The following is a 367,880-nucleotide window of genomic DNA, read 5'->3' as shown; positions in this document are numbered from 1 at the left end:
GAACCCGGAAGTTAAGCTTCCCTGCGCCGATGGTACTGCACTCGGGAGGGTGTGGGAGAGTAGGTCACCGCCGGACAATCTTTTGAGGAGAGGGTCTCGACGCTTCACAGCGTCGGGGCCCTCTTCTGCATGTCCGGACCTTTATGGTGTCCTGCCTTCTGACGCCTTCCGAGGCAGCTTCATGTCTCCACGTCTGGGCATGGGCGCATGAGGGCGCTCTCTCGCCAGGGCTGGCCTGCTGTGAGGGGTCGTGCGGCCGACGTCGTGTCGTAGCCGGACAAGCAAGGGACTCCGGCGAAGAGTTCAATGACCAAGAAGAGCCTGAACGCCGGAGACCCGACGACCAGGAAGAGCCTGAACGCCGGAGACCTCATTTGCCGGCTCTTCGAACTTGATCGGGGTTTGAGGTGTCCGCCGGGCCCTGGAGGCTGGAGAGAGCTCGTGGCTCTCGATGATCCTTCTTATTGTCGAGGCAAGAAGATCACAGCAGAGAAGCCACGAGCATGGTCAACGATACGACGCTGCTGCTCGGCCTGGACGGGGTGACCGTCACAAGGGTCGTCGCCGCAGCTGACGGGGTGCAGGATGGACCGGTGGTGCACCTGGCCACCGCGGATGAACGGGCCAAGTTCTGCCCGGAGTGCGGGGTCGCCGCGGTCCGGATGAAGGAATGGGTGACCACAAGCCCACGTGACCTGCCGGTGGCCGGGCGAGGGTGTGCGCTGCGCTGGCGTAAGCGCCGCTGGTGCTGTGACCAGGCGTCCTGCCCGCGCCAGACGTTCACCGAACAAGTGCCGCAGATCCCCGCACGGTCCCGGCTGACCCGGCGATTACGCCAGGCCACAGGCGCCGCCGTGGGAGATGGCGGGCGAACGGTGATCCAATCAGCGCGAGATCACGGGGTGTCCTGGCCGATCGTGTCCGCGGCGTTCACCGAGCACGCCCGCCGGGTGCTGCCCACCCGGCCCGGGCCGGTCGCCGTGCTGGGCATCGATGAGATCCGCCGGGGACGGCCCCGCTGGATGACAGCACCGGCACGTGGACGACGGCGGTGGATCGCTGGCATACCGGCTTCGTGGACCTGTCCGGTGATCAGGGTCTGCTCGGCCAGGTCGAGGGCCGCACCATCGCCGCCGTGACCGGCTGGCTCAACCAGCGTGATGCCACCTGGCGCGAGCAGGTGGCCTTCGTCGCGATCGATATGTGCACCATCTTCAAAGCCGCCGTACGCGCCGCGTTACCGCAGGCCCGTCTGGTGGTCGACCACTTCCACGTCGTACAACTGGCCAACCAGGCCCTCACCGAGATCCGCCGCCGCATCACCGTCCAGATCCGCGGCCGGCGCGGGCGCAAAGGTAACCGGGAGTGGGAACTGCGCAACCGGCTCACCCGCTCCGCAGCCCGGATGCACGGCTCTGAACTGGATCCGATGGTCTCGATGACCTGCAGGCGCTCGGCCGCATCGGCAAGCCGATCCTGGCCGCGTGGAACGCAAAGGAAGACCTGCTGGACCTGCTCGCCCTGGCCCGCACCAACCCTGACCGGACCGTCATCGCTGAGCGGCTGTTTCGCTTCTACGACCGCTGCGCCGTCTCCGGCCTGCCCGTTCAGGGGAAGGACGGCGGTGACGCGGTAGCCGTGCCCGGGTTGGGGCCCGGCCTCCGGTGTCCCGCCGTAGAGCGTGGCCCGTTCCCGCATCCCGATGAGCCCGTGTGCGCCCGAGGGCGCCGTCAGGCCGGTTCGCTTCGAGCTGCCGTCGTTGACGACCTCGAGGCGCAGGGTCTGGTCGCTGTACCGGATGACGCAGTCGATCCGGGTGGCGTCGGCGTGCTTGAGGACATTGGTGATCGCTTCCTGCAGGATCCGGTAGGCCGACAGGTCGATGCCCGGCGGCAGCGGTCGTGGGGTGCCCTCAACCCGTAGTTCGGCGCACAGCCCGCCGGCCCGTATCGAGTCGAGCAGGTCGCCGGCGTCGGCCAGCCGCGGCAGCGGGGTGTGCGGGGCGGCCTGGCCGGGTTCGCGCAGCAGGCCGAGCAGCCGGTGCAGCTCGGCCAGCGCCTGGCGACCGGTCTGCTCGGCCATCAGCAGGGCTTCCCGCTCGGCCTGCTGTTCGGGCCGCAGGAGCCGCCGGATCCCGCCGACGTGCAGGGCCATCGCGGTCATGCTGCTGGCCACGACGTCGTGCAACTCACGCGCGATCCTGGCCCGCTCCCTGTCGACGGCGACCTTGGCCTGCCAAGCGGCCTCCCGTTCGGCCTGCGCGGCCCGCTGTTCGGACAGCTGGGAGCTGAGTTGCCTAATGCGCAGCGCGTGCCGGCCAGCCACACACCGCCCACGTACATCCCCGCGTACAGCAGGTCAGCGGGCGAGGGCCCTTTCTCGATCAGCACCGCCACCCAGGCCAGGCCCACCGCCATGGGCAGAACCGCCATCGGGTGTCGCGCGTGACAGGCCGCCGAGCAGAGCGCGGTGACCAGAGCGAAGATCATCACAGAGCCGGTATTGGAGTCCACGCGGGCTGAACCCCTCCAGCGGACCGGCCAGCACGCGATCGAGCAGCACATCGACCACGTCGTCCGGTAATGGGGGCAGCTCGATCCTGTGCACCAGGCCTTCCTCCCACAAGGCACTGACCGCGTCGCGCACCCGCTCCCGTCTACGGACGCTGATCACCAGGAAGGCCAGCCGCTGGTGAGCCAGATGCAACAGCGCCGCCGCCGAGCCGTCGTCGAGCAGATGGGCGTCATCGATTCCGATCACCACCCTGGCCTGTCCCGCCCACTCCCGCACCTGCGAGGTGATCATCGTCAGCGCCGCCAGCCGATCACCGTGAGAATGCCAGTCCGGCGGCAGCAGCACGGCTGCCGCCCCGAAGGGAATGGAACTCGTGGCATTGGTAGCGACCGCCCAAACCGTCCGATGGCCATCCGAGGGCAGGACAGACAGCGCCTCACGCACCAGCCGGGTCCTGCCCACCCCCGCCTCACCGGTGATCACGACTCCAGCGGCCCGCCCGTCGGCGAAGGTCGATGTGATTTCTGCAGTTCGGCTTCGCGCCCTACCAACGGCCACACCCGCATCGAGGCCCCTCTCATCGCCTCTGGTTCTTCGAAGCCGGGCCTCGTTTGGATGTGTGACACCTTCCGCCCAACGGTTACGGCAGCGGAGGAGCGCTCTGACCACGAGAGCGACGACAATGATCATGCCGTCGACGCTTAGTGAGCGAGGTTCATCCTGAATCCGCAGGTAGAGGGCCTTGTGTGAGTTCGGTTGGGGATGCTCGGGCAGGTGGCGGAGGTGATTCGAGTTCTTGAACCCCACAGGCACCGAAGAGTCCGCCGAACGGTGGATACCGCCGTTCAGGAGGAGGTGACCAGGTCGTGAGCGGCCTCGGCGAAGGCGCGGACCCGAACGGTGGCGCCGTCGGTCCGCCACAGCAGGCCCCATCGCAGTGGCGGGGCGTCGCTGATGAGGGTGAGCATCTCGTTGAACGTCGAGGCCGAGGGGCCGGGGTCGATCGGCCGTCCCGCAGGAGTGGCACGCGGAGTTCGGTCCTCTCGCAGCGAGACGGGCAGGGTGTCCGGTAGCTGGAGGAGCTTCACTCTGGCCAGATCGTCGAGCGAGACCGACGTACGGCGGGCGAATGGATGCTGGGACGGCACGGCGAGCATGCGCATTTCGGACACCAGCACCGGACCGGTGACGATGCCCGGCTCGTCGATGGGGAACGTGCCGAGCGCAAGATCGACCTGGCCATCGCGCAGCCAGGGCATCAGATCGACCATCTGCGCTTCGCGGAGCCGAACATCGCAGTCCGGCACGCGACTGCGGAACAACTCGGCGGCCCCGACGAGCAGCAGCCCGCCCGCCGCGCCGACGAAGGCCACCCGCAGGGTGCCGGTCAGGCCGCGCCCGGTGTCGATCGCCCGCGCGAACGCCGCGGCGATCTGGTCCCAGGCGGGCCGGAACTCCTCGTACAGCTGCCGGCCCACTGCGGTCAACTCCACCCGGCGGCTATTTAGCCGAAGGAACCGTCATGACCTTTATCGACCACACGATCGAGTCCGCCCCAGCCGCCGCCCGCCGCTCCATGGAGGCCGTCCTCAAGCACCAGGGCTACCTGCCCTCGGCCGTCGCCCGTCTCGCCGGCTCCCCGCAACTCCTCAACGGTTTCCTGCAGATCAGTGGCCTGTTCGAGAGGACGACCCTGGAACCGATCGCCCGCGAGGTCCTCATCATGACCATCGCGACCCGCAACGGCTGCCACCTGTGCGTCGCCATGCACTCGGCCAAGCTCACCTCCCTCGGCGCGGACCCTGACCTGATCGCCGCATTGCGGGAACAGCGGCCGCTGGGCGATGCACCGCTGGAGGCCATCCGGCTGTTCACCCTGGATGTGCTCGCCACCTCCGGAGCGGTCACTCCCGACACCTTGCGCTCGTTCCTTGAGCACGGCTACACCGAGCAGAACGCACTCGAGGTGGTCCTCGGCATCGGCACCTACACCCTGTCTACGCTGGCCAACCGGATGACCGGCGCACCCGTGGACGAGGCCCTCCAGCCCTTTGCCTGGACCGAGCACGCCATGTGAACCAGGAGTACAGCTCGAACCAGCAATAGGCACGCGGGCAACCGGGTCGGGGACGGTCTCGAACGTTACGTGCCGTCGCCGACGCCGGAGTTGCGCAACCCGCTCGGAGCTACGCGCGATGCTGGAAGAGGTGACCGGCGCGGCGCTGATCGAGGCAATGGCGGACGCGCGGGGTGAGGAATGGGGCCTGCGCAAGATCGGCACGAGCACCGGGATCTTGCATGAGCAGGTACGCCGGATGCTCGCCGAGGGCCATCCGGCCCGGGAGCATCCGGCGCGCTGAACGCAAGGGGGTTACTCGGCGGGCGGGGCGTGCGCAGCGGCCTCAGCTGTCCGTCGCGGACCAACTCGGGCGGGGAGAAACTTTGACGCGCTCCCCGGCGTGAACGCCGAGGACTCAGCCTGTGCCGCGTGATATCACGCGGCACTTCTGTGGCTTTGGCTGATCACCGTGGTCGGCCGAATCACCTGGACCTTCTGATGTTTCCGCTGTCCCGAATACGCAGTGAATCAGACGTAATGCGGATATTGCCTGCCGCGGTGTGCGGCTAGGCTCATCCGCGCGCGCCACACCGCGTGTCAATGGTCAGGTGGGTCGCCGCTGGTGACAGCCGCACCCAATGCTGTCGACCTACCTACGGTTCATGAAAGGACTATTTATATGTCACTCAAACTCGCTGTGAAGACGCTGGCCGCGGCCGCGGTCACGGTTGCGATCTTCGCCCCTGTCTCCGCGAACGCCCAGGCGGTCACCGTCAGCGTCGTGCAACAGGCATCCGGTTCGGCTGTCCTGGACGATGGCGAGCGCCTCACCGCCAACAAGTACCGTCAGTCCCCCAACGGCCTGTACCGGCTGGTGCAGGGCGGCGACGGCAACCTCGTGCTGCTCGACATGAGCACCAAGAAGGCGCTGTGGAGCTCGCAGACGCACGGCAACGCGGGCGCTTACACGGTGATGCAGCACGACGGCAACCTCGTGGTGAAGTCCGCGGCCGGCAAGGCACTGTGGAGCACCAAGACCTTCGGTAACGCGGGTGCCCGCCTCGTCGTCCAGAACGACGGCAACGCTGTCATCTACAGCTCGAGTGACCAGGCGCTGTGGGCATCGGTCCCCGGCAACTTCACGCTGCGGGCGGACGAGACCCTCGAGTCTAACAAGTACCGTCAGTCCGCCAACAAGCTGTATCGGCTGGTGCAGGGCGGCGACGGCAACCTCGTGCTGCTCGACATGAGCACCAAGAAGGCGCTGTGGAGCTCGCAGACGCACGGCAACGCGGGCGCTTACACGGTGATGCAGCACGACGGCAACCTCGTGGTGAAGTCCGCGGCCGGCAAGGCACTGTGGAGCACCAAGACCTTCGGTAACGCGGGTGCCCGCCTCGTCGTCCAGAACGACGGCAACGCTGTCATCTACAGTTCCAGCGACCAGGCACTCTGGTCCACCAAGACGGCTTCCTGACGAAGTAGGCGCCCTCTCTCCGCCAACCACAGACGCCTACCGGCTCAGCGTCCACCGTTCGACATCAACGGGCTCCGACAGGGGGTATCCCTGTAGGTGTGGGAAGCGATCGTGCTGATGGTCGCCGTCAGCGACTGGTTCACCTGTCTCCGGGTGACCTGGTTGCTGCTGGGCCGCTCGGCGATCGATTCTGATTGAGCGGGCGCCATGGAGTGAGGAGGCGTGACAGGCGCCAAGGGGTTGCCGCCAGGGACGACAGTCCGAGTGTGAGGAGGCAGGAGGAGAGGAGCAGGCTTGGTGCGTCGTCGTACGGGCGTGCGTTGAAGGTCCACCATGCACCGTCGCCCCAGTATGTTGAGAGGCACATCAGCCCGAGTGGGCCGGCCCATGACTGCCGGCGACCGAAGAGGCGGCCGCAGACGAGGGCCACGCCGAGCCAGGCCGACAGTGAGCGTAGGACGATCAGTGTGTCGGGGAGGTCCAGGAGCGCGGAGGAGATGGTCGGGTAAAGGGTGAAGCAGGCGAGCGACAGCCAGAGGAGATGGTGGCGCTCGGCTCTGCGGAGGATGTCCGATCCCGGTTCCTCCAGGGTCCGAAGGGTGCTGTGGAGACCTAGGGCGGGTAGCACGCCGACGCCTACGGTCAGCAGTTGCCAGGGGGATGGTGGTTTCTCCTGATGCGGTGGGCATCGGTATGTCGGCGGTGCCTGTCCATGCGGTGAGCAGTCCGGACAGGGCAGCGAGCGCGAGGGGCACCCAGGTGCGGTGGGTCAGGGCGAAGGTCAGGGGCGGGAACGTGTGGCCGCCGGTGCGGTTACGGACGAGGGCTGGGGTGGGCACAGTAGCTGTCCTTGACGCGGTCGAGTTGTCGGCGGGCCCAGTCGAATTGCTGGTCGGCGGGTAGTTCGCCGAACGCCTGAGAGGCTGACGACCAGGCCTTGCCCATGTCCTCGGAGAGCTGTGTCGTCCGGTAGGCGGGTCTGTTGCTCTCCGCCAAGTAGAACTCCAGCCATTTACGCAACGTCTCCGGCGTGAAGTCTTCGGCCTTCCAGATGGCCTTCCAGTCGCACGGTCCCAGTGTTCGGTTGAGGATCGCGTGGGACATGCCGAGCGCCAGGCCCCATTTGCTGCCGTCGGGAAACTTGAATGCGCCGTCGAGTTCGACCGCACGCTCGCCGTTGTCGTTTCGCTCGATTCGTTTCAGCCCGTACTGGTCCAGGTGGGCAGGGAGTCGCCAGTCCGTCGGGAGTGTGGCCGCCCGCTGGTCGAGCGCCCGTACCAGGGGGAGGTATTTTCGGTCCTCCGGCCACAGGCAGATTTCGATTGCTCCGGAGACGCACAGGGGGTGGTCCGGGACGTGGCGATCTGACACTCCCGTCGTGGACATCGTCACCAGTACGGCTCCGGTGCCGCCCAGGACGGTAAGGGTCAGGGATTTCCAGCGTTTCCTGTTCTTCGTGTATGCCCAGGCGATCAACGAGAGGAAGGCCATGACGGCGGCCGACCGTAGCAACAAGGCCGGCGGATCCGGCTGTTTCCATGCCGGGCCGCTTGCCACGCCGAGGTCCGCCGCGTCGCCGGGGAACGCCTCGAAGACGAACCAGCTGAATGAGGCGGTGAGTGCCGCGTACGCCGGGTTGGCGTAGCGGCCGATCGCCCAGCCCCAGGCGACGGCGAGGAGCATCACGATCGCGCCCATGAGGACATATCCGGCCCACAGCCCGAGCCCAGGGGGGAAGGTGGAGGCGGTGAGGGCGAAGCCTGCGGCGCCGCCGATGAGGTAGGGGACGAGGAGCAGGGCCGCTGCGGCGGCCAACCGGTACGCCTCCACCGCGGCGGAGGGTATGGTCGCCGATGCGGTCAGCTCGATGAGTCCGTGGCGGGTGTTCGAGCTGGAGACCCACGCCGCGGCGCCCGCCGCGAGGACGCTGAGATAGAAGGCGAACGCCTGGGTGGCGGCGCCCGTTTCCGGCCAGCTTCCGGTCCAGCTCACCGGTTCCGTCCCCAGCAGCGCGAGAGCCACCACCGTCAGCGGGAGCGGGGTCCACCGCAGCGGTGAGGTGCGTAGGTGGAAGAGGGCCGCCCTCACAGTCGCTGCTCCTGACTCGGGAGGAGGTTCATGTAGGCGCGCTCCAGGTCTGTGTCTCCTGGCAGGTCGTCGCGGCTCAAGGCCGCCAGCTCGGCGGCCGTTCCGGCGAACGTGGGTCTGCCGCGGTGGAGTACGACGACCCGGTCACAGATCGCGTCCACATCCTCGATGTGGTGCGTGCTCAGCACCACGACCGCGCCGTGGAGTCCGGCGACGAGTCTGCGGAACTGCAGGCGTTGTCGTGGGTCGAGGCCCACGGTGGGTTCGTCGAGCGGGACGAGCGACGGGTCACCGGCGATCGCCCACGCGATGCCCGCCCGCTGGAGCATGCCGCCGGACAGTCTGCGCATGCGGGTACGGCGCTGCTCCACGAGGTCGACCTGGATCAGGGCCCGCTCGGCGGCGTCGTCCCAGCGCTCGGCCGGCAGGCCCCGCATCCATGCCGCGTACCGGACGAAGTCGACGACTCTCATCCCCGGGTCGAAGCCGAACCGCTGGGGAAGGTAGCCGATGTCGCGCCGGGCACGGCGGGCGGCGCGTTCGCCGTCGATGACCACCCCGTTGAGCGCGATCGTCCCCGTTCTCGGCGGCATGATGGTCGCCATCGTGCGTAACAGCGTCGTCTTGCCCGCGCCGTTGGGGCCGAGGAGTCCGACGACACCTGGCGTCAGCTCCAGGTCGAACCGTTCGATGGCATTCGTCCTGCCGTAGCCCTGGGTGATGCCGGTCAGTTTCAGGCTCACGGGAGCACCTTTCGCGACGGGTGGGGCGCGGTCGTCGCGCGGCCACGCCCCACGAGTTGCAGCGGCTTACTGGAACCAGGTGGTGATGTTGCGGACAGAGGTGCTGCAGTCTTCGCCGTCGATGGATCTGGTGTCGCCCTCGCTCCTGTGTGCCGACACGGTCTTGTCCGGCCTGTTCGGGCAGTCGGCGATGGACAGGTCCACGCCGGTCCAGCTCGCGCCACCCGCTCCGCAGTCCTGGTTCCAGTCCCTGGTGAACCAGATGCCGTAGCAGTTGCCGGCGCTGTTGCCCTTGCCCGCCGCGGTGGCGGCGGTGGAGGCGATGCCGAGGACGGCGCTCGCGCCGAGGACGGCGACAGTGCCGGCCTTGGCGACGAGGGCCACGATTCTCATCGTCTTGGACATGACTCTCCCTGGTGCTGAGGTGGGAAATGCCGGAGACGGGCGCATGGACGTGCGCGCTCTCAGGCCGTCGTCCGGATCCGGGCGACGGCATCACGCTAGGACCGCACCGAGTTGTTCAGCAGTGGGTGAATGGCCTGAACAAACAATGGTGCTCCTGCGGTCGCCCCTCACCGGGCTCCCTGTGCAGGTTCACCAGCGGATATGGCTCGACTCGCTCGCTGGTTCCTTCGTCGCGGCCGGAGCTATTCGCGGCGGTTTCCGGAGAATTTCGGGATCAGTCTTGGCGTAGGGGAATATGTCGGTGGGGCCTGCCAGCATGGCTTCATGATCACGTCAGTTGACGAACGCCTCTGGCTTTGTGTTGGTGTACGCGGGCTGACACCACCTGGGCGACTGGCGGTGTGGCTTGAGTGCTACGCCGTGGGGGCTCGTTCGTGGGAGGGCCGGCGGTGGCTGGCTGGGGCGTCAATGCGCCGGCCATGCGGGGGTGGGGCTCAGGGCCTGTCTGGGGCGCTGGGGCGGGGTCTGGTGTGCGGTGGGTGAGGGCAGGGGGCTGTGGTTGAGGGTGCCGGCTGCTGGGGCGGGTTGGTTTTTGGGGGGTTCTGGTGAGCTTTCAGGACTACTTGATGGTTCTGGCGGCAGAGGGACCAGGGCGAACTTCCGGGAGATGCGAGGGTCAGAGGTGCAGCGTGCCCGACATCACGGTGACGGCGTGGCCGGCGAGGTGGACGCGGTCGCCGTCATGGCTGACGTACACGGTGCCGCCTCGCGCCGACAGCTGGGCGCCGGTCAGGGAGGTGCGGCCGAGGCGGGCCGACCAGTACGGCGCAAGGGCGCAGTGGGCCGAGCCTGTTACCGGGTCCTCGTTGACGCCGACGTTCGGGGCGAAGAAGCGGGAGACGAAGTCGGTGTCCTCGCCGGGAGCGGTGACGATGACGCCTCTCGCGTCCACGGCGGCCAGGGCTTCGATATCGGGGGCGAGGGTGCGTACGGTTTCCGCCGAGTCCACCTCGACCAGCAGGTCGAGCGCGCTTTTTCCGACCCGCACCGGAGTGGTCCCGAGCGCTTTCTCCAGACCGTCGGGAACGGGGACAGGGGTCACATGCTTGGCCGGGAAATCCATTGTGATCATGCCGTCGGTGCGCCGATTCACGGTAAGGATCCCGCCGGCCGTGCTGAATTCCAGCTGCCCCGTCGCCGCACCGGTCGAATAGAGGACGTGTGCGGTCGCCAGCGTGGCATGGCCACAGAGCGTGACCTCCACCATCGGGGTGAACCAGCGCAGCGAATCCCCGAGCAGGAAAGCAGTCTCGGAGAGGCTCATCTCGTTGGCTACGCTCTGCATCCACTGCTCAGTAACCGGAGTGTCCAGCAGGCAGACCGCCGCGGGATTACCCTTGAAAGCTGTGTCGGTGAAGGCATCGACGGTGAAGAGGAGCATGTGGCTCAGGGTATACGGGGGGCGGATATCCAGCTGCAACCAGGCTGCAAGCCGTACAAAATGGAATTAGGGCTGGGCGTGTCGCGTGGCGAATGCGGAATCGTCGGTTACCGTCCAATGTGTAGGGACGTGCCGATTACGGTGAGTTCCTGAGGAAAGGACAAGCCGATGGGGGCAGTGCGCAAGGTGGTGAGCTACCTTGGCCTGAGCGGGGTCGATCACTACGACGAGGGCTATGACGACGACGAGCACTACGAGGACGAGTACGTCCCCGCGACCGAGCGGGCCGCCCGGCGGTGGCGCGCGAACGTCGACTCGTCGCGGATCGTGATGGTCCAGCCGCTCAAGTACAACGACGCGCCGTTGATCGGTCAGCATTTCCGTGACGGGCAAACGGTGATCATGGACGTTACGGGCATGTCGATGTCCGAGGCGACGAGGATGGTGGACTTCGCCGCGGGGCTGGCTTTCGGGTGTGAGGGGCGGATCGAGCGCATCGCCGAGCGCGTCTTCCTGCTCGCGCCGGCTCACGTGGAGATCGAGACCACCTGATCGCGCACTTCTAGGGAGGCCGTGCTGACCGCCAGATGATCCTCGTCTTATCCCCCTCCGCTCGTCGACTTGTACCTGCGGGCGGTCATCGTCTCCCATTGCAGCGCGCGTGCGTTATAGGGCCCTGCTGGTTATAGGGCTCGGCTGGTCATAGCGGCTGGTGGTCACGGGCTGGCTGCTCGAGGTCTAACCGGGTGGTCAGCCTTGCTGCCGGCAACGGCCTTGGCGGGTCTGTCTTGGCAGGCTCCGCGCGCCAAGCGGCAGGTGGCGGACAGCTTCGGTGCTGTAGGTCAGTGGGCGGCGCGGGGGCCGCGGCGGATGAGGAGGGTGAGTTCGGCGGCGTCTTCGGCGGCCTGCTTGGCCCGAGCGTCCGACTCTCGCGCGTACGCGTGCAGCGCCCAGACAGCCCCCTCCGCCAGCTCCTTCAGCTCGTTGACCTGGGAGGCCACGTAGCGGGCGTCCGCTTCGGCGAGTTTGCGGCGCTGCCAGAGCTGCCAGCCGGCCAGGCCGATCATGGCGATGGCGGCGGCGGCCAGGAGGCGGGAGGCGAAGACGGCGCCGATGAGGCAGGCCAAGCCCGCGACGGTCAGCACCACGGCGGCCCACGGGCGGCCCCGGGGCACGATGCCGTCGGTGACGATCGACTCTTCCGCCGCCGCCAGTGAGTCCTGGTCGGGGCCCTCGGGGCGCAGGTGGATGCGGTGGCCGAGGAGCGGCACGGTCAGGGTTTCCGGCGGGTCGAGGCGGCTGTCGGCTTCGAGTTCTTCGGCCACGCCGCGCAGGATGGGCGCCGCGACGTGCAGGGCGATGGCCGCGAGATGCGGATCGGCGCCGGGGCGCAGGTCGTCGAGCAGGTAGGAGCTGAGTGAGGCCATCGGCCCGGCCGGTCCGCCCAGGCCGATCAGGGAGCGCAGGACGGCCAGCGGCTCGTTCTCGGCCCAGGCGGCGGCGGGGCTGTTGGAGCTGTTGTCGAGGGGGGCTGAGGAGTCGTGGTCGGCCTGGCGGGCCGAGGTGATCTCCGCGCAGCGGCTGCGTAGCCTGGCCAGGCGGGCGGCGGCCACGGCGGGCCTGGCGAGTTCGGGGATCTCGGCCATCTCGGGGAAGTCGACCAGCGACGGCGGCACGACGACGGCGGATTCGCCGGGTACGAGCGCCTGGAACCATTCCTGCGGGTCGGCGCGGTCCTGGATGGCCAGCGCGTCGAGTTTGCGCAGCACGAAGATCTTGCCGGCGGGGCCGTACGCCCCCCGGGCGGCGGCCAGCCAGAGCGAGCGCTGGCCGTGGGAGACGGGGCGGTCGAGGGAGAGTTCGCCGAAGGCGGTGCCGAGCCAGGAGGCGTGGATGCGGCTGCCCTGCCCGGACACCGCCAGCGCCAGGCAGAGGAAGAGGGCGGTCTGTTGCTCGTCGCGGCCGGCCGCCTTGCTCAGGGGCTCCAGCGGGTCGTCGCCGGACAGGATGGCGACCAGCGCTTGGACGGCCGGGGGCAGCCAGTAGCCGGATACGTCGCGGAAGCTCGGTGCGGCAGGAGGCGCGGTGCCCTTCGCGGCGAGGTGCGCCAGCAGCGCCTCGGCATAGCGATGCAACTCGGTCGCTGCTGGGGGGCTCGCAGTCAGGTCCGTGCTCAAGGCAGAGAACTCCCCCAATTCGGCCTCAGTTCATGACCGCGTAAAGCGTAACCGCTGGGGCGCGCCAACCCGGTGGAGGCGCGCCCACGACGGAACGGGAGACTTTGAGTCAACTGCCTGTTACATGCGCTCGGGGACAGGGACGCCCAGAAGGTCGAGCCCGGTCTCCAGGACGCGCAACGTGAGCGCGCACAGGGCCAGCCGCTGCTCTCTCGTCTCGGGGTCGACGCCTTCCTTGACGACCGGGCACTCCTCGTAGAACGTGCTCAGCAGGCTGGCCGTCTGGAAGAGGAACGCGCACAGCCGGTGTGGCTCGGAGGCGGCGGTGACCTGGGCGACGAGCTCGCCGAAGCCCAGCAGGTGGAGGCCGAGCGCGCGTTCGGCCGGAGCGGCCAGCACGATCGGGGCGTTCGCCTCGCCCGGCTCGATGCCCGCCTTGCGGAAGATGGAGCGGATGCGGGCCGTCGCGTACTGCATGTAGGGGCCGGTGTTGCCGGTCGTGGCCACCATGCGGTCGAGGTCGAAGACGTATTCGCTGTCGTGGCTGACGGACAGGTCGGCGTATTTCACTGCGGCCATGCCGACGGCGTGGGCGATCTCCCGCTTGAGTGCCTCGTCGTAGCCGCGGTCCTCGATCAGCCGGGCGGCCCGGTCGATCGCCTCCTGGAGCAGGTCCATCAGCTTGACCGACTCGCCGGAGCGGGTCTTGAAGCGCCGGCCGTCCTTGCCCAGCATCATGCCGATGCGTACGTGCTCGGCGTCGACCGTGTCGGGCAGCCAGCCGGCCAGCCTGGCGGCGGCGAACACCATCTGGAAGTGCAGCGCCTGCTCGTTGCCGACGACGTAGAGGATGCGGTCGGCCTTGAGGTCGTGGACGCGGTAGCGGATGGCCGCCAGGTCGGTGGTGGCGTAACCGTAGCCGCCGTCGCTCTTTCTGATGATGAGCGGCAGCGGCTTGTCGTCGGAGCCGGTGAACCCGGGCGGGAACACGCACAGCGCGCCCTCACTCAGCTCCGCCGTGCCCGACGCCTCCAGGTCGTCGCAGGTCTTCTGGAGCATCGGGTTGTACATGCTCTCGCCGGCGATGTCGGTGTCGGTCAGTGTGACGCCGAGCAGGTCGTAGACCTTGTTGAAGAAGCGCACGGTGGCGTCCATGAACACGTGCCAGAGCCGCAGCGTGTCGGGGTCGCCCGACTGCAGGGTGGAGACCCGCGCCCGCGCGCGCGTCTTGAAGCCCTCGTCGCTGTCGAACTTGGCCCGCGCCGCCTGGTAGAACTCGGTGCCCTGGCCGGCTTCGAGCTGGGCGACCGCGGCCTGCTCGCCGATGTCGAGCAGGTGCTCGATGAGCATGCCGAACGGGGTGCCCCAGTCGCCCAGGTGGTTCTGCCTGATGACGGTGTTGCCCAGGTGCTCGTGCAGGCGGGCCAGGGAGTCGCCGACGATCGTCGTGCGCAGATGGCCGACGTGCATCTCCTTGGCCGCGTTGGGCGCGGAGTAGTCGATCACGACGGTCTGCGACGGCGTGGTCGTGCCGACGCCGAGGCGTGGGTCGGCCAGCATCTGCCTGGCCTCGGACTCGATGAAGGAGTCGGCGAGGGTGATGTTGAGGAAGCCGGGGCCGCTGACCTCGATCGTGCCGGGGAAGTCGGACAACTCCGCCCTGATCGCCTCGGCGACCTCCCGCGGGCTCCGTCGCAGACGCTTGGCCAGGCTCATCGCGACGTTCGCCTGGAAGTCGGCGAACTGGGAGGGCCGGATCAGCGGATCTGCGTCGGCGTGCTCCGGGCCGAACGCGCGGGCCAGCGCCTGCTGGACGCGCTCGGTGAGCACAATCTGCGGGTCGGTCATGGTCTAAGGGTACCGGCGACCTTGACCGAGACGCTTATCAGAAAGGCGGCCACGACCGAGATGCCGACGGCGATCAGATCGTTGGTGAGGTTGCCGGGTTCGAGGGCGAAGAACTCCCTGATGAAGGGCAGCGACAGGCCGACGCAGAACAGCGCCGCCATGGCCGCGACCATGGCCCCCCGCCACCAGTTGAGCGGCCTGGCGATCAGGACGAGGACCCACCAGGTGGTGAGGAAGAGCGTGATCACGGCGGCGGTCTGGTCCTCCAGGAGGGAGGAGGCGCCGTTGTGCGCGGCCCAGAACGACAGCAGCACGGCCAGCGCGCACAGCACCCCGGCCGGTACGGCGAAGCGCAGCACGCGGGGCACGAACCCGGGCTTGGCCCGCTCAAGCGTGGGGGCGAGCGCCAGGAAGAACGCCGGGATGCCGATGACCAGGGCGTTGGTCAGGGTCGAGTGGCGCGGCGCGAACGGGAACGCGACCCCGGCCACTCCGACCAGCAGCGAAATCACGATCGCGTAGAAGGTCTTGGTGAGGAACAGGTTGGCGACCCGTTCGATGTTGGCCAGCACCCGCCGGCCCTCGCCCACGACGTGGGGCAGGGTGGAGAACTTGTCGTCGAGCAGCACCACCTGCGCGACCGCCTTGGTGGCCGGGCTGCCCGCGCCCATCGCGATGCCGAGGTCGGCGTCCTTGAGCGCGAGCACGTCGTTGACGCCGTCGCCGGTCATGGCGACCGTGCGGCCTCGGGACTGCAGCGCGGTCACGAACTCGCGCTTCTGTCGCGGGGTGACCCGGCCGAAGACGGTGTGGGTGTCGAGTAGTTCGCCGAGTTTGTCCGGGTCGTCGTGCGGGAGCGTCCTGGCGTCTATGGCGCGGTCGGCGCCGGGGATGCCGAGGCCGGTCGCGATGGCCGACACCGCCTGGGTGTTGTCGCCGGAGATGATCTTGAGGTTGACGCCCTGCTTGGCGAAGTAGCTCAGGGTTTCGCGGGCGTCCGGCCTGATGCGCTGCTTGAACGTGAGGAGCGCGACAGGAAGCACGGTGGTGGGAGTGGAGGCGGGGTGCGGGGTCTCGCCGCCGGCGAGCTCTCCGGCCGTGGCCAGGTCGTCGGCGCGGCACAGTACGAGGACGCGGGTGCCGGTGGCGGCCAGTTCGGCGGCCCTGTCGTAGCAGTCGCCGCCCTGGAGCAGCACGTCGGGCGCGCCCAGCACCCAGACGCCGTGCTCGCCGAAGTCGGCCCCGCTCCACTTGCGCGCCGAGGAGAACGGCACGGTCTCGCCGGCCTTCCAGCCGTCGGCGGTGGTGGCGGGGTAGCCGGCCCTGATGGCCTCGGCGGTGGCGTTCGGCCGGCTGTCGAGGTGGGCCAGCGCGGCGAGCGCGGCGTCGATCGGCCGGCCGTCGGGCTGGACGGGGAGGACCTGGTCGAGGTCCATGCCGGCCGTGGTGAGGGTGCCGGTCTTGTCCAGGCAGAGCACGTCCACCCTGGCCAGGCCCTCGATCGCGGGCAGCTCCTGGACCAGGCACTTGCGCCGGCCCAGGCGGACGACGCCGACCGCGAAGGCGAGGGAGGTCGTCAGCACCAGGCCCTCGGGGATCATGGTGACGATGCCCGCGACCGCGCCGGTGATGGCGGTGCCGAGGTCGGCCGAGTTGTGCAGCTGGCTGTAGATCAGCAGCGCGCCGATGGGGATGACCAGCCAGGTGATGTACTTGATGAAGTTCGCGACGCCGGCCCGCAGCTCGGAGTGGGCGAGGTGGAAGCGGCTGGCCTCCTCGGCCAGGCGCACGGCGTACGCGTCGGTGCCGACCCTGGTGGCGACGAACGCTCCGGAGCCCGCCACCGCGAAGCTGCCCGACAGCACCTCCTCGCCGGGCTTTTTGTGCACGGGGTCGGCTTCGCCGGTGAGCAGCGACTCGTCCACCTCCAGCCCCTCGGAGTGGACGACCTCGCCGTCGACCAGCAGTCGGTCGCCGGGACCGAGCAGGATGAGGTCGCCCAGCACCACGTCACGGGGGCTGACCTCGCGTTCCGCGCCGTCGCGGCGCACGCGTACGGGAGCCTCGTTGATCACCGCGAGCTTGTCGAGCGTGCGTTTCGCGCGCAGCTCCTGGACGATGCCGATCAGCGCGTTGGCCACGATGACCAGCCCGAACGCGCCGTCCTGCCACTCGCCGAAGATCAGGATGAGGGCCCAGAGGACGCCGATGACCAGGTTGAACAGGGTGAAGACGTTCGCTCTGAGAATCGCGCTCAGCGACCTGCTCGACCGGCGTGGCACGTGGTTGGCCTTCGCCCCCGCCACCTGGTCGGACGTCAGCCCGGGCGCGGTCAAGGTGAGCCCGTCCACATAACCCCCCGTTTCTGTGGATCGGACTCACACCCTAGCCTTCACCACAACCTGTGGGAGCGACTTTGGGAGGCGGCCTTCTCGCCGATGGCCGGCACCACGCCGCCCGATGCCAGGTCGGCGGCCAGGCGGCAGGCCGCGCTGATGCCCTGTGCTCTGGAGGCGCCGTGGGCGATGACGACGGTGCCGTTGAGTCCGAGCAGGACGGCTCCTCCGTGCTCCTCGGCGTCGAGGCGGCGGCGCAGGCCGCGGATGCGGGAGCGCTGCATGGCGGCGCCGAGCCGGGCCAGCCTGCTGTCGCCGATGCTCTCCCTGAGCTCGGTGAACGCGTAGCGGACCGCGCCCTCCATCGTCTTGAGCGCCACGTTGCCGGTGAAGCCGTCGGTGGTGATCACGTCGACCTTGCCGGTGAGCAGGTCGTGGCCCTCGACGTTGCCGGCGAACTGGATGCCGGGGGAGGTCTGCAGCAGCTCGTGGGCGCGTTTGACGAGTTTGTTGCCCTTCTCCGCCTCGCTGCCGATGGTGAGCAGGCCCACCTTGGGGTCCTGGATGCCGTGGGCGAGCTCGGCGTAGGTGGCGCCGAGGTGGGCGAACTGCACCAGCATCTCCGGTTTGACCTCGGCGTTGGCGCCGGCGTCCAGGAGCACGGTGGGGGTGGGCAGCGTGGGCAGCGCGACGGCGATGGCCGGCCTGAGCACGCCCTGCTGGCCCTTGAGCCGGAGCTTGCCGGTGGCCACGATGCCCGCGGTCGATCCGGCGGACACGACCGCGGCGGCGTCGCCGCGGCGGACGAGGTGGCAGGCGACGGCGATGCTGGAACGGGGGCGGCGCAGGCTGGCCAGCGCGCCTTCGTCCATGGACAGGGCCTCCTCGGCCCGGACGATCGGGATCTCTTTGGTGGCGTCGTGGTCGGCGAGCGCCTCGTAGAGCACGCGGGGGGAGCCGACGAGGACGACGGCCAGGCCGCGTTCGCGCACGGCGTGCACCGCGCCCGCCACGATCTCGTGGGGTGCGTGGTCGCCGCCCATGGCGTCGAGCGCGATGGGCCTGCTGTCGGACACTGATCACCTCGTACGGCATCGAGCCCGCCGTCACGGCTTGGCCGGTACGCGGGCTCGGTATGTCCGCATCGCAGGCGAGGCAGGTGCCAGGTTAACCGGCGGGTAGGCCCTGTTGGTTCCCTGGAGGGCACGTTCCAGTCATGTCCGGGGCCGTCCGGGCCGGCGGCGGGCCTCGTCCAGGGTTTGGCGCCGCTCTTCTAGTGGAGGTTCCAGTCGTCCTTGCCGCGGGTGACGATGACCTTGGAGAACTTCGACGACCCGGTCACCCGGATCAGCGGCCCGTCGCCCTGGGAGCCGCCCGTCACGTTGCGCTTGCCGAAGAGCGAGCTGCCTTCGTCGATCACGTTGGCGTTGTCGGGCACGCGCACGATCACCTTGCTGAACCGCGCGTCGGTCTCGACGGTGATCTCGCGGCCTGGCAGCACGGCCTCCGACAGGTCGATGATGAGCGCGCCGAACCTGGCCGACAGTTTGAGGTGCCTGGAGGCCACCCAGTGGCCCTTGCGCACCATTTTGCTGAACGTCGAGTCGATGACCTGCCGTTCGACGCCGGCGGGTGGACTGGAGGCGGACACCTCGGGCAGGTCCCGGGTGAGGGGGACGAGCTCGCCGACGGTCTTGGCCGTGTAGGCCACGTCGAGGCGGTCGGCGTGCTCGACGCTGGTCAGTCTTCCTGTGGCGAGCGCCTCGCCGAGCACCGCGGCCACGCGGTCGCGGTCGGCGTCTGAGGCGCGAAGCTGCGCATGGTCGGTCACGGTATAGGAGTCTATGCCCGATCGCGATATGTCGCGAGTGTCCCGAACCTCAAGGAAAACTTGGAGCCCAGCGGAACCGGTGACGCCGCTGAGCGCGTCCGGGTATTAAGGACCGTAGACGCGCGACAGGGTCGTGAGGTTTACACCCGATCGAACAAAAAAGATGGGAAAGGCCTAGTGATCTTGAACCAGGCAGGCACGCGACGCTTCAAGGCGTACACGTCCAAGCACCTTGACGAGCTCCTGCGGCGTGCGGGGCTGGCTGACGACGAGCGGCTCAAGGTCCGCGCGGTCGCCACGGTGCTGCCCTTCCGGACGAACGCCTACGTCGTCGATGAACTCATAGATTGGTCTGCCGCGACCGATGACCCCATATACCGGCTGGTCTTCCCGCAGGCGGACATGCTTCCCGCGGAAGACGTGGCCAGGCTGGCCGACCTGCTGAAAGCCGAGGCCCCCAACTCCGAGATCCAGGCCGAGGCCAACCGCGTACGCGCCCAGCTCAACCCGCATCCCGCGGGTCAGAAGGAACTCAACGTCCCGAGGATCGGCGACGAGCCCGTCCCCGGGCTGCAGCACAAATATCCGGAGACCGTGCTGATCTTCCCCAAGCAGGGGCAGACCTGTCACGCCTACTGCACCTACTGCTTCAGGTGGGCGCAGTTCGTCGGAGACGCGGACCTGAAGTTCGCCTCCGACGACATCGGCCAGATGGTCGGCTACGTTCGCCGCCATCCCGAGGTCACCAGCGTGCTCATCACCGGCGGCGACGCGATGATCATGGGTGAGTCCGTGATCAGGCGCTACATGGAGCCGCTGCTCGAACTGGAGCAGCTCGAATCCATCAGGATCGGCACCAAGGCACTGGCCTACTGGCCGCAGCGGTTCACCACCGACCCCGACGCCGACGCCACGCTGGGCCTGTTCGAGGAGGTGGTGCGGGCGGGCAAGAACCTCGCGTTCATGGCCCACTTCTCCCACCCGCGCGAGCTGGAGTCGCCGCTGGTCGAATCGGCGGTCAAGCGCATCCTCGGCAGCGGGGCCACGATCAGGACCCAGGCGCCGCTGATCAGGTCGATCAACGACGATCCGGCTGTGTGGTCGCACATGTGGCGACGGCAGCACCGGATGGGGATGATCCCGTACTACATGTTCATCGAGCGTGACACCGGGCCCCAGGACTACTTCGCGGTGCCGCTGGCACGAGGGTACGAGATCTTCAGGGAGGCCTACTCGTCCGTCTCGGGGCTGTGCCGCACGGTGCGTGGGCCCTCGATGTCGGCCACACCGGGCAAGGTGTGCGTCGACGGCGTCACGGAGATCGCGGGGGAGCGGGTCTTCATGCTCCACTTCATCCAGGCCCGCGACCCGTCGCTGGTGGGCCGGCCGTTCTTCGCGCGCTACGACCCGTCCGCGGTCTGGCTGACGGATCTGCGCCCGGCCTTCGCCGACCGTTTTCCGTTCGAGCCGGCCGAGGCCCTGCTTCCCGCCTGACCGGTCGCGCGCGTCCACCGCGACCGGAAAGAGACCGGAAAGAATCGCACCCCCGGCCCGCGACTTTTACGCGACCCTTTGTTCGCGGGCCGGCAGGAGGCCTCCTCCGTGCGCACGCGCGCGTTCACGCGCGTGCGCACAATATCGAAACAAGGCCCTCCTATTTCCCGTTTTGTCTCTCCGCTCAACGCTCCCCCTTTACTCGGTAACCGGCCTGCAAACCCCTCCTACATGGGGATTCATGCGCCTGCGGCCGATCAATGCGAGTGATAGAACTGCTGGCGTAGCTCAGCCGTAGCGGCACGCTTCGTGTGGTGCCCATAGCGCGCACGCCACGGCATACGGGGGTTATCGATTCGCATTTCCACCGCATTCGAGAGCGATCGATCACGAGCCGGGAAGGCAATCATGAATCGAGTAGTCAAGACGGCCATGGCCGTCACAGCATTCGGTCTGGCCGCGGCGGCGATGGCCGTGCCCGCGCAGGCCGAAGTTCAATACAGCATCGCCAGGTACGCTCCCATCGACAGCCAGGGGGCGGGCACCGCCGCAGCCGGCAGCCCGCTGGGCGGCCTCCTGAGCGGCCTGGCCGGCAAGGGCCTGCTGGGCGGCCTGCTGGACGGCCTCAAGGCCAAGTCCGCCGCCAAGCCGGCCTCGCAGATGACCGAGGCGGAGCTCGACACCGCCGCCGAGAACCAGGCGGAGCAGGGCATCTCGGCGAACGGCTTCGAGGACGTCACCCAGGACGGTGGCCCGCTGCCCGAGCTGTCGCCCATCGTCGGCGGTTTCCCGCTCACCACCGGCAGCAGCCTCACCGGCTCGCTGCCCGTCCTGTCGGGCGCGGCCCGCATGGCGCAGCCGGCGACGCCCTCGGTCAAGGCGGGCAAGCAGGGGCGCGGCGAGGCCGCGACCACCGGCACGTCCACGCAGAGCGCGATCGCCGGCCTGCTCGGGTCGCCCGCAGGGGGCGCGGTGACCCAGCTGCACACCACCAGCCTGCTGCCGGCCTCCGACAGCGGCACCGTCATGGCCGGCACGACCAAGGGCTTCCAGTCCCTGTCGGCCGACCTCGTCCTCGGCGGTCTCGGCCAGGCCGCCCAGCGCGCCCTGCCGAACGCCGCGAGCGGCGGGCTGGCCCCGATGGTCGGGCACGTCGCGCCCGCCGAGATGGCGCCGGTCGTCGAGGCGCTGCCCGCGACCTCACAGGCCGCCGCCATGGACGACCTCGCCCCGCTCGTCGAGGAGGGCGCGAGCTTCGCCCAGGCCCGCGGGACCAGGGCCGCCGGCTCCTACAGCGATGTCATCACCGCCCTCGGCTGGACCACCGACGCGCTGACGAGCTCGGTGCGGGACCGCTGGGTTCGCGACTAGGACCGCGACGGAGGCGCTGATGAGCGTGGCCGGCCCGGTGCCGGCAGTACGGTTCGCGGGCGTCCTAGGTGCCGACGCCCGGGCACCGGACCCGCCGGCGACCTGGCGGCCCGCTCACGTGCCCCAGCTGTTCCCTGACGGCGGGTCCCGCATCGGGATGCTGCCACACTGACGCGGCAGGTCGCCGGGGCTCCCAGAGAGGTGCCGGGCGCCCGGGACACTGACGCGCGACGGTTGCGAGGCTCCCGCGGTCGCGGGCCGCCTCATCACGGGCCTGGGCGGACGCGCCCACGGCCAGGGCGCGGGCGCCGCTACTGCAGGGCAGCGGCGCCGCCCCACGCCGCCAACCCACGCCGCCAACCCTTGTGGTTGGCGGCGATTTCCATGTTCAGGGGATCTCCCCGCCGGCTTCTCCGCGTCGGTTTCTCTCCGCAGGCTTCTCCCTGCCGGCGTGGAGTGGTCTTTTTCTCTTCTTTTACGGCGGAGCCGTGGTAGCCGCCACCCGCCGCACGTGGCCGGTGGCCTCCAGGAACACGCCCGCTGACCGCCACGTGGCGGGCCGCCGATACGCGCGCCCACTTGACCCCCTGAGGCGCAAAACCCCGGCCCCCGCGCAGCCCGTCGTATCGCCGACTTGGCCGTGGGTTCGGGGTGGCTGTGGTGGCTCTGGAAGGCGTGAGTGGCGGCTGGCCAGCCCCGGGGTGGCGGGGGTGTTCTTCGGGCGTTGTGGTGGCTCTGAACGCGGGCGTGGCAGGTCTGAAGGCGGGCTTGGCTGTCAGGGGAGGCGGACGCCTGTGCGGCGGGCTATCTGGGCCTGCAGGCGGGCCATCTGCCAGTGCAGGTCGAGAAGCTGCTCGGCGAGCTGCATTCTCGGGATCTCGGACACGTCCTCGGTGGCCAGGTGGTCAATCGCGGCCGAAAGCTCTGCCATCGCGAGCCCCCACTCCATCACCGTTCCTAGGATCGAATTGACGTTCGAATCCTATCGGAACGGCAGGCTCGGTGTCAGTCTTTTGTCCCGTGGGTCGCGGGAGTTTCGCACACAAGATCGAACTCCTGACCACGGAGGGGGGCAACTTTGGGCTCGCGTGACGGCGGCTCGCCACTGAAGGGTCAGAGGGCGTTTCCTGGAGGGCCATCAGCCGGAGTGCGGCGGGTGGGCTGCCTTGGCGGAGCCGTAAAGGATGGAGGGGTTGGGGCTCAAATCGGCGGGGTTGGGGCTTGAAGCGCCGCTGATCAGAGCGGCGCAGCTCGAAGCAGCGACCAGCGGCTCGGCAGCGCGCCGCCGAGCACCACGTGATCGAATATCGAATCAGCCCTTGTTGTAGGCGGCGATGACCTCTTTCGGGTCGCCGTCCATTTTGATTTTGCCCTTGTGCAGCCAGATGACCCGGTTGCAGGTCTCTTCGATGACGCGCAGGTCGTGGGCGACGAGGAAGACGGTGCCGGCCGACTCGCGGATCTGGCGGATGCGTTCCTCGCTCTTCTTGCGGAACTCGCGGTCGCCGGTGGCCAGGGCCTCGTCGATGAGCAGGACGTCGTGGGTCTTGGCGGAGGAGATGGCGAAGCGGAGCCGCGCGCCCATGCCGGAGGAGTAGGTCGACATGGGCAGCTGGACGAACTCGTCGATGCCGGAGAAGTCGACGATCTCCTGGTATTTCTCCCTGACCTCGGCGGGCGTCATGCCCATGGCGTAACAGCCGAGGACGATGTTGCGCTCGCCGGTCAGCTCGCGCATGAGGGCCGCGTTGACGCCGAGCAGCGAGGGCTGGCCGTCGGTGTAGACGGCGCCCTCGTGCGGCGGCAGCAGGCCCGCGATGGCGCGCAGCAGCGTGGACTTGCCCGAGCCGTTGCGGCCCACGATGCCGATGGCGTCGCCGTGATAGGCCACGAAGGTCACGCCCTTGACCGCGTGGACCTCTTTCATCTGCGGCCGCCCCTGGCGCTTCAGGATGCGCGTGAGGGCGTTGACCGCGTTGCCCTTCTCGTTGTCCGAGGCGGCGCCGTAGACGCGGTAGACGATGTGGAGGTCGTCGACGATGACGGTGGGAGTGCCCGTGGGTACGTCGAGGGGCCGCTTGCCCGGGGGCTCCGGGTTGGGATGCACTCTCACATCCTTGCCGGGGACGGCGGGCTTGTCGCCCTTCACCTGTGACAGCTCCTTGGTCAGTTCAGCCACGCCCGTACCTCTCCTCGGACCGCCAGAAGAACCAGAAGCCGAAGCCGAGTGCGAACACCGCCCAGAATACGCAAGACATCCATACCATCGGGGGCGGGTGGTGGCCGAACCCCTTGTTGTGGGAGGCGATGAGGATCTCGCGCATCCACTCGATGAAGGAGGCCGCCGGGTTGAGATACATCACGTTGGCCACCCACTGGGGCAGCTGCGCGGCGTCGACGACCTTGTCCTGGATCGAGAAGAAGACGCCCGAGGCGTAGAGCCACGTGCGGGTGATGAACGGCAGCAACTGGTTGAGGTCGCGCATCGTGGCGCCGAGCCGGGCGACCACCAGGCCGGCGCCGACGTTGAACATCGTCTGCAGCAGCAGCACCACGGGGATCATGAGCCAGTACCACGTGGGCCATTCCTGGGTGGCGACCACGAGCGCGAGCAGCACGCCCATGGAGATGGCCAGTTGCTGCAGCTCCTGGATCGTGTAGGCCAGCGGCAGCGACGCCCTGGGGAAGTGCAGCGCTCTGATCATCGACAGGTTGCCGGAGATCGACTTCGCGCCCGCGGTGACCGTGCGTTGCGTGAAGGTGAAGATGAACATCCCGGTCAGCAGGAAGGCCGGGTAGTTGTCGATGTTCTTGTTGCCGCCCAGGATGAGGCCGAACATCAGGAAGTAGATGCCGGCGTTGAGCAGGGGCGTCAGCACCTGCCACAGCTGGCCCAGCGCGGAATTGGAGTATTTCGTGACGTTGCGTGAGGTCGCGTACGTCAGGATGAAATGACGCCGCTGCCACAGCTGGCGCAGGTAGACAGGGAACCTCGGCCGTGCGATGGCACGACGAAGCCCGTATCTCTTGGCGAGCTTGGCCAGCGGCTCCTGCCCGCTTCGGCCGCCCGCCTGGGCGTCCGCTACAGCGGATTCCGGCTGGCTCATGGCAAGGACTCTATTGGATCCCGGTCGGTGGGGTGCCTGTCGCGCGGGTCGGCGACAGTCTGTTGGACGGAGCTTGCCGACGCCGGGTTCCAAGGCGTCGTCAAGACCTGCTCAACCGTAGCCCAGTGAACCGGGGTGTGGTGGCAAGGGCGCGACCACCGTCATGTAGAGGGTATTTTTCATCGACTGTTCACGTCCGTGCTCTACCCTCTATGGTTGTTTGCGCTGTTTGTACGTCTTTGGGCGGAATGCCCGTGACGGTGGATAGGCACACGTGTGACCGAACTGCAATGCGCCAGAGACTCCCTGGTGGCAAGTAGTAAGGGATAGTCGCGATCGACTGGCAGGGCGTCGGCTGGTTTGACCATGTCAGCCAAATCCGGGGGGATACCAGGAACCCCCCGTCAGGCTGCTCCGGATCACCGCAGCTCAGCGCTTGGCGCCCACCTGTAGAGGGAGGAATTCTTTCACCATGCGTGTTACTAAGGGCGCACGGATCGTCGCCGGTACCGCGCTGCTCGCCCTCGCGGTTGCCGCGTGTGGTGGCGGTGCCTCGGACAGCGGCGGCACTGCCGCGGGCGGCGGGGAGACGCCGGTCCGCATGGAGATCGGTGAGCCCCAGGAGCTCCTGAACCCCCAGAACACGACCGAGACCGAGGGCTCTGAGGTCCTCGCCGCCGTGTTCTCGCCGCTTGTGCGTTACGACGAGAACAAGCAGCCGGTCGAAGAGGCCGCCGAGTCGATCACCACGACGGACAGCAAGGTCTGGACGATCAAGCTGAAGTCCGGCTACACGTGGCACGACGGCACGCCGGTCACCGCCGCGGACTACGCGCGCGCGTGGAACTTCGCCGCCCTCCAGGACAACGCCATGAGCTCGTCCTACTTCTTCGGTCGCGTCGCCGGTTACGAGGACGTGCACCCGGGTGAGGGCAAGACGCCGGCGGCCAAGGAGATGAAGGGTCTCAAGGTCGTCGACGACTCCACGCTCGAGGTCACCCTCACGGCGCCGTTCTCGCAGTTCAAGACGATGCTGGGCTACACCGCCTTCTACCCCATGCCCAAGTCGGCCATCGGCCCCGATGGCAAGGTGACCCAGGCCTACGGCGAGCAGCCGATCGGCCAGGGTCTGTTCAAGCTGGACAAGCCCTACAAGAAGGGCACCGACCCGACCATCGAGCTGTCGGTCTACGACAAGTTCACCGGGAAGAAGCCCACGGGCTGGACCAAGCTCCAGTTCAAGGTCTACACCAGCTCCGAGACCGCCTGGAACGACCTCCAGGCCGAGAACCTCGACATCCACGACTCCCTGCCGGCCACGGCCATCTCGACGGCCAAGCAGGTGCTCGGTGACCGCTACTTCGACGAGCCCGACGCGTCGATCGGCTACATCGGCACCCCGCTGAAGTACAACAAGGACTTCGAGAACGTCGACGTCCGCAAGGCCATCTCGATGGCGATCGACCGGAAGACGATCACCGACACGGTCTTCTCCGGCACCCGTTCGCCCGCCGACGACTTCATCAACCCGGCCATCCCCGGCTACCGCCAGGGCGCGTGCGAGGCGTGCACGTACAACCCGGCCGAGGCCAAGAAACTGTACGAGGCCGCCGGCGGTCCGAAGACCATCGAGCTCGGCTACAACAACGACGGCGGCCACAAGGAGTGGATCGAGGCCGTCGCCAACAACCTGCGCGCCAACCTGGGCATCGAGGTCACTCCGAAGCCGTTCGAGAAGTTCCAGGGCATCCTGGACGCTCTGGACGCCAAGGAGTACAAGGGCCTGTTCCGGATGGGCTGGGCGATCGACTACCCGGCGGCCGAGAACTACCTGACCCCGATCTTCGGCACCGGCGCCATCGGCACCGGCTCCAACTACGGCGGTTACTCCAACAAGGACTTCGACGACCTGGTGGCCAAGGGCGACCAGGCCACCGACGCGGCCGAAGGGCTGAAGTTCTACCAGCAGGCCGATGACATCCTGCTCAAGGACCTCCCCTACATCCCGGTCTACTTCTACCGGAGCAACTTCGGGCACTCGACGAAGGTCAAGAACGTCAAGCTCAACCTGCTCAACCAGATCAACTGGGCCGACGTCGAGAAGGCCTGACGTCATTCGCGGGGTGGGCGGCGGCTCTCGCCGTCCACCCGTCGGATGGCTGAGCTTGGAGGCAGCCACTCGAGCCGGGTAAACCACGGACTCTGGGGGCTGCCTCCAAGTGTGTACCGGAGGGCTTGAATGGGCCGATATGTCATTAGGCGACTGATCCAGGCGATACCCGTCCTGCTCGGCGCCACGCTACTCATCTTCTGCATCGTCTTCGCACTGCCCGGAGACCCCATCGCGGCACTGTTCGGGGACAAGCGTCCGGACGCCGCGATCGCCGAGGTGCTGCGCGAGCAGTACCACCTCAACGATCCGCTGCTGCTGCAGTACTGGTACTACATCAGCGGCGTTCTCTTCCGCGGTGACTTCGGGGTGAACTTCGCCGACATCCCGGTGTCCCAGATCATGGCCGGCAAGTTCCAGATCACGCTGAACCTCGCGCTGACCGCCCTGGTCATGGAGGCCGTCATCGGCGTCGGCCTGGGCCTGTGGGCGGCGCTGCGCCGCGGCAAGGCCACCGACACCATGATCCTCGCCTCCACGCTGCTGCTGATCTCGGTGCCCACGCTGGTGACCGGATTCGTGCTGCAGCTCCTGCTGGGTGTGAAACTCAAGCAGTGGACCGGAGCGGACATCTTCCCCGTGGCGGGCACGTTCGCGGGCTGGCGCAGCTACCTGCTGCCCGGCTTCGTGCTCGCGGGGACGTCCATCGCGTACCTGACCAGGCTCACCAGGACGAGCCTGGCGGAGACGCTGAGGGCGGACTACATACGCACGGCCACGGCCAAGGGCCTGTCCAGACGCCGGGTCATCGGCAGGCACGGGCTGCGCAACGCGCTGATCCCGCTGGTCACCTATCTGGGCGCCGACCTCGGCAACCTGATGGGCGGCGCGGTCATCACCGAGACGATCTTCAATCTCCAGGGGATCGGAAACCAGCTCTTCACATCGGTGTACCTGCGCGAACAACCCGTCGTCGTCGGTATCGTCACCGTACTGGTGCTGGTCTACATCCTGGCCAACCTGGTCGTCGACTTGTTGTACGCCGTGCTAGACCCGAGGATCCGCTATGAGTAACCCAACCCCGCCGGTCGGGCCGGGACTCCCGGAGACGCAGACCATGGTCTCGGACACGGTGACCGCCCCCGCGCCGCCACGCCAGGGCAAGCACAAGCAGGCCAAGGGCGGCAAGCCCGCGAGCCTGTGGACCGACGCCTGGTACGACCTCAGGCGCCGGCCGATGTTCATCCTGTCGGTGATCATCATCCTGATCCTGCTGGTCATGTCGTTCTGGCCGCAGCTGTTCACCTCGGTCGACCCGTTCAACGCCAGGACGTGCGACCTGTCCACGGCGCGGCAGACGCCCAGCGCGGGCCACCTGTTCGGACGGGACAGCCTCGGCTGCGACGTCTACTCCAGGACGATCTACGGGGCCCGCAACTCCATCGTGATCGGGGTGCTGACCACGATCATCACCACGCTCGTGGGCGGGCTGCTCGGCATCATCGCCGGCTACAAGAGCGGCGTGGTCGACACGGTCTCCTCGCGGGTCACCGAGATCTTCTTCGCCATCCCCCCGATCCTGGGCGCCCTGCTGATCGCGGCCACGTTCCGCGGCCGGGCCAACAGCATCCTGCTGGTCATCATCGCGCTGGCGGTGCTGGGCTGGCCGATGACGTACCGCATCATGCGGGCGGCCGTGATCACGGCGAAGAGCCAGGACTTCGTGGTCGCGGCCAGGGCACTGGGAGCGGGAGCGGGCCGGATCATGTTCCGCCACCTGCTGCCCAACTCGGTGGCCCCGGTCATCGTCGTGGCCACGATCAACCTGGGCGGATTCATCGCGGCCGAGGCCGCGCTGTCCTTCCTGGGCGTCGGCGTGCAGTCGCCGGACATCTCCTGGGGCCTGATGATCGCCGACGCGCGCAACAGGTTCTTGGAGGCGCCGCTGCCGCTGATCTTCCCGGCCGTGTTCCTGTGCGTCACCGTGCTGGCGTTCATCATGATGGGCGACGCCGTGCGCGACGCGCTCGATCCGAAGCTCAGGTAGGAGGGAGGATCAAAGTGACGAAGACGACTCCGGACGCGTTGCCCGCCGAGGGAGGGCCGGGCGACGGGCCGCTGCTCGCCGTCGACAACCTGCACGTGGAGTTCCGCACCCGCGCGGGCGTCGTGCGCGCGGTCAACGGCGTGAGCTACACGGTCGGCGCGGGCGAGACTCTCGCCGTGCTGGGCGAGTCGGGGTCGGGCAAGTCCGTGACGGCTCAGGCCATCATGGGCATTCTCGACATGCCACCGGCGGTCATCCCCAAGGGGGAGATCCGCTTCAGGGGCACCGACCTGCTCAAACTGTCGGAGGACGCCCGCACGCAGGTGCGCGGGCAGCGGATCGCGATGATCTTCCAGGACGCGCTCTCCGCCCTCAACCCGGTCTTCACCGTGGGCTGGCAGATCAGTGAGATGTTCCGGGTGCACCGGGGCATGTCCAAGGCCGACGGCATGAAGAAGGCCGTCGAGCTGATGGACCGGGTCCGCATCCCGGCCGCCAAGCAGCGCGTGCACGACTACCCGCACCAGTTCTCCGGGGGCATGCGCCAGCGCATCATGATCGCCATGTCGATCGCGCTGGACCCCGAGGTGCTGATCGCGGACGAGCCGACCACGGCGCTGGACGTGACCGTCCAGGCGCAGATCATGGAACTGCTGGCCGAGCTGCAGCGCGAGAGCCAGATGGGCCTGATCCTCATCACCCACGACCTCGGCGTCGTGGCCGACGTGGCTGACAAGATCGCGGTCATGTACGCGGGGCGTATCGTGGAGAACGCCCCCGTGTACGACATCTACAAGTCGCCCGCGCATCCGTACACGAAGGGCCTGCTGGACTCGATCCCCAGGGTCGACCTCAAGGGCCAGGAACTGTACGCGATCAAGGGCCTGCCGCCCAACCTGCTGGACCTGCCGCCGGGCTGCTCGTTCAACCCGCGGTGCCCGTACCGGCAGGACAACTGCGTGACCGAAGCCCCCCCGCTCTACGAGATCAGCGGCGTGCGCAGCAGCGCCTGCCACTACTGGAGGGAGGTCCTCGATGGCGAGCGACAGTGAGCGCATCCTTGAGGTGCGTGACCTGGTCAAGCACTTCCCGCTGACGCAGGGCATCCTCTTCAAGAAGCAGATCGGCGCGATCAAGGCCGTCGACGGCGTCTCGTTCGACCTGAACAGGGGCGAGACGCTGGGCATCGTGGGCGAGTCGGGCTGCGGCAAGTCCACCCTCGCCAAGGTGCTGATGGCGCTGGAGCGGCCCACCTCGGGCTCGGTCAAGATCAACGGCCGGGACATCGCCAAGGCCAGGGGCGGCGAGCTCAAGCGCATGCGGCGCAACATCCAGATGGTGATGCAGGACCCGTACACCTCGCTGAACCCCCGGATGACCGTCGGCGACATCATCGGCGAGCCGTACGAGATCCACACGGAGGTCGCCCCCAAGGGCGACCGGCGCACGAAGGTGCAGGAGCTGCTGGAGGTGGTCGGACTCAACCCCGACCACATCAACCGCTACCCGCACCAGTTCTCCGGCGGACAGCGGCAGCGCATCGGCATCGCCCGCGGGCTGGCGCTCCAGCCGGAGATCATCGTCTGCGACGAGCCGGTCTCCGCGCTCGACGTGTCGATCCAGGCGCAGGTCATCAACCTGCTCGAACGGCTGCAGAACGAGTTCAACCTGGCCTACATCTTCATCGCCCACGACCTGTCGGTGGTGCGCCACATCTCCGACCGGGTCGGGGTGATGTACCTGGGCAAGTTCGTCGAACTCGGCAAGGACACGGAGATCTACGACCGGCCCGCGCATCCGTACACGCAGGCGCTGCTGTCGGCGGTGCCGGTGCCCGACCCCGAGGGCCGGGAACAGCGGGAGCGGATCATCCTCCAGGGCGACCCACCGTCGCCGGCCAACCCGCCGAGCGGGTGCCGGTTCCGGACACGGTGCTGGAAGGCGCAGGAGATCTGCGCCGAGGAGGAGCCGCTGCTGCAGATCCGGCCGGGCACGGCGCACGAAAGCGCCTGCCATTTCGCCGAAACCCATGATGTGGTGCACGTGGGGTAGTTGCTTTCCCTCTCTTTCTGGAGGGCCCATCTGTTACGGCGGCGCCGGGTTGCCCCAGACGCCGTACGTGGCTGATGGCCCTCCAGGGAGACGCTGGCTGAACCCGTCAGTGGCAGAGCGCCGTTACGGCGCTCTGTGGGCCTCGTGGCGTGGTTCAAAGCCTGACCCGGTTTCAGGGGGCTCCAGCTCAGCGGGTGGCGATGATCGCTGAGCCGTGGCCGAACAGGCCTTGGTTGGCGGCCAGGCCCACGCGGGCGTTCTCCACCTGGCGCGCTCCCGCCCGGCCGCTGAGCTGCACGGTCAGCTCGCAGAGCTGGGCGATGGCCTGGGCCGGGATCGCCTCGCCGAACGAAGCCAGGCCGCCCGACGGATTGACCGGGATGCGGCCGCCCAGCGCGGTCTGCCCGTCGCGGAGCAGCTTGTCCGCCTCGCCTGGCGGGCAGAGGCCGATGTCCTCCATCCAGTCCAGCTCCAGCGCCGTGGACAGGTCGTAGACCTCGGCCAGCGACACGTCCTGCGGGCCCAGGCCCGCCTCCTCGTACGCCGCGTGCGCTATCGCCGCCCTGAAGGGCAGGTGGCCGGACGGGGGGTCGGTGACGCGGGAGTCCGTGGCGAAGTCCGGCAGTTCCAGCACCGTGTTCGGGAAGGTGGGCGTGACCGTGGAGACGGCGGCCAGGCGTACCCGGGTGCCGCTGTGGCGGCGGGCGTACCGTTCCGAGGCCAGGACCACCGCCGCGCCGCCGTCCGAGGTGGCGCAGATGTCCATGAGGTGCAGCGGGTCGGCCACCATGGGCGAGGCCAGCACCTGCTCGGCGGTGACCCGCCCGCGGTAGCGGGCCAGCGGGTTGAGCGAGCCCGCCAGCGCGTTCTTGACCTTGACGGCGGCGAAGTCCTCCGGCGTCGAGCCGTGCACGGCCATCCGGCGCCGGGCGTAGAGGGCGAAGTAGGCCGGGTTCGTGGCGCCGAGGAGGCGGAAGCGCAGCCAGTCGGGGTCGTCGGGGCGGTCGCCGCCCACCGGCTTGAAGAAACCCTTCGGGGTCGCGTCCGCCCCGACCACGAGGGCGACGTCGCACAGTCCCGCCAGGATCCTGGTGCGCGCGATGTCCAGCGCCTGGGCCCCCGACGCGCAGGCCGCGTAGCAGGAGGCGACCCTGGCGCCCGACCAGCCCAGCGCCTTGGCGTAGGAGGCGCCGGAGACGAAGCCCGGGTAGCCGTTCCTGATGGTGTCCGCGCCGACCACGAACTGCACGTCCGTCCAGGCCAGGCCGGCGTCCTTGAGCGCCTCGCGGGCGGCGGCGACGCCGTAGTCGAGGAAGGGGCGGCCCCACTTGCCCCACGGGTGCATCCCGGTGCCCATCACGACCACGCTCATGACGCTCGCCTCCAGCGGTGTACCCGTGTCATTCCTGGCCTCATGGCGCTCGCGCGCACCCCTGTCACGGGCCTCATGACGGCCGCCCCCACATCCACACCAGCGGGCCGTCGGCCAGCGGGCCCGAGGTCAGCTCCAGTTCCATGCCCACCGTGAGCTTGTCCACCGTCAGGCCCTTGACCTGCCCGAGCACCACGATTCCGACCTCGTCGAGCTCGACCGCGGCCAGCGTCACCGGCTCGTACGGCTGCGCGGCCACGTACGGCGCCGGCGGCGGGTAGCAGGCGTTCGTGTACGACCAGACGCGTCCGCGCCGTGGCAGCCCGAACACCTCCATCTCCGTGCCCGCGCACCGGGGGTCGGGGCACGAGCCGTGCCGTGGCGGGAAGCACACCGCTCCGCAGGCCGGGCACCGGGTGCCCAGCAGGCGGACGCCCGCTTCCTCGATGGCGAACCAGCCGTCGATCGCGTACGTCATAGCCGGAGTATCACACAAGCGCTTGCTAGGTTACATCCCTCCGCCGGGTCCTGCGCCGCAGCACCACCCGCGCCGACATCACCACCATCAGCAGCAGCATGCCGCCCACCACCGGCACCCTGGTGGCCGGCACGGGCCCGTCGCCGAAGTACGGCCCAGGACCGGCGGCCAGGGCGGTGACCGGCACCGCCAGCCGGTCCGCCATCCGCAGGGCGAGCAGCGCGTCGACCACGCCGTGCCCGTAGGCGGGGCTGTAGCCGCCCGACGGCTGCCGCCCGGTGCCCAGCTCGATGGCCCTGCGCACGTGGTAGGGCGACATGCCGGGATGCGCCGACCTGATCAGCGCCGCGATGCCCGCGACCATGGCGGCGGCCGAGCTGGTGCCGTCGCCGACCACGTACGAGGTGCCCGCGTCGGCCGTGACGATCTGCGTGCCCGGCGCCACCACCGACACGTAGTCCTGCTTGTTGGAGAACCGGGCCACCCTCATCCGCCGGTCGACCGCGCCCACCGCGATCACCCCCGGGTAGGCGGCGGGGAAGTTCTTCCTGTTGGCGGCGGCGCCGTCGTTGCCCGACGAGGCCACCAGTACCGCTCCCTTGCTGATCGCGTGCTGGACGGCCTCCTCCTCCGCCGCGTACCCCTCCCACGCGCCGCTGCCGCCGCCGAGCGACATGCTGATGACGTCGGCGCCGTGGTCGGCCGCGTACCGGATGCCCTTGGCCAGCGCGTCACGCCAGCCGGAGAGCTGCCTGCCGCGCCGCGGGTCGCCGTTCTCCAGCGTCACCCGTACGGACAGCACCTTGGCGGCGGGGGCCACCCCGATGATGCCGCTGCCGTCGCCGTGCCCGCGACCCGCGATCAGGCTGGCCATGGCGGTGCCGTGCGGGCCCCAGGGCACGTCGCCGGTGCCGGTCAGGTCGGGGCCCTGGATGACGGCGCCGCGCAGGTCGGGGTGGTTCGCGTTCACACCGGTGTCCAGTACGGCCACCACCACGCCCGCGCCCTTGCTCACCCGCCACGCCTCAGGCAGCCGCAGTGTGCCGAGCTGCCACTGCCCGGCCCGCGCCGCCTCCCCCAGATCACCGACATCGTCTGCCACGCCGGTCGCGCCCGCTGCGCCTGCGGCGCCTGTCGCGTACGCCGCGCCTGCCGTGTCCGCTTTGTCTGCGGTGCGGGTCGTGTGGGTGGTGGCGTGGGCGGCGGTGCCGGGGACGGCGATGACGGCCGTCAGGCCGGCCACCAGCGTCGGGACGATGAGCCGCCTCATCGGGTCAGCGCCTGGTGCAGGACCGTCGCCAGTTGCCGCGCCGCGTGCCGCAGTCGGACCATGGCGCCGTCGCCCGGCCGGTACGCCCGCCCGTCGGCGTATCCGGCGGCCGTCGCCACCACATAACGCTCGTCGGAGTCGACCACGACGCCGGTGAAGTACTGCCGATCGCCGAACCGCTCGGCCGCTCCGCCGGGGAAGGCCACCGGCCGCACGGTGGCGGGCCGCCCGGCATCGGCGAAAACGGCCCCGAGACCCGCCGTCGGGCCTGCCACGAAAACGGTCCCGAGACCGGCTGTCGGGCCTGCCACGAATACGGCTTCGGGATCGGCCGCTGGGCCTGCCGCGGACCCGGCCGTGAAACCGTCTGCGGACCCGGCCGTGAAACCGTCTGCGGATCCATCCGTGAGACCGGCTCCCGGATCGGTGGCGGGAGCGAGGGTCTGGGTGGGTGGCCGGCTGTCGAGTACGGCGATGCCGACGGTGACGACGAAGGTGCCGGTGCTGTCCGCGTACGTGGCGCGTAACGCCGTACGGCACCCCGGACCCACGACGGCCGGCTGGAAGGCGCGACGGCAGGGCGCCTCGGGGGCGACTCCGGCCAGCACATACGTGACCCGCGCCCCCGAAGGGCTGGAGCCGGGCACCGAGTCGGGGAAGACCCGGGCGACCGGCCACGCGTGCCAGCGTTCTGAGACGGTCGGGGCCGGTGAGGGCCAGACCGCGGCCATGATGGACAACAGCACAAGGGACAAATGGAACATGTCAACCTCGAACAGGAGGGGAGGGACCTCCGATCTGTTCCGCATTCTGACACGAGAGCGTTCAGTCATTCCGACGCTTCGGTAAACAGACCGATACGTGGAGTAATTCCGATCTACGGCTTTCCGCCTACGGAGTGGGCGAAAGTCGGACATGTGCCCCAGGCGGGAGCCCCAGCCGCTGGGCCGCGTCACCACAGTTGATCGCGATGGCGATCAGCCCGGCCGAGTCCGCGAACGCCACCAGTTCCCCCGGCGGCACCGCCGCGTACGTCTCACGGAAGGGAAGCGCGAGCTGCCGCCGCCCCAGCCACACCCCCAGCGTGTCGCCCACCCGTACGCCCAGCGCCTGAAGGTCGCCGGCCGCGATCGACAGCTGCGTGTTGCCGTAACGGTCGACCGAGACCACCTCGCCCTCTACCGAGCCCTCGCGCAGCTGCGAGGTCGGCTCGGGCAGCGAGACCAGCCGGGACAGCGGCACCTCGGGCCCCAGGTCCGCCGGAGGCAGCCCGCCGTACAGCCGCCCCGCGACCGGCGCGAAGACATCGCGCCCGTGGAAGGTCGGCGAGACCGGATGCAGGAAGTGCTCGGAGTTGCTGATCTCGTACGCCGCCACCGCGCCGCCGCTGGCGTGCACCGCCCACGAGAGCACCCCGTTGTCGGGGCCGATGAACACCCGGCCGCCCGCCTCGACGGCCACCGCCCGCCTGGCGCCGCCCGCACCCGGATCGACCGCGCCGATGTGGATGCCCAGCGGCAGGTAGGGGATGGTCTGGGCCAGGATCGCCGCCCCGCGCCGTACGTCGCCGGAGGGGATCAGGTGGCACACGTCGATCACGCGGGCCTCGGGAGCGATGCCGGCGATCACGCCATGACAGGCCGCCACGTAACCGTCTTCGAGGCCGTAGTCCGTGAGGAGCGTGATGACTGAGGTCACATTTGGTGACTGTACGTCCCTCAATCCGCCGTGAACAGCCGCACTCGGCACATTACGATGGCCTCGGGCCGCGTGCGAGCGACGTGACCGTCACTCGCCCCTTTCGAGGAGGACACCATGGGAGCACCGCTCAGCGGTGACAATGCTGCCCAGGAACCGTCCCGACAACCGCTCTCAGAACGCGACATCGAGCTCCTCGCCTTCGAGCGCCAATGGTGGCGCTACGCGGGCGCGAAGGAGCAGGCCATCAAGGAGAGCTTCGGTTTCTCCGCCACGCGCTACTACCAGCTGCTCAGCGAGCTGATCGACAGGCCGGAGGCTCTTGAGCAGGACCCCATGCTGGTCAAGAGGCTGCGCAGGCTTCGGTCCACCCGCCAGCGCGAGCGCGCCGCCAGAAGGTTTGGCATGCGCCCCTGACCGGCTGGGTACGGCAGCCGCGTGAAGAACATCCCTGGAATGGAAGCGATCTTGCGTGATCCGGCAGGCGCCGTGATCGGGCTCGACTTCGACGGGACACTGTCGCCGATCGTGCCCGATCCGGCCCAGGCCGTGATCCATCCCGAAGCGCCGGCCGTACTCGCCGACCTGGGCGCTCACGTCCTCGCGGTGGCCGTCGTGACCGGCAGGCCCGCGGCCACCGCGCTGGAGCTCGGCCCCGGCCTGGCCGACGTTGAGGGGCTGGTCGTGCTCGGCCACTACGGCTTCGAACGCTGGGAGGACGGACGGATCTCCGCGCCCCCGCCCCCGCCCGGGGTGCCCAGGGCCGAGGCGGAGCTGCAACTGCTGCTCGGCACGCTCGACCTCAAGGGCGTCGTCATCGAGGACAAGGGCCGGGCCGTGGCCGTGCACACCAGGCGCAGCCCCGACCCCGAGGGCGCGCTGGCCGTGCTGCGCGAGCCGCTGGCCAAGCTGGCGGAGAAGCACGACCTGGTGATCGAGCCTGGGCGCATGGTGCTGGAGCTGCGGCCGCCCGGCATGGACAAGGGACACGCGCTGAGCCTGTTCCTGGCCGAGAAGGCCGCGAGGTCGGTGATGTTCGTGGGTGACGACCTGGGCGATCTGGCCGCGTTCGACGCCGTACGCGCCTCGGGGCTGCCCGGGGTGACCGTGTGCAGCGGCTCCGCCGAGGTGACCGCACTGGCCGAACGGGCCGACATCGTGGTGGACGGGCCGCAGGGCGTGGTGGCGCTGCTGCGCGAGCTGGGGTCGGCGTTCAGTCGTTCGTGATTGTGCTGCAAGTCCCGCTTTCTAGGGTCGGGGCATGCCCAAGCGTCATCTCGCCGTCGCGGCCCTCACCGCGATCACCCTCCTCGCCGCACCCCTCTCCACCGGCGCCGCGTACGCCACCAGCGCCCCGTACACCGCGAACGCCGCAAACACCGCGAGCACGGCGTACGCCACAAGCGCCGCGAGCACCGCGAACGTGAGCAGTGTCGCGACCACTCAGCCGCTCAAGCTCAGGGGCGGGCTGACGCTCCACCTGCCGATCACATGGGCGGTCCACCGGGTCCGCCCCGACTGGACCCGCGTGGTCACCGGCAAGTGCGCCAAGCCCTCCAGCGGTTACGGCACCCCGGGCTGCCGGAGCTTCTGGGTGCTCGGTCCCAAGGCCATCAAGTACGGCAACGAGTTGTTCCACGCCTACGACGGGAGGCGGCCGTTCTATCCCGCGACCGACGTGCAGCAGTGCCCGAGCAACGGCAAGTGGGGCCAGACCCTCGGCTCGGCCAAGGCCACGGGGCTGCGCCAGGTCGGCCCGGGGCACAAGGCCGCCTACCGCGAGTGGCGGGCCTCCTGCGTCTCGTACGCGAACGGCAAGGTGAAGTCGCGTTACACGCAGCGCGAGTGGTACCTGCCGAAGACCAGGATCCTCGTCGTCGACCAGTGGAGGACGCCGGGCCTGCCGGACGTGCTCAGGAACGCCGACTGGAGCTGAGCACCCCGGCCACGGCCAGGCCGATGAGCACCGGCACCAGGAGGAACGCCTTCCAGGTGCCGAAGCCGTCCGCGAGCGCGCCGAGCGCGAGCGGGCCCACCGCGATGGCGGCTCCCGCCCAGATCGGCGAGGCCGCAGCGGCCAGGTCGGCCCGGCCTCCCGCGCCGGCGATCAGCCCCGACAGCGCCAGCGGGAAGTGCAACGAGGCGCCGAGCCCGCAGACCACCAGCCCGGCGTAGGAGAGCGCCGGGTGGGTGCTCAGCCAGAACAGCAGCCAGCCCGCGAACGCCACCGCCAGCGCCCCCACGAACAGCGGCACGGGGGGCAGGCGCAGCGCGAGCTGCGCCCCGGCGAACCTCCCGGCCGCCAGCCCGCCCACGAACGCCGTCAGCCCCGTGGCCGCCGCGGCCGCGCTGATTCCCGTACGGCCGGCGAACAGGTCGGCGGCCCACAGGTTGAACGTGAACTCCATCGCCACGCAGCAGAACAGCACCAGCCCCGCCAGATGAAACCCCCACCCCGGCCTGCCCACCGCCTCCGTACCCGCACTGGCTTCGGCCGGCTGTTGCGGGACAGGAGGCGATGGCGGCCAGACGCGGCCCATGAACAGGGCCAGCAGCACGCTCACGACCGGTGTGACCAGCAGCGCCGCCCGCCAGCCGAACGTGCTCTGGGCGACCACGCTGAGGCAGAACGTCATCCCCATGCCCACCACCACGCCCACGGCGTTGGCCTCGCTGATCGCGGCCGGGCCCGCCGGGCCGTGGTGGTCGCTGAGCGCGGCCATGGCGGTGTAGAGCATGATCGAGCTGAACCCGCCCGAGACGCCGTACCCGAGCATCGTCAGGGGCAGGGCGTCGGCGGGGACGATCACGAGCAGGCCGGCGTTCATCCCGGCCAGGCCGATCCAGGTCGTCGCGCGCCGGCCGAACCTGCGGGTGAGCGCCGGCAGCAGCAGCCCGGCCACGATTGTGCCCACGGCCATGGCGGTGCCGTGCAGGCCCGCGACGGTGGCCGGGACGCGCAGGTCGGCGCGGAGCAGCGGCAGGGCGGCGCTCAGGCCGTACATGTAGGTGGCGAACGCGCCGAGCTGCAGGTAGATGAGCCAAGTCGGGCGATCTCTGATCAGCCGGATGGGCGGTAAGACCATGCTCACCCGGCAGCCTCCTGATCGGTGAGGGGCGTCGCCTTCTCATGGTAGGTCAGCGCGCCGAGCCCGCTCGGAACCGGGGGCCGAGCAGACTCAGGCGAAAACCCGCAGAGCAGGCTCGGGCGAAACCGCTGAGCCGGATCGGGTGAGAACCCCCGAGCCGGCTCAGGTCAGGGCGTCGAGCTGGGCGGCGAACCACTTCTGCGGCGGCAGGGCGGTCGCGGCCGCGTGCAGCTTGTCGCGGCGCATGCGGCGCTCGTCTTCCGGCATGACCAGCGCGTCGTGCAGGGCCGCCGCGGTGCCGCTGATGTCGTACGGGTTGACCAGGAGCGCGTGCTGCCCCAGCTCGGCCGCCGCCCCCGCCTCCCGCGACAGCACCAGCGCGCACCGCTCGGACAGGACAGGCCCCTCCTTGGCGACCAGGTTCATGCCGTCGCGGATGGGGTTGACGAGCAGCACGTCGGCCATCCGGTACGCGGCCAGCGAACGCGGATAGTCGTCGTTGACGTTGAGTATCAGCGGGTCCCAGTCGTCGGTGGCGTACTCGTCCTCGATCTCCTGGGCGCGGCGCTGCACCGAAGCGGTGTATTCGCGGTATTCGGGCAGGTCGTGCCGGCTGGGATAGGCGAAGGCGAGGTGGACGACCCGGCCGTGCCACTCGGGATGGGCGGCCAGGAACTCGCGGTAGGCGATCAGGCCGCGGACGATGTTCTTCGACAGCTCGGTGCGGTCGATGCGGACGATCAGCCTGCGGTCGCCCACCTGGTCCCTGAGCGCGGTCATGTGGGACTCGACGTCGGGCTCGCTGGCCCGCTCCCACAGTGCCGAGCCGTCCACGCCGAGGCTCTGCACCCCGATGCGGGTCGTGCGGCCCTCGTGGGTGACGCTGCGCCCGACGCGGTCGGCCTCGGCGCCCAGCAGGCGCTCGCAGCAGTCCATGAACGCCTGGGCCCATCTGTCAGTGAGAAACCCGGCGTGATCGGCTCCCAGGATGCCCTCCAGGACCTCGCGCGCCACCTCGTCGGGCAGCAGCGAGAAGTATTCCGGCGGCGCCCACGGCGTGTGGCTGAAGTGGGCGATGCGCAGGTCGGGCCGCTCGGCGCGGAGCATGGCGGGGGTCAGCGTAAGGTGATAGTCCTGCACCATCACGCGGGCGCCGTGGCCGGCCTCCTCGGCCAGCGCCAGCGCGAACGCCCCGTTGTAGTCGCGGTAGGACTCCCACTCGCGCTCGAACCTCGTGCCGAAGTTGGGCGTGTTGGGGATGTCGTAGAGCAGGTGGTTGACGAACCACAGGGTGGAGTTGGCCACGGCGTTGTAGGCGCGGTGGAAGACGGCGGGCGCGATGTCGAGCATGCGCAGCGGGCCCGTGTCGTAGCCGGCCTGGTCGATGCGGCCGCCGGAGGCCAGACGCACGGCGCTGCGGTCGCCGTCGGACAGCGCGGCGCAGACCCACAGCACGCCGTCGTCCTTGGCCACGCCCGACAGGCCCGAGACGAGCCCGCCGCCGCCGCGCCGCATGGTCAGCTCGCCGTCGTCGGAGACGGTGAAGGAGACCGGGCCTCTGTTGGAGGCGAGCAGGACGCTGTTCATGGACATCCTCGGTCAGTGAGTCGCGGGATTGACGCGCGGACCGCGCCATCTCGCGTGCGGCGGGGCGAGGAAGTCAACTAGGCTCCCATCGATCACAAACATAGGATCCCATCTATGGCGCTTGATGAGCTAACCGAGGAACTCGCCCGCTCCGCGGCCGGAGGAGACCATCGCGCACTTGGCGAGCTCCTGGCGCGGATCGAGCCTGACGTGCTGCGCCACTGCGCCCGAATCCTCCCTTATCACCAGGATGCGGAAGAGGCCTCGCAAGATACGTTGCTGGCCGTGGCGCGCAACATCGGCCGCTTCGAGGGGCGGGCCAGGTTCAGCACCTGGCTGCACATCGTGACCGCCAACTGCGCGCGGACGACGTACCGGACGCTCAAGCGCAGGTCGGCCGAGCAGAGCTCGGACGAGCTGCCCATGCAGAAGCCCGACGTGCGGCGGGTCAGCGTGATCGCGGGCTCGCGGCTCGACCTGCTCGACGCGATGGAGGCGCTGGAGGCCGACAAGCCCGACCTGGCGCAGGCGCTGGTGCTGCGCGACATCGTCCAGCTCGACTACAACGAGGTGGCCGAGCAGCTCGGCATTCCGCTCGGCACCGCGAAGTCCCGCATCCACCAGGCGCGCAAATACGTGCAGGGTGTCCTGGGCGAGGATTATCGCTGAGACCACCCGTCCCACATGGTGAGACGGGTGGAAGTTTCGGCCACTTGAGCGGGTAGAGTCCAGTTCAACAACTTCATATTGCTCATCCAGAGGGGTGGAGGGACCGGCCCTGCGAAGCCCCGGCAACCCTCCCGGCTTTCGACTCGCGACCTGGCGAGGCCGACCGGGACTAGGTGCCAATTCCGGTTCGCGGTCAAGGTGGCCGTGGGCGAAGATGAGGGAAGGCCTCGCTTCATGTCGCTCGACTTTGGTCCTGCTGTCGGTCTGTCCTGCCGTGAGTGCGGCGCGCGTTACCCCCTGGGTCCGAGCTTCGCCTGTCTGGAGTGTTTCGGGCCGCTTGAGGCGGCCTACGACTTCGGCACGGTGACCCGGGCGGACATCGAGTCCGGCCCGGCCAACATCTGGCGTTACCGCGCGCTTCTCCCCGTCCCGGCTGACGTGACCGAAAAGCCGAATATGAACCCGGGCTGGACCAAATTGGTCAAGGCCGGAAACCTCGGCAAGTCACTGGGCCTCAAATCCCTGTACGTGAAGGACGACTCGGGAAACCCCACCCACTCCTTCAAGGACCGCGTGGTCGCCATGGCCGTCGAGGCGGCGCGCAACTTCGGCTTCCACACGCTCTCCTGCTCCTCCACGGGCAACCTCGCGGGCGCGGTCACCGCCGCCGCGGCGCGGGCCGGGCTCGACGCGTGCGTGTTCATCCCGTCCGACCTCGAAGCCGCGAAGATCGCCATGGCCCGCGTGTTCGGTGGCCGGCTGATCGCGATCGACGGCAGCTACGACGAGGTCAACCGGTTCTGCTCCGAGCTGATCGGCGACCCCATGGGCGACAAGTGGGGCTTCGTCAACGTCAACCTGCGGCCCTACTACGCCGAGGGCTCCAAGACGCTCGCGTACGAGATCGCCGAGCAGCTCGGCTGGCGGCTGCCCGAGCAGATCGTCATCCCCATCGCCTCCGGCTCCCAGCTCACCAAGATCGACAAGGGCTTCAAGGAGCTGATCCAGCTGGGGCTGGTCGAGGACACGCCCTACAAGATCTTCGGGGCACAGGCCGAAGGCTGCTCGCCGGTGTCGGCCGCGTATAAGGCCGGTCACGACGTCGTCCAGCCGGTCAAGCCCGACACCATCGCCAAGTCACTGGCCATCGGCAACCCGGCCGACGGTCCCTACGTGCTGGACATCGCACGACGCACCGGAGGGGGCGTCGAGGACGTCACGGACGCCGAGATCGTGGCCGCCATCAAGCTGCTCGCCTCGACCGAGGGAGTCTTCGCCGAGACCGCGGGCGGGGTGACCGTCGGCGTGCTGAAGAAGCTGGCCGAGAGCGGCAGGCTCGACCCCGAGGCCGAGACCGTGGTGCTGAACACCGGCGACGGGCTCAAGACGCTCGACGCCATCAGCGACGACGCCGCGCCCACGGCCGTGATCCGGCCCTCCCTCGACGCGTTCCGCGCGACTGTCTGACAACCAGGAAAGGCGACATTTACCATGAGCGTTTCTGTGCGGATTCCCACCATTCTGCGCACGTACACCGGGGGCAACGCCGAAGTGAGTGGCGAAGGCGCGACTCTTCGTGACGTGCTCGCCAAGCTGGACTCCGACTACCCGGGCATCGGCGCGAGAATTCTGGATGAATCGGGCAAGATTCGACGTTTCGTCAACGTTTATGTTGGGGAAGAGGACGTCCGTTTCGCCCAGGGTCTCGACACTCCCGCCCCAGAGGGCACGCAGATCTCCATCATCCCCGCGGTCGCCGGCGGCTGAGTGCCGCGGCATCCCCGATCGTGGAAGGCGCCCCTTGTGGGCGCCTTCTGCTTTTCCAGGGCTAATTCACCGTTGTACGAGCTTCGCTGCGAAGAAATACCTGGTTTGCAGATTGACTCTGTTGCCAAACCCCGTGCCACAGGTATGGTCGAGGGCGATCGTCTGCATGATTTTCAGTTATGTCAGGCGATTACAGGCCTCGCGGAGGAATGGGCGAGATCTGAGAGACCAGTAAGAGGAGTCGGAAGTGGCGCAGGGCACCGTCAAGTGGTTCAACGCGGACAAGGGCTACGGCTTCATCGCGGTAGACGGTGGTAAGGATGTATTCGTCCATTACTCAGCGATCATGATGGACGGGTACCGCTCTCTCGAACAGGGTCAGCGCGTCGAGTTCGAGATCACGCAGGGCCAGAAGGGGCCGCAGGCGGAGTCCGTCCGCACGGTCTGAGGTCACGTCAACTGGTATGCACCGGGCGGGCTCGCACGGCAGCGCAGTCCGTGCGAACCGTCACCTCTCAATCGTCGACTCGCGTGCGGCGAGCTGCTTCGGGCGGCTCGCCGTACTGACTTCTGACCTGGGGAGGAACATCCGGCGCGGGTGCGTTCGCTTGCACTCGGCAGGGTAGAGTGCTAAACAGTTCGTTGGCACTCTGTGCAGCAGAGTGCCAACATCGGATCGAGACGATGGGGTCTGCCGAACGGAGATGCGGGCCCATGCCGTCGCGGGCGTCGGCTCGGTCCACGACAAGCCACCCTGTATCTGGGAGGTCTAGCCTTATGGCAGCCAAGATGATCGCGTTTGACGAGGACGCCCGGCGCGGTCTCGAGCGCGGTATGAACCAGCTCGCCGACGCCGTCAAGGTGACTTTGGGTCCCAAGGGCCGCAACGTCGTGCTGGAGAAGAAGTGGGGCGCTCCCACGATCACCAACGATGGTGTGTCCATCGCCAAGGAGATCGAGCTCGAGGACCCTTGGGAGAAGATCGGCGCCGAGCTGGTCAAGGAAGTCGCCAAGAAGACCGACGACGTCGCGGGTGACGGCACCACCACCGCCACCGTGCTCGCCCAGGCGCTGGTGCGCGAGGGTCTGCGCAATGTCGCCGCCGGCGCCAACCCGATGGCCCTGAAGAAGGGCATCGAGGCGGCCGTCGAGCGCGTCAGCGAGGAGCTCTCCAAGCTGGCCAAGGACGTGGAGACCAAGGAGCAGATCGCCTCCACCGCCTCCATCTCCGCCGCCGACCCCGAGATCGGCTCGCTCATCGCCGAGGCGATGGACAAGGTCGGCAAGGAAGGCGTCATCACCGTCGAGGAGAGCAACACCTTCGGCCTTGAGCTCGAGCTCACCGAGGGCATGCGCTTCGACAAGGGCATGACGTCGATGTACTTCGTGACCGACTCCGACCGCATGGAGGCCGTGCTCGAAGACCCGTACATCCTGATCGTCAACAGCAAGGTCTCGGCCAACAAGGATCTGCTGCCGCTGCTCGACAAGGTCGTGCAGTCCGGCAAGCCGCTGCTGATCATCGCCGAGGACGTCGAGGGCGAGGCCCTGGCCACCCTGGTCGTCAACAAGATCCGAGGCCTGTTCCGCTCGGTCGCGGTCAAGGCCCCGGGCTTCGGTGACCGCCGTAAGGCCATGCTCAACGACATCGCGATCCTGACCGGCGGTCAGGTCGTCGCCGAGGAGGTCGGCCTCAAGCTCGAGACCGCCACTCTCGACCTGCTGGGCCGCGCCCGCAAGGTGGTCGTCACCAAGGACGAGACCACGATCGTCGACGGTGCCGGTGACGCCGAGCAGATCGCGGGCCGGGTCAACGAGATCCGTGCCGAGATCGAGCGCACCGACTCCGACTACGACCGCGAGAAGCTGCAGGAGCGCCTGGCCAAGCTGGCCGGCGGCGTGGCCGTGATCAAGGCCGGCGCCGCGACCGAGGTCGAGCTCAAGGAGCGCAAGCACCGCATCGAGGACGCCGTGCGCAACGCCAAGGCGGCCGTCGAGGAGGGCATCGTCCCCGGTGGTGGCGTGGCCCTGCTGCAGGCCGGCGCCAAGGCGTTCGACAAGCTGGAGCTGACGGGCGACGAGGCCACCGGTGCCGCCATCGTCAAGAAGGCGCTGGAGGAGCCGCTCAAGCAGATCGCGGTCAACGCCGGCCTTGAGGGCGGCGTCGTGGTCGAGCGCGTGCGCAACCTCACCCCGGGTGAGGGCCTCAACGCCGCGACCGGCGAATACGTCAACATGTTCGAGGTGGGCATCCTCGACCCGGCCAAGGTGACGCGCTCCGCGCTGCAGAACGCCGCTTCCATCGCGGCGCTCTTCCTCACCACCGAGGCCGTCATCGCCGAGAAGCCCGAGAAGACCCCCGCTGCGCCGGCCGGCATGCCCGGCGGCGGCGACATGGACTTCTAGGTCTTTTCTCGTCGTAAGAACGAAGAGCGGTCCGGGCTTTTCCGGGCCGCTCTTGTTTTGTTTGACTGCCATTACGTTTCACAATTGCTCGGCTACTCCAAGTGAGGAAGGGTGGTGCCACCACACCACCTGTACAAAGGAGTAAGAGGATGCTTTCCCGCAGCAAGCGCATTTTCGGCGTCGCCGCCCTGGCTCTCGTCGCCGCCACCACCGCCCCGGCCGCCCCGGCCTTCGCCGAGCGGAGCGCCCTGTCGCTGAACGACATCCCCCTGCTGCGTGAGCTGCAGGGGCCGATCTGCCTGCCCAACGCGCAGACCGGGCTCACGGTGCTCGACGCGCTGCTTCCGCAGCTCATGGCCTGCCCGGAGGGCTGGCTGGCCGACTGAGGCCGCCCGGCCCGCGGCCGGACCCGGCCGGCTTCGGCCGCCGGTGGCCGGGCCCGGCTGACACACGAGGTCGCCGGCGGTGACGATCGCCGGCACGAAAAGCGCCCCGCCGCCGTGGCGGGGCGCTTTCATGTGTCTCGCGGTCAGACGCCGTAGAGGGCGACGATATGGCCGCGGGCCAGGGTGTTGGCGGTGATGTTGAAGCCCACCACCGCCGGGCTGGCGTCGCTGTCGACGCCCAGCCGGTCGACCCCGAGCGCGTGGACCGTGAAGACGTAGCGGTGCGGGTCGCCGGGGGGCGGGGCGGCGCCGCCGTACGCCTTCGTGCCGTAGTCGTTGCGCGCGTGCCCGGCGCCCTCGGGCAGGCCCTTGAAGTCGGGAGAGCTGCCCGCGCCCGCGGGCAGCTCCGTCACCGAGGCGGGCAGGTCGAACAGCACCCAGTGCCAGAAGCCGCTGCCGGTGGGGGCGTCGGGGTCGTAGCAGGTGACGGCGTAGCTCCGGGTGCCCTCGGGGGCGCCGGACCAGCGCAGGTGGGGAGACTGGTTCCCGCCCGTCATGCCCCAGTCGTTGAAGACGTGGAGGTCGGGGAGCCTCGCGCCGTCCTGGAGGTCGTCACTCTCGACCGTGAGCGCGGGAACCGACGGCAGGTATTCGTGTGGAAGCGGTGCGGGCACGGCATCCTCCTAGGTTGAGAGCTGCTTGCCCAGCCATCCTAGAAGCGGCCGTGCCCGCCGCTCTCACGCCGTCAGCTGCGCCGGGAGCGTCTTGTCGTGCAGGACCGTCAGGGAGGTCACCGCTCGGGTCAGCACGACGTACAGCCGGGCCAGGCCCCTGGGCTCGGCGGCGACGATGTCGGCCGGCTCGACCACGATGACGTGGTCGTACTCCAGGCCCTTGGCCAGCGTGGCGGGCACGATCAGCAGGCGGTGCTCCTGAGCGGCGTCGGGGTCGAGCACGGCGTGGGGGAGCTCCGCCAGAGCCCGCGAGACCTCGTCGATGAGCGCGTCGGGGACGATGACCCCGATCGAGCCCTCCTTGTCCAGCGCCTCCTCGGCCGCCCGCGCCACCGAGCCGCCCTCGCTCACGGTGAGCGAGCCGAGGCCGGGGCGCAGCGAGCGCGGGGCGGCCAGGGCGGGCGCGATGGAGGGGAGCAGCCGGGCGGCGTAGTCGAGCACCTCGCGCGGCACACGGAAGCCCAGCGTCAGCTCCGTCACCTCGCCCTCGCCCTGCCCCAGGTGGTGCAGCACCGACTCCCACGAGGTGGTGGACCACGGCGTCGTGCCCTGGGCCAGGTCGCCCAGCACGGTGGCCGAGCCGTTGCGGCAGCGCCGGCCGAGCGCGCGCAGCTGCATCTCGGACAGGTCCTGGGCCTCGTCCACCACGAGGTGGCCGAGCGACGGCGTGCGCTCCATGAGGTCGCCCAGCTCGTCGAGGAGCGCGGCGTCGGCGGCGGACCACTTCGCCGACTTCCAGCTCCGGTACGGCTTGCGCCAGATCAGCAGCTCCTGCTCCTCCGGCGACAGATCCGACTTGGCGGCCTTGACGGCCCGGCCGAGGAAGCCGGGGTCGGACAGCAGCCGGAACAGCACCTGCTCGGGCGTCAGCTTGGGCCAGACGGCGTCCACGAGCTGCTTGACCGGCTTCGACCTGGCCACCGCGTCCTGCACCCGGTCGTCGGGAGACTCGCCGCGCTGCTCCATCCTGACCAGCACCATGTGGGCCAGCCGCTGCGCCAGGGCGGCCCGGCCGGGGTTGTAGCGGGTGGTGCCGCGCAGGGAGGCCACGATCTCGCGGACCTCGTAGTCGGCCACCCGGTGGCGGTAGGCGCCCTTGGTGAACACCAGGCCGTCCTCGGGCTTGACGATGTGCAGCCAGAGCGCGGCTTCGAGCACCGGCGCCATCCTGGCGCCGCCCTTCACCGCAGCCACCAGCGGGTCCTCGGGCGCCGCGTGGTCGCCGAGCAGGCCCGCCACCGTGGTCTGGTCGACCTTGACCTCGCCGAGCGCGGGCAGCACCGAGGAGATGTAGGACAGGAAGGCCCGGTTGGGGCCGACGATCATGACGCCGGACCTGGCCAGCCGCTCGCGGTGGGTGAACAGCAGATAGGCGGCGCGGTGCAGGCCGACGGCGGTCTTCCCGGTGCCGGGCGCGCCCTGCACGCATACGGTCTGGGCCAGCGTGGCGCGGACGATCTCGTCCTGGTCGGGCTGGATGGTGGCCACGATGTCGCGCATGGGCCCGGTGCGGGGCCGTTCGATCTCCTCGGTGAGGATCTTCGACGGGCCGATCTCGCCGCCCTCGCCGAGCGGCTCGTCCTCGAACGCGGTGAGCGCGCCGCCGTGGTAGCCGAAGCGGCGCCGGCGTACGACGCCCATCGGGTCGGCCGGGCTGGCCTGGTAGAACGCGCGGGACACCGGCGCCCGCCAGTCGATGACCAGCGGCTTGCTTCCGCCGTCGTGGACGTGGCGGCGGCCGACGTAGATCGTGCCGGGCAGGTCGTCACCCGCGGCACGGTCGAGGCGGCCGAAGAACAGCGGCGTGTCCGGATGGTCGGCCAGGGCGGCGACGCGCTGGTCGAGCAGCGACTGGAGGATCTGCTGCGACACCCAGTCGCCGGCCGCGTCGGCGGACAGGGACTGGGCGTGGGCGCGCATGGCCTTGAGCGCGGCCCTGGACTCGGCCAGATGCGCCTGCTCGGCGGCCAGCACGTCGGTGGGTATGTCGGGTGCCAGCTGGTGTGCGGGCATGCGGAAGTGCCTCCCTGTCGGTTTCGGAGGTGGTCAAGGCAGCGAATCGACCAGTTTAACGGCGACTTCGGCATGACTCCAAAGCATTTACCGGCGGCGGTCTGGGTACGCACAGGAGGTGGTGCGGGTCCAGCTTCGTTTCTCGCCGGTCATCCCCACGATCGCGAGCTTCCTGCTCGCCGCGCTGTGGGGTCTGTCGGTGTTCGCTGGGTGGGGGGCGCAGGCGTTCTGCGCGGGCGGGGAGGCCGCCTCACTGTGCTCGCAGCGCCTGTCCACGGTCTCCGCCGTCTCGGGGCTGTTCGCGGTGCTGGCCGCCTGCTGCACGGTGGCCGCCTGGCTGCTCCCGTGGCCCAGGCACGATCCCCACGCCTTCGCGCGGCTGATGGGCGCCGGGGTGCTGGCGTGGATCGTCGCGGAGGGTGTGCTCTTCCTCGGTGGCCTGCTCGTGCGCTGAGGGGCCTGCCGGTGCGCCGAGAGGGCATGTTTGACGTGCTCGGCTTGCGCGAATTACCACAGATCCGTACGTTCGTAACGAACCTGGGAACACCGAGATAATCGGGCATTTCAGGTGGGTTTGTCGGATCATGGGGGTATGTCGCAGGCGGCGTGATAGTACGCAGGTGAGGGGGGTGGTTCGAATGTCGTCGGCCCGCGGAGTCTCGTGGACATGACACCACGCGGATGTGCCCGGCCGCTCGGGCGAGCGGCCGGGCATCACCATTCCTAGATGATTGCTTCCAAGGGGTTCAGTGGTCGTAGGCGGTCAGGGCACGCATGACGGGCTGGCCGGTCTGATCGTTGTGCCAGATCACGCTGGTCAGTGCGAGGATCCGCTGTAGGACGCGGACCATCACGCCGGCCGCAGTGCGGCCGCGGTGGCGTTCGAGGTCGAGCTGGCCCTTGAATGTCTCGTTCACCGACTCAATAAGCTGCCGTAGCGGCCTGAACAGCTGCGAGCCGGGACGCTCGGCCTCGTCCTTACGGGCAGGCCGCAGCAGCTGGAGGCCCAGCTCGGTGAGCCGCTGCTCGAAGCCGACGCCGAAATGATTCTTGTCACCGATCAGGGTTTGACCGGGCCGGTCGGCGGCCAGCCGCGGTTCGACATCGAATATGGCAAGCAGGGTCTCGCGCTCGTCGGCCTTGGCTCCTGTCAGCGCGAACGCCACTGGCAGTCCGTGCAGCGTGCACACCAAGTGCAGCCGCAGCCCCCAGAAGAACCGAAAGTGACTGGCGCAGTACCCGTACTCGGCCCACCCTGCCAAGTCCGAGCGTTTGACGGTCTCCCGGGAGCGGCCGCACTCCACCGGAGTGGAGTCCACTACCCACACGTCGTCCGACCAGAGCATGGTGTCGACCGCGAGCAGCCGGATGACCTGCTGGATCAGCCTGCCGGCCTTGCGCAGCCGTTTGTTGTAGCCGGGTGCCTTGGGCAGATACGGGAACAGGTGCCCCAGGTGCGTACGGGCGTGGCGGATCCACCGGCGCTCGGAGGTGAAACCGAGCAGGGCCTGCATCACCGACAGCGTGACCAGCTCGGCGTCGGACAGCCTGGGTGCAATCCCCACCGTCGGCCGCCACGGCGCTAGCTCCGGGGATTCCAGCAGCAGATCGTCGGTCCGCACAAAGAGTGCGGTCGCGAGGGTGTCCAGGTCAGCATCCAGCGTCTGAGTCCTCCACGGTTCAGCGTTGACCAGCACCGATCCTGGACACTCGCCCGACAGGCCCGTCGCGTCGTCGCCTGGCCCGATCGGCTGCGTCACGCCGCCTTCCGATAGGCGCGGAAGGCGTGCGTGGACATCAGGCCCATCACCAGGGCTGTTGCTGCGAGCAGCCCCAGGTGTGCCCAGAGCGTGCTCCAGTCGATGTGGGCGAGCATCGCCTCCCGGGCCGCGGTGACCGCCCATTCCATGGGGTTGTAGTCGGCGACGTGGCCGACCCAGGCGGGTGCGAGGGCAAGGTCCATCACGGCCGAGCTGAGGAACATCAGCGGCAGCGTGGTGAATTGGGAGATCGCAATGAGCGTTGCCTGCTGGCGGGTCAGCAGGGCGACGACGTCGGACAGCGCCGAGAAGATCAGGGACAGCAGCACTGCGGCGAGGAGTGTGACGGCGACGCCGGCTGCGCCCCCGGGGAAGCGGGCACCGGCGAGCAACGCGATGGCCACGATGATCAGGCTCTGGATGAGCGTCTGGATCGCCTGGTAGGCCATGGTCGCGATCACCAGGGCAACCCGGCTGGCCGGGGAGGTGAGCATCCGGTCCATCACGCCGCGGTCGATGTCCTGGAGGTAGGTCGTTCCCGCCCATGCGCTGGTGAACAGCGCGGTCATCATCACCACGCCCGGGGTGAGAAACTGCAGGAAGCCGCCGTCTGCGTGGGTGAACCCGGGCAGGTTCACGACCGAGCGGAAGAGCTGGCCGAACAGCAGCAGCCAGATCACCGGCTGGACGAGGCCGATAATGAGGAAGGTTGGCATCCGCCTCAGGCTGCGCAGCAGCCTGCCGGTCAGTAGCGCGGAGTGCGTGATCACGGTCAGCGGAGCCGAACTGGCGAAGCGCGCGGGTGCGGTGATCACTTCGTCACCTCCAGAGTCTTCGGGGCCGCGGCGGCGTCGAGGCTGTGGCCGGTGTGCCGGAGATAGACGTCATCGAGCGAGGGCCTGGCGAGCGTCGCGGAGCTCACCGCGACGCCCGCTTCCTCCAGCGCAGCAAGGACCGGTGGCAACGCCCGGGCACCGTCACTGGTACGGCCGCGGACGGTGCTGCCCTCCAGGGTGATCTCCCGCAGCTCGGGCACCGTCCGCAACACCGCAAGCGCCCTGTCGTCGGCCTGGGCGAGTTCCACGTGCACCGCATCGCCGCGCAGCTCGCTCTTGAGCTCGTCCGGGGTGCCCGCGGCGACCACCGTGCCGTGATCGACGATCGCGAGCCGGTCGGCGAGGTGGTCGGCCTCCTCCAGGTAGTGCGTCGTCAGGAGCACCGTCATCTCCTCCTGCCCGGCCATCCGCGCGATCTCGGCCCACATCTCGCTGCGGGCCTGCGGGTCGAGCCCCGTCGTCGGCTCGTCGAGGAAGAGCACCTGGGGGCGATGCATCAAGCCGAGCGCGACATCGAGCTTGCGGGCCATGCCGCCGGAGTACGTCTGCACCAGCCGGTCCGCGGCATCGGCCAGGCCGAACCGGTCGACGAGCTCGCGGGCCCGCGCCACGGCATCCCGGCGGGACATCCCATGCAGGCGCCCGGCAAGCAGCAGGTTCTCGGTTGCGGTGGCCATCGGGTCCGTGCCGGGCTTCTGGGACACGAACCCGATCGCCCGGCGCACCCGCTCCGGCCGCGTCCGCACATCGATCCCCGCCACGCGCGCGGATCCGGAATCGGCGGCCGAGAGCGTCGAGAGGATCTTCACCGTGGTCGACTTGCCGGCCCCGTTCGGGCCGAGCAGCCCGAAGACGCTCCCCTTCGCCGCGGAAAAGCTCAGCCTCCGCAGCGCCGTGACCGGCGCCTTGCTCCGGCCCGCAGGATAGGTCTTGACCAGATCGACGGCCTCCACAGCCGGATCTGTTTCCTGGGCAGCACCCATCGTCACACCCCTTGTCAGGATCTGGTGTGACTTCCACCTTCCTGGTGTCACCGGACACGAGGAGGCTGAATGGCGAGGGTGGGACCCTACGGTGAGAAGTCGCCACAGACGCTAGCACACGAGGGCATGTGGCCAGTTCCGAAGCGGACCAGGGCACCCGCCGCCCTGAACACCTACGACCGCTGCCCCCTTGGAAGCAATCATCTAGGGGCGTCTCAGACGCCCCTCAGACGCCCCTCAGACGCCCCTTAGACACCCCTCACACGCCGCCGAGCACGTCGTCGGCGTCGATGATCTGGTACGCGTACCCCTGCTCGGCCAGGAACCGCTGCCGGTGCGCCGCGAACTCCTGGTCCACCGTGTCCCTGCTGACCACCGTGTAGAACCGCGCGCCCCCGCCGTCGGCCTTGGGCCGCAGCACCCGCCCGAGCCGCTGCGCCTCCTCCTGGCGCGAGCCGAACGTCCCCGACACCTGGATCGCGATGGCGGCCTCAGGCAGGTCGATGGAGAAGTTGGCCACCTTCGACACCACCAGCACCTGGATCTCCTTGTCGCGGAACGCCTGATAGAGGCGTTCGCGCTCCTTGACCCGGGTCTCGCCCTTGATGACCGGCGCGTTGAGGTGCTCGCCGAGCTCGTCGAGCTGGTCGATGTACTGGCCGATGACCAGCACTTGCTCGCCCAGGTGGCGCCGGACCAGCGCCTCGGTCACGTGCGTCTTGGACGGCGTCGTGGCGCAGAAGCGGTAGCGCTCGTCGGACTCGGCCATCGCGTACGCCAGCCGTTCCTCGTCTGTCAGCGTCACGCGCACCTCGACGCAGTCGGCCGGCGCGATCCAGCCCTGGTTCTCCATCTCCTTCCAGGGCGCGTCGTAACGCTTGGGGCCGATCAGGGAGAACACGTCGCCCTCGCGCCCGTCCTCGCGCACCAGCGTCGCAGTCAGCCCGACCCGCCTGCGGGCCTGGAGGTCGGCGGTCATCCGGAAGATCGGCGCGGGCAGCAGGTGGACCTCGTCGTAGACGATCAGGCCCCAGTCGCGGGCGTCGAACAGCTCCAGATGGCTGTAGACGCCTTTGCGCCTGGTGGTCATCACCTGGTAGGTCGCGATGGTGACCGGGCGGATCTCCTTCTTGGTGCCGGAGTATTCGCCGATCTCGTCCTCGGTCAGGGACGTGCGCTTGAGCAGCTCGGTCTTCCACTGGTGGGCCGAGACCGTGTTGGTGACCATGATGAGTGTGGTGGCCTCGGCGTGGGCCATGGCGGCCGCGCCGACGATGGTCTTGCCCGCCCCGCAGGGCAGCACGACCACGCCGGAGCCGCCGTTCCAGAACGCCTCGGCCGCCTCGCGCTGGTAGGGGCGCAGCTCCCAGCCGTCCTCCAGCAGCTTGATCGGATGCTGCTCGCCGTCGACGTAGCCGGCCAGGTCTTCGGCGGGCCAGCCGAGCTTGAGCAGCGCCTGCTTGACGTTGCCCCGGTCGCTCGGGTGCACGGCGACGGAGTCGGCGCCGATCCGCTCGCCCAGCATCGGCTGGATCTTCTTCGAGCGCAGCACCTCTTCGAGCACGGCCCGGTCGGTGGAGGTGAGGGTCAGGCCGTGGACCGGGTCCTTCTCCAGCCGGAGCCGGCCGTAGCGGGCCATGGTCTCGGCGATGTCCACGAGCAGCGCGTGGGGCACCGGGTAGCGGCTGAAGCCGATGAGCGCGTCGATGACCTGCTCGGCGTCGTGGCCCGCGGCGCGCGCGTTCCACAGCGCCAGCGGGGTGACGCGGTAGGTGTGGACGTGTTCTGGAGCGCGTTCGAGCTCGGCGAACGGGGCGATCGCCTTACGGCAGGCGTCGGCTCTTTCGTGGTCGACCTCAAGCAGCAGCGTCTTGTCCGACTGGACGATCAGCGGTCCATCGCTCACTGGCATTTCTCCGTGGGGTTCAGACGGGGGCTCGGCGCGACAGGACCATCGTCTCGTGATCCCGGCGTCCCCGCTTCAAGACTCCAACAACGGTGGAGCCAGGATTAGTCCACGATGCCGGCTGAGGGACCGGATGGGGGCGGCCGCGCGGCCTAGTCGTCGAACGCGCCGCTGACCCCGAGGATGACGAAGCCGGCGATGGTCAGCACGAAGCCCGCGCCGAACAGGATCCAGCTCCACATCACCATGCTGCGGGCCGAACGCGGATCGGTGTTGGCCCGGCCGAGGGCCAGGCCGGCCAGGATCGCGCCGGGAATGCCGAGGATGTTGCAGCACGAGACGACCGCGAGCAGGTTGAGCACGAGAGAGACGATGGCGTTGGCGTTGGGGCCGTTGTTACGTGGTGGAGGCGTGCCGTAGCCGTAGCCGTACTGCGGGGGCGGCTGCTCACCGTAGGGGGCACCATAGGGCTGGTACGGATAGCCCGACGGGTCTTCCTGACTCATGTTCACCTCCAGACAGGTCAACACTTATCACGGAATTGGCCGGCGCCTGACCCGATGTACGAGATCACAGGGCCTCCGGGCATCGCTCGCGCGAGATCGCCGGGCCGTCCGGGCGTCGCTCAGCCGAGTCGTTCCCGCAGTGCCTTCCTGTCCAGCTTGAGCACGCTCGTCACCGGGACGGAGTCGACGAAGCGCACCTCACGGGGATACTTCACCCGCCCCACCCGGTCCCGAGCCCACCCGATCAGCTCCTCGGCCGTCACCTTCGCACCCTCCCTGAGCTGCACGAACGCCACGACCTCCTCCCCGAGATGCGGGTCGCGGCGGCCCACGACGCCCGACAGCACGACGTCCGGATGCCGGTTGAGCGCGTCCTCCACGTCGCGCGGGAAGACGTTGAAGCCGCCCCTGATGATCAGGTCCTTCTTCCTGTCCACGATGTAGAGGTAGCCGTCGTCGTCCACGCAGCCGATGTCCCCGGTCCGCAACTCGGCCCCGACCAGCGCCGTGCCCTCGGGGTCCGGCTCGTGCTCGCCCCAGTAGCCGAGCATCAGCGACTCGCCCGAGACGCAGATCTCGCCCACGTCCCCCGTCTCCACCGCCTCGCCGTCGCCGTCGCGGACGGTGATCGAGTAGCCGGCCAGCGGCAGGCCGACGCTGCCGACCCGGCGCCGGCCCGGCGGGTTGAAGGTGGTGACCGCGCTCGTCTCGGTCAGGCCGTAGCCCTCCAGGATCTGCGTGCCCGGCATCCTGCGCTCGAACTCCTCCAGCGCCTCCCGGCCGAGCGGCGCCGCGCCGCAGGTGAGGAAGGCCAGGTCGGGCAGTGGGTGCTCGTCGAGCGGCTCGGCGAGCAGCAGGTGGATCATGGTGGGGACGACGCTGCCGTACTGGACGCGGTGCTCGGCGGCCAGCGCGAGGAACGCCTTCGGGTCGAACCAGCGCATGAGCACCGCCTGCTGCGGCTCGGTGGCGTGCATCGAGGCGACGGTGACGATCAGCCCGTACGCGTGCGACAGCGGCACGGGGATCAGCGCGCGGTCGAGACCCTCCTGGCGGGACAGCTCGAAGGCGTCCTTGGCGACCTGCCACAGGCCGCGGTGGCTGAGCATGACGCCCTTGGCCCGGCCCGTGGTGCCGCCCGTGTACATGAGGGCGGCCAGGTCGCCGGGGGATCTGGTCACGGGGCCGCGTCCGGTCGACTGCTCCAGCTCCGCCGTGTCCACGTAGACGGGGATGTCCACGTCGGCGGCGCGTACCGTGGCGGCCAGTTCCGGCGAGGAGACGATGGCGCGGGCGCCGCTGTCGAGCAGGATGTGCCGCAGTTCCTCCGGCCCCACCAGGAACACCACCGGCGTCACCACCGCGCCCGCCGCCCACAGCGCCTGGTAGATGAGCGGCACCTCGGGGCAGTTGGCCATCATCACGGCCACGCGGTCGCCGGGCCGGATCCCCGCCTCGGCGAATCCGCCGCACATCCGGCGCGCCCGCTCGGCGAGCGTGTGACTGCGGTGCCAGACGCCCTCGTAGAACACCGAGTCGTGGTCGTCGAAACGGTCCCACGACTCCTCGGCCAGACGGCCCAGCGTTTGCTCGGTCACATGCCCAACCTGATGCGAGTGAGGAGGCGCAGTCAAGTCTCCTTCGCCTTGACTAGTCATTGTGGACGGTCTTCATGTAGCCCGTAAATGAGCATAAATCCGCTTTCGTGTCATTTGTGTTTTCAGTTTGGCCGGGATCGTGTAATGGTGGAAGATCTGAGGGCCGCGAGGTCTTGAGTAGTGAGGAAAGGTCCGCTCTGCGTATCCGGCCCGACCTGACTGCGCGACTGTTTTCGCAGGTAGGGCTGGAGATGGTGACGCTGTGCGACCCCGCCGTACGCGAATGAAGAAACTTGTTGGGCAGGAAAGCTTCCTGTAGAAAACTTCCCCGTTAATCCCGAGGTGACTTTCGTGACCGAAACGCCTGTACCGGGCGAGATCGACCTCGACAACATAACGCTCACCGGAAGTCTCAGAACGGTCGGTGACCATCTCCGTGCCGTGGCCGGTCCGGCCACGGGAGACCTCAGCCGGAGGGAGGCCGACGCGCTGCTCTGCCCCTACCTGGAGCCGGGCGGCTTCCCCGAGGCGATGCGCCGGCTGACCACCCGCCACCTGCTCGTCCTCGTCGGCGAGGAGGAGACGGGCCGGCGATTAGGCGGGCTCGCGCTGCTGTCGCGCATGTCGCTGGCCGAGAGCACGATCACCGTGCTGTCCCCGGCGGCGGGGGCGGGCGAGCTGCTGACCGGCATCGACTACGAGCCGGGCCGGGCCTACCTGCTGCACGACTGGATCACGCCCAGCACCGACCGCACCGAGCTGGTCAACCTGGCCCGCAAGCTGGCCGAACTCGGCTCCTACCTGGTCGTCACCAGGGGCGGCGAGCTCTCCCAGGCGGTCGAGGTGGAGCAGCGGTGGACCGTGCCGGACCGGGGAGAGCTGTTCGACCTGTGCCTGCGCACGTTCGACCGGCGCGCGGGGCTCGGCGGCGACGAGGTGGGCAGGGCCAGGGACCTGGCGCTGACCCTGGCCACCCCCGCCGAGGTCGTGCGCCTGGCCGCGCGCCTGACCCGGGGCGACGAGCCGGCCGGTGACGAGGTGGCCGCCTGGTTCGACACCAAGCCGCCCATCCGCGAGGTGCTGGCCGTGGCCGCGCTGGCGTTCACCCACCGGCTGGCCGGCTCCGTCTACGAACGGCAGCTCGCCCGGCTGGAGAAGCTCTGTGAGGAGCAGAGCCACCGTCCCGCCTCGGGGCCGCTGATCGGCGCCGAGGGCGGGCTCACCGGCTTCCGCGCGGCCCACCAGCGCGAGCGGGTGCTGGGGGAGCTGGTCGCGCGCTACGCCTTCTGGCTGTGGCAGCCGCTGCGCTCCTGGGTGCTGTCGCTGCCGGGGCAGGGGCCCGCGGTCCAGCTTCGCGCCGCGGAGGGGGTGGCGCTGCTGGCCCGCCACTCGCCGAACGAGGTGCGGCAGGAGTTCCTGGAGGTGTGGGGGCAGGGGAGCGCGGCCGAGCGGGTGGCGGCGGCCAACGTGCTGTCGTACATGTGCGCCGACGACACCCTCGCTCCCGAGGCACTCGGGGTCGCGCTGCGCTGGGCGGCGGACCCCGCGGACATCAGGGCCACGACGGCGGCCCTGGCGCTGGGCGGCGGGCTGTCGGTCCGCTATCCGGCCGACTCCGACCTGCAGCTGCGGCGGCTGGAGTCGGCCGGTGGGCCCGCCGCGGCGGTGGCGCGCCAGACGCTGACCCGGTCACTCATGACCGCGTCGCACCGCTGACCCGGTAACCCGGCCTTCTCGTTCGCGGGCCTCGCGCCGTCGCAGGTCAGAGGCCCGACACGCCGGTGATGCGGTGGAGGGCGAAGCGGTGGACGGCGGCCCTGGTCTCGTCGTACGCGGTCAGGTAGCCGCCCTCCATCCTGGCCGGCTCCAGGATGCGCGAGGTGGCGTTGCCCTGCGAGTCGAGATAGCCGATCCACACCCGTACGCCCTGCTTGATCGCCTCCTGGAGGGCCGAGATCGTCGCGGTGGCGGGCCCGCGCGGCACCTGGCCGGCCGGCGCGTCCACGGGCTCACGCCGGGCCAGGTGGGCCGCGTCGCCGGCTCGCAGGGCGCGTACGGCCGCCGCCGCGACCTCAGGATCGAGGCCGTTCGGCGAGGCGACCGCGCGGACCGGGGCCAGCCCTTCGGTGCGCCGGCTCTCCAGCTGGGAGATGATCACGTCGCCGTCCAGCGACTCGGCCACCGGCGCGTACCCCATGGCCCGCAGCGAGTCGACCAACGCCGCGCGCGGCGAGCGGGAGGCGATCACGGTCGGCGCGAGCCGGCGCAGGCGCAGCGCGGACGAGCGGCGGTCGGCGGTGATCTGGTCGAGCAGCGCGGGGTCGTCGCAGCGGATGTACGCGCTCGCGGTGCCCACCCTGATCCGCCCGTGCCGCCTGGCCACGTCGGTCACCAGGTAGGACAGCGCCTGTGGCACCGGCGTGGCCGAGTGTCTGGCCAGCATGGAGACCAGCTCCTCGCCGCCGTGTCCCGCGTCGAGGGCGCGCCTGATCGAGCTCTCGCTGAACCGGTAGACCGTGGCCCCGCCCTTCGACTCGATGTCGGCGGTGAGCGTCATCCAGCGGTTGAGCTCGCTCGTCAGCGGGCCTGGCGCGACGGCGGTCAGGTCGGCCTGGAGCAGCACGTGATCGACCGGCTCAGGCAGCAGCGGGGCGAGCACAGCGGCCGCGTCGCCGCCCTCGACGAGCACCCGCCCGTGCGTGGACAGCGCGCCCAGCCCGGTCACGCCCACCTGCTCGGCCTCCCGCAGCGCGAACTCGGTCAGCTGCTCGCGCAGCGGGCCCCTGCGGCGCGGCTGCTCCCACGCCAGCCGTTCGAGCACGGCGTCGCGCGCGGGCGCGAGGCCGGGAGCCGACGCGAGCACGCTCAGTGTGGCCGCCCTGATGCCGGGCGCGGACGAGCGGCGCAGGTCGGCGTGCAGGGCGTTGAGCGGCCTGTCGCGCTCGTCGCGGTCGCCGACCAGGCCGGGCACGCGGTCCATGGCCAGCCAGGTGAGCGCCAGCGCCGTCCACCGGTCGGCCGTCCCCCTGACCCGCCACAGGTCGTAGCCGGAGGTCGGCAGCCACTCGCCGTCCACGCCACCGCCCGCGGCGATCAGCCCGGCCGCGTGCGCGACCTCGATCACCAGCGCGGTCACCCACTCGGGCAGGTCCAGCTCGCCCGCCGTGCGCTTCAGGTCGCGCACGCCCAGCCCTCCGGTACGCAGCACGCCCGGCGGCTCGACGCTCCACCGCTCGCACAGCTCCTCCACGGACCTGACGAACGAGAACGCCTGCCCGGCCGCCGTCCGGTCGGCCAGCTCGGCATCGCGCGCGGCCCCCTCCAGCGGCGGCGGCACGGCCAGCAGGTCGCGGTGCACCCGGCCGCCGCGCAGGTAGAGGCCCACCTCGCGGGGCAGCGCCACGATCTCCTCGCCCGTGGCCGCCAGCAGGCCGCGCGCCAGCAGTTCCTCGATGGGCGAACGGGCCGTGGCCACGCTCACCTCGCGCCTGGCGTTGGGCACGCGGCCGGTCGGCGGGCCCCAGACGAGCTGGTCGAGCGCGCCCCTGGCCTCCGGCGAGACCGACTCGATCAGCGCGGCGGGCCGGGCCAGCGCCGCCGCCAGCCGTTCCTTGCCCGAGCCGGTGGTGCCGGGGGCGACGTCGTCGGCCATCTCCTCCAGCTGCTCGGGCGCGTGGTGCCGGAACGCGTCCACGGCCCGCGGGCCCAGCCCCGCCGGGTCGTCGAGCAGCTTGCGTACGCCGGGTCCCAGGTCGAGCGCGTCGTCGGGGCCGTAGACGAGGGCCAGGTCGTACAGCCGGTCGAGGGCGGCCGACAGCGCCGGCTCAGGGTCGGCGCTGCCAGCCTCGCCGGTCGCCAGGGCGTTCTCCGGATCGGCGCCCGCCAGCGCCGCCCGGATGAGCTCGCGCAGCTCGTCCTTCGGCACCGGGCCGTCGCGTACGGCCAGCGTCTCCACGACCGCCAGCGTGAACCGGTCGAGCCGGTCGAGAACGCGGCCGATCGCCGACGGGCTGCCCGCTCGTGTGGCGAGGCCTTCCAGATGCGCGGGCACCGGAGTGATCAGCTCTGGCCGCGCGGAGACGAGCGCCCGCAGCTGTGCGTCGGTGCGTCCCCTGATCCACTCCGTGAACTCCATCGTTGCCATGGTATGTCCCCCCTGATTGGGGCAGCATTGCTAGGCGTGATAGAGCGCGCGGACCAATTGGTGCTGAACTACGTCTCTCAAGCCGCCGACGCGGCCCACGGCGTGCTCAGGGCCGATCAGCGGCTCGACTTCGCCAGACGGCTGCGGGCCAGGATCGAGGTCGAGCGGGGCGGCAGCCAGAACGCCCGCCAGGTGGCCAAGGTGCTGGCCAGGTTCGGCGATCCGGCCGCGCTCGTCGAGCGCGAGGCGCGCAGGCTGGCCGAGGCGGGCGTCGCCACCGCGCGGGATCCGGCGGGCGTGGGCGCCGGGGCCGTCGCGAGGCCGGTCAGTGGGCCGGCCAGTGGACCGGCCAGTGGACCGGCCGGCGGGCCTTCCGGCGGGGGAGCCACGCGGCCCTTGCCGGCCGTGACCGACGAGGAGGCGCCGCCCGGCGTGCGGGCGTACCGCAGGATCGCCCAGGACAACCTCGGCCGGCGGCAGGGCATGGGGCTGCCGTTCGCCGGGCTGCGCAGGGCGGCCATGTCCAGCGCCAACCCGATGGCCACCGGCGGCAGGGACGCCAGGACCATCGTCAAGGAGCACCCGCGCGACACGGCCGCGCTCGCGATCCTGGTGCTGGCCGCGCTGCTGGTGCCGTTCGACCTGCCGGCGGTGGCCATCTTCCAGGTCCCCCTGGTGGTGTGGGCCGTGGGCGCGGCGATGGTGCTGTTCAGCGACGCCTGGAGCGTGCGCGACCGGTTCGTCGGCGCCGGCGCGCCGCTGCTCGGCTACGCCGTCGGCGGCGTGCTCATCGGCGGCCTGCGGGTGGGGATCGAGGCCGGGATGGCGGCGTTCGTCACGCAGTTCTTCGACGTCAGCGGCACCATGTTCATGATCGGTACGGGTGCGGGCGTCCTGTGGCTGGCCTACCGCCTGCTCGACGTCAGCTGACCGGCGCCGGGCTGGGCAGCAGGCCGACGGCCAGCCGTACCCAGGCGGCCACGAACTGGTCCTTCTCCGCGTGTCCCGGCAGTTCGCCCACAGTCTCCTGGAAGAGCCGGTAGTGCACCACGGCACCGCCGAGCACGGTCGAGATGCCCGACCAGTCGAGCTTGGCGTCGTGGTATTCGGGCTGGGCCTTGAACCAGGTGACGATGGCGTCGAACATGGGCTGGAGCAGCCCCTCGCGGACCACCGCGACCAGCTCGGGGAACTGGCTCAGGTCGCGGAAGAACACCCGGGTCAGCTCCGACTCCTCGCGCACCTTCGCCAGCCCGGCGCGGCACACGTGGGACAGGCGCACCTCCAGGTCGACCGAGGACTCCATGGCGCTCAGCTCGGCCAGGCTCTCGGCCACCTGGATCCGGGTGCGGCTGGCGTGCTCGTTGATGGCCGCGGCCAGCACCTCGTACTTGGACTTGAAATGCCGGTAGAGCCCTCCGGCGCCGGGCGAGAGCCCGGAGGCGGCTTCGATCTCGGCCACCGACGTGGCGGCGTAGCCCCGCTCGGCGAACAGCCGCAGGGACTCATCGATGATCCGCTCACGTGTCGATCTGGTCATGTCTGTGCTGATACCTCCGTAAGGAGAGTAGTCGTTATGGGGCGGCGCGCCGGACCAGGCTCGCCAGGGCGGAACCGATGATCAACCAGACCACCGCGGCCAGGCCGTAGTTGACCAGCGTGGTCAAGCGCGGATCGGCGAACTGGAACAGGTTGGCCAGCCCGAGGGAGAGCGTCGAGGCGAGGGTCTCGACGAACCGGTACCAGACGTTGGCCGGGTTGGCGCTGAACACCGTGAAGACCGCGTGGAGCACCAGGGCCAGCGCGGCGATCCTGCTGGCCAGCCGTACCAGGTAGACGAGGGCGCCCACGACGCGCTGCCACACCGTCAGCACGGGCCCGCCGGGGCGGGCCGGGCGATGCGGCCTGGGCTCAGGCCGCGTCAAGGGCGGCTGGGGTGGGGCCGAAGAGGCGACGAGCCGGTCTCCGCTGTGCGGCGGCTGGGGGGTGTCGGTCACGGCCACTCCTCTCCGATAAGTAATTCCTTTCTTCCCATTCCCATGCTCTCAGAACAAGGCCCGTTACGCGGGGTAGGGGGAGGTTTGGGATCCTGCTCTCTGTGATGACTTCGGTGGGATTCGACCTTGACATGACATTGGCGGACACGCGGTCGGGCATAGCGGCCGTTTTCGACGAGCTGGCCGTGCGTTTGGGCGTGCCATTCGACAGTGCGGCGATCGTACGGCGACTGGGGCCGCCGCTGGAGATGGAGCTGGCCAACTGGCTGCCCGCTGAGGAGGTCGAGGCAGCCGCCGACCTCTATCGAGAGATATATCCGGAAATGGGGGTGCCGAGCCATACCGCGATGGCGGGCGCGTACGAGGCGGTCGAAGCCGTGCGCGCCGCCGGCGGCCGGGTCATCGTGGTGACCGGCAAGAACGCCCGCGACGCCGTCGGCACCCTCAAGGTGCTGGGCCTGGACGTGGACGAAGTGGTCGGATCGGTTTTCGCGGCCGCCAAGGGATCGGCACTCGCGCGCTTCGGCGCGGCGGCTTATGTTGGTGACCATGTCGCCGACATCGAGGCCGCACGCGCCGGCGGCGCCGTGAGCGTGACAGTCGCGACCGGCCCTTACACGGTGGGAGAGCTGCGTGATCACGGAGCTGATGTGACGTTGGGCGACCTGACCGAATTCGCCGCCTGGTTCAGCACATGGCGCGAGCATCATGAAGTCCGGTAAATGCACCGCATTTACCCGGTCGCCCTGGCGCTTCGCGGGGCATAACCTACATCCATCCGTCCTCCTTTCGACTGTTTGAACGAGGTCCTCCTGTGCCGAGTGGCAAGGTCAAGTGGTACGACGCCGACAAGGGATTCGGCTTCCTCACCCGCGACGACGGCGGTGAGGTCTTCGTGCATTCATCCGCGCTGCCCACAGGTGCGGGCCCGCTGAAGCCCGGCCAGAAGGTCGAGTTCGGCGTGGCCGAGGGCCGTCGGGGCCAGCAGGCGCTCTCCGTCAGGATCCTGGAGCAGCCGCCGACGCTGGCCAAGACCAAGCCCAAGGGCAAGCGGAAGAAGCCGGACGAGATGGTGGTCATCGTCGAAGACCTCATCAAACTGCTCGACGATGTCTCCACCTCCTACCAGCGCGGCAAGCATCCCGACGCGGCGCACGCCAAGAAGATCGCGCAGGTGCTCAGGGCGGTCGCGGACGACCTCGACGCATGAGCCGCCGCCGTTCCCCGCTCAGCCGTGCGGGTTGGTGAGCGGCTTGGTGGGATCGACCCCACCACCCCGCTGCTCACCGGGACCGGGCTGGTGGCCGGGCTGCGGATCGGGCCGGACGTCCGGTCGGCGGTCGGGCCGGGGGCCGGGCTTGGCATCGGACTGAGGATCGGGCCAGGGATCGGGCCGGCCATCGGGCTGTGCGTCGGGCCGGAGGTCGGAGGCCACTTCGGCTTCGGCTTCCGCCCGTTGCCGGCGTAGTTTGCGTTCGGTCTCGCGTACGCGGCCTCTGCGCGAGACCAGCAACCAGCCGAGCGCCGCGATGAGCGCGACCGCCAGCGCCACCAGCCCGGCCGTGCTGCTCCGCGTGAGCGAGAGCACCAGGCCCACCAGCCCGCCGAACACCCAGGCGAGCTGCAGCACCGCCTCGACCACGCCGAACGTGGACGAGCGCACCTCCTCGCCGATCTCCCGCTGCACGATCGCGTCGAGCGCCAGCTTGCCCAGCTCCTGGGCGAACGCCGTGACCAGGGCGATGGCCAGCGCGGTCCACACCCCGAAGAAGACGGCCGTGACGCCGGCCGTCACCGCGGTCACCGCCAGCGTGACCAGCACGATGAGCTGCGGTGAGTTGTTGCGCGTCCAGTTCGCGACCGCGGCGCCCACCAGGCCGCCCAGCCCGGCCGCGCCCGCCAGCAGCGCGATCGTCTTGGGGATGTCGAAGAACGGGTCGCGCGCCCACGGCTCGGCGGCCGCCAGCCACGGCACCGCCTCGTCCTGCACCAGGAACAGCAGGAAGAACAGCAGGAAACCGGAGAAGACGCGCAACGCCAGGTTCGCCCAGACGGCCTCGGCCACCGCGGGGCCCACCTTGAGCAGGGTGCGCCAGCGCGGGGGCCCGCCCTCCTCCTCCAGGTCGGGCGAGTCGATGTGGCGCGGCAGCCGTACGGCGGCGACGCCGAGCAGCAGGAAGGCCACCATCGCTACCCGCAGCACCACCGCGCTGCCGACGACGGCGGTCAGCCCCGCGCCGACCGGCACCGCCACCCCGGCCGCGACCAGCGTGAACAGCGCCACCCGCGCGTTCGCCGAGACGAGCCCGATGTCGGCGGGCAGCACGCTCGGCATGATCGCCGCCCGCGACACGTTGTACGACTTAGACAGAACCAGCACGCCCAGCGCCCCGATGAACAGCGTCGGCAGGTCGCCGGGCCCAACAGCCGCCGCCATGGCGAAGCACAGCAGCCCCCGACCGAACAGCGTGCCCGCCATCACGTAACGCCGCCCCGACCTGAACCGGTCGAGTATCGGCCCCACGAACGGCGCCAGCAGCGCGAACGGCAACATCGTGATGACCAGGTAGAGGGCCACGGAGCCGCGTGCCTCGCCGACGGGCACCCCGAAGAAGACCGTGCTGGCCAGCGCCACCGTGACGAGCGCGTCACTGGCGCTGTTGCCCGCCGACAGCTCGATCAGCCGGCCGAGCCCGGTGCGGCCGGCGCCGTTGGCGTAGGTGAGCCGGCGGGTGGCCTGGCCGACCTTCCTGGCGCCGCTCGCGGTGGCCTTGCCCGCCCGCGCGGTGCCGGTGACCGTGGCCCTGCCCGCGCGCACGGTGGCGCGGCCCGCGTCGGCGGCGCCGCGCGCCATCCGCCGCGAGACCTCGCGTGCCCGGTCCCAGCCACCCTCCACGCCTACCAGTCTTACCCGATCCGCGGGCGATCTCTGAGCCGGATCCGCCGTTGTGGGCCCCCGCACGTCCCGGGATGGGTGAGAATGAAGAGTGTGAGCGAACAGCACCTTTCGGCGGAGCCGGCCCGATGAGCCGCACCCGGGCCCGCGTCTCCGCTCCCGACCAGGCCTGTGTCGCCGCGGTCGATCTGGCTCGCGCCGCGGCCGAGGAGCTGGCGCGGCCGGGCGAGCCCGGCGAGCACCTCGGCTACGAAAGCGAAGGCGACCGGATCGTCACCCACTATTTCGCCTGCCTCGACCGCGCTTATCGCGGCTGGCGCTGGGCGGTCACGGTGACCCGAGCCTCGCGGGCGAAGAAGGTCACCGTCAGCGAGGCCGTCCTGCTGCCCGGCACCGGCGCGCTGCTGGCGCCCGAGTGGCTGCCGTGGAGCGAGCGGCTGCGTCCCGGCGATCTCGGCGTGGGCGATCTGCTGCCGACCGCGGATGACGACGACCGGCTGGCGCCGGGCTTCACCGAAGTCGACGACGACACCGACAGACAGATGGTTTTCGAGTACGGCCTGGGCCGGGCCCGTGTGCTCTCGGCCATTGGCAGAGACCGGGCTGCCAGACGCTGGCACGCGGGCGAGCACGGGCCACACACACCGATCGCACACGCCGCTCCCGCGCAGTGCTCCACCTGCGGCTTTTACTGGTTGCTCTCGGGTGAGCTCCGGCTGTCGTTCGGGGTCTGCACCAACGAGTACGCGCCGGACGACGGCAAGGTCGTCGCCGCCGACCACGGCTGCGGTGCCCATTCCGAGGCCGCGGTGCTGCCGCCGCCGGTCGAGCAGGCCATCCCGATCCTCGACGACCTGGGCTACGACCTCATGGAGGAGGAGGCCGGCTCGGTCGACGAATCCGCATCGGAGGAGCTCGGGCATTCCTGAGCCTGAGTGTCGGTGCGGGCCGCTAACCTACGGTGGCCCCCTACCCTCGACCAGGATCGTGATCGATGAGCGACACCTACGGCACTGACCGGCTGCGCGCAGCCGTCCTGTCTGCGTGGACGGCCTCGCCCGCCCGGTTCCGCGAAGACGCCAACGCGGAGGAGGACTTCGCGCTCGGCGGCTACCGCGACCGGCTGATCGTCGAGCTGGCGCAGAATGCCGCCGACGCGGCGCTGCGGGCGGGCGTGCCGGGGGTGTTGCGGCTGACGTTGCGCGGTGACGTGCTGACGGCCGCCAACACCGGCGCCCCGCTCGACGCCACCGGCGTGGAGAGCCTGTCCACGCTGCGCGCCTCGGGCAAGCGTGACGAGGCCGGCGCGGCGGGCAGGTTCGGCGTCGGATTCGCGGCGGTCGTGTCGGTCTGCGACTCGCCCTCGATCGGCTCGCGCGGGGCTCCTGCCGTGCGCTGGTCCCGTACGGAGACCGCGGCCATCGTGGCCGAGCTGCCCGCGCTTTCGGGCGAGCTGGCCGACCGGGGCGGGCACGTGCCGCTGCTGCGGCTGCCCTTCGACGAGCCGCCCCTCATCGACATCCCCGACGGCTTCGACACCCTCGTCCGGCTGCCGCTGCGCGACCAGACGAGCGTGGAGGCGGTGCGGCGCATGCTGGCCGAGGCCGGTCCCGCGCTGCTGCTCGGCCTGCCCGCGCTGGAGAGCATCGAGATCGACGTCGACGGGTCCACCCGCGCGGTGGTCGCCGACGGCTGGCACGTGGTGTCCGACTCCGGGGTGTTCACCCCCGAGGAGGTCGCCAGGCTCTTCGCCGACCGGCCCACGGAAGAGCGCGCCCGCCCCTTCTGGTCGCTGCGCTGGGCCGTTCCCGTGACCGGCACCGGCGAGCCGGGCGCCCTGCCCGCCTCCGTGCCGCCCGTGGTGCACGCCCCGACGCCCAGCGACGAGCCCATCGACCTGCCCGCGCTGCTCATCGCCTCGTTCCCGATGGCCACCGACCGGCGCCACGTGGCCAAGGGGCCGCTGACCGACTTCCTGGTCGAGCGGGCCGCCGACGCCTACGTCCGCCTGCTGCGCGAGCTGCCCCGCACGTCCAAGCTGCTCGATCTGGTGCCCTCGCTGATGGGCAAGGGCGAGCTCGACGCCCGGGTGCGCAGGGCGGTGCTGCGGCGCCTGCCCGACACGCCGCTGCTGCCCGCCCTGTCCGCGCCCGCGCCCGTCGTGCAGACGCCTTCCTTCGCCGACGCGCGGGTCTACGAGCCCGACGCGGAGTGGCAGGTCGAGCAGCCCGCGCCCGAGCCCGAGGGCGACGGCTGGGTGGTGCCGGGCCGCGAGGCGGCCGTCGTGGCCTCCGCCTCGGCCGAGCTGCTCGACACGGTCGCCGGCTTCGTGCCGGGCCTGCTGCCCGCCGGCTGGCCCGCCCGCCATCCCGCCATGACCGCGCTCGGCGTGCGCAGGGTCGAGCTGGCCGACGTCGTCGACCTGCTGTCCGGCGAGGCCGCCGAGGCGCGCGAGCCGTCCTGGTGGCGCGCGCTCTACGAGGTCCTGCCCGCCGACGACCCCGAGTCGCTGGGCGCGCTGCCGGTGCCGCTGAGCGACGGCAGGCTCGTCCGCGGCCCGCGCGGCACGCTGATCCTGACCGACGGCGGGGCCGAGCTCGACCTGTCGCCGCTCGGGCTGCGCATCGTGCACCCCGAGGCGGCCCATCCCGCGCTGCTGCGGCTCGGCGCCGCCGAGGCCACGCCCAGGACCGTGCTCGACGACCCGCTGACCAAGGCCGCCGTCGCGCAGTCGCTCGACAGCCCCGATCCCGAGCCGGTGGCGCGGGCCGTGCTGTCGTTGGTGGAGGCGTCCGGGCTGGCGCCCGGCGAGGCGCCGTGGCTGGCCGAGCTGGCCCTGCGCGGCAGCGACGGCGAGCTCTACCCTGCCGGTGAGCTCATGCTGGCCGAGGGGGCGCTGGCCGGGCTGCTGGAGTCCGACACGCATCTCGGGGTGGCCGCGTCCGAGCTGGAGGAGACCTACGGCGCGCGGGTGCTGGCGGCGGCGGGGGTGCTCGACGGGTTCGCCGTCGTGCACGAGCCCGACGTGCTGCTCGACCCCGACGACTGCGACCACGACCTCGACGGTGAGGCCGACTGGCTCGACCACGTGCTCGACCTGCTGCCCGAGCTCGACGTGCCGCCGCTGGTGCCCGAGTTCCTGGCGGTGCGCGACCTGGAGCTGGTGGCCGACTGGCCGGCCGCGCTCCGGCTGCTCACCACGCCGCCGCTGCGGGCCGCGCTCCACCCGCTGCGCGTCGAGGGCGTGGAGGTGCCGTCCTACACGGCCTGGTGGCTGGCCAATCACGCCGTGCTGGACGGGCGCAAGCCGCTGGAGCTGCGCCTGCCCGGGGCCGACCCGCTGCTGCAGGGCCTCTACGCCGACGCGCCCACCGGGCTCGACGAGGCCGCGCTGTCGATGCTCGGGGTCCGTACGACGCTGGCCGAGCTGCTGGCCTCCCACGGCGGCCCGGAAGAGCTGCTCGACCTGATGGCCGACGAGTCCATCGAGGTCGACCGGGCCCAGTTGCGGGCCCTGTGGACCGCGCTGGCCGCCGTGGACCCGTCGCGGGTCGCGCCGCCGTCGCGGGTGCGGGCCGTGCTCGAAGGGGCCATCGTGGTCGCCTCGGCGGACGACGCCGTCGTGGTGGAGGCGCCCGACCTGCTGCAACTGGTCAGAGAGCGGCCGCTGGTGCTGGCCTCCTACGACCTGGCCGAGTCGCTGTCCGAGCTGCTCGACCTGCCGCTCGCCGGTGAGCTCACCTCGGGCGAGGTCACCTCCGAAGGGGTCAGGCGTGACGTGCCCGCCGAGGTCAGGTCCCTGCTGCCCACCACGCCGGCCACGTATGTGGAGCACGAGAAGCTGCTGGTCGACGGGGTGGAGTGCGCTTGGCGGTTCTTCGAGGGGGACGTGCACTGCACCGGGGTCGACGGGCTGGCCAGGGGGCTCGCCTGGGCCACCGGGCAGTGGAACGACCGGCTCGCGGTGGCGGCGCTGCTGCGCGACCCGGGCTCGGTGCCACTCCTGCTCGCGGAGGCCGACCTGTCCTGAGCGCCGACCTGAGCGCGAGGGTCCGGTGATTTGTGCTCTTTGACAGGCAAGAGCCGGGGAGGCGCCCCCATACGGCCTCCCCGGTGCGTCGTGCGGCGCCGGTCAGGCGGCGCAGGTGGTGCCGTTCGACGGGAGCTTGCCGTCCAGCAGATAGGCGTTCACCGTCTTCATGACACAGCCGTTGCCGGTCAGGTAGGCGCCGTGGCCCTCGCCCTCGTAGGTCACCAGGACGCCCGTCTTGAGCTGGTCCATCAGCTTGCCGGCCCACTGGTACGGCGTGGCGGGGTCGCCCTTGCCGCCGATGACCACGATGGGCGCCGAGCCGGTGGCGTCGATGCGCTTGGCCGCGTCGTCCCCGAACACCTGCCAGTAGGCGCACGCTCCGGTGGCCCCGTCGAAGGAGAGGATCGGGAAGATCTTCTTCACCTTCTCGTTGACCCGGGCGGTCTCCGCGGCGTTCGGCCGCTCGGTGTTGTCCGCGCAGTTGATCGCCGCCAGACTCGCCATCATCGTCGAGTACGTCCCGTCCGCCCTGCGCCCGGTGTAGGAGTCGGCCAGGGCGAGCAGGATGGTGCCGTTGCCCTTGATCGCGGCGGCGGTCGCCTGCTCCAGCACCGGCCAGGTCTGCTGCGAGTACAGCGGCGTGATGATGGCCAGTTGGCCCAGGCCGTTGGTGAGCTCGCGGTCCCCGACCTTGAGCGGCTTGGTCTTGAGCCCCTCGACGAAGTCCGCGACCGTCTTCTCCACCGCCGCCGGATCGGCGCCCAGCTCGCAGCTCTTGGCCACGCAGTCCTTGGCGAACGCCGCGAACGCCTGGGCGAAGCCGGACGCCTGGATGACGGCCCGCTCCTCGAACGTCACGGTCGGGTCGAAGGCGCCGTCCAGGACGAAGCGGCCGACCTTCTTGGGGAACTGGGTGGCGTAGACGGCGCCGAGATGGGTGCCGTACGAGAAGCCGAAGTAGTTGAGCTGTTCGTCCCCGAGCGCGCCGCGCAGGAGGTCGAGGTCCTTGGCGGCGTTGACGGTGCCGACGTGCGGGAGGATCTTGCCGGATTCCTTCGCACAGGCGGCGGCGTACTCCTTCACCAGCGCGTCCTGGTCGGCGTCCGGGTTGGAGGTGAGCAGATCCTCGGTCTCGTCGCCGCACGTGACGCCCGAGCTGCGGTCCACGCCGCGCGGGTCGAAGCTGACCAGGTCGTAGCTCTTGCCCAGGCCGGCGAACGCCGTGGCGGCCATGGCCAGGGTGTCCACGCCCGAGCCGCCGGGGCCGCCGAAGTTGAAGACCAGCGAGCCGGCGCGGTCGCCGGTGGCCTTGATGCGGATGAGCGCGAGGTCGATCTTCTCGCCGTCCGGCTTGGCGTGGTCGAGGGGGACAGGGAGCTTGCCGCACTCGACGTTGGCGGCCGGGGTGGCCGGCTTGCCGTCGGGTCCGATGAGGTCGGTGCACGCGCCCCAGGCCACCGTGCCTGTGCCTGTGCCCGTGCCTGTGCTGGTGGCCGCCGGCTTGGTGCTGTCGCCCGCGGGTGCTGAAGTGCCGCCGGTGCCGCAGGCGGTGAGGACCGCGGCTCCCAGGAGAAGGGTCACTATGGGCTTCTTCATGCATCAAGGATGGGATGGCAGGCATATGCCGATGTAGTGGGTGGAAACACCACTTGCAGATGACTTCGGCGAACAGCCGGACATGACGAATGTCAGCTCCCGTAGGGAACGACCTGCCGGATCCGGGGCGCCGCGACCTGGGCGGTCAGCCGTTTCTGGGGCGGCGGACGAACCAGAGGCCGAGCAGGCCGAAGGCGATGCCGGTCACGCAGGTCCAGATCCACCACGAGTTCTCCGGGGCCGGGCGGAAGATCAGCAGGGCGACCAGCGCGACGGCCCAGGCGGCCGTGCCGATGGCGACGGCGGCGGTGTCGTTGGTCTTGATGGGCTCCGGATCGGGATGCCACTGCTGCTTCACGTTGTCCAGCCTAGCTTCCAATAGGGTCTCGATCTCATCACTGGCTCTTTTCGCAGTTCACCACCTACTGTCACCCTTCGCGTCGTGAGCGACACACGTAATGCAATCGATCGTTTCTTCGCGATCTCCGCACGAGGTTCGACCGTCTCCCGTGAGGTACGGGGAGGCTTGGCCACGTTCTTCACGATGGCCTACATCGTGGTACTCAATCCCCTGATCCTGGCCAACGGCAAAGATGTGACCGGCGAGTTCATCGGTGACGGCACGACCCCGAACGTGCCGCTCGTCGCCGCGGGCACGGCCTTCGTGGCCGGTGTGCTGTCGATCCTCATGGGGGTCGTCGGCAAGGTGCCCTTCGCGATGGCGGCCGGGCTCGGCCTGAACGCCTTCGTCACCTTCAGCATCGCCTCCGTGATGACCTGGGAAGAGGCCATGGGCCTGGTCTTCCTCGAAGGCGTCCTCATCACGATCCTGGTGCTGACCGGGTTGCGGACGGCCGTGTTCCACGCCATCCCGGCCCAGCTCAAGACCGCCATCAGCGTGGGCATCGGGTTGTTCATCGCGTTGATCGGCTTCGTGGACGCCGGATTCGTCCGCAAGGGCGCCGGCACGCCGCTGGAGCTGGGCATCGGCGGCAACCTCACGTCGTGGCCGATCTTCGTGTTCATCGTCGGGTTGCTGGCCACGGCCGCGATGGTGGCGCGCAAGGTCAAGGGCGCCATCCTCATCGGCATCGTCGGCACCACGGTCCTGGCCGTCATCGTCGAACTGCTGGCCAAGGTGGGCCGCGCCTCGGCCGACAACCCGGGCGGCTTCCAGCTCAACCTGCCCGCCGTGCCCGACCAGATCCTCGGCTTCCACAACCCGCTCGTGCTCTTCACCGAGTTCGACCCGTTCGGCGGGTTCGTCCGTGTGGACGTGCTGCTCGCCGGGTTGTTCGTGTTCACGCTGCTGATCACGGACTTCTTCGACACCATGGGCACCATCGTGGGCGTCGGGCGGCAGGCGGACCTGGTGCAGGAGGACGGGACGCTGCCGCGTACCAAGCAGATCCTGCTCGTCGACTCGCTGGGCGCGGCGGTGGGCGGCGCGGGCTCGGTCTCCTCGAACACCACCTACATCGAGTCGGCCGCCGGCGTCGGCGAGGGCGCTCGCACTGGCCTCGCCAGCGTGGTCACGGGGCTGCTGTTCCTGGTGGCCATCTTCTTCGCGCCGCTGGTCCAGGTGGTGCCGTACGAGGCCGCCGCCCCCGCGCTGGTGCTGGTCGGGTTCATGATGATGACCGCGGTACGGGACATCGACTGGAACGACTTCGAGATCGCCATCCCGGCGTTCCTCACCGTGGTGCTCATGCCGTTCACGTACTCGATCTCCAACGGCATCGGCGCCGGCTTCATCACGTACGTGCTGATCAAGGTGGTGCGCGGCAAGGCGCGGGAGATCCACCCGCTGCTGTGGGGCGTGGCCTTCCTCTTCGCGCTCTACTTCGCGATCGGCCCGATCAGGGCGCTGCTCGGCATCTGACCACCCGCTCGATTCGGCCGGCACGTCGAGCACGTTGTGTACGTTGAGCACGTCACGGCGGGTCGAGCCGGGTCGAGCTGGCCGAAACCCCTAGAAACCCCTAGAAACCCCTAGAAACCCTTCGAAACCGATCGAAGCCGCTCCGCGCAGGCGGGGCGGCTTCGAGGTATCAAGGGATCAGACGAACGTTCTGTACGGAAATATCCCACCATGCCGTATAGTTAGCAAAGGTAATGACTCATGCTAACCAAACCCCAGCCCAAGACGAACCTGCGCAGCGACGCGGGTCTCGCTTCAGCCCTGCGCGTTTCACTCGCAAGGCTGAACCGACGCCTACGACGACAGGCGGCAGTGCACACACTGACTCCCACCCAGTTCGCGACGCTCGCCGCGGTGGAACGGCATTCCGGGATAACCCCCGGCGAATTGGCCGAGCTCGAGAAGGTGCAGCCGCCCTCGATGACCCGCGTGATCGCCGCGCTAGAGGAGCGTGGCCTGGTCGCCCGCAGCCCGCATCCGACCGACCGGCGGCAGGTGACCGTCTCGGTGACCGAGGCCGCCGAGAAGCTGCTGAAGGAGGAACGACGCCGCAAGGAAGCGTGGCTGACGCAACGACTGAAGGAGCTGTCTCCGGAAGAGAGAGCGATCCTCAGGCAGGCGGCGCCGCTGCTGGAGAAGCTCAGCAGGATATAGAGCCTGAAGAACCCAAGACCGGGATGTTCCGGTCGCTCAGGATACGTAATTACCGCATGTTCAGCGCGGGCGGCGCGGTGTCCAACGTCGGCACCTGGCTGCAGCGCACCGCTCAGGACTGGCTGATCCTCGATCTCACCCACGGCAGCGCGAGCGCCCTCGGTACGGCGACCGCGCTGCAGTTCCTGCCGATGCTGCTCTTCGGGATGTTCGGCGGCGTGCTCGCCGACCGCTACCCCAAGCGCCCGATCCTCATCACCGCCCAGACGCTCATGGCCGGCCTCGCGCTCACCATCGGCGTGCTGACGATGACGGGCACCGCCCAGGTCTGGCACGTGTACGTCATGGCGTTCCTGCTCGGCATGATCTCCTGCGTGGAGGTGCCGACGCGGCAGGCGTTCGTGGTCGAGATGGTCGGCCGTGAGGACCTGCCCAACGCCATCGCCCTGAACAGCTCCATCTTCAACCTCGCCCGCGTGCTCGGCCCGGCGCTCGCCGGCGTGCTGATCTACGTGCTCGGCGGCACGGGGCCGCTGTTCCTGATCAACGCCCTGACCTTCGGCGGCGTGATCTCCAGCCTGGTCTTCATGCGCAAGGCCGAGCTGAACCTCTCCGAGCCGGTGCCCAGGGCCAAGGGACAACTGCGCGAAGGGCTCCGGTACGTGCTCCAGCACGAGGAGCTGCTGATGCCGGTGCTGCTGATCGCGTTCGTGTCGATGTTCTCGCAGTCGTTCTCGATGTCGATCGCGCTCATGGCCCGCGAGGTGTTCGCGGCCGGGGCATCCTCGTTCGGGCTGGCGTCCAGCATGTTCGCGGTGGGAGCGTTCGGCGGCGCGCTGCTCGCGGCGCGGCGGGCGCGGCTGTCGCGGAAGGTGCTCTTCGCGGGGGCGATCGGGTTCGGCCTGTTCCAGATCCTGACTGGGATCGCGCCGTTCTACCCCGTTTATCTGCTGCTGCTGGTCCCCACCGGGATCGCGCTGATCACCATCAACACGGCGGCCAACGCCAGCGTCCAGATCGCCACGTCCCCTGAGATGAGGGGCCGGGTCATGGGCATCTACATGCTGGTCTTCACCGGCGGAGCTCCTCTCGGGGCACCGCTGATCGGCTGGCTGTCCGAAATGGGCGGGCCACGCATGGGCGTGATCCTCTCCGGTGCGCTGGTGCTGGTGGGCACGGGTCTTGCCGTGGTGGTCACCCGGCTGATCAGCTCACGGGTTGGCCGGCCGGCGCTCGCGGTGGCATGAGTCATTCGTACGCCGCGAGCGAGAACCCTGGAAACTCGGCGACGCCTGTGAGCCTTTGACCGCAGGTCGGCGGCCCTGGGCCGGTGTGACGGGTGAGGCGAGGCCGGGGCAGAATCGCATGACATGAAGCTCTTCACGGCACTTCCCGCACCGCCGGCATGAGGCTGTTCGCGGCCCTGGTGCCGCCCGATGAGGTGCTGGACGAGATCTCCCGTGCCATCGCCCCGCACGTCGGTCAGGTGCCCGGCCTGCGCTGGCCTGATCGTGCCACCTGGCACATCACGCTGGGCTTCTTCGGCGAGGTGCCCGAGCGGGTGCTGCCCGAGCTGGAGACGCGCCTGGCCCGGGCCGTGGCTCGCCACCCCGTGCCGGAGCTTTCGTTCGACCGGTTCGGCGCCTTCTCCTCCGTACGCCGGGCGCGGGTCTTCTGGGCGGGCGTCACCGGCGACCCCATGACCAGGCTCGCCGACTCCGTCAAAGCGGGCGCCCGCCGGGCCGGGGCGTCCCAGACGGACGACAAGCGTTTCCACCCGCACCTCACCCTGGCCAGGGCCAAGACGGAGCTCGACCTCAGCGATTTGGTCGAGTCGCTGGCCGGCTTCAGCGGCACCGTGTGGCGGGCCGAGCGCGTCCACCTGGTCCAGAGCCATGGCGGAGCGCAGGTGAGGTACGAGTCACTCGCCGAATGGGCGCTGGCACCCGCCGAGCGGGGCTAGGCTCCAGGTCGTGGATCGTCCTCGCCCCTGGCTGCTGCCCATCGTGCTCGGCCTTCTTCTGCTGATCGTGATCATCGGCGCCTGGCTGAGCTGAGGCGCCCGGCTGACGTAAGGGTCCCCAGTCGTGGCCCCCGGTTGCCGGTCCCAGTTGCGGGTCCCCGGTCCCGGCCGCCACCCGACCGCCCGCTCCACCCCTCCGCCTCACCGAACGGGCACGGCCGCGCCGTCACGCTCGCAGAACCGCACACACCGCTCCGCTACGGCCACGTCGCCCTTGTCGGGCCGCACGCGTCGCCCTGGCAAGCCGGAGCCCGGCGGAGCGTTGCGCCGCCGGGCCACGACCCATACGCGGTCCTACCAGGCGTAGTCCTCAGGCGCCGTGCGGTGCCCGGGGAAGATCTCGTCGATGCGGGCCAGGGCGGCCTCGTCGAGGTCGATCTCCAGGGCGCGCAGGCTGCCTTCGAGCTGTTCCATCGTGCGCGGCCCGATGATCGGCGCGGCGACGGCGCGCTGCTTGAGCAACCAGGCCAGAGCCACGTTGGCCGGGTCCTCGTTGAGCTCGTCGCAGAACTTCTCCCACTGCTCGATCTTGTCGCGGTGCCGTTCGAGCTGCTTGACCATGTTGTCGGCGGCCGAGCGGCCCTTGTCGATCTTGCGCAGCACGCCGCCGAGCAGGCCGCCGGCCAGCGGGCTCCACGGGATGACGCCGAGGCCGTAGTCCTCGCACGCGGGCAGCACTTCGAGCTCGGGGGCCCGGGTGAGCAGGTTGTAGTGGGACTGCTCGCTGATCAGGCCGGTGAAGTTGCGGCGGGCCGCCGTCTCCTGGGCCTTGGCGATGTGCCAGCCCGCGAAGTTGGACGAACCCACGTAAATGATCTTGCCCTGCTGGCGCAGGACCTCCATGGCCTCCCAGAACTCCTCGAACGGGGTGTCCCGGTCGACGTGATGTGCCTGGTAGATGTCGATGTAGTCGGTCTGCATCCGCTTCAGCGAAGCGTCGCAGGCCCGGCGGATGTTGAGGGCGGACAGCCGGCGTTCGTTGGGCCAGTCGCCCATGTCGCCGTAGACCTTGGTCGCGAGGACCGTCTTCTCCCGGCGCCCGCCGCCCTGGGCGAACCACCGGCCGAGGATGTTCTCGGTGATCCCCGCGCCCTTCTGGCCCCCATAGACGTTCGCCGTGTCGAAGAAGTTCAGCCCCAGCTCGTGAGCCCGGTCCATGATCGCGAAGGAGTCTTCCTCCGTGGTACGCGGGCCGAAGTTCATGGTGCCGAGGCTGAGCGGGCTCACCAGGAGACCGCTGCGTCCGAGATTGACGTAGTCCATGACTTCACCCTAGATAGCTGGAGTGCACTCCAGGCCAGGGGGTGGATCCATGAACTCGGTCGACACGGGCGCCTGGCGGGCGCATCATCGTTCGCGATGATCGCCCTGCTTCGCGCCGCTGTGCCGCTCTTCCTCGCCATGATCACCGGTCAGCTCGGCTCGCTCGTGGTCACCTCGGTGCTCGGTAACCATGCCACGGTCACGCTGGCGGCCTTCGCGGTGGTGACCGCCGTGCTCAATCCTGCCAGCACGGCCGTGCAGGGCTCGCTGCGCGGTCTCGGGCCGTTCGTCGCGCCGTACCGGGACGATCCGGCGGCGGCGGTGCCCGTGATCAGGGACGCCCGCTGGCTGAGCATGACCACCGGGCTGGTCGGCGCCACGGCCGTCGCCTGCGTGCCGCTGCTCGCGGGGGCCACCGGGGTGCCCGGCGAGGTGGTGGCGGAGATGGGGGCGCTGCCGTATCTGCTGGCGGTGTATCTGCTCGTCTTCGCCTCCACCGGCGGCGCCACCACTATCCTGGTCGCGCTCGGGCGCAGCGGGAGCGTGATGTGGCCGACTCTGTCGTTCGCGGCGCTGCTGGGCGGGCTGAGCGCCGTGCTGGTGCCCGCGCTGGGGCTGACCGGGGTCGGCGTGGCCTGGGTGATCGCGGGCGTGGTGTCGGCGGTGGTGGCCGACCTCAGCCTGCGCCGGGCGCTCGGCCGGGCGATCGGCCAGGCCAGGCCCAGGATCCGCGAGATCATCACCCTGGCGAAGGTCAGCATCCCGCTGGCCGGCACCGTGCTGATCAAGTTTGCCGTGCTGGGCGTGGTCACCCTCGCCGCGAGCACCACCGGCACCCGTGACACCGCCGCCCACGCGGTGCTGACCACGCTCACCGGCTTCATGATGGTGACCTCCCTGTCCATCGCCTCGGCCGCGTTGCCCGACGTGGCGCGCGCCACCGACGCCGCCGGAGCCCGGCGGGCCCATCGCGGCGCGGTTCTGCTCGCCATAACAGGGACGTTTGTGGTGGCCGGTCTGCTGCTCGGGTTCGGGGAAAATCTGCTGGTGCTGTTCAGCGACGACGCCGCCGTCCGGGACCGGGTGCTCGGGCTGCTGCCGCTGATGCTGCTGGCGTCCGCGCTCGACGCGGCGCAGGCGGTGCAGGGCATGGGCCTCACCGCGCTCAAGCGCTCGTCGTTCAGCCTGATGTTCCTCGCGATCGGGTACGGCCTGCTGCTCCTGGCCGCCGTGCCCGTGGCCGGGACCTGGGGCATCACCGGCCTGTGGACGGCCATGGCGGTGGCCAACGGGCTCCTGGTCGTCATGCAGGGCACCGGTTTCCACCGCCACAGCGCCAAGCTGGGCGCGCCTGGAACCTCGGCAGAGACAGTTCACCCGCCCACGCCTGATACGTGTACGAAGCCACCTGCCGCACCCGGCCGCTCATGACGTTCACCGCGCACCCCGTCTCCAGCGAACGCCGACGGCCGCGGACGAACGCTCCGAAGCCCTCTTCGGTTACAGACGCGGGCGGGCGCCACGCCCTTGGAAGGCGGGCTCGCGGCGGTGCGTGGGGCATGATGGCGGCGTGGGGGACTTCGTGACCAGGGTGCTCGCCGCCGTCGCGGCTCTTCTTCTGCTGCCCGCCGCGCCCGCCTTCGCGGCGGACGACGACGGCACGGAGAAGCTGTTCGCGTTCAAGGATCCGCGGATCACGGAGTCGAGCGGGCTGGCGGTGTCGCCGACGTACGACGGCGTCTATTACACCCACAACGACAGCGCCGCCGCGCCCACCTTCTATGCCGTGGACGGCCGGGGGCGTACGCGGGCCACCTTCCAGGTACGCGGGGCCGAGGCGCGCGACTGGGAGGCGATGGCCGCCACCAAGGACGCGGAGACCGGCAGGGGCGTGCTCTGGTTTGCCGACATCGGCGACAATCTGGACGGCGCGTGGCCGAACGTCTCGGTCTACAAGGTGACGGAGCCGCGTACGCTCAGAGACGCCACGCTGCCCGCCGTCCGCTACCGCTTCAGGTACGCCGACGGCGCCCGCAACGCCGAAGGCGTCATGATCAACCCGGTGACGGGGCGGCTCTACGTGGTCTCCAAGGAGTTCTCCGGCTCGGTCTACGCGGCGCCGAGGAAACTGCGCAGTGACAAGGTCAACGTGCTGCGCAAGATCAGCGGCGCGCCCATCATGGCCACGGACGCCGCCTACGCCCCCGACGGCTCGTCCTACGTCGTGCGCACCTACTTCTCCGCCACCCTGTTCAAGCCCACGGGCGAGACGATCACCAAGGTGACGATGCCGGAGCTGAAGCAGGCGGAGTCGATCGCGTACACGGCCGACGGGAAGGCGCTGCTCACCGGCACGGAGGGGCCCGGCAGCCCGGTCTACCGCGTGCCGCTCCCCGATACCGTGCGGCCCACCGCCACGCCCAGCCCGGCCAGGGCGGAGGAGCGCGACCCGCCGGTGACCGCGCAGCAGGCGGACTCGTCCGGGGGCGGGCTGACCGCCACGGACGTCCTCATCTGGCTGGCCGCCGCCGCGGCCGCCATCGGAGTGATCACCTTCCTGGCCCGCAGGACCCGCTGACACCTGCACCGACGCGAGAGGGCACGCCGGTCAGGGGCGGCGCATGGTCGCGGTGAACAGGTCGCCTCTCAGCGCGCGCTCGACCACCTCGATCGACCGCGCCAGCCGCACCAGCCGCGGCCCCTCCTGCCGGTAGGTGTCGAGCACCGCCTCGATGGCGTGCGGCGGCAGGTGCCCCTTGAGGTCGACGGCCGCCGCCCGGTATCCGGCCCGCGCGGCCTCGACGGCGGAGTTGACGTGGTGGCGGGCCATGGCGGCCAGCGCCACGGGGTGCCGCCTGAGCACCTCGTACGCCCGGTAGTCGGGCGGGACCGCGTCGAGCAGCCACGCCACGGCCGTGCCCTCCCAGTCGGGCACACTGGGCGGCCGAACCTCGGGCGGCCACTCCGGCGGCAGATACATGAGGCCATCGTACTCACGTTCGATTCCCGGCTGTGAGACTGCCGGGCCATGATGGAGTGATGCCGCGACCAAGGGTGATCGTCTTTGACGCGATGGGAGTTCTGTACCGGTACGGCGATGTGCAAGGCCGTGTCCTGATCCCGTACCTGCGTGTGCAGGGATGCGGGCGGAGCGAGGCCGAGATCCGTGCCGCCTACCGTTCCGTCACGCTCGGACGCATCACGACCGGCCAGTTCTGGGCGGTGGCCGGGCTGCCTGAGGAAGGCCGTGACGCGGACTACTGCCAGGAGCATCGACTCGCCGAGGGTGCTCTGGAGGCGCTCGCCGAGCTGGCGGGCGACGGTCTGGAGCTCGCCTGCCTGAGCAACGACACGGCGGTCTGGTCCGCGCTCGTCCGCCGGCGTTTCGGCCTGGAAAGGCACATCCGGCGGTGGTTCATCAGCTCCGATCTGCGGGCCCGCAAGCCCGACGCGGCCGCCTACCGGGCGGCGCTCAGCGCGCTGGGCGCCGTTCCTGAGGAGGTGGTGTTCGTGGACGACCGGCCGGGCAATCTCGCTCCCGCGCGTTCACTGGGGATGCGGACGATCCTCTTCCACAGCGACGACACCGCCGCCCACCCCGAACCCGCCGCCGAACGAGACCCGTACCGCAGCGTCAGGACGATGCCGGAGCTGGTCGCCGCCATCCGCTCGGCACCGATGGACGGGCGACGACCGTCCGGCGACGGCGGCTGAGCCCGCTTGTCCGGCTCGCCGGGATATGGCGGTCCTGCGTGGATGGTCGGAAAATCGGAGGTGTGAGGGAGAAGATCGGAGTCGTGGGCGCGGGCATCGTCGGCCTGGCCGTGGCGCGGGAGCTGGCCGCCGTCAGGGGTGCCGAGGTCACCGTGCTGGAGAAGGAGGGGCGCGTCGGCGCCCACCAGACCGGGCACAACAGCGGTGTCGTGCACGCGGGGATCTACTACCCGCCGGGCTCGCTGAAGGCCAGGTTGTGCCGGGAGGGTGTGGCGCTGCTGAAGGAGTACTGCGCCGCGCGCAAGGTGGCCTACCAGGAGGTCGGCAAGCTGGTGATCGCGAGCACGCGGGCCGAGCGGCCCCGGCTGAGCGCGCTGGCCGAGCGGGCGCGGGCCAACGGCGTGCCGGGCATCGCCGAGCTGGACGCGCTGGCGTTGCGTGAGATCGAGCCGCACGCGGTCGGTGTCGGCGCCGTGCACTCGCCGTACACCGCGATCTGCGACTTTCCCGGCGTCGCGCGCCGGCTCGCGCTGGACGTGGCCGAGCTGGGAGGGTCCGTACGGCTGGGGCAGCCGGTCAGGGCGATCAGGGAGCGGGCGGGCCGGGTCGAGGTGCTGGCGGGCAGGCGCAGGCACGTCTTCGACCAGCTCGTGGTGTGTGGCGGGCTGGGTACCGACGCGGTGGCCAGGATGGCGGGGGCGCCGGGGGACGTGCGGATCGTCCCGTTCAGGGGGGAGTTCTACGCGCTCAAAGGGGCTGCGCGGGACCTCGTGCGGGGGCTGGTCTATCCGGTGCCGGATCCGCGGTACCCGTTCCTCGGCGTGCATCTGACGCGGCAGGTCGACGGACGGGTGCTGGTGGGGCCGAACGCGGTGCTCGCGCTCGCGTACGAAGGCTACAGATGGCGAAATATCCGTAATTTCGGGCAAATTCTGAGCTGGCCGGGCACCCTGCGCATGGCCCGCGCCCACTGGCGCACGGGCCTGAGGGAGGTCCGCGGCTCGCTCCTCAAGAGCGCGTTCGTCGCCGACGCCCGCCGCTACGTCCCCGAGCTCACCGCGAATGACCTGGAACGGGCCCCGGGCGGCGTACGAGCGCAGGCCGTGGCCCGCGACGGCCGCCTGCTCGACGACTTCGTCGTGGACGTGCACGGCAGGGTCGTCCTCGTCCGCAACGCGCCCTCGCCCGCGGCGACCTCAAGCCTGGCTATTGCCCGGCATATCACCGGAATTGTCCCAGCACTCGTCCGATGAGGGCATCCTTGGAGGTGATGGAATCACGCCTGCTGATAGTCGAGGACGACCCGAACATCCTCGAACTCCTCGCCGCGAGCCTCAGGTTCGCGGGTTTCGACGTGTGCACGGCGAAGAGCGGCCTCGACGCCGTGGCCTCGGTGCAACGGCACCGCCCCGACCTCGTCGTGCTCGATGTCATGCTGCCCGACCTCGACGGTTTCGAGATCGTCAGACGGTTGCGCGGCGGCGGGGTGCACACCCCCGTGGTCTTCCTCACCGCCCGTGACGGGACCGAGGACAAGATCCGCGGGCTGACGCTCGGCGGCGACGACTACGTGACCAAGCCGTTCAGCCTGGAGGAGGTGGTCGCCAGGATCCACGCCGTGCTGCGCCGTACGAGCGGGGACTCACCGGCGGCGCCGCCCCGGCTCACGTTCGCCGACATCGAGCTGGACGAGGAGAGCCACGAGGTGTGGCGCGGCGGCAACGCCGTCGCGCTGTCGCCGACCGAGTTCAAGCTGCTGCGTTACTTCATGACGAACGCCGGCCGCGTCCTGTCCAAGCCGCAGATCCTCGACCACGTGTGGGACTACGACTTCCGCGGCGAGGTGGGCATCGTCGAGTCGTACGTGTCCGTGCTCCGCCGGAAGATCGACAACCGCAGCCCGCGGCTCATCCACACCCTGCGGGGTGTCGGCTACGTCCTGCGTCTGCCACCGAGTCCCTGATGCGCGGCCTGCCGCTGAGGATCAAGCTGATCGCGTCGATGCTGACCCTGCTCGGCTTCGGCATGTTCTTCATCGGCCTGGTGAGCGTGTCCGTACTGCACGGCTACCTGATCGACCGGGTGGACAGCCAGCTCCACCTGCTCAGCGCGCGCATGGAGAAGAAGGTCAGGAGCGACTGGAGGAAGGACAGGGAGACGGCCGAACGGCCGATCCTCATCGAGTCCGACGCCATCGCTCTGGTCAAGGAGCCGAACAGCGACTTCGTGCCGATGCTGACCGACCGGGACGTGGACGCCAAGCCCAAGCCCGTCCTGTCGGCGTCGCCCGGCCGCGAGCCCTACACCGCGCCCGCCCGGAACGGGCCCGGCGAGTGGCGGGTGCTGGAGACCGTGGACAGGTGGCGCACGCTGGTGGTCGCGGTGGACCTAGAGGAGGTCGACGCGATCACCCGGCGGCTGGTGCTCATCGAGCTGCTGGGCGGCGGCGGCATCCTGCTCATCCTGGCCGTGGCCGGCGTCACGATCGTCCGGCACAGCATGCGGCCGCTCGGCGAGATCGAGCGTACGGCCGAGGCCATCGCCGCCGGCGAGCTGGGCCGGCGGGTGCCGGACGGCGACCCGCGCACCGAGGTGGGCGGCCTGGCCAGGTCGCTGAACGGGATGCTGGCCCAGATCGAGGCCGCGTTCGTGGCCAGGTCGGACTCCGAGGAGGCGGCCCGGCGCTCCGAGGACCGTATGCGCCAGTTCGTCGGCGACGCCTCGCACGAGCTGCGCACCCCGCTGACCTCCATCCGCGGCTTCGCCGAGTACGCCAGGCAGAACCCGGGCGCCGACCCCGCCGAGCTGATGCAGCGCGTGGAGCAGGCCGCGGGCCGGATGAGCGTGCTGGTGGACGACCTGCTGCTGCTGGCCAGGGTGGACCAGCAGCGGCCGCTGCGGATGCAGCCGGTGGACATGCTGGCGCTGGCGGCGGACGCCGTACAGGATGCCCGGATCATCGCGCCCGACCGGGTGATCAAGCTGGACGTGGTCGGCGGCACGGCGCTGATCGTCTCCGGCGACGAGGTACGCCTGCGCCAGGTCGTCAGCAACCTCGTCACCAACGCCCTCGTGCACACCGACCCCGGCTCCCCGATCATCGTGCGTACGGGGACGAGCGGGGACAAACTGTTCATCGAGGTCGTCGACCAGGGCCCAGGACTCACTCCCGAGCAGATCGAGCACGTCTTCGAGCGCTTCTACCGGGCCGACTCCGCCCGCTCGCGCCGTCGCTCCGCCGAGGACCGGGGCAGCGGGCTCGGCCTGGCCATCGTGCAGGCCCTCGTCCAGGCCCACGACGGCACGGTCACCGTGGACAGCTCGCCGGAGGCCGGCTCGACCTTCCGGGTCGAACTCCCACTCGCCTTGGAGTGAGCCTTCAGCTAACCCTCAGGCTGCTGCGTCACTCTAAGTAGGTGACGAAACCCGAGGCGTTGATCATGGTGGTGGACGACGAGCCCAGCATCAGGGATCTGCTCTCCGCCAGCCTGCGCTTCTCCGGGTTCGAGGTCCTGACCGCCGCCGACGGCGAGGAAGCCGTCGAGGTGGCCGTGCGGGCCTCCCCCGACCTGGTGGTGCTGGACGTGATGCTGCCCGATCTGGACGGGTTCGAGGTGGCCAGGCGGATTGACGCGCCCGTGCTCTTCCTGACCGCCCGCGAGGCCACCGAGGACAAGATCACGGGGCTGCGGGTCGGGGACGACTACGTGACCAAGCCGTTCAGCCTGGAGGAGGTCCAGGCCAGGATCAGGGCGGTGCTGCGGCGTACGCGCGGTGAGTCCGCGCCCGCCAGCCGGCTCAAGGTGGCCGACCTGGAGCTGGACGAGGACGCCCGCGAGGTCTGGCGCGGCGGCCGTCAGGTGCGCCTGTCGCCGACCGAGTTCAAGCTGCTGCACTACTTCATGGTCAACGCCGGGCGCGTGCTGTCGAAGGCGCAGATCCTCGACCACGTGTGGAACTACGACTTCGGCGGCGACGCGGGCGTGGTCGAGTCGTACGTCTCCTACCTCAGACGCAAGGTGGACGACGTCGAGCCGCGGCTCATCCACACCCTGCGCAGCGTCGGTTACGTGCTTAGAGAGCCGCCGCCCGGTTAGTTTGACAGCATGGACCTGCTGGGCGCGCTGGAGTCGCTGCGGCGACCGCTGGATCGGGAGCTGTTCCCGCTGGCCGTCGGCGAGGCGGAGGCCGACAGGCGCACGCTGCGCGAGCTGACCGGTCAGCTCGACGACTACCTGCTGCCCAGGCTGCGGGCGCTGGACGCGCCGCTGCTGGCCGTCGTCGGCGGTTCGACGGGGGCGGGCAAGTCCACCCTGGTCAACTCGCTGGTCGGGGCCGACGTGGCCGAGCCCGGCGTGCTGCGGCCCACCACCCTGGTGCCCACCCTCGTGGTCAGCCCCGCCGACCGCGCCTGGTTCCTGGGCCAGAACGTGCTGCCGGGCCTGTCCCGCGCCACCGGCGGCGGCCCCGGCGCGCTACGCGTGGTGGACTCACCGGCGCTGGGCGCGGGGCTCGCCCTGCTCGACGCGCCCGACATCGACTCCGTGGTGACCGCCAACCGGGAACTGGCCGCGCAACTGCTGGCCGCCGCCGATCTGTGGCTGTTCGTCACGACCGCCGCCCGTTATGCCGACGAGGTGCCATGGGGCTTCCTGCGCTCGGCCCGCGAACGCAGCACCGCGCTGGCCGTCGTCCTCGACCGTGCTCCGCCCGAGGCCGTCGAGCCCGTCTCGCGCGACCTGGCCAGGCTGCTCGCCGAGAACGGCCTCGAAGGCACCCGCCTGTTCACCGTGCCCGAGGCCGCGCTGCCCGACGAGAAGGCCCGCCTGCCTGTTGCTTATGTCGAGCCCATCGCCACGTGGCTGACCGGGCTGGCCTCCGACGCCGCCGAGCGGTCGCGCGTCGTCCGCCAGACGCTCTCGGGGGCGCTCGACAGCCTGGCCGTCAGGGTGCCGTCGCTGGCCGGCGCCGTCGAACGCCAGCAGGCCGCGTTCGACGGGCTGCGCTCGATCGTGGCGGGCGCGTACGCGGGCGGGATGGCCGACTTCGACGAGGGCATGCGCGACGGCTCGCTGCTGCGCGGCGAGGTGCTGGCGCGCTGGCAGGACTTCATCGGCACCGGCGACCTCATGCGTTCCCTGGAGAGCCGCGTCGGATGGCTGCGTGACCGCATCGTCGGGTTCTTCACCGGGCGCGTGCCGGAGGTGCAGCTTCGGGACGCCTTGGAGAGCGGGGTCGAGGCGCTGATCAGGGGCGCCGCCGACGGGGCCGCCGAGCGTGCGCTGGAGGGCTGGTCGGCCGCGCCCGGCGGGCCCGGGCTGCTCGACCGGCTGGGCGCCGTCGAGTCCGCCCGCCTCGGCCGGGCCTCTGCCGACCTGGGCAAACGGGCCGAGGCTGCGGTGCGGGGGTGGCAGGAATACGTGCTCGACCTCGTACGTGAGGAGGGAGCCGAACGGCGCACCGCCGCCAGGGTGGCCTCCTTCGGGGTGAACGGGGCCGGGCTGCTGCTCATGCTGGCCGTCTTCGCGTCCACCGGCGGGCTGACCGGGATCGAGGTGGGGATCGCGGGCGGGACCAGCGTGCTGTCGCAGAAGCTCTTGGAGGCGGTCTTCGGTGACCAGGCCGTACGGACGCTGACGGCGCGGGCTCGGGAGGATCTGCGGGAACGGGTGCGGGGGTTGATGGAGGAGGAGTCCGGGCGGTTCCTGACCCAGTTGGAGAGTGTGGAGCCGCCCAGGGGGACGGCGGAGGGGCTGCGCGCGGCGGCTCAGCGCATCCGCGACCACCGCGCCGAACTGCCTGCTGCGGGTGCGGATCCGACGGCCGAACTGCCCGCACCGCACCCGGACGCTCTTGGAACGGACCCGTCCGGAACGGAGCCGCCCACCGTGCCCGGGTCGGACGTCCTGGGGCCTGATACGCGGGGGGAGAGGTCGTGAAGTTGCTGCGGCGGAAGGAGGGGCCGTCGCTCGATTCCCGGCTGGCCGCGTTGCGGGAGGCCGCCGCGCTGGCGGAGGGGCGGCTGCCCGAGCAGGTCGTGTCCGGCGCGCGAGCCGTCGCCGACCGGGCCGGCGTACGACGTGAGCTGTCCATCGACCACACCGTGGCCGCGCTGGCCGGTGCCACGGGCAGCGGCAAGTCCTCGCTCTACAACGCGCTGGCAGGACAGGACCTGGCCGACGTGGGCGTCACCAGACCCACGACCTCGACCGCCCAGGCAGCGCTGTGGGACGGCGACGGCGCGGGCCCACTGCTCGACTGGCTGGACGTACCGAAACGCCACGCGGCCGGCACCGACGCCGGGGCCGATCTGGACGGGTTGGTGCTGCTCGATCTGCCCGACCACGACTCCATCCGCCTGTCGCACCGGCTGGAGGTGGATCGCCTGGTGGAGCAGGTCGATCTGCTGATCTGGGTGGTGGACCCGCAGAAGTATGCCGACGCCGCGCTGCACGAGCGCTACCTGCGCCCGCTGGCCGGGCATCGGGACGTGATGCTGGTCGTGCTCAACCAGGTGGATCGCCTGCCCGCCCAGGCCGTGGAGCGATGCCTGGCCGACCTGCGCCGCCTGCTGGACGAGGACGGGCTGGCGGGCGTCCCCGTCCTCGCCGTCTCGGCCCGTACGGGGCAGGGCTTGCGGGAGTTGCGCTCGCTGCTGCGGGAGCGGGTCGCGGAACGCGCGTCCTGGTCGGCCCGCCTGTCCGCCGACATCACCTCCGCTGCCGACCACCTCGCCTCGGCCGACGGGCAGGACGAGCCTGTGGTCTCCGCCAAACGGATGCAGGGCGCGGAACGGGCGCTCACCGGCGCACTCAGCACGGCGGCCGGGGTGCCGCTGGTGGTAGAGGCCGTCGCCAAGGGGCACCGGCACCGGGCCGTGGTCGCCACCGGATGGCCGCTCACCAGGTGGATCAGGAGACTGCGACCCGACCCACTGCGCAGACTGCGCATCGGCGGCATCCCGCGCGACCGGCTGGACAGAAAGTACGACGGGCAGGACTGGAAGCTCGACCGGCAGGACAGGAAGCTCGGGCGGCAGGACAGGGTGCACGACCGGCAGGACAAGGGACGCGGGCGGCTGGACAGGGAGTCTGGGCGGCAGGGCAGGGAGATCGTCGGGCGTACCTCCGTACCGGCGGCTTCGGCCGTGCAGCGGGCGCAGGTCGAGACCGCGATCAGGGACGTCGGCGAGGTGGCCGCGGCCGGGCTGCCGGGGGCGTGGGCGGCGTCGGTGCGGGAGGCGGGCAGGTCGCGCTCCGGCGAGCTGACGGACGCGGTGGACCGGGCGGTGGCCACGACCTCGGCGGGAGCCACGAGGCGGCCCAGGTGGTGGCGGGCCGTGAACGTACTGCAATGGCTGGTGTTCGCGACCATGCTGGCCGGCGTTCTGTGGCTGGGCGGGCTGTTCGCGATGGACTACCTGCGTCTGCCCCAGCCGCCGCTGCCGACCTTGGGCGTGGTGCCGTGGCCGACGGCGCTGCTGGTGGGCGGGGCGCTGGCGGGCGTCGTGATCGCCCTGCTGTCGCGGCTGGCGGCCTGGGCGGGCGGTCGGCGCCGGGCCCGCCGTACTGCCAAGGCCCTACGCGCGGCCATCGGCCAGGTCGGGCGGGAGTACGTGCTGGAGCCTGTGGAGACGGAGCTGGCGGCGTACGACCGCTTCGTGGAGGCCGTGGGCCTGGCCCGCGGAAAGACGTGAGGGCACTCAACGGCGTCTGAGGAGCTGGTCAGGGTCAGGGCCGCCCCGGTGAGGGCGTTCGTGGGCGTCTGAGGAGCGCCAGGGCCAGGGCGGCTCCGGCGAGGGCGAAGATGGCGGCGGTCAGGAAGGGGGCCGCGGGGCCGAACCGGTCACCTGCCACTCCGGCGACCGCCGCGCCGGCCGCGCCGCCCGTGCCGATGGCCGTCGAGACCCAGCCGAACGCCTCCGCCTGTGCGTGCGGCGCGTACTCGTCCACCAGCAGGGAGGACGTCGTCAGCGCCGGAGTCAACGCCAGCCCGGCGAGAAACAGAGCCGCCCAGAACACCGCCATCCACCACAGCGACTCCGATGACGGCGACTCAGGAGCGAGCGACGCCGATGCAAGCGGCCCAGGGATGGGCGGTCCGGAGGTGGATGGCGTTGATAAGGACGGGCCGGAGAAGGAGGGCAAGGCGTCGAAAAGGGCCAAGGGGGTCAGCGGGAGGCCGAGGGCGAGCATCAGGGCGGCGAGGCGCGCCGGGATCCCCGAGCGCCACCGACGGGAGCCGTAGGCGATGGCGCCCGCGATGCCGCCTACGGACAGCGCCGCCACCAGGGGTCCGGTCGCGGCGGGTACCTCGCGGGCGGTGGCCAGGGCGGGCACCCCCACCTGCACCGCTCCGATGAAACCGCCCAGCAGCAGCACCACCGGTAGCAGGACGAACATCCGGCGGTCGGCGAACACCCGCCCCCGGCCTCGCGACCCGGCATAAGAGCCGGAGCGCAGTGCCAGGGAGAAGGCCAGCGTGCCCGCCCCGGCCGCCGCCGCGACCGTGCCCAGGGCCAGTGAGGCCGAGGCCACCGCGATCAGCAGGCCGAACAGCAGCGGCCCGGTCAGCATGGCCAGCTCCTGGACCAGGAAGACGAGGCTGTAGGCGGCGGTACGACCCTCGGCGGGCGTTCTGCGGCCCCATTCGAGCCGCATGCTGACGGAGATCGGCGGCAGCGCGACCCCGATGATCCAGGCCAGCGCCACCATCGGCCACTGCGGCCGGTCGGGCTGGGCGTAGCCGACCAGTGCGAGCAGCGCCGCCACGTGCAGGAGGGCCGTGGTGGCCAGCACCGGCCTGGGACCGTGGCGGTCCATGAGACGTCCGAGCACCGGCCGGCCCATGCCCGCCCCGAGGGAGAACGCCGCCGCCGTCAGGCCGGCGAGGGCGAGGGAGCCGGTCGCCCGCTGCGAGACGAGCACCAGGCCGACCGGCGCCACCTGCTGCGTGAGCTGCGCCAGGAACCCGAGCACGGCCTGCGCCGCCACCCCGGGCAGGCCGAGCAGCCTCCGATGGGGAAGACCGCCCGGCCCGTCGCTGGTCATGGCCGCAGGCTACCTCCGAAGATCGCAGGATCGGGCCCCCGGTAATGGCCGGAGGTTGCCTTCGAAGGTCACGCGTTCGGGTGGCGGGTCGTGGCCGGAGGCTGCCTCCGAAGGTCACGCGATCGGGCAGCTCCTTGGCCAGCGGCTTGCGGGTGCGGTGCGGGTCATCCAGGTGCGGGGGGAGTGTTTCAGCCCGTTCCGAGGGATCCGGCCACGTCGCGGAGGGCCGCGAGGAGCGGGCGCAGGAGGGGATGGGCGTCGGAGCCCCGTCGTACGGCGGCGAAGACGCGGCGTTCAGGACCCGGTGTGTGCCGCACCACGACCCCGGGCAGCGCCATGTCACGCAACGCCAGCCGTGGCACCAGCGCCACCCCGGCACCCGCCCCGACCAGGGCGACCACGGCGCGGAAGTCGTCGGAGCAGTGGACCAGGTCGGGCGTGAAACCGGCCTGCTGGCAGGCGAACGTGATCACGTCGTGCACCGGATTGCCCGGATAGGGGCCGATCCAGGTCTCGGTGGCCAGCGAGACGAGGGTCGCCGAGTCGGCCAGCGGATGCTCGCGGGGGAGCACCAGGTCGAACGGCTCGGCGTACAGGGGATGGCGGGACAGGCGGCGGTCGGCGGCATCGGGGGCGCCGCGGTATTCGACCGCGATGGTCAGATCGGCGCGCTCGTCCAGCAGCATGAGCAGACCGTGGTCGCCCTCCGCGTCGTGGACACGGACGCGCACGCCGGGCGCGGTGGTGCGCAGCGCGGCGATGGCGGGGGAGAGCACGGCGCTGATCGCGGTGGCGAAGCAGGCCACGGTCACCTCGCCCGCGGCGCCGGTCGTGTACGCGGCCACCTCGGCCTCGGCGCGTTCGAGCTGGGCCAGGACCTCGTTGGCGTGCGCCACCATGATCTTGCCCACCGCCGTGAGATGCACGCCGCGCCCGTCACGGGTGAGCAGCCGGTGGCCCACCTCGTGCTCCAGCGCGGCGAGCTGCTGGGACACGGCGGAGGGCGTCAGATGCAGCGCAGCGGCGGCGGCGGTGACCGTGCCGTGGTCGGCCACCGCGCGCAGCGTGCGCAGTCGCCGCGTGTCTATCACGCAGCGAGGATACTCAGCCCCGTGCTTGGACGAACGCCTGGAGCGCCCCCTCGACGTCCGCCTCGGAGTGTGCGGCCGACAGTTGCACCCTGATCCTGGCCTGGCCGTGCGGTACGACCGGATACGAGAAGCCGATCACGTAGATGCCCAGGTCGAGCAGGCGTTCGGCCATGGCCCCGGCCTCGGCGGCGTCGCCGATCATGACCGGCACGATCGGGTGGTCGCCGGGCAGGATGTCGAAGCCGGCCTCGGTCATCCCGGCGCGGAAGCGGGCGGTGTTGGCCCGCAGGCGCTCCCTGGCCTCGCTGGAGGTCTCCAGCAGGTCGAGGATGCGCAGCGACGCGGAGGCGATGACGGGGGCCAGCGAGTTGGAGAACAGGTAGGGGCGCGAGCGCTGGCGCAGCAGCTCGCAGATCTCCTTGCGGGCGGCGACGTAGCCGCCGCTGGCCCCGCCCAGCGCCTTGCCCAGCGTGCCGGTGATGATGTCGATCCGGTCGGTGACGCCGTGCAGCTCGGGCGTGCCGCGGCCGGTCGGGCCGACGAAGCCGACGGCGTGGGAGTCGTCGACCATGACCATGGCGTCGTACTGGTCGGCCAGGTCGCAGATCTCCCGCAACGGCGCCAGATATCCGTCCATGGAGAACACGCCGTCGGTCACGATCAGCCGCCGCCGCGCCTCCGACGCCTCCTTCAGCCTGGCCTCCAGCTCGGCCATGTCGCGGTTGGCGTACCGGAACCGCTGGGCCTTGGACAGGCGGATGCCGTCGATGATGCTGGCGTGGTTGAGCGCGTCGGAGATGACCGCGTCCTGGGAGTCGAGCAGGGTCTCGAACACGCCGCCGTTGGCGTCGAAGCAGGAGCTGTAGAGGACGGTGTCCTCCATGCCGAGGAAGTCCGACAGGCGCGACTCCAGCTCCTTGTGCACCTCCTGGGTGCCGCAGATGAAGCGGACGGAGGCCATGCCGAAGCCCCACCGGTCGAGCGCCTGCTTGGCCGCCTCGACCACCGTCGGGTCGTCGGCCAGGCCCAGGTAGTTGTTGGCGCAGAAGTTGAGCACCTCGCGGCCGGCCACGCTCACCTGGGAGCTCTGCGGGGTGGAGATGACGCGCTCGGGCTTGAGCAGCCCGGCCTCGGTGATCTCGTCGAGCGTCGTACGCAGCTGCTGGCGCACGTTCGTGAACATCAGGCGCTCCTGTTCGTGGTGGCTCCGGCCGGCTTGGCGCCGGTTTCCCCCGAGCTGGACGCGTCGCTCCAGTCGAGGATGACCTTGCCCGTCCTGCCGCCGGCCGCCGTGTCGAAGGCGGCGTCGAAGTCCTGGTACGAGAACCGGTCGGTGATCACGGGGGAGAGGTCGAGGCCCTTCTCCAGCAGGACGGACATGTTGTACCAGGTCTCGTACATCTCGCGGCCGTAGACCCCCTTGATGGTGAGCATGGAGGTGACCACGGTCGACCAGTCGACGGCGAACTCCTCGGCCGGCAGCCCCAGCATGGCGATCTTCCCGCCGTGGGTCATGCTGGCGATCATGTCGCGTACGGCCGTCGGGTTGCCGGACATCTCCAGCCCCACGTCGAAGCCCTCGCGCAGGTGGAGCCGGCGCATGCCGTCGGCGATCGAGGACCTGGAGACGTTGACGGCCAGGGAGACGCCGAGCTTGCCGGCCAGGTCGAGCCGTTCGTCGCTGACGTCGGTGATCATCACGTTGCGCGCGCCGACGTGGGTGGCCACGGCCGCCGCCATCAGGCCGATCGGGCCCGCGCCGGTGATCAGCACGTCCTCGCCGACCAGCGGGAACGACAGCGCGGTGTGCACGGCGTTGCCGAACGGGTCGAAGATGGCGGCGATGTCGGGGTGGACGGGCACGCGGTGCACCCAGACGTTGGAGGCGGGCAGCGTGACGTATTCGGCGAAGGCGCCGTTCCTGTTGACGCCGAGCCCGATCGTGTTGCGGCACAGGTGCCGGCGGCCGGCCATGCAGTTGCGGCACTTGCCGCACACGAGGTGGCCCTCGCCGCTGACGAGGTCGCCGACGGAGACGTCCTCGACGCCCGGTGCCACCTCGACCACGTGCCCGGAGAACTCGTGCCCGACGACGAGCGGCAGCTCCAGCGTGTGCCGGGCCCAGTCGTCGAACTTGCGGATGTGCAGGTCGGTGCCGCAGATGCCGGTGCGCAGCACCCGGATCTTCACCTCGCCGGGACCCAGCTCGGGCTCCGGCACGTCGACCAGCCACAACCCGGGTTCGGCCCGCTCCTTGACCAGCGCTTTCATGGCCTCACTTCCCCCTTAAGAACCTAACGCACCATGCCCGCAGGACCCGGGACGTGTCCATCGAGGAGTTCTTAAGTGCCCCCACAGCTCCGCTTCACGCGGCAGGCGACCGCGCCTCCGCGCGGCGGGAGAACCAGGCGGGAAGGCGGCGGGAAAACGTTCCGGCGGGTCCTGAGGGATCAGGACCCGCCGGAAACAGCCAGAGATGTCAGCGCTCGGCCTCCGTCGGCTCCCGGTCCAGGCCGGGGAACGGCGACGGCTCCTCGTTCTTCTGCGTGAGCTGCCGCGGCCCGTTAGGGCTCTCCGCCTCCTGGGCGTCGGCGACCGCCTCGGCCGCCGCCTCGGAGGCCCTGGCCACCTCCTCGTCCGCCGCGGACGTCTCGGGCATCTCGTCCCGCGTGGCCGCCGAGCGCGGCAGCGCCTCGGTGAACGCCTTCGAGACGCCCTGCAGCGCGGAGGTGACCTCGCTGGGGATCACCCAGAACGTGTTGCCGTCGCCCTGCGCGAGCTGCGGCAGCACCTGGAGGTACTGGTAGGCGAGCAGCTTCGGGTCGGGATCGTTGCGGTGGACCGCCTGGAAGACCTGGTCGATGGCCCGTGACTGGCCCTCGGCCTCCAGGATGGCGGCCGTGCGCTGGCCCTCGGCGCGCAGGATGCGGCTCTGCTTGTCACCTTCGGCGGTGAGGATCTGCGACTGCCGCTGGCCTTCGGCGTTCAGGATGGCCGCTCGCTTGTCACGCTCGGCCCTCATCTGCTTCTCCATGGCGTCTTTGATGGTCTTCGGGGGGTCGATGGCCTTGATCTCGACGCGGTTGACGCGCAGCCCCCACTTGCCGGTGGCCTCGTCGAGGACGCCGCGCAGCTGGCTGTTGATGGTGTCGCGGGAGGTCAGCGTCTTCTCCAGGTCCATGGAGCCCACCACGTTGCGCAGCGTGGTGACGGTCAGCTGCTCGACACCGGTGATGTAGTTGGCGATCTCGTACGCCGCCGCCCGCGGGTCGGTGACCTGGAAGTAGAGGACGGTGTCGATCTCGACGACCAGGTTGTCCTCGGTGATGACCGGCTGGGGACGGAAGGAGACGACCTGCTCACGCAGATCCATCATGGAGTGGACACGGTCGATGTAGGGGATGACGAAGTTGAGGCCCGGCTTGAGCGTGCGGTGGTAGCGGCCGAGGCGCTCGACGTTGCGGGCACGGGCCTGCGGCACGATCCGTACGGCCTTCAGCAGGGTCATGACGGCGAAAAGTATGACGAACAGTCCGACCAGCAACAGCGGATCCATGGGTCACTCCCGGGGATATACGAGGGCGGTAGCGCCCTCGATCTCGATGACGTCGACGGTCGCCCCTGTGGGGATCACGAGGGTCTCGTCGTAGGCGCGCGCCGACCATTCCTCTCCCCCGATGCGCACGCGGCCGTCGCGGCCCGTCACTTCCGCCACGACGTAAGCGGGTTTGCCCACAAGTGCTTCGACGCCGAACCGCTGCAGCTGCGGCTGTTTGATGTGGCGCATCGCGATCGGCCGCAACACCAGCAGCCCGGCCGCCGAGGAGGCGGCGAAGAAGATCAGTTGCAGGGGGACGGGCAATCCGATGGCCGCGGTCGCGGCGGTCAGCAGGGCCGCGGCCCCCAGGAGGCCGAGCGAGGCCGTCAGCGTGAATATCTCGGCCACGCCCAGGACGACTGCGAGGATTACCCAGATGATCCATTCATCCATATCCGGCCCTCCTATAAGGGATAACGGGCCTGAGCTCGCCAGAGGTTCCCCCCTCCTCTACCGTAATGCCGTTTTCAACGCTTCGGCACCCCGCCGGCCGCGGGCCTTGTTTGCGTCAGCGCGCTGCCCAGCCGCCATTTCTCCCACGGCAGTTGCCAGAAACCCCATCCGTTGTTCCATTCGAGCGGCCGGTCGGTGCCGGTGATGATGACGGGGTCGCCGCGCACTGACGAGGCGTAGAACCAGGCCGCCTGGTCGGGCCGGGAATTGATGCAGCCGTGGCTGACGTTGGCCCGCCCCTGGGCCCACACGTTGTCCTTGGCGTGCACGTATTCGCCGCTGTTGGAAATGCGCACCGCGTGGTCGATCATCATGTCGTAATAGCCGGGGTCGCCTTTCTCCCGGCCGGGGGAGACCATGCGGACCGGGTTTCCCTTGTCCATGGTCAGGTGGACGCCGCTGGTCGTGGTGTATTCGTGGGTGGTGGCCATGCCGGCGCTGATGGCCATGCGCTGCACGATCTGCCCGTCGCGGGTGACGGTCATCTGGTGGGACTTCGCGTCGATCAGGCTGGTCTGCCGGCGTCCGACGGTGAAGGTGAAGGTGGAGTCGGCGGCGCCGAAGAGCCCGTCGCCCGCGCGCACGCCGGCCAGGTGGGCGCTGACCGTGACCCGCTGCCTGGGCGGCCAGAACCGCCGGGTGCGGTAGACCACCTGCGTGTCGCTGATCCACCGCCAGGCGCCTTCGACCGGCGTCGGCGTGGTGACCTCCAGCGCGCGCTCGACGGCCGCGCGGTCCTCGACGGGCGTGTCGAAGTCGATCACGATCGGCATGCCGGCGCCGACGGTCTCGCCTGGCAGCGGCGCGGTCGCGGCCACCTGGAACGTCCTGACGGCGGCGCGGGTGCGGACCCGGCCCATGGCCACGGTGGCGGGCGCCCCTTCGCGCCCGGCGGTGGCGGTGATCGTGTATTCGGTGGCGGGCCTGAGCGTCCAGTCGGTACGCCATGTCGTACGCGACTCGTCGAGCCGCCCCGGCACCGGCTCGCCACCCTGGTAGACCAGGACCTGGCTGAGCGTGCCGCCCTCGGCCCTGACGAGTAGGCCCCGGTCGGGCCGCGCGTGCTTGCTGCCGAACGGCGGCCACACCCGCACGACGGGAGGCGCCGACGGGGTCGCGGCCGTGACAGAGCTACAACCGCTGCAAACCAGGACGAAGGCGACACAGAACATCACGGCGCGGCGCATGTGACTCCTGCTTTCCGAGGGAAGGGGAGGTCCCAGGGTAGCGGTGAGTCATCCAGCAAGCACGTCGAGTCACCTATCCGACGGTTCCCGACACCTCGCCCAATGTCAGGTCACCGGCGGTGGCGCGGATGACGACCGTGTCGCCGTCCTCCAGGAAGGCGCGGGTCTCGCCGCCCGCCAGCTTCACCGGCTCGGTCCCGTTCCAGGTCAGCTCCATGAGCGAGCCGCGCTCGCCCGGCTCGGAGCCGGAGATCGTGCCGCTCGCGAACAGGTCTCCCGTACGCAGCGAGGCCCCGTTCACCGTCAGGTGGGCGAGCATCTGGTCCGGCGTCCAGTACATGGCCGCGTACGGGGGCCGCGCGACCACCTCCCCGTTGAGCAGCACCTCCACCGAGATGTCCAGCCCCCAGTCCGCCCGCCTGCGCAGGTAGGCGGCCGGCGCGGGGTCCTGGGCCGGGCCGGGAACGCGCGGCAGCGCCTCCAGCGGCGTGATCCACGGCGAGATCGAGGTGGCGAACGACTTGCCGAGGAACGGCCCCAGCGGCACGTACTCGAACGCCTGGATGTCGCGCGCGCTCCAGTCGTTGAGCAGCGTCACCCCGAACACGTGGTCCTCGAACGCCCCCGCAGGCGACCCCATGGCGGACGGCACGCCCACCACGAACCCCAGCTCGGCCTCGATGTCGAGCTTCTGACTCGGCCCGAAGGAGCCAGGCCCGAGTTGCCCGTGCGGGCGCCTGACCGGCGTGCCCGACACCACGACCGTGCCCGCCCTGCCGTGGTAGCCGACGGGCAGGTGGCGCCAGTTCGGCTGCAGCGGCTCCGAGCCGGGGCGCAGGATCCGGCCGATGTTGCTCGCGTGATCGAGTGAGCAGTAGAAGTCGACGTAGTCGGCCACCTCGAACGGCAGGTGCAGGCTCACCTGGTCGAGCGGGATCAGGTGCCGCTCGGTGATCGGCAGGTCGCCGGTGAGCTTGTTCCTGATCAGGGTCCTGGTGTCGTGCCAGGCCGCCCGGCCCCGCGCCATGAACGGGTTGAGCGAGGGCGCGGCGAAGACCTCGTCGTGCAGCGCGGGGGCCAGGTCGAGCACCCTGTCGCCGTAGCGCACGCCGACCCTGGGGCGCTGCCCTGGGCGGGAGAAGACGCCGTAGGGCAGGTTGTCCACTCCCCAGCTCATGAGTCCTCCTCGACCAGTCCGAGCGCGCGCAGGTCGTCCAGGGGTGCGGTGGTGTTGCACGAGCCGTAGCTCACCAGCAGCCGCCTGGCCCGCCCGGCCGTCTCCTCCCGGACGGACGCGCACAGCCGGACGAGGTTGCCGACGTCGGTGGTGCGCAGGACGGGCGCGGGATCGCGGCCCTCGACGGCCTCGCAGACGGCCAGCAGCAGGTTGAGGAAGCCGTGCCGGTCCACGCCGAGCGAGGGGTCGAAGTGGCGTACGGCGTGGTGCAGCCCGGCCGAGGCCTTGAACGGGACGCCGTTCTCGGCGCAGGACCTGATGAACTGCCCGAGGTGTTCCACCGGCGGGAACTCCTCGCCCGTCGCGCCGCCGCAGCGCACCTTCAGCCCGGCGCCCTCGGGCACCTCCATGGACGTCTTGCGCGCGGGCACCTCGGCCCAGAGCCGCACGCCGTCCGGCAGGTCCAGCCGCGCGGCCAGTTCCTCGACCGACATGTCGGGTGGCAGCTTCGTCTCGACGTAGTCCACGGGCAGGTCGCTGAAGTCGGGCAGCTCGTCCATGTCGCAGATCAGCCCGATGCGCCGCGGCCGGTAGTCCATGCCGCGCAGCCGGTCGAGCCGGCTGGCCGGGCAGAGGAAGCGATGCGTGAGCACGTGGTGGCCCTGCTCCAGGTCGCGCTGGTTGCGGGTCAGGGCCTCGTCCATGTGCAGGGACGTCGGCGGGAACAGGCCCGCGTCGTCCACCAGAGCGGCGAAGAGCGTCATGACCGCGCCCACGTCCACGCGTAGCCGGCGTCCTCGCAGGCCAGCGCGCTGCTGCCGAGGTCGAGCGGGCGGAACGTGTCGACCATGACGGCCACCTCGCTCGTCGTCGTGACGCCGCGCGCGACCGCCTCGATCACCGCCTCCACCGCCCCCGGCTGCGGCCCGTGCGTGAACCCGGCCGGATGCAGCGAGATCGAGCCGACGCCGATGCCGGAGCCCTGGCGGGCCGAGTAGTCGCCGCCCACGTAGAACATGAACTCGTCGGAGTCGACGTTGTGATGGTTGTACGGGATCGGAACGGCCTCCGGATGGTAGTCGAGCGGCCGGGGGCAGAAGGAGCACACCACGAACCCGGGCCCCTCGAACGTCTGGTGCACCGGCGGCGGCGCGTGCGTGCGCTTCACGATCGGTTCGAAGTCGTCGATGTTGAACGCGAACGGATAGAGGTAGCCGTCCCAGCCCACCACGTCGAACGGATGGTGACGGTAGACGAGCCTGGTCAGGCCGCCGCGCGTGCGGACCAGGACCGGCACCTCCTCGCCCTCGGCCGTGAACGGCTCGGCCGGCGCCCGCAGGTCGCGCTCGCAGTAGGGGGCGTGCTCCAGGAACTGCCCGTGCTGCGACAGGTAGCGCTTGGGCGGCCTGATGTGCCCGGCCGCCTCGATGGCCAGCACGTTGACGGTCCCGTCGGGCACCCACCGGTGGATGGTGCCGGTCGGGACGACGACGTAGTCGCCCTCACCGGCCTCGATCACGCCGTAGGTGGACTCGAAGCGCACCCGCCCGCGCTGGACGTAGACGCATTCGTCGCCCATGGAGTTGCGGTAGAGCTCGCTCGGCCGATCGCTCGTGGCGTACGACAACCGGACGTCGGCGTTGCCCGCCAGCGGCATGCGGCCGGAGACCAGGTCGCCGGCGCTGGAGAGCTCCTGGGTGCGGAAGTGGCGGGGGGAGAGCGGCAGGTTGGGCTCCAGGCGGGTCTCCCCGGCAGGGGTCACCGCTTCGGCCTTGACGATCGCCGTGGGCAGGTGCCGGTGGTAGAGCAGCGAGGAGTCGGAGGAGAAGCCCTCCTCGCCCATCAGCTCCTCGGCGTAGAGACCGCCGTCCGGCCGTCTGAACTGCACGTGCCGCTTGCGCGGCACCTCTCCCACGACCCGGTAGTACGGCATCCGGCCCCTCCACATCTGTCCGGTTATCGGACGGAAGTGTCCTCTATATGTGAGCCACCGTCCGCCATCCGCCAGGAGATGTCAACCCAGCACGGCGGCCAGCTCGGCGGCGGCGGCCACCACCGCCGGGCCCGTGGACTCCTCCAGCGGCCCGAACGTCACCACCCCCACCGACGCCTCCAGCCACGGCAGCCCGGTGACCGGCGCGGCGACGCCACGCGCACCCTCCTGCAACTGCCCCTCCGTGGCGAAGTAATCGTGCCTGCCCTCGCGCAGGGCCAGGATCGCCCGCCCCGCCGCGCCTCTGGCCAGCGGATGGCGCGAGCCCTCCCGGTAGGCCACGTGCATGTCGGTCCACGACGGCTCCACCACCGCCACGGCCAGCCCGTCGTCGCCCTCGGCCACGGTCAGGTGCGCGGTCGCCCCCACCCGCTCGGCCAGCCGCCGCAGCGTCGGCACCGCCGCCGCCCGCAGCAGCGGCTGCACGGCCTGGGCCAGTGCCAGCACGCCGAAACCGAGGTGCACCCGGCCCTCGGCGTCCCTGCGGACGAAGCCGGCGGCGAGCAGCGTCGTCAGCAGCCGGTACACGACGGGCCGGCTCAGCGACAGCTCGGCGCTCAGCTCCGTCGGTGTGCGGCCGCCCTTGCCGTCGGCGAGCAGGCGGAGCAGGCGGAGCCCGCGTTCGAGGGTCTGAGCGGATTCGGCGGCCATGCGACCGATTATGGAGTGACGCCGCGCGGTTAGGGGGGTACGTATGGGCGTAGAACCGCCGGGGGGTGACGATGCGGCATTGGTGGGTACTCCTGCTGGCCGGAGTGGCAATATGTGCCTTTTCTCCGGCCATGTCGTCCATCACCACGCCCATGGCGTACCAGACGCCGCTCGCGCGGGCCGAGCGCAGTCTGGTCGAGGACACCTTCTACTTCACCCAGGGCATCGAGGTGCGGCAGCAGTTGCTGCCGATCGCCAAGGGCATCACCTTCCGCGCCGGCTACCTCGCGGTCGGGGTCAGGGTCGATGCCGGCGGCCGCCTCTCCGGCAGGCCGCAGCGTCCAGGCACGTTCGTCGCGCCGGTCCAGCTCTGCTCGGGCCGGTCGTGCCAGGCGCAGGAGCTGACGCTCGTGGTGCTGGCCAACGAGCCGTGGGAGCCGCGCGAGCTGACCTTCCCCGGCAAGGTGGGCACGCCGCTCGGCGGCGAGATCGGCATCGACGGCGGGCCGTCCGGCGTGGTGCCCACCTTCACGGTGACCGACGTCGAGAAGGTGCCGGGCGGCGTGAGCATCGGCCCCGACGGCCACGTGGGCGGCGTCCCGGTGGCGGCGGGCATCAGCGAGGTGCCGGTACGGATCTGCGTGGCGGGCAACTGCGCGGGCGTCGTCGTCCGCCTCATCATCGTGTGACCGCCGGTAGTGCCTGCCCCACCTGAACCGGGGGGACGGCGGGCATGATCCGGACCAGGTCCCCGGCGGAGACTTGTCCCATGAAGCACCCCATGACCACCGTCACCGAAGCCCCCGCAACCGACACTGCGCCCGAGACCAAGACCGCGCCGCCACCTGTCGTGTACGCCGCCGCCATACTCTGGCTCTCGGCGGTCGCGTTCGGCGCGTTCGAGGCCGCGCTGATGATCGGCGGGCGGCTGTACGAGGGCGCGGCGGTGGCGGAGCTGCTGCCGGAGGCCGGGTTCCGGCTGGCCGTGTTCGCCGGGGCGATCTTCCTGGCGCTGCGGCTGAAGGCGGGGGCGAACTGGGCCCGCTGGGCACTGGCTGGCACGCTCGGCGTGTTCGGCACGCTCTCGCTGGTGATCGAGCCCGTGCAGTGGCTGCTGGACGGCGGCTCTATCGCCGCGGCTGTGGCTGGGGCCGACGCGATGGGCTGGATCTTCGCGACGAGCAGGATCCTGCACGTCCTGGCCGTGCTGGGGGCGCTGACCCTGATGTTCCAGCCCAGGGCCGGCGCCTACTTCAGGTCGGCCTGAGCGGGTGCTCCTGGCTGGGGCGCGCGCAGGTTCCGCACCCCAGGGGAGAGCAGCGCGGCCAGCGTGGACACCACGACGATGACGGCGCAGCCGAGCAGCGCCTCCTCGGTGCCGAACAGCGTCGCGGCCGGCCCGGCCAGCAGCAGCCCGATCGGGCCGAACATCATCGAGCCCAGCACGTCGTACGAGCTGACCCGCGACAGCGCCTCCGCCGGGATCTCCCGCTGCATCGTGGTCTGCCACAGCACGCCGAACACGTCGAAGCAGACACCGAGCACGAACGCCCCGCCGACGATCGCCCAGAGCGGCGCGTCCACCCCGAGCAGCACGTACGGGATCGCGGCCGGCAGGCAGAGCAGCACCGCCACCAGGATCGGCCGGCGCGGCCGCACCCGCAGCGACACCAGCACGCCGACGATCGTGCCGACGGCCTCGCCGGTCAGGAACGCCGACCAGGCCGCGGGGCCGCCCAGGCTCTCCTTCGCCATCAGCGGCCCGAGCACGCCGTGCCCGGCCTGGATGGCCATGACCATCACCGAGAACTGCGCGACCACCACCCAGATCCACTGCCGCGAGCTGAACTCGCGCCAGCCGTCACGCAGGTCGGCCAGCACGGAGTGGGACTCGGCGCGGGGCTGCTCGCCCGGCTGGAGCCGCAGCAGCGCGATCAGCACGCCCGCCACCGCGAACAACGCGCCGCTGATCATCAGCGCCCAGCCGCCGCCGAACAGCACCACCGTGGCGCCGCCCAGCACCGCGCCGGCCACCCGTGAGGCGTTCGCGCCCAGGCCGAGCAGCGCGTTGCCGGTCTGCAGCCGGTCGCGCGGGACGACCTCGGGGATGATCCCGGTCAGCGCGGGGAACGTGACCGCCGTGGCCACACCCGTGATCGCCGCCGCCGTGGCCAGCGCGGGCAGCGGGGTCCAGCCGGTGAGCAGCATCACGGCCAGCGCGAAGAAGCCCGCCGCCATGATGAACTCGCCGGCCGTCATCACCCGCTGGCGCGGCAGCCGATCCGCGATCACACCGCCGACCAGCATGAACGCGATCATTGGCACCGCCTCGGCGGTGAGCACCACGGACAGGGTCGAGGCGGTGGCTCCGGGCAGGTCGAGGATGCCGAAGGCGAGCGCCACCGGGGCGAAGGCCGACCCGAGTACGGAGATCGTCCGCGCCGTCAGCAGCAGGGCGAACCGCCGGTCCCGGAGCAGTCCGAGATCGCCGATAATGTCATGCATCTGCGCAAACCCCCTGAAAGTGGCCAAACTCCGCCATCTTGCCGCATAGTCCGGCCCTTTGTCGTGCGCATATTTATTGTCACCCGGGCAACAAGACCGATCGCGGAATGTGCGCGGGGTTTCGCAAGAATCGAACCTGCATCTCCCGTAATTTGCTAGGTCCCTGCTGACGGCGAGGGGACCAGGCATGCGCGAGATGCTGATCGCTCAGGTGGCCCGGTGGGCCCGCGAGATCCCGCAGGCGCCCGCGTACACGTTCATCGACCACCTGGGACAGGAGGGCCGGCGCGAGACGCTCGGCTGGGGTCGGGTGGACCTGCGGGCGAGGGCGCTGGCGGTGCGCCTGCGTGAGCTGGCCGGGCCGGGCGACCGGGCGGCCGTGCTCGCGCCGCAGGGGCTGGACTACGTGGTCGCGATGCTGGGCACGATGTACGCCAGGCTCGTCGCGGTGCCGCTGTTCGCCCCCGGGCTGCCGGGGCACGCCGAACGGCTGGCCGGGGCGTACGCCGACGCCGATCCCGCCGTCGTGCTGACCACCACGGCCGCGCTGCCCGCCGTCACCGGCTTCCTGGCCACCGCCCAGACGCCCAAGCACGTGCTCGCCGTGGACACCGTCTCCGACCTGCTGGCCGACGAGTGGGACCAGGAGCCGCCCGGCCCCGACGATCTCGCCTACCTGCAGTACACCTCGGGCTCCACCCGCGCGCCGACCGGCGTCGAGATCACCCACGCCAACCTCACCGCCAACGCCGCCCAGCTCTGGGAGGTCTTCCGGGCCGAGCCCAGGACCTCGGTGGCGGCGCTGTGGCTGCCGCTCTTCCACGACATGGGGCTGGTCGCCACGGTCGCGATGCCGATGGTGGGCGGCAACCGGGCGGTGTTCATGGACCCGGTGGCGTTCGTCATGCGGCCGGTGCGCTGGCTGCGGCTGCTGTCGGAGTTCGGCGACGTGTTCACCGGCGGGCCCAACTTCGCCTACGAGTACACCGCCGCCCGCGTCACAGCCCGGGAGAAGGAAGGGCTGGACCTGTCCGGGGTGCGGGTCATGCTGAACGGGGCCGAGCCGGTGCGGCCCGGCGCGATCGAGGCGTTCGACGCCGCGTTCGGCGGCTGCGGGCTGCGGCCGGAGGCGCACACGCCCGCGTACGGGCTGGCCGAGGCGACCGTCTTCGTCACCGCGACCGGGCGGGACGAGCGGCCGGTCGTGACCGCCTTCGACCGCGACGCCCTACGGCACGGACACGCGAAGCCCCTGGCCGAGCGGGGTGCCGGCAGCCCGCTCGTCTCCTGTGGACGGCCGCACGGCCAGCAGGTGCGCGTGGTCGGCCCCGACCGGCGGGAACGTTCTGCCGGGGAGGTGGGCGAGGTCTGGGTGCAGGGCCCGAACGTGGCCCGCGCCTACTGGCGCGACCCCGGCCGCAGCGCGGAGGTGTTCGGCGCGGTGCTGGAGGGCGCGGACGGCACCTGGCTGCGCACCGGCGACCTCGGCGTGCTGCACGACGGCCGGCTCTACCTCACCGGCCGGGTCAAGGACCTGATCATCGTGGACGGGCGCAACCACTACCCGCAGGACATCGAGGCGACCACGCAGGAGGCGCACCCGGCGGTGCGCCGCGACCGGGTGGCCGCCTTCGCCCTGCCCGCCGAGGACCTGGGAGAGACCGCCGAGCGGCTGGTGGCGGGCGAGGGGCCGCTGCAGGCGGACGGGTGGCACGCGCCGGCGGGTGAGCGGCTCGTGGTGGTGGCCGAGCGGTCGCGGCACGCGCCGGCCGCCGACCCCGTGGAGGTGGCGCGGGCCGTACGTGCCGCCGTCCAGGAGCAGCACGGGCTGGCCGTGCACGACTTCGTGCTGACCGGGCCCGGCGGAGTGCCGCGGACGTCCAGCGGGAAGGTCGCCCGCCGGTCGTGCCTGCGGGCCTACCTGGAGGGCGCGCTTGTTTGAGTCGGCGGGCCACTTCGTCTACCGGGGCCGCTGGACGCTGCTCGCGCTCACCCTGGCGCTGACCGTGCTCGTCGTGCCGCTGGGGCTGGAGCTGTTCGGGCGGATGGCGGACGGCGGGTTCGAGGACCCGCGCGCCGACTCCACCACCTCCGCCCGCTGGAACGACGACTGGTACGGCGGCCACGCCCCCAACGTGGTGGTCCTCTACCGGCACCCCACCGTCAAGGTCCGCGACCCCCGGTACAAGCGGGCGGTGCACGACTCGCTGCGGGCGCTGCCCGGCCGGCACGTGCGCGCGATGGTCACGTACTGGACGAGCCGGTCGAAGAAGATGGTCTCCGAGGACGGGCACGCCACGTACGCGGTGATCACCCTAAAGGGCGACGAGCAGCGCGCCTACGCCGCCGTCGCCGCCCGGCTCAGGGACGTCGACAACCTGCGCGTCTCCGTCGGCGGCGCGGTGCCGCTGCTGAAGGAGCTCAACGACCAGACCGCCGCCGACCTCGCCCGCGCCGAGGCCATCTCCATGCCGGTGCTGCTGGTGCTGCTCGTGGTCGTGTTCGGCAGCCTGGTGGCGGCCGGGCTGCCGCTGGTCGTGGGGCTGCTCGCGGTGCTCGGCGCCCTGGTGCTGCTCCGGCTGCTCACCGAGGTCACCGAGGTCTCCGTCTTCTCGCTGAACGTCGTCACCATGCTCGGGCTCGGCCTGGCCGTCGACTACTCGCTGTTCGTGCTCAAGGCGTTCAGGGAGGCCGTCGCGGACGGCGCGAGCACCGAGCAGGCCGTCGTGCGCACGATGGCCACGGCCGGGCGCACCGTCGCGTTCTCCGGGCTGACGGTGGCCACGGCGCTGCTCGGGCTGCTGGTGTTCCCGCAGATGTTCCTGCGTTCGATCGGGCTCGGGGCGGCGGCCGTGGTGCTGGTCGCGATGGCGGCGGCGCTGGTCGTGCTGCCGGCCCTGCTGGGCGTGCTCGGGCCACGGGTGAACGCGCTGCGCCTGACCCCCGACCTCGGCAGGCGCGAGGGCGGGCTGTGGCACGCCGTGGCGTCGAGCGTGATGCGGCGGCCGGTGGTCTACCTGGTGGCGGTGAGCGTTGTGCTGGTCGCGCTGGCGCTGCCGTTCCTGCACGTCAGGTTCGGGAACGTGGACCATCGCGTGCTGCCCGCCGGCTCCGAGGGACGCCGGGTCGCCGAGACCCTCGACCGGGACTTCGCCAGGAACGCGATGGCGCCGATCGACGTGCACGTCCTGGTCGAACGCACCTTCACCGGCGAGCCCGCCCTGCCGGGGCCGCTCGGGCAGGGGCACACGCCGATCAGCGCCGTCACGCCGGTCAGCCCCGTGGACGCGCGGCCCCTCGCCGCCCGGTTGAAGCGGCTGCCGCACGTCACGGCGGTCGAGGTGGCCGGGATGTCGCAGGCGAACGGCGCGGTGCGGCTGGCCGTACGGCACGACCTGGATCCCATGTCGGAGGAGGCCAGGGCCCTCGTCCGGACGATCAGGGCCTTGTCGCCTGAGCCGAACACCCGGCGGGTGGTGGTCGGCGGCGCCACGGCGGCGCAACTCGACCTCCAGGACAGCCTGCTGGCCCGGCTGCCGTGGATGGCGCTGGTGGTCGGGTCGGTCACGATGGTGCTGCTGTTCGCCGCGTTCGGGTCGCTGGTGCTGCCGGTCAAGGCGCTGCTGATGAACGTGCTGTCCATCGGGGCCTCGTTCGGGGTGATCGTGTGGGCCTTCCAGGACGGGAACCTGGCCTCGGCGCTCGGGTTCACCGCCACCGGGTCCATCGAGGCGACCGTGACCGTGCTCATCCTGGCCGTGGTGTTCGGGCTGTCGATGGACTACGAGCTGTTCCTGCTGTCCCGGGTGCGGGCCGAGTGGCTGCGTACCGGGGACAACACGGCAGCCGTGGCGGCCGGGCTGCAGCAGACCGGCGGCGTCATCACCAGCGCGGCGCTGCTGCTGCTCGTCGTGATCGGGGCCTTCTCCACCGCCGGGATCACGATCGTGAAGCTGCTCGGGGTGGGCATGTTCGTGGCCATCGTGGTGGACGCCACCCTGGTCAGGGCGCTGCTCGTGCCCGCGTCGATGCGGCTGCTCGGCGGGGCGAACTGGTGGTTGCCGCGGTCGTGGCGCCGCTTCCACCGGCGGGTCGAGCTCCGCGAGCCCACCCCGCCACCCGCACCCCCGAAACCCGCGCGCCCACCCATGCGTCGGCCCGCACGTCCGCCGGCCCCGCCCGCGATCGAGTCCGCGCCCGCGTCCCGGCCCGCGCGTCCGCCGACTGTGCCGTCGGCCGGGGTGACGGTGAACGGGCGGCCGGCCGTGTTCGGGGCGGACACCGATCCCGTGCCGCTGCCCGCCGAGCCCGACCGTCCCGGATGGGTGCGGATCAGGGCGAGCCCGGCACGCGTGGTACGGGCCGATCCGCACGGCGGATGGACGTGGGCGGAGGTCGACGAGTGAGCCTGACCGCGACCCTGGCCCAGCGGCGCGCCTGGCCGCTGTTCCTCGTCACCGGCCTGGCCGGGTTCATGACCACGCTGGACAACACGGTCGTCACCGTCGCGCTCCCCAGCATCCAGCGCGACCTCGGCGCCCGCCTGAGCGCCCTGGAATGGGTGGCCACCGGCTACATCCTCACCTTCGCCGGCCTCATGCTCGCCGGCGGCCGGCTGGCCGACGTGCACGGGCACCGGCGGGTGCTGCTGGCGGGGCTGGGCGTCTTCACGGCCGCCTCGCTCGGGGCGGGGCTGGCCGGATCCGTGCCGGTCCTGGTCGCCGCCCGCCTGGTCCAGGGGGCGGGGGCCGCGCTGATCCTGCCCGCGACGCTGGCCGTACTGGCCGGGCGGGAGGAGCGGGAGCGGTCGATGGGGGTGGCCGTCTGGATGGCCTCGGGAGCGGCGGCGCTGGCGCTCGGGCCGGTCGCGGGCGGCTACCTGAGTCAGCACGCGCACTGGAGCTGGGTGTTCCTGGTCAACGTGCCGATGGGCGTGGCGATTATGGGGCTGGCCGCGATAGCTGTTCCCGCCGGTGGTCCCGCCGCTACTGCGAGTCGTGCGGGCGGGCGAGATCTGGATCTGCCGGGGGTGGCGGCGTCGGTGGCGTTCCTGGCGGCGGGGACGTTCGCGCTGACCCACGGCGGCGAGTACGGGTGGTCGTCGCCGGTCGTGGTGGCGGCGCTGGTCGTGTGCGCGATCGGGGGGATCGCGTTCGTGCTCGCCGAGCGGCGGGCCCGCGCGCCGATGGTGGATCAGGGCCTGTTCAAGGTGCGCAGTTTCGCGGGCGGGGTGGTCGCGCAGGTGCTGTGGGGGCTCGGCGTGAACGGCGTCTTCTTCTACACGGCGATCTTCCTGCAAGGGGTGCTCGGGTTCACCCCGACGGCGTCGGGGCTGGCGTTCGTGCCGCTGGCGCTGCTGGTGGTGCTGGTCACGCCGCTGGCGCCGGCGGTGGAGCGGCGGCTGGGCGCCGGACGGACGGTGGCCGCCGGGCTGGTGCTGGTGGCCGGGGGGATGGCTTTGGCGGCGATGCTGGAGGCGGGGGACGGGTGGGGGCGGCTGCTGCCCGCCGTGTGCGCGATCGGGGTGGGGTCGGCGCTGACCATGCCGCTGGGGTCGGCGGTGCTGGGGGCCGTGCCGGAGTCGAGGGCGGGCGTGGCCGGCGGCATCTTCTCGGTGAGTCGTGAAATTTCGGGGCTTTTCGGGATCGCTGTGGTCGGCGTCGTCGTGCACGCCGCCGGCGACTTCGCCCTCGGCTACGCGACCGGTCTCCTGGTCGCCGCCGCCCTGGTCCTGACCGGCGCCCTGGTCAGCCTGGCGACCCTCCCGTGAGCCGGAGCGCCGGCCGGCCTGGCCGGGGGGCTGGCGAGGAATGGGCGGGACCAGGGTGAGGTGGGCCGGGCGTGGCGGGGGACAGGTGACGGTGCTCGGGATCGGGTCGAGGGGGGACGTGCAGCCCTGTGCGGCGCTGGCCGAGGGGCTGGCCGGGCGTGGGTACGGCGTCACGCTGGTGGCCGCCCGGCGGTACGCGGCGCTGGCCGGGCCGGGGGTGACGTTCGCGCCGCTGAGCGTGGACCCCCTCGCCGTGGCCGGGAGCGAGGAGGGGCAGCGCTGGCTGGCGAGCGGGCCGCTGGGGTTCGTCCGCGGGTTCAGGACCGTGGTGGAGCCCCTGGCCGCCACGCTGGTCGGCGAGGTGGACGCCGCCTGCGCCGGCGCGGACCTGGTGCTCGCCCCCGCCCTGGGCGCACTCGGCCGGCACCTGTACGACCGCTACGGCACCCCGTACCGGCTCCTGCACTTCCAGCCCGGCGAGCCGACCCGCGCCTTCCCCAACCCGCTGATCCCCATGACGACCCTGGGCCCACCGGCGAACCGGGCCAGCTACGCCCTGGTCGAGCGGCTCGGCTGGCTGGTGCTGGCACGCATGGTGAACCGGCTGCGGTCCCGGGTGCTGGGGCTGGGGCCGCTGCGCGGGAGCCCGTTCGCGGCCGATCGGCGGGCGCGGGTGCCGGTGTTGTGCGGGTTCAGCCCGCTGGTGGTGCCCAGGCCCGCGGACTGGCCGGCGCACGTGCACGTGACCGGCTACTGGCGCCTCCCCTCCGGCCGGAGCGCCGCCCGTCCAGAGCATGCGGAAGATCTCAGCGGGCTCAGGGACTTCCTGGCGGCGGGGCCGCGGCCCGTGTTCGTCGGGTTCGGCAGCATGGTGCCGTCCGAGCCCGAACGGGTGGCCGCCGAGGTGGTCGCCGCCCTGCGCCGGGCGCGGGTGCGCGGCGTCGTGCAGGGGCTGCCCGTGCCGCCGGACGACGACGTACGGGTGGTGGGCGAGGTGGCGCACGATCTGTTGTTCGCCGAAATGGCGGCAGTTGTTCATCATGGCGGCGCGGGAACCACGGGAACGGCGCTGACGGCGGGGATTCCGAATGTCGTGTGTTCCTATTTCTCCGACCAGCCGTTCTGGGGCCGCCGGGTGGCGGCGCTGGACGCAGGGCCGCCGCCGTTGCCGATCAGGGCGCTGAGCAGCGACGTTCTGGCCGCGCGGCTGCGTTCAGTACCGAAATATCAAGAAAAAGCAGCGCAACTGGGGCGGCTACTCCGCGTCGAGGACGGCGTGAAGAATGCGGTGGATCTCATTGAACGTTGTTGATCGTGCGGATAGTGTGCATATGCCCACGATCACCCCCTGGAAGTAAGGTGCCATGAGACGGCGGCTACGGCAGGTCTTCATCATCGGACTCACCCTCTCGCTCCTCGGCATCGGCGTTCCCGCGTGGTCGGAGGACGACGACAGGAGCTGCAACGACCTCATGGCGGCCGACACCCCGGCCTACGTCGTCTGCACCTGGATGGCCACTCCTGAAGAGGCCCTGGAGATCGCCCACTTCTGGCTCGACAACGACGGTGAGAACCTGAAGGGCGCCGGCCCGCAGGACCCGATCACGATCGACTGCAGCGCTCCGGGCAACGAGTGCCCGACCGAGGGTATGGAGGGCGACGGCGAGGCCCACGAGGTCGGCGACCCCGACGTGCCCGGCGCCGAGGACGGTGGCACGCCCGAGTGCCAGAACGGCGAGCAGTGCTTCGTCGACCCCAACGGCCTCAGCGCCGCCGAGAGGGAGTCGGCTCTGGAGACGCCGGCCGGCAAGGCCGCGAAGACCGCGAAGACGGTCGCGCCGGCGGGCATGCGGATCTGGATCGAGACCGAGCTGGCCGACGACTACAAGGCCGGCAAGCTCGACGAGGCCGCCAGGAAGGTCGCCGCGCTGGCCGTCGCGCAGCCGGGCGTCGTGGGGGTCAGGTTCACCTCCCAGCTCGGCTACAACCAGACGTTCGCCACCGCCGACGAGCTGGACACGTTCGTCGCCGAGGCCACGGCCGCGCTGCGCACGCTGCTGCCGGGCAAGAAGCTGAGCGCGCACACGGTGGTGCCGGTGCTCGGCTGCGGCTCGAACGACGCCTGCAAGGCCGAGCTGACCAAGAAGTACCCGCTGCTCGACCCCGAGCGCATCGGCGCCTGGCTGAGCAAGGGCTCCATCGACCAGCTCGCCCTGGACAACGGCCACCTGGCCACCGAGTACGCCACCTGGAAGATCGACGCCGCCGAGGCCCAGCGCAACCAGTGGATCCAGGTCCGGGCCCGCGCCTGGGACGCCTACGCTCAGATCGCCGCCGAGGACGCCGCCTTCACCGCCGGGCAGCTCACCGAGGAGCAGGCGACCAAGACCATCACCGAGCGGATCGCCGCCCCGCTGCAGGACGACGCGGCCGAGACGGTCACCCTGTGGAGCCGCTGGCAGAACGACCAGGGCCAGGTCAACCGGGTGTACGGCGAGAAGTGGGCCGCCACCCCCACCTGGGACCAGCTCAAGAAGCTCGGCTCGATCCGCGCCCGCCTGGCCACCGTCTACGACCCGGCCAACCCCGAGGTGGACCTGGCCACCGACCTGAAGAACCTCTCGGAGGTCTTCGGCCAGGTGTACCTGCACGCCGCCTGATCCGACCTACGGCAAGGGGCCGGGAACCGCTCGAAGAGCGGCGCCCGGCCCCTTTCGCATGGGACGAAGGTCAGCCGAACAGGCCGTTGACGGTTTCGTTGGCCAGGTCGAGAGCGTTGACGTCGCTCTTGAAGGAGAAGATCGCCTCCATGGTCTCGGTCATGGTGGCGGTGATGTCGGCCCAGTGCTCGGCGATCGGCGCCAGGTGGGTGGTTCCCTCGTCCACGTGCACGGTGAACGCCTTGACGTCGATGCCGGCGTCGGCGAAGGCCTGCTCCGCCTTGGCGGTCGCGGTCTTGATGGCCGGGAAGACGGTGGCCTGCTTGGCCACGATCTCCTCCTGGCAGGCGGGCGAGGCGAGGAACTTCACCCACGCCCAGGACGCCTCCGGGTTGTCGGTGCTCGCCGTGATGTTGTCGGCCAGGCCGTTGAACAGGCTGGCCCGCTTACCCGTCGGCCCGATCGGCGTGGGCGCGATGCCCGACTTGACGTCCTTGAGGGAGAAGAAGGTTTTGGTGTTCCAGCTGCCCTCGGTGACCATGGCGTACTTGCCGGCCCCGTACGAGTCGATCATCCCGACGCCCGAGTTCACGATGTCCAGGCTCGGCATGTAGCCCTTCTCGATGAGCCCGGTGAACCACTTGATGGTCTCCTTGAACTTCGGGTCGGCGTAGTTGAACTTGGTCGGCCACGGGTTCTGGTCCCCGTACTGCCAGCCGTTGCTCATCGTGTACATGCTCCACTCGGTCTGCCCGAAGCCGCCGCCGCTGCCGTTCGAGCCGATGCCGTAGGTGGCGACCTTCGTCTTGTCGAAGCCGGGCTCGTCGCCGCGCTTGCCGTTCTTGTCCACGGTGAGGCGGGCGATGACCTTCTCGTACGTGCCGCCGTCCTGCGGGTTCCAGGAGAGCTTGGACATCTCCTCCGGCTTGATGCCGGCGTCCTTGAGCATTTTCGTGTTGTAGATGACGGCCACGGTGTCGAAGTCCTTCGGCAGCCCGTAGCGCTTGCCCTCCTTGGTGACCCACAGGTCGGCCAGGCCGTCCTGGTAGATCGACAGGTCCACCTTGTCCTTGGCGACGAAGTCGTCGATGGGCATGAGCTGGCCCTGGGCGGCGAACTCCGGGTAGCGCGACAGGTGGCCGGTGAAGACGTCGGGGGCGGTGCCGGAGACGAACGCGGTGGTCAGCGTGCTCCAGTAGTCGTCCCAGCCGTACTGGGTGATCTTGACGTTGTACTGCGGGTTGGCCTTGTGGAAGGCGTCGGCGCAGGCCTGGTACTGGGGCTGCTGGGCGGTGTCCCAGAGCCAGTAGTCGATCGTTGCGGAGTCGCCGCCGGCGGCCTCCGGCTCCGACGATCCCGAGGTGCCGCAGCCGGCCAGCAGCAGCACCGCCGCTCCGGCGACGGCGAGAGAACGCTTCATCACAACAACAACCTTCCGTGGAGTGGGGGGACGGCGCTCACTTGACGCCGGTGTAGCCGATGGAGTCGATGACCCGGCGGCCGAGCAGGGCGAACATCACCATGATCGGCAGCGCGGCGAAGAGGGTGGCGGCCATGAGCCCGGCCCAGTCGGGGCTGCCCTGCGGCGTCTGGGAGCGGAAGATGCCCAGCGCGACGGTGAGCACCCGGACGTTGTCCGCCTTGCCCACCAGCAGCGGCCAGAAGTAGTCGTTCCAGCTGGTGATGTAGGTGAGGATGGCCAGCGTGGCGATGGGCCCCTGGCTCATGGGCAGCACGATGCGGAAGAACGTGCGCACGTGCCCGGCCCCGTCGATGCGGGCGGCCTCCTCGACGCTGGCGTTGATCCCGAGGAAGAACTGGCGCAGGAAGAACACCGCGAACGGCGTCATGAGCAGGTGCGGCAGGACGATGCCGAGATAGGTGTTGAGCAGCCCCAGCTCTTTGATCAGGATGAAGTTGGGCAGCGTGGTGAAGATCGGCGGCACCATGAGCGCGGTGACGAAGACGGAGAACAGGACGTTCCTGCCGGGCCAGCGCAGCCGGGCGAAGGCGTAGGCGGCCATCGAGCTGAAGAAGACCTGGCCGAACGTGGTCAGGGTGGAGACGACGAGCGAGTTGCGCAGGTAGAGCCAGAAGTTGACCGTGCCGCTCGACCCGCCCTCGGCGATGGCCTCGGCCGTGCTCGACAGGCCCAGCACCCGGCGGTAGGCGCCGAGCGTGAAGTCCACGGGCAGCAGGTCGGAGGCGCCGCCGGCCAGCGCGCGGGTGTTGGAGAAGGACGTACGCAACATCCAGTAGAACGGGAACAGCGTCACCAGCATGGTCACGACGAGCACGGCCCAACCGGCCACTCGCCCCCAGCGGATCGAGCCCATCACGACCCCCTCAGATCCGACTCGCCCGCCCGCGACAGACGCATCTGGAGATAGGCGATCCCGGCGAGCAGCACGAACAGCACGGACGACAGAGCGGCGGCGTAACCGAAGTTGAACCGGGTGAACGCCATGTCGTAGATGTAGAAGTAGATGACGCGGGTGGCGTTGATCGGCCCGCCCGCCGTGGTGACGGCGATGGTGTCGAAGACCTGGAACGAGCCGATGACGCTGAGCACCATGACCAGCGCCATGACCGGGCGCAGCAGCGGCAGCGTGACCCGCCAGAACGTCTTCCACTCCGAGGCCCCGTCGATGGCGGCGGCCTCGTACACGCTGGGCGGGATCGTCTGCAGGCCGGCGAAGATGAGCAGCGCCGTGTAGCCGGTGTGCCGCCAGGTGTTGATCCCGGCGATGGTCGGGATCGCCCAGTCGGAGCCGAAGAAGGCCACCCGGTCGAGCCCGAACCACTCGATCACGTTGTTGACCACGCCGATCTGGAAGTCGAGCATCCAGTACCAGACGAGGGCGACGACCACGTTGGCGACCAGGTACGGCAGCAGCACGACCCCGCGGACGATCATCGACTTGGTCAGCCGGTACATCAGCACGGCCAGCACCATCGCGGCCACGGTCTGGCCGGCGATGTTGAGCACCACGTACTCGGCGGTGACCTTCAGCGCGTTCCAGAACAGGCGGTCGCCGAAGAGCCGCTCGTAGTTGTCCAGCCCGATGAAGGTCGGCGGGGTGAGGACGTTGAACTTGGTCAGGCTCAGGTACGCGCCGCGGAGCGCGGGCCAGAGGTAGAACAGGGCGAAACCGATGGTCGCGGGCAGGACGAACATGAGCGCGACGGGCAGATCGCCCAGGCGTTGTCGGAATGAGGAAGGCGGAGGGTGGAGCACTGTCCCGGGCGTGGTGCGGGGGGCGGCGCGGACGGTATCACTGGTCATCAGACCTCCAGGTGCCCGCCGGCGGTAGATCAGCGGTGCAGCAGCAGATGCTGGAGAGCGGTGACGGCCGCTCCCCTGGCCCATTCGTTGAAGGCGAAGGGCTTGACGGCCACCCGTACGGGGGTGGCCGTCCAGTGGGTGTGCTGGGCCAGCGCGGAGTGGAACGCGCCGGCGCAGACGTCGTACATGTGGACGGATTCGCCGGACAGGACGACCAGCTCGGGGCCCGTGAGGTTGGCGACGGTGGCGACGACCTGGCCCAGGGCGGCCCCGGCCTCGTCGAGCACGCGGCGTGCGACGGGGTGGCCGTCGGCGGCCAGGCTCAGGCAGTCGTCGAAGGTGAGCTCGGGCCGGTCGAGGGTGGTGGCGATCGAGCGGCGGATGGAGTGGGAGGTGGCGTACGCGCGGGCGCAGCCCCGGTGGCCGCGCTCGCACATGGGCCCGCGGTCGTCGATCTGGAGGTGGCCGACCAGCCCGGTGGCGCCGGACTGCCCGGTGACCAGCCGGTCGCCGACCACGAGCCCGCAGCCGATCCCGGCGCCGACCGTGACCAGCGCGAACGACGAGTGGCCCACGCCCTCGCCGAACCACTGCTGCACGGCCGTCAGCGCCCTGACATCGTTGTCGAGCACCGTGGGCACGGACACGGCCTCCTCCACCAGCGTGGCCAGCGGTAGCTTGCTCCAGCCGAGGAAGGGGGAGGTGTGCACGACGGGGTCGCTGGGGGCGGCGATACCGGCCAGGCTTATCCCGACGGCCGACAGGGGCCGGCCGGGCTCGGCCAGCTCCTCGACCACCTCGACGATCTGGCCGAGCACGTGGTCGCTCTCATGGTCCGCGAGCGGCCTCGACGTCTCCGCCTGGACGGTGGCGGCCAGATCGGTGCGTACGGCGAACAACTCGTCGGAGGTCAGCTTGACGCCGACGAACGACATGCGCGAGGCGTCCACCTGCAGCGGCTGGGAGGGCCGCCCGACGGTCGCCGGACCTTCGCCGGTCGCCTCCAGCAGGTAGCCCGCCTCGAGTAACGGCTTGGTCAGCTTGGTGAGCGCGGACGGCGACAGGGCGAGCCGCCGTGCCGCCTCCGCCCTCGACAGGGGGCCGTGCACGAGCAGCTCGACGAACACCGATCGCATGGCGTCGGTGAGCCGCACAGACTCGGTCTCGGTGTGTGAGAACACGGGCCCCATGGTTGGGCTTATATGTTCATGCTGTCAAGTAAATGGGTGGCACAGATCACTAACAAGAGGTATGGACCGGCGACTCCTCCAGGCTTTCATTGACCTCGTGCACTAATGCGAGTTAGTCTCCAGCGGCCTGATCGATCCAGCAGTCCCGGGGGACGCCGATGCCTGTAATCCCGCTCGACGACCAACACTGGGCGCTCACCACGCCCGGCTCCACGTACGTCATAGGCGTGGTGATCGACCCGGAAACCGGTGAGGCCGCGCCGCGGCAGACCTATTGGGGGCCGCGGCTCGGACCTGAGGCCGCCCGCCAGGTGACCGACCTGCCGCGGCGGCACGTCTCCAGCTTCTCCACGCCGTCGGAGGTCGAGGAACTGCTGCCGGTGGACGGTGGCAAGCGCTGGGGGGCGCCGTCCCTCCAGGTCGCCTTCGGTCACGTGCGCTCGGTGGAGCTGCGCTTCGTCGGGTCCGAGGTGCGCGACGAGGGCGACGGGGCCGAGCGGCTGGACCTGGTGCTGGCCGACGCCCACCATCCGTTCGAGGTCGTGCTGTCCGTACGGGTGCGCAGCGACACCGACGTCATCGAACGCTGGACCACCGTGCGGACCGGCACCGACGCCGCCGTCACCCGGCTCGACTCGGGCAACTGGTTCATCCCGGACGCCGACGCCTACCGTTACAGCGGCGTCTTCGGCGCGTGGGCCGAGGAGTCGCAGCTCCAGCGCGGCCCGCTGCCGGTCGGCGAGCTGGTCTTCACCAGCCGCCAGGGCATCACCAGCCACATCGCGAACCCGTGGATCATGATCGACGCGGGCGAGACGACCGAGGAGCACGGCGAGGTCTGGGGCCTGGCCCTGGCCTGGAGCGGAAGCTGGCGGCTGACCACCACGCACCGCCCCGAGGGCGGGGTGAGCGTCACGGGCGGCTTCGGCCACGACGGCGTGCGCTGGACGCTCGCGCCGGGCGAGGAGCTGGTCACGCCGCCCGTCCTGGGCCTCTACAGCGACGGCGGATTCGGCGCGGCCAGCAGGGCCTGGCACGAGTACGCCCGCCGGCACGTGCTGCCCACCCCCGCCGAGGAACGGCCGGTGCTCTACAACTCGTGGGAGGCGACCACGTTCGCCGTCACCGAGGCGCACCAGCTCGCGCTGGCCAAGACGGCCGCCTCGATCGGCGTCGAGCTGTTCGTGATGGACGACGGCTGGTTCGGCCGGCGCGACGACGACACCACCTCGCTGGGGGACTGGTTCCCGCACCGCGAGCGCTTCCCCGAGGGGCTGCGCTCCATGTTCGACGGCATCCGCGACCTGGGCATGAGCACCGGGCTGTGGGTCGAGCCCGAGGGGCTCAGCAAGGAGAGCGAGCTCTACCGCGCCCACCCCGACTGGGCCCTGCACCTGGAGCACCGCCGCCGGGACGAGAAGCGCCAGCAGCTCGTGCTCAACTTCGCCCGCGAGGACGTACGCGAGTGGGCGGTCGGCTGGCTCGACGGGCTCGTCACCGAACTCGATCTCGACTACCTCAAGTGGGACATGAACCGCCCGTTCACCCAGGCGGGCTGGCCGGAGAAGGAGCAGTCGCAGGACCGGATCTGGATCGAGCACACGCGCGGCGTCTACGAGGTCATGGCCCGGTTGCGCGAACGCCACCCCGGCCTGCGGATCGAGTCCTGCTCGGGTGGCGGCGGCCGGGTCGACCTCGGGATCCTGCGCTACACCGACGAGGTGTGGCCGTCCGACAACACCGACGCCCGCGACCGGCAGAACATCCAGCACGGCTTCTCCCAGCTCTACCCGGCCAGCGCCATGTCCGCCTGGGTCACCGACACGCCCAACCCGACCACCCGGCGCTCGATGCCGCTGCGCTACCGCTTCCACGTGGCCATGGCGGGCGTGCTCGGCATCGGCGGCAACCTGGACGAGTGGACCTCCGGCGAGCTGGAGGCGGCCGCCGAGCTGATCGCCCAGTACAAGCACGTGCGCGCGACCGTGCAGCACGGCCGGCAGTACCGCCTGGCCGGCACGCCGGGAGCGGAGCGCTCGGCCGTCCAGTACGTGCACGACGACCAGGTCGCGGTGCTCGTCTACAACCCGCTCGGCAACGCCAAGCGCGGCCCGCGCCGGCTGCGGCTGACCGGGCTCGACCCGGACGCCCAGTACGAGCTGGAGCGGGACGGCTCCCGCTGGTACGGCTCCACCCTCATGGCCTCCGGCATCAGGCCCGCCGCGTGGGAGCCGATCGGACCTGACTATCGCAGCGAACTGGTGGTGTTCAGGAGGGTGTAACCCACCCTGGCCTGGCCTTACGGTCAGGGTCCCGTAACCGTCCGGAGTGGTCGTTGCCCGCCCCCACGGTGCGTGAGAGTTTCGAACCCGCGAGGCCACGGACGGGAGCGGGGAGCTGCCGGCCGTGACCTTCGGGGGTACATGTCCATCTCACGAAGGGGGATCCACCATGACCGAGTCCGAGAGCTTCATCGAGAACCCGCAGGCGGCGTCCGTGCGGCTGGTCGACTTCGAGGAGGCGAGGGTCGTGCCGGGCATCGTGCCCAGGACGTTCATCCTGATCGTCAGCGGCACCAAGCCCTACCTCAACATGAAGGTCTCGCTCTCTCCGCTGATCTACATCAAGCAGCCGGAGTACTGGGGGATCGAGGTCGTCGGCTCGCTGTCGGGCATCGGCCTGCCCGCCACGGCTCCCTACACGGTGTCGCTGCCGCTCGACGGCATCCTCGGCACCAAGGGGATCGAGGTCATCGGGGCGAACAACCGCAAGACGTTCGACGTCCCGTAGGAGACGTCTTCTTCGCTTTGCCGAACGGAATGACGCGGGCCGGGGTCGCTGTGCGGCGCCGGCCCGTCCGCTCATGCGCCGAGCGCCGTGCGGATCATCGGGTACGAGGTCTTGAACTCCCTGATCCAGTACGGCCAGGTGTGCGTGCCGTTGCCGTACAGGTGCAGGGTGTGCGGGATGCCGAGCCGCTTGAGCCGCTCGCTCAGAGCCCTGCCCGTGTACGCCGACACCGGCTCGCCCAGGTGCGCCGGATGCCAGGGTGAGCCCGGCTTGTCCAGCGGGCCGTTGAAGCTGTTGGTGCCGCTGGACAGGTAGAGGCGCACGCCTCTCAGGTTGCCGGCCAGGGCCATGGGGTCGTTCGCGGCCCAGACCCGCTTGTCGCGCCTCGGGTCGCCCCACAGCGCCAGCGGGTCCTGCTTCTCGCTGGCCTGGGCGTTCATGATGAGTGCGGGAATGCCTGGCAGGCGGGTGGCCAGGATGCCGCTGTAGGCGCCGGCGAAGCGGAACATGCCGGGGTGGCGGGCGGCGTACTTGACGGCTCCGTACGCGCCCATCGACAGACCCGCGACGGCGCGGCGGGTCCCGGCCCGGTAGCCGAGCTCCAGCAGCCGGCGCACCTCGTCGGTGTGGAACGTCTCCCACGCCGGCGCGCCGCCTCTGCCGCCGTTGTGCCAGTTGCTGTAGTTGCCGGCCCGGCCCGCCTCCGGCATGACGACGATGGCGTCCAGGGTGGCCGTGAGCTTGGCGACGTCGGTCATTCGCGTCCATGAGGTGTAGTCGTCGGCTCCGCCGTGCAGCAGGTAGAGGACGGGCCACGTCCGTTTCGCGCTCCTCGACCAGCCGCGGGGCAGGAGGAGGCGGACGGGGAGCATGCGGCCGACCGCTCGGGAGGAGATGAGGACGTCCAGGGTGCGGGGGTCGAGACGGCGCTCGCGGACGACGCGGGCGGGGCCTGGGAGTGCCGGCTGCCAGGGGAGGGGGCCTGCGGCCTTTGTCGGTTTCGCGGTGGGTCGCGGGTCTGCGGGGTGGTCGGGAACGAGCGACCAGTCGGGGTCGGCGTGTGCGGTTCCGGCGTGTGCCGCGGTGAGGGCGGGGCCGGCGTGGGCCGGGGTGAGAGCGGGTGCGGCGTGGGCCGGGGCGGTTCCGGATGCGAGGAGGAGCAGCGTCGTCGTCGCCAGAGCCAGCATGCCGCGCATGGTCGGAGCCCCTTCACCGGTGGGTGCAGGCGAGGCTAGGCGGTGGGCGGCGAGCGTTCTATGACCCCTGGTAACGAAATTACCGCCCTCGTTACGCCGTACCGGATAAATCATCACTCGCGTGATAAATCACGACCGAGGATTGTTCCGCGCGGACCTGACCCTCGCCCCGGACAGGTGGGTATCTTGGCCGATCCCCCCTGAGGCATGGGAGTGGTCCATGGACGTACCCGGCGAGGGCGAGCTCCGCCGCTTCCTCGTGTCGCGGCTCGGCGAGCACGTGGATCCCGATCGGCCGCTGGGCGAGTACGGGCTGTCGTCGCGCGAGGCGGTGGCGGTGGCGGGGGAGTTGGGTGAGCTGGTGGGCCGGGACCTGAGCCCGACCCTCCTGTGGGACCACCCGACGATCAACCGCTTGATCCCCGCCCTCACCGCCACCAACCCTCCCACCCCCGGCACTGCCGCTGTCGCCGTACCGGCCTCCACCACTCCCGCCGAGCCGGTTGCCGTGATTGGGGTTGGCTGTCGCTTTCCCGGTGCGCACGGGCCGGCCGCGTACTGGGAACTGCTGATCGGCGGGCTGGACGCGGTCGGTGAGGTGCCGGACGGGCGATGGGAGGCGTTCGACGACGGTACGGCCCGTACCGGGGCGGCTCTGGACGGCGTCACCAGGCACGGCGGGTTTCTCGACGACGTGGCCGGGTTCGACGCCGAGTTCTTCGGCATCGCACCGGGTGAGGCGGCGGCCATGGACCCGCAGCAGCGGCTGCTCCTGGAGACCGCCTGGGAGGCCCTCCAGCACGCGGGCATCGCCCCCGGATCGCTGGCCGGCACGCGCACCGGGGTGTTCACCGGGATCTCCGGCAACGAGTACGCACACCTGACCGCCTCCGACCTGGCCTCCGTGGACGCCTGGACGGCCACGGGAGCCTCACCCGGCATCGCCCCCAACCGTCTGTCCTACCTCCTCGACCTGCGCGGGCCCTCCCTGGCCGTGGACACCGCCTGCTCCTCCTCCCTCGTCGCGACCCACCTGGCCGTGTCCGGACTGCGCTCGGGCGAATGCGACCTGGCGCTCGCGTCAGGCGTGAACCTGCTGCTGTCCCCCGTGATCACCGTCGCCTTCGACCGGGGCGGCGGCACCGCTCCGGACGGCCGGTGCAAGGCGTTCGACGCCTCGGCGGACGGGATGGTCAGGGCCGAGGGGTGCGGGGTGGTGGTGCTCAAACGGCTGGCGGACGCCGTACGGGATGGAGACCGCGTGCTGGCCCTCGTCGGGGCCACCGCCGTCAACCAGGACGGCCGCTCCAACGGCCTGGTCGCCCCCAACCCCGAGGCGCAGGAGACGCTGTTACGGCAGGTGTACGCGGACCGCGGCCCCGACTACATCGAGGCCCACGGCACCGGCACGTACCTCGGGGACCCGATCGAGGCCCGCGCCATCGCCGCCGCCGTCCGGACGCCGGTGCTGCTCGGCTCGGCGAAGACGAACCTCGGCCACCTGGAGGCCGCCGCCGGGATCGCCGGCCTCATCAAGACCGTCCTCGCCCTGCACCACGGCCTGATCCCGCCCAGCCTGCACTTCCACCGCCCCAACCCGCACATCCCCTGGGACACGCTCCGGGTGGTCACCGAGCCCACCCCCTGGCCCAGACGGGACGCCCGGGCGGGGGTGTCGGCGTTCGGCTTCGGCGGTACGAACGCCCACGTGGTCGTACACGCGTACGTCGAAAGGGAGCCGGAAACCGAGACTTCCACCACCGAGACTCCGGACACCGGGACGACCGCCACCGAGACAGCCGCCGCTTCACATGTCTTCCTGCTCACCGGCCCCACCGAGGACAGGGTCCGCGAGCACGCCCGCACCCTCGCCACCTGGCGGCCCTCAGCCCCCCTCGGGGACGTCGCCCACACCCTGGCCAGGCGGGCGGACCCGGGCCGATTCCGCGCGGCCGTGGTGGCCGCGAACACGGCAGAACTGGCCGAACGGCTGCGTGACGTGCACCCCGTCCCGACAGCGAGGGCCAAGGGACCGGTGTGGGTCTTCGGCGGCTACCACCCCCGCCCTCCCGCCCTCGACCTGTACGACACCGAGCCCGCCTACCGCCACACGATCGACACCCTCGCCCCGCTCCTCGCCGAAGCCGGGGTGGACGTATACGACCAAAACCCCCAAGGCGTCGCCACGATCCAGCCGATCACCTTCGCCGCCCAGATCGCCCTCGCGCGGCTGTGGCGGGCCTACGGGTTCGAGCCCGACGCCGTGATCGGTCACTCCATGGGCGAGGTGGCGGCGGCCGTGGTGGCCGGCGGGCTTCCGGTGCGGGACGCGGTCAGGGTCATCTGTACGCGGGCCCGCCTCCTCGGCGGCCTGGCCGGCGGCGGGGCCATGGCCGTCGTGGGCGTGAGCGCGGCCGAGGTGCCGGACGACCTGCACGTCGCCGTGTACACCGCGCCCGGCCAGAGCGTGGTGACAGGGGAACGGGACCGGGTGGCGGAGTTCGCGGCCGAGGTGGTGGCGCGGGGCGGGTTCGCCAGGACGCTCACGGCCGAGGGAGCCGGGCACTCGCCGCAGGTCAAGCCGCTGCTTCCGGTGCTCAGGGAGGAGCTGGCGGGCATCGCCGGGGGCAAACCGGTGCTTCCGTACTATTCGGTGGTCTTCGCCGATCCGAGGGAGACGCCCACGTTCGAGGCCGCGTACTGGGCCGCCGGGGTGCGCCGCCCCGTCCGCCTCATGCAGGCCGTACGCGCCGCGGCCGAGGACGGTCACACCCTCTTCACCGAGCTCAGCCCCCGCCCGTTGCTGACCGACGCGCTCCGCGACACCCTCCCGGCGGACGCGCTGATCACCACGGGCGACTTCCGGACCCAGGTGGCCCATGCCGCCACCGCCATCACCCCACGCACCCGCGGCCGCGTAGTGGACGTACCGCCCCCACCCTGGCACCACACCCGCCACTGGACCCCCGGCCGCCGCCGGCACCTCGAAACCCCCGACGGCCACGTGTGGACCCTCCACGCGGACGGCACCGGCGTACTCCGCGTCGAGGCCATGGCGGCCCTGCTCCACACCGCCGCCCTGGAGGCGTACGGGGAGGCGGAACTGCACGACGTCGTCCTGCACGCCGTGCTGCCCCTGCCCGCGCGGGTCACGATCACGCTGACGGGCGACGCGATCGAACTCTCCACCAAGAACGCCGCCGGCTCCTGGCACCTCCACGCCACCGCCCACCTCACCCCCGGTACGGCGGAGGACACCCCTGGTACGGCGGAGCGGACGCCCGGGTTGGCGAGGATCGCACATGTGGCGGCAAACGGCACCTTGTCGGGCATCGAGACCACAACCCCATCCCCTGCGCCCACCAAACTCGCCACCAAGCTGACCACGCGCACCTGGACCCCCGCACCCCTGAACCCGGTCGGTTCGGTTGGTCGCTCTGAGGTCGGCTCGGTCGGTGGGTGGATCGTCGCGGCCGATGAGGGGGACGCACGGGCGGACCGGCTCCGCTCGCTGCTCGGCGGCGAGTCCGGGGATCTCAGTCGGTCCGCTGACCCCCTCCAGGCGTTCGGCGGGGCTGAGGGGTTGCGTGGTCGGGCGGTGGTCGTGTTGACGTCGCGCGAACTGGACCCGGCAGGGGTGCGACGGGTCATGCTTCGGGTCGCCGCCCTGGTCGACGCGGGAGCCCGGGTGGTGATCGCGACCGAACGGGCGCAGGCGGTGCGGGAGGGCGAGCAGCCCGACCCGGGACCGGCGGCGCTGCGCGGCCTGATCAGAGTGCTCGCCCTGGAACGCCCTGAAGCCCGCGCCCGACTCGTGGACTTCGACGACCTCACCGACCTCGCCGCCGACCTTCGTGGCCGTGCGGTCGTCGAGCTGGGTACTGAGTCGGATGCCGAGCCGGTCCTGCGTGGGCCGGCGCTCCGGGCCGATGACGAAGTGGCATGGCGTGGTGGGGTTCGTTACGTGGCTCGGTTGTGCCGTGTTCCGTTGCCGGCCGGCCGGGTGACGCGCGTCGCCGGGCCGGGTGCGTACATCATCACCGGCGGCACCGGACGGCTCGGACGGCTCGTCGCTCGGTGGCTGGCCGGGCGCGGTGCCACCCGGATCGTGTTGAACGGCCGTTCCGAGGCGTCCTGCGAACACCTTGTGGTGACGGGCGACCTGGCCGCGCCGGGGACGGCGGAGCGGCTGGTGGCGGCGGCCACGGCAAATGGGGTACGGCTGCGCGGGGTGATCCACGCGGCCGGGGTCCTGGACGACCGCCTGGTGTCCGACCTCGACCCGGAGAGCCTGGAACGGGTATGGGCCGCCAAGGTCGACGGCGCCCTGCGGCTGCACGAGGCGACGGCGGCGCTGGACCTGGACTGGTGGGTGGCGTTCTCGTCGGCGGCCGGGCTGCTCGGGTCTCCTGGGCAGGCGGCGTACGCGACCGCGAACGCCTGGCTGGACGGGCTTTGCGAGCTGCGCAGGGCGCAGGGGTTGCCGGGGATCAGCATCGCGTGGGGGCCGTGGGCGGGCACGGCTGCCGGTGCGCTGCCCGCCGTGGACTCGCTGACGGCGGAGGAGGGCATCGAGGCGCTGGAGGCGTTGATCCAGCGGGGGTTGTCGGCCGGGGTGGTCAAGATCGATGTTGAACGGGCAACCGAGTTGTTCCCCGCCATAACCCACATGCCGTATTTCTCGCAGTTCTCCCAGTTCCCGCAGTTCTCGCACTCTTCGGCATCACGCGGGCCGGCCCTCATCGCCCAAGACCCAGCCCGCGATCCCGCCCATCACTCTGCTCGGCACCTCACCCATGACTCTGCTCGGCACCTGGCCCAGCACCCCGCTCGGCTCCTCACCCAGCGTCCTGCTCTGGACCCCGCCGGGCTCACACCGGCCGAGGTTCTGGACGCGCTCGGGAAACGGGTGGCGACGGTGCTGGGAGTGGAGACGGGGCGGCTGGGCGCGGACGTGGTGCTGACAGACCTGGGCCTGGACTCGCTGTCGGCCACCCGGCTTCGCGGCATCATCGAGCACGACTTCGGCGTCACAGTCGCCACCGCCCCGCTGCTCACGGGCGCCACCCTCGGAACGCTGGCCCGCATGCTCACCACCGACCGGGAATCGGTACCAAAGGCAGCCGGTCACCCAGTGTCGTTCGGGGTCGGGAGTGGGGCGCGGGATGCGGCGGAGCGGCAGGTGGTGCGGGTGCTGGGTAGCCTGCTTGGGCGGGAGCCGGCTCTGGCGGAGGTCGTCACGTCCGGTGTCCTGCCTCAGGTGCTCGACGCTCTCGGTCGGGAGCTCGGCAGGCCGCTCCCTCTGCCGGCCGAGCGGCCCGCCACCGCGCCCACGCTGAGTGTGGAGGCGCTGGCCGACGTCGTACGGGAGATGGACGAGGCCGTGGCGGGCCGCGAGCTGATCCGCCCGCTGAACGGCCCCGCCCGCACGGGACGGCCGCTCTTTCTGGCTCACCCCGCCGGAGGCACCACCGGCGTGTACGCGTTGCTGGCCGACCGTCTCCCCGCCCCGGTCCTGGGTCTGGAACGCCTGGAACGCCCGGAGGGTCCAGAAGGGCTGGAACGAATGGACGGCGGCGGCGTCATGGGCATCCCCGAGCGCGCCGCCCACTACGCCCAAGCGATCAAGGACACCTGCCAGGGCCCGTACCGGCTGGGTGGATGGTCGTTCGGCGGGATCCTGGCGTTCGAGATCGCGCACCGGCTCGGCGGTGAGGCGGAGCTGGTGGTCATGATCGATTCGGGGCTGCCCGAGCCGGTGCCCGAGGCGGTGCGGCGGGAGGCGGAGGCGCGGCGGTACGTGGACTTCGCGGCCTACCTGCGACGGACCTACAACGTGCACGTCCGCCTCGAAGCGGCCGAGCTGCTGGGCCTGGCGACGGAGGAGGAGCGCATGGAGCTGGTCAGGACCAGGATGGCCGAGTCGGGGGCGCCGGCGGCGCTGCCCCCGTCGATCCTGCGTCACCAGCTCGCCTCGCACCAGGACACGAGGGCCATCGAGCGCTACCGCCCGGCCCCGTACCACGGCAGGGTCGTCCTCTATCGGTCCACGGAGCCCGCGCCCTGGGCGGTGCGTGACTTCCGGTACGCGCACGAGGCGGATCCGGCCAGGGGCTTCGGCCCGTACGCGACCGACCTGGAGATCGTCGAGATCCCCGGGTCGCACCACCTCAACCTGCTCGACCCGCCGCACGTCGAGATCGTGGCCAAGCACCTGGGAGGACTGCTGTGACGCGAGCACAAGCACAGGTAACAGGGCAAGAGCTGGCGCAGGCGGCGGTGGCCGGGGCGGAGAGCGCTGAGCTGGAGCGCCTGGAGCTGCCCACGGTCTACCGGGCCGCGCACCTGCGTAAGGACGACGTGGGCACGTTCGACCAGCACGACCAGGACAAGGACGTGCGCAGGACGCTGCACGTCGGCGAGGTGCCCATGCCGGAGCCGGCCGAGGACGAGGTCCTGATCGCGGTGATGGCCAGCGCGATCAACTACAACACCGTGTGGTCGGCGACGTTCGAGCCGGTCCCGACGTTCGCGTTCCTTGAGCGCTTCGGGCGTACGGATCCGAGGCACGACCTGCCGACCCACGTGCTCGGCTCGGACGCGGCGGGGGTGATCGTCAGGACCGGCCGGGCGGTACGCCGCTGGCGGGCCGGCGACCGCGTGGTCACCAGCCCCGCGTACGTGGACGGCGAGGACCCGGCCGGCCAGCAGGACGGCATGCTCGCGGCCGACCTGCGGGCCTGGGGCTTCGAGACGAACTTCGGCGGCCTGGCCGACTTCGCCGTGGTCAAGGCGACCCAGCTGCTCCCGAAGCCGCGCCACCTGACCTGGGAGGAGGCGGCCTGCAACATGTTGTGCGCCTCGACCGCGTACCGGATGCTGGTCGGCGAGCGCGGCGCGCGGATGAAGCAGGGGGACGTGGTGCTGCTGTGGGGCGCGACGGGCGGCCTCGGCGGGTACGGCGTGCAGCTCGTACGCAACGGAGGCGGCATCCCCGTCGGCGTCGTCAGCTCGCGGGAGAAGGCGGACCTGCTGCGCCGCATGGGCTGCCCGTACGTGATCGACCGCTCGCAGTTCGAGGACCTGTCGGACGAGAAGGGGTGGCGGCGGCTGGGCGCGGAGGTGCGGCGGCTGGTGGGGGAGGATCCGGCGATCGTGTTCGAGCACACGGGCAGGGAGACGTTCGGCGCCTCCGTGTACGTGGCCAGGCGCGGCGGCTCGGTGGTGACGTGCGGGTCGTCCAGTGGGTACGACCACACGTACGACAACCGGCACCTGTGGATGAAGCTCAAGCGGATCATCGGCTCCCACGGCGCGAACTACCAGGAATGCCACGAGGTCAACCGGCTGATCTCGCTCGGCCTGATCCATCCCACGCTCTCGGCCGTCTACCCGCTGGAGCGGACGGGCGAGGCGGCCCGCGCGGTGCAGCTCAACCGGCACGTGGGGAAGGTGGGCGTGCTCGCTCTGGCGCCCGGGGAGGGGCTCGGCGTGGAGGATCACGCACTGCGCGAGCGGATCGGCGAGGACCGCCTCCGCCTCTTCCGCACGGCGCCGTGAAGCGACTCGCACATTCGCCGCTCTTCCGTACGTCGCGAAGCGGCTCGCACGGTCTGCCGCTGTTCCGCACGTCGTGATTCGGAAGAACGGCAGGTAGGGCGATATTTCGGTATCTTGCGTAACTCGACAAGACCGAAACCGCGACAGAAGGGAACGGCACGTGTCGGACGATGCCGGCCTTCAGGCCCTCCGCGAGGCGGCGCGCCTTTCTCCGGACAACCTCCCCCTGCGCCAGCACCTCGCCGGGCAACTCCTGGCCAAGGGGTACCTCGCCGAGGCCGAGGCCGAATTCCGCGCCGCGCTCGTGCTCGCGCCCAAGAACCCTGACATCATCGCCGGCCTGGCCGAGGCGTTCGTCCGGCAGAGCGCGTACGGACCCGCGCTGGCCGCGCTCGAACCCCTGCTGGCCGAGCCCGGCTACCCGCCCAGGCTGGGCATCCTCGCGGCCAGGGCCCTCATGGGCGAGGGCGACATGGGCCGGGCCGCCTACCGGTACTTCGAGGCGATCAACAGGGACGCCTCCCTGGCCGATCCCGACCTGGCCGGCCGCCTGACCCCGGGCGGCCCCGGCAGCCCGTGGCCGCCCCCGGCCGCCGCGCCGCCCCCCATGCCCGCCACCCCGTCCGGCTCCCCGCCGCCGCCCCCTCCGCACGCATATCCGAGCGGCCCCGGACCCTCCACGCCGCATGTCGCACCCGCGAACAGCGCCACCGCCGAGGTCGAGCGCTCCGGCGTGACGTTCGCCGACGTCGCCGGCATGGAGACGGTCAAGGAGGCGCTGCGGATCAAGCTCCTGCTCCCGCTCCAGCAGCCCGAGCTCTACGCCGCGTACGGCAAGCGCGCCGGCGGCGGCGTCCTGCTCTACGGCCCGCCGGGAGCGGGAAAGACGCACCTGGCCAGAGCGGCCGCCGGTGAGCTGGGCGCGGCGTTCGTCAACGTCGGCCTGTCGGACATTCTCGACATGTACGTCGGCTCCAGCGAGCGCAACCTGCACGCCACATTCGACCTGGCCCGCCGCAACCGCCCCTGCGTGCTGTTCTTCGACGAGGTGGACGCGCTGGCCGGCCGCCGCTCCGACATGCGTCACGCGCAGACCAGGCAGCTGGTCAACCAGTTCCTGTCGGAGCTCGACGGCGTGGACCAGAGCGCCAACGAGGGCGTCCTGGTGCTGGCCGCCACGAACGTCCCCTGGTACGTGGACGCCGCCTTCCGCCGCCCCGGCCGCCTCGACCAGCCGGTGTTCGTGCCGCCACCGGACGCCGCCGCCCGCGCGGCCATCCTGCGCATCCTGTGCCGGGACAAGCCGCTGGCCGAGATGGACTTCGACGCCGTGGCGCGGGTGACCGAGCACTTCGTCGGCGCCGACCTCAAGGGCCTGGTGGACCGGGCGGTGGAGGCCAAGCTGCAGCAGTCGATCAGCGCGGGCCGGCCGATCCCGCTGTCCACGCAGGACCTGCTGGCCGCGGCCCAGACGCTGCGCCCGACGGCGGTGCGCGAGTGGATGGCGACCGCCCGCAACTACGTGCTGCACGCCAACGACTCGGGCGCCTGGGACGAGCTGATGCCCTGGGTGAAGGGCAAGTGGTGACGGTCGCCGGCCCGGTCGAGTGGAGCACGTGGTGAAGGCCGCCGATCCGGTCGAGCGGGCGCGTACGCTGATCCAGCTGCGCCGCCCCGCCGACGCCGAGCGCGAGCTGCGCGGCCTGCTCGCCCAGGAGCCCGAGCGCGTCTCCGGGCACGCCCTCCTGGGGCTCGCCCTGATCCTCCAGGGGCAGGAGGGCGAGGCCGTCGAGGAGGCCCAGGAGGCGGTACGGCTCGCGCCCGACCAGTGGTTCCCCCAGTACGCCGCCGCCCAGGTGTACTACCGCGCCCGGCGGCCCGAGCAGGCGATGACCGCAGTCCGCGAGGCCCTGCGGCTCGAACCCCAGCACGTCCCGAACTGGGAGGTGCTGGCCCGCGTGCACATGCTGCGGGGCGAGTGGGCGCTGATGGCCGGCGCGGCCAGGCAAGGGCTCGCCATCGATCCTGAGGACCGCGACCTGGTCAGCCTGCTCTCGCTGGCCTGCACGAACCTGGGCGACGGCGGTCAGGCGATGGCCGCCGCCGCGCACGCCGTACAGCTCGACCCGGAGAACCCCACCGCGCACTTCGTGCGGGGACGCGCGGCGCTCAGGTTCGGCGAGCCCCGGCGGGCGGCGGAGTCGTTCCGTGAGGTGCTCAGGCTCGACCCCGGCTTCGGGGCCGCCAGGGACTACCTGGTGGCGGCGCTGAAGCAGCGCAACCCGCTTTATCGGGTGCTCTCGCGGCTGCGCGGCCGGTTCACCGGCGGCTGGCGGCTGATCTTCCTGCTGCCCGCCGTCCCGCCTGTCATCGTGGTCTTCGTTCTCGTCGCCGTGCTGCACTGGGTGGCCTGGATAGCCGAGGCGTGGACCACGTTGCGGCTGGCCCGCGCCAAGGCGACCAGGCTGCTGTTCGAGGGCGCCGAGACCCGGGTGGCGCTGGCGTGCTGGGGCCTGCTGGCGACCGGCGGGCTGCTGCTCGGGCTGGGCATCGGGCTCGGCGCCGAGCCGGTCGGCACGGCGGGCGTGACGGTGATGGCCCTGGTCACGCCGCTGCAGGAGGCCGCGCACACCGGCTCGCCGCGCGGGCGGACGATCCTGTACGGCTGGACGGGCCTGCTCGCCCTGGCCGCCGCCGTGGCCGTGATCGTCACCCAGCCGGTGGTGGCCCTGCTCGCCGTGTACGCCGCCCTCGCCACGGTCTGGCTCGCCACCCTCGTCCGCGGCCGCCCGGCCGGCAGCCTCTGACCACGCACAACGGGTGTCAGAGCAGCGTCCCGCCGCTCACCTCGAACCCGTTCAGTGCCTTGTCGATCCTGGCGAGCGTGTCCGGGTGCAGGGTCAGGTCGGCGGCGGCCAGGTTCTCCTCGATGTGCGCGGGAGTGCGGCTGCCCGGGATGGCCACCACGTGCTCGTCCTGGTGCAGCAGCCAGGAAAGGGCGAGCTGGGCCGGGGTGAGCCCGAGATGCGTGGCCAGGGTCCGGATCGGGGCGTAACGGTCGTTGTTGCCCGCCAGGTTCTCGGCCGAGAAGCGGGGCGCGTTGTGCCGGAAGTCGCCCTCGCCGAGCGCCCGCACCGTACCGGTGAGGAAGCCGTTGCCGAGCGGGCTCCAGGCCACGATCCCGACACCCAGTTCGCGTGCCGTGGCCAGCAGGTCGGCGTCCACGGGCCGCCACATCGACCACTCGTTCTGCACGGCCGCCACGGGGTGCACGGCGTGCGCCGCCCGCAGTTGCGCGGCGGTGACGTTGGACAGGCCCAGGTGCCTGACCAGCCCGTCGCGGACCAGCTCCGCCATCGCACCGGCCGTCTCCTCGATGGGGACGCCGGGGTCGGGGTAGTGAGCGTAGTAGAGGTCGATCACGTCGGTGTCCAGGTTGCGCAGGCTGCGCTCGGCGTAGCGGCGGACCAGGCGGGGCTCGGCGTTCACCCGCAGCTCGCCGAAGGCGTAACCGACGGGATACGACCGGCTCGGCTCGCCCTCCGGGATCGCCAGGCCGAACTTGGTCGCCACGACCACCTCGTCCCTGCGGCCCTTGATCGCCCGGCCGACCAGGCGTTCGTTGTGACCGTCCGAGCCGTAGGCGTCGCTGGTGTCCACGAGGGTGGCGCCGGCGTCCAGCGCCGACTTGAGCGCGGCCTCGGCGCGGGTGTCGTCGATCTCGCCGTACACACCGGGCGAGAGCACCATCGCGCCGTAACCGATGGCGGGGACCTGGAGGTTTCCGAGTACGCGGGTCTTCATGCGCTCGATCCTGCGGCCGGGACCGCCGGAGCGTCCAAGACCTTTTGCTATAACCGATGGCTATGGACGTGCATCTGCGGGAGTTGCGGTACTTCGTGGCGGTGGCCGACGAGCTGAACGTGACGCGGGCCGCCGAGCGGCTGTTCGTCTCCCAGCCCGCGCTGTCCAAGCAGCTCAGGGTGCTGGAGCGGCAGCTGGGCTTCCGGCTGTTCGACCGGGTGCCGAGCGGGGTGGTGCTCACCAGGCAGGGTGCGGCCCTGCTGCCGGCCGCCCGCGACCTGCTGGAACGCTGGGGCGCTGGGGTGGAGCGGGCGCGGGCGGCGGCGCCGGCCGGCACGCTGGTGATCGGGATGCAGACCGCCGTGGGCAGAGGGCTGCAGCAGGAGGCGCTGCGGCGCTTCCGTACGGCGATGCCGGGGTGGGAGGTGTCGCTGCGGCTGGTCGGCTGGGACGACCCCAGTGGCGGGCTGGCCGACGGGTCCTCCGACGTGGCCTTCATCTGGCTGCCGGTGCCGGCGGGGCTGCGGACGTACGTGCTGGCCAGGGAGGAGCGAGGCGTGGCGATGCCGGCCGATCACCGGCTGGCCGGGCTGGCGGAGATCCCGTTCGCGGAGCTGCGGGACGAGCCGTTCATCGCGCTGCCCCCGGCCGCGGGGGCGCTGCGGGACTTCTGGCTCGGGCTCGACGTGCGGGAGGACGAACCGGTGATCGGGGTGACCGCCAACACGGCGGAGGAGGTCTTCGAGGCTGTGACCAGCGGACTCGGCGTCGTTCTGGTGGCGGAGGGGAACGCGAGGCTGTACGACCGGCCGGGAATGACGTACCGGCCCGTTAAGGGGCTGCCTCCTGGGGAACTCGCCATTGCCTGGCGCGAAGGGAATGCCACCCCACAAGTCCTGGCATTCATCGACGCGCTACGACAAGTCACGACTAAGGTCTGACGCGATATCGGACCAAGCGGGAAGGGTGACCATGAGCGACTACGCGACCACCTTCGAACTGATCGACGCCGACAAGGACGGCCGCATCTCGGCCGTCGAGCTCGTCCGGCTGATGGAGGTGATGGGCCAGCCCGTGACGCTGGAGGCGGCGCAGGCGGGTGTGCAGCGGCTCGACAAGGACGGTGACGGGCTGATCGACGTCGAGGAGTTCGGCGCCTTCCTCCAGAATTGACAATAAACAAGCACTTGCTTCACATTCTTCTGTTGCCTGGGTCACAATGGCGACAGGAGGGACGATGGCCATCAGGAGTGACGTCAGCGAAAGCCGCATCCCCGCGGAGATCGTCAGAACGCTCAGGTCGGGCATCGGCCGGGTCTCGGAAGAGGTGATCGAGGAGATCCAGACCCGCATCCCCGAATACGCCCGGCCCTCGGACGAGATCTACATCAAAGTCGTACGAATGGCGGTCGAGCAGGCCATCGAAGGTTTCCTCGACCGCGTCGAAGACCCCGGCGCCCCCTGGGACCCCGAGCCGTTCCGCATGATCGGCAAGGGGGAGGCGGCGGAAGGACGCAACCTGGAGCCGCTCCAGGCGGCGATGCGGCTCGGCGCCCGGGTCGGCTGGCGGCGGCTCACCGAGATCGCCGGCCCGCTCGGGCTGTCGCCGCAGTGCCTGTACGGCCTGGGCGACGCCATCTTCGTCTACCTCGACGAGCTGGCCGACGCCGCCGCCGAGGGCTTCGAGTACGCCAGGGCGCACGAGGCGGGCGAGATGGACCGCCGCCGTAACCGCCTGCTCGACCTGCTGCTCAGCCGGCCGCCCGCCGGCCAGGAGGCCATCGCCGACCTGGCCAAGGCCGCCGGCTGGCGGCTGCCGAGGACCGTCGCCTGCGTGGCGCTCGACGAGCAGCACGGCGCCCGCCGCGTGCCCCCGCTGCCGCCCGACGTGCTGACCGGCCACGAGCGGCCCGCGCCGTGCCTGCTGGTGCCCGACCCGGCCGGCCCCGGCCAGGCCCAGACACTGGAGCACGCGCTGCGCGGCCACCGCGCGGCCATCGGCCCCGCCGTCCCCCTGACCTCGGCCGCGACCTCGCTGCGGTGGGCGGGCGAGGCGCTGGAGCTGTCGCGGCGCGGCGTGCTGCCCAGGGGGCTGCTGCGGTGCGAGGACCACATGGCCACGCTGGTCGTGTTCAAGGACGAGGAGCTGGTCAGCGCCCTGGCCGAGGTACGGCTGGCGCCCCTCGCCCACCTGCGGCCCACGCAGCAGGACCGGCTGGCGGAGACGCTGCTGGCCTGGCTGCGGCACGGCAGGGGCGCGGGCGAGGTGGCGGCCAAGCTGCACGTGCATCCGCAGACCGTGCGTTACCGGCTGCGTCAGCTTGAGGAGCTGTACGGCGACCAGCTCGCCGACCCCGACATCCGGTTCGAGCTGGAGATCGCCCTGCGCGCCAGACAGGCGGTCATGACCCGCTGACCGGGCTCGGCCCCACGCCGCCGACCGGCCGCGTTCCACCGCAGTCCGGTCTATACCATGGGCGGATGCCGAAACCGGTCATATTGGACTGCGACCCCGGACACGACGACGTCTTCGCGATCTGGCTGGCGGCCGGCGACCCGGAGATCGACCTGCGCGCCATCACCACCGTCGGCGGCAACGGCCTGCTCACCCACACCACCTACAACGCCAGGGTGGTGACCGGCCTGGCCGGGATCACGGGCGTGCCGATCTCGCCAGGAGCCGCCAGCCCCCTGGTGCGGGTGCTGACCCCGGCCGAGTCGATCCACGGCGCCAACGCGCTCGGCGGCCCCGAACTGCCCGAGCCGGTCGTGACCGCCGACCCGCGCACCGCGATCGAGCTGATCGGGGACGTCCTCGACACGGCCGGCGAACCGGTGACGATCGTGGCCACCGGCCCGCTGACGAACATCGCCCTGTTCGTCCGGGCCCACCCGGAACGGCTGCCCCTGATCAGGGAGGTGGTCTGGATGGGCGGGTCGACCGGGCGCGGCAACATCACCCCGTACGCGGAGTTCAACTCCTGGACCGACCCCGAGGCGGTCGCCGTCGTGCTCGGCTCGGGAGTGCCGTTCACCATGATCGGCCTGAACGTCACCCACCAGGTCCTCGTCACGCCCGAGGTGATGGCGAGGATCGGCGCGATCGGCAACAGGACGGCCGCCTTCGGCGTCGAGCTGCTCGCCTTCTTCAACGCCACGTACGAGCGCGACCAGGGCATGCCGGCCGGCCCGCTGCACGACCCCGTCGCGATGGCCCTGGTCGCCCGCCCGGGCCTGGTGACCACGGTCGGCACCAGGATCGACGTCGAGCTGCACGGCACCGAGACGGCCGGCGCGACCAGCGTCGACCTGCTCGGCAAGCTCGGCCGCGAGCCCAACGCGCGCGTGGCCACCGGCGTGGACGTCGAGGGGTTCTGGGAACTGGTCGAAGCGGCGATCCGTACGCTGTCATGACCTGCCCCGCCGGGGGTAGCGGAAGCGGATGCGACTGACGTACACCTCCGACGTCTGGTGGAAGAACGCCGTCGTCTACTGCCTGGACGTGGAGACGTTCAAGGACGGCAACGACGACGGCGTGGGCGACTTCCGCGGCCTGACGCAGCAGATCGACTATCTCGCCGGGCTCGGCGTGACCTGCCTGTGGCTCATGCCGTTCTTCCCCACCCCCAACAAGGACGACGGCTACGACATCACCGACTTCTACACCGTCGATCCGAGGCTCGGCACGCTGGGCGACTTCGTGGAGTTCATGCGCACCGCCCACGACCGCGGCCTACGGGTCATCGCCGACCTCGTGGTCAACCACACGTCCGACCGGCATCCGTGGTTCAAGGAGGCCCGGTCGAGCAAGGACTCGCCGCTCCGCGACTGGTACGTCTGGTCCGACACCCCGGAACCGGACAACCCCGACCAGGTCGTCTTCCCCGACAAGGAGAACAGCGTCTGGGAGTACGACGAGGGCTCGGGCCAGTACTACCTGCACAGCTTCTACCGGCACCAGCCGGACCTGAACGTGGCCAACCCCGAGGTCAGGGACGAGATCGCCCGCGTGCTGGGCTTCTGGATGGAGCTGGGGCTGTCCGGCTTCCGGGTGGACGCGGTGCCGTACCTGATCGAGAACGTCGATCCGAAGCTGGCCGAGCCGCACGAGTTCCTGGCCGACCTGCGGGCGTTCATGACCCGGCGGATGGGCGGATCGATTCTGCTCGGCGAGGTGAACGTCGCTTACAAGGACCTGGTCTCCTACTTCGGCGACGGGCTCGGCGACCAGATCACGATGTGCTTCGACTTCATCGGGATGCAGAAGGCGTGGCTGTCGCTGGCCCGCTGCGACGCGGGGCCGCTGTCGGAGGCGCTGCGCGAGCGGCCGAAGCCGCCCAAGGACTCCCAGTGGGCCGTGTTCCTGCGTAACCACGACGAGCTGACGCTGGACAAGCTGACCGAGGACGAGCGGCAGGAGGTCTTCGCGGCGTTCGGGCCGAGCGAGGACATGCAGATCTTCGGGCGCGGGCTGCGCCGCCGCCTGCCGCCCATGCTCGGAGGCGACCCGCGGCGCGTCAAGATGGCCTACAGCCTGCTGTTCTCGTTGCCCGGCACGCCGGTGATCTTCTACGGCGAGGAGATCGGGCTGGGGGAGAATCTGAAGGCGGAGGGCCGGATGGCGGTCCGCGTCCCCATGCAGTGGTCGCGCGACGGCGGGTTCAGCCGGGTGGAGCCGGTCCGGGCCGTGCCCGAGGGCGCGTTCGGCCCCGAGCGGGTGAACGTGGCCGACCAGAAGCGCGACACCGACTCGCTGCTGCGCTGGTTCCAGTTGCTGATCGAGCGCTACCGCGAGTGCCCCGAGCTGGCGTGGGGCGAGTCCACGGTGCTGGACACGGGCGAGCCGGCCGTCTTCGCGCACCGCTGCGACGCCGACGGGGCCACGGTGGTGGTCGCGCACAATCTCAGCGACACGGCGCGGGAGGCGGAGCTGCGGCTGGACGGGCTCGGCGGCTGCCGGCTCACGGATCTGCTGGTGGACGGGACCACCGAGGTGCCGGACGGAGGCGTGGTGCGGATCACGATGGAGCCGCACGGCTGCCGCTGGTTGCGCGCCTCACGTCCGGACGTCGCGCCCGAGGACGCCTCGGTGAAGTCACGGTGAATCGTGGTCGCGGAGAGCTCCGGGCCGCTGAAAGCTCCAGGGCGAGCTTGATCGGCATTTTCGTAATCAATGAGTAATTTGTCGAGATTAATCTCCAGCAGCATGCAGACCAAGAAGCTCGCCCTCACCGGAGCCGCCGCGCTGTGCGCGCTGGCCCTGGTGGCGCCCCCCGCGCAGGCCGGCAAACCGGCCAGAACGGTCATGGTCACGGTCATGGGCACGTCCGACCTCCACGCCAACGTGCTCAACTGGGACTACTTCAAGGACGGCGCCTACACCGACAGCCAGGGCAACGCCGTCGGCCTGGCCAAGGTGTCCTCGCTGGTCAACCGGATCAGGGCCGAGCGCGGAGCGGATCGTACGCTGCTGTTCGACTCGGGTGACACCATTCAGGGCACCCCGCTGGCGTACTACTACGCCAAGGTCGAGCCGATCACCGAGACCGGTAAGACCCACCCGATGGCCAAGGCCATGAACGCCATCGGCTACGACGCCGTGACGCTGGGCAACCACGAGTTCAACTACGGGCTGCCGCTGCTGGCCACCTGGATCAAGCAGATGAAGGCCCCCGTGCTCGGCGCGAACGCCGTCCGCGACCGGTCGGGGCTGCCGGCGTACCAGCCGTTCGTCATCAAGACGATGAAGGTCAAGGGCGACAAGCCGGTCAAGGTGGGCGTGCTCGGTCTGACCAACCCGGGCGTGGCCATCTGGGACAAGGCCAACGTCGAGGGCAAGCTGCGCTTCACCGACCTGGTCGAGACGGCCAGGAAGTGGGTGCCGGTCATCCGCGGCCTCGGCGCGGACGTGGTCGTCGTGACCGCGCACGCGGGCGACAACGGCCTGTCCTCCTACGGCGGCGACCTGCCCGTCGAGAACGCCTCCGCGCTGGTGGCCGAGCAGGTGCCGGGCATCGACGCGGTGCTGTTCGGGCACGCCCACAACGAGGTCGCGCAGCGGTTCGTGACCAACAAGGCGACCGGCAAGCAGGTGCTGCTGACCGAGCCGGGCAGGTGGGGCCAGCGCCTGTCGGTGCTCGACTTCCAGCTCGCCAAGCAGCGCGGCAAGTGGACGGTCACCGGCAAGTCCTCCACCACGCTGAACACGAACACGGTCGAGGAGGACCCGAAGATCGTCCGGCTGCTCAAGCCGCAGCACGACACCACGATCGGCTACGTCAACAAGGTCGTCGCCCAGTCGGCCCAGGAGCTGGTCGCCACGGAGTCGCCGTACAAGGACACGCCGATCCTCGACTACATCCAGCACGTCCAGGTCGAGACGGTCAAGAAGGCGCTGCCGGACAACACGCTGCCGGTGCTCTCGATCGCCGCGCCGTTCAGCCGCAGCGCCGTCTTCCCCGCCGGCGACATCCGGGTCAGGGACGTGGCCGGTCTGTACGTCTACGACAACACGCTGCTGGCGGTGAAGCTGACCGGCGCGCAGATCAAGGACTACCTGGAGTACTCCGCCAAGTACTTCAACCAGCTCGCCCCCGGCGCCCCCGTGGACCCGGCCACGCTGACGAACGCCGGCAACACCCCCGACTACAACTACGACCAGCTCTCCGGAGTGTCGTACGACATCGACGTGGCCAAGCCGGTCGGGCAGCGCATCGCCAACCTGAGCTACGACGGCGCGCCGCTCCCGGCCGACAAGGAGTTCGTCGTCGCGATCAACAATTACCGCCAGTCGGGCGGCGGCGGCTTCCCGCACGTGACCACGGCCCCGGTCCTCTACAACGCCCAGGTGGAGATCAGGCAGGCGCTGATCGAGTACGCCACCGCGCAGGGCACCATCGACCCGGCCGACTTCGCCGCCCCCAACTGGAAGCTCACCAGGGACGGCCAGCCGCTGTTCTAGAGGTAGGAGGGCCCGCTCACCCGGTGCCGGAACGTCCACCACACCCACGCCTGGGAGGCCACCAGGAACGGGATCAAGGTGAGGACGACCGGCACCAGCAGCGGCCCCGACGTGCCGGGCTCCAGCGGCAGCCGGAGCCCGGCCAGCACCCCCACCACCACGAGCGCCGCCGCCGTCAGCGCGTACGCGCGCCACTCCCCGGCCCCGCCCGACAGCACGGCGGCCCGCTCGCGCAGGGTTCCGCGCAGCCGCAGCGCCGCGAACGTCAGCCCGTGCGTGCCGAACAGAGCGGTCAGCACCAGCGCGGGCAGCGCCGCCGCCGGCCCCTCGATGCCGAGCAGCACGTGGGACAGCAGCGTGCCCCAGCTCAGCGCCAGCCCCCAGCTCCCGGCCACGATCGCGCCGTCCCAGAACGCCTGCCAGCGCGCCCCCGGCACCCGCCCGCGCAGCCAGAGCCCCATGTCGCGCACCACCCACGCCACCAGCAGCGTCACCACGACGGTGTAGTTGCCGTGCAGCAGCTCGCCCTCCGACTGGGGGAACAGCCCGGCCAGCACTCCGGCCGCGGCGACCAGCCAGACCTCGTTGCCCAGGAAGAACGGCGCGATGGCGGCGATCACCTCGCGCCGCTCGGCGGACGAACGCCCGAGGTACGGCAGCGCCATGCCCACCCCGATGTCCGCCCCGGCCAGCACCAGGTAACCCAGGACGAAGAAGGCCAGGATGAGGATCTCCACGATCGGCTCCTTTTCAGAACGAGGGGACGGGGACGGGGGCGTCGATCGGCCGGTCGCCCAGCGCCACCGCAGCGGGTCCGCGCCGGGCGTGCCTGGCCAGCAGCCAGGTGTTGACCGCGATGAGCACGCCGAACACCGTGCAGAACGCGATCAGGGAGAACTGCAGCTGCCCCGCGGTGACCGGGGACATGGCCTCCGAGGTGCGCAGCAGCCCGTACACGGCCCATGGCTGGCGCCCCATCTCCCTGAAGATCCAGCCGCTCAGCATGGTCACGAACGGCACCGGGATCATCAGCACGAGCAGCCCGTGCCACAGCCGGAACCCGCGCACCACCGGCCGGAACAGCATGAGCAGAAAACTCAGCCCGGCCACACCCAGCATGACCGCGAACAACGTCAGCATCGTGATCCCGCCCGCCTGCACCCACGCCACGGGCGGCAGATAGTCACCCGGCCCGAATGCGGCCACCATCTCGGCCTGCGCCTCGGCCAGCCGGCCGGCGTCGTTCGTCCAGGCGGCAGCCTTGGCGGGCTGCAGGGTTTGGAACGAGATCCCGCCGAACACCGCGTTCATGAAGACGGCGGGCAGCGCCACGCCGACCCCGATCCGCAGCGACTTGCGGAAGACGTCCTGCTCGGGCGTGCGCCTGAACAGGTGGTACGCGCTCACCCCGGCCACGAAGAACGCCCCCGTGATCAGCCCGCCGACCAGCACGTGCCAGAACGCGAGCTGGGCCGCCGGGTTGGCCACCATCGCGCCGAAGTCCGTCAGCCGCAGCCGCTCGCCGTCCAGCACATGGCCCACGGGATTCTGCAGGAAGCCGTTGGCGGTCATGATGAAGAATGCCGACGCGTACGCCGTCAGCGTCACCACCCAGATCACCGCCAGGTGCGCCCACCGGTTCAGCCGGTTCCAGCCGAAGATCCACAGGCCCAGGAACGTGGACTCGACGAAGAACGCCGCCAGCGTCTCGATCGCCAGCGCCGAGCCGAACACGTCGCCGGCGTAGTTCGTCAGCCCGCTCCACGACAGCCCGAGCTGGAATTCCATCACGAGCCCGGTGACGATGCCCATCGCGTAGTTGATCAGGTAGAGCTGGCCCCAGAACCGCGTCATCCGCAGGTGCACGGGGTTGCCGCCGACGGTGGCCCAGGTCTGGATGACCGCCACGATCGTGGCCAGGCCGAGCGTGAGCGCCACGAACAGGAAGTGCGCGCCCGCGGTGAGGGCGAACTGCAGGCGGGCGAGGTCCACGGTGTCCATGCCCCGAGCCTCCGGGCAGGACACCGCGCGCCGCGTCATGCCCGGGCGGGCACCCGGCGTACACCCCAGGTGGCATGGGCCGGGTCGGCGTACGACTCAGGGGGTAAGCCAGCCCGGGGTGATCATGCCGGCCTCGTACGCGATGACCACGAGCTGCGCCCGATCGCGCACGGCCAGCTTGGTCATGATCCGGCTGACGTGCGTCTTCGCGGTGGCCGGGCTGAGCACCAGCCTGGCCGCGATCTCGTCGTTGGACAGGCCCGCGGCCACCAGCGTCATGACCTCGCGCTCCCGGTCGGTGAGCGCGTTCAGCCGCGGTCCCGGCTCGGGGCGCTTGACCCGGCCGGCGAACTCGGCGATCAGCCGGCGCGTGATCGAGGGGGCGATCAGCGCGTCGCCCCTGGCCACGACCCTGACCGCGTGGATCAGCTCGGCCGGCTCGGTGTCCTTGACCAGGAACCCGGCCGCGCCCGCGCGCAGCGCCCCGTACACGTAGTCGTCCAGGTCGAACGTGGTCAGGATGATCACCCTGACGCCGTCGAGCGCGGGGTCCCCGGCGATGCGGCGGGTGGCCTCCAGGCCGTCGAGCTCGGGCATGCGGATGTCCATGAGGACCACGTCGGGCCGGTGCTCGCGGGCCCCGGCGACGGCCTGCGCGCCGTTGGCGGCCTCGGCCACCACGTCGACGTCCTCCTCGTCGCTGAGGATGGAGCGGAAGCCGGCCCGGACCAGAGTCTGGTCGTCGGCGAGGAGTACGCGGATCATCGAGTCCCGTTCGTCGGCTGGTTCAGTGGCAGGCGGGCGGCGACGCGCCAGCCGCCCTCGGGTCGCGGGCCCGCGTCCAGGGTGCCGCCGAGCGCGGCGGCCCGCTCGCGCATGCCCTGCACGCCGAAGCCGCTGCCCTCGTCGTAGACGGCGCCGGGGCCTTCGTCATCGACTTCGATCTCGACGTGCCCGGACGCGCTGGTGAGGCGGAGCGTGGCCCGGTCGGTGCCGGAGTGGCGGGAGACGTTCGTCAGCGCCTCCCTGACGATGCGGGCGGCGGCCAGGTCCACCTCGGTGGGCAGCGCGTCGAGCGGCCCGGACAGCTCGGTACGCACGTCCAGGCCGGAGGCCCGCACCAGCGCCTCCACCCGGGCCAGGCTGTCGTGGGGAGCGGTCGGCGCGTCCTCGTCCACCTGGCGCAGCACTCCCAGCGTGGTACGCAGCTCGCGCAGCGTCTCCTTGCTGGTGTCCTTGATCGTCCGCAGCGCCGTCTCGGCCTCCTCGGGCCGTTTCTTGAGTCCGTGCAGCGCCGCGGCGGCCTGCACGTTGATCATGGAGATGTTGTGCCCCAGGACGTCGTGCAGCTCCCTGGCGATCCGCAGCCGCTCCTCGCCGGCCCGCCGCCTGGCCTCCTCCTCCTTGCTGCGTACGGCGTCCAGCGCGTGCTGCCTGGCCTCCTCCAGGTACGCGCGGCGGTTGCGGGTGACGCCGCCGAACGCGATGGCGGCCACCACCCACCCGGCGATCATCACGAACAGGCTGTCGTCCACGTGCCGCACGCCGCCGCTCTCGCCGATCCCCATGGCCAGCAGCGAGGCGCCGCCGGTGGCGATGGCCGCGGTCAGGTGCCCCAGGTCGGCAGCGGAGTACAGGCAGACGAACAGCAGCACGATGATCGGCCCGTCGACCGTGGCCCACGGGTAGTAGACGGCCACCGACACCGCCACGACGATCAGCGCCGCGACGGGAAAGCGCTCCCGCACCAGCAGCCCGCAGGCGGCGGTCAGCGGCAGGACGAGGTCGAGCGCGTTCACCGGGTTGACGCGCGGGAGGAAGGCGTAGGACGCCAGGGTGCCGATCAGCGCGACGGCAATCGTCACGGATGTCACGATCGTGCTGGTCGACGGCCTGCTCATGACTCCTATTGTCTACATATCCGCATATGGCGGGGTAATTGGCGGCGCGCATCCTGGGTAGAGCCGGTGCATGAGCACCAAGGACGAACTCCGGCAGGTCGAAGAGGATCTGGCCCGGCTGCGTGCCGAGAACCAGGAAGTCCGCGACCAGATCCGCGACATCGGCGCCACCGACCAGGTGGAGATCGCGACGATGATCAGCCAGGCGGACGAGCAGGTCGAGCTGATCGCCGGGCTCGAACGCCGCCGCGACGCCCTGATCCAGCGCCTGGAGGAAGAGGGCGCCCGGTAGGGGCGCCCCGCGTGGTTCGGCCTCGCCGGAGTTCCGGCGTTCAGCGTCGCCGGAGCTCGGCGCCGACCTCGTGCAGATGGCTCAACGCCTGACCGTACGACGTGAGCAGCCGGGTCTGGAGGTAGTCGACGCCGATCTCGGCGCAGTAGCGCTCGACGATCGGCTGGGCCCGGCGCAGGTTCGGCGCCGGCATGTGCGGGAACAGATGGTGCTCGATCTGGTAGTTGAGCTGGCCGAGCGCCACGTCCGTGAACAGGTTGCCGCGCACGTTGCGGGAGGTCAGCACCTGCTTGCGGAGGAAGTCGAGCTTGTCCTCCTTGGTCAGCACCGGCATGCCCTTGTGGTTGGGGGCGAACGTGCAGCCGAGGTAGAGCCCGAAGAGCCCCTGGTGCACGAGCAGGAAGAGCAGCGCCTTGCCGACCGGCAGGATGGTGAAGATCAGGCCGAAGTAGAGGACGAAGTGGGTGACCAGGAGCGTCAGCTCCAGGCGGCGCCGCTTGGCGGCCGGGTTGAGCAGTGCCTTGAAGCTGGCGATGTGCAGGTGCCAGGCTTCGAGCGTGAGCAGCGGAAAGAACCAGAAAGCCTGATATTTTGCGATAAATCGTGGCAGGCCATTGCTGTTCGCCGCCTGCTCCTGGGACCAGACGATCACGGCGGGGGAGACGTCGGGATCGTGGTCCTCGTGGTTGGGATTGGCGTGGTGGCGGTTGTGCTTGGTGTTCCACCAGCCCCAGCCGAGCCCCACGCCGAAGTTCCCGATGATCAGGCCGGCGATGTCGCTCGGCCGCCTGGTCCTGAAGACCTGCCGGTGCCCCAGGTCGTGGGCGAGGAAGCCGAGTTGCGTGAACACCACGGCCATCACGACCGCGACGAGAAGTTGCAGCCAGGAGTCGCCCACCCAGGCGAACAACGCCCAGCAGCCGAGGTAGACGAGGGCCGCGATGCTCATGCGTACGGCGTAGTAGACGGGACGCCGGTCGAGCAGACCGGCCTCCGTGATGCGATGGGCTAGTCGGGCGAAGTCACTGCCTCGAGTGTCGATCGTGCCTGGACTGGCCACTGCTCTCCTTACCTCGCGGTGCAAGTTGCCCTAACCATGGCGTATCAACCGCCAAACGGGAAGAACATCGGGTGACGGCGTGAGCTACCCCAGCGTTTCGATCGGGAACGTGGCGCGGGGCCGCCGGGGTCGCAAGTGCGTGCGGCGCGGGGCCGGGTGTGCTCAGGGCGGGGCCGCCGGGGGCCCGAGTGCGCTGAGAGCGTATTTCTCCGGCTCGGGAAGCGCCGCGCCCTCCCGCAGCGCCGCCCGGCAGCCGTCGGGACCCAGTGCCCGTTCGCACGCTCCGGTCAGCCGGGCGACGTACGGATCGGCGGACGCGCCGATCCCGCGCAGCGCCCGCGCGGAGCCCAGCAGCATGGCCGCCGGCCGGGGCTCCAGGTGCTCGGCCACGCCCTCCAGCACGGTCGCCCGCGCCGTCCGGTCGGAGCAGCCGGCCATCAGCTCCAGCGCCCGCCGCAGCGGCCCGGCCGGCCCACGGCTCACCTTGGCCAGCTCGACGTGCATGAACGCCCTGCACTGCGTGGACACCTCCGCCTCCATCGCCAGCGCCGCCTCCAGCAGCCGCGCCGCCTCAGCGAGGTCACCGGTGCGCCGGGCCAGCTCGCCCCTGGCGTGCCTGACCCGGGCCACGACGCCCTGGTCCTCCGAGCGCACGGCCGCCGCCCAGGCCCGCTCCAGCGCCTCGGCCGCCCCCTCGTGGTCGCCCGCCCTGGCCTTGAGCTGCCCGAGCCGCAGCAGGAACGTCATCGGCCCCAGCGGCGTCTCCAGCCCCGACAGCTCGGTCGCCAGCCGCTCGGGCTCCTCGCCCAGGGTGACGGCCGCGGCGAAGTCGCCCCGGTTCTCCGCCACCAGCGAAAGCCAGTAGAGCGCCGCCCACTGCCCCCACCGGTCGCCGGTGCTCCTGAACCCGGCCAGCGCCGGCTCCAGCAGGTCCTCCGCCCCGGCCACCGTCCCGTACTCGAACCTGACGATGCCCCCGACCAGCAGCGCCGCCGACCGCGTCCACGGGTCGGGATGCCCGCGCAGCTCGGCCACGCCGCGTTCGGCCAGCTCCACCACGTCCTCCGGCGGCTCCATCACGGTGGCCAGCGCCCACGCGTTCAGCGCGGCCGGATGATCGGACGCGCGCACCGCCTCGTTCAGCCCGCCGCCCGTCGCCGCCAGGCACAGCCCGTACGCCAGCTCCCGCCCCGGCGGCACTATGTCGCCCGCCCGCTCCAGCACCTCGGCACTCCGCTCGGTGATCTCGCGGCGCCGGCCCCGCATGATCCACGGCCAGAAGCGCGGCAGGACGGCCCGCAGCGGGTCGTCGGTGTGGCGCAGTGCCGCGTCCAGGTTGCCGCGCTCCGCGTCCAGCACGGCCAGCCAGGTGAGCTGCTCGCCGGTCCGCAGGTACGGCTCTGCGGTCTCGGCCAGCTCGGTGTAGTAGCGGGCGTGGGCCCGGCGCAGGCCGGGGAGGTCGGCGGCGGCGTACTGCCTGATCGTCTCCAGCATCGTGTAGCGGTCGCCGTCGAACGCGATGAGCGACTTGTCCACCAGCGAGGAGAGCAGGTCGAGGTCGCCGCCGCAGATCTTGGCGATGGCCTCGTACGTGGCGCCGCCGGAGAAGACCGTCAGGCCCCGCAGCAGCTCGCGTTCGCGCTCCGAGAGCAGGTTCCAGCTCCAGTCGATGACCGCGCGCAGCGTGCGGTGACGCGGCTCCGACGTGCGCCCGCCACGGAAGGCCAGCCGGTCGCCGAGCTGCGCCACCAGCACCGGCACCGGCATCGTGCGCAGCCGGGCGGCGGCCAGCTCGATGGCCAGCGGGATGCCGTCCAGCTCGCGGCAGATCCGCGCCGCGTCCGCGTCGTCCACGCGCAGATCGGGCCTGGCGGCGGCGGCCCGATCCCTGAGCAGCTCCCGCGCCGGCCCGTCGGGCAGCGGAAGGACCTGGTGCAGGCGTTCGCCGGGGACGTCCAGCGGCTCCCTGCTGGTGGCCAGGATCCGCAGCCCCGCCACCTGGGACAGCAGCCACCGGGCCACCCGTGCGGCCTCGTCGATCAGGTGCTCGCAGTTGTCCAGCACGATCAGGGGCGCGCGCCCGCGCAGCGTCGTCACCAGGTCGGTGGTCCAGAACACGGCCTCCAGCGCCGCCCGCACCCCGGTGACAGCGGCCAACTCGACCAGCCACACACCACCGGCCACGCCCAGCCCCGCACCCGTTCCCAGCCCTGCGCCCGTCTCCAACCCTGCGGCCACCTCCACGGCCAGCCGTGTCTTTCCGGCTCCGCCGGGACCCACCAGCGTGACCAGCCTGGACTCGCCGAGCTGCCGGGTCACCAGATCGATGTCCTCCGAGCGGCCGACGAAGCTTGTGAGCCTGGCGGGCAGGTTGCCCCCGGCGGCCGGCTCGTCGTCGCGCAGTGCCGCCAGGTGCGCCTCCCGCAGCTCGGGCCCGGGATCGACGCCCAGCTCCGTCGCCAGCGCCGTCCTGATCCGCTCGAAGACGGTCAGCGCCCCGGCCCGCCTCCCGCCGGCGGTCAGGGCCCGCATGAGCAGGGCATGGAACGGCTCCCGCAACGGATGCGCCACCACCAGCCCCTCCAACTCGGCCACCAGCCCATCGAGCCCGCTCACCGGCCCACTCACCGGCCCGCCCACACCCCGACCACCGACAGGGCCGAAGCCGGCGATCGGGTCGGCGTTCGGGAGGGCGTTCGGGAGGGCGTCGAGGTCAGCGGAGATGCGGGCGGCCAGGGTCGTCAGCCGCAATTCCTCCAGCCGCGCCGCAGGACCCGCCGCGAACGGCAGCTCCGCCGCGTCGGCCAGCGCGGGGCCCCGCCACAGCGCCAGCGCCCGCCCAGCATCGCCGTCGCGGGCCAGTCGTTCGAACGCCCACGCGTCCACCTCGCCGGCCGGCACGTCGAGCAGGTAACCGGCCGGATGGGAGGCGATCAGCCCAGGAGCCTCCCTGCGCGCCCTGGACACCAGCGACTGCAGCGCCGCCGTCGGATGCGCGGGCGGGTCGTCCGGCCACAGGTCGTCGATCAGGCGATCGGCGGTCACCACCCGGCCGGGGTCGAGCGCGAGCCGTACCAGCAGCGCCCGTACCCGGGCGCCGCCGATCTCGCCGCCCGCCACCCGCAGGGGCCCCAGGATCCCGACCCGCATCCGCCCTCCACGACCGCACGCCGAGTCCACACTAACCGCCACCCCACCGCCCCGACCCCGACCGACCCGGCGAGCGCGGGCGGTCACAGCCCGAGCCGCTCCCGCAGCAGCTCGACCGGCAGGTGCGGCACCGTGGCCTCGTGGAACACGGGCAGCCCCACGATCAGCTCCCCGTCCACCACCCGCAGCCCGTCGGGCGCGGAGTACCCCCTGGTCTGCCGTGGCTCGATGGCGTAGTAGCCGCCGGTGCCGTAGTCGATCCGCACGCTCTCCAGCGACGGCCGCGCGCTGGCCAGGCAGGCCCCCATCGGCAGGCCCAGCTCCGTCGGCGAGGTGAGCGCGTGGGCGTGACCGGCCACGACCAGCGCCGGTTCCACGCGCGCCGTCAGCACCCGTTCGGCCATCAGGGCGTCCCGCTGGGACCAGTCGCCGGTGAACATGCCCCCGTCGAACAGCGTGACCGTCAGCCCGGGAACGGCCTTGAGCATCGCGAGGTGCCCGGCCGTGACGCGCCCGTCGCCGAGCCACCACAGCGGGTGGTCCAGCCCCGTCCCCTCGCTCAGATAGACGTCGAGCTGGTGCTTGAGGTCTCCCGGCCATTCGAGGGCCAGGTGGGTCAGCCCGAGCGCGCGCATGAGCCCGTGGATGATCAGCGGGTTCTCCCTGACGCCGTGCACCTCGCCGAGCAGCAGCAGCCCCGACTCCTCGATCGAGCGCCTGGCGCGGTCGAGCGCGCCCTGTTCGGCCCGCAGTTCGTAGTCGTCCGTACGGAATTCGGCGACGGCCTTGAGCAGACCGTCCAGCGTGTCGACGCCTGGCATGCCTCCACATTCTTCGCCAGGCCCCCTCCGCGCAACAGGTGAGTCAGGAGAACACCTTGGCCTTGAGCGTGGGAACGTGCCCCACCACCCGCAGGAACGTCTTGAACCCGATCCGCGCCGTCCGGTTGTCCCCGACGAACTGCTCGGCCGCGCGCCGCGAGTCGCGTACGGCGGCGAAGCCGTACTCCCGCATCTCCGTCTCGTAGCGAGCGATGGCCGCGACCGGGTCGCCGCCGGCGGTGAGTCCGGTGGTGAGTGCGGCGCGGAGCAGACGCGCGTCGCGCAGCGCGGTGTTGGCGCCGATGCCGCGCATCGGCGTCATGCTGTGGATGGCGTCGCCGAGCAGGGTGACCGTGCTGGCCGGCCAGGGGTCGATCGGGATCGAGGTACGGATCGGCAGCAGCGAGACCGTGCCCGGATGCGACAGCTCGACCAGCCTGCGCAGGTCGGGATGCCAGGACGCGATCATGCTCGCCACGGTCTCCTTGAGCTGCTCTCCCGTCATCCCGGAGAGGCCGGCGGGAAAGCGCTTGGACGTCGCGCCGAACGCCCACAGGATGTAGCTGCCGGTGTTGTCCATCAGCGCGCCCTCCTGCTCGGTCTCGCCGATCCCGTCCTCGCGCACGGGGCCCGCGCCCAGGTCGTGCGGAGCGGTGAAGAACCCCATCCCCTGGGGCGGGATCACGCTGTTGGGGCCCTCGACCAGCCGGGGCGCGAGCAGCTTCCTGCTCGCCTCCGTCAGCGGGAACTTGCCCGCCAGGGTGGTGATCCCGGTGTCCACTCGCTCGGCGTGCGGCAGGTACTGCTTGCGCACCCGGGAGTTGCCGCCGTCCGCGCCGACCACGATGTCGGCCGTCTCGTTCGTGCCGTCGGCGAAGAAGAGCCGCACCCGCCCGCCGGACAGCCGCTCGTAGCGCTCGAACGTCTTCCCGAACCGTACGACGTCGTCCAGGCCGGACAGCAGCACCTGCCTGAGCGTGATGCGGCTGACGGAGTGGTGGTCGTCGGCCGGGTCGGCGGCGGCGGGGGTCTCGATCAGCGCCAGCGTGCGCAGCCGCTCGGTGAGGAAGCCGAAGTCCTGGCCGCCTCGTCCGGTCGTGTCGAGGAAGGCCTGCCACAGAGGGGCGGGCAGGCAGTCGTGCAGGGCGCGGGCGCCGTGGGGGTCGATGTGCACGCGGTAGCCCTGCAGCCGGTCGGCCGGGGTGCGGTCGCGCTCGTAGACGGTCACGTCGAGCCCGGCCTTGAGCAGCCCCTGGGCCAGGCAGAGCCCGCCGACCCCGCCGCCGATGATCGCGATGCGCTTCTTCTGCGTCGTCATGTCTCCGACTATCAACCAATCGGATGAAACTGTCAACCAAACGTATGGATGATAAGCTGTCGCATATGAGGCGAGCACCGGAGGAGAGGCAGCGCGATCCCGAGCGCACGAAGGCGCGGATTCTTCAGGCGGCGCTGGAGGAGTTCGCGGCGAAGGGGTTCGCGGGGGCGCGGGTCAGCGAGATCGCGACCAGGGCCGGGGTGAACAAGCAGCTTATTTCGTACTATTTCGGCGGCAAGGAGGGCCTCTACCAGGCGCTGAACACCCGCTGGCAGGCCGAGGAGAGCGCCTTCGCCGACCCCTCGGCCTCGCTCGGCGAGCTGGCCGCCTCCTACGTCCGCGCCAACGCCGAGCGCCGCGACTACGGCAGGCTGATGCTCTGGCAGGGCCTCACCGACGACACGGCTTCCGACCCGGCGTTCGTGGCCGACGTGCGGCGCGACCTGGAGCAGCTACGCCGCCGCCAGGAGGCCGGCGAGTTCCCCGCCGACCTCGACCCGGGCGCGCTCCTGGTGGCGCTCTTCGCGATGGCGGCGGCGGGCGTCTCCTTCCCCCAGCTCGTCCGGGCGGTGTGGGACCAGGACCCGGCCTCGCCCGAGCTCACCGAGCACTACGCCCAGCAGATCGAGAAACTGGTCGGCCATCTGGGGCAGGCACGCCCGCCGGCCTGAGCCGGTGGTCAGGGGCAGCGCACGACCATCCCCGCGTACGACAGATTCCCGCCGAAGCCGAACAGCAACATCGGCGCACCCTCCGCCACCTCGCCCCGCTCCAGCAGCTTGGCCAGCGCCAGCGGCACGCTCGCGGCCGAGGTGTTGCCCGATTCGACCACGTCACGGGCGACGATCGCGTTCACCGCGCCGAGTTTCTGGGCGATGGGCTCGATGATGCGCAGGTTCGCCTGGTGCAGTACCACCGCCGCCAGCTCCTCCGGCCGTACGCCGCCGCGCTCGCACGCCCGCCGGGCGAGCTCGGGCAGCCGCGTGGTGGCCCAGCGGTAGACCGACTGGCCGTCCTGGGAGAAGCGCGTGGGCGTCCCCTCGATCCGTACGGCGGAGCCCAGCTCCGGCGCCGAACCCCACACGACGGGCCCGATCCCCGGCTCCTCGGCCGCGCTCACCGCGCTTACCACGGCCGCTCCGGCGCCGTCACCCGTCAGCACGCACGTCGTCCGGTCGGTCCAGTCGGTCACGGCGGTCATCTTGTCCGCCCCCACGACCAGCGCGTTCGTCGCCGCCCCCGCCCGGATGGCGTGGTCGGCCTGGGCCAGGGCGTGGGTGAAGCCCGAGCAGGAGACGCCGAGGTCCATCAGCGCGGCCTCCGGCACGCCGAGCCGGCCCGCGACGTGGGAGGCGACGTTGGGGGCGCGCTCGGTCTGGGTGCAGGTGGCGATCAGCACGAGATCGATGTCGGACGGCTCCAACCCGCTGCCGGCCAGCGCTTTGGCGGCGGCATGCGTGGCCAGGTCCGCCACGCTCTCGCCGTCCGCGGCCACATGCCTGGTACGGATCCCGACCCGTCTGGTGATCCACTCGTCGCTCGTGTCCACCATCGCCGCCAGATCATCATTCGTCAGGACTTTTGCGGGTTGATAGTGGCCTGTCGCGACAAGTCGTGATCCATTCATGCGGCGGACTATAGCAAGCGAACGTTCGGACGCTATTTCCCGAACGGCCCGCTACCCTGAGCCCATGACCCCACCCACCCACCGGCACGCCACCCGCGACACCTGGGGAAGAGTGCTGCCCACGTCCGCCGGAAGGGGGATCGGATGAGCCCGCGCAGGTCCGTGGCCGAGGCGCTCGGCACGCGTGCGGCCATCCTCGACCGTTCGGTGGCCATCGCCTCCAGGGACGGGCTCGAAGGGCTGACCATCGGCCGCCTCGCCGCCGAACTGGCCATGAGCAAGTCAGGCGTACTCGGCCACTTCGGCTCCAAAGAGGCGCTCCAGCTCGCGGTCCTGGGCCGCGCCGACGAGATCTTCCGCGCCGAGGTCTGGGAGCCCGCCCGCTCCGCCGCGCCAGGACTGACCCGGTTGCGGGTGCTCTGCGAGGCGTGGATCTCCTACCTGGAACGTCAGGTCTTCCCCGGCGGTTGTTTCTTCACGGCCGCCGCGCACGAGTTCGACGGCCGCCCGGGGCCGGTGCGGGACGCGGTCGAGTCACGGTTCGACGCCTGGCGCGACCGTCTCGGCAAGGAGATCCGCAGAGCGGTGGCCACGGGAGAACTCCCCCAGGACACGGACCCCGGCCTCCTCGCCTTCGAACTCCTGGGCCTGGCCATGGGACTCAACCACGCCGTCCAACTCCACCGCGACCCCCAAGCCGCCACGTACGCCCGCCACGCCATGCGGGCCCGCCTGAGTTGAGCCACCGCCTGGTTGGGCACTCACGCAGGAGTTCGTCCGCACCAGACCCCGGCGCCCTGAGGAGCCCCTCACCGGCGACGTCCGGTGAGCCGATGGGCCCCGACTATCCTGCTCGCGTGAACCGCGGCTGGTCAGGAAGGCGTACCCGGCACACCGACCAGCTCACGCTCGAAGCCGGCTTCCACTCCGGCGGTCACATCGAGCTGACCTGGAAGATGCGCCCCGATTTCTACCGGGGAGCGACGTGGGAGGTCTCCGCGACAACCTGGATCGAGGCCGGGCAGCAACTGACCACCTTGGCCTCCGATGTCCGGACCTTCCTGGCCTGGCCCTGAAAGACGTACAGGAACGCGAAAAATGGGCAGCATCAAGCGCCCGGCCGGCCCGAGAACCCATCTGTGCCGGTGGTGCCGGTCCGAGGAGAAGCGGTCGGGCGGGTCAGTCCGAGGAGAGCCGGTCGAACAGTTGCAGCGCCGCCTGCCTGACCTCCTCGGGCGAGAGCCCGTCCAGGGTCTTCCTGGCGTCGGAGATGTCACGGGTGGTGGCGAGCGTGATCGCCACCGACGAAGCGGCGGCGCGGTCGATCGATCCCGTCGGGGCGGCGTCGGCCAGTTCCTGGGCGCTCGCGGCGAGGTCGAGGTTGTCTCTCAACGGATCTCCTCGGGTGAAGACGGTTCGGCCCATTGCATCACTTGGCATCGTGCCGCATCCACCATTCGGTGAATTCCCGGCATCGCCCATCGGAAGCGAAGCGGATCACCCAGAGGTTGCTGTACGTTTTGTCCGGATATGTCGTGACTCCTTGGATGACGCTCAGGTCGTCCGTCACGCACACCGGATGCCACTCGAAAGTGGCCTCGCCAGGTTTGTCCTGCCGTCCCAGCCACTGCGCGACGATCTCGTCACGCCCCTGCCAGGGCGAACTGTACGGCTCGGTGTAATAGACCGCATTCTCGGTGAACAGGGCGGAGATGTCGTCGGGATGGTTGGAGTTCCACGCCCGCACGTATCCCTCGATCCACGAATGAGGCTCGACCATCGGTCTAACCTCTCAGCGGATCGTGTCCGACGGACATCGGCTCGCGTCGCGAGTCGTCGTCCGTACGTCCGCCCATGGTCTCGACGAGCTCCACGACCTGCCGCATCACGTCGAGGTCGACCTTGCTCAGGTCGCCCTTCCGCCTGCGCAGGACATGCGGAACCGCGCGCCCCGGCTCGTCGATGCCCGGATCCGGGTCAGGAGGGAACCCCTCCTCGTCGGACGCGTCGGCGAGCAGGTGGGTACGAAGTTCCTCGGAGTTCATGTCGACCACACGATGGAACTCGTCCCACAACATGTCGGTGTCGAAACCCTCCAACCCTGCACTCATACCCGGCCGCCTACCCCTCTGGCCGGGCCTTACGCACCTGAAACCCGCCCCAGCCGCGGGTCTCAGCGGATGCCGGCGGTCAATTTGGCGACCGTGTCGGCTATGCGCCGCTGCCTGGTCTCCGGCTTCTTGGCGGCCTCGACGGCCAGCACGTAACGCCGCTTCCCCGAGTACGACAGGCTCTCGAAGAACGCCCTGGCCTCCGGCGCCCGGTCGAGCGCGTCCGCCAGGTCGGCGGGCACCTCGACCTGTCGCGGCGCGGTGTCGGCGGCCAGCTCCACCTCGACCTCGTCGCCCGCCGCCACCCCGGCGGCCTGCCGGTTCTCCGCGCTGAGCGGAAGCATGAACCGGCCGCCCATCGTGGCCACCGTGCTGCGGTAGGTGTGATCGTTGATCGTGACGGTCACGGCCGGCCGCTTGCCCGCGCCGAACTGCTCGACGACGGCGGCCGGCACCTCCATCCCCGTGGCGGTCTTGCCGTTCAGCTCGATCGTGGCGCAGAATCTCATCGGAAGAACCCCTCCAGTACGGGCGCCAGCGCCGCCGGCTTGACGATGTGGGTCTGCCCTTCGAGCGTGCGATACGTGGCCTCGGGCAGGTGCTCCGCCAGCGCCGCGGCCGCGTTCCTGATCCAGGACGGGCTCTTGCCGCCGTCCATGACCAGCGTGGGCGCCTTGACCGAGGCCCAGCTCGACGCGGGGTAGGGCGTGCCGAACTCGTACGGCGCCACGAACGCCGCGTCGTAGGGCAGCGTGTGCGCCAGCGCCTTGAGCGAGGACCAGGCGGGCATGAAGCGCATCATGGCCACGACGATCCCCGGCAGCCCGACGCCGACGCGCATGAAGTAACGCACCGCCTCGGCGCGCCGGTCGGCGGCCACCAGGTCGCCCAGCGTGCGCAGGTAGTCGCCGGGGACGGGCGGCCGGGTGGCGTCCACGATGAACGGCGGCTCGTACAGCGCCAGCCGCTCGACCGGGACCCCGCTGTGGGCGGCGGCCAGGGCGACGGCGGCGCCGGACGACGTGCCGTAGAGGCGCACGGGGCCACCGGTCTCGGCGACGACCGCGGCCAGATCCTCGACCTCGCGGTCCGGCGAGAAGGGTGCGATGTCGCCGCTCTCGCCCCGGCCGCGCCGGTCGTAGGTGTAGACCGTGAAGCGCGAGGCCAGCGCGGTGGCCAGGCCGGCGTTGATGCTCCGCGCGCGGTGGCTGAGCGCGCCGTCCACGAGGACGACCGGTGGGCCGGAGCCGGCGCGGGTGCAGGCGATGCGGGTGCCGTCCGCGGACGTGACGTTGTTCATGGGGATGACGATAAGCTCCGACAAAAAAATTTGTCAACACCTGGCCGCCAGGTCACGATTCGTCGGATTTCCCATCTCATTTAGGTACGGGCGTACGCAGAACGGGTGTGCCGCACTCGGGTACATCTGGAGCCGTCTCGCGCGGGGGAAGCCGGGACGGCTCCCGAGGCTTCACGCCGCGAAGGAGGGGGCGGCGCGTGTCCGGGACCGGAGCCGGCGGTCTGCCAGCCGCGGCTCCCGCCCCGGGCACGCGCCGCGGGTTCCCGTGCGAGGGCAGGCGACGCGCCCGCCGTTGGAAGGGCGGGCTACGCGCCCATGTGGGCGGGGCCGGTGCTGCCGCGCGGGGTGAGGATGGCGGCCTGGTCCTCGAACGGCGGCACGCTCTCCCCGGCGATCAGCGCCAGCAGGCGCTGCGCCGCATGCGCCCCGTACGCCGGGATGTCACGGGTGAGCGCGGTCAGCGGCGGCCGGACGACCTGGGCCAGCGGCGAGTCGTCCCAGGCCACGATGGACAGGTCACGCGGCACGTCCACCCGCATCTCCTGGGCCACGGAAAGGCCCGCCACGGCCATGATGTCGTTGTCGTAGACGATGGCCGTGGGCCGGTCGGGCGAGCTGAGCAGCCGCCTGGTGGCCCGCGCGCCCTCCTCGCCGGTGTAGTCGGTGTGCACGATGACGTGCTCGACCGCGTGCTCGCCGGCGTCCTGGCACGCCCGCTCGAACGCCTGGTCGCGGACGGTCGTGTGGACCAGCTCGGGCAGCCCGGCCACTCGGGCGATGCGCCGGTGGCCGAGCGCCACCAGGTAGCCGACGGTCTCGCGGACGGCCTCGCCGTCGTCGGACCAGACGGCCGACAGCGAGCCCGACTCCGACGGATGGCCGATGACCACGACCGGCATGCCGAGCCGCTCCAGCTCGCTCACCCGGGAGTCGGAGTAGTGCAGGTCCACGAGGAAGACTCCGTCGATGCGGCTCTCGCCCCACCAGTGCCGGTAGACCTCGCTCTCCTGCTGGTGGCTGGTGACCACCTGGAGCAGCAGCGCGTAGGAGCGGTCGGCGAGCACGCCCTCGATGCCGCTGATCAGCTCCATGAAGAACGGCTCGACGCCCAGGATGCGGGCGGGCCGGCACAGCGCGAGGCCGACGCAGTTGGCGCGGGCGCCGTTGAGCGCCCTGGCCGCGCTGTTGGGACGCCAGCCGATCTCGTCGGCGATGGCGACGATCCTGGCCCGCGTCGCCTCCGACACACCGGGCTGCCCGTTGAGCGCGTAGGAGACCGCGACCTTGGACACTCCCGCCCTGCTGGCGATGTCGGCGATGGTGGGGCGTTTCACCGTTTGATATTAACCGGTCAAGCCGCGTGCCAGGGTTTCGATTCCCGCGTCTCCTTGGCGGCCTCCGCCACGCGCAGGGCGTACGTGGCCCGTTCCGCCCCTTCGACGGGCCCGAGATAGGTGTGCCCGGTCAGGTGACACCACGCGGGCAGGTCCACGGGCGCGGCCGGATCGGCGGCGATCAGGTGGATCACCGCGCCGGGACCTGCCGCGCGCACGTGGGCGCGGAGTTCGAGGAGCAGCTGCACGCAGAGCTTGTCGCCGCCGTCGACTACGAGATCAGGCATGCTTCTAGGAAATCACCCCTTAAGTCCCGTATGTGCCAAACCTTCGACGAACTGCTTCTGCGCCACCACGAACACCACCAGCACCGGCAGCGCGGTCAGCGAGGCCGCGGCCAGCTGCACGTTCCACATGGGCCCGCCGTAGGCGTCCACGAACTGGGTCAGCGCCTGCGGCAGCGTGAACCGTTCCGGCGTGGACAGGAACACGATCGGCTCCAGGTAGAGGTTCCAGCTGTGCAGGAACGTGAAGATGGCCACCGCGCCGACCGCCGGCCTGGCCAGCGGCAGCCCGATCCGCCAGAACGTGGCCAGCCGCCCCAGCCCGTCGACCGCCGCCGCCTCGTCCAGCTCCTTCGGCAGCGCCAGGAAGAACTGCCGCATGATGAACGTGGCCAGCACGCTCGGCGCGCCCAGGATCGGGATGAGGATCAGCGGCCAGTGCGTGTCGGTCAGCCCGGCCGAGTGGAACAGCCGGAACAGCGGCACGATCGTCACCTCGCTGGGGATCAGCAGGCCGACCAGGATGACCAGGAACAGCGCGTTCGAGCCGCGGAAGCGGATGCGCGCGAACGCCCACCCGGCCAGCGACGACACCGCCAGCGTGCCGACGGTGACGACCGCGGCGATGTAGAGGCTGTTCCAGTACTGCTGGGCGAACGGCTGCAGCTCGAACACCTGCCGGTACGCCTCCAGCTGCGGCCGGCCTGGCAGCAGCGAGGGCGGGAACGCGAAGATCTCGCTCACCGGCTTCAGCGACGAGGTGACCATCCACCAGGTCGGAAAGACGAACGGCACACAAAGGACGCACAGCACGCCGTACAGGAGGGTCTTACGCCTCAAGGAACACCCACCTCCTGCGCATCCGCCACTGCAGCACGGTGAGGGCGAGCACGATCACGAAGAGCAGCACCGACAGCGTGGCGCCGTAGCCGAAGTGGTGGAACTGGAAGGCCTGCTGGTAGAGGTAGTAGACCAGCACGGTCGTGGAGGTGCCGGGGCCGCCCTGGGTGAGCACCGCGATCTGGGCGAACACCTGCAGCGACCCGGCCACCGTGATGATCGAGGTGAGCAGCACGGTCGGGCTGATCATGGGCAGCGTGATCCGGGCGAACCTGGTCCACGCCCCGGCGCCGTCCATCCTGGCGGCCTCGTACAGCTCCTTGGGCACGCCCTGCAGCGCGGCCAGGAACAGCACCATGTTGAGCCCGACGTTCTTGAACACCTGCACGCCGATCACCGACACCATCGCGCCCGTCCCCGTACGCAGCCAGTTGGGCCCCTCGACGCCCACGGTCTGGAGCAGGGCGTTGACGCCGCCGTTCGACTGGAGCAGGAAGCCCCACACGATCGTCCAGGCGACCAGCGAGACCACCACCGGCGAGAAGAACAGCGTCCTGAACACCACCGTGCCGCGCAGCCGCTGGTTGAGCAGCACCGCCAGCAGCATGGCCAGCGACAGGTTGAACACCACCAGGCCGACGGAGAACAGCGCGGTGGCGCTCAGCACCTTGGGCACGTTGGGGTCGGCGAGCAGTTGCCGGTAGTTGTCGCCGCCGACGAACTCGAACGTGTCGGCCAGCACGTTCCACTCGTGCAGGCTGTAGTAGAGCACCAGGCCGAGCGGGAGGAAGACGAACAGCAGGCTCCCGAGCAGCTGGGGGGCCACGAAGGCGTACCCCACCAGGTGGTCCCTGCGGCTCGCCGTCCACCACGTCGTACGAGCGGGCATCACTTGGCCAGCATCGGCTGGATGGCGGTGCACACCCCGGCCAGCGTCTTCGCCACGTCGGCGCCCGGCTGCCAGAGCTGGTCGAGCTGGGCGCGCACGGTCTGCGCCAGCTCGGCCTGCCCGGCGTGGCTGGGCTTGACCCGGCCGGTGGAGATGCCGTCGATGACGACCTGCTGGAGCTGCTCGGGCTTGAGCAGCGGGTTGCTCTTGGCCAGGCTCTCGGCGGTGAGCAGCTGGGTGCGCGGCGGCGGGAAGTACTGGCCGAGCTTGGCGGAGTTGTCGGGGTTGGAGAGGAACGACAGGAAGTCGGCGGCCTTGGCGGCGTTCGGGCTCTTCTTGATGACGCCGATGCCGGCCTGGCCGATGACGCTGTAGGCGCCCTTCGGGCCGGTGGGCAGCGGGATCAGGTCCCACTTGAAGGTGGCGTCCTTGAGCAGCGAGGCGCGGGAGATCTGGGTGATCGTCATCCCCGCCTCACCGGCGAAGAAGTCGGCCGTGGTGCCGGGGGCGGGCAGCGCCTTGTCGGTGAAGATCGCCTTGTGCAGGAAGGTCATCGCCTCGACCATCTCCGGCTTGGCGAAGCCGCAGGTCTTGCCGTCCTCGCTCCACGCCTCGGCGCCCCAGCCGCCCCACACGGTGGCCAGGTTGTCCCAGCCCTTGTAGTCGAAGTCGCGCACCACCAGGCCGGCCTTGCCGCTCTCCTTGTTCACGGCGGCGGCCGCCTCGACGGCCTGATCCCACGTCCAGCCCGCCTTGGGCGGCTTCTGCCCGGCCTGCTTGAGCAGGTCGAGGTTGACGAACACGCCGAAGGGCGAGGTGGAGAACGGGTAGGCGTACAGCTTGCCCTCCTGCTGCCACAGCTTCGTCGTCGCGGGCGCGAGCTGCTCCGGCTGGACCAGGTTGTCCAGTGGCGCGAGCGCGCCTGAGCCGACGAAGTCGGGCGCGGAGTTCTCCAGGATCCAGGCCAGGTCGGGAGCGTTCCCGCCGGCGATCTGCGTGGTCAGGGTCGTCGTGTAGTTCTCGATCGGCAGCGTGTCGAACTTGATCGCCGCCACGTCCTGGTGGGTCTTCCGGTATTCGTCGGCGATCGAGTTGAGCAGGGAGAGGTGTTCGGCGTTGCCGGTCCAGATCGTCATCCGCAGCGTGGCGGGGCCGGTGGCGGCGGGCTCGGAACCCGAGCCACAGGCGGTCAGGACGAGCAGTCCAGCCAGCCCGGCGGCGGCCATGGTGATGCGCATCGGCGCTCCTAACAATGGGGGGATCAGTAGCCGGACACGTCCGGCCAGTGGAGTTCGACGCCCTGCTCATCCAGGCGCTCCTGGAAGGCGGCGAGCAGGGTGGGGTCGGCCCGCACGGCGTGCGGGGCCGTGGACCGGTCGAGGCAGAACGCGGCCAGCGCGCCCGCGGCCTCCCCGATGTTCCACTCGACCGGGTGCAGGCGGTAGCAGCCGTTGGTGATGTGGGTGGTGGCCAGGTTCTTGCCGGCGGGCAGCAGGTTGTGCACGCGGCGGGGGAGCAGCGCGCCGAGCGGCAGCTCGAACGGGCTGCTCGGCACGTCCAGGTAGTTGTCGCCGCCGGTCGAGGGGTGCAGGTCGATCCGGTACATGCCGACGCCGACCGAGTCGGGGTAGCGCGCGGCGCCCTTGTCGCCGCGCACGGCCATGGACAGGTCCTGCTCGACGATCGTGTACTCGCCCAGGATGCGGCGCGACTCCCGTACGTACGGCGCCTGGGCCAGGCCGTCGGCCGAGCCCGTCACGTCGCCGCGCAGCCGCAGCCCCGGCCATCCGGTGCCCCCGTCGGGGCGGGGCGCCTCGGTCTGCAGCCAGTAGAGCACCGACCTGGACAGCTCGCGCGCCGCCGCGAGGTGCTCGGCGGCGTCGGGCACGTCGATGACCGGGCCCTCCATGTAGTCGATCATCGGCCAGTTGACCAGGGTGATGTCGCTGGCGTACGCGCCCGGCGCGAACAGGTCGCGGGCGGCGATCCTGCGGAAGGTCCACAGGTTCCCGTCGCCGGGATTGCGCCGCTGGTCGGCCCGGACCCGCAGCGCGTCGTCGCCGGGGTTGGGGGTGAAGGAACGCTCGGAGATCTCCAGCGTGCGCGGGTTGGGGCTGCGCCAGCCGAGCAGCGGCCCGCCCCAGAACTCCGGCTCGTACGCCCGCCAGAAGTCGTAGCGCTCCGGCCGGTCGATCGTGTGGTCGCCGTCCACGTGGTCGATGGCGAAGCAGACGGACACGGCCTGCATGTTCATCGGCTGGGCGGCGGAGGGGGCGCTGGGCTCGCCGGTGTCGGCCTGCGACTCGAAGCCGGTGACGTACTCGGTGCCGGTGAGCGGCAGCAGCTCGCCGGTCTCGGTGGCGTCCAGCACGTACGGCGCGGCGACCCAGATCTCGTCGCCGGGATCGTCGCGGTGCGCGAGCCGCACGGCCGTCACCCGGTCGCCGTCCACCTCCGCCCCGACCGGCCGGTACGGCTGCAGCACGGTCAGCCGACCGCCGCCCCGGTAGGGGGCCAGCATGGCCTCGATCACCGCCACCGCCACCCGCGGCTCGTGACAGAGCGGGCTCACGTGGCCCGCGCCGGGATTGAGCTCCTTCCAGGCGCGGGCGGCCTCGGTCAGCGGGTAGTGACGGCGGTAGTAGTCGCGGATGCCGTCGCGCAGCGCCCGGTAGCTCGCGGTCACGCCGAAGCGCTCGACCCACGTGTGCTCGTCGGGCGGGACGGCCTGGCTGGTCAGCTGGCCGCCGAGCCAGTCGTACTCCTCGGTCAGCACCACCTTCCGCCCGGCCCGCAGGGCGGCCAGCGCCGCGGCGACCCCTCCGAGGCCACCCCCGACGATCAGCACCTCGGTGCTCGACTCGCGCAAATCCGGTCCTTTCCTCTGTGTACGGGCATTCATCTGGGTACGGGGTTTCACTGGCGTACGGGCTTTCACTTGCGTACGGGCGCCAGCGTGACGCCCTCGGTGTACTGGCACGGCAGCAGCCGCTGGGCGGGCGAACCGCCCTCGACCAACTCGGTCAGGTCCTCCACCGCCTGGCGCCCCATCTCCCTGCGGGGGATGCGGAAGCCGGTGAAGTCGACGTCGGTGGGCGCGGGCCGCGTCGGATCGCCCAGCGTGATCACCGACAGGTCGCCGGGGACGGAGACGCCGCGCCTGGCCAGCACGTCGGTCAGCGCGACGCCGTCGGCGTACTCCTCGGCCAGCACCGCCGTCGCCCCCGCGGCCAGCACCCGCTCGGCCATCTCCGCGGGCTCGCCCGGGTCGAGCCGCAGCGGCTCGGGCACGGACCCGGCGTAGCCGCGGTAGCGGTCGACGTAGGACTCGGGGCCGCGGCCGTGGCCGAGATAGGCGATGCGCTCGTGGCCCATCGCCCGCGTCCGCGCGACCAGCTCACCGACGGCGGCCGGATAGTCGGCGCCGACGTACGGAACCGTGCCGCCCGCGTCGTCGCGGCGGCCGACCGACACGAACGGGTAGCCCTCGGCCACCAGCCTGGCCAGGTCCTCGCGGTCCAGCTCGCGGCCCAGCAGCACGCACCCGTCGGCCAGCCGGAGCCGGTGGTCCTGGTGGTAGACCCGCTTGCGCCCGTCGACCGTGGGGGCGCTGGTGAACAGCAGCAGGTCGCAGCCGCGCTGCTCGGCGCACTCCTCGATGCCGATCAGGAACGGGTGGAAGAAGTCGCCGGTCGCGCTGGGGAAGACGGGTTCGTAGGTGAAGACACCGAGGATGCGGTTGCGCCCGGCCGCCAGCCTGCGGGCCGCCGGGTCGGCGACGTAGCCGGTCTCCTTGATCACCCGCAGCACGCGGTCGCGGGTCTCGGCGGGAATCCGGGACTCGGCGTCGGCGCGGTTGTTGAGCACCAGGGAGACGGTGGTCTGGCTGACGCCGGCCAGCCGGGCGATGTCGCGCTGGGTCAGGCGGCGTGAAGGGGCAGGGGGAGGCATGCGGCGATCCTAGCTAATGCGCATTAGCGCGGGGTGATGCCTGGAATTGTTCGCCGCGCGGCATCGTGGTGTCAAGAGTTGCCGCAGTGCTAATTCGGATTAGCGAATTTCCGCCGGATTTCGGGGCCCGGTCGTCGGCGTCGTCGTGAGGGGGAGCGCGACCTCGACCCGGGTGCCCGTGCCCGGCTCGCCGGTCACCACGCAGCTGCCGCCGAGCTCGGCCGCCCGCTCGCGCATCGAGCCGAGCCCCACGCCCGCCCGGTGCGACTCGGGCAGCCCCCGGCCGTCGTCGGCGATCAGCATCCGCAGCACCCCCTCCTCCCGGTGCACGGCGATCGTGGCCCGCGACGCGCCCGCGTGCCTGCGGACGTTGGTCAGGGCCTCCTGGACGATGCGGTAGACCGCCACCTCCACCGCCGCCGGCAGGTCGGACAGGTCGCCGCCGATCTCCACCTCCACCTCGACATCGGGCACCTCGACATCGGGCACCTCGACATCGGCTCCGGCACCGGAGGACGACCGGCCGGCCAGGTCCCGCACCGCGCCGGCCAGGCCCAGGTCGTCGAGCGCGGGCGGGCGCAGGCCGTACACGAGCTCGCGGATGTCGCTCGTCACGGCGCCCATGCCGGCGTGCAGCTCGCGCAGCAGCTCGTCGGCGGCGTCGGGGGAGCGCTTGAGGCTGAGCCGGGCCATGGTGATGGTCATGGCCATCGCCGACAGGGTCTGGCCGAGTCCGTCGTGCAGGTCGCGGCGCAGGCGGCGGCGCTCCTCCTCCCTGGCCGTCAGGATGCGTTCTCGCGAACGTTGCAGGTCGGCGGCCATGCGTACGGCGTGCGCCACGTCGGCCGCGTACGGGGTGAGCGTGGCCAGGACGCGCTCGTTGTGCGCGGCGGGGAAGCGGCGCGGCCCCGGCGGCCCGACGAGCAGGCGGCCGACGCGGGTGCCGTGCCAGACCAGTGGCACCTCGCGCGCGGCGGGCCCGACGCGCCCGCTCTCGACGTAGCGGGGCTCGCCGTCGGCCACCTCCACGGCCACCCCCTCGACCGCGAGCCCGTCACGCAGCACGCTGACCACCGAGGTCAGCGCCTCGGCCGGGTCGCCGCGGCGCACGGCCTGGGTCAGCCGCCCGGCGAGCACGCCCGGGTCGCCCACCGCGCCGTACAGGAGCAGGTCCACGGCCCGTTGCAGGGCGCGGCGCAGCGGCTGGAAGAACGCGCCGGCGAACAGCGCGGCGGTGATCCCGGCCACCTGGTCGTATCCGGAGACCACCAGCCCGGACAGGGCGCCGGCGCCGAAGTAGACGGCGCTGACCACGACCACCAGGCCCGCCGCGACGAGGGCCCGGCTGACGACGGTGTCGATCCCGTAGAGCCGGTAACGCATGACCGAGAACGCCACCGCGAACGGGATCGCCGCCGCCCACACGATCGACGGCCACATGAACACCGGCCAGATCGCGGCCAGGACCAGGAAGACGATGTAGCCGGCGAAGGCGAACAGCGGCCAGCCGATCTGCCGGCGCGTGACCGGGTCGGCCCGCCGGATCCGGGCCAGCAGCGACAGCGCCGCCAGCGCCATCGCCGTGTAGATGCCCGCCCAGCCGACGACGTCCACGACCTCCAGGTACGGCGCCAGCGCGGGAATCCCCAGCGGGCTGGGGATGACCTCCGGGTACGGGTACCCCGCGCGGGGGGCCGTCATCCGGAACAGGTTGTGCACCGTCGCGGCCGTGATCGACAGGCAGCCCAGCCAGAGCGCGGGCCGCCAGTGCCGGGAGGGCAGCCGGCCGTCCGGCGAGTACAGCGGCAGCACCATCGTCAGCGCCAGCCCGCACACCGCCCAGCCGAGCTGCATCGGCACCCGGAACCAGCCGGCCAGGGCGAGCTCACCGCCGGCGGCGGCGCGGAACATCAGCGCGCCGGACACGTCGCTGATCCCGGCGGCCAGGCCGCCCGCGCACATGAGCCAGGCCATGTTCAGCCGGGGCCTGTGATGGATGAGGAACGCGCCGACCGCCGGGAAGGTGAAGACGACGGCGGACTGCGGGCTGACCGTCTTGGCCGGGGTCCACTCGGCGGGCAGGCCGAGCCAGATCAGGATCGTGGCCAGCCCCAGGAGCGGCGAGGCCACGGCCATCGCGGTGGCCACGACGGCCGCACCACTCATCCGCCGCGCACGCCCGGCCTCGACGCCGGTGTCCGTTTCGGCTTTCGGGTCGGTGTCCGGGTCGGTCCCCGGGCCGGGTCCGGGGTCGTCTGTCGTGTCGGCGAGTTCGGCCATCGTGCTGCACTCCGCCTTCCCCGCCCGAGCTCCGGTCATTCGGGCAGGTTGGCCTCGGCCCAAGCGGACAGTTCACGCAGAGCGGGCAGCAATGCCTGGCCCTTCTTCGTGAGCTGGTAGCTGACCGTGACCGGCGGCCCGGGGTCGACCGTTCGCTCGACGAGTTCCGCCGAGGACAGTTCGGCCAGCCGTTCGGAGAGCACCGAGTCATGAATCTTGCCGACGGCGCGGCGCAGCTCGGCGAAGCCGGCCGGGCCGTCGAGCAAGGTGGCCAGGATCATGCCGTTCCAGCGCTTGCCCAGGAACGAGAAGGCGCGGACGAGTGCGGCGCTGCACGCGCGCTCCTGGTGCTGGGAATCACTCACCTCGATCACTCCTCAAGCCTACCCGGGTGTGCTACCTTTCCAAGGAGCTAGTAAAAAACAAGTGACTACGAAAAAATGAAAGGACACGTGGTCATGGCTTTCGTCACGGGTATCGCCTCCGTTCTGCTCGCGCTCGTGCTGCTCGTCTCGGCGTACGGCAAGCTGCGCCATGCGCCCAATCAGGTGCAGACCTTGACCCGAGTCGGCGTGGCACAGCAGCTCATCCCGGTGCTGGCGGCGCTGGAGATCGCGGGGGCGCTCGGCCTGCTGGCCGGACTGTTCTGGACACCGATCGGCATCGCCGCGGCGGCCGGCGTCGTCGCCTACTTCATCGGCGCGGTCGGTTCCCACCTGCGCGTCAAGGACTTCAACGTCACCGCGCCCGCCGTTCTGCTGCTCGCCGGCGGCGCCATCCTCACTCTGTCCATCGCCACCCTCTGAGCAGGCGACTCATCTTCCTCACACCGAAGGAGCAACCATGACCGCGACCATCGCTCGCCCGCCGTACGACCCGGAGCTGGCTCAAACACTCGACGCGCTCAAAGAAATGCTGCCCGTGACGGTCACCGCGGACATGATTCCAGCGCTACGCACGATGACCGCCGGCCGTTCCACGGCCGAGCCGGCCATCGGTGATCGACCCATCGAGCACCAGACCATGGTCATCGACGGCTACGACGGCGCCGAGATCGAGGTCTCGGTACTGCGGCGCCGCGACCACACCACCGCCACAGCCGGTGTCTACTACGTGCACGGCGGCGGCATGATCCTCGGTAACCGTTTCACCGACCTGGGCCAGTTGGCCGGCTGGGTCGAGGAGTTCGACGTCGTCGGGGTGAGCGTCGAATACCGGCTCGCGCCCGAGTTCCCCGATCCCTACCCGGTGGAAGACTCCTATGCCGGACTGACCTGGATGGCCGCACACGCCGACGAGCTGGGCATCGACCCGGATCGCATCATCGTCGCCGGAGCCAGCGCCGGCGGAGGCATCGCGGCCGGCACGGTCCTGCTCGCCCGAGACCGGCAGGGGCCGTCGGTGCTCGGCCAGATGCTGTTCTACCCCATGCTCGACGACCGCGACGCCACGACCTCAACCCATCAGTACGAGGGCATCGGCATCTGGGATCGCGGCAGCAACCTCACCGGATGGACCGCACTGCTCGGCGAGCGCCGCGGCACCGACGACGTCTCCATCTACGCCGCCCCGGCCCGCGCCGAGCACCTGGGCGGCCTGCCGGTCACCTATCTCGACTGCGGCTCGGCCGAAGTCTTCCGAGACGAGGACGTCGCGTATGCCTCCGCACTGTGGGCAGCCGGCGTCCAAGCCGAACTGCACGTCTGGCCGGGTGGTTTCCACACCTTCGACACCATGGCGCCCGATGCGGCGCTCACCGCCCGCATGCTCGACGCACGCCTCACCTGGCTACGCCGGCTGCTCGACACCACCGAGGAGATGGCATGACGTTCACCCCGCTTCCCATTCCCGACCAGGACGACCCGCGCTGGACCCGTAAAGACGCCATCTTCGTCCCCCGCGGCGGCGGCGTCACCACATGGGTGATCGGAGACACGACCACCGTCAAGATCAGCGGAAAGCAGACGGGGGGCGCACTAGGCGTACTCGAAAGCTCTGTTCCGCCCGGCGGAGGCGCGATCGCCCACGCCCACGGACGCGAGGAGGAGGCGTTCTACGTCCTCGACGGCGACTTCTCCTTCATCAACGGCGACGAAGCCATCGCCGCCGGCCCCGGAGACTTCCTCTTCGTCCCACGCGGCAACCGCCACGGCTTCACCAACACCGGAAGGCTGCCCGGCCGACTGCTCACCTTCATGCTCCCCGCCGGTCACGAACAATTCTGGCTCGACAACGGCGTCGATCCCGTACCCGGCGAGCCCGCACCGATCTGGGGCCCCGAGGAACTGGCCGCCCTCATCCCCGAACTCGCCAAACACCAGGTCACCCTGATGCCCGACCCTCGCCCATAAGCTTCGCGGCGATCCGCCGGGACTCGCGCGCGGGGATGTCGGTGCGCGCGAAGGCCGGCCGCGGACCGGTCGGCATCAGCCCCGTGCCGGCCGGATCTCCGCGCACGTGCTCCTCCTATTTCGCCGGGGGGATCGTCGGAAGCCAGACCCGCATGGTCGCGGGCCCCCGGTTCCCCCACCGGTGGTAGGGAACCAGCCGCAACCGCACGTCGGCGCCGTCCTCGGGAGCACCCGCAGCCCCGTACGGCCAGCCACCGCCATCGCCGGAGCCGCCGGAGCCGCCCGAGACTCCCGAGCCGCCGCCGATCGAGGCGGTCACCTCCAGCTCGACCACACCCTCGGCCCCGTCACCCGCAGGCCGCTCCACCGGCGGCTCGGTGCGTACGGTCAGATCGCCCAGCGGCGGCTCGTCGGCCACCGACTCCGCGCAGTACACCAGCGGCCCCCGCTCGACCGCCGCACTGCCCCGCAGCGCGTCGATCCGCCGGTCGGGGAACGTCCACCTCGGCCGCATCGGCAGTTCGAGCCGGAGCTCGTCGCCGGCTCGCCACGGCCCCTCGACGTGCACGTACCCGGGACTCACCGGCCGCACGACCGGCCCGTCGGGCAGCGGCGCGTCCTGCGCGGAGACGGGCACGCGGGCCAGCGTCGCGTCCGCCGCCCAGGCGGGCACCCGCAGGCCGATGCGGCCCGCGCCGTCCTCCAGCACCCGCACCCGCACCGAGCCGGTCCACGGGTAGCCGGTCTCCACCCGCACCGCCAGCCGCCCGTGCCGGATCTCCGACGGAGTGAAGTGGTGCAGCACGATCCCGTCGCCGGTCCCGGCGGCCAGGTAGGCGGGCAGGGAGGCCAGCGTGCGGGCGATGTTGTTCGGGCAGCAGGACACGTCGAACCAGGGCGAGCGCAGCCCGCCCTCCGCCGCGTGGTTGACACCGTCGTGCGGCACCGCCGGCACCCGTACCTGCAGCGGATTGGCGTAGAAGAACGAGCGGCCGTCCAGCGCCACGCCGGTCGCGAGCATGTTGTAGAGCGTGCGCTCGGTCAGGTCGGCGTAGCGGACGTCGCCGGTGGCCAGCAGCAGCCGGTGCGCCAGCATGACCGAGGCGATGCTCGCGCAGGTTTCGTTGTAGGCCCGGTCGGGCGGCAGCTCGTAGTCCTCGCCGTACGACTCGTCGGCATGCCTCGAGCCCATGCCGCCGGTCAGATGGGTACGCCGCGCGACCGTCCGCTCCCACTGGGCCTCGACCGCCTTCAGCAGCTCCTGGTCCCCGGTCTCGACCGCCACGTCCACCACGCCGGAGGCCAGGTAGAGCGCGCGGACGACGTGCCCGCGGAACACCTGCGCCTGCCTGACCGGCACGTCGTCCTGGTAGTAGCCGCGGCCGAAGGGGATGTCGGCCAGCGCGGGCAGCCCACGCCGCTCGACGAAACGGCGGGCCATCTCCAGGTAGCGCTCGGTGCCGGTGGCCCGGTAGAGCTCGACCAGCGCCATCTCGATCACGGGGTGGCCGCAGGTCTCGGTGCCGTTCATGAAGCGGCGGCACACGTGGTCGGCGGCCTTGACGACGACCTCCGTCAGCAGGTCCTGGCCGTGCGTGCGCAGCCTGGCCACGCCGGCCTGGATGAGGTGGCCGTAGCAGTAGAGCTCGTGGCCCCACTCGAAGTCGGTGTAGCGGCTGCCGGACCAGCGCGTGTTGAGGTAGCCGTCGCCCTCCTGGGCCTGCGCCACCGTCTCGGCCAGCGCGGGCAGCCCCGGATGGCCGGCCCAGGCCATGGCTTCGAGCAGCTTGTAGATCTCCGAGTCGCTGAACTCCCGCCCCCTGCGGGGCCGCTCGCCTCTGAAGTTGCCGATCCAGCCTTCTCGTTCCTCCCACTCCCGGCAGTGGTCGATCGTGACCTCGCGGTTCAGCGCGGCCCGGTCGCCCCAGAAGCCGGGCGAGAGGCGTACCGCGTCGAGGCCGAGGGGGGACAGGACGCCCGATGAGGGCAGGACGGGATTAGCCACGCAGAGCTCCTGACATGAATCCGCGCACGTAGTGGCGCTGCAGCACGATGAAGAGGATGAGGCAGGGGAGGGCCATGACCATGACGCCGGCCTGGAGCATGCCGTAGTCGACGGCTCCGAACGTGTGCTGCGTCATGCTGACCACGGCCACCGGCAGCGTGAACGACGAGCCGTCGTTGAGCAGGATGAGCGGGGCGAAGAAGTCGTTCCACGAGGCGAGGAAGGCGAACAGCCCCACCGTGATCAGCGCCGGCCGCACGGCGTGCAGCAGCACCCTGGAGAAGGCCCGGAACGTGCCGCACCCGTCCACCAGCGCCGCCTCCTCCAGCTCGCGCGGCAGCGCCTCGAACGCGTTGCGCATCATGAACAGCGCGAACGGGAGCTGGAACATCACGAACACCAGCGACAGCCCGACCAGGGAGTTCTGCAGGCCGAGATAACCGAGCAGGACGTAGAGCGGGATCAGGATCGTCGCGTACGGCACCATGAGGATCGCCAGCGTGGCCAGGAACAGCAGGTTCTTGCCCGGGAAGTCGAAGCGGGCGAACCCGTAGCCGCCGAGCGCCGAGACGACGAGCGTGCCGGCCACCGTCATGCCGGACACCAGCACGCTGTTGGTCGCGTACGTGTCCAGGCCCTCGCCGAACCCGGCCATCTCCAGGTAGTTGGACGGCTCCTCCAGCGAGGCGTAGCCGCTCCACACCAGCGGGAACAGGAACAGCACCGCCAGCGCGGACAGCGTGAGGTAGCGGCTCACCGCAGCCTCCTCATCATCAGCGTGTTGAGCCCGACCAGGGCCGCGAGCAGCACGACCGACAGGGCCGCCGCGCCGCCGAGGTCGAAGCGGAAGAAGGCGTCGCGATAGACGACCATGACCATCGAGACCGTGCTGTTGTCCGGGCCGCCGTTGGTGAAGACGAAGAACTGGTCGAAGGCCAGCAGCGAGCCGGTGACGCTGAGGATCAGCATCAGCGCCAGCGTCGGGCGCAGCAGCGGCAGCGTGATCTTGGTGAGGATCTGCCACCGGTTGGCGCCGTCGCTCCTCGCGGCCTCGTACACCTCGGTGGGGATCGCCTGGAGGCCGGTCAGCAGGATGAGCATGTTGAACCCGGCGAAACGCCACAACACCAGCGTGATCGTGGAGAACAGCGCCATGTTCGGGGTGCCGATCCACTTCACCGGCTCGCTCGTGATGCCGAGCGCCTGGAGCATGGGGTCGATGGGGCCGAAGTCGTTGTTCAGCATCCCGTAGAAGAGCAGGCCGGCCGCGGCGAAGCCGACCGCGCCGGGCAGGAAGAACGCGGTCCTGAAGAAGGCGATGCCGGGCCTGCGCTCCTGCACCAGCAGCGCCAGCCCGAGCGCCACGCCCGACAGCAGGACCGTGGTGATCACCGTGTACTTCAGCGTGAACACGACCGCGTCGATGAACAGCGGGTTGTCGGCGATCTTGAGGTAGTTGTCCGGGGCGTTGAAGGTGGCCGGGCCGAGCAGTGGCCAGCGGTTGAGCGACATCCAGACGACCAGCACGAGCGGCGCGATGAACAGCACGCCCACGATGACCGCCGTCGGGGCCGCGTACAGCCAGCCCTGCACCTTCCTGCCGCGCCACCGGGCGGGCGGCGCCGCGTGTGCCGCCCGCCCGGATCTCGTGACCGTCAGCGTCATTGCTGCAGGGACTTCGTGATCTCGGCGTTCAGCTGCGCGACCTTCGAGGCGTCGCCGAACACCGCCTCACGGGCCAGGCGCAGCCACGGGCCCTGCGGGTCGTTGTAGGTCTGGCCGAAGCGCAGCGCGAAGGGGGTCTGGCCCTTGGCCACCAGCGAGTTGATCAGCACCACCCGCGGGTCCTCCGAGGAGTACTTGTTGTCGGCCAGGTCGGTGCGCGCGAGCACGTCCTTGTTCTTGGCCATGACCTCGACCTGGGCGTCGTCGGAGACCGTCCAGGACAGGAACTCCCAGGCCGCGTCGGCGTGCTCGCTGGTGGCGGAGATGCCCACCGAGTCGCCGCCGACGAACGTGGACTCGCCGCCGTCGGGGCCCGCGATCGGGGTGACGCCGATCTTCATCTCCTTCGGCATCAGGCCGAGCGTGGTCGAGGGCATCGGCATGACGCCGATCTCGCCCTTGGGGAAGAAGCCGGTCCAGGTCGGGCCCTGCTCCTCCTTGGCGGTCGGGCCCGTGGCCTTCTTCTCGTACAGCTCGCGCCAGATCTTGAACACCTCGGTCATGGCGGGCTGGTCGTTGAGCGAGGCCGTGCCGTCGTCGTTCATGACCTGCGCGCCCGCGGCCCAGACCGACGGCCAGAAGGTGAAGACGTAGCAGCCGCCGCAGTTGCCGCCGAAGAAGGTGCCGTGCACCTTGCCGTCCTTGCCCAGCTTCTCCTGGATCGTGGTGGCGTGCTGGGCGAACTCCTTGAGCGTCTTCGGCCCCTGCTCGGGGTCGAGGCCGGCCTTCTCGTACAGGTCCTTGTTCCAGAACCAGACCGACAGGTCCAGGGTGTGCGGGAGCGTGTACTGCCGGTTGTCGAGCGTGCCGAGCTTCATGTGCGAGGGGGCGAGCTTGTCCTTGTACGGCAGCGCCGCGATGCGGTCGGTGACGTCCATGAACAGGCCCTGGGAGGTGTAGTTCGGGACGAAGATGACGTCGGCCGCGAAGACGTCGGGCAACTGCTTGGCCCCGGCCGCCGCCGCGATGCGCGGCTGGTAGTTGTCGGTCGGGATGACGGTGAGCTTGACCTGGTTCTTGTGGCTGCTGTTGTAGGCCTTGACCAGGCGCTCGGTCTGCGTCTGGGTGGCCGCGCGGGTCCACATGGTGATCGTCACGGGACCGTCCGCGGGCGTGGCGCCGTCGCCTCCTCCGCCACCGGGGCTGCCGCAGGCCGCGGCTGTGAGCGCTAACACACCTAGGAGGGAGATCCCGGCCAGCCTTCGTCTCATGATGTGCTCCTGGACTTAAAGGTTTTCGGAAACGTAGAAGAAACGTGGGGCCCTGTCAATGGGTGCTAAGGTGCACAGTGGTTCACCATTCACCGAAAAGGGTTTCGACGTATGGCGGTTAAGCGGGCGACCATCAACGATGTGGCCTCGCTGGCGGGGGTATCGATCGCCACGGCCTCCAAGGCGCTCAACGGGCGCCAGGACGTGCGGGCGGCCACGCGCGAGCGGGTGCTCGCCGCCGCGGCCGAGCTCTCCTTCCAGCCGAACGCCCTGGCCAGAGGGCTGCTGTCCGGGCAGACGCGGACCGTGGGGCTGCTCACCTCCGACAGCGTCGGCCGGTTCGGCATCCCCGTGCTCCTCGGCGCCGAGGACGCGTTCGGGGCCGGGGAGATGGCCGTGCTGCTCTGCGACGCGCGCGGCGACGCGATCAGGGAGCAGCACCACATCAGGGCGCTGCTGTCGCGACGGGTCGACGGGCTGATCGTGGTGGGCGAGAGCACCAACCCGCGGCCGTCGATCAGCAAGGACCTGCCGGTGCCGGTCGTCTACGCGTACGGGCCGTCGGAGGACCCCGCCGACGTGTCGTTCGTCCCCAACGACGTCGGGGCGGCGGCGATGGCCGTCAACCACCTGCTGGCACTCGGCCGGCGGCGGATCGCCCACGTCACCGGGCCCGCACACTACAAGGCGGCCCGCGACCGCGAGGAGGGGTTCCGCCAGGCGCTGGCCGAGGCCGGCGTCGCCCAGGCGGGGCGGACGCTGTCCGGGGTGTGGTCGCAGCGGTGGGGGCGGCACGCGGCGGAGATGCTGCTCATGGCCGAGCCGGAGATCGACGCCGTGTTCTGCGGCAGCGACCAGATCGCGGCTGGGTTCGTCGAGGCGGTGCGGGAGCGGGGGCGGCGGGTGCCGGACGACGTGGCCGTGGTGGGCTACGACAACTGGGAGGTGCTGTCCACCGAGACGCGGCCCGCGCTGACGACCGTGGACATGAACCTGGAGGTGCTGGGGCGGACGGCGGCGCAGCACTTGTTCGCGGCGATCGACGGCAAGGCGACGCCCGGCGTGCACACCTTGCCGTGCCAGCTCGTCATCCGCGACTCCACCTCACCCCCCGGGGTGTCCTGACACTTCCGGGGGGTGGTGGGGCCGCGTCCGGGGCTGGACCTCAGCCCATCGCGGTGGGGCGGGTCAGGTGTGCGTCAGGAGGCGGCGCAGGTGTACGAGCTCACGGTGGCGGTGCCGCCGGGGCGGGTGACCTGGAAGCCGAAGCCGGTCGAGCCGCCCGCCCCCAGGTTGCCGTTGTAGCCGGCGTTACGCGCCGTCACCGTCTGCCCGCTGGACGTGAGCGTGGCGTTCCAGGAGCCGGCGATCGTGTGCCCGGACGGCAGCGTGAAGGTGACCGTCCAGCCGGTGACCGGCGCGGTGCCGGTGTTGGTGACCGTGGCCTGCACCACGTACCCGCCGCCCCACTGGCTCTGCACCGACCCGGCGGCCGTGCAGCCGCCGCCCCCGCCGCCGCCGCCGAAGAACGTGGCCTCGCGCGAGGTCGCGGCGATGCCGTTCGTGCCGTTGAAGATGCGCTGCCCCCATGAGGTCAGGCCGGCGGCGTTGAAGTCGGTGACCATGTCGAGGTATTCGACGCCGCCGCCGTTCCCGCTCCATGACCAGCCGATGTAGCCGAGGCCGCGTGACTGCGCCTGAGCCATGATCGTGTCCTCGTCGGGGTCGCCGTCGGAGTGGTTGTGCCCGAACTCCCCGACGACCAGCGGCAGGCCGGCGCTCTGGAAGGCGTTCAGGTAGGCGTTGATCTCGGCGGCCGTGTCGAAGACGCCGTACATGTGGATGGAGAAGACGGTGTTGCGCTGCGGGTCGGCGGCGGCGACGGCCTGGGCGTTGTCGCGCATGGTGAACTGCCAGTCCTGGCCCCAGTTGGGCGCGTCCACCATCAGCAGGTGCTGGAAGCCGAGCGCGCGCATCCGGCCGATCGCGCTGGTGGTCGCGGCGGTCCAGGAGGAGGCGTTGTTGTTGCCGATGGGCTCGTTGCCGATGTTGACCACGATGAAGTCCTCGGTGCCGGTGAGGGCACTCTTGACGCTGCTCCAGTAGTCGACGGCCTGGTCCAGCGTGTACGCCCCGCTCTGCTCGCCGTACCCGGTGGTGTCGTGGTTTTCGAGCACGCATATTAACCGGTTCTGCCGGCACAGGGAGACGACGTTCGCCACGTCGGACGCCCCGTTGGCGGGCCACCGGCCGCCGCTCAGCACCACGCGCACGGTGTTGGCGCGCAGGGCCTTGATGTCGGCGAAGGAGCCGGTCTGGCCGGTGTACCAGGTGTGCGCGTGGCTGACGCCGCGCATGACGAACGCGTTCCCGTTGGCCTCCAGGATTCTCGTGCCGCTGACCCGTAACCCGACCGCGGCGTGCGCGGGAGCCGGGGAGATGAGCATCGAGATCAGGAGCGACAGGAGCGCCGCCGTGGCGAGCCCGAGTCGGTGGGTCATGAGGTGCCCTTCTACTGCCGTTAACCGGTTAGGTCCTGCACGGGCACATGCTCTGCGGAATCAGCAGCGACGTCCAGAAAGTCACCCGAGGACGGTCAGGAACGCCTGGACCGGGGTGAAAGTTTCACTTCGCCGGCTCGTCGGTGCGGGCCGGCGGCTCGCCTCCGAGGGCCGACGGCTCGCCCCTGAGCGTCGGCAGGCCCGCCGCCAGAGCCTTGAGCCCGCGGACGAGCGTGGGCAGCAGCACCGGGCAGAGGGCGGCCAGCTCGGGGTCCTCGGCGTAGACCTGGATCACCGTGGGCGGCGGGTTGGCCGCCGGATAGAGCGTGCCGGCCAGGCTGCTCGCGGCGGCGACCAGCTCCATGCCCTCGCGCTCGGTCAGGTCGGTGACGGCCGCGACCTCGGCGCCCAGCTCGGTGGCGATGGTGATGACCGCGCGCTTGAACGTACGGGCGGCCTCGACGGAGACGTTGTGTTCGAGGCTGGTGGAGGTGTGCCCGAGCAGGTCGCAGAGCAGCGGCCGGTCCGTGATCGTCTCGGCCAGCACGGTCGCCGCCTCGCCCGCGCCGGTGGCCGCGCGCAGGCGCGGAGTGGCGCTGTCGGCCCACTGCCGCCATTCTTCGCCGGCCAGCTCCAGGTAGATCTCCTCGCGGGTGCCGAAATAGCGCACGATGTTGGACTTCACCAGCCCGACGGCCTCGGCGACCGCGCCCAGGGTGACGTTGCGTACGCCGGAGGTGCGGGCCAGCTCGCGGGCGGCGTCGAGGATCGCCTCGCGCCGCTGCTGTTTGTGCTCGGGCCGCCTGGCCCGGCGAAATGCCGCCCTCGTCATGTCCGTCTCAGCATACTGGTCCTACTTAAGGGAACGCCGTTCACTTGTTAAGGGTACGGTGTTCTGTTAGCGTCCCGACTACACCGGCACAGAAAAGAGATGGCGAGTGACCGAGATCAGGATGAAGGTGAACGGCGACGTCGCCGCGCTCGACGTCGAGCCATGGGTGAGCCTGCTCGACGCGCTGCGCGAACGCCTCGGCGTGACCGGGCCGAAGAAGGGCTGCGACCAGGGCGCCTGCGGCGCCTGCACGGTGCTGGCCGACGGCGTGCGGATCAACTCCTGCCTGGCCCTGGCCGTCCAGTACGACGGCCGCGAGATCACCACGATCGAGGGCGTGGACCATCCGCTGCAGGAGGCGTTCGTCCGCAACGACGGCCTCCAGTGCGGCTACTGCACCTCCGGTCAGATCTGCTCGGCCATCGGCATGCTGGCCGAGCACGCGGCCGGCATGCCCAGCGCGGCCGGCGGCTCGGGTGAGCTCAGCCAGGACGAGGTCAGGGAGCGGATGAGCGGCAACCTGTGCCGCTGCGGCGCCTACAACGGCATCGTGGACGCGATCATGGAAGTGGCGGGGGAGACCAGGTGAAGCCGTTCGCGTACGTCAAGCCGGTGGACGTCGAGGCCGCCCTGCGGGCCGTCGCCACCGAGCCCGGCGCCAAGTTCCTCGGCGGCGGCACCAATTTGGTCGACCTGATGCGCGAGGGCATCGAGCAGCCGCAGACCGTCGTGGACGTCACCGGGCTGCCCCTCGACACCGTGGAGGACCTGCCGGACGGCGGGCTGCGCATCGGCGCACTCGTCCGCAACAGCACTTTGGCCGCCGACCCGCGCGTGCGCGACCGCTATCCGGCGCTGTCGCAGGCGCTGCTGTCGGGCGCCTCCGGCCAACTGCGCAACATGGCCACCGTGGGCGGCAACCTGCTCCAGCGCACCCGCTGCCTCTACTTCTACGACACCACCTCCGCCTGCAACAAGCGCGAGCCCGGCAGCGGCTGCGACGCGCTCGACGGGTTCAACCGGAGCTGCGCGATCCTGGGCGTCAGCGAGAGCTGCATCGCCACCCACCCCTCCGACATGTGCGTGGCGCTGGCCGCCCTGGACGCCGTCGTCGAGGTACGCGGCACCGGCGGCACCCGCCGCATCCCGGTGACCGACCTGCACCGGCTCCCCGGCGACACCCCCGAGATCGAGACCCACCTGGCCCCCGGCGAGCTCATCACCGCGGTCGAGCTGCCGCCGGCCCCGGCGAACTCCCGCTACCGCAAGGTCCGCGACCGGGCTTCGTACGCGTTCGCCCTGGTCTCAGTGGCCGCCGCGCTGGAGGTGAGCGACGGAACGGTGACACTGGCCCGGCTGGCGCTCGGCGGCGTCGCCCCCAAACCCTGGCGCGCCCGCGAGGCCGAGCGGCTGCTGACCGGAGGCCCGGCCGACGAGGCGGCGTTCCGGCGCGCGGCCGAGGCCGAACTGGCCGCGGCGAGTGTCCGCGACGGAAACGCGTTCAAGACCGCACTCGCCACCTCCACGATCGTGGCCACGCTGCGCGAGCTGAGCAAGGAAGGGGCCGTGCGATGAGCATCAAGTACGCCGAGGCCGAGCCGGCGACGACGGACGCGACGAAGTACGTCGGCCGCGCGGTCGACCGGATCGACGGCCCCGCCAAGACCACGGGCGAGGCCCGCTACGCCGCCGAGCACTCCTACCCCGACCTGGCCTACGCCGCGCTCGTGCATGCCACGATCCCACGCGGCCGCGTCACCGCCATCGACACGGAGGCGGCGCGCGCGGTGCGGGGCGTGATCGACGTGCTCACCCACGAGAACGTCCCGGCCATGAAACCGCCGCCCAAGCCCAGCGTCCTCGACCTCAGCTCGATGGTCTCCGGCACCACGGTCAACTACCTGGGCACCGACGAGGTGCACTGGAACGGCCAGCCGATCGCCGTCGTGGTCGCCGAGACGCTGGAGATCGCCCGGTACGCGGCGTCGCTGGTGCGGCCCTTGTACCAGGAGCTGCCCGCCGCGACCTCCTTCGAGGCGGAGAAGCACAATGCCGTCCCGCAGAAGAGCAGCCTGATCGCCGAGGCGTCGGCGAACAAGGGGGACGCGCCGGCCGCGCTGGCCGCAGCGCCGTACGCGGTGGACCTGACCTTCTCGACGCCGCCGCACAACCACAACGCGATCGAGCCGCACGCCACCACCGCGGTCTGGGACGGTGACCGGCTGACCCTGCACGAGGGCACCCAGAACATCGCCTGGACGCGCCGGCACCTGGCCCTGCGGTTCGGCGTGCCGGAGAAGTCGATCAGGATCCTGTCGCCCCACGTCGGCGGCGGTTTCGGGGGGAAAGGCTCGGTCTGGGCGGGCACCCTGCTCGCCGTCCTGGCCGCACGGGTGACCGGCCGGGCGGTACGGCTGGCGCTCACCCGCGAGAGCGTCTACCACACGGTCGGCGGGCGCACCGCCAGCACCCAGCGGGTCGCCCTGGGCGCGGACGCGGACGGCCGGCTGACCGCGCTGATCCACACCAGCGTGTCCAGGACCGGCCGCACCGGCGGCTCGGGGGAGCAGATCACCGCCGGCTCCCGGCACCTCTACGCCGCGCCCAACATCCACCTGCAGCAGAACGTGGTCCAGCTCGACCTGCTGGCCAACACGTTCATGCGGGCCCCCGGCGAGTCCATCGGCACCTTCGCCATGGAGTCGGCCGTGGACGAGCTGGCCTGGAAGCTGGGCATGGACCCGATCGAGCTGCGCATGCGCAACGAGCCCGAGCGTGATCCGCTGGGCGGGCAGGAGTTCTCGGGGCGGCGGCTGCGGGAGGCGTACGCGCTGGGCGCCGAACGCTTCGGCTGGAGTCGGCGCGATCCTCAGGCCGGGGCCATGCGCGACGGGAAATGGCTGGTCGGCATGGGGGTGGCCACGGCCTACCACCCGTCGCTGCAGATGATGGCGAGCGTGACCGTGCGGCTGGAGGCCGACGGTACGCTCGTGGTGCGCTGCGGCCTGCACGAGATGGGCATGGGGACGGCGACCGTACAGGCTCAGATCGCCGCCGACGAGATGGGCGTGCCGCTGGACAGGGTACGCGTGGAGTACGGCGATTCCGACCTGCCGCCGGGCCCGGGGGCAGGCGGCTCGATGCAGACCGCGACCGCCGCGGCGGGCGTGACAGCCGCCTGCGCCAAGCTCAAGCGCACGCTGACCGGCCTGGCCCGCCGCGCACCCGGCTCACCCCTGCGCGGCACCCGCCCCGCCGACGTACAGGCCCGAGACGGAGGACTCTACGCCGGGGACCGCGGCCTCACCTACAAGGAGATCCTCTCCGCCGCCGGCCGCGACCACGTGGAGGCCGGGGTCAAGGCGAACACGCTGACGTTCATGACCAAGTTCCTGCGCGAGCGCAGGAAGTGGGTGAAGGCGGCGACCGGGGCGCACTTCTGCGAGGTGCGGGTCGACCCCGACACCATGGAGGTACGGGTGTCGCGCTGGCTCGGCGTCTTCGACGCCGGCACGATCATCAACGCCAGGACGGCGGCCAGCCAGCTGCGCGGCGGGATCGTGATGGGCATCGGCATGGCGCTGTCGGAGCACACCCTGATCGACCCGCGCAACGGCCGTGTGGTCAACCCGAGCTTGTCGGAGTACCACATGCCGGTGCACGCCGATGTCCCGCACATCGACGTGGAATGGCTGAACGAACCGGACCCGACCATGCCGCTGGGCCTGCGCGGGATCGGGGAGGTGGGCATCACCGGGGTCGCCGCGGCCGTGGCCAACGCCGTCCGGCACGCGACGGGCAAGCGCGTGGCGGACCTGCCGATCACCCTCGACAAGCTGCTGTGACTCTAGGCTGCTGTGTCGAGGATCTTTGAGGAGGCATCCGCCATGTCACGTCCGCCGTTCCCGCCGTTCACCGAGGAGAGCGCCCGGCTCAAGGTCCAGGCCGCCGAGGACGCCTGGAACACGTGCGACCCCGACCGGGTCGCGATGGCGTACACGGAGGACACGGTCTGGCGCAACCGCGCCGAGTTCGTGACCGGGCGCGACGAGGTGAGGGCGTTCCTGCGGCGCAAGTGGGACAGGGAGCTGGACTACGCGCTGCGGAAGGAGTTGTGGGGCGTGCTCGGGAACCGCATCGCGGTGCGGTTCCAGTACGAGTGCCACGACGCTTCCGGGCAGTGGTGGCGCAGCTACGGGAACGAGCAGTGGGAGTTCGACGAGGCGGGGTTGATGCGGCGCAGGGAGGCCAGCATCAACGACGTGCGGATCACGGAGTCGGAGCGCCGCATCTTCGGCACCCGCCCGGAGTTGGAGCACGGCGTGGACGTACTACCGCTCAGGTGAGATAGCGCAGCCAGAGGTAGGGCGTCGACAACGCCACGGTGACGAACGTGACGACCAGCCCATACCGGGTGAACTGCCAGAAGGAGATGGGCGTGGCGTTTCGGGCGGCGATGCCGATGATCACCACATTGGCCGCCGCCCCCACCGCCGTCGCGTTACCGCCCAGGTCGGCTCCGATCGCCAGGGCCCACCAGAGCACCTGGGCGTGCTCGTTCCCGCCGTTGGCCTGGACGAGGTCGGCGACGATGGGGCTCATGGTGGCCACGTACGGGATGTTGTCGATCACCGCCGACAGCCCCGTCGAGGCCCACAGCAGCGACATCGTCGCCAGCCCGAGCTGCCCCTGCGTGGCCTGCGCCGCCGCCTTCGAGATCTCGCCGATGACGCCGGTCTCCACCAGTGCCCCCACCATCACGAACAGCCCCGCGAAGAACACCAGCGTCGGCCACTCCACCTCGCGAATGGCGTCCTCGGTCGTCACCCTCGTCGCCGCCACCAGCACGCCGGCTCCCAGCAACGCGACCACGCTCGGCTCGTAGTGCAGCACGGGATGCAGCACGAACGCCGCCATCACCAGCGCCAGCACGACCAGCGACTGCCACAGCAGCCGCCGGTCGGAGACGGCCTCACGCTCGTTCAGCGACATGATCTCGGCCGCGAGCTCGGGGTCGTACCTGAACGACTTCCTGAACAACCACCTGCACAACACCGCGAACACCGCCACCAGCACCACGATCAGCGGCGCCAGGTGTACGAGGAAGTCGTTGAAGGTCAGGCCGCCGCGGCTGGCGATGATGATGTTCGGCGGATCGCCGATCAGCGTGGACGCGCCGCCGATGTTCGACGCCATCGCCTCGGCGATCAGGTACGGCGCCACCGGCAACGCCAGCCGTTCACACACCAGGAACGTCACGGGCGCGATCAGCAGCACGGTCGTCACGTTGTCCAGCAGCGCCGACGCGCTCGCCGTGATCACCACGAGCAGCACCATCAGCCGGTACGGCCGCCCCCGGGCCCGCTTGGCCGCCCAGATCGCCAGGAACTCGAACACTCCGGTCTGTTTCAGCACGCCGACGATGACCATCATGCCGAGCAGCAGGAAGATCACGTTCCAGTCGATGCCGGCCCGCTCGTCGAAGAACGCGGCGCCGGCGTCGGTGGCGTGGATCAGCAACATGATCCCCGCCCCGCCCAGCGCCGCTGCCACGCGGTGCACCGTTTCGGTGGCGATCAGCGTGTACGCGCCCAGAAAGACGGCCACCGCCACCCACGCCGTGATCGTCACGCGCGCAACCTATCAACCACCAGCCGACGACCCGCACACCACCCGCACGGCGCCGTGGATCACCGCGTAAGCGTCACCGGAACCCCTACCGGGGTCGAGCTCTATCGGGGGACGCGAATCCACCGGGGATCGTCATAACGCTGCTCCACCCCATCCCCCGGCAGAAAATCGGGCGCCGTACACAACACGATCTCCTCCCGAACCTCCAGATACCGAATCAGCCCCGCCGCCACCGACAGCACCGCCTCGACCCCGCCACTCCCTTGCGGCATACGCCCTTCCAGCACCCCCACCACATCAGTGAGCCCGAACTCCTCAGGCAGCAACTCCGCCACCTCCCGGATGAAGCCCTCGGTCACCCGAGCGTGCACCATGACCGTCCCCTTCTCCGCCTCCGCCCCGGCCTGCCCCGACCCGCCACAACTCCCACAGCCACCCGTGTCGCGAGGATTGATGGAGATCTCCCCGGTGCCGAGACACATCACGCACCGGCCGTACTCGGCGGCGTGCCTCGCGGCGGCGTCCCGATCGGCCAGCGGCAGCCCGCAACTACAGGAGAAGGAGTTGTAGGTCCCTTCGGCATAGTCGTGAAAGGCGATCTCGTCGGGTGCGTCAACCCACCCGATGCTGATGACGTGCTCGTCCATAAGGGGTGTCAGCGCTCTCGTTTCCGGCGGTACGGATGCCACGAGGCACCCAAGATAGCCCGCCCCACCACGCCGGATCACCCATTCGCACAAACCCGTCACCCTCGGTGAGCACGATCGAGCTGCGGCTCCTCGTGCGGCCTGCCCTTCAGCTCATGGAACCCCGGAGTGCCCGCCACCAGCAGCGTCCCGTCCCACAGCCGGCCCGCCTGTTCCCCGGTCGGGAGACGCGAGACGACCGGCCCGAAGAACACCACCCGCTCGCCGCCGCCACGGGTGACCGCCACGATCGGGGTGCCCACGTGGTCACCGCCGATCAGAGCCATGCCCTCGGCGTGCGAAGCCCGCACGTCGCCGTCGTACGCGGCGCTCATCCCCGCCTCGGCCAGCTCGACCGGCAGCCCGGCCGTGGCCAGCGCCGTCCGCAGGTCGCCGAGCCAGTCGCCGGCGCCGGTCGTCCACAGGGCTGTGTACAGCCGGCCGAGCGCTTCCTGGCCGTGCTCGCGCAGGGTGGCCGCGCAGACGCGTACGGGGACCCAGAGATAGCCCTCCGGATCCCCTTCCGGATCGTCGTCGCGGCCCTCGTTGAGCACCGACAGGCTCATCAGATGCCAGCGCACCTCGACCTCCCGCACCTCCCGCACCTGCAGCAACCAGCGCGAGGTCAGCCAGGTGTAGGGGCAGGAGGGATCGAACCAGAAGTCGGCGATGTCCATCACCTCAGCATGCCACTCCCGATCTTCCCTACACCGGAACCAGAGCCCTCGAAGCCTCACGGCCCCTCAGCCCGGGCTTCTCCAGCAGACCGCCTTCTCTACAGTTGAGAAGTGCTGACAGCAGGCATCGACCTCGCCGCAGAACCCCCACGCACAGCCGTGGCCTGGCTTACCTGGTCATCCAACGGCGCCCAAGTCACCCGCCTCGAACTCGGGGCAAAAGATGACCTCCTCATCGAAGCCATCACCGCAGCCACCAAGACCGGCATCGACTGCCCCTTCGGCTGGCCGGTCAAGTTCATCGACTTCATCACCGCCCACCGAACAGGCCACGTCACAGTGCCCCAGGACGTACCCGCCCTGATCTGGCGCCACGACCTGACCCACCGCGTCACGGACCAGGCAGTGGAGGCCCGAACCGGCCGCCGCCCCCTGAGCGCCTCGGCCGACCGCATAGGCCACACCACGATGCGCTGCGCCGCCCTTCTCTCCACCCTCGCCGCCCAAGGCCACCCGGTGGACCGCCGCGGAACCGGCGCGGCCGTGGAGGTCTACCCGGCCGCCACCCTCAGACTCTGGAACCTCCCACACCAAAGCTACAAACGCCCCACCGAACTGAACGTGCTCGTAGACCGCCTCAAGAGAGAGGCCCCCTGGCTGGACCTGGCCGGCCACGAAGCCCTCTGCCGCACCTCCGCCGACGCCACCGACGCCGTCATCTGCGCCCTGGCCGCCCGCGCCGGCGCCCTCGGCCTCGCCACCACCCCACCCCCGGAACACTCGGAAACCGCAGCCGCCGAAGGCTGGATCGCCCTGCCCACCACACCCCTGAACGACCTCATCCAGGCGCCCTGACCAGCGCCGCTTCTGTCAGTCCCACCTGCCACCATGCCGAGATGACACCAGACAACGACTACGAAGCCCTCGCCGAAACAGGCGGTTGCATCACCTATGTCCGAGGCCTCACACCGAAGCAGGTCATCCTCAGACTCGGCGGCCACCCCGAGACTTTCACCTCGGCGTCGTTCCACGATCTGTACGACACCGTCCCCGGCTCGTCCGGAGCGCGCCTCGGCATCACATCCATCGGCGACTGGTCAATGATCGTCGAGATGAACTCGGAGTTCGGCCTCACCGGCAGCGTCATCACCCGCTTATCCGCCGGCACCCGCCTCGTCTCCCACTACTGCCTCGACACCAAAGCCCTCGACTACTTCTACTGGCTGGAGGACGGCGACCTCCGCTTCTGCTTCATCGCCCAGGAGGGCTACATGCAGCCCGTGCCCGACGAACTCGTACCGCTAATGCGCGAGATCGACACCCGCTACCCCAGCTTCCCCGACCCCCATGAAGGCCCGATGTTCGTCCTGGCCGAACACCTCACCGGCATCAACCTGACCCCGAGCCTCCTGGAACAGGCCACCTACCTCTCCGGCGTCGTCCCCGCCCAAGAGGAGGACCTCCTGACCTGGTGACCAGCAGCCGTCAGGCCCGACGAGGAGGAACCGCAGAGTCACGGCCGGCAGGAACGACCCAAGCGACATGGGCGCGGCGGACAAGCGAGGGGCCCGCCCGCCGCGCACTGTCACGCGATTCTCCCGCTCAGAATCAGCTCGAAGACCCGCCTCGCGGCAGCGGCCGCCATCCAGGCGGTCTCGTGCACGGTCTTCTCCGCGCGATCTGTACGCCGGACAAAGCCCTGTCCACCGGCAGCACACAGCTCGTACACCACCGCCTGGCAGCCGCAGGTGTGCACGGAAACCCGGATCCGCGGCACCCGCCGAGTCGGCGTGTACCAGGCCACCTGGGCGTGATCAGGTCGGGGCGGCTGGACGTGCCAGCCGTGATAGTCCGGAATCTCGTCGGAAGCGCTCACCAGGTCCTCCCCTCGAAGATCTCGACGAGGTTCCTGAGCGCCAAGTCGACCCGCGCCACGACGAGCCTGCGCACGTGATCGCCTTCATCCGGCAGCCGATATCCGTGCCTCTCCAACACAGCCCGCACTTCCGCCACCAGCAGGGGCGTGAACCGAACTTCTGTGGTTGTGTTTCCCATGGGTCGGACCTCCTACGTCCGATCAAGGGCCCGTCTCGACGGTCGCATCGCTGAGGCGGGCCCGTTGACTTTGATGAAAACGTCCTTTTACCAGCACGTACGTCCCGTATCCAACGTGCGGTCCTGGCAGAACGTCCTTACTGTGTGTCGCGTGACGATTGATCAGCTCGATCCCATACCGATCTACGAGCAACTCGCGCAGATCATCAGGGAACGTATAAAAGCCGGCGACCTGGAGGAGCGGCACGTGGTGCCCTCGGAGAGCTCCCTGCAGCAGGAGCACGGCATCGCCCGCGGGTCCGTACGGCGCGCGATGGAAGTGCTCCGGGAGGAAGGCTGGGTTGTTACGATCCAGGGCCGCGGCACGTTCGTAGCCCCGAAGGTGGCTTGGCCGGAGAGGTGATGGCGCCCCGCCAGCAGCAGGCTGTGGCAAGGCAAAGCCTGGGACTCACTTAGCCACGGCTTGCTCGTAGGTTCGACATCGGACTGCACTGCGGCCACCAGCAGAGGTGTGAACCGAACTTCTGTGATGACCTTCCTCAAGGGTTGACCTCCTGCTTCGAGCGCAGCGGCAGGCCCTGGCAAGCATCAGAGCCGCATAGAGCGGGCTCGTCGTCGTGACGCGGAAGGCCTGGCCCTTGCCAGGGATGAAGGGGAACTACGAAGCAGGCTCGCATGTCTACCCTTGTCCATAGGCAGAGGCAAACGTTAGGGGGTAAGGGCGGGCTCCTACAGTTCTGGGTATGGAGGATGAGTGGCAGTTTGATCCCACGAGCCCCAAATCAGCGCAGATAGCTGAGGAAGTGGAGAGGCGCATACGGGCAGGAGAGTATCCGCCGAAGCATCCCATTTACGAGGTGCGCCTCGTGCAGGAGTTCGGGGTGGCGCGTGAGACCGCCCGTAAGGCCACGATGATTCTTCGGGGACGAGGGCTCATCTTCACCGTGCGCGGTATGGGCAGCTTTGTGGCGGAGTCCAGCCAATGGGCTGACTAGTCTGTCCCCACGGATGCCTTGGTCAAAGCTGCAACGCAGGATGTTTGAGCCGGTCTACTGCCGTGCATTGTAGGAGCCCTCGTCCAGTTGGTTTCTCACTTATCGAGAAGCTGCCCTACAGCTGCGTCTTCGTGCCCTCTTCCTCGCCGGCGCCATGCAGCGGCTCCTCGGTTCGCAGGTCGTTCCAGTCATAGCCACAATCGGCGCAAGGAACACCTTCGAAGGTGTAACGAGGGACGAGCTCCAGATCGCACACTCGTTCCTCCTGGGAACGTGCATGGTAAGCCGTTGCCTTGCTGATCGCGCTGGTCATATCGGAAGCCTCCACGACCCACGTGTAAGGTTCCTCACCATCCTCACGCTCAGAGCCGGCGATAGTGACAGTGAATGCTTTGAGTCGCCCTACTCCGCCGGCAGCTTTGTCGCGAGTGGCATCGAGGCCGTCGCCGAGTGCTTCTTGTATGGCCGCAGGTTACGCCAAGTGGCCACGCTGAGAGATGCCGCTTCCGAACTGCCCCGTCCCGCAGGGAGGCGGCACCCGTCCTGAGCAGTCATTTGGTCCAATAGCTTCGGTGCTGCCGAACGTATCGGAGGTCGATGGAGTGCTTCGGGTGAGTTCTCAGCGCACCGATGGCTTGCCCGGTTTTGGCATCTATGACCTTCAGATCATCGGTCAGGTAGATTGCGCCGTAATCGAATCGTAGGTGGTCGTTGGGGCAGAGACAGAGCGCGTTCTCCTCGCGGTCCGGGCCGTTGTGCGGCTCGCCTAGACCCTGGATATGGGCGACTTCGCTGGCAGGGCCACCGGGCAACTCGATTGTTGTGTGGCAGACCTGGCAAACATTGTTGTGCCACTTCTTGATATTTCTCACCACGCTTGCTTTCCGATTCAGCTGCCTCGTGACTCGCTCGGTGCGACTCACGGGATCCGCAGTGGCGGATTTCAACTCCGGATCGTCGGCGCCGATGTCTTGTGGCCTATCAAGTAGGGTCTCTGCGTCGGTGATTTTCTCTAAGCGAAACTGAAGCACGCGAAATCCGTCATCGCGTTTTTTGAACCAGTGTCGCACTACACGGTATAAACCGTCGTATCGATAGCCTTTAGTGGGGGAGAATTTGGATTTCGCCTTGTATCCGCGGATCACTCGTACCGGCAGTCGCTCCATTTGGCTTCTGGCGAGGCCTGCGTTGCCCTCGATCAACTCCTGGTCGGCTACCTGGCGTCTGTCCTCTTGCCCGCCATGTCCTGTATAGATTATAATATCCCCTTCATCTCGATCATCCGAGTATCCGCCGTTTAGCACGATGGCATCAGCGCCTTCATCTTCCGTGCCGGAGATCCCGTTCTGGTTGTGTGCGTGGAGCCCGGCAAGACGCAGAGCTTTTCGGCTGACGTAAGGCGTGCCTTCGGGGTTGCCGGGGATCTCGCCGAATGTCCTGATATATGCCACTGCATGATCATGCCATTTGGGCGCGGTGGAGGAGACGGTGACACTGATGTCGGCCCGCTCGCCCAAGCTCGGCCAAGCACTGCGCCAGGCGAAGCGGGACGGGCTGCACTACCTGGTGCTGGACGGCACCCTGATCTGCACCGAGCAGATCAAGGCCCGACCGGCCGTACTTCTCCGGCAAGCACCGCGTGCACGGCATGAACATCCAGGTCATCGCCTCACCAGATGGGGCGATCCTGCGGACCTCCGGCGCTCTGCCCGGCAAGGCCCACGATCTGACCGCCGCCCGCATCTGGGGCATCCTGCGCGCGCTGGAACAAGCCGGGATCATCACCCTGGCCGACAAGGCGTATCAGGGAGCCGAGGGCTCGGTGCTCACCCCGTACAAGGGCAGGGGAAAGCCCGAGTCCCAGAAGCAGGCCAATTGCTCCCACGCCAAGCTTCGCGGATCCGGCGAACGCGCAAACGCCCAGCTCAAAAGCTGGAAGATCCTCCGAAAGCTCCGCTGTAGCCCGTCAAAGGCCGGCGACCTCTGCAAGGCCATCGCCGTCCTTCAAACCATTGCGTCACTCAAGCCGTGTGAGCCTGAAATAGGTTCCAGGATGGTCGAAGCATGGAGTATTCAACTCCCCGCCGAGCCGCCGGAACCGAGAGTGTGATGCTGGCGATGATAGCGAAGATGCTCACGATCAACATCATGCTTCAGCACAAGCTTACCGATTGTCTCGCCATCCGTCCGATCAATTACGCTGTAATCATCCTCAATGGTGATCGCCCCATATTTAAAAAGGTCTCGATGGTTGGGGCACAGGCAAAGCATATTGTCTTTGCTATCAGGCCCCAAGTGAGGCTGCTCTCGCCCACGGATATGCACGGTGGCGGCAATGCGTAGGCCGCCTGGTACTTCTAGCACGGTGCCGCATACCTGACATGCATGGTCGTAAACTTGCTTTAGTTCCGTCGCGATCAGCCTGTCCGCATAGACTCCTGGAGCGACCTCTTCCCTACGCCCGGGGGAAAGTTTGCGACTCAGATGGCGTGCCTTAGTCTTTTTGGGCGACCCGTCATCTATCTGCTCAAGCCGGAACTGGAGGACGGTAGGCCCATCGACGCCGCGTTTGGTCCAGTAATCGGCTACCGTGAAGATCCCGTCGTAACTATAGCCAGCTGGCGGCGAGAAATTCTTGTGGCCCCCAGCACCACGAACGACCCGAACTGGCAGTCCAGTCATAATGCTCTTGATGAGAGCAGCATTGCCCGAGTCGTCTGCCGACTGGTCTTTGACCTGCACGCCAGTATTAGGATCACGCCCACCATGTCCGGTGTAGATGATCACATCCCCGTAATCCTCATCGTCCTTGTAGCCGCCCGAAACGACGATGGACTCGGCGCCGCCTCGCTCAGCAGTGCCGCAGATGCCTGCCTGCAACGGGCGGTGAACACCTGCGTCGTGCAGAGCTCGACGGCTCTCGAAAATGGTCCCCGGTCGGATCCCTTCGATGACACCGTAAAACTCTTTTGTCGTGATACGTTGCTGGCTTTTATGTGCGCAGTTACGCACCAAGGCGAGTTGCGCTGCAAAGTTCGACTCGCGCTTCTGCGGGATAGGAAGGCCCTTATCCCGCAACGACTCGCGCGCATGTTGGAAAATTGTATCCAGCTCTAGAAACTCAGGCTGTTCCGGGATTCCATTGCTAATGAGATGTATGAGCTCACCAGTGAAGGCTGTATAGGTGTCGAGACCGCCGAGCGCTGTCTTATTTTCGGCCGTCGCCGTCATCAAGTATGTGCCGGTAACACGGGCATTATTAGCGACACGCTCCGTGCTATCTTCGGCGCCCATTAGCGATAGAGCAAGACCACTGTAGCAACAGTCTAGGATGACGATTTTGCGCCGTGCGCGACTCGCTCGCAGCTCGTTTCGTACCGTGTCATAGGCCACCGCACTGTACATGCGGTCCTTATGCGAGTCTACTAGAGTGAGATACAGATCACTCTCCACGGAATGCATCAATCCATGGCCGGCGAAGTACACGATAAGAGTATCTTTCGCCTCTTCTCGAGCCTGCCACAGTGGATCCATCATGGCATCTACCGTGGTGGGATTATGGACAATCGTGCAGTGTTCCGCCGGCAGTCCCCACAGGTCGGATCTTTGAAGGAGACCGCCCAATGTCGTCAGGTTGTTTTCAACGGCAGGGAGAGACGCTAGATAGGTGTACTTGCTCGTGCCAATCAGCACGGCACGCGAAGTTAAGGGATCGGGGAGATTCAATCGTTCTCCTCCAACGCCTTGAGAATCTGAACCACGAGTTCCGACTCCGCTTCAGATACCACGACAGTGGTCCCCCCACGTTCAATGGTCACCTGTGGGCGATGCTGCCGCGTTCCACGCCACTGCGATAGCGCCTCGATGAAGGCGGGCCATTGCAATGCGCTTGTCACGGCCAGTGCGATGAGATCGAGAGTGTCACCCATCTCACCAGGCTCCGGATCCTTAGACTGCAGGCGCACATCCATATAGTCAAGAGCATCGAGGTCCCTCGTCAGCCAATTGTAGAGCGACCGGAGTTCCTGCTCGGCAAAATCTCCGCTCATCCGAAGCTTCACCGTTTCATCCATCACAATCCCCACCAATCCACGACGAATCCTCATCCGGGATACTACCGGCACCCACCTCACATGAGCATCAAAACGAGAAAAACGGGCACCTCGCGCAACCCGGCAGTCAGACAGGCTGCGTGACGGCGTCTTCGAGCGTCCACGACGCAGGCGCGATGGCCCTAACATCCTCCCAAATGCAACTACGTATGTCTGTGACAAGGTTGTATTCTGGCAGGCTGGTCGACGCTAGCGCTGCAGGTGATCCCGTGAACATGAAACTGAAGGGGATCTGTGACCAGGAAATACGAGAACGGTTCACCTGGCTCACTGCCAATCGCGCCGAATTTCTTTGAGGTCGGTGGCGTGCACGATGGCTTCTTCGGAGATCAGGCCGCGTAGACAGTCCCGGTCCTGTGGCTCTCGGTGATCACTGCCTGCTTAGTGCCGAGGCGGCTACAGGTTGTACCGGCGGGTGATCTCCAGCGCCTGCTGCTCAGGTACCTCGGCTGGGGTGCGTGTGATCAGCCATCGGAGATCGTTCGGCATGGTTTCGCTCGCATGCATGACCCGCCCCTTGTGGCGATCAAGCTCGCCGTCGAAGGCTTTCGCAACCGGCCCCGTCCAGACCTTGCCGGTGTGGAAGTTCTTGAAGGGCGTATCGAGCGCGTTTCTCATCTCATGGAGTAGGGGCTCGATCGTCTTCAGCGTGTCCTGCAGCACCTCACGCAGCGGATTTGGCACCATCTCGGGCATCGGCTCAGCTCCACGTCTTCTGGGAGGGGTTGGAGGACGGCGTGCCGGTGACGGCGAGGAGTTTCGGAGCTATCAGCTTCAGGAACGCCACCATGTCGCCGGCGCTATCCCTGCCGGTGGATCCTTGACCGAGGTCGACCAAGAGGCGCGCCTTTCCCCTGACGAGAATCGCGGCGATGTGCGTTTCCTGCTCGGGGTCCTTGATGTAGACCCCGTAGCCGTCGGGCACGATCGCAGGTAGCGGCTTCCCGCCGTCTTTGAGGTACTCATCGACCTGGCCGCGGATCCCCCCGGTATCGAGGGTGATACGCAGTAGCTGTACCCGTTCACCTGCCGGCTGGTACAGGCCGCAGGTGCCGTGGCCGGCCTCGTCGCGCGGCTCCGTGAGAGCGCCAACCACGATGGGATCGCGCACACCTGTCATCAACCTGGCCGCAGCCTGCGGTACGTGGTTGCAAAGGTAAGGAGGGCCGGCCACTGACGGCAGAGGAGCTGTGTCCACGGCCAGCGGCCTGCCCTGCTGGCATGCCGCTATCAAGATCAGTGCGCAGGCGAGGAGGCCAGCCATCCGTGCGAGGGGTTCATGACTTCTCGAACGGATCCAGCCTTCGACCTTTCGCATGGCGTTCAGGGCTGAGGCGTCCAGTCCAACTTTCTCCATCGCAGGCCGGGGCAGCGGCTCGTTCCTGCGGAGCAATTCTCCAGCACGGCCCATCGCTTTCTCGAACTGGTCTATCAAGACGGGCGGATCCTGGAGAGCTTCTCGCCGAACGGCTTCGGCGATAGATCGCTCGGCTGCGTCATGGGGATTTCCAGCATCTTCGGGGAACAAGTCCGGACCGCTGATCAGCCTAACCTCAGCCCGGTATTGAGCCGAGGATGATTGTGGTATCGGTATGGCGATCGCATTTGCCGCCAATAGTGCGAGAGCCGCTGCGCTACAGGGCGAAACACCGCTTCACGGATGCAGTTCCCCTTTTCATCCGCAGGAGCGGGGTCGACAGTAGCGCCACTGCCTCCTCCGCATACTGCCATGTGGGCGCCGTTGTTCTTTGGGTGGCTAATCGGTGAAGTTGAATTCCCCCGCGTGGACGCCGGCCAGGAAGGCCTGCCACTCGGCCTGGGTGTAGATGATGACGGCGTCCTGGTGCTTGCTGTGTCGGACGGCCACCCTGCCCGAGCCGTCCTGAAGCGGACCGGCCTCGACGCAGTTTCCGCCGCCGTCGGCGCTGAATGTGCTGATGTGCCAGGCGATCTCGGGGGTGGTCATGATCGAGTGGCTCCGTCCCTAGACGTTGGCGAGGCTCTCCGTGACCGTTGCGATCAGCTTCAGCGAGTCCTCGGTGCTGAGAGCTTTGCGTCGTATGCGGTCGTATTTCAGCTTAAGCCTGTCGGCGGCATCTCCCTCGACGTAGATCGCGCCGGCCGGGGTTGGGACGTACGCGACCGCAGGGAAGGGGTGGGCGAGTTGGAAGATGCGGAAGGCGCCGTCCGGGCTGGCGTGGGCTCCCGCGGCGAGCGGTAGGACGCGTATCTCGACGTCGGCGGTCAAGGCGTACTGCGCGAGGTATGTCAGCTGGTCGCGCATGATCTCCGGCCCGCCGATCGAGCGGCGGAGTACGTATTCGTCCAGGATCGTGGAGAGGTGTGGGCCGTCGTCGGTCAGGATCTCCTGTCTGGTGCGGCGGAACTCCAGCCAGCGCTCGACCTGCTCGTCGGTCGCGTCCGGGTCCTCCGCGCGAATGATGGCTTCCATGTAGGCGGGTGTCTGGAGTAGGCCGGGGAGCACCAGGGCGTCGAAGGACGTGATGCTCTCGGCGCGGGCCTCCAGCCAGGCGTAGTCCACGATGCCATGGGACACGTCTCCCGAGTAGTCGTCCCACCAGCCGTTCTGCCATACGTCGCGGCTCAGGCGGACCAGGCCGTCGCGTTCCTGGGGTGCAGTGACGCCGTACAGGTCGAGGAGGGCGAGCACGTCGGAGGTGCGGGCCGGGTACAGGCCGGCCTCGAAGCGACTGACCGTTGAGCCGTCGCGTTGGAGGTACTCCCCGGTCTCCTTGAGCGTGAGGCCCGCGTGTTCGCGTAGTTCTCGCAGATGCTTACCGAGCCACTGGGCCCGAAGCGTCACCCCGCGCTTCCCGCTCATGCTCACCACCTTGATCGGCTGTCCCGAAGGTTACACCTGCACCATGCATCTCAGAGGTGTGCAGGTTTTCGCTGTGCAAGTTTGCACAGCGCATGTCAATATCGAGCTGGTTGCTCTGCGTGACAGGACGCCTGCGGACTGGTGGATGGGTGCTGCCGTGTGACGGTGGAAGGGGCGGGCGATGAACGGGATGACGTGGCGGGGCGACTTTCCCGGCGAGTGCGAGCAGTTGGCGAACGTGCGGCGGATTGCCGGCGCGCTGCTTGAACACTCGCAAGTTCGCGATGATGCGATCGCGTGTCTGGTCGAGCTGGCCGGCAACGCGATTCTGCACAGCAGGTCGGCGCGGGGTGTCTTCACTGTCGGCATTTGGTCGGCCGAGGGTGTGGCGCGGGTCGCGGTGCAGGATGCCGGGGGTTGGGATGAGCCTGTGGTTCGGTCGGGTGGGGAGGAGCTTCTGGCGGAGGGAGGGCGAGGGCTGGCTATCGTCGTCGCGCTTGCCGACAGGCTCGGGGTCGCGAGGGATGAGGATGGACGGGTGGTGTGGGCGGATCTGTCATGCGGTGGTGCTCAGGGCGGTGGCGTGCTGTGGGGAGAGGTTCCGCTGCTGGAGGCGGTCTGTGGGCGCTGCCGGCTCATCACAAGGCGGTCGTCGCAGACTGTTTTCTCGGCGGTGGATTGGAAGGGCTGATCGGGTTATTGCTCGCCGGTTGTCAGCAAGATCGGTTTGAGGTGGCGGACGAACTCGATGGCGTCCGCGCGGTGGTCGCGTCCGGGGGCGCCGGGTGTGATCCAGATGGAGAGGCGGCGGCGGGTGTCGGGGGTCCAGGCGTAGGCGTACGTGCGCAATCCGTTGTCGCCCTCGATCTGCGCGGTGTAGCCGGGGCCGAGGTCGGCCGGCAGGTCCACCCCGCGATCGTGTTGTTTCGTGCCTTCCAGCTCCTCCAAAGTCAAGGCCGACGGGTCGTCGAGGGTGATCGACAGCTCCGCTCCGATGTCGTCACCCCCCTGCTTGCGGACGACGCAGCGGTCGAAACGTTCTCCCGGACGGCTTCCTGTGGCGAGGAAGTCATCGAGGCCGGTGACTCGCGCGATGGCCTGTCTGGAGATCAGACCGCACTCCAGCGGTTGCGCCGTCACGTCTCCCAGAGGGCGCGTGTCGGGAGGTGGCGGAGAGGAACAACCCGAGATCGAAAGGGCCACTGCTGCGAGCAGCGCGGGGATTGCTGTTCTCATCAACCTTGTCCTCCCGTGCGGGCCGCTTGGGCGAAGCCCTCTTGCACGGCGTTGGAAGGATCGCGGAAGACGGCTCCGGTGTCCGGATGGGTGATCCATTCCGTGTACGCCTCGCGTTGCTCCTCGGTCATCTTGCCCCATGGGATGATTTTGTCGCCGTCCATGAAGTCGCCTGCCGAGCCGCGCGGGAAATTCACGGAAGCATGCGGGTGTGTTCTCGCGGGCACCTCTTTGTCGCCGAAGAGCCCGTGTCGCGTCATCACGTCCGCCGTGATGTCGGTGAACATGTCAATGGTCTGGCCGATGGTCGAGGCGGCCTGACTGCGCGCCGCAGCTCCCTGCTTGCCGGTGAACTGGCCGTACACCTGAGCCTTGCCCTTGTCGAAGAGCATTCCGGCGATCGCCCCCTGAGGGCCGGGAACCAGATCGGCCACACTGGTCACGGCCTCCTTGAAGGCGCCGAACGCCTTGTCATGCTGATCCGCCTTCGTGATGTTGGCGATGTTCCCCGCGTCGGTGATCACATAGAAGGTGCGGCTGAGCCGGTCGATCGTCTGGCCGAAAATCGCTCCATCCGAGCTGGTCATTCGCTTCTCGAGAATCTCCTGACGCTGCTCGTTGATTTCGGCGGTCGTTGCCTCCGGATGGGTCCTGCGCCACTTCTCGAAATCGGCACGGTTCTGCTCGGCGATCTTGGCGGCCCGCTCGTCGAGCACTTCGATGCTGTACTGCCCTTGCGCCGTCACCACCGTCTTGAGCACGCCGAGGTCCGCGAAGGCCCACTTCATCACGCCCTTGAGGCCGTCGCGGTCGAACAGGGCGCCGAAGGGTTGCGTGCCCGCGAGGTTCGTGTCGGGGTCGCGGGTGACGACACCCGGTTTGTGTGCCACTCGGTCCCCCGAGGTGCGATTGACGTCGCTCATGTAGGAACTGAGGATGTTGCCCACGCTCTGGCGGGTGTTGCGGAGGTTGGATTGGACGGCGGGGTTGGACCAGAAGCGCATGGTCCAGGAGGCGATCAGGGCTGAGGTGTAGCCGCGGGACTGTCCCGGTGGCAGGTCATGGTCGCGGAACGTGGTCGTTGCGGCTTCGAGGGCGTGGCCGAGGTCGCTGTCGGTGGCCTCGTACCAGACGCGTTCGCGCATGAGGTAGTCGAGCGGCTTGCGCTTCGGGTCGGTGAAGAAGTCCTGGGCGGCCCGCGGGTTGTTGGCCAGTGCGGCGGCGACGGCGGCCATCGGGTCCTTGTAGGCGGCCGGGAGGTGGTTCGCCGGTTGGGTGGCGGGCATGATGTTGCGCCAGTAGAGGGAGTCCTGCGGCTGCGCGCGCTCGTGGTCGTAGACCTTGGTGGCGACCTCGCGCAGGAAGGCGTCGTCGAACTTGCCGGTGCGCAGGAGCTTGTTGAGGGCGAACGTGGTCTCCGGCGTGTCGAGATGCTTGAGCAACTGGTCGACGTACCCCTTGGGGAGCTTCATGTCGCTGGCGCCCCGCGAGGCGGTGCCGAGGATGGTGCTGAGGGCGGCGGACAGTTTGTCCAGCTCGGCGAGCACTTCCGGGTCGGCGCCCGAGGCCGTGTTCTGGCGGCGGTAGAGCGACGAGAGCAGCTGCTTGAGCTCATGCGGCGGCATCTGGGTGGCGAACGCGACCGCGAAGTACGGGTCGTCCTGGTGTTTGCGCAGCTCGTCAAGGGTTTTCTGGTCGATGGTGCCGTTCTTCATGCCGGTGCGCAGGGCGTCCGCGAGCCGCTTGGCCGTGGCGGCGCCGGCGGCAGGGGTGTCGGAGAGCCATTTCGACTCGTCCGCCCAGAGTGACCTCGACGCGTCGAGCGCGACCTTCTGTGCGGCCAGCATGAGATCGAGCCGGCGTTGCAGGTCGGGGACCTTCGCGCCGATCTGGTGGCCGACGTCGCGGGCCGTGCCCGGGCCGTACAGGGTGAGCTGAACAGTGTTCAACGCCTTGTCCACCTGGGCGCCCACCTCGGGGACGGTTCTGCTCAGCCGCTTCATCAACGAGATGAGCTGCGTCATCAGGGCCGGGTCGATGCCGAGTGGTGTCGGTTCTGGGCTCATCATGAGGCACCGTCCGGGCGGAGGGTGTCCAGCAGGCCGAGGGCGCGGGTGAACATGCCCTTGTACGTCTGGTCCCAGGTCTGGGCCTCGCGGGCCAGTTTGTCGGCGGCTGGGCCTTTCATCGCGCCGGCGTCGAGGAGATGGAGGAGGCCGCGGATGTCGCCGTCATGTTGATCGCGCAACCGTTCGATCTGCCGGCGAGCGGCGTCGATCTGCTCCTGCGTCGCCATCCTGGTCCCCTGCGGCTGCCGACGGGCGAGTTGACCATACGAAGCGTAACGAGGTCAGGGGGCGTGCAGCGGGAGTTCGGCGGGTTGTACACCGAAAAGGGCATGGAGACGCGGTGAAAGGGCGATACGGGTTGTTGCTATCTCAGATTATGGCTGTGCGTTATTGAGTGATTCCGTTCCGTGGTGTCTCTCGTTTCTTGAGCGTGCGGGTTTCCTCTGGGAGTGGACGGCGGGAGACTCCGGGTATGGATGCGAACCCGCTGGTGCGTCAGGTTCTGGATCAGATCGATGGGGACGATCCCCGAGTCAACGAGCTCGTCTCCGCGCTCGTCCGTCATCTGCACGCCTTCGTCGAGGAGGTGCGGCCGACGCCCGAGGAGTGGCTGGCGGGGCTTTCGTTCCTCGTTGAGACGGGGAAGATGTGCACGCCCGAGCGCAACGAGTTCATTCTGGTGTCCGACATGCTCGGGCTGACCAGTGCCGTGGATGACGTCAACAATGTCGGGCCGGCGAACATGACGCCGTCGTCTGTGGAGGGGCCGTTCCACTCGCCTGCTCCCGTGCGGGAGCTGGGCGATTGGGTGAGTGACGGGCCTGAGCGGGAGCGTGGGGTGCCTACCGTCGTGCACGGGCGGGTGTTCGACTGTGACGGGACGCCGCTCGCGGGGGCGACCGTGGAGGTGTGGCAGGCCAGTGATGCCGGTCTGTATGACAGTCAGGATGACGCGCAGGATCTTGGGAATCTGCGTGGGGTGTTCAGGGCCGATGGCGATGGGCGTTACTGGTTCCGGACTATTCGGCCGAGTAGTTATCCCGTTCCTACTGATGGCACGGGGGGTGTGTTGTTGCGGGCGATCGGGCGGCATCCGATGCGGCCTGCTCACCTGCACTATCGGGTCGCTGCCGAAGGGCATCGGCCGCTGATCACGCATGTGTTTCTGGCGGGGGATCCCTATCTGGGGTCTGATGCGGCGTACGCGGTGAAGGAGGAGCTCGTCCGTAGTCCGCGGGCGCGTACGGAGGGGTGGGGGATGGAGGTGCCGTACGAGGAGATCGAGTTCGATGTGAATCTGGTGCCGGTGGGATGGAAGGAGGGCGCCTGACGCCGCCGGTCGGGTTTGGGGGGTGGCGGGTCGCGGTAAGTGATCTGCGGGTGCGTGCAGAGACTGCGTGGTGGCGTACGGTAATCGTGGGTGCGGCGGGGTGGGAGTAGCGTGCGCCGGCTGGGGGTCGGGGCGGTGGGATCGGTTGGTTGAGGGTGGTTTGAGGGCACGTTCCAGGTCGGTTTGAGGGGCACGTTCCAGGTCGGTTTGAGGGGCACGTTCCAGGTCGGTTTGAGGGGTGCGTTTCAGGTCGGTTTGAGGGTGTGTTTCAGGTCGGTCTGAGGTGCTTCCGGGTCGGTCTGAGGGCTCGGCGTCCTGGCGGTGTGCGGTCCGGTCGTGGGAAATGCGGTGGGAAACTGTCGTAGCCCGGTGATAGAAAACAGTTTCGAAGCCCGCTCACCGCCTGCATCGGGGAGGCCACGGTCGTGACCGGTAACAGCTCGGAGTTCTCCGTCTCCGGTCGGCGCTACGACCGGCGTGGGCCGGTGCGCTGGATCTGGTCCCACATGCGCGGCCATCCGCTCGTCCTGCTGGGGTTTCTCGGCGGCACCCTGGTCAACACCGTGCTGAACGCCTCCGTGCCGCACTTCACCGGCGCGGCCTTCGACGCCGTGCTCGGCGGGGGCGGGGGTGCAGCGTCCGCGCTGGGGTTCATCGCGCTGATCCTGCTGGTCGTCATCGTGGCGCGCGGTCTGACCGACGGCGTCGCGCGGATGTCGAGCGAGGTGCTGGCCAAGCGGCTCGAACGAGACGCGCGCGACGAGCTGTACGTGAGCCTGCTCGGCAAGAGTCAGACGTTCCACAACCGGCAGCGGGTCGGCGATCTGATGGCGCGGGCCGCCAACGACATCAGGCAGTTGTCGATCATGGTCACGCCGGGCATCGACCTCATCGCCGACTCGGGGCTGACCGGGATCGTGCCGCTGTTCTTCATCGCCGCGATCGATCCGAGGCTGCTGCTGGTGCCCGGCATCTTCGCGGTCTGCTTCGCCTTCGCGCTGTGGCACTACATGCGTCAGCTCAACCCGGTGGCGACCCGTATGCGCGAGCAGTTCGGCGACCTCAACGCCGGGCTCAGTCAGGCCGTGCGGGGCATCGAGGTGATCAAGGTGATGGCGCAGGAGGGGCAGGAACGCGGACGGTTCCGCTCGTACGCGCGCCTCTACCGTGATTCATTTGTCCGCAACGGCCTGGTGCAGGCTCGTTATCTGCCTACGTTGCTGTTCGCGGGTGCGGTCGCCGGGGCCCTTTGGCATGGCCTCTACCTGCAGAGCACGGGCGCGATCTCGGTCGGTGACCTGGTGGCGTTCATGGGGCTGGTGGTCATGCTGGGCTTCCCCACCCAGATGTCCATCTTCACCTTCTCCCTGGTGCAGATCGGCATCGCTTCCGCGCGGCGGATCCTCGACATCGTCACCTCCGACACCGAGCTGCAGCAGCGCGACGACGGACACGCCGCGCCGATCACCGGCGAGATCGTCTTCGACGACGTCACGTTCGGCTACGACGACGGCGGCGAGCCGGCGGTGCGCGGGCTGTCGTTCACCGTCAAACCGGGCGAGACGGTGGCGATCGTGGGGGAGACGGGATCGGGCAAGAGCACGCTGACGAAACTGGTGCCGCGCATCTACGACGTCACCTCGGGGCGCATCCTGGTCGACGGCGTCGACGTACGCGACTGGGACCTCGACTCGCTGCGTTCCCAGATCTCCACGATCGAGCAGGACATCGTGCTCTTCTCCCGCTCGGTCGCCGAGAACATCGCCTTCAGCCTTGGCCAGCGGGCCGACCGGGAGGCGGTGATCAGGGCCGCGGAGGACGCGCAGGCCGCCGAGTTCGTGGCCGAGCTCGACGACGGCTACGACACGGTGATCGGTGAGCGGGGCGTGACGTTGTCCGGCGGGCAGCGGCAGCGGCTGGCCATCGCGCGGGCGCTGCTGACCGATCCGGCGATCCTCGTGCTCGACGACTCCACCAGCGCCATCGACTCGGCTACCGAAGACAAGATTCAGCAGGCCATCGGGCGCATCCTCGACGGGCGGACCACCTTGCTGATCACCCATCGACTCTCCCAGATCCGGTGGGCCGACAAGGTGCTGTTGCTGCGGCGGGGCGAGCTGGTCGACTGCGGGACGCATGACGAGCTGATCGAACGGAGCCGACTCTATCGGCGGATCTTCGCCCATTACGACGAGGCCGGCGTGGGGGCGGACGGCGGCACCGGACGGTCGGACGAGGTGGGGGCGGATGGCGGTGCCGGACGGTCGGACGAGGTGAAGGCGGAGGTCGGCGCGGGGCGGCCAGCGGGTGTCGGGTCGCAGAACGGCGCACCGCCTGAGGACGCGGCCCCGATTCTGGCGAATGAGCAGGGAGGTGCTCGCTGATGGGGTTCATCATGGACGGCCTCGACGCCGAGGACTACGACCGCACCTACAACGACCGCGACCTGCTGCGCCGGATCGTCACCTACTTCCGGCCCAAGGCCGGGGCGATGGTTCTGGTCGCCGGCATGATCGTGGCCGCCTCGCTGAGCAACGCGGCGATGCCGCTACTGGTCAGCTACGTCGTCGACGCCGTCGCCGACGGCACGATCGGCCAGGTCGGCTGGATGTTCGTGGTGGGGGTGCTGCTCGCGGGCGGGCTCGGGTGGGTGTTCAACTTCGTCCGCCAGTGGTTCAGCTCCAGGGTCACCGGTGACGTGGTGCTGCAGTTGCGCGAGGACGCGTTCGACGCCGTGCTTGAGCGTGACATGTCGTTCTATGACGAGACGCCGTCAGGCCGGATCGTCAGCCGGGTGACCTCCGACACCGACGACTTCGCCACCGTCTCCACCCTCACCATGGACCTGATCAGCCAGGTGCTGATGGTGGCGTTCGTGACGGTGCTGCTGTTCGTGCGCAGCGTGGAGCTGGCTCTGCTCACGCTGCTCGTGGTGCCGATCGTGGTGGGCCTGGCGCTGTTGTTCCGGCGGCTGGCCAGAGCGAGCACCCGGCGTGCGCAGCGCTCCCTGAGCCGGGTCAACGCCAATCTGCAGGAGACCATGGGCGGCATCGCCGTGGCCAAGAACTTCCGCCAGGAGCAGCAGGTCTACGACGAGTTCCGGCCGATCAACCAGCAGAGTTACCAGGTGACGCTGCGGCAGGGGTTCGTCTTCTCCGGGATCTTTCCCGTGCTGTTCTTCGTGGCCGGGCTGGCGACGGTCGCCCTCGTCTATCTCGGGGGTTCGGCGGTGCTCACCCGTGGGCTGTCCGCTGGCGACTGGTACCTGTTCCTGCAAGGGGTCGCGCTCTTCTGGATGCCGCTGACGTCCATCGCCGCGTTCTGGTCGCAGTTCCAGCAGGGGCTGTCGGCGTCGGAACGGGTCTTCGCACTGATCGACGCTCCGCCCCGGGTGGTGCAGAGCGACGCGCGGCCGGCCGGGGAGCTGGCCGGGCGGATCGAGTTCGAGGGGGTCACATTCGGCTACGACGCCGCGCATCCTGTGTTGCGTGACTTCGATCTGCGGATCGAGGCGGGGGAGAGTGTCGCGCTCGTCGGGCATACCGGAGCGGGTAAGTCGACGCTGAGCAAGCTGATCACCCGGTTCTACGAGTTCCAGGAAGGTCGCCTGCTGATCGACGGCCGCGACATCCGTACCCTCGACCTGACCTCCTACCGGCGGCAGATCGGCGCGGTGCCACAGGCTCCGTTCCTGTTCAGCGGCACGGTCGCGGACAACATCCGCTATCCGCGGCCGGAGGCCACCGATGACGAGGTGCTGGCCGCCGCGTCGGCGGTCGGCGGGGGTGACTGGATCGAGGCGCTACCCAACGGTCTGTCCACTGATGTCGGCGAGCACGGGCGTGCGCTGTCGATGGGGCAGCGGCAGCTCGTCGCGCTGGCTCGGCTGCTCATTCAGGATCCGGCGATCGTGGTGCTGGACGAGGCTACGGCGAGTGTCGATCCGCTGACCGAGGCGCAGATTCAGGAAGGGCTGGACGTGGTGCTGGCCGGGCGGACGTCCATTGTCATCGCCCACCGGTTGTCCACGATCGAACATGTCGATCGGATCATCGTGCTGGACCATGGGCAGATCGTGGAGGAGGGTGATCACGCCACGTTGCTGGCTAAGGGCGGTCGTTACTGCCAGGTCTACAACACCTACTTCCGGCACCAGTCGCCCAACTACCGGGCGGGGGCCGGCTTCGTTCCGGTCAGTTCGGGGTGAGCGGCGAGCCGGTCGGGTTCGGGCCAGGGGGAATGCGGGTCGGCAGGCCGCTCATTCCATGACCAGGAAGCGGCGGTCCAGCCCGGTGATGAGCAGCAGCCGGGCTACGCGCGGGGGAACGCCGGTCAAGGCCAGCGTGATGCCTCGGGCCTTGGCACGGTTTTGCACGCCGACCAGCACGCCCAGCCCTCCCGCCCCGCAGAAGGTGATCTGGGACAGATCCAGGACGAGCAGGCCGGTGCTGTCACCGAGGGCGTCGATCAGCCGCTGGCGCAGCCGGGCTGTGGTGAAGATGTCGATGTCCCCCGACAGATGCACGAGGGTCGGCGCTGAGGCGGTCACCTCGGCGGGCGGGACTGTGTCGATGACGGTCATGGAAGTTCTCCTCACGGGAGAAGCCGAAAAGTGATGAGATGCCTGCCGGCCGAAGATCGGCCCGCCGCCAGTACGGGCGGTACCAGAGCCGCTCAATCCGGCCGGCAGGCGGCACCGGGGTCATGGCGACGTCGTCGGCCGTCCCATGGATGGCTGCGTCGCCTGCCCGATGACCGACCCGCCCTCGTCCTCCCAGCGGGCCGAGCTGTCGGCCGCGGCACGCGGAGGGGGGCCGGCGGGCAGACGGGCGAGGGTGAGGATGGCGTCGATGCTCATACCGGCGATGTCCTGGGTGGTGAGCTTGAGTGTGGCCTCGGCGGCGTCGGCGGCGGTGCCCGAAGGGACGATCAGCAGGACGACCGGCTCGCCGGTGCCGAAGCTGAGAGTGATCACCCGCGGGTCGGCGTGGCGGAACCAGCCGACGCGGACCCGACGCCCGCGCGCCGGGATGCGGCGCGGGATGTTCTGCCACACATCGCTGTGCAGGCCGATGCGGAGCGTGACCCGATCCAGCAGCCGGTCCACGGCGGCGATGAGGCCGGGCAGTTCGGCGGTCGCGTCATTGGAGAAGGGCCACCAGGCCCCGTCCACCACAGTCAGCCGGTTCGGCACTGGGCGGAGACTGAGCCGGAGCGCGGAGTCGACCCGAGGAATCGCGGGCGAGGCGCCGCTGAGCGGTGCGAGTTGAGAAAGGAGCGTCGGCGTCATGGTCGCCTGACCTGTCCGGGCCCCCGAAGGAGCCGGTGGTGGTTCGCCGGGGGCGACGCAGACCTGAATGCCAACGTTCGAAAAAGCCTCGGTACCTTCAGTGTACCTCATGACGTCTTTCGACTGGTGGACGTGCGCCTGCCGGTCCGCAGGGGCGAGCCACTCATTGTTTGAGCGGGATCACCCGGTCTGTTCGGCGAGGGCGACGATGATGCCCGCTGGGCCGCGGAGGTAGCAGAGGCGGTGGCTGGTCCCGAATTGCACAAGCTCGCCGACGAGTTCGGCCCCGTGCGGCCGCAGGCGGTCGAGGATGTCGTCCATGTCCTCGACGGCGAACATGACGCGCTGGGTGCCGAGCGTGTTCACCGGAGCGTGCGGGTCGCCGGCCGGGCTGGACGGCGTGTGGTACTTGGTCAGTTCGAGCCGGCCGTGGCCATCCGGGGTGCGCATCATCGCTACGTCCGTTCGAACCCCCTTCAGTCCTACGATGCGATCCACCGCGCTGTCCTCGAGTGTCGCCTCGCCTTCCAGCTCCAGCCCGAGCTCGGCGAAGAACGCCTTGGCGGCCGGGAGGTCGTCGACGACCATGGCGACATTGTCCAACCGCTGGACCGTCCCGCGCCCAGTGCGGGGGTCAGTGTTCTCCATGATGGTCCTTCCGGGGGTGGCGGGGGTCGGGTTCAGGTGTTCTGGCGTTCCTGCTGCCGTTGCATGAGTTCCGCGATGGCGGTGGGCAGTGTGGTCTCGAAGTCGATCAGTTTGGCCCAGGTCGGCTTCACCACGATCCGGACCATGCCGTCGTAGAGCGCCTTCACCCCCACCTCCCACTCGGCCCGCTGCTCCGGCGTCATCTCGTACGTGCCGTTCCACTGGAAGTACTCGTCCGGGATGCCCTCGACGACGTCCAGCTCCGCGTTGCCGCGAAGGAGCAGGACCCTCGGCGGGTGTGACTCCGTGTCGATCGTCAGCGCGACCGCGGGGTTGCGGCGCAGCGCCGGCAGTTTGCGGGCGTTGGTCGCGGTGCACATGACGATCTCCGTGCCGTTCCAGACGATGCCGATCGGGATCGCCCGGGGGGTGCCGTCCAGTGCGACGAACGCCAGCCTGGCCAGGTCGCGCGCGAGCAGTTCCTGGCTGAGCGGGCGGTTCAGTACCTCGTCGATGGCGTGCTGGTCCATGGGTGGAACCTCTCAGTTGTAGTAGCGGCGGGCGCTGGAGCCCACGCGGGAGATGTCGGTGCCGTAGATGTGCAGGCTGATGGCGATCTCGTCGCCGATGTTGCGGATGCGGTGAATGTCGCCGGGCGGCGCGAAGCCGCTGACCTCGCCGGGCGGGTTGTCCCGCGTGCCGATGGGGGTGAGGGCTTCGTCGAACAGTTCCTCGTGCTCGACGCCCGACAGCACGCCCACGACGCACCAGGTGATGTGGTCGTGGATGCGGGTGGTCTGCCCGGGGCGCCAGACCAGGCCGAGGATGGAGAACGCTCCGTCGGGTTCGACGTGCAGCAGGTGGCCCGCGACCCGGTCGGGCTCGCCGAGGCGCTGGCCGGGGGTCAGGATCTCGGGGCCGGGGAGGTGTGTGCGGAGCCTTTCTGCGACCAGTTCCGCGGTATCCGTCCAGTCGGTCCGTACGGCCACCGCTTGGCGGATGGCGGCGGCGAGATCGGTGAGGGGCGCCAGGGTGCGGGTCATGGCCACGTTCTCCTTTGCGGAGTGGGTTCGTCCTGTTCAAGGGTCCCAAGTGGCGACTTATACGTCTAATGACAATGTTGGGAGTAACCCATGCGTATTGTGGATGCATGCTGGATATCCCGAGGTTGAGGGTGCTCGCGGCGATCGCCGCGCAGGGCTCGGTCACCAAGGCCGCCAAGCAACTGAACTACTCCCAGCCCGCGGTCAGCCGTCATCTGGCCCGGTTGGAAGCTGAGACCGGGGCCAAGCTCGTCCAGCGGGTCGGCCGGGGCATCCGGCTCACTCCGGAGGGTGAACACCTCGCCCGTCGCGCTGCCGAGATCGTCGGCCGGGTCGACGCCGCTGCCTCGGAACTGTCCGCGATGGTGGGCTTGCGTACCGGCCGGGTGCGGGTCGCCGGGTTCCAGTCGGCGCTCGCGGCGCTGGTGCCGCACGCGGCGGGCACTCTGCGTCGTGAGCATCCCGGCATCGAGCTGCACCTGGTCGAGGCCCATCCGCGGGTGGCGCTCGATCTGCTGCGGGCCGGGGAGGTCGATGTCGCGGTCGTCTTCCGTTACGACGATGCGACCCCGGATGACATCCGCGCGACGCATCTGTTCGACGACCCGATGTACCTGCTCAGCCTGGAACCCGGCCAGACGTTGGGCGGCAATCGCGACGCCGACTGGATCGCGGGTTGCGAGAACTGCCGGCGCGACTTTCTGGAGGCGTGCGCCACGGTGGGGTTCGTTCCGGCCATCGCGTACATCACCGACGACACCATCGTTCAGCAGGCGCTGGTCGCGGCGGGGATGGGGGTGACGACCATGCCGGGGCTGACGTTGCGTACCCACCATGCGCCTGGGATCGAGGTCAGTGTCCTGAGTGACTTTCGGCGGCGGGTTTATCTCGCTTCTTATGGTGATCCGCCGGATCCGCCGGCGACCGCGGCCTTCATCGACGCACTGCACCAGGCCGTTGAGCAGGTCCACCCTGACGAGCCGTCCCCAGCGGATTGACGCATCATGGTCAGGGGTCGTCGCGTAGGGCGCGGAGGGTTTCGGCCTGTTCGGCGGTGACGCCTCTGGCGCGCTGGTCGACGGCTTCCTGAGCGGTGAGGCCGGCGCCTGCCCAGGACGCGGTCTCCTCGAACGGGATCCCGGCCTGCCACCACTCGCGGGCCACCGCCATCGGGGTGAGGCCGCGCTGGATGTAGCGGCGCGCCTCGGCGGGTTTGAGGCCGAGTTCCTGCCACATGCGTGCGGTGGAGGCGTCGATGCCGTAGCCGGCCCAGGCGATGGCCTCGTCGTCCACCCAGTCGGCGTCGAGGTAGCTGTACATGACCAGGGCGCCGGCGTTGCCCGCGCGGCGGATGAAGCGTTGGGCACGGTCGCGTGGGTCGTCGGTGCCGAAGGACATGAGGCTGGTGAAGGCGTCGCCGGGGGCGGTGGGGTCCTCTGTTCGGCGTGGCTCACGGCCGTGTTTGATGTCGAACGCCTGGTCCGGGGTGAACCCTTTCTCCCGGTACGTCAGTGCTTCATCCAGGGTGAACTCGTACTCGTGCCAGAGCAGTGCCTCCGCTGCGCCGAGCCCGGCGGCGCGGCAGGTGGCGACGGCTTCGGGGGAGATTCGGGCGGTTGACCACTGCGTGGCGAGTGCGGGGTCGGTGATCCCCGCGTGCCGCCAGGCGGAGGCCTGCGCCGCCGTCAGCCGCCATTCCCACCAGCGGCGGGCCTCGTCGTCGGGGATCCCGGCCGCGCGGTAGGGCGCAGGGTCGAAGTGGTGGGTCATGCTTCTCCGATCTGTACGGTTCGCGCCCACGAAGGGGCCTGCCCGCCTGTGTCGAGCAGCCCGACGAGGACGCGGCTTCGGGCGGGAGGGCGGTCGGGCCACGGGGTGCGTCCGTCGGTGAGTGCGATGATCAGGTCCGGCGGCCCCGACGTGAGTGCGGCGGTGAACCCGGCGCGGAGGTCGGTTCCTCCGCCTCCGCCGAGTCGCAGGTCGGAGATCCGGGCGAGGGGCTGGGGGCGGTACGCCTGCGCGTCGCAGGAGATCACCGTTACGTTGCGTCGCCCGACGCCGACGGCTCGCAGGATGCCCGTCACCTCGGCCAGCGCCTGGCCGAGCATGCTCTCGGTGACCGAGCCTGACGTGTCGATCAGCACGGTGACCGATGGGGTCGGGCGGCGCAGGCTCGGCAGTACGACGCCGGGGAGGGCGGCGGCTCTGCGTGACGGGGTGCGGTAGGTGTAGTCCACCCGGCCCGCTGCCTGGGCCAGGCCGTGGCGGATGGTGGTGGACAGGTGACGCCGCCAGTTGATGGTGGGTTCGAGCATCTCGTCGGCCCAGCGGAGCCAGCCGGCCGGGACGTCGTCGTGGGCGTCGAGGCGTTCGCGGATGCGGCGGGCGGTGTCGAGCGCGGTGAGCCGGGCGCCGGTGGCGGACAACCCGGGTCTGTCGGTCTCCCATGGCCGGGACTGTCCGTCGCATCCGCTTCCGCAGCTGCCTTCCTGCGGCCGTACGGTGTCCGTTCGGTCGAATAGTGCGCGGTGGTACTGCTCGGCGGGCCAGCCTTCCGGGAGCCGCAGCCGTGCTGGTGTGATCGCGTCCGGTGGTAGCGGTAGATCCGTGAGGTCGTCGTTGATCTCCGCGTCGGCGGCCAGGTTCCAGTTCCGGCGCTCCAGGCGTCCGTCCGAGCCCGGGTAGCGGCGGGCGTGGTCCCGTAGCAGGTGGCCGGTCTGGTGAATGAGCCAGAAGCCGACCTCGGGCACGCTCCGACGGTCCAGTTCCTGCACCCCGACGTAGACGTGCCAGGCCGTGTCGACGGGGAAGCGGGCGAGCCCGCCGGGCACCACGATCGGGTCCAGCGCCAGCAGCGCTCCGCTCAGGTACGGCGCTTGCGCCACGGCCCAGACCCGAGCCGCGGCCCACTTCTTCCACAGCTCTGGGGACAGCGACTCACTCATGGAGCAGCCCGGCCGCGCGCAGGATCGGCGTCAGCTCCAGCAGTGCCACGGGGAGCCGTGCCCCGGGTGGGCGGCGGTGGGCGAGGGCGCGGGCGGCCAGGGTGGCGACGTCGGGTGCGGTGCCGGCGGCCTTGGCGATCACCCGCCAGGCGGCGTCCCACAGTTCGCCGCTGCCGTCGGCCACCGCTACCGCCACCACCGACGTCAGTACGGCGAAGGCCCGGTCGCCGCGTCTGGGCAGTTCGAACGCGTCCGGGTCGGCGAGCACCGCCATCGGGTCCGGCAGGTCGAGGCGTTCCAGCCAGGACAGGAACTCCAGCGCCGCCCCCTCCCCGACGGCGCCTGCCACGAGCACGGCCAGCACGTCGGGCGAGGCGGCGATGGCCTGGCAGGCGGCGAGCAGGCGGGCGGCGGCCTCCCAGGATCGGGGGCTGGGCCAGCCCTTGCCGGCGGCGTCGCCCGAGGGCACGTGTAACGCCAGCGTGGGCCGTACCTCCAGGAAGGCCGCCACGATCGCCCGCGCCCGCGCGACCTCCTCAGGTGAGGCCGGTCGCTCGAAGCCGGACAGCGGCGGACGGGGGAACCCGATGGCCAGGCCGCGTGCGATTCGCCTGCCGTCCACCGGCCAGTCGAGGTGTACGAGGCGGTTGGCCAGCGGTGCGGCCAGGTCCCAGCCGTCGGCGGCCTCCTCGGGTGGGTTCGCCGCGGCGACTATACGTACTTTGTCGGGCAGTCGTACGTCGCCGACCGCCCGTTCCAGCACGACCCGGAGCATCGCCGCCTGTACGGCTGGGGGAGCGGTGGTGAGTTCGTCCAGGAAGAGCAGGCCGTGTCCGGCGGCGGCGAGGCGCCGGGCCCAGGCGGGAGGGGCGAGCCGTACCGTGCCGTCGGCGATCACCGGCAGGCCGGCGAAGTCGCTCGGCTCGCGGATCGATCCGATGACGACCTCGACCGGCCAGTTCAGCGACTCGGCCAGGGCCAGGACGGCGGACGTCTTGCCGGTGCCGGGACTGCCCCACAGCAGGACGGGCACCCCGGCCGACACCGCGATCGACAACGCCTCAGCCGCCGTCCCGCCGTGCTCCTCGGCGGTCGGCCGGTCTCGCTCCTCAGGCGCCGGCTCGCCGTGCTCGTCAGGCGCCACGTCCCATGCCTTCCCTCTGCCAGAACGCCCCGAGCCCAGGCACGCCGAGCTGCCGTTTGAGCAGCTCCAGCTCGTACGCGGGCAACTCGCGAAGGACGAGCTCGGCGTTGTCCCGCAACGGATGATCAGTCATCCGCACCTGCCCGGCAGCCGCACAGAACGCCCCCACATCCCAAGGAACGCCAGGGTCCACGACCGTCCCGTCCGCGATCCCGGCCAACTCCTCGGCGGTGGGCCGCGTGGTGATGCCAAGCCTGGTGGTCAGCCGGTCGCCGACCAGTAGCCCGGCCAGGTAGCTGAGGCCGTCCCGGGCGCGGCGGCGGCGCGGATCGGCGCCGTGGACCCAGGCGGTGACGATCTCGGCGACCAGCCGGGCCGCCGCGTGGCTGGGACGGTCGGACGTTCCGAAATCGCCGAGATCCAGCTGGTTCGCGGAGATCACCAGCGCCACCCGGTCCTCGGTCCAGCCGCGGGTGAAGTGGCTCCAGCCCCACGGATACTCGCCGCCGTGCCCGATATAGGGGTGTTCGCCGCCGAAGACGTTGAACACGAACCCGATCGAGACGTCCTGGCTCGGCCCGAGGAGGGTGCCGCCGGACGCCTGGGCCGTGATCATCTGCCGGGCGGTGCCGGGTGACAGCACGCCGCCGCCCCCGCCGAGCAGGGCGAAGACGAACCTGGCGTGGTCGGACGGCGTGCTCAGCGCGGACCCCGCCGGGTAGTCGCCCACGTAGAGCTGGGGGAGCGGCAGGCGCAGGCCCGGCAGGGTCGCGTACCCGGTCGAACGGCGCGCGAGCAGCTCCGCCGGGACGAAGTCGGGATGTTGCGCCCTGGGGAAGACGCTCGACGACATCCCCAGCGGCGCGAACACGTGCTCGCCCACCCACTCCGAGAACGTGACGCCGTCAGGGTTCAGCAGCTCCACGAGCCGCCCGACCACGGCTATCCCGACGTTGCTGTACTGGTACGCGGCCCCCACCGGCCCGGCCCAGAACGGCGTCAGCGCGCCCCCGTACGCGTCCGAGCGCCCGGCCGCGAACACCCGCCGCAGGTGCTTCTCCAGCGGCGGAGGCGGCTCGCGGTGGAAATTGCCCAGGTTGATGCCGAGCCCGCTGCGGTGGGTGAGCAGGTCGCGCAGCGTGATCGGCCGCGGCCCGTGCGGGTTGACGATCGGCAGGTGCTTGTCGATCGGGTCGTCGAGTCCGATCAGGCCCCGCTCCACGAGCTGCAGGGCCGCGACGCCGGTGTACGCCTTCGCGTCCGAGCCCGTGGGGCCGATCGTGTCCGTGGTCATGGGGCGGCCGGTGGCCAGGTCGGCGAGCCCGTACGCCCTGCTCAGCGCCACCTCCGTGCCGACGCCTACCGCGATCGAGAGCCCCGGCGTGCCGCAGTGATCCATGATCTCCGGCACGAACGCGTCCAGCGCCTCGGCCAAGCCATCGATGTTCATGCGTCAATGCTTGCCTTGACGCTCGAACAATGTCAAGGCAAGCCTTGACGGCATAATGGTACGGTGCCCGAGCTACCCGACCTCACCGCCCTGCTGTCGATCGTCGAAGAGCGCGACCCCGACGCCGACCCCCTCACCCGCCTCACCGTGGCCGAAGGGGTGCTGTCCGATCTGCAGGGCATCGGTGACCGGCTGCTCGGCTACCTGGTCGAGCTGGCCAGGGCCGAAGGCTGCTCGTGGTCCGACATCGGCGACCATCTCGGCATCAGCCGTCAGGCCGCCCAGCAGCGTTACGGTCGCCGCTGGTCCAGCCTCACCGTCGCCGACCTGGCGCAGTCGGGGGCGTTCGACCGCTACACGGCCCGTGCCAAGCAGACGCTCGAACGCGCCGAGGCCCACGCCCGCCGCCTGCGGCAGTCCGCCGTCGGCGCGGATCACCTGCTGCTCGCCATCCTGGACGATCCCGACACTCTGGCCGTACGCGCCATCGCAGCCCAGGGCGTGGATCCGTCCGTGATGCGCGCCGACCTCGCCCGCAGCCTGACTGCCGGTTCGGAGGCGTCGGCGACGAGCCCCGCCGGGCCCGGGGCTTCGGAGACGAGCCCCACCGGGGCGTCGGCGGCGATTCCCATCGGGTCCGAGGCCCGGCGCGTCCTGACGGCGACGCTGGCCGAGACGGCCGAGTTGCGGCACAACTACGTCGGCACCGAGCACATGCTCCTGGGCCTGCTGCGCGACCGGTCCAGCACGTTCCTGCGCGACCACGGGATCGACCTGGAGCCGACGCGGGCGGCCGTTCGCGCGGCCCTGGAGGCGTTCCTACGCTCACGGGAGTCGTGACCGTCACGGCGGCGGCTGCGGATCCGGGTGTGAGTGCGCCAGGCTAGGGTCATCGATAGGTCCGGCCTATGGGAGCGGAGCAGTGTGTGGACGTCCGGCAGCTCGAATACTTCCTCGCCGTCGTCGATCACGGAGGGTTCAGCAAGGGCGCGCGGGCGCTGTTCATGGCGCAGCCCTCGCTCTCGCAGGCGATCAAGGCGCTGGAGAAGGACCTGGGCAGCCAGCTCTTCCACCGCGTCGGCCGCCGCGTGGTGCTCACCGACGCGGGGCGGGCGCTGATCGAGCCGGCCAGGCAGGTCGTGCGCAGCATGGAGGTGGCCAGGGCGAGTGTGGCCGCCGTCCAGGGGATGGTGCGCGGCAGCGTCGCGATCGCCGCGATGCCGTCGCCGGCCGTGGAGCCGCTGAGCAGCATGATCGACGACTTCCGCCGCCTGCACCCGGACGTGCGGGTCGTCGTCAGGGACGCGCCGGTGCCGCAGGCGGTGATCGAGTTGGTACGTACGGGCGTGACGGAATTGGGCCTGCTGTCGGCCTGGGAACTGCCCACGGTCTCCGACGTGCGCCTGCACCCCGTGGAGGAGCAGCGCTTCGTGCTCGTCGCCGCGCCCGGCGGCCCCTTCGCGCCGGCCCGTACGCTGCCCCGGGAACGCCTGGCCGGTCAGCGTCTGATCGTCGGCGAGCACGGCACCGGCCTGCGCCGCCTGGTGGAGGAGATCCGCGCGTCGGGCGTGGAGGTGTCGATCGCGGTCGAGTCGGAGCACCGGGAGTCGTTCCTGCCGTTGGTGCTCAAGGGGGTGGGCGTCGGCGTGCTGGCCGAGGCGTGGCGGACGCTGGCGGAGCAGGCGGGCGCGCTGGTCTTCGACCTCGACCCGCCGGCCTCGCTGCACCTGGCCATGGTCAGCAGGCAGAGCTGGCTCACCCCGGCCGCCACCGCGTTCCTGGAGACGGCTCGCGCTTATAGGCGCGGCCTATAGATCGGATCGGTGGCTCATCTTGGACGTTTGCGTCGCCCGCCGCTTGAATCGACCCATGACGACGCATGACATCGCCGTGATTCCCGGAGACGGCATCGGGCTCGAAGTCACCCCGGCGGCCCTGGAGGTGGCGCGAGCCGCGGGCCGGCGGCACGGATTCGAGCTCCGGCTCACCGAGTTCGACTGGTCGTGCGAGCGCTACCTGCGCGAGGGCACGATGATGCCCGCCGACGGACTGGAGCGGCTGCGCGGCTTCGACGCCGTCTTCCTCGGCGCGGTCGGCTTCCCCGGCGTGCCCGATCACGTCTCTCTGTGGGGGCTGCTCATCCCGATCCGCCGTGCTTTCCAGCAGTACGTGAACCTCCGCCCGGTACGCCTGTTCGACGGCATCGAGGCCCCCGTACGCGCGACTGACATCGATTTCGTGGTCGTCAGGGAGAACACCGAGGGCGAATACAGCGAGATCGGCGGCCGGATGAACCGCGGCTTCCCCGACGAGATGGCCGTCCAGGAGGCGGTGTTCACCAGGAAGGGGGTGACGCGGGTGCTCGACTACGCCTTCGGGCTCGCCGGTCGTCGCGGCGGATACCTGACCTCCGCCACCAAGTCCAACGGCATCGTGCACACGCTCCCGTTCTGGGATGAACTGGTCAAGGAGCGCGCGGCCGAGCACCCCGGCGTGCGCTGGGACCAGGAGCACATCGACGCGCTCTGCGCAAAGCTGGTGCTGGAGCCGTCCCGCTTCGACGTGATCGTGGGCTCCAACCTGTTCGGCGACATCCTCAGCGACCTGGCGGCGGCCGTGACGGGCAGCATCGGCATCGCGCCGTCGGCCAACCTCAATCCGGAACGCGAGTTCCCGTCGATGTTCGAGCCCGTGCACGGCTCGGCTCCCGACATCGCGGGTCGCGGGGTGGCCAACCCGATCGGGGCCATCTGGTCGGCCGCCATGATGCTGGACCATCTGGGTCACGCCGAGGCGGCCGAGCAGATCGTGGCCGCCATCGCGACCGTGCTGGCCAAGGGTGACGTACGGACGCGTGACCTGGGCGGGACGGCCGGCACGGACGAGTTCACCCAGGCCGTTCTGGCGCTGCTGGTATAGCTGGCACTACCACGGATCTCCCGGCTGCGGGATCGATGACCTTCCGGGAGTTTCCGTAAGTTTGACCACATGATCCCCGTACGTACTCGCCGGTGGACCGGCGCCTCCGCCCTTGCCCTCGCCGTCCTCTACGGCCCGTCCATCGCCCCGGCGCAGGCCGACACCGCCCCCGCCCCGCTCCAGGACGTGCTGGATGACCTGGTCGGCAAGGACAAGTTCCCCGCCGTCCAGGCCTCGGTCCAGGATCGTCACGGCAAGCTGACCGATTACACGGCGGGCGACGACGTGCCGGCCGACGGGTACGTGCGCATCGGCAGCAACACCAAGACCTTCACCGCCGTGACCGTGCTGCAGCTGGTGGGGGCGGGCAAGATCAAGCTGGACGGGTCCGTCGACACGTACCTGCCCGGCCTGCTGCGTGGCAAGGGCGTCGACGGCCGCCGCATCACCGTGCGCCAGCTCCTCCAGCACACCAGCGGCCTGCCCGAGTACACCGACTTCCTGGCCAAGGGCGCCCTGCCGTACCAGCACAGCTACTTCCAGCCGCGCGACCTGCTCGACCTGGCGCTGAAGAAGAAGGCCCAGTTCGAGCCGGGCGACAAATGGGTCTACACCAACACCAACTACATCGTCGCCGGCCTGCTCATCGAGAAGGTCACCGGGCGGCCCGCGATCGAGGAGATCACCAAGCGGACCATCGACCGGATCGGCCTCGCCCACACCTACTTCCCGAACGTCGGCGACCAGACCCTGCGCAGTCCGCACGCCAAGGGCTACCACCGCGACGACCCGGCCAAGCCGCGTACGGACGTCACCATGTTCGAGCCGTCCCAGGCCTGGACCGCTGGACAGATGATCTCCACGCCCAGCGACCTCAACCGCTTCTTCTCCGCCCTGCTCGACGGCAAGCTCCTCAAGCCCGCGCAGCTCAAGCAGATGCGCACCACGGTCAAGGCGCCCGAGCTGGGCCCCGGCGGCCGATACGGCCTCGGTCTCAGCGCCGTCAAGCTGTCCTGCGGGGGCACGGCTTGGGGGCACGGGGGCGCCATTCCGGGCTACTACACGACGAACGCCGCCACCGACGGCGGCCGCGCCGCCGCCATCGCCGTCACCCACCTCCCGGAGACCCAGGAGGCCCGCGACCACGTCGAATCCGCCCTCGACGCGGCCCTCTGCAGTCAGTCCTGAGCCGGCGACCTGAGCCGTGAGCCGGTGACAGCGAAGTCTCAGCGGCTCACGGTGCGCCCTGATCGAGGTTCTGTGCGATGAGCTGGGTACGCGCCTCCTCGACCTGGCGCATGATGCGGTGGGCCCCGCACGCCTCGGCGGTGGCGTACGCCTCCTCGGCCAGCGCCACCGCGTCGTCCCGCCGGCCCTGCGCGGTGGCGATGTAGATCAGTCCTACCTGGTCGGCGGCGACACCGGCCGGCAGCCCGATCTTCCGGCGCAGCCGTGCCGCCGCCTCCAGACGCTCCCGTGCGGAGTCCAGCCGGCCTGCGGCATGGTCGGCGATCCCCAGGTGCCGCAGGGCCTCCGATCGGGTGTACGGGTCGCCCGCGGCCGTGGCCAGCTCGTACGCCTGCTGGAGGAGGGGGACGGCGCGGCCGGGGTCGCTCCGTACGACCTGGTGGAAGCACCCCTCCCAGAACACGGACTCCGCCTCGCCCGTCGCGTCGCCCAGGGTCCGGTAGAGGTGGGTGGCCCGCTCGAACAGCTCCAGCTCGCGCGGATCCTCGCGCCGGTCGTCGAGGAACCGCGCGTGCAGGATCCGTCCCCGGGCTACGGCGAGATCGGCTTCCACCTTGTCCAGCTCCCGCTCCGCCGCCGCCAGCTCACCGACCTCGCCGGCGAAGACAGCGCGCTCGTAGAACAGCTTGGCCCTCTCGATCGGTCCTTCCACAGCTGCTCCGCTCGCCTCGGCGACACCCCTCGTACGCGGTCCATGAGACTGTGCTCCGACGATTTCGACAAGCTTTCGGCCCCCGCAAGTCCAGGAAGCGCTCATGGCTTGCGGTGGACGATCACCTCGTCGCCGCGTCCCGGATAGGCCATGATGAGCAGTCGCTGGCTGGCCCGCTGCTGCCCCTTCTTGGACAGCCAGGCGTAGTGGACGCGGACGCGGTAGTGGCCCTTGCCGCGTGAGGCCAGGTCGGGGAGCGCGACGCCGGAGAGGTAGTCGCCGAGTATGAGTGTGCCGTCGCGGCTCTCGTACCCGGCCTCCACGACGTGATCCCAGCCCTTCGTCTCGACGGGCGGGCGGCGGTCGTAGGTCTCGGTGGTGACGCACATGCGTAACTCGGTGTTGATGAGGATGATGAGGCGGCCAGGCGCGGTGACGACAAGGTCACCCTCCTCGGCCCGCCGAGAGGGATCATCGTCGTAGTCAGCCTCCTCGTCTAACGCCTCCAGCGACAACTCCGTCCACACCGGCTTCTTCTCCCTGATGGCTCGCACCGGCTTGATCCTCGGCCGGTGGCGGGGAGCCTGGTCGCACAAGGCCTGCTCCTCGGCCTCCCATGCCGCTATCTCGGCCTCCTCCTCGGCCACCGCCGCGTCGAACTCCGCCGCGACCTTCGGGCAGATGTCCTCCAGGAGGTACTTCTGCTGGCGCAGGTTGATGCTGTGCGCCTGCTCGAAGGCCGCCGCCTCGCGGGCGTCGCCGCGGGTGTAGATGCCGCACATGCGGTGCCCGTACGCGATCAGCCGCTGGTCGGGCATGCTCGGACGGAACGGTGGGGCGTCCAGCTTCCGTACGGCGCAGACGAAGGCCCGCTCACCGGTCGCCGCCGAGTTGTTCTCGCACTCGCTTCTCGTGGTGGCCGGGCCGGGTGTGTGGTCCGACGCGGGTACGAGGGCCAGCAACGCGACCGTGGCCAGGCTCGCCAGGGCCACCTGGTACGGCTTTCGGGGGCGTGGCCGTTCGCCGTGCAGGAACAGCAGGATGAGGGCGGAGCCGGTGAAGGCGGCGCTGTGCCAGAGCGGGGAGATGCCTGGTCTGGAGTCGATCAGATTTTCCAGAAGTGTCGGGACAGCGTCGTCCAGCTTGCCCTCCCCGGTGACCGCAGTGACCACCCCGGCCACCGCTGCCAGCAGCAGCGCGCTGATGACCCCCTGGCGTAGTCTCCCCCGATCTCCGCTCGCGTTTCTGTGCCTGAGTACGACGGCCAGCACCAGGGCCGCTCCTCCGCCGCATCCCATGAGAAGGTCGATCAGCAGCCAGGGCTCTCGCAGGCTCCACCCGGTGTCCGAGAGCCACGACACGATCGCCCCTCGCGGTCCGATCCACCGGAACACGCCGTCCGTCCAGTTGACCATGGCCGGGACCAACGGCAGCCCGACCGCGATCACTTCCCACGGCCACCACCGAAAGGTACCCCGCACGCGCGGAGCCCTGGGCGGGCATCCGACCTCGAGCGCGGATCGGCCGAGCCACACCACGGTGAAGACGTCCAGGAGCAGTCGGCTCGCCTCAAACAGGACGAAGGTCTGGCTGATCGGGTAGGCGACCAGCGGAATGAGGAACGGCCCGGCGGCCACCACCGCCCCCGCCCACAGCGTGGTCCGCCCCCACCGGCCGTCCTTGGCCTGCGCCACCACGATCAGTACCGTCCACACCGCCCAAGCCAGGGTGCTGCCCGGCGGAAGGGTGTCGAACTCGACCCCGAACAGGTCCAGCGCCGTCGCCCCGAGCGCCAGGATCGGCCAGTACAGCCCCGCCACCAGCACGACCAGCCGCAGCGTCCGGGAGACGGTGCCCATCACCCGGTAGAAGAGCACGACGACCGCGAAGTGCGCGACGGTCTCGGGTATGTCCTCGGGCCAGGGCAGCCGGTCGGTCAGCTCGATCGCCATCAGGACGTACAGGGCCACTCGTAGCAGGAACTGATCGCGGGTTTGGCGGGTTTCGTCGCTCTGGCCAGTGCCGGGTGACTGGGCAGCGGTGACAGGCGGCGTGTGCCTGCTCGCCGTCCCGCCGTTCCTTCGCCCGGGCAGGATCTGCACCAGCCCCCAGACCTGCGCCAACCCCACCCCGACCAGCATCACCAGCAGGTCCGCGTCGAGTGCCAGCGCACGATCGACGAACATCCGGTACACGAGCAGGACGAGGGGTCGGCCATCGCCGTACGCCACGGCCACCACACCTGTCGTGACGACCAGAACGGCGAAGACGGCGACGGCGATCCGAGATAAGGCGTGGCGAGGCACGGGCGGTTCCTGAGGCAGGGGAGGAGCGGGGGAAGATCGAAACGCCCGAGATTAACGGAGCCGCCCTTGCCAAGTCGATCATCGTTCGGTCGGGATCCACATATGACGAAGGTGGTGCTCGGCTGGTCGGGTGCATGGAAGCCGTGGGGCTGCGCGGCAGGCTGCTTGCGCACGTCAGCCGGCTGGTTCCTCGCCTTCGACCAGAGGCAGGGGGCGGCGGGGGAGGAGGGTGAGGGTGCCGAGGAGCCAGTCGGCCAGGCGGTCGCGTTCGACGAGCAGCAGGGGTTGGCGGGCGTTGAGTGCTTCCTCGCGGGCCTGTCTGGTGAGGTGGCCTGAGGTGACGAGGACGCCCGTATGGCCGGCGAAGGTGTTGGCGAGGGCGCCCAGGAAGTTGCGGACTTCGGGGGCTCCGACGTTGCCGCTGTAGCGCTTGCACTGGATGGCGTACGGTTTTCCGCCGGGTGCGGTCGCCGTGATGTCGACGCCGCGGTCGCCCTTGCCTCCCCGTTGCTGGACGCGGCGGAAGCCGTCGGCGGTCATGCGTTCGGCTATCAGGTGCTCGAATTGGGGACCGGTCATGAGGTCGACCTTGGCCAATTCGGTGTTGGCTGCCAGGAATTTCATGCGACGGGATTGGATGACCCGATATCGGAGGAAAAGGGCGCCGCAGAGGGCTGCGACGGTAAGGAGGGCGATGGTCGTGGCCCAGCCCGGGTTTTCCGCGACGTATTTGACCACGGCGGTGATCGCTATGGCCATCACCCCGATGCCGAGCAGCCACAACCCTTCGTTTCCGCCGGTCTTTCGCCGGCGTCTGCGGTGCCCTGATCGCCCCGATCGGCCTGAGCGTCCCGGTCGCCTCGCCATCAATCCCTCCCTGGAGGTCGGTCTCGCTGGCGATTATGAACGATGGCACCGACAGAATCGGTGCCGAAGAGCACACGGGCGGCGGTATTTCAGTCCGGCTTTTTTGTGAGGAAATTTCGGGTATTTCGATGAGGAAGGAAATGTCGTAAAGGGTCACGCGTTGGCGTTCGGATCGATCCTCAGAACGAGGCGGGCGAGAGAAGGGCAGGGGAATCGGCCAGCAGCCGGAATCGGTCGTCCCGCTGCTGGACGCGGCCGCCGGTGGGGTGCGTGAAGTGGGTGCCCAGCAGCAGGTCATCGGTGCCGGCCAGGTCGGTGAGCAGGCGGTGGCGGGTGGTTCGCGCCTCGGCGGGATCGACGTCGCCGACGCTGCCCATGTCGGGGTAGGCCAGTTGCACGGGATGATGCAGGCTGTCGCCGCTGATCAGCGCGTTGCGGCCGGTGCCGGTCAGCTTCACCGACAGGTGGCCGGGCGTGTGGCCGCGCGTCGGTACCAGGCGGACGCCGTCGGCCACCTCAAGGCCTGAGGCGGGGATGTCGAGCAGGTCGTACAGGCCGTTGTCGCGGATGGGTCGCAGGGAGTCGCGGTGCGTCCGGGCGACTTCCTCGTCGCTTTCGGCGGCGGCGGTCCAGTAGTCCCATTCCCTGCGGTCGGTGAGGTAGCGGGCGTTCGGGAAGGTCGGTGTCCAGCGGTTGTCGACCAGGTGAGTGTTCCAGCCGACGTGGTCGACGTGCATGTGCGTGGTGATCACCAGGTCGACGGTGTCCGGGGCGAACCCGGCGGCGGTCAGCGCGTGCAGCAGCGGGGTCCGCAGGTTGTCGGCGTCGGGTATCTGCCGGGGCTTGTCGTTGCCGATGCCGGTGTCGACCAGGATGCGCTTGCCGTTCGCCTCGATCGCGAAGATGTGTACGTGCATCGCGAAGGCTGTGCCGTCGGTGAAGTCGGGTTGCAGCCAGGGGTGGCGCAAGTGCTCCGGTGTGGCATCGGGCAGCAGCCATTGACTGGTTGCCGGTGACATGTCGATCTCGTCGACTCGGCGCACAACGACGCCTCCGAGGTCCCAGCCCAGGAAGGTCGGGGATATGCGGCTTGTGAGCACTTCGAAGCCCTTCGTCTTGTTTGTCCGCCGGTTCCGCGGATCGACTCTAGGAGCATCGGTGTCTTTTTGTAAGTACGTACCTTTTTGTAAGCTGATGGCATGGCGGTGAGTGAGCAGTTCAAGGACGTTCTCCCCCAGCTTCCGGCAGAGTCTTTCGACAAGGACTGCCCGACGCGGCCGCTGATGGCCCAGGTGACCGGCCGGTGGGGCGCGTTGATCATCGCTGCGCTGGCTCCTGGGCCGATGCGCTTCTCCGGCCTTCACCGGCACATCGACGGCATCAGCCAGAAGATGCTGTCGCAGTACCTCAAGTCGGTGGTGCGGTACGGGCTGGTCGAACGCCAGGTGGAGCCGACCGTCCCACCGCAGGTCACCTACAGCCTGACGCCACTGGGGCAGAGCCTGGCGCAGCAGCTGTGCGCGCTACTGAGCTGGTTCAGCGCCAACACCCCGGCGCTGGAGGCCGCCCAGCAACGCTACGACGCCGCCGACGCCCCGGCCCGGTGACGTGTCGAAGGACTGCTTGCGACCGCGCCATCGGTCCCCCTGTCGCGGTCTGACCTCTTGCTACGGGCGTGGTTGAGCGGGCGATTCCGGCTCACTCTCGGGGAGAATGCCGGGATCCGGGTGGTCCGGGTGGCCGGGTCGACGTGGACAGACCGTCGAGCAACAGACGCAACAGCAGGGAATCGGTCAGCGGGCCGGGGCGGCCCATCGCGTGACCGGTGGTCACCGGAGTTCCTCCGCATCGCCGAGCTCGGCCCGATGCGCGGTCAGGAAGTCGGTCAGGCTGAGCGGATCGGGGTTGAACGCGCGCGCGGCCCCGAGGTCGCGGCGGCCGAGGTAGGACTCGGGGAACTCGGCGTAGTACTGGAACATGTTTCCCAGTTCGTCCGCGCCGGGGAAACCGAAGCCGCGGAACTGCTCGTGGGTGGGCGGGCGGTAGGCCACCGGCTCGCCGAGCAGCTCGCCGAGCACCGCCGTCATCTGCTCACCGGTCAGGTACTCGCCGACCACGGGAACCGTGAGGCCGATCGTCTCCGCCGGCTGTCGCAGCACCCATAGCACCACCTTGCCGATGTCGTCGGAGGCGACGCCCGCGATCGCCGTGTCGCCGAGCGGGAGGTGCACGGCGAGTGTCCCGTCCGGGTCGCGTTGCGGTCTGGCGAGGCCGAGCAGATTGTCCCAGTAGAACGACATCAACAGGTACGTGACAGGGAGGCCCGACTTGGCGAACAGGGCGTCGGCGGCCCCGCCCTTCACGTCGAAGTGCGGCACCCGATAGCCGTCACCGAGGACCGGCATGCGGTCGTCGTCGGCCACGATCACCTCCCGGGTGTCCTCGAGCGTCGACCACACGACGTGCCGCAGGCCGGCTGCCTGGGCCGCGCTGATGAGGTTCTTCACCTCGGCCAATTCCCGGGCCGGTGAACGGTGCTCCCAGTACGGCGTGACCAGGAACGCGCCGTAGGCCCCGTCGAACGCCCGGCGCAGGCTGCCCTCGTCGGTGAGGGTCGCCTCCACCACCCGGGCACCCAGCCCGGCCAGCGCCTGCGCCTTGGGTGAGGCCGCGTCGCGGGTCACCGCCCGTACGGAGAGCTCTCCGTCGGCCAGCAGCGCCCGGGCGACCGCGCCGCCCTGCGTGCCGGTCGCGCCCAGCACGGTGATCACTTTGTCGTGAGACATCGACGTTCCTCCTTGTTGGTGCGGATCAGGCGGTGGGGGCGACGATGACGGTCTTGCCGGGCAGCGCACCCGCGGCGGCCTGGGCGTGCACGGCCGGCAGCTCCGCGAGGGGGATTCGCTGGGCGACCTCGACGCGCAACTCACCGGTGCTGACGCGAGCGGCCAGGTCGGCGAGTTGGTCGGCGTCGCTGCGGACGAACAGGTCGATCCCCCGCACACCGCGCTCCTCGTCGGAAGGGGCCGGCATCCAGACGGTGGTATTGACGAGGGTGCCGCCGTCACGGATCAGCGTGACCAGTGCGGCCAGCTGCTCCGGAGTGACCGGCGCGAGGTTGAGGACGAGGTCGACCGGCTCGGTCACCGCCGCGATCACATCCGTGGTGGTGTGGTCGAGCACTTCGTCGGCGCCTGCGGCTTTGACACGTTCGGCGTTGCGTGGGCCGGCCGTGGCGATCACGCGGGCACGGACCTCCTTGGCCAGCTGCACGGCGTATCCGCCGACCGCTCCGCCGGCGCCGTTGATCAGCACCCGCTGGCCGGCGGTCAGGTTGCCGTGGTCGAACAGCGCCTGCCACGCGGTCAGGCCCACTAGTGGCAACGCCGCCGAGTCGGTCAACGGGATGTTCTTGGGTGCCCCCGTCAGGATCTCCGCCGGCGCGATCACATACTCCGCGGCCGCCCCGGCCCCCGTCATCGGCAGGAAGCCGATGACCCGGTCGCCGACCGCGACGTCGTCCACGCCGTCACCGAGCGCGTCAACCGTGCCGGCGACGTCGATGCCGGGAGTGTGTGGCAGCTCGACCGGGATCGGGCCCTGCATGTAGCCCGCGCGGATGTTGCCGTCGACGCCGTTGAACGACGTCGCAGCTACGCGGATCCGGACCTGACCGGGGCCGGGGGTGGGCTGCGCGACGTCCTCGTAGCGCAGGACCTCGGGACCGCCGAACTCGTGAAAACGCACTGCCTTCATTGCTGAACCTGCTTTCGTGAGTGCCGCCACTGTGCTTCGAACGTGAAGCAATGCCTCATTGCTTCGAGTTACGAAGGCGTCCAGCCCCGCGTCACCAGGGCCGCCCGGAGGCAGCCACTGGATCCGCGGTTGCTGGAGACGTGACTCAACTTCGCAGGATCCGGCGCGGTTAGCCTGGGCCAGGCTGGCCCACCTTGATGATGGTCGGTTCCCCGGCGTCTGCGACGATCTCAGCGAGACGCGCCGCATCGGCCGAGCCCGGCGCCGGGGTGAGCATCAGAGCCGCCAAATCGTCGCCCGGGATGGCGAGCAGGCTGCCGACGAGCGTCACGGAGCCGCCGTCCGGATGAATGAACGCGGCACTGCTCTCGTAGGCCGCCACCGGTCGCGGCGTGCGCCACAAGGTGTCGAACAGGCGGCTTCGGCTCCGCATCTCGTCCACCAGCGCGGCGAGCGACGCGTCGGCGGGGTAGCGCAACAGCGCGCTTCCCAGGCGGGCAGCGAGGATCGCCTGATGATCGGTTGCGTCAGCCGTAGGCTGCTGGAAACGACTGAACGGATCGCAGAAGCTGCGCCAGGCGATGTTCCACTCCCACGGGTCCCCGGTGAGATCCCAGTGACCCAGGGCCATGAACGCACTGTTCACGGCGACCAGATTCATCGCCGCATCGGAGACGAACATCGGAGTGTCGGTGAACCGCTCCAGCAGCCGCATCGCACCCGGACCGACTTCGTTCGGCACCTGCCCATCCGCGGCGGCGTACCCGGCCAGCGCGCAGAGCCGCTCGTACTCCGCGCGCCCGATCCGCAACGCACGGGCGATGGCGTTCACCACCCCGGCCGACGGATGGCTGCGCCCCTGCTCCAACCGGCGTACGTAATCCGCAGACATCCCCGCGAGCTCGCCGAGCTCCTCCCGCCGCAACCCTTGCACTCGCCGACGGCCGACCGGTAGCCCGACAGCCGCAGGGGCCGTACTCTCCCGCAATTGGCGCACCGCGGTGCCGAACTCGTGACGTTCCACGGCCCAAAGTGTGCCTGGACAGTCCAGACAGCGCTAGTGGGCGGCCTTGTGTGCAGTGCCACGACCAGCGGACCGGTGTTGCCGGCGGCTCCTGAAATTGGCGCACGCTCATTGGCTGGATCCGGAAGCGCAGCGACCGAGGATCGTCACTATCGGCGCTACGCGGTGTCAGCGTAGTCCAAGGGAGAGTCCGCCCACCTTCAGCACCCGCGAGCACATCAGCCGTCGGTCACCACTGATCCATTGAGAATCGCCAGGCTGCCTGGGACGCTCTTCTCCGCATAGCGCAATGCCGGGATTACGCGCTGACGTTGTCGGTCGACAGGAAGGCGTTCACCTGCTGCGCGAACTCCTCCGGGGTGACGATGCGCACCCCCAGGCTCTCCGCCTTCGTTCGCTTGGAGCCGGCCTTCTCGCCGGCCACCAGCAACGACGTCTTGGCCGAGACGCTGGAGCTGGCCTTGCCGCCGGCTCGCTCGATCAGCTCGTTGACCTCGTTGCGGGAGAGCTGGGCCAGGGGGCCGGTCATGGTGCCGGTGACGACGACCGACATCGAGACCAGGGGGAGGTCGGCCGACGGCTCCTTGGGCTCGGCCGAGGGTGGGGTGGCGCCGGGCTCGGTCATGTTGACGCCGGCGCGGATCAGCTTGTCGATGAGGGGGGCGAGCTCGATCAGCTCGTCCACCACGACCGGGGCCTTCTCCGGGCCCATGCCCTCCACCTGCTGGATCGCCTCGGTGTCGGCGGCCCGGATGGCGTCCATGGTGGCGAAGTGGCGGGCGACGCGGCGGCTCATCGAGCGGCCCGTGCCGCGCACCCCGAGTGCCGCGAACACCCTGCTGAGCGGGCGCGACTTCGCCTGCTCGATGGCCGCGATCAGGTTGTCGCTGCTGGTCTCGCCCATGCGTTCCAGCCCGAGCAGCTGCTCCTTGGTGAGGAAGAACAGGTCGGCGAAGTCGGCGATCAGGCCGGTGTCGAGCATCTGCTGGATGCGGTTCTCGGCCAGGCCCTCGATGTCGAGGGTGTCGCGCCCGACCGCGTACGTGATGGACGCGATCGCCCGGCAGCCGCGCCCGCGCACGCACCGCCACCGCTCCTGGGAGGTGTCGATGGCGTCGCCGCAGGACGGGCAGACCTGCGGGATCGCGATCGGCTGCTCGTCGCCCGTGCGCAGGTGGACCACCGGCGCCTCGACCCGCGGGATCACGTCGCCGGCCTTGTAGACGGTCACGCTGTCGCCGAGCATCAGGCCGCGCCTGGCGATGTCGGCGACGTTGTGGAGGGTGGCGTAGGTGACGGTGCTGCCGTCGAGCTCGACCGGCTCCAGCACCGCGCGTGGCGCGATGATGCCGGTGCGGCCGGTGTTCCACTCCACGCGGAGCAGCTTGGTGATCTTCTCGGTGGCGGGCAGCTTGTAGGCGATGGCCCAGCGGGGCGCGCGGGAGCTGAACCCGGCCTCGGCCTGGTCGGCGGCCAGGTCACACTTGATCACGATGCCGTCGATGCCGAACGGCAGCTGGGCCCGCAGGCCGGCGATCTCCCCGACGCGTTCCTGCACCCGTTCCAGCGTCTCGGCCGTGATGCCCGCCACCGGCGTGGCGGCGGTCGTCTGCACGCCCTGCGTGGCCACCCACTCCATGATCTGGCTGTGCGGCAGCTCGCGCAGGCGCGTGGCCAGCTCGGAGTCGTCGCCGGGGGACGGCACCACGCCGTAGCCGAAGAACGTCAGCTCGCACACGTAGGGCCGGTCCTGCGCGCGCAGCGTGCCGGCGGCGGCGCTGCGCGGATTGGCGAACGTCGTGCCGTCGTGTGCCTGCCGCTTGGCGCACGCCGCCTCGAACTGCGACGCGGTCATCATCACCTCGCCGCGTAGCTCCACCGTGACCGCCTCGGCCAGCCGGTCGGGGAGACCGATGATGGTGCCGATGGCGTGGGAGACGTCCTCGCCGGCGGTGCCGTCACCGCGCGTGACCAGCTGGGCCAGGCGGCCGTTGCGGTAGCGGGCCGAGATCGCCAGGCCGTCGAGCTTGGGCTCCACGCTCCACGCCGTGACGGGTCTGCCGAGCCGGCGCTCCAGCCCCGCCGCCCAGTCGGCGAGCTGCTCGGCGCCGAACACGTTGTCCAGGCTCAGCATGGGCACGGTGTGCGGCACGTCGCCCACCACGGCCCCGCCGGCCACCTTGCCGGTCGGTGACGACGGCAGCACCGACTCGGGGTGCTCGTCCTCGTACGCCTGGATGCCGCGGACCAGCCGGTCGTAGGCGTCGTCGTCGAGGGTCGAGGTGCCGTCCGCGTAGTAGGCGGCGGCCGAGTCCACGGCCAGCTGGACGGCCTCGGCGTAGGCCGTGTCGTCGGCCAGGATGGTGATGGGGGGTGTCTCGGTCATGGGTCCATGATGTCGCTCGGCACCGACAATCTGGCCCCCCAGATTCGCCGGTACGCGACGACGGTTCGCAGCCGGTCGGTCTCCTGTGAGAGAACGGTTGCTCTCCGGTCGCCGCCCGTCGCCTGCTGCCGCCGTCTGTCCGGCTCGCAGCTCCTCGGGTGTAGGTCTGAGCTGGGCGGACGCGGGTAGGGCGCAGGCATGGACAGGGATCGGGGAAAACGCGCGCCCGTCATCGTCGTCGGCGCGGGCATGGCGGGACTGGCCTGCGCCGTACGGCTGCACGAGGCCGGTGTGCCGGTACGCGTGCTGGAGGCGTCCGACGGCGTCGGCGGCCGGGTGCGTACGGACATCGTGGACGGGTTCCGGCTCGACCGGGGTTACCAGGTGTTCAACACCGCCTACCCCGAGGCCCGCCGCGTCCTCGACATCGACGCGCTCGACGTGCGGCCGTTCGCCTCGGGGATGATCGTGCAGGGGAGCACGGCCCGGGCCAGGGTGATGCTGCCGTGGCGGCATCCCCGGCACGCGCTGAGCGGGCCGCTGTCCGGCGTCGGCACGTTGCGTGACACCGCCGTGCTCGGCGCGGTCACGGCACGCGACCTCGCCGCGCCGGCCTCCCGGCTGCGTGGCGGGCGCGAACGGCGTACCGACGAGGAGCTGCGCGCGTGGGGCATGTCGGAGAAGATGATCGACTGCCTGATGCGGCCCTTCCTCGCCGGCGTGCTGCTCGAACGTGACCTGGAGACCTCCAGCCGGGTCTTCCACCTGTTCTGGCGGTCGTTCGCGCGCGGCACCATCGGCCTGCCCGCGCTCGGCATGGGACAGATCCCGCGCCAGCTCGCCGACCGCCTGCCGCCGGGCACCGTCACCTTGGGCGCCCGCGTGAGCGAGGTCACGGCCGACGGTGTCCGGCTCGCGGGCGACGCCGCGCATGACGGCGTACGGCACGCGGACGGTTCCGTGATCCATGGCCGGGCCGTGGTCGTGGCGACCGACCCCAAGGTGGCGGGTGAGCTGCTGAGGGAGATCGAGGCGCCGCCGATGCGGGCGGTGACCACCTTCTACCACGCCGCCCCGCGCTCACCCCTGGGCGAGCCGATCCAGATCATCGACGCGACCGGCGCCATCACCGACACCCTGGTCCTCACCGACGCGGCCCCCGAGTACTCCTCCGACGGGCGGGCGCTGGTGTCCACGTCCGTGCTGGGGCTGATCACCGACGAGGAGCCGGTCCGGCGGCGGCTGGGCGAGATCTACGGCGACACCTCCGGCTGGGAGCACGTGGCCACGTACCCGGTCGCGGCGGCGCTGCCCGCGATGCCGCCGCCGTACCCGCTGCGCAGGCCCGTGCGGCTGCGCAGCGGGATGTACGTGTGCGGCGACCACCGCGACACCGGTTCGCTCCAGGGCGCCCTGGTCTCCGGCCGCCGCGCCGCCGACGCCGTGCTCGCCGACCTCAGATCGCGCCGCGCGGCCGACCGCGCGGCCCCTGATCGGGCCGTTCGCTAGGAATCGGCAGATCCACGGCACGGCTTGCCTCACGGAAGCGAAGGGGCGCACGTCCGAGCCGTCCAGGACTGCCTGAGGAACTGGCATCCTGTACGGATGCGCCAAGTGACCGTCCTCGGCAGTTGTGGTGCGTTTCCCGAGCCGGGCCGTGCCTGCAGCGGGTTCGCGGTGGACTGGGACGGTTACCGGCTGCTGCTCGACCTGGGTTACGCCACGCTGCCGCGGTTGCTCGCGCACTGGCCGGACGGCGCGGTGGACGCTGTCGTTATTACTCACGAGCATCCCGACCACTGCATTGACCTGCACGGGTTGTTCCGGATGCGGTTCTACGGCGACCCCGGTGGCCCACGGCTGCCGTTGTACTGCCCGCCGGGCGTGCTCGACCGGATCAGCGGCCTGGAGCCCGATGTGGACCTCCACGCGGTCTTCGACGTGCATCCGCTGCCTGGCAGTCACCGGGTGGGGCCATTCGCCCTGACCGGATTGTCGCTGCCGCACTATGTGCTCAACGCCGGCATCCGCCTGGAGGCCGACGGTGTCGCTCTGGCCTACACCGGTGACACCGGTCCGGCTCCCGCGCTCGCCGAACTCGGGCGCGACGCCGACCTGTTCATCGTCGAGGCCACCGACCGCGACGGCGAGGCCGGTCGCCCCATCCGCAATCTGCTGGCCTCCACGGAGGCCGGTCACTGGGCCCGCCGCGCGTGCGCACGCCGGTTGATGCTCACCCACTTCTGGCCGGGCAACGACCGGGCCGCCTCCGTGGCCGCCGCCCGGGAGGAGTTCGGCGGTGAGGTGCTGGCGGCCGAGGAAGGACTCTCTGTCCGGCTCGGGGAGAACCGATCAGTGAGTCGATGATGCCTTCGCCGGCCAGGGCGTGCTCGAAGTCGCGGCCGTAGTACTGCATGTCGGCGATCAGGTCCTGGCCGCGGTGGCGGGCCGGCAGGTCGGGGTCGGTGGCGAGCATGCCGAGCAGGTTTGACACTGTCGCACGCCTGGAGCGGGCGAGGTCAGGACAGGTGAGGCCGCACCCGTAGTGTGACGGCCGCGTGCTCGGCCCAGGCCGCCAGGAACCGCTCAGGGCCGAGGTCGCCGGGCGTGTGGCCGATCATGAGGCGGAGCAGCGGATAGTACGTGAGGGAGGCCAGCAGTACGGCCGCGGTGGCCTCCGGATCGGCGCATTCGACGTTGCCCAGCTCCCGCTGCTCCTCGATCCACCGGGCGCCCTGGGCGTACACGCCGGCCATCACCCCCTGCCACATGCCCTCGAACAGCTCGCCGAACCCGTCGAACTCCCGCAGCATGATCCGGATCAGCTCCCGATCCCGCTCGATCACCTCCCACACGGCCCGCGCCATCCGCTCCAGGTCGGCCCGCGGATCGCCGGTCGCGACGGCCGTCTCGCCGCCCCGCTCGACGATCCGCTCCAGGTTGCGCCGCACCGCGGCCTCCAGCAGCGCCTGCTTGGAGGGGAAGTGCTTGTAGAGCGCGCCCGAGCCGGTCGTCAGCCCGCAGGCGGCCTGGATGTCGGCGACCGAGGTGGCGGCGTAGCCGCGCGTGCAGATCAACCTGACGGCCTCGTCGATGAGGCGCTGCCGGGTGACGCCCGGTGTGGATCTCGCCATGGTAAGAGAGTACTCTCTCACTATGCGAGTCTTCATCGCGGGCGGCACTGGCGCGCTCGGCCGCCACGCCGTCCCGGCGCTGGTCGCGGCCGGCCACGAGGTCACCGCGCTGGCCCGCACCCCAGACAAGGCCGCCACGCTCGAACGGCAGGGTGCCCGGCCCGTACGGGTGTCGCTGTTCGACCGGGCGGGCCTGGCGGAGGTGTTCGAGGGGCACGACGCCGTGATCAATCTGGCCACCGCCATCCCCTCGATGAGCCGCTTCATGAGCACCAAGGCCCTGCGCGCCAACCACCGGGTACGCGCGGAGGGCTCCGCCGCCGTCGCGGCCGCCGCCCTCGACGCCGGGGCCGCCCGCTTCGTGCAGGAGTCGGTCAGCATGCTCTACCGCGACGGCGGCGACCGCTGGCTCGATGAGGACGCCCCCGTCGACCACTACCCCCTCACCAGGGGAAACTTCGCCGCCGAAGCCAGCGCCCACCACTTTGCCGAGACCGGCGGGGGAGCGGCCGTCGTGCTGCGCCTCGGCTGGTTCTACGGGCCGGGCGCCTCGCACAGCGAGCAACTGTTCGCCCAGGCCCGCCACCACGTCGCCGTCGTCCTCGGCCGTCTCGGCGGCTACGTCTCCTCCATCCACCTGGCCGACGCCGCTACCGCCGTGGTGGCCGCGCTGGCGGCGCCCGGCGGCACGTACAACGTCGTGGACGACGAGCCGCTGACCAAGCGGGCGTACGCGGACGCACTCGCCCGCGCCGCCGGTGCCGCCCCGTGGGTGCGTGGGCCCGGACGGCTGGCCTACGCGTTCGGCGACCGGCTCACCTCACTCACCCGCTCGCTACGCGTCCGTAACGCCCGCTTCCGTAGGGCCACCGGTTGGGCGCCGCGCTACCCGAGCGCCCGCGAGGGCTGGCTCGCCGCAGCCCACACCCTCCTGCCCTGACCGCCCCCGGCCGGTGCCCTTCGGAGCCTGCGCGCGCGTTCTGGATCAGGGTGCTTCCGGCTCTGGCCCGCGCACGTTCTTGAGGAAGATGATCCCGTCGGTCGCCCAGTTCGCCGGGGTCGAGCGGGAAGTAGCCGTGGTTGTCTGTGGTGTCCGTCCGCCGGACCGGCTCCGCCTCCGGACCGCGGTTCCCTCAGGGCGTTTCGTCGGATGGCGAGGTCGACTCGCGCAGGTAGGCGGCCACGCGTTCCTTGCCGCCGTACTCCGCCCAGCCGAGCGGGGTGGCGTCGTACCGGCTGTCCTTGATCGTGACGTCGGCGCCCAGTTCGATCAGGGTTCTGGCCGTTTCCACGTCGTCGCTCCATGCGGCCGCGTGCAGCGGGGTGCCCCCGTGCGGGTGGTCGACGTCGAAGCCGAGGCCGGCCAGCAGCCGTACGGCGGCCGGTTTGCGCTGCTCGGCGGCGCGGTTGATCAGCTCGGGATGCCGGGCGAGCGCCCGCGCCCGCACGTCCGGCCCCAGCGCGGCCACCGCGCCGGCGTCGGCGCGCATGCAGGCGGCGGTGAACGCGTCCATCTCCTCCAGGACGGCGGAGGCGCCCGCCGCGGCGAGGAGTTCCGCCACCTCCGTGTGCCCGTTCAGCAGCGCCAGCTCGTACGGAGTCCGACCCCCGAACACCGGATGCCCGCCGATCCCGTCCACCTCGACCCCGTGCGCGAGCAGCAGCCGGACCCGCCGCGGCCCCCCGCGCAGCGCCGCCGTGACCAGTTCCTCCCGCAGCAGCAGGCGCGGCGACTGCAGGACAGGCCCCAGCCGGGCGTACCACGGCCCGTCCCCGCCCCGGCCCAGCCCGAACTCCAGCAGCAGCCGCAGGTGCGTGGTGTCGTCGGTGAAGGAGCCGCCGAGGCCCAGGTTGTAGAGGGTCTGGCTGTCGTTGGGGTCGGCGCCGGCTTCCAGCAGCAGCCTGGCCAGGGCGAGCGCTTCGGGGTGCGGCGGCTGGTCCTGCTCTCCGCCGCCGAACGCGCCGGTCAGTGCGGTGAAGGGGGAGACCAGACCGTCCCACAGGAATCCGGCGTTCGGGTCCGCGCCGTGGCTGAGCAGGACCTGGGCAGTCTCCACATAACGTCCCGAAGCGCCGGGCAGACGGGCGTAGGTCAGGTACAGCAACGGCTCCCAGCCGAACGGCCCGCCCTGCGCCCGCGCCAGTCCCGGATCCCCGTCCAGCGTCGCGGCCAGGGCGTCGGCCGAGCCGGTGGCGGCCATGGTGAAGACGTTCGCGGTGGCGAGCTCCGGCTGCCGGGCCAGCAGCTGCGCCGCCTCACCGGTACGCCCGGGATGGTCGGCCCCGTACGTGAGGCAGGCCAGCCGCAGGAACTCCTCCGGCGGCTCCGCTCGCACAGGGACGCGGTGCGGCGAACGGGTGTAACGCTCGACGGTGCCGAGGTGCTCCTTCAGCCGGGGCCAGCTCGCGAACCCGTACATCCGGGCCGTGACGAGCTGCGCGTCCGCCAGTTTGAACGTGCGCGGCGGCCGGGGATGGAACTCGGCGACCAGCCCGCGCGCCTCGGGGACGCCGGCCTCCACCTGGCGCAGGAGCGTCTTGGCCTGCTTGCGGAGCCGTTCGAGGCTGGGGTTGTCGGGCAGCCGATGGACGGGCACGATGGCCTCCTTTCCGTCTGGCCTGCCGTCCGCATGCTCAGGCCGGAAAAGAGGTCGGGCCGGGTCTTACCGAAGGACATCAGGTGGGCTTGGCCCTTCCCGCGGACCGGGGGCGCCCTGAAGCACCGCCACCAGCATACGCCCGGTCAAAACGCGCGCCGGCGCCTCCGGGAGAGTCTGCCCTTGATGAGTCGTACGTCCGTCGAGTCGCCCGCCAGATCGGCCACCCACCCGGCCACCGTCCGCAACGACGGCTCGACGGCCTGCTCGCCCGACCACCACCAGCCCCTCTCCCGTGGCGGCTCGGCGGCCAGCCCCGCCGCCGCCAGGCCCGGCGGGTGCCCGGACCGCTCCCACAGCTCCTCCCACTGGCCGCGCCGCAGACGCAGGTAGAGCAGATCCTTCAGCTCGGAGAGCACGCTGAGGTCGCGGATCGAGGTGGCCTCGGACAGGTCGAGCGCGTACAGGCGCGGACACGACAGCAGCGGCGACAGGTCCACGGGACGGACGGTGCGCAGCGTCAGGAAGCGCAGCGTGGCGTGCTCGGCCAGCGGCGCCAGGTCGATCCGGTCCATGGCCAGGTCGAGCAGCTCCACGGGGGTGTCCTGGAGCGGCGCGAGGTCGGCGCCCGGGCAGTTCTCGACATTCACCTGCCACAACATCGGCGCGCCGCGCACGGGGGCGAAGTCGGCCCAGGGGGCGTTGCGGATGGAGAGTTTCTGCACATGTTGGTGCAGGCCCCGCATGGAGGCGGCGTCGGTGCCGGCGATCGTGAGTTCGTCTGGTTTGTCGGGCTCGTGCTCGTCCTGGCCGTCGATGTCGATCCGGATCCGCCGGCCCTGCCCCACCTCGTACGAGCCCGCCCGCAACGCGTTGACGTGCCGGCGCAGCAGGCCGGTCACCGAGTCGGCGACGTAGACGGGGCCGTCGTCGTGGTGCCTGCCCATGCGGATGACCTGGCCGGGACGCCCGCCGGGGCCCGGGGCCAGGTCCACGGCCAGGTAGTCGCCGTGGGGGTCGGTGGCGAACGGGATCCAGTGCGGATGGTCCGAGGCGCGGCGGACCGCCAGCGGGGGGCCGCCGGTGCTGGTGACCAGCGGCCGGCGCAGGTGGTGCCGCCAGGCGCGGCTCGCCGCCCACGTGCGGTTCTCCGGGCGGCTGATCTTCTCCAGGTGTTCCAGGCCGAACCAGTGGTGGCCGGCCAGCAGCCCCTCGCCGCCGTCGCCGTCCACGTGGGCGTAGAGGGCCTGGAGGTCCTCGGGGAGCGGGACCTGCAGCCGCGCCTCCAGCCACCGGCGATGGTGCTCGGGCAGCGCGGGTGGGGGCGCGTAGGTGTCCTTGCCGCGCAGCGCGCGGTCGCGTCCGCGCAGGTACGCGCCGAGCAGGGCGACGGCCTCCTGCGGGTTGCCCGCCGGGGTGGCCATCGACGGGCCCGGCTGGTACGTGCCGGGGTCGGGCGGCAGGACGCCGGGGCGCAGTACGTACAGGAAGCCGCGGTCGTCCTCGCGCACCAGCGACTCGCTGACCACCGCCTCGAACCGGCCCCTGGCCTCGACGGTCAGCTCGATCGAGAGATGGTCGCCGCTCGCTCCGTAGTGGGTGTGGACGGCGCACAACTGCGGATGCAGGTCGATGCCGTCGCCGTCTCCCGCCGGGTCGAACCGGAAGCCGTGGTGGCCGGACCCGCCGTCGCCGGTGGCGTATCCCCGCACCTCGGCACGCCGCCAACCCGCAGGTGCCGCATCGGTGATCTTCTCAGCCATGGCACGGAGAACATCGTCAATCACTCGGCACACCTCATCATCGGACAATGAGCCTTTCTAACACGCTCCGGGGCGGTCCCGAGCCGGTTGCCGGAGGCCCGTCGCCGCCGGGGGAGAAACGGCAGCTGACAGTGCCCGGCAGCGGCTGACAGCGATCCGGCAGAGCGGCCTGACACCGTCCCTTTCCATGAACGAACCCACTACGGACGTCATCGTCGCCGGCGCCGGTCCCACCGGCCTCACCCTCGCCGTGGACCTGGCCCGCCGCGGCGTCTCCTGCCGCGTCGTCGAGCAGGCCGAGCAGCCCGCAGGAGGCTCCAAGGGCAAGGGCCTGCAGCCGCGGACGCAGGAGGTCTTCGACGACCTCGGCGTGATCGGCCGCGTTCTGGGCGTCGCGACGCCGTACCCGCCGGTGCGGGTCAGGCTGGGGCGGGTGCCCGTGTGGCAGACCCGCATGCACAGGCCCGCCAGGGCGACGGACGCGGTCCCGTACCCGACCGTGCTGATGCACCCACAGTGGCGTACGGAGGCGGTGCTGCGCGAACGCCTGGCGGAGCTGGGCGGGAAGGTGGAGTACGGCACCGCGCTGACCGGCCTGGACCAGGACGCCCACGGGGTGCGCGCCACGCTGGGCACGGGGGAGACGGTCAGAGCGCGCTACCTGGTCGCGGCGGACGGCGGCAAGAGTCCGGTACGCAAGTCGCTCGGCATCGGCTTCACCGGCGAGACCCGCGAGGAGGAACGCGCCGCCCTGGCCGACGTGCGTGTGGAGGGGCTCGGCCGGGATCACATCCACGCGTGGGCGCGGCCGGGAAAGGGCTTCGTGGCCCTCTACCCGATGGCCGGCACCGATGCCTTCCAGCTCCTCGCCCCGCTCAAACCAGGGGTGGAGCCGGAGGACACGCCGGCCTGGTACCAGCGGCTGTTCGCCGAGCGGTCGATGCTGCGCGGGGTCCGGCTGACCGAGCTGCTGTGGTCGTCCCTCTACCGGGTGAACATCCGTCTCGCCGACCGCTACCGCGCCGGGCGCGTCTTCCTGGCCGGCGACGCGGCCCACGTGCACTCGCCGGCGGGCGGCCAGGGGCTCAACACCGGGGTGCAGGACGCGTACAACCTGGGGTGGAAGCTGGCCCGGGTGCTGGCGGGGGCGCCGGAGGGGCTGCTGGACACGTACGAGGAGGAGCGGCGGCCCGTCGCCGCCGGGATGCTCGGCCTCAGCACGGACCTGCACGACAGGAAGTCAGTCAAACGCGACGAGGAGACCTACCAGCTCTCGCTCTCCTACCGGGGCGGCTCCCTGGCCGGGCACGGCGGCGACCGCGTCCCCGACGGCGGGGTCCGGCTGGCGGACGGGACGGAGGCGCGCATGTTCGACCTGCTCAGGGGCCCGCACTTCACGCTGCTGGCGGCCGAGCCGTGGAGCGGGGGCGGGCCTGAGGTGCGGGCGTACCGGGTGGCGGAGCCGTACGGAGGGGAGCGGTACACGCTGATCCGGCCTGACGGTTATGTCGGTATCTCGACTTCTTCGGCGGATGATCTCGCTGGTTATCTGGCCATGGTCGTATAACGCCGACCCCGGTGAGCTGCGGGGAAGCGGTTCTCATGAAGTTCTCAGGCGAAGTTTGTAGCACTTTCAACATAAATTTATGACTATGGGGCGATGGGGCACGCGCCGCAGGAAACCGGTGCGGCCGAGGCTCTGGCGGATCGGGGAGCCGTGGCCGGGCGAGCCCGGCGCTTCGCCGTCGGGGGCGCCGCACTCGCCGCGCTCGTCGTCGTGGCGGTGCTGGCGTACTGGCTGGGAGGCCGCGGCGGGCAGATCGAAGGGGCCGCGCCCAGGCCGAGCCCCACGCCGACGCCCACCACGACGCTCACGGTGCCGGACGTCTTCAAGCTGGTCGGGCCGTCGGTGGTGGTCATCCAGGCCGGCCGGTCGCTCGGGACCGGGGTGATCGCGGCCGACGACGGCACGATCCTGACCGCGCACCACGTCATCGACGGCGCCAAGGACGTGAACCTGACGTTCGCCGACGGCACCAAGGCGAAGGCCGCGGTCTCGTCCTCGAACCCCAAGCTCGACGTCGCCACCCTCAAGCCCGCCAAGCTCCCCGAGATCGTCGTCCCCGCGACGCTCGGCGGCGGCGTGAGCGTGGGCGCGCCCGTCGTCGCGATCGGCAACCCACTCGGCCTCACCTACAGCGTCTCCACCGGCGTCGTCTCGGGACTCAACCGCACCGCCGACCGGAGCAAGGAGGACGGCGACCTGAGGGGGCTCATCCAGTTCGACGCCTCCGTCAACCCGGGCAGCTCGGGCGGCCCGCTCCTGGACGCCCGCGGCCTGGTCGTCGGCATCGTCGTCTCCATCGCCGACCCGGGCGGCGACGAGGCGTTCGCCGGCATCGCGTTCGCCGTGCCGATCGGCCTGGCCCTGGGCGGGGGCACCGAAGGCGACGGCCCGCCCGGCGACGGGCCGCTGATTTGACCGACGAGAGGGAACACCGCATGACCTCGACCAACCCGTCAGACCACCCGCTCGAACAGGTGCTGTTCGAGGTCAAACGCACCATCGTCGGACAGGACGTACTGCTGGAGCGCATGGCCGTCGCCCTGATCGCGGACGGCCACCTGCTGGTCGAGGGCGTGCCGGGCCTGGCCAAGACGCTCGCGGTCAGGTCGCTGGCCGCCGCGATGTCCGGCAGCTTCCAGCGGGTCCAGTTCACCCCCGACCTGGTGCCCGCCGACCTCGTCGGCACCCGGGTCTACCACCAGCACTCGGGGGAGTTCAGGACCGAGCTGGGCCCGGTGTTCGCGAACCTGCTGCTGGCCGACGAGATCAACCGCGCCCCCGCCAAGGTGCAGAGCGCCCTGCTGGAGGTGATGCAGGAGCACCAGGTGACGATCGGCCGCGAGACGTTCAAGGTGCCGGAGCCGTTCCTGGTCATGGCGACGGAGAACCCGATCGAGTCGGAGGGCACCTATCCGCTGCCCGAGGCGCAGGTCGACCGGTTCATGATGAAGGTGATCGTCGACTACCCGGCGCAGGCCGAGGAGCAGGCGATCGTCGCCAGGGCGCTGCGCCCACCCGAGCCGCCGCAGCCGATGGTGACGCCCGAGGGCCTGATCGCGATGCGGGCGCGCGCCCAGCAGGTGTACGTCGATCCGGCCATCGTCGACTACGCGGTACGGCTGGTCGGCGTGACCCGCTCGCCCGCGACCGCCGGGCTCGGCGACCTGGAGCGGTACGTCACCTACGGGGCGAGTCCCCGGGCCTCCATCGCGCTCGTCACCGGGGCCCGCGCGCTGGCGTTCCTGCGCGGGCGCGACTACGTGCTGCCGCACGACCTGGCCGAGCTCGCGCTCGACGTCCTGCGGCATCGCCTGGTGCTGTCGTACGAGGCCCTGGCCGACGACGTCGATCCCGACACGATCATCACCAGGGTGCTCGGGGCCGTCAGGGCGCCCGACGTCGTCCTGCAGAACCGCTGAGCCGCCATGGCAACCGCCCCAGAGAAACTGCTGCTCCGCCTGGAGTGGAAGGTCGTCCGCAGGCTCGACGGCCGGCTCCAGGGGGCCCACAGGACGACGTACCGCGGCTCGGGGATCGACTTCACCGGGCTGCGGCCGTACACCGAAGGCGACGACGCCCGCCACATCGACTGGAACGTGACCGCCCGGCTGGACGAGCCGCACCTGCGCGTGTTCACCGAGGACCGCGAGCTGACCGTGTGGCTGGTGCTCGACCGCTCGGCCTCCATGGGGGCGGGCCGGCCGGGGCGCGGCAAGCACGACGTGCTCGCCGAGCTCGCGCTCGTCCTGACCCGGCTGTTCGGGCGGGGCGGCAACCGCGTCGGAGCCGTGCTGTTCGACACGGGGATGTTGCGCGTCGTGCCGCCCGGCACCTCCCGGCGGCACGCGCTGCGGATCGCCGCCGAGCTCCAGAGGACGTCGGGGACGCGCGGCGGCAGCACCACCGACCTGGCGGAGATGATCGACGCGGCCGGACGGCTCGCGCGCCGCCGCGCGCTCGTCGTCGTGCTGTCGGACTTCATCGGCGAGGGCGACTGGGAGCGCTCCCTGCGGCGGCTGGCCCGCCGGCACGAGGTGGTCGCGCTGCGCATCGTGGACACCGCCGACGACGTGCTGCCCGAGGCCGGGCTGATCGTGGTCGAGGACGCCGAGACGGGGGAGCAACTCGTCGTGGACTCCGCCGACCCGCTGCTCCAGGTACGGTTCCGCGCCGCCGTGGACGAGCGCGACGCCCGGCTCACGGCGGGCATGCGCCGGGCCGGGGTGCCGGTGCACCGCATCGACACCGACCGCGACCTCGGAGAGGCGCTCGTCGAGGTCGTCGCCAGAACCGGGAAGCGGACGTCATGACGGCGCTGATCATGACGGGGCCGATCACTGGGCCGATCGGGTTCGCGGGGGAGGCTCCATGACGTGGTCCGCTCCGTTGCTGCTGGCCGTCGGGCTGCTGGTCACGGCGGCGCTCGCCTACGCGGCCGTCGTCTCGGCCCGCCGCAGGAAGGCCGCGCTCGCCGCGGCCGGCCTCGCCGTGCCGGGCGGACGCCGGGCGTACCTGGGAGTCGGCCTGACGATCGCCGGCATCGCCGTGCTCGCCATCGCCACCGCCGGGCCGGCGGCCATGGTGCCGGTCCCGCGGGCCGCGGGCACCGTCATCCTGGCCATCGACGTCTCCAACAGCATGAGCGCGGACGACGTCGCGCCCACCCGGCTGGCGGGCGCGCAGCGGGCGGCCCGCGCGTTCGTGGCGGCGCAGCCGGACAGCGTGGACATCGGGGTCGTCGCGTTCGAACGGGGTGCGCTCACCACCGCCAGGCCCGACGCCGACCACTCCGTGGCGCTGAAGGCCATCGACCGGCTGAAGGTCGCCGGCGGCACCTCGCTGGGAGCGGCCATCACGGCCTCGCTGACGGCGATCACCGGCAAGCAGGCGGCCCTCGGCCGCGACGGCGCCCCGCCGCCCGACCTCGGCTACTGGCCGTCGGCCACGATCGTGATCTTCTCCGACGGCCAGAACCAGGGCAACGACGTCGAGGACGTCGCGGCCCTGGCCCAGCAGGCGGGCGTGCACATCCACACCGTCGGCGTCGGCACCACGGCGGGCGCGGCGGTCAAGGTGGACGGGTACAACCTGCAGACCTCGCTCGACGAGGACACCCTCACGCTGATCGCGCAGACCACCGGCGGCGAGTACCACCCCGCCACCGACACCGCGCGGCTCGACGGGGTCGCCGGCACGATCGACCTGCGGCTCACCGTCTCCGACGAGCCGCTGCCTCTCGCCGGCGGGCTGATCGGGCTCGCCCTCGTACTGCTCACCGCAGGAGCGGCGCTCACCGTGCTCCGATCAGGACGGGTGATCTGAAATGACGTTCTCATGGCCGTGGGCGCTGCTGTCCATCCTGATCATCCCGCTGATCCTGGGCATCCGCTGGTGGGCGCTGCGCCGCCGGCGGCGGGCCGCCGTCCGCGTCACCTCGATCGCCCTCGTCCGCAGCGCGCTGCCCGGCCGGACGCGGTGGATCCGCAAGATCCCGCCCGCGCTGTTCGTCACCGGGCTCGCCCTGCTCGCGGTCGGGGCCGCGCGGCCGCAGGCGTCGGTGCCCGTGCCGCAGACGGCGGCGACGATCCTGCTCGCGCTCGACACCTCGGGCTCCATGTGCTCGACGGACGTGGACCCCAACCGCCTGACCGCCGCCAAGAAGGCCGCCGCCGACTTCATCGAGTCGCTGGAGGGCGGGCCGCGCATCGGCCTGGTCACGTTCGCGGGCAGCGCCGGCCTGCTCGTCCCGCCGACCGACGACACCGACGCGCTGACCGAGGCGCTGGAGAACCTCACCGTCGCCCGTGGCACCGCGATCGGACAGGCCATGCTGACCTCGCTCGACGCCATCGCGGAGGTGGACCCGTCGGTCGCCCCCACTGGCGCTGACCCCGGCACCGGAGCCGGTGAGGGCCACGCCGCCGCCGCGATCATCGTCCTCACCGACGGCGCCAACACCCAGGGTGTGGACCCGCAGACCGCCGCCCAGGAGGCGGCCCTGCGCCGGGTCCGCGTCTACCCCATCGGCTTCGGCACCACGACTCCGGCCCCCATGGTCTGCGAGAACTCCCAGTTCGACGGCCGCGGCTTCGGCGGGTGGGGCGGCGGCTGGGGCGGTGGCGGCGGCTTCGACCGGGGCGGACGCAACATCCGCATGATCGACGAGCCCGCGCTCAAGCAGATCGCCCAGACCACCGGCGGCGCCTACCACCGCGCCGAGAACGCCGACCAGCTCAAGACCGCGCTCGAAGCCCTGCCGGGCAGTTTCAGCGTCATCAGGCAGCGGGTCGACACGGCCGCCGCCTTCGCGGCCGGCGGCGCGATCTTCATCGTCACCGCCCTGTCGCTCTCCCTCTGGTGGAACCGCCCCCGTACGCCTGCTCGTTGATTGGGGGGTCAGTCGCCGGAGACCAGGCGGGCCGGGAAGCCGCCGGTCGCGATCGGGCCCCAGCGGTCGATGTGCAGCCGGATCAGGGACTTGTCCTGGCGGCGCATGGCCTCGCGGTACTCGTCCCAGTCGGGGTGCTCGCCGGCGATGCAGCGGTAGTAGTCCACGAGCGGTTCGAGCGCCTCGGGCATGTCCAGAACCTCCGCGCGACCGTCCACCTGCACGTACGGCCCGTTCCAGTCGTCGGACATGACGCAGATCGACGCGCGGTCGTCACGGCGGGCGTTCACGGCCTTGGCGCGGTCGGGATAGGTCGAGACGACGATCCTGCCCTCCTGGTCGACGCCGCAGGAGACCGGCGAGAGCTGCGGCCGGCCGTCCGCGCGCGTGGTGGACAGCAGGCCGTGGTGGCGAGGACGGAGGAAGTCGAGCAGTTCGGGCAGTTCGACGCGGCGGGCGGTCGCGATGCTGGGAGCCATGACACTTGCCTTTCCTTAAGGACGTGGCTCAGATCCTTCCACTCCTGACGCGAGGAACACCCGATCCGAAACGGGGACGTAACAGACGTCCTACATGCTCGGTATCACCCTCCGCCTCCGTTAGGAGAATCATGAGCGTGTCGCAGACGTACGGACGACGGAACTTCCTGCGTGTGGCGGCGGCCCTGACCAGCGCGGGCGGCGCGGTGCTGGCCGGCGCTCATCGTGCCGCAGCCAGTCCGACGCTGCCGAAGGAGATCCTGCAGCCCCGCAAGGGGCCGATCCACGGCAGGCACTACCTCCCGTCCACGACCGAGCAGGTCACGTGGGGGTACGTGCCCGCGCTGGGCAGCGAGCCGGTGCTGCGGATCAGGTCCGGCGACACGGTCACCGTCGACACGGTCTCGCACGAGGGCATCCTGGAGGACCAGGGCCGTGACCCCGTCGCCTACTTCGCCCGGCACGGCGTGCCCCGGTCGGACGTGCTCCAGGACGCCATCGCCATCGCTCGCGACTACGACCGCACGCCCAGGGACTTCGACCTCGACGGCCCCCATGTCGTGACGGGCCCGATCCACGTGGCCGGCGCGCGGCCCGGCGACGTGCTCAAGGTCGAGATGCTCTCCATGCTGCCCCGCGTCCCGTACGGGGTGGTGTCCAGCCGCCACGGCAAGGGGGCGCTGGCCCGGCAGGCGAACGGCGGCGCCCCCGACGGCATCACGCTGGAGGAGGTCATGCCGCCCGTGGCCACCGACGGCCGCCCCACAGGAGATCCGCTCAGATACGGCAACGTCTCGGTGTTCACCCCGGTCCGGCACGGACGCAAGGGCGTGGCCAGCGGCGTGCTCAAGCGCGGCAGGAAGGGGGAGGTGACGTTTCCGCTGAACCCGTTCATGGGGGTGATGGGCGTCGCGTTCGCCGAGGCGGGCCGGCCGACCGACCCGCTGCTCAACAGCATCCCGCCCACCCTGGGCGGCGGCAACATCGACATCGCCCACCTCGGCGCGGGCGCCACCTTCTACCTGCCGGTCTTCGCCGAAGGCGCGCTCTTCTACACCGGCGACCCCCACCACGCGATGGGCGGCGGCGAGGTGGCGCTGACGGCGATGGAGGGCTCGCTGCGGGCCACGTTCCGACTGACGGTGTGCAAGAAGGGCTCGGGGGACGCCCCATCCGTCGCCTTCCGCTACCCCTTCGGCGAGACGGAGGACGCCTGGCTGCCGATCGGCCTGTCCGACCCGGACGGCTCCAGGAACGGTCAGGTGAACGACCTGGACGTGGCCATGCGCCGCGCAGTCGTCAACGCGCTCGACTTCCTGGAGCACGACCAGGGGATGGATCGCGCCGTCGCCTACGCCTACCTGTCGGCCGCGACCGACTTCGAGATCTCCCAGGTGGTGGATCGGACCACCGGCGTGCACGGTCTCATCCGCAAGGAGCACTTCTGAGCAGGGTCTACGTGATGTGGCGGCGATCACATTCGGTGTGTGGATTCGTCCACAGATGATCCGTTGCCGTCTCCGTAATGTCTCTCTTGCCGGAGCACCCCGGTGGAAGAGACAAGGGGAGGAACCCGAAATGCGTAAGACCTTCGCGATCGCGGCACTGGCTGGTTCGATGGCCATCACCGGTCTGGCTCTCAGCCCGGCCGCGGCTCAGGCGAGCACCACGACGACCACGGTGAGCTGGGGGAAGTTCTTCTCCAGTGACCACAAGGCGTACACGTTCGGTAAGACGTGGAAGTCGCACGGCAAGGTGTTCACGAAGTGGTACGGGGTGGACAAGGTCGGCGGTAAGAAGGGCTGGGTCTGGTTCGAGGTGTACCAGGGCGGTCACTGGAAGAAGTTCAACAAGTCCTGGGACGGCGAGGTCGTCGGCGCCTGGAGCGGCAAGGGCATCAAGAAGGTCTACACCTTCACCTGCTGGGCCGGGAAGTTCGACAACTGCGGCAAGAAGTACCGCATCTACTGAAGACCGGTCAGGCCGATGCCGACCAGCACGAGTCCGGCCGCGCAGGCCACCGTCCGCAGCGTGTTGAACGCGGTCCAGCGCGGCGAGTACTCCTTCCAGGACATGGTCCCGGCGTCGATGGCGTTGTTCATCGGCACGTTGATCACCATCGTGACCAGGAACGAGCCGACGAAGTTGACCGCCGCCGCGGCGAAGAACCAGACGGACGACGCGACGAACCCGGCCACCAGCGCCGCCACCGGCGAGCCGAGGAACACGAGATACAGCCACGGGTTGAGGATCTTCCTGTTGATGCCGCGCATCGCCTCCTCGGCCCTGGCGGGGTCGAGGGTGTTCAGGCCGGGCATGACGGACATGGAGAAGGTGTAGAAGAGGCCGGTCAGGGCGCCGTGCAGCACGAGGGTGATGAGCGCGAGTGCGAGCATGGTCATATCGTGACCGCGCTGGCCGGGACGGTCCATGGTCGTCCCGCTCAACCCCATACGTGAGCGTCCACACGGCACCCCGAGAGTCCCGGGGGGACCGCTACCTATGTCAGCGGGTGCCGTCGATGAAGGCGCTCCGGTGCTCCTCCGCCCACGAGGCGAAGGTGCGCGCGGGCCGTCCGGTCAGCTCCTCCACCACCGGCGTCAGCTCGGCCGGCCGCCCGTCGCGGCTCTCCCAGTAGTCGAGCAGCGCGTCGCCGACCGGGCCGTCCACGTACGGGCCCGCCTGCTCCTTCCACTCCTGCCTGCTGACCCGCTTGATCACGATCTCGCGCCCGATCGCGCGGGACAGCGCCGCGATCTGGTCGGCGAACGTGAGCGACTGCGGCCCCGTCACTGTGTACGCCCGGGTGTACGCCCGGTTGTACGCCCGGCCCCCGAGCGCGCCGGGGTAGGCGAGCACGGCGGCGGCCACTGCGGCGAGGTCGGCCTCGTGGACGGCGTCCACATGCGCCTCCGGATAGGGCAGCGCGACCGGCGTCCCCGCCTTGATCGTCCGGGCCCAGGCGAAGGCGTTGCCGCAGAAGGCACCGGGCCGCAGCAGCGTGCTGCGCACCGGTGCCGAGGTCAGGGCCCGCTCCACCTCGACGTGGGATCTGGCCAGCGGGTCGGCGTCGGGTTCCGGGGTGAGCACGGACGACGACGACAGCAGCACGATGTGCTCGACCCCGGCGTCGGACGCCACCTGGGCGAACTCCGCGGCGTACGCGGGCTCGGCGTACAGGAAGACCGAGGTCACGCCCGCGAGCGCGGCGGCGAAGGTGGACGGGTCGCGCAGGTCGCACCTGACGATCGACGGGTCGGCGGGGGTGGAGGAGGCGGGGCGGACGGGCAGGCCGCGCTCGCGCAGCAGCCCGATGAGCGCGGTGGCGACGGCGCCGCGGGCGCCGGTGACGAGGGTGGTCATCTTTCTGAGGTCCCTTTCAGTGGTGGGCGTGCGCCCGGCGTGGCAGCAGCCAGACCAGGGCGCAGCAGGTGCCGAGGCCGAGGCCGACGACCAGTACGGGCGGCACGAGGGCCCAGCCTCGGCCTGGAGGTAGAGGGCCAGTACGTTCAGCAGGCCCGCGACGGCGGCGTGGAAGACGACGCTCAGCACGAGTCCGGCGGTGAACCCGCGCCGGAGCAGCAGCGACGGCTCGATCAGTGGCGCCCGGGCCGTGACCTGGCGCAGGCAGAACAGCGCGGCGAAGGCCAGCCCGCCGGTCAGGCACAGCAGCGGGCGCGCCGACCAGCCGGCGGCCGAGCCGTCGATCAGGCCGTAGAGCAGGCCGAGCATGGCCGCGCCGAGCAGCGCGGCCCCCGCGGCGGCCACGGGGGCGCCCCGGTCGCCGAGGCGCCCGCCGGTGACCAGCAGGACGCCCATGGCGAGCGCGTAACCGGCGCCGAGCCACTGGACGAGCGCCTGCCCGCCGCCGAGGTCGGCGACGATGGCGGGGGCGGCGAGGTTGGTGATGGTGCCGTCGAGCAGGTCGAGGGCCGCGGCGGCGATGACGACCACCAGCACGGCCCACGGCCGGGCCGGCGCCTCGGGGGGCGCGCGGATGAGCATGAGGTCTCCGGATAGAATGAGAGCGTCGCACAAAGGTTGCGCCACGCAAAGATTGTGTGACGCAAATAAATGTGGAGCACGGAGCCGCCCATGTCAAACCGAGCCGAGACGTTGCAGCGAGTCATCGCGGAGAGCCAGCGCCACTACGCGGCCTACACGCTGTTCAACCAGGCCATGGCCGACCGGCTCGGCCTCCACCCCACCGACCTGCAGTGCGTTGCCCTGCTGGAGCTGGAGCCCGGCCCGGTGAGCTCCGGTGCCGTCGCCCGTTTGACGGGCCTGACCCCTGGTTCGGCCACCCGCCTGGTCGACCGCCTGGAGAAGGCCGGTCTCGTCGTCCGCCGGCCCGACCCCGACGACCGCAGGCGGGCCCTGGTCGCCCTGGCTCCCGAGGCCAGGACGCGGATCAGCGACGCCTGGGAGGTCCCGGGCACGGCCTTCGGCGAGGTGCTGGCCCGTTACGACGACGCGGAGCTGGAGCTGATCGCCGACTACCTGCGCCGCGCGTCCGAGGTCGGCCGGGCTCAGGCCGAACGTCTCACTGCCCGGGAGTGACCCCGTCCGGCCGCTCGGTCAGGTGCAGGCGGATGTCGTTCTCGGCCCACAGGACGAATCGCTCGACCGGCACCACGGGATGCCCCTCGACCGGTTCGAAGCGGAAGCGTTTGAGCAGCACCGCCAGCACCAGCTCGGCCTCGACCATGGCCAGGCCGGCCCCCTCGCAGCTGCGCGGGCCCAGTCCGAAGGGGATGAACGCGTAGCGGGGGCGCCTGGCCTGCTCGGCGGCGGTGAACCGCTCAGGGATGAAGGCCCGCGGGTCCGGCCAGTAGCGCGGGTTCAGGTGCACGGCCCAGAACGGGTAGAAGATCGTCGTGCCGGCCGGGATGTGGTGGTCGCCGAGCGTGAGGTCCTCGGTGGTCTCGCGGGCGCCGTACGGGCCGGGTGGGTAGAGCCGCATCGACTCCTTGAGCGCCATGTCGAGCCGGCTCAGCTTGCGCAGGTCGGCGTAGTCGGGCGCGGGCCGGTCGCCCAGGACCTCGTCCAGCTCAGCCGCCACCCGGGCGGCCGGGCCCGGATGCCCGGCCAGCAGGTGCAGGGTCCAGGAGACCGCGACGCCGGTCGTGTGGTGCGCGGCCAGCATGATCATCAGTACGGTGTCCCGCACCCTGGCGGGGCTCAGGCCCTCCTTGACCAGCGCGGCGACCAGATCACTGCCCCCGTCGGCCGGCCCGTCCGTCCCCGCCCGGTCCAGCACGCCGTCCACGACCTCGCGCAGGTACGCCAGCGCCCGCTCCGCCCGCGCCAGGTCGTCACCGCGCTCGTACTGGCGGCCCAGATAGCCGGTCAGCACGGTCTCGAACGCGCTCACCACCCGCGCCGGCTCGTCGATGCCGCCGCCGAGCGCGTACTGGCAGATCATCCGCAACGACAGCTCGCTCAGGTCCTGCTGCAGCTCCACGGGCCCGTCGGCGGCGCGCCGCGCCCACCGGTCGGCCAGGTCGACGGCCAGGGCGGTGAAGCCGGCGAAGTGGGCCTCGTGCGAGCGCCGCCCGGCCAGCGCCGACAGCAGGGCGCGGCGCAGCGGCCGGTGCTCGGCGGCGGGCAGGGTCTGCAGGTTGCCCGCCTCGCACAGCGGGGTCAGGAACTCGAACAGTTGGTCCGGCCGTTCGTTGACCGCGGCCGTGGCCTCCAGCAGCACGGGGTCGGCCACCGATACCGCCGTCAGCCCGCCCGGCAACTGGAAGCGCACCATGGGGCCGTACTGCTCGTGCAGCCGGAGCTGGTAGGTGTGCAGGCCGCCCGCGGCCCCGATGTCGTCGCTGCCGTCAGGGGGTCCAGGGATCTCGCGCACAAGGTCACGTTCTCCCGGCCTCCCCGCCGTTGGCAAGGCGCGCGTACGTCACATCCCCGGAGTAGTCTCGCGGCGTGGCGCGTTTCCTGTGCTTCGCCTGCCGCCGGCCGATCACCGCATCCGTCAGGAAGATCCCGCTGCCGCCGTGGAAGGAGTCCCCTGAGGGGCGACCGAGTGGTACGAGCGGATCAAGGAGCCGCTGATGCCGCGCGGCACGTACGCGGCCAACCACCGCCCGGGCGAGTTCTCCGGCGAACCGCCCGGCCTGGTCATCCATCCCGACGACGCCATGGGCATGTGCCTGCACCCGGACCTCGTCCGGCGAATGGGCTGCTGCGGGATCAACATGCGGGGCGGGCTGCCCAACCTCGTCTGCGAAGGTTGCGGCGCCGAGCTGGCCGTGCACCAGGCCGACTGTTACACGGAGAACCAGGTGACGCTGGTGACGGAGGCAGTGATCCTGTCGTACGCCGGCGACTGAGCCGCGTGGAAAGCGGTTGCCGACTGCGGCCGACTCGTTGGAAAGCGGTTGCTGACCGGGACGAAAGGGATCATGTAAGGTGAGCCGGGCAGCCCCCCACCGGCCTGGAGTCACGCCGTGCCGCACATGTCCCGCCGCCAGGTTCTCTCCCTTCTCCCCGCCGCCGGCCTGCTCGCCGCGGCCACCCCCGCCTCCGCGCGCGCCGCCGCGGCCGTCGACCATCCACGCGTGCTCGCCAACACCGTGGCGATGCTCGCGGGCACCCCCGAGGTCAACGCCCGTCCCGAGCTCGCCGGCAAACTCGCCTCGATCCTCGCCACCGCCAGGCAGCGCCTGACCGCCATGGACCAGGCGGGCGACGGCGAGCTGTTCGCGGGCCTGCGGCTCGGCACCGACGACGTGCAACTGCGTCAAGCCTTCCAGTACCTCTACGAGATCGCGCTCGCCACCCGCACCCCCGGCAGCGCGCTCGAAGGCGACGAGGCGGCGCGGCGACGGGCCGCCGACGGCCTGGTGTGGCTGCACGAGCGTTACTTCGGCGACCAGTCCGCCGGCTACTACGGCAACTGGCACAACTGGGAGATCGCCATCCCCACCCACGTGAGCAGGACCCTCGCCCTGCTCGGCGACCAGGTGCCAGAAGGTCTGACGGCCACCTACCTCGCCACGATGGACGCCTACCTGCGCAACGGCAAGAACGGCGACGTCGACCTCGACTCCCGCTTCCACACCGGCGCCAACCTGGCCGACATCACCGCCAACCGGATCCTCCAGGGCGCGCTCACCGGCGACGACGCCAGGGTCGACAAGGCCATCTCCGACCAGGCCACCGTCTTCGCCACGATCGACCCGTACGACCTCCAGCACGGCGTCACCGACGGCTACTACCGCGACGGCTCCTTCATCCAGCACCACCGCGTCGCCTACACAGGCTCCTACGGCCGCGCCCTGCTCAGCCGCGTGGTGCAGACGCTCAAGATGCTCGAAGGCGTGGGCGGCGGCGCCTCGGCCGACCTGCCCGCGGTGGTCTACCGCTGGGTCGCCGACGGCTTCGCTCCGCTGATCTTCGAGGGCTGGATGATGGAGATCGTCAAGGGCAGGGCGGTCGTGCGCCCCGCCACGGGCTACACCGACGTCGGCGTGATCGCCGAGGCCGTCGCCGACCTGACCGAGCACGTGGACGACGCCGGCGCGCTGGCGCTGAAGAAGTACCTGAAGTTCCTGCCGGCCGCCGACCAGGCCGCCTTCGTCTCTCCCGGCAGCATCGCCCGTTACGCGGCGATCCGCGCCGATTCCTCCGTCCCGGCCGCCGACCTCAACCCGGCCGAGCGCAGCGTGGCGTTCAACGCCATGGACAGGAGCGTGCACCGCCGTCCCGGCTACGCCTTCGCGCTGGCGCGCAGCTCCGACCGGATCAGCAAGTACGAGTACATGAGCGGCGAGAACCTCATGCCCTGGTTCCAGGGCGACGGGGCCTACTACCTCTACCTCTCGGGCGAGGACCAGCGCGAGGTCTTCGGCGTCGACTACTACACGACCGTCTCGCCGTACCGGCTGGCCGGGGTGACCGCGCCGGTCGAGGAGCGGCGGACGGTCCCCGAGTCGTACGGCGGCCGCCTCTGGTACGAGAACCCGGGACATCCGCTCAACTTCACCTCCTCGTCGGAGTCCCAGAACACCTACGTCTACTTCCCCGTCTCGGGCAACTCCTTCTCCGGCGGCGCCACGCTCGGCGCGTACGGCGTCAGCGGCATGATCCAGACCGACGACGCCGCCTACACCGCCAAGCAGGCGGGCATCCTGCCGGACGACTTCGTCGTCTACCGCAACGCCCGCGCCACCAAGTCGTGGTTCCTGCTCGACGACGAGATCGTGGTGCTGGCGGCCGACGTCTCAGGCCAGGGCGGGCGCGACGCGGTCACCACCGTGGACAGCCGCATCGCCGCCCCCGGCGACGCGGTCACGGTCACCGGCGAGTCGTGGACCGGCCGGGACTGGCGGCCCGGCGACAGCGCGCCGCCCCGCTGGCTCCGCTACGCCAACGGCACCCGCGGCACCGCCGTCGGCTACGCCTTCCTCAGCCGGCAGCCGGTCAGCGCCGGGCTGGAGACGGTGACCCGCAGCCGCAGGGTCGTCCGCACGGCCAACCCCGACACCAGCGTGACCAAGAACGTCTTCACCGCCTCGATCACGCATCCCGCCAAGGGCGGCCTCACCTCGCTCGCGTACGCCCTGGTGCCGAACGCCGGCGGGGCCCGCCTGCGTGCCTACGCCCGGGGGCCGCTGACCGTCCTGGCCAACGACCGGCACGTGCAGGCGATCCGGCACGAAGGGCTCGGCATCGTCGCCGCCAATGTCTTCACCGGCGGCCCCCGGCCCGCCGGCCGCCTGCTCATCGACGGCCCCGCGTCGGTGATCGTCCGGTCCGATTCGCGCAGGTCAGGCGGGCGTACGACCGTCGCCGTGTCCGACCCCACGATGAAGCGCGACCGCGTCACGGTGATGTTGCTGGGGGCGTCGCTCAGGCTTGACGGCGCGGACGAGGGGATGACGGCCAAGCGGGTGCCCGGCGGCACCTTGATCCAGGTGACGACCCGCCACGCCTACGGCCGCACCTTCACCGCGAACCTGCGCTGACGATCCAGGACTTCGAGGCCTTCGCACGGCCTTCGGGAGGACTTTGCGGGACTTCGCGGGACTTCGCGGGATAAGTGGTCATTTGGTGAGCACTTATCCGCGCAAGATGGAGTCATGCACATCTTCACCGACGCCGCCGCCTGGCGATCCTGGCTGGCCGACCACCACGACTCGGAGACGGAGGCGTGGGTGGTGCTGGCGAAGAAGGGCACGACGGAGCCGACCAGCCTCGGCTACGAGCAGGCGCTGCAAGAGGCGCTCTGCTTCGGCTGGATCGACGGCCTGACCCGCAGGCGTGACGCCGCCACGTACCTCCAGCGCTACACCCCGCGCCGCCGGCGCAGCGCCTGGTCGAGGTCGAACGTCGAACGGGTGGCCCGGCTGCGGCAGGAGGGCCGGATGGCGCCGGCCGGCCTGGCCGAGGTCGAGCGCGCCCAGGCGGACGGCCGCTGGAACGCCGCCTGATCATTGGTGATCAGCAGGCCGAACCTTGATCAAATCCTGCGGCGACCTTGCCCCGCAGGACGGCTCGTGGCCGGGTGGCGCGGGCCAAGCTTGCCGTGACAGGTTCCGGCCTCGGGCAAGACAGGCAGGTTCTCATGGTTGGACGATCCGCCGCCGCCCTCGCGTTGATCGGCGTCCTGGCGTGGCCCGCTCCGGCGCACGCGGTGACATTGGAGCAGCGGCTCGCCGCGCTGTCCGCGTTCACCCAGCCCACCGCGTCCAGCGCCGCGGCCTGGTACGGCGCCTGGGCCGACCCGGGCTCGTGGACCGACTACGGCTTCGACTGGTCCACCGACCTGTGCTCGCGCAGCCCCGACCGGCCGCTCGGGTACGACTTCCGGATGCCGTGCGCGCGCCACGACTTCGGCTACCGCAACTACAAGGCCGTCAAGCACTTCCCGGCCAACAAGGCCCACGTGGACGAGGCGTTCCTGTACGACATGAACCAGGTGTGCGCCGGTTACGGGGGCGCGCGCAAGCTCGCCTGCGACCGGCTCGCCTGGTCCTACTACCAGGCGGTCCACCGCCTGGGCGGCCTCGACCTCAAAGCCGACCCCGCCGACGAGAACCCCGCCGACGAGCTGGCCGCCGAGCCCGCTGCCTGAGCCCGCCGCCGAGCCGGCCACCTGAGCCCGTCACCTAGCCCGGTCACCTGAGCTGCGCCGCCTGAGCCGCGCCGTCAGCCCCGCCACCTGCTGTGGGGAAGTTTTGGTGCTCCAGTTGCCCCCACTGGAGCGATGCCAGATTAATGGCCGATCGTCCGGTTTGTATAGGTTTCGCATCACGTTCCTTTCGCCCGCCCGCCCTCGCCGCCTCCACTGTTGACTTTATGTAGTCAATCGATTACTAATCGTGGAGTCAATGTTCGCGGCAGGAAGGATCCACCCCGTGCGACGTGCTCTCACCGGCCTCGCCCTCGCTTGTTGCGCCCTCGCCCCGGCGCTCCCGGTCCACGCCGCCGTCCCGGCCGGTAACGCGCCCTCCTGCGTGGTCGTCTGGCAGACCACCGGCACCATCACCAAGACCGGATACGCGCGCAACAACTGCGGCCGGACCCTCCGGCTGAAGATCATCTGGGCGCACGGCACCGACGGCGAGTGCCGTACCGTCGGCTCGGGCGGCACCATCTGGTCCAAGGTCGCCCGCGGCGTCAGGACGTTCGACGGCGCCAGCAGCTGCTGACCTGCTTCTTCCGGCTCCCCGCCTCCCGGCGGGGGCCGGCTCAAGAGCGGCTTCTCCTGGTGCGGAGCCGCGCGGCGCCGACCTCGGGCAGGGGGCGCGGGAAACGGCCGGCGGAGAGCCACGCGGCCCCCGAGGTGTCGGCGCGCACGCCGATGTTCTTCAGCCGGTCCACGAACTGCCTGCGCGACTTCGCCGAGCCGTCGAAGAGCACGTGATCGACGCCCGCGATGTCCGTGGCGTGCTGCCCCTCCCGGCGCGCCCGCAGCCGGGCCGCGTCCCAGTCGACCACCTCGACGCCCAGGGAGCCGAGGAAGGCTTTCATCGCCTCGACGGCTTCGTGCCAGCGCCCGTGCGCGAGGAACACCTTACGGCGATTTCGCCATCTCACGGGTCAGTGACCTTTCCGCGGAGACTGCGACGGGCTGATCCGCAGCTCCGTGGCGATGCTCTTGACGTCGTGGTCCAGGATGTAGTGGCGGATCGCCACCTCCGCCTGGCGCGGCGGCAGCCGGTCCAGCGCCCAGCGGACCATCGCGGCGCCGATCACCTGTTCGTCGGGGGGTTCGTGGGCGAGTTGCGCTCCGGGAGCCTCGTCCTCCCTGGTCAGATCGGTGGCCCGTTCTCGTGTCAGCTTGCTCGTCTGGAGTCGCCTCCAGACGTTGATCGCGATCCTGATCACGTACGCCGTGGGCTGTTCGGCACCGCAGACCTTCTGCCAGTGGCGGAGCGCGAGCACCATCGTCTCCTGGGAGATGTCGGCGGCCAGGTTGTCGTCCTGCGTGCGCAGCCGCATGATCGCCAGCAGGGCCGGATAGGTTTCCTTGAAGAATTCGGAGAAGTCGTCCAGCAGGCAACTCATATGGGCGCCGGGTGAATCCGACGCGCCCCAGGTCTGCGGCAGGTCGAGCTCGTCGGACCGGCGCGGGCCACCGGTGTTCCTGGGAGGGGTGGCCAGCAGGACGGGCGCCACGTCGTCGCTCGTCGCATCGTCGCTTGTTTCCGCCAAATCACTCGCTCCAAGCGTGATTGCGTGCGGGGCGCTACCCCTCCGCGGTCAGGTGGCCTCAGGACGACCTCGTCCCGATACCCCATTGAGTCCGCGGCGACCCCGGAATGTCTACGTGGAGTAACGCATCGACGATGGTTCGCTCATCGATGTGCCGCATTCACGTATCAGCTGCCATTCACGCAACAAAAGCGATTTTCGCCCAATAAAAAGGGCGTTCTTGGGTGATCAGCGGGTGGGCTCAGTGTGCGCGGTACCAGTCGAGCGTGGCGGCCACGCCCGTCGCGTGCGGGGTGACCTCGACCTGGCCGAACGCCGCGCGGAAGGCCGAATCGTCGGCGACGAACGGGCGGTCGCGCTGGTACCACGTCTCGCCGAGCGCGCGCACGGTCGGGTTGAGCAGGCCGAGGAGGCGCTGCGTGCCGCGCCCGAGCCCGGCGATCTTGGGGGTGCCGCCGGCCGCGGCCCAGACCAGGTCGAGGAACGCGCGGCCGGTGACGGGTTCGGCGGCGGGCAGGTGCCAGGCGCGGCCGTCGGCGCCGTCGTTCTCGCCGAGGGTGACCAGGGCGGCGGCGATGTCGGGCAGGTAGGCGACGGTGTGGGGCTGGTCGAGGTCGCCGACCCAGCGGGCGGTCTTGCCGGCCAGCGCGGCGGCGAAGATCGTCGGGCCGATGGTGGTGTTGGTGCCGCCGGGGCCGTAGTAGTCGGAGGCGCGGCCCAGGGTGGCGCGGACGCGGCCGGCGCGGTGGGCGTCGAGGATCAGCGCGTCCACCTCGGCGCGGGCCCGGCCCTGGGGGTTGGTGGCGGCGTGGGGCAGGTCCTCCGTCATGGGGCCTGTGACGGGTCCGTAGACGTAAAGGTTGTCGGCCATGACCAGCTTGGCCCCCGTGGCCTCGACCCCGGCGAGCACCGTACGGGTGAAGGCGGGGAACTCCTCGGCCCAGCGCTCGTACTTCGGCTGCGCGCACTGGTAGACGACGGCGGCGTCCCGGCAGGCGGCCACGGCGCCCTCGGCGGTGGCGACATCGGCGGCGAAGGCCGTCACCGCCGAGGGCTCACTGGAGGCGGCACCGGACTCGCCGGCGGCGACGCCGGATCCGTCGGCGGTGGCGGTGGTTTCACCGGCGGTGCCGCCGGCTCGCGACTGGTCGGCCCCCGAGGTGGCGTGGCGGCTGACGGCGCGGACGCGGTGGCCGCGGGCGGTGAGCGCGGCGACGACGGCCGAGCCGATCGCGCCGGTCGCGCCCAGAACCACGTGCAGATCTGACATGTGGGATGCCTCCTTGTCGACCACCCTAGTGATCCGCAAGCCTCCGTGATCAGCAGCCCCCCGCGCCGACAGATCCCATTTTTCAAAAGATGGACCACTCTCGTCCTATTTATGGGCATATGTCGATTTCCGTGCTTCCCGTCCGGGCAGACAAGGTAAAGGACGACGCCTCCACGAGGCGGAACCGGATAAGGGGGACTCTCCGATGACCTACCATCACGCACCCCGGATGACCGGCTGGGTCGGCTGGGTCTGGTTCGGCGGCGCCATGATGATCATGGCCGGGCTGTTCAACGTCATCACCGGCCTGGCCGCCGTGTTCGCCGAGCGCGTCTACGTACAGACGGCCGCCCGCCTGCTCATCTTCGACGTCACCACCTGGGGCTGGGTACATTTCGTCCTGGGCGTGCTCGTCCTGGCCACCGGCGTCGCCGTCATGGTCGGCCAGAACTGGGCCAGGGTCGTCGGCGTCGTACTGGTGATGCTGAACGCGCTCACCCAGCTGACCTGGATCGCGGTGAACCCCTGGTGGTCACTCGCCGTCATCGCGATCGACGTGCTCGTCCTGTACGCGCTCATCGTCCACGGACGTGAGGCCAGGCTCGACTGAGCTCAGCGCAGGTCCTTGGCGTAGCAGTAGACCAGTGGTTCGCCCACGTACTTGCCGTAGGGCGCGGTCGCCTGGTAGCCCGCGCTCTCGTAGAGGGCGATGGCCTCCGGCTGGAGGTGGCCGGTGGCCAGCCGCAGCCGGTCGTAGCCCATCTCGGCCGCCAGGCCCTCCAGCGCCTTCAGCAGCGACCGGGCGATGCCGCGCCCCCTGTGGCCGGGGGCGACGTACATGCGTTTGAGCTCGCCGGTCGTGCCCTCGGCCGGCTGGACGGCGCCGCACCCGGCGGCGAGGTCGTCGACCACCGCCACCAGGAACCTCGCGTCGGCGTGCACGGCCGAGCGGCCTTCTGGCCCGTACTTGGCGACCAGCTCGCCGAAGGCCGCGTCGATCAGGGCGGCTAGACCGGCGTCCGTGAGGGGGCGTTCCACGATCCGCATGCGGGCGAGCCTAACGCCCCCTCGGATGACGCCCGCGACAGGGGCGGCAGGTCAGGCGGGGTCAGGGCCGTAGGCGGCCGCGATCTCCTTCGAGCCGGTCCACTTGCTGTAGGTGGGTGCCTTCGGCCAGCCGTCGGGGGAGTCCTGCCACTCCTCCTGCCGCCCGTACGGCAGCAGGTCGATCAGCCCGAACGTGTGGCTGAGCTGCTCGGTGCCGCGGCCGTTGGTGTGCCAGGTGCGGTAGACGGCGTCGCCGTCACGCAGGAACACGTTGACCGCGAAACCCCCTCCGGGCGGCGCCCCGACGTCGGAGCCGAACGGGCTGTTCGCGGTGGAGTACCAGGTCATCTTGTTGCCGACCCGCCGCTTGTAGGCGAGCGCCTCGTCGATCGGGCCCTGGGTGACGATGACGAAGCGGGCGTCGTAGTCGTCGAGGAACTCCAGCCGGGTGAACTGCGAGGTGAACCCGGTGCAGCCGGGGCACTGCCACTCCTTGCCCTCGAACCACATGTGGTTGTAGACGATCAGCTGCCGCTTGCCCGCGAAGACGTCCGCGAGCCGGACCGGCCCCTCCTCGCCGTCGAGGACGTAGTCGGGCATCCGCACCATGGGCAGGCGGCGGCGCTGGGCGGCGACGGCGTCGAGCTCGCGGGTCGCCGCCTTCTCCCTGACCCGCAGCTCGTCGAGCTGCTTCTGCCAGGTCTCGGCGTCGACGATCGGCGGTAGTGCGTTGGTGCTCATGAGTTCTCACTCCTCGTACGTGTCGTCCGGACGAAGAGGTAGACCAGGCGCGGCCGCGAAACTCATCGGTGCACCCGGCGGGATCACTCCCGGGACCCGCGCCCTTCCCCGCCGGGCCGCCCGAACAGCTTGTCGAGGCTGCGCCGCTCGCGTTTGGTGGGACGGCCCGCGCCCCGGGCGCGTACGGCCACCGTCACGACCTCCTCGCGCGGCGGAGGCGGCGGGCTCTTGTCCACGTAGCACTCGGCGGCCACGGCGGCGCCGACCCGCTTGGCGATGATCCGGGAGACGACCACGATGCGTTCGCGCCCGTCGTGCCGCAGCCGGATCTCGTCACCCACCCGGACGGCGTGCGCGGGCTTGATCCGCACCCCGTTGACCCGGACGTGACCGCCCCGGCAGGCGTCGGACGCGACGGAACGGGTCTTCGTCAGCCGGACCGACCAGATCCAGCTGTCGACCCGTGCGCTCACCTGCTCCTCTGCCACCCCGCCACTGTACTGACCGGCGTCACACGCCGTCGATCGCCTCTAAGCCGGCCGGGGCGCTGCTGTCGATCAGCGCACGGCGTAACCCGGCCGGAATAGCGCCGCCCCGCGCGGGGGATGGGTCCCGTCATGGTCCCCCTGAGGCGGGCGTTCCACGCCCCCATGCTCGCTGTGGTCTTCGTCCTGCTCGTCGCCGCCTTCATCGCGCCGCCGGCGGGCGCGGAGCCCCGCAAACGCCCCAAAACGGTGTCGGCGGCCCACGCCAAACGCATGCTCGGCCAGCTCAAGGTGGCCAGAGCCCTGTCCATCCGGGGTTACCACCGCAAGAAGTTCCGCCCGCACTGGCCGCGCCGCAAGGGCACGTGCAGCACCCGCGAGCTGGTCCTGGCCCGCGACGGCCGGCGCGTCCGCAAGAACGCGGCCTGCCACCCGGTCAAGGGGATCTGGTACAGCCCGTACGACGGCCGGCGGCTGAAGAGCGAGCGGCTGGTGGACGTCGATCACGTGGTGCCGCTCGCGTACGCCTGGCGTTCCGGGGCGAAACGCTGGAGCCAGGCCAAACGGCGCGCCTTCGCGAACGACCTCACCCGCGCCGAGTTGCTGACCGTCAGCCACTCGGCCAACATCGCCAAGGGCGGCCAGGGCCCGCAGAGCTGGCGCCCGTCCCGCCGCGCCTATTGGTGCCGCTACGCGACCTCCTGGATCAGCGTGAAACACCACTACCGGCTCTTCGTGACCAGGAACGAGCGCCGCGCCCTGCTCAACATGCTCCGCACCTGCCGAAGGAGCTAAAGTCCCGGGCTCGTGGCGGGCTCGACGACGTGGATCTCGCCGGGGCGCAGATCCTTGTTCACCCGCGCCACGTAGCCGGCGAACTCGAGGATGGAGATGATCGCGGTGTTCATCGCCTGCTGCGCGTTCTTCAGTTCGGCCACGACGGGGTCGCTGGTGAGGCGGGCGATGTCCACCTGGACGAAATGCTGGGTCAGGACGGGGTTGACCCGCCATTTCAGGTACAGCTCCGGCGGAAGACGCTGGTCGTCCGCGATCTCCACGTAGACGCCGGAGGTAAGCGAGGAGTCGAAGGTGCCCGCGATCGGCAGACCGGTCCTGGCCAGGGCGGATTTGACCTTCTCGGCGAAGATCTGGTGCTCGATCAAGGTCGTCCTCCGGATGGCCGCCGCGAGACCGGGTCACTCTAGCAAGCGGGGCCGGCGTTCTCGTGGACGTCGGCCCCGCAGCTGACAGGCGTTTCTACGGCATACCGAAGTGTTTGCTGAGCATCTCGGTCAGTCTCTCGTTCGACTGTTTGTTGATCAGGTCTCCCAGTTCCGTGTCGGGATCACCCCAGGGGACGGACCAGCTGACTTGCGCGTCAGGTGCCATGCGAGGGCCGAGCCGGCTCATGCATCGCGGGCATACCTGGCGCTCGGAGTAGAGCGCCGTGATCGTTTCACCCTTCCTCAACTGCGCGAGGATCATGTCTTCTGAGTGCCGGGGGTCGCCCTGGCTGATGCCGTATACGGGCCGCCCCGAAGGCGCGACGATGGCCACCGCCACGTTTCGGCCGAACGGCCCGAGTTTTGAGTTCTTGCGGTGGTTGAAGGCGTCGGTGGCCAGACCGCCGCTGTTGACGCGGACCTCGACCCCGGGGAAGCACGGGTGGGTGTTGTGGACGAGGACCGGCGTCTCTCCGGCTGAGACGTAGTACGTGTGCAGGTCGTCCACGGTCAGGTTGTGCACCCGCTGCTGCGCGGTCCACTCACTGATCGCGTCCACCTGCACGTACGCCCCCGCCGACGTGCGCAGCCACATGCCGACCTCAAGATCCCCGGCGTCGACCCAGCGATCCAGCTTCTCCACCCAGAACGGATGGCCGTCCGTCGCGGTGATGTCGGCGGTCTCGTCACCGCGGTCCCCGTCGATGTCGACGGAGATCTTGACGAGGTTCTTGTCGCCCTCGCCGGTGATGAGGTGGGTGACGGTCTTGGCCCCGGTCTCGCCGGTCTCGGGGTCGGTGGCGAGGACCTGGTCGCCGACCTCGACGTCTTCGATCGGCTTGGTGGTGCCGTCGGCCATGAGCACGTCGGTGCCGGGGGTGAAGCTGTTGAGGCAGCCGCCCGACCGGCCCATCCGCTGGCGGGCCGCGTCGTAGAGGTCGCCGGCCTTCTCGGCGGCCCAGTTCGTGACGCGCCGGCCCGCCTGGGTGTTGCCGACCCATTCCGCGGTGCGCTCGACGATCCTGAGCCTGCCGATGGTGGCCTCGGCGCCCGTCTCGGCCAGCGCCCAGCCGGCCTCCGTGGCGCCTTCCTGCCAGGTCTTGCGGCCTTCGGAGATGTCGGTGACCGTGTTGGCGATCGTCCGCGCGCCCTGGTAGGCGCTGTAGGCGGTCATGCCCCACATGACGCCCTTGCCGACCAGGATGGCCGCGGGGACGAGGAAGACGAGGTTGCCGTCGGGGTCGGTGTTCTGGACGGGGTTGTTGTAGCCGTAGCCGTAGGAGTTGAGGTTGCCGGGGTTGTAGACGCCGTTGTTGCCGTCGCCGTTCAGGTAGTCCCCGATGACGGGATCGGCGGACTTCCACTGGCCCATGCGCGGGTCGTAGTAGCGGGCGCCGTGGTAGTAGTAGCCGGTCTCCGGGTCCAGCTCCTTGCCGGTGAACTGGTACGGCGTCGCCTGCCCCGGCGTCTCGTCCACCCAGGTCTCGCCGCCGGGGAAGTAGTTGACATGTTCGGCCAGCCGGCCGTTGCCGTCGGTGCCGAAGGTGGTGGAGCCGATCTGGTCGCCGTGGTAGAAGAACTGGTCCTTCTCGAAGACGGACGGCGGTTTGGTGGTCTTCGTGGCGATCCGGGTGGTGCCGACGAAGACGTGCTTGTACTCGGTGTCGTTGCGAGTCGTGTAGTTCTGGTTCGGGTACAGGCTGGTCTGGTGACCGTCCTTGACCACCCGCTGGCCCTGGCTGTCGTAGGTGAAGCGGACCGTGGGCGGCTTGCGGTGGTCGTCGCAGGCCGACGGGTCCTGCGGCTGAGTGTCGTGCCTGGTGGTGTCGTGCACGCAGGCCAGCCGGCTGTCCTCGTCCCAGATCAGCTGCCGCCGCGGCTTGCCGGACGAGCTGGGGTCCTGGTCGATGAGGTTGCCGTTGGCGTCGTACCGCATCCGGTCCGGTCCGACCTGGGTCGGCGCGTGCGGGCGTGAGCCGTCGTAGGAGTAGACGTGGGTGTAGCTGGTGTCCTGCCGCACCTTCTCCACGCCCTCGGCGTCCACGACGGCGTGCCGCTGGTGCTTGCCGACGATGTTGTGCACGGTGTCGTACGTGAGCCGGAACGCGTACGTGTCGGTCGTGCGGATGTCCGGCGTGTACTGGCCGCTCGCCTGCGTCAGCCGGTAGAGGTTGTCGTAGATGTAGGTCTGTGTGGACGGTCCGCCGAGCTTGGGGGTGGTGGACCCGTCGGGGATGTTCGTGTCGTTCTGCAGCCGGGTGATGTTGCCGACGTCGTCGTAGCCGTAGCGGTAGCGCTGGAACTCGTACCCGCTCGGCAGAGTCGAGCTGAGCAGCGCGAGGCTGCGGTCGGCGGCGTCGTAGCTGAAGGTGGTCGTCGTGCCGTTGCCCAGCACCACCCGCGTGCGCTGCTCGAACTTGTCGTAGTGCATGTCGCGCAGGTACGGATACGTGTGCGCGCCCTTGACCCCGGTGGCCGAGATCACCTGCCCGCCGGAGTCGTAGCCGTAGGACAGCAGCTCACCGTCGGGGTACATGAGCTGGAGCACCCGGCCGAAGCTGTCGTAGCGGTAACTCGTGGTGAAGATCTTGTGGTGGTGGCCGGAACCGGGCAGCACCTTGGTCTCCGCCACGATCTCGCCGAGCGGCCCGTACTGGCGGGTGGTGACGCCGCCGGCGTCCTCGATCTTGGTCAGCCGGCCGGCGCCGTTGTACTCGGCACCGGGGCCGCCGTAGGTGTAGCGGACGTCGTTGTGCTTGAAGATCGGGTAGTCGATCGCGACCAGCCGATCGAAGTCGTACGAGTAGCCGATCTTCTTGTCCTTGGCGTCCAGACTGGCGGTGACCTTGCTGGTCACGTTGCCGGCCAGGTCGTACCTGGTGGTGACCTTGCCCTGGTCGGGGCTGTCGATCGTGGTGCGCCGGCCGAAGTCATCGTAGGTGCTGGTCGTGACGTTGTTCTGGCCGTCGGTGACCTTGGCGAGCTGGCTCAGCGGGTCGTAGGTGTAGCTCGTCCAGGTGGGCGGGCCGCCATTGACCGCGTTCGGCTCGCGTACGGAGGTGGTGTTCTCGCGTACGTCGGAGAAGGTCGCCTTGGTGTTGCCCTCGGCGTCGGTCACGGCGGCGGTGAACTGCCGGGTGCCTGAGCGGTCGGCGCCGAAGCCGTAGACCGTGCTGCTGCTGGTGTCGTCAGGCAGGACGGTCCGCACCGTCCGGTCGAGCACGTCGTACTCGTTGACCGTCGGGTAGACCCGGTCCACCGCCGGGTTGTACGCGGTGTTGCCCGCGCCCTTCGGCTCGCTGAGCGGGTAGTACTGCTCGACCACGCGCCCGAACTCGTCGTAGGTCGACCGGCCTGAGACCGTCATCCCGTCGGCGCCGCCGATCCTGGCGTCCTTCTTGGTCTGCACGACCCTGGCCAGGCCGTCGCTGAAGGTGACGGTGTCGACGGTGTCGGGCTTGACCGTTCCGTCCGAGGCTCGGTCCAGGTGGCGGGTGACCGCGTACGGGACCCTCGCCTCGGGGTGGTATTCGAAGGCGATGGTCGGCTTGCCGGCCTCGTGGTCGTGCGGGCCGGTCACGGTGGCGATGCGGCCGGCGTCGTCGCGGGTGTGGACCAGCCGCTGGCCGTTGATGTCGACCGAGGTCGCCACCTCGCCGAAGCGCAGGTCGTACGTGGACGAGGAGACGTAGCCGAACTGGTCCTCGGTCGAGACGACGTGCGCGCCGATCACGTCGTCGTAGGTGTAGGTGTGCTTGGTCCGCTGGCCCCGGTGGTTGGCCGGTCCGGTCAGCGTGGCCAGCGTGCCGTTCGCGTTGTACGTCGCGTCGGTCACCGCGACCGACCCGTCGCCCAGCTTGGCCCGGTGCCTGGTCATGTTCCCGGTGGCGCAGTCGATGTCGGCCTCGCTGTAGCGCATGACCTTGCCGCCGCCCCGCACCTCCGACTTGTTGGGGACGCCGACGATGTAGGTGTCCGCGCAGTCGGTGTGGCCGGTGGTGGTGACCACGTCGTCGGCGCCGCCGCTCTCGCCATAGTCGGTGATCTTGACCGGGTTGCCGAGGTCGTCGAAGACCGTCTCGTTCCTGGTCTGCTTGCCCGGCTCGCTCTGGCCCTCGTACCAGCGCTTGTCCGTGCGCACCGGCATGGGGAAGATCGTCGCGGTGGTGCTGCGGACGTCGCCCGCCTCGCCGGTGCCGACGTCGCGGAACTCGTAGGTGGTCAGCATCTCGATGAACGGCCGGCCCTGGCCGTCGGCCGTGAGCGTGCGGGTGAGCAGGCCGCTGCTGTAGTGGCCGCGGGTGTCGTACTCGGAAGTGATGGCCCGGTAGACCTCGCCGTTCCGGTCGCGGATCTGGGTCGTCAGCGTGCCGTAGCCGCGGAACTCCCGCTCCAGCCGGTCGTACACGCCGCCGGCGTAGGCGTACGTGGTGTGCTGGACGTCCTCGCCGTCCCCGGCCAGGCCGTCGTCGGTCTTGACCGAGCTGAGCACGAAGCGGGAGCCCGGCTGGTCGTAGGTGTTGCCGTCGCGGGTGTAGTCGAGCTCGATGGTCGAGCCCAGTGGGCGTTTGACCGTCTTGAGCAGGTTGGTGCGGCCGGTCTGGTTGGCCGCCACCGTCAGCTGGCTGTCCGCGCCGGAGGCGAGGTGGTCGGCGAAGCCGTCGCCGTTGATGTCACGGATCATCTGCGCGGCACGCGAGGCCCCGGTGGAGGTGTCGGCGCCGGGGTTGATGATGACGAACCCGCCGAGCCCGAACGCGATCGGGATCGAGACCGTGAAGTACGCCCCCGCCCCCAGCCGGGCGTTGACGTCGCCGCTCACCCCGGACAGGCTGCCGCCGAACTCGACCGGCGCGGCGAACCCGCCACCGGTGTTGATCGCCACCCTGATTGGCGAGCCGGCGAACACCCGGTCGGCCAGGCCGTCGCCGTTGACGTCCGCCAGGGTCGCCGAGGTGGTGCTGTCGCCCTGGTTGAACGACGCGCCGCCGGCGAAGCCGTAGAAGTCGGTGTTGAAGCCGATGTTCAGGCCGGCGTTGTCGGTCTCGCCGTCGTTCAGCGGCCCGCCCGGCCACGGCTCCGGCGCGGCGAAGCGGTAGCCGAGGTTGAGCGCGGCGCGCCCGTCCTCGTACACCCGGTCGGGCAGGCCGTCGCCGTTGATGTCGATCAGGTCGGACTCGGCGTCCGAGGTGCCGGTGCCGAGGCTGCCGCCGATGCCCAGCGGCGGCATGTCGTTGCCGGCCGAGGAGGTGTTCTCGGTGGTCGATCCGCTGGGGGCGCCGTTGCCGCGGCCGGTCGTGATCGTCCTGGCCGCGCTGCCCGCGTTGGCGTTGCCGGCCGCGTTCTCCGAGGAGCGGACGGTCCCGTCGGGCGTGGCGCCGCGCTTGTCGCCCAGTACGCCGCTCGGGTCGGTGTACTGGATGCCGCCCGTGCCCACCACGTCGGGGAAGCCGTCGCCGTTCATGTCGAGGTAGTCCAGCTCGCCGCTGGCGCTGCCCCTGGCGATGCTGCCGCCGACGCTGCCGACCCCGCCGCCGACGCCGCCGGTCACCGAGATCTGCTCAGAACGCGACATTCTAGGCACGGCTCGTACGCCGGAGACGTCGGCGGCCGTGGGCAGGCCGATCGCCTGGCCGCCCAGCCGTGAGCTGTTCACCGTCCCTCGGGAGACCCACAGGTCCTCGCCGGAGCCCCAGCGGTCCCGGTCCGGCTGCGGCACGAACAGGATCGCGTTCGGCGGCGTGACCTTCGGGTCCCGCTCGAAGTCCGGCCGGTCGCGGTCCACGTCCACGTCCTCGGGCAACTGCTCCTGGACGTCCTCCACCTTCTCCAGGTCGCCCTGCCTGATCGGCTGGGTGGCCCGGTCGCCGTTGCCGTTGTAGCCGGCGTACGCCCAGCCCCGGTAGGAGCGGCCGTACACGCCCTCGGGCTCGGGGCCGTACGCGGTCGCCGCCGTCTCGACCCCGTCCACCAGCACCGACGCGGAGGCGAGCAGGCGCGGCTGGGTGGTGCTGAACTCGAAGAACAGCTTGTCGCCGACGGCCGCCTCGACCTGCACGGGCACCGGCTCCGCGCCCAGGGTGACGGCCTGCTTGACCAGCCGCGCGCCCTGCTTCTTCACGGTGAAGACCACCTGGCCGGTGGCACCGCCGGCGGCGACCGGCTGCGGCGTGACGGTGAGCGTCCCGCCGGCCGTCACCTCGAACGGCCGCGCCGCCTCGCCGGTGATCGCGTAGGTGCTGATGTCGTACGGCGCCGAGAAGACCTGCCCGAACTCGTCCGGCACCGGCGAGGTCTCGGCGTAGGCCGCCGTGGGCGTCCACTTCAGCGCGGTCACGTCGATCGGCGAGTCCGCGTCGATCCGCCACGACAGCGCCTGACCCTTCGCCACCGCGATCTCCGCCGCCACCGGCACCTCGCCGGTGAACCCGGCCTCCACCTGCTTCTCGAAGACGGGCGTGCCCGCGCGGCTGATCCGGATGGTGACGTCGTCGGTGGTGACCGCGCTCTTGGTGACCGCGCCGCCCAGCGTCAGCGTGCCGTCCCTGGGGGCCGACACCGTGGCCGCCCGCCCCGCCAGGGTGAAGTCCTCCGACGCGGTGTACGAGGTCAGCGACAGCCCGTTGGCGTCGGCCGCTTCAGACAGGTCCGTGTAGGTGATCGTCGGGTCCCAGGTCACCCGGTCGGCGGCGCCGTCCTTGACCGACCCGACCCGGAAGTACACGTGCTGGCCCTTGCGGACCTGGATCGCGTCCACCCCTTCCGGGGTGTGCTCGGCGTGGTCGGTGATCCGGGCCGACCACAGCTCGTCGTCCTCGCGCTGGACGGCGACCCGGACCCCGTCGGGGTCGGCGAAGGCCGGCAGCTCGTCCGTGACCTCGGCCAGCTTGACCGCGCCGGTGACGGCGATCGTGCCGTCGTACGGGGCCGTCCACCGGCGCAGGGTGTCGACCAGCGGGAACGACTGCTCACGCCGCTCCCGGTCTTCCGAGTAGTCGGGCAGCAGGCCGTCGGCGTCCACCTCGCTGCCGCCGATCGGCACCGGCGTGTCCGCCGCCGACCCGAACACCGGCACCCCGTCGGCCCCGACCCGGCCGAACAGCACGCTCTCGCCGTTCACCAGGTCGGTCAGGCCGTCGGCGTTGACGTCGCTGAAGTACCTGTCGGTGGTGCTGATCGTGTCCACGTAGTCGAGCTGCACCGCGCCGCCGCCCGGGTAGGCCTCGACGCCGACCGTGCGGGAGCTGAACTCCTGCGCGAAGAGGCCGGGCAGGTCGCGTACGGGCTTGGTCTCCGCGGCGAAGCGGGGCTCGCCGCCGGGGCGCGACAGGTTCTTGCGGAAGACGAAGCCGCCGCCGCTCCTGAACACCTTGTCCGGCAGGCTGTCGCCGTCCACGTCGATCAGGGCCAGCAGACCCTCGTCCGAGCCGCGGCTGAAGCCGGTCTTCACGCCGACCGAGTTCGTCTTGCTCGGCAGCGGGCCCCAGCCGGTGTAGAGGTGGCCGCCGGCGCTGGTGGAGGTGTTGCCGTTCAGCGCGCCCGCCTCGCCCGCGCCCGAACGGATGCCGTTGACCAGCCCGTTGCTCACGTTGTCGTCGGGGGAGGCCCAGGTCACCTGCTTGAAGGCGGCGTACTTGCCGGCGGCGTCGCGGATGTCGTCGAAGTAGCCCAGCTCGTGGCTGTTGAACAGCTTGCCCGCGGCGTCGTACTGCTGGATCGTCTTCAGCAGCGTCTTGTTGAACGCGCCCTGGGCGTAGACGAAGTCGTAGCGGCGGATCAGGTCGTCGTCCAGCCGCACCTCGACGCGGCGCAGCAGGTCGGCCACGACGCGCTTGAACCCGCCCGCCGCGTCGATCAGCACGTCCTGGCGGCGCGGCTCGCCGAGCTCCCTGTCCCGCAGGAACGTCACGGAGTAGGGGCCGTCGGCGTCGTCGCGGCCGGTGTAGCTGATCTTCTTCGGGTAGAGCGCGCGTCCTTCGACCGTGCCGCCGGTCACCCCGGCGTCCTCGACGAGGGCGTGCTGGTAACGCATGGCGTTGCCGTTGGGGTCGCGGACCTCGCGCAGCGCCCAGGAGAAGATGTTGCCGGCGTCGTCGGCCAGCACGGCGCCTTCGCCGCCGAACCGCCACCTCATGCCGGATTTATCGGTTATCTCCCAGGTGTAGCTCTTCGGCGAGTCGCCCCTGCGCAGGATGCGCGAGAATGAGCCCTCCACCCGCTGGTGGAACACCTTGTCGGCGGTACGCGGCCGGGCCGCGCCGCGATGCGCCACAGGGGTCAGCTGCTGGCCGCCGAACACGTACGTCTCGGTCTCGTTCGCGGCGTCGTACCGGGGCACGCCCCAGCGCGTGTCGATCGCGATCGACGGCACCGACAGGTCCCAGCCCACGCCCATCCAGCCGTTGCCGCTCAACGACGCGTATTTCACGTCGAGCGACGGCTCCACGCCGCCACGGCCCGGGGGCAGCTCGATCGGGTACGACAGCCGCGCGTCACCATGATTGTCGGCCACCGGCGCGGCGATCTGGTTCACGCCCGCCGACGGGTCCGCGGCCTGGATGCCGGTCATCGTCGTCGGGTCGAACGAGATCTGGTCCGGGCCCTCTGGGGCGGTCACCGTGGCGTTCACCATGTCGGTGAAGTGGTCGGTCTTCGACAGGATGAGCTGCTGCTCGGTGTCCACCGTGACCCGCACCAGCGGCCGCCAGCAGGCGCCCTGCTCGTCGAAGTAGAACGTCCGCACGTCCTGCGGGGTCAGCCCGGCCGCCGTCAGCTTCGCTGCGTCGTACGGCATGCTGATCGTGATGTCCGTCTCGAACTCGAACGGCGTCGGCGTGAACCGGTAGCCGGCCCGCGGCCCCTCGGTCACGTTCTCCATCCCGGCGCCCAGCACCGGCAGTTCGCCCTCGGTCAGCGGGGTGATGCCGATCTCCGTCGGCTCGTCCAGCGCCGCCGAGCCGACGTCCAGCCGGACGTCGTCGTACGTGAGGGTCTCGGGCGTCCCGCTCTCCGCGGTGGCCTTGAAGGGCGGGCTCGTCGGAGCAGTCAAGGACTGAGTTTGCCCGCTCGGGGCCGGCGAGCCGGGAATGCATTCCGGCGACACCGTTTCCGCGGCCGCTTCCCGGGCCGCCGGTGACAATCCGCTTATCGTTAATGCCAGAACTGTGAGCACGCATAAGATGCGCGAACGTACACTGATCACAACCACTCCAAGCAGGGACAATGGCACTGAGGGGGGTGCTGGTTCTTGGTTTGGCGAATGAGCGGCATTAGGTGATCAGTGCCGCGCCTCATCGATAACATCGGGTGCATTCCGCTGTCCAGAGACGCATATTTCTCATGTTCGTCGTCTTACATAACCGGCAGGGCTTTTGACCAGCGGAGTCAAGCCCGCTGCCAGTCAAGGCACCTGTGAAAAATGGCCGGATCCGGACACGCCCGCCGGACGATCACGGGCGCGCCTGCTCACGCCCCGCAGCGCGCCGCTCACGCCCGCAGTTGTGCGGCGCGGCGCTCTCGTCGGCGCAGAACCAGGGCGAGCACCAGCATCGCGAAGAAGACCGGGACCATCACGGCCCCGTAGATCTTGTAGATGAGCAGCGGATCGTCCCCGGCGAGCCCCGCCCAGTCCCACACGCCGTGCAGCACGATCGCGACGGCCAGGCCCCCGACGACGAGCCCCGTACGCGCGCCCCTGCCGGACCGGCCGGCGGCAGCGGCGACGCCGAGGCCGAACAGGGCGACCATGAGCGGGTGGAAGAACGGCACCAGCACCGCGCGCAGGATGAGGCTGGCGCCGAGCAGGGCGACGGCGTTCACGTCGGACGTGTCGGACTCGGTGAAGGTGGTGACGGCGCGGCCGAAGTAGAGCACGTTCTCCGTGAAGGAGAAGCCCGCGCCGACGAGCCCGGCGTACACGATGCCGTCGAGCAGGCCGGTGGGCAGGCCGGTGGGCAGGCCGGTGAGCTGGTCGCGGCGGCGCGCCAGCAGCCACACCAGGAACAGCCCCTTGAAGACCTCCTCGGTGACCGGGGTGATCACCAGCGGGCGGAACCAGGCGCCGAACTCGGTGCTCACGGCGGTGTCGACCAGGGCCTGCAGCCCCTGCTGCGACCAGAGCGAGCAGAAGGCGGCGATCGAGGCGCCCCACACGAACGCCGAGACGGTCAGGTGGCGCGGACGTCCGTGTCGCCGGCGGCCGAGCCAGAGGAACGCGCCCCCCACCGCGCACGTGACGAGAGCCGACAGCGGCAGGCCGACCGCCACCCCGTCCAGGCCGATCTGCGTGCCCACCCAGAAGATGGAGCTGAGCCAGGTGGCACCCGCCACGACGGGCCAGAGCACCCATGCCCGGCCGCGCGCCGGGCTCGTCGATGTTCGCATCGTGGTTCCTCGTCTCCTTCCGGCGCCCGCGGGGGTGCGGGCCGCCGGTTGAAGGAGACACCGTGCCGTTACGGCATACTCAAATCGACCGGCCACGGACAGGGCCCGGCCTGCGGCGGAGCGCGTGGTGCGGGGCTGGGCACGGGCTTGGGCGCGCGGTGAGGGGGCCGGCATGGGGTGGAGCACGCGGGAGGTCGCGCGGCTCGCCGGGACGACCCTGCGCACCGTCCGGCACTACCACGAGATCGGCCTGCTCGACGAGCCGGAACGGCTGCCGAACGGCTACAAGGTCTACCGCACCGAGCATCTCGTCCGGCTGCTGCAGATCCGCCGCCTGACCGGGCTCGGCTTCTCGCTCGCCGCGATCGGGGCGATGCAGGACGGTTCCGACGACCTCGACGAGACCCTGAGCGCCGTGGACGCCGAACTGGCCGCCACGATCGCCCGGCTGGAGGAGGCCAGGCGGGAGATCGCGAAACTGCGGCACCGGCCGGTGCCCACCGACCTGCCCTTCGCCATCTCGGCCGCGGCCACCGACGCGCGGCTCTCGCCCGCCGACCGGTCGCTGTTCGCGGTGATCTCCCACGTGGTGGGGGAGGACAACACGGAGCACTGGCAGGCGTTGCTGCGCGACTACGAGCGGGACGAGGTGGCCGACGAGTTCGACACGCTCGCGCCGGATGCCGACGAGGAGACGCGCGAACGGCTCGCCCGGCACCTCACCCCGAGAATGATCGCGCTGAGCGAGCAGCATCCGGGGCCGCCGCGCACCATCGACCAGGCGGATCAGGGGCGGCAGGCGGCGGCCGAGGCGCTGTTCGACGCGATCCGCGACCTCTACAACCCGGCCCAGCTCGACGTGCTCATCCGCATCTGGAAAGAGCACGGTTGAGCCACACCCGGCCGGTGTCGGCGGTCGGGTGGCTCGGGTGGCTCGGGTGGATCAGGCGGTTTCGGGGGTGAAGGGGCCTTTGCCGGTGAAGACGAGGCGGGCGAAGTTCTCGCCGATGCGGCGGTGGCCGGCGGGGTCGGGGTGGACCTCGTCGGGCAGCGGGAACTCGGCGTAGTCGCTCTCGCCGTAGAGGTCGCGGCCGTCGAGGTAGTGCAGGTTCGGGTCGTCGGCCGCCCGCTGCTCGACAATGCGGGCGAGCTCGTCGCGGATGACGTTCAGGGTCAGCCGCCCGGCCGCGCGCTCGGCCGGATCGCCCGTGGCCTTGAACCGCAGCGTCCGGCCGTCGTAGTCGGGCGCCAGCGGGCCGGGGGTGTCCTCCTGCACCGGGCACAGGATGGGTGACACGACCAGCAGCGGAGTGTCCGGATGCCCCTCGCGGACGGTGTCGAGGAAGCCGTGCACCGCCGGGGTGAAGGCACGCAGGCGCATCACGTCGCCGTTGACGATGTTGATGCCGAGCTTGAGGCTGATCAGGTCGGCGGGGGCGTCCCTGATCGCGCGGGCGGTGAACGGGTCGAGCAGCGCGCTGCCGCCGAACCCCAGGTTGACCAGCTCCACCCCGCCCAGTGCGGCGGCCAGGGCCGGCCAGATCGCGGTGGGGTGGGTGGCGTTCGAGCCGTGGCTGATGGAGCTGCCGTGGTGCAGCCACACCCGGCGTCCGTTGTCGCGGGCCGGCTCGATCGGGGCGTCGGTGCGCAGGGCGATCAGCTCGGTGATCTCGGTGTGCGGGAGCCAGACCTCGACGTCCTTGTCACCGGCCGGCAGCCCGGTGAACCGCGCCGTTCCAGGCGGGCCCTCGGTCAGCTCGGTGGCCCCGGTGAACATGTCGGTGACCGTACGGAGCCGGCCGCCGCTCACCGTGGCCTGGGCCGCGAGCTCGCCGTCGACCAGCAGGTCGTAGACGCCGTCCGCCGGGGCGGGGAAGCCGCGGTAGGCCCGCTTGGTGGGCAGGGTGTCCAGCTCGACGGTGGTGGCCGCGGTGCGGAAGATCAGCCGCACGCCGGAGGGCTGGGCCTGTGCCATGGCCGTCTGCTCGTCGGGGATCTGCCTGCGCGCCCGTGCGGGCAGCCGGTGCGGCAGCAGGCCGTGCGCGGTCGGCTCCACGTCGAGCTGGCCGCGCAGGAGGTCGGTGGTGACGGGGGTGGTGGTCCAGCCGGGTTCGGTGCTCATCGCCTCAACCTGTCGTTCGGTACGTATTTCCTAACAAGTTTAGGCAATTAGGTCTAGTGCTTAGGAAGCTCGGTCGTCGTAGCCTTCCTTTCTGAGCGCGCGGCGGTAGGAGGCGTCCATGATCCGCCGGATCAGCCCGGAGAACACGGCCAGCACGCGGGCCGGCCGGCGCAATGCCGGCTTCGCCTGGCCGAGCTGCCTGGTCGTCAGCGCCATCAGCTCCGACCGGGTGGCGGCGTCGGCGCGTACGGCGTCGTCCCAGAGGTCCGCGGCGGCGACGGCCCGGCTGGGCGTCACCTCGGCCCGCTCGACCGTGACGACCAGCGCGGCCTGCGGAACGGTACTGCCCAGCGCCATCCCGGCCAGCAGTTCGGGGTCGTCGGTGACCAGGGCGGTGCCGCTCACGTGCAGGACGTCGGTTCGGCCGGGAACGAGCATCGCCGCGGCGAACCCGTCATCGGCCAGCAGGTTGTGGAAGGTGTCCGCGCGCTTGTTGCCGCGCCGGTCCGGGATGACCAGCGTGTGCCCGTCGATCACCCGGACGAAGCCGGGCAGATCGCCGCGCGGGCTCGTGTCGCCGCCGTCGCCGTCCCACGAGGACACGACCGCGAACGGCGAGGCCGCCAGGAACCCGGCGATCCCCGTACCGGACAGCGGCCCTTCTGTGAGGTCGGCGTGAGCCGGCGGTTCTGTGGCGACGGACGGGTTCCACAGCCGGGAACGGAGGATCGCTCGTGCGCAATGGACGTAGACCTGGCTGACGGCGACGACGATGCGGCCGTCGGAGCGTTCCGCGACCGAGCCGTTGACCCGGAGCGTCTCACCGACGCCGGGCAGCAGGAAGACGAAGGAGACCGGGCCGGACGCGTCGGCGTCGCAGGCGAAGGCGAACCGTGTCGGCGACTCGACCACGGCGAAGCCCGGCGCACCGCCGATCACCGTCGAACGGGGCCGCCCGTCGGCGTCGCGGTAGCCGAAGCCCGCCAGTGACGCGAGGTCGAGCATGCGCCGGGCGGCGTCGTCCAACTCCGCCAGCTCCTTCATCAGCACGAGTGGCGCCGGGCGTCCGATGATCGTTTCGAGCTGGGACGCGGTCGTGATCCGGTGGTGAGCGGCGACGCTCGCGCGCGGGCCGGATCCGCTCGGCGAGGGCGAAGGTGAGGGCGGGGACGACGGCGCGGGCGAAGGTGAGGGCGGGGATGAGGGCGAGGGCGACGGCGAGGGTCGGGGTGCTGTGTGCATGGTCTTGAAGCCTCTCGAAGCGCGGAATCGGGACAGGGGAGAGCCCGGATCCGCGCCGGCTCACGTTCGCGCGGACCCGTACGGGTGCGTTCTCACTCATGCGGCGCGCCCGCGGGCAGGCCGGGAGTGTCGAGCAGGGCCTTGAGTGCCTGGACGTGCCCGGCGTAGGCGCGCCGCCCCTCGGCGGTCAGGCTCACCCAGGTCTTCACCCGGCCCCGCCCGGTCGGCTTGGAGACCGTGACATAGCCGGCGTCCTGCAGCACCTTCACGTGTTTGCTCAGTACGGAGTCGGCCACGCCGAGCACCTCACGCAGCGCGGCGAACTCGGCGACGGAGGAGGCGGCGAGCAGCGCGCAGATGCGCAACCGGTTCGGCGCGTGGATCACCTCGTCGAACCCGGCGTTCATGCGCCCGCCCGTACGGCCGTGCCGAACCGCCCGCTCATGCGCCTGCCCGCAACTGGGCCCGCAGGGCGACGTCGAACCGCCGCCCCAGGGAGGTGGCGGCCGCGAACGCCACCACGGCCAGGCACCACACCGGCCACCGCAGGCCGGTGAAGGAGCCGACGCCGAAGGCCGCGACGAGCCCCAGGATCGCCACCAGGCCGGTCGCGCCGATCCACCGCCCGGCGGGGCCCGCGTCGAAGCCGGACACCCAGAAACCGGTCCGGCGGCGATAGGCGGCGACGATCGCGGCGCAACCGGCGAGGAGCAGCACCACGCCGCCGAGCCTGACCGCGGTGTCGCCGAGCCCGACGGTGAGAACGCAGCACGCCAGCAGCAGCCCGAAGCTCGGGTGGTACCACCAGGGAGGGGTCAGCCGGTCGGCCAGGGCCGCGCGCACCTCGGCGATGGCGGTGAGGCCGTCATGACTTTCCATGGTGGAAAGTCAATCACTTTCCGTCTTGGAAAGTCAATGGCCGAGAAGGTCGCCGGTTCCTTCGTCGCGCGACGAGCCCAGGCCGCGACGGGCGCAGACCGGCTGCCGGTGGGCATACCGGCGATATACCGCCCCTTCCTAGGCTCCTGTGCTGATGACAACGGAGATCGGGTACCTCGGGCCCTGGCAGGTCACGCTGGGCGGGCGACGGGTGGGGCTGGTGGGCCGCCGCCGCGTCGCCGTACTGACGCGCCTGGCGCTGGACGCCGGCCGTCCCGTCACCATGCAGCAGCTCGTCACCGACGTCTGGGGACAGACCTCGACCGCCACGGCCGGCAAGCAGCTGCACATCGTGGTGTCGAAGCTGCGCGACACGCTCGCCCCAGCGACGATCGCGACCGTGCCCGGCGGCTACCTGCTGGACCTGCCCCGCGACCAGGTCGACGCGCACCACTTCACCCGGCTGGCCGCCCAGGCGCGGTCGGCGCGCGAGCGGCGCGATCCTGGCACGGCCGACGAGCTGTTCCGGCGGGCGCTGGCCCTGTGGCGGGGGACCGCCCTGGCCGAACTGGCCGATCCGTGGGCGCGAATCGAGGCCAAGCGCCTGGAGGAGGAGCGCATGGCCGCCTTCGAGGACCACATCGACCTGCGGCTGGCCAGGGGAGACCAGCACGGGGTGGTGACCGATCTGACCCCGTACGTCCTGGCTCATCCGCTGCGGGAGGGGCCGCGTGCCCAGCTGATGCTCGCGCTCTACCGGGCGGACCGGCCGTCCGAGGCGCTGGCGGTGTACCAGGAGGGGCACGCCGCCATGGTGGAGGAGCTCGGCCTCGAACCGGGCGCGCGGCTGCGCCGGCTGCGGCAGGCCGTCCTCGACGAGGACCCGGTGCTCGAACTCGGCACACCTGAGCAGTCCGCCACGATCGTCCCCGCCGAGCTGCCCGCCGGCATCCACGCCTTCACCGCCCGGCAGGAGGAGGCGGAGTGGTTGCGGAAGACGCTGCTGAGCACGGGCGTTGCGGTCGTGGACGGGCCAGGCGGCGTGGGCAAGTCGGCGCTCGCCGTGCACGTCGCGCACGCGCTGGCCGGGCGGTTCTGCGACGGCGTCGTCTACGTCGACCTCAACGGCGCCACCCCGGGCGTTCAGCCGCTCTCCGTGCTCGACGCCCTGGGGCACCTGCTGCGGTCACTGGGGCTGGACGGCTCCGCCGTACCGGCCGATCTGGAGGGGGCGATCGCCCGCTACCGATCGCTCACCGCGGCGAGCAACCTGCTCGTCATCCTCGACAACGCGCTCGACGCCGGCCAGGTGCGGCCGCTCATCCCGGCGGGCGCCGCCTGCCGGGCCCTGGTCACCTCCCGCGACGCCCTGAGCACTCTCGACCGGGCCGGTCACCTGCACCTGGCCGGGCTCGGCGACCGCGACGCCGTCACGCTGCTGGCCAGGGTCGCGGGCCGGGAGCCCGTCGAACGCGAGCCTGAGGCCGCCGCCAAGATCGCCGAGCTGTGCGGCGGCTTCCCCCTGGCCATCAGGATCGCCGGCGCCCGGCTGGCGGCGCGGCCCGGCCGGCGGCTGGCCGACCTCGCCGGCCGCCTCGCCGACGCCACCCACCGCCTGGACACCCTGCAGTACGCCGACCTGGCCGTACGCGCCAGCATCGCGGTGAGTCACCAGCACCTGCGCGAGGAGAACGGCGGCCACGACGCCGCGCGCGTACTCCCGCTCCTGGGCCTGCTCGACACGCCCACCCACACGCCCGCCGCCACGGCCGCCCTGGCCGGCTGGCCGGAGGCACGCGCCGCGGCGGCGCTCGAACGGCTGCACGGCGTCCGGCTCCTGGAGCCCGCGGGACCCGGCCGGTACCGGTTCCACGACCTCATCCGCCTGTACGCCCGCGAACAGGCCGCCGCCGAACTGCCCGGCCAGGACGGCGCCGCCGCACTCCGCCGCGGGCTGCACCACTACCTGGCCTCGGCCAACACCGCCACACGGCGGGTGCACGCCCAGATCCAGGACCCCTACTACGCGGCGGAGCAGCCAGGCGTCGCCCTGACGAGCGCGCGCGAGGTCGAGGAGTGGACCGAGGCCGAGCGCGACAACCTGCTCGCCGTGGCGCACCAGGCGGCCGACTCCGCCGATCCGCAGGCCGCCGTCGGGCTGGCGCTGGGCCTGCACTGGCCGTTCAACTACCGCGGCTGGGTCACCCACCTGGCGGACGTGCACCTGAACGCGATCACGGTGGCGGCGCGGCGCGGCGACTGGGCCGGGCAGGCGCAGGCGGCGAGCTTTCTCGGCTGGGTCCATCGCGACCAGGGACGTCACGAGCAGGCGATCGAGCAGCTGAAGGAGGCCGTCGTGTGCTGGGGGAAGGCCGGTCTGCCGCACCGGAGGATCGGCGCCTTCAACAACCTCGGCATCATCCACACCCTGCTCGGGCAACTCGACCTGGCCCGGATCAACTTCGCCCGCGCCATGGAGATCGCCGAGGAGACGGACGACGCCTACGCGCGCGGCACCATCCACAACAACGGCGTGCACCTGCTCTACCGGCAGGGCCGTTTCGACGAGGCCATCGCCCAGGCGAAGATCGCGGTCGTGGAGTGGAGCGGCAGCCTGTACGTGGAGGGCACGTCCCACGAGACGCTGGCCCGCGCCTACCTGCACGCGGGACGCCTCGTCGAGGCGGCCGACACCTTCCAGGTCGCGCTGACCCTCCTCCGCGAAGCCGGATACCGCATCGGCCATGCCGTGGCCGCCTGGTGGTGCGGCCGGACCCTGCACGAGCTGGGCCGGGCCGCCGAGGCGCGCCGGGTCTGGCACGACTGCTTCACGACCCTGCTGGAGGCCCGCCTCCTGACCCGCGCGGAGGTGGACGACCTGCTCGATCAGCCCGTCCCCGAGATGCCCGGGCCGATCGGGAACATGCTCTGACCTGGTGCCCTTGTCGCGGCAGCCGTTGGTGTCCTTCCTCCAGGCGCCTGTGTGCCAGCTGCCGTTGGTGTATTTCCATACGGTCCGGGCTTTCACCGGAAGATCGTCCTGGGGGCAGAGGTCCCGTACCTTCAAGTTCCGGAAGACACTCCGTCATTCGCCTGCGCCGGGCTCGCCACCAGCAACGCACTCAACGTGGCGATGGCCAACGCGGCGCCCAGAATGCGGGTCTTCAACAAAAGTCCTCCAGCGAGAGACGGCCTGGTCGGCCTCGAACCCTGGGGAGGATGCGCCTGATGATCAACCCTGTGTTCGAACGGTGAGACGCTCGGTAACCTGAGCGGGCGGCGGAGCGGGGCCGGTCGCGGTGGTGCCAGGACGACGACGGTCCGTTCGGCTCACGGCCGGCGCAGGGTGGCGATGCCGGCCAGGAAGATGTCGACGCCGGCGAGGAACTGGTCGCGGTCGTCGTGCTCGCGCAGGCGCGTCGCCGCCTCGTGCACGAACGGGTACCGGCCGGGGTCCAGCTCCGACCACTGCTCGGCGACGCCGGCCAGGAAGTCCGCCCGGCCCGTCTCCTGGTCTGGGCCCCGGTCTGTGTCCCGGTCTGTGTCCCGGTCTGGGCCCTGGTCTGGGTCCCGGTCTGTGTCCCGGTCTGTGTCCCGGTCTGGGCCCTGGTCTGGGTCCCGCGCTGGGCGCCGGCCTGTGCGGGCGGCGTTCTGTGCGGCGTTCTGGGCGGCGACGCCGAGGACGTAGTTGACCAGGGCGCCGGCCGCGTCGAAGCGGGCTCGCTCGGGAACGGCGAGCGCGTGCAGCAGCCTGCCGACGCTCTCGTAGAAGTCGAGCAGCGCGGGCCGCCACGGTTGCCGGGACAGCTCGGCGCCGACCCACGGGTGGGCGTCGATCGCGTCGAACAGGCCCAGCGCGACGCCCCGCAGCGCCTCCGGAGGGTCGGCGCCGACGACCGCGCCGGACAGCACGCGGGCGATCACGTCGTCGGCTGCCGCCGCGAGCAGGTCGTTCTTGTCGGTGACGTGGTGGTAGACGGCCCCGTAGCCGGTGCTCAGGCGGATGGTGAGCGCACGCAGCGTCAGCGCGCTCACGCCGCCTTCGTCCAGCAGGTCGATCGCGGCCTGGACGATCACCTCCCTGGACAGCCCGTCGGTCCGCCGCGGGGCCCGCTTCGCCGTTCGCTTCGCCATGGGCCCAGTCTGGCATGAATGGATTGTCGATCCAAAGTCGTGCTAGCGTTTTGGATTGACGATCCAATCTTGGGAGCGCAATCATGACAACACCGATCACGATCATCGGAGCAGGGCTGGGCGGCCTGGTGCTGGCCCGCGTGCTGCACCTGCACGGCATCCCGGCCACGGTCTACGAGGCCGAGCCCTCGCCGGCCGCGCGCCGCCAGGGCGGGCTGCTCGACATCCATCCGTGGAACGGCGAGCCGGCGCTGGCGGTGGCCGGCCTCGCCGAGGAGTTCCGCCGGCTCGTCCTGCCCGGCCGCGAGTCGTACCGGATCATGGACAGGACCGGGAGCGTGCTGCTCGACCAGCCCGACGACGGCACCGGCACGCGCCCCGAGGTGCCGCGTGGCGCGCTACGGCAGACGCTGCTCGACGCGCTGCCCGAAGGCGCCGTTCGCTGGGGGCACAAGGTCACGGGCGTGCGGGCCATCGGCGGCGGCCGGTACGAGGTCACCTTCGCCGGCGGGGCCACGCTCGTCACGTCCCTGCTCGTCGGCGCGGACGGCGCCTGGTCGCGCGTGCGGCCGGTTCTGTCGCCCGCCGTCCCGCAGTACATCGGCGTCTGCGTCGTGGAGACGTTCCTGTTCGACGGCGACACCCGCCATCCCGCCGCCGCGAAGGCGGTCGGCGCCGGATCGTTGTTCGCGCTCGCGCCGGGCAGGGGGCTGCTGGCCCACCGGGAGGGAGGCGGCGCCCTGCACGTCTACGCGCAGCTCAGCAAGCCGCAGGACTGGCCGGCCGGCCTCGACCTCACCGACGCCGCGGCCGTGGCCGCGCGGGTCGTCGCCGAGTACGACGGCTGGGCTCCCGAGCTCACCGCGCTGATCTCGGAGAGCGACACCCCGCCGATCCTGCGCCGTCTCCACACGCTGCCGGCCGGGCATCGCTGGGACCGCGTGCCGGGGGTGACCCTGCTCGGCGACGCCGCCCACCTCAGGCCGCCGGACGGCGAAGGCGCCAACCTGGCCATGCAGGACGGCGCCCTGCTCGGCCAGGCCATCGCCGCGCACCCCGGCGATGTGGAGGCCGCGCTCGCCGCGTACGAGGAGGACATGTTCGCCCGCGCCGCCGCCGCGGACTCGGGGGACGACATGTACGCGGTCATGCTCGGCGACGACGCGCCGCACAGTCTGCTCGCCCACATGGCCGAAGGCGAGCGGACCTCGGCCTGAGTCGCGGGCTTCAGCCGGCGGACTTCTGTGGTCCGGCCAGCGCCGTTCCGTAGTTCTCCATCCCCAGGTACGGGTTCAGATGCGGGTGGCGGCTGCCCACGGAGACGTCCCGCCAGTACCGCTGCAGCGGGTTCGCCGTGTTGAAGCCGCTCGCACCGTGCAGGTCGAGCATCCGGTCGAGCGCGGCGCGGCAGTCCTGGGCGGCGTCGGCCAACTCCATGTGCAGGCGGGGGAGGTCGCCGTCGGGCACCCCGTTCGCGTCCACTGCCGCGGCCACCGCGAGCATGGCCCGCTCCGCGCGGTTCACCAAGAGGGTCGCCTCCGCCAGCCAGTGCCGAGCCCCGGGAGATTCGCCCATGCCGGCGTACGCGCTCATGAACGGCTTGCGGTCCGAGGCGAACATCGCGTCGATCGTGTCGAGCGCGCCCCGCGCGGCGCCCACGACCGGCCCCAGCACCGCCATGGTGTAGAGGATCAGGTCGCCGCTCCCGAACGGGCTCGTCGCCGCCACCCGCTCGGCCGGCACCAAGACGTTCTCGGCGACGAGGGTGTGGCTGCCCGTGCCGCGCATGCCGGCCATGTGCCAGGTCCGCTCGATGACCAGGTCGGCCACCGGTATGACGGCGAAGGAGTACCGGCCGTCCACCATGAGGGCGAGCGTGGCCCACGCCGCGTCCTCGCACCCGGAGAGGTTCGCCCAGCGGCCGTTGACGCGGACGCCCTCGGGCACCCGCTCGCCGCCGGCGGCGGGAACGCCGTTCCCGCAGAACAGCGCGTCCGGATCGGCGAAGACCTCGCGCAGCACCGCGTCGTCGGAGAAGCATCCGGCGATGATGTTCTTCGCCGTCGCACTTGTGCCGGCGACCCAGGCCGTGGACGGACAGGCCCGGCCCAGATCGCTCAGGGCGCGGGCGATGGCCTGCGCGCCCGCCCAGGTGCCGCCGTACTCCCGTGGTGTCCGCAGACGGAGGGCTCCGAGCCGGCGCACCGCGTCGAGGCTCTCCGCGGCGGGACGGCCGTCCTGCTCCGTCTTCCCGGCATGGGCGCGCAGGATGTCATGGGTCTCACTCTGCGAGAAGTCACTGATCACGGTATCCATCCCACCATCGCCCCTGTTGAGCGGGACATACGTGAACCGTGCCGGGTCATACGCGTTTGTGCGGCTAGCATCGACAGGGTGGACCTGCTCAGCGAGGTGATTCGCACCGTTCGCGTCGGTAGCGCGACCGGCCGCGTGATCAGACAGTCGGGCCCCACGGGGATCCGCTTTTCCGCCTTCGACGGCAGCGGGATCCACATCCTGCTGCGCGGCTCCTGCTGGCTGATCACCGAGGACGAGGAGCCCGTCGCACTGCGGCCCGGCGATGTCGTGCTCGCCGCTTCCGGCGCCGCGCACGGGCTGAGCCGCGTGCCGCATCCGCTCGCCGGCCTGCCGCTCGTCGAGATGGGGCCGATCCCGCCGGCGCCCGGGCCGTTCGACTTCGAGTTCCTGTGCGGCTCCTACCAGCTCCATCCCGGCCACACGCCGCAGTACCTCCGCGTGCTGCCCGACCTCATCGCGGTGTCACCCGATTACGCCGCCCGTCCCGAGCTGCGGGTGCTGGTCGACCTCTTCAAGGAGGACGTGTCGGGCGCCCAGATGGGCAGCGAGGCGACCCTGCCCGCGCTGCTCGACCTCATGTTGGTCCACGTACTGCGCCAGTGGCACGAGCAGCGCGGCGCCGACGGATGGCCGGACACCCACGACCCGGCCATCGCCGCCGCCCTGCGGGAGATCCACGAGCACCCGGAGCAGCCGTGGACGGTCGATCGCCTCAGCCAGGTTGCGGGCCTGCCCAAAACGGCGTTCACCAGGCGTTTCACCGCGGTGGCCGGTCGGCCACCGATGAGCTATCTGATCGGCTGGCGGCTGAGCCGCGGCGCCCGGCTCCTGCGCGAGACCGACGCGCCGCTGTCGTCGATCGCGCGGCAGGTCGGCTACGCGAACGAGTTCGCCTTCTCGGGCGCCTTCAGCCGCGAGTACGGCGTCTCACCAGGCCGTTTCCGCGCCGACCCGGGAGCCGACCCGGGAGCCGACCCGGCACAGGCCCACGGCCGCGACGCCGTGTCCGGCAGTCGCTGACGCTCAGGTCGCGGGTGTGTGGCGGCGATCACATTCGGTGTGTGGATTCGTCCACAGATGATCCGTTGCCGTCTCCGTAATGTCTCTCTTGCCGGAGCACCCCGGCGGAACGAAAGACAGGGGAGGAACCCGAAATGCGTAAGGCTCTTGCGATCGCGGCACTGGTCGGTTCGGCTCTGACGGGTCTGGCGGTGAGCCCGGCCGCGGCTCAGGCCAGCACCACCACTCACTCGGCCACCACGACGGTGAGCTGGGGGAAGTTCTTCTCCAGTGACCACAAGGCGTACACGTTCGGCAAGACGTGGAAGTCGCACGGCAAGGTGTTCACGAAGTGGTACGGGGTGGACAAGGTCGGCGGTAAGAAGGGCTGGGTCTGGTTCGAGGTCTACCAGGGCGGTCACTGGAAGAAGTTCAACAAGTCCTGGGACGGCGAGGTCGTCGGCGCGTGGAGCGGCAAGGGCATCAAGAAGGTCTACACCTTCACCTGCTGGGCCGGGAAGTTCGACAACTGCGGCAAGAAGTACCGCATCTACTGATCAGCCCGTACGACGCTGCCTGGCCAGTGCCAGCACACTCAGCCCGAACATCAACACGCCCAGGGGAAGATGGACCGCCGGCACGTGCGCGATGCCGAGCGCGACCTGGGCGGAGGCGAGGACGAGGAATCCGGCCGCGTACCAGACCGGCCGGAGCGGGCCGCCGCCCGGCTTCCACGCCAGCACCGCGGCGAGCACGTACAGCAGCGACGACCCCCACATCACGCGAGCTCCGGCGCTGTGCAGCGCCTCCCCGTAGGCCTCCGCGTAGGGGGTGGTCAGCAGCAGCCCGGCGGAGACCGCTTGCAGGAAGATGGTCAGAGTCTGCAGCGCCATCGCGATCCGCAGGAAAGAGAAGCGACGTTGTGCCGTCGTGCGGGTGGCCATGTCAGGGTCCCCCTGTTCCGCCCCGTGGGGTCGTCGGTGGATAGGGTCTCACCAGGTTGACGACGTGGGCCCGCGAAAGGTAAGGCGACGGCATGGGGACGGCTGGGACCGGCGCCGACGAGACGGTCGATGCGCGGCGCCACCTGATCAACGTCGCCTACCGGCTGCTCGGTTCGGCGGCCGAGGCCGAGGATGCCGTACAGGAGGCGTACACCCGCTGGTACGCGCTGCCGCCGGGCCGGCGGCAGGAGATCGTGTCCCCCGGCGCCTGGCTGACGACGGTGACCAGCCGCATCTGCCTGGACGTGCTCGGCTCGGCGCGGGCCCGGCGGGAACGCTATGTCGGCGCGTGGTTGCCCGAGCCGCTGCCCGACCCCGCCGAGCGGGACCACGGCCACGGGGCCGACCCCGCCGACCAGCTGGTCATGAACGAATCGGTGTCGATGGCCTTCCTCGTCGTCCTGGAGTCGATGACGCCCGCGGAACGGGTGGCGTTCGTCCTGCACGACGTGTTCCGCTACCCCTTCGCCGAGATCGCCGGCATCCTCGACCGCACCCCGGCCTCCTGCAAGCAACTGGCGTCCTCCGCCCGCAGGCGGGTGGGCGTCGCGCGGACCCCGGTGCCGCCGGCCACGCGGGCCGAGACGATCCGGCGGGTGAAGCGGGCATGGGAGGCGAAGGACATCGCGGCCCTGATCGACCTCCTCGACCCGGCCGCCGTGATGACCGCCGACGGCGGCGGCCTGGCCGGCACCGTCCTGCACCCGATCGAGGGCGGCACGCGGGTCGCCCGCTATCTGCTCGCCATCGCCGAGCGGAGTCCAGGGATCGAGCTCGTGGAGCGGTCGGTCAACGGTATTCCTGGCCTGGTGGCCGAGGTCGCGGGCGTCGTCACGACCGTGGCCTCGTTCGAGGTCGCAGGCGGCCGCGTCACCCGCATCTGGGCGGTGCGCAACCCCGAGAAGCTGGGGGCGTGGACGGGGTGAGGTTGAGCGGAGTGGTGACGTGCAGGTTCCAGTCGAGGCCGGTCTGCGCGGAGTTGTGATCGATCCAGGCGATCGCGGGGTTCCCGTCGGCGTTGAGGGTCATGGCCAGCCGTTCGCCGAAGCCGTTCTCGTTCTTCGACACGGCGATCTGCTCGCAGCGGGCACCGGTGCAGACGGCGAGCATGAGCCGGCGGTGCTCGCTGCTCTCGTACGCCACGAGCGGCCGCCCCGAGTGGTCCAGGACCAACGCCGGGGCCGCGTCGTGCTCGCCGCCGGCGCCCAGCACGCGCGCGTCGGCCTGGGCGCAGTCGGGGGTGCGGCAGTCGAGCAGCTTGTTCATCTGGTCACGCGGGTCCCGGTAGGCGATGACGGGACGGCCGTCGGGGCGTACCGCCAGGGCCAGACCGGCCGTCCAGGGCAGAGTGTCGAGGCCCGGCGGCGCGGGCGGCACGGGGCTGGTGGTGATCGGACGGTGGCAGGCGGCGTCCTGGCAGGAGATCACCTGGATGTGGCCGGTGGCGGGGGCGTACCGGGCGGCCACTGGACGGTCGTCGGGGCCGACGGCGACGGCCAGGTTGGCGAACGTCGGCCAGTACAAGGTCCGCTCCAGCCGCGCGACCTGCCTGCGCTCAGGGCGCGCGCAGCTCGGGTCCGCGCAGAGGACGAACGCGAGCACGTCGTGTTCCGGCCGGTCACCGTCCGCCGGATCCGCCTCGGCGTGGGCCACGACCGGGCCGCCGCCGCGCCGCACGGCCAGCGCCACCCCGACCGTGTCCGGCCGTGAGGAGCGGGTCGTCGCGACGGCTCCGCTGCTGCGTACGCATCCGGTCGCCTCGCACGTGAGCAGTTCCAGCCGGGAGGAGGCCCAGGTGGTCAGCAGGAGACGCCCGTCGGGCAGGCGGGCGCTGGCCGCGCCGGGCTCCCACCGGGTGCCGGAGTCGCGTGGCTCGGCCCACTCGAAACTCGCCGTCCCGCACGAGGGGTCGGCGCAGGCCAGCAGGCCGGCGTCGTCGTCGGCGCCGTCCATCACGGCGATCAGGCGCGGGCCGCGTCCGGTGTGCAGGGCGCGCAGATCGAACGGACGCACTACCGGCCGCCGCTCGTGGGCGAGGAAGGGGAACTTCTGCGGCACCCACGACTCCGTCACGTTCGTCTCGGTGATCTCGGGCCGGCCGAACGGGTTGACCAGGACGACCCCGCCGAACAGCAGTCCCGGCACCAGCGCCACCGGCACGAGACCCACCCTGACCGGACCCGGCGAAGCGCCGTCGGGCAGGCCGTGCGTCAGGTCCGTGTCGTCCACCTCGGTACGCCAGGCCATGCCATGCAGGAACTGGCGCGTGACCACCGCGGCCTGGAAGGGCGTGACGGCCAGCACCAGCACGGTTCCAGCCGGCCCCCAGCCGAGGGATGCGAGCGCGCCGGGCAGCAGATCGAGCCCGGCCGCCACCGTCCACGCCGCCGCGCCGGGAACGAGCACCACACCAAAGGCCAGCGTCGCCGCGGTGGACAGGAACCGCAGCTTGGTCAGCCGGTACGCGCGCCGGATCGACCCCAGCCCGCCACAGCCGTGCAGCAGCACAGCGGGCACGGCCAGCAGCCCAGGCAGCGCCGCGAAAACGGCCGCCACCAGCAGCACGTCACCCAGCCAGCCCTGACCGGCCAGCACCGGCAGCACATCGCCCATCCGGCGCCGATCGGTCACCACCCGCACGCCCGCCCGTGCGGCCCAGATCGCCCCAAAGGCGAGCACGCCGACCAGGAGCAGCACGAGCAGAGACGGCAGCCGCCGCACCACCGCCCGCAGCGCCTCCACCGGCGGCACCGGCCGGTCCACCAGGTGACCCGCGGCGATGAGCACGGTGGCGGGGAACACCACGAGCTGCCCCGCCACCGCGACCACCGCCACGACGACGGTCCAGATCGTCAGCGCGGTATCGGAGTTTCCGATCAGCTGGAGCCGCTGATCGACCACCGCCGCCGCGTCGCCGGCCGTCGCCGTCAGCGCCGTCAGAGTCAGCGTGGCGAGTGGCACGTGTACGAGCACGCCGGGCAGAGCGAGCCGCATCAGGCGCCGCGCGGCGTCCAGGTAACTCAGAAACGGCACGGGGGAGGCGCGGAGCCGTTCGACGTGCTGCATCGAGGTCACAGGTGGAACAGTGGCAGGACGTGTCGTCGGCTTTCTCGCGACTTGCCGAAAATGGTCTGGCCGACGTGAAGGCGGCCGGCTCGGCGTCGCCGACGCATAAGGCCGGTCCGGCGTTCGTGGTCTACCGCAACGTGAGGGGCGCGGTCACGACCAGGGACCACTCGTCGCCGGTCGGCAGATCGTCCTCGCCGGCGAAGTCGACCCAGCTCAGCACCGGACGGTCGCGGCCGTCCAAGGCCATGGCCAGACCGTGGTCGCCGCCCTGCCGGATCCGTGCGACCGGGGTCCGCGCGCAGCGCGTTCCCGTGCAGGTGGCGATGACGACCTGGGCCCGGTCGACGTCCTGGTAGGCCACGTACGCGCGCCCGTCCCGGCTCAGCGCCAGCGCCGGCATCGAGTGGCGTTCGCCCGGCTCGGTCAGGGTCGCCGTGCCGGCCTGCGCGCACGCGTGATCGCGGCAGTCGAGCAGCTTGATCGCGCCGTCCGTCACGTCCCGATAGACGATCAGCGGGCGGCCGTCGGCACGGATCGCCATGGCGGCGCGAGCCCGGCGATCCCGATCGAAATAAGGCGACTCGTCCTTGAGGGGCCGTTCGGTCCGGGTTCGGGCGCAGGCGGGGTCGTCGCAGGAGATCACGACCATCGAGCCGGTGTGGCGATCGACGCCGAGGACGACAGGCCGGTCGTCAGGTCCCACCCCGGCGACGAGCTCGCGCATGATCTCCGTCTCCTCGTTGCCGGGCAGCCGAGCCACCTCCTTGGTACGCCGCCGCGCGCAGGACGGATCATCACATGTCGTGATCGAGAGCACTTCGGTGAAGCCGTCGTCCTCTTTCCAGAGGGGGATCGCACGGAGCTGGGCGAGCGCCAGGCCGCCGCCGGGCCGTGCCGCCAGGGCGAGCACCCTGCTCTTGGTGGCCTCCGTCGCCTCCGCGAGCGGTTCGCCCCCGGCCGCCGTGACGCACGCCTTGGCATCGCAGAGCCGCAGCCCGAGCCGGGCGGTCCAGTTCTCGTCCCACACCGATACGTACATCTCGTCGATCGCCCAGCTCGTCACGGCGATGCGGCCGTCCGCCAGCCGGGCGCCGGTCGCCGGGTACTCGCCGGCCGCGGCCTCAGGCTCGGCCCAGGTGAGCCGGCCCCGGGTGCAGGCGCTGTCCGCGCAGGTCAGCAGCTTCGCCTGAGCGGAGCCGTCCATGAGCATGACCATGCGCCCGTCCTGGCCCGCGTAGAGGGCACGCAGGTCCGGCCAGTCGATCGAAGGTTTCGAGCGCGTGCCCTCCGTGACCGTCTCGACGCCGGGATCGCCCGCTCTGCTGACGTTCATGATGGTCTCGGAGACCTCCAGCAGGCCCCGCGGATTGACCAGTACGGCGCCGTACAGCAGGCCGGGCAGGAGCAGCCCCGCGAGGAGCAGCCCCGCGAGGAGCGGCACCGGCCTGGTCGGGCGCGGCGCACTCGCCGGCAGGCCGTCGATGACCGCGTCGAACGCGGCGATCCTGTCCTTGGCGGCCAGGCGGTGCAGGAACAGGCGCGCGATCACCATCGCCTGGAACGGCACGAGGACGAGCGTCACGACGGTGACCGCTCCGGCCCGCAGCAGCGGCGTCCCGGACGCCACCCCGTTCACCACCTGCGTGATCAGCGCGGGGAAGAACACGACGCCGAACGCCAGCGTGAGCGCGCTCCCCCAGGTGGCGCCCGTCGCCAGCCGGTACGCCCGGCCCAGCGGCCCCACCGGCCGGTCCGTCCCGACGAACGGGTCCACCGGTCCCATCGGCCAGTTCGTCCGGCCGAGCGAACCCACCGGGTCCGCCGGCCGGTCCGTCCGAATGCGCGCACCCGCCGGATCCTCCAGCACCACGACCGCCACCCCCAGCAGGCACGGCATCGCCAGCAGGAGCAGCACCACCATCACGAGGTAGCCCGCGACCTGCTCGTCCAGCCCGACGATGAGCACGTACCCGGCCACCAGGATCGCCGCGACCACGATCGCGCCGCGCAGGACGAGCATCGACGTCGCGGGCAGGCGCCGGGCCGCGGCTCGCATCGCGTCCGAGGTGGAGACGTGCCGGCCGGCCAGCCGGGCGGCGGCGAGCAGGACCGTGGCGGGCAGCACCAGCGCCTGCCCGGCCACCGAGACGACGAGCACCGCCGCCGACCACACCAGCAGCGGCGTGCCGGGCGGGCCGATCAGGTCGTAACTCTCGTTGACGATCGCCGTCGAGGACGGGTCCAGGACGACGAAGAACGCGGCCACGGCGAGCAGGCCGATCGGCGGGAACACCAGCAGCGCCGGCGGCAGCAGCCGCACCAGGTGCCGCCCCGCGGAGCCGTAGGCGCGCCAGAGCACGAAGTCCCGCCGCAGCTCGTCCCAGGTGTCCAGGTGCTGGTCCGCCGTGATGGCGAGGCTCTCCCTCATCGTCCCTCTCGGGCTGTTCGCCGGAATCACCGCACGGCGCGCGGCGATCGGGTCTGGTGTGGCCAGGGCAGGTTGAGCGGGACGGTGATGACCACTTCCGCGTCGGCGTAGCCGACGTCCGTCCACACGATGTACGGCCGTCCCGCGCCGTCCAGGGTCATGGCCAAGGCGGGGCCGGGGCCGTGGCGCATGTTCCGTACGGGGACGACGGCGCAGTCGAGTCCTGAGCAGGTGGCGAGCATGATCCGGCGGCCTTCGAGGTCCTGGTAGGCGACCAGCGCCCGCCCGGACCGGTCCAGGACCAGCGCGGGGGCGGCGTGCTCCACCCCCGATGGGGCCAGCATGAGCGAATCGCCCGCCGCGCAGTCCGGGGTGCGGCAGTCCAGCAGGTGCACCGCGCCGCCGACCGCGCTGCGATAGGCGATCAGCGGGCGGCCGTCCGCCCGCACGGCCAGCGACACTCCGGCCAGGTGACCGTAGTCGCCGGACTCGTCGAAGCGCCGGTTGACCTCGGCCGTGGGTCCCGCTTCGCGAAGGTCCTCCCAGATCGGGGCGACCGGCCGGCGCACCCGTACCCGCTCGCAGGCCGGGTCCGCGCAGGAGATCACGTGCAGGGCGCCGGTCAGGCTGTCCAGCCGCGCCGCGACCGCGCGTCCGCCCGGCCCCATGGCGACGGCGAGGCTGTGCGGAGCCCGGACGAACGCCCGGGAATTCACCCGCGCGACCGGTTTCGTCCGCGGCCGGGAGCAGGCGACGTCGTCGCAGACGATCAGCGAGAACGTCTCCGCCACCGACGGCTCGAAGTCGCCCGCCGGCACCTCGGCGGCCTGGACGAGCACCACGCCGCCGCCGGGCCGTGCGGCCAGCGCCAGGTTCGGGCGCGGATGGAGGTCCCGCACCTGGGTGACGTACGTGCCGCCGGGCGCGTCGAGGCAGCCGCGCCCGTCGCAGGTCAGCAGCCGGGCCCGCCACCTGTCCTCCGTCCGCTCCCACCGCACCACCAGGAGCCGCCCGTCGGGCAGCCTGGTGGACGCGGACGGAGGATGGATGGCCTCGCGCATCTGCTCGTTCCTGCCGCCCCAGCGGTTGGAAAGGCGCGTGCACCGGACATCGGAGCAGGTCAGCAGCTGAGAGGCGGAGTCGAAGCCGGAGTCGGTCAGTACCGTCACGCCCTCGCCGGGCCCCGCGAACACGGCCCGCAACTCTCCCGGGGACAAGCGCGCCGAGCCTTCGTCGAAGTAGGCGGGATCGCGGGCGAGCGTCTGTTGCGCGTATGTCTCGGCGATCTCCGGCAGGCCCAGCGGGTTGACCAGCACGATGGCGCCGAACGCCAGCCCCGGCAGGAGCAGCGACGCCAGCACGGGCACGGGCCTGGCCGGACCGGAGGGCCCGGCGGGCAGCCGTTCGACGATGTCGCCGAGCGCGCCGGCGTCCGGGAACCTGGCCACGTGGTAGAGGAACTGACGGGTGACCACCATGGCCTGGAACGGCGTGACCAGCAACGACAGGGCGACTCCCGCCGTGCCGGACACGATCGTCAGCGCCGGTCCTGACAGCCCGTCCACACCCCGGTCGAGCGCCCACGCGGCCGCCAGCGGCAGCGCGACCGTGCCGATCAGCAGCGTGAACGCGGTGACGTGCAGCCACCGGGCGCTCAGCCGGTACGCGCGCACGACGGCGGCCGGCGCCGAGCGGCGCTCCAGCACGACGCCCGGCACGGCAAGCAGCGCCGGCAGGGCGGCCAGGAGCAGCACCGTCCCGATGATCCACATCCACCCCTGCCCGAGGACCAGCAGCACCCAGAACGCGACGGCCACGACGGCGGCGAGCCAGGCCAGAGCGAGCAGGGCCAGGGCGAGCAGGGCCGGCGCCCGCCGCGCCGCCGCCCGCAGCGCGGCGACCGGCGGCACCCGCCGGCCGAGCAGCCGTCCCGCGGCCACGGTCACGATCGCGGGGAAGACCAGCACCGCCAGGACGAGCCAGACGACCGGCACCGCCGCCGCCCACACCCATGACGCCCCGGCGGGTACGTCCGTCAGCTCCGGCTCCCCGTTGACCACGATGAGCCCGTCGTTCACCGCGATGACCAGGACGAGCGTGGCGAGCAGGCTCAGCGGCACGAGCACGAGCGCGCTCGGCGCCAGCAGGGGCACCAGGTGGCGGGCGGCGTCGCCGTAGCTCCGGCGCAGCACGCCGAAGCGCGCCAGCCGTTCCATGAGCTCGTCGTGTTCCACGGGCCGACTGTGACAAATGTCCGTTCAGGCCCGCCGTTCACCTGACAGAAATGGTCTAGGACGGGTCGCGTCGCGGGGGCCGCATACGGATCGGGACGTTCCGCACACCTAGCATGATTCCCATGCATCGCACCCGTGTGTACGCCCTCCTGATCGACACCCCCGCACCCGAGGCCGAGGCGGCCGTCGCCTTCTGGGCCGCGGCGCTGGGGGCGACCGCCCGCCCGCTGCCTGACGCGGAGCAGTTCATCTCCCTGCACGGCGCCCTGCCCGAGGTCGCCCCGCACGTGGCCGTGCAGTCGATCGACGACGGCGCGCCGCGCGTGCACGTGGACATCGAGACCGACGACGTCGAGGCGGAGACCAGGCGCCTGATCGAGCTGGGCGCGAGCGAGGTGGGGCGGTGGCAGGAGTGCCGCACGCTGCGTACGCCCGGCGGCCACGTCATGTGCGTGCTGCCCGTGGAGAGCGACGCCGCGCTGTTCGACGCGGAGGCCAAAACCTGGCCCTGAGGTGCGGAACTCCTCGCTGCGGGTCCACAGCTCGCCGACGAGGTCGTGCAGCTCCTTGTCGTGGGGGTTGCGGCCGGCGTCGGCGCGCGCACCCTCGTCGCCACCGCCGGGGTGCCGGACGAGAACCTGTGGCCGAGCCTGCTGGCCGTCTCCGACGTCATGGGCACCGGCGGCATCGGCGCCGACGCGATCCTGGAGTGCGTGGGCACCGACCAGGCCATGCGGCAGGCCGTGCACGCGGCACGCCCCGGCGGGAGCATCGGCTTCGTCGGCCTCCCCACGGGGTCGCCGTCGACGGATGGGAGCTGTTCCTCTCCCAGGCGGGCCTGCGCGGCGGCCCCGCCCCCGTGCGCCGCTACCTGCCCGACCTGATCGAGCGCGTGCTGAGCGGCCGGATCGACCCCGGCCGGGTCTTCGACCTCACGCTGCCGCTGGAGCGGGTCGCCGAGGGCTACCGGGCCATGGACGAGCGCCGCGCCATCAAGACCCTGCTCAAGCCCTGACCACACGCGGCCCGAGCCCACCGCGCGAAGTGCCCGCTGAGTGTCCGGTTACTGTCCTGGTTCGGCTCGGAGCCCGGCTCCCACAATCATGCCGTGAACCTCCAGCGAACATTCCGCTTCTTATCCCTCACTCTCCTGTCTTTATTACTGCTCTGGGCCGGGACGATCCCGGCCCAGGCGGTGCGAGGCGGCGGCCAGGTCGCCGACGGCACCTGGGGTTTCGTGGCGAAGGTGAACGTCGGTGAGTTGCACGGGTGCACCGGCGCCCTGGTCAGCTCGCAGTACGTGATCACCGCCACGAGTTGTCTGGCCGCCGCGGGGCAGTCCGTCACGACCGGCAGGCCGAAGGTGGCGACGACGGTCACCGTCGGCAGGACGGACCTGCTCGGCACGGGCGGCCGAGTGCTGCCCGTGGAGTGGATCCACCCGCACCGCGACCGGGACGTGGTGCTGGTCCGGCTGGCGTTGCGGGTGCTCGGCGTCGCCCCCGTCGCTGTCAGCGCGACCGCCCCCGCCGAAGGGGACGCGTTGCAGGTCGCCGGCTTCGGCAGGACGGCGCAGGAGTGGGCGCCGCGCCGGCTGCACGCCGCGCCGGTCGTGGCCGGGGCGGTGACGGCGGACTCGTTCGGCTGGACCGGCGCCGACGCGGGCGACGTGAGCGCCTGCCAGGGCGACGCGGGCGCACCGGTCTTCCGCACCGGCGGCAGTGCCCCCGAGCTCGTCGGGCTCGGCATCGGCGCAGGCCAGGGCGGCTGCCTCGGCGCGGCCGACGACGGGCCGCGCGGCGCCGACGCGGTGCGCGTGGACGACCTGGCGAACTGGGTCCGCCTGGTCGCGGGCGAGCCCACGGAGAACTTCCGCGCGTACGGGAACCACTCCACCGGGATCGGCGGCTACGACCTGGCGGACGCCAGGGACCAGGTGGTGGCGTTCGACTACGAGCACACGGGCAAGCTCGATCATCTGCTGCTGTACCGCCCGGGCGGGGAGCGCGTCTCCATCGTCAAGCAGGGCGCGGACGGCGCCTACACCCCGGTCTTCTCCTCGACCACCGGGATCGGCGGCTACGACCTGAAGCGGGCGGCCGACCGGATCATCGCCTTCGACTACGAGAGTTCCGGCAAGCTGGACCACCTGCTGCTGTACCGGCCGGGGGTCGGGACGGTGCACATCCTCAAGCACGGCAGCGGAAACACGTTCACCCCGGTCTACGCCTCGACCGACGCCGGGATCGGCGGCTACACCATGAAGGACGCCAGGGATCAGGTGGTGGCGTTCGACTACGAGCACACGGGCAAGCTCGATCACCTGCTGCTGTACCGTCCTGGCGCGGAGACGGTCTCGATCCTCAGGCACGGCGCGGGGAACTCGTTCAGCGCGGTGCTGAACAGGACGACCGGGATCGGCGGCTATGACCTGAAGAGCGCGGCGGACCGGATCATCGCCTTCGACTACGAGGGCTCGGGCAAGCTCGATCATCTGGTGGCCTACCGTCCGGGCACGGGAACCCTCTGGATTCTCAAGCACGGCGCGGGAGACGCGTTCAGCGCGGTGTATCACAGCTCGACCGGCATCGGCGGCTACAACCTGGCGGACGTACGGGATCAGGTGGTGGCCTACGACTACGAGCACACGGGCAAACTCGATCATCTCGTGCTGTACCGTCCTGGCGCGCAGACCGCCTGGATTCTCAAGCACGGCGCGGGGAACGCGTTCAGCGCGGTGTTCCACAGCTCGGCCGGCATCGGCGGCTACGACCTGAAGAGCGGGGCCGACCGCGTCATCGCCTGGGACCACCGGCATTCCGGCGGGCCGGGCTACCTGTTCCTCTACCGGCCGGGCAGCCAGATCGCGTGGATCCTGGGCCGCGCCTACGGGCCCGCGGTGCCGGCCAACGTCACCGTGCAGCCCGTCGTCCGCCCGGACTCCATCCTGGAGAGGTTCGCCTACCCCGTGCACTACCGGCACGAGTTCGCCGGCACCTCAGGGCAGGCCGACTGGGGCACGGAAGCGGCCGAGGCGAAGAACTTCGAGCTGGTCTCCGGGAACGGCGGGCTCATCTGGGTCTCGTGCACCGCGTCCGCGGAGAACGGGGTCGGCGTGATCAAGGTCTTCCCCGGCCTGCTGAACGGCCAGACCGAGATCGGCGAGCCGCATCTCGGCGTGACGGCGGTGTGCTTCAAGGTCCTCGCGCCCACGGGGTACGTGAAGCTCCGCATCCCGAACGTCTACGAGGTCCAGGGCGACAGCCGTTCGCCGGGAGCCGGTCACGACGTGGACGCGACGGTGGTGAACGTGTCCTCCGGCACGGAGCGGACCAAGCGCGTCGAGCGCGACGAGAGCGAGCAGTTCGGACGTACGGATACGACCTGCGATGAGGGTCATCCGGATTATCCCGACAACTGCCGGGAGACCCTGCTGGAGCTGCGGGTCGTCAACTGATCACCGGCCGGTCGGCCTTCCTGGCCGACCGGCCTGTTCCTCTCTGAAGCATCGACCGAAACGGTGGAAATGCGATGCGTGCGTTATGTGACAGGGCTCCCTGGAAGACGGCCGGAGTCGTCGGAGCCGTGCTCTCGCTGCTCCTCATGGGCGCCCCGATCGGCGAGGTACGGGCCGCGACGGCGGCCGATCCCCCCGCCGCGCCGGCCTGCGAACGCCAGGTGGTCCTGGAAGCCTGGGTCACGGGCGGCGTGAACGTCCGCCCGGCCGCCGAGCAGGCGCTGCTCGGGGACGAGGCGGCGATCTGCGCCTTCCTCACCCAGTTGCCCCGCCTCACGGCGCAGGACGAGCGCGAGCAGGCCGGCCGGATCAAGGCGCGCGGGGGACCCGACGTGTCCGCCGCCGCCAACGCCGCCCTGATCTCGGACGACCCCGGCGCCGTGGCGAAGTTCCTGGACGGCGGCTGGGCGCGGGCCAGGGAGATCGACCTGCGCGCCAGCGTGAACGAGATGAAGGCGGCCGGTGGGCCCGAGGTCAAGGCCGCCGCGAACGCGGTGCTGCGCGACGGGGACGCCGCGGAGCTGGGGGCGTTCATCGAGTCGGGCTGGCGGGTGCCGTACCGGCTGGATCTGCGCGCGGTCGTCAACCGCGCGATGGCGGACGGCGGCCCCGAGGTGCAGGCCGCGGCGAACCGGGCGCTCCAGGACGGCAGCCTGGAGATGCAGGAGCGGTTCGTCGCGATCGACTGGGGGGTGGCCCAGGCCCGCGACAACGAGAACCAGACGCTGAACGACCTGCGGGCCAGCGCCGCGGAGGCGACGCGCCGCGCGGCCTTGGAGTCGATCTCCGCGGTGGCGCAGTCCGAGCGGGCGAAGGCGGAGTCCGAGGCCGCCATGCGGGACGCGCAGGAGGCGCAGCGCTTGGCCGGGCTGGCCGGGCAGGAGTCGGCCGAGGCCAGGCGGCAGGCCCAGCGTGCCGCCGAGGCCGCCGATCGGGCCGCGGCGGCGTCGCGCGTCGCCGTACAGGCCGCGCGGGCGGCGGCGGACGCCGCACGGGCCGCCGCCGGGGCGGCAGGACGCGCGGCGACCGCGGCGGCGCGGGCGCACACGAAGTCCGACGAGGCGTGGGCGGCGGCGGCCAGGGCGGAGCTGGACGCGAACGCCGCCGACGAGGCGGCGGCGCACAACCGGACCATGCAGCAGATCGGCCCGCAGATCACCGCCTGGTTCTCGCCCATCAACCAGATCAACGACGTGACCCAGAAGGCGTACGCCGCGATCGCCGCCGCCAACTCGGCGCGGGCGAACACCGAGGCCGCGGGCCGTGCCGCCGAGGCGGCCGGCCACTACGCGGGGGTGTCCAGCGCCGAGGCGCGGGCGGCCTTCGCCGCGGCCGGGCGGGCGAAGGCGAGCGCGGACCGGGCCAGGCGCGCCACCGAGGAGACGGTGCGGCACGCGGACATCGCCAAGGACGCGGCCGGCAAGGCACGCGACGCCGCCACCCGCGCGGTGTCCTACGCCGAGCAGGCGGCGAGCGCCGCCGCCAGCGCGGCCAGTCACGCGGGCGGCGCCGTCAACGCCGCCGAACTGGCGACGGAGCACGCGAACAACGCCTACCGCGCGGCCGAGGACGCGTTGAAGGCGGCCGAGACGGCGCAGGCCGTCTACACGGCGGCGCGCGAGGCGGACGCCGAACGGCTCAAGAACGAGTTCGAGCTGGAACTCTCCTTCGCCCAGCACATCAGTCAGAAGGCCACCGAGTCCCGGCTGGGGGAGGCCCGCGGCTTCGGCGTCCCGATGCGGCGCTACCACACCCCGGAGATCGACGCGCTGATCGCCCAGGCCGCCCACCCGCAGGCCGATCCGGCCGTGGCGGCCGGCAAGGTGCGGCAGGTGGCCCGCTACTTCGCGACCGTGCCCGGCACGTGGACCAGCTCAGCCGCCATGGCCGCGCTGGGTGAGGACGACCGGGTTCTCGCCGTCGAGTTCGTCAAGAGCGGGCTCGCCGCCGCCGAGGAGCAGGACGACCGTACGACGCTGACGGCGCTCCTGGTCACCGGCAGCCCGGCCAGGAGAGCCGCAGGACAGAGGGCTCTGGACGGCTCGTGGCAGGACGTCATCGCGTTCCTCGACAACCCGGTCTATCCGGAACGAGCCGGTGAGGAGCGCGAGGAGGTCGGGCGGATCCTGGCCGCGGCCCGCCAGGCCGGCCACACGGAGACCGAGGAGGCGGCGAACCTCGCCCTGCGCTCCGACGACCCGGCCAAGCTGACGGAGTTCCTGGAGGTGACGCACAACACCGCGTACGCGATCGACGTCAGGGCGAAGGTCACCGCGATAGCCGGGGACGACCAGTACGGGACGGAGGTCCGCAACGGCGCCCGGGTGGCCCTGGCCGGCACGACGGCGACGCAGGCGGAGTTCCTGGAGGTGGAGCGGCACCGCGCGGCGGAACGCGACTACGCGACCGCCACGCACAACTACATCGCCACCTCGCTGATGATCGAGACCTCGCAGATCGCGCAGCAGGCCGTCGAATTCGCGCGCACCGCGCAGGCCGCGGCGGCGGAGGCACGCGGCGCGGCGGAGGCGGCCATCGGGTACGCCAACGACGCCGGCAGGGCCGCCGACCAGGCACGGACGTTCGCCACCCAGGCCGTCGCCCACGCCCGTGACGCCGCCGCGTCCGCCGAACGAGCGGCGCAGGCGGTCCGCACCGCCGCCGCCGCGACCAAGCAGGCCCAGCGGTCGGCCAGGGAGGCGTCTCTCTCGGCGCGCTGGGCCCGCGCCTCGGCCGTCGCGGCGGCCAAGGACGCGAGCAGCGCCTTCGCCGCCTACGACGCCGCGTTCGCCTCGGCGATCAGGGCGAACAAGAGCGCGTCGGAGGCGGCCGCCATCGCCGCCGCGGTGTTCGAGCACTACCGGGAGGAGGCCGAGAAGTATCTGAGCACGCTCAAGGGCGAGTGGTACGGGCACTGCAAGTGGGGTCCCGAGGACGGCCTGCCCGGCTACAACGACTGCAACGCGTACGTGGAGGAGATCCTCAACGACCCCAAGGGCCCGCTGCACGACCCGGACGGCTACGCGAAGGAACGCGTCGAGTACTGCAAGAGGCAGTTCGTGGGCAAGGCGCAGGACGCCTGCATGTCCGTGGTCATGAGCCCTTTGTTCTACTTCGCCGCACGGGGGATCGCCGACCAGGAGAGCGAGGCCCACCGGCTCGGCGAGGAGTACATGGCCCTGACCGCGCTGGACCTGATCAACGCCACCTCCCAGCTGACCGTGATCGGCGCGTGCAAGAACGCCTTCGGCAGCCACTGGAAGGGCAAGCCGTGGAACTTCACGGACTGCTTCACCGGGGTTCTCGACCTGACCGAGGATCCCGACTGGAACCAGTACTCGGGCCAGTGGAAGGGGACCTTCATCGAGTCCCTCGTTCCCGAGGAGCTCCGGTTCACCGAGTACAACTCGATCCTGGGCACGATGTACCTGCACGGGCACATGTCCGACCGGACCATCCTGTCGGCCATCTACGAGTCGGGCCTGGCGACCGCGCTGCACCGTACGGTGCCGGTCGGGTGCGTCCTGGAGGGCGGGGAGTGCCCGTTCGCGGACACCGCGCAGCAGCTCAAGAACGTGAGCGAGTCGCTCAAGCAGACGAACAACCAGGGCTACATCGTGGACGGGTCAGGCCGGCTGCTCGACGCGAGCGGCCTGCCCATCGCGAGCCTGCCGCCGATCGACGACCTCGACAAGTGGGCGCGCTACACGGTCGAGAGCGGGCTGCACGACGACCTGGCGGCCCTGGAGAAGCGCCTCGCCCTGCTGTACGGGCAGGCGTTCGGGCTGCCGATGGCGCCTCCGGCCTGGCACCTTGAGACGCAGCTCGCCTATCGCGTCGCCACCCGGGACGTGGAGCTGCGGGACAACACGCTCCGGCTCGTCATGAACAATCCGGGCGGCGTCTGCGACGCGGTGCCGATCGAGGGCACCGGGCCCGACCGGGAGCGGCAGGCGGTGGCCGGGTGCGTGCAGGCCGTCAAGATGTTGCTCCCGGCCGGAACGACCATGATCATCTACTATCCGGACCCGGACAATCCGGCCGAACTCCTCGAAGTCACGGTGCGCGGGGTGGGCCGCTGGCTGGACTGACAGTGATGATGTAGATGAGCGCTTCTCGCCAGAGTCTGACCCATGGACTGACACTCACCTTGCCCCCGTCACCTTGACCCACCGGCCGGAATCACCAGGTTCCGGCCGGTGGCCTTTCCATCGCCGCCGCCAGGGATGTGCTCGCCCAGTGCCTGGCCGCCGGCGGTGCACCGGCGCCACCTCCTCGCCCGCCACCGGTGGCGGGCCGTGGGCACTGCGGGCCGAGGTCTGAGAGGGTGGCTCGGTGCGGATTGCGCTGCTCGGACCGGTGCGAGTCCTCGACGACGACGCGCGCCAGGTCACGCTGGGCGGAGCGCGGTCGCGGGCGCTTGTGGCCCGGCTGGCACTGGACGCCGGCCGGGCGGTGCCCTCCGACGCGCTCATCGACGACCTGCTCGAACGCGAGCTGCCCCGCGCGATGGCGCACCCGCACCCGTGGGCCAGGGCGGCGGCCCACTGGGTGGACGCCTTCGCCCTGACCGACCGCGGCGACTGGCGCGGCGGGGCCGAACGGCTGGCCGTCACACTGAGCCTGTTCGAAGACGTGGGCGACCGGTACGGGCTCCGTCCAGGCGGCCTTCGCCGCACGGGACCCGGCCTCGGCGGCCGAGTAACTGGCCCGGCTGCTCCTGCTGGAGGGCGACCCGGCCGGCGCGGCGACCGCCCTCGGGACGAGCCGGGCCATCCGCGGCGTGTTCGACCGGGGCGAGCCGGAGCTGCGCGCCCTGGTGTCTGACCTCACCGCACGCCTCGGCGAGCGGGAGTACCACGCGGCCTACCGGCGCGGCGCGGAAATGCCCAGGCCGGAGGCGCTGAACCGGCTGGCCGGGCTGACCTGACAGCGTCTGTCGGCGGATGCGGAGGTGCGCAGGCGGGAGGCGCTGAGCCGGCTGGCCTGACGGACGCGCGGGCGGCCTGTCAGGTCGCCGTCAGGTGGCGCGGACATCGTGGGTGGCCTCCTCCCTGGAAGGACACCCATGACCGCCACCATGAACGTGACCACCCGGTCACTGGCACCGGACCTCGCCCGCGGCTTCATGCTGCTGCTCATCGCGCTGGCGCACGCGCCGGCCCTCGTCGCCGACTGGGACGCCGGGCCGGCCTGGCTGAACGGCGCCGCCAAGTTCGTCAAGTCGCTGGTCGCGGACAACCAGGCGCGGGCGATGTTCGTCTTCCTGTTCGGCTACGGGCTGGGGCAACTGGCCAGGCGGCAGACCGAGTGGACCTCGTTCAGGGGGCTGCTGCGGCGCAGAGGCTTCTGGCTGACCGTCATCGGGTTCGCGAACACCGTCGTTCTGGTGCCGATCGACATCGTCGCGGTGTACGGGCTGACGCTGCTCGCCCTCGCGCCGATCATCCGAGCCAGGGATTCAGTGCTCCTGTGGACGGCCGGCGCGACCCTGCTCCCCGCGACCCTGCTGCTGACCTGGCAGAGCGCGAACACCCTGATCGTGGCGACGGCCGGCACCCCGCCCACCCTGGCCGTCTACAGGGAGCCCACCCTGGCCAAGCACCTGGTCGCCGCCATCCCGACCTGGCCGGTCGAGACCGCGCTGTGCACGATCATGGTCGTGCCGGGCATGCTGGCCGGTCTCTGGGCCGCCCGGCGCCGGATCCTCGACGAGCCGGAGCGGCACCTGCCGCTGCTCCGCCGCGTCGCGCTGACCTGCCTGGGCGTCGCCGTCTGCGCCCGGATCCCCGCCGCGCTGATGCTGGCCGGGGCTTGGCCGGTCACCTCCGCCCCCGTGGCCTGGCTCGCCGCCTTCGCGCACGACCTGACCGGCTACGCCGGCGGCATCGGCCTGGCCTCGCCGCTCACCCTGGCCGCGTACCGGATCGGCGGCGACCACGGGCCCGTCACGCTGGCGCTGTCGGCGCTCGGGCAGCGGTCGCGGTCTGGGGCGCGTCGGTCCTGCTGGCCGACCTGATGCGCCGGGCGGGCCACCGCGGCCCTGCCGAGATCCTGCTGCGCCGTCTCACGAACCGCTGACCGGCTATAGGGAGATGCGGCCGCTGGTCGTCCGGCTATATAGGGATGTGGCCCCGGCGGATGCGCCAGTGGCGGCCCGCCTTCAGGTGATCGACGATCGCACGCTGGAGCACCGTACGGCGCGGCAGCTCGTCGAGCGGCGTGGTCAGCGTACGGAAGACGAACCGCAGCACCTCGACGTCGGCGTCCTGCCCCTCCTGCTCCTCGTACGGCTCCAGCTCGAACCTGTGCTGGAACCTGACGATGTTGGAGTCCGCCGGCAGATACTCCAGCAACTGCGGATCGAGCAGCCACGAGCCGCACGAGAACGCGGTGTAACGCACGTTGGGGAAGTGGCGCGGGAAGAAGGCGCGCGCCTCGTCGAGCGAGGCGTCCACCGTCTCGGGGGTCATCGGCCCCGACTCGGGGATGTGCAGCTCGATGGCCGTGTCGTTGTGCTGGTGCTGCAGCCGGCCCAGCTCGTAGATGGTGCCGCGCGAGTGCAGGGTCAGCCAGCTCTGCATCACCGGCCAGCCCTCGCGGCGCATGCGCCGGTCGACCGCGAGGTTGCGGCCGAGGTCCGCGAGGCTCGCCCACGACACGTCCTCGGTGATGCCGTGGTCGCGGTGGTATCCCATGGCGACGTCGACCAGGGCCAGGTACGCGTACACGTAGAGATGCCGCCAGGCGGGCCCCCGCCCGCGCGGCAGCGACGGGCCGGGCGACAGCCACTCGTGACCACCGACGTCGGCCCGGACGAGCGCGATCGAACGGTCGAGCAGCCAGCGCAGCTCGGGCGTCCACAACGGGGAGCCTGGGTCGGGCCAGCCCTCCATGATCTCGGCGGCGTCGTCCGGCAGCACCGCGAGCCGGTCGAGCAACGCGGGCACATCGTCCTTGGCGGGCAGCGGCGCCGACGGCCGGTCACCGGCGAGCCGGTGCACCCGCTCGACATCCTTGACGGGCACCCCGAGCCGGGCTGCGGTTTCGTGCAGATCCACGCGATTGATCCTATTCGTCCCGACGCACTGACCGCTCGGCCTCACGCGATTGTCGGAGCTCCGCGTTATCGTCGGCTGGCATGATCGACTCCCTGGACCCGGCGGGCGGCCCCGCCGCCGCGCTCGCCGTTCTGCGGGCCGCCGACTGGTCCCGCTACGATCCCGCGCGCGACACCGCGCCCCTGCGTGACACCCTCGCCGCACTCGAACGCGCCCACGGCGTCACCGAGGCGCACCGCTTCGCGACCACCCGCGTCCGGGCGGCGGGCGCCGTGCTGCGCCATCCCGACGTGCACCGCGGCGAGGTGAACGGCTACGCGCTCAGCCCGTGCGGCCGCTATCTCGCCATCGGCAGCCACACCGGTGAAGACTACGACGCCGGCGGCGTCCTGCAGATCTTCGAGGTCCCCGCCGGCCGCTGCGTCAACGTCATCGACGGCATCGCGGGCGGCGTCGGCTTCCCCGACTACACGCGCAGCCTGCAGTGGTCCGCGGACGGCGCCCGCATCGCGCTGGAGTTCAGCACCAACGCGACCGGCGTGTGGGACCCGTTCGGCGCCGATCGCGAGCCGATCGCCCAGGCGTTCTTCTTCGCCGGCGGCAGACCGGCCGGGATGGCGCTCGCGCCCGACGGCAGGCGCGCGCTCGTCTACGGCGGCGGGTCCCCCTTCATGTGGCAGGTCATCGTCTCGATGGAACAGGGGCAGGTGTCCGGGCCGCCGGACGGCGAGGAACTCGGCCCAGAGCCGCTGAAGTTCACCGGCCCCCTGCCCGGCGGCTACGAGGACGACTGGGGCGAGGAACCCGAGCTCCTGCTCAGGCGTATCCACTGGTCGCGCGACGGTCGCCGCATCCACGGCGAGCTGCGCGGCGGCTGGATCGTCTGCCTCGACGCCGAAGAACGCAAGGTCGACTGGATCCTGGAGACGGGAGCCGACCACGACGGCGATCCGCCCGAATGGAGCCTCGGCGAGCGCCTGCTCGCCTACCAGCGTGACGGCAAGCTGATCATCGCCGACGCCGCCACCGGCCGGACGCTGTCCGAGCATCCCACCCCCGACGAGGCCGAGTTCCTGCGCTGGGGACCGGACGACCGCCTCGCCGTCGTCACGTCCGACCGGGTCACGATCTTCGAAGGGACGACCGGCGAACGCCTGCACGACCTGGATGTCCGCGTACACCGTGCCCATCCGCGCGGCTGGGACCCGCTGCCCTGGGCCTGGTCCCCTGACGGCCGTCGCGCCGCACTCGTCGACGACGCGGGCCGCGTCGAGCTCTGGGAGCTGGGCGGGCGGCCGGAACGCCTGCGCGTCATCGACGGCCTCTACCGAGAGACCGGCGAGCAGCTGCCGCTCTTCGGCCTCGAATGGACGCCGGACGACGTGCTCGTGATGGTGGGCGGCGAATCGCTGCGCTTCGTCCGCGCCGCGACCGGAGAGATCATCGGAGACTTCGCCTTCGACCACGAACCCGACGCACCCCGCCCGGACGAACGGGACGGCGGGGACTCCCTTCCCGAGGCGACCCCCGGGGCGACCCTCGAGGCGACGCTGGCCCTGGACGCTGACACCTGGGCCGCCGCGTTCGAGGACGGCACCGTGATCGTCCCGCCCGGCCGGGAAGACGACCTCTCCCGCCTGCTCGCCTGGACGATCGACCGGCGCGTCGCCTGGCCCGCCCACTGGGGCGACCTGACCGTTCTCACCGACTAAGGTCCGTTATCAGACCGCGATCAACCTTGTGCGGCGATGAGGGGTCCAAGCCCGTATGAAGATCCTTTGTGCGGCGCTCGCCGCCTGCTCGGCGCTCGTGGCCGTCCCCGGCAGTGCTCACGCGGCCGTTCCCGAGGCCGCCCCGATCCGGTACGCCGCCGTCTCCGACTGCGCCAAGGACCCGCGCAACGCCGAATGGTGTGGTCCATGGTGGTATCGGACGACCGACGGCAAGCGCCACGTGATCAGCGGGGCGGGCCGGTGGGCGGGCGCGGTCGCGGTCAGCGGTGACGGCCGCCGCCTGGCCTACGTCAGGGCCAAGGACGCCCGGCTCGTCATCCGTGACCTCGACGGCCGCACCCGGGTCTCGCGGGCCAAGGCGTGGCCGTCGACGTCGGAGCTCGACGTCACCCGCGTGACGATGTCGTACGACGGCTCCCGCGTGGCGGTGCACTGCTGCGACGCCGGCTACACCGAGCAGCCCGCGCGGGTGTACGACGGCGGCACCGGTGCGCTGCTGGGCAAGGTGGCGGGGGTCTCCGTGAACGATGACGCGTTGAGCTTCAGTGCCGACAGCGACCAGGTCCTGGTCAGCACGGATGACGAAAAATCCGTCAAAATCAGCGTCCACGACCCGAACGGCGAGCGGACCACCACCGTCGTGCCACCCCGGCTCATCGGCGACAACGCCACCACCGCCGCCCTGCACGCCGACGGGCACACCGTGGCCGTCTACCTCATCGGCCCCACCCCCAAGATCGCCCTGTACGACCTGGAGAGCGAGCTGATCACCGCCACGTACCCACTGCCGGCCTCAGGCCAGAAGGTCCAGCGGGACCCCGCGGAGAACAGGCTCACGGAGGCCGACACGGCCGTCGAGCTCGTCTGGACCGGCGACGCCACGCTGCGGATGGTGCGGAAGATCGGGTTCAAGCGGGTCCGGGTGCAGGTCTACGGCATCGACGTCGCCACGGGGTCGGTCCGCCCCGAACGCGCGTACGCCATCACCGGAACCACGGAGGAGGCGCTCAGCGCCAGCTGAGGATTGCTTGGGGCGCCGGCCGACACCGGGCTATGGGTCCGGCTCACATTGACCGGTTCCCGGGGCCGGGTGAGCATGGCTCAACTTCGGCTTCATAGGAGGTCTGATGGGACGGCGTTCGTTCACACAGCTGGTCGCGGCCCTCGCGTTAGCGGCCGGTGTGCTGGTCACGACACCCGCGGCGGCGACCGCGACGGGATCGGTGACGCTGGAGGCCACCTACACCTCGGGCCTGGAGAACGGCTGGGCGCTCGTCGAGCGCTACAAGGACAATTCCACCGGGTTCCAGACCGAGACCTACCCATCCGACGGACGAGGCGACCAGAAGGGACAGACCAGGCGCCTGTTCGGCGACGTCGCCCGTCCACACTCCTCGCGGTTCCTGCTCTACCACGCGCCGGGCTGGCAGACGGGCACCAAGACCACGCCCGTGCTGCTCGTGCACGGCGCCAACCAGACCGCCGACCTGGCCTGGGCCAACCCCAACGCGAGCGGCGCGTACGGCTGCGGCCAGGCCAGCTGCCCCACCACCGGACTCATGCAGCACCTCAACGGCCGGGGCTACAAGGTCTTCGCGATCGGCTTCCCGCACATCACCGGGGACGGCCACTACTGGGCCGAGCAGATCCACGACGCCGTCGCCAGGATCCGGGCGAAGACCGGGGCCGCGCAGGTGGACGTGATCGGCTGGTCGAAGGGGGCGTTCAACGCGCGCATGTACGTCTCGTCGCTGCGCAAGTCCTGGGGGACGGCGTACGCGGGCGACGTCAGGAAGCTGATCCTCGTCGGCGGGCCGAACAAGGGGTTCGACTGGGGCTACCGGCACGGCTGGACCCACGATTTCGCGATATTTCCTGAATGCGGCGGCTCGCTGAACGCGCCCGCGCCCCACTCCCAGATGGTCTGCTACGCACTGTGGCGCAACCACCCCGAGCTGAGCTACGAGGGCAACGCCTACCCCGGCTCCGACGACATGCTCTACCGCTGGGACGACGTCTACCCGCTGCCCGCCGCCGAGCAGGACTGGTACACCACCTACTACGGCGGCACCGGCTTCTACACCGCCGGCCGCGGCATCCAGTGGGCCATCGACCGAGGCTCCCTCGTCCAGCCCCTCATCAACGCGGGCACGGCGTCGAGCGTCCCGGTCTACCAGCTCTGCGGCAACATGCCCGACATGGCCCTGCTGCACAACGAGCACACGGGCCCGTCCGACGGCGCCGTCTTCGTGGCGAGCTGCACCGCCGCCGACGGCATCACCAACCGCGCCGCCACCGCGACCCTCCCGCTCAACCACCTCAAGCTCGGCTGGTCCTCCAGTGCCATGTCCCAGCTCGCGACCTGGCTCGGCTGACCTCTCACTGTCTGTTCGCCCGTCCCGACCTCGTCATCACTGTGCCGGCCGCTCCTGCGGCCGGCACGATCACGAGGAGAGAAGATGGGCACGATCAGCGTTCTGGCGAACCTCAGCCTGGACGGCGTCATCCAGGGCCCGGGCCGGGCGGACGAGGACACCAGGGGCGGATTTCGTCATGGCGGCTGGGGCATCGGGTACGCCGACGAGGTGATCGCCACGTACATCAGCGGCCTGGACCGGGCCACCGCGATGCTCTTCGGGCATCGCTCGTACGACGACATACTGGGCCACTGGACCTCGGTGACCGACCCGAACCCGTTCACCGAGACACTGGTGAACGCGCCCAAGTACGTCACCTCCCGCCGGCCCGAAACCGAACTCGCCCACCCCAACTCCACCCTCCTGACGGGGGAGGCGACCGACACCGTCGCACAGCTCAAGGATCGGACGGACGGCGTCATCAGAGTGCTCGGCAGCGGCGAGCTGGTGCGCTCACTGCATGCGGCGGGCCTGGTCGAGGAGTACGTCCTGCTCATCCACCCGATCGTGCTCGGCTCGGGCGCGCGGCTGTTCGGCGCGGGAGAACGTACGGACCTGACGCTCCAGGAGTCGATCACCACCACGACCTGCGTGCTGATCGCTCGCTACCGAGTCAACTGACGAGGAAGGATACGGACATGCGTTACATGCTGCTGTTCCATTACGGCGAGGCGACCGAGGAGTCGATCGGGGCCGAGGCGGTCGCCGAGGGCATGCGGGCGATGGCCGCCTACGCCGCCACGCTGGAGCAGGCCGAGATCCTGGTGAGCGGCCAGGTGCTGCAGCCGTCATCCAACTCGACCACGCTCACGCTGGTGGACGGGGAGCCGCGCATCCAGGACGGCCCGTTCGCCGACACGAAGGAGCAGCTCGGGGGCGTGATCGTCATCGACGTCCCGGACCTGGACGCCGCCCTGGAGTGGGCCCGCCAGGCGCCGCCGCTGTCGTGGGGCACCGTCGAGATCCGCCCCGGCGCCGTACACATCGAGTCCGGAACGTGGGTCCCGTCGTCATGACGTACGGGAACGGCCACGCCTCGGAGGACGGCGTCACCCTGACCAGCGACCCGGAATGACCGATGAGCCGACATGACCACCACCGATAAGGAGACGGCCGCGTATGCCGCCGAGCGCGCGGCCCGGACGTCGTACGGCCGCCTGCTCGCCCTGCTGGCCGCACCGACCGGCGACGTCGAACTGGCCGAGGACACCCTGGCACACGCCTTCGAACAGGCCCTGACCACCTGGCCGCGTGACGGCGTACCGGACAATCCCGACGGCTGGCTGTTGACGGTCGCCCGCAACCGGCAGCGTGACCTGTGGAAATCCGCCGCCCACCGCCGCACCCAGCCCCTGGAGGCAGCCACCGGGGCCGACACCGACCAGCCATGGACCGACCCGAACCCGAACCCGGCCCCGGACCCGAACCCGAACCCGGCCCCGGACCCGGACCCGGACCCGGACCTGGACCTGGACCTGGACGCGGACCGGATCCCGGACCGCCGCCTGGCCCTGCTGTTCGTCTGCGCCCACCCGGCCATCGCCGCCAACGTCCGCACCCCGCTGATGTTGCAGGCGGTCCTCGGCTTCGACTCCGCCCAGATCGCACGCGCCTTCGCCGTGCCCGCCGGCGCGATGTCGCAACGCCTGGTCCGCGCCAAGCGCCGAATCAGAGACGCCAGAATCCCGTTCATCGTCCCGGGGCGGCAGGCGATGCCCGAGCGCCTGCCCCCGGTCCTCGAAGCGGTGTACGGCTGCTACGCGCTGGCCTTCCCCGACCGAGGCGAAGCGTCCTCGCTAGCAGGCGAGGCCCGATACCTGGCCGTCACAACCGCGACCCTGCTAGGCGACGAACCCGAAGCCTGGGCCCTGGCCGCCCTGCTCACCCTGGCCTCGGCCCGCGCCACGAGCCCCAGCGACCACTACCTCCCACTCCACGACCAGAACCCCGACAAATGGGACCACCACCTCATAGCCGAAGGCGAGTCCTACCTCCACCGAGCCACCCGCCCCGGCCAGGCACCCGGCCGCTTCCAACTGGAGGCCGCCATCCAGTCCGTCCACTGCGACCGCGCCCGCACCGGCACCACCGACGACCACGCCCTGTGCACCCTCTACACCGCCCTGGTGGCGATCGCACCCAGCCTGGGCAGCCGAGTGGCCCACGCCGCCGTCATCGGCCGCACCCACTCACCAGAAACGGGCCTGTCACTCCTGGAGTCCTTGCCCGTCGAACGCGAACGTTTCCAGCCCTACCACGCGGCCCGCGCCGACCTCCTCACCCGTCTCGGCCACCACCAGGAAGCAGCTACGGCCTACGCCCAGGCATCCACCCTCACCCCAGACCCAGCCACCCGAGCCTTCCTCGAAAAACGCGCCCAGGCCGACATCGACTCGGGGTGACGTGCCCGCGCCGCCCGCGTATTACGGCGCCAGACGCAAGCTCTATCGGTGATAGAGGTGGCGAGCCTCTCGGTACGGGCCTATTCAGAAAAGCAGATACGGCGATGTGGCTGACCGATGTGGGCGGACTGCCATTCCGCGAGGGACAGATCACGACCGGCGATGGCGCAGAGGCGTCGGCTCCACGACGCTGGGTCGATGTCCCACAGGGTGACGTGGTTGTCGGAGCCGGTGGTGGCGAGCATGCGGCCGTCGGGACTGAAGACGGGACCGCGGGGATGAGCGGGGTCGGTCTCGCTCGGGTCGGCGAGGGAGATGATCTGTTCGCCTTGTTCGAGCGACCAGAGGTGGACACCGGCACCGTCGCTGGTGAGGATGCGCCCGTCGGGACTGAACGCGACCGTTCTTCCCAATCCGTTGTGCACGGTGTATGTGGCCCGTCTGCTATTGGCTTTGGTGTCCCAAATGACAATGCTGAAGTCGCCGCCGATAGCGGTGTTGGGACTCTCCAGGGCGTTCCAGGCGAGTAGGTCGCCGCTCGGGGAGAAGCTGAGCGCGGAAACGGGGTCGCCGCTGCCGCTCGGAAGGCTGCTCCGTCGCGTCCTCTCCGCGACATCCCAGAAGTCGATAGAGGTGTGGCCGTATCCGCCGGTGACCAGAGTGCGGCCGTCGGGGCTGAAGGCCAATCCGTGCACGACGTCATCGGCGTCGCGGGCATCGAGCGTCCCCAGCTTGCGCAGTGTGCCGAAGTCCCAGAGGATCACGGATGGGCCGGACGGAACGGCAAGGATGCGCCCGTCCGGGCTGAAAACCGCGCCTGGGCTCGCCGCGTTTCCGAACGCGGCACCAGGAAGGGTTGTCTTTTGGGTCCGTCGAGCCGTGTCCCACAGCAGGACGTTGGCGCCGCTTATCGTGACCAGGGTACGGCCGTCGGGGCTGAAGGCAGGATGATGTCCCGACTCGGGCAGTGTGGTCAGCCGTTGGCGTCGGGCGATGTCCCACAGCACGACTCCGGCCTCGGTAGGGATGGCAAGAGTTCGGCTATCTGGACTGAAAACGGGGTTACCTGCGTATTCGCTGCCGGTTCCGGGACTCCTTGCCAGGATGAGCGGGGTCTGTGCGGCGAGGGTCCAGACGATGAGCCTGCCGTCGTCACCGTAAGAGATGACTTTTCGGCTGTCGGACGTGGTGACAAGCTGGGTGACCGCGCTGGTATGACCGCCGGTCAGCCTGGTCTTTCCCTTCATATCGGTACGGTCGGCGATGTCATAGACGGTGATGCCTGCGGCATTGTCGCCGGCGGCGAGGGTGCGGCCGTCGGGGGTGAAGGCGACGGTGTTGACGTCGCCGTCATGGGTTCGGGAAGCCAGTTGGTCACCGGTCGCGATATCCCAGACGATCAGTCGGGCATCGTGCCCTCCGCTGGCGAGCATTGTGCTGTCCGGGCTGAATGCCAGGTCGAATACTCCGCGATCATGGCCACCGGTCAAGGTGCGGATCGGGGTGCGACTGGACACGCTCCAGAGCGTGATGTCGGCTCCTTGGGCGGTCGCGATCGTCGTTCCGTCCGGGCTGAAGTGGCAGGTCACCTGGCCCGCGTCGCCCACCAGATCACCCAGCGGCTTGTGGCGTCCGATGTCCCAGAGCGTTGTCTTACCCACGGGATAGGGGCGGCCTTCAGTTTCCATGCCGGGGATGGCGAGGATGCGTCCGTCGGGGCTGAAGTCGGGCGAGCCGGAGTCCGGAGCGTCGAACGCCGCCACGAGGCTGGTGTTTGTCACGTTCCACACGGTGATGTTGTCAGGTTGAGTGACCGCGATGAGTTCGCCGTTCGGGCTGATGACCGCGGACAGGGCGCCGCTGACGCCGGGTAGAGTCCGCAGGGGCTCCTGCGTGCGAGTGAGATCTTGTACGGCGACGGCTCCACTGCCCTGGTCGATCGCGGTGAGGCTGCGACCGTCGGGACTCAGACTCACTTTGTCCCAGCCTGGTCCAGGGCCGGGGAGGAACTTCTCCACGTGCCTTCCCTGGTTGAGCTGGCGTGCCAGGTTGGTGCGAGCCTCCTGGGTGTCCCCGATGGCGAACGCGGCCGTGCTGAGCAGCATCGCACTCTGCATGTCGCGCCGGCTTCTCAGCTCGGCGGTCGCCGCCAGCTCTCGCGAAGTCGCGAGGGCGAGTTGGCGCAGCGCTTCCTGGCGCTGCGCGATGGCTTCTTGACGTTGTTGGGCGGCGATGACCGCCGCACTGCCGGCGACCACCGTCAGAGTGGTCAGGGTCGCGATCGTGGCACGGACGATTCTGTTGGTCCGCCGGTGCTGGCGTACGTCCTCGCCCTCCATCTCATCCACGTGCCGACCATGGATGGGGCCGGCGAGTTGGGCCACCAACGCACGGAAGCGTGGATTGCGCAGATCGAGCTGCTCTTCTTCGCGTGCCCAGCTGAAGTCGATGTAACGAGGCTCATGTTCGAACACTCCCCGCAAGGCGGATGGCAGTGCGGTGGAAAGGGCGGGGTCGAAGTCGGTGGCTTGTTCGTTCCAGGCGAGTGTTCCCGACGTGAGCACGAGCAGAAGCCGCTGTCCATGTGCGTCACGTGTCAGCCACTCCTGCAGTTCCTTGGCGATCCATTTGGACTGCGCCGCCTCGGGAGAGGTCAGCAGGATCAGGAACCGGGAAGCGGCCAGCGCACGTTGGATGGAGGGCCACAGCTGCGGGCTGACCGACAGGCTGGACTCATCCCGGAACACTCGCAAGGCACGCAGCCGGTACCACGGACGGGCGAAAGTGTGCAGACCATCTCGCAGAGCGGTGGCGAGTCCGCTACCAGGGGCTCGTGCGTACGAGATGAACGCGTCGTAACCTGATTCAGCGCCCGACCGGCCTTGCCTCCAACGAAGAGGCAGACCTCTCCATGCCCGAAATCTCATGGCACTCTCCATGCTTTTGGCGATGAACCTCCGGTCGCCGACGATGGGTAGATCACCGGTGCCATGAGGGCGTCGATCGATGTATCCGATCACCGACAGGCATAAGCGACTGCGCCGGCATGCATTTCGTAAGGCTGCAAATCCTTGCCGCCCATGAAGCGACACTAGAGGCGATCAGCAGGGTACGCCTCCAGAGTTGGCCTAGGAATTTCCCCAGTACTCGAGTCGCCGAGCACCTCGGTGTCCAATTCGGTAGCCCGGAGGCATGACGCTGCGTTCTACATCGCGAACCGCAGCGGTCATACGGGCGAAAGCGACGAACCGCAATCGGCCTGGTGGGAGCGGGCTGAGCTGGTGCCCGATCAGACCTGGAGCTGGCGGGTGATGGAGGGGTCGGTGATGGTGGTGTCGTTCGCCAGTAGGAACGCCTTGCTGAGGATGAGCGCTAGCCGCCCGTCCTCCTCGAACGGCAGGAACAGCCCCGCATGGGGGCCGCGGGCGGAGACGATGCACAGGTAGGCGTCGTTGGGCTCCATCAGGATGTTCGCCGACCCCAGGTGGATCTTGTACGTGCGCAGATCCCCCCGTACCACCAGATGACGATCGGTCAGGGTGCACCGGTCGGCGATGGCCGTGCGGCCGATCAGGCGGGACAGTGCGTCCCTGCGCACCTCCCCGGAGGGCGGCAGGGGCGCGAACGGGCCGGCTTGCCAGTAGTCGCGCATCCGCTCTGACCCCTGACCGATCCACTCCGGGTCGGTCGCGATCGAGGCGACGGCCACGAACAGGTCGATGTCGCGCATGGCCTCGCTGAACACCAGCGGCGGCACCTCCGTCAGCGGCGCGTCGTGCCAGGCCCCGCCGATCATCCGCTGGAAGCGGGCGCGGCCGATCTCGGCGTGTTCGCCGTCGTTCAGGTAGTGCTCCAGCGACGCCCGCCATTCTCCGCCCGCCATGACCCGGTGCGCGTCGGAGTCGTCCTCCCAGTGACCCTGGAACTTGGACTGCCAGCCCCGGTCCTTGAACAGCGCCCGCAGCCGCCGATAGTGCAGCACGTGCCCCTCGAACCGGCTGGACCACTCGCCGGCCGCCTCCTCCGCCGGGGTGAGCAGGTAGATCTCGCGGAAGGCCTGCTTGAACGGCTGGCGCAGCTCCTTGCCCTGCACCAGCTCCCGCCAGCCGCGTACCTCCTCCACGGACGCGCGGGCCGGATGCCAGAGCCGCACCGGCAGGTCGGGCACGTTCAGCCCCAGCTCGGCGCGCCACACGCCGGGGGAGACCTCGAACTCCCAGATCAGCCGCTCGGCGATCGGATGGCCTTCGAGCCGCCGGTACGGCGCGTCCGTGCCGCCGGTGTAGCCGGCCTCCAGCGCCCTGCCCAGGGTCGCCTGCTGCTGCTGGGTCAGCTTGGCCAGCTCGCGCAGCCGCTTGACCTCGTCGGGATGCTCCCGCCGAACCGCCGCCGGGACCGATTTGAGCTTCTTGTCGCCGTGCCACCACGACAGCTCGACCCCGCCGTCGATCGAGATCACCGCCGTGTGCTCGCCGAGCTCCTGGCGCACGCGCCCGTCGGGAATCCTGAACGCCACCTCCAGCCGCTCGGCCAGGGCTGGCTCCATGCGCTTGAACTTGCGGTCGAGCTGCATCGGCACCCCGCCGTGCCGGGTGATGCGGCGAGCGGTGCGCAGCGCGGAGATCGCCTCGGGCGTCGGAAACTGCTCCGCCGCGCGGGCGATCTCGAACAGCAGCCCCTGCGAGGGCAGCGTCTTGGCCTGGGTGGGGGCCACCGCGATGCCGCGTACGAGCTCGTCCAGCAGCTCGGGCAGCCAGGTCTCGTCGCGGAGGAGCGCCACCCGCACCGCCCTGCCGAGCACCCGCTTCTCGCTGTCGTCGAACGCCTTCTCCGCCCGGTACGGGATCTCGCCCGCGTGGATCGCCGCGACGCGGTCGCGCGCCATCTCCAGCACGGTACGGGTGAAGCCCAGGTATCCGGGCAGCCCGGCGAGCCATTCGGTCAACCCCGGCACCGGCTCGGAGAAACCCGGAGCCTCGCGGAACAGCGCCCGGAGCTCCACGTCCCAGTCGAGCAGCAGGTCCGTCTCGGCGATGGCGATCGGCCCGCAGTCTTCGGCGAGCACGGCGCGCACGTCGGCGTCCATGCCCGCCAGCCCGGCCGCCACCAGCACGGTGGACCGGCCGTACGCGTGCCTTCTGGTCTCCTCCAGCAGGAACCCGACCAGTTCGCGGGCCGGCTCGACCAGCCGCTCCCTGGCCGGCCCGTCGAGCGCGTGCGGGGCGGTGGCCACGGTCGCTCCGCTGCCCAGCCCGGCGAAGCCGACGCTCAGGCGGGAGACCTCCGGCCAGTACGTGGGATCGCTCGCGGTGCCGGAGATCAGGTCCAGCAGGCGCTGCGCGAGAGGGGACAGCACGCTCACGTCAGCCACCCACCAGCGGGACGAGCTTGACGAACGACACGACGGGATCGGCGGCCAGGTCGATCCGCACATCCAGGTCCTCGATCTGCCGGTCACCGATCAGCAGCAGGAACCCGTTGCGCGCGAACGCGGACTCGGCGGCGTCGGCCTGCTTCTCCCAGTCGAGCCGGCGCGCGGTGCGTAACCGGTAGCCGTTCAGCTCGGCCTCGGCGTCGGTCGGCTTGACCAGCCCGCGGAAGAGCGCCTTGGGGGCGGCGTTGTGCCGGGCCACCTCCTCGCGCACGCGCAGCCGTACCAGCTCCCTGGCCGAGATCCACTGCGGCAGGCCGGGCACGGAGAACTCCTCCAACGCCCGCCCGGTCGCGGACTCGTCGCGAAACGTCACCGATGCCATCGGCCATCCTTCTGTCGTCGAGATCAGTGGAGATCAGCTACTGGCGTCATCTATAGCAGCGGCGAACGACAGATCTTGCGGTACGGTCCAGCCAACTCCCGCCGGAAGGGGGTCGCCCCCGTGAGGCGACTATCCGCGGTCGTCGCCGTGCTCGTGAGTGCGGTGGCCTGCACGTCGGACACACCCAAGGCCGCCCAGCCTGCACCGTGTCCCTCGGACAAGGTGTGCCACGCCGTCATCGGCACCGATCCGGCCATCGTCGTGTATCGGGGAGAGTTCTACTCCAACTTGATGCCGTTGACGGCGCGGCTGGAATGGCTGGAGGACGAGCGATGCCTGGTGTTCACGAGACAGGACGATCCCGAGGGGCGGCACAGGACGCAGATCCCGCTGTGGCCCGAGGGCACGAAGCCGGCCCGGGCCGAGGATGGCCGGCGGGGCATCGAGATTCCCCAGGTCGGGGGAGTTTTCGAGGGTACGTTGATCGAGGCGGGCGGCTCGAACTTTCCGCCCGTTCTGAAGCCGCCCATCCCCAGGATCGCCACGTTCACCGAGCCGCCTGGCGAGTGCACCGCCCATGACGGCTACTTCGTCGTCGACCCGTTCGAGGTCAAACCCGTGATGGGGTGAACTCATCCGCCGCTGTCGGGCGGTGTCAGGAAGTCCTGCAGTTCGCGGTGCCGGAACTGGTACGTCGCGCCGCTGACCCGCAGCAGCCGGGCCTCGCAGGCCCAGTCGAGGAAGGCCCACAAGCGCAGCGGCATCAGGTGCCGCATGGCCGCCACGGCCAGCCCGATCATCGTGCGGGCCCAGGCGACCGCCCCGAAGGCCAGCCCGAACGTCACCCCGCCGACCAGCGCGCACACCAGCGACTCCACCACACCGGTGTTCATGATGAACACCAGGAACGCGGCCACCCCGCCGGTGAGGCCGAAGGCGAGGCCGATCAGGGGGTTGCGGTGCAGGGCCTCGCGCGGGTGGGCCAGCTCGGCGTCCCTGCTCCAGCCGCCGGTGGCGATCTTGAAGACGACCCCCAGCGCGAACGCGAGGACGAAGGAGCCGGCGACCCCCGCCGCCAGCGGCAGCGGGCCCGCATGGGCCAGGCGCAGCGGCGCGAGCCCGGTGAGCGCGCCGCACAACCCGAAGCCGAGCAGCGTGAACGGCTCCGCGCGGACCACCTCGGAGACGGTCATCCGCTCCGCGCCCCTTCGCCCGGCCGCCGTCAGCCCGATGACCGCCCCGAGCACCAGCCCGCCGGTGCCGCCCGCGGCGACGGCGAAGACGGGACCGAAGATCCTGCCGCCGGTCAGCATGAGCCCGGCCAGGCCGCCGAGCACCCCGACGGGCAGCCCGGCCAGGGCGCCCAGCAGGCCGCCGAGCACCCGCCGCCGCCGGGGCACCTCGCTGCGCCCGCCGGCGGCGGCCGGCCAGGGCGACAGCGACAGTCCGGTGGCGAGGGCCACCCAGCTCGCCATCAGCGTCAGGGTGAGCACCCGCTCGGCCCCGGTCCCGGCCGCGTCGGCCGCCGACCCCGTCCAGAACGCCAGCATCGCGACGCACGCGAAGAGCACGCAGGCCAGGCAGTGCACGATCAGGACGATCCGCCGGCCGCCGATCGGCCACAGCAGGTGCGGCACGATGTCGATCGCCGTCAGCCCCGGCGGCGGCCGGTCAGCCGCGGCTCCCCGCGCGGCCTGCCGGCGCAGGTGGCCGGCCAGCAGCACGAGCCACGACCGCACTTGATCCGGCTGGTACGCGGCTCCGTGCGCGGCGGCACGAGGCGTGAGCACGGTCGCCGCCGGCACGTACGCCTCCAGCAACCTCCTGACGATCCGCGCCGCCCCCTCACCGCTGTCGAGCCCCGGCTCCACCCGCAGCAGTTTGTCCGGATCGGCACCCGACTCCACGGCGGTCACGGTAAGCACCAGCCGCCACGGCGTGGACAGCGCGGCGTGCACGGCCTTGCCCGCCGGCCCGGACAGCGCCTCGTGGACGGCCTCGCGCCGCGCGGCGTGGGGATGCCCGTCCGGCCAGCGGGCCCGCAGGTACGCGCCGATCTGCTGGTCGGTCAGGGAATGCAGCTGGATCTGGGCGGCGTCGTCGAGCCCGGCCCCCGCCTCGCGCAGTTCGGCGTGCCGGTCGGCCCGGCAGGTCACGACGACCGCGCCAGGACGCCGTCCGGACAGGTCGCTGTAGCGGTTGAGCTCGGCCAGCAGCCCGATCGCCCGGCGCGGCCGGCCCCATCCGGGCTCGGGGTCCAGCTCGTCCAGCCCGTCCACCACCGGCAGCACCCGGCGGTCACGGACGAGCCGCTGCGCGTCCTTGGCCGCCAGCCCGAAGTCCTGCGCGAGCTGCTCGGCCAGCCAGGTCTCGAACGGCCTGCCGAGGGTCCAGCGAGCGGCGTTCAGCCGTACCGGCACCGGTTTGCCCTGGTCGAGGCGGCCGGCGAGCAGGGGCTCCAGCAGTTGCAGCACCAGCTCGATCGCCAGCACCGTCTTGCCCGCCCCCGACTCGCCCACGACCAGCAGGCGGCGTGGGCGGAGGCCGTCGAAGAACCGGCCGATCGTGTGCAGATCGTGCGTGGTCTCGCCGGGGTCGCCGTACCGGCTGAAGGAGAGCGCCGCGAGGTTGTAGCCGCCGAGCAGCCCCTTGCGCGCCCGGTCCTCCTCGCGGAGCACCCGGCGGATCAGCAGATCCACAGCGGGGTCGGGCGTGGCGAGGGCGGGTTCATCGACGAGCACGGGAACGGACGGTTCCGCGAGGGCCGTCCTGGCCGCCCGCCAGCGTTCGAGCTCACCGGGGATCAGCTCGGACGGGTACTCGCAGTAGTGGAAGCACGCGGTCACGAAGGCCCGGACGAAGTCCCAGCGCGGCAGCCGATCGGTCTGCCGCATGACGTGCGAGACCGTGCTCTTGGGCAGCGTGTCGACGGTGGCCCCGTCGGCGGCCGTGATCTGCCCGCCGAGCGAGCGCAGCCGGCTCAGGGACGGCTCGCCCGCCCACTGCTTGAGCCGGACCAGCGCCCCTACGAAGTCCTCGGTGCTGCCCGCCCGGGTGGGGTCCGGCGGCCGGGGACGCTCCTCGATCATCCCTCTCCCGCCCGTACCAGCGACCAGACGAACTCGTTCCTGCGGTGCCACCGGCCGTCTCGGCAGCGGCCCTCCAACGTCTGCACGTGCCGCGACTCCATCAGGAAGTTACGCGCCTCGTCGGCCTCCACCAGATCACGGCCGACCGCGATGGGCACGAACCCGTGGCGCGGGATGTAGACCCAGCGCCCCCGGTCCCAGTCGTAGGGGTCGAACCAGCGGTGCCGTACCGTGCCGGACACGCTCACCTCGGGCCCGTCCCTGGTCAGCACGAACGACCCCTGCGAGCGCAGCAGGCTCATCCTGCTGACGTAGAACAGCTCCGTGCCGATGAAGGCGTTGATCCGCGCGTCCCAGTAGTCGTGCAACCAGCTCGACTCTCCCTCCCGCAACTGCCGGGCGCTCCGCGCGAGCTGCCGTTCGAAGCGGCGCTGGTTCTTGCGCTCGGCCTTCTTGATCACTTTGAACGAGCGCAGCCACCGCTGCGACATCGTCCGCGACGCGCCCGCGCCGTCCATGAAGTGCTCAAGGAAGTCGGACGCGATCGGATGGAAGTCGCGGCCGCCCTCGACGATCGAACGGAACAACGCGACCAGTTCCGGGACCGGCCGGCCTGTCCGCCGCCGTAAGCCGCGCAGGAACATCGTCGTGGTCTCCGTCCTCAGGGTCAGGGACACGTCTGGCGGTACTCCTCCTGGGGCACGAGATTCTCCCACTCCTCGCGGGTGAGGGAGCGCCCCGCGTTGGCGCACGCCGCGGCCACCAGGTCAGGCGGCGTGCGGACGTTCCACAGCCGCGCCGTCCTGTCTCCCGACGCGGTGGCGAGCGTCGTCCCGTCGCGGCTGTAGACGAGGTCGGTCGGGCTCTTGCCGTGGCCTCTCATCGCGGGCCCGAGCCGTCGGTAGGTCAGCAAATCCCAGAGTTGCACGTCGCCGCCGATGAGCCCGGTGGCCAGCACCTTGCTGTCGGGGCTGAAGCCGAGCGCGGTCGCCATGCCGTCGTCGGTGATCAGGCCGATGCCGACCGGGCGGCGGCGCGGCACGTCCCACAGCCGCACGCTGTTGTCGTAGGCGGTCACGGCCAGCCGCTGCCCGTCGGGGCTGAAGGCCAGGTCGTTGACCAGCCCGCCGTGCGCCTTGAACGTCGGGCCGGGCAGCTCCCTGCCGGTGGCGACGTCGAAGAAGCGGATCCGGTCGTCGAAGCCCGCGGTCGCCACGATCCTGTCGTCCGGGCTGAGCGCCATCGCCGTGATGACGTCGGTCGCGTCGCGTACGGTGATGCGCGGCCCGAAGTCCCTGCGGCTCGCGAGGTCCCAGAACACCAGCGACTTGTCCCGCTGGGCGGCGACGAACCGGCCGTCGGAGCTGATCAGGGCGTGGTGCAGCGACTTCTCGTGCGCGATCTCGCGGCGGCTCGCGACGTCCCAGAGCCGGATCCCGTCCAGGCTCTCCGACAGGAGCGTCCGCCCGTCGGGGGTGAACTGGAGCCGGTACGCCGCCGAGGGGCGGGCGGTCACGGGACGCAGCGGCGGGCCGAGGGGGCGCTGGTGGGCCGCGTCCCAGAGCTGGAGGTCGGGGCTCTTCTCGTCGGCGACGCCGGTGACCAGGATCCGCCCGTCCGGGCTCAGCGCGACGGCCCCCGACGCCGGCACATGGGTCCCCTTCTGCTGGAGCGTCCACGGGTCGGCCAGCCGGACCACGCCGTCGCCGCTGGCGGCGGCCAGCAGCGTCCCGTCCGGGCTGAACGTGATGTCGTCGACACCGGAGTAGTTGTCGGCCAGCGCGAACACCTGCCGCCGGCTGGCCGTGTCCCACACCACGGTGCGCCCGCTGTCCCCGCCGGTGGCGATCCTGGTGCCGTCCGGGCTGAAGGCGATCGAGGAGTAGCCGGCGGTGCGGTCGATGAGCCTGCCCCGCTGCTTCCGCGTGGCCACGTCCCACACCCGGCCGGTACGGTCCCAGCTCACGGTGGCCAGCGTCGACCCGTCGGGACTGATGGCGACGTCCATGACGGGCTGGGCGTGTCCGGTGAAGGGCTCGCCGAGCTGCCGGGACGTGGCGGTGTCCCAGAGCCGCGCGGTTTTGTCCTCCCCGGCGGTGGCCAGGATCTTCCCGTCCCTGCTGTACGCGATCCCCAAAACGGCCTTCTTATGGTCGAACCCCTCGTGCGCCCGGCCCATGGGAGCCCCGTGCGGGCGGTGCGTGGCCACGTCCCACTGCTGGACCACGCCGCTGCTGTCGCCGGTCGCCAGCGTCCTGCCGTCCGGGTTGAACGCGAGCGTCCTGACGACCCCGCCGGCCTTCACCTCGGAGCCCACCTGGCGACGGGTGCGCACGTCGTAGAACAGGACGCTGTCGAGGCACGCGGTGGCCAGCGTCCGGCCGTCGGTGCTCAGGGCCAGCCGCACGCTCGAACACTCGTATTGACCCCGCGTGATCGGGGCGCCCATCTGCCGTCGCGTCGCCGCGTCCCACAGCCGCGCCGTCCCGTCGTCGCTGCCCGTCGCGATGAGCGCGCCGTCGGGGCTGAACGCCACCGCCTTGACGCCGCGTCCGTGCCCGGTCAGGGTCCCTCTGCCGGTACGGGTCGCCGCGGTCAGCACCCGGTTGCGGGCCTCGTTCGTGGGCGCGATCTTCCACGCCGCCACGGCCAGCATCGAGGCCAGGGCGGTGTCGCCGGTGACCTCGCTGTGCAGCGCGAGCTGGCGGGAGCTGGCCAGCCCGCGCTGCCGGTTCGCCGCGTCCGCCGCGTTGACGGCGGTGCCGGCCGCGACCAGGGCGATCGCCGACAGCGCCACCAGGCCCGACATGACGAGCCGGCGGCGCCGGGTCACCCGCCGCGCCTCCCGCTCGGAGGCCGCGACGAAGTTCTCCACAGTGGCGCCGGGCGGGGGGAAACTGTCCGGATCGCGCTCCCAGCGGGGCCGGCTGTCCTGGACGGCCAGCAGCCGGGGCCCCCGGTAGAGGAAGGCGGGGTCGCGGTGGTTGTCCGCCCACTGCGCGGCGGCCTCCACCAGCCCGTCGTACACCGACTGCGCGGAGAGATCGGGTTCGAGCCAGCGCCGCAGGGCGGGCCAGGCGGTCAGGAGCGCGTCGTGGGCGATCTCGGCGCTGTCCTCGTGCAGGGTGAGCAGCCGCCGGCCGGCGAACGCGGACAGCAGCGCCGCCGTCCGCTCCCGGTCCTGGGCGTCGTGCGCGGACGCGGCGGCGTGCAACTCGGCCAGCGTCGCCCGGCGCCGGGCCACCCGGCCGCCCGCGGTGATCGTCGTCATCCGCCGGAACACCCTGAGCGCCGCCTTGCGGTCGTCCGGCCGCAGCGCGTCGAGGACCTCGTCGGCCGTACGCCGGACGGAGTCGCGGACCCGGCCGGAGTCCTCGTACCCGCGGACCGTCAGCGTGTCCTTCTCGCGCCGCTCCCAGGTGTTGCGCAGGGCCTGGGAGAGCAGGGGCAGGGCGCCGGCCTCGTACCCGTCGCCGGCCCCCAGCTCCGCCAGGATGATCTCCACCAGCCCCGGTTCGAGCCGCAGGCCCGCCGTGGCCGCCGGGCCGGTGATGGCCAGCCGCAGGTCCGGCTCCGTCATCGGCTCGACGATGACCTGACCGTCCTGGATCGCCACGGCGAACCGCGGGTAGGCGGCGCAGCGGTCCCAGTAGTCGGCCCGCACTCCGACGATCACCGCGGCGCCGTCCCGGCCCTGCGCCAGGGCGTGCAGCGTCCGTACGAACGCCTGCCGCTCCCGTTCGTCGCTCACCAGGGTGAACAGCTCCTCGAACTGGTCGACCACCAGCACGAACCGCCTGCCGAGCGCGTCACCCGGCGCGTGGCGTAATCGCGAGGCCGTCGTCTCGGCCGTGCCGCCGAACTCCCGCACCCACGCCGCGGCGAGCGTGCCGAACGGATCGGCGCCCGGCGTCACCAGCAGCCGCGGCCAGTCCCGCGACCCTGGCAGTGGCAGCATGCCCTCCGCCAGCGCCGGCATCAGCCCCGCGCGCAGCAGCGACGACTTGCCCACCCCCGAGGCGCCGGAGACGAGCAGCACGGACCCGTGCCCGGCCAGCCGGCCGGCCAGGCGGTCCAGAAGGCTGCGGGTCGCCCGCGTACGGCCGAAGAACAGCTCCGCCTTCGTGCTCTCGAACGGGACCAGACCTTGGTAGGGGCACACGTCGTGAGATCGGCCGCCCCCGCCTCGCTCGCCCATGGCGCTCATTCTGGCCAATCACTCGCACGCCCTCAATCATGTTTGCGCGCGATGCCCGAGTGATCCGCCCCGTCCGATTCCGTCCAATGCCGTCCGAACGGTGGCTTGAACAGGCGGGACACGGTTTCGATGGTCAAGAACGACGGGGGATGCGTCGTGAGACAGGCCGACGATGAGAACGGGGGTGTCGGAGGAATGTATCCCGGTGCCGGGATGTCCTTGGGGGAACTGCTGCGCACGTGGCGCCGGCGGGCGCTGCTGACGCAGGAACAACTCGCCGAACGGGCCGGTCTGAACGTCAGGACGGTGCGCCGGCTGGAGAACGACGGGCTGCTGCGGCCCAGGACCACCTCGGTCCTGCTGCTGGCGCGGGCGCTGGACCTGGACGAGGCCGAACGGGCGGCCCTCAACACGGCCGCCCGCAGCACCACCGGCGCACCCGTCGCCGGTGGTGCGGACACGGTTAGGCCCGTCGTGGCCGACCCGCGACCGTGGACCGTCCCGCGCCAACTGCCCGCCGACGTCGCCGCGCCCGGCGTACGGGAGTGCGAGGCGGCCTTCGTGGCGGCCCGCACCACCCAGCCGGTCGTCTTCGTCACCGGCATGGCCGGGACGGGCAAGACGGTGCTGGCCGTGCACGCCGCCCACCGCCTGGCCCCTCTCTTCCCCGACGGGCAGCTCTTCGTGGACCTGCACGGCCATGCCCAGGGGGCGGCGCCGGTGGAGCCCGGTGACGCGCTCGCCCGCGTGCTCCGCACCCTGGGCGTGCCCGCCGAGCACGTCCCGTGGCACCTCGACGACCGTGCCGCGCTCTACCGCAGCGTCCTGGCCGACCGCAGGCTGCTGATCGTCCTGGACGACGCGGCCGGCGAACACCAGCTCCACCCGCTCCTGCCCGCCACGCCCGGCTGCCGGGTGATCGTCACCAGCCGCCACCGCCTGACCTGCCCCGGCGACGCCCGGATCCTCTCCCTGGACACCCTGCCCCTGACCGAGGCGGTCGCCCTGTTCGTCCGCACCGCCGGCTACGACCTGGACGTCACCACCGGCCGCGCCCCGGACGTCACCTCGGGAGGCGGCGCGGACGCGCCTCCTGACGTGCTGGCCGAGATCGTCCGCCGCTGCGGCCTGCTTCCCCTGGCCATCCGCCTCGCCGCCGCCCGCCTCCAGGCCCACCCGTCATGGAACGCCTGCCACCTGCTCGACCGCCTGACCACCGACCGCCTCGCCGAGCTGGCGGCCGGCCACCAGAGCGTCACCGGCGCACTCAACCGCTCCTACGAACGCCTGCCCCCCGACCAGCGCCGGGCCTACCGCCTCCTGGGCTCGGCCCCGCACCCGTCCTTCACCCTCGGCACCGCCGCTGCCCTGCTGAACACGACCACGGACCGGGCGAGCCGCCTGCTGGACCCGCTCCTGGACGCCCATCTCCTCCAGGAGCCGGCCCCCGGCCGCTACCGGCTGCACGACCTGGTCCACGCGCACGCCTCGACCCTGCGGCCACCGCACGGCGTCAGACCCTCCGTCCGCGTCCGCTGCCGCACCGCCTCCTTGACGTAACCGCGAGATCACCGCCTGGAACGGGGGCGCTCATCGTCGCCCCTATGAGTGATCTGCCGACATCCGTGAGTCAAGACCTGTAGGGTCTGCGATCATGAAAAATCACACTCTGACCCTCGGCCGTTCGGCCCTGGCGGCCGCGCTCGCCGGCGGAATCATGCTCGCCGCCGGCACTCCGGCCCTCGCCGAGCAGAAGCTCCTTTTAGGCCCCACGGGCTACGGCTCCGTGAAGCTCGGCATGACCGCGGCCCAGGCCAGGGCGACCGGGAAGATCGTCCGCAAGTCCGTCCGCAACTCCCTGCCGACCTGCACGACGTGGGACCTGAAGCAACAGCGCTACGGAAACGACCGGGCGGGCGTCTTCATCTCGAAGAGGCACGGTGTCGCCGCGATCGCCGCGCCGGGCAACGTACGCACTCCGCAAGGAATCGGCAGAGGCTCGACCATCGCCCAGCTCCGGCGGGCCTATCCCGACTTCAGGATCAACGCGGACGGGCCCATCGCCAGTGTGCCCGGCAACCGGAGGGCGACCTTCGTCTTCCACCTCTCGAAGACGAAGGTGCTGGGCGTGGGCCTCTTCCTCAAGAAGCAGGACTGCTTCAAGTAGAGCCGAGAGCCTGATCCCTTGACCGCCGGCTAGAACAGGTCGTGGGCGGGCCAGACGGAGACGGATCGGTAGACGTCCCACATCATCGCGTCCAGGTCGACGTTGTTGCCGTTGGCCGCGGCGGCCCAGCAGAACTCGTTCGCGGTGCGCACGATGACGGCCTCGGTGCCCGGGATGTAGCGGCCGGTGTGCCACCAGTTGCCGAGGCTGTTGACGTACCAGCCGAGCCCGTACGTCGGGCTGGCCGCCGACGGGGTGGTCATGGTGCTGATCGTGTCGCGGCGCAGCAGGTCACCGACAGTGGGGAAGCCGTCGGCGCGCACCGCGAACCGTACGACGTCCACCGGCGAGCCCAGCCAGCCGCCGTGCGCGTCCGTGCGCCGCACCGGGAGGGCGTACGGGTCGCCGGAGCCGTAGTAGACGACCTCGTCGGGCCGCCGCTCGGCGAGGGTGTCGGCGGCGAGGTGCATGTTGCCGATCCCGCTGGGCCCGAACACGTTCTGCCGGACGTGGTCGGCGTAGGACAGCCCGCTCACCTGCTCGATGATCCGTCCGAGCAGGCAGTAGCCGAAGTTCGAGTACACGTGCCTGGTGCCCGGCGTGAACTGCAGCGGCCGTTTGTCCAGCACCCATGTGATCAGTTGAGTCTGGTTCATCGTCGGGTTGGTGAACATCGGGTCGGTGCCGTCGTTGGGCCAGCCTCCTGCGGTGTGCTCCAGCAGGTGCCTGACCGTGATCGACCGCAGGTCCGCGCTGTACGGCTGGGTGCCGTACCGCGTGCCCAGAATGGCGCCGGTCCCGAGGACGCGCTGGTCGAGCGCCAGGCGGCCGGACTCGACGAGCCGCATGACCGCGACCGCCGTGATCGGCTTGGAGACGCTGGCCACCCGCATGACGTGCCGTTCGGTGAGCCGTTCGCCGGTGTCCCGCCTGGCCAGGCCGTACCCCTTGGCGAAGACCAGCGCGCCGCGGCGCGCGATGGCCAGCGAGATGCCAGCCACGCCCGAACCGGTCAGGTGGCGGTTGACGGCGGCGTCCACGCGGGAGAAGTCGTTCGCGGTCTGGCTCACCCAGATCGCGGCGAAGCGCGGCAGACCGTACCCGCTCACCTTGACCGGCCGGTAGCCACGGCGCAGATGATCGTCCACGGCGGCCTGATAGGCGGCCGAGTCGAGGCCGTGCCTCGCCGACCAGGCGGGCCCGTCGCCGTGTTCGAAGATCGCCGCGAACAACTCCGTACTGCCCACCATGTACCCGCTGACGTGAACCGGACGGAAGCCCCGGTTCGTCAGGTTGGTGAACTCGGCCTGGTATTGGGCGGCGGTGAGGTTGTGCCGCCCCACCCAGTCGGGCCCTGCCGTCTGCTCCCAGATCGCGGCGAACCGCGCCTGCCCGCCGACCTGGTACCCGTCCACGAGCACGAGCCGGTAACCGAGGCCGAGCAGGCGGTCGAACTCGGCCTGGTACTCGGCCGAGGTGAGGTTGTGCCGGGCCACCCAGGGCGGACCGCCGGTCTGCTCCCAGATGGCCGCGAAGTGCGCCTGCCCGCCGACCTCGTACCCGCTCACCACGACCGGGCGATATCCCAGGCCGGTGACGCGGGTGAACTCCGCCTGGTACTGCGCCGAGGTGAGCCCGTGCTTGGCGATCAGCGGCGGGCCGGGCGCCTGCTCCCAGATCCCTGCGTACCTGGCCTGGCCGCCGACCGTGTACCCGTCGACGTGCGTGGGGCGGTAGCCCAGCCCTGCCAGCCGGTCCCATTCCGCCTGGAACTGGTCGGCGGTCAGGTTGTGCCGCGCCACCCACCCGAACGGCCCCGCCACCGCGGTCCGTACCTCGCGACCCAGCCCCGCCAGGTCGAGCCCGAGCAGCGCGCCGAGCCCGGCGGCCGCGTGCAGGACATCGCGCCGGCTGTACGGCACGAACGGAAACGTCATGGTCAAACCCCCCCAAAGCTGTTGGACGATCCAACGATGAGGTCGGCGACCGGAGCGGGCCTGAGTAGCCCCGTACTCAATCGGAGATGCCGCTTGGGACGGCAACTGCCCCACGAACGACCTGCCTCACCCGCCTCGGCGAGGGCCCGGTGGTCGAACCTCCTGTTCACGACATTGGGAGCGCGACGCCCGTACTGCTCCGTGTCAGCGGTGATCGCGGTCAGCCGGTCACGGTGAGGACGAGCTTGCCGCGCGTACGGCCGGCCTCGCCCCGGGTGTGGGCCGCGCCGGCCTGCTCCAGCGGGAAGGTCTCCTCCACCTCGACGGCCACCTGACCGTCGTCGATCAGGCCGGCGATCGTGGTCAGCGCGGGGCCGTCCGGCTCCACCAGGAACGGAGTGGCGCGTACGCCGGCCGCCTCGGCGGCCTCGGCCAGCTCGGGGGAGACACCGCCGGGAACGGCGACCAGCAGGCCACCGGGACGCAGGACCTCGATCGAACGGGTGCCGGTCCGGTCCTGCCCGTCGCCCACCAGGTCGACGACGACGTCCACGTCCTTGACGGCCTGCTCGAAGGGGGAGGCCGTGTAGTCGATGACCTCCTCGGCGCCGAGCTCCCTGAGCCAGGGGTGGCGGGCGGCGCTCGCGGTGGCGATCACGTGGGCGCCCAGGTGCCGGGCGAACTGGACCGCGAAGTGGCCCACCCCGCCGGCCGCGGCCGTGATCAGGACCCGCTGCCCGGCCTGTACGCGGGCGGTGTCGACCAGGGCCTGCCAGGCGGTCAGCGCCGCCAGCGGCACGGCGGCCGCGTGCACGTGGTCAAGGGTGGCCGGCTTGCGGGCCCACTGGCGGGCCGGCGCGGTCACGTACTCGGCGTACGCGCCGGCGGCCCGCGGGAACCAGGGCATGGCGTACACCTCGTCCCCGGGCACGAGCGTGGTGACGCCGAAGCCGACCTCCTCGACGACGCCGGAGACATCCCAGCCCAGAATGAGCGGGAACATCTGCAGCCCGGCCATGCCGTGGCCCACGCGGGTCTTCCAGTCCACCGGGTTGACCCCGGCGGCGTGCACCCGTACCAGCACCTCGGTCGGCAGCGGCTCGGGGCGCGCGACGTCCTCCACGGTCAGCACGTCCGGCCCGCCGAACTCCTTGATGGTGACAGCTCGCATCATGTCGTCTCACCTTTCCTCCGCCGGGACGCTGCTCACGGCCCCGGCAGAAGCAACAGTGCCGGGAACGCATGGAGGCGCGTGAGTGGCCGGAAAGCCAGCTACCGTACCATTCCAGCCATGCCGCATCGTGTCGCCGTGCTCGCCCTCGACGGAGTCCTGCCGCTGGACCTGGGCATCCCGGCCCGGGTCTTCAACGAGGCCTGCGAACCCGACGGGACCCGCCTCTACTCCGTCACCACCTGCTCACTCGGCGGCCGGCCGGTACGCACGCACGAGGACTACCGGATCGTCGTCGACCACGACGAGTCGGCGCTGGAGCACGCGGACACCGTCGTCCTCGCCACCCAGGAGCCCGGCGAGCGGCTGCTCGCGACCGGCGCGCTCCCCGAGGAGGTCGCCGCGGCGCTGGCCAGGATCGGGCCGCGCACCCGCATCGTCAGCCTGTGCACCTCCGCCTTCCTGCTCGCGGCGGCCGGGCTACTGAACGGCCGCAGGGCCACCACGCACTGGGCGCTGTGCGACGCGCTGGCGCGGCTCTTCCCCGAGGTCGAGGTCGATCCGGACGTCCTGTTCGTCGACAACGGCCGCATCCTGACCTCCGCGGGCGGCGCGGCCGGCATCGACCTGTGCCTGCACCTGGTCCGCCTCGACCACGGCGCGGCGGTGGCCTCGGCCGCCGCGCGGCGCTGCGTGGTGGCGCCGTGGCGCGAGGGCGGGCAGGCGCAGTTCATCGAGCACCCGGTCCCGCAGGACACCGACCGCTCCACCTCGGCGACCCGGCAGTGGGCGCTGGACCGGCTGGCCGAGCCGATCACGCTGGAGGACATGGCCCGGCACGCGCACATGAGCGTACGCACCTTCACCCGGCGCTTCCGCGGCGAGGTGGGCAGCAGCCCGCTGAAGTGGCTGGCGCAGCGGCGGCTGGCGCACGCACGGCTGCTGCTGGAGTCCACCGACCTGCCCGTCGCCCGGATCGCCACCGTTTGCGGCTTCGGCGACCCGGTCGCGCTTCGGAAGCACTTCTACACGTACGTGGGCCTGTCACCCCTGGCCTACCGCCGCGCCCACCACGCACCGGAGCCGATGACGACACGTTGACCCTGTACAGTCATCGGCTCTCGCCTGCTGTGAGCCGGCCTGCTACGGCCGGTAGGCGTCGTTGACGTCCACCGGGGCCGCGCCCGCGGCAGTACCTCCGCCGGGGATGTGGATCGTGCCGCCCACCGCGACGGCCGCGGTCCCGTGCCGGGGCACCGGCATCGGCGCCAGGCGCACCCAGCGGTCGCGCGCCGTGTCGTAGGCCTCCGCCTCGGCGAAGACCGTGTTCGGGTTCGTCCCGTCGTGCCGACCCTCGCCGCCGAACGTGTAGATCCTGCCGCCCACGGCCGCGGCGGCGATCCCGCCCCTGGCCGTCGGCATCGGCGCCCGCTCCGACCAGCGGCGCGAGCGCAGGTCGAGCGCGTACACGGTGTCGCGCACGTTGACCTGCCCCCGGTCGCGACCGCCGAGCACGTAGAAGGTCGAGCCGACGACGGCCCCGCCGACGTGGTCGCGCGCCTGCGGCAGGCTCGGCAGGCTCTCCCACCGGCCGGTCACGACGTCGTACGACGACACGAGGTCCACCGTGTCCTGCAGCCCGCCGGGTCCTGGCGTCAGCGTGCGCATGCCGCCCGCGAGATAGATCTTCGTCCCGCGTACGCCCATCGCGGCGCTGCCCCGCTCCAGCCCGGCGGGCATCGACGGCAACGACGTCCAGCGGCCGGTACGCGGGTCGTACACGAAACTGTCCCGCAGCGCCTGCCACGACGCGCCGCCGGACAGCCCGCCGAGCACGTAGATCCGGCCGCCGACGGTCGCCACGTTGGGATGGTTCATCGCGACGGGCAGTGGGGCCGCCTCCGACCAGGTGTCGTGCCGCGTGTCGTACACCTCCACCCGCCCGGTGGTCACGACGCCCCCGGCCGGCTGCGGGACGATGCCGCCGAGCATGAAGACCCGGTGACCAAGGGCGGCCACGCTGTGCTCCTGCCGAGGCCCGCCACCGATTGCCGCCCGCCGCGACCACCCCTTCCCGTAGACCGGATCGGCCGGCGCGGTCGTCGCGGTGGGCGTCGGGTGGCTGGGGTGCGCGTACGCGGGCATTACGGGGCCCGTCACCAGGGCGGCACCGAGGAACAGGGCGATACCACGTCTCATGATTCTCCTTGCTTCGTCAGTTCATCAGGGCACGAGCACGAGCTTCCCCGTGACCGCCCCGCCTTCGACGACCTCGTGCGCCTTGGCCACCTCCGCCAGCGGCAGCACCTGATCGACGTGCACGGTGAGCCGCCCTTCCCCGACGAGCGCCGTCAGCCGGGCAAGATCGGGAGCGGACGAATGCACGACAAGGACGGCATGCCGGATACCGAGCCCGGCGACCAGCTCCGGCGTGACCCCGGTGTCCTGCGGATAGGCGCTGACCAGCAGCCCGCCGGGCCGGATGACGCGGGCGGAGCGGTTCCCGTATTCGCCGCCGACCAGGTCGAGCACTACATCGACGGGCTCGATCTCGGTGAAGTCGCGGGCTCGATAGTCGACCGGCTCGTCCACACCGAGGCGGCGCAGCAGCTCATGTTTCCCCGCGCTCGCCGTGGCGACGACATGGGCACCCCGAGCCTTGGCGATCTGCACAGCGAGGTGCCCGACACCGCCGGCGGCACGATGCACCAGCACCCGCTGCCCTGCCTCGACCCGGGCCAGACCGACGAGACCCTGCCAGGCGGTGAGACCGGCCATCGGCAGCCCCGCCGCCTGCTCGACACTCAGCCCCTCGGGCCTGGTCACGATCTCGTTGACCGACGCGAGCACGTACTCGGCATAAGTGTTGCCCGCGCCCGGCATGGCGAGCAGACCGAGCACCTCGTCGCCTTCGGAGAACGCGGACACGCCGGGGCCGACGGCCTCGACGACGCCGGCGACGTCCCAGCCGAGCGTGAACGGCGGCTCGCCGAGCAGCGGCAGGGCGCCGGAGCGTACGTGCACGTCGACCGGATTGACGCCGATCGCGCCGGTCGCGATGAGCACCTGCCCGAAGCCCGGCTCCGGCCGGTCGGCCTCGGCGAGTTCGAGCACGTCCGGCCCGCCGAGCGCGCGCTGAATGATGACACGCATGAGGAGCCCTCCTGGTAGGGATAGCGGAATTCCCGTTCACGCTGGCCCGAAGTGCGCCCGCCGACCAGGGCTGAGCCGACCCTAGGGTTGCCACCCCCTGGCTACGCCCCGCCGCCAGGAGTCACCATGGAAGGGTGAACCTCCGCGAACTGGCCGCGTTCCTGAAGACCCGCCGCGCCCGCGTCCGCCCCGCCGACGTCGGCCTGCCCACCGGCCCCCGGCGCCGGGTCCCCGGCCTGCGCCGCGAGGAGGTCGCCCAGCTCGCGAGCCTGTCGGCGGACTACTACACCGAGCTGGAACGCGGCCGCGGCGCCCAGCCGTCGGCCCAGACCCTGGCCGCGCTCGCCCGCGCGCTCCGGCTGGAGGGCGACGAACGCGACCACCTGTTCCACCTCGCGGGCCGCCCCGTCCCGGCGACACACGGCCCGACCGCCCACGTCCAGCCGGCCATGCTCGCCATGCTCGACCGGCTCGCCACCACCCCCGCCATGATCATCACCGACCTGCACGAGACCCTGGCCCAGAACGACCTGGCCGCCGCCCTGATCGGCCGCCACCCGATGAGAACCGGCCCGCAGGCCAGCTACGTCTACCGCTGGTTCACCGACCCCGCAGCCCGCACGCTCTACCCGCAGGACGAGCACCCGCACCACTCTCGGGTCTTCGTCTCCGACCTGCGCGCGGTCGCCGCCCGCCGTGGCCGCGACGCCCACGTCCTGCGGCTGGTGGCCACGCTGCGGCGGCGCAGCACCGAGTTCGCGGGCCTGTGGGACGACCACACGGTGGCGCTACGCCGCGCCGACCACAAGCGCCTGGTCCACCCGACACTGGGCATCATCGAGGTCGACTGCCACAGCCTGTTCAGCGAGGACGGCCGCCAGCGCCTGCTCTGGTTCACCGCGCCGGCCGGCAGCCGGGGAGCGGCCCAACTGGAGCTGCTGTCCGTCATCGGCACCCAGGACATGAGCCTCGACGCCTCGGACGTGACACAGGCGAGCTTCAGAGGGTCGGACTAGGCGACGATCACAAAGACACCCATGAACGGTGGCTCTGGTGAGACGAGACGCCACACCACCCCAGTGAGATCCCGGAACCACCTCTCTTCGAAATTCTCTATATTTCCGTACCGTGACTCCACGGGAATCTCTTCGAAGTCCCCGCTCTTGATCGCGGCGCTGAGCCATTCCTGGAAGCGAGCGAACTCATCCGGACTACGAAATCCCTGAATCTGGTCAAGTGTTCGGTCATGTTTCCTCATGGGAACTCGCCACGGTTCACGATCCAGCTCGGGTCTACCTTCTGGGTGATGAGTACTCGACTGCCACCGCCGGCCGGGCCGCCGTCAGCGAGAAAGCCACTTGATCACGAGATGTCTGGGCACTGACAGCGCGTGAGTGGCAGACGAGAGTGAGTTGGTCACTCCTGCCGGGGGCCGACATGCGCGGCAGATTATGCCGAGTTGGTCGATCGATGCTGAAGTGATCGGCTTTGCTCCTACGCTGAGGGCGGCTGCCAACAGGCGGGAGGCGATCGTGGAAATGACGCCGCCGGGCACCGGCCCGCTCTCCCCTGACTACAGCGGGCTCGATCCCGAGCGCATGGACGCGTTCATCACGACGTTCAAGACCGGTGGCGACCGGGTCGGCGAGGCGGCCGGGGCGTTGCGCCGGCTGCTGGAGCAGGCGCGGCTGCCCGCGGCGGAGCTGCAGCCGCTCGCCGCCACGCTGTTGTGGCTGGACACGAAGCTGCCGGAGCTGCGCCGCCGGGCCCAGACCGCCAGGGCGGCGAACGCGTTGACGCCGTGGCGGACCGGCCTGCTGCCGTTCGACGAGAGCAAGCTCATGTCGCAGAGCGAGGCCAGGAAGAAGGGGGCGGAGCTGGCCGACCGGTTCCGGGACGCAAGGTCGAGTTTCGGAACGTTCGGGGAGCGGCCCAACGACGCCGAGCTCGGCGCGCTCATCGCCGAGCTGGACGCGCACCGCGACGACCCGGATTTCACCGCGGCGTTCTTCGCCCGGCTGGGCGTGGAGGGGACGCTCAACATTGCCGGCAAGCTGCGGCAGGGCATGCGGGACCCGGAGAAGGCGATCGACGTGGTGAGCCGCGCTTTCGGCACCGCGATCCGCGGCGGGGACGTCGTCACGCGCGCGGGCCGTGAGGACTCCGCTGTCTTCACCGGTACGGACGTGCCGGGCTTCGCCAGGCTCAAGGACGAACTGACCAGGGAGCCGCCCGAGCCCGGGCATCGTGCGCTGGGCTGGCTGCTGCGGGCGGGGGACTTTCCGCCCGAATGGCTGGCCAAGGTGGTGAAGGCGCACGCGCTGACACCAGAGGCCGGGCTGCAGGGCAAGGAGATGGAGGGGTATCTCGACGCGCTCGGCAACAATCCCGCCGCCGCTCGGCTGGCTCTGGGCGCGGTGCGCAAGGACGGCGTGCCGCTCGCGGAGCTGCTGCGGGACCTCTTCCGGCGGACCCGGACGTCCGTGTCCTCCGGCCCTGAGGCGGCGGACGCCTTCGGGCGGATGCTCGCGGCCGCGGCGGGGGCCTATGACGAGAAGGACGGGGCGCACTCGCCGGAGTCGGCGAAGTTCGCCTTCGACCTCATGCGGGCGCTGCCGGGTCTCGCCAATCCCACCCCGGAGGAACGGCGGCGCGGGATTTGGCCGGTGGAAATAGACGACTCGACCAGGAAGCACCTGGCGGAGATCGCCGGCGCTTACGCGACGGAGGTGACGGAGGGGGCGAATCTGGGCGACTCGAATCGTACGCAGGGGAGTGCTTTCGGGCCGGTGAAGACGGTGGTGCCGGGGTTGAAGCCCGCCTTCCGGTTGTCGCCGGAGGAGACGTACGCGTTCATGAAGCTGTTCGCGAACTCCCCGGCCACTGTGGCGCCGTTCGAGGAGGGCATGGGCCGGCTGACCGATCGGCTCATGGCCGCGGCGGCCCAGGCGGACGGCAAGGGAAGCATCGACCACCTGGAACGGGCGATGAGGGCGCTCGGTTACACGGCGGGCATGCAGTTCGCCGCCGAACGAGCCGTGCAAGGCTCACTCGACAAGAAGGACAAGGAGTTCCGCGAACAGCAGGCCGCCAAGCTCGGCTTCTTCATCAACCTCGCGGGGATCTCCGTCCCGCTGCAAGGTCAGCCACTGTGGATCGCGGTGAGCACAATCGCGGGAACCGCGATCAACAGCCTGAACGAGGTCGACAAGACGCGCCTGGACGCTCTCGACGACAAGACTCGACTGGCCGCACTGGTGAGAGGGCGGTGGCTGGTCGACATGCTGATGGCCCAAGGGTTCAAACCGGAGGTGTCGGCGGCCGATGAACGGTTCAACGTGCCGCCGATCGTGGACGAGAACGGCCGGCTGCTGCCCTTCGAGAAGATAGCTCAGAGCAAGGAAGGTCTCCGAAATCTCAACAACTGGCTGATCGCCAACGGCTCCGGCCTGACCGACAAGAGCCGCATCGGAGAGGCGACGACCCAGTTGGACGTGATGTTCCGCGGAGCCAAGGACGCGGCGGAGGACGAATGGAAGCGATACGACGAACTCAGCCGGGCAGAAGGCAGTCCGTCTCGCCGCGGATGACCATCGCATTTCGAGCCGGCGACGACAGCACGATATGCGTCCTGAACTCCTTGCTGACCACATCCTGCACCGTGGGCTGCCCGGCCGCGTTCAGCTCATATTCGGCGACGAGATCGAGAGCGCCGATCATGGCCACGACCAGCGAGTCCGGGTCCCCTGATCCGATGTCATTCTTCGCGGTGGCCGCGTAAGTGCGTTTGACCTTGCCCGCGTCGCAGGGAACGTCCTTGCCGCCCGGGTCTGTGACCTTGATGTCCTTGGCCTGAGCTCCTTCGAAGGTCCTGGTGATGTGTTCTTTGAGCGTCACGCCGGCTTCGGCAGCCGTGGGCACCTTCGGCTCCTCGTTCCCCCCACACCCGGCCAGCACGAAAAGCCCGATCAGGGGCGCCGAAAGCACGCGCCATGCCGGATTCATCATTGATTTCCTCCGAACGCAGGCCAGCCTCCGGACAAGTCTCATAATGTTCGATAGCTCCCTGCAAGCCATTCAATCGAATCCCTCTAGGAAACCGATGGCTCCGGTACCCAATCCGCGCCATGCGGAGTTACAGCACCTCATCGCCCAGGCCAGGGCGCACGTGGACCGACTGGAGACGGCACTCGACCCGGCCTGCAACCAGTTCGCGGGCCAGGCCATCTGGGTCGGCCGCACCGCCCAGAACTTCGCCAGAGAACTGACCGGGCATCGCACCCGGGTCAGAGCGGTGGCACAAGCCGTTCTTGCGACTCTGGAAGAAGAGATGCGCCGCACCCCACCCGAGGGACCGCCGAGCTAAGTGGCCATCACCGCCGAAACTCGAAGCGCGGATCGAGGCTAGCCGTCGGCATCGTCCACCGTCGCAATGACGAAAACATCGCCGTTCGGAGCATGGGAAAGACAGTCGATATCACTGTCCACCCTGTATCCAAACGGGATTTTCTTCCCCCATTTCTCATACCCGCCCCCCAGAGCTACCGACGCCCCCTGCAAGACATCGCCGACGCCCGGGACAGTCACACCGCGTTTCCCATCGACCCGCGCCGGGCTCGTCCCCTTCGGCCAAACCAGCCCGACAAGCGTCGAGCCGGTCGTCATCAGCTCCAAACACCTGTTCTCAGCGTTGTATCTCAGCTCACCTTTCGTAGCGACGAGGAAGTCGAGCGTTGAGCTACGGACGACGATCTTCGGATCGCGACCAACCACCCGCAGGTAGTCAACGCCGTCGTTCACGACGTCGGACGGCTGCTCAACCGGCGGCACCGGGGCCGATACACGGTCGTCCGGCGAAGAGCAGGCGGCCAGCGGGATCAGCAGCGCCAACACAGCCGTGCCGAAAGTCCGGGGATGGTCGCGTAACCGTCTCATGGGCGCATCCAACCATCAGCAGGCGGGCGAGTGAACCGGTCTGGCGCCGAGGCGTGCCGGATGCGGTGCGCTACTGACACCAGGCTTAGCGATGCCCGCGCCGATCCACGGCCCCCGGCCATCGCGGCTCGCCTCCCGCCCACCGCCAGGGCACAAGCTCGTCTCCCTTCCATGCCGATTAACATGCTATATATTGATTATAAGTAGCGTTAACTTAAATCATCAGAGGAGCGCCGGCATGGAGTTCACCGTTCTGGCAGGGCTCGGCGGGATCGGGTTCGTGCTCATCGGAGTCGTCATCAACGCCATCTACCTCCGCTCCGGCCTCCCCCTCCCGACCTCGGGCAAGGGCCTGGACGCGACCGTCGACTCGTACGCCGGCCTCACGGACGCCCTGAAGAGACCGTCGGTGCTCGTACCGCTGACCTGGCTGTGCCTCACGCTCTTCGCCGCCGGACTCCTCTTGGTGCTCTGGCGCGGAAACGGAGATCAGAGCGCGTGGGCACTGGTGGGATTCGCCGGAGTGCTGCTGCAGAACGCGACGTTCACCTGCATCGAGGCACTGCGGTTCGGCATGGCCACCGCCGCCCGCCACGGACGTGGCGAGACGGCGGGCCTCTGGGGGATGAGCAACGTGCTGTTCGGCTTCAACCAGGCATTCCTCGCCATGGCCCTGCTCGGCTTCACCACCGCCGGGGTCAGCGGCGGCATGGTCCCCGTCTGGCAGGCGGCCCTGGGATATGTCAGCGCCGCCCTGCTCATGCTGTCCGCGCTCGCCGCCCCGTACAACGTTGAGGGTGGCAACCGTCTCGGACTCGCCGGGCTGATCGGCTGGCTGGGCTGGATCACCTGGATCGTCGCCTACAGCGTCTCCCTGCTGCTGCGATAGCGTCACTCAGCATGAGCGCAGAGGGGACCCGTCGTCGCTACGACTCGCTGCGCCGTACGGCGCAGGCGATGGAGACCCGCGCCGAGATCGCCCAGGCCGCGCGCCGGCTCTTCGTCGCGCGCGGGTGGACGGCGACGACCGTACGCGACGTCGCCCGCGAGGCGGGCGTCTCCGTGCCGACGGTCTACTCGGTGTACGGCAACAAGGCCGGCCTGACCCGGGCACTGGCGGACGCCGCCGGCCTGTCCGCCGACCCCGCGCGTCAACTCGCCGAACTGGAGGCCCCGGGAGCGGCTCCCGAACGGCAGCTCGCCGCGATGGCGGCCTTCGACCGACGGCTGTTCGAAGACGCCGGAGACATCATCGTCCCGCTACGCGAAGCCGCCCGTACGGAACCCGAACTGGCCACCCTCTACCGCGACAGCCGCGCCCGTGCCGCCGAGACCCGCGTGGCGGTGTTCTCGTCATGGCCGACCGGCACCCTCCGCCCGGGCCTGGACGTGCCGACCGCCGCCGACATCTACGCGGCGATGTGCAGCATCGACGTCTACACCACCCTCACCACCGAACGCGGCTGGCCCCCGGACCGCGTCGAACACTGGTGGGCCGAAGCCCTGCCCCGCGAACTCCTCCGCTGACCGAGCTCACCACTGGCCACAGGGCTTGACTCCTGGAGCCCCCGCCTTCATGATCACATTGCATCGAACTCACGTTCCCATTATGCACCTCGAGGAGGACACGTGCGCTCACCGAACCGCGGCGCCCGCTCATCAGCAACGCGCCGCCTGCTCGCCCTCAGCGGCGCCTTAGCCGTGGCGGCCGGCCTGCTCACCGCACTCGCACCGGCCGCCTCAGCCGCCGACTCCACGACCGACCTCGGTACGTTCGCCACCGCCGGAAGCGGCGCCGTAGCCGCAGGCGGTGGCAAGGTCTTCGTCTCCGCGAGCAGCAGGATCATCGTCACGGACACCCAGGGCGTGGTCTCCGGCAGCATCACCGGCCTGTCCGGCGCGGCCGGCCTGGCCCTCAGCGCGGACGGCACCCGCCTGTACGCCGCGCTGGGCGGTTCGCACCAGGTGGCCGAAGTCGACACCGCCGATCTCAGCATTGTCCGGCGCATCGACCTGACCGCCTACCCGTGCCCGGTGAACCTGTCGCTCTCCGGCAGCCGGTTGTGGGTCGGCCACGGCTGCTACCGCGAGACCGGAGGCGGCGTCGTCGGTCTCGACCTGTCGGCGCCGACGCCGATGCCCGTCCCCATCGACGCCGGTACGTTCGACGCACCCCGGGTCGCCGCCGCAGGGGACACGCTGGTGGTGGCCAACACCACCACCGAGTCGTCCGACCTGCTGGTGTACGACGTCAGCGGCACCCCCGCCACCCTGCGCGGCGCAATCGCGAGCCACCCGAACGACCAGAATCTCCCGAACGACCTCGCCATAACACCCGACGGTTCAACCGTCATCTCCGTGGACGCCGACACCCACCAACTCGGCGCCTGGGACACCACCAGCCTGACCAAGGTCCGGGATTACGCCACGGAAGCGGCAGACTCCCCGGTATCCGTCGCGATCAGCCCGGACGGCGCCCACGTCGTAGGCGGCTGGAAGAGCGCATTCACCCTGTACGGCGCTTCCACGGCGACGACGCTGCACCACACCACCCCACCGGCGGCCAATTCCCTCGGAAGTCTCGCCTTCTCCGGGGCCGACGTCTTCGGCGTGTTGCGGGGAAACAGTGATAAGCGGCTCCGGCTGTGGCGGCTGCACGGGGTGACCCTCCCACCGTCCAAGCTGACCTTGACGGGGCCGTCCAGGGCGACAGCGTACGAGGAGTTCACCCTGCCGGGACGCCTCACGCTGAGCGATGGTTCGGCCCCTGGCGTACAGACGCTCACCGTGACCCGAAGGGCGCCTCTGAGCGGCAGTCCTGTGACACCACTTCCGGATGTGACGACGGCGGCGGATGGCACGTTCACCATCACAGACACACAGCCGCCCACCAAAGTCACGTATGAGGTGCGCTGGAACGGCAGCTCGGATCATCGATGGAGCAAGGCGCAACAGACCATTGCCTTTGTCTTGCCCTCTTCGTCACTGACCCTGTCCGGCCCGTCAGAAGGGTCCGTCGGCGAACAACTCCAGTTCAGTGGCGTACTGAAGGCCGGCGACCGGGTTTTCCCGCCGACCACCACGCTCAAGGTGCATCGCGCGCTCGCCCGCGCCGACCTGACCCAGCTGTTCGAGCTGACGCCCGCTCCTGACGGGTCTTTCAGCTTCACCGACACCCCCACCGGGCCAGGCGAATACACCTACGCCGTCGCATGGGAAGGCGACGACTCCCATCGGGGAACCCGGGTCTACCACGACGTCACGGTCCTGGAGCAGCAGGAATAGCGCGGAGTGTGAGGGGCGGCGGGTGGCCGGGATGCTCAGGCAGCACCGCGCCACCTGCCGCATCACGTACGACGGCCTGCCCGGTCCCGCCCTCGAACGGCTGAGCCGATACGGTCGGATCGCTCACCGGAGCGCCGCTTCGACCAGCGGAACGCCCGATGCGCAGAAAGGCCGCGCCATGACCATTGTGACCGCAGACCTCTACGACGAGCGAGGCGAGCAGCTCGACTCCTGCGACCTCCAGCTCTCCCAGTACGGCGGCCGCCGCGCCTTCTCCGGCACGGTCACGACCGTCCGCTGCCATGAGGACAACGTCCTGCTCAAATCGGCTCTGGAGGAGCCCGGCGAGGGACGCGTCCTGGTGGTCGACGGCGGCGGCTCCCTCCACACCGCCCTCATGGGCGACGTCATCGCGGGCCTCGCCGTCACCAACGGCTGGGCGGGTGTGATCATCAACGGCGCGGTACGAGACGTCGCCGCCCTGCGCGAACTGGACCTGGGCATCAAGGCACTGGGCTCCAACCCCCGCAAGAGCAGCAAAACGGGAGCCGGCGAACGCGACGTTCCGGTCACTTTCGGCGGCGCCACCTTCCATCCCGGAGCCGAGCTGTTCAGCGACGACGACGGCATTCTCGTAACCCGCGCCTGACCCGGCTGACAGAGGAAATTCATGACCGACGTGCTGCTCACCGGATTCGAGCCCTTCGACGGCTCCGGCGTCAACCCGTCGTGGCAGGCGGTGCAACGCGTCGCGACCACCCCGCCGGACGGATTATCGATCACGACGGCGATGCTGCCGGTGGTCTTCCACGACGCCATCGCCCAGCTGCGCGCGGCCGTCGAGGAGTCCGGCGCCGACGTCGTCATCTGCGTCGGCCAGGCGGGCGGAAGGCCGGGCATCTCGGTTGAACGCATAGCCATCAACCTCGACGACGCCCGCATCCCCGACAACAAGGGCGTACAGCCCGTGGACGAGCCCGTCGTCGCGGACGGCCCGGCGGCGTACTTCTCCACCCTCCCGGTGAAGGCGTGCGTGGCCGCCGTCCGCGAGGCCGGCCTGCCGGCGTCCGTCTCGCACACGGCGGGCACATTCGTCTGCAACCACGTCTTCTACGGCCTGATGCACCTCATCGCCTCCGGCCGGCCGGGGGTGCGCGGAGGCTTCGTCCACGTGCCGTACCTGCCCGAACAGGTCCCGGACGGAGACAAGCCGTCGATGCCCGTCGAGTCGATCGCGGCGGCCCTGACCGCGATCGTGTCCGCGGCGGCCACCACGACATCAGACCTGAAGCAGACCGGCGGCTCCCTCCACTGACCCAGGCTCCGTCCGGGTTGAGATGTCCAGAGGCCGGCCACCTCCAGCTCGACGCGAGCGGGGCGCCCGAGCAGGACGTTCACTCCGGCGTCCTCGGCTGGTTACCTCGGCCCCAGGACTACGGAGTGGAGTCGCCAGTGCTGCTCCCGGGCCTGGTGTCGTCGTCATCAGTGGCCGAGTGCTCACTGACCTGCTCGCCTTCGGAGTCGTCCTCGGCGAGACCATCAGATGGGGACTCGTCCGCGGGCTCGAAGAAGGCTTCCAGCGGCCCAGGCGGGGCGGACGACTCGAACGGCGGGCTCCAGGCGGCGGTCGCCTCAGGGTCCTCAGCGGAGCTGGTCTCAGGACGAGGATGGTCCGCACCGGATGGGGCGCTGTCCTGTTTATCGAGGGCGATGACGTTGTCGAGCGCTTCGAGAAGTTGCCGCGTCCACGGGTTCTCCTCCCCGGCAGCCCCCGCGGGGAGGGGAGGTGGAGCCAGGGGCATGGGTTCGACGTGCTCGGGGGTGGCCAGCTGCGTCCGCCGGGACCTGGCCACGAGCACCGCGAGCCCGGCCAGCAGCGCGACCAGGAGCACCACAGCCGAGGTGACCGTCGTCGTGGCGGACAAGCCCCACTGATGACTGGACGCCGCGGTGTTGACGTGCGCGGGGACTGCACTGGAAGCCGTGGTGCTGGACGCCGGCGGCGAGGCAGCGGCACCCTCGTCGGCTTCAACCTCCGGCGTGGTCACCGTGTTCTTGTCGGCTGCCACCTCCGGCGCGGGCGAAGTAGAAGCGTCGTCTGTCGCTGCTGAAGTGGAAGTGGCGGACGGTTCGGCTTCGTCGGTTGCCGCAGCGGCCGGTGAGTCCGATGCCGTGGCGGTGTCCACGGGGGAGGGAGCCTCCTCGGAGGCTGTGGCGGTCTCTGTTGGCGATGGTGAGTCGGATGCCGTAGGAGTGGGCGAGGCCGACTCGGATGCCGTGGGGGTGGGCGAAGGCGACTCGGCTGTGGTCGTAGGGGTGGCAGTGGGGGACTCGGAAGTCGTGGGTGTGGGGGAGGACGAATCCGACGTCGTGGAGGTCGGGGTAGACGACGGCGTCTCGGTGGACGTCGGTGCGTCCGAAGTAGGTTGCGGCGTAGTCGTGGTGGCAGGCCCGCCCGACGTTGAGGTGGGAGTGGCCTCTGGTGTCTCGGACGGTGGCGTGCTTTCGGACGGCGGCGAGTCGTCCGAGCCATTCGTCGGCCCTGGCGCGGGCTGGGTCACCCCGGCCGACGGATCGGCACCTCCTTGGTGGTGATGCGAGCCGCCGTGATGGGAACCGTTCGGGTTCCCGCCGCTCTGACTGTTGCTGTCGCGATCCGGGGTCGGCAAGGTGCCCGGCTCCTCCGGAAAGCCCTGCCCGAACTCTTGAGAATTCGGGCCCTTCCCATGCGGGCTCTGGTAGCTGCCCTGAGTGTCCTGGGAGTCGTCCGTATCGGTACGCGGCCCACCATGAGGTCCGCCCGCCGGCGGGCCCGCGTGGTCCTCATGGTCCTGCGAATCGGCGATCTCCGCATCATCCTGAGAGCCAGGGGGCCGGTGGCCCTGCTGATCCTTGGCAACGTGCGCGCTGGAGTCCGCCATGGAGGTTTGGCCGGAAGCCCGCGCAAGGGGCGTAAGGGCGCCAGGTTCTGCCTCGGCAGTCTGATACCACGAGGTCAAGAAAAAGGCCGAGTCGATGAACTTCTGGATATCTGGCGTCATGGAAGCGGGGGACCTCCCTGGACGAGGCCGGATTCAACCATGCAGACCATGACAAAAGTGACGATGAAGGACTGATGGGTCTAAACCGGGAGCCTGTGGGTGCAGCGAGCGTACCTGATGTCCCTGCAGGTCAAGCGCTCCACAAGGCATGATCGACGGCACTGCCGGGAGCGAAGCCCAAGCAGGAGAAGCGCTGTCGTAACTCAGCCACCGCGAATAACAAAAAAAGATCTACCAAAGTCCGCCTCCGGGCGGGAGCAGGACTCCCTTGATCGAGACCGCATCCCCAGGCGAGGTCGCTCAACCGGAGCCTCTTCCCTGTCAACGCGTCAGAGTAGCTCTACCCAGTCACTTCGGGGGCGCCCATCCAGCTCTCGGCCAGCTTTAAAGTGCACACTCCGGCCGGTAAGGTCAACATCTTCGCCGCGCCTACTAAGATTCACTACTGCAGCCGCAGGAAAGAAAATGCCGTTAGGGAATTGTGTGTTCGCCACGAAACCGTAGGTTCCTTTCCACGAAATTAATTGGCCCGCCCGCAGACTTTCATTGTCATTTGTCTCGCCATCGTCCGGAACCGTGGATTGGTAATAGCGGATCAACTCTTTCGCTTCGCTCCTAATCAGTGGATTGCTGGCGCGGAGGAGCCGGCGTAGGCATCCCGGGAGCCTTCAACTCTCGGCCGACATCTGTAGGAAGAACTTCGCGATGGCGATTAAGAATATCGTAGGCCTCGCGCATGTCAAGATAAAAAACTAATGGTTGTGTTATCTCGGCAACTGCGTCGCTTTCTCGACGCAGATTTGCGCTGGTAAAACTGGTCCCGAGAGCAATTTCATCATCCTGATGATCGAGCACGTATCTGGTAAGAATCGCGCGCATATCTGACTCGAAAGCATCCAGTAAGATATAGAGCTTTGATCGAGTCATGCGAGCATGGTCAACATCTGATCGCCTCCCAGTAACAGTGCGACGGGACTGGTGACTAATCGCTACCAACCTATACACGATGGTCATACTAGGGCCACTCTGTCAATAGAAGTATGGACTCTGTTGTTACGTTCCATTGGAACTGATGTCCGCTTCAACGAGAGGGGGGGCAAATGCTATTCGGCTGTCCTGATACTTTTTTGGGACGGCCGGAAATGATTGGCGGGATAATCGCTCAGAGCTGAGGCGTTCTCCGAAGCCGCAGGGGACGTACTGGGCATTTCGCCGTCTCGAGCTGCTGCATGGGACAGAAGCTCGGTGACCGTGGTAAAGGCGACGGCGAGGTCGGCGTGGGCATGGTAGCCGTTCTGTCTCAACCAGGGGCAGGACTACCTGGCTCGCGGGGACGCCGCCGCGGTGTCATGGCTGTCTGCCTTTACTAAGGGGAGTCGATCAAAGTGTCGAGCACGGTTCCCCTTGTCAAGCAGCAGATTCCTTGTCCAGAAGCGGGCAGAGTTGGGTGACGTAGTTGCGGCTGGCATCGATCATGATGACCGCCAGCGGGATACCGGTGGCGTGGTTGATCAGGTGGTGCTTGGTTCCGTCCGCCCGCGATCGACCAGCGACGGCCGGTCTGCGACCCCCTTCAACGCCCTGATCTACGTGGTCCACTGCCGCCCGCGAGAAGTCGAGCACGTCCACGGTCCATAGCCGATCCAACAGCACCTTGTGCAGGCGCTGGCACGCGCCGGAGGCGTCTCACCCGTCCAGCCGCTGCTAGCCTTCGTCGAGGCGTTGCGGGCGTTCGGGGGCGCCGGGTGAGGTGCTGACGGACAACGGCAAGCAGTTCACCGCGCGGTTCGGTCATGGCGGGGAGGTGTTGTTCGACCGGATCTGCCGGGACAACGCCATTGTGCATCGGCTGACGCAGCCGCGTTCACCGACGACGACGGGCAAGGTGGAGCGTTTCCACCAGACGATGCGCCGCGAGCTGCTGGATGACGCCGGCTCGTTCGAGGACCTGGCAGCCTTCCAAGCAGCACTCGATGCGTGGGTGGAGCATTACAACACTGTCCGGCCGCATCAGAGCCTGGACATGGCGGTTCCCGCTGACCGGTTCAGTCCGGTGGGTGCTGCGGAGCGGGAGCTGCTGCCGCTGCGCCTGCCGCGATCCTGATCGCCGCGCCGGATCCGGCTCCTGCTGCCGACGCCGCTGCTGCAACGTCCAGGCGAAAGAGCAGCGACGAGGACATGCCGGTGGCCGGGCGGTCGACGAGTACGGCGGCGTCCTGGTCGGGTGGGCCGGTCGAGTTCGAGCGGGTGGTGCCGGCCAGCGGCAATCTGGGGGTGGCGGGCAAGCAGTTCTGGCTGGGGCCGGCCCGCGCTGGTCAGGTGATCACGTTCTGGGCGGATGTGAACGTGATCCATCTGCTGGTGGGCGGGGTGCGGTTGAAGAGCCTGCGTTCGCATCTGTCGACCAGTGATCTGGCCCGGTTGTTCGCCGATGGTGGCCGGTCGGCGGGGCCGTCGCCGCTGCCGCAGGCGGAGAACGACGCGGTGGTGGAGGTGGAGCGGACGGTGACCAAGTCCGGCATGGTCAGCCTGGCCGGCCGGTATCTGCTGGCTGCGGAGATTCTGGGCGGGCGCCGGGTCACCGTCTGGATCGAGGAGAACACGCTGATGTTCCTCGATCCGGAGTCCCGGCAGCTGCTGCGGGTCCGGCCGAACCCGCTGATCTGGGCCAAGCGCTGCCCCGTGGTACGCGTCCGAGAGCACTCGTGCATCTGTGCGCAGCCGATGTACGAGCTGTGCACTGCGGCGGGTCTGTGCTTCGTCCGGCGCTTGTCTGGTAAGGGCCACAAGACCGTGATGGAGAGTCCGTGGGTGTCGGCTCAGGCCGGGCGGCGGTTGTGGTTGCAGATCATGCAGGGTCAGGCTCGTTGATCTGCTGCCCCGGTGACCTGTTCGTCGTAGGCGCCGGCGGTCTCATCCGGTGGAGCCTGGCCGGTGCGAACTCGGCAATCGAAGGCGAGCCCACTGTTGGCGTAGAGGTCGGCCAGTGTCTCGTCCCAGGCGTTCAGGGGGTGCAGTGTGTCGGTGTCGCCGCGTTGCCGCGAGCGGTGTCCGCAGGCATCGCGGGGTATCCACGGAGGATGGGCGTAGTGATCTACTGTGGCGCGACTATGGAGCCCTTGCCGGGCTTGGTCGTGATCAGTTCCCGGTTCCTGAGGTCCTCCATCGCCTTTCGTACGGTCACACGGGCGACGTCGAACTCCTCCTGAAGTTTCACCTCGGAGATCAAGGTGAGCGGCGGGTAGGTGCCATCGTCGATGCGCTCGGCGACGACGTTGGCTATCTGCTCCCACTTGTAGAGCCTGGGGTCCCACTCGATCACAGGACGACCATACGTGTTAGTGGACTTTCCGACATAGAACAGGCATGGCTAAGAAGTCTATAGACAGGGTAGGACAGGTTAAGTTAGGTTGAGCGGCATGGCGTTGGTGGGCGCCAGTCCACAGCTCCTCTGGGTGAGGCTTGTGCGGTGCGCTCCAGGCCGCCGCCCAGGGGAGCGCACGAAGCGACTGAGGATGGCTCCTCGCTCACCAACGCCTGTTCATCGATAGCGATCGCCGCGGGGCGCCGTGGGTGCGACGTCGGGGATCGTTCGTCAGGAAAGAGGGTGAATTCCTGTGGTGGACGATGACGGTTTCCACAGCACGCACCCCGCTCCGCCGGGTCCGGACGCGGCGCCTGTGCGGTGGAGGCTGGTCAAGCGGCGTCCGGATCCGGCCCGGGTCCGGGGATACACCTGCGAATGCCTGTCGCTGGTCTTCGAGGACTGTCGGGCCGGCGGGCTGGGGTTCATCCGGCGGTACGACTGGTCCGTCGACCCGTGCGTCATCACCGAAAGCCCACGAGTGAAGGTCGGCGAGGCCGAAACGCTGTGGCGCCAGGTCATCAGCGGGCAAGTGAGGTAAGCCGTCGCCACCGCTCCAGGCGGTCGCCGAAAACTGCCCGTACCCCTGGCACCAGAAGAGAAGCACTGTCCGGAAATACCGGTCTGCCCGCACAAGGCGGACAGGCAGAAGGAGGAACACTTCAATGCGTACAAGCACCAAGCAGGACGACCAGTCGGCCCTCGACCTCATCACCCACTCCCCGGACGGGGAATCGCGCGGAACCCCCTTCCGGGCCGGCGACTTCTTCCCCATGTCCCCGACCGAGCACATCCTGTCGGCCGCCGGCACCCCGGCCGGCGAAGCACGCCCGTGGGGTCTGCGTCACCTCGTCGCGCCGACACCCGTCGCCGCCGGTAACCACGGGGGCGGCCGCAGCAACGAGACCAGTGAGACCAGCAGCGACGGGACCGCCCCCAGCGAGGAGCAGGTCAAGGACTGACATGACGCACACCGTCCTGATCATCACCGACGACGCCGACACCGCGGCCGAACGCGTCGCAGCCGAGCTGGCCGGCCGCGGGGTCCCCGTCGTCACTCTGGACACCGCCGACTTCCCGGCGCACGTCTCGATGACGGCTCACATCGAGACGGGCCGCCGCGGTTGGTCGGGCGTCGTCGGTACGGTACGCGGCGAGCTCGATCTGGCCGGCGTGGGCGCGATCTACACCAGGCGCCCGACCCAGTTCCGGATGGACGAGCGGATGTCGTCCCCGGAGCGCGCCTTCGCCTATGGGGAAGCGCGTTACGGGTTCGGCGGGGTGCTGGCCGCATTGCGACAGAGCGGCTGCCTGTGGGTCAACGATCCGATGGCCGCGATGCGGGCCGAGTACAAGCCGATCCAGCTCGTCACGGCCGCTCGCGTCGGGCTGAGCGTACCCAAGACGATCATCACCAACGATCCTCAGCAAGCGCACGCGTGGGCGAAGGAGCTCGGTAAGCCGTTCGTCTACAAGGCGGTTGGTGGGATCTGGCACGCGGACGAGGGCCAGGTGCGGGTCATCTACACCAAGCCCCTGGACGACCCTGATGAGCTGCTCGATCCGGCTCTGGCTCGTACCGCGCAACTGTTCCAGGAGTGGGTCGACAAGGCGTACGAGGTGCGGGCGCTCGTGATCGGCGCCCAGGTGCTCGCGGTGCGCATCGACAGCGCCAGCGAGCAGGGCACGATCGACTGGCGCAGCGATTACGACTCCCTCACGTACGAGCGCGTCGATCTTCCCGACGAGATCAGCGATCGGCTGGTGGAGTTGCACGAACGGCTGAACCTGGTGTACGGCGCCGCCGACCTGATCTGCGACCCGCAGGGCCGCTACCACTTCCTGGAGACCAACCAGAGCGGGGAGTGGGGCTGGCTCAACCAGAAGGCGGGCCTGCCCGTGCCGGAGGCGCTGGCGGACGTTCTGCAGCTGGGTCCGGCATGGGCACGGTGACGCCCCCGGACGGTCTCACGTTGGATGACCTGATCGCGAAACTGGCCGCCCACCTGCGCAATCGAGGCTCGCTGACGGAGGCGAGGTGGGAGGAGGCGCTTCGTGCGGTGCCCAGGCACCTGTTCGCGCCTGCCGCAGCCTGGTTCACCTCGAATCATGCCGGCGCGCCGCGAGGCAGGTTCGCCCTCGACGAGGACCCGGTGGGCTGGTGGACGGCCGTGTACGCCGACACCTCCATCATCCTGCAGACCGACGACGGGGCCGGCGACCCGCTCAGCGGCAAGGGACTCTTCTCGTCGTCGGTCTCGGCCCCCGGCATCATGTTTCCCTTCCTGGAGCTGCTGGCTCCGCAGATGGGTGATCGCATTCTGGAGGTCGGGACGGGCTCCGGGTGGACGGCAGGTCTGCTGTCGTGGGCTGCTGGAGCGAACGGTGTCGTCTCCATCGAGGTTGATCCTGAGGTGGCGGCTCGGGCCGCGGCCAATCTCGGCGAGGTCGGGTGCGCCGCTCAGCTGGTGGTCGGTGACGGAACCAAAGGCTGGGCCGAGCGGGCGCCGTTCGATCGGGTGCATGTGACCGTGGGTGTGTCCGACATCCCGATGGCCTGGATCGAGCAGACCAGGCCGGGCGGCGTCATCGTGCTGCCCTGGCACGCCGGCGGGCTGATCGGGCACCAACTGCGCCTGGAGGTGCTGGACGAGACCACGGCGGTCGGTCGCTTCCACGGGACGGCCAGCTACATGATGCTGCGCGAGCAGCGCTTCAACACCCGATGGAACGGCCACCACCACGAAGCGGCCCACCGCTCCACGACGAAGGTCCACCCTCGGATCTTCTGGAACATGGACCTGGGTGCGCTACTGCTGTGCCAGGCGCTGGTTCCTCGGGTCGGCTGGTACGACGTCTGCGAGGACGGTGAGGACTCGCTGCTGCTGTACGAGCTGGACGACCACACTGGCGAAGGCTCGTGGGCGGCCTGCGATCGAAAGCCTGGAGCGGCCGAGGGGGAGGTGACGCAGTACGGTGAGCGGCGGCTTTGGGATGAGTTGTCGTCCGCCTATCGGGAGTGGGTCTCGCTCGGAAGGCCCGGCTACGACCGGTTCGGGCTGACAGTCGATCCGGACGGCACCCACCTGTGGCTTGATCGTCCCAGTGCCCGGAAGTGGCGGGTGCGGACCTGACGAGCATCGAGGCCCGCGCGGCTGACCAGTAAGGCGACTGGCTCCGGTAACCGGGCAGGCCACCCGCTCCTGGGCTGAGTGGCCGGTGACGTTCGTCATCGGCCCTCGATGAAACCATGCGGCTGTGTCCGGAGAGCTGGGTCAGACTGTTATGGCGGAGGAGGTAATGTCACGCTCCGTGCTGGATGTCTAGAGTTCGATACATGGCAGATGGTCCCCGGATGACCTTGCAGACGATGCTGGTGCTGCGAGTACTGCTGTCTGATCCAGCTCAGCGCCGTTACGGCCTGGAGCTGTGCGAGCAGACCCGCCAACACCCCGGCACGGTCTACCCGATCCTGGCCCGGCTGGAGCGCGACTTCGGCTGGCTGGAGCGTCACGAGGAAGCTCGGGCCGAGCACCTGGCCGAGGGGCGCCGGGCTCGCCACTACTACCTGCTGACCGACGAGGGCGCGGTGAAGGCGCGTGCCGCTCTCGACCGAGCTGAGCGGTCACGCGCGCCCCGCTGATCCTGCTGTTGGGCTGGGTGGTCCTGGAGACCGGATGGAGTGGTCTCGGCGACGCGGTCGTCCCTTGTTCTCCACGCCGGTGTCGACTACGCCCTCGCGAAGCCGGTGCCCGGGTTGCGCATTCAACGGCGCTGAAACCGGCGCCCCACCTGCATGGCCGGTACGACGACGAGCACCGCGACGTGCCACCAGAACAGTCCGTCGAGCACCACCTTCAACCAGTCGACACTCGTCTCCAGCGCTGCTGGATCGGACCTCATCGCATCGATCGCGGCCATGGTGTCGGCAGTGGCGTAACTGTCCAGCCACCCCCAGGGATAGCCCAGTCCGCGATGGTAGCCGAACATGCAGCACACGTCCTCGCGCACCACCAGCATGCTGAGGAACAGCCCGGCAAGCGTCAGCGCCGTGATGGCCAGCCAGCCGATCCGGCCTATACGGCGTGAGGTGATCGCGACCCACACCAGTAGCGCGCCGCCCAGGCAAAGCGCCGTTCCGAACGCGATGTAGTGGGTCTGCGCCCCGGATCCCATCAGCGCGAGAGCGCCGACGAGGATGCTTGCCGTGCCGAAGAGACCGCATGCCCGTAAGCGCATGCCGCTCAGCATGCCAGGCGGCGCGCCGCCCGTGGGCCGATGATCCACAAGTTAGCCGTACGCTGCCTGTCGCATGGCGCGGAGCCCTTCGGCGAGCGTGTCCAGGCCTGGTGGGAACGCGACTTGCGGCGCCCAGGGGATGTCCGCCGTGTCCTGGTGGCAGGTCAGGATGCCTCCGATGATCGCGGCCACAGTGTCGGTGTCTCCGCCGAGGCTGACGGCGTACCGCATGGCTTCGATCGGTTCGTCGTGAAGGGGGAGTATGTGGAGGATCGCGCCCAGGGTGTCCGAGACCTCCAGGGAGACGCCGGTGGGAGCGGGCTGCCAGGTTGTGGGGAAGGAGACGCCGAAATGAGCCAGTTCTTCCCGGGCGACGGTGACCAGGTCCTCGGTGGTGCAGCCTTCCAGGGCCCACGATCCCATGGCCGCCACGGCGCAGGCCGCGGCGATGGCGCGCGGGTCGGCGTGGGTGGTCTTGGTCAGGCGTACGGCCAGGTCGCGGCGGCGTTCGGCTTCGATGGCAGGCAGGGCCCAGCCGATGGGGAGCACCCGCATCATCGCGCCGTTGGTCGATCCGCCGTCGGCGACCGGGGATCCGGTGGTCGCGAACCGCTGCACGGCGCTGCGTGTGGTGGGGCCGGCTCCGCGCATGGCCGGGAGGGCGGCGGTCAGGGACTGGAGGAAGGCCACTTCTGAGCCGCCGGTTTCGAGCAGGTTGTGGGCGAGCAGGATGAGTTGTTCGGTGTCGTCCGAGGTGCTGCCGGGTGGCCAGCCTCTTTGCGCGGTGAGCGTGTCGGTCAGGTGGATGTCCTGGGGTGGTTTGCCCTCCCAGGGGACGCCGAGCGCGTCGCCGCAGCAGAAGCCGGTGAGTCCGTTGAGGATGCGGTGGGCCGGTGGGACCGTCTGGTCCGGGAACAGTCGGGTGAGGATGCCGAAGCCGTTCCACGCGATGGCGCGGCGGCCGCGGTCGGCGTACCGGACGCGCTCGCGTCCGTGCGTGAGGCGGGACAGGGAGAGGCAGGCGGAGGCGACGTCGTACGGGGTGCCGTGGTGTTCGAACTCCCGCAACGCCTGGACGGTCAGCTGCTGGGCCTTCGTGTGGTCGCCGTCGGCCCGGTGGACATCGGCTTCGCTGTGGGTGACTCTCGCGGCGAGCAGGTCGTCGCCGAGGTCTCGGGCTATGTGGCCGGCTTCTGCCAGGGTTTGGGCGGCTTCCTGCTCCAGGCCCAGGCCGCATTGGGCTCTGCCGAGGCCGTGAAGGGACTGGGCGATTCCGCGGGCGTCTTTTGCGGCTTTGCGGATGGTGAGGGCTTCGGTTTGGTTGTTCAGGGCGGTTTGCCAGGCGCCGGTGGCTTCGGCGATCAGTGCCGCGGTTTGGAGCAGGGCGGCGTACAGGGGCTGGTCGGCGACGTTTTGGAGGGCTTGGTTGATGAGGGTGTCCGCGCGTTCCACGTTGCCGGAGAAATACTCGATCTCGGCCAGGAACTTGAGCCAGGGTGCCTGGTCGGTGGTGGTGTTCAGGCCCTCGGTGGCGTGCTCGCGGCCTGCTGTGAAACGGCCTCGGTGCAGCTCGATCTCGGCCAGGCGGAACAGGAAGCTCTCCCGGGCGTCCTCGTCCGTGAGGGCCAGGGCGGCGTGGGCCAGGTGCTCGGCCTGATCGAGGTCGCCTCTGTAGAAGGCGATCTCGGCACGTACGAGTACGGCATACGCGGAGCTGAAGGGGAGGCCGTCGATCAGGGCTTCGGCCTGGGGCCAGTTGCCGAGGGCGAGGTGGGCTCTGGCAACCCGGTACAGGCAGGGGCCCTGGTCCCCGTCTATGCGCAGGTCGGTGAGGAGGTTGGTCAGGGTGCGGCAGCGGTCGAAGCGGCCGGTGGCGAGGCTGCGGTCCATGAGCGCGATCCAGGCGGTCGCTCCCTGGTCGGGGTCTAGGTGGCTCAGGTGGTACGCGGCTTCTAAGTCGGCGGTGAACTCCTGGCGTTCGCCGTAGTGCCTGGCCAGGGCTTCGTGGGCTTTGCGTACCTCGTCGGGGCGGAGGTGTTGGAGTGATCGGCGCAGGATGGGGTGCATGGCGTACGCGCTCGTACCCCCAGGCAGCGGTGAGATGAAGGAGAAGGCCGTCAGCCTGGCGAAGGCGGTGGTGTCGGCGGGAAAGCCGAGGGCTTGGCCGAGGTGGTGGAAGGTGTCGGCGGTGAAGGCGCGGCAGGCGCTGACGGCCAGGATGCCGCGCTCGGCCTCGGCAGGTAGCCGGCGGGCGAGGTCGTGCTCCCTGTCGATCAGGGGCCCCTCGGCGGCGAGTGCTACGTCCGTACAGAGGCCGAGGGAGTAGGGGTGCACCTCGCCGGGGGCGGTGGAGGCGTGGGTGACGAGTGCCGTCCGTACGGCTGGATCCGTGATGCCGGCCAGGGTGAGGTAGCGGGTGGCGTCGGCGGTGGTCAGGGGGCCGACCAGGCGGTGATCGACGTACTGCTCGGGGATGGGGAAGAGGGGAGCGGACGGCCACGGCGGGCGGGTTCGGCCCGCCACGACGGCGACGATGCCGGCGCCCAGGTCGAGCTGGCCGAGCAGGCAGCGCAGCCACTCGTCGCGCATCGGCTTGTCGGCGTGGAACAGGTCGTCCGTGTCGCCGAAGAACGCCTCGTGGGTGTCGAAGAGCAGCACGATCCGGTCATGCTCGGCGGCGGCGTCGTTGAGGTCCTTGGCGAACAGCTGCGGCAGCTCGTACAGAAGGTCGGGCTCGGGGACGAGGGCCAGGATGTGGTCGGCGTCCTCGTGGGAGAGGCGGCGTTGCGTGCGACGACGCGTGAAGGTCTCGTCCATGCGGGAGGTGAGCATGTGCCGGCCGCCGCGCAGGATCGGCAGCGTCAGTAAGGCGTCGGCGATGTCGAGCGCGGTGTCGACCTCGCTGCTTGGGAACAGCTCGCGGATGCGGTGGGCGAGGTCGAAGCCCAGTTTGTGGAGGTACGTGATGGCGGCGAAGTCGAAGCGTGGGGTGGCGATGCGGTGGGGGGCGAGCTGGTGTTTGAGCATGAACAGCGCCGAGTACACCTCCAGCGGCCGGTTGTCGCCCGCCGGCGGGGCGCCGAAATCGATCCTGGCCACCGGCACTGGGCGGCCGTGCTCGGCGAGGCGGTCGAGGAACTCGGTGTCGGGGGTGTCGCTGATGTTCGGCCAATGGTCCGTGCGGAGGCAGGCCCGGTGCTCCAGGTGACGGAGGAGTAGGGACTTGCCGGTGCCGTCGGGGCCGTGGAGGTAGAGGATCCGGTCTGGGGGTGGGTCGTCGTTGATGAGGGTGACGACGTGGCGGGTCAGCTTGAAGCGGTTGACGAACCGGTCGAGTGCGACAGCTGAAGGGGGTGTGTCCTCGTGGGAGATGGGCACGGTCAGCTCTGTAGGTATCTGCGTAGCAATGTGGTATCCCGTCCCAGGTAAACGAGCTGAATCAACGGGGTCGTACGGCCCAGGTCTGATCACGCGAGCCGCCGTTACGGACGTTTTACACTGCGCTGCAGAACGTTTCCACCCGGTTGGCTCAATCCCTCAACTGCATTCGAGGGACGCACTTTATAAGCTGGGCTTTCTTGCCAATCCTGCCTGAATAGCATATGTCGAACTTCGACACGACACTGAAGTCAGTGCTTCCCTGTAGGGCCGCGATCGAACACCCAAGCGGAGACCTTCTCCGTATGCGATCACCAACACGCCCGCCACACCCTGTGGATAACTCACCGTACGAGCTGATCGTCAGAAGATTTTGCCTAGCCTTCATTCCCAGAAACGTGCAGTGATTGCCCGGTTTTATCCCTACTTGGTCCATTTCGCCCGCGCATCCCCGGGCGGAAGAACACACCCTGTGGAGGAAAGATGCACACCCGCCGTGGTCTCCTGCGTCCGCACTCGCCTAGACGTATGTCACTGTGCTCAGCAACAGGCCCGGCGTCGTCAAAAGGCCGACCCGGGATCCCCTATCTCACCTGGTAAGGGAAGGATGTGCGTGAACTCAGAAGCACTGTTCCTCGAGCTGGTGCAACGCATCGAGACGCTTGAGACGAACACCCGCGCCGACGTGGAAATCACCGCGATCGGCATCACTCTGGTGCTGACCGAGCTCGCGGATCTCCGCGCCGAGATCGCCAACCAGCGCACCGAGGCACGACAGGACTTCGCCGCCCTCGGCGATGAACTCGGCGGCCTCCGCTGGCACATGAACGACCATTTCACCGCTCTACATCACGAAACCCTGGACTGGCTCATCACACTCCAGCAACTCATCAACCTGGCCAGACAGGAACCAACTCACAACTAAATCCATAGGCCTGGTCTGAAACCGTTCAGACCGGGCCTTTCTGAAATACGGCATTGCGCTGGTCGGCTCAGCCCGGCCGCTCCACCGCGCGGTCCTCACCGATTCGTGCTCGCGGTGTCGAGGCGTCGGTGGATGGCGGTTCTGGCGCGCTCGTAGGCATTCGGGTCGTCGTGCAGCAGGGAGACGGCGTTGGCCGTCTCCATGAACGCGATGAGCTCGAACGCGAGCTGGTCGGGATCCGTGTCGCCGGCGAGTTCGCCGAGCTGGCGGGCGTCGTCGACGGCGCGGGCCACGAAGCGGGTCCAGTCGAGGCTCGCCGCGGCGGCGGCGTCCCGTACCCGGCCCGGGCGGGCGTCGAACTCCGCGTTGACGGTGAAGAAGAAGCAGCCGCCCGGGAAGACCCGCCGCTGCGAGTAGCTCAGCCAGTTCTCGCACAGCCGGCGCACCCTGTCCAGGCCCGGCGGCACGGTCAGCGCGGGTTGGATGACCTCCTCGACGTACACGGCCGTCGCGGCGCGGATCGTGGCGAGCTGCAGCTCTTCCTTGGAGCCGAAGTAACCGAACAGGCCGCTCTTGCTCACGCCGAGGTCCGTGGCCAGCCGACCGATCGACAGCCCTTCCAGCCCGTCCCGCGAGGCGATGTCCGCCGCCCTGCGCAGGATCACGCTGCGTGTCCGTTCGTCCCGCGGCCTTCCCGGCATCTCCACCCCTCCGTGCACGAACGTTCGGTTCACGATAGCCGCTTGACCTTTGACTCGGCACGCTCCTATTCTCAGCACGAACGTTCGTACTTAGAAGGGTGGATGATGACTGGACTCCCAGCCGTGGACCTCCGGGACCTGCATCGGCGCGCGCTGGACCTCGCCGGGGGAGCGATCGCCCAGGTCACCGCCGTGGACCTCGACCGGCCCACGCCGTGCACGGAATGGAACCTGGGCGACCTGCTGCGGCACATGGTGGGCGAAAACTACGGCTTCGCCGCCGCCGCGGACCCGCCGGCGCAGTGGTCCGTCCGGGACGGCGACGACCCGTTCGGCGCCTTCCACGACTCCGCGGCCGCGGTCACGAAGGCGTTCGCCGCCCCAGACTTCTTCGACCGCCAGGTCGAGATCGGCGAGTTCGGCGTCTTCCCCGGACGGGTCGCGATCAGCATGCACCTGGTCGACTGCCTCGTGCACGGATGGGACGTCGCCACGAGCATCGACACCTCCTACCGGCCCGACCCCGAGCTGGTCGCGTTCGCGCTGGCGATGGCCTCCCGGTGGCCGGACACGCCGAAGAGCCGCGGTCCAGGTGCCGCGTTCGACACCAGGGTTCCGGTGCCCGACGACGCCCCTGACTTCCAGCGGCTGCTCGGCCTGCTGGGCCGCGACCCGTCGTGGGCGGCACCATGCTGACGAGCCGCTGGACACCTGGAGAGGCAGCCGACACCACCGGGCCGGTGCTGGTCAGCATCACCGACTTCCAAGCCGACCGGCTGCGCGACCTGCCCGGCGTCTACCGGGCCGGGCTCGCCCTGCGCCGGGCCTGGCCCGAACTGCCCGGCGCGGTCGGCATGTGGCTCTGGACGGAGCCGCTGCGCGGCAGGTGCGGCTCGGTGTCGATCTGGCTGGACGAGCAGGCCCTGCGCCGGTTCGTCGGCCGGCCGGAGCACGTCGCCGTCGTGCGGCGCTACCGCGGGCGGGGCCGGCTCAGGTCCACCACTTGGCTGACCACCCGGTCCGACCGCGGCATCTGGGCCAAGGCCCGGGCCTACCTGTCCGAAGAGACCAAGACACCGTGACCGGCGGGCACGAGGTGCTGCGCGTCCTGGCCGACCGGGTCAGCCGCGGCAGCCGCCCCGGGCAGCGGCAGGACGGCCACCGGGTGGCCCTGGCCATCGAGGGCGGCGGCATGCGTGGCACGATCTCCGCCGGCATGGCCCTGGCCCTGCACGAGAGCGGGGTGGCGCCCGCTTTCGACGCGGTCTACGGAGCATCGGCAGGGGCCATCACCGGGGCCTGGCTGCTCAGCGGCACTCCCGAGCACCTGACCGGCTGGGCCGAACCCGGCTACGCCAAGGCGATGATCCGTCCGTCCAACCTCCTGCGCGGCCGGCCGATGGTCGACGTGCGCAACCTGGTCGAGCACCTGTACCGCGAGGTGGTCCGGATGGACTTCGACGCAGTCCTGGCCAATGCCGTCGAGTACCACCCGCTGGCCACCGACGCCCACACCGGGCGGTCCACCGATCTTCGCCCGTATCTGACCGGTCCCGTCGAACTGCGGCTGGCGCTGCGGGCCAGTGCTGCGCTGCCGTTCCTCGCCGGTCCGCCGGTCGAGCTGGCCGGGCGGTTCTACTACGACGCGGGACTCGCCGAGTCCATCCCGTACCGCACCGCCCTGGCGCAGGGCTCCAGCCACGTCCTGGTCCTGCGGTCACGTCCCGCCGCGCCCGGGACGGCCGCCCGCCGCCGCGGGGCGCGGCCGTCCTACGGAGCCCGCCTGATCGCCGCGACCGTTCTGCGGAGTTATCCCGAGGCGCTGCACCGGAGTTACCTCACGCGCGCCCACCGCCTGCTGCACGACGACGCGGTGCTCACGCGGTACGACCAGCCGGCTCCGCCGGTGTCCCGCCTGCCCGTCGGCGGCCAGGCCCCGGCGGATCCGGCGGTCCTGTCCGTACACCCCGGACCCGGCACCCCCCGCATCGGTCGCCTCACCCGCGACGGCGAATCGCTCAAGGCCGCGCTCGAAGCCGGGCGCGCGGCGGTCGACCGTCTGTTACGCCCGTTCGGTCGGCTGCCGGCCGGTCGCCTTCGGCCGGCCGGCGCCGGGAGTGGTGCTCGTCATGATGACGGGGCCGGCTGAGCTGGGTGCGTGGGCTGGAGGGTTCGGAAACTGACAGCCGGCCTGGGTCAGCCGGGTTGAGGCTCCTCGTAAGGGATGCGGTTCAGGTGCAGGATCTCGCCCAGCGTGCCCCACTCGTCACCGCCGAGCTTGGTCAGCGGGCGTAGCCGCCTGGCGTCGGGGCGGCCGTTGAGGAGGTACTCCTCGTGCACCGCCGCGAAAAAGACCCGGCCGAACACGAGCGTGGAGTTTCCCATGCGCAAGGTGGTGTGGGAACGGCATTCCAGGACGACGGGAGCGGCCGCCACGCGGGACGGCCGCACGCAGCGGCTGGCTTCCCGCTCGATGCCGGCGGTGTCGAACTCGCTGACGGTGCGGGGAAAGTCGGTGGCGGTGTCGCGGATCAGGTGCAGCATCGGCTCGGGGGAGAAGTTGACCACGAATTCGCCGGTGTCCTCAACATTGCGCAGCGAGTCCTTGCGGCCGATCGACGTGAACTGCACGATCGGCGGGTCGGTGCTGGCGATGCTGAAAAACGAATGCGGGGCGAGGTTCTCCACCGCTCCATCGGGGGTGATGGTGGAGACCCAGGCGATCGGGCGGGGAACAACGACCGATGTCAGGAACCGGAAGAAAGCCGTTGCGCCTACCGCCGCGGGATCGAAGTCGACGCGCATGGCATCCAGTATCCATGTGATCACTTTTCGTGGCGGTTCGGCGCGCGGGAAGACGATCCCGCGCGTGGGACGGCGAACCCCGGTCCTGCACCCGCCCACACATCGGGACGATCACCGTCCTTGCCTGCTCCCGTGTCGGTCTGCCGTTGAGGAAGCTGCCACCAACTACACGCGCGTGGTGAGGCGCACAGCCGGAGCATGTGCCGGAGGAGTGGTTCGAGCTGGCGGACACGCGGTTCATCCACCAGCTCAAGTCGGCCGGCAACCTCGCCCCGGTACGCGCCACCACGGGCGGCGTGCCCGGGGCGCTGAGGTCAGAAGTATTTCGGGGTCAGGTCGGTGGTGGGCCAGGAGGAGACCTTCACCTTGTTCATGTCGTCGTCGATGGTGTCGTAGTCGAGGGTGCCGCTCTCCTCGCGCCGGTTGAACAGCACGGCGTAGCTGAACCCGTTCTGCAGTCGCGCCAGATAGGAGAACGTGCCCGGCATCGAGCCGTTGTGCCAGGTGTTGAGGTGGCCGGTGACCTGGCGGCACCACCAGCCGCCGCCGTACCAGGAGCCGTATTCGTTGACGCCGATCTCCGGCTTGGCCACCAGTTTGGCGATCGAGGCCGAGCTGAGCACGGTGCCCGGCCGGTCGAAGGCGAGGGTCCAGCGGACCAGGTCCACGGCGGAGGCCAGCCAGCCGCCGTTGGCGTCCTGGTTGGGCATGTTGAAGCCGCCGTAGGGGTAAGGGACGGTGGTGCCGGACGTGTCGAGGACTGTCTTGTTCGTGTACTGCGACTCGTAGCTGACCTCGCCGGTCGCGGCCTCGCTCTTGAGGCTCTTGCCGAGTCGCATGCGGGTGATGCCGAGCGGCTGGAGCAGCTTGGTCTTGATGTACGTCTCGTACGGCTGCCCCGAGACCTTCGCGATGATGCGGCCGAGGAGCATGTAGCCGTAGTTGCTGTAGACCATCTTGCTGCCTGGGGCGAAGTCGAGCTGGCGGGCGGTGGCGTACCGGATGATGTCGTCGTGCCCGATCGGCAGCGGCACGTCGAGCACGGCCGAGATGGTGTGGTCCAGCCAGAGCTGGTCCTTGGAGGCGTCGCGGTCCCAGCCGCCGAGGTGCTGCATGAGGCGGAGTACGGTGATCTGCCCCATCCGGGCGTCGGCCGGGGTGAGGCCCAGTACCTGGGTGACCTTGGCCGACAGGCTCAGCTTGCCGTCCTGCACCAGGCGCATGATGGCGGCCGAGGTGATGTTCTTGCTCAGGCTGGCGATCCGGAACAGCGACGTCGGCGAGGGGATGGCCGGCGTCCTGGAGTAGTCGTCGAAGCAGTAGCCGCGCGCGAGCAGGATCTTGCCGTTCTTCATGACGGCCAGCTGCGCTGCTCTGATCTTGCGGTCCAGCACGAACTTCTTGACCACGTTGTCGAACCCCGCCAGTTGTGTGGGCGCGGTTCCCGACACGCGGACGACAGGGGCGGGGGCCGCCTGTGCCGGTCGTGCGGCGATCAGCGTCGCCGGTGCCGCCGCTAGGAGGGCTCTGCGGGAAAGGCCGGTCACTTATGCCCCTTAGGTCACATCCGATACGTGGATCACACATCTTACGGAGATCAGGGGCTTGGACGAAGCGCGTCGGCGGGCCCAGTGATCGGGCCCAGTGATCGGGCCCAGTGATCGGGCCCAGTGATCGGGCGCGCCCTTGCTCCGCCCTGCGGGTGGGTCTTCGCACGCACGGAACGCGCAATGCCCGCTATATGTCCGGTTGTTGTCCTGGGGTGGTCGCGATCGACGAGTCATCATCCGCAGTAGAGGAAAGTCGCGATGCGACGAGCGGCACGGGTGATGCGAAGTCACTGCTCGGTTCGGGTGTGACCTGAAGATTCGGACCAGGAACGAGGCTCCATGCGCTCTGCATTGAAGAAGCTCTGTCTGGCCACGGCGGCGGTCATGATGATGGCCTTACCGATCACGACCGGCACGGCGTACGCCGCCGACACGGCCTTCAACGTCAAGACACAATGGCTGGCGGAATGGGCGGTGCGCACGATGCCCATGGAGCTGGTACGGCGCGAGATCTGGCTGGAGGGAGACAAAGGCGATTACGGCTGGTTCACCTACGTGAATCCGCCTGCCGAGGTCTATGTCGGTGCTCCGTGCGAGACCTACACCGGACCCATCATCGAGGGAACGTATATATGGACCTCGCAGATCTGGCCGGGGCACCCCTGGGACGGGTGGTACCGGATCGACAGCTATCTCACCCACAAGACCGGTGGCGCGGCGTACACCATCAGATGCAATTTCCGGATACCCGGTGACGGTGATTACACGTGGGGCAGTGCTCTCGATCCACACTTCTGACCAGTGGATGTTCACCTGCCTCGATCCACACGTGGAAGGCCCCGGACAGCGTGGTATCCGGGGCCTTCCACGTGCCCGGCCCCGCCAGGTGACGGCGCGGTCAGACCTGGGCCTGGCCGCCGTCGACGAACCATTCGGCGCCGTTGACGAAGCTGGAGGCGTCCGAGGCGAGGAACGTCGCCACGGTGGCGATCTCGTCCGGGTGGGCGATTCTGCCGAGCGGTACGATCGAGGCGAGCCGCTGGTAGTCCGGGCCCGCGGCGCTCTCCAGGCCCGGGGTTTCGGTCGGGCCGGGGCTCAGGACGTTGACCCGGAAGTTCCGTTCCCGTGCGCTGAGTGCCCAGCTGCGTACCAGGTTGCGGATCGCCGCCTTCGACGCGCCGTAGATCTCCAGGCCCGGCCCGGCGCGCAGAGAGTTGGTCGAGCCGATCACGACGATCGAGGCGCCTTTCGACAGCAACGGCAGGGCCTTCTGGACGGTGAAGATCGTGCCCTTCACGTTCGTGCCGAAGGTGGCGTCGACGACTTCCTCGGTGATCTCGCCGAGGCGCTGCGCGACGGCGCTGCCGGCATTGGCGATGAGGACATCGATGCGGCCGGCCTGCTCGCGTACGACCGAGTAGAGGTGGTCGAGGTCGGCCTGTACGGAGACGTCGGCGCGTACGCCGGTGGCGGCCGGGCCGATCTCGGCGACGGCCGCGTCGAGCTGCTCCTGGCGGCGGCCGGTCAGGAACACCTGGGCGCCCTCCGCGGCGAACTGCTTGGCGATGGCCAGGCCGATGCCGCTGTTGGCTCCGGTGATCACCGCTACTTTGCCTGTTAGTACGTCCGTCATGATGTCCCCGATCCATGGTTCTTGACTCATTCGTCCAGAAAGCTAGTCGTTATGGACGAGCGAGTCAAGAATGGCTATGATGTGTCCATGGCACGACCCAGGAAGTTCGACGAACAGCGGGTGCTGGACACCGCTCGGGAGCGGTTCTGGGCGGGCGGGTACGCCGCCACGCGCATGGACGACATCGCCGAGGCGACCGGGCTCGGCAAGGGCAGCCTTTACGGGGCGTTCGGTGGGAAGCAGGAGCTGTTCCGCCGCGTGTTCGACGACTTCTGCGGGGCCGCCGTCGACGGTTTGAGCCGGCAGTTGAGCGGCGGTGACGAGGACGCCTACGCGCGGTTGTCCGCGCACGTGCACGCGGTGGCGGCGTCGACCGCGGCGGACACCGCCCGCCGTGGCTGCCTGCTGGCCAAGGGCACCGCCGAGCTGGCCGAACACGATGAGGCGGTGGCCAAGCGCGCGCAGGTGACCATCGAGGCGATGCGGACGTTACTGGCGGACGACATCGCGGCCTGTCAGCGCAACGGCGACATCGCGGCGGACGCGGATCCAGGGGAGCTGGCCGCGCTGGTGCTCGCCGTACTGCGCGGTATCGAAGCGCTGGGCAAGGCCGGGGCGAGTGAGGAGACGCTGACCGGCATCGCCTCGACGGCTCTCGCCGTGCTGCCCAGGCCGCCCGCTCGCTGAGTTCGCTCGTCTCCGACGGCAGCGAGTTCTGCGGCACCGGCTGGGAACGGTCATCATCAAGATCATCGAAACCGTCGGCGCGTGAAGGAGCAGAGTAGTGTGAGGTAATGGATCGCCGCATCTATGGCGTGGAGACCGAATACGGTGTCACGTGCACGTTCCGGGGCCAGCGCAGGCTGTCCCCGGACGAGGTGGCCCGTTACCTGTTCCGTGGAGTCGTGTCCTGGGGCCGGTCGAGCAACGTGTTCCTGCGCAACGGCGCCCGCCTCTACCTGGACGTCGGCAGCCACCCCGAGTACGCCACGCCCGAGTGCGACAACCTGGTCGAGCTGGTCACGCACGACAAGGCGGGGGAGCGCATCCTGGAGGGCCTGCGCGTGGACGCCGAGCGGCGGCTGCGCGAGGAGGGCATCTCCGGCGAGGTTTACCTGTTCAAGAACAACACCGACTCGGCCGGCAACTCCTACGGCTGCCACGAGAACTACTGTGTGGGCCGGCACGGCGAGTTCGGGGCGCTGGCCGAGGTGCTGATCCCGTTCCTGGTCACCCGGCAGCTCATCTGCGGGGCGGGCAAGGTGCTGCAGACCCCGCGCGGCGCCGTCTACTGCGTGTCGCAGCGTGCCGAGCACATCTGGGAGAGCGTGTCGTCGGCGACGACGCGTTCCCGGCCGATCATCAACACCCGGGACGAACCGCACGGCGACGCCGAGCGGTTCCGCCGCCTGCACGTGATCGTCGGCGACGCGAACATGAGCGAGGCCACGATGTTGCTCAAGGTCGGCGCGACCGACCTGGTGCTGCGCATGGTCGAGGCCGGGGTGGTGATGCGCGACCTGAGCCTGGAAAACCCGATCCGGGCGATCCGCGAGGTCTCCCACGACCTGACCGGCCGGCGACGGATCCGGCTGGCGAACGGGCGGGAGGCGTCGGCGCTGGAGATCCAGCAGGACTACCTGAGCAAGGCGATCGACTTCGTGGACCGGCACGGCGGCGACCCGATCACCCACCGGGTGCTGGACCTGTGGGAACGCACGCTGCGCGCGGTGGAGACCGGTGATCTGGGCCTGGTGTCCCGCGAGATCGACTGGGTGATCAAGCACCAGCTGATCGAGCGTTACCGCGAGAAGTACGACCTGCCGCTGTCGTCTCCGCGGGTGGCGCAGCTCGACCTGGCCTACCACGACGTGCACCGCACGCGAGGGCTGTTCTACCTGCTGCAGCGGCGCGGGGCCGTGGAGCGGGTGGCGGCCGACATCAAGATCTTCGAGGCGAAATCGGTGCCGCCGCAGACGACTCGGGCGCGGCTGCGCGGGGAGTTCATCCGCAAGGCGCAGGAGAAGCGGCGCGACTTCACCGTGGACTGGGTCCACCTGAAGCTGAACGACCAGGCGCAGCGGACCGTCCTGTGCAAGGACCCGTTCCGGAGTGTGGACGAACGAGTGGACAAGCTCATCGCGGACATGTGATCGGCGTTGTTCGGCTCTTCCAGGCTACGAGGCCTGGCTACCAGAACGGATCCTCGTACGGACGGTCTGTCATCCGGTCATAGACGCGGCGTACCCACGGCTGCCGCGCCGCCAGCCGCTTCAGCGTGCTGACGAACACGCGCCCGTCAGCGCGGAACAGTGAGTTCGGCAGCAGCGGGGGCGGGTCGTCCCGGCGAACACTGGCGGGCATCCCGTACACCTGCCGAAGCTCGTGGAACGCCAGGTAGGTCCACACGTCCGCGGCCAGCGGCACCACCGCTCCCGCGTCGCACGGCCAAAGCTCACCGGTCTGCGGATGCCTGGGCACCAAGGCGATCTCCGTGGTCGCGGGCAGGCCGGGCCCGGCGAGGCCGAGGCGTCGTTCCGGCGGTCCCGGAGGGAGCAGGCTGTCGATCGCCCGGCGAAACACCTCGGCGACGGGCCCGTCGGGGACGGTAACCCGCTCACCTCCCGAGACCACCAGCAGATGCGCCAATGCCACCGCCACGGCGGCCTCCCACTGCGGGCTCCAGTAACCCCGCTGACCAACAGGCGGCGTACTCGGCAGTTCCTCCCACCCCGTCACCCGCTGAACGGGCCCGGCCACAGCGACGGGCCGCACGGCGTCCGGCTCCAGCCACACCACCTGCCAGAACCCGCAGTCGTCGATGCGGCTCGCCACCGGCCGGCCACACTCGGCACAGGCGAGATTGGGCCCGTACTGCCCGTCCCAGCCACAACAGCAACCGCCCAGCTGCTCCGGGATGAAGACGGTCCCGCGAACGTCACCCGGCGCGACCCCGATCCTGTCTGGAGGTCCGGTGATGCTGTAGGTCTGTAGCCGGACGCCGCCCTGCTCTTCCGGCTCGGGCTGCAGAGACCGCCAAGGCCGGCCGTCACCGGGGTCCACCGCGTACGTCCCCGGCTCCAGCAGCCCGGAGAGCAGATCATGACCGTACTTCTGACCAGCATGATCAGGAAGCGCCACCCGCGCCACCTTCGCAGTCACCACGGCACCACACCCCGCACAGGCGAAAACGACCAATCAGCCTCCCACGCCGGAATGTCGTCATCATGGTGGCACAAATGCCTCCGCTGAGGACACGTCCGGGTGGCGCGCCGATGCTCTCGCCCGGCTGCTGGAGAAGGCAGGGCGAAAGGATGAAACGATCGCCGTCCTCATGGAGTCCGGCAGGGAATCTCCGTGCTGACCCCTGACGCCATTGCGACCTGAATCGGGTGCTTTGACCAGGCCCGACGCAGGTCAGATGTTCCGGGGGGCGAGGATGATTCGCCGCAGTTGTTCGTCGAGGCTGAGATCGTCCCCGGAATTCACCGTGGAGACCAGGACTGCGAGTACGGCCTTGCGCAGCGTCAGTCTGAGCCGCTCATAGTCCTCCTCCGGACCGGACAGCGCGCGGAAGGCGACGCCTTCGACGGTCACGGAAAGGATGTCCGCGAGGTCTTCGATGGTGATGTCTGGGCGCAGCCTCAAATCGTTTACCGCCAGCATCTCCTCATAGATGGGGATCCATCTCTGGCGGACCGCACTCCTGGCGCTGCCGGTCGTGGCCTTGAATTCGGGGTAGCGATCCGCCATGGCCGTGGCGATGAGGGACAGGCCCATCGCCGGGTTCTTCAGAATGGACGCCAGTTCCTGGCTGCTGACGTCCTGAGCGCCCCGTACCGGGTCCACGGCATTGGAGATCAGATCCGCCGATCTCACGATGGAATCCGGCCGCCAATTCCTGACCCACAACGAGTAGGCCAGCAGATCGAGCGCGAAGTCATCCCTGCTGGGCCATCGCCTGTGGAATTCCTCTTCGTTTCCCGGCGCCCGTCCCGCCCGCTCGATCTCTTTGAAGATCTCGTACTCCGACGGCAGTCCTAAATAGGTGTCGGGGCCGTCAGGGACGGTGCTCAGGCGGAGACCGGCTTCCAGATATTCCCTGGTAAGACTGTCATTGGCGAGCGCCCGCCGGGACCCGCCCGCGTCTTGCCGCATGAGCCGGTGCAGGACCAGCGACAGATCCTCCTCGCCCATCCGGTCCGAGGCGACGGCGATGGAGGCACGATCGCTGGAGATGTCGGGGTTCGCCGCCCAGGTGGAGAGCAGTTTGTCCAGCATGTTCAGCGCGGTGTCGTGAGCGGATTCCTCGTGCAGGTTGAGGGCCTGGTGCAACAGCGCATCGGTGTAGAAGGCCGCCCCGGCGACGACGGAAGGACCCGACCGCAGAACCCCGCATTCCTGGCCGTACTCCATCAGTCTCGCGAGCATGGTGTAGAGCGGCACAAGATGACGGACATCCGCTTCGTTGGGTTCCGCGCTCATCCTGCCGTGTCTGGCCGTCTGCTCGTTCATCGCGGCGACCAGTGACTCCGTCAGCCGCTGACGTCTGCGCGCCAGCGCCGCCACATCATGAAAATGCCGGAGTATGGCGTCGACCGGATCAGACTTGTCGTCAATGGCCAGCTCTACCGATTTCGAAAGTCGGCCGACGAGCGGGCGATAAACAAATCCCATCAGAATCTGTTTGCTCTTGAAATGGTTGTAGGCGGTGGCCGCACTCACCCCGGCTGTCGTCGCCACGTCTTCGATTCGTGTGCGGTACCAGCCACGCTTGGTGAACAACGCGCGAGCCGCGCTGAGGAGAACGGCTCGCGTGCGCTCGCGTTTGACGTCCCCGGCACTCCGAGCAGTCTTGCTTCTCATCACGCGGCAGAGCCTAATACTCCAGCCACTCTTTGGACATAAGGCCCAAGTGAGGGCGATCACGACACACAGTGCCTGAACGGAGACGGACCGTCAAAGGGTGCGACTGTCGTGATCATCTCCAGGTGCGAGAGCACCTTACGGCAAGCCGGTCGCAGGCGTATCGCGGTCTGTGTGGTCACGTGCCTGGAAGTTGCCCTTGAGCTGCGCCTTCTCCGTTGTGGCGAGCGGCTGGCGGCCGTCGGCTCACGATTCCAGCCCCCCTCCAGGCGTTCGTGGTGACTCCAGTTTGAGATGCAAGTTAGACTCCACTACAGTGACGTAAGGGACTTTTGGTGCAGGAGTGTCCGGTGTGATGAGGGCTACCCCAAAACCGCCCTGCCGCACGCCCAAAATAGCCGTCAAGCTGAGAATTCCTCATACTCAGGACTGGAGATTAGGTCTTGGAAGGTACAGGCTCCGCATAGAAGAAGCGGCAGGAAGCCCGAGCTTCCTGCCGCTTTCCGAAAAATTCCTCAGCCTTCGCCTTCCATGCGCTTGCTTCCTCCGATCTGATCGTGTAACAGGGTGTGCCCCATGGGGGCAGAGTTGTGACGACGTACCCTACACAACGACCGGACCGGGGCCGGTTATGACGGCCAAACCCACGCTATACCGTAGTAATGGTTCGGCATGAGCTGCTGCTCTTCGAACACCTTGTAGAGGTATCGTCCATCCTGAAGCAATTTCAGATGACGGCGTTCGCTCGGCGCGGGTTCGAGTTGCCCTTCGATATCCAACGTCGCGCCGAACCACCATGCCCGGACCGGAACCATCTCCGGATCGAAAAGCAGTTTGAACTCGATTCGCTTCGAGGGATGGAAGGGTGGGCGCCATCGGACGACCGGCTGGGAACGAATACGGCGGTCAATGAGCAGCCGGCAACTGAACGGGTATACCCCGTCCTCCGGCCTGAGCTGCTGGAGTATTTCGACGGTCGCCAGGATGCTGCCGCCCGGGTCCTCGACCTGGTCGACCACGCGGCACCCGTACAGATTCTCCATTCGGAGCACCCCCGGACGGCTTTCCGCGAGATATCTGTTCGCGACGAGGATCCGGGGATCGGCGAGCGGAACCACCGATCGCACCCATCGGGTGACCTCCTGCTCGACAATGGCACCGGTCTCGGAGAAGCGGCAGAGATGGGAGATGGCCTCGATGGCCAAATCCTTCGAGAAAGACGGTCCGGCCGGATGCGCCGGCGTCAGCTCGCCGTCGTCGGCTGGTCCGCGGTTCTCCAGCAGCAGCCGCACTGCCGCCTTGATCGCCCGGTTCTCCCGCCGCTCGATCGTACGCACGTCCGCGGCGAAAGGACTTCTGGACGACCGGAGCGCGGCGATGTAACTGTTGCGCCGTCGAGCGAGTGTGTCACCGTCATGGGCCGGGTCGAGATGGAGTGCGACAAGAAGAGGTTCTCGATGCTTTGTGTCGCTGATGCGCTTGACGAAGTCTATGAGTGCGTCTATGCAAGCCTGGATTTTTCGCGACCGGCCCGGCCCAGTAAAATTTTGTAGCATGTTCATCAGTTCTGGACACTCCACAAGTCGCTCGGGAGTGCAGCCCATAGCCTTGCGCAGTTCTCTGAGCTCTCGCTCGCACTCCGCCAGCACGCTTCTTGTACTTTCGTCCACCGGCCGTGCCTTCCGCGTCCCGTTTACGTCCTCTGCCTCCGAACTGTACACAAAGTGATCGTTTACGTCGCTCGCAGAGGCGCTTAACGTTCGAAGTGTAAATCATCGGAGTCGCCGGGAAAACAAGGGAGGATCTCGCGATGGGCACCGATCTCCCTCCGATTATTCTTATCCAGCGCGCTTTGGGAACGGTATCCGAACTGCCGTTGGTCATGGCCATCGCCGTCACGGCATTCATCTGCGGTGTGTGGCTCGCCGCGGTCATCGCGACGGCGGCCCTGTCACATCTTCAGCGGCACATGCAGAAGCAGGTGCGCCGCTGGCAACGGCGGGCCGTCCGCGCCGAGCACGCGGCGAGGAACCACGAGTCAGGCTGAATTCGCCTGGTTCCGCTTATCCGAAATAGCGCTGAAGCACGCGAACGTCGGCCGCCCCGCGCGAACCAAGGCCGGCCTGGTCAGGCTGCGTGCGCCGGTGCCGGTCCAGCCGATGTCTAGGCGAACGCCGGAAACTGCTCAGGCGCGCCGATCTCCCCAGGAGGCGGCAGGTGGCTTTTGACGTGTTCGTCAGGGCAGTGCTCTACTCCCTGCCATGACAACCCTGACGAACCTTCAGCCCGCCCCTGTCATCGACGAGACCGCCCGGCTGCTCACCGAGCACTACGTTTTTCCTGAGATAGCCGAACAGCTCGCCGGCCTGCTGCGACGACGCCTCGCCGAGGGCGCCTACGACGTTGACGGTGCCGAGGAGCTCGCCCGCCTGGTCACCGCGGACCTGCAGTCCATCAACGACGACAAACACCTGAGGCTGAAGCACCACGCCGACCCGGTCTCCCCCGGAGAGGGCGCGGCGACCTTGGAGTCCATCCGCCGGGACTTCGAAACCTCGCTGGGAGGTGCCCCCCGGGTGGAGCTGCTCGACGGTGGAGTCGCCGTGGTGGAGCTGGCGCCGATGCTGTTTCCGCTGGACTGGGCCGCCGAACCACTGGCTGCCGCGCTCACCTTGGCCTCCCGCGCCCAGGCGCTGATCGTGGACCTGCGCGGCAACCGGGGCGGCGACCCGGACACCGTCGCCTTCGTCTGCAGTTACCTCCTGGACGAGCGCACCCACCTCAACACCATGTACTGGCGCAGGGGCGAGCGCACCGAGCAGTCCTGGAGCCTGCCGCACGTCCCCGGCGCGCGTTTCGGCGGCAGCAAACCGTTGTACGTGTTGTCCAGCGACAGCACCTTCTCCGCCGCCGAGGAACTGGCCTACGACCTGCAGCAACTCGGCCGCGCCGTGGTCGTCGGCGAGCCCACCCGCGGGGGCGCGCACCCGTGCAAGGGCTGGACCGTGCACCCCCACCTGGAAGCCACCGTCCCCACCGGCCGCGCCGTCAACCCCGTGTCAGGCACCAACTGGGAGGGCGTCGGCGTGCAGCCGGACGTCCCTTGCCCTGCCGCGAAGTCGCTCGACCAGGCTCACGCCCTGGCCCTCGCCCGGCTGGCAGGCTGACGCCGGCAATCACGAGGCGTCGGGGTCGTCCATGATTCGGCGTATTTGGCTGGGTGTGCGGATCTCGATGGCGTGAGGGGGCGCTGTGTGATGATGCTTCGCGCGCCCCTCGGCCGAGGGGGCGTAGACGCGGAGATGCGGTGAGCGGTCGAACCATCCGATCCTGCACGCCCTCATGGAGGGCTTCATCGCCACGGCGCTGGTGCTGGTCCAGCGAGCCGGCGCCGAGCCGGCTCGGTCGGGCGGTGACGGCTGGCGGGATGTGCAGGTGAGCGGGCCGTCCACCCGGCTGCCCGAGGACGGTGCCACCGGGCGATGGGCGGAACTCACGGCGCGGTACGCCCGGTCGATGCCACATTGAGCTCCGGCCATCAGCGGCGACAGGTTGCGGCCGTCTCACCGGCCGTGCTTTGCCGAGCCGTACAGGGCCTGGTCGACCAGGCGTTCGGCGAGTGATTCGTCGAAGGGCACCCGCAGCACGAGCAGCCGGTGATAGCACGCTCCCCACAGCTGGTCCACGATGATGTCGAGGTCCGCGTCCTCGCGCAGCTGCCCCTGCCGCACGGCCACGCGCAGGCGTTCCCGGGCGAGTTCGCGCCGGGGCAGCGCGTAGCTCTCCGACCAGGCGCGCGCGAGGCTCGCGTCCAGCTGCGCCGCGCCGAGGAGCTCGCTGACGGGTTTCTCCGCGCTTTCCTCCTTCAGCCAGCGGACGAACGCCTTGAGCTGGGTGATCAGATCGGCGCGTACGTCCCCGGTGTCGGGGAACTCCAGCGCCCGCCGGCTCTGGGCGAAGTACGCCTCGGCCGCGAGCACGCCCGGCGACGGCCACCACTTGTACAGGGTCGTCTTGCTCGAACCCGCCTCCATCGCGACGCGGTCGAACGTCACCGCCTGCATACCGTCCTCCAGCAGGATGCGACCGGCCGCCGCGAGCACCGCGGCGCGCACCTCCGCGGCCGGGCGGCGGCCCCGGCCGCGCCGCTGGGCAGTCTCCTCGGACATCGCCACCCCTTTTTATGGACGACTTGTTCATTTCGATGCTACCGTCGCATGTGGACGACTCGTTCATATCCTAGCGGAGGCTCTGACATGGCGAACAACGCAGCACGCGTCGCACTCGTCACCGGCGGATCCGGCGGAATCGGCAGGGCGAGCGCGGAACGCCTGGCCGCCGACGGCTTCTCCGTCGTCGTGCACTACGGGGGCAGCAAGGACCGCGCCGAGGAAGTGGCGCAGGCGGTGACGCGCGCAGGAGGCCGCGCCGCCATCGCGGGCGGGGACGTGGCGGACGAGACGGCGATGGAGGCCGTGTTCGACGTCGCGGAACGCGAGTTCGGCGGGCTCGACGTCCTCGTCCACACCGCGGGCATCATGCCGCTCTCGCCCGTCGCGAACATGGACCTCGACACCTTCGACCGCGTCCAGCGCACCAACGTGCGCGGGACGTTCGTCGTCGACCAGCTCGCCGCCCGGCGCCTGCGCGCCGGGGGAGCGATCATCAACATCTCCACCTCGGTCACCCGGCTGCAGCAGCCGGGCTACGGCGCCTACGCCGCGTCCAAGGGAGCCGCGGAGGCACTGACCCTGATCCTCGCCCGCGAACTGCGCGGAAGGGACATCACGGTCAACGCCGTGGCGCCAGGACCGACCGCGACGCCGCTGTTCTTCGAGGGCAAGAGCCAGGAGAGCATCGACCGGATCGCCGCGCTGAACCCGATGGAGCGGCTCGGCACCCCGGAGGACATCGCCGAGGTCGTCGCCTTCCTCGCCGGGCCCGCGCGCTGGGTCAACGGCCAGGTCCTGTACGCCAACGGCGGAGCAGCGTGAAAGGGGAACCGGACATGTCCATCGTCATGATCACCGGCGCGGCCACCGGCATCGGTCGCCTGACGGCCGAGACCCTCGCCGCGGCGGGGCACACCGTCTACGCCACGATGCGCGACCCCGAGGGCCGCGACGCCCCCGCCGCGTCCGAGCTCGCCGCCCTCGCCCGCGCCACCGGCGCGGACCTGCGGGTCGTCGCGCTCGACGTGACGTCGCAGGATTCGGCAGAGGATGCCGTACGGCACATCCTCGGACCACCCCGCCCTTCCTCGGGCCGTACGTGGCCTCGAAGGCGGCGTTCGACGCGCTCGCCGTGGTGACGTCGTACGAGGTCTCGCAGTTCGGCATCGAGACCTCGATCGTGATGCCCGGCGCGATCACGCAGGGCACGCGGCACTTCGCGAACGCCTCGAAGGCCACGGACGAGCGCGTGAGCGCGCAGTACGCCGTGCTCGATCCGCTGGTCGAACGGACCCACGAGGCGCATGAGCAGCTCGTCGCGCCGGGGACGACCGCCGATCCGCACGACGTGGCGGAGGAGATTCGGCGCATCCTCGCCCTGCCCGTCGGGGACAAGCCGTTCCGGTCCGTGGTGGACGCCGCCCATGCCGGGGTCGATCACGTCATGGCCTTCAGCGATCTGACGCGGGAGGCGTTCGTCCGGCGGCTCGGTTTCGGCGAGACGCTGGAGCTCAAGCCATGAGCGGCCACCAGTTACGGCAGGTGGCGGCCCTGGCGGCCCTGGCCGCCCTTGCGCTCGGCGGATGCTCGGCGCCGGCGGGTGAGACGCAGATAGCACCATCCCGGCCGGCCACCCCAAGCGCCGGCCCGAGCGTCGGTACAGCCACCCCGAGCGCCGGCGCGGTTGCGACCCTTGGCGAGCCGGTCGAGCTGGTGACCGAGCTGGAGGCACCCTGGGGGCTCACGTTTCTCCCCGACGGATCGGCGCTCGTCTCCGAGCGCATCTCCGGCGAGATCGTACGGATCCCCGCCCAGGGCGGCACCCCGCGAACGGTCGGCGTCGTCCCCGGCGTGCACGTGAGCTCGGAGGGCGGCCTGCTCGGCATCGCCGCCTCCCCGGAGTTCGCGGCCGACCGTACCGTCTTCGTCTCCGTCTCCGGGCGGGACGGGAACCGCATCGTCGCGCTCACCATCGCCGCCGACTACGGCTCCCTCGCCGTCGGCCGGGTGCTGCTGGACGGCATCCAGACCGCCGACCGGCACCACGGCGGCCGCATCGCCGTCGGGCCGGACGGGCACCTGTGGATCGGCACGGGCGACGCCTTCGAGCCCGAGAACGCCGCCACCCCCGGCTCGCTCAACGGCAAGATCCTGCGCATCGCGGTGGACGGCTCCGTCCCCGAGGACAATCCGGGATCGTCGGCGATCTACTCCAGCGGTCACCGCAACGTCCAGGGCATCGCGTTCGGTCCCGACGGCACCGCGTACGCGTCGGAGCTCGGCCACCGGACGTGGGACGAGGTCAACGTCCTGCGCGCGGGCGCGGACTACGGCTGGCCGGACACCGAGGGGACCGCCGGCTCGACGGGCGAGCCGCCGATCGCCACGATCCACCCGGACGAGGCCAGCCCTTCCGGCCTCGCGTACGCCGAGGGGTCGCTGTGGATCGGCGCCCTGGGCGGGCAGCGGCTCTGGCAGCTTCCCGTCGCGGGCGATGCCGCGGCGGGCGCCCCCATCGGCCACTTCGCCGGCGTCTACGGCCGCATCCGTACCGTCGAAGTGGCCCCCGACGGGGCGCTGTGGCTGGTCACGTCGAACACCGACCGCGCGACCTGGGGCGGCACCGACCCGCGCCCGGGCGACGACCGGATACTCCGGGTGGAGGTGAACAAGCGCTGACCCGAGTTTGGGTCGATGTCGGTCAGGCCAGGTCCAGGGCCACCTCCAGGCGCAGGTAGGCGTCGATCCAGGTGCGTTCGGTCGCCTCGCCCGAGTCCTGGGACAGCGCTGTCGCGAACGCCGTGACGGCCTGGGCGACGCGGAGGAGCCCGAGCGTGGTCAGTCGTCGCGCGGCGGTGTCGAGGCGGGCGGCGTAGGTCGGCGGCAGGTGGGACAGGCCGTGGTGGGCCGCCTCCGCGAGCAGTGCGCGGGCGTCGATCAGTACGGCGGTCAGCGGGTCGTGCTGATCCTCGGCGACCGCGAGCGGGCCACCGCCTGCGGCGGGCCGCAGATCGGGTACGACGACCCGATCACCGGCGGCCAGGCCGACGGGGTCGATGACGACACCGCCCAAGGTCCGGCCGGCCACCCCGCTGACGAAACGCAGCTCGCCTTCCTCCCCGGCGAGCACGGCGGCCAGCGCGTCGAGGCGACCGGGGGCGGCGGTGGTGTGGGTGGCGGTGACGGTGGCGGTGTTGCCCGCCTGATCGGCGATGAGGGCGTCGAGGCGCTGGTCGCCGGGGGCATAGGTCATGGCCACCACCTCGGAGACGGCGACGACGCGGACCAGCTCCGCCTCGACGCGCGGGCGGACGGGCCGCAGCGGGAGGGCGTCGAGTTCGCGGCCGAGCGCGGCGAGGTCGGTCACCACCAGGGACGGCGAGAGCTCACCCCAGTCGCCGCGCGACGGGCCGACCGTCGTCTTGGAGATCCGCCCGGTGGCCAGCCGCACCGTACGGCTGGCGCTGCGGACCGCGGATTCCGTGACGAGGTTGCCGGTGGCCAGGGCGGCCAGCGTGGAGCCGGCGACACGACGCCGGGCCAGCGCGGCGCCGTCGTCGTCGCCGTCCCATTCGCGGCGCAGCACCAGGACCATCGCACTGTCGCTGTGGGCCAGGTAGAGCTCGGCGATCCGCCGGTCCCCGAGACCGCGGATCCGGCAGCCCAGGCTCTCCAGCCGGGCCCGGCGCAACGGGGTCTCGGCGGCCTCGGCGGTGCCGAGCACGCTGCTGCGGAGGGTCGCGTCGGGGCGGGTCACGGCACGGTGCCGGGCGTGCAGCTCGGCGAGGTGGCTCGCGAGCAGCTCGGGACGGTAGTGGGCGCCGCGGTCGCGGTAGGCGGCCAGTTGCTCGGCGAGGTCGCCGACGGCCAGCAGCGGCCAGCGCGATCCGGCGGCGTCCAGATGGCGCTGTACGTCGGCGATGGTGACATCGAGCCCCTGACCGAGGTGCGCCGCGCCCTCGCGCAGGACCGTGCCGGCCAGCCCCAGGGCCCGCTCCAGCCCGGATCCGGCACCGGTCGCGGCCTCGCCGCCGACGTCGACCCGTACCTCCTGCCTCCCGGGATGCAGCTCGTCGGCCACCCGGAACGCCCACACGGCGAGGGCGATGACGTCGTCGCGGCTGCCCGCGACGGCGTCGGTGTGGACGAAGCCGAGGTCGCCGGGGATCAGGAACCGCACGGTCGTGGTGGCCAGCTCGACCTGCGGCGCGGGATCGGCGGCGGTGGCGCGGCGCACCCGGGCGGTATATCCGGATTTTTCGGTACGGCGGGCGGCGGCCATCAGGCGGGCGCCGATCCTGGCGGTCAGCTCGTCGTCGCTCACCTGCCCCGGCGACCAGGCGGAGGGTCCCGGCTCGCCGGGCGGCCCATCGCCGGGCGGCCCATCGGCGGTCTCAGCGACAGGCCCGGTGGCGGGTCCGGCGACGGGTTCGGTGGCGGGTGTATCGGAGGGTTCAGTGGCGGGTCCATCGGCGAGCGCGGCGGCGGGTGCGGCGGCGGGTCCGGCGTGCTGATGCTGATGCCGGTGCTGGTACGCGAGCACCACCCCCACAACATGCCGGCACACCCCGGCAGCACCGCACGTACACCGAGCCACGTCGAGCCCCCCGACCGGCAGACTCGCGCTCGGCCCACCCGCGAAGTCACCGTGCACAGTCCCGTCGGCGTCGGTACGCAGCTCCGGCGCCGCCTCCTTCCCGGCCCGCTTGACCAGCCCGCGATTGGTGAGCGCGGCGAGCGCGTCCGTGGTGAGCCCGAGCAGGTCCGTTCTCATCGGCCCACGTGCTCCGCGACGAAGGACGCCAGCTCGCCGGGCGTCATCGCGCCCACGTACGCCCCGGCGTCGGCCAGGCGCTGCCCGAGCTCCCGGTCGTAGGCGGGGTTGGCCTGCTCGTCGAGGGCGGCAAGGCCGAGGACCTTGCTGCCCTGCTCGACCAGATCGCGCACGATGCGTACCAGCCGGTGGGCATCGCCGCCCTCGTAGAAGTCGGAGATCAGCACGACGATGGCCCGCCGCGGCTGGTCCACGAGCCCGGCCCCGTACGCCGCCGCGCGGGCGATGTCGGTGCCGCCGCCGAGCTGGACCTTCATCAGCAGTTCGACGGGATCGTCCACGTCGGAGGTCAGGTCCACCACGTCGGTGTCGAAGGCGACCAGGTGGGTGCGTACGCCGGGCAGACCCCACAGGCAGGCCGCGGTGACCGCCGAGTGGATCACCGAGTCGGTCATCGAGCCGGACTGGTCGACGAGCAGGATCACCTGCCACTGTTCGAGGTGGCGGCGGGTGCGGGAGAAGAACAGCGGGGTCTCGATCACGACCTTGCCGCTGTCGGGCTGGTAGCGGCCGAGGTTGGCGCGCAGGGTCCTGGCCATGTCGAAGTTGCGCGCCAGCCGCAGCCGGCCCGGCCTCCGTACTTTGGTGCCCGAGAAGGCGCTGCGCACCTCGGTGGCGAGCTTGTCCATGAGCTCCCTGACGACCTTCTCCACGATGCGCCTGGCCAGCCGCAGCACCTGCGGGTTCATCAGGTGTTTGGTGTGCAGGACCGCCTTGAGCAGCGCGGGGTTGGGCTCGATGCGGGCGAGCACGTCGGGGTCGGTGACGAGGTCGTGGATCTCGTAGCGTTCGACGGCGTCGCGTTGCAGGCGTTCGATGGTCTCCTTGGGAAACAGGCGGGTGATGTCGTCGAGCCAGTCGAAGGTGGTCAGGGCCGACGGGCCGTTCCCCGCCTGCCGCCGTACGCCGCGCCTGCGCAGGTCCTCGTCGCGTCCGTACAGCCAGTCCATGGCGGCGTCGCGGCCGGCGGCCTCCGCGCCGAGCTGCCCGCCGCCGAGGCAGGCGCCGCCGGCCTCGCCGAGCAGCAGCCGCCACCGTACGAGGGTGGGGTCGGTCATGTCAGTCCTTCCCGGCGCAGCGCCGCGTCGACGCGTTCGTCCAGTGCCATGCCGGCGGCCACCAGCTCCGGCGCCGCCTCCAGCCGCATCAGGTCCCACGCGGAGGCGCCGGAGCGCAGCTCGACCAGGCGGGTGGCGATGAGGTGCCGCTCGCGCGGCGGGAAGTAGCCGAACGCCTGGCGCAGCGCCGGCAGGGCCACCAGGAAGTCGTGGTCGCTCATCGCCGCGACCAGCTCGTCGAGCAGCTCCAGCATGCCGCCGGTGTGCAGGACCTCCTCCCGGGCGAGCGCGAACAGCCCGGCCAGCCAGTCGCCGGCCGACGCGGGCACGAACGCGCCGCGTACCGCCCGTGCGGGATCCACGGTGGCGGCGCCGCGCAGTGACCAGCCCAGCCCGAGTGAGG

The 367,880-nt window shown here is 70.2% G+C and carries 327 protein-coding genes, 1 rRNA gene, 6 pseudogenes and 1 riboswitch (1 of these 335 only partly in view); of the genes and pseudogenes, 160 read left to right on the top strand and 174 right to left on the bottom strand.

Features of this window, described 5'->3' with window-relative positions:
* From rrf to AB0C27_RS35860, 3 genes are all read left to right on the top strand, one after another.
* A 5S ribosomal RNA gene (rrf, locus tag AB0C27_RS35870) occupies positions 1 to 76 on the top strand; the annotation flags it as partial.
* Positions 77 to 503: 427 nt separating this feature from the next.
* A complete protein-coding gene (locus AB0C27_RS35865) occupies positions 504 to 1,139 on the top strand; it encodes a transposase family protein (protein ID WP_357853474.1) in 636 nt (211 codons plus the stop codon).
* Complete coding sequence (locus AB0C27_RS35860) at positions 1,052 to 1,636, top strand: transposase (protein ID WP_357853512.1); 585 nt, start codon at positions 1,052 to 1,054, stop codon at positions 1,634 to 1,636. The genes AB0C27_RS35865 and AB0C27_RS35860 overlap by 88 nt, the downstream gene beginning before the upstream one ends.
* Here the strand turns inward: AB0C27_RS35860 and AB0C27_RS35855 are convergent.
* From AB0C27_RS35855 to AB0C27_RS35845, 3 genes and pseudogenes are all read right to left on the bottom strand, one after another.
* A pseudogene (locus tag AB0C27_RS35855) lies at positions 1,618 to 2,325 on the bottom strand (histidine kinase); the annotation flags it as partial. The gene AB0C27_RS35860 and the pseudogene AB0C27_RS35855 overlap by 19 nt on opposite strands.
* Before the next feature lie 33 nt (positions 2,326 to 2,358).
* On the bottom strand, positions 2,359 to 2,997 hold the full coding sequence (locus tag AB0C27_RS35850; protein WP_357853471.1) for an ATP-binding protein: 639 nt from the start codon (positions 2,995 to 2,997) through the stop codon (positions 2,359 to 2,361).
* Positions 2,998 to 3,359: 362 nt separating this feature from the next.
* Positions 3,360 to 4,007, bottom strand: coding sequence for a LysR substrate-binding domain-containing protein (locus tag AB0C27_RS35845; protein ID WP_357853468.1), 648 nt, complete (start codon positions 4,005 to 4,007; stop codon positions 3,360 to 3,362).
* 29 nt (positions 4,008 to 4,036) lie between these two features.
* Between AB0C27_RS35845 and AB0C27_RS35840 the strand changes: the two genes are divergently transcribed.
* From AB0C27_RS35840 to AB0C27_RS35830, 3 genes are all read left to right on the top strand, one after another.
* Complete coding sequence (locus tag AB0C27_RS35840) at positions 4,037 to 4,591, top strand: carboxymuconolactone decarboxylase family protein (protein ID WP_357853465.1); 555 nt, start codon at positions 4,037 to 4,039, stop codon at positions 4,589 to 4,591.
* A 118-nt stretch (positions 4,592 to 4,709) separates the two neighbouring features.
* The gene (locus AB0C27_RS35835) at positions 4,710 to 4,874 is read left to right on the top strand and encodes a hypothetical protein (protein WP_357853462.1); all 165 of its coding nucleotides are present in this window, start codon (positions 4,710 to 4,712) and stop codon (positions 4,872 to 4,874) included.
* Between the two features lie 378 nt (positions 4,875 to 5,252).
* Positions 5,253 to 6,050 carry a hypothetical protein gene (locus AB0C27_RS35830; protein WP_357853459.1) on the top strand — a complete coding sequence of 266 codons (798 nt, stop codon included), beginning with the start codon at positions 5,253 to 5,255 and terminating at the stop codon, positions 6,048 to 6,050.
* Positions 6,051 to 6,863: 813 nt separating this feature from the next.
* On the opposite strand, the gene AB0C27_RS35825 is transcribed toward AB0C27_RS35830, so the two are convergent.
* The 4 genes from AB0C27_RS35825 to AB0C27_RS35810 all read right to left on the bottom strand — a co-directional run bounded on the left by AB0C27_RS35825 (position 6,864) and on the right by AB0C27_RS35810 (position 10,727).
* The gene (locus AB0C27_RS35825) at positions 6,864 to 8,072 is read right to left on the bottom strand and encodes a hypothetical protein (protein WP_357853456.1); all 1,209 of its coding nucleotides are present in this window, start codon (positions 8,070 to 8,072) and stop codon (positions 6,864 to 6,866) included.
* 62 nt (positions 8,073 to 8,134) lie between these two features.
* Positions 8,135 to 8,881 carry an ATP-binding cassette domain-containing protein gene (locus tag AB0C27_RS35820; RefSeq protein ID WP_357853454.1) on the bottom strand — a complete coding sequence of 249 codons (747 nt, stop codon included), beginning with the start codon at positions 8,879 to 8,881 and terminating at the stop codon, positions 8,135 to 8,137.
* A gap of 66 nt (positions 8,882 to 8,947) precedes the next feature.
* Positions 8,948 to 9,286, bottom strand: a complete 339-nt coding sequence (locus tag AB0C27_RS35815) for a hypothetical protein (RefSeq protein WP_357853451.1) — start codon at positions 9,284 to 9,286, stop codon at positions 8,948 to 8,950.
* Positions 9,287 to 9,962: 676 nt separating this feature from the next.
* The gene (locus AB0C27_RS35810) at positions 9,963 to 10,727 is read right to left on the bottom strand and encodes a PhzF family phenazine biosynthesis protein (protein ID WP_357853448.1); all 765 of its coding nucleotides are present in this window, start codon (positions 10,725 to 10,727) and stop codon (positions 9,963 to 9,965) included.
* 168 nt (positions 10,728 to 10,895) lie between these two features.
* Here AB0C27_RS35810 and AB0C27_RS35805 point away from each other — a divergent pair, with 168 nt between their 5' ends.
* Positions 10,896 to 11,279 carry a cell division protein SepF gene (locus AB0C27_RS35805; protein ID WP_043633494.1) on the top strand — a complete coding sequence of 128 codons (384 nt, stop codon included), beginning with the start codon at positions 10,896 to 10,898 and terminating at the stop codon, positions 11,277 to 11,279.
* A 290-nt stretch (positions 11,280 to 11,569) separates the two neighbouring features.
* Here AB0C27_RS35805 and AB0C27_RS35800 read toward each other — a convergent pair whose 3' ends face one another.
* From AB0C27_RS35800 to AB0C27_RS35780, 5 genes are all read right to left on the bottom strand, one after another.
* Complete coding sequence (locus AB0C27_RS35800; protein WP_357853445.1) at positions 11,570 to 12,904, bottom strand: hypothetical protein; 1,335 nt, start codon at positions 12,902 to 12,904, stop codon at positions 11,570 to 11,572.
* Positions 12,905 to 13,024: 120 nt separating this feature from the next.
* Positions 13,025 to 14,752, bottom strand: a complete 1,728-nt coding sequence (gene argS, locus AB0C27_RS35795; protein ID WP_357853442.1) for an arginine--tRNA ligase — start codon at positions 14,750 to 14,752, stop codon at positions 13,025 to 13,027.
* On the bottom strand, positions 14,749 to 17,103 hold the full coding sequence (locus AB0C27_RS35790; protein ID WP_357853439.1) for an HAD-IC family P-type ATPase: 2,355 nt from the start codon (positions 17,101 to 17,103) through the stop codon (positions 14,749 to 14,751). The genes argS and AB0C27_RS35790 overlap by 4 nt, the downstream gene beginning before the upstream one ends.
* Before the next feature lie 41 nt (positions 17,104 to 17,144).
* Positions 17,145 to 18,164: a phosphate acyltransferase PlsX gene (gene plsX, locus AB0C27_RS35785; RefSeq protein ID WP_357853436.1), complete on the bottom strand. Its 1,020-nt coding sequence runs from the start codon at positions 18,162 to 18,164 to the stop codon at positions 17,145 to 17,147.
* Positions 18,165 to 18,361: 197 nt separating this feature from the next.
* Positions 18,362 to 18,919 (bottom strand): DUF1707 domain-containing protein, encoded by a 558-nt coding sequence (locus AB0C27_RS35780; protein ID WP_357853433.1) that lies wholly within the window; start codon positions 18,917 to 18,919, stop codon positions 18,362 to 18,364.
* Positions 18,920 to 19,096: 177 nt separating this feature from the next.
* Here AB0C27_RS35780 and AB0C27_RS35775 point away from each other — a divergent pair, with 177 nt between their 5' ends.
* Positions 19,097 to 20,413: a lysine 2,3-aminomutase gene (locus AB0C27_RS35775; protein ID WP_357853431.1), complete on the top strand. Its 1,317-nt coding sequence runs from the start codon at positions 19,097 to 19,099 to the stop codon at positions 20,411 to 20,413.
* 408 nt (positions 20,414 to 20,821) lie between these two features.
* A complete protein-coding gene (locus AB0C27_RS35770; RefSeq protein ID WP_357853428.1) occupies positions 20,822 to 21,784 on the top strand; it encodes a hypothetical protein in 963 nt (320 codons plus the stop codon).
* 775 nt (positions 21,785 to 22,559) lie between these two features.
* Here the strand turns inward: AB0C27_RS35770 and AB0C27_RS35765 are convergent.
* The 3 genes from AB0C27_RS35765 to AB0C27_RS35755 all read right to left on the bottom strand — a co-directional run bounded on the left by AB0C27_RS35765 (position 22,560) and on the right by AB0C27_RS35755 (position 24,891).
* On the bottom strand, positions 22,560 to 22,715 hold the full coding sequence (locus tag AB0C27_RS35765; protein WP_357853425.1) for a hypothetical protein: 156 nt from the start codon (positions 22,713 to 22,715) through the stop codon (positions 22,560 to 22,562).
* Between the two features lie 381 nt (positions 22,716 to 23,096).
* A complete protein-coding gene (locus AB0C27_RS35760; protein ID WP_346111236.1) occupies positions 23,097 to 23,963 on the bottom strand; it encodes an ABC transporter ATP-binding protein in 867 nt (288 codons plus the stop codon).
* The gene (locus AB0C27_RS35755) at positions 23,956 to 24,891 is read right to left on the bottom strand and encodes an ABC transporter permease (protein ID WP_357853422.1); all 936 of its coding nucleotides are present in this window, start codon (positions 24,889 to 24,891) and stop codon (positions 23,956 to 23,958) included. The genes AB0C27_RS35760 and AB0C27_RS35755 overlap by 8 nt, the downstream gene beginning before the upstream one ends.
* 472 nt (positions 24,892 to 25,363) lie before the next feature.
* Here AB0C27_RS35755 and AB0C27_RS35750 point away from each other — a divergent pair, with 472 nt between their 5' ends.
* The 5 genes from AB0C27_RS35750 (at position 25,364) to AB0C27_RS35730 (ending at position 31,100) form a co-directional block, all read left to right on the top strand.
* Positions 25,364 to 27,001 carry an ABC transporter substrate-binding protein gene (locus tag AB0C27_RS35750; RefSeq protein WP_357853419.1) on the top strand — a complete coding sequence of 546 codons (1,638 nt, stop codon included), beginning with the start codon at positions 25,364 to 25,366 and terminating at the stop codon, positions 26,999 to 27,001.
* A 129-nt stretch (positions 27,002 to 27,130) separates the two neighbouring features.
* Positions 27,131 to 28,075 (top strand): ABC transporter permease, encoded by a 945-nt coding sequence (locus AB0C27_RS35745; RefSeq protein ID WP_346111240.1) that lies wholly within the window; start codon positions 27,131 to 27,133, stop codon positions 28,073 to 28,075.
* Positions 28,068 to 29,048 carry an ABC transporter permease gene (locus AB0C27_RS35740; RefSeq protein ID WP_357853415.1) on the top strand — a complete coding sequence of 327 codons (981 nt, stop codon included), beginning with the start codon at positions 28,068 to 28,070 and terminating at the stop codon, positions 29,046 to 29,048. Before AB0C27_RS35745 ends, AB0C27_RS35740 begins: the two co-directional genes overlap by 8 nt.
* A 14-nt stretch (positions 29,049 to 29,062) precedes the next feature.
* Positions 29,063 to 30,100 carry an ABC transporter ATP-binding protein gene (locus AB0C27_RS35735; RefSeq protein ID WP_357853412.1) on the top strand — a complete coding sequence of 346 codons (1,038 nt, stop codon included), beginning with the start codon at positions 29,063 to 29,065 and terminating at the stop codon, positions 30,098 to 30,100.
* The gene (locus AB0C27_RS35730; protein ID WP_346111244.1) at positions 30,084 to 31,100 is read left to right on the top strand and encodes a dipeptide ABC transporter ATP-binding protein; all 1,017 of its coding nucleotides are present in this window, start codon (positions 30,084 to 30,086) and stop codon (positions 31,098 to 31,100) included. The genes AB0C27_RS35735 and AB0C27_RS35730 overlap by 17 nt, the downstream gene beginning before the upstream one ends.
* A gap of 187 nt (positions 31,101 to 31,287) precedes the next feature.
* On the opposite strand, the gene AB0C27_RS35725 is transcribed toward AB0C27_RS35730, so the two are convergent.
* From AB0C27_RS35725 to AB0C27_RS35705, 5 genes are all read right to left on the bottom strand, one after another.
* On the bottom strand, positions 31,288 to 32,472 hold the full coding sequence (locus tag AB0C27_RS35725) for a lipid-transfer protein (protein WP_357853408.1): 1,185 nt from the start codon (positions 32,470 to 32,472) through the stop codon (positions 31,288 to 31,290).
* A 73-nt stretch (positions 32,473 to 32,545) separates the two neighbouring features.
* Entirely contained in the window at positions 32,546 to 32,950 is a 405-nt protein-coding gene (locus tag AB0C27_RS35720) for an OB-fold domain-containing protein (RefSeq protein ID WP_357853405.1), read from the bottom strand.
* Between the two features lie 25 nt (positions 32,951 to 32,975).
* A complete protein-coding gene (locus tag AB0C27_RS35715) occupies positions 32,976 to 34,220 on the bottom strand; it encodes a S8 family serine peptidase (RefSeq protein ID WP_357853402.1) in 1,245 nt (414 codons plus the stop codon).
* A complete protein-coding gene (locus AB0C27_RS35710) occupies positions 34,217 to 34,984 on the bottom strand; it encodes a hypothetical protein (RefSeq protein ID WP_357853399.1) in 768 nt (255 codons plus the stop codon). Before AB0C27_RS35710 ends, AB0C27_RS35715 begins: the two co-directional genes overlap by 4 nt.
* Before the next feature lie 127 nt (positions 34,985 to 35,111).
* Positions 35,112 to 35,918: an SAM-dependent chlorinase/fluorinase gene (locus AB0C27_RS35705; RefSeq protein WP_357853396.1), complete on the bottom strand. Its 807-nt coding sequence runs from the start codon at positions 35,916 to 35,918 to the stop codon at positions 35,112 to 35,114.
* A 117-nt stretch (positions 35,919 to 36,035) separates the two neighbouring features.
* Here AB0C27_RS35705 and AB0C27_RS35700 point away from each other — a divergent pair, with 117 nt between their 5' ends.
* Genes AB0C27_RS35700 through AB0C27_RS35690 form a run of 3 tightly spaced genes read left to right on the top strand, consistent with a single transcriptional unit; the run spans position 36,036 to position 37,854 of the window.
* On the top strand, positions 36,036 to 36,335 hold the full coding sequence (locus AB0C27_RS35700) for a DUF3263 domain-containing protein (RefSeq protein WP_346111251.1): 300 nt from the start codon (positions 36,036 to 36,038) through the stop codon (positions 36,333 to 36,335).
* A 39-nt stretch (positions 36,336 to 36,374) separates the two neighbouring features.
* On the top strand, positions 36,375 to 37,145 hold the full coding sequence (otsB, locus tag AB0C27_RS35695; protein WP_357853392.1) for a trehalose-phosphatase: 771 nt from the start codon (positions 36,375 to 36,377) through the stop codon (positions 37,143 to 37,145).
* Between the two features lie 34 nt (positions 37,146 to 37,179).
* Complete coding sequence (locus AB0C27_RS35690) at positions 37,180 to 37,854, top strand: hypothetical protein (protein WP_357853389.1); 675 nt, start codon at positions 37,180 to 37,182, stop codon at positions 37,852 to 37,854.
* Here AB0C27_RS35690 and AB0C27_RS35685 read toward each other — a convergent pair.
* Entirely contained in the window at positions 37,832 to 39,004 is a 1,173-nt protein-coding gene (locus AB0C27_RS35685) for an MFS transporter (protein WP_357853509.1), read from the bottom strand. The two genes, AB0C27_RS35690 and AB0C27_RS35685, sit on opposite strands and share 23 nt — an antisense overlap.
* Positions 39,005 to 39,169: 165 nt before the next feature.
* Positions 39,170 to 40,594, bottom strand: a complete 1,425-nt coding sequence (locus AB0C27_RS35680) for a trehalose-6-phosphate synthase (RefSeq protein ID WP_357853386.1) — start codon at positions 40,592 to 40,594, stop codon at positions 39,170 to 39,172.
* Between the two features lie 210 nt (positions 40,595 to 40,804).
* Between AB0C27_RS35680 and AB0C27_RS35675 the strand changes: the two genes are divergently transcribed.
* The 6 genes from AB0C27_RS35675 (at position 40,805) to AB0C27_RS35650 (ending at position 45,822) form a co-directional block, all read left to right on the top strand.
* Positions 40,805 to 41,263 carry an RNA polymerase sigma factor gene (locus tag AB0C27_RS35675; RefSeq protein ID WP_357853506.1) on the top strand — a complete coding sequence of 153 codons (459 nt, stop codon included), beginning with the start codon at positions 40,805 to 40,807 and terminating at the stop codon, positions 41,261 to 41,263.
* Between the two features lie 79 nt (positions 41,264 to 41,342).
* Positions 41,343 to 41,484: riboswitch (SAM riboswitch) on the top strand.
* Positions 41,485 to 41,497: 13 nt separating this feature from the next.
* Positions 41,498 to 42,730: a threonine synthase gene (gene thrC / locus AB0C27_RS35670; protein ID WP_357853383.1), complete on the top strand. Its 1,233-nt coding sequence runs from the start codon at positions 41,498 to 41,500 to the stop codon at positions 42,728 to 42,730.
* Positions 42,731 to 42,754: 24 nt separating this feature from the next.
* On the top strand, positions 42,755 to 43,030 hold the full coding sequence (locus AB0C27_RS35665) for a MoaD/ThiS family protein (protein WP_132331077.1): 276 nt from the start codon (positions 42,755 to 42,757) through the stop codon (positions 43,028 to 43,030).
* 247 nt (positions 43,031 to 43,277) lie between these two features.
* Complete coding sequence (locus AB0C27_RS35660) at positions 43,278 to 43,478, top strand: cold-shock protein (protein WP_106250594.1); 201 nt, start codon at positions 43,278 to 43,280, stop codon at positions 43,476 to 43,478.
* A gap of 329 nt (positions 43,479 to 43,807) precedes the next feature.
* A complete protein-coding gene (gene groL, locus AB0C27_RS35655) occupies positions 43,808 to 45,436 on the top strand; it encodes a chaperonin GroEL (RefSeq protein WP_357853378.1) in 1,629 nt (542 codons plus the stop codon).
* Positions 45,437 to 45,585: 149 nt separating this feature from the next.
* A complete protein-coding gene (locus AB0C27_RS35650; protein ID WP_357853375.1) occupies positions 45,586 to 45,822 on the top strand; it encodes a hypothetical protein in 237 nt (78 codons plus the stop codon).
* Positions 45,823 to 45,965: 143 nt separating this feature from the next.
* Here the strand turns inward: AB0C27_RS35650 and AB0C27_RS35645 are convergent, their stop codons facing one another.
* Positions 45,966 to 46,496, bottom strand: a complete 531-nt coding sequence (locus AB0C27_RS35645; protein ID WP_357853373.1) for a YbhB/YbcL family Raf kinase inhibitor-like protein — start codon at positions 46,494 to 46,496, stop codon at positions 45,966 to 45,968.
* A 63-nt stretch (positions 46,497 to 46,559) separates the two neighbouring features.
* Positions 46,560 to 48,569: an AAA family ATPase gene (locus tag AB0C27_RS35640; RefSeq protein WP_357853370.1), complete on the bottom strand. Its 2,010-nt coding sequence runs from the start codon at positions 48,567 to 48,569 to the stop codon at positions 46,560 to 46,562.
* A 121-nt stretch (positions 48,570 to 48,690) separates the two neighbouring features.
* On the opposite strand from AB0C27_RS35640, the gene AB0C27_RS35635 reads away from it, so the two are divergent.
* The gene (locus AB0C27_RS35635; RefSeq protein ID WP_346111262.1) at positions 48,691 to 49,023 is read left to right on the top strand and encodes a hypothetical protein; all 333 of its coding nucleotides are present in this window, start codon (positions 48,691 to 48,693) and stop codon (positions 49,021 to 49,023) included.
* A 292-nt stretch (positions 49,024 to 49,315) separates the two neighbouring features.
* On the opposite strand, the gene AB0C27_RS35630 is transcribed toward AB0C27_RS35635, so the two are convergent.
* From AB0C27_RS35630 to AB0C27_RS35605, 6 genes are all read right to left on the bottom strand, one after another.
* Complete coding sequence (locus AB0C27_RS35630) at positions 49,316 to 50,230, bottom strand: IS982 family transposase (RefSeq protein ID WP_357853503.1); 915 nt, start codon at positions 50,228 to 50,230, stop codon at positions 49,316 to 49,318.
* Between the two features lie 95 nt (positions 50,231 to 50,325).
* Positions 50,326 to 51,144: an ABC transporter permease gene (locus AB0C27_RS35625; protein ID WP_357853365.1), complete on the bottom strand. Its 819-nt coding sequence runs from the start codon at positions 51,142 to 51,144 to the stop codon at positions 50,326 to 50,328.
* A complete protein-coding gene (locus AB0C27_RS35620) occupies positions 51,141 to 52,148 on the bottom strand; it encodes an ATP-binding cassette domain-containing protein (RefSeq protein WP_357853362.1) in 1,008 nt (335 codons plus the stop codon). The genes AB0C27_RS35625 and AB0C27_RS35620 overlap by 4 nt, the downstream gene beginning before the upstream one ends.
* Before the next feature lie 259 nt (positions 52,149 to 52,407).
* Positions 52,408 to 54,060 (bottom strand): DNA repair helicase XPB, encoded by a 1,653-nt coding sequence (locus AB0C27_RS35615; protein WP_357853359.1) that lies wholly within the window; start codon positions 54,058 to 54,060, stop codon positions 52,408 to 52,410.
* Positions 54,061 to 54,206: 146 nt separating this feature from the next.
* Entirely contained in the window at positions 54,207 to 54,560 is a 354-nt protein-coding gene (locus AB0C27_RS35610) for a DUF4190 domain-containing protein (protein WP_357853356.1), read from the bottom strand.
* A 119-nt stretch (positions 54,561 to 54,679) separates the two neighbouring features.
* The gene (locus tag AB0C27_RS35605) at positions 54,680 to 56,158 is read right to left on the bottom strand and encodes an AMP-binding protein (protein WP_357853353.1); all 1,479 of its coding nucleotides are present in this window, start codon (positions 56,156 to 56,158) and stop codon (positions 54,680 to 54,682) included.
* Between the two features lie 351 nt (positions 56,159 to 56,509).
* Here AB0C27_RS35605 and AB0C27_RS35600 point away from each other — a divergent pair, with 351 nt between their 5' ends.
* Positions 56,510 to 57,874 carry a hypothetical protein gene (locus AB0C27_RS35600; protein WP_357853350.1) on the top strand — a complete coding sequence of 455 codons (1,365 nt, stop codon included), beginning with the start codon at positions 56,510 to 56,512 and terminating at the stop codon, positions 57,872 to 57,874.
* 46 nt (positions 57,875 to 57,920) lie between these two features.
* Here the strand turns inward: AB0C27_RS35600 and AB0C27_RS35595 are convergent, their stop codons facing one another.
* On the bottom strand, positions 57,921 to 60,293 hold the full coding sequence (locus tag AB0C27_RS35595; RefSeq protein WP_357853347.1) for a helicase C-terminal domain-containing protein: 2,373 nt from the start codon (positions 60,291 to 60,293) through the stop codon (positions 57,921 to 57,923).
* Between the two features lie 45 nt (positions 60,294 to 60,338).
* Here AB0C27_RS35595 and AB0C27_RS35590 point away from each other — a divergent pair, with 45 nt between their 5' ends.
* Complete coding sequence (locus tag AB0C27_RS35590; protein WP_357853345.1) at positions 60,339 to 61,232, top strand: hypothetical protein; 894 nt, start codon at positions 60,339 to 60,341, stop codon at positions 61,230 to 61,232.
* Here the strand turns inward: AB0C27_RS35590 and AB0C27_RS35585 are convergent.
* On the bottom strand, positions 61,225 to 61,842 hold the full coding sequence (locus tag AB0C27_RS35585; RefSeq protein ID WP_357853342.1) for a helix-turn-helix domain-containing protein: 618 nt from the start codon (positions 61,840 to 61,842) through the stop codon (positions 61,225 to 61,227). The genes AB0C27_RS35590 and AB0C27_RS35585 overlap by 8 nt on opposite strands.
* A 34-nt stretch (positions 61,843 to 61,876) precedes the next feature.
* Positions 61,877 to 62,299 carry a hypothetical protein gene (locus AB0C27_RS35580; protein ID WP_357853340.1) on the bottom strand — a complete coding sequence of 141 codons (423 nt, stop codon included), beginning with the start codon at positions 62,297 to 62,299 and terminating at the stop codon, positions 61,877 to 61,879.
* A 104-nt stretch (positions 62,300 to 62,403) separates the two neighbouring features.
* Here AB0C27_RS35580 and AB0C27_RS35575 point away from each other — a divergent pair, with 104 nt between their 5' ends.
* Positions 62,404 to 63,021, top strand: coding sequence for an HAD family hydrolase (locus AB0C27_RS35575; RefSeq protein ID WP_357853500.1), 618 nt, complete (start codon positions 62,404 to 62,406; stop codon positions 63,019 to 63,021).
* 92 nt (positions 63,022 to 63,113) lie between these two features.
* The gene (locus AB0C27_RS35570) at positions 63,114 to 63,509 is read left to right on the top strand and encodes a cold-shock protein (RefSeq protein WP_326634559.1); all 396 of its coding nucleotides are present in this window, start codon (positions 63,114 to 63,116) and stop codon (positions 63,507 to 63,509) included.
* Positions 63,510 to 63,527: 18 nt separating this feature from the next.
* On the opposite strand, the gene AB0C27_RS35565 is transcribed toward AB0C27_RS35570, so the two are convergent.
* A complete protein-coding gene (locus AB0C27_RS35565) occupies positions 63,528 to 65,195 on the bottom strand; it encodes an MFS transporter (protein ID WP_357853337.1) in 1,668 nt (555 codons plus the stop codon).
* A 128-nt stretch (positions 65,196 to 65,323) separates the two neighbouring features.
* Here AB0C27_RS35565 and AB0C27_RS35560 point away from each other — a divergent pair, with 128 nt between their 5' ends.
* Both AB0C27_RS35560 and AB0C27_RS35555 read left to right on the top strand, forming a co-directional pair.
* A complete protein-coding gene (locus tag AB0C27_RS35560; protein WP_357853336.1) occupies positions 65,324 to 66,124 on the top strand; it encodes a DUF3027 domain-containing protein in 801 nt (266 codons plus the stop codon).
* A 65-nt stretch (positions 66,125 to 66,189) separates the two neighbouring features.
* The gene (locus AB0C27_RS35555) at positions 66,190 to 69,225 is read left to right on the top strand and encodes a hypothetical protein (protein ID WP_357853333.1); all 3,036 of its coding nucleotides are present in this window, start codon (positions 66,190 to 66,192) and stop codon (positions 69,223 to 69,225) included.
* Positions 69,226 to 69,327: 102 nt separating this feature from the next.
* Here the strand turns inward: AB0C27_RS35555 and AB0C27_RS35550 are convergent, their stop codons facing one another.
* Together AB0C27_RS35550 and AB0C27_RS35545 are read right to left on the bottom strand one after the other, a co-directional pair.
* Entirely contained in the window at positions 69,328 to 70,824 is a 1,497-nt protein-coding gene (locus AB0C27_RS35550; protein WP_357853330.1) for an alpha/beta hydrolase, read from the bottom strand.
* 145 nt (positions 70,825 to 70,969) lie between these two features.
* A complete protein-coding gene (locus AB0C27_RS35545) occupies positions 70,970 to 71,182 on the bottom strand; it encodes a DUF2530 domain-containing protein (RefSeq protein WP_346110691.1) in 213 nt (70 codons plus the stop codon).
* A gap of 84 nt (positions 71,183 to 71,266) precedes the next feature.
* Between AB0C27_RS35545 and AB0C27_RS35540 the strand changes: the two genes are divergently transcribed.
* From AB0C27_RS35540 to thpR, 4 genes are all read left to right on the top strand, one after another.
* Positions 71,267 to 72,706 (top strand): NCS2 family permease, encoded by a 1,440-nt coding sequence (locus AB0C27_RS35540; RefSeq protein ID WP_346110692.1) that lies wholly within the window; start codon positions 71,267 to 71,269, stop codon positions 72,704 to 72,706.
* A gap of 240 nt (positions 72,707 to 72,946) precedes the next feature.
* The gene (locus AB0C27_RS35535) at positions 72,947 to 73,399 is read left to right on the top strand and encodes a MarR family transcriptional regulator (RefSeq protein ID WP_357853326.1); all 453 of its coding nucleotides are present in this window, start codon (positions 72,947 to 72,949) and stop codon (positions 73,397 to 73,399) included.
* Between the two features lie 23 nt (positions 73,400 to 73,422).
* A complete protein-coding gene (locus AB0C27_RS35530) occupies positions 73,423 to 74,646 on the top strand; it encodes an MFS transporter (RefSeq protein ID WP_357853323.1) in 1,224 nt (407 codons plus the stop codon).
* A gap of 158 nt (positions 74,647 to 74,804) precedes the next feature.
* Positions 74,805 to 75,362, top strand: a complete 558-nt coding sequence (gene thpR, locus AB0C27_RS35525; protein ID WP_357853320.1) for an RNA 2',3'-cyclic phosphodiesterase — start codon at positions 74,805 to 74,807, stop codon at positions 75,360 to 75,362.
* A 354-nt stretch (positions 75,363 to 75,716) separates the two neighbouring features.
* On the opposite strand, the gene AB0C27_RS35520 is transcribed toward thpR, so the two are convergent.
* Positions 75,717 to 76,685 carry an aldo/keto reductase gene (locus AB0C27_RS35520; protein ID WP_106250633.1) on the bottom strand — a complete coding sequence of 323 codons (969 nt, stop codon included), beginning with the start codon at positions 76,683 to 76,685 and terminating at the stop codon, positions 75,717 to 75,719.
* Positions 76,686 to 76,781: 96 nt separating this feature from the next.
* Between AB0C27_RS35520 and AB0C27_RS35515 the strand changes: the two genes are divergently transcribed.
* Together AB0C27_RS35515 and AB0C27_RS35510 are read left to right on the top strand one after the other, a co-directional pair.
* Positions 76,782 to 78,116 (top strand): MATE family efflux transporter, encoded by a 1,335-nt coding sequence (locus tag AB0C27_RS35515; protein ID WP_357853317.1) that lies wholly within the window; start codon positions 76,782 to 76,784, stop codon positions 78,114 to 78,116.
* 139 nt (positions 78,117 to 78,255) lie between these two features.
* Positions 78,256 to 79,263 (top strand): hypothetical protein, encoded by a 1,008-nt coding sequence (locus tag AB0C27_RS35510; RefSeq protein ID WP_357853314.1) that lies wholly within the window; start codon positions 78,256 to 78,258, stop codon positions 79,261 to 79,263.
* Between the two features lie 30 nt (positions 79,264 to 79,293).
* On the opposite strand, the gene AB0C27_RS35505 is transcribed toward AB0C27_RS35510, so the two are convergent.
* Positions 79,294 to 79,665 (bottom strand): hypothetical protein, encoded by a 372-nt coding sequence (locus AB0C27_RS35505; protein WP_346110704.1) that lies wholly within the window; start codon positions 79,663 to 79,665, stop codon positions 79,294 to 79,296.
* Between the two features lie 59 nt (positions 79,666 to 79,724).
* On the opposite strand from AB0C27_RS35505, the gene AB0C27_RS35500 reads away from it, so the two are divergent.
* From AB0C27_RS35500 to AB0C27_RS35470, 7 genes are all read left to right on the top strand, one after another.
* Positions 79,725 to 80,399 (top strand): HAD-IA family hydrolase, encoded by a 675-nt coding sequence (locus AB0C27_RS35500; protein ID WP_357853311.1) that lies wholly within the window; start codon positions 79,725 to 79,727, stop codon positions 80,397 to 80,399.
* A gap of 62 nt (positions 80,400 to 80,461) precedes the next feature.
* On the top strand, positions 80,462 to 81,652 hold the full coding sequence (lhgO, locus tag AB0C27_RS35495) for an L-2-hydroxyglutarate oxidase (protein ID WP_357853308.1): 1,191 nt from the start codon (positions 80,462 to 80,464) through the stop codon (positions 81,650 to 81,652).
* A gap of 17 nt (positions 81,653 to 81,669) precedes the next feature.
* Positions 81,670 to 82,362, top strand: coding sequence for a response regulator transcription factor (locus AB0C27_RS35490; RefSeq protein ID WP_357853305.1), 693 nt, complete (start codon positions 81,670 to 81,672; stop codon positions 82,360 to 82,362).
* Complete coding sequence (locus tag AB0C27_RS35485) at positions 82,362 to 83,774, top strand: HAMP domain-containing sensor histidine kinase (RefSeq protein ID WP_357853302.1); 1,413 nt, start codon at positions 82,362 to 82,364, stop codon at positions 83,772 to 83,774. Before AB0C27_RS35490 ends, AB0C27_RS35485 begins: the two co-directional genes overlap by 1 nt.
* A gap of 65 nt (positions 83,775 to 83,839) precedes the next feature.
* Positions 83,840 to 84,496 carry a response regulator transcription factor gene (locus tag AB0C27_RS35480; RefSeq protein ID WP_357853497.1) on the top strand — a complete coding sequence of 219 codons (657 nt, stop codon included), beginning with the start codon at positions 83,840 to 83,842 and terminating at the stop codon, positions 84,494 to 84,496.
* A 9-nt stretch (positions 84,497 to 84,505) separates the two neighbouring features.
* Positions 84,506 to 86,338, top strand: coding sequence for a GTPase domain-containing protein (locus AB0C27_RS35475; RefSeq protein ID WP_357853299.1), 1,833 nt, complete (start codon positions 84,506 to 84,508; stop codon positions 86,336 to 86,338).
* Positions 86,335 to 88,095: a GTPase gene (locus AB0C27_RS35470; RefSeq protein ID WP_357853296.1), complete on the top strand. Its 1,761-nt coding sequence runs from the start codon at positions 86,335 to 86,337 to the stop codon at positions 88,093 to 88,095. The genes AB0C27_RS35475 and AB0C27_RS35470 overlap by 4 nt, the downstream gene beginning before the upstream one ends.
* Positions 88,096 to 88,129: 34 nt before the next feature.
* Here the strand turns inward: AB0C27_RS35470 and AB0C27_RS35465 are convergent, their stop codons facing one another.
* The 11 genes from AB0C27_RS35465 to AB0C27_RS35415 all read right to left on the bottom strand — a co-directional run bounded on the left by AB0C27_RS35465 (position 88,130) and on the right by AB0C27_RS35415 (position 99,599).
* On the bottom strand, positions 88,130 to 89,449 hold the full coding sequence (locus AB0C27_RS35465) for an MFS transporter (RefSeq protein WP_357853293.1): 1,320 nt from the start codon (positions 89,447 to 89,449) through the stop codon (positions 88,130 to 88,132).
* A 188-nt stretch (positions 89,450 to 89,637) separates the two neighbouring features.
* Positions 89,638 to 90,540 carry a LysR family transcriptional regulator gene (locus AB0C27_RS35460; protein ID WP_357853290.1) on the bottom strand — a complete coding sequence of 301 codons (903 nt, stop codon included), beginning with the start codon at positions 90,538 to 90,540 and terminating at the stop codon, positions 89,638 to 89,640.
* 13 nt (positions 90,541 to 90,553) lie between these two features.
* Positions 90,554 to 91,723 (bottom strand): glycine C-acetyltransferase, encoded by a 1,170-nt coding sequence (locus AB0C27_RS35455; protein ID WP_357853288.1) that lies wholly within the window; start codon positions 91,721 to 91,723, stop codon positions 90,554 to 90,556.
* Complete coding sequence (tdh, locus tag AB0C27_RS35450) at positions 91,723 to 92,811, bottom strand: L-threonine 3-dehydrogenase (RefSeq protein ID WP_357853286.1); 1,089 nt, start codon at positions 92,809 to 92,811, stop codon at positions 91,723 to 91,725. Before tdh ends, AB0C27_RS35455 begins: the two co-directional genes overlap by 1 nt.
* Positions 92,812 to 93,019: 208 nt before the next feature.
* Entirely contained in the window at positions 93,020 to 94,096 is a 1,077-nt protein-coding gene (locus tag AB0C27_RS35445) for an SPFH domain-containing protein (protein ID WP_357853283.1), read from the bottom strand.
* Positions 94,097 to 94,099: 3 nt separating this feature from the next.
* The gene (locus AB0C27_RS35440; RefSeq protein ID WP_357853281.1) at positions 94,100 to 94,531 is read right to left on the bottom strand and encodes an NfeD family protein; all 432 of its coding nucleotides are present in this window, start codon (positions 94,529 to 94,531) and stop codon (positions 94,100 to 94,102) included.
* Positions 94,532 to 94,605: 74 nt separating this feature from the next.
* Entirely contained in the window at positions 94,606 to 95,679 is a 1,074-nt protein-coding gene (locus AB0C27_RS35435) for an Ig-like domain-containing protein (protein ID WP_357853278.1), read from the bottom strand.
* Between the two features lie 172 nt (positions 95,680 to 95,851).
* Positions 95,852 to 96,955 (bottom strand): fumarylacetoacetase, encoded by a 1,104-nt coding sequence (fahA, locus tag AB0C27_RS35430; protein ID WP_357853275.1) that lies wholly within the window; start codon positions 96,953 to 96,955, stop codon positions 95,852 to 95,854.
* Entirely contained in the window at positions 96,952 to 97,737 is a 786-nt protein-coding gene (locus AB0C27_RS35425) for a hypothetical protein (protein ID WP_357853272.1), read from the bottom strand. Before AB0C27_RS35425 ends, fahA begins: the two co-directional genes overlap by 4 nt.
* Entirely contained in the window at positions 97,716 to 98,888 is a 1,173-nt protein-coding gene (locus tag AB0C27_RS35420; protein ID WP_357853270.1) for a homogentisate 1,2-dioxygenase domain-containing protein, read from the bottom strand. The genes AB0C27_RS35425 and AB0C27_RS35420 overlap by 22 nt, the downstream gene beginning before the upstream one ends.
* An 81-nt stretch (positions 98,889 to 98,969) precedes the next feature.
* Positions 98,970 to 99,599 carry a helix-turn-helix domain-containing protein gene (locus AB0C27_RS35415; protein ID WP_357853267.1) on the bottom strand — a complete coding sequence of 210 codons (630 nt, stop codon included), beginning with the start codon at positions 99,597 to 99,599 and terminating at the stop codon, positions 98,970 to 98,972.
* Positions 99,600 to 99,730: 131 nt separating this feature from the next.
* Here AB0C27_RS35415 and AB0C27_RS35410 point away from each other — a divergent pair, with 131 nt between their 5' ends.
* A complete protein-coding gene (locus AB0C27_RS35410) occupies positions 99,731 to 100,288 on the top strand; it encodes a hypothetical protein (protein ID WP_357853264.1) in 558 nt (185 codons plus the stop codon).
* An 80-nt stretch (positions 100,289 to 100,368) separates the two neighbouring features.
* On the top strand, positions 100,369 to 100,866 hold the full coding sequence (locus AB0C27_RS35405; RefSeq protein WP_357853261.1) for a hypothetical protein: 498 nt from the start codon (positions 100,369 to 100,371) through the stop codon (positions 100,864 to 100,866).
* On the opposite strand, the gene AB0C27_RS35400 is transcribed toward AB0C27_RS35405, so the two are convergent.
* The gene (locus AB0C27_RS35400) at positions 100,848 to 102,104 is read right to left on the bottom strand and encodes an MFS transporter (RefSeq protein ID WP_357853258.1); all 1,257 of its coding nucleotides are present in this window, start codon (positions 102,102 to 102,104) and stop codon (positions 100,848 to 100,850) included. The genes AB0C27_RS35405 and AB0C27_RS35400 overlap by 19 nt on opposite strands.
* A gap of 187 nt (positions 102,105 to 102,291) precedes the next feature.
* On the opposite strand from AB0C27_RS35400, the gene AB0C27_RS35395 reads away from it, so the two are divergent.
* The 5 genes from AB0C27_RS35395 to AB0C27_RS35375 are packed head-to-tail and all read left to right on the top strand — an operon-like array spanning position 102,292 to position 110,534.
* Positions 102,292 to 104,046: a fatty acyl-AMP ligase gene (locus AB0C27_RS35395; protein WP_357853255.1), complete on the top strand. Its 1,755-nt coding sequence runs from the start codon at positions 102,292 to 102,294 to the stop codon at positions 104,044 to 104,046.
* Positions 104,039 to 106,510, top strand: coding sequence for an MMPL family transporter (locus tag AB0C27_RS35390; RefSeq protein ID WP_357853252.1), 2,472 nt, complete (start codon positions 104,039 to 104,041; stop codon positions 106,508 to 106,510). The genes AB0C27_RS35395 and AB0C27_RS35390 overlap by 8 nt, the downstream gene beginning before the upstream one ends.
* Positions 106,507 to 107,874 carry an MFS transporter gene (locus AB0C27_RS35385; RefSeq protein WP_357853250.1) on the top strand — a complete coding sequence of 456 codons (1,368 nt, stop codon included), beginning with the start codon at positions 106,507 to 106,509 and terminating at the stop codon, positions 107,872 to 107,874. The genes AB0C27_RS35390 and AB0C27_RS35385 overlap by 4 nt, the downstream gene beginning before the upstream one ends.
* A gap of 40 nt (positions 107,875 to 107,914) precedes the next feature.
* Positions 107,915 to 109,186, top strand: coding sequence for a glycosyltransferase (locus AB0C27_RS35380; protein WP_357853249.1), 1,272 nt, complete (start codon positions 107,915 to 107,917; stop codon positions 109,184 to 109,186).
* A gap of 52 nt (positions 109,187 to 109,238) precedes the next feature.
* Complete coding sequence (locus tag AB0C27_RS35375; protein WP_357853246.1) at positions 109,239 to 110,534, top strand: hypothetical protein; 1,296 nt, start codon at positions 109,239 to 109,241, stop codon at positions 110,532 to 110,534.
* Positions 110,535 to 110,604: 70 nt separating this feature from the next.
* Here AB0C27_RS35375 and AB0C27_RS35370 read toward each other — a convergent pair whose 3' ends face one another.
* Genes AB0C27_RS35370 through AB0C27_RS35355 form a run of 4 tightly spaced genes read right to left on the bottom strand, consistent with a single transcriptional unit; the run spans position 110,605 to position 115,001 of the window.
* Positions 110,605 to 111,954, bottom strand: coding sequence for a sugar ABC transporter substrate-binding protein (locus AB0C27_RS35370; RefSeq protein ID WP_357853243.1), 1,350 nt, complete (start codon positions 111,952 to 111,954; stop codon positions 110,605 to 110,607).
* Between the two features lie 37 nt (positions 111,955 to 111,991).
* Positions 111,992 to 112,870, bottom strand: coding sequence for a carbohydrate ABC transporter permease (locus tag AB0C27_RS35365; RefSeq protein WP_357853240.1), 879 nt, complete (start codon positions 112,868 to 112,870; stop codon positions 111,992 to 111,994).
* Complete coding sequence (locus tag AB0C27_RS35360) at positions 112,870 to 113,820, bottom strand: sugar ABC transporter permease (protein WP_357853237.1); 951 nt, start codon at positions 113,818 to 113,820, stop codon at positions 112,870 to 112,872. Before AB0C27_RS35360 ends, AB0C27_RS35365 begins: the two co-directional genes overlap by 1 nt.
* A gap of 29 nt (positions 113,821 to 113,849) precedes the next feature.
* Complete coding sequence (locus tag AB0C27_RS35355) at positions 113,850 to 115,001, bottom strand: ROK family transcriptional regulator (protein ID WP_357853234.1); 1,152 nt, start codon at positions 114,999 to 115,001, stop codon at positions 113,850 to 113,852.
* A 167-nt stretch (positions 115,002 to 115,168) separates the two neighbouring features.
* On the opposite strand from AB0C27_RS35355, the gene AB0C27_RS35350 reads away from it, so the two are divergent.
* Both AB0C27_RS35350 and AB0C27_RS35345 read left to right on the top strand, forming a co-directional pair.
* Positions 115,169 to 117,292 (top strand): alpha-galactosidase, encoded by a 2,124-nt coding sequence (locus tag AB0C27_RS35350; protein WP_357853231.1) that lies wholly within the window; start codon positions 115,169 to 115,171, stop codon positions 117,290 to 117,292.
* A 169-nt stretch (positions 117,293 to 117,461) separates the two neighbouring features.
* On the top strand, positions 117,462 to 117,800 hold the full coding sequence (locus AB0C27_RS35345) for a hypothetical protein (protein WP_357853228.1): 339 nt from the start codon (positions 117,462 to 117,464) through the stop codon (positions 117,798 to 117,800).
* 71 nt (positions 117,801 to 117,871) lie between these two features.
* Here AB0C27_RS35345 and AB0C27_RS35340 read toward each other — a convergent pair whose 3' ends face one another.
* Positions 117,872 to 118,996: an alpha/beta hydrolase family protein gene (locus AB0C27_RS35340; RefSeq protein WP_357853225.1), complete on the bottom strand. Its 1,125-nt coding sequence runs from the start codon at positions 118,994 to 118,996 to the stop codon at positions 117,872 to 117,874.
* Between the two features lie 220 nt (positions 118,997 to 119,216).
* Between AB0C27_RS35340 and AB0C27_RS35335 the strand changes: the two genes are divergently transcribed.
* From AB0C27_RS35335 to AB0C27_RS35320, 4 genes are all read left to right on the top strand, one after another.
* Positions 119,217 to 125,228 carry an SDR family NAD(P)-dependent oxidoreductase gene (locus AB0C27_RS35335; RefSeq protein WP_357853222.1) on the top strand — a complete coding sequence of 2,004 codons (6,012 nt, stop codon included), beginning with the start codon at positions 119,217 to 119,219 and terminating at the stop codon, positions 125,226 to 125,228.
* A complete protein-coding gene (gene ccrA, locus AB0C27_RS35330; RefSeq protein ID WP_357853219.1) occupies positions 125,225 to 126,556 on the top strand; it encodes a crotonyl-CoA carboxylase/reductase in 1,332 nt (443 codons plus the stop codon). Before AB0C27_RS35335 ends, ccrA begins: the two co-directional genes overlap by 4 nt.
* Positions 126,557 to 126,716: 160 nt before the next feature.
* The gene (locus AB0C27_RS35325; RefSeq protein ID WP_357853216.1) at positions 126,717 to 128,144 is read left to right on the top strand and encodes an ATP-binding protein; all 1,428 of its coding nucleotides are present in this window, start codon (positions 126,717 to 126,719) and stop codon (positions 128,142 to 128,144) included.
* A 31-nt stretch (positions 128,145 to 128,175) separates the two neighbouring features.
* Positions 128,176 to 129,363 (top strand): tetratricopeptide repeat protein, encoded by a 1,188-nt coding sequence (locus AB0C27_RS35320; RefSeq protein WP_357853213.1) that lies wholly within the window; start codon positions 128,176 to 128,178, stop codon positions 129,361 to 129,363.
* 16 nt (positions 129,364 to 129,379) lie between these two features.
* On the opposite strand, the gene AB0C27_RS35315 is transcribed toward AB0C27_RS35320, so the two are convergent.
* Positions 129,380 to 130,360 carry an aldo/keto reductase gene (locus AB0C27_RS35315; protein ID WP_357853210.1) on the bottom strand — a complete coding sequence of 327 codons (981 nt, stop codon included), beginning with the start codon at positions 130,358 to 130,360 and terminating at the stop codon, positions 129,380 to 129,382.
* 62 nt (positions 130,361 to 130,422) lie between these two features.
* On the opposite strand from AB0C27_RS35315, the gene AB0C27_RS35310 reads away from it, so the two are divergent.
* The 6 genes from AB0C27_RS35310 (at position 130,423) to AB0C27_RS35285 (ending at position 137,321) form a co-directional block, all read left to right on the top strand.
* Positions 130,423 to 131,301, top strand: coding sequence for a LysR substrate-binding domain-containing protein (locus AB0C27_RS35310; RefSeq protein ID WP_357853207.1), 879 nt, complete (start codon positions 130,423 to 130,425; stop codon positions 131,299 to 131,301).
* 31 nt (positions 131,302 to 131,332) lie between these two features.
* Positions 131,333 to 131,533, top strand: a complete 201-nt coding sequence (locus AB0C27_RS35305) for an EF-hand domain-containing protein (protein WP_346114678.1) — start codon at positions 131,333 to 131,335, stop codon at positions 131,531 to 131,533.
* A 64-nt stretch (positions 131,534 to 131,597) separates the two neighbouring features.
* A complete protein-coding gene (locus AB0C27_RS35300; RefSeq protein ID WP_357853203.1) occupies positions 131,598 to 132,776 on the top strand; it encodes a helix-turn-helix domain-containing protein in 1,179 nt (392 codons plus the stop codon).
* A 65-nt stretch (positions 132,777 to 132,841) separates the two neighbouring features.
* Positions 132,842 to 133,774, top strand: coding sequence for a nucleoside hydrolase (locus AB0C27_RS35295; RefSeq protein WP_357853201.1), 933 nt, complete (start codon positions 132,842 to 132,844; stop codon positions 133,772 to 133,774).
* Between the two features lie 28 nt (positions 133,775 to 133,802).
* Positions 133,803 to 135,464, top strand: a complete 1,662-nt coding sequence (locus AB0C27_RS35290; protein ID WP_357853198.1) for an alpha-amylase family protein — start codon at positions 133,803 to 133,805, stop codon at positions 135,462 to 135,464.
* 102 nt (positions 135,465 to 135,566) lie between these two features.
* Positions 135,567 to 137,321, top strand: coding sequence for a 5'-nucleotidase C-terminal domain-containing protein (locus tag AB0C27_RS35285; RefSeq protein WP_357853196.1), 1,755 nt, complete (start codon positions 135,567 to 135,569; stop codon positions 137,319 to 137,321).
* Here the strand turns inward: AB0C27_RS35285 and AB0C27_RS35280 are convergent.
* The 4 genes from AB0C27_RS35280 to AB0C27_RS35265 form a co-directional block, all read right to left on the bottom strand.
* A complete protein-coding gene (locus AB0C27_RS35280) occupies positions 137,318 to 138,058 on the bottom strand; it encodes a cytochrome d ubiquinol oxidase subunit II (RefSeq protein ID WP_357853193.1) in 741 nt (246 codons plus the stop codon). The genes AB0C27_RS35285 and AB0C27_RS35280 overlap by 4 nt on opposite strands.
* A gap of 13 nt (positions 138,059 to 138,071) precedes the next feature.
* The gene (locus AB0C27_RS35275; RefSeq protein ID WP_357853190.1) at positions 138,072 to 139,322 is read right to left on the bottom strand and encodes a cytochrome ubiquinol oxidase subunit I; all 1,251 of its coding nucleotides are present in this window, start codon (positions 139,320 to 139,322) and stop codon (positions 138,072 to 138,074) included.
* A 96-nt stretch (positions 139,323 to 139,418) separates the two neighbouring features.
* Entirely contained in the window at positions 139,419 to 140,087 is a 669-nt protein-coding gene (locus tag AB0C27_RS35270) for a response regulator transcription factor (RefSeq protein ID WP_357853187.1), read from the bottom strand.
* Positions 140,084 to 141,223 carry a sensor histidine kinase gene (locus tag AB0C27_RS35265; protein ID WP_357853184.1) on the bottom strand — a complete coding sequence of 380 codons (1,140 nt, stop codon included), beginning with the start codon at positions 141,221 to 141,223 and terminating at the stop codon, positions 140,084 to 140,086. The genes AB0C27_RS35270 and AB0C27_RS35265 overlap by 4 nt, the downstream gene beginning before the upstream one ends.
* 70 nt (positions 141,224 to 141,293) lie before the next feature.
* On the opposite strand from AB0C27_RS35265, the gene AB0C27_RS35260 reads away from it, so the two are divergent.
* A complete protein-coding gene (locus tag AB0C27_RS35260) occupies positions 141,294 to 141,515 on the top strand; it encodes a hypothetical protein (RefSeq protein ID WP_346114688.1) in 222 nt (73 codons plus the stop codon).
* A gap of 40 nt (positions 141,516 to 141,555) precedes the next feature.
* Here the strand turns inward: AB0C27_RS35260 and AB0C27_RS35255 are convergent, their stop codons facing one another.
* From AB0C27_RS35255 to AB0C27_RS35240, 4 genes are all read right to left on the bottom strand, one after another.
* Positions 141,556 to 142,464 carry an acyl-CoA desaturase gene (locus tag AB0C27_RS35255; protein WP_357853494.1) on the bottom strand — a complete coding sequence of 303 codons (909 nt, stop codon included), beginning with the start codon at positions 142,462 to 142,464 and terminating at the stop codon, positions 141,556 to 141,558.
* Positions 142,465 to 142,737: 273 nt separating this feature from the next.
* A complete protein-coding gene (locus tag AB0C27_RS35250; RefSeq protein ID WP_357853179.1) occupies positions 142,738 to 145,725 on the bottom strand; it encodes a BTAD domain-containing putative transcriptional regulator in 2,988 nt (995 codons plus the stop codon).
* Between the two features lie 83 nt (positions 145,726 to 145,808).
* On the bottom strand, positions 145,809 to 146,546 hold the full coding sequence (locus AB0C27_RS35245) for a hypothetical protein (RefSeq protein WP_357853176.1): 738 nt from the start codon (positions 146,544 to 146,546) through the stop codon (positions 145,809 to 145,811).
* A gap of 43 nt (positions 146,547 to 146,589) precedes the next feature.
* On the bottom strand, positions 146,590 to 147,864 hold the full coding sequence (locus AB0C27_RS35240) for an NAD(P)/FAD-dependent oxidoreductase (RefSeq protein ID WP_357853173.1): 1,275 nt from the start codon (positions 147,862 to 147,864) through the stop codon (positions 146,590 to 146,592).
* Between the two features lie 65 nt (positions 147,865 to 147,929).
* On the opposite strand from AB0C27_RS35240, the gene AB0C27_RS35235 reads away from it, so the two are divergent.
* Entirely contained in the window at positions 147,930 to 148,535 is a 606-nt protein-coding gene (locus AB0C27_RS35235; protein WP_357853170.1) for a TetR family transcriptional regulator, read from the top strand.
* A gap of 8 nt (positions 148,536 to 148,543) precedes the next feature.
* Here the strand turns inward: AB0C27_RS35235 and AB0C27_RS35230 are convergent, their stop codons facing one another.
* On the bottom strand, positions 148,544 to 149,491 hold the full coding sequence (locus tag AB0C27_RS35230) for a beta-ketoacyl-ACP synthase III (RefSeq protein WP_357853167.1): 948 nt from the start codon (positions 149,489 to 149,491) through the stop codon (positions 148,544 to 148,546).
* A gap of 144 nt (positions 149,492 to 149,635) precedes the next feature.
* Between AB0C27_RS35230 and AB0C27_RS35225 the strand changes: the two genes are divergently transcribed.
* Positions 149,636 to 150,232, top strand: a complete 597-nt coding sequence (locus AB0C27_RS35225) for a TetR/AcrR family transcriptional regulator (RefSeq protein WP_357853164.1) — start codon at positions 149,636 to 149,638, stop codon at positions 150,230 to 150,232.
* Positions 150,233 to 150,348: 116 nt separating this feature from the next.
* Positions 150,349 to 150,567, top strand: a complete 219-nt coding sequence (locus AB0C27_RS35220) for a DUF6228 family protein (protein WP_357853161.1) — start codon at positions 150,349 to 150,351, stop codon at positions 150,565 to 150,567.
* A 103-nt stretch (positions 150,568 to 150,670) separates the two neighbouring features.
* Here the strand turns inward: AB0C27_RS35220 and AB0C27_RS35215 are convergent, their stop codons facing one another.
* The 14 genes from AB0C27_RS35215 to AB0C27_RS35150 form a co-directional block, all read right to left on the bottom strand.
* A complete protein-coding gene (locus AB0C27_RS35215) occupies positions 150,671 to 150,883 on the bottom strand; it encodes a hypothetical protein (protein WP_346106636.1) in 213 nt (70 codons plus the stop codon).
* 37 nt (positions 150,884 to 150,920) lie between these two features.
* On the bottom strand, positions 150,921 to 151,271 hold the full coding sequence (locus AB0C27_RS35210) for a nuclear transport factor 2 family protein (RefSeq protein ID WP_357853157.1): 351 nt from the start codon (positions 151,269 to 151,271) through the stop codon (positions 150,921 to 150,923).
* Between the two features lie 4 nt (positions 151,272 to 151,275).
* On the bottom strand, positions 151,276 to 151,602 hold the full coding sequence (locus AB0C27_RS35205) for a DUF3140 domain-containing protein (protein ID WP_357853154.1): 327 nt from the start codon (positions 151,600 to 151,602) through the stop codon (positions 151,276 to 151,278).
* A 62-nt stretch (positions 151,603 to 151,664) separates the two neighbouring features.
* Positions 151,665 to 152,111 carry a YdeI/OmpD-associated family protein gene (locus tag AB0C27_RS35200; RefSeq protein ID WP_357853151.1) on the bottom strand — a complete coding sequence of 149 codons (447 nt, stop codon included), beginning with the start codon at positions 152,109 to 152,111 and terminating at the stop codon, positions 151,665 to 151,667.
* Positions 152,108 to 152,902: an alpha/beta fold hydrolase gene (locus AB0C27_RS35195; protein WP_357853148.1), complete on the bottom strand. Its 795-nt coding sequence runs from the start codon at positions 152,900 to 152,902 to the stop codon at positions 152,108 to 152,110. The genes AB0C27_RS35200 and AB0C27_RS35195 overlap by 4 nt, the downstream gene beginning before the upstream one ends.
* A gap of 305 nt (positions 152,903 to 153,207) precedes the next feature.
* Positions 153,208 to 154,236 (bottom strand): LacI family DNA-binding transcriptional regulator, encoded by a 1,029-nt coding sequence (locus AB0C27_RS35190; protein WP_357853145.1) that lies wholly within the window; start codon positions 154,234 to 154,236, stop codon positions 153,208 to 153,210.
* 17 nt (positions 154,237 to 154,253) lie between these two features.
* Positions 154,254 to 154,523, bottom strand: a complete 270-nt coding sequence (locus tag AB0C27_RS35185) for a sulfurtransferase TusA family protein (RefSeq protein ID WP_346106626.1) — start codon at positions 154,521 to 154,523, stop codon at positions 154,254 to 154,256.
* 12 nt (positions 154,524 to 154,535) lie between these two features.
* On the bottom strand, positions 154,536 to 155,360 hold the full coding sequence (locus AB0C27_RS35180; protein ID WP_357853142.1) for a carbohydrate ABC transporter permease: 825 nt from the start codon (positions 155,358 to 155,360) through the stop codon (positions 154,536 to 154,538).
* Positions 155,350 to 156,249: a sugar ABC transporter permease gene (locus AB0C27_RS35175; protein WP_357853491.1), complete on the bottom strand. Its 900-nt coding sequence runs from the start codon at positions 156,247 to 156,249 to the stop codon at positions 155,350 to 155,352. Before AB0C27_RS35175 ends, AB0C27_RS35180 begins: the two co-directional genes overlap by 11 nt.
* Positions 156,249 to 157,487, bottom strand: a complete 1,239-nt coding sequence (locus tag AB0C27_RS35170; RefSeq protein ID WP_357853139.1) for a sugar ABC transporter substrate-binding protein — start codon at positions 157,485 to 157,487, stop codon at positions 156,249 to 156,251. The genes AB0C27_RS35175 and AB0C27_RS35170 overlap by 1 nt, the downstream gene beginning before the upstream one ends.
* A gap of 23 nt (positions 157,488 to 157,510) precedes the next feature.
* The gene (locus tag AB0C27_RS35165) at positions 157,511 to 159,118 is read right to left on the bottom strand and encodes an FAD-dependent oxidoreductase (RefSeq protein ID WP_357853137.1); all 1,608 of its coding nucleotides are present in this window, start codon (positions 159,116 to 159,118) and stop codon (positions 157,511 to 157,513) included.
* A 65-nt stretch (positions 159,119 to 159,183) separates the two neighbouring features.
* Positions 159,184 to 160,200 carry a LacI family DNA-binding transcriptional regulator gene (locus AB0C27_RS35160; RefSeq protein WP_357853134.1) on the bottom strand — a complete coding sequence of 339 codons (1,017 nt, stop codon included), beginning with the start codon at positions 160,198 to 160,200 and terminating at the stop codon, positions 159,184 to 159,186.
* 99 nt (positions 160,201 to 160,299) lie between these two features.
* Positions 160,300 to 162,519 carry a sensor histidine kinase gene (locus AB0C27_RS35155; protein WP_357853131.1) on the bottom strand — a complete coding sequence of 740 codons (2,220 nt, stop codon included), beginning with the start codon at positions 162,517 to 162,519 and terminating at the stop codon, positions 160,300 to 160,302.
* On the bottom strand, positions 162,516 to 162,845 hold the full coding sequence (locus AB0C27_RS35150) for a helix-turn-helix domain-containing protein (RefSeq protein WP_357853128.1): 330 nt from the start codon (positions 162,843 to 162,845) through the stop codon (positions 162,516 to 162,518). Before AB0C27_RS35150 ends, AB0C27_RS35155 begins: the two co-directional genes overlap by 4 nt.
* Positions 162,846 to 162,938: 93 nt before the next feature.
* Here AB0C27_RS35150 and AB0C27_RS35145 point away from each other — a divergent pair, with 93 nt between their 5' ends.
* From AB0C27_RS35145 to AB0C27_RS35135, 3 genes are read left to right on the top strand one after another with little or no spacing between them, the layout of a single operon-like run.
* Complete coding sequence (locus AB0C27_RS35145) at positions 162,939 to 163,286, top strand: DoxX family protein (RefSeq protein WP_357853125.1); 348 nt, start codon at positions 162,939 to 162,941, stop codon at positions 163,284 to 163,286.
* A 37-nt stretch (positions 163,287 to 163,323) separates the two neighbouring features.
* A complete protein-coding gene (locus tag AB0C27_RS35140) occupies positions 163,324 to 164,307 on the top strand; it encodes an alpha/beta hydrolase (protein WP_357853123.1) in 984 nt (327 codons plus the stop codon).
* On the top strand, positions 164,304 to 164,831 hold the full coding sequence (locus AB0C27_RS35135; protein WP_357853120.1) for a cupin domain-containing protein: 528 nt from the start codon (positions 164,304 to 164,306) through the stop codon (positions 164,829 to 164,831). The genes AB0C27_RS35140 and AB0C27_RS35135 overlap by 4 nt, the downstream gene beginning before the upstream one ends.
* Positions 164,832 to 164,946: 115 nt before the next feature.
* Here AB0C27_RS35135 and AB0C27_RS35130 read toward each other — a convergent pair whose 3' ends face one another.
* The 4 genes from AB0C27_RS35130 to AB0C27_RS35115 are packed head-to-tail and all read right to left on the bottom strand — an operon-like array spanning position 164,947 to position 169,772.
* A complete protein-coding gene (locus tag AB0C27_RS35130; protein ID WP_357853117.1) occupies positions 164,947 to 166,836 on the bottom strand; it encodes a beta-L-arabinofuranosidase domain-containing protein in 1,890 nt (629 codons plus the stop codon).
* On the bottom strand, positions 166,829 to 167,593 hold the full coding sequence (locus AB0C27_RS35125) for a carbohydrate ABC transporter permease (RefSeq protein ID WP_357853114.1): 765 nt from the start codon (positions 167,591 to 167,593) through the stop codon (positions 166,829 to 166,831). Before AB0C27_RS35125 ends, AB0C27_RS35130 begins: the two co-directional genes overlap by 8 nt.
* Positions 167,590 to 168,501, bottom strand: coding sequence for a sugar ABC transporter permease (locus tag AB0C27_RS35120; RefSeq protein ID WP_357853111.1), 912 nt, complete (start codon positions 168,499 to 168,501; stop codon positions 167,590 to 167,592). The genes AB0C27_RS35125 and AB0C27_RS35120 overlap by 4 nt, the downstream gene beginning before the upstream one ends.
* Entirely contained in the window at positions 168,498 to 169,772 is a 1,275-nt protein-coding gene (locus tag AB0C27_RS35115) for a sugar ABC transporter substrate-binding protein (protein WP_357853108.1), read from the bottom strand. The genes AB0C27_RS35120 and AB0C27_RS35115 overlap by 4 nt, the downstream gene beginning before the upstream one ends.
* A 111-nt stretch (positions 169,773 to 169,883) precedes the next feature.
* On the opposite strand from AB0C27_RS35115, the gene AB0C27_RS35110 reads away from it, so the two are divergent.
* On the top strand, positions 169,884 to 170,897 hold the full coding sequence (locus AB0C27_RS35110) for a LacI family DNA-binding transcriptional regulator (RefSeq protein ID WP_357853105.1): 1,014 nt from the start codon (positions 169,884 to 169,886) through the stop codon (positions 170,895 to 170,897).
* 74 nt (positions 170,898 to 170,971) lie between these two features.
* Here the strand turns inward: AB0C27_RS35110 and AB0C27_RS35105 are convergent, their stop codons facing one another.
* Together AB0C27_RS35105 and AB0C27_RS35100 are read right to left on the bottom strand one after the other, a co-directional pair.
* The gene (locus AB0C27_RS35105; protein ID WP_357853102.1) at positions 170,972 to 172,273 is read right to left on the bottom strand and encodes a cellulase family glycosylhydrolase; all 1,302 of its coding nucleotides are present in this window, start codon (positions 172,271 to 172,273) and stop codon (positions 170,972 to 170,974) included.
* Between the two features lie 124 nt (positions 172,274 to 172,397).
* The gene (locus AB0C27_RS35100) at positions 172,398 to 173,105 is read right to left on the bottom strand and encodes a TetR family transcriptional regulator (RefSeq protein WP_357853099.1); all 708 of its coding nucleotides are present in this window, start codon (positions 173,103 to 173,105) and stop codon (positions 172,398 to 172,400) included.
* A 121-nt stretch (positions 173,106 to 173,226) separates the two neighbouring features.
* On the opposite strand from AB0C27_RS35100, the gene AB0C27_RS35095 reads away from it, so the two are divergent.
* Genes AB0C27_RS35095 through AB0C27_RS35080 form a run of 4 tightly spaced genes read left to right on the top strand, consistent with a single transcriptional unit; the run spans position 173,227 to position 177,451 of the window.
* Positions 173,227 to 173,694 (top strand): 2Fe-2S iron-sulfur cluster-binding protein, encoded by a 468-nt coding sequence (locus AB0C27_RS35095; protein WP_357853488.1) that lies wholly within the window; start codon positions 173,227 to 173,229, stop codon positions 173,692 to 173,694.
* On the top strand, positions 173,691 to 174,680 hold the full coding sequence (locus tag AB0C27_RS35090) for a xanthine dehydrogenase family protein subunit M (RefSeq protein ID WP_357853096.1): 990 nt from the start codon (positions 173,691 to 173,693) through the stop codon (positions 174,678 to 174,680). Before AB0C27_RS35095 ends, AB0C27_RS35090 begins: the two co-directional genes overlap by 4 nt.
* Positions 174,677 to 176,950 (top strand): xanthine dehydrogenase family protein molybdopterin-binding subunit, encoded by a 2,274-nt coding sequence (locus tag AB0C27_RS35085; protein ID WP_357853092.1) that lies wholly within the window; start codon positions 174,677 to 174,679, stop codon positions 176,948 to 176,950. The genes AB0C27_RS35090 and AB0C27_RS35085 overlap by 4 nt, the downstream gene beginning before the upstream one ends.
* 42 nt (positions 176,951 to 176,992) lie before the next feature.
* On the top strand, positions 176,993 to 177,451 hold the full coding sequence (locus tag AB0C27_RS35080) for a nuclear transport factor 2 family protein (RefSeq protein ID WP_357853089.1): 459 nt from the start codon (positions 176,993 to 176,995) through the stop codon (positions 177,449 to 177,451).
* Here the strand turns inward: AB0C27_RS35080 and AB0C27_RS35075 are convergent.
* From AB0C27_RS35075 to AB0C27_RS35065, 3 genes are all read right to left on the bottom strand, one after another.
* On the bottom strand, positions 177,444 to 178,736 hold the full coding sequence (locus AB0C27_RS35075; protein WP_357853086.1) for an ArsB/NhaD family transporter: 1,293 nt from the start codon (positions 178,734 to 178,736) through the stop codon (positions 177,444 to 177,446). The two genes, AB0C27_RS35080 and AB0C27_RS35075, sit on opposite strands and share 8 nt — an antisense overlap.
* A 101-nt stretch (positions 178,737 to 178,837) precedes the next feature.
* Positions 178,838 to 179,383, bottom strand: a complete 546-nt coding sequence (locus AB0C27_RS35070) for a hypothetical protein (RefSeq protein WP_357853083.1) — start codon at positions 179,381 to 179,383, stop codon at positions 178,838 to 178,840.
* A 98-nt stretch (positions 179,384 to 179,481) separates the two neighbouring features.
* Positions 179,482 to 180,099 carry a disulfide bond formation protein DsbA gene (locus AB0C27_RS35065; protein ID WP_357853081.1) on the bottom strand — a complete coding sequence of 206 codons (618 nt, stop codon included), beginning with the start codon at positions 180,097 to 180,099 and terminating at the stop codon, positions 179,482 to 179,484.
* 111 nt (positions 180,100 to 180,210) lie between these two features.
* On the opposite strand from AB0C27_RS35065, the gene AB0C27_RS35060 reads away from it, so the two are divergent.
* Together AB0C27_RS35060 and AB0C27_RS35055 are read left to right on the top strand one after the other, a co-directional pair.
* Positions 180,211 to 180,954, top strand: coding sequence for a DUF429 domain-containing protein (locus AB0C27_RS35060; RefSeq protein WP_357853078.1), 744 nt, complete (start codon positions 180,211 to 180,213; stop codon positions 180,952 to 180,954).
* 41 nt (positions 180,955 to 180,995) lie between these two features.
* Positions 180,996 to 181,574: a DUF6461 domain-containing protein gene (locus AB0C27_RS35055; RefSeq protein ID WP_357853075.1), complete on the top strand. Its 579-nt coding sequence runs from the start codon at positions 180,996 to 180,998 to the stop codon at positions 181,572 to 181,574.
* 110 nt (positions 181,575 to 181,684) lie between these two features.
* Here the strand turns inward: AB0C27_RS35055 and AB0C27_RS35050 are convergent, their stop codons facing one another.
* Together AB0C27_RS35050 and AB0C27_RS35045 are read right to left on the bottom strand one after the other, a co-directional pair.
* A complete protein-coding gene (locus AB0C27_RS35050; protein ID WP_357853072.1) occupies positions 181,685 to 181,975 on the bottom strand; it encodes a hypothetical protein in 291 nt (96 codons plus the stop codon).
* The gene (locus tag AB0C27_RS35045; protein ID WP_357853069.1) at positions 181,972 to 182,094 is read right to left on the bottom strand and encodes a hypothetical protein; all 123 of its coding nucleotides are present in this window, start codon (positions 182,092 to 182,094) and stop codon (positions 181,972 to 181,974) included. Before AB0C27_RS35045 ends, AB0C27_RS35050 begins: the two co-directional genes overlap by 4 nt.
* A 211-nt stretch (positions 182,095 to 182,305) precedes the next feature.
* Between AB0C27_RS35045 and AB0C27_RS35040 the strand changes: the two genes are divergently transcribed.
* A complete protein-coding gene (locus tag AB0C27_RS35040; protein WP_357853066.1) occupies positions 182,306 to 182,557 on the top strand; it encodes a GntR family transcriptional regulator in 252 nt (83 codons plus the stop codon).
* Between the two features lie 340 nt (positions 182,558 to 182,897).
* Positions 182,898 to 183,149: a GntR family transcriptional regulator gene (locus AB0C27_RS35035; protein ID WP_357853063.1), complete on the top strand. Its 252-nt coding sequence runs from the start codon at positions 182,898 to 182,900 to the stop codon at positions 183,147 to 183,149.
* 115 nt (positions 183,150 to 183,264) lie between these two features.
* Here AB0C27_RS35035 and AB0C27_RS35030 read toward each other — a convergent pair whose 3' ends face one another.
* Together AB0C27_RS35030 and AB0C27_RS35025 are read right to left on the bottom strand one after the other, a co-directional pair.
* Positions 183,265 to 183,462: a hypothetical protein gene (locus tag AB0C27_RS35030; protein ID WP_357853060.1), complete on the bottom strand. Its 198-nt coding sequence runs from the start codon at positions 183,460 to 183,462 to the stop codon at positions 183,265 to 183,267.
* Positions 183,463 to 183,700: 238 nt separating this feature from the next.
* A complete protein-coding gene (locus tag AB0C27_RS35025; RefSeq protein ID WP_357853057.1) occupies positions 183,701 to 184,600 on the bottom strand; it encodes a YDG/SRA domain-containing protein in 900 nt (299 codons plus the stop codon).
* 25 nt (positions 184,601 to 184,625) lie between these two features.
* Here AB0C27_RS35025 and AB0C27_RS35020 point away from each other — a divergent pair.
* Positions 184,626 to 185,157: pseudogene (locus AB0C27_RS35020) on the top strand (transposase family protein); the annotation flags it as partial.
* Between the two features lie 65 nt (positions 185,158 to 185,222).
* On the opposite strand, the gene AB0C27_RS35015 reads toward AB0C27_RS35020, so the two are convergent.
* The 6 genes from AB0C27_RS35015 to AB0C27_RS34990 all read right to left on the bottom strand — a co-directional run bounded on the left by AB0C27_RS35015 (position 185,223) and on the right by AB0C27_RS34990 (position 190,103).
* Positions 185,223 to 186,842 (bottom strand): YDG/SRA domain-containing protein, encoded by a 1,620-nt coding sequence (locus AB0C27_RS35015; RefSeq protein WP_357853054.1) that lies wholly within the window; start codon positions 186,840 to 186,842, stop codon positions 185,223 to 185,225.
* A gap of 29 nt (positions 186,843 to 186,871) precedes the next feature.
* The gene (locus AB0C27_RS35010; protein ID WP_357853051.1) at positions 186,872 to 187,222 is read right to left on the bottom strand and encodes a hypothetical protein; all 351 of its coding nucleotides are present in this window, start codon (positions 187,220 to 187,222) and stop codon (positions 186,872 to 186,874) included.
* A gap of 435 nt (positions 187,223 to 187,657) precedes the next feature.
* Entirely contained in the window at positions 187,658 to 187,957 is a 300-nt protein-coding gene (locus AB0C27_RS35005) for a hypothetical protein (protein WP_357853048.1), read from the bottom strand.
* Between the two features lie 4 nt (positions 187,958 to 187,961).
* Positions 187,962 to 188,372 carry a hypothetical protein gene (locus AB0C27_RS35000; RefSeq protein ID WP_357853045.1) on the bottom strand — a complete coding sequence of 137 codons (411 nt, stop codon included), beginning with the start codon at positions 188,370 to 188,372 and terminating at the stop codon, positions 187,962 to 187,964.
* A gap of 645 nt (positions 188,373 to 189,017) precedes the next feature.
* Positions 189,018 to 189,227, bottom strand: coding sequence for a DUF397 domain-containing protein (locus AB0C27_RS34995; RefSeq protein ID WP_357853042.1), 210 nt, complete (start codon positions 189,225 to 189,227; stop codon positions 189,018 to 189,020).
* An 18-nt stretch (positions 189,228 to 189,245) separates the two neighbouring features.
* The gene (locus tag AB0C27_RS34990; protein WP_357853039.1) at positions 189,246 to 190,103 is read right to left on the bottom strand and encodes a helix-turn-helix transcriptional regulator; all 858 of its coding nucleotides are present in this window, start codon (positions 190,101 to 190,103) and stop codon (positions 189,246 to 189,248) included.
* Between the two features lie 181 nt (positions 190,104 to 190,284).
* Here AB0C27_RS34990 and AB0C27_RS34985 point away from each other — a divergent pair, with 181 nt between their 5' ends.
* Positions 190,285 to 190,794 carry an ATP-binding protein gene (locus AB0C27_RS34985; protein ID WP_357853036.1) on the top strand — a complete coding sequence of 170 codons (510 nt, stop codon included), beginning with the start codon at positions 190,285 to 190,287 and terminating at the stop codon, positions 190,792 to 190,794.
* Between the two features lie 5 nt (positions 190,795 to 190,799).
* Here AB0C27_RS34985 and AB0C27_RS34980 read toward each other — a convergent pair whose 3' ends face one another.
* The 3 genes from AB0C27_RS34980 to AB0C27_RS34970 all read right to left on the bottom strand — a co-directional run bounded on the left by AB0C27_RS34980 (position 190,800) and on the right by AB0C27_RS34970 (position 193,635).
* Positions 190,800 to 191,243 (bottom strand): hypothetical protein, encoded by a 444-nt coding sequence (locus AB0C27_RS34980; protein WP_357853033.1) that lies wholly within the window; start codon positions 191,241 to 191,243, stop codon positions 190,800 to 190,802.
* A gap of 95 nt (positions 191,244 to 191,338) precedes the next feature.
* Positions 191,339 to 193,405: a DUF6571 family protein gene (locus AB0C27_RS34975; protein ID WP_357853030.1), complete on the bottom strand. Its 2,067-nt coding sequence runs from the start codon at positions 193,403 to 193,405 to the stop codon at positions 191,339 to 191,341.
* Positions 193,405 to 193,635 (bottom strand): hypothetical protein, encoded by a 231-nt coding sequence (locus tag AB0C27_RS34970; RefSeq protein WP_346106565.1) that lies wholly within the window; start codon positions 193,633 to 193,635, stop codon positions 193,405 to 193,407. The genes AB0C27_RS34975 and AB0C27_RS34970 overlap by 1 nt, the downstream gene beginning before the upstream one ends.
* A 245-nt stretch (positions 193,636 to 193,880) precedes the next feature.
* Between AB0C27_RS34970 and AB0C27_RS34965 the strand changes: the two genes are divergently transcribed.
* The 3 genes from AB0C27_RS34965 to AB0C27_RS34955 all read left to right on the top strand — a co-directional run bounded on the left by AB0C27_RS34965 (position 193,881) and on the right by AB0C27_RS34955 (position 198,945).
* Positions 193,881 to 194,738 (top strand): dioxygenase, encoded by an 858-nt coding sequence (locus tag AB0C27_RS34965; protein WP_357853027.1) that lies wholly within the window; start codon positions 193,881 to 193,883, stop codon positions 194,736 to 194,738.
* 425 nt (positions 194,739 to 195,163) lie between these two features.
* Entirely contained in the window at positions 195,164 to 197,122 is a 1,959-nt protein-coding gene (locus AB0C27_RS34960; protein ID WP_357853024.1) for an ABC transporter ATP-binding protein, read from the top strand.
* Positions 197,122 to 198,945, top strand: coding sequence for an ABC transporter ATP-binding protein (locus tag AB0C27_RS34955; RefSeq protein WP_357853021.1), 1,824 nt, complete (start codon positions 197,122 to 197,124; stop codon positions 198,943 to 198,945). Before AB0C27_RS34960 ends, AB0C27_RS34955 begins: the two co-directional genes overlap by 1 nt.
* A 51-nt stretch (positions 198,946 to 198,996) precedes the next feature.
* On the opposite strand, the gene AB0C27_RS34950 is transcribed toward AB0C27_RS34955, so the two are convergent.
* From AB0C27_RS34950 to AB0C27_RS34930, 5 genes are all read right to left on the bottom strand, one after another.
* Entirely contained in the window at positions 198,997 to 199,320 is a 324-nt protein-coding gene (locus AB0C27_RS34950; RefSeq protein ID WP_357853019.1) for an STAS domain-containing protein, read from the bottom strand.
* Between the two features lie 120 nt (positions 199,321 to 199,440).
* Positions 199,441 to 200,028, bottom strand: coding sequence for a DUF5994 family protein (locus tag AB0C27_RS34945; protein WP_357853016.1), 588 nt, complete (start codon positions 200,026 to 200,028; stop codon positions 199,441 to 199,443).
* 180 nt (positions 200,029 to 200,208) lie between these two features.
* Positions 200,209 to 200,676, bottom strand: a complete 468-nt coding sequence (locus AB0C27_RS34940) for a VOC family protein (protein ID WP_357853013.1) — start codon at positions 200,674 to 200,676, stop codon at positions 200,209 to 200,211.
* 32 nt (positions 200,677 to 200,708) lie between these two features.
* Positions 200,709 to 201,206: a pyridoxamine 5'-phosphate oxidase family protein gene (locus AB0C27_RS34935; protein WP_357853010.1), complete on the bottom strand. Its 498-nt coding sequence runs from the start codon at positions 201,204 to 201,206 to the stop codon at positions 200,709 to 200,711.
* 12 nt (positions 201,207 to 201,218) lie between these two features.
* Positions 201,219 to 201,719 (bottom strand): cysteine dioxygenase family protein, encoded by a 501-nt coding sequence (locus tag AB0C27_RS34930; RefSeq protein WP_357853007.1) that lies wholly within the window; start codon positions 201,717 to 201,719, stop codon positions 201,219 to 201,221.
* 107 nt (positions 201,720 to 201,826) lie between these two features.
* Between AB0C27_RS34930 and AB0C27_RS34925 the strand changes: the two genes are divergently transcribed.
* The gene (locus AB0C27_RS34925) at positions 201,827 to 202,717 is read left to right on the top strand and encodes a LysR family transcriptional regulator (RefSeq protein WP_357853004.1); all 891 of its coding nucleotides are present in this window, start codon (positions 201,827 to 201,829) and stop codon (positions 202,715 to 202,717) included.
* 10 nt (positions 202,718 to 202,727) lie between these two features.
* Here the strand turns inward: AB0C27_RS34925 and AB0C27_RS34920 are convergent, their stop codons facing one another.
* The 4 genes from AB0C27_RS34920 to AB0C27_RS34905 are packed head-to-tail and all read right to left on the bottom strand — an operon-like array spanning position 202,728 to position 207,258.
* The gene (locus AB0C27_RS34920) at positions 202,728 to 203,489 is read right to left on the bottom strand and encodes a hypothetical protein (RefSeq protein WP_357853001.1); all 762 of its coding nucleotides are present in this window, start codon (positions 203,487 to 203,489) and stop codon (positions 202,728 to 202,730) included.
* A complete protein-coding gene (locus tag AB0C27_RS34915; RefSeq protein WP_357852999.1) occupies positions 203,486 to 204,664 on the bottom strand; it encodes a VWA-like domain-containing protein in 1,179 nt (392 codons plus the stop codon). The genes AB0C27_RS34920 and AB0C27_RS34915 overlap by 4 nt, the downstream gene beginning before the upstream one ends.
* Positions 204,657 to 205,808, bottom strand: a complete 1,152-nt coding sequence (locus AB0C27_RS34910) for an AAA family ATPase (protein ID WP_357852996.1) — start codon at positions 205,806 to 205,808, stop codon at positions 204,657 to 204,659. The genes AB0C27_RS34915 and AB0C27_RS34910 overlap by 8 nt, the downstream gene beginning before the upstream one ends.
* Complete coding sequence (locus AB0C27_RS34905) at positions 205,798 to 207,258, bottom strand: serine hydrolase domain-containing protein (RefSeq protein WP_357852993.1); 1,461 nt, start codon at positions 207,256 to 207,258, stop codon at positions 205,798 to 205,800. The genes AB0C27_RS34910 and AB0C27_RS34905 overlap by 11 nt, the downstream gene beginning before the upstream one ends.
* A 63-nt stretch (positions 207,259 to 207,321) precedes the next feature.
* On the opposite strand from AB0C27_RS34905, the gene AB0C27_RS34900 reads away from it, so the two are divergent.
* The 4 genes from AB0C27_RS34900 (at position 207,322) to AB0C27_RS34885 (ending at position 211,365) form a co-directional block, all read left to right on the top strand.
* Positions 207,322 to 208,098 carry a Clp protease N-terminal domain-containing protein gene (locus tag AB0C27_RS34900; protein WP_357852990.1) on the top strand — a complete coding sequence of 259 codons (777 nt, stop codon included), beginning with the start codon at positions 207,322 to 207,324 and terminating at the stop codon, positions 208,096 to 208,098.
* 68 nt (positions 208,099 to 208,166) lie between these two features.
* Positions 208,167 to 209,072 carry a LysR family transcriptional regulator gene (locus AB0C27_RS34895; RefSeq protein WP_357852987.1) on the top strand — a complete coding sequence of 302 codons (906 nt, stop codon included), beginning with the start codon at positions 208,167 to 208,169 and terminating at the stop codon, positions 209,070 to 209,072.
* A 55-nt stretch (positions 209,073 to 209,127) separates the two neighbouring features.
* Complete coding sequence (locus AB0C27_RS34890) at positions 209,128 to 210,177, top strand: tartrate dehydrogenase (RefSeq protein ID WP_357852984.1); 1,050 nt, start codon at positions 209,128 to 209,130, stop codon at positions 210,175 to 210,177.
* A gap of 69 nt (positions 210,178 to 210,246) precedes the next feature.
* Positions 210,247 to 211,365 carry a serine hydrolase domain-containing protein gene (locus tag AB0C27_RS34885; protein WP_357852981.1) on the top strand — a complete coding sequence of 373 codons (1,119 nt, stop codon included), beginning with the start codon at positions 210,247 to 210,249 and terminating at the stop codon, positions 211,363 to 211,365.
* Positions 211,366 to 211,411: 46 nt separating this feature from the next.
* On the opposite strand, the gene AB0C27_RS34880 is transcribed toward AB0C27_RS34885, so the two are convergent.
* From AB0C27_RS34880 to AB0C27_RS34865, 4 genes are all read right to left on the bottom strand, one after another.
* Complete coding sequence (locus tag AB0C27_RS34880; protein ID WP_357852979.1) at positions 211,412 to 212,077, bottom strand: hypothetical protein; 666 nt, start codon at positions 212,075 to 212,077, stop codon at positions 211,412 to 211,414.
* A gap of 101 nt (positions 212,078 to 212,178) precedes the next feature.
* Positions 212,179 to 214,383 (bottom strand): hypothetical protein, encoded by a 2,205-nt coding sequence (locus tag AB0C27_RS34875; protein WP_357852976.1) that lies wholly within the window; start codon positions 214,381 to 214,383, stop codon positions 212,179 to 212,181.
* A 174-nt stretch (positions 214,384 to 214,557) separates the two neighbouring features.
* Positions 214,558 to 215,166 (bottom strand): restriction endonuclease, encoded by a 609-nt coding sequence (locus tag AB0C27_RS34870; RefSeq protein ID WP_357852974.1) that lies wholly within the window; start codon positions 215,164 to 215,166, stop codon positions 214,558 to 214,560.
* Between the two features lie 263 nt (positions 215,167 to 215,429).
* Entirely contained in the window at positions 215,430 to 216,269 is an 840-nt protein-coding gene (locus tag AB0C27_RS34865) for an MBL fold metallo-hydrolase (RefSeq protein ID WP_357852971.1), read from the bottom strand.
* Positions 216,270 to 216,449: 180 nt separating this feature from the next.
* On the opposite strand from AB0C27_RS34865, the gene AB0C27_RS34860 reads away from it, so the two are divergent.
* Entirely contained in the window at positions 216,450 to 216,857 is a 408-nt protein-coding gene (locus AB0C27_RS34860; protein ID WP_357852968.1) for a helix-turn-helix domain-containing protein, read from the top strand.
* A 222-nt stretch (positions 216,858 to 217,079) separates the two neighbouring features.
* On the opposite strand, the gene AB0C27_RS34855 is transcribed toward AB0C27_RS34860, so the two are convergent.
* The 4 genes from AB0C27_RS34855 to ligA all read right to left on the bottom strand — a co-directional run bounded on the left by AB0C27_RS34855 (position 217,080) and on the right by ligA (position 222,416).
* Entirely contained in the window at positions 217,080 to 218,036 is a 957-nt protein-coding gene (locus tag AB0C27_RS34855) for an NmrA/HSCARG family protein (protein ID WP_357852966.1), read from the bottom strand.
* Positions 218,037 to 218,061: 25 nt separating this feature from the next.
* On the bottom strand, positions 218,062 to 219,006 hold the full coding sequence (locus AB0C27_RS34850) for an NADP-dependent oxidoreductase (protein ID WP_357852963.1): 945 nt from the start codon (positions 219,004 to 219,006) through the stop codon (positions 218,062 to 218,064).
* A 169-nt stretch (positions 219,007 to 219,175) separates the two neighbouring features.
* The gene (locus AB0C27_RS34845; RefSeq protein WP_357852960.1) at positions 219,176 to 220,030 is read right to left on the bottom strand and encodes a helix-turn-helix transcriptional regulator; all 855 of its coding nucleotides are present in this window, start codon (positions 220,028 to 220,030) and stop codon (positions 219,176 to 219,178) included.
* Between the two features lie 298 nt (positions 220,031 to 220,328).
* Complete coding sequence (ligA, locus tag AB0C27_RS34840; protein WP_357852957.1) at positions 220,329 to 222,416, bottom strand: NAD-dependent DNA ligase LigA; 2,088 nt, start codon at positions 222,414 to 222,416, stop codon at positions 220,329 to 220,331.
* Positions 222,417 to 222,614: 198 nt separating this feature from the next.
* Here ligA and AB0C27_RS34835 point away from each other — a divergent pair, with 198 nt between their 5' ends.
* A complete protein-coding gene (locus AB0C27_RS34835; protein ID WP_357852955.1) occupies positions 222,615 to 223,925 on the top strand; it encodes an NAD(P)/FAD-dependent oxidoreductase in 1,311 nt (436 codons plus the stop codon).
* Positions 223,926 to 224,021: 96 nt separating this feature from the next.
* A complete protein-coding gene (locus AB0C27_RS34830) occupies positions 224,022 to 224,783 on the top strand; it encodes an MBL fold metallo-hydrolase (RefSeq protein WP_357852952.1) in 762 nt (253 codons plus the stop codon).
* A 152-nt stretch (positions 224,784 to 224,935) separates the two neighbouring features.
* On the opposite strand, the gene AB0C27_RS34825 is transcribed toward AB0C27_RS34830, so the two are convergent.
* Complete coding sequence (locus AB0C27_RS34825) at positions 224,936 to 225,550, bottom strand: TetR/AcrR family transcriptional regulator (protein WP_357852949.1); 615 nt, start codon at positions 225,548 to 225,550, stop codon at positions 224,936 to 224,938.
* A 22-nt stretch (positions 225,551 to 225,572) separates the two neighbouring features.
* Between AB0C27_RS34825 and AB0C27_RS34820 the strand changes: the two genes are divergently transcribed.
* Positions 225,573 to 226,490: an NAD(P)-dependent oxidoreductase gene (locus AB0C27_RS34820; protein WP_357852946.1), complete on the top strand. Its 918-nt coding sequence runs from the start codon at positions 225,573 to 225,575 to the stop codon at positions 226,488 to 226,490.
* Between the two features lie 193 nt (positions 226,491 to 226,683).
* Here the strand turns inward: AB0C27_RS34820 and AB0C27_RS34815 are convergent, their stop codons facing one another.
* Together AB0C27_RS34815 and AB0C27_RS34810 are read right to left on the bottom strand one after the other, a co-directional pair.
* The gene (locus AB0C27_RS34815) at positions 226,684 to 228,147 is read right to left on the bottom strand and encodes an ankyrin repeat domain-containing protein (protein ID WP_357852943.1); all 1,464 of its coding nucleotides are present in this window, start codon (positions 228,145 to 228,147) and stop codon (positions 226,684 to 226,686) included.
* A gap of 146 nt (positions 228,148 to 228,293) precedes the next feature.
* Positions 228,294 to 229,910 carry an SMI1/KNR4 family protein gene (locus AB0C27_RS34810; protein ID WP_357852940.1) on the bottom strand — a complete coding sequence of 539 codons (1,617 nt, stop codon included), beginning with the start codon at positions 229,908 to 229,910 and terminating at the stop codon, positions 228,294 to 228,296.
* Between the two features lie 187 nt (positions 229,911 to 230,097).
* On the opposite strand from AB0C27_RS34810, the gene AB0C27_RS34805 reads away from it, so the two are divergent.
* The 6 genes from AB0C27_RS34805 to AB0C27_RS34780 all read left to right on the top strand — a co-directional run bounded on the left by AB0C27_RS34805 (position 230,098) and on the right by AB0C27_RS34780 (position 236,365).
* Positions 230,098 to 231,477: an FAD-dependent oxidoreductase gene (locus AB0C27_RS34805; RefSeq protein WP_357852937.1), complete on the top strand. Its 1,380-nt coding sequence runs from the start codon at positions 230,098 to 230,100 to the stop codon at positions 231,475 to 231,477.
* A 93-nt stretch (positions 231,478 to 231,570) separates the two neighbouring features.
* Positions 231,571 to 232,392 carry a trypsin-like peptidase domain-containing protein gene (locus AB0C27_RS34800; RefSeq protein WP_357852934.1) on the top strand — a complete coding sequence of 274 codons (822 nt, stop codon included), beginning with the start codon at positions 231,571 to 231,573 and terminating at the stop codon, positions 232,390 to 232,392.
* A 20-nt stretch (positions 232,393 to 232,412) separates the two neighbouring features.
* Complete coding sequence (locus AB0C27_RS34795; RefSeq protein ID WP_357852931.1) at positions 232,413 to 233,396, top strand: MoxR family ATPase; 984 nt, start codon at positions 232,413 to 232,415, stop codon at positions 233,394 to 233,396.
* A gap of 6 nt (positions 233,397 to 233,402) precedes the next feature.
* A complete protein-coding gene (locus AB0C27_RS34790) occupies positions 233,403 to 234,287 on the top strand; it encodes a DUF58 domain-containing protein (protein ID WP_357852929.1) in 885 nt (294 codons plus the stop codon).
* Between the two features lie 58 nt (positions 234,288 to 234,345).
* Positions 234,346 to 235,299, top strand: a complete 954-nt coding sequence (locus AB0C27_RS34785) for a VWA domain-containing protein (RefSeq protein ID WP_357852926.1) — start codon at positions 234,346 to 234,348, stop codon at positions 235,297 to 235,299.
* 1 nt (position 235,300) lies between these two features.
* On the top strand, positions 235,301 to 236,365 hold the full coding sequence (locus AB0C27_RS34780; RefSeq protein ID WP_357852923.1) for a VWA domain-containing protein: 1,065 nt from the start codon (positions 235,301 to 235,303) through the stop codon (positions 236,363 to 236,365).
* Positions 236,366 to 236,373: 8 nt separating this feature from the next.
* Here AB0C27_RS34780 and AB0C27_RS34775 read toward each other — a convergent pair whose 3' ends face one another.
* On the bottom strand, positions 236,374 to 236,844 hold the full coding sequence (locus tag AB0C27_RS34775) for a PPOX class F420-dependent oxidoreductase (protein WP_357852921.1): 471 nt from the start codon (positions 236,842 to 236,844) through the stop codon (positions 236,374 to 236,376).
* Between the two features lie 131 nt (positions 236,845 to 236,975).
* Between AB0C27_RS34775 and AB0C27_RS34770 the strand changes: the two genes are divergently transcribed.
* Both AB0C27_RS34770 and AB0C27_RS34765 read left to right on the top strand, forming a co-directional pair.
* Positions 236,976 to 238,292: an acetamidase/formamidase family protein gene (locus AB0C27_RS34770; RefSeq protein WP_357852918.1), complete on the top strand. Its 1,317-nt coding sequence runs from the start codon at positions 236,976 to 236,978 to the stop codon at positions 238,290 to 238,292.
* A 130-nt stretch (positions 238,293 to 238,422) separates the two neighbouring features.
* The gene (locus AB0C27_RS34765; protein WP_357846105.1) at positions 238,423 to 238,815 is read left to right on the top strand and encodes a hypothetical protein; all 393 of its coding nucleotides are present in this window, start codon (positions 238,423 to 238,425) and stop codon (positions 238,813 to 238,815) included.
* Here AB0C27_RS34765 and AB0C27_RS34760 read toward each other — a convergent pair.
* Both AB0C27_RS34760 and AB0C27_RS34755 read right to left on the bottom strand, forming a co-directional pair.
* A complete protein-coding gene (locus tag AB0C27_RS34760) occupies positions 238,809 to 239,240 on the bottom strand; it encodes an anthrone oxygenase family protein (protein ID WP_357852915.1) in 432 nt (143 codons plus the stop codon). The genes AB0C27_RS34765 and AB0C27_RS34760 overlap by 7 nt on opposite strands.
* 109 nt (positions 239,241 to 239,349) lie before the next feature.
* Positions 239,350 to 240,849: an NAD(P)H-binding protein gene (locus AB0C27_RS34755; protein WP_357852912.1), complete on the bottom strand. Its 1,500-nt coding sequence runs from the start codon at positions 240,847 to 240,849 to the stop codon at positions 239,350 to 239,352.
* 90 nt (positions 240,850 to 240,939) lie between these two features.
* On the opposite strand from AB0C27_RS34755, the gene AB0C27_RS34750 reads away from it, so the two are divergent.
* Positions 240,940 to 241,404, top strand: a complete 465-nt coding sequence (locus AB0C27_RS34750; protein ID WP_357852910.1) for a MarR family transcriptional regulator — start codon at positions 240,940 to 240,942, stop codon at positions 241,402 to 241,404.
* Here AB0C27_RS34750 and AB0C27_RS34745 read toward each other — a convergent pair.
* Positions 241,388 to 242,701 (bottom strand): cytochrome P450, encoded by a 1,314-nt coding sequence (locus AB0C27_RS34745; protein ID WP_357852907.1) that lies wholly within the window; start codon positions 242,699 to 242,701, stop codon positions 241,388 to 241,390. The two genes, AB0C27_RS34750 and AB0C27_RS34745, sit on opposite strands and share 17 nt — an antisense overlap.
* 202 nt (positions 242,702 to 242,903) lie before the next feature.
* On the opposite strand from AB0C27_RS34745, the gene AB0C27_RS34740 reads away from it, so the two are divergent.
* The 5 genes from AB0C27_RS34740 to AB0C27_RS34720 all read left to right on the top strand — a co-directional run bounded on the left by AB0C27_RS34740 (position 242,904) and on the right by AB0C27_RS34720 (position 247,505).
* Complete coding sequence (locus tag AB0C27_RS34740; protein WP_357852904.1) at positions 242,904 to 243,182, top strand: hypothetical protein; 279 nt, start codon at positions 242,904 to 242,906, stop codon at positions 243,180 to 243,182.
* A 126-nt stretch (positions 243,183 to 243,308) separates the two neighbouring features.
* Positions 243,309 to 245,819, top strand: a complete 2,511-nt coding sequence (locus tag AB0C27_RS34735; RefSeq protein ID WP_357853485.1) for a polysaccharide lyase family 8 super-sandwich domain-containing protein — start codon at positions 243,309 to 243,311, stop codon at positions 245,817 to 245,819.
* A 114-nt stretch (positions 245,820 to 245,933) separates the two neighbouring features.
* On the top strand, positions 245,934 to 246,284 hold the full coding sequence (locus AB0C27_RS34730) for a hypothetical protein (protein WP_357852901.1): 351 nt from the start codon (positions 245,934 to 245,936) through the stop codon (positions 246,282 to 246,284).
* Positions 246,285 to 246,418: 134 nt separating this feature from the next.
* Positions 246,419 to 246,928: a phospholipase gene (locus AB0C27_RS34725; protein WP_357852898.1), complete on the top strand. Its 510-nt coding sequence runs from the start codon at positions 246,419 to 246,421 to the stop codon at positions 246,926 to 246,928.
* Positions 246,929 to 247,211: 283 nt separating this feature from the next.
* Entirely contained in the window at positions 247,212 to 247,505 is a 294-nt protein-coding gene (locus tag AB0C27_RS34720; protein WP_357852896.1) for a hypothetical protein, read from the top strand.
* 40 nt (positions 247,506 to 247,545) lie between these two features.
* Here AB0C27_RS34720 and AB0C27_RS34715 read toward each other — a convergent pair whose 3' ends face one another.
* The 3 genes from AB0C27_RS34715 to AB0C27_RS34705 all read right to left on the bottom strand — a co-directional run bounded on the left by AB0C27_RS34715 (position 247,546) and on the right by AB0C27_RS34705 (position 249,781).
* The gene (locus tag AB0C27_RS34715; protein ID WP_357852893.1) at positions 247,546 to 247,893 is read right to left on the bottom strand and encodes a hypothetical protein; all 348 of its coding nucleotides are present in this window, start codon (positions 247,891 to 247,893) and stop codon (positions 247,546 to 247,548) included.
* Positions 247,894 to 247,896: 3 nt separating this feature from the next.
* Positions 247,897 to 248,511, bottom strand: a complete 615-nt coding sequence (locus tag AB0C27_RS34710; protein WP_357852890.1) for a sigma-70 family RNA polymerase sigma factor — start codon at positions 248,509 to 248,511, stop codon at positions 247,897 to 247,899.
* A gap of 241 nt (positions 248,512 to 248,752) precedes the next feature.
* Positions 248,753 to 249,781, bottom strand: coding sequence for an NAD-dependent epimerase/dehydratase family protein (locus tag AB0C27_RS34705; RefSeq protein ID WP_357852887.1), 1,029 nt, complete (start codon positions 249,779 to 249,781; stop codon positions 248,753 to 248,755).
* A gap of 205 nt (positions 249,782 to 249,986) precedes the next feature.
* Between AB0C27_RS34705 and AB0C27_RS34700 the strand changes: the two genes are divergently transcribed.
* Positions 249,987 to 250,391: a hypothetical protein gene (locus tag AB0C27_RS34700; RefSeq protein ID WP_346106491.1), complete on the top strand. Its 405-nt coding sequence runs from the start codon at positions 249,987 to 249,989 to the stop codon at positions 250,389 to 250,391.
* 2 nt (positions 250,392 to 250,393) lie between these two features.
* Here AB0C27_RS34700 and AB0C27_RS34695 read toward each other — a convergent pair whose 3' ends face one another.
* From AB0C27_RS34695 to AB0C27_RS34685, 3 genes are all read right to left on the bottom strand, one after another.
* On the bottom strand, positions 250,394 to 250,828 hold the full coding sequence (locus AB0C27_RS34695; protein ID WP_357852884.1) for a GNAT family N-acetyltransferase: 435 nt from the start codon (positions 250,826 to 250,828) through the stop codon (positions 250,394 to 250,396).
* A 51-nt stretch (positions 250,829 to 250,879) separates the two neighbouring features.
* Complete coding sequence (locus tag AB0C27_RS34690; RefSeq protein ID WP_357852881.1) at positions 250,880 to 251,569, bottom strand: DUF899 family protein; 690 nt, start codon at positions 251,567 to 251,569, stop codon at positions 250,880 to 250,882.
* A gap of 83 nt (positions 251,570 to 251,652) precedes the next feature.
* The gene (locus AB0C27_RS34685; RefSeq protein ID WP_357852878.1) at positions 251,653 to 252,057 is read right to left on the bottom strand and encodes an RNA-binding S4 domain-containing protein; all 405 of its coding nucleotides are present in this window, start codon (positions 252,055 to 252,057) and stop codon (positions 251,653 to 251,655) included.
* A gap of 129 nt (positions 252,058 to 252,186) precedes the next feature.
* Between AB0C27_RS34685 and AB0C27_RS34680 the strand changes: the two genes are divergently transcribed.
* Entirely contained in the window at positions 252,187 to 252,849 is a 663-nt protein-coding gene (locus tag AB0C27_RS34680) for an HNH endonuclease family protein (RefSeq protein WP_357852875.1), read from the top strand.
* Here AB0C27_RS34680 and AB0C27_RS34675 read toward each other — a convergent pair.
* From AB0C27_RS34675 to AB0C27_RS34665, 3 genes are all read right to left on the bottom strand, one after another.
* Positions 252,846 to 253,217, bottom strand: a complete 372-nt coding sequence (locus AB0C27_RS34675) for a hypothetical protein (protein WP_357852872.1) — start codon at positions 253,215 to 253,217, stop codon at positions 252,846 to 252,848. The two genes, AB0C27_RS34680 and AB0C27_RS34675, sit on opposite strands and share 4 nt — an antisense overlap.
* A 94-nt stretch (positions 253,218 to 253,311) precedes the next feature.
* Positions 253,312 to 262,326, bottom strand: coding sequence for a SpvB/TcaC N-terminal domain-containing protein (locus AB0C27_RS34670; RefSeq protein WP_357852869.1), 9,015 nt, complete (start codon positions 262,324 to 262,326; stop codon positions 253,312 to 253,314).
* Between the two features lie 437 nt (positions 262,327 to 262,763).
* Entirely contained in the window at positions 262,764 to 263,660 is an 897-nt protein-coding gene (locus AB0C27_RS34665) for a PrsW family intramembrane metalloprotease (protein WP_357852866.1), read from the bottom strand.
* Positions 263,661 to 263,832: 172 nt separating this feature from the next.
* On the opposite strand from AB0C27_RS34665, the gene AB0C27_RS34660 reads away from it, so the two are divergent.
* A complete protein-coding gene (locus AB0C27_RS34660) occupies positions 263,833 to 264,552 on the top strand; it encodes a MerR family transcriptional regulator (protein ID WP_357852863.1) in 720 nt (239 codons plus the stop codon).
* 51 nt (positions 264,553 to 264,603) lie between these two features.
* Here the strand turns inward: AB0C27_RS34660 and AB0C27_RS34655 are convergent, their stop codons facing one another.
* The 4 genes from AB0C27_RS34655 to AB0C27_RS34640 all read right to left on the bottom strand — a co-directional run bounded on the left by AB0C27_RS34655 (position 264,604) and on the right by AB0C27_RS34640 (position 267,903).
* A complete protein-coding gene (locus AB0C27_RS34655) occupies positions 264,604 to 265,782 on the bottom strand; it encodes a GDSL-type esterase/lipase family protein (RefSeq protein ID WP_357852859.1) in 1,179 nt (392 codons plus the stop codon).
* 60 nt (positions 265,783 to 265,842) lie between these two features.
* Complete coding sequence (locus tag AB0C27_RS34650) at positions 265,843 to 266,826, bottom strand: pyridoxamine 5'-phosphate oxidase family protein (RefSeq protein ID WP_357852853.1); 984 nt, start codon at positions 266,824 to 266,826, stop codon at positions 265,843 to 265,845.
* Between the two features lie 290 nt (positions 266,827 to 267,116).
* On the bottom strand, positions 267,117 to 267,431 hold the full coding sequence (locus tag AB0C27_RS34645) for a transcriptional regulator (protein ID WP_357852850.1): 315 nt from the start codon (positions 267,429 to 267,431) through the stop codon (positions 267,117 to 267,119).
* Positions 267,432 to 267,465: 34 nt separating this feature from the next.
* Entirely contained in the window at positions 267,466 to 267,903 is a 438-nt protein-coding gene (locus AB0C27_RS34640) for a hypothetical protein (RefSeq protein ID WP_357852848.1), read from the bottom strand.
* A 154-nt stretch (positions 267,904 to 268,057) separates the two neighbouring features.
* Here AB0C27_RS34640 and AB0C27_RS34635 point away from each other — a divergent pair, with 154 nt between their 5' ends.
* A complete protein-coding gene (locus tag AB0C27_RS34635) occupies positions 268,058 to 270,835 on the top strand; it encodes a BTAD domain-containing putative transcriptional regulator (protein WP_357852845.1) in 2,778 nt (925 codons plus the stop codon).
* Between the two features lie 398 nt (positions 270,836 to 271,233).
* Here the strand turns inward: AB0C27_RS34635 and AB0C27_RS34630 are convergent, their stop codons facing one another.
* Positions 271,234 to 272,037 carry a TetR family transcriptional regulator gene (locus AB0C27_RS34630; RefSeq protein WP_357852842.1) on the bottom strand — a complete coding sequence of 268 codons (804 nt, stop codon included), beginning with the start codon at positions 272,035 to 272,037 and terminating at the stop codon, positions 271,234 to 271,236.
* Positions 272,038 to 272,120: 83 nt separating this feature from the next.
* Here AB0C27_RS34630 and AB0C27_RS34625 point away from each other — a divergent pair, with 83 nt between their 5' ends.
* Positions 272,121 to 273,254, top strand: a complete 1,134-nt coding sequence (locus AB0C27_RS34625; RefSeq protein ID WP_357852838.1) for an NAD(P)/FAD-dependent oxidoreductase — start codon at positions 272,121 to 272,123, stop codon at positions 273,252 to 273,254.
* 10 nt (positions 273,255 to 273,264) lie between these two features.
* Here AB0C27_RS34625 and AB0C27_RS34620 read toward each other — a convergent pair whose 3' ends face one another.
* Positions 273,265 to 274,344, bottom strand: a complete 1,080-nt coding sequence (locus tag AB0C27_RS34620) for an acyl-CoA dehydrogenase family protein (protein ID WP_357852835.1) — start codon at positions 274,342 to 274,344, stop codon at positions 273,265 to 273,267.
* Positions 274,345 to 274,431: 87 nt separating this feature from the next.
* Between AB0C27_RS34620 and AB0C27_RS34615 the strand changes: the two genes are divergently transcribed.
* Positions 274,432 to 275,376, top strand: a complete 945-nt coding sequence (locus AB0C27_RS34615) for an AraC family transcriptional regulator (RefSeq protein ID WP_357852832.1) — start codon at positions 274,432 to 274,434, stop codon at positions 275,374 to 275,376.
* A 134-nt stretch (positions 275,377 to 275,510) separates the two neighbouring features.
* Positions 275,511 to 275,912, top strand: coding sequence for a hypothetical protein (locus AB0C27_RS34610; protein WP_357852829.1), 402 nt, complete (start codon positions 275,511 to 275,513; stop codon positions 275,910 to 275,912).
* Here the strand turns inward: AB0C27_RS34610 and AB0C27_RS34605 are convergent, their stop codons facing one another.
* On the bottom strand, positions 275,913 to 276,299 hold the full coding sequence (locus AB0C27_RS34605) for a hypothetical protein (protein WP_357852826.1): 387 nt from the start codon (positions 276,297 to 276,299) through the stop codon (positions 275,913 to 275,915).
* 92 nt (positions 276,300 to 276,391) lie between these two features.
* On the opposite strand from AB0C27_RS34605, the gene sigJ reads away from it, so the two are divergent.
* Positions 276,392 to 277,285, top strand: a complete 894-nt coding sequence (gene sigJ, locus AB0C27_RS34600) for an RNA polymerase sigma factor SigJ (protein WP_357852823.1) — start codon at positions 276,392 to 276,394, stop codon at positions 277,283 to 277,285.
* On the opposite strand, the gene AB0C27_RS34595 is transcribed toward sigJ, so the two are convergent.
* The 3 genes from AB0C27_RS34595 to AB0C27_RS34585 form a co-directional block, all read right to left on the bottom strand.
* On the bottom strand, positions 277,230 to 279,434 hold the full coding sequence (locus tag AB0C27_RS34595; protein ID WP_357852820.1) for a hypothetical protein: 2,205 nt from the start codon (positions 279,432 to 279,434) through the stop codon (positions 277,230 to 277,232). The two genes, sigJ and AB0C27_RS34595, sit on opposite strands and share 56 nt — an antisense overlap.
* A gap of 121 nt (positions 279,435 to 279,555) precedes the next feature.
* Positions 279,556 to 281,856: a hypothetical protein gene (locus tag AB0C27_RS34590; RefSeq protein WP_357852817.1), complete on the bottom strand. Its 2,301-nt coding sequence runs from the start codon at positions 281,854 to 281,856 to the stop codon at positions 279,556 to 279,558.
* 26 nt (positions 281,857 to 281,882) lie between these two features.
* Positions 281,883 to 284,090 carry a hypothetical protein gene (locus AB0C27_RS34585; RefSeq protein ID WP_357852814.1) on the bottom strand — a complete coding sequence of 736 codons (2,208 nt, stop codon included), beginning with the start codon at positions 284,088 to 284,090 and terminating at the stop codon, positions 281,883 to 281,885.
* A 122-nt stretch (positions 284,091 to 284,212) separates the two neighbouring features.
* Here AB0C27_RS34585 and AB0C27_RS34580 point away from each other — a divergent pair, with 122 nt between their 5' ends.
* From AB0C27_RS34580 to AB0C27_RS34555, 6 genes and pseudogenes are all read left to right on the top strand, one after another.
* A complete protein-coding gene (locus AB0C27_RS34580) occupies positions 284,213 to 284,602 on the top strand; it encodes a VOC family protein (RefSeq protein WP_357852812.1) in 390 nt (129 codons plus the stop codon).
* Between the two features lie 165 nt (positions 284,603 to 284,767).
* A pseudogene (locus tag AB0C27_RS34575) lies at positions 284,768 to 285,105 on the top strand (zinc-binding dehydrogenase); the annotation flags it as partial.
* A 93-nt stretch (positions 285,106 to 285,198) separates the two neighbouring features.
* Positions 285,199 to 287,547, top strand: a complete 2,349-nt coding sequence (locus AB0C27_RS34570) for a trypsin-like serine protease (RefSeq protein ID WP_357852809.1) — start codon at positions 285,199 to 285,201, stop codon at positions 287,545 to 287,547.
* Positions 287,548 to 287,621: 74 nt separating this feature from the next.
* Positions 287,622 to 291,698 (top strand): DddA-like double-stranded DNA deaminase toxin, encoded by a 4,077-nt coding sequence (locus tag AB0C27_RS34565; RefSeq protein ID WP_357852806.1) that lies wholly within the window; start codon positions 287,622 to 287,624, stop codon positions 291,696 to 291,698.
* Between the two features lie 244 nt (positions 291,699 to 291,942).
* On the top strand, positions 291,943 to 292,434 hold the full coding sequence (locus AB0C27_RS34560; RefSeq protein ID WP_357852804.1) for a hypothetical protein: 492 nt from the start codon (positions 291,943 to 291,945) through the stop codon (positions 292,432 to 292,434).
* Between the two features lie 241 nt (positions 292,435 to 292,675).
* Positions 292,676 to 293,626, top strand: coding sequence for a DUF418 domain-containing protein (locus tag AB0C27_RS34555; RefSeq protein WP_357852801.1), 951 nt, complete (start codon positions 292,676 to 292,678; stop codon positions 293,624 to 293,626).
* Positions 293,627 to 293,723: 97 nt separating this feature from the next.
* On the opposite strand, the gene AB0C27_RS34550 is transcribed toward AB0C27_RS34555, so the two are convergent.
* Positions 293,724 to 294,668, bottom strand: coding sequence for an acyltransferase domain-containing protein (locus tag AB0C27_RS34550; protein ID WP_357852798.1), 945 nt, complete (start codon positions 294,666 to 294,668; stop codon positions 293,724 to 293,726).
* A gap of 80 nt (positions 294,669 to 294,748) precedes the next feature.
* Here AB0C27_RS34550 and AB0C27_RS34545 point away from each other — a divergent pair, with 80 nt between their 5' ends.
* The 6 genes from AB0C27_RS34545 (at position 294,749) to AB0C27_RS34520 (ending at position 301,220) form a co-directional block, all read left to right on the top strand.
* Positions 294,749 to 296,380: a WD40 repeat domain-containing protein gene (locus AB0C27_RS34545; protein WP_357852795.1), complete on the top strand. Its 1,632-nt coding sequence runs from the start codon at positions 294,749 to 294,751 to the stop codon at positions 296,378 to 296,380.
* A 55-nt stretch (positions 296,381 to 296,435) separates the two neighbouring features.
* On the top strand, positions 296,436 to 297,422 hold the full coding sequence (locus AB0C27_RS34540; protein WP_357852792.1) for a hypothetical protein: 987 nt from the start codon (positions 296,436 to 296,438) through the stop codon (positions 297,420 to 297,422).
* A gap of 106 nt (positions 297,423 to 297,528) precedes the next feature.
* Positions 297,529 to 298,776, top strand: a complete 1,248-nt coding sequence (locus AB0C27_RS34535) for a hypothetical protein (RefSeq protein WP_357852790.1) — start codon at positions 297,529 to 297,531, stop codon at positions 298,774 to 298,776.
* Positions 298,777 to 298,860: 84 nt separating this feature from the next.
* Positions 298,861 to 299,439: a dihydrofolate reductase family protein gene (locus AB0C27_RS34530; protein ID WP_357852787.1), complete on the top strand. Its 579-nt coding sequence runs from the start codon at positions 298,861 to 298,863 to the stop codon at positions 299,437 to 299,439.
* Between the two features lie 17 nt (positions 299,440 to 299,456).
* The gene (locus AB0C27_RS34525; protein ID WP_346115083.1) at positions 299,457 to 299,834 is read left to right on the top strand and encodes a YciI family protein; all 378 of its coding nucleotides are present in this window, start codon (positions 299,457 to 299,459) and stop codon (positions 299,832 to 299,834) included.
* A gap of 72 nt (positions 299,835 to 299,906) precedes the next feature.
* The gene (locus AB0C27_RS34520) at positions 299,907 to 301,220 is read left to right on the top strand and encodes a DUF6596 domain-containing protein (protein ID WP_357852783.1); all 1,314 of its coding nucleotides are present in this window, start codon (positions 299,907 to 299,909) and stop codon (positions 301,218 to 301,220) included.
* Positions 301,221 to 301,300: 80 nt separating this feature from the next.
* Here AB0C27_RS34520 and AB0C27_RS34515 read toward each other — a convergent pair whose 3' ends face one another.
* From AB0C27_RS34515 to AB0C27_RS34505, 3 genes are all read right to left on the bottom strand, one after another.
* On the bottom strand, positions 301,301 to 303,973 hold the full coding sequence (locus AB0C27_RS34515; protein ID WP_357852780.1) for a toll/interleukin-1 receptor domain-containing protein: 2,673 nt from the start codon (positions 303,971 to 303,973) through the stop codon (positions 301,301 to 301,303).
* Between the two features lie 536 nt (positions 303,974 to 304,509).
* Positions 304,510 to 306,582 (bottom strand): DUF4132 domain-containing protein, encoded by a 2,073-nt coding sequence (locus tag AB0C27_RS34510; protein ID WP_357852777.1) that lies wholly within the window; start codon positions 306,580 to 306,582, stop codon positions 304,510 to 304,512.
* A gap of 1 nt (position 306,583) precedes the next feature.
* Positions 306,584 to 306,976, bottom strand: coding sequence for a hypothetical protein (locus tag AB0C27_RS34505; protein ID WP_357852774.1), 393 nt, complete (start codon positions 306,974 to 306,976; stop codon positions 306,584 to 306,586).
* A 120-nt stretch (positions 306,977 to 307,096) separates the two neighbouring features.
* On the opposite strand from AB0C27_RS34505, the gene AB0C27_RS34500 reads away from it, so the two are divergent.
* A complete protein-coding gene (locus AB0C27_RS34500; RefSeq protein WP_357852771.1) occupies positions 307,097 to 307,606 on the top strand; it encodes a hypothetical protein in 510 nt (169 codons plus the stop codon).
* Between the two features lie 2 nt (positions 307,607 to 307,608).
* Here AB0C27_RS34500 and AB0C27_RS34495 read toward each other — a convergent pair whose 3' ends face one another.
* Genes AB0C27_RS34495 through AB0C27_RS34485 form a run of 3 tightly spaced genes read right to left on the bottom strand, consistent with a single transcriptional unit; the run spans position 307,609 to position 314,263 of the window.
* Positions 307,609 to 310,065, bottom strand: a complete 2,457-nt coding sequence (locus AB0C27_RS34495) for an NACHT domain-containing protein (RefSeq protein WP_357852768.1) — start codon at positions 310,063 to 310,065, stop codon at positions 307,609 to 307,611.
* Positions 310,062 to 310,742 carry a hypothetical protein gene (locus AB0C27_RS34490; RefSeq protein ID WP_357852767.1) on the bottom strand — a complete coding sequence of 227 codons (681 nt, stop codon included), beginning with the start codon at positions 310,740 to 310,742 and terminating at the stop codon, positions 310,062 to 310,064. Before AB0C27_RS34490 ends, AB0C27_RS34495 begins: the two co-directional genes overlap by 4 nt.
* A complete protein-coding gene (locus AB0C27_RS34485) occupies positions 310,733 to 314,263 on the bottom strand; it encodes a hypothetical protein (RefSeq protein ID WP_357852764.1) in 3,531 nt (1,176 codons plus the stop codon). Before AB0C27_RS34485 ends, AB0C27_RS34490 begins: the two co-directional genes overlap by 10 nt.
* Before the next feature lie 213 nt (positions 314,264 to 314,476).
* Between AB0C27_RS34485 and AB0C27_RS34480 the strand changes: the two genes are divergently transcribed.
* A complete protein-coding gene (locus AB0C27_RS34480; protein ID WP_357852762.1) occupies positions 314,477 to 315,823 on the top strand; it encodes an NB-ARC domain-containing protein in 1,347 nt (448 codons plus the stop codon).
* A 94-nt stretch (positions 315,824 to 315,917) separates the two neighbouring features.
* Entirely contained in the window at positions 315,918 to 316,430 is a 513-nt protein-coding gene (locus AB0C27_RS34475) for a hypothetical protein (RefSeq protein WP_357852760.1), read from the top strand.
* A 29-nt stretch (positions 316,431 to 316,459) separates the two neighbouring features.
* Here the strand turns inward: AB0C27_RS34475 and AB0C27_RS34470 are convergent, their stop codons facing one another.
* Complete coding sequence (locus AB0C27_RS34470; protein WP_357852757.1) at positions 316,460 to 318,367, bottom strand: serine hydrolase; 1,908 nt, start codon at positions 318,365 to 318,367, stop codon at positions 316,460 to 316,462.
* Between the two features lie 220 nt (positions 318,368 to 318,587).
* Entirely contained in the window at positions 318,588 to 319,541 is a 954-nt protein-coding gene (locus tag AB0C27_RS34465; RefSeq protein ID WP_357852754.1) for an NADP-dependent oxidoreductase, read from the bottom strand.
* A 117-nt stretch (positions 319,542 to 319,658) separates the two neighbouring features.
* Here AB0C27_RS34465 and AB0C27_RS34460 point away from each other — a divergent pair, with 117 nt between their 5' ends.
* Positions 319,659 to 320,639, top strand: coding sequence for a helix-turn-helix domain-containing protein (locus tag AB0C27_RS34460; RefSeq protein WP_357852752.1), 981 nt, complete (start codon positions 319,659 to 319,661; stop codon positions 320,637 to 320,639).
* 42 nt (positions 320,640 to 320,681) lie between these two features.
* On the opposite strand, the gene AB0C27_RS34455 is transcribed toward AB0C27_RS34460, so the two are convergent.
* Both AB0C27_RS34455 and AB0C27_RS34450 read right to left on the bottom strand, forming a co-directional pair.
* Entirely contained in the window at positions 320,682 to 321,737 is a 1,056-nt protein-coding gene (locus AB0C27_RS34455) for a kelch repeat-containing protein (RefSeq protein ID WP_357852749.1), read from the bottom strand.
* A 24-nt stretch (positions 321,738 to 321,761) separates the two neighbouring features.
* Positions 321,762 to 322,691, bottom strand: coding sequence for an NADP-dependent oxidoreductase (locus AB0C27_RS34450; RefSeq protein WP_357852746.1), 930 nt, complete (start codon positions 322,689 to 322,691; stop codon positions 321,762 to 321,764).
* A 134-nt stretch (positions 322,692 to 322,825) separates the two neighbouring features.
* Between AB0C27_RS34450 and AB0C27_RS34445 the strand changes: the two genes are divergently transcribed.
* Together AB0C27_RS34445 and AB0C27_RS34440 are read left to right on the top strand one after the other, a co-directional pair.
* Positions 322,826 to 323,707, top strand: coding sequence for a helix-turn-helix transcriptional regulator (locus tag AB0C27_RS34445; RefSeq protein ID WP_357852743.1), 882 nt, complete (start codon positions 322,826 to 322,828; stop codon positions 323,705 to 323,707).
* A 522-nt stretch (positions 323,708 to 324,229) separates the two neighbouring features.
* Positions 324,230 to 326,281 carry a DUF6571 family protein gene (locus tag AB0C27_RS34440; protein ID WP_357853482.1) on the top strand — a complete coding sequence of 684 codons (2,052 nt, stop codon included), beginning with the start codon at positions 324,230 to 324,232 and terminating at the stop codon, positions 326,279 to 326,281.
* Here AB0C27_RS34440 and AB0C27_RS34435 read toward each other — a convergent pair.
* Positions 326,244 to 326,696, bottom strand: coding sequence for a hypothetical protein (locus tag AB0C27_RS34435; protein WP_357852740.1), 453 nt, complete (start codon positions 326,694 to 326,696; stop codon positions 326,244 to 326,246). The two genes, AB0C27_RS34440 and AB0C27_RS34435, sit on opposite strands and share 38 nt — an antisense overlap.
* 97 nt (positions 326,697 to 326,793) lie before the next feature.
* Between AB0C27_RS34435 and AB0C27_RS34430 the strand changes: the two genes are divergently transcribed.
* Positions 326,794 to 327,057 (top strand): hypothetical protein, encoded by a 264-nt coding sequence (locus tag AB0C27_RS34430; RefSeq protein WP_357852738.1) that lies wholly within the window; start codon positions 326,794 to 326,796, stop codon positions 327,055 to 327,057.
* 38 nt (positions 327,058 to 327,095) lie between these two features.
* Here the strand turns inward: AB0C27_RS34430 and AB0C27_RS34425 are convergent, their stop codons facing one another.
* Positions 327,096 to 327,626, bottom strand: a complete 531-nt coding sequence (locus tag AB0C27_RS34425; protein WP_357852735.1) for a hypothetical protein — start codon at positions 327,624 to 327,626, stop codon at positions 327,096 to 327,098.
* Positions 327,627 to 327,864: 238 nt separating this feature from the next.
* On the opposite strand from AB0C27_RS34425, the gene AB0C27_RS34420 reads away from it, so the two are divergent.
* The 5 genes from AB0C27_RS34420 to pcp all read left to right on the top strand — a co-directional run bounded on the left by AB0C27_RS34420 (position 327,865) and on the right by pcp (position 332,226).
* On the top strand, positions 327,865 to 328,515 hold the full coding sequence (locus AB0C27_RS34420; protein ID WP_357852732.1) for a hypothetical protein: 651 nt from the start codon (positions 327,865 to 327,867) through the stop codon (positions 328,513 to 328,515).
* A gap of 11 nt (positions 328,516 to 328,526) precedes the next feature.
* The gene (locus AB0C27_RS34415; RefSeq protein ID WP_357852730.1) at positions 328,527 to 329,153 is read left to right on the top strand and encodes a helix-turn-helix domain-containing protein; all 627 of its coding nucleotides are present in this window, start codon (positions 328,527 to 328,529) and stop codon (positions 329,151 to 329,153) included.
* A 102-nt stretch (positions 329,154 to 329,255) separates the two neighbouring features.
* Positions 329,256 to 330,911: a hypothetical protein gene (locus tag AB0C27_RS34410; RefSeq protein ID WP_357852727.1), complete on the top strand. Its 1,656-nt coding sequence runs from the start codon at positions 329,256 to 329,258 to the stop codon at positions 330,909 to 330,911.
* A 178-nt stretch (positions 330,912 to 331,089) separates the two neighbouring features.
* A complete protein-coding gene (rraA, locus tag AB0C27_RS34405) occupies positions 331,090 to 331,560 on the top strand; it encodes a ribonuclease E activity regulator RraA (RefSeq protein WP_357852724.1) in 471 nt (156 codons plus the stop codon).
* A 21-nt stretch (positions 331,561 to 331,581) separates the two neighbouring features.
* Entirely contained in the window at positions 331,582 to 332,226 is a 645-nt protein-coding gene (gene pcp / locus AB0C27_RS34400) for a pyroglutamyl-peptidase I (RefSeq protein WP_357852721.1), read from the top strand.
* A 118-nt stretch (positions 332,227 to 332,344) separates the two neighbouring features.
* Here pcp and AB0C27_RS34395 read toward each other — a convergent pair whose 3' ends face one another.
* Entirely contained in the window at positions 332,345 to 332,836 is a 492-nt protein-coding gene (locus AB0C27_RS34395) for a hypothetical protein (RefSeq protein WP_357852718.1), read from the bottom strand.
* A gap of 58 nt (positions 332,837 to 332,894) precedes the next feature.
* Here AB0C27_RS34395 and AB0C27_RS34390 point away from each other — a divergent pair, with 58 nt between their 5' ends.
* Positions 332,895 to 333,506 (top strand): hypothetical protein, encoded by a 612-nt coding sequence (locus tag AB0C27_RS34390; protein ID WP_357852715.1) that lies wholly within the window; start codon positions 332,895 to 332,897, stop codon positions 333,504 to 333,506.
* 1,061 nt (positions 333,507 to 334,567) lie between these two features.
* Here AB0C27_RS34390 and AB0C27_RS34385 read toward each other — a convergent pair.
* Together AB0C27_RS34385 and AB0C27_RS34380 are read right to left on the bottom strand one after the other, a co-directional pair.
* Complete coding sequence (locus AB0C27_RS34385; RefSeq protein WP_357852712.1) at positions 334,568 to 334,879, bottom strand: hypothetical protein; 312 nt, start codon at positions 334,877 to 334,879, stop codon at positions 334,568 to 334,570.
* Positions 334,880 to 335,377: 498 nt separating this feature from the next.
* Positions 335,378 to 335,482 (bottom strand): annotated as a pseudogene (locus AB0C27_RS34380) (IS5/IS1182 family transposase); the annotation flags it as partial.
* Between the two features lie 199 nt (positions 335,483 to 335,681).
* Here AB0C27_RS34380 and AB0C27_RS34375 point away from each other — a divergent pair.
* Positions 335,682 to 335,990 (top strand): annotated as a pseudogene (locus AB0C27_RS34375) (integrase core domain-containing protein); the annotation flags it as partial.
* Positions 335,991 to 336,136: 146 nt separating this feature from the next.
* The gene (locus tag AB0C27_RS34370) at positions 336,137 to 336,823 is read left to right on the top strand and encodes a hypothetical protein (protein ID WP_357852709.1); all 687 of its coding nucleotides are present in this window, start codon (positions 336,137 to 336,139) and stop codon (positions 336,821 to 336,823) included.
* A 223-nt stretch (positions 336,824 to 337,046) separates the two neighbouring features.
* On the opposite strand, the gene AB0C27_RS34365 is transcribed toward AB0C27_RS34370, so the two are convergent.
* Positions 337,047 to 337,274: a winged helix-turn-helix domain-containing protein gene (locus AB0C27_RS34365; RefSeq protein ID WP_357852706.1), complete on the bottom strand. Its 228-nt coding sequence runs from the start codon at positions 337,272 to 337,274 to the stop codon at positions 337,047 to 337,049.
* Between the two features lie 295 nt (positions 337,275 to 337,569).
* Here AB0C27_RS34365 and AB0C27_RS34360 point away from each other — a divergent pair, with 295 nt between their 5' ends.
* From AB0C27_RS34360 to AB0C27_RS34340, 5 genes are all read left to right on the top strand, one after another.
* The gene (locus AB0C27_RS34360) at positions 337,570 to 337,857 is read left to right on the top strand and encodes a hypothetical protein (protein WP_357852703.1); all 288 of its coding nucleotides are present in this window, start codon (positions 337,570 to 337,572) and stop codon (positions 337,855 to 337,857) included.
* A 124-nt stretch (positions 337,858 to 337,981) separates the two neighbouring features.
* Positions 337,982 to 338,278 carry a hypothetical protein gene (locus AB0C27_RS34355; RefSeq protein ID WP_357852700.1) on the top strand — a complete coding sequence of 99 codons (297 nt, stop codon included), beginning with the start codon at positions 337,982 to 337,984 and terminating at the stop codon, positions 338,276 to 338,278.
* Between the two features lies 1 nt (position 338,279).
* Entirely contained in the window at positions 338,280 to 339,269 is a 990-nt protein-coding gene (gene tgmB, locus AB0C27_RS34350; RefSeq protein ID WP_357852697.1) for an ATP-grasp ribosomal peptide maturase, read from the top strand.
* Positions 339,270 to 339,289: 20 nt separating this feature from the next.
* A complete protein-coding gene (locus AB0C27_RS34345; RefSeq protein WP_357852694.1) occupies positions 339,290 to 340,450 on the top strand; it encodes a protein-L-isoaspartate(D-aspartate) O-methyltransferase in 1,161 nt (386 codons plus the stop codon).
* Between the two features lie 203 nt (positions 340,451 to 340,653).
* A complete protein-coding gene (locus AB0C27_RS34340; protein ID WP_357852691.1) occupies positions 340,654 to 340,959 on the top strand; it encodes a helix-turn-helix transcriptional regulator in 306 nt (101 codons plus the stop codon).
* 122 nt (positions 340,960 to 341,081) lie between these two features.
* Here AB0C27_RS34340 and AB0C27_RS34335 read toward each other — a convergent pair whose 3' ends face one another.
* Entirely contained in the window at positions 341,082 to 341,555 is a 474-nt protein-coding gene (locus AB0C27_RS34335; protein WP_357852688.1) for a hypothetical protein, read from the bottom strand.
* 51 nt (positions 341,556 to 341,606) lie between these two features.
* The gene (locus AB0C27_RS34330; protein ID WP_357852685.1) at positions 341,607 to 344,933 is read right to left on the bottom strand and encodes an ADP-ribosylglycohydrolase family protein; all 3,327 of its coding nucleotides are present in this window, start codon (positions 344,931 to 344,933) and stop codon (positions 341,607 to 341,609) included.
* Positions 344,934 to 345,546: 613 nt separating this feature from the next.
* Between AB0C27_RS34330 and AB0C27_RS34325 the strand changes: the two genes are divergently transcribed.
* Positions 345,547 to 345,858 carry a hypothetical protein gene (locus AB0C27_RS34325; protein WP_357852682.1) on the top strand — a complete coding sequence of 104 codons (312 nt, stop codon included), beginning with the start codon at positions 345,547 to 345,549 and terminating at the stop codon, positions 345,856 to 345,858.
* 95 nt (positions 345,859 to 345,953) lie between these two features.
* Here AB0C27_RS34325 and AB0C27_RS34320 read toward each other — a convergent pair whose 3' ends face one another.
* Positions 345,954 to 346,592 (bottom strand): TetR/AcrR family transcriptional regulator, encoded by a 639-nt coding sequence (locus AB0C27_RS34320; RefSeq protein ID WP_357852679.1) that lies wholly within the window; start codon positions 346,590 to 346,592, stop codon positions 345,954 to 345,956.
* Between the two features lie 90 nt (positions 346,593 to 346,682).
* Between AB0C27_RS34320 and AB0C27_RS34315 the strand changes: the two genes are divergently transcribed.
* The 3 genes from AB0C27_RS34315 to AB0C27_RS34305 are packed head-to-tail and all read left to right on the top strand — an operon-like array spanning position 346,683 to position 348,708.
* Complete coding sequence (locus tag AB0C27_RS34315; protein ID WP_357852677.1) at positions 346,683 to 347,255, top strand: TIGR03086 family metal-binding protein; 573 nt, start codon at positions 346,683 to 346,685, stop codon at positions 347,253 to 347,255.
* Positions 347,249 to 347,641: a hypothetical protein gene (locus tag AB0C27_RS34310; RefSeq protein WP_357852674.1), complete on the top strand. Its 393-nt coding sequence runs from the start codon at positions 347,249 to 347,251 to the stop codon at positions 347,639 to 347,641. Before AB0C27_RS34315 ends, AB0C27_RS34310 begins: the two co-directional genes overlap by 7 nt.
* Positions 347,638 to 348,708 (top strand): patatin-like phospholipase family protein, encoded by a 1,071-nt coding sequence (locus tag AB0C27_RS34305; RefSeq protein WP_357852671.1) that lies wholly within the window; start codon positions 347,638 to 347,640, stop codon positions 348,706 to 348,708. Before AB0C27_RS34310 ends, AB0C27_RS34305 begins: the two co-directional genes overlap by 4 nt.
* Before the next feature lie 47 nt (positions 348,709 to 348,755).
* On the opposite strand, the gene AB0C27_RS34300 is transcribed toward AB0C27_RS34305, so the two are convergent.
* Positions 348,756 to 349,364, bottom strand: coding sequence for a flavin reductase family protein (locus tag AB0C27_RS34300; RefSeq protein ID WP_357852669.1), 609 nt, complete (start codon positions 349,362 to 349,364; stop codon positions 348,756 to 348,758).
* Between the two features lie 314 nt (positions 349,365 to 349,678).
* Positions 349,679 to 350,911 (bottom strand): serine hydrolase domain-containing protein, encoded by a 1,233-nt coding sequence (locus tag AB0C27_RS34295; RefSeq protein ID WP_357852665.1) that lies wholly within the window; start codon positions 350,909 to 350,911, stop codon positions 349,679 to 349,681.
* Positions 350,912 to 351,253: 342 nt separating this feature from the next.
* On the opposite strand from AB0C27_RS34295, the gene AB0C27_RS34290 reads away from it, so the two are divergent.
* A complete protein-coding gene (locus AB0C27_RS34290) occupies positions 351,254 to 351,712 on the top strand; it encodes a hypothetical protein (protein ID WP_357852662.1) in 459 nt (152 codons plus the stop codon).
* 100 nt (positions 351,713 to 351,812) lie between these two features.
* Here AB0C27_RS34290 and AB0C27_RS34285 read toward each other — a convergent pair whose 3' ends face one another.
* Positions 351,813 to 352,547, bottom strand: coding sequence for an SDR family oxidoreductase (locus AB0C27_RS34285; RefSeq protein ID WP_357852659.1), 735 nt, complete (start codon positions 352,545 to 352,547; stop codon positions 351,813 to 351,815).
* A gap of 87 nt (positions 352,548 to 352,634) precedes the next feature.
* On the opposite strand from AB0C27_RS34285, the gene AB0C27_RS34280 reads away from it, so the two are divergent.
* Together AB0C27_RS34280 and pafA are read left to right on the top strand one after the other, a co-directional pair.
* Positions 352,635 to 353,234 carry a TetR/AcrR family transcriptional regulator gene (locus AB0C27_RS34280; RefSeq protein ID WP_357852656.1) on the top strand — a complete coding sequence of 200 codons (600 nt, stop codon included), beginning with the start codon at positions 352,635 to 352,637 and terminating at the stop codon, positions 353,232 to 353,234.
* Positions 353,235 to 353,341: 107 nt separating this feature from the next.
* Positions 353,342 to 354,700 (top strand): Pup--protein ligase, encoded by a 1,359-nt coding sequence (gene pafA, locus AB0C27_RS34275; protein WP_357852653.1) that lies wholly within the window; start codon positions 353,342 to 353,344, stop codon positions 354,698 to 354,700.
* A gap of 37 nt (positions 354,701 to 354,737) precedes the next feature.
* On the opposite strand, the gene AB0C27_RS34270 is transcribed toward pafA, so the two are convergent.
* The 3 genes from AB0C27_RS34270 to AB0C27_RS34260 all read right to left on the bottom strand — a co-directional run bounded on the left by AB0C27_RS34270 (position 354,738) and on the right by AB0C27_RS34260 (position 358,750).
* Entirely contained in the window at positions 354,738 to 355,712 is a 975-nt protein-coding gene (locus AB0C27_RS34270) for a hypothetical protein (RefSeq protein WP_357852650.1), read from the bottom strand.
* Positions 355,713 to 355,964: 252 nt separating this feature from the next.
* Entirely contained in the window at positions 355,965 to 357,413 is a 1,449-nt protein-coding gene (locus AB0C27_RS34265; RefSeq protein ID WP_357853479.1) for a helix-turn-helix domain-containing protein, read from the bottom strand.
* 629 nt (positions 357,414 to 358,042) lie between these two features.
* The gene (locus tag AB0C27_RS34260; RefSeq protein WP_357852647.1) at positions 358,043 to 358,750 is read right to left on the bottom strand and encodes a hypothetical protein; all 708 of its coding nucleotides are present in this window, start codon (positions 358,748 to 358,750) and stop codon (positions 358,043 to 358,045) included.
* A gap of 473 nt (positions 358,751 to 359,223) precedes the next feature.
* Between AB0C27_RS34260 and AB0C27_RS34255 the strand changes: the two genes are divergently transcribed.
* The 3 genes and pseudogenes from AB0C27_RS34255 to AB0C27_RS34245 all read left to right on the top strand — a co-directional run.
* Positions 359,224 to 359,460, top strand: a complete 237-nt coding sequence (locus tag AB0C27_RS34255) for a hypothetical protein (RefSeq protein ID WP_357852645.1) — start codon at positions 359,224 to 359,226, stop codon at positions 359,458 to 359,460.
* A gap of 214 nt (positions 359,461 to 359,674) precedes the next feature.
* The gene (locus AB0C27_RS34250; protein WP_357852642.1) at positions 359,675 to 360,580 is read left to right on the top strand and encodes a S41 family peptidase; all 906 of its coding nucleotides are present in this window, start codon (positions 359,675 to 359,677) and stop codon (positions 360,578 to 360,580) included.
* Between the two features lie 154 nt (positions 360,581 to 360,734).
* A pseudogene (locus tag AB0C27_RS34245) lies at positions 360,735 to 360,941 on the top strand (DUF6086 family protein); the annotation flags it as partial.
* A 35-nt stretch (positions 360,942 to 360,976) separates the two neighbouring features.
* On the opposite strand, the gene AB0C27_RS34240 reads toward AB0C27_RS34245, so the two are convergent.
* Complete coding sequence (locus AB0C27_RS34240) at positions 360,977 to 361,582, bottom strand: TetR/AcrR family transcriptional regulator C-terminal ligand-binding domain-containing protein (protein WP_357852640.1); 606 nt, start codon at positions 361,580 to 361,582, stop codon at positions 360,977 to 360,979.
* A gap of 87 nt (positions 361,583 to 361,669) precedes the next feature.
* Between AB0C27_RS34240 and AB0C27_RS34235 the strand changes: the two genes are divergently transcribed.
* The 4 genes from AB0C27_RS34235 to AB0C27_RS34220 are packed head-to-tail and all read left to right on the top strand — an operon-like array spanning position 361,670 to position 364,264.
* Positions 361,670 to 362,407: an SDR family oxidoreductase gene (locus AB0C27_RS34235; protein WP_357852638.1), complete on the top strand. Its 738-nt coding sequence runs from the start codon at positions 361,670 to 361,672 to the stop codon at positions 362,405 to 362,407.
* A gap of 14 nt (positions 362,408 to 362,421) precedes the next feature.
* Positions 362,422 to 362,724 (top strand): SDR family NAD(P)-dependent oxidoreductase, encoded by a 303-nt coding sequence (locus AB0C27_RS34230; protein ID WP_357852636.1) that lies wholly within the window; start codon positions 362,422 to 362,424, stop codon positions 362,722 to 362,724.
* Positions 362,685 to 363,107: a hypothetical protein gene (locus AB0C27_RS34225; protein WP_357852634.1), complete on the top strand. Its 423-nt coding sequence runs from the start codon at positions 362,685 to 362,687 to the stop codon at positions 363,105 to 363,107. The genes AB0C27_RS34230 and AB0C27_RS34225 overlap by 40 nt, the downstream gene beginning before the upstream one ends.
* Positions 363,104 to 364,264, top strand: coding sequence for a PQQ-dependent sugar dehydrogenase (locus tag AB0C27_RS34220; protein WP_357852632.1), 1,161 nt, complete (start codon positions 363,104 to 363,106; stop codon positions 364,262 to 364,264). Before AB0C27_RS34225 ends, AB0C27_RS34220 begins: the two co-directional genes overlap by 4 nt.
* A 22-nt stretch (positions 364,265 to 364,286) precedes the next feature.
* Here AB0C27_RS34220 and AB0C27_RS34215 read toward each other — a convergent pair whose 3' ends face one another.
* The 3 genes in view from AB0C27_RS34215 to AB0C27_RS34205 are tightly spaced (each overlapping or abutting the next) and all read right to left on the bottom strand, a layout consistent with a single transcriptional unit that may run on beyond the window.
* Complete coding sequence (locus tag AB0C27_RS34215) at positions 364,287 to 366,359, bottom strand: hypothetical protein (protein WP_357852629.1); 2,073 nt, start codon at positions 366,357 to 366,359, stop codon at positions 364,287 to 364,289.
* Complete coding sequence (locus AB0C27_RS34210) at positions 366,356 to 367,477, bottom strand: VWA domain-containing protein (RefSeq protein ID WP_357852626.1); 1,122 nt, start codon at positions 367,475 to 367,477, stop codon at positions 366,356 to 366,358. The genes AB0C27_RS34215 and AB0C27_RS34210 overlap by 4 nt, the downstream gene beginning before the upstream one ends.
* A protein-coding gene (locus AB0C27_RS34205) for a DUF5682 family protein (protein ID WP_357852623.1) crosses the window boundary here: on the bottom strand, positions 367,474 to 367,880 show its 3' portion. Its footprint extends 1,828 nt past the window's final position; only the last 407 of its 2,235 coding nucleotides appear in the window; its start codon lies off the right edge, out of view; the stop codon is at positions 367,474 to 367,476. Before AB0C27_RS34205 ends, AB0C27_RS34210 begins: the two co-directional genes overlap by 4 nt.

Source organism: Nonomuraea sp. NPDC048882, assembly GCF_040649755.1.
Taxonomy (GTDB): domain Bacteria; phylum Actinomycetota; class Actinomycetes; order Streptosporangiales; family Streptosporangiaceae; genus Nonomuraea; species Nonomuraea maheshkhaliensis.
The sequence above is the reverse complement of the archived record's forward strand: the minus strand, read 5'-3'. Positions and strand labels throughout refer to the sequence as shown.

What these genes read in the sequence shown, in the direction of transcription:
- AB0C27_RS35865 (WP_357853474.1), top strand. Translation starts at nt 504, where the DNA reads ATGGTCAACGATACGACGCTGCTGCTCGGCCTGGACGGGGTGACCGTC.
- AB0C27_RS35840 (WP_357853465.1), top strand. Translation starts at nt 4,037, where the DNA reads ATGACCTTTATCGACCACACGATCGAGTCCGCCCCAGCCGCCGCCCGC.
- AB0C27_RS35835 (WP_357853462.1), top strand. Translation starts at nt 4,710, where the DNA reads ATGCTGGAAGAGGTGACCGGCGCGGCGCTGATCGAGGCAATGGCGGAC.
- AB0C27_RS35830 (WP_357853459.1), top strand. Translation starts at nt 5,253, where the DNA reads ATGTCACTCAAACTCGCTGTGAAGACGCTGGCCGCGGCCGCGGTCACG.
- AB0C27_RS35815 (WP_357853451.1), bottom strand. Translation starts at nt 9,286, where the DNA reads ATGTCCAAGACGATGAGAATCGTGGCCCTCGTCGCCAAGGCCGGCACT.
- AB0C27_RS35810 (WP_357853448.1), bottom strand. Translation starts at nt 10,727, where the DNA reads ATGCTCCTCTTCACCGTCGATGCCTTCACCGACACAGCTTTCAAGGGT.
- AB0C27_RS35805 (WP_043633494.1), top strand. Translation starts at nt 10,896, where the DNA reads ATGGGGGCAGTGCGCAAGGTGGTGAGCTACCTTGGCCTGAGCGGGGTC.
- argS (WP_357853442.1), bottom strand. Translation starts at nt 14,752, where the DNA reads ATGACCGACCCGCAGATTGTGCTCACCGAGCGCGTCCAGCAGGCGCTG.
- AB0C27_RS35770 (WP_357853428.1), top strand. Translation starts at nt 20,822, where the DNA reads ATGAATCGAGTAGTCAAGACGGCCATGGCCGTCACAGCATTCGGTCTG.
- AB0C27_RS35765 (WP_357853425.1), bottom strand. Translation starts at nt 22,715, where the DNA reads ATGGCAGAGCTTTCGGCCGCGATTGACCACCTGGCCACCGAGGACGTG.
- AB0C27_RS35755 (WP_357853422.1), bottom strand. Translation starts at nt 24,891, where the DNA reads ATGAGCCAGCCGGAATCCGCTGTAGCGGACGCCCAGGCGGGCGGCCGA.
- AB0C27_RS35750 (WP_357853419.1), top strand. Translation starts at nt 25,364, where the DNA reads ATGCGTGTTACTAAGGGCGCACGGATCGTCGCCGGTACCGCGCTGCTC.
- AB0C27_RS35745 (WP_346111240.1), top strand. Translation starts at nt 27,131, where the DNA reads ATGGGCCGATATGTCATTAGGCGACTGATCCAGGCGATACCCGTCCTG.
- AB0C27_RS35740 (WP_357853415.1), top strand. Translation starts at nt 28,068, where the DNA reads ATGAGTAACCCAACCCCGCCGGTCGGGCCGGGACTCCCGGAGACGCAG.
- AB0C27_RS35730 (WP_346111244.1), top strand. Translation starts at nt 30,084, where the DNA reads ATGGCGAGCGACAGTGAGCGCATCCTTGAGGTGCGTGACCTGGTCAAG.
- AB0C27_RS35725 (WP_357853408.1), bottom strand. Translation starts at nt 32,472, where the DNA reads ATGAGCGTGGTCGTGATGGGCACCGGGATGCACCCGTGGGGCAAGTGG.
- AB0C27_RS35720 (WP_357853405.1), bottom strand. Translation starts at nt 32,950, where the DNA reads ATGACGTACGCGATCGACGGCTGGTTCGCCATCGAGGAAGCGGGCGTC.
- AB0C27_RS35715 (WP_357853402.1), bottom strand. Translation starts at nt 34,220, where the DNA reads ATGAGGCGGCTCATCGTCCCGACGCTGGTGGCCGGCCTGACGGCCGTC.
- AB0C27_RS35710 (WP_357853399.1), bottom strand. Translation starts at nt 34,984, where the DNA reads ATGTTCCATTTGTCCCTTGTGCTGTTGTCCATCATGGCCGCGGTCTGG.
- AB0C27_RS35700 (WP_346111251.1), top strand. Translation starts at nt 36,036, where the DNA reads ATGGGAGCACCGCTCAGCGGTGACAATGCTGCCCAGGAACCGTCCCGA.
- otsB (WP_357853392.1), top strand. Translation starts at nt 36,375, where the DNA reads ATGGAAGCGATCTTGCGTGATCCGGCAGGCGCCGTGATCGGGCTCGAC.
- AB0C27_RS35690 (WP_357853389.1), top strand. Translation starts at nt 37,180, where the DNA reads ATGCCCAAGCGTCATCTCGCCGTCGCGGCCCTCACCGCGATCACCCTC.
- AB0C27_RS35685 (WP_357853509.1), bottom strand. Translation starts at nt 39,004, where the DNA reads ATGGTCTTACCGCCCATCCGGCTGATCAGAGATCGCCCGACTTGGCTC.
- AB0C27_RS35680 (WP_357853386.1), bottom strand. Translation starts at nt 40,594, where the DNA reads ATGAACAGCGTCCTGCTCGCCTCCAACAGAGGCCCGGTCTCCTTCACC.
- thrC (WP_357853383.1), top strand. Translation starts at nt 41,498, where the DNA reads ATGTCGCTCGACTTTGGTCCTGCTGTCGGTCTGTCCTGCCGTGAGTGC.
- AB0C27_RS35665 (WP_132331077.1), top strand. Translation starts at nt 42,755, where the DNA reads ATGAGCGTTTCTGTGCGGATTCCCACCATTCTGCGCACGTACACCGGG.
- groL (WP_357853378.1), top strand. Translation starts at nt 43,808, where the DNA reads ATGGCAGCCAAGATGATCGCGTTTGACGAGGACGCCCGGCGCGGTCTC.
- AB0C27_RS35650 (WP_357853375.1), top strand. Translation starts at nt 45,586, where the DNA reads ATGCTTTCCCGCAGCAAGCGCATTTTCGGCGTCGCCGCCCTGGCTCTC.
- AB0C27_RS35640 (WP_357853370.1), bottom strand. Translation starts at nt 48,569, where the DNA reads ATGCCCGCACACCAGCTGGCACCCGACATACCCACCGACGTGCTGGCC.
- AB0C27_RS35620 (WP_357853362.1), bottom strand. Translation starts at nt 52,148, where the DNA reads ATGGGTGCTGCCCAGGAAACAGATCCGGCTGTGGAGGCCGTCGATCTG.
- AB0C27_RS35615 (WP_357853359.1), bottom strand. Translation starts at nt 54,060, where the DNA reads ATGCCAGTGAGCGATGGACCGCTGATCGTCCAGTCGGACAAGACGCTG.
- AB0C27_RS35610 (WP_357853356.1), bottom strand. Translation starts at nt 54,560, where the DNA reads ATGAGTCAGGAAGACCCGTCGGGCTATCCGTACCAGCCCTATGGTGCC.
- AB0C27_RS35595 (WP_357853347.1), bottom strand. Translation starts at nt 60,293, where the DNA reads ATGGAGTTCACGGAGTGGATCAGGGGACGCACCGACGCACAGCTGCGG.
- AB0C27_RS35585 (WP_357853342.1), bottom strand. Translation starts at nt 61,842, where the DNA reads ATGACCAGATCGACACGTGAGCGGATCATCGATGAGTCCCTGCGGCTG.
- AB0C27_RS35575 (WP_357853500.1), top strand. Translation starts at nt 62,404, where the DNA reads ATGACTTCGGTGGGATTCGACCTTGACATGACATTGGCGGACACGCGG.
- AB0C27_RS35560 (WP_357853336.1), top strand. Translation starts at nt 65,324, where the DNA reads ATGAGCCGCACCCGGGCCCGCGTCTCCGCTCCCGACCAGGCCTGTGTC.
- AB0C27_RS35555 (WP_357853333.1), top strand. Translation starts at nt 66,190, where the DNA reads ATGAGCGACACCTACGGCACTGACCGGCTGCGCGCAGCCGTCCTGTCT.
- AB0C27_RS35550 (WP_357853330.1), bottom strand. Translation starts at nt 70,824, where the DNA reads ATGAAGAAGCCCATAGTGACCCTTCTCCTGGGAGCCGCGGTCCTCACC.
- AB0C27_RS35535 (WP_357853326.1), top strand. Translation starts at nt 72,947, where the DNA reads ATGCTAACCAAACCCCAGCCCAAGACGAACCTGCGCAGCGACGCGGGT.
- AB0C27_RS35530 (WP_357853323.1), top strand. Translation starts at nt 73,423, where the DNA reads ATGTTCCGGTCGCTCAGGATACGTAATTACCGCATGTTCAGCGCGGGC.
- thpR (WP_357853320.1), top strand. Translation starts at nt 74,805, where the DNA reads ATGAGGCTGTTCGCGGCCCTGGTGCCGCCCGATGAGGTGCTGGACGAG.
- AB0C27_RS35520 (WP_106250633.1), bottom strand. Translation starts at nt 76,685, where the DNA reads ATGGACTACGTCAATCTCGGACGCAGCGGTCTCCTGGTGAGCCCGCTC.
- AB0C27_RS35515 (WP_357853317.1), top strand. Translation starts at nt 76,782, where the DNA reads ATGATCGCCCTGCTTCGCGCCGCTGTGCCGCTCTTCCTCGCCATGATC.
- AB0C27_RS35505 (WP_346110704.1), bottom strand. Translation starts at nt 79,665, where the DNA reads ATGTATCTGCCGCCGGAGTGGCCGCCCGAGGTTCGGCCGCCCAGTGTG.
- AB0C27_RS35500 (WP_357853311.1), top strand. Translation starts at nt 79,725, where the DNA reads ATGCCGCGACCAAGGGTGATCGTCTTTGACGCGATGGGAGTTCTGTAC.
- AB0C27_RS35490 (WP_357853305.1), top strand. Translation starts at nt 81,670, where the DNA reads ATGGAATCACGCCTGCTGATAGTCGAGGACGACCCGAACATCCTCGAA.
- AB0C27_RS35485 (WP_357853302.1), top strand. Translation starts at nt 82,362, where the DNA reads ATGCGCGGCCTGCCGCTGAGGATCAAGCTGATCGCGTCGATGCTGACC.
- AB0C27_RS35480 (WP_357853497.1), top strand. Translation starts at nt 83,840, where the DNA reads ATGGTGGTGGACGACGAGCCCAGCATCAGGGATCTGCTCTCCGCCAGC.
- AB0C27_RS35475 (WP_357853299.1), top strand. Translation starts at nt 84,506, where the DNA reads ATGGACCTGCTGGGCGCGCTGGAGTCGCTGCGGCGACCGCTGGATCGG.
- AB0C27_RS35465 (WP_357853293.1), bottom strand. Translation starts at nt 89,449, where the DNA reads ATGACCAGCGACGGGCCGGGCGGTCTTCCCCATCGGAGGCTGCTCGGC.
- AB0C27_RS35455 (WP_357853288.1), bottom strand. Translation starts at nt 91,723, where the DNA reads ATGTTCACGAACGTGCGCCAGCAGCTGCGTACGACGCTCGACGAGATC.
- tdh (WP_357853286.1), bottom strand. Translation starts at nt 92,811, where the DNA reads ATGAAAGCGCTGGTCAAGGAGCGGGCCGAACCCGGGTTGTGGCTGGTC.
- AB0C27_RS35445 (WP_357853283.1), bottom strand. Translation starts at nt 94,096, where the DNA reads ATGGATCCGCTGTTGCTGGTCGGACTGTTCGTCATACTTTTCGCCGTC.
- AB0C27_RS35440 (WP_357853281.1), bottom strand. Translation starts at nt 94,531, where the DNA reads ATGGATGAATGGATCATCTGGGTAATCCTCGCAGTCGTCCTGGGCGTG.
- fahA (WP_357853275.1), bottom strand. Translation starts at nt 96,955, where the DNA reads ATGAGCTGGGGAGTGGACAACCTGCCCTACGGCGTCTTCTCCCGCCCA.
- AB0C27_RS35420 (WP_357853270.1), bottom strand. Translation starts at nt 98,888, where the DNA reads ATGCCGTACTACCGGGTCGTGGGAGAGGTGCCGCGCAAGCGGCACGTG.
- AB0C27_RS35415 (WP_357853267.1), bottom strand. Translation starts at nt 99,599, where the DNA reads ATGGCCGCCGAATCCGCTCAGACCCTCGAACGCGGGCTCCGCCTGCTC.
- AB0C27_RS35410 (WP_357853264.1), top strand. Translation starts at nt 99,731, where the DNA reads ATGTCGTCCATCACCACGCCCATGGCGTACCAGACGCCGCTCGCGCGG.
- AB0C27_RS35405 (WP_357853261.1), top strand. Translation starts at nt 100,369, where the DNA reads ATGAAGCACCCCATGACCACCGTCACCGAAGCCCCCGCAACCGACACT.
- AB0C27_RS35400 (WP_357853258.1), bottom strand. Translation starts at nt 102,104, where the DNA reads ATGCATGACATTATCGGCGATCTCGGACTGCTCCGGGACCGGCGGTTC.
- AB0C27_RS35395 (WP_357853255.1), top strand. Translation starts at nt 102,292, where the DNA reads ATGCGCGAGATGCTGATCGCTCAGGTGGCCCGGTGGGCCCGCGAGATC.
- AB0C27_RS35380 (WP_357853249.1), top strand. Translation starts at nt 107,915, where the DNA reads ATGGGCGGGACCAGGGTGAGGTGGGCCGGGCGTGGCGGGGGACAGGTG.
- AB0C27_RS35375 (WP_357853246.1), top strand. Translation starts at nt 109,239, where the DNA reads ATGAGACGGCGGCTACGGCAGGTCTTCATCATCGGACTCACCCTCTCG.
- AB0C27_RS35370 (WP_357853243.1), bottom strand. Translation starts at nt 111,954, where the DNA reads ATGAAGCGTTCTCTCGCCGTCGCCGGAGCGGCGGTGCTGCTGCTGGCC.
- AB0C27_RS35365 (WP_357853240.1), bottom strand. Translation starts at nt 112,870, where the DNA reads ATGGGCTCGATCCGCTGGGGGCGAGTGGCCGGTTGGGCCGTGCTCGTC.
- AB0C27_RS35360 (WP_357853237.1), bottom strand. Translation starts at nt 113,820, where the DNA reads ATGACCAGTGATACCGTCCGCGCCGCCCCCCGCACCACGCCCGGGACA.
- AB0C27_RS35350 (WP_357853231.1), top strand. Translation starts at nt 115,169, where the DNA reads ATGCCTGTAATCCCGCTCGACGACCAACACTGGGCGCTCACCACGCCC.
- AB0C27_RS35345 (WP_357853228.1), top strand. Translation starts at nt 117,462, where the DNA reads ATGACCGAGTCCGAGAGCTTCATCGAGAACCCGCAGGCGGCGTCCGTG.
- AB0C27_RS35340 (WP_357853225.1), bottom strand. Translation starts at nt 118,996, where the DNA reads ATGCGCGGCATGCTGGCTCTGGCGACGACGACGCTGCTCCTCCTCGCA.
- AB0C27_RS35335 (WP_357853222.1), top strand. Translation starts at nt 119,217, where the DNA reads ATGGACGTACCCGGCGAGGGCGAGCTCCGCCGCTTCCTCGTGTCGCGG.
- AB0C27_RS35315 (WP_357853210.1), bottom strand. Translation starts at nt 130,360, where the DNA reads ATGAAGACCCGCGTACTCGGAAACCTCCAGGTCCCCGCCATCGGTTAC.
- AB0C27_RS35310 (WP_357853207.1), top strand. Translation starts at nt 130,423, where the DNA reads ATGGACGTGCATCTGCGGGAGTTGCGGTACTTCGTGGCGGTGGCCGAC.
- AB0C27_RS35305 (WP_346114678.1), top strand. Translation starts at nt 131,333, where the DNA reads ATGAGCGACTACGCGACCACCTTCGAACTGATCGACGCCGACAAGGAC.
- AB0C27_RS35300 (WP_357853203.1), top strand. Translation starts at nt 131,598, where the DNA reads ATGGCCATCAGGAGTGACGTCAGCGAAAGCCGCATCCCCGCGGAGATC.
- AB0C27_RS35295 (WP_357853201.1), top strand. Translation starts at nt 132,842, where the DNA reads ATGCCGAAACCGGTCATATTGGACTGCGACCCCGGACACGACGACGTC.
- AB0C27_RS35290 (WP_357853198.1), top strand. Translation starts at nt 133,803, where the DNA reads ATGCGACTGACGTACACCTCCGACGTCTGGTGGAAGAACGCCGTCGTC.
- AB0C27_RS35285 (WP_357853196.1), top strand. Translation starts at nt 135,567, where the DNA reads ATGCAGACCAAGAAGCTCGCCCTCACCGGAGCCGCCGCGCTGTGCGCG.
- AB0C27_RS35275 (WP_357853190.1), bottom strand. Translation starts at nt 139,322, where the DNA reads ATGGACACCGTGGACCTCGCCCGCCTGCAGTTCGCCCTCACCGCGGGC.
- AB0C27_RS35270 (WP_357853187.1), bottom strand. Translation starts at nt 140,087, where the DNA reads ATGATCCGCGTACTCCTCGCCGACGACCAGACTCTGGTCCGGGCCGGC.
- AB0C27_RS35265 (WP_357853184.1), bottom strand. Translation starts at nt 141,223, where the DNA reads ATGAGCAGGCCGTCGACCAGCACGATCGTGACATCCGTGACGATTGCC.
- AB0C27_RS35260 (WP_346114688.1), top strand. Translation starts at nt 141,294, where the DNA reads ATGAGCACCAAGGACGAACTCCGGCAGGTCGAAGAGGATCTGGCCCGG.
- AB0C27_RS35255 (WP_357853494.1), bottom strand. Translation starts at nt 142,464, where the DNA reads ATGAGCATCGCGGCCCTCGTCTACCTCGGCTGCTGGGCGTTGTTCGCC.
- AB0C27_RS35250 (WP_357853179.1), bottom strand. Translation starts at nt 145,725, where the DNA reads ATGCGGGTCGGGATCCTGGGGCCCCTGCGGGTGGCGGGCGGCGAGATC.
- AB0C27_RS35245 (WP_357853176.1), bottom strand. Translation starts at nt 146,546, where the DNA reads ATGCCAGGCGTCGACACGCTGGACGGTCTGCTCAAGGCCGTCGCCGAA.
- AB0C27_RS35240 (WP_357853173.1), bottom strand. Translation starts at nt 147,864, where the DNA reads ATGACGACGCAGAAGAAGCGCATCGCGATCATCGGCGGCGGGGTCGGC.
- AB0C27_RS35235 (WP_357853170.1), top strand. Translation starts at nt 147,930, where the DNA reads ATGAGGCGAGCACCGGAGGAGAGGCAGCGCGATCCCGAGCGCACGAAG.
- AB0C27_RS35230 (WP_357853167.1), bottom strand. Translation starts at nt 149,491, where the DNA reads ATGAATGGATCACGACTTGTCGCGACAGGCCACTATCAACCCGCAAAA.
- AB0C27_RS35225 (WP_357853164.1), top strand. Translation starts at nt 149,636, where the DNA reads ATGAGCCCGCGCAGGTCCGTGGCCGAGGCGCTCGGCACGCGTGCGGCC.
- AB0C27_RS35210 (WP_357853157.1), bottom strand. Translation starts at nt 151,271, where the DNA reads ATGGTCGAGCCTCATTCGTGGATCGAGGGATACGTGCGGGCGTGGAAC.
- AB0C27_RS35205 (WP_357853154.1), bottom strand. Translation starts at nt 151,602, where the DNA reads ATGAGTGCAGGGTTGGAGGGTTTCGACACCGACATGTTGTGGGACGAG.
- AB0C27_RS35200 (WP_357853151.1), bottom strand. Translation starts at nt 152,111, where the DNA reads ATGAGATTCTGCGCCACGATCGAGCTGAACGGCAAGACCGCCACGGGG.
- AB0C27_RS35195 (WP_357853148.1), bottom strand. Translation starts at nt 152,902, where the DNA reads ATGAACAACGTCACGTCCGCGGACGGCACCCGCATCGCCTGCACCCGC.
- AB0C27_RS35185 (WP_346106626.1), bottom strand. Translation starts at nt 154,523, where the DNA reads ATGCCTGATCTCGTAGTCGACGGCGGCGACAAGCTCTGCGTGCAGCTG.
- AB0C27_RS35175 (WP_357853491.1), bottom strand. Translation starts at nt 156,249, where the DNA reads ATGCCCGCTCGTACGACGTGGTGGACGGCGAGCCGCAGGGACCACCTG.
- AB0C27_RS35170 (WP_357853139.1), bottom strand. Translation starts at nt 157,487, where the DNA reads ATGCGCATCACCATGGCCGCCGCCGGGCTGGCTGGACTGCTCGTCCTG.
- AB0C27_RS35160 (WP_357853134.1), bottom strand. Translation starts at nt 160,200, where the DNA reads ATGCCTCCCCCTGCCCCTTCACGCCGCCTGACCCAGCGCGACATCGCC.
- AB0C27_RS35155 (WP_357853131.1), bottom strand. Translation starts at nt 162,519, where the DNA reads ATGACCGGAGCTCGGGCGGGGAAGGCGGAGTGCAGCACGATGGCCGAA.
- AB0C27_RS35145 (WP_357853125.1), top strand. Translation starts at nt 162,939, where the DNA reads ATGGCTTTCGTCACGGGTATCGCCTCCGTTCTGCTCGCGCTCGTGCTG.
- AB0C27_RS35140 (WP_357853123.1), top strand. Translation starts at nt 163,324, where the DNA reads ATGACCGCGACCATCGCTCGCCCGCCGTACGACCCGGAGCTGGCTCAA.
- AB0C27_RS35135 (WP_357853120.1), top strand. Translation starts at nt 164,304, where the DNA reads ATGACGTTCACCCCGCTTCCCATTCCCGACCAGGACGACCCGCGCTGG.
- AB0C27_RS35120 (WP_357853111.1), bottom strand. Translation starts at nt 168,501, where the DNA reads ATGACGCTGACGGTCACGAGATCCGGGCGGGCGGCACACGCGGCGCCG.
- AB0C27_RS35115 (WP_357853108.1), bottom strand. Translation starts at nt 169,772, where the DNA reads ATGAGACGAAGGCTGGCCGGGATCTCCCTCCTAGGTGTGTTAGCGCTC.
- AB0C27_RS35110 (WP_357853105.1), top strand. Translation starts at nt 169,884, where the DNA reads ATGGCGGTTAAGCGGGCGACCATCAACGATGTGGCCTCGCTGGCGGGG.
- AB0C27_RS35105 (WP_357853102.1), bottom strand. Translation starts at nt 172,273, where the DNA reads ATGACCCACCGACTCGGGCTCGCCACGGCGGCGCTCCTGTCGCTCCTG.
- AB0C27_RS35100 (WP_357853099.1), bottom strand. Translation starts at nt 173,105, where the DNA reads ATGACGAGGGCGGCATTTCGCCGGGCCAGGCGGCCCGAGCACAAACAG.
- AB0C27_RS35095 (WP_357853488.1), top strand. Translation starts at nt 173,227, where the DNA reads ATGAAGGTGAACGGCGACGTCGCCGCGCTCGACGTCGAGCCATGGGTG.
- AB0C27_RS35085 (WP_357853092.1), top strand. Translation starts at nt 174,677, where the DNA reads ATGAGCATCAAGTACGCCGAGGCCGAGCCGGCGACGACGGACGCGACG.
- AB0C27_RS35080 (WP_357853089.1), top strand. Translation starts at nt 176,993, where the DNA reads ATGTCACGTCCGCCGTTCCCGCCGTTCACCGAGGAGAGCGCCCGGCTC.
- AB0C27_RS35070 (WP_357853083.1), bottom strand. Translation starts at nt 179,383, where the DNA reads ATGGACGAGCACGTCATCAGCATCGGGTGGGTTGACGCACCCGACGAG.
- AB0C27_RS35065 (WP_357853081.1), bottom strand. Translation starts at nt 180,099, where the DNA reads ATGGACATCGCCGACTTCTGGTTCGATCCCTCCTGCCCCTACACCTGG.
- AB0C27_RS35055 (WP_357853075.1), top strand. Translation starts at nt 180,996, where the DNA reads ATGACACCAGACAACGACTACGAAGCCCTCGCCGAAACAGGCGGTTGC.
- AB0C27_RS35035 (WP_357853063.1), top strand. Translation starts at nt 182,898, where the DNA reads ATGGAGGATGAGTGGCAGTTTGATCCCACGAGCCCCAAATCAGCGCAG.
- AB0C27_RS35030 (WP_357853060.1), bottom strand. Translation starts at nt 183,462, where the DNA reads ATGACCAGCGCGATCAGCAAGGCAACGGCTTACCATGCACGTTCCCAG.
- AB0C27_RS35010 (WP_357853051.1), bottom strand. Translation starts at nt 187,222, where the DNA reads ATGGATGAAACGGTGAAGCTTCGGATGAGCGGAGATTTTGCCGAGCAG.
- AB0C27_RS35005 (WP_357853048.1), bottom strand. Translation starts at nt 187,957, where the DNA reads ATGCCCGAGATGGTGCCAAATCCGCTGCGTGAGGTGCTGCAGGACACG.
- AB0C27_RS34995 (WP_357853042.1), bottom strand. Translation starts at nt 189,227, where the DNA reads ATGACCACCCCCGAGATCGCCTGGCACATCAGCACATTCAGCGCCGAC.
- AB0C27_RS34990 (WP_357853039.1), bottom strand. Translation starts at nt 190,103, where the DNA reads ATGAGCGGGAAGCGCGGGGTGACGCTTCGGGCCCAGTGGCTCGGTAAG.
- AB0C27_RS34985 (WP_357853036.1), top strand. Translation starts at nt 190,285, where the DNA reads ATGAACGGGATGACGTGGCGGGGCGACTTTCCCGGCGAGTGCGAGCAG.
- AB0C27_RS34975 (WP_357853030.1), bottom strand. Translation starts at nt 193,405, where the DNA reads ATGAGCCCAGAACCGACACCACTCGGCATCGACCCGGCCCTGATGACG.
- AB0C27_RS34970 (WP_346106565.1), bottom strand. Translation starts at nt 193,635, where the DNA reads ATGGCGACGCAGGAGCAGATCGACGCCGCTCGCCGGCAGATCGAACGG.
- AB0C27_RS34965 (WP_357853027.1), top strand. Translation starts at nt 193,881, where the DNA reads ATGGATGCGAACCCGCTGGTGCGTCAGGTTCTGGATCAGATCGATGGG.
- AB0C27_RS34955 (WP_357853021.1), top strand. Translation starts at nt 197,122, where the DNA reads ATGGGGTTCATCATGGACGGCCTCGACGCCGAGGACTACGACCGCACC.
- AB0C27_RS34950 (WP_357853019.1), bottom strand. Translation starts at nt 199,320, where the DNA reads ATGACCGTCATCGACACAGTCCCGCCCGCCGAGGTGACCGCCTCAGCG.
- AB0C27_RS34945 (WP_357853016.1), bottom strand. Translation starts at nt 200,028, where the DNA reads ATGACGCCGACGCTCCTTTCTCAACTCGCACCGCTCAGCGGCGCCTCG.
- AB0C27_RS34940 (WP_357853013.1), bottom strand. Translation starts at nt 200,676, where the DNA reads ATGGAGAACACTGACCCCCGCACTGGGCGCGGGACGGTCCAGCGGTTG.
- AB0C27_RS34935 (WP_357853010.1), bottom strand. Translation starts at nt 201,206, where the DNA reads ATGGACCAGCACGCCATCGACGAGGTACTGAACCGCCCGCTCAGCCAG.
- AB0C27_RS34930 (WP_357853007.1), bottom strand. Translation starts at nt 201,719, where the DNA reads ATGACCCGCACCCTGGCGCCCCTCACCGATCTCGCCGCCGCCATCCGC.
- AB0C27_RS34925 (WP_357853004.1), top strand. Translation starts at nt 201,827, where the DNA reads ATGCTGGATATCCCGAGGTTGAGGGTGCTCGCGGCGATCGCCGCGCAG.
- AB0C27_RS34920 (WP_357853001.1), bottom strand. Translation starts at nt 203,489, where the DNA reads ATGACCCACCACTTCGACCCTGCGCCCTACCGCGCGGCCGGGATCCCC.
- AB0C27_RS34915 (WP_357852999.1), bottom strand. Translation starts at nt 204,664, where the DNA reads ATGAGTGAGTCGCTGTCCCCAGAGCTGTGGAAGAAGTGGGCCGCGGCT.
- AB0C27_RS34905 (WP_357852993.1), bottom strand. Translation starts at nt 207,258, where the DNA reads ATGAACATCGATGGCTTGGCCGAGGCGCTGGACGCGTTCGTGCCGGAG.
- AB0C27_RS34895 (WP_357852987.1), top strand. Translation starts at nt 208,167, where the DNA reads ATGGGAGCGGAGCAGTGTGTGGACGTCCGGCAGCTCGAATACTTCCTC.
- AB0C27_RS34890 (WP_357852984.1), top strand. Translation starts at nt 209,128, where the DNA reads ATGACGACGCATGACATCGCCGTGATTCCCGGAGACGGCATCGGGCTC.
- AB0C27_RS34885 (WP_357852981.1), top strand. Translation starts at nt 210,247, where the DNA reads ATGATCCCCGTACGTACTCGCCGGTGGACCGGCGCCTCCGCCCTTGCC.
- AB0C27_RS34865 (WP_357852971.1), bottom strand. Translation starts at nt 216,269, where the DNA reads ATGTCACCGGCAACCAGTCAATGGCTGCTGCCCGATGCCACACCGGAG.
- AB0C27_RS34860 (WP_357852968.1), top strand. Translation starts at nt 216,450, where the DNA reads ATGGCGGTGAGTGAGCAGTTCAAGGACGTTCTCCCCCAGCTTCCGGCA.
- AB0C27_RS34855 (WP_357852966.1), bottom strand. Translation starts at nt 218,036, where the DNA reads ATGTCTCACGACAAAGTGATCACCGTGCTGGGCGCGACCGGCACGCAG.
- AB0C27_RS34850 (WP_357852963.1), bottom strand. Translation starts at nt 219,006, where the DNA reads ATGAAGGCAGTGCGTTTTCACGAGTTCGGCGGTCCCGAGGTCCTGCGC.
- ligA (WP_357852957.1), bottom strand. Translation starts at nt 222,416, where the DNA reads ATGACCGAGACACCCCCCATCACCATCCTGGCCGACGACACGGCCTAC.
- AB0C27_RS34835 (WP_357852955.1), top strand. Translation starts at nt 222,615, where the DNA reads ATGGACAGGGATCGGGGAAAACGCGCGCCCGTCATCGTCGTCGGCGCG.
- AB0C27_RS34830 (WP_357852952.1), top strand. Translation starts at nt 224,022, where the DNA reads ATGCGCCAAGTGACCGTCCTCGGCAGTTGTGGTGCGTTTCCCGAGCCG.
- AB0C27_RS34825 (WP_357852949.1), bottom strand. Translation starts at nt 225,550, where the DNA reads ATGGCGAGATCCACACCGGGCGTCACCCGGCAGCGCCTCATCGACGAG.
- AB0C27_RS34820 (WP_357852946.1), top strand. Translation starts at nt 225,573, where the DNA reads ATGCGAGTCTTCATCGCGGGCGGCACTGGCGCGCTCGGCCGCCACGCC.
- AB0C27_RS34810 (WP_357852940.1), bottom strand. Translation starts at nt 229,910, where the DNA reads ATGGCTGAGAAGATCACCGATGCGGCACCTGCGGGTTGGCGGCGTGCC.
- AB0C27_RS34805 (WP_357852937.1), top strand. Translation starts at nt 230,098, where the DNA reads ATGAACGAACCCACTACGGACGTCATCGTCGCCGGCGCCGGTCCCACC.
- AB0C27_RS34800 (WP_357852934.1), top strand. Translation starts at nt 231,571, where the DNA reads ATGGGGCACGCGCCGCAGGAAACCGGTGCGGCCGAGGCTCTGGCGGAT.
- AB0C27_RS34795 (WP_357852931.1), top strand. Translation starts at nt 232,413, where the DNA reads ATGACCTCGACCAACCCGTCAGACCACCCGCTCGAACAGGTGCTGTTC.
- AB0C27_RS34790 (WP_357852929.1), top strand. Translation starts at nt 233,403, where the DNA reads ATGGCAACCGCCCCAGAGAAACTGCTGCTCCGCCTGGAGTGGAAGGTC.
- AB0C27_RS34785 (WP_357852926.1), top strand. Translation starts at nt 234,346, where the DNA reads ATGACGTGGTCCGCTCCGTTGCTGCTGGCCGTCGGGCTGCTGGTCACG.
- AB0C27_RS34780 (WP_357852923.1), top strand. Translation starts at nt 235,301, where the DNA reads ATGACGTTCTCATGGCCGTGGGCGCTGCTGTCCATCCTGATCATCCCG.
- AB0C27_RS34775 (WP_357852921.1), bottom strand. Translation starts at nt 236,844, where the DNA reads ATGGCTCCCAGCATCGCGACCGCCCGCCGCGTCGAACTGCCCGAACTG.
- AB0C27_RS34770 (WP_357852918.1), top strand. Translation starts at nt 236,976, where the DNA reads ATGAGCGTGTCGCAGACGTACGGACGACGGAACTTCCTGCGTGTGGCG.
- AB0C27_RS34765 (WP_357846105.1), top strand. Translation starts at nt 238,423, where the DNA reads ATGCGTAAGACCTTCGCGATCGCGGCACTGGCTGGTTCGATGGCCATC.
- AB0C27_RS34760 (WP_357852915.1), bottom strand. Translation starts at nt 239,240, where the DNA reads ATGCTCGCACTCGCGCTCATCACCCTCGTGCTGCACGGCGCCCTGACC.
- AB0C27_RS34755 (WP_357852912.1), bottom strand. Translation starts at nt 240,849, where the DNA reads ATGCTCATCCGCGCGCCCCCCGAGGCGCCGGCCCGGCCGTGGGCCGTG.
- AB0C27_RS34750 (WP_357852910.1), top strand. Translation starts at nt 240,940, where the DNA reads ATGTCAAACCGAGCCGAGACGTTGCAGCGAGTCATCGCGGAGAGCCAG.
- AB0C27_RS34740 (WP_357852904.1), top strand. Translation starts at nt 242,904, where the DNA reads ATGCCGCGCGGCACGTACGCGGCCAACCACCGCCCGGGCGAGTTCTCC.
- AB0C27_RS34735 (WP_357853485.1), top strand. Translation starts at nt 243,309, where the DNA reads ATGTCCCGCCGCCAGGTTCTCTCCCTTCTCCCCGCCGCCGGCCTGCTC.
- AB0C27_RS34730 (WP_357852901.1), top strand. Translation starts at nt 245,934, where the DNA reads ATGCACATCTTCACCGACGCCGCCGCCTGGCGATCCTGGCTGGCCGAC.
- AB0C27_RS34725 (WP_357852898.1), top strand. Translation starts at nt 246,419, where the DNA reads ATGGTTGGACGATCCGCCGCCGCCCTCGCGTTGATCGGCGTCCTGGCG.
- AB0C27_RS34705 (WP_357852887.1), bottom strand. Translation starts at nt 249,781, where the DNA reads ATGTCAGATCTGCACGTGGTTCTGGGCGCGACCGGCGCGATCGGCTCG.
- AB0C27_RS34700 (WP_346106491.1), top strand. Translation starts at nt 249,987, where the DNA reads ATGACCTACCATCACGCACCCCGGATGACCGGCTGGGTCGGCTGGGTC.
- AB0C27_RS34695 (WP_357852884.1), bottom strand. Translation starts at nt 250,828, where the DNA reads ATGCGGATCGTGGAACGCCCCCTCACGGACGCCGGTCTAGCCGCCCTG.
- AB0C27_RS34690 (WP_357852881.1), bottom strand. Translation starts at nt 251,569, where the DNA reads ATGAGCACCAACGCACTACCGCCGATCGTCGACGCCGAGACCTGGCAG.
- AB0C27_RS34680 (WP_357852875.1), top strand. Translation starts at nt 252,187, where the DNA reads ATGGTCCCCCTGAGGCGGGCGTTCCACGCCCCCATGCTCGCTGTGGTC.
- AB0C27_RS34665 (WP_357852866.1), bottom strand. Translation starts at nt 263,660, where the DNA reads ATGCGAACATCGACGAGCCCGGCGCGCGGCCGGGCATGGGTGCTCTGG.
- AB0C27_RS34660 (WP_357852863.1), top strand. Translation starts at nt 263,833, where the DNA reads ATGGGGTGGAGCACGCGGGAGGTCGCGCGGCTCGCCGGGACGACCCTG.
- AB0C27_RS34655 (WP_357852859.1), bottom strand. Translation starts at nt 265,782, where the DNA reads ATGAGCACCGAACCCGGCTGGACCACCACCCCCGTCACCACCGACCTC.
- AB0C27_RS34650 (WP_357852853.1), bottom strand. Translation starts at nt 266,826, where the DNA reads ATGAAGGAGCTGGCGGAGTTGGACGACGCCGCCCGGCGCATGCTCGAC.
- AB0C27_RS34645 (WP_357852850.1), bottom strand. Translation starts at nt 267,431, where the DNA reads ATGAACGCCGGGTTCGACGAGGTGATCCACGCGCCGAACCGGTTGCGC.
- AB0C27_RS34640 (WP_357852848.1), bottom strand. Translation starts at nt 267,903, where the DNA reads ATGGAAAGTCATGACGGCCTCACCGCCATCGCCGAGGTGCGCGCGGCC.
- AB0C27_RS34635 (WP_357852845.1), top strand. Translation starts at nt 268,058, where the DNA reads ATGACAACGGAGATCGGGTACCTCGGGCCCTGGCAGGTCACGCTGGGC.
- AB0C27_RS34630 (WP_357852842.1), bottom strand. Translation starts at nt 272,037, where the DNA reads ATGGCGAAGCGAACGGCGAAGCGGGCCCCGCGGCGGACCGACGGGCTG.
- AB0C27_RS34625 (WP_357852838.1), top strand. Translation starts at nt 272,121, where the DNA reads ATGACAACACCGATCACGATCATCGGAGCAGGGCTGGGCGGCCTGGTG.
- AB0C27_RS34610 (WP_357852829.1), top strand. Translation starts at nt 275,511, where the DNA reads ATGCGTAAGGCTCTTGCGATCGCGGCACTGGTCGGTTCGGCTCTGACG.
- AB0C27_RS34605 (WP_357852826.1), bottom strand. Translation starts at nt 276,299, where the DNA reads ATGGCCACCCGCACGACGGCACAACGTCGCTTCTCTTTCCTGCGGATC.
- sigJ (WP_357852823.1), top strand. Translation starts at nt 276,392, where the DNA reads ATGGGGACGGCTGGGACCGGCGCCGACGAGACGGTCGATGCGCGGCGC.
- AB0C27_RS34590 (WP_357852817.1), bottom strand. Translation starts at nt 281,856, where the DNA reads ATGAGGGAGAGCCTCGCCATCACGGCGGACCAGCACCTGGACACCTGG.
- AB0C27_RS34580 (WP_357852812.1), top strand. Translation starts at nt 284,213, where the DNA reads ATGCATCGCACCCGTGTGTACGCCCTCCTGATCGACACCCCCGCACCC.
- AB0C27_RS34565 (WP_357852806.1), top strand. Translation starts at nt 287,622, where the DNA reads ATGCGTGCGTTATGTGACAGGGCTCCCTGGAAGACGGCCGGAGTCGTC.
- AB0C27_RS34555 (WP_357852801.1), top strand. Translation starts at nt 292,676, where the DNA reads ATGACCGCCACCATGAACGTGACCACCCGGTCACTGGCACCGGACCTC.
- AB0C27_RS34545 (WP_357852795.1), top strand. Translation starts at nt 294,749, where the DNA reads ATGATCGACTCCCTGGACCCGGCGGGCGGCCCCGCCGCCGCGCTCGCC.
- AB0C27_RS34540 (WP_357852792.1), top strand. Translation starts at nt 296,436, where the DNA reads ATGAAGATCCTTTGTGCGGCGCTCGCCGCCTGCTCGGCGCTCGTGGCC.
- AB0C27_RS34535 (WP_357852790.1), top strand. Translation starts at nt 297,529, where the DNA reads ATGGGACGGCGTTCGTTCACACAGCTGGTCGCGGCCCTCGCGTTAGCG.
- AB0C27_RS34530 (WP_357852787.1), top strand. Translation starts at nt 298,861, where the DNA reads ATGGGCACGATCAGCGTTCTGGCGAACCTCAGCCTGGACGGCGTCATC.
- AB0C27_RS34525 (WP_346115083.1), top strand. Translation starts at nt 299,457, where the DNA reads ATGCGTTACATGCTGCTGTTCCATTACGGCGAGGCGACCGAGGAGTCG.
- AB0C27_RS34520 (WP_357852783.1), top strand. Translation starts at nt 299,907, where the DNA reads ATGACCACCACCGATAAGGAGACGGCCGCGTATGCCGCCGAGCGCGCG.
- AB0C27_RS34505 (WP_357852774.1), bottom strand. Translation starts at nt 306,976, where the DNA reads ATGGCATCGGTGACGTTTCGCGACGAGTCCGCGACCGGGCGGGCGTTG.
- AB0C27_RS34495 (WP_357852768.1), bottom strand. Translation starts at nt 310,065, where the DNA reads ATGATCGAGGAGCGTCCCCGGCCGCCGGACCCCACCCGGGCGGGCAGC.
- AB0C27_RS34485 (WP_357852764.1), bottom strand. Translation starts at nt 314,263, where the DNA reads ATGGGCGAGCGAGGCGGGGGCGGCCGATCTCACGACGTGTGCCCCTAC.
- AB0C27_RS34480 (WP_357852762.1), top strand. Translation starts at nt 314,477, where the DNA reads ATGTCCTTGGGGGAACTGCTGCGCACGTGGCGCCGGCGGGCGCTGCTG.
- AB0C27_RS34475 (WP_357852760.1), top strand. Translation starts at nt 315,918, where the DNA reads ATGAAAAATCACACTCTGACCCTCGGCCGTTCGGCCCTGGCGGCCGCG.
- AB0C27_RS34470 (WP_357852757.1), bottom strand. Translation starts at nt 318,367, where the DNA reads ATGACGTTTCCGTTCGTGCCGTACAGCCGGCGCGATGTCCTGCACGCG.
- AB0C27_RS34465 (WP_357852754.1), bottom strand. Translation starts at nt 319,541, where the DNA reads ATGATGCGAGCTGTCACCATCAAGGAGTTCGGCGGGCCGGACGTGCTG.
- AB0C27_RS34460 (WP_357852752.1), top strand. Translation starts at nt 319,659, where the DNA reads ATGCCGCATCGTGTCGCCGTGCTCGCCCTCGACGGAGTCCTGCCGCTG.
- AB0C27_RS34455 (WP_357852749.1), bottom strand. Translation starts at nt 321,737, where the DNA reads ATGAGACGTGGTATCGCCCTGTTCCTCGGTGCCGCCCTGGTGACGGGC.
- AB0C27_RS34450 (WP_357852746.1), bottom strand. Translation starts at nt 322,691, where the DNA reads ATGCGTGTCATCATTCAGCGCGCGCTCGGCGGGCCGGACGTGCTCGAA.
- AB0C27_RS34440 (WP_357853482.1), top strand. Translation starts at nt 324,230, where the DNA reads ATGACGCCGCCGGGCACCGGCCCGCTCTCCCCTGACTACAGCGGGCTC.
- AB0C27_RS34435 (WP_357852740.1), bottom strand. Translation starts at nt 326,696, where the DNA reads ATGAATCCGGCATGGCGCGTGCTTTCGGCGCCCCTGATCGGGCTTTTC.
- AB0C27_RS34430 (WP_357852738.1), top strand. Translation starts at nt 326,794, where the DNA reads ATGGCTCCGGTACCCAATCCGCGCCATGCGGAGTTACAGCACCTCATC.
- AB0C27_RS34425 (WP_357852735.1), bottom strand. Translation starts at nt 327,626, where the DNA reads ATGAGACGGTTACGCGACCATCCCCGGACTTTCGGCACGGCTGTGTTG.
- AB0C27_RS34420 (WP_357852732.1), top strand. Translation starts at nt 327,865, where the DNA reads ATGGAGTTCACCGTTCTGGCAGGGCTCGGCGGGATCGGGTTCGTGCTC.
- AB0C27_RS34415 (WP_357852730.1), top strand. Translation starts at nt 328,527, where the DNA reads ATGAGCGCAGAGGGGACCCGTCGTCGCTACGACTCGCTGCGCCGTACG.
- rraA (WP_357852724.1), top strand. Translation starts at nt 331,090, where the DNA reads ATGACCATTGTGACCGCAGACCTCTACGACGAGCGAGGCGAGCAGCTC.
- pcp (WP_357852721.1), top strand. Translation starts at nt 331,582, where the DNA reads ATGACCGACGTGCTGCTCACCGGATTCGAGCCCTTCGACGGCTCCGGC.
- AB0C27_RS34385 (WP_357852712.1), bottom strand. Translation starts at nt 334,879, where the DNA reads ATGACTCGATCAAAGCTCTATATCTTACTGGATGCTTTCGAGTCAGAT.
- AB0C27_RS34355 (WP_357852700.1), top strand. Translation starts at nt 337,982, where the DNA reads ATGCGTACAAGCACCAAGCAGGACGACCAGTCGGCCCTCGACCTCATC.
- tgmB (WP_357852697.1), top strand. Translation starts at nt 338,280, where the DNA reads ATGACGCACACCGTCCTGATCATCACCGACGACGCCGACACCGCGGCC.
- AB0C27_RS34340 (WP_357852691.1), top strand. Translation starts at nt 340,654, where the DNA reads ATGGCAGATGGTCCCCGGATGACCTTGCAGACGATGCTGGTGCTGCGA.
- AB0C27_RS34335 (WP_357852688.1), bottom strand. Translation starts at nt 341,555, where the DNA reads ATGCGCTTACGGGCATGCGGTCTCTTCGGCACGGCAAGCATCCTCGTC.
- AB0C27_RS34310 (WP_357852674.1), top strand. Translation starts at nt 347,249, where the DNA reads ATGCTGACGAGCCGCTGGACACCTGGAGAGGCAGCCGACACCACCGGG.
- AB0C27_RS34300 (WP_357852669.1), bottom strand. Translation starts at nt 349,364, where the DNA reads ATGCGCGTCGACTTCGATCCCGCGGCGGTAGGCGCAACGGCTTTCTTC.
- AB0C27_RS34290 (WP_357852662.1), top strand. Translation starts at nt 351,254, where the DNA reads ATGCGCTCTGCATTGAAGAAGCTCTGTCTGGCCACGGCGGCGGTCATG.
- AB0C27_RS34285 (WP_357852659.1), bottom strand. Translation starts at nt 352,547, where the DNA reads ATGACGGACGTACTAACAGGCAAAGTAGCGGTGATCACCGGAGCCAAC.
- AB0C27_RS34280 (WP_357852656.1), top strand. Translation starts at nt 352,635, where the DNA reads ATGGCACGACCCAGGAAGTTCGACGAACAGCGGGTGCTGGACACCGCT.
- pafA (WP_357852653.1), top strand. Translation starts at nt 353,342, where the DNA reads ATGGATCGCCGCATCTATGGCGTGGAGACCGAATACGGTGTCACGTGC.
- AB0C27_RS34265 (WP_357853479.1), bottom strand. Translation starts at nt 357,413, where the DNA reads ATGAGAAGCAAGACTGCTCGGAGTGCCGGGGACGTCAAACGCGAGCGC.
- AB0C27_RS34255 (WP_357852645.1), top strand. Translation starts at nt 359,224, where the DNA reads ATGGGCACCGATCTCCCTCCGATTATTCTTATCCAGCGCGCTTTGGGA.
- AB0C27_RS34250 (WP_357852642.1), top strand. Translation starts at nt 359,675, where the DNA reads ATGACAACCCTGACGAACCTTCAGCCCGCCCCTGTCATCGACGAGACC.
- AB0C27_RS34240 (WP_357852640.1), bottom strand. Translation starts at nt 361,582, where the DNA reads ATGTCCGAGGAGACTGCCCAGCGGCGCGGCCGGGGCCGCCGCCCGGCC.
- AB0C27_RS34235 (WP_357852638.1), top strand. Translation starts at nt 361,670, where the DNA reads ATGGCGAACAACGCAGCACGCGTCGCACTCGTCACCGGCGGATCCGGC.
- AB0C27_RS34230 (WP_357852636.1), top strand. Translation starts at nt 362,422, where the DNA reads ATGTCCATCGTCATGATCACCGGCGCGGCCACCGGCATCGGTCGCCTG.
- AB0C27_RS34220 (WP_357852632.1), top strand. Translation starts at nt 363,104, where the DNA reads ATGAGCGGCCACCAGTTACGGCAGGTGGCGGCCCTGGCGGCCCTGGCC.
- AB0C27_RS34215 (WP_357852629.1), bottom strand. Translation starts at nt 366,359, where the DNA reads ATGAGAACGGACCTGCTCGGGCTCACCACGGACGCGCTCGCCGCGCTC.
- AB0C27_RS34210 (WP_357852626.1), bottom strand. Translation starts at nt 367,477, where the DNA reads ATGACCGACCCCACCCTCGTACGGTGGCGGCTGCTGCTCGGCGAGGCC.